Raw genomic sequence first — 459,610 nt, forward strand, 5'->3', positions numbered from 1 at the left:
AGTTGTGAAAGATTGTCGGCAAGGGCGAGGATTTGCTGGCCTTGCACTTCATCCTGTTCGCTATCGCGTTGCGAGGTCGGGCGCACGCAGCTGATGCTGCCCACCACTTTGCCGTCGCCATCGAATATGGGGGCCGCGAGGCCAAAGACGTCAGCATCGACTTCGCTGGTGCTCAGCACATATCCCTGGCGGCGCAAGCGTTGGAGCGAGCGCCGGAACACCTCCCACGTCTTGCCAAGGTTGCTGGACTCGATGTCACTCGGGTTTTCCAGAAACAGTTGGCTTTGATGCCGTGAGCCCATGTTGGCGAGGATCGCTTTAGAGGTCGCTCCCATGAACAAAGGTCTTGGCGATCCTCGCGAGTAGCTCACTTGGTTGGAAAGGTTGCCGGTTTGATGGATACAGACCACTTGATCCTTGAACAGCCGACACACCAACCAGGCTTGCTCGGCACCCCATTGCGGAAAGGTCGACTCCAGGGAGTGCGCCGCGCGTACCAACGGATCACTGACGCGCAGTTGGCGATCCCAGGTGATGATTCTCGCGCCCAGCGCATAGCGACCGGCCTCCACCTGAAACAGCAAATTGGCCTCGGCCAGTTCGCGTACATAACGGTAGGCAGTGGAGCGTGTGAACCCCAGCGCATTTCCCATCCCGTCGACCGTCCAGATGGGATGGTGCTCGGTGAACAGGTCGAGAATTCGCAGCATCCGCTCCAGGCTGGAGCCTTTGCTGTCTGCCAGGTGCTCGGTGGTGTCTTCGGAATCAAACGGTCTTTGCATGTCAACTCTCGTCTACAATACTGTTGCGCAGGATACCAATGCGCTCGATTTCGATTTCGACGATATCGCCCGGCTTCATCCAGACTGGTGGCTCGCGGAATGCACCAACGCCGCCGGTGGTGCCGCTGACGATTACGTCTCCAGGGGCCAGTTCAGTGAACGCGGTGCAGTACTCGATCAACTTGCGCACATCGAAAATCATGTCGCTGGTGCGCGTGTGTTGCATCACTTCGCCGTTCAAACGAGTCGTCAGTTCCAGGTCCTGCGGGTCGACGATTTCATCGCTGGTGACCATCCATGGGCCGAATCCTCCGGTGGCCGGGAAGTTCTTCCCTGGAACAAACTGGATCGTGTGCTTCTGCCAGTCACGTACGCTGCCGTCGTTGTAGCAGGCATAGCCGGCGACGTAGTCCAAGGCGTCCTCCGGTTTGACGTGGCGAGCGGTCTTGCCGATCACCACGGCCAGTTCACCTTCGAAGTCAAGCTTGTGGGACACGGTTGGGCGAACGATGGGCTGCAGGTGTGCGGTCTGGCTGTCGGCAAAGCGGGTGAAAATCATCGGGTAGGTCGGCATGTCCCGACCAGTCTCGCGCACATGCGTAGCGTAGTTGATCCCGATGCAGAGCACTTTGCCTGGGTTGGCAATGACCGGCAAAAAGGTGATTTCACTCAATGCCAGGCGAGGCAGGTCTTTCAGCGCATCAGCCCCCAGTTCGCTCAGTCGATTGCGCGCGATGGCTTCTTTGAGGTCCGCACCCAGGTGAGACTTGAGTGATTCCAGGTCAATGACGTGGTCACCTTTAACAATGCCGTACGTGGAACGGTTTTGGTAAACGAAGCTTGCGATTTTCATGGGTATGCCTCTGGTTGCATCAATGATGTGTAACAGACTGGGAGGGTGTGGGTTGTTGTTTGCTCGCGGGGTCAAGTCGTAGCAAGGTAATCGCCGTCAGCGCGATGATTCCCGGAACCAACGCTGCGCTGAGGATCTCTGTCAAAACCCAGCCGGCTGCCAACATCAAGCCGCCGCAAACGGGCCCTGTAATGGAACCCACTCGCCCGACGCCAAGTGCCCAGCCGATGCCTGTGGAGCGTATTTCCTGTGGGTACAACTCGGCGGCCAAAGCGTTAAGACCTGCCTGCGCGCCTTGCACCAAAATGCCCAGCAACAACATTGCGGGGAAAAGCGAATAAATCGAAACAGGCAATTGGCTGAGCGCCAGCACGATTGTCAGGTAGCCCATGAATTCGATGGTCAATACGTTGACCGACCCCCAGCGGTTCATCAGCCAGCCTTGTACGACCGAGCCGATCACACCTCCCAGGCTGAAGAGAATGATGGCGCGAATGCCCATGCTCAGCGGTGCATGGGCTGCCACTAACAGCGTCGGGATCCAGCTCATGATGAAGTACAAAATCAGCAAGTTCATGGCATACGGCAGCCAAAGCAGCAGGGTGCGACGCCACATGCCGGCTGTGAAAAGACGACTCAGGGAGGTAGAGGAGGTTGCCTGTTGGCGTAGTTGGCCAAGACTGGCGGGCAGTTCTGCGAGGTTGGGTGCGAGCCGTTTAATGATAGCGCTGAGGGCAGCACGACTGCCGGGTTGGCGACTGAGGAACTCAACCGACTCTGGAAGCCGCCACACCACAACGCCGGCGACCAGCAACGGCAGCGCGCCACCGATCAGGAAAAGGTTTTCCCACCCCCAGGTAGCGAGCAGTTGGTCGACCGTCAAGCCAGCCAGCATGGCGCCCAGTGGCATGCCACAGAACAGCAGCGTCACGGCACTGCGCGAGTAACGTCGCGGGCTGTATTCAGAGATCAGCGCCACCAGGTTGGGAATTGCCCCGCCGAGGCCTATGCCGGTCAGAAAGCGCACGACGAGCAACTGCGAGACGTTGTTAACAAAAGCGGTCAGTAACGCGAATGTGCCGAACAGCAGGATCGACAACACCAGAATTCTCTTGCGCCCCAAGCGATCCGCCATAGGGGCCAGTAGCAGTGCGCCGAGCATCAAACCAAATAAACCCGCCGCGAACACCGGTGCCAAGGCTTGGGGCGTTACGTTCAAGGTTGATGCCATGGCAGTCACCAGAAAACCGACGATTTGGGTGTCGAATCCGTCTAGCACTGCGACCAGTACGCAGAGGGCGAGCCCCTCCCATTGCAACCGGCTGACAGGGAGGGCGTCAACGACGTCGCAGAGGATATTGCTGGGTGTAGGCGTATGCATGAACTGGCCTCTTATTGTTTTTATTGTCTGGGCAGGCAGGTGCCCTTGACTGAGGCTAAATCTATTACGAAGAAAAAATCCTGTAAAGATAAAATAAACCAAAATCCCAAATAGTAGGAAATATGATATTTTGGTTTCTCGTCGGCATGCACCATGGCAATGAGAGCCGCGTGCGGCTGCGTTTCCCTTATCAGGCTGCGGATGTCAGTTCATCAAATGAATAAGTGGATCACTCAATCATTCGGTCGCTTGATAGGCCGTTTTGGCATGCAGCCCGAGCTTCAGTGGCCTTCTCGGTCAGCACTGATTTTCAGTCTGCACACAACCACGGCAGCTCTCTTGGCGCTGGTCATCGCTCAAATGCTGGACCTGCACCATCCTTGGTGGGCTGCGATGACAGTCTGGCTGGTGGCGCAACCTACGCGAGGCCTCTTGATCGAACGCATCGGCGCGCGGCTGATCGGTACGGTGGTGGGAGCCATGGCAGGCGGACTTTTGCTGACGGTGTTCTTTGATCAGCAGCACTGGCTAATGCTCGTACTGGCAGCCTGGATCGCAGCGTGCGCCGGGTATGGAAACCTGTTTCGACATTTTCGAAATTACGGTTTTGTGCTGGCAGGCTACACCGCAGCGATCGTCGCGCTGTTTGGTATTCAAGACCCCGTGCTCGATGTGGACCTAGCCCTTGGCAGAATCTATTGCACCGTCATCGGCGTGTTGGCTTCAGCTTGTTTTTCATGGACGTTTACAGGCAAGTCCGCGTCCCTGGAATCCGTGTACAACCGACTCGATGCGCTGATTGTCGCCAGCGTTCACTACAGCCTCAAAAGGTTGCAGGCAGGCACTGCACACGATGCCAAAAGTTTTAGTGCGCTGTTGCAGGAACTAGCGGCGCTTGATCTGTGCCTGGATGAAATTGCTGCAGGTTCTCGAACAATGCGTTTACGGGTCTTTCGCACTCGCGACACGTTGGGCGCGCTTGTCGATTTGCTCGTAAGTAGCCATTTCGATGTTGGCGAAAAACTCCGATTTCCCTCTGACCTGTTGGTAGCAACTCATCCTGAATCGGCAGCTGCAATGGTGCTCGCGGTGATCAATGAGGTCCACAAAAACACTGAAAACCTTGCCGCAGGCACGCTGTTCGTTGAAAAATTACAACGCGTCTTTGCAGCGTTGAATGCTTGTGAAACGCCAGGCAGGGAAGCGTTGCAATCAACTCAACAGCGCGACTGGCACGCAACATGCCTCGCGGGCTCCAGACCCTTGATTGCGATGTCCATCGCCACCGCAATGTGGTGGGGCCTGGGTTGGTCAGACGGTCCAATGATGGTCATGACGGCCGTGTTGTTCGCCTCGCTGTTCTCCAGCCATAGCCACGCCAGTGCGGCGTTAAAAGACGTACTTGTTGGCTCGACCGCTGGAGCCGTTCTTGGCGTGACCTGCCGTTTTTGGCTGTTACCTGAAGTGGGAACGGTGTGGGAGCTGGCCTTGGTTATCGCACCGTTTTTGATGATCGGAGCGTTGCTATGGCTCGGCCCGGTACAGCAAAACTGGCCATCGACCTGAACATGACCTTTTTGTTAATCGCTCAACCTGGATTGCAGGTAGACACCTCCCTTGAACATACCCTGTTGCAGATGTTGGCAATTCTGGGCGGGGTGTTCACTGCCGTTCTGACCTACCGATGGTTGGTTCCTTCGTCGCCAGGCTCCCAGCGCAAGCGCCTGTGCAAGCGCATTGCGCGGCTCGCACTGAAGATCTCGGATACACCTGCCCCACCTGCCCCACCTGCTCAGGCACGAATTTATGATCAAGTCAGGGGTCTTCTGACAAGTCTGATCAGCCTCGAAAAAAGGCCTCTCCACGGCTCATTGCTGCGTTCGAATGCGCAGCGATTGCTCAGCTTTTCGCTCACCACCGAACTGATGAACATCACACCCTTGCACTGCACCAGCAATTGGAAAACCTCGCGACTTCCAGGCTGGCAAGCAAGAAGAATACTGGCGCTGACCTACTTTGAATCAACCGGAGAACACCCATGTCTGACCGCCCAACACCGTGGCAAAACTTTACTGGCCAATACATCGCCGGGGCCTGGCGTTCCGGAAGTACGCGCAAGGTCCTGGAGAACCGCAACCCTTATGACAACGCCCTGCTGACCGAGCTTTCGCTGGGTGATGTTAGCGACCTCGACGACGCCTACCAGGCGGCAGCAACCGCGCAGAAAGCATGGGCGCAGACGTTACCTAATGAGCGCTCAGCCTTGTTGATGCGCGCCGTTAGCGTACTGGAAGCCAGGCACGAAGAAATTGTCGACTGATTGATTCGTGAGTCAGGCAGCACGCGTACCAAAGCCGAAATCGAGTGGTCAGCGGTACGTTCGACCATGATCACGGCCGCGGCCATGCCTTCGAGAGTCGTCGGCCGCATTCTGCCAATCGACACCCCCGACAAAGAAAGCCGCGTTTACCGTAAACCATTGGGTGTGGTCGGGGTTATCAGTCCCTGGAACTGGCCGATGCACCTTTCCAATCGGTCTATCGCACCGGCGCTGGCACTCGGTAACGCCGTCGTCGTGAAGCCTGCCGACGATACGCCGGTGACCGGTGGTTTGTTGTTGGCGAAAATTTACGAAGAGGCCGGTTTTCCGCCGGGAGTTTTGAACGTGGTCGTGGGAGACGTGGCTGATTTGGGTGATGCCTTTACCCTGCACCGGATTCCAAAATTCATCTTCTTCACGGGATCGACTCGGGTCGGGCGGCACATTGGGCGCGTTGGCAGTCACAGGCCCGACGCTCAAGCGAGTCGGGTTGGAGTTGGGTGGGAATGCTCCGTGTGTGGTGCTTGATGACGCGGACCTCGATCTGGCGGTGCACGCCGCCGTTGTGGGGCGCTTCCTGCACCAAGGTCAAATCTGCATGAGCAGTAACCGGATTATCGTCGACGCCTCGTTGCAAGAGGATTTCGTCGAAGCGTTTGTCGAGCGCGTTCGCCAGTTGAAAGTCGGCGATCCTGACCTTGCAGATACAGTCATTGGCCCGCTGATCAACCGTCGCCAGTTGGAGGGCGCAGTGGCCCGGATCGAGGCGGCGAAAGCCGAAAGCATCGAGTTGTTGCTCGGTGGCGCTGCACACGGGTAGGTACTGCCGCCTCATGTGTTCGTCAATGTCGATAACATGAGTGACTTGGCCCAGGCTGAGCAATTTTGTCCTGTAGCGCCGATCATCACTGCGCGTGACGAGGCACATGCGCTGGAGCCGGCATGACTCACATCAACGACATCTCGGTCAATGATGATCCGAACAACATGTTTGGCGGCGAGAAAAACAGTGGTATCGGGCGATTCAACAGCGATTGGATCATCGCGGAGCTGACCAGCGATCACTGGATCTCGGTGCAACACAAACGTCGCGCTTATCCGTTTTAAGGTCAGGGTTTTAGTGGACTGATCGTATGGCATGAATGCCCCTTGAAAGGGGCGTTCCTTCATACAAAGACTGCCCTGCAGCGATACGTTATTTGCAGGGCAGTCAGTTGTGCGTTGCTGTTGCCAGAACGCTCGGCTAGACCTCTACCGGTGGGTTATGGGATCCAGTTCCCATGAAAACCCAGCGGTATATGATGATCCAGCTTTACCCGTGCCAATGGTGCGCCCGTGAAGTCGCTCGCGTCGTGGATCACCAGTTCGCTTTTGTTTGTCTGGGGATCCCACCAGACGACCAGCAACCAACCATCGTCTTCACTCACCGCATCGGGTTTGGCCACGAATATCGGCTCGGCAGGGGACACGTCCCTGTCACCTTCCAGTGTTTGGTACTCGGTTTTGCCTGAAATAAAATCGTGCTTTATCAGGCAATTGAAATCGTGGCTGTCACTTTTGGGCTGGTGTACACCGGCAAAGTAGCCGTATTGGTGTTTTGCACCCAGGAGTTTTTCATTGATCCTAGGAAATTCGACGGAGAAATTTCCGACCCGTGCTCGTGTCATCTGACCGGCATCGAGATCCAGGGTCCAGCGGTACAGCGCGGGAGGTGTGAACGGCGAGCGTCCAGCGTCAGGAAAAGGAAACGGAAAGAAATTCTCGACTTTTATATCATCGACAAACTGGAGGTCACTGACGCAGCCGTCGACGATTATTTTGCCATCTTCCTCGTAGGCGTTGACGAAGTGTGTGGTTTGGTAAGCTTCATCGGTGAACCATTGAGTTGCACCGGTCTGCCGATGGACCACCAGGGTTCGATTGCTCTGCTTTGGGTCAAACGTCCACGCAGATTTGCCTGCAGGAACTCGGTCGGGTGATTCTGGACGCCAGTTGATGGGCCCAAAGAAGAAGACAAAATGATTTTCAGTGAACATGAAGTCGTGAATATAGGCGGGGGCGTCAAGTGTAACGACGTGCTGTTTCAGGATGTTCCCTTGTTTGTCAGCCAGTGCACAGACGAATCGGCGGGTTTCGGGTTCGACCGTATACAATAGTAGTTCATTTTTTGCGGCGTCGGTATGGATATGCGCGGTAACCAGTGCATCAATTGCGCCGTGGAAATCAAAGGTACCAATGGTTTCCAGGGTGTTTCGGTCAAGTTCATAATAGTGTCTACCCGCCTCTTGCAGAGCCAATACGCGTCCGTCGATTTCCACGACATTGACGTTGGCTACTTGCTTGACGGCAGCCGGCCCCTTTTCAAGCTGTGGTTGAGCTACTTCGTAAGACCCGTAAATACCGTTGTAGAGCGATCTACCGGCTGCTTCTTCTTCCTTGAAACCCTCGGTGCGCACCCATTTATTGCGGTAGTTGACAGCGCCGTTGCTGATATAAAACCCATGAACCATGCCATCTCCGTCGAACCAGTGGTATCGGTCAGGGCGAGCAGGCTCCCAACGCTGGTTGGATCCGGTTCGAAAAAGCACGCCCTCAAGTTCAGGCGGCACAGTACCTTCTATGCGAAGTTCATTGGCGATGATTTCGTTGGAGAGGGGTTGGCGAATACCTTGTAAAAAGGGGCTGCTATTGTTCCACATGATGTATCTCCCGAAGGCTAATAGGGGTGTCTTATTAAGGGTTAATAGAATGCTAGCCTTTGGTGTTATTGCTGTCTCCGGGTTGTGAGTACGAATTCTTATGGAGTGTTGGTACTGAGGTGCATGCAGTTGTTTATGTTGAGCTCGTCACGGTTTATGTGGTCGCGCGATCAAGGCAGGATTGCAAAGAATACCTGCCGTTGACCTGCCTCAGGTTCGCGGAGTTGGTGTTTTATTTATACCGGCTTGCCAGACTCAACTATCCGTACAGACTTTTTGTGGGTAAATGCCAGGTAGCTGTATCGGCCGTGGTATTCGCCCATCCCTGAACCGCCCACCCCACCGAACGGCAGGTATGGCGAAAACGCGTGCACCAGCACGCCGTTGACCTGAGCATCGCCGGCTTGAATGTGGTCGATGACGGGGTTGGCATTGGCTGTGTGGCCTGTGAACACATACACGGCCAGTGGTTTGGAGTGATGTTGATTGATGAGATCGACTGCATTATCCACCGAATCAAAAGTCAGCACCGGCAAAATGGGCCCAAACAGCTCTTCGGCCATCAGCGCATCGTTCCATTGCACTTGGTCGACCACGGTGGCGCTGAATACGCGCCGTTCTGGGTCTGCATCGCCGCCGACCAGCACCTTGCCCGCGCTCTTGCTCAACAAGTTTTGAAGACGCGATACTTGTTGGCTCGTGACGACTTTTCCCGTGGAACCTATGTCGGGCAGGTCCTGCTGAATGCGCTGCGTCAGGCGAGTTAGCAGTTCATCCTTGATGCTGCTGTGGACGTACAAGTAATCCGGTGCGATGCAGGTCTGGCCGCTGTTGATGAACTTGCCAAACATCAGCTGCGACACCACCAGATCAACATCGGCATCGGCCAGGGCAATCAAAGGGCACTTGCCGCCTAGTTCCAGGATCACTGGTGTGAGGTGCGCGGCGGCTGCCTGCATCACTATCTTGCCGACGTTAGGGCTGCCCGTGAAAAAGATGAAATCGAACGGCAAGCTCAGCAGGTGAGTATTCTCATCGCGTCCACCCTGAACCACAGCTATGTAGTTGGGAGAGAACGCTTCCTGAATGATTTTCTCGAGGACCAGTGAAGTGTTGGGGGTGGTTTCGGAGGGCTTAAGGATGCAAGTGTTGCCGCCAATGATTGCGCCTATCAGCGGCGTCAGCGTCAGGTTTACGGGGTAGTTAAACGGCCCGATGATGTAAGTAACGCCAAAGGGCTCTTGCGTGACATAGCACTGGGACGGCGCAATCAGGTCTGCGGTGGGTACCGTTTCTGGTGTCGCCCACTCGTCAAGGTGGGCGAGGGCGAAATCGATTTCGTGGAGGACTGCGCCGATCTCCGCGAGGTCCACATCGGCCTTGGGTTTTCCTAAATCTTCGTCCAGTGCGACGTACAGCGCCTCTTTGTGATTGAGCACTGCCTGTTTCAGGCGCTCCAGGCTGTGTTTGCGAAACTCGATGGGGTGGGTTTGGCGGGAGGCGAAATAGGCACGCTGCGACTCGAATACTGCATCGATGGACTCGGAGCTTGGATAGTTCATGGGTTGTCACCTTATCGAATTCAGTGGATGTTTATGAGCGTCACGCAGATCAGCGAAAGTAATCTTCACAGAGCATTTTGGCAGCGTGCAGGGCCAGCGCCTGAGTGGGCGCGTTGGTGTTGCCGCTAGTAATGTTGGGCATGATCGAGGCATCGATGACACGCAGATGCTCCACGCCTTTCACACGCAGGCGACCATCAACGACGGCACCTTCGTCCTTGCCCATGCGACAGGTGCCGACCGGGTGCCACATGGTGGTGGCGACGCGTTTGACCCATTCGCCAATCTGCTCATCGGATTGCACGCTGGGACCCGGTGAGACCTCTTCGTCGATCACCGGCGCTAGCGATTCCTGAGTCAGGACATGGCGCATGGCTTTCACCGACTCAACGGCCACTTTCAAATCGTATTCGTGGCCGATGAAATTTGGGTTGATCAGCGGCATAGAGGTAGGGTCAGCGTCAGCCAAACGTACCCAGCCGCGGCTTTTAGGCTGAAGCACCACTAACTCGAAGGTCACGCCGGGGCGCGTACCGGTAGGGCTCAAGCCGTCTTTGGAAATGATTGGTACGTGATAGCACTGAACGGTAGGGTCGCCCTGTAAGTTCAGGGGATCCCAATAGCTGACCGTCTCGATACCGCTGCCTGCGGCCGGGCCGTCTTTGGTCAGGATGTAGCGGATCCCTGCCTTCAGCGTCCCAAGGCCCTGGGCAACGCTTTGATAGCCCAAGTTCCCTTTCACATAGGCGCTGAGCGGTACGATAGGGTGGTCATGTAGGTTTTCGCCCACGCCGGGGGAATCGACCATCACCTCAATGCCGAATTCCTGCAACTGGGTCTTGGGGCCTATGCCGGAATGCATGAGAATCTTCGGGCTGTGTACCGCCCCGGCGCTGAGTATGACCTGCTTGCCCTGGATTTGCTGCGTAGTCCCGCCCTGGAGTATTTCGACCCCTACCGCGCGGTGGCTATCGATCAGCACTCGGGTGACCGTTGTGTTCGCCAGCAAGGTGACGCGGCCACTCTCCAGATGACGGCGCAGGTGCGCGACTACGGCACTGCAACGGCGACTGTTCTCGATGTTCGATTGCACCGGTGACACACCGATCTGGCTGGCGCCGTTGTAATCCGGATTGTAGGGCAGGCCGTATTCCTGAAATGCCTTCAGGCAATACTGGTTCAGTTCGTTGATCCCTTTGGGCAACTGCACGGCCAGATTGCCTTGGGTGCCATGATGTTCGTTATGGAACGTGTCGTTTTTTTCTTGCTCGATGAAGGCACGCCACATGCTGGCGTGGTTCCAGTCCCCGTCGCCTGCGGTAGCTTCGTCCCACGCATCGAAGTCGCGTTTTTGGCCACGCACATATGCCATGGCATTTACCGACGTGCCTCCCCCCAACACCTTGCCGGAGCGAAAGCGTCGCTCAGTACCATGCTGGGCGACGGTGGAATGGGTCCACACGTGTTTATCCTTGGCCAGGATGGTGCCGAAGCCGGCAGGAATATGGATCAGCGGGTCGGAATCCTTGCCGCCGGCTTCGATCACGGCAATGCTGGCCCGACTGTTCTCGGCCAGATAACTGGCCACCACGCATCCAGCTGCACCACTTCCTACAATCAGCACGTCAAAGCTTTTAGTTGTCATGTTTACCCACTGCGGATCGCTCTTGAACGGATGAGTATTGAGGGGGGATAGCGCACTGCCTATCAGACATCGCTATCAAAAGCCGAGATCAGGAATCGTTTACGCTGGCGCTTTCGCTGTTCCGATGTGACAAATCTGAACAGTAAAGTTGGACAACACATAGTACTTTGCCACTCTGTAAAAAGCAAAAATGGCGCATTACGATAAAAATGCTCTATATTGTCCGGGCAAGCCTGCCTGCAATCCGGCCAGGCAGGTCCGTAATGATCGATCTGACAAGAGGAGCCTCCAGTGCCCAAAACGCTGCTGCAAAAACTCTGGGAAACGCACGTCGTACGTCATGATCCGGACGGTTCGGCGATGCTTTACATTGATCTGCAGTTGATCAATGAAGTCACCAGCCCCCAGGCTTTTGAAGGTTTATCGGCAGCGGGGCTGAACCCTTGGCGAAGCGGCACGATCATAGCCACCTCGGACCACAATGTGCCGACTAGGGACTTGGCTCTGGGCATTCAGGACCCGGTAGCGAAAATTCAGGTTCAGACGCTTGAGCGTAACTGCGATGACCTGAACCTGCGCCACTTTAAAATGGGTGATCAAAGGCAGGGCATTTTGCATGTCATCGCGCCTGAATCTGGCGCCAGTCTTCCGGGTATGACCATCGTCTGTGGCGACTCTCATACCAGTACCCATGGTGCTTTCGCGGCCTTGGCATTTGGCATCGGTACTTCCGAGATCGAGCACGTTCTCGCCACCCAGTGCCTGCGTGTTTCACCCATGGCGGCGATGAAGGTTCAGATCGACGGCGAATTGCAACCGTTCGTGACCGCAAAAGACTTGGCCCTGAGCTTGATTCGCAAAATCGGTACTGCGGGGGCCACCGGTCATGCAATCGAGTTCACGGGCAGCACGGTCAGTAGCATGTCCATGGAAGCGCGGATGACGCTTTGCAATATGGCAATCGAAGCCGGAGCTCGCGTCGGGCTGATCGGTGTAGACGAGACCACGCTGGCCTACCTGCACGGCCGACCTCATGCGCCGCGAGACGCAGGCTGGGAGGCCGCCGCTACGTTTTGGCGCACGCTTCACAGCGACCCTGGGGCAATTTTCCAACAGGTGGTGAACCTGGATGCAGCAAAAGTTGCCCCTCAAGTTTCATGGGGAACCTCTCCGCAAATGGTGTGCGATGTTCAAGAAAAGGTGCCCGACCCCGCGGACGAAGTAGACCTCGCTAAACGTCAGGCCTTGGTCAGCGCGCTCGACTATATGGGGATTACAGCGGGCACAGCCATCGTTTCAATCGAGCTCGATAAGATTTTCATAGGCTCCTGCACCAATGCACGCCTCGAGGACCTGCGGGCAGCTGCCCAGGTTGTAATTGGTCAAAAAGTATCCACGCGTATCAAACAAGCATTGGTGGTGCCGGGATCAGGACAGGTCAAAGCCATGGCTGAAGCCGAGGGCTTGGACAGGATATTCATCGACGCTGGGTTTGAATGGCGCGAGCCCGGTTGTTCGATGTGCTTGGGAATGAACGAGGACCGGCTGCTCCCTGGGGAGCGTTGTGCATCTACGTCCAATCGCAATTTCGAGGGGCGTCAGGGGCAGGGTGGCAGAACTCACCTCGTGAGCCCGGTCACTGCAGCAGCGGCGGCCCTGGCAGGACATTTCGTTGATATAACCGCTGCCCAGATAAGGAGTTGAAAGGCCGTGAAACCATTCAAGCAGTTTTGTGCAGTAGCGGCGCCGCTTGATCGAATCAATGTGGACACGGACGCCATCTTGCCGAAGCAATTCATGAAATTGATCAGCAAATATGGCTATGGCGATTACCTGTTCGATAACTGGCGTTATCTAGACCAAGGCCAACCAGGGGACGACTGCTCGGTACGACCGCTCAACGAGCAGTTCGTGCTCAATCAGCCCCGGTTCAAATCAGCGAAAATCCTGCTGTGCCGAGATAATTTCGGTTGTGGTTCGAGCCGTGAGCACGCACCGTGGGCCTTGCGTGATTTCGGGTTCAAAGCGCTGCTCAGCACCAGTTTCGCAGATATTTTTTATGGCAACTGCCTTAAGAACGGCGTGCTGCCCATCGTGTTGACCAAGGATGAAATGGATCACCTGTTCTCGCTCGCGGCCCGGGATGCTGCGTTGCAACTTGAGATCAATCTAGCGGACCAAACCGTTTCCCAGCCTGAGGGCGTGATCTACCGTTTCGAGATCGATGCATTCCGCAAAAATTGCGTGATGTTGGGGCTCGATGAAATCAGCCTGACGCTCGCTCAAGCCGATGACGTGCGCTTATACGAAAGCAAGCGACGCGCCACCGAGCCTTGGCTGTTTCCAGAGAGCTGACGGCGTTGTGTATTTCATGATCCAGAAGACGCCAATACCGTCATTTTCTGCGTCATCTCGGCCCCGGCCTTCGCCACAATAGGCGCGAGCAGTGCTCTGACTTCCGGGGAGGCATCGACAACGGGTATCACGATACTGATGCTGCCGATCACCCGTTTATCGTCAAAAACGGCGGCCGAAATACCCGCAGCGCTATTGCCCAATTCGCCTGAAGTGATCACCACGGACTCGTTTCTCAGCGATCTCAGTGTCTGCTTGACTTGCGCCCAATTGGCCCCAAGGCCAAAGCGTTCGAATTCGCCCGTTACGCCTTCGTAGTAGGGTTTGACCTGGCGCAATGGCAGATGCGCCAGGATGACCTTTGAGGCTGCGCCTTGGTAAAGGGGCCTTGGGAGGCCGCGCTCATAGCTGATGTCTTGCTTGAAGCGCGTGGTGAACTCCTCATGCACGCACATGACGTGCTCTTGGAAGTACCGGCATAAAATCGCGATGCTGCCAGTGGGGGCCGCATTCAGCATGTCACCCATGACCAACCTGGCAGCCTGGATCATCGGATCACCCAACCGCATTTTTCTATCCAGCGCGATGATTGCTGGGCCCAGCACGTAGCGCCCAGGGGTAAAGGCGCTGATGTATCCGGCACCCGACAGGGTTCGAAAGTAACGGTACGTATGGCTCGCCGATAGCCCTAACTCGATCGCCGCTTCGTCCACAGACCAATCAGATTTGCTGTCTCCACTGAACAATTCGAGCAGGCGCATCAAGCGATCCTGGGAGCTGCCTTTGGGATCTTCTGCGCCTGAGACTTGCATGGCTGACGCGCCGGTTACCTGCTGCTTTATCAACCCTGCCCCCTTAGGAAAGTGTGCTTGACGGAGCCCGTCATGTTACCGCCAAGCTCGACCACGAGGGGAGTAAAAACAAAAATAGCGTAATAAGATAAAAATGTTGACACTTTTAGAAAAAAACATAATTATCGCATTACAACAAATAATACAAAACACCTTAAGGTGTGAGGGTTCCATCATGAGCCAGCTAGCGCAGCCATCGTCCCCCGTCCTCGACATCGCCCCTATTCTCGATCACGGAGAGTGGTCGTCCTATCAAAAGCGAATTCTCTTCTTGGTCGCCCTCGTCATGGTGTTCGATGGCGTGGACGCGCAGGTGCTTAGCCTGTCGCTGTCCTCCATTTCAGCCGAATGGGGTATCAGCCGCGCAGCCTTTGCACCGGTGCTCGGATTCAGTTTCGTTGCCATGGCACTGGGGACGGCCCTCGGGGGGCTGTTGGGCGACCGCATCGGCAGAAAATGGACCCTCATCGCGTCCAGCGTAACGTTTGGCCTGATGACGTTATTGGGCGCGCTCGCCGATGACATCGTATTTCTGGGCGTTTGCCGAGTGATTGCATCGTTGGGCATGGGAGCAGCCATGCCTAACGTCACGGCAATGCTGGCTGAGTACACACCTTTGCGCCGGCGCAGCCTTGCCCTCGCCATCGGGATGAGCGCGTTACCTTTTGGCGGCATCGTCGTTGGCCTGTTAGGGGCGCAAATTCTTCCTGCCCTTGGCTGGCGCAGTTTTTTTGTGATTGCGGGGTGTGCGCCGTTGATCGTCGCGCTGACGCTGATCATTGGCGTCCCAGAGTCGCTGAGATTTCTGGTGGCGCGCGGCATCAAGCCGGCAGCGTGCCTGAACATCATTCGCCGCCTGGGGCATGCGGTGTCATTGACCACCACGTTGGAGGACAGCGGCGAAGCGGCTGCAGTCAAGAAGGCTTCGGTGCGAACGTTACTGGCCAGCGAATATGCCGGCGACACACGGGTGCTGGCGGTCGCTTTCTTTACCGTGATTCTGTCTAGCTACCTCATGTTTACCTGGTCCCCCTCCCTGTTCGTCGAGGCCGGTTACAGCGTCAGTATGTCCAGCGCAAGTATGGCGTTGTTCAGCCTCGGTGGCCTGATTGGAGGGGTGGGCGGCGGCTGGCTGTTCAGTCGCTTCGGTTCGCGCAAAACCATGCTCTGCATGGCGGCGGGGGCGTTGGCCTGCTGCGCTGCGCTGATGGTAACGCCGTTGCAACCTGCAGCGAATTCGCTCCCTATCATCACCGTTAGCCTGCTGCTGCTCGGCCTCTGCGTACCGGGCACACAAGCAATCCTGTTCGTGCTGGCGGCGCAGATATTCCCTACCTCAATGCGTGCAAGTGGCGTCGGTTTGCCCGCAGCTTTCGGACGGCTGGGCGCGGTGCTGAGCGCTTTCATCGGCCCCTGGATTCTTGCCAGCACAGGCACTCGGTTCTTCGGTTTTATAGCAGCCATGATGTTGATTCTGTTTGTCGCGCTGACCCTCGTCCGTCGCCACATCGCACGAACCGCAACTCAAGCCCGTAGCGATGCACGGTTGAACCAAGCTCGGTAGATAGTAAGGAGATAATTGTGAGTAACAGTACGTTTAGAGATCACATTGCCCAAGACAATATGACGCCCCTTTGGGAAGTATTGCGCGGACTAACCCCTCGCGAGCCCAAGCAGACCGCAGACCCCATCATCTGGCGAGCCGAAACGATTCGCCAAAATATGAAAATGGCCTGTGAAGTCATCTCCGCCGAAGATGCGGAGCGCCGTGTGCTTGTCCTCGAAAATCCCAAGTTTCGTGGCAAGTCGCAGATAACCTCGTCCCTGTACGCAGGTATTCAAATGATTCTGCCCGGGGAGATCGCTCCCAGTCATCGTCACACCGCGTCTGCGCTTAGGCTGATACTAAGCGGCCAGGGTGGATTCACAACGGTGCATGGCGAAAAGGTGCTCATGAGCCCAGGCGATTTCGTGATCACGCCTACCGGAGTATTTCATGACCATGGCGCGCAAGGCGACGATCCCGTGATGTGGCTGGATGGCCTGGATGTGCCTGTCGTGCAAATGCTCAACGCCGGATTCTCCGCAGATGATCCGAATCTGCGTCAGGCGATTACCCGTCCTACCGGCCACTCGAATGCCCGTTTTGCTGCCGGCCTCAGACCGGTAGGCGACACCCACGGCGGGCCTGTCAGTCCGCTGTTCCACTACCCCTATCCGCGTACCCGTGACGCGCTGCAACAGTTGGCGCTCGTTGACGATGGGGATGCGTGCAATGGGTTCAAGCTGATGTTTACCAACCCAACGAATGGGCTGTCCCCAATTCGCTCGATGGGTGCCTTTATGCAGATGTTCCCTGCAGGGTTCAAGGGCACGAGCTTTCGTGAAACCGACGGAGCTGTTTGCTGCGTGGTTGAAGGCAGCCTGCGCGTTCAGGTCGGTGACCAAACGTGGACAGCCTGCAAGGACGACGTATTTGTCGTTCCGGGTTGGGCATGGCGCTGTTTTGAGGCAGACGAGCAATGCGTACTGTTCAGCTTTTCCGATCGACCGCTGCAAGAACACCTCGGATTTTGGCGCAGCGAAATCAATCCGAGCGCAACTACTACACCAGGAGAAAAAAAATGAAAATTTGTCTGTTTAACGATAACCGTTTGGGCCTGATTGAGGGCGATATTGTCTATGACGTTTCCCAAGCACTGCGTATTTTGTCGCCTGCCCGTTATCCGTTTCCGCGCCATGACCTGCTGATCGCTAACCTGGCCGAGTTACGCCCCGAAATCTCGCTGGCCAAGGGAAGCGCAGCGGTCTTCAAGTTAAGCGATGTCGAGCTGCTTAGCCCCGTCGGTAACCCAGGCAAAATTGTGGCTGCGCCGGTCAACTATCAGGCTCACCTTGATGAAGCCATTGCAGACACGGAGACGTTTACACGTGCCAATGTCCGCAAAATCCAGGAGACGGGCCTCTTCCTGAAAGCTACCAGCTCGCTGATCGGTGTCAGTAAACCGATTGTGATTAATCTTCCCGAGCGCCGCACCGATCACGAAATCGAGCTAGTCGCTGTTATTGGCAAGCGTGCTAAGGATGTTAAGGCGAAAGATGCACTGGCCTATGTTGCCGGATACAGCATTGGCCTGGACATCACGATCCGCGGGCCTGAAGAGCGAAGCTTGCGCAAATCATTGGACACTTACTCGGTGTTGGGGCCATGGCTTGTCACGGCTGATGAGCTCAGCGACCCACAGGGCTTGGAGTTGCTGCTGGAGGTTAATGGTGAGAAACGCCAGCACGCCAATACTCGGGATTTGATCATGAACGTGGCAGAGCTGATCGAATTCGCCTCGACCTATTACACACTTGAGCCGGGTGATTTGTTGTACACCGGAACGCCCGAAGGTGTGGGTCCCATTGTTCACGGTGATCAGATCAAAGCACGAATTGAAGGGATTGGTGAAATTGTTGTCGAGGTCGTGTCGTCATGAGCCTACAAGATCCGATTGTAATCATTGGGGGGGGCATTGGCGGTCTGGCCGCAGCGCTGGCACTCTCACATAAGGGCTTCAAAACGCTCTTGATCGAACAGGCCGAAGAGTTTCGCGAAGTCGGTGCGGGGATCCAGGTGGGCCCTAACGGTTTTCGCGTGTTGGAGACGCTCGGCGTTGCTGCTCAGGTACGCGAACTGACCGTGTTACCCGATGATTTGATTTTCATGGACAGTGTCAGCGCTGAGATGGTTACCACCATCCCGACAGGCGCAGCGTTTCGGGAACGCTTCAAGTATCCCTACGCCTTGGTGCATCGTGCGGACCTGCATTCGGTTCTTCTGGCCGCGTGTCGCGAGTCCGCTGATGTCGAATTCAGGATCGCCACAAAAGTGGTGGGCTACGAAGATGATGGCTTGTCCGTGTGCGTGACCACCGACCAAGGTGAAACCATTCGGGGTTGCGCACTGATTGGAGCAGATGGACTGTGGTCGAAAGTCAGAGAGAAAATTGTCGGTGACGGTGCGCCTGTGGTCTCCGGGCACATTGCGTACCGCGCGGTGTTGCCCATTGAGGACGTGCCGCTTGAGTTTCGACGCAACTCGATGATTCTTTGGGGGGGGCCAAAGTCCCACCTGGTCCAGTACCCGCTTCGAGGTGGAAAACTATTCAACCTGGTTGCAGTCTTCCACAGTGACCGCTATGTAGAGGGCTGGAACACCGAGGGCGACCCTGAAGAATTACGCCGTCGGTTTGCCGGCACGTGTGACACCGTACAAACGCTCCTGTCCAAAATTGAAAGCTGGCGGATGTGGGTATTGTGCGATCGTGAACCCGTGAAAAACTGGAGTCAGGGACGTACCACACTTCTGGGCGATGCAGCGCACCCCATGTTGCAATACCTTGCACAAGGGGCGTGTATGGCGATGGAAGATGGCGTCGTACTCGCACAGGAAATCGAAAAGTCTCAGGGTGATTTTGAGTCAGCTTTTAAGGCATATCAGGCTCGCCGATACCTTCGCACTGGCCGTTGCCAGGTGATGGCACGTGTTCATGGGGAGTTCTACCATGCCGAAGGAGTGGCAGCCGAACTGCGTAACGGTATGCTCGCCGCACGCACCCCTGAACAAGCATATGCCGGTCTCACCTGGTTATATGACGCGATAATTTAGAACTCCCAGTGACGGTCAATTATTCAACGTGCTCACGTTGCCGGGTTGATCGTCGCTTTCTGCTGTACGCAATAATCATTCTATAAAAATAAAAAGGGTGAAATCATGTACAACAAAAATTGCGGCCCACTCGTGTGGCCGGCGTTACTGTGTTTTTGTACGCCAGGCTTGGCATGGGCGGAGGAATCCGATTTTTTCAAAGATTCCACCGCTACACTTCAGGCCAGAAACTACTACTTTCAACGTAACTATTTAGATATTCGCGGGGCCGAGAAACCCAAGGCAGAAGAGTGGGCTCAAGGCTTCATTCTTAATTTCAAATCAGGTTATACCCCAGGCACGGTCGGATTTGGTATAGATGCGATTGCCACTCTGGGCCTCAAGCTCGATAGTGGCCCAGGACGAGTAGGGACGGGCTTGCTGCCTATTAAGGATAGCGGGGCACCTGCCGACGATTACAGTCGCGTAGGGCCAACCTTAAAAGCCAGGTTTTCTAAAACCGAACTGAGGCTGGGTGAACTTCAACCAGACATTCCCGTCTTGCCCTTCAGCGATATTCGTTTGCTTCCACCTTCCTATCAGGGGGCCTCCTTTTCGAGCAGCGAACTTACTGGGCTGACCCTTCAAGGCGGGCGAATCAAATCGACTAGTCTACGAAATGAAGCCGGTGACGAAAAGTTGATCGCGATGTTGGGCTATATTCCGCAACGCACAGCGTCCAGTGATGCCTTCAATTATATGGGCGGTGACTATAGTTTTAATGAGTCACGTACCACTGTCAGTGGTTGGTACGCCCAACTGGAGGACATTTACCGACAGAGTTATGTTGGCATTAAGCATAAGCAGTTAGTCGGGCGTTGGTCGGTGACCGGTACGTTGGCACAGTATGATGCTGTGGAAGATGGTGATCATTTAATAGGGACGGTCGATAATCGGGCTTTGTATGGCACCCTTGGGGTGGCAAGTTCCGGGCATGCTGTGACCGTAGGGTACCAAAGAATGTACGGTAACACCGCGTTCCCCCGGGTGTTCGCCAATATAGCGCCCTTGGCCAATGAACTGCCTACTTATGACTTCTCATCACAAAACGAAGTGTCTTATCAGGTGCGTTACGACTATGACTTCGCTGCGGCGGGTGTACCGGGCCTTCTATTTTCGACTAGATACGTTGTGGGGAACAATGTTGAGACAGGGCGCGGCTATGAGGGTAAGGATAGCGAGCGCGATATCGATATGTCTTATGTTTTCCAGAGCGGGCCTGTCAAGGGATTGGGTATGAGGCTTCGCGATGCCGTAGCGCGGTCTAATTACAGAACTGATATTGACGAGTATCGCGTCGTTCTCAGTTATACCTGGAAGCTGCTATAGCCTTGCGCTCTTACCAACCCTGCGCGCCAATGGCCAAGTATGTCGTCCGTCAATTGATCTTAATCTGTTCATCTGCGTGCTGATCGTGGGCTATTGCTACCTCAGTCGCTCATAGCGTTGGCGCTGATTGAAAACTGATCAAGGGCGTATTGCCGATTTTTATATCAGCAATTGTGGCTAAGCTTAGCGGCAGTCGCCAGGTTGAGGAGGCATCTAGCTCCAACGTATGCAGGCATGAACTTATGATAGTCAGGGATCCTCTGACACGGCTGATTAGTCTTGAAAACGCGGCATTTCCACTGCTCATTGCTGCGTTCAAATGCGCAGCGATTGCCCAGCGTCTTGCTAACCAACATACCGACCAACAAAACACCCGTGCACTGTGCCAGCATGTGACAAGCCTCGCGACTTCCAAGCTGGCAAGCAAGACGAAAATTGGCGCTGACCAATTTTTTATCAACCGGAGAATACCCATGTCTGACCGCCCATTACCGTGGCAAAACTTTACTGGCCAATACATCGCGGGCGCCTGGCGCTCCGGAAGTACGCGCAAGGTTCTTGGAGAACCGCAACCCTTATGACAACGCGTTGCTGACCGAGCTTTCGCTGGGTGATGCTGGCGACCTCGACGACGCCTACCAAGCGGCAGCGACCGCGCAGAAGGCATGGGCGCAGACGTTACCTAATGAGCGCTCAGCCTTGTTCATGCGCGCCGTTAACGTACTGGACGCCAGGCACGGCACGAAGAAATTGTCGACTGGCTGATTCGTGAGTCAGGCAGCACGCGTACCAAAGCCGAGATCGAGTGGGCGGCGTTACGTTCGACCATGATCACTGCTGCCGCTATGCCTTCAAGAGTCGTCGGCCGCATTCTGCCGATCGGCACGCCCGATAAAGAAAGCCGCGTCTATCGCAAACCTTTGGGTGTGGTCGGGGTGATCAGTCCCTGGAACTGGCCGATATACCTTTCCAATCGCTCTATCGCACCGTCGCTGGCACTCGGCAACGCCGTCGTCGTAAAGCCTGCCGACGATACTCCGGTGACCGGCGGTTTGTTGTTGGCGAAAATCTACGAAGAGGCCGGTTTTCCACCGGGAGTTTTGAACGTGGTGGTGGGCGACGTGGCTGATTTGGGTGATGCCTTTACCCTGCACCCGATTCCAAAATTCATCTCTTTCACGGGATCGACTCGGGTAGGGCGGCACATTGGCGCGTTGGCAGTCACTGGCCCGACGCTCAAGCGAGTCGGGTTGGAGTTGGGTGGGAATGCTCCCTGCGTGGTGCTTGACGATGCGGACCTGGATCTGGCGGTGCACGCCGCCGTTGTGGGGCGCTTCCTGCACCAAGGCCAAATCTGCATGAGCAGTAACCGAATTATCGTCGACGCCTCGTTGCAAAAGGATTTCGTCGAAGCTTTTGTAGAGCGCGTTCGCCAGTTGAAAGTCGGCGATCCTGACCTTGCAGATACAGTCATTGGCCCGCTGATCAACCGTCGCCAGTTGGAGGGCGCAGTGGCCCGGATCGAGGCGGCGAAAGCCGAAAGCATCGAGTTGTTGCTCGGTGGCGCTGCACACGGGTAGGTACTGCCGCCTCATGTGTTCGTCAATGTCGATAACATGAGTGACTTGGCCCAGGCTGAGCAATTTTGTCCTGTAGCGCCGATCATCACTGCGCGTGACGAGGCACATGCGCTGGAGTTGGCCAACCAGACCGAGTTCGGCTTGTCGTCTGCGGTGTTCACCAAGGATGAAGGTCGGGGCCTGCGTTTCGCTCAACAGATCGAAGCCGGCATGACTCACATCAACGACATCTCGGTCAATGATGATCCGAACAACATGTTTGGCGGCGAGAAAAACAGTGGTATCGGGCGATTCAACAGCGATTGGATCATCGCGGAGCTGACCGGCGATCACTGGATTTCGGTGCAGCACAAGCGTCGCGCTTATCCATTCTAAATGCGACTGTGGCACGCTCGTGTGATAAATGAAAAATGCCCCGAATTTTCGGGGCATTATTTTTCAATCAACGGTTCGACCTTTCCCCTGCTCGACCTACAGCTTGTTGAGCAGTGTCAAAAGCAAATCTCGCTCATCGCTAGTGAGGTGGGGTTGATATCGCTATGCATGGCGACTTCAGGGTGTTTTTAAGCGACTGCTCGCCAGCCTGGCTGAGAAACAAACCATACGAGCGCTTGTCGGGATTGCTACGTACGGGCCTGACAAAGCCGCAAGCTTCCAGCTTATTGAGCATCAGCCCGCCCGCCGTGCGGGCTCACCGACATCGGTACTGGACAGCGTCGACCCCCACGCATCATCGAATCAATTCACGCACTGACTACATTTTAACCGGTTACTGCCGTTATTTTCAGATGGGAGGAGGGCTCTTTTGGGCTATCAGCCAGTAAGACGAGCTTTGGGTTAACACCTATCGTGAATATGAGGTGGATGAACAAGCCCCTTACAACTTAGGCGTCACTCATCAATCTCGTCGAGTACTTTAATAGGCTTATCAATTGCTTAGGAAGTCGTCGGATGATTTGGAGAGTCCGACGATGGATAGATACTGATCCTAATGAACAGATGAACAGCTTTGTTGAGAGCGGTGAGATTTGCCGAGAATCTGAGCCACTTCCACATTAGTCGTACTTCACAGCAGCAAATAATGAGTACACAATTAAGGCCATCAGCGAAACGCTATACTTTGGAAATCTTGAGCTTTCAAACACTTGGAGGATGAGTTATGATCCCGTCCGCTGCGCCATATTCGGTAACCTGGAACGCTGAACGCCAGGTCACCACAGAAAGCCCGCTCATCGAGCGGGCTTTTTTGTGCCCGGGATTCGGCGCCCTGGCGACGCCGCCCAACCTGCGTTCGCTGTGTGGAGAGATCGATCGGCGGTACACTTTCGCGGGTAATCTTCCGAACCAGCTTACTTCTCGCGCTTTTTCACGCGCGGCAGGGGACACCTCGAAGGCGGCAACATACGGTGAATATCGATACCCGCATCAAATTCCGCCATCTGGTGTGCTTTCTCGAAGTGGCGCGCCAGGGCAGTCTGGCGCGCGCCTCGGAAAAATTGGCGATCAGCCAGCCGGCGCTGTCCAAGACCCTCAAAGAACTCGAAACCCTGCTGACCGCCACTTTATTCGTGCGCAGCAAAAGTGGCGCGGCGTTGACTGAAGCCGGAGTGGCTTTTTTGCGTTATGCCGGGCCGAGCGTACAAGCGCTGCGAGAAGGGGTGAACAGCCTGCGTGCCGGCGAGCACGAACCCTTCACCGCCAGGCTCGGCGTGCTGTCCACCGTGGAAAGTTTGCTGGTGCCCGAGGTCGTCTGTCGTTTGCATGCCCGACATCCCGCGTTGGTCGTGAGCGTGGTGACCGGGCCGAGCGCGTACCTGTTGTCGCAATTGCGTGTAGGGGAGTTGGACCTGGTGGTCGGACGCATGACCGATAGCCCGCAGATCCTGGGGCTGATGTTCGAGCATCTGTACAGCGAATCCATGACCCTGGTGGTGCGTAACGGCCATCCGCTATTGGCTGACCCGCAGGCGCATGAACATATCGAAAATTATCCGCTGGTGTTGCCGCTGGCGGGGACGACGATCCGCAAATACGCCGACAGCCTGTTTGTGCAGCACGGCATCAGCCCACCGCGCCAGCGTCTGGAAACCCTGTCGTTGATCTTGAGTCGGCGTTATGTGCAGGGCAGTCAGGCGATCTGGGTCGCGCCTTTTGATGCGGTCAGGCAGGACCTGAATCGAGGTGATCTGTTTGAGTTGGAGCTGGGTATTCGTGAACCCGGTGGTTCTGTGGGGCTGTGCAGCAATCCCGCGCTGACGATGTCCATGGCGGCTCAATGGTGCGTGGAGGTGTTGCGCGAGGTGGGCGAGGAATATCGCGAAGGCTGCTATCCATAACCATCTGGATATGGATAGGGTCGGTTTTTTCAGTGTTGGAGGGCGCCTGATCAGGCGAGACTGGGGCGGTGATTGCCGGTTACCCAGCGTTCACCCCTGATTTTCATCCATAACAAAAAGGAAACCGACATGTCTGATGCGGACAACAGCCGTTTCGTCATTCGTGATCGTAATTGGCACCCCAAAGCCCTGACGCCTGACTACAAAACCTCGATCCTGCGTTCCCCGCGTCAAGCCTTGGTGAGCATTCCCCTATCCTGCTCGGAAACCAGCGGCCCGGACTTTTCCCACCTGAAGATGGGGCAGCACGATAACGATCTGCTGCTGAACTTCAACCACGGGGGCTTGCCCATCGGGGAGCGCATCATCGTCGCCGGTCGGGTCTGTGACCAGTACGGCAAGCCGATTCCCCATACCCTGGTGGAGATGTGGCAAGCCAATGCCGGTGGTCGCTATCGACACAAGAAAGACAGCTATCTGGCCCCCATCGACCCTAACTTCGGCGGCGTCGGCCGTGCCTTGACCGACCGCGACGGCAACTACAGTTTCCGCACGGTCAAGCCCGGCCCGTATCCGTGGCGCAATGGTCCCAACGACTGGCGTCCGGCGCATATTCACTTCTCCATCAGTGGCCCGTCGATTGCCACGCGATTGATCACCCAGCTGTATTTCGAAGGTGACCCGCTCATCCCGATGTGCCCGATCGTCAAGTCGATCGCCAATCCGGATGCGGTGCAGAGCCTGATCGCAAGGCTTGATATGAGCATGGCCAATCCCATGGATTGCCTGGCTTATCGCTTTGATATCGTTCTGCGCGGTCAGCGCAAGACCCACTTCGAAAACCGTTGAGGAGGTACGTCCATGCCCGTTGAACTTCTGCCTGAAACCCCGTCGCAAACCGCCGGTCCTTACGTGCATATCGGCCTGGCGCTGGAGGCGGCAGGCAACCCGCCCCGCGAGCAGGAAATCTGGAACGAAATGGCCAAGCCCGGTGCGCCGGGGGAGCATATCCTGTTGCTGGGCCATGTCTATGACGGCAACGGTCACCTGATCCGCGATGCGTTCCTGGAATGTTGGCAGGCAGACCACGAAGGCGTTTACGACAGCGACTACAACCTGGAAAAGCCCTTCAACGGTTTTGGCCGCACGGCGACCACGGATACTGGCGAGTGGCAGATCCATACCGTCAAGCCGGGCACCGTGAAGAACGCTGCAGGTGTGCCGATGGCGCCGCACGTCAATGTTTCGCTGTTCGCGCGGGGCATCAATATTCACTTGCAGACCCGGGTGTACTTCGACGATGAAGCCCAGGCCAATGCGGTCGATCCGGTGTTGAATCTGATCGAGCAGCCTCAACGTCGGGAGACGCTGGTCGCCAAGCGTTGCACGGTTGATGGCAAGTTGGCTTACCGTTTCGATATCCGCATACAGGGCGAAGAAGAAACAGTGTTCTTCGACTTCTGACGGAGGGGGGGGGCACGGCAAGCCCGCTCATTGAGCGGGCTTTTTGCGGTCTGGGCTTTGGAAAACCCAGTGCGGGGTGACCTGATAACGGGCCATCGGGTAAACGCAATAGCGCCGCGTTTGGCCCAGAAGAAGCCCGTTTTTACCGGGGCGCGCCGCTCATTGAAAAATATTTAAAATAAATTGCATTTAAATCAACACATTGCGGATTTTTCGTATATGATGCGGCCCACACCGAAAGTGAAGGGTGATTAGCTCAGCTGGGAGAGCATCTGCCTTACAAGCAGAGGGTCGGCGGTTCGATCCCGTCATCACCCACCATTCGCTTCAAGTGTTACGCGCAGCGGTAGTTCAGTCGGTTAGAATACCGGCCTGTCACGCCGGGGGTCGCGGGTTCGAGTCCCGTCCGCTGCGCCATATTTGCTTCCACTAAGGCCCACTGAACGCCTGGAAGCCACGGAAATAGCGGCCTTGTGCCGCTTTTTTCGTTTTCTGAATTCCACTGGAATCCATCTCCAGCCACGGTTTTTAAGTACACATTTAAGTACGCCGCTGGCACAGCCTTTTACGATTCCTTGCGCATCAATTTTCGTATTGGTCCGTCTACCGCTGGGTTGTATTCCCCTCCTTGATGCAGAAGGAGGTGTCTGATGGCTCTGACAGATACAGCGCTCAAGAAAGCCAAGCCCGCCAGCAAGCCTTATACGTTAACTGATGGGAATGGCTTATCTCTGCAAGTGCCCACGACGGGTTCGAAGCGCTGGCATTTCCGTTTCTATTGGCATGACAAGCAATTGCGTATTTGCCTCGGCATCTATCCCGACGTCAGTCTCAAGGAGGCTCGCCAGCGGAGAGAGGCTGCACGTGCGCTGGTGGCCAACAATATCGATCCCCGCTCACATCGTCGCGCCGAGCGCCAAAAAGCCTCTCACGCCGCCAACAACACGTTTGAAGCGGTTGCTGGTCGCTGGCATGAGTTCCGAAGTAAAAAACTGACGAAAAGTAAGAAGGGTACTGGTGGTGATCGTGAGGCTTCAGTCGAGTTTTGCGCGCCGGACTCGCCCGCAGGGTGCTGAACCAGACCTTGAGCTCGCATCAGCACTTCGCAGGTCTGGTTATTGAACGAGCGGGGGCGCTGGAGGACTAATAAGAATCTAGTATTTTGTTTGAGTTGACGGTAGCGAGCAGGGTGCGGCGAGTTCTCGAAGCCGGTCAGTGTTCCGGCAGGTTGGCGAAGATGTTCGCCAAGACTTGGTTAAGTTTGCGCAGTTGAGCTTCGGTTAGACCCTGGAAGCTTTTTTGGAATAACTCGTCGGTGAGTTCGTGCATGTCAAAAAACGCCTGGCGACCTGCCGCGGTCAGGCTGACTTGAGTTACGCGGCCGTCCTGGGTGCTCTGGCTGGTTTCCACCAGACCATCATCCTTCATTCGGTAGACGATTTTGGTGATGGTCGAAAGCTTGGCCACGGCGTGTTCGGATATCTCCGAAATGCTGGAGTCGTCGTTCTCGAAGAGAATGTTCAGCACTCGCCAACGCGGGATATCCAGGTCGATCCGCTTGAGCAGCTTTTCCATGGCCATGGCGTAGCGCCCGTACACGCGTGCCAGCCAGTAAAAAGGAAACTCTTCCTTGTGAAAGTCTTCGCTGGCAGGGTTGTAGCGGTTACGGCGTTTCTTGGGAATGGACATCAAAGGAACTGCTTTGTGAAAGTCGACGGACAATCATAGACATTTCTACTAAATTTGGCATCCGCCGCTATGCCGGCGGAGGGCGCTCAATGGTGCTGCAGGTGTGTGGATCTGTCCGAACAGATGGTCAGCTGTTGTTTTCCAATGCCGGATCGAAGCGTGTCGTAAGCCATGTGGCATCGGGCAGACGAAAGAATTCCTGCGTGCGCTGCGCTTTCTAGGCATCGATATTCTGGCCGGCACGCAGCACTGCTTCGGAGCCAGGGAGGCCGGTTTCCACCAGCTAGATGCCCTTGGCTGGATTCTGCCCGTGATACTTCAGCACCATGGCGATCTGGCCATACGAGTCATAGGCGTTGACGCCGACGGTCTTGCTCTTGAGGTCTGTAATGCTCTTGATAGGCGAATCCTCCTGCACGGCTCAGTACAGCGAGAATGGCCCCGGTGCCTCGGCCACGAGCTGGGCACTGGCTAAGCCGGCAGTTCGCTGGACAATGTGCCCTGATCAAGCGACGACGGGGCCTGAGGTGAACAGTCGCGTGCGCCAGCGAGCATCGACTGCACCGTTGACGCGGTGCCTTGGAATTGCATCTATTCGATACGGTAGGGCTTACCCGGTTCGGGGAAGGCATCTGCGCGTCCCATCAAGCAGTACTTCATTTCTTCCACGCTAAAAAGGAAGCCTGAGCGGATGTTGGTGTTCACCGGGATGCAGGCTGCCCCGCACGCCGCTAATTACCGGAGGTAAAGCGAACAAACAGCCCATGGCCCCGGTGGCGATGATGGCAATATTCAAGGGTGTCCTTGGTTATTGTGCGCGCTGGTTGCGCCTTGGACGTTTGCGCGGTAATCCTTGGGCGGCATGCTGTAGTGGCGCTTGAATACCCGGGAAAAGTGCGCGGAGTCGGTAAAGCCCCACTTGTAGGCGATGGTGGTGATGGGTAGGGCATTGTCACCGGTCTGTGCCAAATCTCGGGCGGCGCAGTGCAGGCGTTGGCGCTGGATGTAGCGTCCGATGCTGTCACCATCGAGTTCAAACTGGCGGTAGAGCTGGCGTACCGAGATGTTCAGCATCGCGGCCAGTTCGGCTGGTGTCGGGGGCGCCAGCAGCGTTTTGTTGATCATTCGCTCAGCGAGTCGTCGTAGGGGGCGGCCGGTGTTCGGTACATCATCGGGATGTAAAGAGGGCTGCAGCAAGTTGATCAGGGCGTCCTGCAATGCCGCGCCATGAGATTGGCCGGCGCCCAGATTCATTTCCCCGTCACTGATCTGCTGCAACATGCCGTGGAGCAGACGTCCGCTCAGGCCGCTCTGTTCGATTTTGCCGAAGCGCCAGGCGTGTGTCGGCAGGAGCCGATCCACGGCGTCACGGCAGAGGTGGATCGACAGTTGCGCGATCAACCCATTCGGTTGCATTTCAAAGGACTCGGCTGAGTCCAGCAGGGCCATGTCGCCAGGGTGCAAGGTGAATGTTTGCGCACTACGGTTGATCGCCATGCTGCCTTCACGCTGCAGGACTAAAAAATAGAAGCGATCATCACCACGGCTTGCGCTGCCGCGTTCGCGGCGGATCGACAAGGCGTTAACCTGGATATCCGCCAGATTCAGATCACCCAATTGATGGTGCTGGATACTGCCAATGAAATTGTCCGCATGAGTGCAGCGTTGCGTGACAAAACGGCCACACACGGCATGTACTGCCTGATTCCAGTGGTCGAAATCGTGGAGGTTTTGCACACTCACAAGGCACCTCGAAGGGATTTCTAATAGTTTTGGTGCGCAATTGGATCGATTTTGCACATATGACTAATTACGGGAAAATTCAAGCATTCCTCGTGCCAGAAACGAGTTGAGTATTGTGAGTTTTCGAACAGGGAGGGCAGGGCCGGTAAACCGGCCCGAGAGGCGATTCAGTAGCGGATCATCACTGACTTGAGTTCGGTGTAATCGTCAATGAACGCGCTGCCGAATTCGCGGCCCGTGCCCGAGGCTTTAATGCCGCCGAAGGGTCGAGGAAGGTGTGCATGTTGATGTATACCGTGCCGGCCTCAATCTGGGGGATCAGGCGCAGTGCCCTGGACAGGTCGTTGGTCCAGATGCTTGCGGTGAGGCCGAACGGCGAGTCGTTCATCAGGCCGGGAAGTTCTTCGACGTCGTCATAAGGCAGCACGCACATTAACGGGCCGAACGTTTCTTCGTGCAGGATGCGATCCTTGGCGTTACCCGCGAGTACCAGGGTCGGCTCAACGAAGTAGCCGGGACGGGCAATCGCATTACCACCGCAGACGATGCGGCTTTCCTGGCGTGCCAGCTCGAAGAATTGCACCATCTTGTCGAACTGCGGCTTATTGGCCAGGGGCCCGAACTGGACACTCTCATCAAGAGGCGAGCCAATGCTCATGCCTTTTAGTGCCGCACTGAATTTCTCCAGGGTCTCATCCAGGCGTGAACGCGGTACGTAGAGCCGTTCTGGTGCCGCACACACCTGACCCTGATGCACATAACCGGTTTGGATCAGCCCACCGATGGCAGCATCGAGGTCGACGTCAGGCAGCAGCGCCGCAGCATTTTTGCCGCCCAGTTCCAGAGTCACTCGGGTGAGGTTGGCGGCCATTGCGGCCTGGCCGACCTTGAGTCCGGTCGGCACCGAACCGGTGAACGAAACCTTGGCTACCTGCGGGTGGTTGACCAGTTGTGCACCGACTTCGCCGGTGCCGTTGACGATGTTCAACACTCCCGCTGGCACACCCGCGTCCATTGCCAGTTCGGCCAGGCGCAGCAAAGTCAGTGGGGTGAATTCACTGGGTTTGAGCACCAGCGTACAGCCGGTGACCAGAGCGGCAGCGATTTTCCATACGCCGATCATTACCGAGAAATTCCACGGCACGATACCGGCCACCACGCCCACTGGCTCACGACGGGTGAAGGCGGTGTACTGTTCGCCGGCCATCGACGGGAAGGAGGGGGACATCGTTTCGCCGTTGATCTTGGTCGCCCAGCCGGCGTAGTAGCGTAGGAACACCGCGCTTTGGCCGACTTCAAACATCCGGGATAGGTGGATAGATTTGCCTGAGCAGAGGGTTTCCAACTGGGCCAGTTCTTCGCTGTTGGCTTCGAGCAGATCGGCCAGTCGATTGAGTATTACGCCACGCTGATAGGGCAAGGTCTTGGCCCAACTGCCTTTAAAGGCGCAGTGTGCTGCACTGACGGCCGCTTCGATGTCAGCTGCATCAGCGGCGGTTACCTGGGCGATGGCTTCGCCATTGGCCGGATTGATGATCGAGATACGCTTGTCGGAGGCGCTAGCGCGGTAAGCACCATCGACGAAATGGGCGTGCTGGCGTTGTAGGAACGCCTGCACTTGGGGAAGCAATTGAATGTCGCTCATGGGGGACTCCTGGCAGATAAAATCAAAGAGGGATGGCAATGTTCAGCCAGAACTTATCGCCTTCCGGACGGTTCAATACGTCGAACTCATGTTGGTAGCGGCCCTGGATGTTCAAGCCCGAGGCAGTTGTGTAGGAGAGTTGCGGGCCCAGTGCAGTGGCGCGGCCTTTGAAGTCTCCGAATACCGCACCGTCACCGCTGTCGCCGGTGAGCTGTTTGTAGGTGTAGCCACCGATACCCACACCCCAGTTGCCGAAGTGCTTGGCAGCGACGAAGTCGGCGTGGAGTTCATTGCCTGAGCGGTATTGGGTGTCGTTGTTCTCGTAGTTGTGGTCAAACATGGTCTTCATCGAGAACTCATAACCCTGCGGGTTGCGGTAGGTGAAGGCGAACAGCGGCTCGACGGTGGCGTAGTTACGCCCGATGTTGGCCAGTTCTTTCTTGTCGTAGCGGCCGGTGGGTAGGTACAGGTCGACGGCTGCAATCCAGTGCCAGTTTCCGGCGTGCCAGCCGACCGCCAGCGGACTGACGATGAGGTCGCCCATGCCGGCGCGATCCTGGCGGCCGCCCGCCCCCATATTGACGTCCACATCGGCTGCAACCAGGAAGGCGTGCATCGCCCAGTTACCACCGAGGATCTTCTTATCAGTGACATGGATGGCGCGCAGAATGGTAGCGGCGGTACTGACCTTGAAGTGGTCGAACGCCGGGTTCGTATTGGCAAACTTGTTGGCGGTGTAATAGGTGTTGTAGCTGATCAGGTAGTTGCCAGGCGGAGGCAGGGCGCCGGTCATGAAACCTTCGCTGCCATTGGCGTAGGCGCCGCCACCACCCTCGGTGGCGTGGGCATTCTGGGCAAGGACAAGTGCGGAAAGTGCAATAGCGCTGATCAGATGACGCTGCGGGAAGAAGTGCATGGTGTGATCCTCGATCCGGTTTCAGGGCGTAGGAAAGCTCTGGCGCGATATGCGCGCCAGGTCGGGAAAGGTCGATTAGGAGCGGTTGGAGCCGGCGAGTGACTGAGGTGTGCCAATCACCGCATCGAGATTCAGCGTTTGCTCATGTGGTGCGCTCAGCGTCAGCGGTGCCTTGCCGAGAATGAAATCGGCACCGCGTTCGCCAAGCATGATCGCCGGCGCGTTGGTGTTGCCGCTGGCTATCTGCGGGCATACGGAGAGGTCGATCACTCGCAGGTTCGGCACGCCATGTACGCGCATCTGCAGGTCGACCACCGAGCTGCCCGGATCAATGCCCAGGCAACAGGTACCGCCAGGGTGGTAGACGGTCTTGATTGCCTGGCGTATGAAGGTCTCGATGCCGGCAGTGTCCTGCCAGTCGATATTCTCGGGCGCGACGATCTTCTTGATCAGGCTTTTCAATGCGGGTTGTTGCATCAGCTTGAGGCCGGCTTGCACGGCACGTATCTGCCCTTGCAGGTCGTCTTTGTCACCCAGATAGTTGGGGTCGATGAGCAGCATGTCGGCCGGGTCAGTGCTGCGCAGGCGCACTTCGCCACGAGCCTTGGGGCGCAGGTGACCAACCTTGACCGTGAGGCCATGCTCGGCGGCGGGAGGGGCTTCGCCGGGAGTGTTGTCGAAGTTGTCCATTACCGGCAGGAACATGAACTGGATGTCTGGCCGACCGACGCCCTGGCTGTCGACGAAACCGCCGCCTTCGAGGATATTGCTGGTCAGCAGGCCGCTACGGAACGCCAGCCACTGGATCATGTGCTTGATGCCGCGCAGGCCCTTGTCTTCGCCGAGGATGCTGTTCTGTTTGTGGGTGGTGGCGTTGAGCGACAGGTGAAGGTGGTCATGAAAGTTCTTGCCAACCGGTAGGTTGACCAAGGTTTCGATGCCGAGACCCGCGAGGTGTTCCTTCGGCCCGATGCCGGAGAGCATGAGAATCTTCGGACTGCCGAAGGCGCCGGCGCTGAGAATTACTTCCTTGCGGGCGTGGGCGATTATCGGCGCTCCATCCTTCTCGCTGAACTTCACTCCGGTAGCGCGGGCGTTCTCGACGATCACCTTGTGCGCCAGGGCGTCAGTGATCACGGTCAGCTTGCTGTTGTCGCGTACCGATTTCAGATAGGTACGCGCGGTGCTGGCACGGGCACCATTGTGCGTGGTGGTCTGGTAGAAGCCGACACCTTCCTGGGATGCACCATTGAAATCGTTGACGTAGGGCAGGCCCATCTCTTGGCCTGCGCGCACGAAGGCCATGGTCATTGGGTGGCGATAGCGGTTCTCGCTGACCGGCAATGGGCCTTGCTGTCCGTGGAATTCACCGCTGAGGCTCTCGTTGGCTTCGGCTTTCTTGAAGTAGGGCAGCACATCGCGATAACCCCAGCCCGGGCAGTTCCAGTCTTTTACCCAGTCGTCGTAATCCTCGTGTTGGCCACGGATGTAGATCATCCCGTTGACCGAGCTACCGCCGCCGAGCACCTTGCCCTGGGCAATGATCATTTCGCGGTCGTTGCAGTGTTTCTGCGGCACGGTCATGTACGGCCAGGACTTCTGCTGGAAAACCTGTACCACGGTGGCGGGCATCGTATGGAAGGGGCTGCTGTCCTTGCCTCCGGCCTCAAGCAGTAGCACGCTGCCGGCATTCTGCTGGATCAGCCGGGCTGCAACCACGCAGCCTGCCGAGCCGGCGCCTATCACGATGTAATCGTATTCCTGAGTGGACATGGGGGGGCCTCGCTAATGTCCCGAAGGGATTTTTATGAGGCTCTATTCAAGCCTTTACCAGCGACAGGAAATTGATCCTGGTGGCCAGGTTGTTGTACGTGCTTGCCAGGTTTTACCGATCATCCGGTTGTACGAATCTCAGCCCTTGATGAAACGCTGCGCAAGACTCAGTTGCGATTCGGCCAATTGGTGCAGGGTCTGGCTGATCTCGGTGGTACGTCCTGCCTGCTGACTGGTGCGCTCTGTGAGGCCGGCAATCTCGGTGATCTGCTGGTTGATCTGCTCGGCGACCTGGCCCTGCTGCTCAATGGCAGCTGCCATCTGCTGGTTCATGCTGCTGATCTGGCCGACTTCCTCGCAGATACGCACCAGTGCCTGGCGGGTTTGCTGCACATCGGCACTGGCGCGCAGCGCGGCCTGCTCGCCACGTTTCGCGGTGGTCAGCGCGTTGCCGCTTCCGCTACGCAGGCTTTCGATAGAGCGCTGGATTTCATGAGTCGAGTCACGTGTGCGTGAGGCGAGGCTGCGTACTTCGTCGGCAACCACGGCGAAGCCCCGGCCGGATTCGCCAGCGCGGGCGGCTTCGATAGCGGCATTGAGGGCCAGCAGATTGGTTTGTTCGGCGATGCTCTGGATCACGCTGGCGATGCCGCCGATCGACTCGATAGCATCGGCCAGGTTGCCGACGGCGCTGCCGATCTCTTCCACCGAAGAGCGCATGGTCTGAGTGGAGTTCTGGCTGTCGTCCGACAGGCGTTCACCGTCGTAGGCCAACTGGTTGGCGTTCTGCGCGGCCTGGGCGGTGCTCTGCAGGTTGCGTGAAAGCTCCTGGATGGTGGCGCTCATCTGGTTGATGGCCGCGGCGGTCTGTTCGGTCTCGCGTACCTGCCTGTTCAGTTGTTCGGCGGTGTTCTCCACCACTTCGGCTGAAGTATGTGCCTGCTGGCGCAGAACCTCGCTGTTGATGCTGATGCGTGACATCACCGTAGTCATCCGCGCGCGCTGGCTGTTCAGGGCCATCGCTAGCAGGGCGCTGCTGTCGGCGTGGCCGCTATGCAGCGGCGCCAGTAGCGGCTCGCTGTATATTTCCCGGTACTGGCCAAGGATTTTGCGGGTCAGTCGGCGCTGGCGCAGGGCTGGTTGCAGCCCGGCCAGCAGTAGCGCGAAGAGGGCCAGCAAACCTGTGGCCAAGGGCAGTTGCGCGGTGATGATTGCGCCCAGAGCGAGCAGGCCAAGACTCAGTTGAAGGCCATGACTGGCGAGCAACGCAGTGGAACGCTGGCCTGGCGCCCACGGCGATTGACCACGGTCGAGGCGGGCATAGAGCGTACTGGCTGCGAGTATTTCTTCACGGCTGATCGGCTGGTAGACGGTGCCGAGCGCCGAGAGTTCTCCGCCATCGAACAGCGGCACGACATAGAGCGTGTGCCAGTAATGCCCGCCCTGCCTGTGACGCCCCATCACGGGGCCAGTCCAAGGTACGCCGGCACGCAGCGCACGCCACATGCTGTCGATGACCACTGCGGGCATGCGCGGGTCATTGATCTGCTCGTGGGGTTTGCCGATCAGTTCGTCTTCGCGCAGGCCGCACATTCGCAGGTAGGCCGCATTGCAACTGAGCAGCACGCCTTTTGGATCGAGGCGCGATATCGGCGGTTCGTCGAAGTGCGGGAGGTTGGGGTGGATGGCAGCATTCATTGCACGACTCCTCGCGGTTACCAGGGCAGCACGCGCTCGGCGCGCATCTTGCGCACCATGGCGTCGTAGAACTTGGTGGCGAAGCCACTCTCGCGGATCAGCATGGCGGTGAGGTCCGCGCACCTCTCGGCAATACCGGCTTCGAGCGGGTTGTCTTCGCCGCCCAGGGCGCCGGCGGCACACTGGTTCTCGGCCGCGCGTTGCACCGTCCAGAGCAGGAAGAAGGCTTTCTCGATGCTGCTTTCGCCCACTGCGATACCGTGGTTGCGCAGCACCAGGATGTGCTTGTCGCCCAGGCTTTCGATCATCCGGGTCTTCTCGTCTTCAAACAGCGTGATGCCTTCAAAGGTGTGGTAACCGATGCGGCCGTAAAGTTGCGCGCCGTAGAAGTCGTCATGGGTGAAGCCGCGCTTTTTCTGCACCACGGCGGAGATCGGCGTGGTGTGGGTGTGTAGGAGGCACTGGATATCGTCGCGCGCGCCATGCACGGCACTGTGCAGAGCGAAGCCTGCGGGGTTGCCGTCGTAGGGTGACTCGTCGAGCTTATTACCGTGCAGGTCGACCTTGAGCAGGTTGGCTGGAGTGACTTCGCTGTAGTTCAGGCCGAACGGGTTGACCAGGTAATGGTGGGCCGGGCCAGACAGGCGTGCGGAAATGTGATTGAAGATGGTCTCGGTCCAGCCGAAGTAATCGACCAGGTGGTAGCAGTGGGCGAGCTTGATGCGCAGCGCCCATTCTTCGTCGCTACAGGTTTCGGGCTTGAGGGTTTGGATCATTGCGGTCATGGTGGTTTCTCTAGGGCGGTAGGACGCACCTGTCAGGCACGATGGCGTTATGTCAGGCGCAAGGAGCCAGGCGCAGGTTGTCATGGAACCCGTTTCGGCCGGGAAACTCCGGTGCGAGTACGCGTGCATTGGGCATCTTCAGCCACAGGCGCAGTAGGCGGCGTTTGAGGTCTGGATCGTCGTGATCCTCAAAGTTGCTACGCGAATGCATCACGGCGTAATTGTTGGCGAACTGCATGTCGCCGGGTTCCAGCATCATGTCCAGACGGATCGCTGGGTCATGAATGATGGCGTCGATCAAATCCAACGCCTGGACTTCTACCTGGCAGAGCTTGACGTTGCTCTGTTCGTGGCCGAGTTCGATATAGGCACGAAGGTAACGACAGCTGAGCTTATCCTCGTGGTAGCTGAAAATCGGAGAGGGGACCGGTAGGTCATTACCCAAGTGTGCGAAATATAGTGGGCGATAGAGCAACGCCAGATAGTGGGGGTTCCTCTCCAGGATCTCGTTGTAGACGGTCGCAGCGCTGACCAGGCTGCTGAGTCCGCCTTGCTTGGCCTTGCGTATGGACAGGAGTCCAACTACATCGGACAGATCTGTGTGGTAGGGCAAGTAGGCGTTAGTTTCGTAGACACGAGTAGTTTTCTCTTTGGAGTTGCCTATGGCGGTCACCACGCCCAGCAGGTCGGCGCGTGGATTCTGAGTCACAGGAGTCCCCATGTGCAGGCCCAGGCCGTAATAGATGATTGCCATTTCCTCTTCGCTATAGAGCTCGGCTGGCAGGCCACGAAGGAGAAGAAAACCGCGGCCATTCTCCAATTCGTTCGCAAGGTTTTGGATCTCCTTATCCAGCTCTGGTATCAAGAAATCCTCACGTATGAAGTTCGGAGCCTTTAGGCCACGATCTCTAACCTGCACCATGGCGCGATCAAGCACAGCGAGCGTGTCAGGGGATAGGTGATATATCCAGGCTTGCTCAGGGTCTTTCACCAAATCTTCGCCACGCCAGGCGCAGGGTGAATCGATTTTTTGGGTAAGCAGGGAGGTCATGGTTTTTTCCTTTCCTGTGATGGGGTAGATGTGGGCGCGATGACCGAAACGATGTCAGTGCTGCTGCGTGAAGGGTGCCGAGTTAAAAAGCGCGCTAGCGAAAGAATGTCGCGAGTGGTGGGTACGCCGAGGCCGTGGTGCTCTGCAAGTTCGACTACCGCGTCACCGATAGCGGCGAGTTCCAGAGCGCGCCCATGCTGATAGTCCTGCAGCATCGAAGTTTTGACTGCGCCCATGCCTGCACCAAGTTTCATGAATGTTGGTGGGTCGAAATCAATGCGTGCGCCATAAGCTGCGGCAGTGAGTAGCCCTTCATGAAGTATTTTCCCCACCAGAGGGGTTAACTCGGGCTGGCTATAGAGCTCTTCGAGTGTTGCCCCGGTGATTACCGACAGGGGGTTGGAGGTCAGATTGGCGAGGATTTTGGTCCACAGCGAGTCTCGGATACGATCACTTGCTCTGGCTTCTATACCCGCGTCTTCGATCAGTTGACGGATCGTTTCGAGTCGTTGGCTCTTGCGGTTATTTGGCTCGCCAAGAATCATCAGGTGCGGATTGTGTGAGCGTGCCTGTCCTGGGCTTATCGTTTCTGCAGTTATGAATACTACGCACCCGAGGATATGTGCCGGATCGAGAGATGCCAGCAGGGTTCCGTCTGGATCAACCGCCTGTATAGGTTGACCAGCCATATTTCCGGACTCGCCGTGGAAGTACCACCATGGCACGCCGTTCACGACCGGAACCACGGTTGTATGTGGGCCGATCAACGGTGCCAGATGGGGGACCAGCGTGGGTAAGGATTGTGCCTTGACGCACAGGAAAACCACGTCCTGCTCGCCGAGCAGGACACAGTCGTCGCTGGCGTTTACCGGGGCGTTATGTTCGCCATCCAGGTCGGTCAGGCGTACGCCGTTTTCGTTTAGCGCGGTGAGTGTGTTGCCACGGGCGAACATATTCACTGGTTGACCTGTGGCCGCCAGGCGCGCCGCCAGGGTGCAGCCAATGGCACCGGCGCCAACAATGCACAGGCGTGAAGGGATCGAGCGAGCCATGGGGCTTTCTCCTTGCAAATAGGTTGCGCCCGCGAGACGGGCGCATGGTGGATCAAGTCGCGAGCATTTCCTGGTGCTTGCTGGCCAGGCCTAGGTAGGCCTCAATCACCCGCGGGTCATCGGCCAGTTCGGCGGCCGGGCCCTGCATGACGATCTGCCCGGTTTCCAGCACGTAGGCGTAGTCGGCAACACGCAACGCCGCGCGGGCGTTCTGCTCCACCAGCAAGATCGACACACCCTGGCGCCGCAGGTCGGCGATGATGCGGAAGATCTCTCGAGTGATCAGCGGCGCCAGGCCCAGGCTCGGCTCGTCGAGCATCAGCAGCTTGGGCTTGGCCATCAGCGCACGGCCTACGGCGAGCATCTGTCGCTCGCCGCCGGAAAGGGTCGACGACTCTTGCTTGCGGCGTTCAAACAGGCGCGGGAACAGGCTGTAGACTTCCTGAAGGGTGCCGTCGAGGTACTTATCGCCTTTGCGGTAGCGCATAAAGCCGCCGAGGCGCAGGTTGTCCTCGACGCTCATGCTGCCGAACAGTTCGCGCTTTTCCGGCACCAGGCCCAAACCGCGCCCGACCAGCACCTCGACTTCCGGTACGGCTTCCAGGGTTCCGTCGAAGTTGACTTGGCCCTTGGAGCCAAGCACGCCCATGATCGCCGAGAGCAGGGTGGTCTTGCCGGCGCCGTTGGGACCGATCACGGTGACGATCTGGCCTTCGCCGACGGTCAGGCTGGCATTGCTTAGCGCCTCGACCTTGCCATAGGCCACGCTCAGGTTTTTTATTTCGAGCAGGATGTTACGAGGTTGATTGCTCATGGTCTTCACTCCGCTCCGCCGAGATAGGCTTCGAGCACCGCCGGGTTTTTTTGCACGTCATCTGGCAGGCCTTCGGCAATTTTCTGGCCGAATTCCATGACCGTGATGCGGTCCACCAGGCCCATGACAAAGTCCATGTCATGTTCCACCAGCAGTATTGCCATGCCTTCGTCACGCAGCTTGCGCAGCAGGTTGCCGAGGGCTTCCTTCTCTTTGTGACGCAGGCCGGCGGCGGGCTCGTCGAGGAGCAGCAGGCATGGGTCAGCACACAGCGCGCGAGCGATTTCCAGGATGCGTTGCTGGCCAAGGGCGAGGCTGCCAGCTTCTTCATAGAGGTAGTCGCCGAGGCCAACCCGCTCCAGTTGGCGCCGGGCCTCACGCAGCAAGTCGGCTTCTTCGGCGCGCTCCATGTGCAGCAGCGACGATACGATGCCCTTGTCGCCACGCAGGTGGGCGCCGATGGCTACGTTCTCCAGCACACTCATGGTTGATAGCAGCTTCACGTGCTGGAAGGTGCGGCTCATGCCCATGTGGGCGATACGTCGCGAGGGAATGCCGTTGATCTTCTCGCCAAGGAACAACACCTCACCCTCGGTGGGGGTGTCTACCCCGGAGAGCTGGTTGAACATGGTGCTCTTGCCCGCGCCGTTGGGGCCGATCAGCGCGAGGATTTCTCCGGCGCGGATCGATAGGTTCATCTGGTTGTTGGCAACCAGGCCACCGAAGCGTTTGGTCACGTTACGTGCTTCGAGGATAAGTTGGCCGCTATCTGGCAGGTCCCGGCGCGGCAGGCCGCTCGGCAGGTCATCTGCTCTGGGCGCGTTGTGGTCGTGGCGCCAACGGGCTGGAACCAGGCGCACCAGCAGTGGCCACAGGCCGCCCGGAGCACGCTGCATGAGCAACACGATAAGCAGGCCGAAAACGATCGTTTCGTAGTTGCCCTGGCTGCCCATCAGCGTCGGTAGCCAGTCCTGCAGCCACTGCTTGAGCATGGTCAGGATACCGGCACCGAGCAGGGCGCCCCAAACGCTGGCCACACCGCCGATCAGTGCCATGAACAGGTAGTCGATGCCCATGTTCAGTCCAAACGGCGTCGGGTTCACGAAACGCTGGGTATGTGCGTAGAGCCAGCCCGAGACGGTGGCGAACAGCGCGGAGATGAGGAACACCACCAGCTTGGAGCGAAAGGTATTCACGCCCATCGACTCGGCCATCACCTGGCCGCCCTTGAGCGCGCGGATGGCTCGGCCTTCGCGGGAGTTGAGCAGGTTACGGGTGATCAGGATGGCGACCAGCAGCACCGCCCAGATCAGGTAATAGATCTTCTCGCCCTTATCCAGCGTCAGACCGAACAATGAGATCGACGGCAGATCGGCGATGCCGCTCTGGCCGCCCAGCCCATCCAGGGTGCCGAACAGGTAATAGAGCGAAATGCCCCAGGCGATGGTGCCCAGCGGCAGATAGTGTCCGGACAGCTTCAGGGTCAGGGCACCGAGCAGCACGGCTACACAGACAGTGAGGGCGATGCCCACCAGTAATGACAGCCAGGGTGAACCGGCGGTCCAGGCGAGCCAGACGGGCAGTTGCTCGGCGGTGGTCAGATAGGCGCTGGTATACGCTCCGAGGCCAACGAACGCGGCCTGGCCGAAGCTGGTCATGCCACCGACCCCCGTGAGCAGGACGAGGCCCAGCACCACCAGGGTATACAGGCCTATGTAGTTGAGCAGGGTAATCTGGAAGGACGGCAGTAGCAGCGGCGCGACGCCGACGATGACGACCAGCAGGGTGACGAGGAGGCGCGGTTTCATTCTTCTTCCTCCACATGACGGCTAGTCAGTGAGCGCCAGAGCAGGAACGGGATGATCAGGGTGAACACGATGATCTCTTTGTAGTTACTGGCCCAGAACATCGAGAAGGCCTCCACCAGACCAACTGCCAGCGCGCCTAGGGCGGCGATGGGGTAGCTGACCAGGCCGCCGATGATGGCGCCAACGAAACCTTTCAGGCTGATGATGAAGCCGGAGTCGAAATACAGGGTGGTGATTGGGGCGATGAGAATTCCCGAGAGGGTGCAGAGAAAGGCGGCCAGAGCAAAGGTCGTCTTGCCCGCCAGGCTCGGCGATATGCCCATCAGCCGTGCCCCCATGCGGTTCACCGCAGTGGCGCGTAGCGCCTTGCCATACAGGCTGCGTTCAAAGAACAGGAACAGGCCGACGATCAAGCCCAGCGAGACAACGATCACCCACAGTGTCTGGCTATTCAGTGTCACTGGGCCGAGCTCCAACCCTGTTTCGGAGAACGGTCGAGTGCGTGCGCCATCGGGGCCGAACAGCAGCAGGCCGACCCCGACCATGGCCACATGCACGGCAATCGAGACGATCAGCAGCACCAGCGAGTGGGCGCCGGCGATTGGCTGGAAGAACAAGCGATACATCTGTGGGCCCATTGGCACCAGCAGGGCCAGGGTCAGCAGGGCCTGGATCGCCATGGGCAGGTTTGCCAGTAGTAGATTCTGTACCAGCAACACCATGGCTACGGCGTAGGCGAGCTTTATCGGCAGGTATTTGGGTAAGCGAAAGCCGTGGCCTTTGTGCAATGTGCCGAGCAGATCCAAGGTGCAGTCGATGACTGTCAGGGCGAGCAGCAGCCAGACCAGTCGGGTTGGCTGGCCAGCTTGCAGAGCCGCCATGGTCAGAGCGCCGAAGGTGACAAACTCACCCAGAGGGATCAAAAGAATTCGTGTCACGGTAAAGACCAGGAGAATGGAAAGCGCCAACAGTGCGTAGATCGCACCATTGGTCACGCCATCCTGACCCAGCAGCATGGCTATCTGAAAATTCATGGAGGCAATATCCTTCGATGACAGGATTCGTATTGCGCGCAGCGACTACCGGCCAAGAAGGCAGGTAGTGGTCTGGCGTCTAACGTACGGTCGGTGCCAGGCACCGGCTAAGGCGTGGCTGCTGTGTTACTTGAGCAGCACCCATTTACCGTCCTTGACGGTGATCAGCTCGCGGCCGCGTTTGTCGAAACCGCTGTGATCTTCAGGACTCATGTTGTACACGCCCTGGGTCGCAGCCAGCTCATGGGTCTGTTCCAGTGCATCGCGCAGTGCCGAACGGAACTCGGCGGTACCTGGTTTGCCTTTTTGCAACGCGGTGGGAATGGCGTGCTCCAGCAGCAAACCGGCATCGTAGACATTGGCGCCGAATGTCGCTGGCGCGCTGCCATTTAGCTGGGTGTAATCATCGATGTATTTGCGCGCCACACTCTTGGATGGGTGATCGTCCGGTACTTCGTCAATCACCAGCATCAGGCTGGCTGCAAGGATGGTGCCTTCGACCTTGCGCCCGCCCAGTTGCAGGAACGGCGGGAGAGCCGCGCCATGGGTCTGGTAGACCTGGCCCTTGTAACCCTGGTCGAACAGGGTGGTCTGCGGCAGCACTGCCGAGCTACCCGGTGCGGCGACCAGTACGGCGTCCGGTTTGGCCATGAGGATCTTCAGGCTCTGGCCGGTGGTGGATGTGTCCTGACGCTGGAAGCGCTCGTTGGCGACGATTTTTATCCCGTTCTTTTCGGCCAGGGCCGTCATGACTTTGCCCCAGTTCTCACCATAGGGGTCGGCGGTGCCGATCAGGCCGAGTGTCTTTACGCCGGTCTTGACCATGTGCTCGACCAGCGCTTGGGCGATCAGGTCATCGTTCTGGGTGGTCTTGAATACCCATTTTTTTTGCTCCGTCATCGGTAGTACCACGGCGGCGCTTCCGGTTGGGGCGAGCATTGGCGTGCCCGACTCGGCAGCAAATTGAATCACCCCCATGGCATTGGGCGAGCCACTTGGGCCGATGATTGCGTCGACATGTTCTTCGTCGATCAGTTTCTTGAACGCCTTCACCGAGGCCGTCGGGTCGCTACCGTCGTCCAGCGAAATGTAGGTGATGTTCTGGTCGCCGACTTTCTTCGGCATGAGCGCCACGCTGTTCTTCTGAGGGATACCGACCAGTGCGATAGGCCCGGTCGAAGAGGTGACGACACCGACTTTCACATCTGCCTGAGCCGCCATCGACGCGCAGAGCGCACTTAACATCAGGGTGGACACAGCTTTCTTGAACAGCATGTCGTGCTCCAGGGTGCAAGGCTAATAAGCGGGCTGAGTTGCGGTACCTATGGGGTATCCGCATAGCCTCTCGTAATGCGCTTGGTGATATTCACCGGCGAAAGCAACACCGCCTGACAGCGGTCGGCGTGCTAGCGACGAATTTGCAGATTGCATGCCAGAACTTGGGCTGCACCAGCAGTGCGCACACCTCGCTCATCTCCCCTCTCGACTAAAAAAGCCGGCGATCGGCAATCGTCGTTGGTCAGTCGCATCGTCAGTAAAAACAGCGATTTAAGTGATTTTTTTCTGCTTTTTATGGCTAAAAATGTATGCAAAGAGCGTGGTTTTTTAAGATTTAAAATGACGAATATTTTTTTTCGACAGGTGTTTTCTTGAGCCTTTTTTCTGTTCAAAAATCAACCTGGTAACACTTGTCTGATTGCTGTTGACTCGGATTTGTATGTGTAACTTATTGTTTTATATTGATTTATTTTTATTTATCGATGATGGGATGAAGCTTTGGTAAAGCGTTACCAAACTGCACGTTACTGGTGCGATTCATGGAAATCCGCACCAAATCCGATCGATATTATTAAGTACAATTCAATTGACAATTCACGTAATTATGGCGATTTTAGATTTAGCGAATCGGCGGCCTCGTGCTCGCCACGCCAACAACGTTCGAGAAGGTAGACGGTATGACAATGGTGATCGAGCAAATGAAGGTAGGGGGTACTGGCCTGAAGGTGATGGTGAAGGACACCATCGATATTTCTGGCTATCCGACCCGCGCGTCCAGTAGGGCGCTACAGGATGTCGGTCCAGCCACGCAGAACGCCGCCGTGGTCGATGCCCTGTTTGATGGTGATTGCCAGGTTGTCGGCAAGACCGTTCTGCATGAGCTTGCCTATGGCACTACCGGCATCAACCATTACGCCGGTACTGCCGAGAATCCGCGATATCCCGGACGTATTCCTGGCGGCTCCTCCAGTGGCTCGGCGGCGGCCGTCGCTGCTGGGCTCTGTGATTTTTCCCTGGGCACCGATACCGGTGGGTCTGTGCGCATTCCTGCGTGCTGTTGCGGTGTGTTCGGCTTTAAGCCTACGTTCGGCCGCATTGATCGTCGGGGGGTGATGCCCGCGCAGAGCAGCCTGGATTGCGTCGGCCCCTTCGCGAGCCGCTTGTCCCTGCTGATTGAGTCGATGCGCATCATTGATCCTTCGTTCAAGCCATTACCGGAAGTCGCAGACATTTGTCTCGGTGTGGTCTCGGTGCAGGCATCGAGTGAGGTGCAGCGCGCTATCGACGCCGTGCTTCATGCCACCAACCTGACGCTCGGCAATGTACAGCTCAATAGCATGCAGGCTGCCTATGATGCCGGCATGGTGGTGATCAACCGCGAGACCTGGAATGCCTGCGGGCATCTACTCGATACCGGCTTGGTCGCCCCGGATGTCGCCGGTCGCTTGCAGGCAGCCGGGCAGACCAGCGATGACGCGCTGGCCGCCGCCGAACGAGTGCGCACCACGTTTACCGCCGAGGTAGATGCCGCCCTTGAGCGTTTTCCGGTTTTGGTCCTGCCGACTATGCCTGACTACCCATTGCGTCTCGAGGACGCGGCAGACACCCGTGCGGTGCTGGGGATGACCGCGTTCGTGAGGCCTTTCAATCTTTCTGGTCATCCGGCTCTGAGCATTCCCTTTGAAGGGGAATCCGGTTTGCCGGTCGGCCTGCAACTTATCGCCGCCAAAGGCGCTGACGAACTGCTTTTGGCGGTCGCTGGCGAGTTGTTGCGGCGTCTCGATTCCAACCTTCTCTGATCGTGGATCCTGTCATGACTTCGCTCACCCTGGTCGGCAATACGCCGTCTGCCGCCATTACCGACAATCAGGCCTTTTCGGCATTGTTGGTCGATATCAAAAAACGCGCCCGTAGTGGCGAATTCGACCGCCTTGGCTATATCGCCCAAGACGTGATTGACGCCTTCAAGACGCTGGGGGTTTACCGTGCTCTGGTGCCCCGCCGCTTCGGTGGTGACCAGTGCTCGCCAGGCGAGTTCTGTGCCATGGTCGAAGAGATTTCCAGGGCAGACGGTTCTGCTGGCTGGGTCGCCAGCTTCGGTATGAGCCCGGTCTACCTGGCGTCGCTGCCTTTGGATACCATTCGGCAGGTCTATGCAAATGGCCCCGACGTAGTCTTCGCCGGTGGCATTTTCCCGCCGCAACCAGCCGAGGCCGTGCCAGGTGGCTTCAAGGTCAACGGCCGCTGGAAGTACTCCAGCGGCTGCATGGGGGCTTCACTGGTGGGCGTCGGTATCGCACCAAAAAACGGTGACAAGCTGGACTTGCCGCGCCTTGCGGTAATGCCACAAAGCAAGGTGCGTATCGAGCAGACTTGGGACACCGTCGGCTTGCTCGGTACCGGTAGTCATGACCTGGTGGTCGAGGATGTGGTCGTATCAGAGGAGTGGACGTTCGTACGCGGTGGCGCGGCCAATCTTGACGAGCCGTTCTTCCGTTACCCCTCGCTGTCGTTCGCCACCCAGGTCCTTTCCGTCGTCGGTCTTGGCGTTGCCCGGGCTGCCTTGGACGAGCTCCGCGATATGGCTGCTGGGCGCATCTCGGTAACCGGTGCGCCGGCTGTGGCCGACAGGCCACTGGCCCAGGTTGAGATCGCTAAGGCTGAGGCTGCGCTGCGTGCGGCTAGAGCTTTCTTCTTCGAATCCATCGAGGACGCCTGGCAAACGGTGTTGCGGGGTGACTCGCTGTCGGTCGAGAAAACCAACCTGCTACGTCTGTCTTCGACCCACGCTACCCGCGTCGCCGCCGAGGTGGCGCGCACCGCGCAGATGCTGTCGGGCATGACCGGCGTCTACAACAGCAGCCCGTTGGCACGCTGCGTGAACGATGCGCAGGTGGTCACCCAGCATGCCTTCATGGGCGACATTACCTACCAGAATGCCGGCGCCGTCTTCTTCGGCAAGCAGCCCTTGCCGGGCTATCTCTGACCCTTATCTGGAGCCAATCATGAGTGAGAAAAAACCACTGCGCGTGCTGTTCTGCATGGGCATCAACCAGAACTTCTTCGATGCGCCGCGCGAGGAGCAACTGGAAGTATGGGGAGCGTTCAGTGCCATGTGGAACGGCATTCACGATCTGCCTGGAGTGACGGTGTTCGGCAACATGGACGATGACCAAAGCATGGTCGGGCCATCCAGCGGATACCCCTGGACCACTTACCTGCTGGCCGATGTGCCGGACATTGAGACTGTACACGCGGCCTGCAACCTGTTCCGAACCACACCGGTGGGCGAAGGCACCTACAAACTGTGGCGTTATGCCAAGGTCGAGGCCCGCACTGGCCGCGAACTGATCATCCAGCGCGCGTGATTGACATGTTGAACGAAGCCCTAATCGCCAATCTCGAAGCGCGTCTCAAGCGCTTCGAGGCCGAGCACGCCATACGCGCCTGTATGAATCGCTACATGGTGCTATGCGATGCCCTCGACGCAAGCACGCAACTGACTGAGCTGGCTGGCCTGTTCACGATCGATGCGGTCTGGGAAGGCAAGGGCGCCAAGTACGCCAACAGCTTCGGCGGCTATCGTGGGCGTGAGGAGATCGGCGCGATGTTCTCCACCTACATGCAGACCCCGGCGCACTTCGCCCTCAACGTGCACTTCCTCACCGGCGAACTGATCGAGGTCGGCACCGACGGCGCATCGGGCAGTTGGGTGATGTTGCAGACCTCAACCTTCGCCAGTGGCGCTTCGCACCTCAATGCCGCGCGGCTGACCGTGCGTTTCGCCGAGGAAAACGGGCAATGGCGCATGGCACATTTCCAGACCGAGAACCTGTTCAGTCGTCCGGTGGATGCCTGGAACAGCGAGGCGGCCTTGCCCGTTCCAAGCCGACCCTCGGCTGAATGAACCAAGACTTTTTAAAGTCGGCCAAACAAACCGACCAGGAGCCAACTGTGAATAACATGATCGATGTCGTGAACCTCGAATGTGATCCCGCCGAACGGGTGCAGGCGGACCGCGTACACACCTCGCTGTACACCGACGCGAAGCTGTTCGATGCCGAGATGGAAAAAATCTTCTACAGCACCTGGGTATGGGTCGCTCACGAGAGCGAAATCCCTGACTCTGGTAGCTACAAGAGTACTTATATCGGCAAGCAGCCGGTGATCGCCGTGCGTGATCGCAAGAAGCAGATCCATGTCCTGCTCAACCGCTGCCGCCACCGTGGTGCCACTGTTTGCGAGCACAAGAAGGGCAAGACCAACAGCTTCGTCTGCCCCTATCACGGTTGGGGCTACGCCCTGGACGGCTCTCTGCGCGGCATTCCGCACCCTGACAGCTACGGCGATTGCCTGGACAAGAGCGAACTGCCACTGGTCAGCCTGCGTACAGAGAGCTACGCCGGGATGGTCTTTGCCACCTTCAAGGACGACATCGAGCCGCTGGTGGACTTCCTCGGTCCAGCTAAAAAATGGATGGATCTGTTCATGAAACAGGGTGCTGGCTATGGCATCAAGGTGCCGGGCGAACACCGCTTCCGCTTCCCGGGCAACTGGAAGATCCAACTGGAAAACACCACGGACGCCTACCACTTTCCGCTGGTTCACAAGTCGTTCCTGCACTCGGTGGATCAGCAGACCATGGACATGCTCGATTTCGTTGATGGCTCAGGCTATGTCGAAGACCTCGGCAACGGCCACAGCGTGATGGTTATGATCCCTGACCTGATCGACCTGGAAGCCAACCTTGATGCACCGATTCCGACCCGCTTTGAAAGCCTGGCCCAGGAGTTGCGTGACGAAGGTATTGAGGACCTTCAGGTCCGCCGCATCGTCCGTGCGGTCGGTGGTTCGGGCTTCAACCTCAATCTGTTTCCCAACGTTGCCTGCTCTATGGCGTTCTTCCGGGTGCTGCAGCCGATCTCGGTCAACGAAACGGAGATCCATCACTCGGTGATCACCATGGATGGTGGCCCGGCAGCCGCCAACCGCTACCGCTTGCGTCTGCATGAGCACTTCCAAGGTCCGATGGGCTTCGGTACGCCGGACGATTCCGAAGCCTGGGAGCGTGTGCAGAAGGGGGCCAATGCTGGCGAAGATCTATGGATCATGCTCAACCGTGGCCTGCCAGGCGAGAAGCCGAGCGAAGACGGACGGATCAGCGACGTGTCAGCCGAAACAGGTATGCGCGCAGCGTACCAGCAGTGGAAAAAAATGATGTCGGCCTGACCGACCAGACCGACGGAGAACGCGAAAATGAATCTGCAATTGCTTCAGGAAGTCACCGCCTTTATCTGGCAGGAAGGCGACATGCTCGATCACAGCGAATACGACGCCTGGTTGGCGCTGTGGGCGCAGAAGGGCACTTACATCATCCCCATCGACCCGTGCGAGGAGGATTTCGAGAACAGCCTGAACTACGCCTATGACGACGCGCACATGCGTGAGCTGCGGGTGCAGCGGCTGATCGGTGGTGAGTCGATCTCGACGACTCCGCGACCGCGTACCGTACGCACCATTTCGCGTTTTCGCGTCCTGTTCAATGACGGCGAGTTTGTCACTGTGCGCTGTGCGCAAAACCTGCGCGAGTTCCGCAAGGACGTGCTCAAGCACTACAGCTCGGACACGGTGTACGAACTGCAACGCAGCGGCGAGAGCTTCAAGATCCAGCGCAAGCTGATCCGGCTGATCAATTCCGACGATACCCTCGCGGGTATCGGCTACATCCTTTGAGGGTCCGGCTATGAAGCAGATCGCACTGGTCACTGGTGCAGCCCAAGGATTGGGCTACGCCATTGCCGCCCGGCTGTTCGCCGCTGGCTACACAGTGGTTATCAGCGACCTTTCCCTGGAACGCGCCCAGGCGGCTGCCGAGGCACTGGATGCCAGTGGTGAGCGGGTGTTGGCGCTCAAACTGGACGTTACCAACAAGGCCGATTTCGAGGCCGCACTGGCCGTTACTCTGGAACGCTTCGGTGCTCTACAGGTACTGGTAAACAATGCGGCAATGACCATGACCACGCCGGTCATGCAGATCAGCCCGGAAGAGTTCGACAGCGTTATGAGCCTCAACACCAGAAGCATCTTTGTCGGCTGCCAGGTATTTGGCACGCACATGGCGGCGGTCGGCTACGGGCGCATCGTCAACATGGCTTCGCTGGCTGGGCAGAACGGTGGCACCGCTACCGGCGCGCACTACGCCGCATCGAAAGGCGCCATCGTCACCCTGACCAAGATTTTCGCCAAAGAGTTGGCCGCAAGCGGTGTGACGGTCAATGCCGTTGCGCCAGGGCCGATCGACTCGCCCATGGTGCATGCAGTGGTATCGCCGGAGCGCATGGGAGGAATGCTCGCCAATATTCCGGTGGGGCGCCTGGGGAATGCGGATTTTCTCGGCGACCTGATCGTGCAACTGGCACGGCCGGAAGCCTATTTCACTACCGGGGCAACCTGGGACGTGAATGGTGGTTTGTTCATGCGCTGAGTTTCAACGAAAACATAATGCGACGGCCGAACCAGCGGCCGCGTTCTTACCTTGACGTCCAATGCGGGTGAGCCCGAGATGATTGAAGAGCTCTTGACGGTGCAGGTGCGCAAGCGCCAGCTCCAGGGCGACGGTGTCGTCGTTCTTGACCTGATTCCGGTGGGTGGCGCCAAGCTGCCGGCCTTTGAAGCCGGTGCCCATGTGGATATCCACATCGCCCCCGGCCTGGTGCGCCAGTACTCGCTGTGCAGCGACCCGGCGGACAGCGCTGTATACCGCCTCGGCGTGCTCAGGGACCCCGCCTCGCGCGGCGGTTCCACGAGTGTGTACGACACGTTGCTAGAAGGGGCAGAGGTGCAGATCAGTGCGCCGCGCAACCTGTTTCCTCTGGCAAGCGAGGCGCGCCGCTCAATCCTTATCGGTGGCGGCATCGGCATCACCCCGATGATCGCCATGGCCTATGCGCTGCATGCCAAAGGCGAGGATTTTGAACTGCACTACTGTGGCCGCTCGCGCAGCCGCAGTGCTTTTCTCGACGAGTTGCAGAGCGCCGCTTTCGCCGAGCGCGTTCACACCCATTTCGACGATGAGGCACCCGCGCAGAAGCTCGACATGGACCGCGTGCTCGGCCAGGCCGAGAGTGGCGTACATGTCTATACCTGCGGCCCGTCCGGATTCATGGACTGGGTGATCGGTGAGTCGGTGAAGCATGGCTATGCCGATGACCATATCCACCGTGAATACTTCCAGATTGAAGTGGACAACAGCGGTGCCAGCTTCGAGGTGGTCGCCGCGCGCAGTGGCAAGACGGTGCAGGTCGCCGAGGGGCAGACGATCCTCGCGGCGCTGGCGGACGTCGGCATCCAGATCGAGATCTCCTGCGAGCAGGGCATCTGCGGTACTTGTCTATGTGATGTGCTTGAAGGCGAGCCGGATCATCGCGACGTGTACCTCACAGACGATGAGAAGCAGGCCAACGACCAGATCTTGATCTGCTGTTCTCGCGCCAAATCGAAAAAGCTGGTTCTGGATATCTGAGGAGGTAAAGCGATGGTCGATGTAAGCGGATTCCGCAATGCCATGTCCCGACTCGGAGGCGCCGTTTCGGTGATCACCACCGATGGCCCCGCAGGACGTTTTGGCTTCACTGCTTCGGCGGTGTGCAGTGTTACCGATTCACCACCCACTCTGCTGGTGTGTATGAACCGCGCGTCCTCTTCTAACGCGCACTTCAAGCACAACGGTGTGCTTTGCGTGAATGTACTGAGTGCAGACCTGAAGGACATTTCGGGCGTATTCGCCAATCGCGAGCTTGGCTCCGATCAGCGATTTTCCTCGACCGCCTGGACGTCCCTGGAAAGTGGTTCGCCGGTGATGGAGGAGGCTCTGGTCAACTTCGATTGCCGCATCGCTCAAGTTCATGAAGTGGGTTCGCACAGCATTTTTTACTGCGAAGTTCTGCGTATCAAAGAGGGCAGTGCTGAAGAGGGATTGGTGTACTTCAACCGGGCATATCACAAGCTCTGTGACGTATCCAAGGCGCTGTCCTGACGCTGTATTGGTCGTAACTTAAAAATCTTCCAAACCTATAAAACCCCCGACGCTTGCGTGCCGGGGAAGGGCTCTTGTTGCCTGCTTCGCGGATAACTGTGCCGTTCAGAGCACCCCGTGAATTGACTGCCAAGTTATCGATTTTTGTTGATCTGCTCACACCACAACACCCGGCTCGCCGGATAAAAAAAAGGAGCGTCACATGTTCCAAAAATCATCACTTGCATGCGTGTTTAAAAGTCTGTGCTTTATCGGTGGGGGCATTGCACCGATAGCCGCACAGGCAGACCTGGTCGACGACAGCCACCTGAAGGTGGACATGAAGAATCTCTATCTGAACCGTGACTTCACCACCAGCGACGCTGTCCAGTCCAAGGTCGGCAACTGGTCCCAGGGCTTCGACCTGCAATTTACGTCTGGCTATACCAATACGCCGATCCAGTTCGGTATGGACGTGGATGCCCAGTACGCTATTCGCCTGGATTCCCATGGCGACGACGGCTCTTTGCCTATGGACTCCAGCAGCGGCCGCGCCTCGGATAACTATGGCCGCGCGGGTGCCACATTAAAGATGAAGTACTCCAGGACCGAACTGAAGGTCGGTGATATGCGACCAGAATTGCCAGTCGCCTGGCACGACCCGAGCCGTCAGCTTGACACGATCTTCCAGGGGGCTGTGGTCGAGTCCAAGGAAATCGACGGTCTTACCCTCACCGGTGGACGTTTCTGGTCAGCGGTTACTCGCGAATCGTCCAACCACGAAAAGTTCTACAAGTACGGCTCCACCGACAACCTCGATAGCGACAAAGGCCTGGACTTCGGCGGTGCGACTTGGAACGTTACCAAGAACTTCCAGGCCAGCTACTTCTATGGCGTGATGCATGACATCTACAAACAGCACTACGTCGGCTTCGCCCACACTGTCGACTTAGGTGGTGACTTCCGTCTGCGTACCGATGCGCGTTACTTCAACAACAAGGAAGACGGTGACGCGTTGAACGGTAAGATCGATAACCGCGCATTCTCCGGCGGCTTCACTCTGACTAAGGGGGGACACAAGGCGAGCATCGTCTATCAGCGCATGTTCGGCGAAAGCATTTTCCCGACGCCCAACGGCTACATCCCGCAGTTCTACCTGCTGAACTGGGCCAACCAGCCATTCATGCGTCCACAAGAACGCTCTTGGGGGCTCGGCTACGGCTACAACTTCGCCGGGCTGGGCTTGCCGGGCCTGGCCTTCAGTAGCCGTTTCATCAAGGGCAGCGACATCGCCCAGGCCGGTCGCCCGGATGGCGCAGAGAATGAGCGCGACCTCGCCGTGAAATACGTGGTGCAGGAGGGGCTGCTAAAAGGCGTAGGCGTGGAGTGGAAGAACTATCTGGTGCAGCAGCGCGACTTCGGTCATGACTTCAGCGAGAACCGCGTCTACGTCACCTACACCTGGAACGTTTTCTAAGAGGCTGCCCGCGATCTGTTTCGAGTCGGTCAGATAGGGTGAAGCTACTTTTGTCTGGCCCTGGCTTGTGAGGTCGTGAGCAGACTCGACGTCGCCCCCTTGCCCGCTTATGGCGAAAACCGTATGCGGGCAGCATGGATGTGGAGTTTTCTATGCATGCTCACTGTGAACAACCCAGGTCGCTGCGCCGCATCGTCGTCGCTTCGGTGTTCGGCAACGCCCTGGAGTGGTACGACTTCTTTCTCTACGGTACCGCCGCTGCCCTGGTGTTCGGTCCGTTGTTTTTCCCGCCCGGCACCGACCCGGTGATCGGCACTCTCGGTGCTTTTGCCGGCTTTGCCGTTGGCTTCGTCGCCAGACCGTTGGGGGGGCTGATATTCGGCCATCTTGGGGATCGCCATGGCCGCAAAAACGCCCTGGTGATCACTCTATCAATGATGGGGGGAGCGACCTTCCTGATGGGCCTGTTGCCGACCTTCGAGCAGGTCGGTTATCTGGCACCGATCTGTTTGGTGATTCTACGCATCGTTCAGGGCATCGCCTCGGGTGGTGAGTGGGGGGGAGGGGTGCTGATGCTCAGCGAGAACGCCCCAGCCAAACGAGTAGGTTTCTACGCGGCATGGAGTCAACTGGGTGTTTCGGGCGGCTTCGTACTCTCTGCCGTAGCTTTCTACCTGGTACAGATGCTGCCTGAACCGGACTTCATGAGTTGGGGTTGGCGCCTGCCGTTCCTGCTCAGCATCTTGATCTTTGGTGTCGGCATCTACATTCGCCGGCGCCTGCCGGAAAGTCGCGAGTTCGAGGCGGCGGTCGCAAAAAATGAGGTTCAGGCGCACCCGCCCGCGCTCCAGGTTCTGCGCGAGCATCCCAAGGCGGTACTGCAGGCTATGGGGCTGCGGGTGGCGGAGAATGGTGGTGCCTACATTTTCCTGTCCTTCTCCATGGCCTATGCCAAGTTCACCGGCCTGTCGACTCAGGTGGTGCTGATCGGGGTGATGCTGGCGATGACCGTGGAGGCCTTCAGCATTCTGTTTTGGGGCTGGCTGTCCGATCGTATCGGCCGGCGTGCGGTGTATGCCATCGGCTCGGTGAGCCTCGCGCTGTTCGCGTTTCCGTTCTTCTGGCTGATGGACACTCACCAGCCGCTGCTGGTGTACCTGGCCTTGTTGCTTGGCCTGCCGTTTAGCCATGCGGCGATGATAGGCACCCAGCCGGCGCTTATGGGCGAGTTGTTCCCCACCCATGTGCGCTACACCGGCCTGGCCATGGGGCATGAGATCGCCTCGATCTTTGCCGGCGGTCTGGCGCCTCTGGCTGCTACGGCGCTGTTCGCCGTTTACCGCGATGCCTGGCCGGTATCGCTGATGCTGGTGTTCTTCAGCGTGATCACGACCCTGACTCTACTCAGCATCAGCCGTAATCGCCCATATGCCATGCAAGAGGCAAGCGCCTAGTGTCCTTTTTATGGAGTTCCTGCTCCTCTGCCCGGGTCGCTCTCCCGAGCTTTTTTACCGTTGGACGATACCGTAGGTATCGCTGAGGATCGAAACATGCGTCGTTATTACCGCGGTACCGACTTGAGTCGCGTCCATAGCATTGCTGAGTTGGCAACGCTGGCCTGCCAGCGTCTGCCCCATTTCGTCTGGGAGTACCTGGCCGGCGGCGCCGAGGATGAGCTGACCTTGCAGCGCAATCGCCAGGCCTATGTCGAAGTCGGCCTGCAGCAGCGCGCGTTAGTGCCTTGCCATGTACCAGGTACCGCCCGCACGCTCTTCGGCAAGTCGGCTGCATTGCCGCTGCTGATCGGTCCCACTGGCTACAACGGCATGTTGCACCGTGATGCGGATATTCACTTGGCGCGAGCCGCGACTGCGCGAGGCGTGCCTTTCTGTCTGAGTACTGTGGCCAATGCTGCACTGGAGACGATCGTTCGCCAGGTGCCTGGCGTCGATTTGTGGTTCCAGCTCTACGCCATGCGCGATGCGAGCATTCAGGCTAGCCTCCTGGCCCGCGCTAGGGAGGCCGGTGTCAGTACCCTATTGTTGACCTGCGATGCGATGGTGCTGGGCAATCGCGAGTGGGACCGGCGCAACTTCGTGCGGCCCCGCCAGCTCAGCCTGCGCAACAAGCTGCAGGTGCTGCGCCATCCACGTTGGTTGCGTCAGGTGATGTGGCCTCATGGCTTGCCATCGATGGGGAACCTCGACCCTTACCTGCCTGAAGACGAACGCACGGCTCTGGGCTCGATGCAATTTATCGGTGAGCAGATGGATACGCTCCTCGATTGGGACGCCCTGGCTTGCGTGCGTGACCAGTGGGCCGGGCAATTGCTGCTCAAGGGCGTGTTGCACCCGGCAGATGCCGAGCGCGCCATTGCCCTCGGGTTGGATGGTGTGGTGATCAGCAATCACGGTGGGCGGCAGTTGGACGGCGCGGCGAGCGGACTCGATGCCCTACGCCTGATCGCACCGTTGGCCCGTGGCCGCCTGACACTGCTGCTCGATGGCGGCATCCGCCGAGGTAGCGACATCGTCAAGGCCCTGGCTCTGGGGGCCGATGCCGTGCTGCTAGGGCGAGCCAGCCTATATGGCGTCGCGGTCGCGGGAGAGGCCGGCACGGCTCGTGCGCTCGACCTGCTCGCAGAGGAGCTGCGACGTACACTCAACCTGATGGGCTGCCCTGACATAGATGACCTCTCGGCCGAATGGCTGACCTTCAACATGCGGCCCGCCGTTGTGCGGGCCTACTGACCGATTGGAGTACCCATGCGCTTGTATGAACTGATCACCTTCACCGTGCGCGTGCGCACCCCGACCGTCGCCCTGGCACGTATCGAAGCGGCCCTGGCGCAGAGCCTGGATGGCGTAGAGTTGATGGGCTGCTGGCTCTCGGAGATTGGTCCGCAGAATCGCATCGTTCTGCTACGCGGCTTTCCCAGTGAAGCACTGCGCCAGGCCGAACGTGAGCGTTATCTGCTGGCTGACGATGCCTTCGGTATCGGCGAGTTCCTGCTCGACATGCAGGCCGACGACTACTGCCTGTTTCCCTTCCTCAAGCCCCTGGCTCCCGGCGCCCACGGGCCTTTCTACGAATTGCGTGAATACGATCTGATTCCTTCCGGCCTGCAACCGACTCTCGATGGCTGGGCCAAAGCCGTGTCGGCGCGCACTGGTGCAAACTACTCATCGGTGTATGCGGCTTTTTACGCCACCTCGGGCGCCCTACCTCGCTACCTGCACATTTGGCCCTACACCAACTTGGAGCAACGCCTTGACGTGCGTACGCGCGCAGTGGCCGACGGAGTTTGGCCTCCGGAAAACTCAGGGCCGCAACTGCGAACCATGCATTCTATCGTCTACCTGCCCGCGAGCTTTTCGCCGTTGTGCTAAACCTTAATGCCGTCTGTTTAAGTTGCCTGTTGGCGCCGACGCCGAATTGACCTAGTTGCCGAGATGTCTCTGACCCAGTCTGATTCCTCAAAAACCATTGCCTGTTCTACATTGGTGTCTATTTGAGGTGGGGTCAGTCTTGCATCGGCACTTGGTTCAATTTGGCGTCGGCGCCTACAGGCATCGCCGTCAGGTTTGATCGTGACGACAGAAAAGCCCTCCCAAAAGGGAAGAAAAGTATTAATATCGCGCACAAGAACGCCGGTTTTTTAGATGTGTTTGCTCGCACGAACATCATCCATCAAATCGGCGTTCTTGTTTCTGTGTTTCCCGGGATTCCGTGAAGAACCTTTTTTTGTGCCTGCCATTCAGCTCGGCGCTCCCTGTGCGGCCTCGGCGTGGAGGGGCGCGATGGGGCGTCGACCGAGGAAAATCAACACCGCCGCGGCCGTCAGCAAGGTGACGCCCGCCAGCAGTTGCAACAAGTTGTTGAAGCTGGCGATATAGGCCGTGCGCAACACCGCCACGGGCAGGCTCGCACTGGCGTGCTGCACATTGCCCATGACCAGGCTCTGCGCAATGACGGAAACGTCCAGCGTCGTGTGCTGCGGCAGATGATGCGCAACCAAGGCGCTCAACACCGCCAGGGTGACCGCCAGCGCCACGCCCTCACTGGCCACGCGTGTGGTATTGAAAATCCCCGCCGCCATACCCGCACGTTCTTTGGGAACCACGCTGATCGCCAGCCCGTCCATCAAGCCCCATGGCAACCCGGTGCCGATGCCGATGATCAGCATCGCGACCACTGTCTGCCACGACTGGCCGACCTGAACCAGGCTCAGCGCATACAAGCCCGCCGCCGCGATCAGCAGGCCAATGGCGCACAGCACGCCCGCCGACAGCCAGCGCGTGAGCGTCGCCGCGAGCATCGGCACCCCCAGCATGGGCGCCGACAGTGCGAGCATCATCAAGCCTGCCTCGGACGCGCCGTGGCCTTCGACGCCGATAAAGCGCAGCGGCAGCAACACGATCAGGACGATGTAGCAGTAACAGGTGCCGATCGGCAGCAGTTGCACGCCAAGGAAGCGCGCAAAGCGAAACAGCTGCAGGTCGAGCATCGGGTGGCGGACGCGATGTTCAACGAGGATAAACACCAGCAGCAACACGGCGGCCACCACCAGCAGGTACCGCGTGCTCGCCGCGCCCCAACCCTGTTCCGGCGCGAGGATGACCGCCGTGGTCAAGCTCACCAGCATGGCCGAAAACGTCAGCACGCCGACCGTGTCCAGGCGCAGTGCCCGGGGATCGCGGCTTTCCCGCAGGGTCGGCGCGGCGAGCATGAGCGAGAGGCCTGCCAGCACGGCCGTGCCGAGGAAAATCGCGCGCCAGCCCCACTGTTCGATCAGCAGCCCCGACAACAGCGGGCCAAACGCCAGCCCCGCGCCGAAGGTGGTGCCCAGCAGGCTGAAGGCGCGCGTGCGCGCATGCCCGTCAAATTCCTGGGCCAGCGCCGCACAACCGCTGGCCAGCGCGATGGCCGCCGCGACGCCTTGCAGTGCGCGCAAGGCATCCAGCCAGAGCATGCCCGGCGCCACCGTCAGCCACAGGGAGGCGCCAGTAAACAGTGCCATGCCCCATAAAAACAGGCGCTTGCGCCCATAGCGGTCGGCGAGGGTGCCGGCGGCCATCAACAAGCTGCCGAAGCTGAGCATGAACGCGTTGGTGATCCACGCCAGTTGCGTGGGGTGGGTGGCGAATGTCTGGCCGATAAATGGCGTGGCGACAGCGCCGCCGGTAAAGCTCATGGGTAACACCAACGCCGCCAGGCAAATCGCGGCCAGGATGGCATGGCGGCCCGGGGCGGGCAGGGTCTCGGTGGTGGTGTGCATGGGGGTATTCCGGCTGTTTTATGAAGACAAAGACTCTAGGCAGGATGCAATCGTCGATAAACAGCCTTACATTCCACTCATAACGGACTAAATGGATGTAATAGCGTGACGGATAATCTCAGCGGCGTGATCGCCTTCGTCAAAACGGCAGAAGCCCTCAGCTTCGTGGGGGCAGCGCGGGCACTGGGGGTTTCCGCCTCGGCGGTGGGCAAGAATGTCGCCAAACTCGAAGCCTCGCTGAATGTGCGCCTGCTGCATCGCAGCACGCGCAAAGTCGGCCTGACCGCCGAAGGTCAATTGTTCTACGAGCGCTGTCGGAAAATTCTCGACGACCTGCACGACGCCCGCGCCATGCTTTCCCATGCCATACAAGCGCCCCGTGGCAAGTTGCGCGTCAGCCTGCCGACCATCGGCTACCGCTTTCTCTTTCCGCATATGCTCGCGTTCAGGCAGACCTACCCGGAGATCGAGCTGGAACTGGATTTCAACGACCACCTGGTGGATGTGATCGAGGAGGGCTTCGACGTGGTGATCCGCAGCGGCGGCCTGGCCGATTCGAGCTTGATGGCCCGCAAGCTGGGGCCGTTCAGGTTTGTGCTGTGTGCATCGCCCGCGTATCTGCGCGAGCACGGACGGCCGGCAACCCTCGCCGATCTTGAGCGCCACCCATGCTTGCGTTATCGGTTTGCCACCACCGGCAAAATCATGGACTGGACGTTGTCCGCCAACCCCGCGATCACGGCGTTGCGCCTGCCCACGGCGCTGACGTTGAACAATATGGAAGCCATGCTCAGCGCCGCCGTCGATGGCCACGGCATTGCCTACGTGCCGGACTTTCTCGCCCGCGAGGCGCTCGCCCAAGGGCAGTTGGACACCGTGTTGGAGGGCCATTGCGAGGACGAGGGCCAGTTCTGGGCGTTGTGGCCGTCCAGCCGCCATCTCTCGCCGAAAATCCGCGTGTTCGTGGACTTCGCCGCCGCGCGCCTGTTCACAACCCGACCAACCGGTAGCCCACCTGCAACTCGGTAATGAAGTACTGCGGCTGCGCCGGGTCGGCCTCGAGTTTTTGCCGCAAATGCGCCATGTGTACACGTAGGTAGTGGGCGCGGTCGACGTAGTCCAGGCCCCACACTTCCAGCAGCAGTTGCCGGTGAGTCAGCACCCGGCTCTGGCCGCGAATCATCGCGCAGAGCAAGCGATACTCGATGGGCGTCAGGTGGACCGGCTGTCCCGAGCGCCCATGGCGGTCGCAACAAAAAACACCAGGGAGAGGCCAATAAACATCAGGTTGTACATGGCGAACTCCCTAGAATTTTTCTGCGCGAATAAGTGCGTAGCCCAAGTAAGCGAACAGCCCCACGGCGCATAAGCCGCTGGCGATATAAATGAACGTGAGTGTGAGCACGGTGTAACTCCCCTGAATGAATAAGCCGCAATGGCGGACGCGGGGAGGTTAATCGCTGGGGTATCAAGCCCAGGCACTGATTAGCGGCGGCGGTATTAAGACGGTATAGAGACGAAATTATGCGGGGCGAACGAAAAAAAGGGATAGCCCGCCGCCCGGGTATCCCTTGAAAAAGTGGGGTCCTGCTAATGTTGACGCGCTGTTTATTTGGCTTTCTTTTTCTTCTCGCTGCGCGTGGCGAGGTGCTCGAAGCAAAACGCGGCGGTGCCGAAGAGTGCAATCATTGAGAGGACGACCATGCCTAAAGTTGAACTTTCCACGATGACTTCCTACGGATGTTTGGGGGTAGGAAGTGACGGTAGAACGTTCGCGCTTAGTGACTCAATAGAGGCGACGTAATCGTTATGGCGAATTGGCAATCTATACGCATTCTTTACGAAAAGTAGAACAACACAACATCTGCTTATTGTAATGAGATCTAAATGTGGGAGGCAGCAAGCCCCCTCCCACACAGCCCCCAACCTTACAAGTTGCGGCTATGCCGATAGTCGCTGACGGCTTCGTACACCGCTTTACGCAACCGGTTGATCCCGCCGATGGGGCGGTGCGCCTCCAGCCCGAACCACGGGTTGAACGACTGGTTGTCGCACGCCAGGTTCAGCGCCGGCGTGTCGAAATCCTGGGCGGGGATCGTCACCTTGGCCACGGTTTCATAGGGCGCATCGCTTTCCTTCCATTCGATGCTGGTGTCTTCGATCGGCATGAACTTCTGCGGGTTCTGCCGCTGGATCTGCAACACGAAACACGCCGGCACGCGGTCGGTGGACAGTTGCTGGTTCAGCGCACTGCGCAGGAAGTTCGGCAGGTCCTGGTTCTGTTTGGGCGGCACGTAATCCGGGCAGCTTTGCGGGTCGGGTGCGACGCGGAACTTGGCGTTGGCCGCGCCGAACTTGTAGGGCGAGACGGAAAAGTACGTGGTCTGGGTCGGGCTGGCTGGCGCGGGGGCCAGGGTCGCCAGGGCGATGAACAGGTGGCGCACCTGCCAACTGCGCGGGTCGAGCTTGGGAAAAAATGCCAGGACCTTCTTGCCGTCCGCCTGGGCCCCGATGTTCTGCGCGTATTCGGCCACGTCGCTGACAAAGAAGTTCGGGTGGCTGAACATCACGAAGTCTTGCTCGGCCCGCGCTTGCTGGTCGGCGAGCAGCTGTTTGCCCGGCACGTCGAGCAGCTTGATGGCCATGCCGCGCGCATCGCGGATGCTGTCGAATTGCGGGTAGGCGTTGCCGTTGGACAACCGCATCATGGCGTGCCAGGTCTTGCCCGGTTCGGCGAACACACCTTGGCGTAACGCCGGGTCGAGGTCGGCCAGCACACTGACTTCGGCCTTCACGCAACCGTGGGCCTTGGCATGGGCGTCGCGCAGGTAGCGCGTGCCTTCGCGGTGTTGGTCAACGATACGCACTGCCGTCTGGATAATGCCTTGGGTCATTGCCGCTTCACCGGACGGGATCTGCTCATCCGGCGACACCGGACCGCTGTACTGCCAGGCGTACCAGGCGGTGGCGGCCAGCCAGCCGAGCAGGCCAAGGGCCAGCAGCCATGCCAGGGTTTTGCCGAGCACGGCGCCGAGGCGCAGCCACAGGCGCGCGAGCATGGAAGGTTGCTGGTTGTGCGAGTGGATAATCATGGCAGTTGTTGCTCCAGCGGGCCGCCGAGGACTTTGAGGTATTCGAGCAGCGCCCAGCGTTCCTGGGGCAGCAAGCCGCGGCCGATGACCCCGTTGCCACGCTGGCCGGCGCGGAATTCATGGCCGCTGTTGTGGTTGCCGGTGATGCGCGTATCGAACAGGAAGGCATTTTTGAACGCGTCGGTCTGAAATCCCAGGTGGCGCGGGTCGTAGTCGAAGGTGCCTTTATAGAAGGTGGTGGCGCGCTCGTCCTGGGGCGAGAGCAACTGGTAGATCGTCGGCACCGAGCCGTTGTGCAAGAACGGCGGGGTGGCCCACACGCCGGCCAGCGGCCGCGCTTTATAGGCGCGCAACTCGCGCACGCCGATGGGCAGGCCGTAACCGTCCAGGCGTGGGCGCTCGGCCGGGGTAACGCCGGCGGCGCGGTAGGCGTGGTCCTCAACGAAGGCGGTGACGTAGGCCAGGCCCTTGGCCACGGAGATTTTTTTCAGGTCCAGCGGTTCGGTGGGCGTGGGGTGCAACTCGACATTCAGTTTGGCCAGCTCCGCCGGGTCCCATTTCAAGGCGCTGAGGTCATAGCGCTGGTCGGCAATGTTGTTGGCGGCGCCAGGGTCGGTGCCGATGGCGTCCACCGGGAGCATCTTCAGTTGCTGTACCGGGCGGCCATTTTGCTGGGTGACGGCCGGCACATGGCAGCCGGCGCAGTTTTCGGCGAACAGTGCGCGGCCCTGGGCGGCGAGGGGCTTGTCGATGGCGCCGAACAGGTCTTCCGGCCAGGTCGGCGGCTTGAGGCGCTGCAGGGTTTCTTCGATCAGGTTCAGGTCGCGCACCCGCACGCTCGACGGGTAGCGCGCGTCGCCCTGAAGCGGTTGGCCGGCGTTGTCGAAGAAGCCCAGGGTGGCTCCCACGCCGAGGGCTTCGCCGATATTGCGCGCCATCGGTTGTTGCGCTGAACCGTTCCACTGCACCCAGTCGAACGTCCAGATATCCCACAACTGCGGGTAGTCCACAGGCGCGTTGGCAACGCGGTAATTGTCCGGCGAAATCGCGTCGCCGAAGCTGGCGTTGGCGATGCGGCCGAAGGCATCGGTGCGCCCCGGGCCTTCTTCGGTGGGGTAGAGGCCGCGATGGGTGTCGTTCCAGGCGACTTTGAGGAACTGGTTCAGCGACTGTTTGAAGTCCTGGCGCAGCAGTTGTTCATTGTGAGTGTCGTAATCGTGGCCAAGCACCTTGCGGGCGAAGCGCTCGAATTTCCAGGGGTTGTAATACGTCGCGGCGAGGCTGGCCACCAGGGCCTGGCCGAAACTGCCGCCGCGCAAGGTCGGCACGCTGGACGGCAGCACGTGCTGGGCCGAACCGCCGTCGATGCGCAGGGCCTGGCCGTTGAAATGCAGTTCGCCGGTGTGGCAGGCGGCGCAGGTGATGTCCAGGTATTCGGTATTGTTGCCGGCATTCTTGTGCCGAGCGAAGCCGACCGGCAGGTTGCCGGGGTTTTGTGTGCTGGGCACTTGCTTGGGGTCGACCAGGAAGCCGAAGCGTGCCAGGTACTCCGGGGCGGCGAAGCGCTGTTCGGAAAACGGCAGTTCCAGCGCGGTGAACCAGTCGTAATGCAGGCCTTTTACCTGGGTGCCCTGGGGCGTGAAGTAATAGGTCTGGCGGTCGGCGGCACTCCATTGGTCCTGGTAGCGTACCTGTTCCACGGGCACGTAGTCCGGCAGCCTGGGGTTGACGGTGTAATAGAGCACCACCGCCAGGATCAGGCCCAGCAGGGCGAGAATCAGCAATAAAACACGGGAAAAAATGCGCAAGATAACTATCCTTGTCGAGTGATTGCGTTGTTATGCCACTACGCCACAGGTGCGGCAAGTGGCCATGGTCCTGCTGACAGGCAGTCCCGCGATCCGTCGCGGGCGCCCATCATGAATGAAAATGCGTTTAAACACGTGAACTTATCAGAAGTTTCCTGCTCAGATGCCGGTAGCCATTGGTCGTGGCCGCCTGATAAGCTCGCGACTTTATTCGATTGCCCTTTTGGCGCATGAACAAGGAAATAGCATGAAACAGCATCGGTTGGCGGCGGCGGTGGCCCTGGTTAGCCTGGTACTTGCGGGTTGTGATTCGCAGACCAGCGTAGAGCTGAAAACCCCGGCGCAGAAAGCTTCCTACGGTATCGGCCTGAACATGGGCAAAAGCCTTGCCCAAGAAGGCATGGATGACCTGGATTCCAAAGCGGTAGCCCAGGGCATTGAAGATGCCGTCGGCAAGAAAGAGCAGAAGCTGAAAGACGACGAACTGGTTGAAGCGTTTGCCGCACTGCAAAAGCGTGCTGAAGAACGCATGGCCAAAATGAGCGAAGAGTCGGCAGCCGCCGGCAAGAAATTCCTCGAAGACAACGCCAAGAAAGACGGTGTAGTCACCACGGCTTCCGGCCTGCAGTACAAGATCACCAAGAAAGCCGACGGCCCTCAGCCTAAGCCGACCGACGTAGTGACTGTTCACTACACCGGCAAGCTCACCAATGGCACCACCTTTGACAGCTCCGTGGATCGCGGCAGCCCGATTGACCTGCCGGTCAGCGGCGTGATTCCGGGTTGGGTCGAAGGCCTGCAACTGATGCACGTCGGCGAGAAGGTCGAGTTGTACATCCCGTCCGACCTGGCTTACGGTGCCCAGAGCCCGAGCCCGGCGATTCCGGCCAACTCCGTGCTGGTATTCGACCTGGAACTGCTGGGCATCAAGGACCCGGCCAAGGCTGAAGCTCCTGACGCACCAGCCGCCAAGAAGTAATCGGCGCCTGAACACCCAACGCCCCGTCTCGACGGGGCGTTGTTGTTTCTGCCGCACGCTTGCACACTCAAGCCTGTGCAAACCCAAACGAACGTCCGCAAGGTGCGGCAGTCTGATCAAGACTCGAGTGCAGGTAGCCGGACGCAAGCGCCAAGTCAATGAATTCTTGGGTTTTTTTGATGTGCGCAAAAAACGCCCGATCTGACTGAAGGCCTTGTAAACCGTGGCTCTCAGCGGTGAAAACCGGCTCTGTTCACAAGGTTATCCACAATTTGTGTGGATAACCTTCTCTGTCCCATGGAACTGGAGTGCCGAATGAAACCACCCTTCAATTTCGCCCGTTTTCTGCCCATGGCCGCGCGCTTGCTGGGGCGTGGGCGCTTGCCGACGCTGTTGTTCGCCGTGGCGGCCAAGGGCGCAAGCCAGGGCAACCGCCTCGGTAAGCTCAAGGATGACCTCAAGTTGCTCCAGGCCCTGTGCCTGGCCTACTGGCGGGGCGAGTACCGCGCGATCAGTCCGAAGGCGCTGGTGTCGGTCGTCGCAGGACTGATGTATTTCCTCAGTCCGATCGATGCGATACCGGACTTTATTCCCATGTTCGGCATGCTCGACGACATCGCCGTGCTGGCCTGGGTCATGAAGAGCCTGAGCGCCGAACTGAGCGCCTTTCGCGCCTGGCGTGAGGCGCAGCGTCCGGAAAAGCTCGCCGTGGTTGAGCGCCTGCCTGCGACGCCCGCGCTGCTGGCCCAGGAAAACCGGCAAAAAACCCCATGATACGGCGATCCCCCTGCGACCTTTGTGGCTGTTAGGATTACACTCCTTAGGAAAGCGCTTAAGGAAAGTGCTTACTTAGTAAGTGTTGTTATCCTACGGGGCTGTCATGGATATTCAGATAATTTCACGGGATGGCGAACCCGAATATGCGGTGTTGCCATGGGATCAGTACCAGGCGCTGCTAAAAGCCGCCGGTCAGCAGCAACCCGCACCAGCACCTTCTTCTACTGCCCACGCCGCGCCAGCCCAGGACCTGCACCCGCTTGCAGACCTGCGCGGCTTGCGCGAAGCCAAGGGCCTGGCTATTGAAGCCCTGGCCCGTACCGTGGGGATCAGCCCCTCGTACCTCGGATTGATCGAAAGTGGTGAACGCCAGCCGGATGCCGCGATCCGCCGCAGTCTGGCCTGGGAATTGGGCGTGGCAGGTTGGAGGGATGAATCTTGAGCCTACGTATCAGCCGTCAACACTGGGATGGGTTACTCCACGAACTGGACCAGGCGCGCCGCCAGCGCCACTTGCTGACTTACCGTGCGCTGCTGGAGCGCCTGCAATTTCCCACGCCGGCGATGCAGACCCTCACCGCCGCCCTGGAACATCTGGCGGCGCTGGACGCCAAGGCCGAGCAGCCGTTGCGCAGTTCCCTGGTGATCAGCCAGGGTGCCAGCCGCCTGCCGCGTACCGGTTTTTTTGAATGCGTGGAGCGCCTGGGGCGTTTTTGCGGGCCTTCCGATGGCGTGGCCGCCGCGTCCTGGCACGCTTCGGAGGTGGTGCGCGTGTTCGAATACGAGTACCCGGAATCCGCCGAGGCTTAAACCGGCAGGGGCAGCATGTCCAGGCTGTCGATCACGTGGATGCTGTAACCGGCGATGTCCTTGGCATGGTGTTTGGCCTGGGACGCCAGCTCCGCCAACTGGCTGGCATCGAGTTGTCCACAGGCCTGTGGATACAAATGCACCACGCCGATGGACAGCGACAACAGAGCATATTCCTGGCGCACACCCTGGCGGTTCAAGGCCACAAAGCAGCCGGCGTCCAGATGTTCGGCGCGATAGAAGCGTCGGCATTGGGTGTGGAAATCATCCAGCAGTTGATTGAGCCGTTTGCGCCAATCCTGCGGCCCGAGCACCAGCAAGAAGTCATCGCCGCCGATATGCCCGACAAAGTCGCGGCTGGGATCGACCCGGTCATTCAGGCATTGCGCCAGGCACAGCAGCACTTCATCGCCACGCCCATAGCCATAGATGTCATTGAACGGCTTGAAGCTGTCGATATCCACGTAGCAAATCACCGACTCGCGTTGCTGCTGCAACAGTCGCGTCAGGCACTGCTGGATCGGCACGTTGCCCGGTAGCAGGGTCAACGGGTTGGCGTAGCGCGCCTGCTGGATCTTCAGCTCGGTGATCAGCTTGAGCACATCGATCACCCGGCCCAGGCCGAGGTAGTCGCCGTTCAGCGTGATGATGAAGTCTTCCTCAATGCGTTGGCGGGCGCGGCTGGTCAGCAGCCGGCTGACCTGTTGCAGGGACTGGCTCAACTCCACCGCGAGAAAATCATCGCTCATCAGGCGGCTGATCGGCTTGCGCGCGAACAGGTCGGTGGCGAAGGGTTTGAGCAGGGCGTCGGACAACGAATGGCGATGCACAATCCCGACCGGTCGGTCGCGCCCATCCAGCACCGCCAGAGAGTTGAGGTTGGCCTGGCGGCGGAAGGACTCCAGCACCTGGGCGGTGGCGGTGTCCTGATTCACTGCCGGCTGCTCGTTGAGCAGGGCGCTGAGGTCACTGCCTTCTTCGCTGAGGGCAATGTTGGAGTTGTCGGGTTTGGGTAGCATCAGGCGCGCTTCCTGCGGCGGGTGTTCTTGGGGACGACAGAGCAAATAACCCTGGATCAGGTCGACCCCCATCTCGGTCAGCACCGCCAGTTCTTCCGGCAGCTCGATGCCTTCGGCAATCACCTGGGCGCGCGACGCCCGGGCGATCTGCAGGATAGAGCCGACAAATTCGCGCTTGAGCGCGTCCTGGTGGATGCCGTCGATAAAGTGCCGATCGATCTTCACGTAATCCGGACGCAGTTCCGACCACAGGCGCAGGCTGGAATAGCCTGCGCCCAAGTCATCGAGCGCGATGGCGAAACCCATGTCGCGGTAGTGATGCAGGGCGGTTTGCAGCAGGTCGAAATCGTCGGTGGGCGACTGCTCGGTGAGTTCGATCACCACTTGGCTGGGGGGGATGCCGAAGTCCCGCAGCAGTTGCAGGGTGCGGCCCGGTTGGTGCGCGGTTTCCATCAGGGATTCCGGCGAGATATTGAGAAACAGCTTGCCCGGCAACTTCTGCTCGCTGAAGCGTCGGCATGCGCTTTCGCGGCAGGCTATTTCCAGTTCGCTGAGGCGCCCGGCATGGCCGGCCACGGCAAACAGGGCGACCGGGGAGTGCAGCGGGCTGTTGGACGGGCCACGGCTGAGGGCTTCGTAGCCGAGGATACGCCGCTCGGACAGGCAGATGATCGGTTGGAACAGGCTGTGTAAACTGCCTTGAGCCAGGATAGAGCCCAATGCATTCAGCTGTTCGGTCATGGTCATGGCGATCTCGATCTCGATCGAAAAAAAGGACCGCAGGCGGTGAGCCGACGGTCCTTTATTTCACGACAGAATGATGTCTATATGATGACACTCTGCAGCGTGATCACATTAAATAGCCATCATTTATTGCTTGGCCACCTGTTTGGTCACTTTCAGGTAGTCCAGCAGAATCCGGCCTGTCTCGGCCAGGTAGGCGTCGTCTTCCGGCTTGGTTTTATCCGCCTCGGTCGGCAGCGCGTCTTCATCTTCTTTCTTCAGTTCCTTGAGTGGGGCTTCGCCCTTGGCCTTGCGGCGGACGTTCTCCAGCACCAGTTGCTGATTCTCGATGTCGGCGTGCTGCTTGCGACGATCCACTTCATTGAGGCTGACGGATTTTTCTTCCATCAGCTTCTTGGCCAGGGCCAGCTTGTCGCGGATGAACATGAACTCGGCATCCTTGGCGGAGCGGGTGTCGTGGTCAGCCTTCAACTGCGCCAGGAATGGCTTGAACGGGTCCGACGCGGGCTTGATCGCAGGACGGATGGTGTCCCACGGCATGGCCTCGGGCAGGGCGCTCTCGCCGATTTCCTTGGTGTCGATGATCGACGGGAAGTCGATGTCCGGCAGCACGCCCTGATGCTGGGTGCTCTGCCCGGAAACCCGGTAGAACTTGGCCAGGGTCAGTTTCAGCTCGCCATGGTTCAGCGGCTGGATGGTCTGTACGGTGCCTTTGCCGAAGGTCTGGCCGCCGATGATCAAGGCGCGGTGATAGTCCTGCATGGCGCCGGCGAAAATCTCCGAGGCCGAGGCCGACAGGCGGTTGACCAGCAACGCCATCGGGCCTTTGTAGAAGGCGCCCGGGTTCTCGTCTTCGAGCACGTCGACACGGCCGTCAGCGTTGCGCACCAACACGGTCGGACCCTTGTCGATAAACAGGCTGGTCAGCTCGGTGGCTTCCTGCAGGGAGCCGCCGCCGTTGTTGCGCAGGTCGATGACCACGCCGTCGACTTTTTCTTTCTGCAGCTCGGTCAGGATCTTCTTAACGTCGCGGGTGGTGCTCTTGTAGTCCGGATCGCCAGCACGGAAGGCCTTGAAGTCGAGGTAGAAGGCCGGGATTTCAATCACGCCCAGCTTGTAGTCCTTGCCATCCTGCTTGAGGTTGAGGACTTTCTTCTGCACGGCCTGGTCTTCGAGTTTCACCGCTTCACGGGTGATGGACACGATCTTGCTGGTCTGGTCGTTCGGCGCATTGGTGTGCGGAATCACTTCCAGGCGCACCACGCTGCCTTTCGGCCCACGGATCAGCTTGACCACTTCGTCCAGGCGCCAGCCGACCACATCGACCATCTCTTTGTCGGCCTGGGCCACGCCGATGATCTTGTCGGCAGGGGCGACCTGCTTGGTCTTGTCTGCCGGACCGGCCGGTACCAGACGCACGATTTTCACCTGGTCATTGTCGCTTTGCAGGACGGCACCGATGCCTTCCAGCGACAGACTCATGTTGATATCGAAATTTTCCGCGTTATCCGGCGACAGATAATTGGTGTGCGGATCGTAGGACATCGCGAAGGTGTTGATGTAGGCCTGGAAGATATCTTCGGCACGGGTCTGGTCCAGACGTGCCAGCTGATTCTTGTAGCGCTTGGTCAACAGCTCTTGAATGGCCTTCGGCTCTTTGCCGGCGATCTTCAGGCGCAGCACTTCGTCCTTGACGCGTTTGCGCCACAGGTCATCCAGGGCGGCGGTGCTGGTCAGCCAAGGGGCGTCCTTGCGATCCACCAGAAGGCTTTCCTTCTCGGTGAAGTCGAACTTGTCGATGCCTTTGTCCAATTCACCCAGGGCGAAGTCCAGACGCGCTTTGACGCGGTCCAGGTAACGCTTGTAGATGGTGAACCCGGGCTGCAGGTCGCCACTCTTGAGGAAGTCGTCGAACTGGGTCTTCCACTTGTCGAACTCAGCGATGTCGCTGGCCAGGAAGTAGCTGCGCGACGGGTCCAGCAGCTTGAGGTAGCTGTCATAGATGATCACCGAGCGAGCGTCGTCCAGCGGCGGCTTGCTGTAGTGATGACGCTTGAGCAACTCGACGACGTTAAGGCTGGCAATCACCTCATCGCGATCAGGCTGAAGATTGTCCCAGCTGTTGGCTGCGAACGTATTGGTCGACATCGACGACAAGCCGAGACCAATGAAAAGAGCTAGGGCGGTGCTGGGGAACAAATGCTTCATGCTGATTCGACGCGGGGGCAATTGATAACGCATATTAGGCCGTCTTTGAAGTCGCCGGTTCCATTTGGGCCGGTCGCATAATGCAAAAAGCCCGGCGATACAGCTACGGGCTCAGTCCAGACTCACTATGGAGGCACTGTGAAAGCATTGCAAGGCGTTGAAGGTCATGTGGAGTGGTTGGAAGAGCCGAGTCCTACATGCGATGTAGGTCAGGTTCGCATTCGGGTGGCGGCTGCGGGCCTCAATCGTGCCGATTTATTGCAGCGTGCGGGGCTGTATCCGCCGCCGCCGGGCGTCAGCAAGGTGTTGGGCCTGGAGTGTTCCGGGGTGATCAGCGAGGTCGGCGCGGGGTCGTCCTGGCAGGTCGGCGACCGCGTCTGCGCGCTGCTGGCCGGCGGCGGCATGGCCGAGGAAGTGGTGGTGGACGCCCGTCACGTGCTGCCGGTGCCGGAAGGCCTGTCGTTGATCGAAGCGGCGGCATTGCCCGAGGTGTATAGCACCGCGTGGTTGAACCTGTTCCAGTTGGCGGGCGTCAAGCCCGGCGAGAAGGTGTTGCTGCATGCCGGTGCCAGTGGCGTGGGTTCGGCGGCGATCCAGCTGTGCAAGGCGTTCGGCAGTCCGTGCTGGGTCAGTGTCGGCTCGGCGGATCGGTTGGCCTACTGTGAAGCCCTTGGCGCCCAGGGCGGCGTGGTCCGCACGGACGGTATTGAAGGGCTGCGGGATTTCGGGCCGTTCGACGTCATCCTCGACCCGGTCGGCGCCAGCTACGCGGCGCTGGACCTCAAGTTGCTGGCCCTGGACGGTCGTTGGGTGCTGATCGGCCTGATGGGCGGGCGCGAGGCGCAACTGGACCTGGCGCAGGTGCTGGGCAAGCGAGTGCAACTGCTGGGCTCGACCCTGCGCAGCCGTGACGATCAGTTCAAGGCCGACCTGTTCAGTGACCTGAGCCAGCATGTCTGGCCGTTGTTTGCCGAAGGCCGCTTGAGCCCGCAACTGGCCAAGACCTTCCCGATCAACGATGCCGAGGCGGCGTTTGCGGAGCTGGCGACCAACCAGATTTCCGGCAAGTTGGTGTTGGTGATCGACGACAGCCTGACCTGATCCCGAATTGGAATGTGGTCAATGTGGGAGGGGCAAGCCCCCTCCCACAGTTGGATCTTGGTCGAATCAGGCCCAGCGGTGGACCGGCCAGCCGGCTTTTTCGGCGTGCTCGCGCAATACCGGGTCGGGGTTCACCACCTGCGGGTTATCCACCTTCAGCAGCAGCGGTAGATCATTGCGCGAATCCGAATAGAAGTACGCGCCTTCCAGGGTTTCCCCTTCCTGCTCCAGCCATTCGAGCAAACGGGTGATCTTGCCTTCGCGGTAGGTCAGGACGCCGACAGTACGGCCGCTGTACACGCCGTGGCTGACATCCAGCTCGATCCCCAACACTTCGTCGATGCCGATACGCGCCGCAATCGGCGTGACCAGGTGGGTGCCCGACGCGGAAATCACCAGCACCCGGTCGCCGTTCGCGCGGTGGCGGGCGATGGTGCGGGTGGCGTCGCTGTAGATCAGCGGTTCGATCACGTCCTCGACCCAGGGCTCCACCAGGTGCTCGATCTCCTCCGGCGTGCGGCCGATCATCGGCTCCAGGCTGAAGTCCATGAACTCTTCCATGGCCAGCTTGCCCTGGCTGTAGGCGTCCATCAGTTCGTTGTTCTTGCGCATGAACGACTCGGGGTCGACCCAGGCCAGGCGGCCCATCTGCTCGCTCCACAGGGTGGCGCAGTCGCCGTGGATCAGGGTGTCGTCCAAATCAAAAATTACCAATGCCATCCGTCACACTCTCTTAAAAAATCACTGCTGCTCAGGCTACTTCACACAGTGCGCTCGGGTCGATGGAAAGTGCCAGGCGCTGGCCGTCGGGATGCAGATCGTCCGCCGAGCGGTTGAGCACGTCCACCACCAATTCCACGCCGCGCGCTTCGATACGGTAGCGAATCACGTTGCCCAGCAGGCTGTGGCTGCGCACCAGGGCGTCGAGTTCGCCGCTGCGGCTCAGTTCGATGGCTTCCGGGCGAATCGCGATGCGCCCGCTGATCGGCCGTTGCAGCAGTTGGCTGGCCTTGTCCGCGTCGAGCAGGTTGTAGTTGCCGATAAACCCGGCGGCAAACACATCCACCGGCGCGGTGTAGAGGGTTTCGGCATCGCCGCTTTGCACGATCTTGCCCTGGTTCATCAGGAAGATCCGGTCGGACATGGTCAGGGCTTCTTCCTGGTCATGGGTCACGAAAATCGTGGTCAGGCCCAACTCGCGCTGGATCTGGCGGATCTGCTCGCGCAGGTGCTTGCGGATGCGCGCATCCAGCGCCGACAGCGGTTCATCCAGCAGCAACAGGCGCGGGCGGGTCACCAGGGAGCGGGCGAGGGCCACGCGCTGGCACTGGCCGCCGGACATCTGGTGCGGGTAGCGCCCGGCCAGCTCCTTGAGCTCCACCAGTTGCAGCACGTCCTGCACGCGTTTGTGGCTGTCGTCGGCGTTGACCTTTTGCATGCGCAGGCCGAAGGCGACGTTTTGTTCCACGGTCATGTTGGGGAACAGCGCATAGCTCTGGAACACCATGCCGATCTGCCGTTTCTGCGGGCTCAAGGGCACGATGTCGTGGCCGTCGAGGAGGATCTGGCCACTGTCGACCGAGGTCAGGCCGGCGATGCAGCGCAGCAAGGTGGACTTGCCGCAGCCGGACGGGCCGAGCAGGGTGACGAATTCGCCCTTGGCGATCTCGCAGTTGATGTCACTGAACACCGGGGTGCCGGCGTAGCCTTTTTGCAGGTGTTGGACGCTGACGAAGCTCATTGGCTTTTGTCCTTGTTCAAGATGTTGGCGGCCCAGGTCAGCACCAGCACAAAGAAGAAATAGGAAATGACCACGGCACTGGTGAAGTGGCCGCTGCTGTTGCGCATGTTGTTCAGGTACACCTGCAGGGTTTCGTAGCGCGTGCCGACGAGGATATTGGCGAACACGAACTCACCGAACAGGAACGAAAACGACAGCAGCAACGCCACCATCAGGCCCTTGCGCAGGTTGGGCAGCACCACCAGGATCGCTGCCTGCCAGGTGCTGGCGCCGAGCAGTTGCGCGGCGTCCATCAGGTCGCGCAGGTTGATGGCTTGCAGGTTGTTGGTGATCGCGCGGTACATGAATGGCAGCGCCACGGTGAAGTAGCAGCCGATCAGAATCCACGGCGTCCCCACCATCGCCAGTGGCCCGGAGCCATAGAGTTGCAGCAGGCCCACCGACGACACCACCGGCGGCACCGCGAACGGCAGCAGGATCAGGATGTTCATCAACGCGTCGAGCCTGGGGAAGTGGTAATGCACCACGAACAGCAGCGGCAGGATCAGCACCACCGACAAAATCAACGCGCCCACGCACACCAGCAGGGACTGGCCGAAAGCCATCAGAAAGCGCGGGTCGCTCCACAGTTGCACGTACCACTTCACGGTAAAGCCGGCCGGCAAGATCGTCGCCGACCAACTGCTGGCAATGGAGTAGACAAAGGTGCCGATCAGCGGCAGCACCAGGATCGCGAATAACAGATACACCACCACCCGGTGGTAGAGGGAGGCCGGGCCGGCTTCAGCGCGAGACATGGTAGCTCCTCTTGAGCAGCAGTTGATGGACCACGGTGACCACGGTCATCAGCGCCACCAGCACCACAGCCAGGGCGCTGGCCATGTTCGGGTCCAGGGAGATGTCGCCGGACACCATCGCTGCGATCCGGATCGGCAATACGTTGAAATTGCCGGTGGTCAGCGCGTAGACCGTGGCGTAGGCGCCGAGGGCGTTGGCCAGCAGGATCACGAAGGTGCCGAGCAGCGCGGGGGTCAGCACCGGCAGGCCGATGTGGCGCCAGAACTGCCAGCCGTTGGCACCCAGCAGGGCGGCGGACTCGCGCCAGTCTTCGCGCAACGCATCGAAGGCCGGGTAGAGCAGCAGCACGCCCAGCGGGATCTGGAAGTAGGTGTAGAGAATGATCAGGCCGGTCTTGGAGTACAGGTTGAAGTCCTGAATGATCCCGGCCTGCTTGAGCATGATGGTGATGCTGCCGTTGAAACCGAGCAGGATGATGAAGGCAAAGGCCAGGGGCACGCCGGCGAAGTTGCTGGTCATGTTGGCGAAGGCGGTGACGAAGTTGCGCAGCGGCGAGTCCACGCGGCGCAACGAGTAGCTGCCGAGCACCGAAATGATGATGCCGAACACGCTGGAGTAGAAGCTGATCTCCAGGCTGTACTGGATCGCCTGCAGGTAGAACTTCGAACTGAAGATTTTGCTGAAGTTGGCCAGGCCCCAGCCGAACTCTTCCGATTGCAGGCTGTTGATCATCACCCACGCCAGCGGGGCAATTTCAAACACGATGAAGAACAGCGCGAAGGGCATCAGGCACAGGATTGCCAGCCATTTGCTGCGGGTCATGGCACTCACTTCAACAGCTCCCGGCAGACAGGTTTGTCGTGGGGCACGCCCAGCAACGCGCAGACGGTGCCGCACAGCTCGGTTTGCCTGGGTGTGGCGTCGGGATCGAAGGTGAAGGCCGAGCCGAGCACGAACAGTGGCACTTCGCGTTCTTCCGGCAGCAGGCCGTTGTGGGAGCGGTCGTTGTTCATGCCGTGGTCGGCGGTCACCAGCACCTGATAGCCGGCGTCGAGCCAGCCTTGCAGGTAGTCGGCCAGGAGGATGTCGGCCGAGCGTGCGCTGTTGCGGTATTGCGCGCTGTCGAGGCCGTGCTTGTGGCCGGCGTCGTCGATGTTCATCGGGTGGACGACCAGCAGGTTCGGCGCGTGTCTGCAGCGCAGGCTTTCGGCGTCGGCGAACAGGTGCGAATCCGGGTAGTGGTCCTGCCAGTAGAAGTGCCCGTGCTGGATCGCCAGGGTCTTGTCGTCGGTATGCCGGTCACGGGCGGCGATAAAGGGCGTGCGGTTATACAACTCGCTGACCCAATGATAGGCCGCCGCGGCGGTGGTGAGACCGGCGTCGCGGGCGTAATGGAACAGGCTGCGCTGGTTGGACAGGCGCGACACATGGTTGTGGGTGATGCCGCTGTCGATCGGCGGCACGCCAGTGAAGATGCATTCGTAGAGCGGCCGGGAGAGTGACGGCAGTTCACATTCGAGTTTGTAGAGGGCTGCGCGTCCTGCGCCGACGTAGGCTTGCAGATGCCCCATGGCATGACGGGCAACCTCGAAGTTCAGGCCGTCGAGCACCACAAGGATGACGTTGTGCTTCATAGGGGGAGACGCTCCGCAACAGATGGGTTTGGATCGGGTTTGCGGTTGGGACCGGAACAAATGTGGGAGCAGGTAAACCTGCTCCCACACTGACCGCATCTACAGCTCAGGCATTACTGCATATTGATGATGACTTCTTCCTGCCACTTCTGCGGCAGTGCCTTGGAGCTCTTCTCCCAGGCGTCGGCATCCTTGATCGGGGTGACGTGCTTGTATTGCTCGTTCGGCAGCAGCTTGTCCTGCACTTCCTTCGGCAACGTCAGGTGTTCGGCGCGAATCGGCCGCGCATTGCCCTTGGCCAGGTTGATCTGGCCGGCGTCGCTGAAGATGTATTCGCGGGCCAGTTTGGCGGCGTTCGGGTGCTTGGCGTACTTATTGATGATGGTGGTGTAGCCGGAAATCACCGAACCGTCCGATGGGATCAGCACCACGTAGTCATCCGGGTTGGCCATCTTGGCTCTGTAGCTCAAACCGTTGAAATCCCAGACCACGCCGACTTCCACTTCGCCTTTTTCCATGGTGGCGATGGTCGGGTTGGCGAGGGACAGGCGACCTTGCTTGGCGATGTCGGCGAACATCAGCAGGGCCGGCTGCAGGTTTTTCTCGTCGCCCTTGTTGGCGATGGCGGCGGCCAGCACACCGTTGGCGGCTTGGGCGGCGGTGCTCACGTCACCGATGGAGACCTTGTATTTGCCGCTCTTCAAGTCAGCCCAGCTGGTTGGTACGTCCGAGCCGTGCAGCAGCTTTTTGTTGACGATAAAGGCGATGGTGCCGGTGTAGGCCAGCGCCCAGTTGCCGTCTTTATCTTTCGCCCAATCCGGGACCTGGGCCCAGGTGCTTGGTTTGTAAGGCTGGACCACGCCCTGTTTCACCGCGATCGGGCCGAAGGCCGCGCCGACGTCGCCGATATCGGCACTGGCGTTGTCTTTCTCGGCGGCGAACTTGGCGATTTCCTGGGCCGAGCTCATGTCGGTGTCGATGTGCTTGAGGCCGTAGGTCTTGGCCAGGTCATCCCAGGTGCCTTTCCAGTTGGCCCAGTCATCGGGCATGCCGACGCTGTTGACGGCGCCTTCCGCTTTCGCGGCGGCTTCGAGCGTTTTTAGATCGGTATCAGCGGCCATGGCGGCGGTGCTCATGGCAATGGTCGAGCCTAACAGTGATGCCAGGAAAAGCTGTTTCATCCGAAGCTCCTTTGGGCGTTTTCAACGCGGCGTTTTATATGAACGTTAGCGGTGGTGTTGGTCTAGGTCAGCAATACCTGAGCCAATCTAGGCGGGATGGATGACAGTTTCATGTCGATGTCGTTTTTGAAGCACCGATGTCGCTCGGCGCAGGTTTAGCGTAGACCATGCCCAAGCGCCCGCAGGCCTTGGACTTGGCCGACGGATTGCAAGGTTTATCACGAGGCTCGACCGGGGTTGTCATCTGTCGGTCATCTGCAATGCCTAGGCTGGCATGCAGTAATACAGGCCCATTTAATGAGCGGTTTATGCACCTGAACGGTGCTGGTCTAGTCCAGATAGGTAACGTTGATGCGTGATGAGGCAATCAAGGCGGTGACATCCATCGGCCTGGCGCTGCAAGAGCAGATCGACCATGGCCTTTTGCCGCCAGCCAGCAAACTGCCCGCCGAGCGCAAGCTCAGCGAGTTGTTTGGTACCACCCGGATTACGGTGCGGGAAGCCTTGTTACAACTGGAGGCCCAAGGCCAGATCTATCGCGAGGAGCGCCGTGGCTGGTTTGTCTCGCCGCCGCGCCTGGCCTACAACCTGATGCAGCGCAGCCACTTTCACGCAATGGTCAACGATCAGGGCCGCGTGGCGTCGACCGAGGTGATCAGCGCGCGGCTGCAACCGGCATCGGCGGCGGTGTGTGCGTGGCTGCAATTGCCGGCGCTGTCCAGCGTGATCCAGATCTGCCGCCGGCGCAGGATCGATGAGCGCCTGGTGTTGTATGTGGAGCACTACCTGAACCCGCAGTATTTCCCCGGGATTCTGGCCTGCGACCTGAACCAGTCGATGACCGAGCTGTATGCGCGCAAGTACGATTTGCACTACGGGCGGGTACGCTTCGAGATTGTGCCGACCTCACTGCCGGTGGAAGCCGCCGCCGCGTTGCGCGTGTCGGTGGGCAGCCCGGGCTTGCGTATCGCCCGGGTCAACTATGACCAGCATCAGCGTTTGATCGACTGCGACCTGGAGTTCTGGCGGCATGATGCCATCCACGTGGGCGTGGATGTCATGGGCTCAGCGTCTTGATCAGTTGATCCACATTGCTTTCCAACGCCGTCACCGGGTCGGCGCCGTCGACGTTCAAGACCAGCAGTTGCGCGCCCCCGGCCGTCACCGCGGTTTGCACCGCCGCGCTTGGCGGGCGATGGTGCAGCACCACGGCCACCTCGTTGTCCTTCAGGCGGCTGCTCAGTTGCTGTAAGGCCTCGGGCGTCCAGTCGGCATCTGGGCGTGCGTCGGTGTCGAGCACTTCCAGGTTCAAGCTGCCGAGCAGATACGCAAAGTGATCGCTCAGGCTGACCACGCTCAGGTTATCCGCCTGGGCCAGCCGTGCTTCGCTGTCGGCGGTGAGCTTGAGCAGGCGCAGCTTGAGGGCGGCCAGGTTGGCGTCGATTTGCGCCTTCGCGCCCGGTGCCAGGCGGCTCAGGTCGGCGGCCATCACATCGGCCATGCGCCCCATATTGTTGCTCGATTGCCACGGCTGGCTGTTCAAGCCATCGCTGACGCCCGGTTGTACGGCGATCCCCGGCAGGCCACCGTCCACCGGGCGCGCGGCGTCCACTTCGACGATGCGGATATTGCTGCGTCGCGCCACCGGGTACAGCGGGTCATCGGCCCACAGCGAACGCAAGCCGATGACGGCATCGGCATCCATCGCCAACGTGCTCAAGGCCGGCGCGCCACGGCCGGTGAAGTAGGACACCTGCCGCGAACCGGGCAGGTTGGCCGGCGCGGCGCGTTCGAGCTGTACGTCGCTGCCTTTAAGCAGCAGCTCCGCCAGGCCATAGGTAATGGGCAACGAGGCGAGGACCTTCACAGGCTTTTTCGCTTTGGTCAGCGCGGCGTGGCCCAGGCCTTGGTTGACTTTGAAACTCTTCGGATCAAAACCGTCGACGGCCAGCGCCGACGCGCTGATCAGGCAAGCGATGGCCAAGGCCATTGGGCGAAAGGCAGGGTGCATTATCCAAGATTCCCTTTGAGGCTGGGCACGGTGCCGCGCGCGATGGCGGCGAGGGCGAAGGCGATACCGGCGACCAGGATGATCGCGGCGCCGGAGGGGATGGGCAGGTCGAAGATGATCGGCAGCAGGATGCCGCACAACGTGCTGACGGTGGCAATCGCCACGGAGACCCAGAAGAAGCCTTTGAGCGACTGGCTCAGCAGGCGTGCCGCCGCCGCCGGAATCACCAGCAGCGCGCCCACCAGGATCGCCCCGATGACCTTGACCGCTGCGACGGTGATCAACGTCACCAGGATCACGAACAGGTAATCCAGGGTCTTCACCGCTACCCCGCGTACCGCCGCCAATTGCGGGTTGAAGCTGGCGAGCATGATGCGGTTGTACAACGGCAGGGCGAGGGCCATCACCAGCGAACCGACAATCGCCAGCACCAGCAGGTCGTTGCCATTGACCGTCAACACCGAGCCGAACAGCACGTTTTCCAGGATGTGAACGTTGATCTTGCCCTCCAGTATCAACAGCAGGCTTGCGCCCAACGCCAGAGACACCGAGAGGAACACGCCGATCAAGGTATCCGGCGCCAGGCCGGTGCGGTTGCGCAGGTAATTGAGCAGGATGCCGAACAGCAGGCAGTAGCCGAACAGCGCGCCATAGGGCCCGGTGTAGGGTTCGCCGAGCAGAATGCCCACGGCCACGCCGGTCAGCGCGGCATGGCCGACCGCTTCGGAGAAAAACGCAAAGCGCTTGACCACCACCAGCGTCCCCAGGCCGCCCAGCACCGGGCCGATCAGCAGGCCGGCGAGCAGGGCGTTGACCACAAAACCATAGGCCAGCGCCTCCGGCAGGTAACCGGAAGAGGCCCAGCCCTGGACCATCAGGCGAAACGCTTCATAACTCATGGCGCCAGGCTCCGAGGATGGGTGGAGAACAGGGTCAGCAGGCGATCCGGGGTCAGTGCCGCTTTGGGCGTGGCGTCGAACAGCACGCGGCGGTTCAGGCCGGTGACGCGGTCGGCGAGGCGGCCCACGGCGTCCAGGTCGTGCTCGATCCACAGCACGGTGATCCCGGCGCGGCGCCAGTCATTGAGCAGACGTTCGAACACCTGGATACCGGCTTCATCGAGGGCCGACATCGGCTCATCCAACACCAGCAATTGCGGGGTCGGGATCAGCCCCTGGGCGAGCAGCACGCGCTGACGTTCACCGCCCGACAACGCGCCCATGCGCCGTTTGCGTTTGTCCTGCAGGCCGACCCGTTCCAGGGCCTCGCCGATGGCGCCGGCGTAATGCCTGGACAGCCCGAGAAACGCCGGGCGCCGCTGACACATCGCCGCCATGAAGTCATCCACGGTCATCGGCAGGCCGCGGTCGAACTCCAGCGCCTGGGGCACATAACCAATGGTGCCGGGCGTGTCCGGCCACGTCAGGCGCAGTTGCCCCTGGTGCGGCGTTTGCCCCAGCAGCGTCTTGATCAGCGAGCTTTTCCCACCGCCGTTCGGGCCCACCAGTGCATGGATGCTGCCCGGCTGCACCTGGAAGCTCACGCCATCGAGGATCACGGTGCGGCCCAGGGTCAGCGACACCTTGTCGAAGTCGATCGTCGGGCCGACGCTGACCATGCTCAAGCGTTGCGCCGCCGTCATGCCCCCGACTCCTGAATCGCCCGCACCACGGTGTTGAGGTTGCCGGTCATTTCCACTTCGTACTTTTCAGCGCTGTATTCGCCGTAGGAGATATGCGACAGCGGGTACAGCCGGACCCCGGATTCACGCTGGATGGTCTCGACGTAGGTGGACGGGAAATCCATCTCCGAGAAGATCACTTTCACATCCAGGGCGCGCAATTCATCGATGGTTTTCTTCAACTGGCTCGGGCTGGGTTCGATGCCGTGGGCCGGCTCGACCACGGCGGTGACTTCCAGGCCGAACTCGCGCAGCAGGTAGTCGTAGGCTGCGTGGACCGTGGCCACGCGCAGGTCCGGGTTGGGCGCGCGGGTCAGCTTGGCCAGGGCCTCGGCGCGCATCTGCCGCAGGCGCTTGCCGTAGGCGCGGGCGTTCTGGGTGTAGGTCTTGGCGTTGTCCGGGTCGAGCTTGCCCAGTTCGCGGGCGATGTTGTTGACCTGGGCAATCGAGGCACTGATCGACAGGAAGGTGTGCGGGTTGACCACCTTGCCGGCGCCGCGCGCGGCGTTGCCGGTGGCGGCCAGCAGCGGCACGTTGGCGTTGGCTTCGATCACCGGGATGTCCGGCCGCTCGCTGGTGGCGATCATGCGGTCGGCGAAATCGTCGTGGCCGACCCCGTTGAGCACGATCACATCCAGGGTGCCGATGCGCTTGATGTCGTCGGCGCGCGGCTCGTAGGCATGTGGGTTGAAACCGGCAGGAATCAGCGGCACCACCTCGGCCTTGTCGCCGACGATGTTGGCGACGTAGCTGTAATAAGGATGCAGGGTGATGCCGATCCGCAGGCGCTTGGCTGCCTCGGCGTTGGCCAGCGGGGCGAGCAGCAGGCTGATCAGGCTGACCAGCAGCAGGCGTACAAGGGGCGATGAAATAGACATGGGCAATCGGTCTTCTCGGTCAGTGACGGTGCTGGCGGGTCACGCCGGCGTCGAATTGCGCGACCACTTGCTGCCAGCCGGCCGCGATCAGCGCCTGGTCGGTGAGGTCGGCGGGGGCGGCCAGGTCTGGGCGGCGGTTGAGCCAGATGTCCGGCTCGGCGCCCGTTACCCGCATCAGCAGCGAGCCGCTGGTGGCCGGCGCCTGGCTCACGCCGAGGTAGGCCGACGGCGCCAGCAACTGCCAGCGATGATCGCCACGGCTGACCGAGCTGGCGTCCTGGGCAAAGGGCGCAAAGCCTTCTTCGGCCAGTTGCGCGGGCGTCGGCAGGGCGCTGTGTGCCTGCTGCAGCCAGTGGACTTCATCCAGGGTCACGCGCAGGTCGGCGTAGATGCCTTGCTCGGCGGCGCTGAGGTCGCGGCGCGCGTCCAACTGGTGGCTGGGCACGGCAACCACGGCCTGGGTTTCACCGTGCAGGGCCACCACCGTACCGGCCACCGCCAGAATGATCAGGCACAGCAGCAGGACATAGAGGGTTTCGTGCCCGGCCCCGGCTGGGCGTACCACCTGTGTCGTACTCATTGGGACGGGATATCCGCTTGGTCGATTTCAACGACGTGACCGGGGCCTGCATCGAACAGCACGTAGAACTCGGCTGAGGGCTTCTTGAAGGTCAGGGTCGAGTCCGCGCCGAGCTTGCCGGGCACGAGGATGGTTTCGTCGTAGCCGATCACATCCAGGGTCACGCCGGGGGCGCCGCTGCCGTCGGAAAAACCGCCGGTGCATTGGATCTGTTCGCCGGGGATTTCCTTGCATTCGCACATCGGGTTGTGGGCCACGGCTGTGGGACAGAAACCGACGCACAGCAACAACGTGGCGCAGGCGCGGCTCAGGCGTATCAATGTCATGGTTTGACTCCTTGCTTGTTCAGCCAGGCAATGGTGGCAGGCGAGGCCTGGCTCAGCGCAATGGAACCCTGGTGCATCGTGCCGTCCCAGCCTTCCATGGTGACCCACAGTTCGGCGTCGGCCGGCGTGCGCTCGGGCACCGGGAGCAGCGCGCCCATGCGGTACGGCGTGCCGAAGAAGATCACCCCGGCGGCGCGCAGGCTGCGCGGTTTGCCGATACGCAGGTAGGTTGCCTTGACCTGCTCGGCGCAGTTGGCGCACAGGGCCGCATTGAAGAATTTCATCGGGCCGGCCGGGTCGGGGCGCGGGCCTTCGTTGCGGAACTCGGCGAGGGTCAGGCTCCAGGGCCCGACCTGCACCTCGCCGGCCACCCGCTCGCCGATGCCGCTGTCACCGCGAAACAGCGCGGCGTCGGCAAAGTACTTGGGCATGAAGCCCAGGGGCACCAGCAACAGCAGGACGTTAAGGTGGAATCGCCATTTCAGCCACACGGCGCGTAGTGGCGAAGGCGTTGCGGCAGCGACCTTGCTCATTGGTTGCCCTCCGCCATTTCAGCCTGCAGGGCCGCGACCGCTGCCGCCTGGCGCGGCGCCTTGTGGCTGCGCTTGAGGGCATGGAGGGTGGCCAGGGCCGTGCGTTTGGTCCAGATCAGCAGGCCGCTCAACACCATCATGCTCAACACCAGGCCGAAGAATGCCCAGATCAGCTTGATCCACAGCCCGCCAAAGTCGCCGGTGTGCAGCGGGCGCATGGACTCGGTGACGAACTCCAGCGTCGAGCGGTTGGACAGCAGGTGCGAAACCGCCACTTCGCCGGTGTAGGGGTTGATCTGTGCGGTCTGGAACATCAACGGGTACCAGCCCCGCCCGCCGATCTGCAGATGGCTGTAGGCATTGAGTGGCAGGAACACGAAGCTGGTCTCCAGCCCCGGAATCCGTTGGCTGGCGATTTCGATCGCGTCGTCCAGGGCAATCATCGGCGCCGGCACGCCGGGGGCGGACGTCGGCACGTTCTCCCGGGCGATCACCGGCACGATGGGTTCGCTGGAGATGGAAATCTGGTTATCCCCCAGGATCGCCTGAATCAGGAACCAGGTGCCGGTGATGGAAATGACCGCGATGAACCAGATCGACCAGATACCGCTCAGGCGATGGAAGTCGCCCCAGAAGATCCGCGCGCCATGGCGGATGCGCAGGGTCGGGCGCAAAAAGCCCTTCCAGAAGCGCTTGTACACCACCAGCCCGGTGATCAACGACGCCAGCAACGGCAGGCCGAGTGCGGAGACCAGGTACCAGCCCCAACTGAACCCATTGGTGAATGGCACCAGCCACCAGCCGTGCAGGGCGCGGGTGAATTGTTTGAAGTCGAACGCCGGGCTGATGCCCTGGATCGCCCCGGTGTAAGGGTTGACATAGACCTCCACCGAGCGCCCGTCGGGGTAGCTGAGGGTGACACTCAGGGCGAAGTGCGACTCGTCCGGGCGGATGATGGATTGCACGATCACCAGGGGCTCGGCGCGTTTGATGGCGTTGATCACCTGGTCATAGCTCAGCGGTTCGGCGGCGTCCGACGGCTTGCTGGCGCGGATTTCCGGGTTGGCCAGCCAGACGATTTCCTGGCTGACCACGGCCAGGGTGCCGGTGACGCAGACGATCAGTACAAAAAACCAGATGGGTAATGCCAGCCAGCTGTGTACGAGAAACCAGAGTTTTGAGCGCGACTTCTTCGACATGTGAATGGGAGTCTTGATCGGAGGGGGGCAATGAGGGCCCGGAAAAGACCGGTCGTAGCTTTTGCTGACGCGACAGGCTGTATCTAAGTTAAGACGGATGAGAATGAGAAATCCCTAACCCAGATATGAAAGCAAATGTTTCAGGTTCACATTCGGGGCGCTGAGGCCGCGGTGCTGGGCAGCCCCCGTCTCAAGCCGACCCTCGATCAAACAGTGGCAGCGGGCCTGCCCGAGCGCCATCGCGAGCAAGCCCGCTCCCAGGCTCAGCCTTGCTTGAACAGCGCTTCGGCGCGCTGGCGGATTTGTGCTTCGTTCAGATCCTCCTTGCGGGAGGCCAGGAACCACACATGGCCGAACGGATCTCTCAGCGTGGCGGAGCGGTCGCCGTAGAACTGGTCCTTGGGTTCGGAAATGGACAGGCCGCCGGCTGCGACCGCTTGTCGATACTGCGCGTCGACATCGTCCACATATAAATGCAGGCCGACACTGGTGTGGCCATCGCGCGGGCTGCCGAAGGCCATTTCACCGCAGGGCGAGGCGAGCATGATCGCCGAGTCTCCGATACGCAGTTCAGCGTGGCCGACCTTGCCGTCGGGCATGTCCAGGCGCATGACTTGCGTGGCGTTGAAGGCTTTTTTGTAGAACTCGATGGCTTCGGCGGCTTTTTCGACGCCCAGGTAGGGCGTGATGCTGTGATAGCCCTCGGGAATAGGTTTTACGCTCATATCATTCTCCCTGAATTGTGTTTATGAAGGGACGGCCCTTTCACTATAGGCCACGCCGGCCGTGGCTTGCGGGCAACCGACGAGGTGTTGCCCAGGCAACAGTGAACAGGCAGATCGTTGCGCCATAAGTGCTGCGGCGGGCGCCAGCCGCAGCGACATCACGGGGTTCAGGGCGCGGCGCTGTCCCAGGGGTTTAAGGTGAACATTTCCCACAGGGAGCGGTTTTTCAGCTGGGCTCCAACAACTGAGCCCCCGGCCCACGCTCACCGAGCAGGTCGCCCTGATTGCGCAGCGGGCAGGCTTCCAGCGACAGGCATCCACAGCCAATACAGCCATTGAGCTTGTCGCGCAGGAGCATCAACTTGTTGATGCGCTCGTCCAGATCTGCCCGCCACGATGCCGACAAACGCTGCCAATCTTTAGCCGTCGGCGTGCGTCCATCCGGCAGGGCCTGCAACGCTTCACCAATCGTCGCCAGCGGAATCCCCAGGCGCTGGGCGATCTTGATCACCACCACCCGGCGCAGTACATCGCGCGGGTAGCGCCGCTGGTTGCCGGCATTGCGATTGCTTTTGATCAGCCCCTTGGTTTCGTAGAAATGCAGGGCCGTGACCGCCACGCCGCTGCGGGCCGACAGTTGGCCAACAGTAAGCTCCTTGGTAACCATGAAAAACTCCGGATTAACCCTTGACCTTGACTTAACTAGAGGTTTTACCCTGCGTGGTATCGAATCACAAGATTCTGCCTACAGAGAAAGGGGAGTGTTCATGCAGGTATCAGAGAAGAATCGCAGTTTCACTCAATTGATCGAGTTTCAGGTCGAGCCCCAGCAACAGCTCGCCCTGGTCGCGGCATTGTCCATCCAGAGCGAGCGCCTGGCCCAAGGGCACGGCGGCTTTCTCAATGCGAGTGTGCAGGTCAGCGATGACGGGCGGCGGGTACTCAATTACCTGCAATGGCGCTCACGCGAGGACGGCGAGGCGGCCTTCCAGTGCGTTGAGCACGGCGAGGAAGATTTCTGGACACTGATACGCGCCCACCAGGCCACGGCCGTGACCTTCGGTTCGTTCCAGGTGCTGCACAGTTTCGAGCGCAGCCATGACAATGCGTTGCACTGCCGTTTAAATGGATAGGTGCAGCATGCGCTCACCCTGAACGTTTTCCCCCGGGCGGCGATTGTTCACCGCCAGTTCGCCGATCTTGATCAGGCGCGTGCGTGTGACGTTGCGGCTCAGGCCCAGCAGGTTGGCGGTGTGGACCTGGTTGTAGTGGCTGAAGCGGTAGGCGGCACGCAGCAACGCGTCCTCGACTTTTTCATGCAGGGCACCGGCCTGTTCCTCGAACAGCTTTTGAAAGGCCCGTTCCAGCAAGGCTTCGGCACTGTTGTCGGTGCCGTGCTGGCTGTCGTCCTGACGCTCGATGCGCAGGTTCGACAGGCGTAAATCGTCGCGTTCGATCACGCCATTGCGGCAGATCAGCAAGGTGTGGTGAATCACGTTTTCCAGTTCGCGGATATTGCCTGGCCAGCTGTAGTTTTTCAGCTTGTGTTCGGCCTCGCGGCTGATGGTGACCGGGCCGTAGCCCAGGCGCTGGCTGTAGGCTTCGATGAAGTGTCGGGTCAGCGGCAGGATATCGCCGGGACGCTCGCGCAACGGGCTGAGTTCCAGGCTGACCACGTCGAGACGGTAGTAGAGGTCTTCACGGAAGTGCCCGGCGTTGATGGCTTTTTCCAGCTGCACGTTGGTCGCCGCAAGCACGCGTACATCGATGGGAATGCTCTTGCGCGAGCCCAGGCGCACCACCTCCCGCTCTTGCAGTACGCGCAATAACTTGACCTGGATCGCCATCGGCAAATCACCGATCTCATCGAGGAACAAGGTGCCGCCGTCGGCCTCTTCGAACCAGCCGGCCTTGGCGCTGAGGGCGCCGGTGAAGGCGCCTTTTTCATGGCCGAACAGTTCGGCTTCCACCAGCGATTCGGAAAACGCCCCGCAGTTCACCGCCACGAAGGGCCGGTTGCGTCGTGCGCTGAGGTTATGAATGTGGCGCGCCACCAGCTCTTTACCGGTCCCGGTTTCGCCGATGATCAACACGCTGGCTTCGCTGGGTGCCACTTGCTGGATATGGTCGAGCAGTGCCTGGGATTTCGGGTCTTCGAAGACCTGGGCCGTGGCGCGGATCGAGGTGGCGAGGGCGGGCGAGGGCGGTAAGGTTAAAAGCTGCATGGGCACCTCTTTATGAATAGAACGTAGGAGTCGGCAGGGACTGGTTCAACGCCCAGTCCCCCAGTTCGTGGAGTTTGTAGTCCACCGGGTCGTGCAGGCTTTGCGTGCGCAGGTTGCGCCAGTGCCGGTCCAGGCGCAGTGACGCATGGGTGGAGCGCGCGCCGGTGACTTCAAACAGGCGGCTGCACAACTCCAGGCCCTGGCGGCTGGCGGCGACCTTGGCGGTGGCGATGGCGATGGCCAGTTGGCCGCGTGCGTTTTCGCTGAGGTTCGGCCCCTGGGCCCAGGCTTGATCGAGCAGCGCGGCGGCGCGTTCCACCAGCAGGCGCACACCTTGCAGGGCCACCCAGAACTCGCCGTAGTGGTGCAGCACGTAAGGGTCTTGGCGCACATCCTCGGCGGTGGATTTATGCCACGCACGGGTTTCGGTGAGGGTGTAGTTGCGCGCTTCATCAAAGGCACCTTCGGCTATGCCGAGGAACATGTGCGTGAAGGTCAACTGCGCGATCAGTGGGCGCAGGCAGGCGAACGGTGTGCTCAGAGGGCCCGGGTCGAGCAGCAATTCCGACTCCTCGACGCGCACCCGTTCGAAACTGGCGCTGCCGCTGTCGGTCTGGCGCTGGCCGATATTGTTCCAGTCGTTGTGCAAGGTGATGCCGCTGCGCCCGCTGGGGATGGCGGCGATCAGCAACTTGCCGCCGGCGCTCTCATCCACCGCCGAGGCGATCAGCATTTCCGAGTCGCTGGCGCCGGAGCAGAAGCTCTTCTTGCCGGAGAACTCACGCCAACCGCCGAAATCCTTGACCTGCGTGCGCGTGTCCAGCGGGTTGAGGGCGTTGCCCCAGAACCAGTTTTTGCGTGCGGTCTGTTCGAACCACGGCTGCCATTGGTCCGGCCGCGAAAACAGGCGCACCGTAGCGAGCATCAGGTGGTGAAAACCGAAGACATGAGCGATGGAGCTGTCGACCTTGGCGAATTCACGCACGATGGCCAGGGTGTCGCTCCAGCGCGCACCGCCCGTGGCGCGCGGCCCGTTCACGTACATCCGCGAGTTTTTCGGCGACGGCGGCGGGTGGTTCGCCCCAGGTCAGGTACACGTCCACCTGTTCGGCGGCGAGGTCGTGGGCGGCGTCGGAGGAACCGCCGAAGTACAGCGGCGGATAAGGCTTCTGCACCGGTGGGTAAAGTGCCTTGGCATTCTGCACACGCAGGTGTTTGCCTTCGAAGTCCACCGATTCGCCCTGCAATACGCGGCGCCAGATCTTGAGGAATTCGTCGGAGACTTCATAGCGTTCGCGGTGGTCGAGGAAGCTGCCGTCGCCGCGGTTTTCGTCGGGGTCGCCGCCGGTCACGACGTTGATCAGCAGGCGGCCGTTGGACAGGCGATCCAGGGTCGCCGCCATGCGCGCCGACACTGTGGGCGAGATGATGCCAGGGCGAATTGCCGCCAGGTAGCGCAAGCGTTCTGTCAGCGGCACCAGCGCCGAGGCGATTACCCAGGAGTCTTCGCACGAACGCCCGGTAGGAATCAACACGCCGTAGTAGCCAAGGCTGTCAGCGGCCTGGGCGACTTGCTTCAGATAATTGAGGGTGACCGGACGGGCACCTTGGGTGGTGCCCAGGTAATGACCGTCGCCATGAGTGGGCAGAAACCAGAAAACATCCATGACGAATCCTTAAGCGATTTTCAACAGTGAGGGGGCGTGCGCGGCGAACAACGGGGCTGCGCGTTCTGCCGCAAGGCGAATACGGCCTTTCAAGGCTTCGTTGGTGATTTGGTAATCGGTGAAATCGGCTTCGGTGGCATATACGCCGATCGGCAAGGTCAGGGCCTGGAAGAAGCTGAACAGCGGGCGCAACTAGTGATCGAGTACCAGCGCGTGACGTTCGCTGCCGCCGGTGGCGGCCAGCAGCACAGGGGTGTCGATCAACGAGTTGAGGCCAACCAGGTCGAATAGATGCTTGAGCAGGCCTGGATAAGAACCGCGATAGACCGGTGCGGCGACGATCAGCAAGTCGGCCTGTTCGATGGCCAACAGTTGGGATTCGACCTCGGCCGGCAACTCATCGCGCGACAGTGCGCCGCCCAGTGGCCGGGCGATATCACCGAGTTCGATCAGGGTCGTCTGGATCGGCAACAACGTTGCCAGTTCGGCCAGCACGGCCTGGGTCAACACCAGGGTACGGGACGGGCGCCAGCTTCCGCCGGAGAGGGCAACGACATTCAGGGGACGGGTCATCAACAGTTCCTTTTTCAACAGTGGCATAGCAGGGGAAGTGAGCCGGTCTGAGCAAGCGCTGTACCAACGGCTGCAGGCCTTGATCCGCCTGGGCTGCGGGCTCACTGCTGAAAAACGTTGCTGTTGTCTGCCTGGTGTTTTGTTGAATGGCTGTTGCCTGCGCAACAGTTGCCTGGCGAACAGTGTCGAATTGGCGTGGAGCCATTTATAGAAGGTTATGCTTATTCCGTAAATGAACGTATTTACATATTTATAGATCAAAAAAGAATATAAGGGTGGCGCTGATGAGGGTGTGGCGACGGGTGATAGCGACTATCACGGATGGTGATTTTTCACTGTCCAGGGGCGGGAGTAGCCTGTGTTCATTGACTTGAGACCTTCTTCGCAGAGCCGTCGCCATGAACCGATTTTTTGCTGTTTCCTTATTACTCGTCACTTCTGTCGTTGCCGGTTGTGCGACCCATCCTTCGCCTGAATTACGCCCTTACACGGCGCAAGAAACCCGGGAACTGGCGCTGGAGGCGTTGAGCCGTCGCGGCTTGTCGTTTGACGAATATCAACGCCAGCGGGCTGCCCTGACCGGTCAGGCACAACAACCTTTCAGTTTTGCTCACCAGGGCGAAATGAACGCCGAACGTAATGTGACCCTGCATGGCCGCTCCAGTTGAGCCGGTGCTCAGTGGCAAAAAGCCCGAGGTTTCTCAAGAAGCCTCGGGCTTTTTGTTTGCCATGGCGCTATGTCAGCCTGTTAAGCTGAATTTCAGGAGCGTTCCTACGCACATTTACGTCAAGTGGTCCTTTTTTAATGGCATTCGATCGGGTAAACCTGACGACCTCTGTTCCGGTCGATGCCCCTGAGACGTTGCTCTCGGGAACCTGCTCTGCGAGTCCCTAAGGTTATGAATAAACGTCCGTTGTATTTCGACTACGCCGCCACCACCCCGGTGGACGAGCGGGTCATCCAGGTGATGGTCGAGTGTCTGGGCTTGCACGCCAATTTCGGTAACCCTGCGTCCAGCTCCCACGCCTTCGGCCAAGCGGCCCGGCAAACGGTTGAACAGGCGCGTCGCCAGGTGGCCGAGCTGGTCGGTGCCGAGCCGGAACAGATCGTCTGGACGTCCGGCGCGACGGAGTCCAACAACCTTGCGATCAAGGGGGTGACTCAAGCGCGGGGCTTGGCGGGTGGGCATATCATCACCAGCCAGATCGAGCACAAGGCTACGCTGGACACCGCGCGGCAGATGCAGGAGGCCGGAGTGGCCGTGACCTACCTGGCGCCGGACGCCGATGGGTTGATCAGTGCCGAGGCGGTGAGTGAAGCACTGCGTGAGGACACCTTCCTGGTATCGCTGATGTTGGTGAACAACGAGTTGGGCACCCTCAACGACATCCCCGCCATTGGCGCGCGGGTGCGTGAACACGGCGCGTTGTTGCATGTGGACGCGGCACAGGGCGCGGGCAAGGTGGCGATCGACCTGGCGCAATGGCCGGTGGATTTGATGTCGTTTTCCGCGCACAAGGTGTATGGCCCCAAGGGGATCGGCGCGCTGTATGTCGGGCCGCGGGCGCAGCGGAAGGTGTTGGCGCAGATTCACGGCGGTGGCCACGAGGGCGGCTTGCGCTCCGGTACACTGGCAACCCACCAGATTGCGGGCATGGGCGCGGCGTTCGCCTTGGCGGCGCAGGCGTTCAGTGAAGAGCAGGCGGAGATCGTGGCCTTGCGCCAGCGCCTGCTCGATCAACTGGCGTCGGTCGTCGGTGTGCGTCTCAATGGCAGCGCCACCCAGCGCATTCCCCACACCCTCAGCCTCACCTTCGGTGAAGGCGAGTTCAACGCCGCGGCCTTGAGTGCGGGCATTGCTTTTTCCGCCACCTCGGCCTGCAATTCGGCGAGCAATGCGCCCTCCCATGTGCTGCTGGCGCTGGGGCATGATGCCCGCAGCGCCGGTCGAACCATTCGCTTGAGCCTGGGGCGGTTCACCACCGAGCAGGATATCGACCAGGCCGTGCAGTTGATCAAGGCCACCCTTGCCAGTGCGCCGGCGTTCTGGGCGGTCTGATTCTTCATTCGTAATCCATAACAATTATTCGTGGTTAGCAGGAGACACAATGAGTACGCAGCCTTTGACCCATGGAACGGTTCCCCAGCGCCTGGCGCATACCCGTGAATTGATGCGCCGCGAAGGCATTCATGCCTTGCTGGTGCCGTCCGCTGACCCGCACCTGTCCGAATACTTGCCGGGCTACTGGCAGGGGCGTCAATGGTTGTCGGGCTTCCACGGCTCGGTGGGGACGCTGATCGTCACCGCGGATTTCGCCGGTGTCTGGGCCGACAGCCGCTACTGGGAACAAGCGACCAAGGAACTCAAGGGCAGCGGTATCGAGTTGGTGAAGCTGCAGCCGGGTCAACCTGGCCCGCTGGAGTGGCTGGCCGAACAGACGCCGCAGGGCGCCGTGGTGGCGGTCGACGGTGCGGTAATGGCCGTGGCGTCGGCGCGTACCTTGGGCGGCAAACTGGCGGAGCGCGGTGCTCGCCTGCGTACCGACATCGACCTGCTGAATGAAGTCTGGAGCGACCGCCCGGCGTTGCCGAATCAGCCGATCTACCAGCACCTGCCACCGCAGGCCACCGTCAGCCGTGGCGAAAAACTCGCTGCACTGCGCGCCAGCTTGAAAGAAAAGGGCGCCGACTGGCACTTCATCGCCACCCTGGATGACATCGCCTGGTTGTTTAACCTGCGCGGTGCCGACGTATCGTTCAACCCGGTGTTTGTGTCCTTCGCCCTCATCAGTGCGCAACAGGCCACGTTGTTTGTGGCGCTGAGCAAAGTCGATGCCGCGCTGCGGGCGGTGCTTGAGCAGGATGGCGTGACCTTGCGCGATTACAGCGAAGTCGCCGATGCCCTGCGCGCGGTGCCATCGGGCGCGAGTGTGCAGGTTGATCCGGCACGCGTGACCGCCGGTTTGCTGGAACACCTGGATGCCAGCGTCAAGCTGGTGGAAGGGCTGAACCCGACGACGCTTGCCAAATCCCGCAAGAGCCTGGCCGACGCGGAACATATCCGCCTGGCCATGGAGCAGGATGGCGCGGCCTTGTGCGAATTCTTCGCCTGGCTGGAGAGTGCGCTGGGCCGTGAACGCATCACTGAACTGACCATCGACGAACACCTGACGGCCGCACGTACCCGCCGTCCCGGTTATGTGTCGCTGAGTTTCAACACCATCGCTGCGTTCAATGCCAATGGCGCGATGCCGCATTACCACGCCACCGAAGAAGAGCATGCGCTGATCGAAGGCGATGGCCTGCTGCTGATCGACTCGGGTGGCCAGTACTTGGGCGGTACTACCGATATCACGCGGATGGTGCCTATCGGAGCGCCGAGTGATGAACAGAAGCGTGATTGCACCCGCGTGCTCAAGGGGGTGATCGCCCTGTCCCGTGCTCATTTTCCCAAGGGCATTATGTCGCCACTGCTCGATGCCATCGCACGCGCGCCGATCTGGGCCGAAGGTGTGGACTACGGCCATGGCACGGGGCACGGTGTAGGTTATTTCCTCAATGTGCATGAAGGTCCGCAGGTCATCGCCTACCAGGCCGCTACTGCGCCGCAAACCGCGATGCAGCCGGGCATGATCACCTCCATTGAACCGGGTACTTACCGTCCGGGGCGTTGGGGCGTGCGTATCGAGAACCTGGTGTTGAATCGCGAAGCGGGCAAGACCGAGTTCGGTGAGTTCCTCGAGTTCGAAACCCTGACCTTGTGCCCGATCGACACCCGTTGTCTGGAGCCGTCGTTGCTGACGGCGGAGGAGCGCCAGTGGCTCAATGCGTACCATGCCGAGGTGTGTCAGCGTTTGAGCCCATTGCTCAGTGGCGCTGCGCTGGAGTGGTTGCAGGTACGCACCGCGGCTATTTGATCGGTCGCTGCTCGGCAAGTGCCGCTTGTGATTTGCGCGCAGGCGGCCGGTCGCAGCGTCGCGAAGGGCTGCGCGGGGTCGAGGCGTTCGGTGGGCGCTGCGGAGCAGTCGGAAGTGGACTGCTCGGGCCGCTATTTACAGATGACGATCATGCTCCGGCTGGTGTAACCAGCAGGGTTGAGGCCGAAGGGGTAGTCCCCAGGCTCCTCGGAGTTGTCACCGGACTTGGCGATAACCCGGTAGCCCTTGGCGCCGCATGAGTTGACTGCACTGGTGTAGCACTGGTCCCAAGAGGAGGACAGCCCTGAACAGTTGATATGCAGCCCTTTTTTGCCCCGTTTCACTTCTGTCTTGGTGGTCGCGGCACAGCCAGCAATGGCCACGACCATTAACAGTATCAAAATTCGCTTCATTCCCATCCTTAATAGCCGCTTCGAAAAAATTGCCTGAAGCTGGCTTTACTCGCTCTCGATTGTAGCGTTCGCGCTGTCCTTGTCGAAACTCTCCATGAATGACATTTGTTTGCGGCCTAAACATGGCCCAAATGAGCGACAAATACCAGAGTTACCGTCAAAGATGATTAATCGGCTGGTACTAGAGGTTTGGCCTCGTTTCGCATGGTCAGCGTGGCGCCAACGGAGGCCAGAATAATGCAGGAGATGGCCAGCCACTGTGCGAGCGACAAATGCTCCTGCAGGAAGAACAGGCCCGAGAGCGCGCCGAATGCGGGCTCGATGCTCATCAAGGTGCCGAAAGTACGGGCGGGCAGGCGAGTCAGCGCGACCATCTCCAGGGTGTAGGGGAGCGCCGTGGACAGGATGGCGACGCCGATGGCAACTGGAATCAGCGCAGGCGTCAGCAATGCCGTACCCGCATGAACGATGCCGATCGGTGCGACGAACAAGGCGGCGATCATGACGCCGAGGGCAGCGGTTTGCACGCCGTTATCATTCCCTGCCTTTTGGCCGAACAGAATGTAGAGCGCCCAGCAAACACCTGCGCCTAGTGCATAAGCCGCACCGACCAGGTCAATCCCGGTGCTGGTTTCTCCCGTGGGGATCAACAGCAGAAGACCGACAACCGCGAGGGCGATCCACAGAAAGTCCACCGCGCGGCGCGATGCATAGAGGGCGACGGCGAGCGGCCCGGTGAACTCCAGGGCTACCGCGATACCAAGGGGGACTGTGCGTAGCGACATATAGAAGAGGAAGTTCATGCCGCCTAACGCCATTCCGTAAACAATCACGGTGCGCAGGGATTTGGCCGTCAGCGTGGCCCGCCATGGGCGCAATATCAGCAACATGATGATGCTGGCGAAAATCAGGCGCAGCGTGGTGGTGCCTTGAGCGCCGACGATAGGGAACATGGTCTTGGCCAGCGAAGCGCCGGACTGGATGGAAGCCATGGCGATCAACAGCAGGCCGACAGGAAACAGTGCCGAGGCCAGGCTGCGAGGGGAGGTGGTCATTGGGGTGTTCGTCCGAGGTCATATTTGAGTAGCAAAGAGCCCTATGATGCTTAAGTGTGTGTCGCTGAGCAATATATTGCTCAATTATCAGTTTTCTACCTTCTATATAGAGTGGCTTTGGAGGTTTTCCGCTGTTTGATAGAAAAACCAAATTAAAGGTTGACGGCAAATCCTGGACGTCTATAATTCGCCCCACTTCCGGCGCAGTCGAAACGGAAAACTCCTTGGTAAACAAAGAGTTACGCAAGATTCGACAGCGACCTGCTTCAGTTCATCGAAACCTGGAAGGAGTTGGTAGAGCAGGGTTGTTTGGCTCTATTGACGTTTCGATCTTCTCGGTCGAAAGCGGAGAAAAAGAGGTGTTGACAGCAGCGTGTAACGCTGTAGAATTCGCCTCCCGCTAACGAGAGATCGGAAGCGCAAGTGGTTGAAGTTACAAAGGAAACTTTGAAAACTTCTGAAAATAATCACTTGACAGCAAATGAGGCTGCTGTAGAATGCGCGCCTCGGTTGAGACGAAAGATCTTAACCAACCGCTCTTTAACAACTGAATCAAGCAATTCGTGTGGGTGCTTGTGGAGTCAGACTGATAGTCAACAAGATTATCAGCATCACAAGTTACTCCGCGAGAAATCAAAGATGTAACCAACGATTGCTGAGCCAAGTTTAGGGTTTCTTAAAAACCCAAAGATGTTTGAACTGAAGAGTTTGATCATGGCTCAGATTGAACGCTGGCGGCAGGCCTAACACATGCAAGTCGAGCGGTAGAGAGAAGCTTGCTTCTCTTGAGAGCGGCGGACGGGTGAGTAATGCCTAGGAATCTGCCTGGTAGTGGGGGATAACGTTCGGAAACGGACGCTAATACCGCATACGTCCTACGGGGGAAAGCAGGGGACCTTCGGGCCTTGCGCTATCAGATGAGCCTAGGTCGGATTAGCTAGTTGGTGAGGTAATGGCTCACCAAGGCGACGATCCGTAACTGGTCTGAGAGGATGATCAGTCACACTGGAACTGAGACACGGTCCAGACTCCTACGGGAGGCAGCAGTGGGGAATATTGGACAATGGGCGAAAGCCTGATCCAGCCATGCCGCGTGTGTGAAGAAGGTCTTCGGATTGTAAAGCACTTTAAGTTGGGAGGAAGGGCAGTTACCTAATACGTGATTGTTTTGACGTTACCGACAGAATAAGCACCGGCTAACTCTGTGCCAGCAGCCGCGGTAATACAGAGGGTGCAAGCGTTAATCGGAATTACTGGGCGTAAAGCGCGCGTAGGTGGTTAGTTAAGTTGGATGTGAAATCCCCGGGCTCAACCTGGGAACTGCATTCAAAACTGACTGACTAGAGTATGGTAGAGGGTGGTGGAATTTCCTGTGTAGCGGTGAAATGCGTAGATATAGGAAGGAACACCAGTGGCGAAGGCGACCACCTGGACTGATACTGACACTGAGGTGCGAAAGCGTGGGGAGCAAACAGGATTAGATACCCTGGTAGTCCACGCCGTAAACGATGTCAACTAGCCGTTGGGAGCCTTGAGCTCTTAGTGGCGCAGCTAACGCATTAAGTTGACCGCCTGGGGAGTACGGCCGCAAGGTTAAAACTCAAATGAATTGACGGGGGCCCGCACAAGCGGTGGAGCATGTGGTTTAATTCGAAGCAACGCGAAGAACCTTACCAGGCCTTGACATCCAATGAACTTTCTAGAGATAGATTGGTGCCTTCGGGAACATTGAGACAGGTGCTGCATGGCTGTCGTCAGCTCGTGTCGTGAGATGTTGGGTTAAGTCCCGTAACGAGCGCAACCCTTGTCCTTAGTTACCAGCACGTAATGGTGGGCACTCTAAGGAGACTGCCGGTGACAAACCGGAGGAAGGTGGGGATGACGTCAAGTCATCATGGCCCTTACGGCCTGGGCTACACACGTGCTACAATGGTCGGTACAGAGGGTTGCCAAGCCGCGAGGTGGAGCTAATCCCAGAAAACCGATCGTAGTCCGGATCGCAGTCTGCAACTCGACTGCGTGAAGTCGGAATCGCTAGTAATCGCGAATCAGAATGTCGCGGTGAATACGTTCCCGGGCCTTGTACACACCGCCCGTCACACCATGGGAGTGGGTTGCACCAGAAGTAGCTAGTCTAACCTTCGGGGGGACGGTTACCACGGTGTGATTCATGACTGGGGTGAAGTCGTAACAAGGTAGCCGTAGGGGAACCTGCGGCTGGATCACCTCCTTAATCGACGACATCAGCTGCTCCATAAGTTCCCACACGAATTGCTTGATTCATTGAAGAAGACGATAAGAAGCAGCCCGAAATTGGGTCTGTAGCTCAGTTGGTTAGAGCGCACCCCTGATAAGGGTGAGGTCGGCAGTTCGAATCTGCCCAGACCCACCAATTTTGTGTGGGAACCTGTAGAAATACGGGGCCATAGCTCAGCTGGGAGAGCGCCTGCCTTGCACGCAGGAGGTCAACGGTTCGATCCCGTTTGGCTCCACCACTACTGCTTCTGGAAGTTGAAAGCTTAGAAATGAGCATTCCATCGTGATGATGGTGAATGTTGATTTCTAGTCTTTGATTAGATCGTTCTTTAAAAATTTGGGTATGTGATAGAAAGATAGACTGAACGTTACTTTCACTGGTAACGGATCAGGCTAAGGTAAAATTTGTGAGTTCTCTTAATTGAGAAATTCGAATTTTCGGCGAATGTCGTCTTCACAGTATAACCAGATTGCTTGGGGTTATATGGTCAAGTGAAGAAGCGCATACGGTGGATGCCTTGGCAGTCAGAGGCGATGAAAGACGTGGTAGCCTGCGAAAAGCTTCGGGGAGTCGGCAAACAGACTTTGATCCGGAGATGTCTGAATGGGGGAACCCAGCCATCATAAGATGGTTACCTTACACTGAATACATAGGTGTAAGGGGCGAACCAGGGGAACTGAAACATCTAAGTACCCTGAGGAAAAGAAATCAACCGAGATTCCCTTAGTAGTGGCGAGCGAACGGGGACTAGCCCTTAAGTGGCTTTGAGATTAGCGGAACGCTCTGGAAAGTGCGGCCATAGTGGGTGATAGCCCTGTACGCGAAAATCTCTTAGTCATGAAATCGAGTAGGACGGAGCACGAGAAACTTTGTCTGAATATGGGGGGACCATCCTCCAAGGCTAAATACTACTGACTGACCGATAGTGAACTAGTACCGTGAGGGAAAGGCGAAAAGAACCCCGGAGAGGGGAGTGAAATAGATCCTGAAACCGTATGCGTACAAGCAGTGGGAGCCTACTTTGTTAGGTGACTGCGTACCTTTTGTATAATGGGTCAGCGACTTATTTTCAGTGGCGAGCTTAACCGAATAGGGGAGGCGTAGCGAAAGCGAGTCTTAATAGGGCGTCTAGTCGCTGGGAATAGACCCGAAACCGGGCGATCTATCCATGGGCAGGTTGAAGGTTGGGTAACACTAACTGGAGGACCGAACCGACTACCGTTGAAAAGTTAGCGGATGACCTGTGGATCGGAGTGAAAGGCTAATCAAGCTCGGAGATAGCTGGTTCTCCTCGAAAGCTATTTAGGTAGCGCCTCATGTATCACTGTAGGGGGTAGAGCACTGTTTCGGCTAGGGGGTCATCCCGACTTACCAAACCGATGCAAACTCCGAATACCTACAAGTGCCGAGCATGGGAGACACACGGCGGGTGCTAACGTCCGTCGTGAAAAGGGAAACAACCCAGACCGTCAGCTAAGGTCCCAAAGTTATGGTTAAGTGGGAAACGATGTGGGAAGGCTTAGACAGCTAGGAGGTTGGCTTAGAAGCAGCCACCCTTTAAAGAAAGCGTAATAGCTCACTAGTCGAGTCGGCCTGCGCGGAAGATGTAACGGGGCTCAAACCATACACCGAAGCTACGGGTATCACGTAAGTGATGCGGTAGAGGAGCGTTCTGTAAGCCTGTGAAGGTGAGTTGAGAAGCTTGCTGGAGGTATCAGAAGTGCGAATGCTGACATGAGTAACGATAATGGGTGTGAAAAACACCCACGCCGAAAGACCAAGGTTTCCTGCGCAACGTTAATCGACGCAGGGTTAGTCGGTCCCTAAGGCGAGGCTGAAAAGCGTAGTCGATGGAAAACAGGTTAATATTCCTGTACTTCTGGTTATTGCGATGGAGGGACGGAGAAGGCTAGGCCAGCTTGGCGTTGGTTGTCCAAGTTTAAGGTGGTAGGCTGGAATCTTAGGTAAATCCGGGATTCTAAGGCCGAGAGCTGATGACGAGTCATCTTTTAGATGACGAAGTGGTTGATGCCATGCTTCCAAGAAAAGCTTCTAAGCTTCAGGTAATCAGGAACCGTACCCCAAACCGACACAGGTGGTTGGGTAGAGAATACCAAGGCGCTTGAGAGAACTCGGGTGAAGGAACTAGGCAAAATGGCACCGTAACTTCGGGAGAAGGTGCGCCGGTGAGGGTGAAGGACTTGCTCCGTAAGCTCATGCCGGTCGAAGATACCAGGCCGCTGCGACTGTTTATTAAAAACACAGCACTCTGCAAACACGAAAGTGGACGTATAGGGTGTGACGCCTGCCCGGTGCCGGAAGGTTAATTGATGGGGTTAGCTAACGCGAAGCTCTTGATCGAAGCCCCGGTAAACGGCGGCCGTAACTATAACGGTCCTAAGGTAGCGAAATTCCTTGTCGGGTAAGTTCCGACCTGCACGAATGGCGTAACGATGGCGGCGCTGTCTCCACCCGAGACTCAGTGAAATTGAAATCGCTGTGAAGATGCAGTGTATCCGCGGCTAGACGGAAAGACCCCGTGAACCTTTACTATAGCTTTGCACTGGACTTTGAATTTGCTTGTGTAGGATAGGTGGGAGGCTTTGAAGCGTGGACGCCAGTTCGCGTGGAGCCAACCTTGAAATACCACCCTGGCAACTTTGAGGTTCTAACTCAGGTCCGTTATCCGGATCGAGGACAGTGTATGGTGGGTAGTTTGACTGGGGCGGTCTCCTCCTAAAGAGTAACGGAGGAGTACGAAGGTGCGCTCAGACCGGTCGGAAATCGGTCGTAGAGTATAAAGGCAAAAGCGCGCTTGACTGCGAGACAGACACGTCGAGCAGGTACGAAAGTAGGTCTTAGTGATCCGGTGGTTCTGTATGGAAGGGCCATCGCTCAACGGATAAAAGGTACTCCGGGGATAACAGGCTGATACCGCCCAAGAGTTCATATCGACGGCGGTGTTTGGCACCTCGATGTCGGCTCATCACATCCTGGGGCTGAAGCCGGTCCCAAGGGTATGGCTGTTCGCCATTTAAAGTGGTACGCGAGCTGGGTTTAGAACGTCGTGAGACAGTTCGGTCCCTATCTGCCGTGGACGTTTGAGATTTGAGAGGGGCTGCTCCTAGTACGAGAGGACCGGAGTGGACGAACCTCTGGTGTTCCGGTTGTCACGCCAGTGGCATTGCCGGGTAGCTATGTTCGGAATAGATAACCGCTGAAAGCATCTAAGCGGGAAACTAGCCTCAAGATGAGATCTCACTGGGACCTTGAGTCCCCTGAAGGGCCGTCGAAGACTACGACGTTGATAGGTTGGGTGTGTAAGCGCTGTGAGGCGTTGAGCTAACCAATACTAATTGCCCGTGAGGCTTGACCATATAACACCCAAGCAATTTGACTACTCGAAAGAGCATCAGATTGCGGTGTGTGAAGACGAAATGAACCGAAAGTTCGACTCTTACAAAACACCGAAAGCTATCACATACCCAATTTGCTGAAGCGAGGCCAGCTGGCCACGACTCAGTACCCGAATTTCTTGACGACCATAGAGCATTGGAACCACCTGATCCCATCCCGAACTCAGCAGTGAAACGATGCATCGCCGATGGTAGTGTGGGGTTTCCCCATGTGAGAGTAGGTCATCGTCAAGATTAAATTCCAGAACCCCTGTTTGCTTACGCAGACAGGGGTTTTGTTTTGGGCGGTCGGAAAGGGCGCCTCATTGCGGTGGTCTTCAGTGCTTCCTTGGCAGTGTCTACTAAAGGCTTTTGTATCGCTCTCCTCAAACTGCAAGATCGTACAAGAGCGCTCGACCCTTCCTTCGATAGTCTGACAACTCTCACCTACCAGAGGATCTGTCATGACTCAGCAGCACCTAGCACAACCTGTCAATCTCGCGCAAAAGGCTTCGCTCATCAGTGAACAGTGGAGCCCGAGAGTCGTCGCCGAGATGAACGACTACCAGTTCAAGGTTGTACGCATCGAAGGCGAGTTCATCTGGCACTCACATCCAGAAACCGACGAGGCGTTTTTCGTGCTTGAAGGGACACTGCGCATCGACCTTCCGGACGGTCCCGTGTATGTGGCACCGGGTGAGCTGTATGTCGTTCCTCGCGGAATAGAGCATCGGACGGCCGCCGAAGGCGAAGCCAAATTGATGATGATCGAACCACGCGGCATCTTGAACACCGGCCATGAAGGAGGAGACCGCACTGCCATGAACGACCTGTGGATCTGAAATCCCCCTGCTGTTCGAGGCCACCGTTGCCATCTGGTAACAGTAGCCTCATCCCCTGATGCTCGGTGCCGTCTGACTCAACGGCACCACACGGCTCTTCCCAGGTACCGTTGGGGAAATCGATGCAAAGTGTTTCTGCATTTTTGGTATGGTGCAGCACATTTTCACAAGGATTGAGCTTTTATCCGCAGGACGCGGCGTCGACCTTTTTCAACGAGATGCTGTAGAAATGCCTCAACCAATCCCGATCAAAGACCACGAAAACGAAAACCGCCTGGTCAACAAGCGCCTGCTCGCCTGCGCCTTGTTGGTGATCGGCATCACCTGCGCCCTGGTGGGCCGCCTGTATTTCCTGCAGGTCGTGCAATTCGACTATCACTCGACGATTTCTGAAAACAACCGTGTCCACGTACTGCCCATCACACCGACTCGCGGCTTGATCTATGACCGCAATGGCGTCGTGCTGGCCGACAACCGTCCAAGCTACAACCTGACGATCACCCGCGAGCGCACCACCGACCTCAAGGGCGAGCTGGACGCGATCGTCAGCCTGCTGCACCTGCCGGCAGAAGACCGTGCCGTATTCGACAGGGCGCTGAAGCAGGCGCGGCATCCTTTTGTTCCGGTTACGTTGTTTTATGAGCTGACCGAAGAACAGATCGCCGAACTCGCCGTCAACGAATTCCGCCTGCCCGGTGTAGACGTCGAACCGCAATTCGTCCGCCACTACCCCCTGGGCGCGCATTTCGCTCACTCCATCGGTTACGTTGGCCGCATCAACGAAAAAGAATCCAAAGCCCTCGACTCGGTGGAATACCGCGGCACGCAGTCCATCGGCAAGACCGGCATCGAGCGCTTCTACGAGTCAGAACTGCATGGTCATGTCGGCTATGAAGAAGTTGAGACCAATGCACAGGGGCGCGTACTGCGTGTGCTCAAGCATACCGATCCGATCCCCGGCAAAAACATCGTGCTGAGCCTCGACGTCAAACTCCAGGAGGCGGCGGAAGAAGCGCTGGGCGATCGTCGTGGCTCCGTGGTAGCCCTCGACCCGCAAACTGGCGAAGTACTGGCGATGGTCAGCAAACCCAGCTTCGACCCCAACCTGTTCGTCACGGGCATCAGCTTCAAGGAATACGCCGCCCTGCATGATTCCATCGACCGGCCGCTGTTCAACCGCGTCCTGCGCGGTCTCTATGCGCCGGGTTCGACGATCAAGCCGGAAGTGGCCATCGCGGGTCTCGACAGCGGGGTAGTGACGGCCCAGACCCGCGTGTTCGATCCCGGTTACTATCAATTGCCCGACTTTGACCACAAATACCGCAACTGGAACCACAGCGGCGACGGTTGGGTGGATATGGACGCCGCCATCATGCGCTCCAACGACACCTATTTTTACGACCTGGCCCACAAGCTCGGCATCGACCGTCTGCACGACTACCTGGCCGAGTTCGGCCTCGGCCAGAAAGTCTCCCTGGACATGTTCGAAGAGTCGGCCGGCCTGATGCCGTCCCAGGCCTGGAAGCGCGCGACCCGGCGTCAGCCCTGGTTCCCGGGCGAAACGGTGATCCTCGGCATCGGCCAGGGTTATATGCAAGTCACGCCGCTGCAACTGGCCCAGGCCACTGCGTTGATTGCCAACAAAGGCGTGTGGAATCGGCCGCACCTGGCCAAGACCATCAACGGCGTGGCACCGGTGGACGAGCACCCGATGCCCAACGTGGTCCTCAAGAACCCGCGTGACTGGGAGCAGGTCAACCACGGGATGCAACTGGTGATGCACGACCCGCGCGGGATCGCCCGGGCGGCTGCGCAAGGCGCGCAATACCGCATCGCCGGCAAGAGTGGTACCGCGCAGGTGGTGGCGATCAAACAGGGCGAGCGCTACAACCGCGACAAAACCCAGGAGCGCCACCGTGACAACGCGCTGTTTGTCGGGTTTGCGCCAGCGGAGCACCCCCAGATCGTGATTTCGGTGATGATCGAAAACGGCGAGGCCGGTGGCCGCGTCGCAGGCCCGGTGGTGCGCCAGATCATGGACGCCTGGCTGCTCGACCACGAAGGCCACTTGAAGCCGCAATATGCGACGCCGAGCAAAGCCCCCGGCGACCCCCACGTCTGACTCACAGCTGCCATTCGTCCCACGGCTGCACGCCCTCATGCGCCAGCCACGGCACATCGTGGGCCGTCCAGATATGCGCGGTGGGCCTGATGCCCGGATCATCGTCCAGCGTCGCCACCCGCACAATCACATGGGGCTGATGCCCGCGCTCGGCCATCAGGTGTGAGCCACAGCGCGAGCAGAAGCGCCTGAATTTGCCTGGCGAGGATTCGAAGGCCGCCAACAGTTCTTCGCCCTGGGTCCAGCGAAAGTGCTCACGCATTACGCCGGCGGTGCTCACAAACGCTGCCGCATGCACCTTGCGACAGCTGTCGCAGTGGCAGTGGCTGATGGGCATGTCCAGGCTGTCCACCTGGTAGCGCACGGCTTTACAGAAGCAACTTCCATTCAACGGGTCAGTCATAACCTAAGGGCCTGGACAACAATGGGGGCATCATCATCGCGCAGAACCCAAGGTTGCGCATTGGTCGATGTCGCCTACTGTCAATGGAGGAGGTGACGTATGCACGTATCAGATCGTATAGAACGGAAAGTCCTACTGAACGCTCCACGCAAAAAAGTGTGGGAGGCACTCACCGATGCCGAGCAATTCGGCCGCTGGTTTGGCATCGCCCTCAAGGGCAAGACCTTTGTCGCCGGGGAAACGATCGAAGCGCCGATCACTTACCCAGGTTACGAACACCTGATCTGGAAAGCCAAGATCGAACGCATCCTGCCGCAGACGCGGTTTTCTTTCTCGTGGCACCCCTTCGCTGTCGAAAAGGGCTTCGACTACGACAAGGAAACACCGACACTGGTGGAGTTCACCGTTGAAGACCGCGCCCCGGGCATTCTGCTGCGGGTCGTTGAATCCGGCTTCGACACAGTGCCCGAAGCCCGCCGCCTGAAAGCCTTCAAAATGAATTCCCGCGGCTGGGACGAGCAAATGCGCAATATCGAAGGCTACCTGAGCCACTTCCACCAAGGCATCGCCTGAGGCGATTGCCCACTGTGTGCGCGTTAACGTGCTGCGTTTGGCCGGATGCCGGGTAGAATCACGCCCTGAACGTGATTCCTGAGGTGCGGCACGGTGGATTTACAGCAGGGTTTTGTCCTGACCCGGCATTGGCGCGACACCCCGGCGGGGACGCAGGTCAGCTTCTGGCTGGCCACCGACCAGGGGCCGCGGCTTATTCGCCTCCCCGTGCAAAGCTCGGTGATATTCATCCCCGAAGCCCATCGCAAGCCGCTGGATTGGCTACTCAAAGACGAGCGCGATATCGAATTGCGCCCGTTGGAGCTGTGCGATTTCCATCACCGCAAGGTATTAGGCCTCTACACCCGCCAGCATCGGCAACTGATGGACCTGGAAAAGCGCCTGCGCGCCGCCGGTGTCGATGTCTACGAAGGTGACGTGCGCCCGCCCGAGCGCTACATGATGGAGCGTTTCATCACCGCCCCCGTGTGGTTCGACGGCACGCCCGACGCCAGCGGCGCGTTGCTCGAAGCGCAGATGAAACCCGCCCCCGACTATCGTCCGCCGCTCAAACTGGTGTCCTTGGACATCGAGACCACCGCTCAGGGCGATCTGTATTCCATTGCCCTCGAAGGCTGCGGCGAGCGCCAGGTATTCATGCTCGGCCCGCCGAACAAGAGCGACGCGGTGGACTTCAAGCTCGACTACTGTGACACCCGCGGCCAATTGCTCGAACGCCTCAACCAATGGCTGGCCACCCATGACCCCGATGCGATCATCGGCTGGAACGTGGTGCAGTTCGACCTGCGCGTGCTCCACGAACATGCCCAGCGCCTCAACGTGCCGCTCCTGCTCGGCCGCGGCGAAGAGCCCATGACCTGGCGCGAACACGGCAGCCGCAATCATTACTTCGCGGCCGCGGCGGGGCGGTTGATCATTGACGGTATCGAAGCGCTGCGCTCGGCCACCTGGAGTTTTGAATCCTTCAGCCTGGAAAACGTCGCGCAAACCCTGCTCGGCGAAGGCAAGGACATCTCCACGCCGTACCAGCGCATGGACGAGATCAACCGCATGTTCGCCGAGGACAAGCCGGCCCTGGCGCGTTACAACCTCAAGGACTGCGAACTGGTCACGCGGATTTTCGCCAAGACCGAGCTGCTCAAGTTCCTGCTCGAACGCGCCAGCGTCACCGGCTTGCCAGCCGACCGCAACGGTGGCTCCGTGGCCGCATTCACCCACTTATACATGCCGCTGATGCACCGCCAGGGCTTCGTCGCGCCGAACCTGGGCGACAAGCCGCCCCAGGCCAGCCCCGGCGGGTTTGTCATGGATTCACGCCCCGGCCTCTACGAATCGGTGTTGGTGCTGGACTACAAAAGCCTCTACCCGTCGATCATCCGCAGCTTCCTGATCGATCCTGTAGGCCTGGTCGAAGGCCTCAAGCACCCCGATGACAGTGCGTCGGTGGAAGGCTTTCGCGGCGCACGGTTCTCCCGCACCCGGCACTGCCTGCCCGCCATCGTCGCGCGTATCTCCGAAGGCCGCGAAGAGGCCAAGCGTGAACACAATGCACCGTTGTCCCAAGCGCTGAAAATCATCATGAACGCCTTCTACGGCGTGCTCGGCTCCAGCGGTTGCCGCTTCTTCGATACGCGCCTGGCGTCCTCGATCACCCTGCGCGGCCATCAGATCATGCGCCAGACCCGCGAACTGGTCGAAGCCCAGGGGTATGAAGTGATCTACGGCGACACCGACTCGACCTTCGTCTGGCTCGGCAGCGCGCATTCCCAGGAGGACGCCAGCCGCATCGGCCAGGCGCTGGTGCAGCACGTCAACGATTGGTGGCGCGCGCATTTGCACAACGCATTCGGCCTGCACAGCGCGCTGGAGTTGCAATACGAAACCCACTTCACGCGCTTCCTCATGCCGACCATTCGCGGCGCCGAGGAGGGCAGCAAGAAGCGGTACGCCGGGTTGGTCGTGCGCGGCGATGGCAGCGAAGAGATGGTCTACAAGGGCCTGGAAACCGTGCGCAGCGACTGGTCGCCCCTGGCCCGGCAATTCCAGCAGGAGCTCTACCAGCGCATCTTCCATCGCCAGCCCCATCAGGATTACGTGCGCGACTACGTGCGGCGCACCTTGAGCGGCGAATTCGACGAGTTGCTGATCTACCGCAAGCGCCTGCGCCGCCGGTTGGACGACTACGAGCGCAACGTCCCGCCCCACGTGCGCGCCGCGCGCCTGGCCGACGACTACAACGACCGCATGAACCGCCCGCGTCAGTACCAGCGCGGCGGTTGGATCAGCTACGTGATCACCGTCAACGGCCCGGAGCCGCTGGAGGTGCGCCAGGCCCCGATTGACTATGACCACTACGTCACGCGGCAATTGCAGCCGGTGGCCGATGCGATTCTGCCGTTTGTGAATGACGACTTCGGCACCCTGGTCGGCGGGCAAATGGGCCTGTTCTGAAGTACTTGCCTCGCGTGGCTAAGCGGCTACGCTGTTGGCGTGCTCGGCAACTGCTACCTCACATTCAGGAGGAACCCCCATGTACACGCTCTACGGCACCGACGACTCCGGCTCATGCATGATTGAAATTGCCCTGCCGCGTTGCGCGGTGCCGTGGCATCGGGTGGACGCCAGCTCCTGGCAGGACGGCGAAGGCAGTGCAGCGCTCGCACGGATCAACCCGCTCAAACAGATCCCCACGTTGGTGACGCCCGACGGCCAGGTACTGACGGAAAGCGCGGCGATCCTGATCCACCTGGGCCTGGAATTCCCGGCCGCCAACCTGCTCACCGGCAACCGCGGCCAGATCCTTCGCGGCCTGGTGTACATCGCCGCCAATTGCTACTCGGCGATCGGCATCATCGACTACCCGCAACGCTGGCTGGGCAACGCCGATGAGGCGGCGCAAGCGCAATTGATCAGCGGCACGCGCGACTACCTGCACCAGGCCTGGAGGGTGTTCGCCGATCAGTTTGCCGACCAATTGTTCGCCCCCGACCAGCAGCCGAATGCCCTGGGCATCATGGCGGCGGCGGTGTCGCGCTGGGATGCGGCGCGAGAGGCGTTGCAAGCCTCGCGGCCGGCGTTCGCCCAGACCCTGGCCCGGGTGGACGCCGACCCGCTCGTCGCGCCGGTGTTCGCTCGGCATTGGCCGCAGCAATGACAGTGCCGCGTCCTGTCGCCTGGCACGTCACGCGCTGGTGCGACGACCCCTATAGCCAAGGTGCCTACAGCGCAATGTTGCCGGGAGGCGATGTCAGCCTGCGGCGCCTGCTCTCGACGCCGATTGATAATCGCCTGTTCCTCGCTGGCGAAGCCTTCAACCACGATCATTGCGCCATGACCCACAGCGCTTGGGACAGTGGCATCCGCGCGGCGAAGGCGGTGGCCGGCACCCGCGCCCGCAAGGTCATCGTTATCGGTGCCGGGTTTGCCGGCCTGAGTGCCGCACGTGCGTTGCAGGCGCAGGGTTTGGAGGTGCGCGTACTCGAGGCGCGCAGCCGCATCGGCGGGCGCGTGAACAGTGTGGCCCTGGGTGACCATACGGTGGATGCGGGGGCCGCCTGGTTGCAGCACTATGCCCTCAACCCGCTGGCCCGACGTGCCGAGCAGTTGGGCCTGGAGCGACGGCCTACCGATTTCTCGCAACCATTGGCTGCCGCGTGGGACGGCCCCGTACCTGACATCAATGGCGCGTATGAACGCTTGAAACAGGCCATTGATCGTCATCAACCCTTGGCGCAGGGCATCGATCAATACCTTGCGACCCTCAATGCCCCCGAACGCCGCGCTGCCCGCTATGCCATCGACGCTAACCTGATCCTCGAAGCCGGGTTGCCCCTGGACCAGTTGTCGACGCATACGCTCGACGAGGAGGGCGTTGGCCACGGCGACCAGTTTCTGCCTCAAGGCTATCGGCAATTACTGGAAGACGCCGCCAGCGGCCTGAATATCCACCTCAATCACCCCGTGCAGCACGTTGCCTGGGACGAGCACGGCGTGTGGGTCGATGCCCTCAATGCAGATGCCTGCATCTGTACGGTGCCGATACCGGTACTCAAACACCTGCACTTTACGCCAGGCTTGCCGACGGCTTACCGAGAGGCCCTGGCGTTTTTCACCATGGGCCGCCTGGAAAAGGTCGTGCTGCAATTCGACCAGCGCTGGTGGCCGGTTTCCCGCGATGGTTATCTGCGTTGGTACGATCACCCCGCCAATTGGGGGGAGTGGCTGGATTTGACCGATGCCGTGGGTGCGCCGCTGATTGCCGGGTTGATCGCCGGTGATGCGGTGGACCGGCACTATCGAGGCAAGCCTGACGAGCAGATCGCACTGCAAGCCTGCGAAAAACTTGCGGCCTGGGCCTGCGCAATCAAAGGAAACAATGACTGCTAGCACTCGTCACCCCTTGCGTAGCCGGCGTCCTGACCTACGCTTTCTCAAGGCGGTGTAGGAATCATCCTTGAATTTGGCTGTCGCAGACATGAAACTCAAGAACCCTGCATGGAATTCAAAGGAGGTACGCATGCTCATCCGGTCGCTGACCCTGGCTACCTTGATGGCTTTTACGGGGCCGTTGTTGGCTGCTGATGATATCAACCCGCTCAAGCAGGATTTGGGCAAGGCCCGGCCGCTGGTGGTGGTGGAGCTTGATTCCGGCAATGACACATTGGCCAAGCTCAAGAAACAGCTGGACGAGCCTGCCACCAAGCAGTCCTTTGAAGAGCGCGGCATGGTGTTGTACACCGTGAAGTTCGGCAGCATCGGTGCCGAAGGGGAGAAGTTCGCCAAGGACCCCAAGGACAACAAGAAGCTTGCCCCGCCTGAAACCAACGCGCTGATCCGCGCCCTCAAATTAGGCGCCGGCAGCGGCACCAAAGTGATCCTGGTCGGCAAGGACGGCGAGAAGAAAGTCGAGAAGACCGTGCCGCCGGATACCCTCAACGTGAGCGAGTTTTTCAGCGCCATCGACCAGATGCCGATGGCCGAGAAAGAAGCGGCTGCCGTTGCGGAACCCGAACCTGTCGCCCCCGCGCCAGGCAAGAACGCCAAGCCCGCCAAACCGGCGAAGCCCGGCAGCAAACCGGCCCCTCAGCCATTGGATGACTGAGGCTTATCCTTCGGCGGGCGCGCGCCCATAGATATCGTCGAAGCGCACAATGTCGTCTTCGCCCAGGTACTCGCCGCTCTGCACCTCGATCATCACCAGCTCGATGCTGCCGGGGTTGGTCAGGCGGTGTTTGTGCCCGGCCGGAATGTAGGTGGACTCGTTGGCGTTGATCAGCAATTCCCGCTCGCCATTGGTGATCTGCGCGGTACCGCTGACCACCACCCAGTGTTCGCTGCGGTGGTGATGCATCTGCAACGACAGTGACGCCAGCGGCTTGACCACAATGCGCTTGATCTTGAAGCGCGCACTTTCCTCCAGCACCGTGTAGGTGCCCCATGGCCGCGTCACCGTGCGGTGCAGGTTGTACGCCGGATGGTTCTGGCGCTTGAGCTCGGCCACGATGTGGCGCACATCCTGGCTGCGGTGGGCATCGGCGATCAGCAGGGCGTCGGCGGTGTCGACGATGATCAGGTCGCGCACGCCCACCACGCCCAATACCCGCCTGGGCGAGTCGATGTAGCAGTTGTGGACGTCATGCAGAATCGCTTCGCCATTGACCTGATTGCCCTGGGCATCGCTGGGGGTGAGCTGGCGCAGGGTTTCCCAGGAGCCGATATCGCTCCAGCCGATATCGCAGGGCACCACGGCCACCTGCGTGGACTTCTCCATCAGCGCCACGTCGATGGACAGGTCCGGCGCGCCGCCGAAGCCATCGGCATCCAGTTCGCGCTGGCGCGAGGTCGTATTCTGCAGGCTCTGGCTGTGCGCCAGCGCGGCCTTGGCGGCCGTCAGCACCTGCGGGGCGTGGGTGGTCAGCTCGTTCACCAGGGTGCTGGCCTTGAAGCAGAATATGCCGGCGTTCCACAGGTGCTGGCCGCCGTCGAGATAGCCTTGCGCGGTGGCCAGGTCGGGTTTTTCGACAAAGCGTTTGACCCGGTTTCCCGCACTCAATGCGGCGCCTTGTTCGATGTAGCCGAAGCCGGTTTCCGGGCGATCAGGCTCAATACCGAAGGTCACCAGGTAGCCGGCTGCGGCCAGCTCGCGGGCCTGGCGCACGGCCGCGGCGAACGCGCTTTCATTGAGGATCAAGTGGTCGGCGGGCATCACCAGCAACGGTGCGTCGTCGCCGAAGTGCTCCAGCACATGCAGCGCCGCCACCGCCATCGCCGCTGCCGTGTTGCGGCCGAAGGGCTCCAGCAACAAGTCCAGGGGCAGGCGGGCTGTGTTCACCAGGCGGTAGTCATCCAGCGTGCGAAACAGCAGGTCACGGTTGGTGACCGTCAGCACGTTTTCCACCCCGGGCAGGCGGCTGGCGCGCAGGAAGGTTTTCTGCAGCAGGCTCTGGCCATCGCGCATACGCATGAACGGCTTGGGCATGTTTTGCCGGGAGACTGGCCACAGTCGGGTACCCGAACCGCCGGAAATGATGCAGGGAATTAATCCGTCGTGGGTATTCATCAATAAACTTCTTGGGGGGGAAGGGCAGCCCGCGCTTCGGAATCGAGCTTCGTCGCAATCGCGCTGCCCCGTATCATCGGCGACCCGCCGCGCAGCGGCAACTGCGACGCGTATCAACCCAGGCGCGCTGCCGCCCGCGCAGTGATTTCTACGCGGACCTTGCGCGACTCGGCCGTGCGTTTGTTGGCCTCTTCCAGCACGGCCTTCGGCGCGGTATCCGGCCGGCCGGCATTGAACGGTGGCGCCGGGGCGTATTCGATCTGCAACTGCACCAATTGCGCTGTTGCTTCGTCGTACAGCTCAGCGGCCAGGGTCAGGGCGAAGTCGATCCCCGCAGTGATCCCGCCGCCGGTGAGCAGGTTGCCGTCCCGCACCACGCGCGCCTGAACCGGAATGGCGCCGAGCGGGGCGAGCAGGTCGTGATAGGCCCAATGGGTGGTGGCCTTGCGCCCGCGCAGCAAACCGGCCGCACCGAGCACCAGCGAACCGGTGCATACCGAGGTGACATAACGCGCGGTGAGCGCCTGGGCCCTGAGGAAGTCGAGGGTCTGCGGGTCTTCCATCAACGGGCCGACGCCGCTGCCGCCAGGGACGCAGAGCACATCCAGGTGTGGGCAATCGGCGTAGGTCATGGTCGGCGTGAACACCAGCCCGGTGCTGGAGGTAACCGGCGAAAGGTCTTTCCACACCAGGTGCAACTTCACATCCGGTAGCGAGCCCAAGACGTCATAGGGGCCGGTGAGGTCCAGTTGCTGGATGCCGGGGAACAACAGAAAACCGATCTGCAAGGTCATGAATGAAGCTCCGATAAGGGGTGGACGGTTTCACTCTAGAGGCCTAGGCTTTGGCGAATACGCCATTGAACCCACGAATCACGCCAAACATGCCGCGCATCATTCATGTACTCGCTTTTGATAATGCCCAAGTGCTCGACGTGACCGGGCCCTTGCAGGTGTTCGCCTCGGCCAACGACCTTGCGCGCCAGCGCGGTGCGCCGTTGCCCTACGCGGTTTCGGTGATCGCCGCCCAGGCGGCGCCGGTGATGACCTCCGCCGGCCTGGCGCTGGTGGCCGAGCCGTTGCCCGCCGTCGACACGCCTTGCGACACCCTGCTCATCGCCGGCGGCTGGGGTGTCTATGGCGCCGCCGAAGACCTGGCGCTGGTGGACTGGGTGCGCGAAAAAGCCCGGCACACCCGGCGCATGGCCTCGGTGTGTACCGGGGCTTTTCTGCTGGCGGCCAGTGGTTTGCTCGACGGCTGTCGCGTGGCGACGCACTGGACACGCTGTGAAGAGCTGGCGCGCAAGTTCCCGGCGCTGACGGTGGAGGCCAACCCGATTTTCATCCAGCAGGGCACCGTGTGGACGTCGGCCGGTGTAACCGCCGGGATCGACCTGTGCCTGGCCTTGGTGGAACAAGACCTGGGCCGCGCCGTGGCCCTGGAAGTCGCGCGGCACCTGGTGGTCTTCCTCAAACGCCCCGGTGGCCAATCGCAGTTCAGCGTGACCTTGTCATTGCAAAAAGGCGACAGCCGCTTTGCCGAGTTGCACGCGTGGATCGCGGAGCACCTGACCCTCGACCTGACCCTCGCCACCCTGGCCGCCCAGGCCGGCATGAGCGAGCGCAGCTTCGTGCGTCACTACCGCGCCGAAACCGGCCAGACCCCCGCGCGCGCGGTTGAGCTGATCCGCGTCGAAACCGCCCGCCGGCAACTGGCGGACAGCAGCACATCGATCAAACGCATCGCCGTGCAGTGCGGGTTCGGTTGTGAAGAGACCTTGCGGCGCAGCTTCCTGCGGGTCTTGTCAGTCACGCCGCAGGCTTATCGCGAGCGCTTTTCGCCAGCGGCCTAGGCGAGCAATTCCAGGAGTGCCTCAAGGGTCGCTTGCGGCGCTTCCTGAGGGATATTGTGGCCGACGCCGGGCAACACCTGCCGCCGATAGAAGCCGCTGAAGTGCTGCGCGTCGTCATCCTCCAGCGGCGGCGGGCCCACGCCATCATCGGCGCCGCACAGCGAAATCGTCGGCACCGCGATCGGCGGTTGCAGCGCCAGTGCCTGTTCGATGGGCGCCAGTGCGGGATCGCCCGGTGCATACATGAAGCGGTGACGGTAGGAATGAATCACCACGTCGACAAAGTCCGGGTTATCGAACGATGGCGCGCTCTGGCCATAGAGGCTGGGGCCTGCCGTCCAGGAGGGCGACCACAGTGACCACAGCAATTGGCAAAACGCCCGGCGATTGGCGGTCAACCCATCCACGCCACGCTGGGTGTGGAAATAGTACTGGTACCACAACCGATGCTCCGTCTCTGGCGGCCTGGGCTCGAGCGACTTGGCAATGTCCTGGATGTTGTAGCCGTCCCCGCTCACCAACCCGCGCACGCGCTCCGGCCACAGTGCCGCGACAATACAGGCGGCACGCCCACCCCAGTCGTAGCCCGCCAGGGTGGCCCGCGGGATACACAGCGCATCCATGAACTCCAGCAGGTCCTTGGCCAACGCGGCCTGTTGCCCGGAGCGCATCACCTGCGCGTTGATAAACCGCGTCGGGCCATAACCACGCAGGTACGGCACCCACACCCGACAGCCGCGCTCGGCCAGGGCCGGGGCGATATCGTCATAGCCGCGAGGGTCGTAGGGGAAACCGTGCAGCAGGATCACCGGTTCACCGTCGACGGGGCCGTGGGCTTCATACGCCACATCGAGCATCGAGGTGCGTACATAAAACAGCGCAGGGGCGATGGGCATGATGGGCTCCTATCGGTTGGGCGATGACTGCCGATGACACTACCGCCGATCCATTAACGCCACAAGGCTGAGAGGGTCGAGGGCCAAGAGTGTCCGGCATTCCGGTCGCCCGACCCTCCGTCATCGCGGCCTCGCTGACCCTCGACGGGTGGCGTTCAAGGCTGCCACACCGTCTTCGCGCCGCTCAACTTGCGATCCAGAAACGTTGCCGCGCTGATCAGTGCCAAATGGCTCAACGCCTGCGGCGTATTGCCCAGGTGGCGCGCCTGGTTGTCGAACTCTTCGGCGTACAACCCCAGCGGGTTGGCGTAGCGCAGCAACTGCTCAAACTCCAGATGCGCCTTTTCGACCTGCCCGGCGCGGGCCAGGCATTCGACGTACCAGAACGAGCAGGCGGCAAACGCGCCTTCGGTGCCTGGCAGGCCGTCGATCCGGCTGTCGTCGTTGCGATAGCGATAGACCATGCCGTCGCGCACCAGGCTTTTCTGGATCGCTGCCAGCGTCGAGAGCCAGCGCGGGTCGGTGGCGGCGACGAAGCGCATCAGCGGCATGAGCAGCATCGAACCGTCCAGCGCGGTGCTGCCGGTATGCTGCACAAAGTGCCCGCGTTCTTCGTTCCAGAAATTGCCCCAGATATCCGCGTAGATCGCCTGGCGCGTCTGGTCCCAGCGCGCGAACGGCGCCGGCAGCGAGCGTTTGGACGCCAGGCGGATCGCACGGTCCAGCGCCACCCAGCACATCAGCCGCGAGTGCAGGAAGTGATGCTGCTCGCCACGCATTTCCCAGATACCCACGTCTTTGCGGTTCCAGATATCACAGACCTGATCCGCGAGTTCGACCGTGTGTTTCCAGCCGTCGTGGGAAATGGCTTCGCCGTATTTGTTGACCAGATAAATCGCGTCCATCAACTCGCCGTAGATGTCCAGTTGGACCTGGTCGAACGCCTCATTGCCGATACGCACCGGCGTCGCGCCGCCATGCCCGCGCAAGTGCGTCAGCTGAGTTTCGGGCAGTTGCTGGCGGCCGTCGATGCCATACAGGATGTTGATCTTGACGGGCTGGTCGCTGCAGTCGCTGACGCGCTCTCTGAGCCAACGCATGTAGTGGTTGGCTTCGTCGACAAAACCCAGGCGCATGAACGCGTAGACCGTGAACGAGGCGTCACGGATCCAGGTGTAACGGTAGTCCCAGTTGCGCTCGCCGCCGGGCGATTCGGGCAGGCCGAAGGTGGCGGCGGCGATGATTGCGCCATGTTTGCGCGAGGTCAAAAGCTTCAAGGCCAGGGCCGAGCGGTTGACCATTTCGCGCCAGCGCCCGCGGTAGTTCGATTGCGCGATCCAGCCGCGCCAGAACGCCAGGGTGTGCGTCAACGCCAGGTCGGTGCAGCTGCTGTCGACGCGCGGGTCGTCCTGCCCGCCGAGGACGAATTCGGCGCCTTCCTCCTGGGTCAGGACGAAGCTGGCCACTGCGGCGTTGTCTTCGACCTGCAGTGCGTGGCTGCTCGACAAGCGCAGAGCGGGCTGGCCGTGGGCGGCGAAACACACCGTGCCGTTGTCGAGGCTGGCATGGGTGGGCGCGCGCGCATAGTCATGACGCACGGCGCAGCGCAGGTGGATCGTCACCTGGCCGCTGACCGCACGCACGCGGCGAATCAACAGGGGCAGGTCGTCTTCCTCACCGATGGTCAACAGGTCAGTGATCTCCACCACGGCGTCATCGCTGAGCCAGCGGGTCTGCAGCACGTTGGTGTCGGGCAGGTAGATCTGTTCGCGGCGGGCGTTGGGCAGGTCTGGCGTGAGCTGGAAAATGCCGGCGTCGGGCGTGTCGAGCAGCGCGCAGAAGATCGACGGGCTGTCGAATTCCGGCCAGCAGAAAAAGTCGACGCTGCCCTTGTCGTTCACCAGGGCGGCGCTGCGCATGTCGCCGATGATGCCGTGGGCGTCGATGGCGCTCTGTGGCTCGTGCTTGAAATCAACCATTGCCGCCCCCGGTCACCAGGGCTACTTGTTGCTGCCGCGAGAGATGCATCCGTTACCCACCGTTGAGTTGCGTTCAGTTAGCTGACTGGCGGGGCAGGGCACAAGTTCACCGAAAAACACCACAACTTGGCTGGCGCTCGCGGCTTGAGCGCGCTCTTTATGAGCGCGCTCGCGGTAAATGACACACCGCTCGCCAGCAGAACCCATTCACTTCTCCCATTGCTCAAGCAGAATCGAAACAAATTTCTCCGCCGCTGGAGATAACGAGGCTCCGCGGCGGTAAACCAGTCCCAATGAACGGTTCACAATGGGCTCTATCAACGGGATGCTGACCAGCGTCGGATGATCCACGGCAGGCATCGCCAGGCTCGGCACGGCCGAGACACCGAGGCCGGCTTCCACCAGGCCCAGCGACGTCGAAAGGTGTTGCACCTCATAGAACCACTGCGGGCGCCAGCTCAAGCCCGATAACGCATGATCGAGCAACATCCGGTTGCCGCTCAGGCGTCCGACGCCGATCAAGCGGTAATTGCTGAGTTCAGACCAGGTCACCGCGCTACGTTCCGCCAGTTCATGATCGCGTCGACACGCCAATACAAAAGGCTCGTCGACCAATGGCACAAATTCTATGTCGGGGTGCTGGCCGCTCATCATGTTGATGCCGAAGTCGGCTTCTCCGCGCAGCACGGCCTCCAGGCCTTCGTTGGCGCTGAGATCGAGCAGGCGGATACGGATTTGCGGATAGCGCTCGTTGTAGAGGCGGATGACCGAAGGCAGGAAGTAGAAGGCTGCGGTCGGGATGCAGGCAAGGGTGACCCGTCCGCTCTGTCGCTCTGCCAGCTCTCGGATGTTGAGTATCGAGTCGTCGAAGTCGTCCAGCAGGCGGCGTGCCTTGGGTAGAAAGTCCCGACCAACGCTCGTGAGACTCACCCTTCTGGTGGTGCGATCGAGAAGAGCGGTCCCCAAGCCTTCCTCCAGTTTTTTCATCCTCCGGCTCAGCGCCGGCTGGGACAGGTGCAATGCATCGGCAGCCTCGTGGAAGCTCCCGAGTTCGGCGATTTTCACGAACGATCGTATGTCATTTAGCTCATATTGCATTTTTTATAACTCGATGGAAGAGGGCGGCGGCGTTCAATCATCCTAAGTTTGTCATTCGCTAAACGCAATAATCGGGCTGATATTTGCATTGGAAACATTTTTCAAAGCCTGCGACTCTTGCCTCAAGAGCATTAATCAACCCGATTGATCAATAAGAGTCAGTGGTCATGCAACGAATTCCTTGTGTGCTTATGCGCGGCGGTACGTCCAAGGGGCCAGTATTTCTCGCCTGGGACCTGCCTGATGCGATCGAACAGCGTGATGAGCTGCTGCTCAACCTGATGGGCTCCGGCCATGAGCTGGAAATTGACGGCATTGGCGGTGGGAGCCCGCAAACCAGCAAGGTCGCCATCGTCAGCCCATCGCTGCACCCGGACGCGGATGTCGACTATTTGTTCGTGCAGGTGATGGTCTCCCAGCGTCGAGTCGATACCGCGCCCAATTGCGGCAATATGCTTTGCGCCGTTGGCCCGTTTGCGGTCGAGCAGGGGCTGGTCAAGGCGTCTAAAGGCCTGACGCGTGTGCGTATTCGCAACCTCAACACGGGGACGTTTGTGAACGCAGACGTACACACTCCCGAGGGGACCGTCAGCTACGAAGGCGACACCGCCATTGATGGCGTGCCGGGGACTGCCGCTCCCGTGCAGCTGACCTTCCTGGATGCCGCGGGCAGCAAAACCGGTAAGCTGTTCCCGACGGGGCAGACTCAGGACCTGATCGACGGTGTCCCGATGACCTGCATCGACATGGCGATGCCGATGATGATCATCGAGGCTGGCCAATTGGGTAAACGTGGGGATGAAAGCCCTGCTGAACTGGATGCCGACAAAGCCTTCCTGGGGCGCCTGGAGTCTCTGCGGCTGCAAGCCGGCCTGGCCATGGGTTTGGGCGACGTCAGTGATAAAGTGATCCCCAAGCCCGTACTGGTGTCGCCGGCCAAGGCGGGCGGCACCCTTCAGGTGCGCTATTTCATGCCGCACAACTGCCACCGGGCACTGGCGATTACCGGCTCTATCGGCTTGGCCACCGCGTGCGTCAGTGAAGGCAGCGTGATTGCTCAATTGCTTGGCGGGGTGAGTGAGCCGCGCTTGAAACACGTTCGAATTGAACATCCCAGTGGCGCAATAGACGTTGTACTGTCCTACACCGGGGCTCAGGGTGAGACAATTCGCGCTTCGGTAGTGCGAACATCGCGCAGGCTGTTCTCCGGTTTTGTCTACGCCGCGGCTTCCCAACGACTTGCCGGATAACGTCCTTTAGTCATTGTCGTTTCTGCATCAGCACAATTCTAAAAATGGGTGATGCCATGAAGTTTGTAAAATCGCTCTACGTCCAGATTCTCTTCGCCGTGCTGTTGGGCGTGCTGGTCGGGCATTTCTGGTCACAACAGGCCATAGCCTTGAAGCCGCTGGGTGATGCCTTCATCAAGCTGATCAAGATGATGATCGCTCCCGTGGTGTTCTGCACCATCGTCACCGGAATCGCCGGCATGAGCGACAAGCGCTCCCTCGGGCGTTTGTTGAGCAAGACCATGTTGCTGTTCCTGGGCCTGACCGTGATCAGCCTGATCATCGGCCTGGTGGCGGTCTATCTGTTCAAGCCCGGTGTGGGCATGAACATCGACCCTACCCAGTTGAGCACCAAGGGGCTGTCGCACTACACCGATTCTGCGGCGAAGCTGGGCGTGGTCGAGTTTTTCATGCACATCATCCCCGACACGTTCATCGGTGCTTTCAATAAAGGTGAGGTGCTGCCGGTTCTATTCATTGCGGTGCTGTGCGGGTTTGCGCTTTCGGCCATTGGCGAGCGCGGCAAGCCGGTACTGGATGTACTGGAATCCGCTTCGCACATGGTCTTCAAGATCTTCTCCTACCTGATGCGCTTTGCGCCGATCGGTGCCTTTGGTGCCTTGGCGTTCACGGTCGGGCAGTACGGCATTACCTCGTTGGGCTCGTTGGCCAAGCTGATCATGACGCTGTACATCGCCTGCGCATTCTTCGTGTTTGTGGTGCTGGGGAGCATTTGCCGCGCGCATGGCTTCAGTCTGTGGAAGTTGCTGCGCTACTTGCGCGAAGAGTTCCTGGTGGTCCTCGGCACGTCGTCCACCGAGCCGGTAATGCCGCGGATGTTGGAAAAACTCCAGGCCCTGGGTTGCAACAAAGGCGTGGTCGGGCTGGTGCTGCCCACGGGTTACTCGTTCAACCTCGACGGTACGGCGATCTACCTCTCGCTGGCGGCGGTGTTCATTGCCCAGGCCTGCAACATCGACCTGAGCCTGACCCAGACCGTGACCATGCTGGCAATCATGCTGCTGTCCTCGAAAGGCGCCGCCGGTGTCACCGGCTCCGGTTTTGTCGCACTGGCGTCAACGTTGACGGTCATTCACGACATTCCCTTGGCCGGCCTTGCCTTGCTGATCGGTATCGACCGCTTCATGTCGGAAGCCCGGGCCTTGACCAGCCTGGCCAGCAATGCGGTGGCGACTGTGGTGATGTCCCTCTCGGAAAATGCCTGCGATCGCGAAGTACTGATGCGCACGCTGGACGGCAAACCTTCCCCCATTGCCATCTCGGCCCAGGCCCAGAACCCGGACTGGGATGGTGTGACGGTCACGGACCGCGTCTGACCGGTCGCGGCTGCGCCCAGACACCTTAAACACCTCAATAAACACTCCCCGCCAGGCACAACTGGCGGGCGCGGAGTCGTGCGCCTGTGCGTCGGCCCCGTTACTTATAAGAACAAGAGAACTGACTTATGCTCGCATTACTTGGCTTGGCCATGGTGGTGGTTTTCACCTTCCTGATAATGACTAAACGGCTGTCGCCGATTGTCGCCCTGACGCTGGTTCCGATAGTGTTTGCCGTGATTGGCGGTTTCGGCGGCACTACCGGCAAGATGATGCTCGACGGCTTGAAAATGGTCGCACCGTCGGCCGCGCTCCTGCTGTTCGCGATCCTGTTTTTCGGCTTGATGATCGACGCCGGCCTGTTTGACCCGCTGATTCGCAAGATCCTCAAGCGCGTCAACGGCGACCCGATGAAAATCGCTGTCGGCACCGCGTTGCTTTCGCTGGTGGTGGCATTGGACGGTGACGGCACCACCACCTACATGATCACCTGCGCAGCCATGCTTCCGCTGTATAAGCGCATCGGCATGAACCCGATGATTCTGGCGACCATTTCCATGCTTTCGCTGAGCATCATGAGCGGCATGACCCCCTGGGGAGGGCCCGCGACCCGCGCGATTGCGGCACTGGGCCTGGATGCCGGGGCCTACTTCGTACCCTTGCTGCCGACCATGATCGGCGGCGCGATGTGGGTGGTGTTCACCGCGTTCCTGCTGGGCCGCGCCGAGCGCAAGCGCATCGGTAACATTCAATTGGAGAGCGGCGGCGGTAACTGCTACATCAACGCAATACTCGAGGACACGCCGCACAAGCGCCCGAAACTGGCCTACGTCAACCTGCTGCTGGTCATCGCGGTGATGGTCGCGCTGGTGATGGGGATCATGCATTCCGCGATCCTGTTCCTGATCGGGTTCGTCCTGGCGCTGATGATCAACTATCCGCAACTGGACATTCAGAAGGAACGCATCCTTGCCCATTCGGGCAACGCCATGACGGTCGTATTGTTGGTGTTTGCCGCCGGCATCTTTGCCGGGATTTTCTCTGGCACGAAGATGGTCGATTCTCTCGCGCAGACACTGGTTGACTGGATTCCACCGTCCTGGGGGCACCTGTTCCCGCTGGTCGTGGCCGTTACCAGCATGCCGCTGACGTTCGTCCTGTCCAACGATGCCTACTACTTCGGCGTGGTGCCTATCCTGGCCAACGCCGCCGCGGCCTACGGCATTGATCCGCTGGAGATCGCCCGCGCATCGATTCTGGGGCAACCGGTGCATCTGATGAGCCCGTTGGTCGCCTCGACCCTGTTGTTGGTCGGGATGGTCGATCGCGACATCGGCGATTTCCAGAAAGCCACCGTCAAGTGGGCCGTGCTCACCTCATTGGTCATCACGGCGCTGGCTTTGTTGACCGGGGCGATCAGTCTCTTCACCTGATTCAACCCAACCTCCTGTTTTTCACCGACGCGCCTCACCCGCGAGGCGCGCGATCTCCTGCACGCCAAATAACAACAATGAGTAGTTTGCTATGAACACTGTACATACCCAACGGGTGCTGTTTTCACTGCTTGGTTTGTTGCCGCTGGCCAGTGCCAGCGCCGAAGGATTTATCGATGACAGCAAGCTCAAGCTGCAATTGCGCAACGTCTATTTCAATGAAAACTTTCGCGACGAGCATGGCTTGAGTGCCCGATCGGCCAGGACCGCCAAGAGCGAACGCACCGAATGGGCCCAGGGATTCCTGCTGGATTACCAGTCGGGATTCACCCCAGGTACCGTTGGGTTTGGGGTGGATGCCCTGGGCCTGCTCGGGGTCAAGCTCGACTCTGGACGTGGCCGCAGCGGTACAGGCTTGTTGCCGGTTCACGCTGACGGGCGTGCGGCCGACGAGTTCGCCAGCCTGGGCATGACCGCCAAGGCCCGACTGGCCAAGACCACGCTCAAATACGGGACCTTGCTGCCCAAGACACCGGTACTGATCTACAACGATGCGCGTCTGATGCCGCAAACCTACCAAGGCGCACAGATCAATAGCCTCGACATCGAGAACCTCAGCCTCACCGGAGGCCACCTCGATCGATTCAAGCTGCGTGACTCCACCGACAGCATGCCGATTGTGCCCGACGGCTATAGCGGCGCTGAATCCGGGGACTTCAGTTATGCCGGCGGAGAATACAAGCTGGGGAAAAACATTCGCCTGAGTTATTTCTACGGCGAACTGGAGAACTTCTACCGGCAGCATTTTGCCGGCATCCAGCACGATCTACCCTTGGGCGGCGGCGTGCTGACCAGTGATTTGCGCTACTTCAACAGTGTCGATAGCGGCTCTGCCTACGGCGGCAAGATCGATAACAACATGCTCAGTGGGCAACTGTCCTACGCCATTTCCGGGCATACCTTCGGTGGCGGGTATCAGACCCTCAGCGGGGATGCCGGGTTGCCATACATCAGTGGCGCGACCGTCTATTCGTTCAGCAACGCCGGTATCGGTAAGTTCATCGAAGAGGACGAGAAGACCTGGATGCTCAACTACGGCTTCAACTTCGCCGCCCTGGGTGTCCCCGGCCTGACCTTTTTCACGCGCTACCTGAGCGGTAACGACGGTAAGTCCAACACCACGGTCAAGGAATGGGAACGCGATGCCGAACTGGCCTACGTGGTGCAGCAAGGCACCTTCAAAGGCCTGGGAGTGAAGCTGCGCAACTACGTCTACCGCTCGGATTTCTCCCGTGGTCGTGACAGTAATCGGATCTACTTCACCTACGACATCGCGCTCTGGTGATCCACTGCTCGCGGCCACGCGACATTCGCGGGCCGCTTTTGCATCGGCGGCTTCATAGGATCGGGGTGAAGGAATTAAATGATGTCGTTCAAAACCAAAATACTGTTGCTGACCTTATTGCCGGTGCTGTTGTTTGCGCTGGTTTTAGGGTTGAGCGCGCGCAGCACGTTGCAGGCCCAGGCCGAGCAGGAAGTCGCACAGACCCGTGAGCGGCTGCTCGAGGAAAGCCGCACCCGACTCAAGGATTACGCGAGCATCGCTCAGACGTCCATCACCGAACTGTATGAGCGGGCGTCTGCCGGGGACCTTTCCGGCCGAGCCTTGGCAATCAGCCGACTGTCCAACGTGAAGTATGGCGATGACGGGTATTTCATCGGCTATGACAGTCAGGTCGTGCGCCTGTTTCGCGGTGACAGCAGCGAAGGCGTCGGCACCAACATGAGTGATCGCAAAGACATCAACGGGAAGTACCTGAACCGCGAGATGGTCGAAGCGGCCAAAAACCAAACGCACTTCGTCACCTATTCGGGTGGGGTCGTCAACACCGATAAGGTGGTGCCCAAGCTCGCTTACAGTTTCTATTTGCCCAAGTGGGACATGGTTGTCGTCACCGCGGTCAATCTGGACAGCATTGAAACCCAGGTCGCCAACGTGCGGGCCGATGTCGAGCTGCGCATACACCACTTGATGCTCAGCATTGCGCTTATCGCTGCCGCGCTGATCGGCATCATCGGGGCACTCGCGCTTCTGCTGGTCAAGCGCAGCTTACGGCCCTTGACCTTGATCCGCGCTCACCTCGATGAAATCGCCGCGGGCGAGGGGGATCTGACGCGGCGGCTGCCGCTTGTGAGTCGCGACGAACTGGGGCAACTGGCCGGTTCGTTCAATGCCTTTATCGAAAAGATTCACAGCCTGGTCAGCCAGATCGTCGCGATGAGCGAACAGTTGACCGGGTCTGTCAGCCATGTGGCCGAGCAGAGCCGGCAGATTGACCGGGCCATGGATCGGCAGCGCCTGGAAACCGACCAAGTGGCTGCGGCGATAAACCAGATGTCGTCGGCGGCGCAGGAAGTCTCGGCCAGCGCGCACAATGCGGCAAACGCAGCGGTCGAGACCGACAGGCAGTCCCGTCACGCCAGGCAGATCGTCAACGGCAGTATTGCGCGCATTCAGGCACTGACGGTGGAGCTGGATGAGAGTGGCCTGTCGATGCAGAATCTGCAAAACGACGTGACGTCTATCGTCACCGTGCTGGACGTCATTCGTTCGATTGCCGAACAGACCAACCTTTTAGCCCTCAATGCAGCCATCGAAGCCGCGCGTGCCGGTGCGGCCGGGCGCGGGTTTGCCGTGGTTGCCGATGAAGTGAGGGCGTTAGCCAGTCGCACTCAGCGCAGTACCCAGGAAATCCAAGCGATGGTCGAGCGTCTGGAGAGCGCTACCGGCGGGGTGGTCACGGCCATGCACCAATCCACCGAAGCCGCCCAGGGCGCTAACGCCGAGGCCGACCAGGCGGGTGAGTTTCTGGGCAACACGGTCGAGCTGATCGCCACGATCAATGCAATGAACGCGCAAATCGCAAGTGCCGCGGAGGAGCAAACCGCGGTGGCTGAAGAGATCAACCGCGGAGTGCATCAGATCGCACGCGCCATCGACGCAGTTGCCAACCAGACGCAGCAGGGCGTCCAGACCGTCGATGAGTTGTATACGATCGGCAGCCGCCTGCAAGGCTTGCTGGGGCAATTCAAAATCTGAGGCTGCCCTGCAGGGGACGATAGGGTGGCCTGCATCCACATCATGCGTGATCACTTTCTCACGCAATAATGTAAATCATGAGAAAAGGCCCTTCTCTTAAGAAAAATCACGCTTGTGTGAATTCCTATAAATTCATTGTTATCAAATACTTATATTTCTTTGTAATGGTATTCAGTTGGTTAGCCAAAAAAATGGCTTGTAGCATGTTGTAAAAGTTTCATGTTTGACAAATTGACGCCAATACATTGTCAGAATAGCATTCCCGGAAATGATGGCTCTTAGCCATCCTTCATTGGGGTGTTTATGTACGGCTCAAAACTCAGGATGAGTGCCTTTGGGGTACTGGCGTTGGCGGGGGTTGCTGCCTCATTCATGGCTGAAGCTGCATCCAATCCCGGCGACACCGACCTGATTCGCGACCGTCAGGACCGCCTCCTCGAAGAACAACGCCAGCGCCTCGACCAACTCAAGGAATTACCCGGCAAAACCCCATCAGCGGTGGCGCCTGCAGCCCCGGTTGACAGTCGTTGTTTCCTAATCAAGACCATCGAACTCACGGGGGCAGACGCGCTTTCCGCCGGCGAACGCGAACGCCTGCTGGCACCCTATATTGGCCAATGCCTGGGCGTAGCGCAGCTCAATGCTCTGCTTAAAGTCATCACCGAGCGCTACATCGAAAAAGGCCTGGTCACCAGCCGTGCCTATTTGCCGCAACAGGATCTGTCCAGCGGCATCTTGAAGGTCCAAGTGGTGGAAGGCCGGCTCGAAGGCTTGAAGGGCGCCGATGGCAGTGGCTTTTCCGAGCGCCAGTTGGCCCAGGTGTTTCCGGGCAGGTCGGGGGAGTTGCTCAACCTGCGGGAAATCGAGCAGATGGTTGATCAGCTCAACCGCCTGCCATCGAACCAGGCGCAGATGGAACTGGCGCCGGGCAAGGAAGTTGGCGGCAGCGAAGTATTGGTCAGGAACACCCCGCAAAAGCCCTGGCGTGCCGGTTTGTCCTACGGCAACGACGGCCAGCGCAGCACCGGTCGCCAACAGGCGGGTACGAGCTTGGACTGGGACAACCCGCTGGGGCTGTCCGATCAACTCTCCCTGCGCGCCGGGCACGATGTGGTCAGTGATACCAGCAAGAATTCGCGTAACGCGATGCTCAATTACAACCTGCCGTTCGGTTGGTGGAACCTCACCTACAGCTACAACGAAAGTGAATACCGCTCCCTGGCCCAAGCCAACGGTTTCAGCTTCAAGCAAAGCGGCGACAGCCAGAACCACCAACTACGTCTTGAGCGTGTGATCTATCGCGATGCCGTGAGCAAAACCTCGCTGAGCAGTGGCGTGTCGTACCTCAGCACCCACAACTACATCGAAGACAGCAAGCTGGCGCTGAGCAGCAACCGCATCAGCGAAGCCCAGTTCGGCATCAACCATGGCCGGCGCATCGGCGGGGGTTTTCTCAACGTCGACCTGGGCATGCAAGACGGTATCGGCGCCTTCGATGCCCAAAGCAATCGTGACGTCAAAGCCGGCCAGCCCGACGCGCGCTACCGCAAATACACCGCCACCCTCAGCTATTTGCAGCCGTTCAAGCTGGGCGATGAGTCATTCAGTTTCAGCAGCCTGATGACCGGGCAACACAGTGAAGACGTGCTGTTCAGCCCACAACGCACCAGCCTTGGCGGTCTGTCGTCGATTCGCGGCTACCAGGACCAGTCCCTCACCGGTGACAGCGGTGGTTACTGGCGCAACGACCTGCGCTGGACACGCCCGGTGACCTGGAACTGGATGCACACCGTGTTTGCCGAGTACGGCAGCAGCATTGGCTATGACCAGGGCGTGATCAGCCACGGGCGGTACAACCCTGACCAGCACGGGCGCATGACCAGTGACGCGCTGGAGTTGTTTGCCCGCGGCCCCAACGTGGCCGCCACCGTGACCTTTGCGCACTCCCTGGAACGACCCGACGCGATCACCGAGCGTGAGGCGCCGATCTATTTCCGTCTGGATTTCTTCCTCTAACTTTTTCGCCTTTGTGCATCCGGAACGGCATGAATGCCAATTCACGCGCTGCGCGCCGCTGCGGCTAAACGCATCATTCCTGTTACCCAGCGCAGGTTAGCGCCGTCGTCCGCCATATTCGCGCTGTTGCCGCTGGCGTTATCGTCGTCAATGCCCCAGCACCACTGCTTCCAGCATGCTGCGTTATGTCATCGCCATCACCTTTCGATAACGGCCGCTCCCTGCCAGATTCACAGCTACAACGTCAGCGCGCAGACTGATCCTCAACAACACGGTCACAAAAGTACAACAGGCAGGATCAACCGCTGGCAACTGTTCACAGGCAGTACTAGCACCATCCCTAACTTTGAAGTCTTGTGACCCCAATGATTCTTCCCCCAAGTGTGGGGCCAGTGGCCTTGGTCCTTGTGCCCACGTTGACTGCAATGGCCCAGCTTCCTCCGCCACCCGCAGACAGCACTCGTCCCCGTCAGGCTGTGTTCAACTCCTTAAAGATCAGCTGCTCCTAGGTGGATGGGCCAGTGTCATCAGTTCCAGCAACGTGGGTCTGGGCCTGGCCAACGTGACCAGTTCAAATCCTTCTTGCCTTTGGCCTAATTGCAGTTGGGTATAAGCTGATGATGTTCTCGTTCACAATGACGTGGACACTCCTTCTCAGACCACACTACTGACTGCTGGACCTGGCAGGTGCCCACTGTGCTGCTCATCAGTTCATTCATTTTTCTTGGGCGGGATCTTGCTGTTGATCCGTGCGTTGAGGCTGGGCGGCCGTCAGTGCTTGCAACAACCTCAGTGTGGTGTTAGTCATCAGGATCAACTGTGTTTTATTCAGACCGACCTCACTGGCCATTACATTGAATCATGACCTTCAGCCTGAGCCAAGGCTGGTGTAACTGGTGGATCAGTCATTGGGACGGCCTGAGCCTTTGTTTCTTCTTGGCTAGCTGTGTGCCTCCGCCGGACGCGCTCCGCCTCGGCCAGCCACCAGCGGCTATTGAGCTGGGCATCAATGCTGATATGGCCACATTCTGTGATGTGCACCAGTACCTGGGCTTCCTCGACCTTTGTTGCTTCATCATCATGGCCAGCCCAGCTGGTTGGGCAGGCTGCTGTTCATCCGCTGGCACCCTCTTCAGACATCAGGCACGGTCAGGTCCAGTCAAGTCGATGCTGGAATCAGTTCAGTTAATCAGCTTGTGGCCAGTTGTGGCCATCAGTTCTCTTCCTTTCAGTGGGCCTGTGGGCCTTCCTTTCAGTCTCACTAGCCCCAGTGGTCTTCCTCTGCTGAATGAGCTCAGATGTGTGGTCAACCTGGTTGCATCCTCTGAATCTTGTTCCCATTCAGTATCTGACTGGTGTGTTCAATTTATCTTTTAATATGCATGAATAAATCAGTGAGCTGGTGCTGGCCAGTAGGCCTGGTGCAACTCTGCAGGCACCCTGGACCTTGCAGCTAAGGAGGCACTTTTAATAAGGCTGTGTGCCTGGCCAGGTCAACTGCTCATTCTTGGCCAGTCTCCAAGTGGGGCTTTGTCCTGAACAGCCAATGTAATGGCAGCTGGTTTCTACATTTATGACACGGAGCCTGATCTCTGCTGACCTGCTGGACTGACATAACTGAACATGCTGTGTGGGTATGACCCTCAAGTTCTCAACACAGTGCTGTACTCAATTTGAAATTTTAAATTTTGCTTTTATCCGCCTTAATAACTGGAGATGGCACAGGCCTGGCTCCTCATGATCAGGCCCCCAATAGTGAGATCACTCATTCTCGAACAACAGTACCAGGTGATTCTGCCGCGTTCCAGTCACTGTCAGCATGTGGATAATGCTGGCCAGTGCTTCTTCAGTCCGATGCGGGCGCCAGCCTCGTCTGTGGCTGCTCACCTTCTGGGCTGGCACCTGATCCTTTGCCAGGGCCGGTCTGCTCAGTCATTGGGCAGCGTCAGCTAATCCTTTGGCCGGGGATCAATTACCTGGTTCTTCTGGCCAGCCTCCGACAGCATAGCCAATCACCTTTGGGCGTTGTTGGTGCCGCCACCCAGGCCCAAGCTCGGGGCTGCACGGTCTCACCCCAGGCACTGGGTGCTGGGCACCAGCCTCAGCCGCGTCAGCCTCCCTCAGTGCAGGCGCTGTGTGCAGGTCAGCAGTGAGGCTGGGATCGCCCTGCTGGTGATCTCTTGCCATTCTGATCCTGTGGGCTGGATGATCAGGCCAGGCGGTGCAGTGGCCTAGGCCCAGGCCGCCTCTGTGCTGGGGCTGTGGTGTCACCAGGAGCACCTGGTGACCGTGTTGGCCAGGCTGGCGAACTCCTGATCGCCTCAAGCAACCAGCCTTGGCCCAGCTGTGGCTGGAATATGAGCCATCTCAGCTAGGCACAGCCTGCAACCTCGCACTCCTGGCATTCTTGTGAGCCGCCCGCCAGCCTAGGAGTAGCTTCTGAGACTGGTGCATGTCTTGAGCCAGCATTGCTGCCCATTCAATGGATCAGGACAACCACTGTGGCTGAAGTCTCAATTCTTGACTGGCCGCCTCCAGGCTGGTCAATAGCCAGGCGTTCACCCTCGCCCAGCCTTTTTTTTCTGTGGCCGCCAGTGCCTCCGTCCTTGGCTCCAAGGCATCCTCAAGCAGGCCGCCCACCGTCTTTATCTTTGAGTAGCTGGACCTTGTTCCAGCTGCGTGGCATTGTCTCGGCCATTATCGTGCGTCAGACTATGCTGACAGGCGTGAGCCACAGCAGCCAGCCTTTCACCACGCTGCCTAGAATGTTGCTTCTAGTCAACATTCAGGCACCTTCCGCCGTGCCCGGCCTTGGCCTCCCTAGCCAAGTGGAATCCTTGTAGGCACAGCTGGCTTCCTCCTTTCCATGAGGTTGGGTACAATGGCACCAACATCCAGATAACAATTCTTGCCAATTCTGCCTTCTCGACATGTGTGGCACAAGTGCCTGTCCGTCCTAGTGTGACAGACAACCAGACTGGTGGCTGTGCTTTTAAGTCTCAGCCTCCTTCCTTAATGACTATGCTGCTTCCATGCTCTAGCCTCAGTAACTCAGAACTTTTTCGCCTTCTCCTTCGTTCTTGCCAGCATTGAAGACCCCTTCTCAGCTGACTCTATGGACTAGACCACAGGCCTTCGTTGCGCCATTTGACTGATCCACCCAGGCACATGCTGTTCATCTCGTATTCCTGGACGGTCTGCTGTGGCAAAATCTCCGCCTGGCCCCATGTGCGCAGGGCCTCAGCAGCAGCAGCCCAGCTCGCGGATCAGCGACCAGGCACCCAGCCCTCCGTCTTTGGCTGTATTCAACCTCAGCAGTGGTGCCAGCATTTGTTCAGGCTGGCCATTTTCGGATACTCCGCTTGCTGGGCGAATAAACGGACCTGGGATTGACTGTGTGTGCCTGTGCGTAGCCGCGCGCGAAATTATCAGGCTCAGTGCAACGTGGATCTCAATGCACGACACTGAGCCAGCCAGCAGGCAAATGCCGACATTCTTCCTTCCAAGCTGACATCTGTTTCGTTTTGTTCCTGTGCGCTCTCATGCTGTGTCTGTGCCCCGGTCCGTCCGCAATCGACTGGCAACAGTCCGGCCGCTGTCGTTCAGCAGCGGCGGGGTCCCGGCCATTCAGCCTTCCTCCGACATGCGAGGCAGCGGTAGTGAGGCCGCAGTGGGACCATCCGATCTGCCATTCAGACTAATACCTGGGGCTGATTCTTTTCGCTGAGATCTCCCAGACTGCAGGCAGGTGGACCTTCACTGGGCATGATCAACATGGCTGACACTGAAGCTAAGCAAATTCAATCTTCAATCGCAGTAACCGGCCCGTAACCTGACCGTGCTGGGTTGTGATCCATTATCATAGCAACAGGGACATATCTGTGAGGCTGATCAGCCTTTCAGTTTCAGCTCTGGGGGTGGTGAACTGGTGGCCCAGGCCTTGGCCTCGTCTCTTCCTCAACCTTCATGGTGGGCTGGTTGCCTGCAAAGCACAAATATCAGTGGCGTCTGGCAAACAAACTGTGAGGAAATTTGAATCAGCCAAAGTGTCTCACTGGGCAATGTCCCCTGGATAACAGACAACAGCCAGTGCTCACCCATACTCAGACTGTGGTGTAGGTGATCTTGTGGTGGGGCCCAGTGTTGCTCAAAGACACTGCTGCCCTGAACAGAGGCTGCCTGGGACCCTTTCAGACAGCGTCTGGCAGCCCAGCATATGGCCAACTAATGGCTCCACAGCCCACCCATGCCAGGCCTCCCAGCTAGTCCTTTCAGCAGCACCCCTCCATGTAGGCATTTGACATACTCCAGCCTAACCTCAACCTTCAGCATAGGTGTATGTGCCTTATTCTTTGTGGCTTTTATGTTGTTCTTTTGACTGTACAAACCTGGGCCTTTTCTTCAGCTGGCTGGTGCGCCTCATTCTGGCCTCAACATGCTCCTTCAGCAGGCTGATCAAAGTGGCCTGGTGCCTCCACTCACCTGGCCTGGATCTGCACCCTTTCCCGGTGGGCCAGCTCCCTCGCTGCCGCCCAGCTCGGCCTCCGTGACCCCGTTCTGCTCGCTCCTTGTGGGCCGCCCTCTTCCAGCACCCCCGTGTCTGAGCCTGGCTCTCACCGACATTGTGGAACTGGCTCGTTCTTCAGCCTTTTAACAGACTGGACTCAGCAGCTGACGCTTGGGCTGGCAGCGGCCGTCATGCTGATCTGCTGCCAGGCAGCCTGAGCCTCATGCTCAGGCGGCAAGTCTCCAGCCAGTCCATTTTCCTTTTGTGCACAGCCTGGACCTTCTTGTGGCTCCGTCAGCAGTCTCAGTTTGTTATCACCCAGGACCAGCCTTCCGGTGGCGTCAGCACATTGCCCTCAGCTGCCCGTGGGGTTCACTGCCTGGCACTGGCTGCGGATGCCTGCGACATCATCCGCAGCCACGTGGCATGGACCTCATTCTGTGACCTGCCTCCTGCTTCCGCGTGTGTTCAGTGTGTGCTCTCTGTCCCCTGTGTCTCAGTGCTGCAGGCCGGGTCTGAGCGGGCTGGCCCCAGCACTCAGCCACTATGGCTGTGGATCTGCCGCCTTCATTAGGTGATCCGCTGGTCCCACCATGACCTGGCTGGATCCTTCCTGGCCCCAGTCAGCTGACTCTTTGTCCAGCTGGATGGGCAGTGTCCTCCTTGGCAGCCACCGGGCTGGGGTCATCAGCAGTAACTCGTCTCATCAACTGATCCTTGTGGACCCATGGCAGTGGCAAAGCTCGCTTGCTGCTGCGCCTGACCTTGTGTGGCTGGTTTGCCAGATGTGCCTCTGGCCAGCTCATGGCTGCTGTCAGCTCACATCAGCATGGACAGCATGGCATGATTTTCTTCTGTGTGCACGTTTCAGACCTCCACCAGTGATGGACCTTTCCAGACCTGGCCAGGCAGCGAAAGCCAACTGACCCTCAATGCCGCCAACCTCATCAATGCCCAGGGCAGCGTTTCCAGCGCGCAAGACCTCACGCTGGGCCTCAGCGGCCAGGTCAACAACCTTGGCGGCGAACTGGTGACCGACGGCGCCCTGAACCTGCACAGTGCCGGGCTGGGTAACGGGCAAGGCAACATCAGCGGCAAAGGCGCGGTGGCGCTGGTCACGGGTGACCTGACAAACCAGAGCGGCAGCATCAGCAGCGGCGACACCCTGAACCTCACCGCAGGCCAACTGAGCAACGGCGGCAGCATTGGCAGTCACAACGCGCTGACCGCCAGCGTGACCGGCCTGGACCAGCAAGGCGGCAAGCTGTTCAGCAACGGCGCCTTGACGCTCGATGTCAACAACGGCCTGTTGAGCAATACCGACGGCTTGATCAATTCGGCAGGCCTGCTGCAACTGAACCACCTCACAGACGTCACTAACCACAACGGTGAAATCTCCAGCGGCCAGGCGTTCACACTTGTCGCGCAGAACCTCGACAACAGCAACGGTAAGCTGCTGAGTAACCAATGGCTGACCCTGCGCGTCAACCAGGCCCTGAGCAACATCAAGGGCCTGATCGGCGCTGCCAGCCTCGACGCCCACGCCGCCTCGGTGGACAACAGCAACGGCACCCTGAACAGTCGGGGTGACCTGCAACTGACCAGTGATGGCCTGCTGAACAACACAGGCCTTGGCTTGATCCACAGCCAGGGCAACCTGAACCTCACGGCGGGCAGCCTGAATACTGGCAGCGGCGGTGAAGTGTCAGCGCTGGGCACTCTGGACCTGAGCACCAGCGCGTTGACCTCGGCGAACGGCAGGGTGACAGGTGAGCAACGCGTCACGCTGGACCTGAACAATGGTGACCTGGATAACCACGGCGGCCTGATCCTCGGCAAAGGCCCGCTGGCTATCAACCACCTGCGTGACCTCAACAACCAAGGGGGTGAAGTCTCCAGCCAGCAGAACCTGGTACTGGCCGCGCGTGCGCTGGACAACAGCGCCGGCAAGCTGATCAGCAACCAGGCATTGACCCTGGGCGCCGCCAACCTGATCAATGCCAACGGCCTGGTGTCGGGCTGGCAGAGCCTCGGTTTTGCTGGCGGCAGCCTCGATAACCGCAACAACGGCACGTTTTCCAGCCGCAGCGGTGCGATGGCGGTGAACCTCACGGGGGCGCTGCTCAACAGTGGCGCCGGGGCGCTGGTCAGCCAGGGCCGCCTGGATATCAGTGCGGCCAGCCTCGACAACAGCGGCGGCGGGATTCTGTCCAGCGCCGCGGGGCAGGGCCTGACAGTCAGCGGCCTGCTCAACAACAGCGGCGGCGGTTTGATCGACAGTGGCGCGACCCTGGACGTGCAGGCGGCGACCCTGAGCAACGACGCCGGTGCGCTCAACGCGCAGCAAGCGCTGGCGGTCAATGCCAATGACCTGGGCAATGCGGCTGGCACCTTGGCCAGCAACGGCGCGATGACCCTGAACCTGCTGGGCAACCTCACCAACACCAACGGCAAACTGGCCAGCGCAGGCCCGTTGCTGTTGCAGCGCGCCGCCCAGGTCAACAATCAGGGTGGGCAGATTGTCAGCCAGAACCTGCTGAGCCTGTTTGCCGGTGCGATCGACAACAGCCAGCACGGCACCCTCGCAGGCACCGGCCGCGTGGCGATCAACGCCAGTGGCGCAGTGCAAAACAATGCCGACGGTTTGATCTACAGCCAGGGCGCCGACGTGCAATTGCGGGCCGCCGGGCTCGCCAACAGCCGCGGCGTGGTGCAGGGCCAGAACGGCCTGACCCTGAACATCAGCGGCGACGTGGATAACCAGAGCGGCAAACTGATTGCCCAAACCGGTGACCTGACGCTCAACGCCAACAACCTCGACAACCGTGGCGGCACATTCGCCAGCCTCAACGGTGCGTTGCAGGCCCAAATAGTGGGTGTGCTGCGCAACGGCTATGACCTGAACAACAACCGCCAGGGCGGCACGGTGCAGGGGCAACGCCTCAACCTGCAGGCGGCGATGTTTGATAACTACGGCGGGCGCGTTTCCGCCCAGGGCGGCGATGCGCTCGTCACCACCGGCAATTTCGACAACCGCAACGGCGGGCTCTACGCGACGGGCCTGGTGAGCGTCAGCGGCAACGACTTTGATAACAGTGGCGATAACGACGGCCAGATCGCCGGCCAACAGATCGACCTGAGCCTGCGCGGCGCGCTGAATAACCGCCTGGGCGTCGTCGAAAGCCAATCCACCCTCAAGGTCAGCGCCGCCAGCCTCGACAACGGCAACGGCCGCTTGCGCGCCCTGGGTAATGCGGGCACCACCGAGTTCGCCATCGGCGGCCTGCTGGATAACACCAACGGTGTGCTCGAAACCGCCAACAGCAACCTGATACTGGGGGCCGGCAGCCTGCAGAACGTCGGCGGTAGCGTGCTGCACGTCGGCAATGGCAACTTCACGATCGCGCCGAGCAACCTCAACAGCGTGGGTGGCAGCCTGGTGACGCGTGGTGGCCTGACCATCGCCCAGGACACCTGGACCAACAGCAGCGTGATCCAGGCCGGGCGCCTGACGGTCAACGTCAATACCCTCAACCAGACCGCCGACGGCCAATTACTGGCAAGCAGCGCGTTGACCGGTACCGGTGAAAACTGGTCCACCAACGGCTTGATCGCCAGTGATGGCAGTCTCGACTTGCACCTGGGCGGCACGCTCAACGGCGCAGGGCGCATCACCAGTCAGGGCGACCTCAGTCTGAGCGCCGCGCAATTGAACCTGAGCAACACCGCCAGCGTGGCCGGCGGCGGCCTGACCAGCGCCAACATCACGGGCACCCTGAACAACGCCGGGCGGCTGACGTCCGCCAACGACCTGATCATCAATGCCGGCGCGATAAACAACACGGCAACCCTTGGCAGCGCTCAGAAGCTCACCGCCACCTCCGGCGCACTGCTCAATGACCATGGTCTGATTTTCAGCGGTGGCGACATGAGCCTGCGCGTCGACACGCTGACCAACAGCTACGCCGACGTCTACAGCCTGGGCAACCTGAGCATCGACCGCGACGGGCAGGGCGGCCTTGCCACGCAGATACTCAACAGTTCATCGAGCCTGCAAAGCGACGGCAATATGAGCCTTGCCGCCAGCACGATCCAGAACGTGCGTGCGGTGCTGACCACCAGCGCAGGCGGCATCTACACTGCCTCCATCACTGAGTTCCCGTGCATCGAAGGCCCGAACTACGCGGGTGATTGCAGCGGCAAACAGAACCACTTGTGGCAAATCGATCAACGCGAAAAACTCGAAGTGACGGCCTCCAGCGCCGCCTCGAGCATCACCGCCGGGCAAAACCTCAGTATTGCCGGCGGCGATGTGGTCAATGCCAGTAGCACCATTGACGCGGGTGGCAACCTCGGCGTTGTCGCCAACAACCTGACTAATAGTGGCGTTGAAACCGGCGAAACCGACACCTGGCGCCTGTTCGTGTCCGAGCGTACCCGGCATCCCGAGATGTGGTACGACGCGGCCGCCGCGTTCAATAACCGTTACTCCGTCGGCGGCGCTGCCTACAACGCCAGTGACCTGAGCGGCCTGGCCGGTGCCATGGCCGGGTTTATCGGTATCACCGAGGCTGAGCGCACGGTATTGCGCCGAGTCACCCAGATCAGCGCCGGCGACCAGACCTACGCGGGAGTGATTCAGGCGGGTGGCGCGGTTAACGTCAAGGCCCAGGCCAATATCGATAACAGCGTGGTACGCCCAGGCTTTACCTATGTAGGCGCAGGCGCCAAGACCGGCACCGGTGCGGCGGGTGCCAGCGGTGCGGGCACCTTCTCCACGCGCATCACCGTCAACGGGCAACTGCCGCCCGACCTGGCCCAACGGCAGATCAACCCCCTGACCTTGCCGGGCTTCAGCCTGCCCACCGGGCAAAACGGCCTGTTCCGCCTGAGCGGGCAGGGCAGCAGTGCCCCGGCGCAGGGTAACAATGCGCCGGGCTGGTCGGTGAGTGGCGCCAGTCTGCAACTTGACCAACATCAGATCACCACGCCCACTCATCAGGGCCGGGTGATACAGATAAATGCCCCGACTCAGGACGCCGCCGGCAGCCTTCAACTGAACTTGGCTGCCCGCCAGGCCAGCGGCATCGGCGCCAGCAGCAGCGGTGTGGGGACCATTGGCGATGGCGGCGGCGCCAGCATCCAAACCCCTGGCCGCAGCAGCGCCGCCGATGCCAGCCAAGTAGTCGCAATCGGCACACAGAACGCCGGCGGTGGCGCGGCATCGTCTGCGGTCGTTGCATCCCACCCGAACCTGGACCTGCCGGCGCAAGCCACTGACCACGGCAGCACCGTGGTCGTGAACGCTCCGTCGATTCCCGGTGTGACCCCAGTGGCCCCGGCCGCAACCACCGGCGACAAACCGTCCCCGGTGGCCAGCCAGAGCATTGCCCGTGTGCAGGGCCTGCCGGGCACGCAGCCCGTGTCGCAGCCGCAGAAATACCTGATCGAAACCAACCCGGTGCTCACCGACCTCAAGCAGTTCATGAGCTCGGACTATCTACTCTCCGGCCTCGGCTACAACCCTGACGACAGCGCCAAGCGCCTCGGCGACGGCCTCTATGAGCAACGTCTGGTCGAACAAGCCGTGGTGGCCCGCACCGGCCAACGCTTCATCGACGGCCAGAACACCGACTCGGGCATGCTCAAGTACCTGATGGACAACGCCATCAGGAGCAAACAGCAACTCGGCCTGAGCGTGGGTGTGAGCCTCACCTCAGCCCAAGTCGCGGCGCTGACCCACGACATCGTCTGGCTTGAAGAAGAGCAAGTAAACGGCGAAAACGTCCTGGTACCCGTGGTGTACCTGGCCCAGGCGAATAACCGCCTGGCCCCGGACGGCGCGTTGATCGCCGGTAACGACGTCAACCTGATCGCCGGCCAGAACCTGGACAACGTCGGCACCTTGCGGGCTAGCAATAACCTGTCGGCCCAGGCCGGCAACGACCTGACCAACAGCGGCCTGATCCAGGCCGGTAACCGCCTCAATCTGCTGGCCGGTAACACCATCGTCAACACCGCCGGCGGCATCATCGCCGGTCGCGACGTGAACCTGACCGTCACCCAAGGCGACATCCTCAACGAGCGCAGCGTCACCAGCCACGACAGCAGCAGCGGCTACCGCACCGAGCACACCGACTCCGTGGACAGTGCAGCGCGCATCGAAGCTGCGAACAACCTGAGCCTGCAAGCCGGCCGCGACGTAAACAGCGTGGGCGGCGTGATGAGCAGCGGCGCCGACACCACGCTCAAGGCCGGACGCGACGTCAACCTGATCTCTGCCGAAGGGACCAACAGCAATACGGTGAGCGGGCTGTTCAAGAACAGCAGCGCGACCCAGTACGGCAGCCGCGTGGATGCCGGCGGTGATTTAAAGGTACAGGCGGGCCGGGACATCAGCGCGGTGGCGAGTGAGATCGATGCCAAGCGTGATGTGACGATGTCGGCGGTGGGCGATTTGTCACTGTCGTCGGCAGCAGACGAGTCCCATGCCTCGTTTACGTCGAAGAAGGTCAAGAGCAAAGAGGACCATGTGAGCCAGGTCTCCACCACGGTTAAAGCCGGTGGTGACGTGGCGCTGAGCGCCGGACAGGACCTGGCGTTGACGGCGAGCCGGGTGACGGCGGGGGATGAGGCGTATTTGTATGCCGGTAAAGACCTGAACCTGGCGGCGGCTGAAGACAGCGATTACTCGTATTACTCGAAAACGAAGAAGGGGTCGTGGGGTAAGAAAAGCTCGAAGATGAGCGAGAGCGAAAATGATGTGGCTGTTGGCTCTTCAATTCAGGCGCAGGGTAAAACAACGGTTGTCGCCGCCAACGACATCAACCTCACTGGATCAACCATCAACAGCGACAAAGGCGCATTGGCGGTTTTGGCGGGTCACGACGTCAATCTGACTGGCGCAGAGAACCGTGAATCCAGTGCTTCCGCCAAATCAAAATCCGGCGGGTTTGGACTTTCCAGTACCAGCAAGATGAGCAGTGATTCACAAAGCAGCACGTCGTTGACCGGTTCGACACTGAGTGGGGATACGACGTTGGTACAGGCCGGTCATGATATTGCGGTTTCCGCCAGCAACGTAGTCTCGACTGAAGAAACGAACATTCAGGCTCGCAACAGCGTTCGCATAGAGAGTGATGCGGAGTCGTTCAGTGCACAACACAGCCAGTCGACTAAAAAGTCTGGCTTGTTAAGCACAGGGGGGATCGGCGTCACCTTGGGCTCCTCCCAGAATACCTACAAGCAGGGCACGGAGAGCGCCAGCCAGAAAGGCAGCACCGTCGGCAGCGTCATGGGCGATGTGAATATCACCGCCGGTAAAGACCTGACCGTCAAGGCGTCGGACGTGGTTGCAGGGAAGGACATCAAGCTGGTTGGACAAAACGTCAATATTCTCGACGCGGCCAACGACAGTACGACGCGTACCTCTCAGGAGAGCAAGAAGAGCGGTCTGACGTTGGCGTTGTCCGGTGTGGTGGGGGAAGCGGTCAACACGGCAGTGCAAACCGCTCAAGATGCCATTCATGAAAACGACACGCGTTTGTCGGCATTACAGGGTGTCAAGGCCGGGCTTTCCGGCTATCAGGCTTATCAGGGCGCCCAGGCACTTGAGTCCGGTGCGCAGGCAGGCGAGTTCGTCGGTATCTCGATTTCGCTGGGAGGACAGAAGTCCAGCTCCAAGCAAATACAGGAACAAAGCGTCAGCCAAGGCAGCAATCTGACGGCAGGCGGTAACCTTAGCCTGGTTGCTACCGGGAATGGACAGCCGGGTGCTACGGGTGGCGACATCACGGTACAGGGCAGCAAACTTCAGGCCGGCACCGACTTGCTGTTGTCTGCCGCACAGGACATCAATCTGCGCTCCGGCACCAATACGCAAAGCCTCGACGGCTCTAACAAGAGTGCAGGCGGTGCAATCGGCGTAAGCCTGGGAGTCAGTGACAGCGGTGCGGGTCTTAGTATCTTCGCCAACGGCAACGCCGGGGCGGGCAAGGAAAAGGGTAATGGCACCACATGGACTGAAACCACCGTCAATGCCGGTAACAAGCTCACGCTCGACAGTGGTCGGGATGCAACCTTGGTGGGAGCGCAGGCGAATGCCCAGCAGATCGTCGCGGACATAGGGCGCAACCTGACGCTGAGCAGTCAGCAAGACACTGATCGTTACGACTCCAAGCAAACCAACGTCAGTGGAGGCGCCAGCTTCACATTTGGCTCTATGAGCGGGAGTGCGTCGCTTAGCGTCAGCCAAGACAAGCTCAAGTCTAACTTTGACAGCGTGAAAGAGCAGACCGGGTTGTTCGCTGGGAAGAACGGCTACCAAATAAGCGTTGGCGAACATACCCAACTGGATGCCAGCGTAATCGGCAGCACCGCGAGCGCCGACAAAAACAAACTCACGACCGGGAGCCTGGGCTGGACCGGACTGGACAACAAAGCCGATTTCAGCAGCCAGCACCAGAGCGTGAGTGGAGGGACGGGCGGGGATGCCAGTACTCAGTTCCTCGGCAATATGGGCAGTATGTTGCTGGTGGGTGCGAACCACGACGGGCATGAAAGCAGTACGACTTACGCAGCCATATCTGATGGCCAGCTGACTATTCGCGACAAGGATAAGCAGCAACAAGACGTCAACACGCTGAGTCATGACGTTGAGCATGCCAATAACGCACTGAGCCCTATCTTCGACAAGGAGAAGGAGCAGCAACGGCTTCGCCAGGCGCAGTTGATTGGTGATATCGCTAACCAGTCCATGGACATTATTCGTACCCAGGGAACGATTGAAGCTGCGAAGGCCGCGCAAGCACACCTGACAGATGAACAGAAGAACATGCCGGGGGCTAATCCAGACGCCTCTTACAAAGATCGCAAGGCCTACGTGGACATGTTGCAGGGCACCGATGCCTATAAAAGCACCATGGCTGCCTACGGTACGGGAAGTGACCTTCAGCGTGCTGCGCAAGCCGTAACGGCAGCGGTTCAAGGGCTGGCTGGAGGCAACCTTGCCCAGGCGGTCGTGGGGGCTTCGGCGCCGTATCTGGCGGGTATCATCAAGGACAACACAGGCGATAACCTTGAAGCCAGAATAATGGCTCATGCTGTATTGGGCGCGGTGCTTGCAAAATCCCAGCAAAACTCTGCGCTTGCTGGAGCCACGGGGGCGAGTATCGGTGAACTGGTCGCTTACGAGCTGTACCCGAACAAGCCCATCGATCAACTGAGCGAAGCTGAAAAACAAAAGGTCTCCGCACTATCGACACTTGCTGGAGGCCTCGCTGCAGGCATTGTGGCAGGGAACTCGTCAGATGCAGTGGCGGGAGGCATCGCAGCGAAAAATGCGGTCGAAAATAACCAGCTCAGGGGCAGTGAGGGCATAACACTTGCGCAAGAGCAGGCCGAGTATAAGAAAAGGAACTGCGGGGGAACGTCCTCATCCCGTTGTGACGAACTATCGAAAAATATAAAGGAACTGTTGGCAAGAGACAGCTCCGTACTCAAAGATATGCCAGCCGTAGAAGGGGACATAGGAACCGATCCGGGCTCCAGACCTCAGCCAGGGCAACTGGTCAGCTGTGCGCTCTCGGGTAACGGTGTATGTGTCGTATCTGACAGAACGGTCAAAACCGATTTGGGAGATGAGTGGGCCCTGGAACCCGCCAGCGACGCACAGTCGATTACTCATAAAGCAGAGGTTGCAACAACGGTAGCTGCACAGAAAGCGTATCTGGACGAGTTTTCGAAGGAAACGTTTGCTGCCGGATGCGGTGGTATGGGGCTCGCGGGGATTGCGTGCCAGACCTACATGGCTTCAGGTGGGAAAAATCCCATCACCGGTGAAGTAGCGACGACAACCGAAAGGTTCGGGTTCGGGCTCCAAGCTGTCCTGAACAGTGCGGGATTGTTTGGGGCAGTTTATGATGGTGCAGCTGCTAGTATTGATTTAGCGCCAGTTAAGGGTGCAAAAGAGGCAGGTGCGGCTGGGAAGGTAGTAGACGATATTCCGGCAACATCTCCACTTGCTCGGGATGGTTTGCGCGAAGACTTAGCGGCACAAGCCGGTATTCCTCGAGATATTGCTGGAAATCCTTCCAGTGTTTGGGGGAAATCAATAGATGATATTAAACAGTCGCTCACCATGGATGGCGCAACACTTACACCTAAAGTGAGAGCCAGTTCATCTGGTAATGCCCAGGTCTATACGGTCGAAGGTAGCACTACAGGGATTAAAGAAATTCAGTATAGTCCATCTACTATTGGGGATGATGTTTTGTCAACTCACAAAGGTGAGTACTACAAGCTTACTTATGCTGATGGGAGCAAAGTTAAGGTTGTTGATCCTGTGGCTTACAGACCGACTTTTAGTAGCGGGAGCCCTATTTATGATGCTAATACAAAGTATTTAAACCCTCAGGGGCAGAAAGTGGTATTTAACTCCTCCACCAACACGTGGGTGCCAGAATGACGTCATCTAACGATTTTTCAATATCTTGGGTGGCACCAATCGTGCCATCCGTCTCTCTTGCAGGTATACCGCTGGATGTGAGCGCGGAAGTGCTGGAACGTGTGCTGCTTAAGTATTTGGTTGATGCGTCCAGTCTATTGTACAAGTTTGAAAATTCGCCGGACCTTCTATTGAGAACGCATGGTCTGGATGAGCTTGGAAATGGAGGCTACTCTTTTTCGCTATTTAATGATGCAATTATTAATGGTCTGCTAAAAGGAACTCCAGCTCTATCAATAATGGTTAGAGCGGGAAAGGTTTATGCTGTTAAGGTTTACGATTTTAGCTTTTCTGGGGAGTTTGCACGGGAGTTTGTTTATAAGGGGTTTTTGCCGGCTGGTATTGGCTTGGGTAGTTTGGTTTCGGATCTATTGCCATTTACATCTTTAGAGTTTGATAGTGCTGAAGAGTGGTTCTATACCGATCAAAGCTATGGTGGACTTGAAGTTACCGGCTGGGGGGTTCCTCTAGAAGATCATCCTGATCAAGTTGTTACTGCTTTATGTGTGATATCAGGAGCGATTGCTTAAGTCTAAGGGATCCCTCAGGGTCTGACCCCTATTTCCCCTGGGTAAAATGGCGCTGAAGGACGGTGTCGAGCTCGGTGAGCAGATCGCAGAGCTGGATGCGAAGACGGCGAAGAACTGGAGTACGGACGGCGGTCAGGGTGATTGGGAAACGACGCAGCTTCCAGATCGGCCGGTAATTCCGAAGCGTGATCCGATCGTTTCGGGTATCCCTGCCATTGGTGAGCTATCTGGTGTCGAGCCAACCGCAGGAGGTTTTGTCAGTTCAGCCAAACTGAATGCGGGAGGGTATGCTATTACCGATCTCACTCCAGCAGAAAAAGCGCTGGCGCAGCAGGTTACAGATGGGCTCGACAAGTCAGGTGCTCTGACCGAAGAACTGGTGGAATCCGTATCACAACGGCAAGGTCTTAAATCTTTAGAGGGTGGCAAGTACGGAAGTAATAACGGATTTGATCATGTGTATATGAGTGCTGATGGTAAATCGGTAATTGTCTTGGATTCGAAACAAATAACTGGGGGGGGTCGTTTTCTCGTGATGCTAACGAAGTTGTTCAAATGTCTGACTCGTGGGTAGAGAAGGTGCTCGGACGTCTGGATAAAAGCTCCGAGGCTTATAAAGCGGTAGACAAGGCGCGTGAAAATGGTAGTTTGGTAAAGGGTGTGGCGGGTGTTGATCGCAGTTCAGGTCAACTAATAATTGCTAAGTTGAAGTGAGAGTGATCAAGTGATTTCTTGGAGTCGATACGGCAAGCTCGAAATTAACGCGACATCTAGAATTGAACACGTAAAAAGCCACCTAGATGGCGGATTTAACTTGGCTGGCTACATTGCCAATATAAAAACTGGGCAAGGTGATCCTGTCGCTTGTTTGGATCGCTTGTCTTCTCATGCGTATGCTCAAGCTATAGAGGAGTGGTTTGGCAATTCATCATTGGAAAAAATGAAAGCTTGGTTTTTTATAGCAGACAGTCTTCGCCAGTATCGGTATTCACTGAAAACCGACAAAATGAACTTCATGTTGAAGACATTTGATTTTTTGGCTAGCTTGGTTTCTGATAATGAATCCCTGATTAGTTGGTTCTGTAATAACGACGACATCGTTGATACTAAAAGAATTCAGGCCACTACTACCGCAGATTTTGTAGCCTATCAAATTAGATTGGCTGTTAAAGGAGACTTTACTCAGTTGCGCGACCGTTGTGCTAGGATGATTGCGCACCCACCTTCAGGACCGAAGGAAACTCTGAAAAAGACTTTCTGATTTGGCAAAATACCGCGACCCCACCCACCGAGTTTCCCGATGAAGCAGATGACCTTCGCCGACGCCGAGTACGCTGGCAAGCGCAAGCAAACCCGCAAGGAGTTGTTCCTGATCGAGATGGATCGGGTGGTGCCGTGGAAGGGCTTGATTGCTTTGATCGAGCCACATTATCCGAAAGGTGAAGGTGGCCGTCCGGCCTACCCGTTGATGGCGATGCTGCGTGTGCATCTGCTGCAGAACTGGTTCGGCTACAGCGATCCAGCGATGGAGGAAGCGCTGTACGAAACCACGATCCTGCGCCAGTTTGCCGGGCTGAACCTGGAGCGCATCCCCGACGAAACCACCATTCTCAACTTCCGCCGCTTGCTGGAGAAACACGAGCTGGCGGCCGGCATCCTCGCTGTCATCAATGGCTATCTGGGCGACCGCGGCCTGTCGCTGCGCCAGGGCACCATCGTCGATGCAACGCTGATCAATGCGCCCAGTTCGACCAAGAACAAGGACGGCAAGCGCGACCCGGAAATGCACCAGACCAAGAAGGGAAACCAGTATTATTTTGGCATGAAGGCCCACATCGGCGCCGATGACGAATCGGGTCTGGTGCACAGCGTAGTGGGCACGGCGGCCAATGTGGCGGATGTCACCCAGGTGGACAAATTGCTGCATGGCGACGAAAACGTGGTCTGCGCCGATGCAGGCTACACCGGTGTCGAAAAGCGGCCCGAGCATGAAGGACGTGAAGTTATCTGGCAGGTGGCGGCACGCCGCAGCACCTACAAAAAACTCGATAAGCGCAGCGTGCTGTACAAAGCCAAGCGCAAGATTGAAAAGGCCAAGGCTCAGGTGCGCGCCAAGGTCGAGCATCCGTTCCGGGTAATCAAGCGCCAGTTCGGTTACACCAAGGTGCGCTTTCGCGGCTTGGCCAAAAACACGGCGCAACTGGTGACACTGTTCGCTCTGTCGAACCTGTGGATGGCGCGCCGACATTTACTGACGAATGCAGGAGAGGTGCGCCTGTAATGCGGGAAATGGCCACCGGAGTGGGGTCCGGGTGGCGAAAACGTAAGAAATACTCGTCGAATTGATTGTTTTTTGATCATTTGGCGAGTTTAAAAGTTGCGCTAGGTGGTATGCCGGGGAAATACATGGCTACTTCAGACCATCCCGAAGAAAAGATTTATGCTGGACAATGAGTTCTTCATTGCGCTGGCAGAGGGCGATAAATCAAAAATGGAATCTGTTTTGCGCGAGCTGACAACACCAGTCTCAATAAAGAGAAGGTTTGATAGTGAGAACGGTTATTCTGAAGGTCTGATTTCAACTTTTGGTGTCATCTACGCAAAAATTGCCTGGAGACATGGTTATGAAGTCGTCGTCGATACACCATACATCCCATCAGAGTGGTTACCTGTGAAACCCCTAGCTCATTATGATGCTCATTATGAGTTTTTAAAGAGAGAAGTTTGATGGGATATGAATGGATAAAAGGGGACAGAGTCTGAGGAATCCCCACAAACCTACTCCAGTCTCTGAGATTGCCGGCGCACTTCATCGCGCAGCAATAGCTCCATATCCGCCAATTTCGAGCAGGACAATCCGGTGGTGGAGCATCTCAAGTATTCGAGGCCGAGACGCCAGAGTGAGAGCACCAGTTTATGCCTGATGCTGTTGCTCTGGAAGTGACGTGACCGACCTGTCGTTCGAGCAAAGGTTATCCATACATGGAGACCTCAATAAAAATAGGTGCTCACGTGACGAATGTCCTACGACACGGCGCCAGGTCCTATGTGCGCAAGCCGATGGCCATGAAACGCTGATGGTAGACACGAAAAAATGCGCCCTTCGCGTATATGGGTAAAGCAGATCCGGTCACCACTTCGCCTTTTCAGGCTTCGGCCCGCCTTGCGCGAGCACCCTTTCGGGCCAGGGGACGTTCAAATCTCAACCGGTTAGTCGTCCCCTTTTTTCATTAAAGGCTAAACAATGATTATGCGTTTAGAAATGGTTGGAAAAAGCCTTGTAAAAAAGCTGAAAGTGGCTAGTAAAGAGCAACGGCGAAGTGCGGTTAAAGTTGCTTGTGAACTTGCTTTTCAGACAAGCTCAGTAGGCGTGCCTGTTGTTGCTGAGTCCCTTGCGCAACTACGATTTGGTAATAAGCTTACGACTGAGCAACTATCTGAGCTAGATGCTTTGGCTGAAAAGTTAGATGAGCAATATTTTGATTTGCAAGACAGTCTGAATGAGGGGCAGGAATTAGGTATGGAGGCCCTTCAGCTGTTTAGTCAAGCGCGGGCTGTATCGGCGCTGTCCTTAGCTGGTGGAGAAGATTCGCTTATGGCAACGACCGAAGCAATATACGAGGCATTATCAGCCGTTGATGATGGAAGTTGTATTTTTAAAGCCGTACTTTCAATCTTGTCAGAGTCTTAAACGGTAGATTTTTTGCTTCAGCTGATACCCGGCGCATGCTTGCGCCGGCACTTTCAGTGATTGTTGAGCCCTATATGCCCCCTTGTTGTACCCATGGAGAAGGGGACAGATTTATTTATAGTGAACTGATCGCACGCGCCATCGACGCGGTTACCAACCAGACGCAGCAGGGCGTCCAGACCGTCGATGAGTTGTATGCGATCGGCAACCGCCTGCAAGGCTTGCTGGGGCAATTCAAAATCTGAGGCTGCCCTGCAGGGATACCGCGCTTATCAGGCGTTGACCGTCACCGCGTTTTGCTTGCGATACAAGATCGTCGTCGCCGTGAACCCGCATAACGCCGCAAACATCAGCCAGTAGGCCGGTGATGCCTTATCGCCGGTTACTTGCACCAAAAGGGTGGATACGGCGGGCGTAAAGCCGCCAAACACTGCAGTCGCCAAGCTGAACGCCAGGGAGAACCCGACGACCCTGACGTTCTGTGGCATCACCTCAGTCAGCGCGGCAACCATTGCGCCGTTGTAAATGCCAAAGAAGAACGAGAAGTACAGCAGCACGCTGAGGAGTCGTTCGAAGCTGGCCGCGGCGGCCAGCCAATGCATGGCGGGGTAAGCGGTGCATAGGCACAACAAAGAGATCGCCAGCAATAACGGGCGCCGGCCGATACGGTCGGAGAGTGTGCCGCCGATGGGCAACCAAATGAAGTTGCTCAGGCCGACGAAGAGCGTGACCACCAGGCTGTCGGTGGTGCTCAGGTTCAGTACCGAACGGCCGAAAGTCGGGGTGTAGACGGTGATCAGGTAGAACGTGGTGGTGGTCATCGACGCCAACAGACCGCCAGCCAGTACCGTGCGCCAGTTGTCGCGCATTGAGCGGAACACTTCATTGGCCGTTGGGTGATGCTTGCGTGCTTTGAACGCCTCGGTTTCCTGCAACGAACGGCGAATGATGAAGATGAACGGGATGATCACGCAGCCGATAAAGAACGGGATGCGCCAGCCCCAGGCAGCTACCTCGGCGGCTGCCATGGACGCGTTGATCGTGTAACCCAGCGCTGCCGCAAGAATGATCGCCACTTGTTGGCTGGCCGATTGCCAACTGGTGTAGAACCCGCAGCGGCCTGGCGTGGCGATTTCAGCCAGGTACACCGAAACGCCCCCCATCTCCGCCCCGGCGGAGAAGCCCTGCAACAGTCGTCCCATCAACACCAATACCGGTGCTGCCACTCCGATGCTGGCGTAGCCGGGCACGAGTGCAATCAATACCGTCCCGGCCGCCATGATCGACAGCGTTACGATCAGGCCCTTGCGCCGTCCCACCTTGTCGATGTACGCCCCCAGCACGATAGCGCCCAGCGGACGCATCAGGAACCCGGAGCCGAATACGGCGAAGGTCATCATCAGCGAAGCGAACTCGCTGGTGGCAGGAAAGAACGTCTGGGAGATGTAGGTCGCGTAGAACCCGAACAGAAAGAAGTCGAACTGTTCGAGAAAGTTGCCGCTGGTGACCCGAAGGATGGCGCCCAGTTTTGAACCCTTGGACGGGGTGTTTTGTGTTGTTGTTTTCATTATGGCTACCGTGGTGATCAATCTTGTTTTTGGAATGACGGTCTTGACGATCAGTCGCTTGCGGCGTTGATGGGGTTGGGTTGACGTTTTTCGATGGAGTATTTGAGCAGCGCGGCGCTGCGGAAGATGCCGTGGGCGAATTTGCTGTAGGGCATGGTCAGGAAAAAAGCCATGACCAGGCCGAGATGGATCGCCAGCAACAGGCCCAGGGCCATGCTTTCGCGAAACGCCAGGAGTGCCAGGCCGCTGGCGCTGACGAGAAACAACAGCGCGATGAAGCCGCGATCCATGGGCTTCTGCTGTTCATCGCCGTGTTCGGCGTTGCGCCGCAGGTTCAACCACAAGAGCCCCGCCGGGCCGACCAGCAACCCGAACCCGCCGACGATGCCGAGCATCACCGGCACGCTCAAGACGGGGTAGGGCGCCGACCAGCCCAGCAGGAAATGGTAGAGCGTGGCCACGCCGGTGGCGGCGAAGCACAGCATGAAGCCGTAGAAGGTGAAGTGATGGAAGCGCCGCCGCCACAAGGTGAATCGATCATCGGCGTTATTGCAGCCCTCGCCGTGGCCACCATCCAGGTACTTGAGCGTGGCCACATTGGCGCTCGCTTCCAGGGCCGCCGATGTTGTTTGCTCGCGGGAGGCCTCGACCGGCGAGACATTGCGCCAAAAGCGCCGCACGCCGATCGCCAATGCAAGCACCGCGTAACCAAACACTGCGCCGAACATCAGGGCCAGGGTGTTATGCGGGAAGATCCCGTAGAAATTCCCCCCGGGCATTGCCGTGAACAGATTGCCCATCATCATCAACGTCAGGCAGAGGAACAGCGCCAGCCCCGCGCCGGATGCCAGCGCCAGGGTCAGCCCGTTGCGCCGGTATAACGTGCCCATCGCCTGCGGCCAGGCGTACTCGGCATACGTGTCGAGGCGGACTTTGGCCATGGCCTTGGGCACATTGATCGCAAATTCATGCGGTGCGGCGTACTGGCAGGCATGCAGGCACGCACCGCAGTTATGGCAAAGGTTCGCCAGGTAATGGATGTCCGCCTGAGAAAATTCCAGGCGTCGGGTCATGGCCGGGAATACCGCGCAGAAGCCCTCGCAATAACGGCAGGCATTGCAGACCGTCATTTGTCGCTGGACTTCGCTTTCATCAAGGTTGAGGACGGGAATCAGTGTGCCCGGCGCCTTGGGATCAAACAGCTGCATGTTGCGGCTCCTGGGATGAAGGGGTGATGAAGCCGGCCGCGGCGGCGGCTTGCACGCCGGCAATGCGACCGAATGCGGTGCCGATGGCCATGCCGATGCCGGCGGTGTAGCCCTTGCCCAATACGTTGCCAGCCATCATTTCTCCGGCGACGAACAAGTTCGGGCTCGCCTGGCCATTGAAGCGAACGGCGGCGGTAGCGTCGGTGGCGAGGCCTAAATAGGTGAAGGTCACGCCCGGCTTGAGCGGGTAGGCGCAGAAGGGGGGCTTGACCAATGGGCGGGCCCAATGGGTTTTGGCGGGCGTCAAACCTTCGGTGCGACAATCGTCCAGGGCGGTGTGGTCGAACGTACCGACGCGGCAGGCCGCGTTGTAGGCCTGGATGGTGCTGACAAATGGCGCCACCGGGAGCTTCAGCTGGCGCGCCAGGTCTTCCAGCGAGTTGGCTTTGGTGCCCGGAAACACCGGCGGCATGAACCGACCGATGGCTTGTTGGTCGATGATCGAATAAGCCTGTTGACCGGGCTGCCCCGCGACCAGGCGCCCCCAGATCGCATAGCGCTTGGGCCAGAAATCCTCGCCCTCGTCATAAAAGCGCTCGCCGTCGCGATTGACCACCACGCCCAGCGATACACAATCGATACGCGTGCAGATGCCGCCGTCATACAACGGCGCGCGGGCGTCGATGGCCACCATGTGCGCCTGGGTCGGGTCGCCGATAAAATCGGCGCCCAGTTGCTGCATGCGCCGCAGCAGTACGCCGGTATTGAAGCGCGTGCCGCGAATCAGAAAGTTGTCCGAAGGCCACTCGCCGCGCTCGTTTTGCCCCCACGCTTCACGCAGCCATTCGCGGTTGGATTCGAACCCGCCCGCCGCCAGCACGCACGTCCTGGCCTGGATACGTTCGGCGGGCAGACGTTGCCCTTCGGCATCGCGCGCGCTCAGGTGGGCCGCGACAAATGTTCCCCCGTTCAATTCGATGTCGGTCACTTGCGCGTTGTAGCGGATGTTCACGCCCAACCGCTCGGCGCTGCGGTAATACGCATTCACCAACGCCTTGCCGCCGCCCATGAAAAACGCGTTGGTGCGCGCGACATGCAGCGCGCCGGATAACGACGGCTGAAAATGCACGCCATGGGCGCGCATCCAGTCACGGCAGTTCGATGAGGCGCGGATGACCAGACGAGCGAGCTTCTCGTTGGTCATCCCGCCGGTGACTTTCAGCAGATCCTGCCAATACTCCTCTTCGGGGTAGGCCTCGACCAATACATCCTGGGGCGCGTCGTGCATGCAGCGCAGGTTGCGGGTGTGTTGCGAGTTGCCGCCGCGCCAGGCTTTGGGCGCGCCTTCAAGCAACATCACGCTGGCGCCGGCCTCTCGGGCCATTAACGCCGCGCACAAGGCGGCATTGCCGCCGCCAATGACTAATACGTCGATCATCATCACTCCTCGATCGCGAGGAGGCGTGAACGAAGGGCTCCTCGCGAGTGGCGAGACCTTAGGGCAGCGAGCGTTGGGTCGAAAGGCGCGTTAGCGGTTGGGGTGTTTAGTTTTCGTAAAGGCTTTGCGGGTTGCCGCTGGCCCTGAAGCGCGGGCGAGGGCGGCTGGAGATCAGGGCGTGATGTCTTCGATCCACGAGGCGCCCGGCCATTGATGATCGATCACCAACTGCCGCGCCACATCGGTGATGACCAGCCGCGCCGCGAGTGCCGCGGGCGCCAGCTCATCATCCGGCAGTGTCGCCAACAGGTTTCGCCGGCCGACATGAGCATCGGCGATTTCCACCACCGAAAGCCCCGACTCGCCTTTGAGCGCCACCGCCGCGCCGGGCTGGATGGTGGCCGCGTGGCCGGCGCGTACAGCGTTCATCAACACGGCCAGGCCATCCACCTCCATGATGATGTTGGGCGTCAACCCCGACCGCTCGAACGCCGCCATCAGCGTTGAGCGCAAACCGTGTTGCGCACTCGGCATCACCAGTGGCAGTTGCCCCAGGTCCGCCATTTGCACAGAGCTTCCTTGCGGGGCATCCGGCAAGTGTGGCGAGCAGATGACAAACAGTTTCTCGTCAAGCAGCGGCGTCACGCTCCAGCGCTTGCCCCCTTCAAGTTGAAATAAAATGGCCAGATCGATCTGGCGGGCATTGAGTTGCGTGGCCAGATGCCCGGACAGCATCTCGATCAGGTGCAACTGAATATCCGGATACCGCGCGCGCATCGCATTGATCAAGGGCAGGGCAAGCACCGTGGCTGTGGTGGGCGGCAAGCCCACGGTGACATACCCGCTCATCCGCCCACGGTGTGCCGCCAGGATCGCATTCTCGGCTTGCCTCAAGCACAACTGCGCATGGTGCAGGAACGCCATGCCGGCCGGGGTCGGTGTGACGCCGGTGGTCGTGCGGTTCAGCAGGCGGGTCGAGAGTTCGCTTTCGAGTTTGGCGATCTGCTGGCTCAGCGCCGACACGCCCACGTCCAGCTCAAGGGCTGCGCGGCCCAGGCTGCCGTGTTCGACAATGTTGACGAAATAGCGCAGTTGTCTTAATTCCACGCGTTACTGCTCCACTTCAAATGAGTACCTACCTGTGTAACGGTGGGTCGGGGAACGTCAGCCACCACGCACCGAGCGGGCGAGGCGGCGCGTGGTCAGCCTGAGAGGTAACGCGTCGGCCGTCAACTTCCAGCGTTGGGTTCGCTGCTGGCCGGCGTTGTTGGCGTGCGCCAATTCATAACATGCGGCGCAGCACGTCGCTACGAGGATCTTTGTCGTAGAAGCGGTGCTTGAGCGCACCGGCGATGTGCAACAGGATCAGCCCGAGCAAGGTATACGCAAGTACCTTGTGCAGCCACTGGAAGACGACGAACCAGTCGTCATTTTTCGCCAGCAGCTCCGGCAGGTTGATCCCGAAAAAGAACACCCCGTCGCTCATCGTGTAGGTGCTCGACATCGAGTAACCCATCAAGGGCACGATCACGAGCAGTGCATACATGGTGCGTTGCGCAAGTCTTGACAGAAACCGCTCATGCCTGGCCAGCGTTAACGGCGGCTGCGGGAGTAGGGGGGTGCGTACACGCACGGCGAGCTGAACCAGGACCACCAGGAATGTCAGCACCCCGAACGATTTGTGCCATGGGTAATAGAGTTCGAACTTGCTCGCCACTTCGTCATTCATGCCGGTCATATGCCAGCCTGCCCAGAGCAGGCCGATGACGAGCAAGGCGCGCACCCAGTGCAAAATGCGCAGGGACGTCGAGTACTGATCGGTTGTCAGTTTATCTGTCGGGTTCATCATAGGCTCTCCGTTTATATCAAAGGCATCAGTGAAGTGATGCACGTTTGAACGTCCGCCCTTACCGAGCAACGCTTGGCCGGCTCGGTCAGGGCGAAGATTGTTTTTACTTGGGCAGCAGCACGGTGATGACCTTCTCTTCGGTGTACGCCAGCGCGCCGCCAAACCCGCCTTCACGGCCTATGCCGCTGGTCTTGACGCCGCCCCAGGGCAGGTTGGCATCCAACGGGCTCCAGCAGTTGACGCCCACGGCACCGACTTTCACGGCGCCGGCTACGCGGTGCGCGCGCACCAGGTCGGTGGTCCACACGGTGGCTGCGAGGCCGTAGGTGGAATCGTTGGCCAGTGCGACAGCCTCCTCTTCGCTGTCGAACGTGATCACCGTGCCGACGGGACCAAAGATCTCGTCGCGGGCGATCGCCATGTCGTTGTTGGCGTTGGCGAAGATCGTCGGCCGCACAAACCAGCCGCGCTCAGGCGTCGATACACCGCCGGCGAGCAGAGTAGCGCCTTGGTCGATGCCCAGTTGGATGTAACGGTTAACGCGATCGAATTGTGCTTTCTTGGCCACCGGGCCCATCTGCACGCCGGGCTCCCGAGGGTCGCCCACCTTGACGGCTTGCGCGGCGTCGGCAAGCGCCGCGGCGAAGCGATCGGCGATGCCGCGCTGGACCAGAATGCGCGAGCCGGCGGCACAGATCTGGCCCTGGTTGGCGAACAGTCCGAGGGTGCAGCCGCGCAGCGCGTCTTCAAACGAGGCGTCGTCGAAAACGATCTGGGGGCTCTTGCCGCCCAGCTCCAATGCCACGTGCTTGAACAACACGCCCGCGGTGCGCTGGATCTCGCGCCCCGCCTCGGGGCTGCCGGTAAAGCTGATCTTGGCGATGTGCGGGTGTTCGCACAGGGCACGCCCCACCTCGGCGCCATAGCCGGTGACCACGTTGATCACACCGTCCGGGAAGCCCGCTTCCCGAGCCAGCGCGGCCAGGTGCAGGGCGGACTGTGGTGTTTCTTCCGAAGGCTTGATGACCACCGTGCAGCCGGCCGCCAGTAACGCGGCCAGTTTCCAGACGGTGATCATCAGCGGCGAGTTCCAGGGCACGATCGCCCCGACCACGCCCACCGGTTCCCGAACCGTGTACGAGAGGGTCTTGGTGCCGAAGTAACCGCCGGAGGGAATGGTGCGGCCCTCCAGTTGGTTGGCCCAGCCGGCGGCGGCGCGCAGGTTGGCGAGCGCGTTGGGCACGTCCATCCGACGGGGCTCGATCGGCGAACGACCGATGGCGTTGGCGTCCATGTCGGCGAGCAATTCGGTGTCGCGCTCTACCAGATCCGCCAGCTTCAACAGCAGTCGAGCGCGCTGGGCACCATCGAGCTGGCTCCAGGCGCCCTGCTCCAGTTGGTGGTGCGCGGCGTTTACGGCGCGGTCCACATCGTCGGCGGTGCCGCGCGCGCAGCTGCCGTATACCTGTTCGGTCACAGGGTCGACCAAGGGGATGCGTCGGCCGTCGGAGGCTTCGCAGCCAGTGCCTTCGATGAAGTGATTCAAGTGCTCAGTCATGTTGGGAACCTAAGTGACGTAGGGTGGACGGGGTGAGCGCCTCAAGCGTTGAGGCTGGCCAGGGCGTCGCCGAAGATATCCAGCGCCTTGAAGAACAGCGCGCGTGAGATCGTCAATGAGGGCATGACCCGCATCACGTTGCTGTAGCGACCGCAGGGAATCATCAGCACACCGTGGTTCAGCAGGTAACCCATGAGCTGGCCGATTTTTTCGGGCGCCAGGGGAGCCTTGGTGATGGGGTCTTCGACCAGCTCGATACCGATCATCAGGCCACGGCCGCGGACTTCGCCGACCCACGGGCTGCCAAAGCCACGGATACGTGCCTGCGCCTCCAGGCCCAGGGCGTGGGCGCGGTTGAGCAGATCGAGTTCCGGGTCTTGCAGGATGGCGATGTTGGTCAGCGCCACGGCTGCGGATAACGAGTTGGCGGCGAAGGTATTGGGCATCGAGCCGTCAGGAATCGCGGCCGCCAGGTCCGAACGCATGATCAGGCCTGCCATCGGCAGGTCGCTGCCGATACCCTTGCCGAAGGTGAGCATGTCTGGTTTTACGCCCGAATGCTCGACCGCCCACATTTTGCCGGTACGCCCTGCGCCGGACTGCACTTCATCGACAATCAGCAGCGTGCCGCTGCGGTCACACGCCTTGCGCAATAACTGCAGGAACTCCGGCGACGGGGGGACATAGCCGCCTTCGCCCTGCACCGGCTCGACGATCACGGCGGCCACGTCATCGGCGGCGGTGTAAGGGGTGTTCAACAGGTAGTCCACGTACTCGCCGGCGATCTGCTCGGCGCTTTTGTGCGTGGTGTCGAAGGGGAAGCGGTAGGCATACGGGTAGGGCGCGTGAATCACGCCGCCCATCTGGGCACCGTAGCCCTTGCGGTAGGCGGTGCCGGTCGTCAGGGCGCCCGAGGCGTTCCATACGCCGTGGTAGCCACCATGGAAGGCGATGATCTGGTGGCGCCCGGTGATGCGTTTGGCGAACTTGATCGCGGCTTCCAGTGCGTCGCTGCCGCTTTGCGTGAAGTAGGTGACGCAATCGCCCCGCAGGCCGTCGGGCGCGATCTCGGAAAGTTTGGCCGCCAATTCGGTTCGCCGGGTGCTGTTGATTTCCAAGGCATGCATCAGCACTTCGGACTGCTCGCGGATCGTCTGCACCACCTTGGGGTGGCAGCGGCCGACGCTGCTGACGCCCACGCCGGCGGACAGGTCGATGTAGGTGTTGCCGTCCGGGTCCTTGAAGGTCGCGCCGAAGGCACGGTCCATCGCCACCGGCATGCGTCCACCACCCCGGGCCATCGACTCGGTACGTGCCGACAGTGCCAGGGCCTCGAGGGTCTTGGGGCCGGGCAGGGCGCTAGAGGTTATCCGCGGGGCATCCGCGAAGTGCAGGGATTCAAGTTGGGCTTCACTCATGACGGTCTCTTTGGGATGTAGGTTCACGTATGCCGATCATCCCCATAGCGCACGGGTTGCCGTTAGCCCGAATTGGCACTTGGGGATTCCATCCTGAGCGCGCTTTCCTGCACACATCTTGCATAAAGAAATGTGCAGGTTTTCTGCTATGTGCGAACATCACGCAAAAGATTCCTCAAAAAAAAAGAATATTGGCGGAGGCTTTCGACCTAATGAAAAATCAGCTTATCGGCCATTTTCGCGACATCCATGTCCATGCGGCCACCATCCATGAATGGAATCAGGACTACAGCCAGTTAACCGCAGGCTCGTCCGAGAGTTCGCTGATGCAACTGTCGACCGCCGGATGCCATGTCTTTCGCGAGCAGATCAACCAGCGTGTGGTGCAACAGGGTGCGGCGCCCCGGGGCAAGATGTGCTTTGCGGTGCCGATCACCGTGCCCGGTTCGATTCGAATGCAGGGGCGGGAGGTGGACGACAGCAGCCTGTTTTTTCTTCACGGTGGTGAGGAGTTCATGTTCCATATGCCGACGGGCATGGAGTTGTTGTCCATCACCTTCGAGCGTGAATTGTTCGAGCAAGCCTTGGCGCAAACGGCGTCGCCGAAGGAAGTCAGCCAACTGTTGCGTCAGCCGGTGATCAAGGTGTCCACCCAGCGCGTCGCGGGCGCTCGGCACCGATTGCTGGCGATGTTCACCCAGGCCCTGATGCACGAAGAGCTCGACAGCACGCGAGATCGGGAGCGGGAGCAGGCGTTGGAACAGGCCATGCTCGACGAGTTGCTGCAACTGCTGACCGACCCGGCCTGCGATAAACAGCAGCGTACCGCGAGCTCCACGCGCAGCTTCATTGTCGAGAAATGCCACCGTTTGGCGACGGCCGAGATGAACAGCGTGCCCAGCGTGAGCGAGTTGTGCCAGCGCCTCCAAGTGAGTCGGCGCACCGTGCAGAACAGCTTTCGCGCGGTGGCCGAGACCACGCCCCTGAACTACTTGCGCTCCCTAAGGCTTAACGGCGTACGCCGGACCTTGATGTCGACCCGTGCGTCGGACCTCTCGATTGGCGATATCGCTGCCCAATGGGGCTTCTATCACCTCAGCCACTTCGCGGCGGAGTACCACGCGCTGTTCGCCGAATTGCCGTCCCACACCGCGCGTGCCGCCATCGCCGTGTGTGCGCGTGCCTGAGTAAGCGCCCACGGCACATGGGGGGCGACCCTGCGCGCGGTGTTACTGTGCTGCGGATCTGCCCACTAAGTGTGCATGGACTGTCCTCTTTAGTAGCGCACCGTGCGCAGAGGGCTGTATTCGCGGTGCAGGCGATCTTCCGGCCAGCCCCGTGCTCGCCGGCGCGGGCGCAATAATGCAGCTCGAAATCTGCCCGCGCGTGCGCCGGGCGCTCAGCCGTTCCAGGATCTTGCGCGACCGCACGCCGCCGTAGGCCCCTGTTCGCTTTCGGCCCATTCCAGGTGCGGGATCAACCGTCTTGTTGCACGCCCCCTCCGTACTCGCTGGCCGGCATCCGCACGGTGGTGCCGTCGCGGCCCATCGCCAAGCCGTGGTAGCCGCAGACCCGTTCTCCATTTTCCACAGCGCCTAGAGAAGGCGCCGCGCCGCGATGGGGCAGAAGTCCTCAAGCGTGGCGACCTGGCCCGTCAGGCCCCGGCAAAACACCATATTTTCTCCGCAAGTTTGCCGGCCCACGTGTTTTTTTGAGTGCATGACAGCTCTCCAGGAAACGCATTGTTTTTGCCTAGCGGATCCATTGAATGCTCGCGGCATTTTTGGTCAGCCTCATGCTTTCTGACTCAAGTGATTTTTTGTCGATTGTCGGACGATAAGGATCGTATCTCGCTCTTTAATGGATCCATTTACTGTGACTAATATAATTTCTTAAGTTAAATATTTTATTTGCTAAAATAATTAATGATAGTAATTATTTTCCTGCATCTGCTCCACGCAGAGTCTTTTTCAGGATCACACAGATGAGCCAGAACACCGTGCCTTTACTCGTCAGGCTTTACGCCGAGGCCAATGAATCCTTACTTCCCGGGCATACCGCGCCGGGGTTGATGCAGGGGTTTCCAGCCGCGCCCGAGCAGCGCGTAACCTGGGAAAACTGGATGCGCCCGCCGTTCAACCGCTGGGGGTTTCGTCACCTCGCGCGCCTACGGCCGTCCATCGACGTGCGGGCCGGGAATGCGCCACGCAGCCCCTTGAACGACGCGCCGCAAGCGCTGAGCGAGCTGCGCTTCGACAGTTGCTGTGGCCTGAGCGTCAGCCTGCTCGACCACCTGGTGGCCAGTCACACCGATAGTTTTCTGGTGATGCAGGGCGATCAAGTGCTGTTCGAGCGCTATTTCAACGGTCAGCGTCCCGAGCACCGGCACATTATGTTTTCGGTGACCAAGTCGCTGATCGGTCTGCTGGGCGAACAACTGATCAGCGAGGCGCTGCTCGACCCCATGCGCAGCGTCAGTGCTTACGTGCCCGAGCTGGCGGGCAGCGCCTTCGGCGATGCGAGCGTGGGCCGGCTGTTGGCCAACGATGGCTGGCACGCGGGTTCGCCACTGATCTCCAGCGAGGCCATCGCGCGCATCGCCAAAGGCGGTGACCCGGCGATCTACGCGGCCAACGCCGAGTTTTCCGAATGGACGCCCGGCGCGTCCTACCGCAGCCAGTGGTACGTCTTCAACGACCATAGCCAAGCCCTTATGGCGGGCGGGATCCATGGCCAATACCTGTTCATCGACAAGCCGTCGAAGGTGGTGATCGTCAAGCAATCCTCGTTGCCGGAAGCGGTCGGCCCGTTCGATGCCGACAGCGTGCGCATGCTGCGTGCGATCGCCGCTCACCTGACTCACTGATTCCACTTACAACAAGAACCATCCAGCGTCTGGATTTCACCTGGCTTGCCCAGGTGTTGGCGGCGTACTGCGCCGCTTGCAACTGCCCTGTAACAACAATAATTACACAGGCGCTTCACTATGTTTTTCACGACGCGTTTTACCCGCGCGCTGGTGGCGGTCAGCCTGCAGCTTAGCGCCCAGGTTGCCTTGGCGGGCTACACCTTCGAGGACGGCAACCTCAAGGGCGAGGTCAACCTGACCGCGAGCGCTGCGACCATCACCACGCGCAACGTCAACTTCGGCAGTGGCCGGGTCGACCAGCGCAGCGGCAAAAATGGCGGCAGCCGCATCGGCTGGCAGGAGGTGTATGTCAAACCCGCGATCAAATTCGACTATGCCCTGACACCTGACATCAGTGTGCTGGGCGGTGCGTCGGTGGTCGCCGCCAGCACCTTCGGCGACGGTGACGCCGGTCCTCGGGTACCGTTACGCGAGCTTTTCCGGTGACGACAACCTTGCCGACAACCGGCAAAAAGCCTGGGACCCGTTGAGTAAAGGCTTTGTCGACTGGAGCACCTGGCGGGTGGGGGATGTGGTCGGTAACTACCTGCTGTTTAACAGCAACGAAAATGTCCAGCAGTTCTCGCTCAAGACGCACCTGAGCCAGACGTTTACGCTGGGAGCGATCCACTATCAGTTCTGGTTGGACGAAAAGAACTATATGGGCGCGGCCGTCAGCGATCGGCGCTTTACTGATGGCTTGGCGTCGTTCGAGCTTTTGCCGCTCACGGTAAATCCTTGTGGTGTAAAGAGAAGGGCCTGATTGGTCCAGGCATTCGCGCAAAAATATTTTATGGGGTAAAAATTTTAAAGCACTCATTTTGGTAGTGGTGGCGTACCTGATTCATGGGCGCACTAGCCGATTTCGGCACACCTTACCCAATGGCGCCATGCGGGGAATGGAAATTGCGTGCTGAGCGACAGTGCTTCAGGCTCAAAGGGAAAAATCCATGAACACTTACAATAATAATTCCAGCGTGCAGATGGTTCGCCCGGCATGGGGCATTCCTTCAACGATCCGGCATTTTCACACCCATGACATCGATCAGCACGCGCGCAACATGGGCGGTTGGCAGGTCCGTTATGACCAATTGTCCCCAGGCCGCTTTGAGGGCGAGTTGATCGAGCTACACGCCGGCTGGATGCAACTGATGCGTGACCGCACCAACCAGTCGATGCTCAAAAGCGGCAGTGCCTGGAAAGGCGCGATCACCTTCAGCATGCCGCTCAACGCGAGCGGCCCGCTGTTTTGTGCCGGGCATCCGATCCATGAACACGGCCTGTTGGTCGCCCATGGCGATCATTTGCCTGACCTGCGCGTGCCTGAGAACCTCGACCTGTTGAGCGTTGCCGTCGACATCGAGGCTTTGGAGCGTCTGTTAGAGCATCAGGAAGTGGCTTTTCGCTTTACCGATCTTCCCAAGTGTTACCGTTTGGGCGGGACGTGTGTGCAAATCGAGCTGGCCAATCTGTTGGATGAGTTGGTCTGCGCTGATCAGGGGCACGAAGCGCTGTTGAGCTATGAAGCGATTCGGCACGGGGTCCGCGATGCGGTGATGGTGCAGTTGCTGGACCTGGTCGCCCCGGATCAGTTCGCCGGCCTGAGTCCGACGGCGCGCAAACGCATGGTTGATCGGGCGCGCGAATATGCCTTGGGGCATCTGGATGAACCGCTGTCGATCCTCGATCTGTGCAGTCACATCGGCGCCAGCCGGCGCAAACTCCAATACTGTTTCCAGGAAACCCTGGGCATCAACCCCGTGGCCTATTTGCGTGCGCTGCGCTTGAATGCGGTGCGTCGCGAGCTGCGCGAGCGCCAGGAAGCCTACGGTGTCCAAGAGGTCGCGGCACGCTGGGGGTTCTGGCATCTGAGCCGTTTTGCCAGCGACTACCGGACCCTGTTCGGCGAGTCACCGTCGCAGACGTTGCAACGGCGCTAACTGTGCTGAAAACGGCTAACCCGCTGCGGCGTGCCGTTACTAGGATGGCCCACACCATGAGGTTGGGAGGGGCATTCGATGAACAACAACAATTCAAACATCCGCCACGTCAGTTGGGTCACCTTGGGTCTGCTCGGTCTTTGCCTTGGGGCACAGGCCACTGAAAACGGCGCGCCCACCACCGCGGTGGGCGTCTACGATTTCGGCGCCGGGATGACGCCACCTGTGACACCGAACGGCACCGTGGGGCTGCGCACGGCGTTCTATTCCGCCAACGTGCAGAAGGACAGCCAAGGGCGTGCGGTGGATAACCGTCTCTCCCTGGATGTGCTGTCCATCGGCGTGGTCTACCTGCGCATGACGGACTATCGCGTGCTGGGTGGCCAGTACGGCTTCGGTGCCGTCGTACCGTTCTTCAAGATGGATGCGTCGCTGCAAGTGCCGACACCGGGCGGGCCGTTGAAACTGTCGGCCGACCCCTTTCGGATGGCGGATGCGCAGATCGTTCCGCTGATCCTGCAGTGGAACCTGTCGCCTAACCTGTTCGTCAATACCCAGTTCCAGATCCAGGCGCCGACCGGCGACTACGACCAAAAAAGGCTGGTGTCTCCTGGGCTGAACCACTGGACATTCTCCCCGGCGGTCAACGCCACCTACATCAGCGACACCGGCTTTGAGGTGTCGTCGAGTTTCCAGGTCGATGTGAACACGCGCAATCCCGACACCCACTACAAAAATGGCGTGGAGTACCGCCATGAGTTTGCCGTGGGGCAACATTTCGGGCCTTGGACGGCGGGCCTCGGCGGCTATTACTACCGCCAGTTGAGCGACGACGATGCGCCGAACCTGACGCGCGGCAACCGCGCGGGGGTCATGGCCCTGGGCCCGGCGATCAGCTACATCGCGCCGGGGCTGCCACCGCTGTGGCTGCATCTTTACAAAGAGTTCGACGCGCACAATCGCGCCGAAGGCTACACCGCCGCCTTGCGCGTTTCGTATAGCTTCTGAGGGCCGGATCATGACCACTGTTAATGCCGCCACAAACCTATCGACCGCTGACACCCGCCAAGCCTCGGGCCGTCGCGAAGGGGTGGTGCTGATACTCGGCAGCAGCCTGACCATCATGGGCGCGGTGATGATCGCGCCTATCTTGCCCAAACTCGGTGCCGAGTTCGGCCCCCTCAATCCCCATGCCGACCTGCTGGTTCCGCTGGCCGTGACCGGCCCCGCGCTGGCCATCGCGCTGTGCGCGCCGCTGGCGGGCTGGCTCGCCGACCGGATCGGGCGCAAAGCCTTGCTGGTCATTGCGACATTGCTCTACGCGCTGCTGGGCGTTACCCCGGTGATCCTCGGTGACTTGCAGTCCATCGTGGTCGTGCGCTTGTTGTTCGGTTGCGCCGAAGCGGCGGTGATGACGTGTTGCTCGACCTTGATCGCCGACTATTGGCACGGCGGCGAGCGGCTGCGCTACATCAATCGCCAGATGGTGACCATTGGCCTGGTCGGCGCGTTGTTCTTCGTGGTCGGCGGCGCCTTGGGCGAGTATTCCTGGCGCTTGCCTTTCCTGTTGTACCTGCTGCCGTTGCTGTTGGTGCCGGCGATGCTGAAAGTGCTGTGGGAACCGGCGCGTTCCCAGCCGAGTACGGTTGCCCAGGACGCCGAGCGGGTGGCGGTGTGGCCGCTGGTGCTGGGCTACCTGTTGATCTTCGGCGGCATGGTGCTGACCTTTATCGCGCCGGTGCAGGTGCCGATTCTGCTGGTGCAGTTGGGCATTACCTCCAGCACCCTGATGGGGTTGGCCGCCGGTCTGAGCCTGATCTCCACCCTGGGCGGTTCTCTCGCCTGGCCGCTGTTGCGACGCACCTTAAAGGGCGCGGGGACCAATACGGTGTTGCTGCTGCTGTTCGCCTTGGGGCTGTGGTTGCTGACCCGTGCGCAGAGCTACAACGAAGTGGCGCTGGCGATGGTGCTGCATGGCCTGGGAGCGGGCCTGCTGGTGCCGAACGTGATGGCGCCGGTGATGGAAGCCCTGACGGCGCGCACCCGTGGCCGGGGCCTGGGCGGTTTGACCGCCTGCCTGTATCTGGGGCAGTTCGTCAGCCCGCTGGTGGTCGCGGCGCTGGTGGTCTATGCCGGCGACCTGCGCCACGCCATCCAATGGCTAGCCTGCGCCAGCCTGGCGGCGGCTGTGCTGTGGGGCGTTGCCGGCGTGTCACGCCTGCGCTCGGTCATCTGAATACCGTCAGTTTGCACGTCATTGAAATACATCCGGAGTAATGGGTATGCGCGACATTCAGCAGTTAATCGACAATGAAGACGCTATCGGTCTGGCCGCATGGGTCAGGCGCGGCGAAGTCCAACCGGTGGAACTGGTGGAGGCCGTCATCGAGCGGATCGAGCAGGTAGAGCCACGCCTCAATGCCGTCGCCGAACGCCTGTACGACCAGGCGCGCGAGGACGCCCTCGCCCCCACGTCCGGGGAAGGGGTGTTCGCCGGGGTGCCGACCTTGATCAAAGATTTGTTCGCGCCCGTGGCGGGTGCGGCAATGACCAACGGCTCGCTTGCGCTGGGGGCTGCCCGCGTCGACTTCGACGCCGAGGTGGTCACGCGCCTGCGCCGCGCCGGTTGCCTGTTCGTCGGCACCACCACGGCACCGGAATTCGGCACCTCCTATTCCACCGAGTCGATGCGTTTTGGCGCCACCCGAAACCCCTGGAATACCCAGCACAGTGCCGGCGGTTCCAGCGGCGGGGCGGCGGCGTTGGTCGCGGCGCGCGTTGTGCCGTTCGCACACGGCAACGATGGCGGCGGTTCCTTGCGCGTGCCGGCGTCCTGTTGCGGCGTGTTCGGCCTCAAGCCCAGCCGTGGTCTGCTGCCGTCGGGGCCGATGGTCGGGGAGGGCTGGGCGGGGATGGCGACCAATCATTGCCTCACCCTGTCGGTGCGTGACAGTGCGGCATTGCTGGACGCCACCGCCGGCCACGAACTGGGCGCACCCTACGCCGCGCCGATTTCAGCGCACCCGTATGCGTGGGCCTTGCAACAGGCGCCGCGGCCTTTACGGATTGCGCTGGTCGAGCGGGTCGGCACGTGGCCGATCTCCAATCAAAGCCTGGATGCCGTGCGTCAGGCGGCCAAGCTTTGCGAATCCTTGGGGCATCGGGTGGAACTTGCGCAGTTACCGGTGGTGTTGCCGGAGTTTCTCGACCAGGTGTTCACCATCATCGGCGCGAGCACGCGTCACTATGTGGACGTCCTCGGCCAATTGCGCGGGGCTCCGGTACGGCCCGAGGAACTGGAGGCGCGCACGCGCATCATTCTGCGCGACAAGGGGGAGGTCAGTGGCGCGCAATACGCTGCGGCGGTGGAATGGATTCACGCCCTCGGCCGTCAACTGGCGCTGTTCATGTGCGACTACGACGTGATCCTCAGCCCGACCCTGGCGCGGGAACCAGCCCTGATCGGTGAACTGGATCTGCAGGATGACAGCCTGGGTCTGGATGAGCTGATCGAGCGCTTCCACAGTTATTCACCGTTTACCGCCTTGTTCAATGCCAGCGGGCAACCGGCGATGTCGGTGCCGCTGTACTGGAGCGAGCGCGGGCTGCCCATGGGCGCGCATTTCGCCGGGCGTTTTGGCGAGGATGCGACGTTGTTGGCGTTGGCGGCGCAACTGGAGATCGCCCAGCCATGGCGTCAGCGCATGGCATCGGTGAATGCGTGCCTGGGCGCTCAGTCACGGTAGCTTTTTTTCAGCAGCCGGAGCAGTTCGTCGCGCTCCTGGTTGTCGAGGGCGGCGGTGGCATCCTTGTCGCTCTCGGCAGCGATTTGCGTGAGTTCCTTGAGCAGCGCTTCGCCGGCCTTGCTGAGGAAAATCCCGTAGGAACGCTTGTCGGGTTTGCAGCGCACCCGTACCGCCAGCGCGCGGCTTTCCAGCTTATTGAGCAGCGGCACCACTTGCGGTGGCTCGATGGCCAGCGCCCTGGCCAGGTCGGTCTGCATCAGCCCGGGGTTTTGATTGATGATCGCCAGGGCCGAGAACTGTGCCGGCCGCAAGTCGTGAGCCGACAACCGGCCGATCAGGTTCTGGAACAGCTTCAATTGCGCGCGGCGCATCGCATAGCCGATCAAGTCATCCAGCGCGGCGTCCAGTGGGGCCGGGTTGTCGCCGCTGGCGGCGGGGCGTTCTGGGGTGGCGGTGAGCCGGGAAGACTTGGCCATGGCAGGGCGGGTCCTTGAGCAGTGGTTAATAAAGCTATGCAGTTTTCCGAGATTGGCTGGCGATAGCCATCGCTCTGTTTCAATACATCGTGCAAATACGCCTTTCCAATACCTGAAAAATATTAGGTTAATTTCATTAATGGTTAGTTGATATAACTAATTTGTCGGTTTAGCTTTTAACCATCGTCAAGCCAAGAACAAGAGAGCATCGCCATGAGCAATTACGAAGGTCGCTGGTCAACGGTCAAAGTCGAAATCGAAGAGGGCATTGCCTGGGTCATTCTCAATCGGCCGGAAAAACGCAATGCCATGAGCCCGACCCTGAACCGGGAAATGATCGATGTACTGGAAACCCTGGAGCAGGACCCTGCCGCCGGTGTTCTGGTGCTGACGGGCGCGGGCGAGGCTTGGACGGCGGGTATGGACCTCAAGGAATACTTTCGCGAAATCGACGCCGGCCCGGAAATCCTCCAGGAAAAAATCCGCCGCGAAGCCTCGCAATGGCAGTGGAAGTTGCTGCGCATGTACACCAAACCGACCATCGCCATGGTCAACGGCTGGTGCTTCGGTGGCGGTTTCAGCCCCTTGGTGGCGTGCGACCTGGCGATCTGTGCCGATGAAGCGACCTTCGGGTTGTCGGAAATCAACTGGGGCATTCCACCGGGCAACCTGGTGAGCAAAGCCATGGCCGACACCGTGGGCCATCGCCAGTCGCTGTACTACATCATGACCGGCAAGACGTTTGGCGGGCAGAAGGCCGCCGAAATGGGCCTGGTCAACCAGAGCGTGCCGTTGGCGCAACTGCGTGACGTCACTGTCGAGCTGGCGCGTAATCTTTTGGAGAAAAACCCGGTGGTGCTGCGTGCCGCCAAGCATGGTTTCAAACGATGCCGCGAGCTGACCTGGGAGCAAAACGAAGACTACCTGTACGCCAAGCTCGACCAGTCGCGCCTGCTCGATACCGAAGGCGGTCGCGAGCAGGGCATGAAGCAGTTCCTCGACGACAAAAGCATCAAGCCTGGCCTGCAGACGTATAAACGCTGAAGCCAGCCCTTGGCCGCGCCGCACGGCGGTGTCGGCGGTGTAGGGTTTGAACGTATTCCCGATAAAGACAATAAAGAGGAATCACCATGCTGGACGTGCCCCTGTTGATTGGCGGCCTGTCGGCGGCGATCTTCAGCCGTGACACGGCGCGTGCGCTGGCGCAGCGGGTGGAGTCGGGGATCTGCCACATCAACGGCCCGACCGTACACGATGAAGCGCAAATGCCCTTCGGCGGCGTCAAGTCCAGCGGTTATGGGAGTTTTGGCAGCAAGGCCGCGATCGAACACTTTACGCAACTGCGCTGGATCACGTTGCAGAACGGTCCACGGCATTACCCGATCTGAGGCGCCGCCCAAGGGCGGACCCACATAACAATAATCAGGGCGCAGCCGCTGGCTGGCGCCACATGACACCCACGGGTGTCCGTCGGCGTGCCTTGTTGGAGGACCATCCCGTGAGTTCCGAATTCAGATCGCAACCCGAACGGCCCACGCCGCGTTACCGCCCCGTGTCCATCAGCCATGCGCCGGTGGAAGTGATCGAAAACCACGGCGTGCTGCACATGCGTTCGCTGGAACCGTTGGCCGAATTACCGCAACGGTTGCTCGACCGGCTGCTGCATTGGGCCCAGATACGCCCGGAGCAGACCTTCGTCGCCGCCCGCGACGGCGACGGTTGGCGTCGCGTCAGTTATGCGCAGATGCTCGACAGTGTGCGGGCCATTGCGCAGAGTTTGCTTCGCTATGGTCTGTCGGCCGAGAAGCCGCTGGTGCTGCTGTCGGGCAACGACATCGAACACCTGCAGATGGCGTTCGGCGCCATGTACGCCGGTATTCCCTATTGCCCGGTGTCGCCGGCGTATGCGCTGCTGTCCCAGGACTTCGCCAAACTGCGGCATGTCTGCGACCTGTTGCAACCCGGCCTGGTCTTTGTCAGCGACGCACTGGCTTACCAGCGCGCGATCGATGCGGTGCTGCCCGCCGAGACCCCGTTGATCAGCGTGCGTGGCCAAGTGGCGGGGCGCGCCCAGGTGAGTTTCGCCAGTTTGTTGCAGGTCGCGGGCGGCGCCGAGGCCGAGCGGGCCTTCGCGGCCACCGGCCCCGACAGCATTGCCAAGTTTCTCTTCACGTCCGGTTCCACCCAATTGCCCAAGGCGGTGATCACCACCCAGCGCATGCTCTGCGCCAACCAGCAGATGCTCTTGCAAACCTTCCCGGTGCTTGGCGAAGAGCCGCCGGTGCTGGTGGACTGGCTGCCGTGGAACCACACCTTCGGCGGCAGTCATAACGTCGGTATCGTGCTCTATAACGGCGGCACGTTTTACCTGGACGACGGCAAGCCCACGGTGCAGGGCTTTGCCGAAACGCTGCGCAATCTCAAGGACATCTCGCCCACGGCCTACTTGACCGTGCCCAAGGGGTGGGAAGAACTGGTCAATGCCCTGGAGCAGGACGCCGCCTTGCGTGAGTGCTTTTTTGCCCGGATGAAATTGTTTTTCTTCGCCGCCGCGGGCCTGTCGCAGCGGGTCTGGGACCGGCTCGACCGGGTGGCCGAGCAGCATTGCGGCGAACGCATTCGGATGATGGCCGGGCTGGGCATGACCGAAGCCGCGCCATCCTGCACCTTTACCACCGGGCCGTTGTCCGTGGCCGGGTATATCGGCTTGCCCGCGCCCGGCTGCGAGGTGCGTCTGGTGCCGGTGGACGGCAAGCTCGAGGGGCGCTTTCGCGGCCCCCACATCATGCCGGGGTACTGGCGAGCGGCGCAGCAGACCGCCGCGGTATTCGACGACCAGGGGTTCTACTGCTCGGGCGACGCGCTCAAACTTGCCGACCCAAACAACCCGCACCTGGGCCTGATGTTCGACGGACGCATCGCCGAGGATTTCAAACTGTCGTCCGGGGTGTTTGTCAGCGTGGGGCCGTTGCGCAACCGTGCGGTCCTGGAGGGGGCGCCCTATGTGCAGGACGTGGTGATCGCCGCGCCCGACCGCGAATGCCTGGGCATTCTGGTGTTTCCAAGGCTGTACGAATGCCGCCGACTGGCGGGGCTGGGCACCGCCGCCAGCGACGCCGAGGTGCTGACCAGCGCTGCCGTGCGCCAGTGGTTTGGCGACTGGTTGCAACGCCTCAATCGCGACGCGACGGGCAATGCCAGTCGCCTGGAGTGGTTGGTACTGCTCGATGAACCGGCGTCCATCGACCGTGGCGAGATCACCGACAAGGGCTCGATCAACCAGCGCGCGGTCTTGCAGTGGCGCGCGTCCCAGGTCGAGGCGTTGTATCGCGGGGAGGAACCGTCGATCCTGCGGGCGGGCGCGCGGGCATAACGCCAAGGCGCCTGCTAAGCCAGATCATCCGTAACGATCGCCGCTGCTGGCAGGCTCCGCTTCACCAGCAGCGCCGCAATCAACAACAGGACTGTCATCGTCACCAGCACGGCAACGAAACCTGTATCAAACGCCGAACGGGCGAACGCCGTCAGCATGGCGGCGCCCTCGGGTGATAACGTCCCGGCGACGTTCAGCGCGTCGTCGAGGCTCTCGAATGTCACGGGGTTTTGCGTCAGCCATGACGGAATCACCCGCCCTGCCGAGTACGCATAGATCGCTGATAACAGGCTGCCCGCAATCGTCACGCCCGCCGCACCGCCCAGTTCAAAGGAGACTTCCTCGAGGGACGCGGCCATGCCGGCCTTATCGGCGGGCACGCTGAGCATGATAGTGCTGGACGCCGCGGTCAGTGCCGCGCCCATTGTCAGGCCCAGCAGCGCCAGGCTGACGATTTGCAGGGGCACCGCGGCTTGGTACAGAAACACATAGGCCAGCATCGCGGCGGATGAAAGCAGCAATGTCCAGAACAGCATGCGCTGGTTGCCCAGGCGCGGCAGGTAGTAGCCGGCAAGCGGGCCGGCGACAAAGGAACCCAGCGGCAGCGGCAGAATGAACAGTGCCGCTTCCAGCGGCGACATGCCCAGCACCAGTTGCAAGCGTTGGCTGAACACCAGCTCCATGCCGATAAATGCGGCGGCTGACACCACGGCCGCAATCACCGCATTTCGGAACCCGGATGTGGTGAACAACGACAGATCGAGCATCGGCTGCGCGGCACGTCGTTGGCGCCGAATGAACAGCGTGAGAAACAGCGTGCCCAGGACCACCGCCACCAGCATGGCGTCGAAGGAGGGCACCCGTTTGCCGAGCTCCTTGACGGCATACGCCATGCTGATCAAGCCGATCATCACCTGCAGCGAACCCAGCCAATCCCAACGTCGTTCGGGGTTTCCCGGGTGGTCGGGGATCAACAGCACGCCGACGAGCAACGCCAGCAGCACAATCGGCACGTTGATCAGAAACACCGAGCCCCACCAGAAATGCTCCAGCAACAGGCCACCCACCACCGGCCCGAACGCCGCGCCCCCCGAGGCCACCGAGGCCCAGATCCCGAACGCCATGGCCTGTTCGCGCTCGTCGGTGAACGTCAACCGGACCAGGGCCAATGTGGCGGGCATCATCATCGCCGCGCCGACCGCCAGGAACCCCCGCGCGCCGATCAATACGCCGGCCGAAGGCGAGAAGGCCGCGATCAGCGAGCACAGCCCAAATACACTCAAGCCCCCGATAAATAGCCGTTTATGCCCCAGGCGGTCGCCGAGCGTGCCCATGCCCAGCAACAGCCCGGCGGCGATCAGCGCATAGATATTGATGATCCACAGTTTCTGCGACGCTGTCGCACCAAGCTCGCGCGTCAGTGTCGGCAACGCGGTGTACAGCACGGTCATGTCAATCACGATGAGCAGCAATGCACTGGAAATAATGGCCAGGATCAACCAGCGTCGCGAAGCGGTCATGGGCAAGGCTCTATGTGTAAAGTGTCGAAGGCCGGCCACTGTAGCTCAGTTGCGCTGCATTGCCCCTCACACACGGAAATGGCCCACCAGGTTCTGTTGATGGTTGGCCATTTCATGCAGTGAGTCACTGGCCCTGGAGGCCTCGTTCATGCGCGTGGTGAGTGTTTCGCTGATGCCTCGGATGTCACTGACACGCTGGCTGATATCGTCCACGACGGTGCTTTGTTCCAGGGCAGCGCTGGCGATCTGCTGGTTCATCTGCTCGATCACGTCCACGGCCTGGGAGATGTTCTGCAGCGCCGCACGCGTCTGTTGCACCTGGATCACGCTGCTGCCGGCTTGTTCGCGACTCAGTTGAGTGCTGTGTACCACCTCCTGGCTCAGCTGTTGCAACCTCTCGATCACGTTGCGCACCTGTTCGACCGAGCTCTGGGTGTTGCTGGCCAGGTGCCTGACTTCATCGGCTACCACCGCAAAACCGCGCCCTTGTTCGCCCGCTCTGGCCGCTTCGATGGCTGCATTCAAGGCCAGCAGGTTGGTCTGTTGAGCGAGGGTGCAGATCACGTCCAGCACCTGGCTGATCTGGCTGCTGCTGTCGGCGAGGGCGTGTACCTGCTTGAGTGTGGCGTCCAGGCGCTGGTCGAGGTGTTCGATGTTGTGTACGGCGCTGGCGAAGACGGCCTGACCGGAACGGCTCGCGCTTTCCGCGGCGCTCGCGGCGTCGGCGGCAGAGTGCGAGTGGCGCGCCACTTCCTGGGCACTGGCGCTCATTTCATGCAGCGCGGTCGCCGCCAGTTCCACTTCACGGTACTGGCGCTGCATGCCTGCGCTGACCTCCCGGGCAATGCCCGAGGACGTGTCGGCACTGGTGCGCGTGTCCCGCGAGGCGGATTGGATGTCGCGGATGATCGGCTGCAATTTGTCCAGGAAACGGTTGAAACCGTTGCTCAGTGCGCCCAGCTCATCGTGGCGAGCCACCGGCAGGCGTTGGGTGAGATCACCGTCGCCGTCGACAATCGCATCAAGCAGGCTGGCCACCTTCAGCAGCGGGCGCGTCACGCCGTAGGCCGCCAGCCAAATCAGCAGCATGCCCAGGCAACTGGCGAGCAAACCGAGGCCCAGGTTGAGCCAATTGGCCTGGCGGCGTTGGGCATCCAGTTCGCTCTGCATCTGCCGAACGGGGGCCTGCGCCACGGCTTGCGGCACCTTCAGCTGCAACGTCCACGGTGGGCTGCCCGCCACGGTCTGGACGGCCTGGCTGATGTCGATGCTGGCGCCCGAGACCTCGCCACTGCGCCCGGCCACCTGGCCCGAGTTCGCGACTATGCTGACTGCGCTGGCGCCCTGATACAGATCCTGGCGCAGGTTGGCCGCGAGTTTCTGCAGGGTATCGAGGCCGATGTCCATGCCGACCACGCCGATCGTCGTGCCGTTGGCGATCAGTGGAATCGAAATGCTGCTCATCAGGACTTTGCGGCCCTCCACCTCGCTTTCATAGGGCGCCACCACACAGGTGCGGCCCTGGGCCTGCGGGCAGACGTACCAGGCGTTTTCCGGCTCACTGCCCGCCGGCGCATGGTTGGCGGTGATTTGCGGCTCAGTGAGTACTTCCTGGACCAATTGCCCCGGTTGGCTCTGCGACCAATACAGCGCGAACCGGCCTGTTTCGTTGCCTGCCAACGCACGTTGCGCGGTGAACTGCGCGTCGGCACCTGCCAGCGCATCGGGCAGCAACACCACGTACAGGCCGAGCACTTTGTCGCGCTTGAGCAGTGTCTGGCGAGTAATGTTCACCAGTGTCTCGCGCAGTTGTGTCGCCGAGAGGCGGCCATTGAGGGTTTGTTCGCGCAGTTGCAGGACCTGTTGCGCGAAGCCTTCGCCATACAGCGCCGTCTCATTGAAAAACCGCGCGACCTGCTGACCGTGGGCAACCGCCTGGGCCTGCAAGTGCTCCGTGGCCGCTTGCGCCAGCAACTGAGTGCTGCGTGCCTTGAGCAGTTTTGCACTTTGTTGATTCTGGTACAGCGAGGCGCCGGTCAATGCGGCGACAACGGCCAGCAGGCACAGCCCGCTCAGGAGTGTGATGCGCCATTGAATAGTCAGGTGAGCAAAAGGCATGGCTGGGGGTTCCTGCGCGTGAGCGCTCTATGGGCTGTAATAGCCTGGTGGGCGCCGTCGTTTCTTATTGTTGCTAGCCGACATCCGGGCATAGCACGGCGACCCTAGAGTGCAGGGATGAACATCCGGGGGGTTATCCCAAATCGGCGGGGAACGGTGCTGGACGCTGAACTGTTTTGGGGCGATGCAGGCGATGCTACCGATTTGGGATAGCGAGGGGTTTGTAGGGGGGCATAGGATCGAATACAGCGTGCAAGCCAAAAAATAAAAGCGCTACCCGGTGCCGATAGAGCCTTGATCGGAGCCACCCCACAGCGACTGCCTCATACAATAAGGTCAATAACATGAGTGTATCTATTCAGGTCAACAGCTCCACGGAGTTGAAGCGAGGCGCCTTGGGCGTCGGCTTCATCATCTTCTTCGTGATTTCGGCGGCGAGCCCTCTCAGTGTCATCGCCGGCGGTTTTCCGATTGGTATCATGCTGGGTAACGGCGCCGGCACCCCGGCATTGCTGATCCTGGCGTTGCTGGTGCTATTGGCGTTCTCGGTGGGTTACACCACCATGTCCCGCCACCTGACCAACGCCGGTGGTTTCTATGCCTTCACCTCGCGCGGCTTGGGCGGTTTGGCCGGCGGCGCGGCGGCGGTGTTGGCGATGTTTGCCTATAACATTCTCCAGATCGCCCTGTATGGCATGTTCGGTGGCGTGGTCAGCGGCACCATGGAGAGCGTGTTTGGCCTGGTGATGCCCTGGTGGTCTTATTCGCTGATGGCGATGGCCAGTATTGCGGTCCTCGGTTATCGCAAGATTGATCTGTCCGCGCGGGTCTTGTCAGTCGTGGTGATCGCCGAGTACCTGGCAATCCTTACCCTCGACTTCGCGATTCTCAGGACCGGTGGCGACAGCGGTATCAATCTCGACTCGTTCAGCAGCCAGCACGTGTTCAGCGGCACCCCGTCGATCGGCCTGCTGTTCTGCTTCGCCGCGTTCATCGGCTTCGAGGCCACCACGATCTACGGCGAAGAAGCGAAGAACCCGCAACGCACCATTCCGATTGCCACCTACAGCTCGGTGCTGCTGATCGGTGGTTTCTATGCGCTGTCGGTCTGGGCGATGGTGGTCGGTGTGGGCACCGACAAGATCGTGCCGATGCTGCAAGCATTGCAGGACCCCACGACCTTTATCTACGGCATGTCCGATCACTTTGTCGGTCCTCACCTGACCCAGATTATCCGCGTGCTGTTCATGGTCAGTATCTACGCCGGGCTGCTGGCGTTCCATAACGCCGCCGCGCGCTACTTCTACGCGATCGGGCGTGACGGTTTGCTGCACAGTCTGCTGGGCACCACCCACCGCGTGCATCAGAGCCCGCATATGGGTTCGGCATTGCAGAGCCTGATCGCTGCGGTGGTGGTGCTGATCTTCGCCGCCATGGATGCGGACCCGATCCTGCAACTGTTCGCCTGGTTCTCCAACCTGGCCACCCTGTGCGTCATTTTGCTGATGGCGATGACCTCGGTCGCGGTGTGTGTGTATTTTCACCGGCATCCCGAGCTCAAGGTCGGCGCTTTGCGCGGGCGTATTCTGCCGGGGTTGTCCTGCCTGGCATTGCTGATGGTGCTGATCCTGGCAGTGGCGCACTTCGATGTGCTCACGGGCGCCAGCAAGCTGTTGTCGTACAGCCTGTGCGCCGTCATTCCCTTGGCCCTGCTGGGCGGCATCTTTCTCGCCGCGCGACTGCGCAAGGTATCGCCACAGCGGTTCCTGGCATTGGGTAGCCACAAGCTCTAAGGCATCAACCCGGTACAACTCTACTGCGAACTGTGCGCTTGTCGGTGTCCGACAAGGCGTGCCTGCGTTAAAGGAAAATTGCACATGCACCATTACACGATGCTGATCAACGGGGTTCAGGTTGCCGGTGAAAACGGGCAGTTTGACGTGATCAATCCAGCCACCGGCACCGCATTCGCACAGTGCCCGGCCGGTTCCCTGGCGCAACTGGACCAGGCGGTGGCGGCTGCCCAGGCGGCCTTCAAGACGTGGCGGCACAGCACTCACGCGCTGCGTTGCGAGCGCCTGCTGGCGATCGCCGAAGACATTGAGCGGGACGCCGAGGCACTGGCCCGGCTGATCGTTCTCGAGCAAGGTAAACCGCTGGAGCTGGCATTCTCCGAAGTCATGGGCGGTGCCGCCTGGACCCGCTATGCCGCCGGGCAAGAGATCGCGGTGGAACTGGTGGAAGAAACCCCCACCCAGCGTGTCGAGTTGCACCGCAAGCCGCTGGGCGTGGTGGCTTCGATCACGCCGTGGAACTGGCCGTTCATGATCGCTATATGGCACATCATGCCGGCATTGCGCGCCGGCAATTGCGTGATCAGCAAACCCTCGAGCCTGACGCCATTGAGCACCTTGCGCCTGGTGGAAATCATCGCTCGGCATGTGCCCCGCGGTGTGATCAATTGCGTGACCGGTGAGCAAGGTTTCGGCAGTGCGATCACCGCCCACACGGGGATTCAGAAGATTGTCTTCACCGGCTCGACCGCCACCGGGCAAAGCGTGATGCGCGGCGCCGCCAACAACCTCAAGCGACTGACCCTCGAGCTGGGCGGTAACGATGCCGCGATCGTGCTGCCTGGAACGCCGGTCGATGAAGTCGCCGAAGAGATTTTCCAGGCGGCCTTCCTCAACATGGGGCAGACGTGCGCCGCCCTCAAGCGTTTGTACATTCATGAATCCCAATACCAAGCGTTTGCCGAGGCGCTGACCCGCATCGCCGAACGGCAGGTGGTCGGTGATGGCCTGGAGCCTGGGGTCACGTTTGGCCCGGTGCAGAACCTCGAGCAACTGCAACTGGTCGAGGCCCTGGTCGACGATGCGCGGCAGCACGGCGCCCGTATTTTGTGCGGCGGTGCGCGCCTGGACCATCCGGGGTTCTTTTACCCGCCGACGCTGGTCGCCGATGTCACCGACGGCCAGCGGCTGGTCGACGAGGAGCAGTTTGGCCCGGTGTTGCCGTTGATCGCCTATCAGGATGTGGAAGACGTGCTGCGTCGCGCGAATGCGGGCGACATGGGCTTGGGCGGCTCGGTCTGGGGGCCGGACGTCGAACAGGCGACGGCGTTGGCCAGCCGTCTGGAAAGCGGCGTGGCATGGGTCAACTGCCATGCCCGCATCCAGCCGAACACGCCGTTCGGCGGCAGCAAGATGTCCGGGTTCGGTGTCGAGTTCGGCCTTGAGGGCCTGCTCGAATTCACCGGGCAACAGTTGCTGTTTGTCCACAAGCGTGACGCTGAATAAGGGCCTGAACCATGTACGAAAAATATAAAACCGCACAGAAGAAATTCTGGCACCCAATGAGTTCCAGCGCCCCGGCGCATCGCGCGAAGACCTTGATCATTGCCCGTGGCGACGGCAATTACATCACCGATATCGACGGCCAGCGCATGCTCGACGGCGTGGGCGGCCTGTGGAACGTCAACATCGGGCACAACCGTGCGTCGGTCAAGGCCGCGATTGCCGCGCAGCTGGATGAACTGGCGTATTACCAGACCTTCGACGGCATTGCCCATCCGCGGGTGTTCGACCTGGCCGAGCGGCTGACGTCGATGTTCGCCCAGGAGCAGATGACGCGCGTGCTGTTCAGTTCCGGTGGCTCCGATGCGGTGGAGACTGCGCTGAAAATGGCCCGCCAGTACTGGATCGCCAGCGGCGAGCCGGGGCGCACGCGCTTTTTGTCCCTGCGCAACGGTTATCACGGCGTACACATGGGTGGCACGTCAGTGGGCGGCAATGGGGTTTATCACTACAACCACGGGCCGTTGTTGGCCGGATGCCATTTGCTCGACACCCCATGGTTGTATCGCAACCCTTGGGACTGCCGGGACCCGCAAGCGCTGACCGCACACTGCATTCGCCAGCTTGAAGATCAGATCGCCTTGCTGGGCGCGCAGACCATCGCCGCGTTGATCGCGGAACCGGTGCAAGGCGCCGGTGGCGTGATCGTGCCGCCGGACGACTACTGGAAGCGCCTGCGTGAGGTGTGCGACCGCCACGGCATTCTGTTGATCGCCGACGAAGTGGTCACCGGTTTCGGTCGCTCGGGCTGCATGCTCGGCAGCCGCGGCTGGGGTGTCGCGCCGGACATGCTGTGCCTGGCCAAAGGCATCACCGCCGGTTATATCCCGCTGGGCGCAACGCTGTTCAATCAGCGCATCGTCGACGCGATTGAGCACGGCGAAGGCTTCAGCAACGTGATCATGCACGGCTACACCTACAGCGGGCATCCGACCGCCTGCGCGGCCGCCCTGGCGGTGCTGGATATCGTCGAAGCCGAGGACCTGCCGGGCAACGCCGCCAAGGTCGGCGGGCAATTGCTCGAACAGCTGCAAGCACTGACCGAGCGTTACGCCGTGGTCGGTGAAGTGCGCGGCAAGGGCCTGATGATTGCCTTGGACCTGGTGACGGACAAAGCCACCCGCGAACCGCTGAACCCGGCGGCCGGGCAGCCTTTGCGGATCGCTGACGAAGCGCGTCGCGCCGGGGTGCTGGTGCGGCCGATCGGCAACAAAATCGTTCTGTCGCCACCGCTGACCCTCACGGGCGCGGAGGCCGAATTGATCGTCGCGGCGCTGGACACCGCGCTCGCCGCTTGCGGCTAGCCCTTGCGAGCCTGGCGCAGCGCGGCTGCGCCAGTGTTATGCGAATACCTAAGACAGCCTTTGAAGGCGCACCTCAAGGAGTTTCAACCATGCGGTATCCATCCCCTCCCTTTCGCCGCGGCACCCTGGCTGCCACATTGGCGCTTTGCGCCGTCGGCCAGGCCCAGGCCTATGAGATTTACAGCGACGAGAGCCGACATCTCAACGCCGATATGACCGCCGTATTCGGTCAGTTCAACAGTCGCAAAAACTATAACGGCACCCCGGGCGGTTCGACCTGGCGCGAAGGTTTCATCAAATACGGCTTGAGCGGCGACCAGGCCCTGGCGGGCAAAGGCACGGCTTATGGCGCGTTCTCGCTGGTCAGTTCCGCGACCTGGGGCGACGGTGATCCGGCCGGCAATACCCTCGGCACCGAACGCACCACGAAAATTGAAGACGCTTACCTCGGCTGGCGTTCCGGCGACCTGTTTCCGGCACTGGGCAAGGACGGTGTGGATATTTCCGGTGGGCGCCAGGTGGTCAAGCTCGGTCGTGGTTTCCTGATCAACGACGATGGGCCGAACCTGGGCAAGGGCCCGGCGGATGGTGCGCTGAACCGTGGCGGGGCCTTTTACCTGGCGGCGCGGCATGCCTTCGATCAAACCGCGGTCCTGCGCCTGGGCGGGCAGGATGGCGTGCATGGCAGCGTGTTGTGGCTCAAGTCCGACAACCGCGCCCAGGCTGAAACCGAACTGGCCGCCGGCACCCTGGATTACACCGCCAAGCCTGGCACCCTGGGGTTGACCTGGGTGCATGGCATCGATGTGAACGAGCGCTGGGCCAGTGATTTTCAGCGCCAGCGCAAAGGCATGAATGTCTACAGCGTGCGCGGCGAAGGCGATGCCGGGCTGCCGAACGTCAGCCTGGCATTCGAGTATGCCTGGCAGGACAAAGACACCGGGCCTGAAAAAGCCTGGTACGGCGAAGCCGGCTACACCTTTGCCGACATCGCCTGGGCGCCGAAAGTCACCTATCGCTATACCCGTTATTCGCAGAAGTGGGATTCGCTGTTTACCGGGCTCAGCACGGGTTACGGCACCTGGTTCCAGGGCGAGGTGGCCTCCAACTATGCCGGCCCGTTCAACAGCAACACCGGTATCCATCACGTCGGTCTCAAGGCAACGCCATTGGAGAACCTGACGGTCGGCGCGCTGTACTTCGACTTCGATACGCTGCGCAAAAGCAATGCGCTGAACCTCGATGCGCGGGAGCTGGACGTCTACGTCGAGTGGGCCGTCAACCCGCACCTGATCGTCACGCCGCTGATCGGCCTCTACAAGCCGAAGCAGGACTCCACCAGCGGCGGCAACCAGACGGTCGGCAATGGCACCAACCTGTACAGCCAACTCACGGTCGCCGTGCCGTTCTGAGGTTGACGGCCGTCGCGTTCCTGACCCTCAGGGCGCGGGGGCGCTCGGTGGGTTGCGCATGTTTTCGGCAATTCGCCGTGTGGTGTCCATCACCATTTCGATCACGGTTTCCTGACGCAGCAGCTTGAAGCTCTGGCTGCTGCCGACGGCGGACAGACTGCCGACCACCTCGTCCATATCCGGCCGGATGATGGGCGCGGCGATGCCGGTCAGGCCCAGGTTGAGTTCGTCGTGGGTCAGGCAGTAGCCGTCCTTGCGGATCTTTTTCGCCGCCTTGGAGAAGCTGGCCCAGTCGTATGGGCTGTCCGGGTCGTTGGCCATGTGTTCTTCGAACAGGCGTTGCAAGCGTCGACCTTTCTGAAAGGCGATCAGCACCTTGGATTGCGCGCCGCGAAAAAACGGCAGCGGGTGTCCGCGGCCAAAGGAGAAGTGGTAGGTGTCGCTGGGTTCGGCGATGTAGGTGTTGATGATGCGCCCGTCATAAAAAACGCTGGCGAACACGGCCAGGCCGGTCTGGGCGGACAGTTCGTGCATCAGCTCGCGCCCGGTGAGGAGGATGGGGTCGTACTGGCGCATCATCCAGTCCAGTTCGATCACGCGCGGCCCCAGGCCGTAGCTGCCGGCATCCACGCGGGTCAGCAGGCCGGCGTCACACAGGTCCTTGACGTAGCGATACACGGTGGCGCGCGACAGGCCCATGCGCTCGGCGATGGTGTCCGGATCGATCTTCAACGTCTGCGGACCGAACAGGTCCAGGACACTCAACAACTTGCTCAGACTGCTCATTTCGTTCCTAGAAAAGGGGATGGCACGCGGGTGAGCACTATAGGCACGCCCGCCCGCGCTGAAAAGACGGCCGACCCGATGGGGGGCCGTCACGCCACACTATCGCAGTTAAGCGAAAAAGCAATCGTCGCCGCACTTTTCATAACCGATTAATTGGCATTTATCTCATAAGTAGAGACAAATGGTAAAAAACAGCTTGTTTGATGTGATTTTGTATGTGATAAATCTCATCAAAGAAAATGCTCAAGCGAGAGGGCTGATAATGAATGGTGCGCAACTGATAGTGAATGCGGCAGCGGCAAGCGGTATCGAGTACTGCTTCGCCAACCCGGGAACCACGGAGATCCCGCTGGTGGCGGCCATGGCCAGCGCGCCCGCCCTCAAGCCGGTGTTGTCGTTGTTCGAAGGCGTCTGTACCGGAGCAGCGGACGGTTACGGCCGCGTCGCCGGCAAGCCCGCGATGACGCTGACTCACCTGGGCCCGGGGTTTGCCAATGGCATCGCCAACCTGCACAACGCGCGGCGCGCCAACACGCCTATCGTCAATGTGATCGGTGACCACGCCTCATGGCACGTCAACTACGACCCGCCCCTGGCCAGCGATATCCAGGCCCTGGCCGGCACCGTGTCCGGCTGGGTTCGCACGTCGCGCACCGCCTCGGCGATCGGTGAGGACCTGCAGGAAGCCGTGCGTGCCGCCTGGCAAGCCAAGGGCCAGATCGCCAGCCTGATCCTGCCGATGGACCTGCAAGCCGCCGCGGTGACGCACAACGGTGTGTTCACGCGGATGCAGGCGCCGATCCGCCGCTTTGCCGGCGACCGTATCGAAGCGGTGGCGCAGGCCTTGCGTGATGGTCAGCGGCTGGTCTTCATCGTCGGTGATCAAGGCTTGTCGGTTGCCGGCCTGGAAGCGGCAGGGCGGCTGGCGCAATTGCCCGGCGTGCGGCTGTTCGCCGAAACCTTTCCCCGGCTCAGCTACCGGGGCGGCGGTCTGCCGGACCTGGACCGCCTGCCGTACTTCCCGGAAGTGGCCATCGAGATCCTCGAGCAGTACGACAAGGTGGTGTGCGCCGGTGTCCCGGAACCCATCAGTTACTTCGGCTACGAAGGCATTCCGTCGCGGCTGGCCGAGCGTGAGCGCTTGCTGTCGCTGGCCGAAGTCGGCGACGACGTGGCCGGGGCGTTGACCGCGCTGGCCGACGCGCTGAATGCACCGGCTTATGTGCCGACCCCGCGGGGGATCGAGCTGCCGCCAGGCGAGGCCGCGTTGACGCCGCAGTCGGTCGGCCAAGTGTTGGCCGCAGCGCTGCCGGACGACTGCATTGTCTCGGTCGAAGGGGGCACCTGCGGCTATCCGTTTTTCACCGCCTCCGCCAGCGCGGCGCGGCACCGTGTGCTGACCAACACCGGCGGCGCGATTGGCCAGGGCATTCCGGTCGGGTTCGGCGCCGCGCTGGCGGAGCCCGGTACCCGGGTGTTTTGCCTGCAATCGGACGGCAGCGCGCAGTACACCATTCAAACCCTGTGGAGCATCGCCCGCGAGCAATTGCCGGTGGTGATCCTGATCGCCGCCAACCACCGCTACGCGATCCTGCAGAACGAACTGCGCCGTTTCGGCATGACCGAACTCGACCCGCAAGCCCTCAGCCTGACCGTGCTGGACCGTCCGCGGATCGACTGGAAAGCCCTGGCCACCGGCTACGGCGTGCCGGCCCGTACCGTACACACCAATGCCGAACTGCAACGGGCGCTGGCCAATGCCGCCGCCGATGCGGGCCCTTGCCTGATCGAAATGGCACTGTGAAGGAGTCGATGATGAATCAGCTTGACGTGTTACCCGCCGTCCAGGCGTTCCTGTCTCAACCCGGCCGTCTGTTCATCGGCGGTACCTGGCAAGACGCGGCCAGCGGTCGCCGGTTCGCGGTGGAAAACCCGGCCACCGAAGAAACACTCACGGAAGTCGCGCGCAGCGACGAGCGCGATGTGGATGCGGCCGTAGCCGCCGCCCGCGCCGCATTCACGGGGGCTTGGGCGCAGCAGTCACCGGCCCAGCGCGGCGTGTTGCTGTTTCGCCTGGCGGACTTGCTCGACCAGCACCGCGAAGAGCTGGCGCAGCTGATCACCCTGGAAAACGGCAAGCCGATTGCCAACGCACGCGGCGAGGCGGCCAGCGCGGCCAGCATCCTTCGTTACTTCGCCGGTTGGCCGACCAAGATCGAAGGCAGCACGCTGCCGGTGTCGCCGGCCAGTGGCGCACCGATGCTCAACTACACGTTGCGCGAGCCGGTGGGCGTCTGCGCCTTGATCGTGCCGTGGAACTTCCCGCTGAACATGTGCGTGTGGAAGCTCGGCCCGGCGCTGGCCACCGGCTGTGTGGCGGTGCTCAAGCCCGCCGAGCAGACGCCGCTGGTGGCGATCCGGCTGGTGCAGTTGATCGAGGCGGCGGGCTTCCCGCCGGGTGTGGTCAACCTGATCACCGGCCTGGGCGCCGAGACCGGCGCACCGCTGGCGCAGCATCCTGACGTGGACAAGATCGCCTTCACCGGCTCGACCCAGGTCGGGCGGCTGATCGCCCAGGCGGCCACCGGCAACATGAAGAAGGTCTCGCTGGAGCTGGGCGGCAAATCACCGAACATCATCTTGCCCGACGCCGACATCGTGCGCGCCGCCAAGGGCGCCGCCGATGGGATTTTCTACAACCAGGGCCAGGTGTGTACGGCGGCATCGCGTCTGTACGTACACGCCAGCGTGCTGGATCAGGTGCTCGAAGAATTGCAGCGCCACGCTGCTGCCCATGTCCTCGGCAACGGCCTGGACCCGGCCAACAGCATGGGCCCGCTGGTGTCCGCGCGGCAGCTGGATACGGTCAAGGGCTACCTGCAGCGCGGCCAGGAGGAGGGCGCCGAACTGATTTGCGGCGGCGGCCGCCCCGAGCACCTGGAACGCGGGCACTTCATCCAGCCGAGCGTGTTCCTCGACCGTGCCGAGCGTGCCTGCGTGGCCCGCGAAGAGATCTTCGGCCCGGTGCTCACCGTCATGAGCTGGACCGACGTCGATGACCTGGTGTTGCGCGCCAACGACTCGCCCTATGGCCTGGCCGCCGGCCTGTGGACCCGCGACTTGCGCTCGGCGCACCGCCTGGCGGCGCAGCTCCAGGCCGGTTCGGTGTGGATCAACTGTTGGAACGTGGTCGATGCGGCTTCGCCGTTCGGCGGCTACAAGCAATCCGGCTGGGGCCGGGAAATGGGCAAGAACGTTATCGACGCCTACACCGAGACCAAAAGTGTGTTTGTCGATCTCGGCTGAACAGAATAATCACAAGAGGAACTGCTATGGATCTGGAATTGAAAGGCCGCGTGGCAATCGTCACCGGAGGTGGCATGGGCATCGGCAAGGAAGTTGCGCGCTTTCTGTCCGAAGAAGGCTGCAAGGTGGTGATCTGTGCGCGGCGCATGGCGTTTCTCCAGCTGGCCGCCGAAGAGATCAGCGCGCAGACCGGCAACGAAGTACTGCCGCTGTTCTGCGACACCAACGATATGTCGGCCGTGTCGGAAATGGTCGCCGCCGCGCACAAGCACTTCGGCCGCATCGACATCCTGGTCAACGGTGCCGCGGCGCCGTCGGGCGTGGTGCGCAATGACATCGAGCATGCCGGCGACGACGAGTTGCTGTCGGACCTCAACACCAAAGTGATCGGCTACTTCCGCTGTGCCAAGGCCGTGACCCCGCACATGAAGGCGGGCGGTTTCGGTCGCATCATCAACATCGGCGGCCTCACCGGGCGCAGCAGCAAAGTCCTCTCGGGGATGCGCAACCTGGCGATCGCGCACATGACCAAAACCCTCTCCGACCAGTTGGGTGCGTTCGGCATCACGGTCAACCTGATCCACCCGGGCGTGGTCGACACCCCGCACATCCGCGAGCTGTACGAGCGCGAAGGGATCAAGCAGGGCAAGACCCCGGAGCAGGTCGAGCAGGGCTACATCGACGCAACGCCGATTCGCCGCACGCTGGCGCCCATTGAAATGGGTTGGCTGATCGGCTTCCTGGCGTCCCCCAAGGCTGGCGCGGTGACCGGTGAATCCATCGGCATCGACGGCGGCCTGACCCGTGGCATCTTCATCTGAGGAGTAACTGCGATGAGTAACGGAACCCTATTAGTCGCCACCGTCGGCCAGGCCGTGATCCGTAGCGCCGACGACGGCCGCAGTTGGCATCGTCTCGGCCTCGGGCAGGATCTGGAGTTCGATGCGATCACCCGTTCGCTGAGCTTTCACCCCGGCACGCCGGACGTGATTTATGCCGGCACCGACATTGGTTTGTGCGTCAGCCACGACACCGGCGGCCATTGGCTGCAGGTCGACACGCCGTTCAACGGGCAGACCGTATGGAAGGTGGCGGTCGACCCGCAGGATGCTCTGCGGATATTCGTCGGCACCGGTGCGCCTTCGCGCGCCGAGCTGTGGCGCACCCTGGACGGCGGCCTGAGCTGGGATCGCGCGCCGGTGGAAATCCCGGAGTTCTGTGACGGCGTCAGTCGTCCACGGTTGCTGGCCTTCGCCTACGACCCCACCGACCGCAACCAGGTGTGGTTCGGCCTCGAGGAGGGCGGGCTGTTCCATTCGCGTAACGGCGGCGAAAGCTGGATGCGCGTCGATGATCGGCTGCTGTGGGACTTCAACTCGGACATTCACAACATCCTGGTCCTGCCCAATCACGGTGAGAAAGTCATCGTGGTGGTTTGCGTCAATGCGGTTTACCGCAGCCTCGATGAAGGGCTGACCTGGACCGGCATCGTCGCCCGCGAAGCGTTTGGCCTGTATTACGCGCGCGCCATGAGTGCGCCATTGGGCACGCAGGATACGCTGTACCTGAGCATCTCCGACGGCACGCCGGGCACCACCAGCAAGATCCTGGTCTCCCATGATGCCGCGCTCAGTTGGCAGGTGTTGCCGCTGCCGCAACAGCCCAATTCCTGTGTGTGGGCTATCGCTTTCAACCCGGCGAACCCTCGGCAAATCGTCGCGGGTACCAAGTACGGCCATTTGTTCACCTCCGAGAACGGCGGTGACGGCTGGCAGAAGCAGTGGCGCGAATTCAGTGAGATCGCTGACGTGCTGTGGACCCCCGCCGTGGCGCAGATCAAGGCGGGGCATCAATCCATCGTCAAGAAAAACTGAGGTAGTGCGCGATGAAAGTCGAAGTCCTTCGTACTCACTTATCGCTATGGGTGAGTGATCCAGATGTGTCAGCACGTTGGTACGCCGACATCCTGGGTATGCACGAAAGTGCCCGTGGCGAGAGCTGGGTGATGATGGCGTTTGGCACCAAGCACCACGACATTGCGTTGATTCGTGCCGAACCCGGCGCCCATCAGGGCGGGTTGGGGTTGCAGCACTACGGATTGGAAATCGCCGGCGACATGACCACCCTGCGCCAGCTCTACGGCATGTTGCTGAGCAAAGGCGTCGAGGTGGTGAAAATCACCGATCACGAAATCGGCCATGGCGTGTATTTCCACGATCCGGATTGTAATCGCATGGAATTCTTTCTCGAGACCGAGCACGACGATGCACTTGGCAAGGCCCGCTTCAAGGCCGCCGGCGCGCCGAGCCGGAACTTTAAACTCGACCCACTTTGAATAGAGGCAACTCTGATGAAAACCGCGAATTTCGCCAGCTATCACATCCGCAAATGGTACAGCTTCATTGAAGAAACCCTGGCCAACGAAACCGGCCAGTTGGCCGATGGCGAACCTGTGTACAAGTACGCCATCGCCGCAGTGATTGCCAACCCCTATGCCGGCCGCTTCAGCCAGACGCTGGATGCATTGGTGGACGACTCGCCGTTGCTGGGTGAAGAGTTCGGCCGGCGCATCAACGCACTGGCCGGCGAGCACGAGATTGTCAGCTACGGCAAGGCGATCCTGGTGGGCAGCGCGGGCGAGTACGAGCACGGCAACGCGTTCCTGACCAACCCTGCCGCCGATCCGATCCGCGTCGCGCTGGGCGGTGGCAAGTCGTGGGTGCCGTCCACCGGCAAACGTGGCGGTCCGGGTTCGACCATCGATGTGCCATTGGCCCACAAGGATGCGCTGTATGTGCGCTCCCATTACGACAGCATGTCGCTGATGTTCGGTGACGGTCCTTCGCCGGACGAGATCGTTGTGATCTGGGCCTTCGCCACGCGCGGACGCCTGCATGCACGGCTCGGCGGTTTGCAGGCGGCGGATGTGCAAGGTCTCGACGGGCTGCACTGAGCCCGGGCGCAAGGCCTTGCGTGGCATTCGATCAACACCACAACAAGAAAGCGGTGACTAGCGATGAAGCAGGACAAAACCCAGGTGGTCATTGTCGGCGGCGGCCCGAACGGGATCACCGCCGCACACTATATGGGGATGTACGGTATCGACTGCGTCGTCCTTGAACTGGCCGACGGCATCCTGCCTTATCCCCGCGCAGTCGGCATGGACGACGAAGCGCTGCGCGTGCTGCAGGGGATCGGCATTGCCGAGCTGGCCGCACGTGACATGATCTGCGATGTACCGCTGCGCTATTACAACGCGCGTGGCGTGTGTTTCGCCGAGGTCAAGCCGAGCGTCGCGCAGTACGGTTGGCCGATGCGGAACATCTTCATGCAGCAATTGCTCGAAGGCACCCTGCGCGAACATCTCGTGCAGCACGCCAGCGTCCAATTGCGCCAGGGCCATGAACTGCTCGAACTGGAGCAGGACGAGCAGGGCGTGACCTTGCAGGTGCGCGATGCCCACGGCGAGCTCTACCAATTGCAGGCGGACTATGTGATTGGCGCCGACGGCGGGCGCTCCACCGTGCGCAAACAGTTGGGCGTCGAACTGCTCGGGCTCACGCATCCGCGCAAATGGGTGGTGGTCGATACGGCCAACGACACCCTGGATGCGCCGTACACCGCCCTGCATGCCGATCCGCAACGGCCCTTCGTGTGCATCTACTTGCCTTATCAGCAGCGGCGCTGGGAGTTCATGCTGCTGGAGGGCGAAGACGAAGCGAAAATGTGCGACGAGGCGACGATTCGTGAACTGATCCGCGGCCATATCGGCGCGGCCGTGGATCAGTTGAACATCATCCGGATCCGCGCTTACACCCACCACTCCCGCGTTGCAGCGCGGTTTGTCCAGGGGCGGGTCGCGCTGGTCGGCGATGCGGCGCATATTTCGCCGCCCTGGGCCGGGCAGGGCCTCAATTCCGGCCTGCGCGACGTGGCCAACGTGGCCTGGAAACTGGCGGCGATCATTCAGGGCCGCGCGGCGCCGTCGATCCTCGCCAGCTACGACCAGGAACGCCGCGGCCACGCCACCGAGCTGGTGGCGCTGGCCGACAACATGGGCGCCGTGCTGGGGTTGACCAACCCGCTGATGGCCGGCGTGCGCGACTGGCTGTTCCAGGCGGTCAACAGTGTCGACAACCTGCGCTCGCACCTCTTGGAATTCAAGTTCAAACCCAAGGCCACCATCACCCAAGGCCTGGTCTATCACGAGCGTGCCGAGCTGCGCGAAGACGATCTGGTCGGGCAACTGTTCGTGCAGCCTTACATCGAAGATGCCCAGGGCCAACGTCGGCGCCTCGACGACATGCTGGGCAACTCGTATGCCGTGCTGGGGTACCGCACCAATCCCCGGGCGCCACTGAGCGAGGACATGGCCGCGTATTGGGCGCGTTGGAACACGCGCTTTATCCAGGTCAACCGTTCGCGCAGCGGCGTGGGGCGCAACCAGCCGCTGACGGCGATGGACGCGATCAGTGTGGAGGACGTGGATAACCGACTGGCCGAGTGGTTCTCCAAGGTGCGCGACTGCATCGTCGTGGTGCGTCCGGACCGCTTTGTCGCGGCCATTACCACCCCAGAGCGGCTTGACGGTGTATTGCGCAAGCTGGCGGAGCAACTGTCATGAGCACGCCCGACGATGTACTCGGCCAACTGCGCCAAGCGAGGCTCAGCGCTCATGCCATAGCGCCTTTGGCACCGCAGGCGCTGGACCGGCAGCAAGGCTACGCGTTGTTGCGCCAGACCCTGGAGCGACGCGTGGCCGCCGGGGAGAAACCGAGCGGCTGGAAGGTCGCCTTCGCCGGCCGCGCCGCGCAAGCACGCTTTGCTCTCGACGAACCGGTGTACGGCGGCCTCACGGAGGCGATGCAGGTTGAGCCGGGGAGTGCGGTGCCATTGGCGCGGCTGATCCAGCCCAAGCTGGAGGTCGAACTGGCGTTCGTCTTCGGGCACGCGCTGGCGCCGGGGGACTACCGCGACCAGGACATTCTGACGGCCATCGCCGAGGTGGCGCCCGCGTTCGAAATCGCCGACTGCCGATGGCAAGGCTGGCGTTTCGGGCTTGGCGCCTTCCTCGCCGATAACGCGGCGGCGGGGCTTTACTGTGTGGGGCCGAGGTCGCCGTTCGAGCCGCAACAGCATGCCTGCGTGCCCTATCGTCTGGAGCACGAAGGGGTTCACCTGGGCAGCGGCGATACGCAGGCTCGGGAAGACAACCCCCTGTTCAATCTGTGCTGGTTGGTGCGCCGGCTCCTGGCGGACGGTCACCGTATCGAGGCTGGGCAGGTGGTGCTGTCGGGCGCGTTGCTGGCACCGATCGATATACAGCCGGGAACCTATCGTCTGCAGATGCTTGGCACGGAACTGGCTTTGATTTTCCGGGCGGACACTGTGCCCGTGTGAATGCCAGCTGCCGTCAGGGATGACTGAGCCCCCTTCAGGCCAATGACCAGACACAGGCCGCCGAGGAACGACGAATATGCTCGCTGAAGTCCGAACCTTCAATGATCCTCAACAGCACGCCGGCTCGATCCAGGGCTGGCAGCAGATCTACGACCAACTGGGCCGTGGCTGCCTCACCAGTGAACTGCGCCAGTTGTCCTGCGATCGCTTCCAGATCTTCCAGGAGGTGCTGGACAAGCGTGTGGTGCAGCATGGTTCCTCGCCCAAAGGCCGGTTGTGCGCCGCCATGTCATTGGGCAGCGCACCGGTGGTGCAAGGGCAGCAAGTGGACGCGCAGAGCGTGGTGCTGTTGCGCGATTCAGAGGAGTTCGTATTGCATGCCCCGGAAGGCACGCATTTTTTCGCGATCAACGTCGACGCGGTACGCTTTGCCAAACTGGCGGCTTTCGAATTATCCGGCGAGCAGCTTAAACGCCTGACCACTGTGTCTCAGCTGCGTGTGGATGAGGCGTTACTGCTGCGTATACACCAGCGTATTCACCCGTTGTTTCGTCACCTTTTGGAACATACCGACGCGATCAGCGCCGTCTCGGAAAAGATCCTGGAAGATGAGCTGCTCGGCACCTTCCTGGACCTGTTCACCCATGCCAGCGACGAGGTGCGTTGCCGGCGCGGCAATTTCGCCGTCAGTGCCTACCTGGTCCGGCGTTGCCAGGAGTTGATCGTTGCCAGTGGCGATACCCCGTTGAGCATCCTCGATCTGTGCGAGCAATTGCGTGTCAGCCGCAGGACCCTGCAGAACAGTTTTCAGGCGGTGACTGGCCTGCGCCCGGTCGAGTACCTGCGCAATCTGCGCCTCAACGCGGTCCGGCGGCGGTTGATCGCGACCGCGGCCAGCGAGAAAAACGTCGGTGAGGTCGCCGTGGCCATGGGCTTTTTTCACCTGAGTCACTTCGCGGCGCATTACCGCGAATTGTTTGGCGAGTCGCCCTCGGAAACGCGCAGGGCCGAGCGCTGATGCGCGATCAGTCCGCCGCCTCGCCAAGCCCTGGGTTCACGCGCTTGCCGATGTCCTTGAGCCGCGCCAGTTGGTCGATCATCGCGGGGGCTTCATCCAGGCAACTGACGAAGGTCCACAGGTAAGTCATCACCGCATAGATATGCCCGGCTTTTACGGCCGGCGACAATGCCAGTTGCGTGATAGCAACCACAAACAGCAGCGCCGCCAGAATGCCAATGGACAGGAAGGCGATGGCCTCACGGTCCGACAAGCGGATCCGCAGTCGCGACAGCAGGCGATAATGACGGTGCAGGGTATGCGCGCCGACGGCTTCCACCATGCCGATTTCCTTTTCCAGGCGATTGTTCAAGCGCTCATGCAAGCGCTGGTTACGCCGGGCGAAGCCGGGCATCACGGTGACGCACAGCAGCAGCGCGAGCAGGCATGCCACGCCAACCCAAGGCTCGATCACCAGCAACATGCCGGCCGCGCCAATGATCGAGACCAGCGCGGTGGCGATGATCGGCACGTGCTTCTCGAAAAAGTCGACGAAGTCCCGCGCCAGCACCACCCGCGCCGCCGCCTTGGACGTGCTCTGGCGTTCCAGGCGCTGATTGAGGATCACCGGCACCGCAAGATCGGCGTAGATGCGCGTAAAGGTGCGCGTATCCAGCGCGCGCCGCGCCGCCCCCACCACCCAGAACCCCAGCACCACGCCGGCATAGAGCAATGCGCTGGCGGCATCGCCACGGATGATCGAGTCCACGGCAAACCCGGCAAACAGCGGGTAGGCGAGCAGCAGTGCATTTTCCAGCGCCACCAGCGACAAGGTCGCAAACAGCTTGCCGGGGTAGGCCCTGGCAATGGCCTTGAGGGTTTGGCTGGCGGATTGCTGACCGAGCTTTTTGCTTTCTTCGAGCACAATCCTAGGGGTTACGGACGGCATGGGCCACCTGTCGAGCGCATCATGGGAGGATAGATACCGCGGGCGACGCCGAGCAGATAGCGCGCCTCCTCGGTCATCAATAACAAATTGATCTGCACTTCTTCGATAACGATTTCCATGGCGATCAATATGCAAATGGCCGGCGCTGTAATCAGCCAGTGACAATAAGACTGTGTGATCAACGACGCGCACACACCAATCAACCACAACGCCAATACGCAATGCGGCGCGTACTTCTGCAGGGGAATCCAGAAGCGCTGCAACTTTCGCAGTTTGAGTGTGTAGAGCGTCAGTGACGCTTCCAGCTGTTTCGAGTCAACAAGGGGGCGAGCGGAATGCAGAGTCGGCATAACAGTTGTCCGCGTAAAACATTGAACGTCATTTGCCAGGTGTTGCTTCATTGTCCCGGCGCCCGTGGCCTGGAAGGGTTTGATTGAACCAGGCAAGATTGATTGCTGTGATTTCGACCCATTCGCCCTGAGTTGGCATCCTTTCGCAGCTCTTGAACGCGATACAACATCCTTGTGAGTTCAGTAAGGCAAAGTGGCGATATTTCGTGGCTCTATTAACTATAAAAATAGAGAGGCGCATGCCATCACCTTTGTCGGTTTGAATATTCAAGCGAGTTTGGCGTTATATGCAGTTACACCTCAGTAGACTCCGTGTCGGTATCCAGGCTCTGCGTTGTTGTTGGCCAACTGAGTTCAAACACGGTGCCGCCATTAATCGATGTCCGACAGCTCACCGTGCCGCCATGGGCGATGGCAATCGCGCGCACCACGGCCAGGCCCAGCCCACTGCCTCCCTGGGCACGGGAGCGAGAACTTTCGCCGCGCTGGAACGCATCGAAAATATACGTCGCGAAAGCGTCGTCCACCCCCGGCCCCTCATCCGTGACTCTCAGGAAGTTGCGCGAGTGTTGGCTGCCGAGTTGCACCCAGACGTTGCCCGGCGTCGCATGCCGGCGGATGTTGTCCAGCAGCGCCAGCAACGCCTGGCGAATCCGCGCGCGGTCACAGCGTATCGGCCCCTTGAGCAGGTCCAGGTGCAGCACGAAGCCGGCGCTGCGCAGGCTCGATTCGAACAACCGTGCTTCGGCTTCCAGGTCGGTGGCCAGGTCGGCGTAGTCGGGTTCGAGCTTGAGGTAGCCGCTGTCTCCCAGGCCAACCACGCGCAGGTCTTCAACCAGGCGCGTCAACCCTTCCACTTGCGTCAGCAGGCTGTAGAACTGCGCGGTGTCCGGCTCGAACACACCTTCGGCCAGCCCCTGCAGGCGGCCGCGCAAGATGGTCAGCGGCGTGCGCAACTCATGGGCGATCGCTGCGTTCCAGAACGCCTGTTCTTCGGCCATGCGTTTCAATCGGTTGGCCATGCTGTTGAAGTCATCCACTAATAAGGCGGCTTCGCCCAAGGATTGATCCGGCGCCACTGCGCGGGCATCCAGGTCGCCATCGGCCAGCCTGCGCAGGCTGGCCGCCACCGAGTTCAAGGGCATCAGAATGCGCCGGGACAACTTGATCGCCGCTGCGACGCCGACACCCAGGCTGACGCAGGTGATCAGGCTCATCCAGGCCCACTCCATGCCGCTGGGCAGCCACTCATCCATTTCCGCGTCGCTCAGCGGAGCAAACGACCACAGCAGCCCATAAAAGACATAGGTCCCGACAATCGCCAGGGTTATCACACACAGGACCACGGCCGACATCGACAGGATAATCTGCCGACTCAAGCTGTTGGCGCCTTTCATGGCAGGCTCCCGAACCGGTAGCCGACCCCGCGGATACTGGCCGGTACGCCTTGCAGTCCGAGGTCCTCGATTTTCCTGCGTAATTTGCTGATATGGCTGTCGACCGTGCGCTCCAGGCTGTCGCTCTCGGGCGAGCAGAGGGCCAGCAACTCGGCGCGGCTGAACACGCGTCGGGGCGCCTTTGCCAATTGCGCGAGCAACTTGAATTCGGTCACGGTCAGGTTCAATGGGTGTTTCTGCCCGTCGATGCTGACGCTCACGTCATGGTTGTCGATGTCGATTTCGAAGGCGTCCACGCGCAGCACGCTGCGCCCCGTCAAATAGCCATTGTCGACGCAGCGGCGCAGCACCGCCTGGGTTCTGGCCACGACCTCGGCCGGGTTGAACGGCTTGACGATGTAATCGTCGGCGCCAATACGCAGCCCCATGAGTTTGTCCACGTCCTGGTCCTGTGCGGTCAGCATGATGACCGGCGTGTTGCCGCGGTGACGAACCTCCGCCAGTACCATCCAGCCATCCAGTTTCGGCATCAGTACATCGAGCAGCACCAGGTCGGGCTTGAGCGTTTGGTGCAGTTCGAGTGCGCGACGGCCATCCTGCGCATGCGCGGTTTGAAAGCCGGCGCGTTTGAGATAGGCCGTGAGGATGTCGGCGATTTCCGGTTCGTCTTCGGCGATCAGGATCAGTGCCTGATTAGCGGTTGATGTAACGAGTGATTCGGTCATGTTCTGCTCGGTCGATGTGCCCTGTGCTGCCGGACAATGCTGCAACGGCGCGCGGTTTTCTGGCAACGGGTTGGATGATGCACGGCAAGCATGCACTTTCAGCGTAGGCTTTATGGAGAAATGATGGAGACGCAGGTTTATTTTTCGTCGCGCGGGGGAGGGGGGTGAACGCTGCCTGATGCGGCGCGTTCAGGCGAAGCTGATGCGGTCGCTGTAGGCGTTCTGCACAATTTTGCGCTGGTAGTCACAGGGTGTCGTACTGACCAGCTTCTTGAAGTCGCGCAGGAAGTGTGACTGATCGGAGAAGCCCAGGTCCAGCGCCAGTTCCGAGAAGGATACATCGTGCTGGGTGTTCAATGTTTCCAGGGCCGCCTGGCAGCGAATGATGCGACAAAAGATCTTCGGCGACATGCCGGTGTCCTGGCTGAACTGGCGATGGATGGTGCGGCTGGTGTAGCCGCTGAGGTCTTCAAGCTGCTGAATGCGCAGGTCACCGCGATGCACCAGGGCCTGTTGAATCACCATCGCCGTCAGTTTCGAGGTCCTGCCCATCAGGCGCGGGGCCAGGTAGTCATTGAACAGCCTCATCTGCTCTTCCAGCCGTGGGGTTTGCACGATGTTCTCGAACATGCGCTGGGCAAACCCCGAGACCTTGAGCAGATCCAGCTCCTGTTCGGTCAGGTCCGCGGCCAGCACATTGATGAAGCCTGGAATGACCCCCGGTGAAAAGCGCACGCCAAAGTAGTGATGATGCTGGTGCAGCTCGACGCGCTGCGCCTCCAGCGGTGTGCCGCAGATCCGCACGGTGGGACGTGTGGCATCGCAGTCGAAAACGATGTCCACGCAGCCATCCGGCACCGCCAGCACGTCGGTCGATTGGGCGACATCGAAGGCATAGAAATGCGAGATCGCCGGGTGTTCGGAAGGCATCACCGAATACCGCGATGAGTTGAGTACGAACCAGGGCTGTTCGTAGGCGGTTGGGTGCCGCGGCCTCGGCGCACACAGGTTGACCATGACGGAACCTTCGATTGGCAATATGCGCGAATATTCAGGCATTTATCGCGCCAACTCAGGTGCCCGCGGCAAGCGCCGATGTCCGAAATTTACAATACCGCCGATAAGCCCAGCCCGATACTCGGACTCGACAGCGTGGGAGCCGCGCCTACCGCAGCGATATCACCTTCAGCCCGAGAATAATTATGTCCACGACTACAAAAATAGACTTCATCTACCTGTCCGAGCAGGACATGATCCGCGCTGGCGTCACCGACATGCTTGCCTGTGTCGACACCATGGAAGAGATGTTCGGCCTGCTGTATATCGGCGACTACCGCATGGCGGGCCCGAACAACGATTCCCACGGCGCGATGGTGATCTTCCCCAAGGAATCACCGTTCCCGAACATGCCCAAACCCACCGCTGACCGACGCATGATGGCGATGCCGGCCTACCTGGGCGGCAACTTCTGCACCGCCGGCGTGAAGTGGTACGGCTCCAATATCGCCAACCGCGACAAAGGCCTGCCGCGCTCGATCCTGATGTTCACGCTCAACGACCCCGACACGGGCGCACCGCTGGCGCACATGTCGGCCAACCTGCTGTCGGCGTATCGCACCGGCGCGATTCCCGGCGTGGGCGCGCGCCACCTGGCCCGCAAGGATGCCAAAGTCGTCGGCCTGCTGGGCCCGGGGGTGATGGGCAAGACCACGCTGGCCGCTTTCATCGCGGTGTGCCCGCAGATCGATACTTTGAAGATCAAGGGACGCGGCGAGAAAAGCCTCAACGATTTTATTGCCTGGGTAAAGCAAACCTACCCACAGGTGACCACGATAAAAGTCGTCGACACCCTCGAAGATGTGGTCCGCGACGCCGACCTTGTTACTTATTGTAGCTCCGGTGAGGTCGGCGACCCCTCGAACTACCCAATCGTTAAGCGTGAGTGGGTCAAACCGGGCGCCTTCATGGCGATGCCGGCGTCCTGCTCCCTGGATGAAGGCATGGAGAGCTCCGAGGTGCGCAAGGTGCTGGATAACACCGGCCTCTATGAAGCCTGGTTCGAAGAGTTGCCCAAGCCCGCGCACCACTGCGTGCCGGTGATCGGTGTGCGGTTCATGGACATGATCGCCGAAGGCAAGATGCAGCGCGACGAGCTCGAAGACATCGGCAAGATCGTTGCCGGCGATGCCCAGGGCCGCCGGAACGATGAAGAGATCATCATCATGTCGGTGGGCGGCATGCCCGTGGAAGACGTGGCCTGGGGCACGGTGGTGTACCGCAATGCCATCGCAAAAGGCATCGGCGTGAAACTGAATCTGTGGGAAACCCCCGCGTTGCGCTAAGCCACCCTTATCCATCTGAAGAGGCAACGACATGACCAAAATCATCAAGCTCAAGACCGGTTCCCCGTTTGAAGACCAAGCCAGCTATTCACGCCTGGTGGTGGTGGACAACTGGATCTATGTCTCCAATACCGCAGGCCGCAACCCGCAAACCAAGTTGATCCCCGAGGACATCCTCGAACAGACGCATCAGGTATTCGCCAACATCGAAACGGCCCTCGCCGCCGTCGACGCCAGCCTGGCCGATGTGGTGTGCTCGCGGGTATTCATCCAGGACCCCAAGGACGTTCCGGCGGTCATGGGCCTGATCGGCGAGAAGTTTCGCGGTGTCGATCCGGCCAGTACCGTGACCTGCCCGCCGTTGGGCTCGACGGTCTACAAGGTGGAACTGGAAGTGACGGCCTATCGCAACGCCTCCAAGGCGCAGGTCGAAGTCATCCGCCTGTCGCAATGACCGCTACGCGGCCGTGCGCTTGCGCGGCCGACCTCAATCGCTCACAGAGTCTTGATCATGGCCCCGACTATAGCGCCCGTGAACACGTCAACTACGTTCCCCTTCGCGACGTCCGTCGTCATCATTGGCGGCGGGATCATCGGCTTGACGGCTGCGCTGACATTGGCCGAACGCAATATCGCGGTGGTGGTGCTGGAAAAAGGCCGTATCGCCGGCGAGCAGTCCTCACGCAACCTCGGCTGGGTGCGCAAGACCAGCCGGCACGCCGCCGATATCCCCTTGGCCCTCGCCGCAGATCGCTTGTGGGCACAGATGCCTGAGCGGGTCGGCGCCGACGTCGGGTATCGGCAAGAGGGCATCATGTTCCTGGGCCGCAACGAGGCGCAGATGGCGATGCATGAAAGCTGGCTGAAATCGGTCGAACATCTGTCCCTCGACTCGCGGTTGCTGAGCCAGCGCGAGATCGCGCAACGGGTGCCGGGCGGCGTGGCTGACTGGGCCGGCGGTATCTTTACGCCGTCTGATGCGCGGGCCGAGCCGACCCTGGCCAGCAGTGCGATCGCCAAGGCGGCCATGGCCAAGGGCGTGGTGATCATCGAGCAGTGTGCGGTGCGTACACTGCAGATGTCCGCCGGTAAGGTCAGTGGGGTGGTCACTGAAAAGGGTGAGATTCGCTGCGATCAGGTATTGCTGGCCGGGGGGATGTGGTCGCGGCGCTTTTTGGGCAACCTCGGCGTGGCGTTGCCGACCTTGGCCTTGACCTGTTCGGTGCTGCGCACACATCCGATGGACGGGCCTACGGAAATCGCCGTGGGCGCGCCGGACTTTTCCTTTCGCAAGCATAAGGACGGCGGTTTCATCATTACCCAACGCGGCAAATTGGACGCCTACCTGACCCTCGATCACCTGTTGCTCGCCAAGCAATACATGCCGCAGTTTCGCGCGCAGCGCAGCGTGTTGAACGTGTCGCTGGGCAAGTATTTCTTTAACGACCTGGCGCTGGCCCGGCGTTGGTCGGCCGACAGTATCAGCCCGTTCGAACGGGTACGGGTGCAGGACCCGGCCGCCAACCCGCGGCTCAACAACGATGCGATGAACAACCTCAAGGCCGCCTGGCCGGTATTCGAGCAGGCGCGGATCGCCCAGGCCTGGGCGGGCACCATCGACGTGACGCCGGACTCGAACCCGGTGATTGGGCCGGTCGCGCAAATTCCCGGGTTGACCGTCGCCACCGGTTTCTCGGGGCACGGTTTCGGTACCTCGCCGGCGGCCGGCCATCTGGCGGCGGATATCGTCAGCGGGCATACCCCGATCATCGATCCGAGCCCGTATCGTTTCGATCGTTTCTAAGCCGGCCCAAGCCCAGCCTTCATGGAGCACAACGATGTCGCCTGCCAGCTGTTTTTTTACTAATCGCACAGGCTTGCGCCTGCATTTTCTGCAATGGGGCGAGCCGAGCGGCGTGCCTCTGGTTCTGCTGCACGGCTTGCGGGCCTATGCGCAGACCTGGGAGTCGCTGGTGCAGGCGTTGGGCCCCGGTTACTGCGTTTACGCCCTGGACCAGCGCGGTCGTGGGCTGAGCGATTGGGCCACGCCGAGCAGCTACCACACGCAATCTTATGTGGAGGATGTGGAGGACTTCGTCGCCCACCTCGGTTTGCAACGCTTCGTGTTGCTGGGGCATTCGCTGGGTGGCGCCAATGCCCTTGAATATGCACGGCAAAACCCAGGGCGTTTGCACGGGCTGATCATCGAAGACATCGGTCCCGGCTCCTCGAGCCAGGGCGACGGCGCGGCGCGTATTCGCCGTGAAATGAGCCAGACGCCGTTGCACTTCGACAGCTGGGCGAGCGCCCGCGCTTTCTGGCAGGCGTCGCGCCCGGGCTTGTCGGAGCAGGGCCTTGCTTCCAGGCTGGCGCATTCGATGAAAGAGCACGAAGGGCTGATCAGTTGGCGGCACGATCAGCAAGGCATCGCCGAGGCGCGCCTGAGCATCGAGCCGACCGACCTGTGGCCGGCGGTGCGGGCCTTGGACTGCCCGACCCTGTTCATTCGTGGCGGGCGTTCGGACTTCCTGCCCACCGCGACGCTGCAGGCGATGCGTGACAGCAATCGGCAGGTGCAGACGGTGGAAGTCGCGCACGCCAGTCACTATGTCCACGACGATCAGGGCGAGACGTTCAACCGGCTGGTCGCTGACTTTCTCGCCAGCCTCACGACTCCGAGCCCATGAAGGCAAGCGCCAGCACTGCCGTGGCAGGCGGCCATGGCAAAAGCGAACCACTCTAACGAGTGGTTTTTTTTGCCTGGATTTTTACGCGGTTGATACAAAGCTGATACGCGAAAAACAGTTAATGAGAATTCATGTCATGCGCGAATGGTTTGGTATATCATGCGCCGCGAATTCTTGGCAGGTTTGCCTGCGCGTCGGCTCATCCATGAGGTCCAACATCCATGCGTCACACCCTGATTTCCCTCTGCGTGCTTCAGGCGTTTACTCCTTTTGCCTGGGCGCAGGTTGCCGCCTCTGAACAAAGCAGCCTCGAGTTGCAGGCGACCACGGTCACCGGCGAAATGGACTACGAGACGGCTCAAGGGCCGGTCAAGGGCTACCGCGCAACACGTTCAGCCAGTGCGACCCGTACCGACACTTCGATTCATGAAACGCCGCAGTCCATCAGCGTAGTGCCCAAGGACGTGGTCGAGGACATTGGTGCGACTCGCCTGCAGGAAGCCCTGGACTACGCGGGCGGCGTCGGCCGGGCGAACAACTTCGGCGGGCAAGGGCTTACCAGCTTCACCGTGCGGGGCTTTACCACTGCCGAGTTCTACCGCAACGGTTTCCCGATCAACCGCGGCTACCCGAGCATGCCCGACGCCAACAGCATCGAGCGCCTTGAAGTGCTGCGCGGGCCGGCGACCATGCTGTATGGCCGTGGCGATCCCGGTGGTACCTTCAACGTGGTGTCCAAGCAGCCGCTGGCCGAGCCCACGGTCACGCTGGGTAGCCAATTGAATGATCAGGGCATGAAGCGCGGCACCCTCGATGCGTCCGGCCCGCTGGATGAGCAAGGCGCGCTGGCCTATCGTCTGAACGTGGTGGGCGAGGGCGGCGACACCTTCCGCGACCATGTCTCGAGCGAACGCTACGGCGTGACCCCGGTGTTGACCTGGCAGGCCAATGACGCCACCAAGGTGATCTTCGAAGGCGACTTCATGCGTAACAATCGCCCGCTGGATCGCGGCCTGACACGCTTCGCCAACCAGCGTGGGACGCCGTCCCGTGACACCTTCTGGGGTGAGAAGTACGCCGGCGACCTGCACAACGATAACAACATGGCCCAGTTGCGCTTCGAACATCTGCTCAACGACAACTGGACCCTGGGCGGTGGTTTCCAGTGGCTGGACGGGACGATGAAGGGCAATGGTGTCGAGGCCAACGGCGCGACCAGCCTGGATGCCGATGGCCGCACACTTCAGCGCAACTTCAACTACCGCAAGCTGGAATGGACTGACAAGGACTACCAACTCAACCTGACCGGGCACTTTTCCACCGGCGGCTTTGCGCACACCTTGCTCACTGGCATCGAATACGAAGACTACGACTACAAGTCGATCATCCAGCGTTCCAGCGGCGTGGCGGGGACCTTTCCGATCGATATCTACAACCCGGTCTACGGCCAGCCTCGTCCGGCGCTGACCCGCACGCCGACGCACGATAAAGAAAACCTCAAGACCTATGCGGCCTTCGTTCAGGACCAGGTGGCACTGACCGAGCGCTTGAGAGTCCTCGCCGGTGCGCGCTTCGAGCGCTTCGAGCACGATTACGAGTCCTACGTACCCGGTGTCAGAAGCTGGAACGCCGCCGACAACGCCGTCACCCCGCGCGTCGGCGTGATGTATGACCTCACCGACACCGTCGCGCTCTACGCGGATGCCGCGCGCTCGTTCAAGCCCAACACCGGCGCCAGTCGTCAGGGCGGCGGGTTCGATCCGGAGAAGGGCAAGTCCTACGAGATGGGCGTGAAGTGGGAAGCGCTTGACCGACAGCTGAGCGTCGATGCGGCGATCTACCAGATCGAGAAGAAAAATGTCCAGGGTCTCGACCCCTTTAACTCCGACTTCAATGTCGCGACGGGCCAGGTCCGCAGCCGCGGCTTTGATCTGAACGTGGCCGGCAACCTGACGCCCGAGTGGCGAATGATCGGCGGCTATGCCTATGTGGATGCCGCCGTCACCAAGGACACCACTGTCCGTACCGGAACGCGTTTGGCCAACATTCCGCGCAATAGCTTCAGCCTGCTCAACGTGTATGAGTTCCAGGATGGCGCGCTCAAAGGCTTGGGCCTCGGCGCCGGTGGCAAATACGTGGCCGAGCGTGCCGGGCAGACGGCCAACAACACGTTCGCGATGGACGCTTACACGGTCGTCGACCTGCTCGGTTACTACAAGGTCAACGAAAAGGTCAGGCTCAACCTGGACGTGAAAAACCTGTTCAATCGCGAGTACGAAGAGGGCTCGTTCTTGAACTTCTACGCCTACCCTGGCGAGCCGCGCACGGTGCAAGTGGGTATTTCCTACACTCTGTAGCGCGGTCAGCGCCCGGCGCGATGTGCCTCGTCGGTTGATCCGGTGGTATGCCGGGCGAAGGTCACGCAGCCACACTTTTTGGCGGCCTGTAGGGAAACCCCTACAGGCTCCGAAAATCCCTCGCGCAATATCAGGATTGGATGATGGCTCTTTGCTAGATGTCGGGTTAGAGTGATTAAAAGGTTCTTGCGAATCTTCGTTTCTGCGACCCCTCCCGAGGCTGCAGGACACTTCATAATGTGGAGTGCATCATGAAAGTCCTAATCGCTGATGACTCATCCATGTCCCGCAAGCTGGTCTTGCGTTCCCTGCCAGAATCACTGACCGAAGATGTTCGCCAGGCCTGTAACGGTGCCGAGGTGATGGAGGCGTATCACGCCGGTTTGGTGGACCTGCTTTTTCTCGACCTGACCATGCCGGTCATGGATGGCTTCCAGACCCTTGAGGCGCTCAAGCGCGAGGATGCGAATGTGGTTGTCGTGGTGATCAGCGCCGACATCCAGCCGCTGGCCAGGCAGCGCGTATCCGATCTGGGCGCTGCTGCATTCGTCGCCAAGCCGGTTACGGCGCAAGCTGTACTCAATGCCTTGCACGTCATAGGGGTACTTTGATGGAAACCTTGGCCGCGCTAACCGAAGACCAACGTGATGCCTTGCAGGAATTGATGAACATTGCCATGGGGCAGGCCGCTGAACGACTGGCCCGGCTGACCAACACCATGGTTACGCTTTCGGTTCCTTTCATTCACCCTCTGATCCGGGAGCAGGACAACCTGTTGATTCCGGACCATCTTCGTCGAAGCTCCATGATCGTCACCCGCCAGTCGTTCCTGGGGGAGTTACGCGGAGAGGTGTTCGTTTGCTTTGGTTCCATGGGGGCCGACAAGCTCGCCGAATTGCTCGGCTATAGCGATGGCGGCCCTGCGCAGCAGGAAGAACTGATGCTGGATGTCACCAACATCCTGTCCGGCGCCTGCATCAGTGGCCTGGCCAAGCAGGTGGCGATACAAGTGAGTTATGACGCGCCGTCGATTCTGGTCCACAGAGAAGAGTCCACGAACGCACTGGATGAATTGAACCTGAACGAACACCTGGCGATGGTGTTGGAAATCCGTTTCGAGGTGCAGGCTCATCAATTCTCCTGCGACCTGCTGATCTGTATCACCGAACGTACAGCAGGCGTTGTGGTCCGGGCCATCGATCGCTTGCTCTATGAGCTTTGAAGGGGCGTCTTCATGACAGACAACAAGGCAATTTCCCGGGAAACCCTTGAGTCGATGCTCAAGGCCATCAACATGGGCGTGCTGCTGGTCGACCATGACTGCAAAGTGCTGTTCTCCAACCACTTCATGTCCATCAACAGCGGCCGCAGCGCCGAAGAGCTCGTCGGTCGCACGCTGTTCGAAGTGTTTCCGGAGCTGCCCGAGGTCTGGACCCGGCAGAAGATCAACAGCGTCGTCACGCTGCAGAACTTTGCGTTCACCTCCTGGCAGCAACGGCCGCACCTGTTCAACTTCGAAAGCACCCGGCCGATCAGTGGCTTGGTCGGGCACATGTATCAGAACTGCACCTTCTTCCCGGTGCAGGACGCCGATGGCGGCAGTCTGGGGGTGGGCCTGGCGATAAGCGATACGACCGACACCGCTGCCCGCCAACTCGAACTGACGCACCTCAACGAGTTGCTGGAGGAGGAAAAGAGCGCCCAGGCGCTGCTGATCGCACGGCTCGAGGAGGCTCAGGCGCAGTTGCTGCAGTCCGAGAAAATGGCTGCGATTGGCCAGCTTGCGGCGGGCGTGGCCCACGAGATCAATAACCCGATCGGCTTTGTGTGCTCCAACGTCAACAGCCTGCGGCGTTACCTGGTGGATCTTTTCGCATTGCTCGACGCCTACGAACAGGCCAGTGACGAAAAACATGCGCAGGCTCATCCTGAGCTTGCGGCCATGCGGGACAAGGCGGATTACGACTTCATGCGGCAGGACATCGACGAGCTGATCGTCGAGTCGGTCGAGGGGCTGGACCGGGTCACTCGTATCGTCAAGGACCTGCGCGAGTTCTCCCATGTCGACAGTTACGAATGGCAGTTGGCCGATCTGCACAAGGGGCTGGATAGCACCCTCAACGTTATCTGGAACGAGATCAAGTTCAAGGCTCAGGTGATCAAGCGCTACGGCGATATCGAGCCTATCGAGTGCATGGGCTCGCAGATCAATCAGGTGTTCTTGAATCTGCTCATCAATGCGAGCCATGCCGTGGGCGTTGATGGCGAAATCATCATCAACAGTGGCAGGGAAGACGGCGGTGTGTTCGTCGAGGTCGTCGACAACGGTCACGGCATCCCGCTGGACATCCAGAACCGGATATTCGAACCGTTCTTCACCACCAAGCCGGTAGGCATGGGCTCGGGCCTGGGCCTGTCGCTGTCGTACAGCATCATCGTCAAGCACCATGGAAGGCTCACCGTCGAAAGTGAACCGGGCCGGGGCAGTTGCTTCCGCGCGTGGCTCCCGTTACGTCAGCCCCAGGTACAGGCCCACGCTACCTCTGCCGTTGAAGGATGCTGAGCATGAACACCACCGAGTTGAGCGAAAAACGCTACACCGTCATGCTGGTGGACGACGAAGAAAGTATCCTCAACAGCCTGCGCCGCTTGCTGCGTGGCAAGCCTTACGATTTGCTGCTGGCCACCAGTGGCGCGCAGGCGCTGAGCCTTTTCGAACTGCACCCCATAGACCTGATCGTCTGCGACGCGCGCATGCCGTTCATGGACGGCCCAACCCTGCTCCGTGAGGTGCATAAGCGCGATCCGCACTGCATGAATATCCTGCTGACCGGTTATGCCGACATGAGCATGATCACGCAGGCACTCAGCGATGGGTACATTTTTCGCTACATCAGCAAACCCTGGAAGGATGAAGAGCTTCAGCTCACCCTCGATGAGGCTTTGGAAATGCAATGTGTGCTGCGTGAACGTGACAACCCGAAGAAGCTCATCAGCGAATAGTGGCTCGACAGCTTCGGCGCCTCACGGTTTTTGATAAATCGAAGGCGCCACCAGCTTGAACGCATCGCTGACGCCGTTCAGGCTTTCCGAATGACTGATCATGAAATAGCCGCCACGTCGCAGGAATGGGAGCAGGCGACTGACTACTTTTCGCTTGGTCTCCTGATCAAAGTAAATCATCACGTTGCGCAGGAAAATCACATCGAATTCGCCCAATTGGGGCAGGGTTTCGATCAGGTTGACTTGCACGAAACTGACCCGCTGGCGCAGGGATTTATCGATCAGGAAGGTGCCTTCCTGCTGGCCGATGCCCTTGAGGCAGTATCGACTGAGCAAGGACTGCGGCAGTCTGTTGGCGCGTTCCATCGGGTAATGCCCGTTCCGGGCCTTGGCCAGTACCTGGGTGCTGATGTCCGATCCGATGACCTCCCAGGGCGTGCTGCGCAGGGTTTCGGCAAGGGTCATGGCCAGGCTGTAAGGTTCTTCGCCCGAGGAGCTGGCCGCGCTCCACACCCTGAAGGTCTTGCCTGGCGACGCGAAGGGCAATACCCGTTCGCGCAGGAACTCGAAGTGCTTGGGTTCACGAAAGAAATACGTTTCGTTGGTGGTCAACAGGTCCAGGGCGAACTGCAGTTCGTCGGGGTTCTCCTTGCCCATTATCATTTTGAAATACGCGCCGTAGCTCTCCAGTTCATGGAACTGCAGGCGCTTGAACAGACGCCCGGCAACCAGGGCCTTTTTCATGGGTGACAAGTGGATGCCCGCTGCACCATAGAGCCAGGACTGGAACTGGGTGAATTCACGATCTTCAAGATTGATCTGTTTCAATCCGAACTCCTTGTTCGTGACTTACAGGTCCTGGAGGCTGGGGCTGTCACCGGCGTCCGCCAGTTGAGACATTTCATCCATCGATAACACCTTGTCCACCTGCAAAACGATGACGAACGTGCCGGCGACCTTGGCCATGCCGCTGATGAAGTCAGGGCGAATGCGCGCGCCAAAGCTGGGGGCCGGCTTGATCTCGTCCGCCGGAATTTCCAGTACCTCTGACACACTGTCCACCAGAAGCCCGATATCCTGGGCCTGGTGGTCCTCGCTGCTGGCTTCGAGGATCACCACACAGCTGCGTCGATTCACCTTCGTGCATGGCTGCCCGAACCGTGCCTTGAGGTCCAGCACCGGCACCACGGCACCTCGCAGGTTAAGCACGCCGCGCACGAAGTCGGGCATCATCGGCACCGGAGTCACGTGTCCGTACTCGATGATTTCCTTGATGCCCTGGATATCGATGGCGAACATTTCGCCGCCCAGCAGGAGCGTCAGGTACTGCGCCTCCTGCTTTTGAATCGCCGTCGGCTGTCGGGTATCGGTTAACGCGCCCATGTCGCTCTCCTGCATGAAAAAAGCACCGCGTCCGGTTTGCGCTTAGAACCGCGTGAACTCGCTTTCGTCGGGGCCTGCGCTCTTGAGGAAGGTTTTGTGCGGGACCGCTCGCGGTGCCCGCGCCATCGCACGCGATACGCTGCTTGCCTGGCTGGATTTGCCCAGTGTGACGTTCGATGCCTGATCGCTTGCGTCCAGCCTGAAAAAACTCATGGCCTGCTGCAACTGTTCGGCCTGGGTACTCATTTCTTCGGCGGTGGAAGCGAGCTCTTCGCTGCTGGAGGCATTTTGCTGAGTGACCTGGTTGAGTTGGTTCATCGCCGAATTGATCTGCGCCACGCCGGCTGCCTGTTCTTCGGAGGCGGCCGTGATTTCCTGGACCAGATCGGAGGTCTTGTTGATCGACGGCAGCATCTCGCCAAGCAGATGGCCGGCCCGTTCGGCCATTTCGACACTGCTGGTGGACAGCTCGCCTATTTCCAGAGCGGCCACCTGGCTGCGCTCGGCCAGTTTGCGCACTTCGGCCGCCACCACCGCGAAGCCCTTGCCATGTTCGCCGGCTCGCGCCGCTTCGATGGCGGCGTTCAAGGCCAGCAAGTTGGTCTGGTAGGCAATGTCATCGATGATGCTGATGCGTTGCGCGATTTTTTTCATCGCCTGCACCGTCTGCTGAACAGAGTCGCCGCCGTCTCCTGCTTCCTTGGCCGCCTTGCTGGCCATGCCGTCGGTTATCTTGGCGTTCTCGGTGTTCTGGTTAATGCTGGCACTCATTTGTTCGATGGACGCACTGGTTTCTTCGACGCTTGCGGCTTGTTGGCTGGTGGTCTGGCTGATGGCCTGGGCAGTAGCGCTGACTTCCTCCGACGCGCTGGCCAGACCGTCGGCGGCATTGCGCACCTCACCGATAATCTGCGAAAGCTTGCCGACCATGGCCTGCATCGCCGTGAGCACACGCCCGGTTTCGTCCTTGGAGCCACCTTCGATCTTCACGGCCAGGTTACCTTCGGCCAGTTGGCTGGCCACATCCACGGCCCTTTTCAGCGGGGTGGAAATGATGCGTGAAATAAACAACGCCAGCGCGATACCCACCAGCAAAGCCACGAGTACCGCGGCGATGATGGACAGTCGCGCATTGGCGTAGATTTCGTTACCGCGTTGATTGGCTGCCGTGGCTCCGGCGTCGTTGAGGTCGACGAGTTTTACCAGGTCGCTGGAGATCTGTTCGAAGTCCCGTTTCGAATCCCCTTTGAGAATGACACTGGTCTGTTCCTTCAAACCCTGCCGCGACTCGGCCAACAGGTTCTTGCTGGTATTGAGGTAGCTGTTCCAGTTGGTCTTGAGCGTATCGAACAACGCCTGTTCCACTGGGCTTGAGATCAGCTCTTTTTCATAGCGCGCCATGCGGGTCTCGACTTCCTTGCGAGCATCGACGATCTCCTGTTCATATTGCGCCTGTTCCGTCGGGCTGTCGGCCATCAGATAGCGCAGTTCCTTGACCCGATAGTTGGCGACAAAAAAACGAATGCCGGAGACAACCCGCACCGAAGGCAACCAGTTGTCGCGCATTTCAGTGGCAGTTTCGTTAACCAGGCCCAACTGGATGATGGCGAACACGCCCGTCATGGCCGTCAGCACCAGCACCAGCAAGAACGAAGTGATGAGCTTGGTAGCTATCCTTAAATCGTAGAACCATTTCATTGAAAGGCCTCTCCATGTGCGGTGCGGTTGGCTGAATTGCCGGGTTTGCTATCGTTCGAGGAATAAACAGCGGTTTGCCCAGGCGTTTGCTGGGCGCGTTGCCTGGTTGTCGGCGCGCCAGTCGCTCAATAGCAGGGCGCATGCGCCACAGGCAGCGGGTACGAGCGGTAAGCGGAAAAAAGTGCGAGCCTGAGGAAGCGGCTGCAAGTTGCCGTATGACGACATAGGTTCCTCCCTGAATCAGTAAATAGCGATCCTTCTCACATCAGCCTATCGGCTCGGGCCAAGATCAACTTGAGCGCAGAACAGGTCAGTCGTCGGTCAGCGGTAAAATAATTCGGTTTTACCGGGGCGGTAAGTAAGGGCTGTAATAAAAAACGGCCAGGCAGCGGTGGTTTATATAATCGGTAGACGACTGGCGCAGGCGTGGCGTTATATAAATAGCGCGCAATCGCCGCGTGCGAGTCCTTCAACGTCATGATTGCCTCCTGGTTTCTTTATACGTTCGCAAATTTGCTCAGGGCCCGGCTCATTCATTGAGAATGAAGCCGAATTGCGTCGGACTGATTTTATAAAGCAAGCAATTATTGGGTAGCACTTTTGTAGGCGCGACGTTATCGCCAGGATCAAGTCTTGTGCAAAGATATAACCCGGTGCCTTGACTATATCGTTGAGGACTTTCGGCGTAATGACGTCGACTGCGTCAATCTCGCATGCGCTGTTTACCCGGATCGTTTGATGTATATGTTCCTCAAACCTCAGTCGATTAAATAGCCCGGTGGCTTGGTCTACGAAGTTACGAGCGCGCCTGTTGCAGATACGCATCATGACCCATTCAGTGAAGTAATTGAGCATGCCTCTGTCCAACTCGCTCATGGGCGCGCGCGTGACAGTGTCAATAATGCAGAGTTCATCGACGATTGAGACCCGCGTGACCGGCGCGTTGAAGTACGCCGAGGTGATTGCGGCGATTTTGTCGAAGACTTCGTCGGAGTCGCTGCCCACGGGGCAAAATTTGGCGACCTCTTTTAGCCTTTCAGCTTCATTCGACGGAATAGGAGCGCCTTCGCCCATGATGACCCTCGCAATTGCTTGGTTCTACCTACAAGGTATCAGGTGATGATGTCATTATGATATCATTTTTTCGTTCGCTGCAAGGCTCAAAGGTCTGCGCCTCGGCGGTGCGGGTGAGCATAGACAAGAAGTGATGCAAAACCCGCGGCCGCCCATGTGTATTGACTTGGATCATCTCCTGTAGCGCCTTCTCTTCTATCGTGCTGCAGCTCTTCGAAGCCTGATATTGGGCTACAGTTCGAGCAAAGGATTGAGTCGTGGGTCTGAAGGCGCTTTAACGCGAGATAGACAAGTTGGCGGTGAGGGTCCGTGCTCTCGTAAAAAGGTCAATGTTCAGGCGTTTCCGATTTCCAGCGCTGCGTAGAAGGTTGCTAGGCGTTTTACCCGCCTTGCAAATATCGTTAAGTCCGTTCAACGACCGAGGGCACAGGGATGATGGCTCGCGACGCACAGGCAGTGGCTGACGACGATACGTTGCGAACCCTCGAGAGTGTGCTCGGCTGTCTGTCCATTGCGGTTGTGGCGCTGGACCGCGCCGCTCGGGTTGTCGCCGGCAATTCCGCGTTCGCCCATCTGCAAGTTCAAAATGGCGTTTCTCCGACAGCGGGCGGCGAGTTCATCGCCCTCCTGCGGCCCGAAGACCATGGGCTGTTTTATGCCGCGCTAGAAACGGCCGCAGGGAACACGCGGGCTGGTTTCGCGGCATTGAGCAGAGGGGCGTGCGGGCTGGACTTCTCCCTGACGCTGTGGCGCGATGCGTATTTTATTGTCGAGGTCGTTGCCCGCCAGGGCGCGTCGGCCCCGCCATCCGAAACCGAAAGCTACGCGCAGATCCCGCTCAGGTCGATTTTCGATTCCTCCGGTACCGGCCTGGCGCTGGTGTCGCTGGACGGTCGTTGGCTACGGGCCAATGGCGTCATTTGCACATTGCTTGGGTATAGCGAAGCGCAGTTGCAAACCACCACGTTCATGGCACTGACCCACCCCGAGGACCGTGAGGTCGGCAAGCAGTTGATCGACGAACTCAAGCGCGGTGCAAGGTCGGGCGCGACGTTGCATAAACGCTATATCCATCGCGACGGGCGGGTGGTGTGGGCGCGGTTGACCGTGGGAATGGTGCGGGACGATCAGGGGCAGCCGCTCTGCTTTGTGTCCCAACTGGAGGACATCACCGAGAACTGGCAGCTGCGCGAAACGCTGGTGGGCAGCGAACTCAAATTTCTCACCCTCGCGGAAAGTTCACCCAACATCATCGTTCGCTACAACCGCAACCTGTTGCGCACTTACGTCAACCCGGCCTTTTTGCGCTTGACCGGCATGTCTTATGACGAGTCGATAGGCGGGAGCCCCGACGAGGACGCGGGTGACTATATCAACCAGCTGCGCCATGTCGTTGCGACGGGCGAAACCGCGCAATTCCTCGACAGTTGGACCTTCGCGGACAGTACCGAGTTGGTCAGTTGTGCGGTCAGCCTGACGGCCGAGCGCAGCCCGACAGGCGAGGTGATCGGCGTGTTGGCGCTGGCCCACGACATTACCGAGTTGTGCAAACAACAGGTCCTGGAAGACGCGCGCTTGGGGATTTTCGAAAAAATGGCGACGGGCGCGCCCCTGGAGGAAACGCTCGGGCTCCTGGTGGACTATCTGCAATTGGCCTTGCCCCATCGGTCCTGCCGGGTGCAACTGGTAGCGCCGCTCGGCACCGGCGCGGTGATGAATACGGCGTCTGCCGTAGGCTGGTCCGAGCCGATCGTGGACAAACAAGGCCACGTGCTCGGCACTTTCGAGTTGTCCCAGGCGTCCGGCACCGGGCCGGATGAGAGCGACATCCTGCGCGTGCGCCAGACCTGTCATATTGCGGCGATCGCGATCGAACGCTGGCAATCAGAGTCGTTGCTCCGCGAGCGCGAGCGTCGTTACCGTGACATTTTCGACCACACCCTGGACATGCTTTGCCTGCTGGAAATGACGGCGGTCGGTTGCCTGCGTTGTGTCGAGGTCAACCCGGCGTTGTTGCGCGCGCTGGGCAAACCGCATGCCGACGTTATCGGTGAGCCGCTGGAGTTGATCTTTGGTCGGTTGGGCGCGCAAAAAATCCAGGCGCTTTGTGAGCAATGCACAACCGCCGGGCGGGTGGTTGAGTCGGATGAGGGCATGGTGCTTCGCAACGAAGTCCGTCAACTGCACTTTACGCTGGTGCCGGTGGCGGATTCAGGGCGTGTGGCGGCGCGGATATTGGTGATCAGCCGCGACATTACCCTGTTGATCAGGGCCCGGCAGAAAGAACTCGGACGCCAGCACGACATCAGCGCACTGGTCGAAAACAGCCCGGACGCTATCGCTCGGTTGAGTGCTCATGGCGAAGTGCTCTACGTCAATGCACAGTTGCGAAGATGGGTGGGCGGGGCCTGGCCGGAACTGATGGGCATGCCCATGGACGCGGTGGCGCCGCTGAATCACCAGTCTCAGCTGTTTCGCGAATTGGTGGCCCAAGTGATTCAGGAAAATAAAGCGACGGAGCAGGAGTTTCTGCTCTCGGGGTTGAAGAGCGCACCCAAAGTGGTGCTGATCCACTTTGTTCCAGAGGTCGACGGCCAGCGGGTCGTGAGTGTGCTGGCGGTGGGGCGCGATATTTCCAGGCTGCGGGCTGCCGAGCGGCGCCTGGCCAACTCCAATGCACAATTGCGCGATCTGTCGACCCGTCGCGAAACGGCGCGGGAAGAGGAGCGCAAACTGATCGCCAGGGAGATCCATGATGAGCTGGGCCAGCACTTGACGGCACTGCGCATGGGGATATCACTGTTGAGGTTTCAATTCGGCGCCTCGACACCCGAGCTGACCCCGCAGGTCGAGCGGCTGATGGTGCTGACCGACAAGACGATCCAGGTCGTGCGTGATGTCTCCACCAGCCTGCGACCGTCCGCGTTAAACCTGGGGCTGGTTTCCGGTCTTGAGTGGCTGACCACCGAGTTCGTCACCTTGACCCGGGTTCCCTGTGTGTTACACCTGCCGTCGATTCCCCTGATGCTCCCCGATACCCACGTCACCGCCGCGTTTCGCATCGTGCAGGAGTCGTTGACCAATATCGCGCGTTACGCCGAAGCGACACAGGTCAGCGTCACCCTGAGCCCGCAGGAAACCAACTGGCTGCTGGAGGTCCAGGATAACGGCAAGGGGTTTGACCCCGACGCCGTCACCCGGCAGACCCTGGGGTTGGCCGGGATGCGTGAGCGTGGCCTGATGTTGGGCGGCAAAGTGATTGTTTTCAGCCATCCCGGACAGGGTACAACAGTCCAGGCGTTCATTCCGATGCACAAGGATACGTATTAATGATTCGCATGCTGATCGCCGATGACCACACCATCATGCGCGAAGGGCTCAAGCAGTTGTTCATGCTGGTCGCCGATGTCCAGGTGGTGGCCGAAGCCGAGAGTGGCACGCAAGTGATCGAGCTGTTGCGCCAGGTCGAGATCGACCTGCTGCTGCTCGACATGAACATGCCGGGTATCAGCGGCGAAATCCTGATCGCCCGCCTGCATACCCAGTACCCGGAGCTGCCGATCCTGGTGTTGAGCATGCATAACGAAATCCACATTGCGCAACGCGCACTGCGCGCCGGTGCGCTCGGCTACCTCACCAAGGACCGCGACCCCGAGACCCTGTTGGTTGCCATGCGACGAGTGGCCAGCGGCCAACGTTACCTGGACCCGGCGCTGGCAGAGCAGATTGCCCTGCAAAGCAGTGGCCTGAAGCAACAGACCTACGTTGAAAGCCTGTCCGATCGCGAGTTTCAGATTCTGCGCTTGCTGGCTCATGGCATGAGCGTCAACCAGATCGCCGAACAGTTGGTCATCAGCAACAAGACGGTCAGCACCCACAAGACCCGGCTCATGGAAAAGATGGGGTTCGGCTCTACGGCGGACATTGTGCGCTTCGCCATGACCTTGGGTATTTCGTGAGCAACCCCCTTGTGTAGGGATTTTCCTACCTTGGTTGCCGGTATCCCTACCCTGGAATAGGGATGGTCCGATGGCCGTGGTGCCATTATTGGGCCAGTATCCCTCTCAAGCAATCGAACTGCCGATCAACCGGCGACGAGATGCTTCGATTGGGAGACAGACCGTGAGCGAACAGACCACACCCCCCTCGGCTGCTTTGATAGTGTTTCCGGTCGCCTTGGCCGGTCTGCTCGGAGGCCTTGCGGTTGCCTACAGCAATGACTTCAGCGCATGGGCTGTGGCGGCAGGGGGCTCGTTGTTGGTGCTGTGCGTTGGCTTGGGCCTTTGGGCAAACAGATGCTTCCAGGCGCATTGCAACAGCCTGCAACGCCAGCTCGATCAGCCGCCCGAGGTCTCGGCGACATTGGCCGTCGATAACGGCCTGGCAGACGTGTGCCTCAGCGTGCTTCCCGTTTGGTCCAGGCAGATCGAAGCCGCGCGCGTGATCAGCGAAACGTCCATCCTCAAGCTCAGCGAACGTTTTGGCACGCTGTCATCGAACATCAGCCATAGCGTGGCCAGCAACGGCGGGCAAGATGCTTCCCAGCAATTGGTCGACTTGCTGGAAGTCGGCCAGCGCGACCTCAATTCCATCGTGCTGGCCCTGCGCTCCGCGCTCTCCAATAAAGAGAGCGAACTCAAAGAAGTCCTGCAACTCTCCGGCTTCACCGAACAACTTCAGCAGATGGCCAAGTTTGTCGGTGACATCGCCAGTCAAACCAACCTGCTTGCCCTCAACGCCGCCATCGAGGCCGCGCGCGCCGGTGAGGCGGGGCGAGGTTTTGCGGTGGTCGCCGATGAAGTGCGCAAGCTGTCGAGTATGTCCGGCGAGACCGGGCGCAAGATCAGTGAAACCGTGAATACCGTCAACGCGGCCATTGCCCGCACGGTGCAAATGTCCCGCCACCACGCTGAACAAGACACTTTGACCCTCGCGGATTCGGAGCGTGTGGTCTCGCAGGTCATCGAACATTTTCGCGGTACCGCCCAGACCCTCGTGCGCAACAGCCATGACCTGCAACAGCAGAGCGCCAACGTCGCCGACGAGATTGCCCAGGTGCTGGTCGCCTTGCAGTTCCAGGACCGCGTCAGCCAGATGTTGACGCTGATTACCCGCGACCTGGACAAGCTCCAGCAGCAATTGGACGAGCGCCAGGCATCGAGCCTGAGCGGGCATACCCTCAGCCCGATGGTCAGTGATCGTTGGCTGCAAGAGCTTTCAACGGCCTACACCATGCCGGAGCAACACGCTATCCATGGCGGTAACACGCACGCCAAGTCCGATGACAGCGAAATCACCTTTTTCTAGAGGAGCTTTTCCGATGAGCAAAACCATTCTGATCGTCGACGACTCCGCCTCCATCCGGCAGGTGGTCAGCATCACTCTCAAAGGCGCGGGTTATGACGTGATCGAAGGCTGTGATGGCAAAGATGCGCTGAGCAAACTGGACGGACGCAAAATCCACCTGATTGTCAGCGACGTGAACATGCCGAACATGGACGGCTTCAGCTTCGTCAAGGCGGCCAAGCTATTGCCGGCCTACAAGTTCACGCCGGTCATCATGCTGACCACCGAGGCCAGTGATGCGATGAAGCAGCAAGGCCAGGCCTCCGGTGCCAAGGCGTGGATGGTCAAGCCCTTTCAGCCAGCGCAAATGCTCACTGCCGTCTCCAAGTTGATCCTGCCATAGCAATGACCAGCGACCGCTGGCCAGGAGGTTTCCATGAAAAGCACCGTACCGATGCTACGTCGAATCCAGGTCATGGAAGGCCCCCTGACGATCTACACCGCCACTGAACAAAAAGACCTGTTGTTGTCGTTGTTTCCGCTGGCGCATGAGGTTGAGTTGGACTTGTCCAATGTCGACGAACTGGACAGCGCCGGTCTGCAATTGTTGATCCTCATCAAACGCGAGTCGCTCAAGGACGGAACGCAGCTGTTGCTGAGCAACCCGAGCGCGACCGTAATCGAAGCAATACGGCTCAGCGGTCTTGACGACTACTTCGCCAATCCGCTTTTCGCCCAGTCGCTTGGAGCATGATCGTATGGCCCAGCCCATGAACATGGATGACGTGCTGCAGACTTTCATTGCCGAGAGTCGCGAGCTCCTGCTGCAAATGGAAGACGCACTGCTGCAGATCGAGAGGTCGCCGCAGGACCTCGACACCATCAACGGCTTGTTCCGCGTGGCCCACACCATCAAAGGCTCGGCCGGCTTGTTTGGCTTGATGCCCATCGTTGAGTTCACCCATGTCGCCGAAAGCGTCCTGGACCGGGTCCGCAGCCTGGAAGTGCGCGTCGACGAGGCATTGAGTGCATTGTTTCTCGATGCCCGTGACCATATCGGCCAGTTGATCGACCTGCTGGCCGAGGATGGCAACCTTGACCGATTGGACGAACCGCTGCGGCTCCAGGGCCAATGCCTGGGCGAGCGGCTCGCGCAGTACCTGGAAGGCTCGGTGCCGAGCGCTTCGCCCGCTCCAGCCACGCTGCCGGCGGACGAGCCGGGCGCAAGTCCCGGCCACTGGCACTTGTCCCTGCGCTTTGGTCCGGATGTATTGCGCAACGGCATGGACCCGCTGGCGTTCCTGCGTTACCTGAGCACGTTGGGGCAGTTGCTGCATACCGTCACACTGTGCGAGGGGTTGCCGCCGTTTGCGTCGATGGACCCGGAAACCAACTACCTGGGCTTTGAACTCGCGCTGCTCAGCGATGCCTCGCGGGAGGTCATCGACGGAGCCTTTGATTTTGTGCGCGATGACGCGCTCGTCCAGATCCTTGCACCGCAAGCCTCTGTCCAAGCCTGTCGCGCGCATCTCGACGGATTGCCGGAAGACAATGCCGTGCTGCTTGAGCTGCTGGTGCGTTGCGGCACATTGACGGAGTCCCAGGCCCTGCTCGTCACCCAGGAGGGTGAGCAAGCTCCGGTCGAGATGCGCGGCGAGCTGGACGCACCACCCGATTCAGTCGCGCCGTTGATCAAGGCCGGCAAGGGCGCGGCGAGCAACGAAGGCAACCTGATCCGCGTCGATGCCGCCAAGCTGGACCAACTGATCAACCTGGTTGGCGAGCTGATCATCGCCGGAGCCGGAGCCAACCTGGTGGCAGTGCGTAGCGGGATTGGCGAGATGATCGAAGCCACCAGCCTGTTATCGCGCTTGGTGGAAGAGGTGCGTGACTCGGCACTGACCCTGCGCATGGTGCAGATCGGCGCGACATTCACGCGCTTCCAGCGGGTGGTGCGCGACGTCTCCAAGGAACTGGGCAAGGACATCGTGCTGCAGATCGGCGGTGGCGAGACCGAGTTGGACAAGACCGTCGTCGAACGTATCGGCGACCCGTTGACGCACTTGGTGCGCAACGCCATGGACCATGGCATCGAGGCCGTGTCGACGCGCCTTCAACGGGGCAAGCCGGCCCAGGGCACGGTACGCCTGAATGCCTACCACGAGTCCGGCAGTATCGTGATCGAAGTGTCGGACGACGGCGGTGGCCTGGCCAAGGACAAAATCCTGGCCAAGGCCCGCGAGCGTGGCCTGGTGGGGGACGGCCAGCTACCGGCGGATAAAGACATCCTGAACTTGATTTTCGAGCCGGGCTTCTCCACCGCCGACCAGGTCAGCAACCTGTCCGGCCGCGGGGTGGGCATGGATGTGGTCAAGCGCAATATCACCGCGTTGCGCGGCAGCGTGAGCCTCGAGAGCGAAGAAGGGCAGGGCACAACGGTACGGATTCGTCTGCCGCTGACCCTGGCCATCATCGACGGCTTTCTGATCGGGGTGGGCAAGGCTTCTTATGTCATCCCGCTGAACATGGTGGAGGAGTGCATCGAGCTGGCGCCTGGACAGGGCGCAGACACCGGTTACCTGGACCTGCGTGGAGATGTGCTGCCGATCCTGCGCCTGCGGGACATGTTCGATGTGCAAGAACCTCGAGGCAGTCGAGAAAACGTGGTCGTCGTGCAATACGCCGGCCTGCGTGCTGGCTTGGTGGTCGATCGCTTGCAGGGGGAGTTTCAAACCGTGATCAAGCCATTGGGCAAAGTGTTTGGTGAGGCCCATGGGCTCGGCGGGTTCACCATCCTTGGCAGTGGAGCCGTCGCCCTGATTCTGGATATACCCAATTTGTTAGGACACGTTGCCAAGGACGCCACCCACCGTTCGATCCCAAGTCCGTTATCGACTTAATGAGCGTCATCAGGAGTTCCTCGCCATGACCGTTATCAGAAATATCATGCTGTTGGTTTTCACCGCAGCGCTCGGCGTTGTCGTGTTGGGTGGTACCAGCCTTTACCTGGCCGGTGAAATCAATACGAGCGCCAGTTATGCCAACACCAATACCGTACCCAGCTTGCTGGAAATCGACCGTGCGGCGGCTGCGCTCACCGACCTTCACGCCTTGGAATGGCAACGTCTGAACGATTCCGAAAAAAACTTCGTGTCCAGCTATACGCAGAACGTGGCACAGAACTTCAGTGTGATTGGCAAAGCCCTGGATCACTATGAGGCCGCGTTGGTCTCCGACGACCATGACGCAGCACTGTTGAAGCAGTTACGTGGCCGCTTGGCTGAATTCGCGACCCTGCAGGCGCATTTCGACAAGTTCATCGACGACGGTGATCAAGCCTCGGCCCGTGCATTGATCGAGGCGAGCCAGCCATTGCAGAGCGCGGTGCTGACGACGATCGGTGAGCTGCGCGAATACAACCTGGAACTGGGGCGCAAGGGCCAATTGGTTGCCACCGCCACTGAGAAGAATGCCCGCTCCCTCATCCTGCTGGTCAGCGCGCTGACATTTTTAGCCACCGCGTTGGTGGGCGCACTTCTGGGACGCAACCTGATGCGCCAACTCGGCGGCGAACCGGTGGCCGTGCGCGCTTTCGCCGCTCGCTTGTCAGCGGGGGAGCTGGATGCCAAAGCCACGCTCAAGCCCGGTGACACCACGAGCTTGATGGCGTCCATGCAACAACTGGGCGCGAGCCTGCATGGGCTGGTCGCGGAGATAAACCGCATGTCCAGTGAACACGACAAGGGCGACATCGATGCACAGATCGATGCTGGCCGCTTTCATGGCAGTTACCGCTCCATGGCCCAGGGCATCAACGAGATGGTCAACGGCCATATCAGCGTGAAGAAAAAAGCCATGGCCTGTATCCGCGCGTTCGGCGAAGGCAATCTGTCGGCACCGCTTGAGCAATTCCCCGGCAAAAAAGCCTTTATCAACGAGAACATCGAGCAACTGCGGGCCAATATCCTGGCGCTCGTCGAAGACACCAGCCAGATCAGCGACAGCGCGCTGATCGGCAAACTCGATACCCGGCCTGACGCCGCTCGGCATCAGGGTGATTTCCGCCGCATCATCCTGGGGATCAACGGTTCGCTGGATGCGATCATCGTGCCGATTACTGAAGCCATGGATGTCTTGTCGGCGATGTCCAATGGCGACCTGACCCGGACCATCAACGGCGACTATCAAGGCAAGTTCCTGGAACTGAAAAACTCGGTCAACGGCACCGTGGAAAAACTCTCGGAAATCATCGGCGAAGTGCGCGGCTCAGCCGATTCGCTGTCCAGTGCTTCCGAGGAGATCTCCGCCACTGCGCAAAGCATGGCGCAGTCGGCGTCCGAACAGGCCGCGTCGGTGGAGCAGACCTCGGCATCGATGGAGCAGATGTCGGCGTCCATTGCTCAAAATACCGAAAATGCCAAGGTGACCGACGGCATGGCGGGTAAAGCCAACAAGGAAGCCTCGGAAGGCGGTCGCGCCGTGAAGGACACGGTGGCGGCGATGAAGACCATCGCTGAGAAAATCGGCATCGTCGACTCCATCGCTTACCAGACCAACCTGTTGGCGCTCAACGCGGCGATCGAAGCGGCGCGTGCCGGCGAGCACGGCAAAGGCTTCGCGGTGGTGGCGGCCGAAGTACGCAAACTGGCCGAGCGCAGCCAGATCGCGGCGCAGGAAATCAGTGAAGTGGCCAAGAACAGCGTGGCCTTGGCGGAACGGGCGGGCAACCTGCTTGACGAGATTGTGCCCTCGATCGCCAAGACCTCTGACCTGGTGCAGGAAATCGCGGCCGCCTCGGAAGAACAATCCATCGGCTCCGAGCAAATCAACAGCGCGATGTCGCAGATGAGCCAATTGACCCAGCAAAACGCTTCGGCCTCCGAAGAGCTGGCGGCGACGGCCGAGGAAATGAGCGGCCAGGCCGAGCAGTTGCAGGAACTCATGGGCTTTTTCAGCGTACAGAGCAAGCGCGCCGGGCGGACCGCCTCGATGCCCGTGATCAATCGCGCGGCATCCACGTTCGACCAGGATACCCGTGCGGTGGAGAGCGGTTTCGTCCGCTTCGGGAGCTGACCCATGAGCGCCACAGCCGTTATGCCAAACACTTTGGAGTCAGCGCCGCAGGTCGATGAGCCCTTGCAGTACCTGACCTTCTTGGCTGACCAGCAGATGTATGCGGTCAATACACTGAACGTTCGCGAAATCATCGAATACAACCAGGTGACCACGGTGCCGATGATGCCGACATTCCTGCGCGGGGTGATCAACCTGCGCGGTTCAGTGGTGCCGTTAGTGGACCTCAAGGCGCGGTTTGGCAAGGGTGTGACGGTGCTGGGCAGCCGAACGTGCATCGTCATTCTTGAAGCGGCGAAGGAGGGCGAGTCCCAGGTGCTGGGGGTGGTGGTGGACTCGGTCAGCGAAGTGATCGAGATCCTCGATATCGATATCAAGCCCGCGCCGGCCTTTGGTAACCCTATCCGTACCGACTTCATCCGGGGGATGACCAAGGTGCGAGGTGCTTTTGTCACGCTGCTGCAAATCGAGCAGGTGTTGTGTGTCGATGAGATGGCCGGCTTGATGCGAGCTTGACGTGTACGACCGCGCCTCCCGGCGCGGCCGCAAAGTAATCGATGCGAGGTGAGTCATGGCGTTATCCATCGCAAGTCCAGGTAAAGCCACGGTCTCGAGCCCTAGCCAATACCTCACCTTCGAGTTGGGGGATGAGATGTTCGCCGTTGGCACGCTCAACGTGCGAGAGATCATCGAATACGGACCGATCACCAGCGTGCCGTTGTTGCCGCCCAGCATCCGCGGCGTGATCAATCTGCGCGGCGCGGCGGTTCCGGTGCTGGACCTGGGCGTGCGCTTTCGCGGCGAGCGCACGGTGCAGACCTCGAGGACCTGCTTTGTGATCCTTGAGGTACAGGCCAATGCCGGGGGCAAGCCGGTGGGCATCATTGTGGATGCGGTCAGCGAGGTCCTTGAAATCGCCGATCAGGATATCGAACCGTCCTTGAATTTCGGGACCGATGTCAGAGCGGACTTCCTGTTGGGCATCGGCAAATTGGAGAGCGGTTTTGTGTTGTTGCTGGATATCGGTCGCGTGTTGTCCCTGGAACAGGTCGATGTGCTGGCAACCCTTGATCCCTTGCTGCCTTCAACTGCCTGATTGTTTTTTGGGAGTGTCCTCATGAACGTGATTCTCTCCGATGCGGAGTTCCTGCAGTTTCGCACTCTCATTCATCAAATCGCCGGCATCAGCCTGTCGGATGCCAAAAAACAGTTGGTGAGCGCTCGGCTCGCCAAGCGCCTGCAAGTGTTCAAGCTCAATACCTACGGCGCGTACTACAAAGTGCTGATGAAGGACGCGACGGAACTACAAGTGGCGGTCGATATGCTGACCACCAACGAAACCTACTTCTTCCGCGAGCCCAAGCATTTTGATTTCCTGCGCGATGTCGCACTGCCCGAACTGCGTGGCAGCGGGCCTTTGCGTGTATGGAGCGGCGCCTGCTCGAGCGGTGAAGAGCCCTACACCCTGGCCATGGTCCTGGCGGACAGCCTCGGCGGCCGGCCCTGGGAAATCGTCGCATCGGATATCAGCAGCCGGGTACTGGAAACGGCCCGCCAGGGGCGCTACCCCCTCGAAGGCACGCGCGGCATTCCCCAAGCGTTGCTCAACAAATATTGCCTCAAGGGCGTCGGCGCCAACCACGGTTGCTTCATGGTCGAACCGGCGCTGGCGTCGAGGATCGATTTCCAGGCCATCAACTTGAACAATCCGCTGCCGAAACTGGGAATGTTTGACGTGATCTTCCTGCGCAACGTGATGATCTATTTTGACAGCGAGACCAAAGTGCAAGTGGTCAAGCGCCTGGTCAGCCACCTCAAGCCCGGCGGCTATTTCCTGGTCAGCCATTCGGAAAGTCTCAATGGCGTGACCGATGAACTGCGACTGGTCAAGCCTTCGATCTATCGGAGGCCGCATGCCTGACACCCCACCGTCCCGCGAGGTGTACCTGAATCCCGGCGAGTGGTTTTTCGGTTCAGGCGCCATTCGGTTGCGCACCGTGCTGGGCTCGTGCGTTGCATTGGTGGTCTGGCATCCGCGGCGCTTGTTGGGCGGCATGTGCCACTACCTGTTGCCCCGGCGCGCAGTGAAGAGATCGGCTGCACTGGATGGTCGCTACGGCGATGAGGCGCTCCAATTGCTGCTCGGCCGAATGCACGCGATCAAGGTGCCGCCGACGGAGTTCAGAATCAGCGTGTATGGCGGCGGGGATATGTTTCCGGGGCTGGCGCGTTCGGACAATCACTACGTTGGCCAGCGCAATGTCGAGCAAGCCAGGCACCTGCTCGATTCGCATCATTTGCGGTGTCACAACTTTCATGTGGAAGGCGTGGGTTATCGAACCGTGGTGTTCGATCTGGCCAATGGCAACATCGAACTCAACTACCTGGCCCTGCATTGGCCACTCAGCAGCCCTCATGGAGAGCGTGCGATATGAGCCTTATCAAAGTACTGATCATTGACGACTCCGCGGTGGTTCGCCAGGTGCTGACGGCGACCCTTGGGCAAGACCCGGCCATTGAAGTGATCGGCGCGGCGGCGGACCCGGTGTTCGCCATGGACAAGATGAATAAGCAATGGCCGGACGTCATCGTGCTGGACGTCGAGATGCCGCGGATGGATGGCATTACGTTCCTCAAGAAACTGATGGCCGAACATCCGACGCCAGTGGTCATCTGCTCCACGCTGACCGAGAAGGGCGCGGCCACCACCATGCAAGCGCTGGCGGCCGGTGCGGTGAGTATCGTGACCAAGCCGCAACTCAATTTGCGTCAGTTCCTGACCGACAGTTCCGATGAATTGGCCGGTGCCGTCAAGGCCGCAGCCCGTGCCAACATGAAACGCATGGTGCCGTCCAGCGAGCGAGCCCCGGTCAAGCTGACTGCCGACGTCATACTGCCGGCGAGCACGCAGGCCATGGCGCGCACCACCGAAAACATCGTCGCCATTGGTACGTCCACCGGCGGCACGCAAGCCCTGGAGCTGGTGCTGACTGCCTTGCCCAGGGTGTGCCCGGGAATCGTGATCGTGCAGCACATGCCGGAACACTTCACCGCGGCATTTGCCGAGCGGCTCAACCGCCTGTGCGAGATCGAAGTCAGGGAGGCGAAAAATGGCGACCGCGTCATTCCCGGTTGTGCGTTGATTGCTCCCGGCGGCAGGCACATGTTGCTCAAGCGCAGCGGCGCCCAATACCTGGTTGAAATCGTTGATGGGCCCCCTGTCAGCCGGCACCGCCCTTCGGTGGACGTGCTGTTTCGTTCGGTCGCCCGCAGCGCCGGCGGCAACGCGCTGGGCATCATCATGACGGGCATGGGGGACGATGGCGCTCGCGGGTTGAAGGAGATGCACGACAACGGCGCGCTGACGCTGGGCCAGAATGAAGAGTCGTGCGTGGTGTACGGCATGCCTAAGGAGGCCTTCAAGCTCGGTGCGGTGGAGCGCGAGTTGCCGCTCGAACAAATTCCAGCCGCGATTCTGCAGTCCATGCACATGCGCCGCTGACGGTTGATGCTGGTGAACCGAGGTTTTTTGCGCGCCTGGGTCGGGTTGGGCGGCGAGGGGGCTGGCTGCGCCGAAACGGCTTGGGAAGGTGATGAGTTCCGTATCTCAGCAGATGCTCTTCCTACTTGGGCGCTGGAAACTTTCAGCGCGATCAGGAACCGACTCCCACAGTTCTGCCACACAGGATAAGCCTGCTTCCGCTGGTTTGCTTGACGATTTGTCGATCGTCGGGGCGCCTGGAGCGCTGAGGCAAGGCGTCTGATCAAACCGAACTGGAGAACTAAATGTCGGCATCAGTATTCATGCAGTCTGTCGCTCACTCCTCTGATGACAAGTCTTTCAGAGACCCCATGTCCATTGCCGAGCGGTCTATGAGCTCATCGGCCAGCCAGAGCCTGTTCTGGGATTCGTATCACTTTGGCTCAGCATTCGGCAGCACGTCGTCGCGCCCGTACTTCGGCCACGGTCATTATCACTCGGGGCCGCCGCAACGTCCGCTGCCCGATAATGTGCGCCCGAACCCCGGCCCACCGCCGCGCCCAACCCCCGAGCGGCCGGACCCGCATTACTCCAAGCAAAGCAATCAGCAACTGGCCCAGGCGCTGCTGAGCAATTACGGCGCGTTCAGGGAAGGGCATTTTTCGCGGCAAGTCACCCTCGAAAGCCTGAAAAAAATGGCCGAGCGACCGTTGACCGGCAACCCGCAGATGGACGCCAATATCCGCCTGGCGAAGGAACTGCTGCGGCGTCCCGAGCTGGTACGCGCGCTCGATCGAAACATGAGCACCGGTGCTTCGGATGGCCGCTTGTCCAGGGACGACATTATGAGCGTCATCGGTTCCGATAACCCCTTTAAACTCAAAGACGACAAACAGCTGATCAAGGAAATGCTCGGTCATTTCCAACAGTTGAAGGGCAACGGTCGGGGCGACAGCATCAAGCTCGACAAGCTCAAAGAGTTTGCGGCGCAAGCGTTGACGGGCAACCCCTTCACTGACCATCTCATCCAATTGGCCAAGGAAGTCATGGCCCGTTCGATTCTGCAGGGGCGGATGGACAATGTTGACGAGTGGCAGCGCGACGGCAAGATTTCGCGACGCGAACTGCTGAAACTGCTGCGTTAACTCTGGCATAGCCGAATGCCGCGTCACTCGCGGCATAGGTTGGTAAGCGTAGTGAGCAGGAAGCACCACTTCAGTCAGGGAGGAAGGGTTTTACCACGAAGAGATTGCCATCGGCCGTTGAATGGCTGCCGGTGTCTTCACCTACCGAATCAGGTCTGGACTATGAATTCGACATCCTTTGAATCTCAGCCCTCCCAGTACACGGTTGCGAGCCTGGCGATGCCTGCACGGGAAGCAGGCCTCCCAAGCACATCCCGTTCGCAGGCACTCAACCTCATGTCTTCGCCGAAGTTCAGCTTCAGGGCGCCCACCGCCGAAGACTTCGATAAAGGTTCTCGAACATTCACGGAGGAACCGTTGTCCAGCCCTGTGTTTTCCACGCTCGCCGGGTTATGGCACAAGTTGTCTTGCCGTCTGGCCAATGACACCGAGCGGCATCTGGGCTAACCACTGAACCGTTCTGCCAGGCACAGCGCTGCGGACGGGAAACGATAAGGCAGGGAAGAAACGATCAGGCGTACATGAGCTACTTGAAGGATTCAGGCCGCTCATGTCCTTTGCTCATACCCGCAGTATTTTGCCGCTGACCGCCACCGCTGCGAGCAATCCCCCGATCAACAGGAAGGCAGTCGCCAGGCTGCTACCATGGGCAATGAAACCGATCACCGCGGGCCCCGCGAGAATACCGGCATAGCCGAGGGTGGTGATGGCCGGCACGGCGATGTGTTCCGGCATGACGGTCTGCTTGCCGACAGCGGTGTAGAGCACCGGGACGATATTTGAACATCCGGCGCCGACCAGCGCATAGCCCAGCAGGGACATGGCCCAGGCCGGTGACAGGGTCGCGAGGAAGATCCCGGCCGCCGCCAGCGCCCCGCCGGTGACGATCACCCGGGCAGCCCCCAGTCGACGGACAATCCGGTCGCCGGTCAGGCGCCCGGCGGTCATGGTCAGGGCAAAGGCCGCATAACCCAGGCCGGCGTAGGCTTCGTCCAGGCCGCGTTCGGCACTGAGGAACACCGCGCTCCAGTCGAGCACGGCGCCTTCGGCCAAAAACACGATGAAACACAAGCCGCCGATAAACAGCACCACGCCGTGGGGAATGGCAAACGGCGGCCCGGCGCTTTCACTGCCGTAGGGCAACCAGTGGGGGGCGGCCTTGAACAGCGCCAGCGCCATGATGACGATCACCACCAGGGTCGCCTGCAGCGGCGAAAACCCCAGCCCCAGCAACCCGGAAACCCCCGCTGCGCCGACGATGCCGCCCAGGCTGAACAACCCATGGAAGCCCGACATCATGGTTTTGCCGCTGGCGCGCTCGACGATCACCGCTTGCAGGTTGACCGTGGAGTCGACCGTACCCAGGCCCGCGCCGAACAGGAACAGACCGGCCATCAGCAACGGGATCGAACTGACCGTGGCGAGCATGGGCAACGCCAGGCAGATCAGGACCGTCCCGGCGCTCAGTACGCGCCGGCAACCATAGCGCGAGGCCAGTGCGCCGGCCACCGGCATGGCGATGATCGAACCGCCCCCCAGACACAGCAGCAACAGGCCCAGGGTGCCCTCGTTGAGTTCGGCGCGGGCCTTGGCATACGGCACCAACGGCGCCCAGGCGGCGATGCCGAAGCCGGCGATGAAGAAGGCGATGCGCGTCGACATTTGCTCCAGCCGCCCGGGAACCACGGGCGCTGGAGTGGGGATGGCAGTCATGGAGAATCCTTGGTTTTGCATTCAACGAACGATGTCCGGCGCGACATCCTTACACATCAAGCCTGATCGAGCGAGCCAGGTTCACGCGGCGTTCGTGCTGGCGACGGGTTTTATTTTCGCCAGCACGGAACGCTCTGGACACTGGCTGCCACCTAGAGGACATCGACGTGTAGGAGGTGGTCTGGAAGGTGCGTAATCCTCGTGAGAATTGCTGAACCCCAGGCTTCCTGCGGCGGATGACGCACCTTCCAGACCACTTCCCACGCGCCGACCGTTCTGTAATACGCTGCTGCTTCTGTGTGCAGACGATTGGACGGACGAAGCGATGAAGGACTTTCAGCCAGGCGACCCCATGACCCGGTTCTACGATGCCCGCGGCAATATCTATGGGGTGGTCAGCCCGGCCTGTTTGCGTCGCCACGGGGTCGAGGTGCCCGACACTGCGGCCCTCGCGGCGAGCCGGCGCGACGCTTGGGCACTGCCGGCCATTGCCGCCGAATGTGGCTGGGGGCCTTCGCCGCGTCCGGCCGGCGCCAAGGCGCACCGTTGTGATGGGTTGTTGGTCGGGCCGTTCCAGGCGGCGCCGCCGTTCGACCTGTTGATCGTCAATACTGACGGCTCCCTTGCGGAGCGCAGTGGCAATGGCCTGACCATCTTTGCCCAGGCGCTGAGCGATCAGGGCTTGATGACGCAGGGCTGCGAGCTGCGGGTGCATCACGATAAACAGGATGCGAAGTCGCCGCTGGCCACCTATGTCGAACCGGCACTGCATGAGCGGGTGCGTGGGTTCTGGCTGGCGTTGGGGCAGCCGGCGTTCGGCCCGCTGGCGGTCGGCGCGGACCTGCCCGGCGCCGAAGAGGGGGCGTTCAGCCATGTGCCCGCGCTGGCGGCGATCAACCCGGCATGGACGCGCAGCCAGTTTGTGCGGGTGGGCAACCCCCATTGCGTGACGTTGGTGTACCAGGCCGCTGCGCTGCCGGACAATCTGTCGATGCACCAGAGCGCACTGTTCGAGCCCTTGCAGGCGATTGCATTTGCGCCACCTGCCGGGCGTGGCCAGCCCTGTGTGGCCGGGGTCAACTTGCAATGGGCCGCCCAGGCGTCCGGCAATCGAGTGCTTGCGCGGGTGTTCGAGCGGGGAGAGGGGCCGACGGCGTCCTCCGGGACCAGCGCCTGTGCCGTGGCGTGCGCCGCGTGGCGCGCCGGTTGGGTCGCGGGCGGGGAGGTCGCGGTGGTGATGCCGGGCGGTACGGTGCCGGTTCGGTTGCAGATTCAGGATGCGACAGTGCTGAGCGTCAGCCTGTTCGGGGCTGCGCGGCCGCAGCTCGATGCAGGGCCGCGCGGCTGATCGCGTCGAGTCGTATCAGCGGCTGTCCATCGAACCTCGCGTGCTACAAAAACGTCACCTGCGCCGGCTGGCGCTTCATCAACACCTTGCCGTTGCGGATCGAGTACAGCGCCAGGCCCTGGCTGCGAATCACCTCGTAGTCGCTGTCGGCCGAGAGGATCAACAGGTTGGCCGGCCGGCCGGGTTCCAGCCCATAGCGATCGCCGAGGGCCATGGCCTTGGCGCTGTTGTCCGTGACCAGGTCCAGGGCGTTTTGCAGGTTGCGGTAGCCGAGCATGTGGCAGATGTGCAACCCGGCTTCGAGCACCCGCAGGATGTTGCCGTTGCCCAGGGGGTACCAGGGATCGACGATGGAGTCCTGACCGAAGCACACGTTCATGCCGGCTTCCAGCAGTTCGTTGACGCGGGTGACGCCGCGCCGTTTCGGGAAACTGTCGAAGCGCCCTTGCAGGTGAATGCTTTCGGTGGGGCAGGAGACGAAGCTGATACCGGAATGCCCGAGCAGGCGGAACAGTTTGGCGCAGTAGGCGTTGTCGTAGGAACCCATGGCCGTTGTGTGGCTGGCGGTGACGCGGGCGCCCATGTCGCGGCTGCGCGCTTCTTCGGCGAGCACTTCGAGGAAACGCGAGTGCGGGTCGTCGGTTTCGTCGCAATGCACGTCGACCAGGCAGCCGCTGCGTTCGGCCAGGTCCATCAGGAACTTCACCGAACTCACGCCCTGGTCGCGGGTGTATTCAAAGTGGGGGATGCCGCCGATCACGTCGGCGCCCAGGCGGACGGCTTCTTCCATCAGCTCGCGGCCATTGCGGTACGACTCGATGCCCTCCTGGGGAAAGGCGACGATTTGCAGGTCGATCAGGTGCGCAGTGTCCTCGCGCACTTCGAGCATGGCTTTGAGCGCGGTGAGGTCCGGGTCGGTGACGTCGACGTGGGTACGCACATGCTGGATACCGTGGGCGGCGAGGGCCTGGATGGTTTTCCTGGCGCGGGCCTTGGTGTCTTCGTGGGTGATGGTGGCTTTGCGTTCGCCCCAGCACTCGATCCCTTCGAACAGGGTGCCGCTCATGTTCCAGCGCGGCTCGCCGGCGGTGAGGGTGGCGTCGAGGTGGATGTGCGGTTCGACGAAGGGCGGTATCACCAGGTTGCCGGCCGCGTCGAGGTCGTCGGGCCCCGCCGTGGGGGCTGTGGTTTGCGGCGTGATGCTGGCGATCCGGCCGTGTTCCAGGTGCAGATCATGCAGGCCTTCACGGTTGCGCAGGCGGGCGTTGATGATGTGCATGGGCAAGTTCCTCTTGGCTAAAAACAATCAGGCAGACAGCCGCCAGATCATCAGCGCGATGCCGATGTCCAGGCGGTCATACGAATTATCCAGCCTCAGCCCGCACAGGGCTTCGATGCGCTGGACGCGGTGCGTCAGGGTATTGCGGTGGACGGCCAGGCGCTGCGCGGCGGCCACCAGGTTACCATTCTCGTGGAACCAGGCTTCGAGGGTCGGCAGCAGGCTTGGGCCATGGTGCAGGTCGTGGCGCAGCAACGGGCCCAGGCGGTCATTGAGAAACTGGTCGAGCAGCGCACGATCGCGCACGCCGCTGAGCAGCTTCAATACGCCCAGTTCGTCATACACGCAGAGCCCGGCGCGTTCGCTGAAGCGCCGCGCGGCGGCCAATGCCTGGCGCGCTTCATCCTGCGCCTGGGCCAGGCGCGCCGGCGGGTGGGCGGCGGCGCTCAGGCCGATGAACAGTTTCAGCGGCGCCAGGCGCAGGTTCAGCGGCTTCAACCAATTGGCCAGTTGCTCCCGGTTAGCCAGCGCCGCGACGGCATCGGCGGCCGGCAGCAGCAACGTCCATTGGCCGGCGCGCCCGAGTACCGGCACCGCGGCCGACAACTGCCGCAAGCGCCGGGTAATGCTGTCGTGTTGCCGCGCCAACTGCGCTTCCATCTGCGCGGCCTCGCCCTGGGCAAATAACGCGTCGCTGCCCTCCAACTGCAACTGCACGATTTGCCAATGTCCGGCCAGGGGCATGCCCAACTGGGCGGCGCGGTGCAACAGCAGATCCAACGATTGATAGTCACCGGCCAGCAACCGCTCCAGCACATCGTGCCGCGAGCGGCCCAATTGCTCGGACTGGATCAACGCTGAACCGATCGCCTGGGTCACCAGCACCATTTTCAGTGAGTAAGGCTGTTCGATCAGCGGCATGTCGGCGGCTTCGGCGGCGTCCAGCAAGCGCTGGGGAATCGCCTGGATATAGGCCGGCCCGGTGAGAATCACCAACCCGGCCACCTGACGCAGGCAGGCTTCCTCCAGCAGTTGCAGCAAATTCGCTTCGTCCCGTGGGTGATTGATACCGGTGACGAACACCAGTTCGCCACCCAGCACCCACTCGGCGATGCCGCTGTTCTCTGCGACATACGGCCAGCGAACGGCATTCTCCAGGCCCGCCGCCCCGGCGCGCAGGCACAGGGAATCCAGCCCCGGCAGGGCGAGCACATCGGCGATGGTCAGGCTCATGCCTGTGCGTCAGCCAACGGTGCCCGCACGCGCAGTACGGCGCTGAGTAGCATGTAGGTCAGCGAGGCGGCGACGATCCCCACCAACGGCGCCACCCAGGGCGAATTGAACGCCAGTACGGTGCCCACGGCGTAGGCGGTCAGCCCCGGCCAGTTGAACGCCGGCAGGCGCGCATCGGCCAGGCGCGGGTAGCGGCCGCGGTAGCGATAGAAAAAGTCCGCCATGATCACCCCGCCAATCGGTGGAATCACCGTGCCCAGCAGGATCAGGTACGGCACCAGCATGTCGTACATGCCGAGCAGCGCCAGCAGCGTGCCGATCACCGCACCTGCCAGGGTCACCGTCTTGCGGCGGCGGGTGCGCAGCAGGTTGCAACCGGCCACGGCGAAGTTGTAGATGGTGTTGTCCTGGGTGCTCCAGATATTGAGCAGCAACATCGCCATCGCGGCCGTGGCAAAGCCTTGCAGCAGCAACACCTCCACCACGTCGGGCTGTTGATAGACGATGGCGCCATAAGCCCCGATCAGCACCATCAAGCCATTGCCGACAAAAAAACCGATCAGGCTGGCGAGCACCGCGACCTTGGCCGAGCGCGAAAAGCGCGTCCAGTTGGTGGCCTGGGTCGCGCCGCTGACAAAGGTGCCGAACACCAGGGTGATCGCCGTCGACACGTCCAGTTCCGACGTCGGCACCACCGCCAGCAACCCTTGCAGCCCGCCGACTTTCACCGTGGCGACCCACATCGACAGGCACAACAGAATGCCCATGGCCGGCACCGCGATGTAGGACAGAATCTCCAACCCGCGATAGCCCACGTAGGCCGTGGCGCAGAACAGCAGGCCAAACAGCACCATCAGCACCAGCACGTTGCCCTGGCTCAGCTCGAAATATTTGCCCAGCACCACGGCGGCGGTGGCGGTGCCCCAGGCGTACCAGCCGATCTGGGTGAAACCGAGGATCAAATCACTGAGCTTGCTGCCGACTTCGCCAAAACAGAAGCGCCCCATCAGCACCGAGTTCAGGCCGCTCTTGAACGCGATGTAACCCAAGCCTGCGGCATAAATGCCCAACAGCAGGTTACCCAAGGCCACGACGCCGAGCATGTCGACGAAACTGAACGCCACGCCCAGCTTGCCGCCGGCAAACATGGTCGCGGTGAAAAAGGTGAAGCCCAGCAGCACCATGGCGGTGGACGCCAGGCCCTTGCGTGCGTGCATCGGGACTTCGCTGAGGGGGTAATCGTTGCCCGGTTCTTGCTGCGTCATGTGCCTTGCTCCCTGAATGAGTGACGCAGGCCTATTGCACCGCGCGTGCCAATTGAGCAGCAGTGACGGGCGCACGGTGGGTGTTGTGCAGTATGCACAGGATTTATCGCCAGACAGGCGCGGAACGCGGGCGGGAGTGGTCGCGGTGCCCAATCGGGCACGAAAGCGGTGCAGCGGTGATACAAATTGGATCAGTCGAACAGCGTCAGCGTGGTTTCGCCGCGATGAAACGCAAAGGCCGCCTCGAGATCGCTTTCGATGGTGCGCCCACGGGACAGCGGCGGCAGGTCGTCGAGGGCGAAAAAGCCCACCTCGGTGGTTTCGAACCCGGCCGTTGGCGCCAGTTGGTCGACCCGTTCACACAGGAAATACAGCTTGTAGAAGTCCCGCACATCCGGGCGATACAAGCCCTTGGCCTTGTGCGTGACGCTGTAGAGCGCCCGCGCCGTCACCGTCAGCCCGGCTTCCTCGCGGATCTCCTTGACGATGTTTTCTGCGGCCGACAGACCGATATCGGCATAGCCCCCCGGCAGCGCCCAGCAACCATCGGTCGCCTCGCGCACCAGCAGAATGCGCTCGCCGTCGATCACCGCGCCGCGGACATCGATCATCGGCGTCGAATAGCGCTGGGCGAAATCCGGGACCAGCCCGCTGATGCGCTCCAGCGGCACATTGCCCAATTGCGCGAGCATGCTGTGGGCGATCTCGGCAATTTCTTCCAAGCGCTCGCGTTCGAAGTCGTCGGTGCAAAAGTGCAGCCCCGTGGAAGCCAATGCCTGCAAGCGTTTGGCCTGGGCCAGCCAGGTGTTTTCCATGGGGCGCTCCCGCAGGGCGTTGACGTGAGGGTTACTCGCCGCGATAGATGCAGCCGCTGGTGCAGGTTTCGTGGATGCGAATCGCGCTGAGTTCGGGCAGCAGGGGTTTCAATTCGGTCCAGATCCACTTGGCCAGTACTTCGCTGGTGGGGTTTTCCAGGCCGGGGATGTCGTTCAGGTAGTTGTGGTCGAGGCGTTCATAGAGCGGCTTGAAAATCGCCTTGATCTCCGAGAAGTCGCGAATCCAGCCGGTATGGGGGTCCAGGTCGCCGCTCAGGTGGATCGCCACCTTGAACGAATGCCCATGCAGGCGCCCGCATTTGTGGCCGTCTGGCACGTGGGGCAGGCGGTGGGCGGATTCGAATGTAAATTCCTTGAAGATTTCCACAGTATTTTTCAGCTCGGTCAGGTTTCTGGCAGGCGGCGAGTTTAACAGCTACATCGCGCCTCGCGCATACCGCTGGGTCAAAGCGCCTGCAAGCGCTCGCCCAGGCCACCCTGGTCGGCCAGTTGCAGAAACTCATCGCCCAGGCGCCGGCTCTCGCTCATTGCGGTTTGCCAGTATTTGTTGCGAGTCGCGTCATCGCCCAGAAAGCGCTTGAAGTCGCTGCGGTCCGGCAGTTTGCCGTGGGGCAGGCGGGCCAGGTAGTCCTTCGACGGCGCCAGCAGCAACACGTCCTGCAAGCCTTGTTGATTGCTGCGTCGCCACGGCAGGCCCTTGTCGAACCAGCCGGGGATGACGCGGTCGGTGAAGTGCGGGTACAGCACGATGTCGTCGCCGTGGTAGGGCAGGTCGAGGTGGTAATCCAGCAGGCCGCCGTCGCGGTAGGTGCCGGCACCGGCGCCAGGCAGGTCGCGCACGCCTTGCATCACCAGGGGAATCGAGCCGGACGCCAGCAGCGCCTGGCGCAGGTTGCCCAGGTTCAGGTCGAGAAAGCGCGACGGAAAATCCCGCAGCGCATGCACCGGCGGCGCCTGGCGCGGGTCATGGATGATCAGCCGCTCGAAATGCCGCGACAGCCGCGCGCGGCCGCGCAGGTTGTCGGCAATCACCGACGACAGGCCCAGGCTCAGCCGCCCGCGGTGGTCATCGGCGAGCAGGCCGTGGCTCTTGACCACCATGATGTTCAGCCGATAGCCGGGGTTGTCCAGTACCCGCGCATCGCGCCCGGCCAGCAGGTCATCGAGCATGCGCCGGCAGCTCTGGCTGACCTCGGCCATGGTCACGCCTTTGGCAAAGCGTTGTTCGTTGTACAGGCGGCCGAGGTCGAGCAGGCCTTGCACCGGGTCGGGCAGGCAGGCGCTGGCAAACCGCCAGGAACCGATGGAGGCACCGATCAGCGCACGTTCGCGTGGCGCGCGGGGCAGCCACTCGCCGAACAGCGCCAGGTCCAGGCCCTGGATGCCCAAGGCCTTGGGCCCGCCTGCCGCACCGGGAAGGATACCGACATCGGCAGGCTTGAGGCCTTGCTCGCGAATGCGCGCAAAGGCGCGTTTGCCGGCCTTGAGGGTCAGGGCGGGAAACTTGATGTGGATGGCTGTCATACCGGTCTCTGTTGAAGCGAGCAGGGCAGTATAGAAAATCTCGCCGGGTGAAGGAAAACGCGGGTGACGCGAATTGCCATGGTGGCAATTCAGTTTCAGTTAAGTTGCCGCGGATACCCTGGCGGGCGTAGGACAAATATCGTGAAACGGAGACTCAGCATGAAGCGTCTTACAATGCTGGTCGCCGCCGGGTTCATTGCCTCTTTGGCGGCACAGGCCCAGGCAGTCGACCCCGACAAGTCACTCCGCGGGCCCGGCACTGTTACTATTGTCGCCTTCGATCAGCTGGACGCTACGGCCCTGGCCTTGCATCCCGGTTCGACCCTGCTGGACACCGACCTGGACGAGGTCTACGGCAAGTACCTCTACGAGGTCGAACTGGAGGATGTCGACGGCATCGAATGGGAGGTTGAATTGGACGCGCTCACCGGGCATGTGCTCAAGAATCATCAGGATACGTAATGAAGGTATATCGACGCGCCGCTGGCTGGGCGGGGCTGGTGCTCCTGGCGTTTTGCTCAAGCCTGTCAGCCCGCGACCTTAACCAGGACGAAGCTTTGGCACTGCGCCAGCAGGGGGTGATCCTGCCGCTCGAGCAACTGTTGCAGCAGGCCATGGCGCGCCACCCCGGCTCGCGGCTGCTGGAGGCCGAGCTTGAGAAAAAGGACGAGCAATATGCCTATGAAGTGGAACTGGTGACGACCGACGGTGTGGTGCGCGAGATCAAACTCGACGCCACCAGCGGTGCGCTGATCAAAGACGAGGAAGACTGATGCGCCTGCTGTTGGTGGAAGACAACGTACCGCTGGCCGATGAACTGCTGGCCGGCCTGCAGCGCCAGGGCTATGCCGTCGATTGGCTGGCCGATGGGCGCGATGCCGCGTACCAGGGCCGCAGCGAACCCTATGACTTGATCATCCTCGACCTCGGCCTGCCCGGCTTGCCCGGGCTCGAGGTGTTGGCGCAATGGCGCGCGGCCGCGCTGGCCACCCCGGTGCTGATCCTCACCGCGCGCGATTCCTGGGCCGAGCGCATCGAAGGGCTCAAGGCCGGCGCCGACGATTACCTGAGCAAACCGTTTCACCCCGAAGAACTGCACCTGCGTGTCCAGGCGCTGTTGCGCCGCTCCCATGGCCAGGTCAACCAGCCGACCTTGCAAGCGGCCGGCCTGCAGTTGGATGAAGGGCGCCAATGCGTGCTGCGCGACGGCGACGAAATCCAACTGACCGCCGCCGAGTTTCGCTTGCTGCGCTATTTCATGTTGCACCCGCAACAGATCCTGTCGAAAAGCCATCTGGCCGAGCATTTATATGACGGTGAGACCGAGCGCGATTCGAATGTGCTTGAAGTCCACGTCAACCACCTGCGCCGCAAATTGGGCCGCAGCGTGATCGAAACCCGGCGCGGCCAGGGTTACCGGTTCGGCGCCAGTCCTGCATGAAGTCGATCCAGCGGCACCTGAGCCTGGGGCTGATCAGCGTGATGGTGGTGGTCGGCGTGGTGCTGGCGCAAACCAGCCTTTGGTTGTTCGAAGCCGGTTTGCAGCGCTATTTGGAGGCCGGCCTGCGCAACGACAGCGAGAACCTGCTGGTGGCGCTGGTGCGCGGGCCGAATGGCGTGCAACTCGACGAGCAACGCCTGGCGCCGGCCTATCAGCGGCCGTTCTCGGGGCATTATTTCCGTATCGATTTCGCTGACACCCACTGGCGCTCCCGCTCGTTGTGGGACCAGGAGTTGCCACGCCTGCCCGCTGCCGGGCTCAAGGGCAATCTGCAACTGGGGCCGGAAGGCCAGCAACTGTTGGTACTGCGTTCGGACTACAAGCGCTTCGGCCAATTGATTTCCATCAGCGTGGCCCAGGACTACACGCCCGTGCGCGAAAGCTTTCGGCTGATGCGTCAGATCGGCCTGGTGCTGGGGGTGGCGGCCCTGTTGCTGGTGTTGATCCTGCAACGGGTCACGGTCCGTCGCGCCTTGCGCCCGCTGGAAGTTGCGCGCAACCAGATCGCCCAGCTGCAACAGGGCCAGCGCTCGCAACTCGACACCCAGGTGCCGCAGGAGCTGGAACCGCTGGTGGCGCAGATCAACCACCTGCTGGCCCACACTGAAGACAGCCTCAAGCGTTCACGCAATGCCCTGGGCAACCTCGGCCACGCGCTGAAAACCCCGCTGTCGGTGCTGTTGAGCGCGGCGTCGAGCGAAGCGCTCAAGGATCAGCCGCGCTTGCGCACGCTGCTGCGCGAACAGCTTGAACAGGTGCAACAGCGCCTCGACCGCGAACTCAACCGCGCACGCCTGGCCGGCGACACCCTGCCGGGCGCCTTGTTTGATTGCGCGAACGAACTGCCGGGCCTGCTGGCGACCCTGAACATGGTCCACGGCGACCACCTGGACTTGAGCCACCACGCCGTCCCTGGCCTGCAATTGCCCTGGGCCCGCGAAGACCTGCTGGAGCTGCTCGGCAACCTGCTGGACAACGCCTGCAAATGGGCGGATGCGCAGGTGCGCCTGAGCATCGGCGAGACGCCGCACAGTTACCTGCTGGCAGTGGAAGACGACGGCCCCGGCATTCCCGAAGCCCAGCGCGACCGGGTGTTCAGCCGTGGTACGCGCCTGGACGAGCAGACCGACGGCCATGGCCTGGGCCTGGGGATCGTGCGCGATATCGTTGAGGTGTGGGGCGGGGTGTTGCAGTTGCAGGAAAGCCAACTGGGCGGGCTCAAGGTGCTGATCGAGCTGCCCAAACGCTGAGGTCGATCAAAAAGGGGGGGAGGGGCTTACCCCGGTGCAGACCGGAGACATCCTTTACGTTTGAAACCGGAGACATCGTTTACATGTATTAATCATGGCCAGGCGATGACCAGCCGATCAAAAGTGTGGGAGGGGCTTGCCCCCGATAGCGGTGAATCAGTCGATGTAGCCTTTGACTGACCCACTGCAATCGGGGGCAAGCCCCTCCCACATTGGATTTCCTTCAGCGTTGGTGTCGGTTACTCACACCTGGAAATGATCCATCAACCCCTGTTGCTGATTGGCCAGGTGGTTCAACGCCTGGCTGACGCGCGCCGATTCGTTGGCCTGTTCTGACAGCGACTCGGTGACATCGCGGATTGTCGCCACGTTGCTGTTGATCTCCTCGGCCACCGCGCTTTGCTCTTCGGCGGCGCTGGCGATTTGCAGGTTCATGTCGCTGATCACTGTGACCGCGGCGCCGATCTGGCGCAGGGCGGTGACCGCCTCGCCGACTTGTTCGACGCTGCTCTGGGCCTGGCGATAGCTGTTGCCCATGGCGCCGACCACATCGGTGGTGCCGCTTTGCAGTTGCTCGATCACCAGGCGGGTTTCTTCCACCGACTCCTGGGTACGACGCGCCAGGTTGCGCACTTCGTCGGCGACCACGGCAAACCCACGGCCGGCCTCACCGGCCCGGGCAGCTTCGATGGCGGCGTTGAGGGCCAGCAGGTTGGTCTGCTCGGCGATGCCGCGAATCACTTCGAGCACCGAGCCGATCTGCGCACTGTTGGTCGCGAGGCCTTCAACCTGGGCCATGGCGGTGCTCATGTCCGCCGCCAGATGGCCGATGTTGGTGGTGGTGCGGTCGATCACCTGCAGGCCGTCACGGGTGGCCTGGTCGGCATCGCGTGCGGCGTGGGCGGCCTGGGCCGCACTGCGGGCGACGTCCTGGGCGGTGGCGCTCATTTCATGGGAGGCGGTGGCCACCTGGTCGACCTGGCGGTATTGCTGCTCCATGCCGGCGCTGGTCTCGCTGGCGATCGCGGCGGATTGGTCGGCGGTGCCGCGGGCGTTCTGCACCGAGCGTTTGACCTCGGCGATGATCGGCTGCAGTTTGTCGAGGAAGCGGTTGAACCAGCCGGCCAGTTGCCCCAGCTCGTCCTGTTTGGCGTAGTCCAGGCGACGGGTCAGGTCGCCTTCGCCGCTGGCGATGTCTTCGAGCATGTGCGCCACGCTCAGGATCGGCCGGGTCACGCTGCGCGCCATCAGCCACACCAGCCCCAGGCCGATCACGGCGGCGAGCAGGCCCAGGCTCAACTCGAGCAGGGTGCCACGGGCGTTGTCGGCGTCCAGTTGCGCCTTGAGCGCTTCGGCCGGGCCCACCAGGATTTTTTCCGGCACATCCAGCAACACGCCCCACGGCTTGCCGCCGGGGATCGGCGTGAACGGTGCCAGGACCTTGAGTCGACGGTCGGCACGCAGGCTGCTGATCCGCGTACTGCCGGCCAGGGCGCTGAGCAATTGCGCGCCGCTGGCGGTGTCGACCTGGTCCAGACGCTGGCTGAGCTTGCTCGCATCCGGGCTGTAGCCGGCCAGCAAGCCGGTGGCGCTGAGAATGCTGACCTGGGTCTGGCCGTCATACAGCGTGTGGCTCGCCTGCTGGCTCACCGCCTGCAGGCTGTTGAGGTTGATGTCCACCGACAGCGAGGCAATGACTTTGCCATTCACCATCAGCGGGAACACGAGGCTGGTCATCAGTACGTTTTGCCCGTCGATGACATAGAAGTACGGTTCGATCACACACGGTTTGAGGGTGGTGCGCGGGCAGGTGAACCAGGCATTGGCCTTTTCCCCGCTCGGGCCGACGCTGGTGTCGGACATGTCGCTTTCGGGCAGCGACATGGCGGTGAGTTTGCCGGGCGTCGGCTGTGACCAATAGAGGGCGAATCGGCCTTTGTCGTTGCTGCCCAGCTCTGGCTGGTTGACGAACAGCTCATCCTTGCCGTCCAGGGCATTGGCTTCGAACACCAGGGACAAGCCGAGCAGGTCGGGGTTGGCCTGCAAGGCGGCCTTGACCTGGCGGGTCAAGTCTTCACGGGTGTCGAAGGCGTCAAGGAAGCGCTTTTCCGCCTGTTCGCGCAGGAACAGCACCTGGCGGGAAAACCCGTGACCGTATTGATAGGCATCCATGAACTGCTGGCGGATGCCCAGCGCCTGCGCTTCGCCCTGGGCTTCGATACGCGCCCGGGCCGCTTCGTCGAGCATGTGCATGCTGGAGGCTTTGACCTGCTGCGAACTCTGTTCCATGCGATACAGCGACAGACCCACCAGCAGGGTCACGATCCCCAGCAGGCAGAGGCCGGCGAGCAGGGTGATTTTCCATTGAATGGACAGCTGTCTGAGGGACATCGCGGAGCATCCTTTACCTGAAAACATAGAGAGCCTTTATATCGGCGGCTATGTTTTTTTCTTTATTCAAACGTTCAATTTAAATTTGCAGGCGACGCCGTTTTTTGACATGCGACCGCGCCTGCTGCAAAGTGCGCGCCCTCTAATAAGACCTCCTTCCAGCCTGCTCACCGGCAGTCATCCTCCATGGCCGCGCGGGTGCGGGCATGCCTGTATTTTGTTTTTTGCTTGAGGTAACCATGATTAACGCAGTCATCGCCGCGGTCGGCACCATGCTGGTGCTCAGCCTGTCCCGCGTGCATGTGGTCATCGCCATCATCGTCGGCGCCCTGGTGGGCGGGCTGACCGGTGGCCTGGGCATCGACGCCACGCTCCAGGCCTTCAACGGTGGGCTGGGTGGTGGCGCGACAGTGGCTTTGTCCTACGCATTGCTCGGCGCTTTCGCGGTGGCGATTGCCAAGTCCGGCCTGGCCCATGCCCTGGCGGACAAGGCGTTGCTGCTGGTCGATCGCCAGGAAGCCAGCGGCGGCAGCCACGTCAAATGGCTACTGATCGGCCTGCTGTGGGTGGTGGCGATCGCCTCGCAAAACATCCTGCCGATTCATATCGCGTTTATCCCGCTGCTGGTGCCGCCGTTGCTGTATGTGCTGACCAAACTGCAACTGGACCGTCGCCTGATCGCCTGCGTGATGACCTTCGGTTTGATCACGCCCTACATGTTCCTGCCGGTGGGCTTCGGCAACATCTTTCTCAACCAGATCCTGCTGGCCAACGTGGCCAAGAGCGGCGTGGACATCAGCCAGGTCAACGTGACCCACGCCATGGGCCTGCCAGCGCTGGGCATGGTGGTCGGCCTGCTGGTGGCGGTGTTTGTCAGCTACCGTAAAAAGCGCGTGTACGACCTGGAGAAAATCGAGCGGATCGAACAGGTCGCGGTGCAATACAACCCACTGACCCTGCTGGTGGCCGGCCTGGCGATCGCCTCGGCGTTCATCATTCAGTTGTGGTTGGACTCGATGATCATCGGCGCCCTGGCCGGGTTCCTGATTTTCTCGGTATCGGGCATTGTGCGCTGGCGCGAGACCGACGACCTGTTCACTGAAGGCATGAAGATGATGGCGATGATTGGCTTCATCATGATCGCCGCTTCAGGCTTCGCCGAAGTGCTCAAGGCCACCGGAGACGTGCGCTCGCTGGTGGAAACGTCGGCGGCGCTCATCGGCCATAGCCGTGGGATCGGGGCGTTGCTGATGTTGCTGGTGGGGCTGCTGGTGACCATGGGCATCGGTTCGTCGTTTTCCACGGTGCCGATCCTGGCCGCGATTTTCGTGCCGCTGTGTGTGCAACTGGGCTTCAGCCCGCTGGCCATTGTGTGCATCGTCGGCACGGCCGGCGCCTTGGGCGATGCCGGTTCGCCGGCGTCGGATTCGACCCTGGGCCCGACGTCCGGCCTGAATATCGACGGCCAGCACCACCACATCTGGGACACCGTGGTGCCGACATTCCTGCATTACAACATCCCGCTGCTGGTGTTTGGCTGGGTGGCGGCGATGACGCTCTGACGAGGTCGTCCTACAGAATCCGCGCAACTGGCCGTTAACCTCTCAAGCCGCCACTAATAAGAGAGAAAAGCCATGCGTCTGAGCCTGAAGGTCAAAGTCCTGTGCCTGGCCATCGTGCCGGTGCTGTTGTTTGCGTTGGTGATCAGCCTGACCACGGTGTGGATCCTCAAGGGGCAAGCGCGCAACGAGGTGGATGAGACCCGCCAGCACCTGCTCGACGCCGCCAAGGCCACTCTGCAGAGTTATGTGGAAGTGGCCATGACCACTATCAAGCCGCTCTACGACGCCGCCGCCCCGGGCGATACGGCGGCGCGTGCCGAGGTGGTCAAGCTGCTGTCCAATACCAGCTACGGCAAGGATGGCTACTTCTTCGGCTACGACTCCGAAACCATCCGTCTGTTCAAGGGCAACAGCCCGGACGGCGTGGGCAAGAGCTTCAAGGACAACCGCGACCCCAATGGCGTCTACGTCAACCGCGACCTGGTCAAGGTCGGCAAGGACGGCACCCACTACCTGCAATACAGCTCGACCCAGCCCGGCCAGACCGAACTGGTGCCCAAGCTCGGCTACACCGAGTACCTGCCCAAGTGGGACATGGTCATCGGCACCTCGGTCAACCTGGATGGCATCGATGCCCAGGTGGCGGTGGTCGAGGCCAAGGTCAAGAAACGCATGGAGGGCGTATTGCTGAGTATCTTCGGTGTGGCCGTGCTGGTGCTGCTGGTGATTGCGGCGGCGGGCATGGTCCTGGCCAATACCATCCTGCGTCCGCTGCACCTGATGAAAGCCAACCTCGACGATATCGCTGCCGGTGAGGGCGACCTGACGCGGCGCCTGGCTATCACCAGCCAGGATGAGCTGGGCGATCTGGCCGGGGCCTTCAACCGGTTTGTCGAAAAGATCCACGGTTTGGTGCGCCAGATCACCGAAATGACCGCGCAACTCACCGGGCTGGTGGGCCAGGTGTCCGACCAGGCGCAGCGTTCGGAGCAGGCCATGGAGCGTCAGCGTCACGAGACCGACCAGGTGGCCACCGCGATCAATCAGATGTCTTCCGCCGCCCAGGAAGTGGCGCGCAGTGCCCAAGGCGCTTCCGTGGCTGCGCAACAGACCGACGCCGAGGGCCAGGCCGCCAAGCGCGTGGTGGACGGCAGCATCGCGCAGATCCATGCGTTGGTGAACGATATCCGCAGCAGCGGCGTGTCCCTTGACAGTTTGCAGCAGGACGTGTCGTCGATTGTCAGCGTGCTCGGCGTCATCCGCTCGATAGCCGAGCAGACCAACCTGTTGGCCCTTAACGCCGCGATCGAAGCGGCGCGGGCGGGGGAGGCCGGTCGCGGCTTTGCCGTGGTCGCCGACGAAGTGCGTGCCCTGGCCAGTCGCACCCAGACCAGCACCCAGGAAATCCAGGGCATGATCGACCGCCTGCAAAAAGGCACCGTCGCCGCCGTGGAGGCCATGCGCCGCTCCAGCGATGCCGGGGACGGCACCTCGGCCCAAGCCAACGAAGCCGGGGCGTCGCTGGACACCATGGCGCAGTTGATCGGCACCATCAACTCGATGAACGCGCAAATTGCCAGCGCCGCCGAAGAACAGACCGCGGTCGCCGAAGAGATCAACCGCAGCGTGCATCAGATTGCCGTGGCGGTCGACAGCGTGGCCGATGAAACCCAGTTGGGCGCCCAGACGTCGCGCAGCCTGGCCGACCTCGGCCAGCGCTTGGGCCAACTGGTGGCCCAGTTCAGGATCTGAGCGGGGTTACTCGACGTCGCGCATCAACAGGCCGAAACGCAGATCCATCTGCGCCGGCAAGGGCACATACACCGTGTGCCCATCCCCCGGCGCCACTTCGATGGCTTCGCCCTTGGCGTTGTGCAGGGTGGCCAGGTCGAAGTGAAAGTTGCCGGCGGGGGTCATCAGTTCCAGGTGATTGCCCACCGCAAAGCGGTTCTTCACCTTGACCTCCGCCAGCTCGCCCCGGCGCTCGCCGGTCAATTCGCCGACGAACTGCTGACGTTCCGACACCGAACTGCCGTTCTGGTAGTTCTGGTACTCGTCGTGTACATGGCGGCGCAGGAAACCTTCGGTGTAGCCGCGTTGGGCCAGTGACTCCAGGTTGGTCATCAGGTTGCGGTCAAATTCGCGACCGGCCACGGCGTCATCGATGGCCTGGCGATACACCTGGGTGGTGCGCGCGCAGTAGAAGTGGGACTTGGTGCGGCCTTCGATCTTCAACGAATGCACGCCCATGTGGGTCAGACGCTCCACATGCTGCACCGCACGCAGGTCCTTGGCGTTCATGATGTAGGTGCCGTGCTCGTCTTCGAAGGCGGGCATCTGTTCATCCGGGCGGTTGGCCTCCTGCAACAGGAACACCTGATCGGTCGGCGCGCCAATGCCCAGTGTGGGTTCCGGCTGATATTCCTGGACGATATCGCCGGTGACGTTTTCCACCGCCGGCGTGGCCTGGTATTTCCAGCGGCAGGCATTGGTGCAGGTGCCTTGGTTGGCGTCGCGCTTGTTCATATAGCCGGAGAGCAGGCAGCGCCCGGAATAGGCCATGCACAACGCGCCATGGACAAACACTTCCAGCTCCATGGCCGGCACTTGCTCGCGGATTTCGCCGATCTCTTCCAAGGACAATTCCCGCGACAGGATCACCCGGCAGATGCCCTGCTGTTGCCAGAATTCCACACTGGCCCAGTTCACGGTATTGGCCTGCACCGACAAGTGGATGGGCATCATCGGGAAGTGGCGACGCACCAGCATGATCAGCCCGGGGTCGGACATGATCAACGCATCCGGGCCCATGGCGATCACCGGGGCCAGGTCCTTGAGGAAGGTCTTCAGCTTGGCGTTGTGCGGCGCGATGTTGACCACCACGTAGAAGCGCTTGCCCAGTGCATGGGCTTCCTCGATGCCCAGGGCCAGGTTTGCGTGGTCGAATTCGTTGTTGCGCACGCGCAGGCTGTAGCGCGGCTGGCCGGCGTATACCGCATCGGCGCCGTAGGCGAAGGCGTAGCGCATGTTTTTCAGGGTGCCGGCGGGGGCGAGCAGTTCGGGTGCAAGGACGAGAGACATGGGGAGTGGGGCCCAAAAGGCCGCGAGCGTAGCCGAACGCGTGCAGGGATTTATTGATCCAGGTCTACGCTTGCTGCAACAAAAAAGGCACTCCCGGGATTTGCGACGGACTAAGCACGTGGACGCAAGCGCGCGCCCGGCTTTTTGACCTGGATCGGACATGAATCAAACCAACCTGCAATTCAAGACTCTGCTGTTACTGCTGGCCCTGGTGACCGTTGCCTTTATCTGGATATTGCTGCCGTTTTACGGCGCGGTGTTCTGGGCGGTCATCCTGGGCATCATCTTTGCCCCGATGCAGCGGCGCCTGCAGGTGAAATCAGGCTGGAACCGCAACCTGACCTCGCTGGCCACCCTGACGGTGTGCCTGGTGATTGCGATTCTGCCGGTGATCATCACCAGCGCCTTGCTGGTGCAGGAGGGGGCCACGCTGTACAAAAATGTCGAAAGCGGCAAGCTGGACGTGGCCGGGTATATCGAACAGTTCAAGAACTTCCTGCCACCTTATTTCCAGCACCTTCTGGACCGCTTCGGCATGGGCAACCTGGAAAGCCTGCGCGAGAAAATCGTCAAGAGTGCGATGCAGGGCAGCCAGTTCTTCGCCAGCCAGGCGTTCAGCTTTGGCCAGGGCACGTTCGATTTCCTGGTGAGTTTTTTCATCATGCTGTATCTGCTGTTTTTCCTGCTGCGTGACGGCCCGGAGCTGGTGCGAAAAGTCCGCACGGCGGTGCCGTTGGCCGAGCCGCAAAAGCGCCGCCTGCAGCTCAAGTTCAACCGCGTGGTGCGCGCCACGGTCAAGGGCAACGTGTTGGTTGCCGTGACCCAAGGCGCGTTGGGCGGTTTGATCTTCTGGTTTCTGGACATTCCCAGCGCGTTGCTCTGGGCGGTGCTGATGGCGTTTTTGTCGCTGCTGCCGGCGGTGGGCGCGGGGATCGTGTGGGGGCCGGTGGCGGCGTACTTCCTGTTGAGCGGTGCGATCTGGCAAGGCGTGGTGCTGAGCCTGTTCGGTGTGTTCGTCATCGGCCTGGTGGATAACGTGCTGCGCCCGATTCTGGTGGGCAAGGACACCAAGATGCCGGACTACCTGATTCTGATCTCGACCCTGGGCGGCTTGTCGGTGTTCGGCCTCAACGGCTTTGTGATCGGGCCGCTGGTGGCGGCGTTGTTCATGTCCAGCTGGGCGTTGTTTGTCGAAAGCAAGCCGCGGCTCAAGTTGCCGTTGCCCTAGGCCTCAGGCGCGCAGCCTGAAGGTTGCCGCTTGTTGCTCGGCAGCCGATAACGAGGTGAGCGGGCCGCTGACGGGTTCGCCATCGTGCATCAGGTACCAGCAGGCGAGTACACCCAGCTTGCGCAGGGGGGCAGGAACGGCGCTGCCGATGACGGACATGATCTGAATAGTGGGCATATGGACCTCCAATCGCTATGAGGGTCACCTTACGGGGTGCCAGCGTCGAGGAAAAATCACCCGGCTTGATAGTCGACATCAACGCCAGGCGTCACTCCACCACTTGATCGAGCATGTGTACCACTTCTTGCTCATTGAGCAGGCCTTTGCGCACCAGGCTTTCGGTCAGCAGCGCGAGGAATTTTGCGCTGCGGTGGCCTTCCAGGTGCTTGAGTTCGGTCAGTGCGCTGTAGACCTTGCTGGACGTACAGAGTCCGGCTACGTGGTGTGGGTTTTGCGTGGGCATGGTCAGCCGTCCTTGTTGTTATCGGGTTCAGAGGTGGGATAGTGAAAGTGAGTCGTGACACAAACATGACAGCGCGAGACCCGGTCGGGCAAGTAGACTTTCGGCTTCGATGATGTGGGATTACGACTCGGCCATTGTCCTTATAACGACCTTGGTACGATCAATCCGCACGATGTGCAATAAAACGCCATGCAAAAAAAGGCCTCGCGGGTGGGCGAGGCCGGTTCAGGCAGATCGGTTCAAGCTTACCAACCGCGGCCATAATAGCCGTGGGGGTGGCCGTAATAGCCACGTGGTGGGCCGTAATACACCGGCGCCGGGCGGTAATAGACCTGTTGTTGCACATACACCGGCGGCGGTGGTGCGTAGTACACCGGCGGCGGTGCGGCGTAAACCGGTTGCGGTTGCACATACACCGGCTGCTGCACATAGACTTCACGGGGTTGGCTGGCAACCACGGAGCCTACGACGGCGGCGCCGACTAACGCACCCAAGACGGCCGGACCACCCCATCCACCACCGTGGGCGGAGGCTTGGCCTGCCATAGCGAGTGTACCGATAAGCAAGGCGATCTTGGGGATTTTACGAATCATGGTCATTCCTCGGTTAGCCCCTGCGCTTGTGGCCTGCAATCAATTGGCTCAAGTAATGTCGCGGGATACTTTTAAGACAACGTATTTCTGAAAAACAGCACGGCCGATTGGTAAAGGTTGTGTAAGGTCTGTACCGATTTGCTTACTTCAAGGAGTTACCCATGCAGATGCACCCCAACAAGGATACCCAACTGTGCATGTCACTGTCGGCGCGCCCCGGGAATTTCGGCCTGCGATTTCATAACCATTTGTATGAACAACTGGGTCTGAATTTCTACTATAAAGCCTTCAGCAGCCAGGATTTAGCCGGCGCGATCGGCGGTATCCGGGCGTTGGGGATTCGCGGTTGCGGGGTGTCGATGCCGTTCAAGGAGGCCAGTATTGCCCTGGTGGACGAACTGGACAGTTCGGTCAAAGCCATCGCGTCCCTGAACACCATCGTCAACACGGCCGGCCATCTCAAGGCCTACAACACCGACTACATCGCCATCGCGCAACTGTTGAAAAAGCATGCAGTGCCGACAGATTCGACCTTTGCCCTGCGCGGCAGCGGCGGCATGGCCAAAGCCGTGGCCAGTGCCCTGCGCGACGGCGGGTATGCCAATGGCGTGATCGTGGCGCGTAACGAAGCGGCGGGCAGGGCGCTGGCGCAGAGCCTGGGTTATCAATGGCAGGCGCAATTGGGCGATCTGCGCCCGCAGATGTTGATCAACGTCACGCCGATCGGCATGACCGGCGGGGCCGAGGCCGATCAGTTGGCTTTCGAGGCTGACGCGGTGGACCAGGCGCAGACTGTGTTCGATGTGGTGGCGATCCCGGCGGAAACACCGTTGATCGTGCGCGCACGTGCCCAAGGCAAGCGCGTGATCACCGGGCTGGAAGTGATCGCGATCCAGGCGCTGGAGCAGTTTGTGTTGTACACCGGGGTGCGGCCGACCCAGGAGCAGTTCGAAAGCGCCGTCGCGTTTGCGCGAGGCTGAACAGCGCGGCCAATCACCTGTAGGAGCAGGCAAGCCGGCTCCTACAGGGGGTTGAGCGTGTCAGGCCTGTTCCAGCTGTGCCAGCCGTTCTTCGAGCGCGGCAATCCGCGCTTCCAGCTCTTCGATGCGCTCGACTGAGACCCCGCCGGCCCCGCGTTCCACCGGGTTGCCGCGCGCGGCGATAATCGCCTCGATATCCGCCGGGTCGCCCAGCGCGTGGGTATAGCGATCCTCGCGTTGCCCCGCCTGGCGCGGCACCAGCACGGCCAGCCCCCGCGCAATCAGACGTTCCAACTGGTGTACGACCTGGTCGGCGTCTTCGAAGTCATGCATGCGCCCGCTGCGGGTCAGCAGTTCGTTGACCGTCTGCGGCCCACGCAGAAACAGCAGCCCGGTCAGGATCACCTGGGCCGGCACCAATTCCAGCGCCTTGTCGACCCGGTGTTCCCAGCGGTCGGCGCGGCTGCCCATGACCAGGCGGGTGAAACCCTGGCCTTCCAGCACGCGCAGGCTTTGGCCGACCTGGCCTTGACTGAGGTTCATCACCGGCTCGCGGCTGGTCTTCTGGTTGCAGGCCAGCACCAGCGCGTTGAGGGTCAGGGGGTAGGTTTCCGGGTTGGTCGCCTGTTTTTCGATCAGGCAGCCCAGGATGCGGATTTCCGTGCTGTTCAGGCGCGGCTCAGGGGTGTCGGTATCGTGCTCAGCGGTCATCGCGCTTTCCCTATGCAGTGAACGCACTAGCCTAATCCTGAAAAAATAAAAGACAAGCGGCCGGCATGGCTATAATCGCTGCTGGTTCCAACCCAGCCCTTACCGATGAGACTGTCATGACTATTTCCCTGTACGCCGCTTCCGTCCCAGTCTTCAAGCAAATGCTCACCGCCCTGAGCGGTGTGCTGGACAAAGCCGAAGCCCACGCCACCGCGAAGAACATCGAACCCAACGCCTTGCTGCAAGCGCGCCTGTTCCCGGACATGTTCCAACTGGTGCGCCAGGTGCAGATCGCCGTCGACTTCGCCAAGGGCGTTTCCGCGCGCCTGGCCGAGATCGAAGTGCCGAAATATGAAGACAACGAAGTGACCTTCGCCGACCTGCAAGCGCTGATCGCCAAGGTCCTGGCGTTTATGGACAGCATCAAGCCCGAGCAAATCGACGGCAAAGAAGGCATCGAGATCATCACTCGCCCAGGCACGCCGAAAGAGAAGCGCTTCAGCGGCCAGTCCTACCTGCTGACCTACGGCCTGCCGCAGTTCTTCTTCCACGTCACCACCGCCTACGCGCTGTTGCGTCACAACGGTGTGGAAGTGGGCAAGCGTGATTACATGGGCGCTTTCTGAATAACCGTGTACTGAGCGCATAAAATAAAAAAGCCCGGGGTCGTTCCGCTGTGAACGGCCCCGGGCTTTTTTGCGAGCGTTGTTTAAACCGGCTGCTCTTCCTTGCCCAGGCACGCCGCCGCAGTAAACAGCACATCGGTGGACGAGTTGAGCGCGGTTTCCGCCGAGTCCTGCAACACACCGATGATGAAACCTACGGCCACCACCTGCATGGCGATATCGCTGGAGATGCCGAACAGGCTGCACGCCAGCGGGATCAGCAGCAGCGAACCGCCGGCCACGCCCGACGCACCGCACGCGCAAATGGCGGCGACCACGCTGAGCAGCACGGCGGTGGGCAGGTCTACGACGATGCCCAGGGTGTGTACGGCGGCCAGGGTCAACACGGTGATGGTGATCGCCGCCCCCGCCATGTTGATGGTGGCGCCCAGCGGGATCGACACCGAGTAGGTGTCTTCATGCAGGCCCAGGCGTTTGCTCAACGCCAGGTTCACCGGAATGTTCGCTGCCGAACTGCGGGTGAAGAATGCCGTGATGCCGCTTTCGCGCAGGCACAGCAATACCAGCGGGTAGGGGTTGCGGCGCAGTTTCCAGAATACGATGGCCGGGTTGACCACCAGCGCCACGAACAGCATGCAGCCGATCAGCACCACCAACAGGTGGGCGTAACCGAGCAGGGCGCCGAAGCCGGAGGTGGCCAGGGTCGAGGCCACCAGGCCGAAAATCCCCAGGGGCGCGAAGCGGATCACCACGCGCACGATCAAGGTCACGCCGTTGGACAGGTCATCGAGCACCGTGCGAGTGGTTTCGCCGGCATGGCGAATCGCGATGCCCATGCCGATGGCCCAGGCCAGAATGCCGATAAAGTTGGCGTTCATCAGCGCGCTCACCGGGTTGTCCACCACGCTCAGCAACAGGCTCTGCAACACCTCGCCGATGCCGCCGGGGGCGCTCACGGTGGCGTCGTGGGTGGCGAGCACCAGCGGCGAGGGAAACAGCGTGCTGGCGATCACTGCAACCACGGCGGCCGCGAAGGTGCCCAGCAGGTAGAGGAACAGGATCGGCTTGATGTGGGTTTCCTGGCCGTGTTTGTGGTTGGCGATCGACGCCATCACCAGCACGAACACCAGGATCGGCGCCACGGCCTTCAGCGCGGTGACAAACACTTTGCCAATGAAACCGGTGGCCCTGGCGGCGTCGGGCGACACGAAGGCGAGCAGAATGCCGGCGATCAGGCCGATGACGATTTGCGTGACCAGGCTGGCGCGCGTGAGTCGTTGGAAAAGGGAAGGGGCAGCAGTCATAAACGGTTGTCTCTGGTTTTTTTAGTAGGACGCAGCATTGCAGGTGGAGCGCGCTGTAGGAAGCGGGCGCGGAGTCTATCATGCTGTAGGAAATGTCCCTGTTGATGCGGCATTCCGTCACCCATTTGCGGCCAATTCGCACAGATCCTGTTAATATCGCCGTCTCTCATCTTTCTTCTTCGTCAGCGGGCCTCCGGGCTTTCGTTGATGTCGTCGTTTCTGGAGTTTTCATGCTGTTTCCCATCCTGCTGCTGTCGGCCGCCGGTTTTACCGTGCTGACCACAGAATTCATTATCGTCGGCCTGTTGCCGTCGATTGCCCGGGACCTGAATGTCAGCGTGTCCCAGGCCGGCCTGCTGGTGACGCTGTTTGCGTTCACCGTGGCGGCGTTCGGCCCGTTTCTCACGGCCTACTGCGCGCGGTTCCAGCGCAAGCGCCTGTTCATCACGATTTTGATCATGTTCGCCGTGGCCAATGGCGTGGCGGCGCTGGCGCCGAATATCTGGGTGATGTCCCTGGCGCGCTTGATTCCGGCGTTGGGCTTGCCGGTGTTCTGGGCGCTGGCCAGTGAAACGGCGGTGGACATCGTCGGCCCGGCATACGCCGGTCGCGCCATCGAGAAGATCGGCTTCGGGATCGTCTGTGCCACCGTCTTCGGCATTCCGGTGGGCACGTTGATTTCCGACATGTTCGGCTGGCGCAGCGCGTTTGCGGTCCTCGCGGTGATTGCCTTGGCCAAGGCGCTGCTGCTGTTTGTCTACCTGCCGGTGACACAGGCGAAGAACGCGCAGGTGACGTTGCGCTCGCAATTCAAGCTGTTGCGCAGTCCGTTGATGCAGGGGCATATCCTGCTGTCGATCCTGGTCTTCAGCGGCATGTTCACCGCCTACACCTACCTGGCCGACATCCTTGAGCGCCTGGCCGGCTTCGACGGCACGCTGGTCGGCTGGTGCCTGATGGGCTTTGGCGCGGTCGGGTTGATCGGCAACTCCCTGGGCGGCCGTGCGGTGGATCGCCACCCCTTGATTGCGTCGATGGTGTTCTGCGGGTTCATGATCGGCGGCATGGTCGCGTTGGTGCCGGCGATTCACTCCACCATCGGCCTGGCGGCGGCGATGGCCGTGTGGGGCGTGACCCAGGCGGCGATGTTCCTGGTCAGCCATGTGCGGCTGATGAAGGCCGCGCCGCATGCGCCGGCGTTTGCCGCGTCGCTGAATATTGCCGGTGGAAACCTCGGTATCGGTCTCGGCGCCTTGGTCGGTGGGCATGTGATCGACACCCTCGGCCTGGCCAGCCTGGGCCTGGCTGCGTCCGGGTTCATCCTGGTGTCGATGCTGCTGGCGCTGTGGCTGATGAGCGCCAAACCGCTGCCGACTGGCGCTTGAACCCTCAGGGCAGGGCGGTGAACAGTTCTCGCCTGGCGCCTTCGGTAATCGCCACGATGCCGGGGTGCTTGACCTTGCGTTCCACCGAAATCGCATAGAACGATTCGGTCACCGCCTCGGTCTGGCCAATCAGCGCGACGCCGTACTGGCGCACCACCTCATCGGCGATCACGCTGGGGGCGATAAAGATCCCGCTGCCGGATTGGCCGAATGCCTGCATCAAGGCACTGTCGTCGAACTCGCCGATGATCTTCGGTTGGATCTGTTGCTCGGCAAACCAGCGCAGCAAGCGGCTGCGCACCACGGTCTCTGCCCCCGGAATCAATAGCGGCGCGCCCTGTAAACACTGTGGGAAAACGCCGCAGTGTCGGTCAGCCAATGCTTGGGTAGCGAAAAAACTGATGCCGCATTCGCCCAACTTCTGGCTGTAGCCTTTGATGTCCAGATGCGTGGGCATGGGGCTGTCGGAAATCACCAGGTCGAGGCGCTGGATCGCCAGGTCGGCGAGCAGGCGTTCGAGTTTGTCTTCGCGGCAGGTGATGCGGATCGGCTCGCTGAGCTCCATGGTCGGCGCGATCAGCCGGTAGACGATGGATTTGGGCACCACATCCGCCACCCCGACGCGAAACAGAATCTGCTGCTCGTTCGGCTGGGCGCGCAACATCGCCTCCAACTCGTTGCCGGTCTGGAACATCTGCTCGGCATAGGGCAACGCCTGGCGCCCGGCTTCGGTCAGCTCCAACTGACGGCCGACCCGCTGAAACAGGGCGATACCGAAGGTTTGCTCGAGCAGACTGATCTGCCCGCTGATGGTCTGGGGTGTGAGGTTCAGTTGCTCACAGGCGCGCACGATGCTGCCGGTCTTGGCCACCACCCAGAAGTAATGCAATTGTCGGTAATTGAGCATGCCGGCCTACACTTCGTTAAAACCGAAGTATACGCGAGAAAAATACGAATTTTCCTGAAGTGTTCCCCTGCATAGAATGCATCGCTATCGAGGGGTCGCTGTTTGGACCCAATGGTTCTAATGAGGAAAACATCATGAAACTCAATTCTCTGGGCGCGGCATCGTTGCTTGCGCTTTCATTAGTAGTGGTCAGCGGTTGTGATCAGGTCGAAAAAAGCGCACAGCAGGTGATGGGCAAGGCCAGCGAATCGGCCAAGCAAGTGATCGATGACACTCACAAGGCCGCCGAGCAGGCATTGAGTGAAGCGACCCAAGGCCTGATCAGTCCGCAGAAAAAAGACGATCAGCCGCAAAACGAGTCTGAATCGACGCGTAAAGAAGCCTAATTTCCCAGCACAACGTCAGGATTGATCTATGGACTACCTTGTACAACTGGCCGCCAGCCCCACCGCCTGGGTCGCACTGGCGACCTTGATCGTAATGGAAATCGTGTTGGGCATCGATAACCTGATCTTTATCTCGATCCTCACCAACAAATTGCCCGAGCAGCACCGGGCCAAGGCGCGGCGCATCGGCATCAGCATGGCGTTGGTGTTGCGCCTGGGCCTGTTGAGCACCATTGCGTTCATCGTGCAGTTGACCACGCCGGTGTTTGAGATCCTCGGCCAGGCGTTTTCGTGGAAGGACATGATCCTCATCGCCGGCGGCCTGTTCCTGGTCTGGAAGGCAACCACCGAGATCCATCAAAGCATGGACCCGGAGCCTGAAGAGAAGGCCAGCAGCGGCAATGCCGTGTCCATAGGCTTTGCTGCGGCCATCGGCCAGATCCTGATGCTCGACCTGGTGTTCTCCATCGACAGCATCATCACCGCCGTGGGCATGACCGAGCATTTGCCGATCATGATCGTTGCCGTGGTGACCTCGGTCATCGTGATGCTGGTGGCGGCTGAACCGCTGGCCAAGTTCATCCACGACAACCCGACCGTGGTGATGCTGGCCCTGGGCTTCCTGATCATGATCGGCATGACCCTGATCGCCGAAGGCTTCGGCGCCCATGTGCCAAAAGGCTACGTGTATGCGGCCATGGCGTTCTCGGCGGCAATCGAGTGCTTGAACATCGCCCGGCGCAACCGCCACAAGCGGTTGCTGGCCGCCCGCCAGTAATCGCAGCACCCCAAAAAGGCCGGCTGTGCTCGTAAGAGCCCCGCCGGCTTTTTGCCGTCTGTTAGAATCCGCGCACTTGATAGCTTGAGGTCCACCATGAACGAGCCGATTCGCCTTACCCAGTACAGCCATGGCGCGGGGTGTGGCTGCAAGATTTCGCCCCAGGTATTGGAAGTGATCCTCGCCGGCAGCGGCGCACAGAACCTTGACCCCAACCTGTGGGTGGGCAACGCCTCGCGGGACGATGCGGCGGTGTACGCCATCGACGACGAGCGCGGCGTGGTCTCCACCACTGATTTTTTCATGCCGATTGTCGATGACCCGTTCGACTTCGGCCGGATCGCCGCCACCAACGCGATCAGCGATATCTACGCCATGGGCGGCGACCCGTTGATGGCCATCGCCATTCTGGGCTGGCCGGTGAATGTCCTGGCGCCTGAGGTTGCCCGCGAAGTGATCCGTGGCGGCCGCTCCGTGTGCGACGAGGCCGGCATTCCCCTGGCCGGTGGCCACTCCATCGATGCGCCGGAGCCCATCTTCGGCCTGGCCGTGACCGGCATCGTGCAAAAGCGCCATATGAAGCGCAACGACACCGCCACCGTCGGCTGCCGTTTGTACCTGACCAAGCCCCTGGGCATCGGCATCCTGACCACTGCCGAAAAGAAAGGCAAATTGCGCGAGGCGGATATCGGCCTGGCTCGTGACTGGATGTGTACCCTCAACAAGCCTGGCAGCCGCTTCGGCAAACTGGCCGGCGTCACGGCAATGACCGACGTCACCGGCTTCGGGCTTTTGGGCCACTTGGTGGAAATGGCTGACGGCAGCGGCGTGACGGCACGCATCGAATACGACAAAGTCCCACGCCTGCCCGGGATCGAGGACTACCTGGACCAGGGCTGCATGCCGGGCGGCACCTTGCGCAACTTCGACAGCTACGCGAGCAAGCTCGGGCGCCTGCAGGAGCTGCACAAGCGCGTGCTGTGTGACCCGCAGACCAGCGGCGGCCTGCTGATCGCCGTTACGCCCGCGGGCGACGCCGAGTTTCATTCGGTCGCCGGCGAACTGGGCCTGACCCTTGAGCCCATCGGTGAATTGGTTGAGCGACAGACCCACGCGGTAGAGGTGTTTTGATGGCGACTGACATCACCGACTACCGCGACATCTTCCTCAACGACCGGCCGATGATGGATACCCGCGCGCCGGTCGAGTTCGTCAAGGGCGCGTTCCCGGGCGTGGTCAACCTGCCACTGATGACCGATGACGAGCGTCAGCGGGTTGGCACTTGCTACAAACAGCAGGGCCAGCAAGCGGCTATCGTGCTCGGACACGAACTGGTGTCCGGGGCGATCAAGGCCGGGCGTATCGAGCAATGGGCGCGGTTCGCCCAGGCCAATCCCGACGGCTACCTGTACTGCTTTCGTGGCGGGCTGCGCTCGCAGATCGTGCAGCAATGGCTGAAAACCGAAGCCGGTATCGAGTACCCCCGCGTCGGCGGCGGCTACAAAGCCATGCGTGGTTTTTTGCTGGAGACCGTCGAACAGGCAGTCGCCGAGTGTGATTTCGTGTTGCTGGGCGGCATGACCGGCACTGGCAAGACCGAAGTACTCGGCCAACTGCGCAACGCCCTGGACCTGGAGGGCCACGCCAACCATCGCGGTTCCAGCTTCGGCAAGCGGGCCACGGTGCAACCGTCCAACATCGACTTCGAGAACCGCCTGGCGGTGGACCTGCTGAAAAAACGCGCGGGCGGCGTCGAGCAGTTTGTGGTCGAGGATGAGAGCCGCATGATCGGCAGTTGTGCGCTGCCGTTGCCGTTGCACAAGGGCATGCAGACCTTTGCGATGGTGTGGCTGGAAGACACTGTCGAAGGCCGGGTTGAACGTATCCTGCGCGATTACGTGGTCGACCTTTGCGCCGAATTCATCGCGGTATTTGGCGAAACCGGCTACGTCCTGTTTGGCGAGCGCCTGACCCAGAGCCTGGCCAATATCCACAAGCGCCTGGGCGGCGAGCGTTTCCAGCGGTTGCAGGCGATTCTGCAGGACGCCCTGGCGGAACAGACCCGCAGCGGCGCTGTGGACCTGCACCGGGTGTGGATCGAAGGGTTGCTGCGCGAGTACTACGACCCGATGTACGCCTTCCAGCGTGAAAGCAAAGGCGCGCGCATCGAGTTTGTCGGGGAGCAGGCAGCGGTGGTGGAGTATTTGCGCGAGCGTGGTGCGTTGCGAGGTTGATGCTTGCCTGCAATAAGGCCCTCAACCCCGCCTGCCACTTACAGAATCGCCGCTCCAATCAAGCCGCAGACCACGCCTACCAGCATGGTCAAGCCGGCCACGGTGACCAGCACCCGCGCGTCGAAATCCTTGCGCAACATCAGCAGCGACGGCAGGCTCACGCTCGGCAGGGTCATCAACAGGGCCACGGCCGGGCCGCTGCCCATGCCCAGCGTCATCATGGTTTGTACGATAGGAATCTCCGCGGCGGTCGGAATCACGAACAGCGTGCCGACAATCGCCAGCGGCACCAGCCACAGCAGGCTGTCGGCCATCGCCCCATCCACATGAGGAAACAGCCAGACCCGCGCCGCGCCCAACACCAGCACTGCCAGGATATACACCGGGATCGTGCTCCAGAACAGTTGCCACAGGGTGCGCAACCAGCGGCTGAAAAACGGTTGCGACTCGATCACGCTGGCCTCGGCCACCGCGCCCAGCGCTGCTTCCGGCACTTGTTCCGGGCGCGCGATGCGCTGGGCCACCAGGGACACGCCCACCACCAGCACAATCCCCGCCACCAGCCTTAACGCCGTGAAGCCCCAACCCAGCACAAACCCCATGAATACCAGGGTGGCCGGGTTCAGCACCGGGTTGGCGATCCAGAACGCCAGCGCCGCGCCCACCGACACTTGCTGCCGGCGCATGCCTGCCGCCACCGGTGCCGCGCAGCAACTGCACATCATTCCGGGCAGCGCGAACAGCCCGCCGCGCAGGGTCGAACCCAGCCCGGCACGCCCGAACAGGCGCAGCAACCAGTCGCGGGGGATCAACACTTGCAGCAACGAGCCCAAGATCACCGCCAAAACGGCGGCTTTCCAGATCGCCAGGAAATACACCTGGGCGTAGGCCAGCGCCGCGGCCAGTGGCGAGGTTTGCTGGTCATTGAGAATCGACGCGCCGATGCTGTGGTTGTCGGCGGCGACAAATGCCTTGAAGTAGTAGGGCGACCACTTCACGTAGTAGAGGCCGATGCAGGCGACCAGCAGGAACAGCGCTGGTTTCCACCAGAACGACCAGCCCCGGTTGGGCTGGGTGGAGACGAGGTTGGACATGGTGTTGATCCGCAGATGAGTCAATAGCCGCGCATCATACGCCGCTATCGCCCATCCTTCAGATATCTGCGCTGATCTGCGTCGCCGGTGGGCAGGTTTGTTCGCCGTTGTTCAGGCCCTGCTTGTAGTTGCGGCTCAGCAGCGAGGCCTTGCCGTTATGCCAGGTGAGCGTCAGCACATACAACGTGTCGTAGTCATTGCCGGACCAGTCTTGGGTGATGGTGTGCTTTTCGCCCACCGCTTCGCTGGCCACCTTGTTGATCAATTCCGGCAGATAGCCGTGGGACCAGGCGGTGTAGATGATGGCGTTGTGGTACTTGTTTTCCACCAGTTCGTCGGCGAGCGCGCTGGTGTCATTCGCCGAAAACGTGATGTTCACCGGCAAGCCGAGCTTGATCGCGCTGGGGCTGATGGTCATCAGTGGGCGAATGTAGCTGTAGGAATTATCTTTTTCGCCTTCCTCGACATTGCGCGTCGGGTTGGCGGCGAAGACGAAGTTGGCCTTGCCGAACTTTTCCGGCAGTACGGTAGCCAGGTTCATCGCACGGTTCAGGCCCTGGCAATTGAGTTGGCCCAGGCCGCCGACGGGTTTTTCGCCGTGGCGCAGGAACACCAGGGTTTGCACGCCGTCCACCGATTCGGCGCGGCTGATGCGCGATTGCAGGGTCAGGTCGAGGGCGCCGCCGACCAGCAACAGCGGTAATATGATGTATGAATATCGTTTGAGGCGTTGCGCAAGGCACAGAGGCTTTATTGTCATTGGGTTCGAGTCTTCAGTGCATCGGATTAAGGCGGACAAGCCCGGCCCCAGTGACACACGCGGCGTCCTGCGGGTTCCGTGTCTTATTAGCAGGGTGCCTCCATTCACCGTTCAGCGCACTTAAGAGTCCACTCGGCCACTTTGGTTCGCTCGTGGGGGAGAGTAGCGAGGGCATGTTGCGCAATGATGACCCATGCAGGATGCCGGGCAGATGATTATCATGGGGGTTTTCGCCGAGGGATATCCCGATGAATTCACTCGCCGCTTTCCCGATCAACCGTAAATGGCCCGCCCAGCATCCGGAGCGTCTGCAACTGTATTCGCTGCCCACGCCCAACGGGGTAAAAGTCTCGATCATGCTCGAAGAGCTGGGCCTGCCCTACGAGGCGCACAAAGTCAGCTTCGAGACCCAGGACCAGCTGTCGCCCGAGTTCCTGTCGCTGAACCCCAACAACAAGATTCCCGCGATCATCGACCCCAACGGCCCCGGCGGTCAGCCGTTGGCGCTGTTCGAGTCCGGTGCGATCCTGCTGTACCTGGCGGAAAAAACCAGCCAGTTGCTTTCCGAAGACCCGGCGACACGTTATGAAACCATTCAGTGGCTGATGTTCCAGATGTCCGGCATCGGCCCGATGTTTGGCCAGGTGGGGTTCTTCAACAAGTTCGCCGGCAAGGCCTACGAAGACAAGCGCCCGCGTGACCGCTACGTCGCCGAGTCGCGGCGCTTGCTGGAAGTCTTGGAAAAACGCCTGCTGGGCCGCACCTGGATCATGGGCGACGACTACAGCATCGCGGACATCGCGACGTTTCCGTGGATCCGTAACCTGATCGGTTTCTACGAATCCGGTGACCTGGTCGGCATCGCCGATTTCCCCAATGTGCTGCGCGCGCTGGACGGCTTTGTCGCACGTCCGGCAGTGATCCGTGGCCTGAACATTCCGAGCTGAGCCCATGCCGACTTTCGATTTCAAACAACTGGATGTCTTCAGCAATGTGTCGCTCAAAGGCAACCCGCTGGCGGTAGTGCTGGGGGCCGACAGCCTCAACGAGCAACAGATGGCCGACTTCGCCAAGTGGACCAACCTCAGCGAAACCACGTTTTTACTCACGCCCCGCGATCCACGGGCTGACTACCGGGTAAGAATCTTCACCACCTTGCAGGAACTGCCGTTCGCCGGGCACCCGACGCTGGGCAGTTGCCATGCATGGTTGCAGGCGGGGGGCATTGCGCGAGGGGAGGAAATTATCCAGGAGTGCGAAATCGGCCTGGTGCGTATCCGTCGCCAAGGCGATGAGCTGGCGTTCATCGCGCCGCCGTTGTTGCGCTCGGGCCCGCTGGAGGCGGCGTTGCTGGAGCGCGTGCGGCTGGGGTTGGGCCTGGCGCCGGAGGCTATTGTGCGCAGTCAGTGGGTGGACAACGGCGCAGGTTGGCTGGCGGTGATGCTGGCCGACCGCCAGGCGGTGCTCGATCTGCAGCCCGATTACTCGCAGTTGCTCGGTCTGGCGGTGGGCGTGATTGCCCCCTGCGATCCCGAACGCGACGCTGTAGATACGCACTTTGAAGTGCGCGCGTTCATCGCCGGCGACGGGTCCCCGGAAGACCCGGCCACCGGCAGCTTGAATGCCGGGGTGGCCCAATGGCTGTTGGACGAAGGCCTGGCACCGAACTGTTACCTGGTCAGCCAGGGCACGGCCATGGGGCGCGCGGGGCGTATCCGCATCGAGCGCCAGGGCGATGAGATCTGGGTCGGCGGTGCCGTGGCGGTGTGCATCGAAGGGCGTCTACAGCTCTAGATCAATGCAATTGTTGTGGGCCTTGCCATAAACTATTGCCTGCCTGGCATTTGCGCTGCCGGGGTCGGGGGGCATACGCTTTCGCCCCAACGTTTTTAGCCTTATTCAGGACAGCCATGACCAGCCAGTTCCCTCAAGCCCGCCCACGCCGTCTGCGCCGCTCCCCGGAGTTGCGTAGCTTGTTCCAGGAAACCGAGTTCACCCTCAACGATCTGGTGCTGCCGATTTTCGTCGAAGAAGAAATCGACGACTTCGTACCGATCACCAGCATGCCGGGTGTGTTGCGCATCCCTGAGAAAAAGCTGGCCGGGGAAATCGAGCGCTATGCCCGCGCCGGGATCAAATCGGTGATGACCTTTGGCGTGTCCCACCACCTGGACGCCAGTGGCAGCGACACCTGGAAGGAGCGCGGCCTGGTCTCGCGCATGTCCTCGATCATCAAGGACGCCGTGCCGGAAATGATCGTGATGTCCGACACCTGTTTCTGCGAATACACCGATCATGGCCATTGCGGTGTGATGCATGGCGCCCATGTCGACAACGACGCGACCTTGGTCAACCTCGGCAAGCAAGCCGTGGCGGCGGCTCGTGCCGGTGCCGATGTGATCGCGCCGTCGGCGGCGATGGACGGCCAGGTTCAGGCGATTCGCCGGGCGTTGGATGACGCCGGTTTTACCCATATTCCGATCATGGCCTACTCCACCAAATTCGCTTCGGCCCTCTACGGCCCGTTCCGTGAAGCGGGTGGCAGCGCGCTCAAGGGCGACCGCAAAAGCTACCAGATGAACCCGATGAACCGCCGCGAAGCCGTGCGTGAATCGCTGCTGGACGAGCAGGAAGGCGCGGATGCGCTGATGGTCAAACCGGCCGGTGCCTACCTCGACATCATCCGCGACATCCGCGAAGCCTCGCGCCTGCCGGTGGCGGCGTATCAGGTCAGCGGCGAGTACGCGATGATCAAGTTCGGTGCCCAGGCAGGCGCGATCGATGAGGACCGCGTGGTGCGGGAAACCCTGGGTTCGATCAAGCGCGCCGGCGCGGACCTGATCTTCACTTACTTCGCCATGGACCTGGCGCTGGCAGGGATCTAAAGCGCCCAACCTGTGGGGCGGGTAAGCCCGTCCCCACAGTGGGTTGCAGTGTTTTTCAGCGCTGGGCGAGCGCCAGATTCAAGCCCAACCCCGCAAAGGCCGCCGCAAAACTGCGCCGCAGCCAGTTCTGTACCCGTGGTGACTCGATCACTGCGCGGCGAAACACATTGGCCAGCAGGCCATACACCACAAACACCGCAAACGTCATGGCCATGAACACGCCGCTCAGCACCAGCATTTGCAAGGCCGGCGCCGTGCTGGCTGGTGTGACGAACTGAGGCAGGAAGGCCAGGAAGAAAATCGTCAGCTTGGGGTTGAGAATATTCAGCAAAAAGCCGCGCAGCATCAGGCCACGGGCCGTGGTTGCCGTTGGTGTGTCATTCACCGCGAAGGCCGAACGATCGCGCCACGTGGCGTAGGCCAGGTACAGCAAGTAGGCGGCTCCGGCGAATTTCAGCGCTTCGAATGCCAATGCGCTGGTGTGCAGCAGGGCGGAAAGGCCGAGTATGGACGCCAATAAGTGCGGGATGATCCCAGCGGTACAGCCCAGCGCGGCGAACACGCTGGCGCGCTTGCCGGCCATGAGGCCCGTGGACACGGTAAAGATCACGCCGGTGCCGGGAATCAGCACAACGATCAGGCAGGTGATGAGAAAGTTCATGCTGAGCATGGCATTCAAACGCCTTGTACGAATGGTCGATGAAAGATCCTGTCATATTCGCATCGCGTAGGCGAGGGGGCACAGGGCGAACCCGCGTTAGACTTATCGGTCGATATCTGCATCGCCCGGCCCATCGCCCCTCAAGGAAGCCCCATGCACCTACGCCGCCTGATCCTGTGTCTCACGCCCTTGCTGGTGCTGGCCGGTTGCTCGACCGCACGCGGCCCGCAACAGCCGGAGCGCAGTGAAGCCGAGGTCAAGGCGCAGATCGTGCGTTTGCTGCCCGCCAAGGTCGCCGATCGCAACGGTTGGGCCCAGGATATCTACACCGCTTTCGACACCCAGCACATCTACCCGAGTACCGAAAACATCTGCGCCGTGCTGGCGGTGACCGAGCAAGAGTCCACTTTCCAGGTCGACCCACCTGTGCCGAACATGGGCAAGATCGCCCAGGATGAAATCCTGCGCCGTGCCGGCAAGGTGCATGTGCCGGCGGTGTTGGTCCGCACGGCACTGCAACTGCGTTCGCCCACTGGTAAGTCTTACGCCGATCGCTTGAACGCCGCACGCACGGAGAAAGACCTGAGCGGGATCTTCGATGACTTCATCAGCATGGTGCCCTTGGGCAACACGCTGTTCGGCGGTTTCAACCCAGTACACACCGCCGGCCCGATGCAAGTCAGCATCGACTTTGCGCAGAAGCAGGCGCGGGGTTATCCCTACACGGTAGATGGCACGATCCGTCGGGAAGTGTTCACGCGACGTGGCGGCATGTACTTCGGCATCGCCCATTTGCTTGGTTACCCGGTGAGTTATGACCGGCCGCTGTACCGGTTTGCCGACTTCAACGCCGGTTGGTACGCCAGCCGCAACGCTGCGTTCCAGGCCGCCGTCAGCCGCGTCTCAGGCACCGAGTTGGCGCTGGACGGGGATTTGATCCGCTACGGCTCGCTGCTGCCCGGCAGCACCGAATTGGCGGTGCGTTCCCTTGGCGCCCGGCTGGACATGCGCAACCCCAGCATCCGCAGTCAGCTGGAGCAGGGCGAGCAATTGGATTTTGAGCAGACCACGCTCTACACACGCGTGTTTGCCCTGGCCGACACGGCGGCCGGCAAACCGCTGCCGCGGGCGATCCTGCCGGGCATCGTGCTCAAGAGCCCGAAGATCACTCGCAATCTGACCACTGCCTGGTTCGCCCAGCGGGTGGATGAGCGTTATCAGCGCTGTATGAAGCGCTGAGGCCGGTCCTGAGCGGGGTTGGCGAATCAGCCCCAGGCATTGCAGAGGATATGTGCGGCTGATGGTAATGGTCGCCGTGTGAGGCCTGGGGTACACCTCATGCCTGACTCCAAGGAAGACTCCGCGATGATCGCTCACGCCGTGCCCGAAGGTTTTGTCTCACTGCCGCGCAGCAGCCCGCTGCTCGACTTGTTGGGCCCGGCGTATTGCCGGGGTGAAGGTCTGCAACTGGAAATCGGCCTGCGCGCCGACAACCGCCATGCCAATGGCCGCGGCACGGTGCATGGCGGGGTGTTGGCGACCCTGGCGGATATCGGCATGGGCTACGCGATGGCGTTTTCCAGTGAGCCGCCATTGCCGTTGATTACCGCGAGCATGACTGTCGATTACCTGGGCGCGGTGCAAGTGGGGGAGTGGATCGTGGTACGACTGGAGCATCACAAGCGTGGCCGGCAAATGGCGTTTGCCACGGTGAGTCTGCAGGTGGGGGAGAAAGTCGTGGCGCGGGCGAACGCGGTGTTTGCGGTGCCGCGTGCGGACTGACAGGCGAAAAAAAAGCCCGGTTTTTCGTGGAACCGGGCCTTTTCGTGTGTTGCTCTTGAATCAGCTGCGCTCAAGGGCCAGGGCTACGCCTTGGCCGCCACCGATGCACAGTGTCGCCAGGCCTTTTTTGGCGTCGCGCTTGATCATTTCGTGCAGCAGGGTCACCAGTATGCGGCAGCCTGATGCGCCGATCGGGTGGCCAATGGCAATCGCGCCGCCGTTGACGTTGACTTTGTCGGCGTCCCATTCCAGCTCTTTGGCCACCGCCAGGGATTGCGCGGCAAAGGCTTCGTTGGCTTCGACCAGGTCCAGGTCGCCGACGCTCCAGCCGGCTTTGTCCAGGCAGCGGCGGGTGGCCGCGACCGGGCCGATGCCCATGATGGCCGGGTCGACGCCGGCATTGGCGTAGCTGGCGATACGCGCCAGAACGGGCAGGCCAAGGGCCTTGGCCTTGTCGGCGCTCATCAGCAGCACCGCGGCGGCGCCGTCGTTGAGGCTGGATGCGTTGCCCGCGGTGACGCTGCCGTCTTTCTTGAACGCGGGTTTGAGTTTGGCCAACGACTCGGCGGTGGTGCCGGCGCGCGGTTGTTCATCCACGGCGAAGGCCACCGGGTCGCCCTTGCGCTGCGGGATCAGAATCGGCGTGATCTCATCGGCAAAGCGGCCGGCTTCGATGGCGGCGGCGGCTTTTTGCTGGGACGCGGCGGCGAAGGCGTCCTGGGCTTCACGGCTGATGCCGTACTTGTCCACCAGGTTCTCGGCGGTGATGCCCATGTGGTAGTCGTTGAATGCATCCCACAGGCCGTCGGTGATCATGCTGTCGATCATCTTGGCGTGGCCCATGCGCAAACCGGTGCGCGCACCAGGTAATACGTAGGGGGACAGGCTCATGTTCTCCATGCCGCCGGCGATGATCACGTCGGCATCGCCACAACGGATGGCCTGGGCGCCCAGGTGCAGGGCCTTGAGGCCCGAACCGCAGACCTTGTTCAAGGTCATCGCGGGTACGGCATGGGGCAAGCCGGCGAGGATCGACGCCTGGCGCGCCGGGTTCTGGCCTGAGCCTGCGGTGAGTACGTGGCCGAGGATCACTTCATCCACCTGGGCCGGGTCGAGGCCGGTCTGCTCCAACAGGCGACGGATTACGGCAGCGCCCAACTCCGGTGCCGGGATGCTCGCGAGCGATCCTTGAAAACTGCCTACGGCGGTACGTGTGGCAGCAACAATCACAACGTCTTGCATGGAATGTGTCCTCACTGGAATTGCATTTCTGGAACGTGGTCGGGGACGATTAGTTTACCGGCTGTCTTGCTGACAATCTCTTCAATACTGACCCCTGGGGCACGCTCCTTTAGGATAAAGGCGCCGTTGTCGATTTCCAGGTATGCAAGGTCCGTCAGCACACGCTTGATGCAGTGGGCACCGGTCAGCGGCAGGGTGCATTGGCTGAGCAATTTGGACTCATCGTCCTTGGAGGCGTGGGTCATGATCACGATGATGTTTTCCGCGCCGGCCACCAGGTCCATGGCGCCGCCCATGCCCTTGACCAGCTTGCCCGGGATCATCCACGAGGCGATGTTGCCCTGTACGTCCACTTCAAACGCGCCGAGCACGGTGAGGTCGACATGGCCGCCGCGAATCATTGCGAAGGACTCGGCGGAGGAGAAGATCGAGGCGCCGATGCGCGCGGTCACGGTTTGTTTGCCGGCGTTGATCATGTCGGCATCGATGGTGTCTTCGGTGGGAAACGGGCCCATGCCGAGCAGGCCGTTTTCCGATTGCAACATCACTTCCATGCCTTCCGGGATGTAGTTGGCCACCAGGGTCGGAATGCCGATGCCCAGGTTGACGTAGAAACCGTCCTGCATTTCGCGGGCGACGCGTTGAGCCATTTGTTCGCGGGTGAGAGCCATTGTGCTGTTCCTCTTGTTCTCTTCGGGCTGGAGGGATTATTTGCGGACGGTGCGCTGTTCGATGCGCTTCTCGAATGTGCCGCAGATGATCCGGTCGACGTAGATGCCAGGGGTGTGGATCTGCGACGGTTCCAGCTCGCCCGGTTCGACGATTTCCTCGACTTCGACCACGGTGATCTTGCCGGCGGTGGCGGCCAGCGGGTTGAAGTTCTGGGCGGTGTGGCGGTAGACGACGTTGCCGAAGTGGTCGGCTTTCCAGCCTTTGACGATGGCGAAGTCACCGGTGATGGATTCTTCCATCAGGTACGGGCGACCGTTGAATTCGCGGGTTTCCTTGCCTTCGGCCACCGGGGTGCCGACGCCGGTGGCGGTGAAGAAGGCCGGAATGCCAGCACCGCCGGCGCGCATTTTTTCCGCCAGGGTGCCTTGGGGGGTGAGCACCACTTCGATTTCGCCGCTGAGCAGTTGCTTCTCGAACAGGGCGTTTTCGCCCACATAAGACGCGATCACTTTGCGGATCTGCTTTTGTTCCAGCAGCACGCCCAGGCCAAAGCCGTCGACGCCGCAGTTATTGGAAACCACGGTCAGGTCGCGGGTGCCTTTGCGCTTGATCTCAGCGATGAGGTTTTCCGGAATGCCGCACAGGCCAAAGCCGCCAGCGAGTACGGTCATGCCATCTTCCAGGCCTGCGAGGGCTTCTTCATAGGACGCCACGCGTTTATCGAAACCTGCCATATGCACCTCTTTTATTGTTAGTGGGCCAGCCAATGCCTCGAGTGTTGCGCCGACGGATTGATTTGTTAAGTTGTTTTTTAAGGTTGATTGATTTAAAAAACTGCATAGTCGAACCGTCGTCCGGAGTAATGTCATGACCGTCAAACAGATTCGTGCCTTTTTGGCCGTGGCGCAGAGCCTGAGTTTTGCCGCCGCCTGCGAGCGCCTGCACCTCTCTCAGTCGGCGCTGAGCTTGACCATCAAAGGCCTGGAAGAAGGGCTGGGCGGGCGCTTGTTCAGCCGCAATACACGGAATGTCGCGCTGACCCCTGAAGGGGAATCCTTATTGCCGCTGGCGCGTCGGCTGATTGCCGATTGGGACAACGCCGAGGATGAACTGCGCCAGCGCTTCACCCTGCAGCGCGGGCGCGTAACGGTGGCGGCGATGCCGTCGTTTGCGGGTAACCTGCTGCCGCCGATCCTGAAGATATTCCGCGCGCGTTACCCCCATGTGAACGTGACGGTGCATGACCTGATCAACGAACAGGTGCTGGAAATGGTCCGCGATCGCCAGGTCGAGTTGGGCGTGGCGTTCGAACCGTCCGAGGGGTCGTCGCTGGCGTTTACGCCGTTATACCTGGACCGCTTCATTGCCGTGGTGCCCATGGATTCACCCTTGGCACTGCGCGCTGAAATCGACTGGAAAAGCCTGTTGGAGCAACCGTTCATTGCCCTGCAACGACCCTCGACGGTACGGGTGATGCTGGAGGAGCATCTGGGTGCCTTGCAGATGAAATTGCCGGTGGCGCTGGAGAGTCATCAATTGGCGACGGTGGGCAAGATGGTTGCCAGTGGGCTGGGGGTCAGCGCCGTACCGGCATTATGTGCGCAGCAGATGCAGGAGGCGGGCGCCCATTGCATCACCTTGACCGATCCGGTGATCGAGCGGCCGATTGGTGTGTTGACCAAACCGGGGCATGAACTGTCGGCGGCGGCACAGGTGTTGTTTGATATTTTCCGCGATGAAGCGGGGAAAGGGCGTTACCCCAACTTTTGAAGTTGCATAAAAAATGTGGGAACTGGCAAGCCAGTTCCCACATTAGTTGAGAAGTACTTAGTAGTAGCGGTCGATTACTTTAACTTGCGAGTTGTCTTTGAAAGACTCCCACGCGTGGTTAAGTGTGTCGAACACTTGCTCGATGAAATTGCGATCGGCCGCCGCTTTCTTGCCGACATAACCCTGGCCACGGCGGTACATCTTCAGGCGCGCCGCCAGTTCACGGTTGTTTTTGTCGAACTCGGCTTCTTCGGTGTGGGGCGCCAGGCAGTCAATTTGGACTTTGCCCGATTTGCCAATCCACAGGATATGGTCGTCGAGTGTGTCTTTCTGCGCTGCGAACATCTCAGCCAATTCTTCGATAGTTGGTTGGTTGTTCAGATTCATGTGTAAGCCCCTTGACCAGTTGGCGATCTATCAATTGATTCGTTAAAACTGCTTAGTTGTCTCCGGTTCCGAAAACCGGGCGTCAGTGACGGTCTGCCGAATACGGGCAGGGTCTTGAACCTGATGCATGTAGTCTTGCTGATGAACTGCTACGCAATGGTTTCATAACGAAGACAAGCAGCGTTTGAGCTCCTTGTACCGAACCCTTCGGGTCGGTCAGCTTCATCAATCTGCCTTGTGGGCAGTGCACATCCGGAAGAAACAGCTCGGCGGTCAGACGAGCTTGTTCAAAACGCTTGTTACCAACGCTCCCGATCCGGGAGACGTCTAGATCATGCAAGGACAAAAAGGTTACGTCAACGGTTATGTAGTGATTATTTTTGATCACTACATAAATCGCCGTGGGGACGGGGGCATGCGAGGAGGTGTGACTCAGGCGTCATTTTTTGTGCGGTGGGTCGCTGCAGTTCATTGGCCTGCCCGGGTCTCCCGCTGATCTTTGAGGGGCGGTGCCCTGGCTATCCCAGGCGCTCTGCCAATAGCGGCAACAACCGCTCGCAGGATGCCGCGATCTTCAGCTGCAACAACTCATCCCCACGGGTCTTGCCCAGATTGATGGCAATCACCGGTTTGCCTTGCTCGACCATCGCCTTGCACAGGCGAAACGCCGAGTAGGCCATCAGCGACGACCCCACCACCAACAGCCCCTCGGCGTGTTCCACCGCCGCCATCGCCCTGGCGGCGGTGGCCTGGGCAACGTTTTCGCCGAAGAACACGACGTCCGGTTTGAGCCGTTCACCGTCGCAATGGGGGCAGCGGGGCACGCGAAAGCGTTGTTCAAACGCTGCGTCGAGCAGGGTATCGCCGTCGGGTGCCTGCACGGCGTCGACGCCCGCCAGGTACGGGTTCTCGGCCTCCATCAACCGTTGGATCACATCGCGTGCGCTGGGCCGATGGCAATCCAGGCATAGCACGCGATGCAAGCTGCCATGCAGCTCGATCACATCCTCACTACCGGCCTGGTCATGCAGCGTGTCGACGTTTTGTGTGATCAGCCCGCTGATACGCTGGCGATGTTGCAAGGCGGCCAGCGCCAGGTGGGCCTGGTTCGGCTGCGCAATCCGTACCCGTGGCCAGCCCAGCATCGCCCGTGCCCAATAACGGCGCCGCGCTTGCGGGGTGGCCAGGAACTCCTGGTACATCATCGGCGCCTTGCCTCGGCGCACGCCTTCGCTGTCCCGATAATCCGGGATACCTGATGACGTGCTGATCCCCGCCCCGGTCAGCACCAGAAAACGCCGTGCGGCCATGGCCCGGTGCAGGGTGTCAAGGTGGTCTTCTTGATGTTCGAGCATGTCGAGCATGGGCTCTCCTATTCGCCGCGAATGTATTGCTCCAGTTGCTTGATCAGGTTGGCTTGTTCGGCAATGGCTTCCTTGACCAGGTCACCGATGGAGAGCAGGCCCAGCAGTTTTCCGTCGACGACCACCGGCAGGTGGCGCAGGTGACTGTCGGTCATGATGTTCATGCAGGCTTCGACTGTCTTGTGGGCATCGACCGTGATGACTGGAGAGCTCATGACCTCGTGGACTTTGGTGGTGACGGAAGAAAGGCCTTTGAGTATCAGCTTCCGTGCGTAATCGCGCTCGCTGATGATGCCAACCACCTCACCCTGCTTGACGACCGGCAGGGCCCCGACATTTTTCGATGACATCACCACCAACGCTTCGAATACGGTGTGGTCCCATTCAATGGTGTGGACTTCCTGGTTTTGCTTGTCTTTGGCTTTGAGTACTTCTGAGACGGTTTTCATGGTGGCCACTCCGGTGTTGTTGTTAGGAAGTCAGCAATCCCCTACAGAATCCTAGACGGCCGGCGCCGGAGCAAGGACCAAAGCGGCGTTAAAGCTGTCGAAAAACGTCATCCGCCGGATTTATTCATGGTTTACCCGGTACTTGTCGGCTTTTTCGCCCGTTTTGGGCTGGCCGCCGTCTTGCGGGGCGCGGCCGTGCGTTTCTTCTTCCACGGGGTGGCGCCGCGGCCTGCCGGGCTGGCGGGGCCGGTGATGGTCATACGCATACCGTTGCAGCGGGCCACTTGCTTGCTCATCCAGGCCGCTTGCTTGGCGACGAATTCTTCCAGGCTCATTTCGCCGCTTTGCACCATGTCCAGCGCCTGTTCCCAGATCGCCGTGGTGCCCGGGTCGGCGATGGCGCGCGGCACCGCATCGATCAGGCTGAACGCCGCCGGGGTGGCCGAGAGGGCCTTGCCGTTCTTCACCAGGTAGCCTCGGTCCAGCAGGCCCTGGATGATCCCGGCGCGGGTGGCTTCGGTGCCGATGCCGGTGGTGTCCTTGAGCTTTTGCTTGAGCAACGGGTCTTCCACCAGCTTGGCGACGTTTTTCATCGCCTTGATCAGGTCGCCCTCGGTGAAGGGTTTGGGCGGTTGGGTCCACAGGTCCTTGAGGTTGACCTTGGCAACGGCGTAATCCTGGCCCTGCACCAGCGCCGGCAAGGCTTGCGGTGCCGGCGCCTCACGGCCTTTGGCGGGTGCAAGGGCTTCGGGCAGCGCGCGTTTCCAGCCTGGCTCGATGACGACTTTGCCCACCGCGCGCAGCGCTTGACCGGCACAGTCGAAATCCGCCTGGGTGCGGTCGTATTCATGGTTGGGCAGAAACTGCGCCAGGTAGCGCGCGCGAATCAGTGTGTAGACCGCCCGATGCTTGCCGGTGAGTTGCCCTGCATCCTTGCCGGCGCCAGTGGGAATGATGCCGTGGTGGGCGCTGACCTTGGCGTCGTTCCACGCCCGCGAGCGGCGCTGGGGATCGAGATGCGGCATCAGTTCGTTGACGGCCGCGTCGGCACGGCCCAGGGCGGCAAGGATCTTCGCCGCGTCGCCATGCTGACTCAATGGCAGGTAGCCGCAATCGCTGCGCGGGTAGGTGATGGCCTTGTGGGTTTCGTACAGCGATTGGGCGATGTCCAGGGTTTCCTGGGCGCCGAGACCGAGCTTCTTCGAGCAGATTTCCTGCAACGTCCCCAGGTCGAAGGGCAGGGGCGCGACCTCGCGCATGCGTTCGGTGCGCAACTTCACCAGCCGCGCACTGGCGGCGTGGGTCATGGCGTCGGCGGCGTCCCGGGCGAGTTGCGGGTTGAGGCAGCGGCCTTGGTCGTCACAGGCATCGTCGACGGCGCGCCATTGGGCGGTGAAGGTCATGTGCGCGTGGCGCAGGTCGACGTCGATGGCCCAGTAGGCCACCGGTACGAAATCGGCGATGCTGCGGTCACGGTCGACCACCAGGCGCAGGGTCGGGGTTTGCACCCGGCCCACCGGCAGTACGCCTTGGTAACCGGATTGGCGGCCGAGCAAGGTAAACAGGCGGCTCATATTCATGCCGATCAGCCAGTCGGCGCGGGAACGGCCCAGGGCCGAGTGGTACAGGCTGAAGGTCTCGGCGCCGGGTTTGAGCGCGGCCAGGGCCTTGCGGATGGAGGCGTCGTCCAGCGCCGACAGCCACAGGCGTTGGATCGGCCCGCGATAGCGGCAATGTTCCACCAGCTCGCGGGCGATCATTTCGCCCTCGCGGTCGGCGTCGGTGGCGATCACCAGTTCCAAGGCTTCCCCCAGCAGGCGCTTGACCGCCTTGAACTGGGCGGCGGTCTTGGGCTTGACGCGCATCTTCCATTTGTCCGGGACAATCGGCAGGTCGGCGAGCACCCAGCGCTTGTACTTGGCGTCGTAGGCGTCGGGCGGGGCGGTTTCCAGCAGGTGGCCGATGCACCAGGTGACAGTCACCCCGTTGCCCAGCCAGCAACCGTCGCCACGGCGCGTGGCGCCGAGCACGGCCGCAATATCCTTGGCCTGGGAGGGTTTTTCACAGAGGAACAGCCGCATGGTCATCACATCAGATCGGGTTGATGCCTTGCAGGATGCGTAGTCCGAGGGATTTGAGCAACCATTATCTGTATGGATGTACAGCGATTTGTGTGGCGCCGCAGAGCAGATGTGGGAGGGGGCTTGCTCCCTCCCACAGGGGACCTGCGGTGTTCAGGTGGTCGGGTCAGTTGTTGTCGATATCCACATGCCGCGTTTCCTTGAGGCAGAACATCCCGACAACCAGGCTCACCCCGGTCACGACCACCGGATACCACAAGCCATAGAAGATATCGCCGGTGTACACCACCAGGGCAAACGACACGGTCGGCAGGAAGCCGCCAAACCAGCCGTTGCCGATGTGATAGGGCAGGGACATCGAGGTGTAGCGGATGCGTGTCGGGAACAGTTCCACCATCAACGCCGCCAGCGGGCCGTAGCACATGGCCGCGATCAGGATCAGCACCACGATCAGCACCACCACCATCACCTTGTTGACCTGCGCCACATCCGCCGATGTCGGGTAGCCGGCGAGGGTCACGGCGGCGCGCAGGGCCGACTCGTCAAAGCCATCGATGCGCACGTCGCCCACGCTCACCTGCACCGGGCTGCCGGCAGGGGCGGCGGCGCTGCTGTAGGGCAGGCCTTGCTTGACCAGGAAGGTCTTGACCTTGTCGCAGGGGCTGTCAAAACGCGCCTTGCCCACCGGGTCGAACTGGAAGGTGCAGGTGGCCGGGTCGGCCAGCACGGTGATCGGCGCCTGGCGACTGGCCTGGTCCATCGCCGGGTTGGTGTAGTGCGCCAGGCCCTTGAAGATCGGGAAGTACAGCGCGGTCGCCAGCAGCAGGCCGAGCATCAGCACCGGTTTGCGCCCGATCTTGTCCGACAGCCAGCCGAAGAAGATAAAGAACGGTGCGCCAATCACCACGCTGATGATCAGCAGCATATTGGCCAGGGCCGGGTCCATCTTCAGGAACTGCGTGAGGAAGAACAGCACATAGAACTGCGCCGCGTAAAAGGTCACCGCTTGCCCGCCGTTGATGCTGAACAGCGCAATCAGCACCACCTTGAGGTTTTCCCACTTGCCGAAGGACTCGCGGATCGGCGCCTTGCTGGCCTTGCCTTCCTCCTTCATTTTCAGGAACGCCGGCGATTCATGCAGGCTCATGCGGATCCAGGTGGAAATGCCCAGCAGCACGATGGAAAACAGGAACGGAATGCGCCAGCCCCACACTTCGAACTGATCGCCAGTGAAGTAGCGGCAGGCCAGCACCACCAGCAGTGACAACAGTAACCCCAGGGTGGCGGTGGATTGAATCCAACTGGTGTGCAGGCCGCGCTTGCCGGCGGGGGCGTGTTCGGCGACATAGGTCGCCGCGCCGCCGTACTCGCCGCCCAACGCCAGGCCTTGCAGCATGCGCAGGGCGATCAGGATGATCGGCGCGGCAATGCCGATGCTGGCATACGTGGGCAACAGGCCGACGCAGAACGTCGCCACACCCATCAGGATAATGGTCACGAGGAAAGTGTACTTGCGCCCGATCATGTCGCCCAGGCGGCCAAACACCAGCGCGCCGAACGGGCGCACCACAAAGCCGGCCGCGAAGGCCATCAAGGCGAAGATAAACGCCGTGGTGTCGTTGACCCCGGCAAAGAACTGTTTACTGATCACCGCCGCGAGGGCGCCATAGAGGAAGAAGTCATACCACTCGAATACCGTCCCCAGGGACGAGGCGAAGATGACTTTTCTCGATTCGCTGACGGTGCTCGTGCTGACCGCCGAGCCCAGGGTTTGAGCATGTTCTGACATCGGGTATCCCTCACAGTGATTATTTATTGTTGTTCCACTGTCGGCGCCAACCTCAGCGCCGGTCTGTTTTCCGTTCCTCTGTAGGCGCGCGCTTGCTCGCGAAAATCGCCAACGATTACGCGGGAAATCTGGATGAACGCGGCGCCTTTGCGTTTTTCGCGGGCAAGCTCGCTCCTACAGTGTTCGGCGAAAGGATCAGTTGCGCGGCTTTCTCCGCGATCATCAGCGTCGGTGAGCAGGTATTGCCGGATGTGATGCGGGGCATGATCGAGGCATCGGCGATGCGCAGCCCCGGCACGCCATGCACCCGCAACTGCGCGTCGACCACCGCGTCCTGGTCACTGCCCATGCGGCAGGTGCCCACCGGATGGAAGATCGTCGTGCCGATGCGCGCCGCGGCTTCGTGCAGTTGCTCTTCGGTTTGCAGCGCATCGCCGGGCAAGTATTCCACCGGTTTGAACGGGCTCAGGGCCGGCGCGGCGACGATCCGTCGAGTCAGGCGAATCGCGTCGGCGGCCACCCGCAGGTCTTGCGGATGACTGAGGTAATTGGGCTGGATCAACGGCGCATCCGTCGGGTTGACCGAGCGAATATCGATACGCCCGCGGCTTTGCGGGCGCAGGTCGCAGACCGACGCGGTAAACGCCGGGAACGCGTGCAACGGCTCGCCGAAGCGCTCCAGGGACAGCGGCTGCACATGGTATTCAAGGTTGGCCGAGGTTTGTTCCGGGCCCGAGCGGGCAAACGCGCCGAGCTGGCTGGGCGCCATCGACAGCGGGCCGCTGCGGTCATACAGGTAACGCAGGCCCATGCCCATTTTGCCCCACACGCTGCCCGCGATCTGGTTCAGGGTGCGCGCGTTTTCCAGCTTGTAGATCAGCCGCAGTTGCAGGTGGTCCTGCAGGTTGCCGCCAACCCCTGGCAGTTCATGCAACACATTGATGCCGAGCGGCTTGAGCACGTTGGCGGGGCCAATCCCCGAACGCTGCAAAATGCCGGGCGAACCCACGGCGCCAGCACACAACACGATTTCCTTACGGGCCTTCCAACGGAGCGACTGGCCGTGCTGACGCCCGACCACTGCCGATGCGCGGCCGTTTTCCAGCAACACGCGGTCGACTTCGACTTCGGTCAATACCGTCAGGTTCGGCCGCTGGCGGATCGGCTTGAGGAACGCCTTGGCCGCATTCCAGCGGACGCCGGCCTTCTGGTTGACCTGGAAGTAACCGCAGCCTTCGTTATCGCCCTGGTTGAAGTCGCTGACGTTGGCGATGCCGCTTTGCGCTGCGGCCTCACGGAAGGCATCCAGAATCGGCCACGACAGCCGTTGTTGCTCGACGCGCCACTCGCCGCCGTCGCCGTGAAATGCCGAACCGCCAGCAAAATGGTTTTCGCTGTGCTTGAACAGCGGCAGCACGTCTTCCCACGCCCAGCCCGGGTTGCCTGCCGCCGCCCAGCCGTCGTAGTCCTGAGCCTGGCCGCGCATGTAGATCATGCCGTTGATCGACGAACAACCGCCGAGCACCTTGCCCCGCGGGTAACTCAGGGCGCGGCCTTGCAGGCCGGCCTGGGCTTCGGTCTTGAAGCACCAGTCGGTGCGTGGGTTGCCGATGCAGAACAGGTAGCCGACGGGGATGTGAATCCAGGGGTAATTGTCGCGACCACCGGCTTCAAGCAACAGCACACGGTGGGCGGGGTTGGCGGACAGTCGATTGGCCAGCAGGCAGCCTGCGGGGCCGGCGCCTACGACGATGTAATCGTATTCAGCAGTTGCAGTGGGCATCTGAGGTCTCGCTTGTTTTTCTTATTGGCTCCATCCTAGTTGTTAGTTTTCGTCTTAAAAATGTTAGTTTTTACCCAGTGGCTGTGCGTTTTTAAACAGCACGGCCCAGACTCACGGATTGGAGGCGCTATGTTCGACTGGAATGACCTGCGGTTTTTTCTTGAGTTGCAGCGCAGCGGCCGCCTGCTTACCGCCGCGCAACGCCTGAAAACCACCCACGCCACCGTGGCGCGGCATATCGAGGCGATCGAGAAAAGCCTCGGCACCGCGTTGTTCGTGCAGCACGCCCACGGCTATGAGTTGACGCCGTCCGGCGAGGCCCTGCTCAAACACGCCGAAGCCATGGAAAACGTCGCGCTGCTGGCCGAAGACGAACTGACCCACACCGCCGCGCCCCTGGGCAAGATCCGCCTGGGCGTGGCCGAAGGGCTGGGGGTGATGTTCCTCGCCAGCCGCATGGGCGGGCTGTTCGAGCGCTATCCGGGGTTGGAAGTGGAGCTGGTGGCCGTGCCGCGTTTCGTCAGCATCCTCAACCGCGAAGCCGAAATCAGCATCCACCTCGAACGTCCCAGCGTCGATCAACTGGTCACGCGCAAACTCACCGACTATCGCCTGGCGCTCTATGCCAGCCGCGCGTATCTGGCGCGCACCCCGCCGATTGAAAAACGCGAAGACCTCGCCGCCCATGCCTGGATCGATTACGTCGACGATCTGCTGTTCAGCCAGGAACTGAAACTGCTCAGCAGCTTCTGCCGCAACCCCAAAGTGGTGTTCCACAGCACCAGCGTGATCGCCCAGCACCAGGCGGCGCGTTCCGGGCTGGGGATTGCGGTGTTGCCGTGCTTCATGGCGGCCGGTGATCCGGACCTGGTGGCGTTGTTGCCGGGGGAGGGGATTCAGCGCAGCTATTGGATCAGCTCGCGCCGGGAACTGCACAAGTCGGTGCGGCTGCGGGTGTTGTGGGATTACGTGGTGGAGTTGTGCGCGCGGGAGCAGGCACTGTTGCTCGGCGGGTCCACCTGAAGAACCTGGATCAAAAATGTAGGAGGGCGCTTGTCCCCGATAGCAGTGTGTCAGCCAAAACATGCATGACTGAAGCACCGCTATCGGGAGCAAGCTCCCTCCCACACTTTTGACCGGATTCAGCTTCCAAGATCAGGTCGGCTATAAGGCCAAGCAAGAGCAAGAGCAGATCAGGGTCTATCTGATCTATGGAGATCCAAATGTGGGAGGGGCTTGCCCCCGATAGCAGTGTGTCAGCCAAAATATGCATGACTGAAGCACCGCTATCGGGGGCAAGCCCCCTCCCACACTTTTGACCGGATTCAGCTTCCAAGATCAGGTCGGCTATAAGGCCAAGCAAGAGCAGAGCAAAAGCAGATCAGGGTCTATCTGATCTATGGAGATCCAAATGTGGGAGGGGCTTGCCCCCGATAGCAGTGTGTCAGCCAAAACATGCATGACTGAAGCACCGCTATCGGGAGCAAGCTCCCTCCCACATTGAAGCTGTGGTGTTGCTTGAACTGAGTCAATCGCGCAAGACGAATTCCGCGCTGCCCAGCCGTTCTCCATTCACCAGCACATGCACCGCGTGCTTGCCCGGGTAGTGCTTGCGTGTGGTCAGTTCACGGATATGTTGTTCGCGGCTGATGTGCTGCTGCTCGCCTGCGCCAAGGGTAAAGGCCTTGAGCTTGAACACTTTGGCCGCACGGTGGCCGGCGCTTTTTACGTAGTCGATGGCGTAGTCCACCACCAGTTTTTGTGGTGCGGCGGCGGTGGATTCGAGGCTGAAGGTCAGGTTGATCCGCTCCCCCAGTGTGATCACCGCCGGCGTGACGCGCAGGTGATGAATCTTGACCTCGGCCTTGGCTCCCGCGCCGATGATCGTCAGCGCGCGGGTGTTGCCCTGCTTGATCAGGCTGCGCAGTGCATGGCGGGCGATCCAGGCGGTGTGCGGGTTATCCAGCGACCAGCCTTCGATCAGGCTGAGGACCCAATCGGGGTGGTCCTTGGTGATGTCGTTGAGGTGGTTGGCCACGGACTTGCGCACGTAGAGGCTGCTGTCGGCCTTGAGGTTGTCGAGGATCGACGCGCACAGCCCGGGGTTGGCCTGCACGTCGGCCAGGCGGAATGACCACGGCAGGCGCGGTCGCGAGCCTTCGCTGGCGAGGCGGCGCACGTGTTCGTTGTCATCCAGCGACCACTGTTGCATCACCGCCAGGGTGCGTTGGAAGTCGTGCAGCAAGAAGTGCCGGATCGCGAATTCGGCGGAGCCAAAGGTGGTGAAATATTTGAGCGCGGCCATGGAGCGCTCGAAGTCATCCCGGCCATGACTCGCCACGTAGTGCGGCAGGAACAGGCTGACAAACCCGCTGTTCAAGCGCGGCGCGAGGGCATAGAGCCGCGTGAGAGTCTGTGGGTAATCCAGCGGGATCACCGCGTGCAGGCTGTCGCTGACCCGTGCCACGCGCTGCATCACCGACAACTCGGCCAGCCCGGCCTTGGCGTGCTGGAGAAAGCCCTTGGCGTCGAACGCCGGGTACACCGCCGTCATCTCGGTGGCGATGTGTTGCAGGCGTTCGGCGTTGAAGATTTCCTTGAGGGCCGGGGCGCTTTGGTCGGTCATCGGTGATTCCATGGGGGGTTAGAGAAACCAGCGGTATTCCCGCGTGTTGATCTCCTGCTGAAACGCCAAGTGGTCCTGGCGTTTGTTCTCGCAGTACACGTCGACAAATTCCGCGCCCAGCTTATCGCGCAATACCGCTTGATGTTGCATGGCGCGCACGGCCTCGAGCATTTCCAGGGGGAAGTCGGTGCCGCTGTTGCGGTCGTCGTTCAGTGGGGCGATGGGTTCGCGCTTGGCGTCAAGCCCATGCTCCAACCCCACCAGAATCGCCGCCAACACCAGGTACGGGTTGGCATCGGCGCTGGCCAGGCGGTGTTCGATACGCAGGTTGCGCGGGTCGGACTCGGGGATGCGTACGCACGCATCGCGGTCTTCGAAGCCCCAGCTGGCACGGGTGGCGGCGTTGACCGTACCGCCCAGGCGGCGGAAGGCGTTGTGGTTCGGCGAGAAGATCGGCATGCAGTGCGGCAGCAACTCCAGGCAGCCGGCCACGGCGTGGCGCAGGGGTTGCTGTTGATGGGCCGCGAGTATGTTGTTGCCGGCGCCGTCGTACAGGCTGACATGCACATGCATGCCGCTGCCGGGGAATTGCAGGTAGGGCTTGGCCATGAAGCTGGCGCGGTAGCCGTGCTTGAGCGCCACACCACGGGTGCTGCGGCAGAACAGGGCGGCCCAGTCGGCAGCGCGCAGGCCATCGTCCAAGTGGCCGAAGTTGATCTCGAACTGGCCAGGGCCGAGTTCCGCGGTGATCACCGTGATGTCGATGCCTTGGTCCTTGGCGGTTTGCGCCATATCGTCGAGCACCTCGCTGAAGCGCGACAGTCGCTCGATATGCAGGTTGGGCTGGTCGTCGGCGTCGTCACTCAGCGGGTCGCGGGCGAATTGCGGCAGGCCGTTGTCGAGCTGCTTGTCGAACAGGTAAAACTCCAGTTCAAAGGCCACCACCGGGTGAATGCCTTTGTGGTGCAGGCGTTCCAGGACCTTGGCCAATACTTCCCGCGGTTCGAATTCGATCGGCGCTTGCGTACCGTCCGAGGTGATCAGCATCTGGCCCAGCGGCTGCGACTCCCAGCTCACCGGCTTGAGCGTGCCCGGCACCAGGCGGCGGTTGGCGTCGGGGTCGCCGTCGTTGAAGCAGTAATCACCGATCTTGAACAACCCGCCCTGAACCCCCAGCAGCACGGCGTTCTGCGGCAGCTTCAAGGGGCCGCCGGCGGCGACTTTTTCCAGCATCTCCACCGGGTAGCGCTTGCCGTAGAAATGCCCGGGGATGTCCAGGGCGATCAGGTCGACATAACGCACGTCGGGGTGGTTCTGGCGAAAGCTCCGTACTTCGGCCAGCAGCGTGGAGGAATGGCTTTTCACGGGTGTAGCTCCTAGTTGTAAACCCACAGCACGCGGGCGGGCAGTTCGGTCAGGTTGGCGTAGCGGCAGCGGGCGAAACTGGCCAGGTGGAAGCTGTCGCCTTGGTGCAGGGTGACCGAGTCGGCTTCCCCTTCCACCCACAGCGTCAACTCCCCCTCCAGCACAAACCCGGCCTGCTCGGCGCGGTCGCTCATGGTCTGCTCACCGCTATTGGCTCCGGGGGCCAGCAGGCTGTCGAGCATCGAAAACGCACCGTTCATGTTGGGGGAGACCAGGATGTCGGTGATGCCATTGGCGTAATACACCGTGCGCCGCTCGTTGGGGCGCGTCACCCAGTTGATGGCCTTGGGCTTGCTCAGGCTGTAGAAATAGGTGGTGGGCACGTCAAGGGCGTGGCTGATCGCGGTCAGGTCCGCCACGGTCGGGCGTGACAGGCCTCGTTCGACCTGAGACAGGAAACCCACCGAACGCTCGATCTTTTGCGCCAATTGCGCGAGGGTGAGTTTCTTGTACTTGCGCAGGTCGTGGATCAGGATCGCCAGGGCTTCGAGTTCTTCTTGTTGGTTCATGAAATTTATTTCGTTAAATTTCATGAAAAATTACATGATAAATTTCACGCGGGCAATGGGTGAGGGGGCTGGAGCAGCATTTATTTACGCAAGCGCAGGCGTTGCGGCGAACACCCTGTGGCGAGGGAAACCGGGCGCTCGGGTTTTTGGCTGAATGATTCCACACGCCCGCGGTCGGAACCTGGGTACGCCTCACTACTTGAAGGAGCACCCATGAAGTCCAGATCCCTCGTCGCCAGCCTGTTGGTCGTTGCCAGCCTGTCCACCGCCAGCTTTGTGGTGCAGGCCGGTGATTCCCCGCAGGAAACCGTGAAGCCTTCCAGCATCAATACCCGTGACTTGAAAGAGGGCGACCGCGCGCCGGATATCCTGATGCGCAAGGAATCGGCGGTCACTGACTGGAAGAAACGCGGCTTGAAGCAGCCCGAAGAGGACAGCCAATGGGCCCGTGTCGGCAATAGGTTTGTGCTGCTCAAAACCACTAACGGCACCATCCTCGAGATCACTCCGGTCAAGCAATAATCCGCTGGCAACGCCTGCTTTTTTTCGGGTTCCTGAGGTAAGGTGACCGGCTGCAATGGCCGCGTTACCTTCATGGAATGAGAGCAGGATGCTTGCCACCCTAAGACACTACCCCCGCACAGTGAAGCTGTTGCTGTCCGCCACGTTGATGCTGACGCTGGCCAAGGCGATCACCTTTCCGTACCTGGTTATCTACCTCACCCGGCACTTTGCCCTGGACATCACTCAGGTCGGCCTGGTGATCGGCAGTTCGCTGATCGTCGGTTCGTTGCTCAGCGTGTATGGCGGGTTTCTCGTCGATCGCATCAGCAGCTATCGGTTACTGCTGGGCTTGAGTGCGCTGTTTGTCGTGGGCTTTATCGGTACGGTGCTCGCGCAGACTATCTGGGCGTTCTATGGCTGCCTGATCCTGATCAACCTGGCTTACGCGGTCATCGATATTGCGATCAAAGCCGGCTTTGCCAGCCTGTTGCCGGAAGACGCGCGCAGTGAGGTGTTTTCCATCAAGTACACCCTGACCAATATCGGCTATGCGGTGGGGCCGTTCTTTGGTGCGATGGTGGCCAGGCTGGATATCAGCTTGCCGTTTATGCTGTCGGCGCTGTTGGGGGCGGGTTTTTTCCTGCTGTACTGGCGCTGGGGTGATCGTGCGCTGGCCACTGTCGATGCCACGCAAAAGCCGGTGTCGTTCCTGGCTGTCGGCCGCGTGCTGTTGAAGGATCGGCGTCTGGTGTGCTTCACCGTTGGCGGCGTGCTCAGTGCGGTGGTGTTCGGCCAGTTCACGGCTTACCTGTCGCAATACCTGGTGACCACCACCACTGCTGAATACACCTACAAGGTCATCAGCGCGGTGCTTACGACGAACGCCGTGTTGGTGATTGCCTTGCAATACGTGATCGGTCGGCGCATCTCGCACCGTTACCTGAGCCAGTGGCTGATCTTCGGCTTGAGCATGTTCATGCTGGGGTTGATCGGCTTTGCGCTGTCCACCAGCGTACTGTGGTGGGTGCTGGCGATGGCGGTGTTTACCGTGGGGGAAATCGTCGTGTTCCCGGCCGAGTACATGTTTATCGACCGTATTGCCCCGGACCACCTGCGCGGCATGTATTACGGCGCGCAAAACCTGTCCAACCTCGGCGCCGCGCTGGGGCCGGTGCTGTGCGGGTTGGTGTTGGCCAGCCTGCCGGCGCATTACATGTTCTACATGCTGGGGGCGTTTATCGTCGGTGGCGGGGTGTTCTATTTCATGGGTGCGAGGCTGAAGGCAAGTCATCCAGAGTGAGTTTGCCCAGGTGGTTGCTGTGCAGCTCGTAGCGTAATTCTTCGACCATCTTGTCCACTTCTTGCGGGGTCTGCAGCCGATTGGTGCTGATCCCGGTGACCACCAGGTCGACCCGGCCGGTTTCGGCGTCGAAGACTTTGAGGGTCAGCGACGCGTCCCGGCACAGGGTGAATTCGCACGTCAGCGGCGACAGGCCTTCTTCGATGCAATTTCGCAATTGAGACAGGGTAAACATGCTAATTCCTTCCGGGTGTGGAATACGACGACACAGGATCGAAAGCCTGTGCCCACCTCAGGAAGGTTAAGCATTACACCTAGGCGCAATAAGGCGAATTCGCACTAACCGCACTAGTGCATTTGCACTTTCAGCGCTTGTTTTTCAGACGCAGTTCACCGGCGAACAGCCCGCGCTCACGGGCCCAGACGATCGCTGCACTACGGCTATGCACCCCCAGTTTGGAATACACCGTGGCCACATGGTTACGCACCGTGTTGGGCGCCAGCTTCAGGCGCGAGGCGATCTCTTTGTCGGCCAGGCCTTCGCAAATCAAACCCAGCACATCGCGCTCGCGGGTGGTGAGATCGGTGAAGGCAATGCCCGGCACATTGGGTCGGTTGGCGCCTTTGGCGTTGGCCAGCTTTTCGATCAGGGTCTGGCTGAACCAGGAGGCGTCCTGCATCACTTCTTCGATGGCCGCCACCAGCTCCAGCTCCGAGCGCTTGCGTTCGGTGATGTTCATCAGCACCAGCAGGTAGCAGGGCACGTCCTGGATGCTCACGGTATCGGCGGACACCACGCAGTCGATCACCTCATCGCCTTTCTTGCGCACCTTCAGATCCAGCCCGTCGAGGTTGCCGGCTTTTTCCAGAGTGGCGAACAACTGCGCGCAGGCTTGGGCGCTGTCGATGAAGTCGATGTCTTCGATGGCTTTGCCGATCAGTTCCTCACTGGTGTAGCCGGTAATGCTCATGAAAGCTTCGTTGATATCCACCACTTGACGGTTGTCGGCGTTGCACACCAGGGTTGGCACCGGCGTCAGGCGGAACGACTTGGCGAAGCGCTCCTCACTCTGGCGCAGGGCGATTTCTGCCTTGCGCCGCGGTTCCAGGTCGGTGAAGGAAAACAACATGCAGTCTTCCTCGTTCATGTCCAACGGCTGGCCGGCCACGATCACCAACTTGCTGCCGCCCTCGGGCAATCTCAATTCGGCCTGCATCTGCGGGATGGTCGCGCCTTCGGCCAGGCGCTGGATGGCCAGGTCCTTGCGCTCGGCGTGTTCCAGCACGTCCAGTTCATACACCGAGCGGCCGATCACTTGGTCGCGGTTATAGCCGGTCATCTCCAGAAAGCCCTGGTTGACCTTGATATAGCGCAGGTCGCTGAGGCGGCAGATCACGGCGGGCGCGGGGTTGGCGTTGAAGGTTTTTTCGAAGCGCTGCTCGGCGCTCGCCCATTCGGTGGCGTCGCTGAGGATCAACACCAAAAGCTCCGGTTCGCCGCGTGAATCGGTCAGCACCAGGCTGCGCAGGCGATGGACCCAACTGCGCTCGTCGTCGCCGGTGGGGCTGACTTCCACGATCACGTCGCTGAACGCTTCGCCGGCCGCCACCCGGCTGAGCGGGTAGTTGTCCGGCAACAGCGGGTGGTTATTGCGATAGCGCAAGGCGAACCGCTCGGCATAGGCCTGATTGTTGGCGCCCAGGTGTTCGACCGCGCTGACCCCGTGCATGGTCAGCGCGGCCTCGTTGGCCCAGAGGATGGTCTGGTCGAGCTCGGCCAAAATCACCCCGTCGGACAACCCGGAGATGATCTGCTGCAATTGGCGGCGGTTGGTTTCTTTGGCGAGGACGTCCTGGCTCATGGTTTCTCCTGGGAATGGGCGCATGCGAGTTACGACACCCAGGCTGCGCGATAGTGCAGCGCAACTGCCCCGTGCGATCTGGCGCACGCTGCTGTTGCGCACGGCGCTGAGCGTTTCCTTTCTTCACCTGCCGCGTTGAATGGGTAAAATGCCGGCTTTTTACGCGTATCCCGCAAAGGTGCATCTTGAACGCAGGCAAATTCGTCGGCTTGTTATTACTCACTTCGCTGCTGGCGGCCTGCGGCACCTCGCCACCCCGCACGCCCAACGACCTCTGCGGCATCTTTCGCGAAAAGGCCGACTGGTACGACGCCGCCCAAGTCACCCAAAAGCGCTGGGGCGTGCCGATCCAGTTGCCGTTCGCCATCATGTACCAGGAGTCGGCCTTCCGGCAGGACGCCAAGGCTCCGCGTAACTACCTGTTGTGGATCATCCCCTGGGGCCGCGTCTCCACCGCCGCCGGCTATGCCCAGGCCAAGGATGAAGTGTGGAACGACTACCGCAAAAGCACCGGCCGCAGCGGCGCCAGCCGTCAGGACTTCGACGACGCCATCGACTTCGTCGGTTGGTACATGGACAAGACCTACACCATCAACGGCGTTTACAAGTACGACGCCTACGGCCAATACCTGAACTACCACGAAGGCTGGGGCGGCTATCGCCAGCGCACCTACGCCAGCAAAGCCTGGCTACCCCCCGTGGCCAGCAAAGTGCAGGCTCGCTCGCAGCTGTATGCGCAGCAATATGCGGGTTGCAAGAATGATTTGGGGCGTGGGTTCTGGAGCCGGTTTTGGCATTGGTTGTGAGAGCGACACCCGGTAACTGATACAGATCTGTGAACTTTGACAGTAGGCAAGGTGCAGTGACCTCCTTAATCTGCAGTGCGTGTCCTACTCATTGTTGAAGAAGGAAACTGGCAATGAATAAATCAGAGTTTCGCGTTTACCTTAAGCAACAGACTTCTATTGCCGAGAGCCGTATATCCCTCAAGGGCAGCAGGTCGGACAAGGTGGATTCGGGTCGGGTTAAGTTTTTGACGGTGTTGAGTCGTGTGGTCGATGGGAATGCCAGCCCTGAAGACCTCGGTGTCGTCGGTGTCGTCAATGACGTATTGCAAAAATTAGCATTACTCCCCAGCGGCAAAACCTTTCTGTCGGTCCTCGAGCCTTGAGGCGATGATTGCTTTTGTTGTGGTGAGGCAATCGGCCCCCGCCACAATGCATTTTTCGAAAAAATGCGCCTTGCGCAAGAGCGCGTTTAGCGTCTAATCACTTATGGTTCCCACGCTACATGAGGAATGTAGCATGGGAAAAATCTTTACTCTGAGGCTAACCAGCCCACCAGCGGCACCACCAATAGCGTGCTCATCGCCATTGCGATCACATTGCCTATGTAGGGATGAAAGTGCGCGGGCAACCGCCCTGCAATTGCACAGGCTAACGGCGGCGCGATCAATGCCCCAAAGAGCGCACTAGAGCCCATAACCATCCAGCTACCTCCATAAGTCAACACGGCTGCAGGAACCACTGACACCAATGGAACATAGGTCGGATACCAGCCCTTTTTGATCCACTGATATCGCCAGATCACCACACCGATTGCTGAAGTCAATGCCTGCGCACCTATAAGGTTTATAAGCAAGCCTGAACCATAAGCCGGGCTGATGGGATTCAGAGCATACGCCAGTAACACACCTGCCAGCAGCCCAAGACTAGCGAGTTCATTCCCGAAAAAAGGGGCTTCTGAAAAGTCCGCCAGCACCCGACGCAGGCTCCAGCCCACACCGTAGGTGGGCGGTTTGGCTGGCATTGGTTTTACGGGGGCGGTGTAGTTCGAACGAACCAGCGAGGGCAGCCGACGACAAATTTCAAACGCGATGATGCTACCAGCGGCCATGCCGAGCACATTACCGATCACCGCAGGTAACCCGAGCGGTACGCAAACGAAGTTCACGATCAACAAGCACGTTGGCGTCACCAGCAACGCCCCCAGTATTGCACCGTTGAGCGTTACCTTCCAACCGCCGCCGAACATCAGCACCATCGCCGCCGGCAGTGAAACGAATGCTGCGAATGTTGGTTGCCATGTCCCGGTAGTTACGGTCCACCCCCAGAGCAAGTTGCTTAGTACTAGCCCCAACAATGAACTGGTCACGAGCCAAGGCCACAATCCTGTACCGTAGGAAATGGAAAAGCCTTGCCACGCTTTTCCGCGCGTGCTCGCCCACCAGGCAATGTATGCACCGCTCAGCAATCCGAGAGAAGCAAGCTCGTGTTTATAAAAGGCTACTTCGCTGATATCCCCCAGCACCCAGCGTAACCAGGCGGTAGAACTAGGCAGGTTCGCAACCATCTCGCTATACCCCGGCCAGGATCCGCGATGACTAATTACAACCCAAACCACCAGCAATATGCTTATAAACCCAAGGGTCAGAACTGTGATGTCCGCGCGGGAACGCAGAGGTGATGTCTTGGCAAATAGAGTTTCCATGATGTGCCCTCCGATTAGCGCGGTAGAGCAGGATGTTGCGAATATCCGAGCATCTGATCGTAGAGATCGTTGCGTCGGTCGCGATGCAGATCGTTAAGGCTGTTCCAGATCGGTGCGCTACGGGCGCTGGTGATATCGATGTCGGCAAACAGGATTTCCTGGCGGTTGGCCGAAGCCACAGCGCCGATTGGCCAGCCATTGGTCCCGGCAATTAACGAACATCCGAGGTAACGGGCATCCCGTTCTTCGCCAATGCGGCTGGCGGCAGCGATGAACACGTTGTTTACATGGGCGGCGGTCATCGTCAGGTACGACGCCATGCATTTACCCGCCTCATCGAACAGCGGAGGAGGTGTCCAAACCCAGTTGTTCAGGCTACAAATGATATCGGCGCCTTGCTGGCTTAGAATGCGCGGCACTTCTGGGAACCAAATGTCCCAGCAGATCAGTAAGCCGATGCGTCCGATCGGCGTTTCAAACACTGGGAAACCTGTATCACCAGGTGTGAACCAAAGCTTTTCTAGATTCCACAAATGAGCTTTGCGGTATTTTCCAATAAACCCACCGGGGCCGAGCAGTACGGCAGTATTGAACAACTGATGACCGTCTATCTCGTTCAGACCGGCAACCAGATACACCTGATGGCTGCATGCAAAGTCTATCCACGCTCGCACACTGATACCGTCTGGAACCGCCTCGGCGTGATCAAAGGCATCCTGACGGCTGCTGAAAAAATATCCGCAATTGGAAAGCTCAGGCAGCACGATCAGAGTGGCACCGCCGTTTGCGGCCTCGGTGGCGAGGGCAAGACTTTGACGCAGGTTATCGGCTCTATTGGCCATGCCGACCTGGGGATCAAGTTGAATGACAGCGATGCGGGCGGGGCTCGTTGGTTCGCTCATGGATGTGACCTCTTATTGTTATGCAACCGGGGTGGTTGAATGTTTATAAGAGGTGATAAAGTGTTTAATTGGAAGTCGGATGATTCTTGTTGTGTTGTAGTCCGTCTCTCAAGCTTTGTTAGTTTTCGGTTTGAAATTCAGGGTAGTCTTGCATGCTAAAGCCACCATTAAAATTTGCGTGGGTTTTGCTGCATATATTGATCACCGCATCAATGGCGCCCCTGAAGCAGGGTTCGGTCCAGCCTGCATCGACGGAGAAAGACTCGCCGGAAAGATAAAGCCCAGACTTGTGAGAAAAATCTCTATTGTATTTCATTAGGCTGACAGCGTCATAATAGGTGCCTGGCCGGTAAAGCTTCGCACAGCCAAGCGAGTTTTTGTCATTCATCCATCGTTGAACGATTGCCTGTTTTCGTCCTATATAGGGGGATATCTTTTGCCTTATGTTCGTTGATTTTAAGAGGATTCTGTCGAGTTCATCTATGCATTTGTCGACAAGTTCGTTGTCGCTGAATAGCGATAGCTTTATTGCGTCGTCTTCCCATGTGTAGCTGAGTAGGATGCAGTCATAGGTGCTATTGTCATTGTAGCGATAGGTGTAAATGTCATGTATGAAGCTGTCAGTTACTATGGCTTGAGGAATGCTGTTGTTGTTTGAGAGAAAGGTCTTTTTAAGTGGGGCGTACACCTTGCAACTGGTTTCCCAGTGAGCAGTTTTATAGGCTGCTATTATTTCGAAAGGAAGCATTTCATGATTGAATCCCTCTAGTAAGATTTGTGTTTCTATCAGCCAGGATGGGAGCGTCACTATCACGGAGTCAAAGTCGATGAAATGCTTCTCCGTTATTTCTGGCTGTGAGGTGTTCCAGTCATAATGTACTCGTATTTTTCCATTTGTAAGTTTTTTTAGTTTTGTTACTGAGCTGTTGGTGATTAATCCGAATTCACGATTTACCAAATGCTCGTATAATGATTCGTGGGTCTCATTTGGCTTTATGAAAAGCAGGGATTCAGCCAGGGCAGCAAGTCCAATGTAATTTGGCTTGTTGAACTTAAGTCCTTTCGAATCCACGGTTTCTATTGCGTTCAAATACGGTGAGGCTATGGGAACACCATCCGCATTTACCCGCCCATGGATCAACTGTAGATGACTGCTGAATCCAAATATAGCTGTGCGTAGTGGGTAAAGCGAGCAAACGTCATAGAATGCTCCCCAACTGCCATCACCAATTCCGATGGAGTAAAAAACGGCAGACTCATCTGCAGTCATGCCCATACCGCCGAAATGACCAGGGTCCCTTTGATACCACCTATCTATGGTTGGCATTTTAACTAAGTCACGAAATGAAACACCTTCGTATTTTTTTACTATGGCTGACCACATACTTTCCCAGTGCTCAGTGCCATAGAACTCGCTGACTTTCGTGGTCATACGTTCGGCGAATGTTTTCCATTTTGCAAAAACTGCTCCTAGGGTATCGCCAGGCGGTGGCGTTTTTCCGTCGGTATTTTTCCAGATCAGCATTGTTGGTTGGCTGTTTCCATCTATACTGCCTTCCCGCAGATATATTCCAGTTGATCGAACCGTAGGGCTGCCGGGGTTTGGAAAATTTGAGTGAGTTAAATTAAATTCGCTAGCGTAATAGGCCATGAGTGAGCGCCCATCTTTGGGCGACTCATTTGATTTGTTGAAAAAAGGCATTCTCATTGCACCCATTTCAAAAGGCGGCCTGCCAATAGTGTTGATGTTATTGTTTCCAAGCGCTGTGAAGTGTCTGCCACCAATGCGCGTTGATTTTTCGAGTAAGGTTATGTTTGTGAAGCCACATCTATGTAGTTCCCGTGCACTCGTCAAACCTGTAATGCCAGCACCTATGATGCAGATTTTATGATTGGTTTCAGTCGCTATGGCGACTCCATTTTTTTGTTCTACTAGGGTGCGATAGTCAAAACATAAGTCTGGCGGGTTAGGGAATCTAGCTTTCCAATGATGAGTAGCGGATCGCTTGCCTCGTTGATGCTGTTGCGCTATGTCCGCGGGGTAGTTGAAGTCAGATCCTATGGTCATTCTGTTTTCCTTGTTCAGTACTGATTGGTGTTTTATAGATTGAGCTTGAATACTGGAGGCAGGAAATAAGCAGAGTGTTATTTTCGATTAGGGTGCTTCGCAGTCTTTCGTAGGTGAGCGAGCCTCATGAAAGACAGTAGGTGCGAGTTAATTAGTTGGGGCGGTGTATGACGGACGGCCGATAATGGGACCCGCCCCTCCACAGCTGGAGGTTCTTTCTGTACGAGCGCGGCTTCATGTACTCCAGCGATCAATTCACCGCCCCCCCTCCGATTATGTTCATCGAGTGCGATCTCGAAGTAACTCCCCTGCGCGAGGTGCCGCCCAGCCGGCGGAAACGCCCCGCAGGTTAAAGAGAAATGTCATTGAGCCGACGCTTCCTACACTTGCCAAACCCACCCAATTCTGGGAAAACCCCAGCCTTTGCGCAGTCAACGAGAGCCCCCCATGAGCGACGAACAACTCCAGATCACCGACATCCGCCCCGGCACCGGCAAGGCCGTGGTCAAGGGCGCGTTGATCACCACTCAATACACCGGCACCCTGGAAGATGGCACGGTGTTCGATTCGTCGTGGGAACGGGGCAAGCCGTTTCAGTGTGTGATTGGAACGGGCCGGGTGATCAAGGGCTGGGACCAGGGGTTGATGGGCATGCAAGTCGGCGGTGTACGCACATTGTTCGTACCGGCGCACCTGGCGTATGGCGAACGTTCGATGGGCGCGCATATCAAGCCGAACAGCCCTTTGCGCTTTGAAATTGAATTGCTGGAAGTACTGACGCGCGATGATTGAGGGCGGCGGTTACACGCCGACCTCGAAGCATGGGCCGTCACGCAGGGGGCCGAGTGGCTGCGCCTGACGGTGGTGGTCGGTAATCGCAAGGCCGAGCGTTTCTGGCCGAAACTGGGGTATATGCCGGTGCGTATTCGCGAGGGAGTCAGGATGGGGCGACAGCTGAATACGGTGTCGATTCAGGTCAAGGCGCTGGTGGGTGGGCAGGTGGATGATTACCTGATACGGGTGCCGCGAGATCGACCTGTTGCACCTTAGCTGCGGATAGACACATTCAACCTGTGGGAGGGGTGGTGTGACGACTCGACTTGCTCCCGATGACGGTGGGGCAGTTAGCTTATCTCTAGCTGCACCATCGCCATCGGGAGCAAGCTCCCTCCCACATTTAAGCCTTGGAGGGCTTCAAGATAGGGGTTCCTGAACCCATCCTGAAGAATCCTCTTATTCATCATGCAGGTACTTTCTTACGGTTTACTCTCCTGTAATCGGGGCGTAAGCTTCGCGCGTTTTCATCAATAGCGGAGACCCTCAGTGGGTACTTGTTCAAGTGACAGTCGTCGGCCGGTTTCGGTAACCGGCACAGACTTGGCAAGGTAACGCGCATTCTTCCGATGCCGTTGTCTCGCCAAACAGCGAGAAGCGGCATCCCGGCAGCGACCAGTCCTGGCGCCTGCCTCGATCCACTCTCATCGACGCTGACCAGCACCTGATTCACCTCAGGTTGCTACGGACGCGCCTGCCTTTTTTGCGGCGGGCGGGCCAGGCTGGCTGTGCCTTTTTGATCGGGCGCGGCGCAGTTGGCCGTACCTGCACGACGGTTTCCTCGCGCAGGAGTAACACCATGAACTTCACTCTGTTGAAAGAGTTCTTTGCCGGCTTCCTGCGGACCCGGCATATCGCTCGGCATTTCCGTCGCCTGGCACTGCTCGACAGCGTCACCGACGCCAGCGTCAGCCGCGAAGTCCCGCCGAGCCTGGCGCAAACCCTGGTGGCTGCGGCCAACAGCGGCGCGGAACAATTGCTGGGCACCCTGGGCAGTCACGCCGAAGGCTTGGACGCCCAGGAAGCCGACGCGTTGCGGGAGCAATACGGCCTCAATGAAGTCGAACACGAACAGCCGCTGCCCTGGTGGGTCCACCTGTGGCATTGCTACAAGAACCCCTTCAACCTGCTGCTGACCTTGCTGGCGGTGATCTCCTGGCTGACCGAAGACATGAAGGCCGCCACGGTGATTTTTTCCATGGTGGTGCTGTCGACCCTGCTGCGTTTCTGGCAGGAGGCCAAGTCGAACAAGGCTGCCGACGCACTCAAGGACATGGTGAGCAATACCGCGACGGTGTTGCGCCGCGAGGCGGCCAAACCCATCGAGCTGCCGATCAAGCAACTGGTGCCGGGCGACCTGATCGTGCTGTCGGCCGGCGATATGATCCCCGCCGACTGCCGCGTGCTCAATGCCAAGGACCTGTTCGTCAGCCAGGCGGCGATGACCGGCGAATCGATGCCGGTGGAGAAGTTCGCCCAGCAGAAGGATGCCAAGACGCGCAACCCGCTGGACCTGGAAAACATCCTGTTCATGGGCACCAACGTGGTGTCCGGCGCGGCGACGGCAGTGATTCTGACCACCGGCAACAGCACCTATTTCGGCGCGTTGGCCCAGCGCGTCACCGCCACGGATCGCGCGACCACCTCGTTCCAGCAGGGCGTCAACAAAGTCAGCTGGCTGCTGATTCGCTTCATGTTCGTGATGGCGCCGCTGGTGTTGTTCATCAACGGTTTCACCAAGGGCGATTGGACCGAAGCGCTGCTGTTCGCGCTGTCGATTGCCGTGGGCCTGACCCCGGAAATGCTGCCGATGATCGTCACCTCGACGTTGGCCAAGGGCGCGGTGTTTCTGTCGCGCAAGAAGGTCATCGTCAAGCGCCTGGACGCGATCCAGAACTTCGGCGCCATGGACGTACTGTGTACGGACAAAACCGGCACGCTGACCCAGGACAAGATTTTCCTGGCGCGCCATGTGGACGTGTGGGGCGAAGAGTCCGACGACGTGCTGGAAATGGCCTACCTCAACAGTTACTACCAGACCGGTCTGAAAAACCTGTTGGACGTGGCGGTGCTGGAACACGTGGAGGTGCATCGCGAGCTGAAAGTCGCCACCGCGTTCCAGAAGGTCGATGAGATCCCTTTCGACTTCAACCGGCGCCGGATGTCGGTGGTGGTGGCCGAGCAAGGCCAGCCGCACCTGTTGATCTGCAAAGGCGCGGTGGAAGAGATTCTGTCGGTGTGCAACCGGGTGCGCCACGGTGACTCCAACGAAGCGCTGACCGATGAGTTGCTGGCGCGCATCCGCCAAGTAACCGCGGCATTCAACGAAGAAGGCTTGCGGGTGGTCGCGGTCGCCGCGCAGCCGATGTCAGCGGGGCGCGATACCTACAACCTGGCGGATGAAAAAACCTGACGTTGATCGGTTATGTGGCCTTCCTCGATCCGCCCAAGGAAAGCACCGCGCCTGCTCTCAAGGCCCTCAAGGCCCACGGCGTGGCCGTCAAAGTGCTGACGGGCGATAACGAACTGGTCACCGCCAAGATCTGCCGCGAAGTGGGCCTGGAGCAGCAAGGCCTGCTGATGGGCAACGACATCGAGGACATGACCGACGCCGAACTGGCCAAGGCCGTGGAAACCACCAACGTATTCGCCAGGCTGACGCCGTCGCACAAGGAACGCATCGTGCGCCTGCTCAAGGCCAACGGCCATGTGGTGGGCTTCATGGGCGACGGGATCAACGACGCACCGGCGCTGCGCACGGCCGATATCGGTATTTCGGTGGACAGCGCGGTGGACATCGCCAAGGAAGCGGCTGACATCATCCTGCTGGAAAAGAGCCTGATGATCCTGGAGGAGGGCGTGCTCGAAGGCCGGCGCACCTTCGCCAACATGCTCAAGTACATCAAGATGACCGCCAGCTCCAACTTCGGCAACGTGTTTTCGGTGCTGGTCGCCAGTGCGTTCATTCCGTTCCTGCCGATGCTGCCCATGCATTTGCTGGTGCAGAACCTGCTGTACGACATTTCGCAGATCGCGATTCCATTCGATAACGTCGATGAAGACATGCTCGCCAAGCCGCAACGCTGGCAACCGGGGGATGTGGGCCGTTTCATGCTGTTTTTCGGGCCGATCAGTTCGATCTTTGACATCACCACGTTCGCACTCATGTGGTATGTGTTCGATGCCAACACCCCGGACCACCAGACCCTGTTCCAGTCGGGTTGGTTCGTGGTGGGGTTGCTGACCCAGACGCTGATCGTACACATGATCCGCACCCCGAAAATCCCGTTCCTGCAAAGCCGTGCGGCAATGCCGCTGATGGTGATGACGGGGGTGATCATGGCCGTGGGGATTTTCCTGCCGATGGGGCCGTTGGCGCACTACTTCAAACTGCAGGCGTTGCCGTCGCTGTACTTTGTGTTCCTGCCCGTGATTCTGTTGGGGTACATGGCGTTGACCCAGACGGTAAAGGGCTACTACATCCGTAAGTTTGGCTGGCAATAACAGTTGTATCGAACGCCCCTGGGCCCGGTGGGAGCCAGGCTTGCCCGCGATGGCAGTGGGGCTGCCGCCGCATTCATGGAGTTTTTATGCAGGCAATCAACAACATCAACCTCGATTCCCTGATCGATACCGTGGTCAGCCTGACCGCCGCGTTTATCCTCGGCGGCTTGATCGGCTTCGAGCGCCAGTACCGCCAGCGCACGGCGGGCTTGCGCACCAACGTGCTGGTCGCAGTGGGCGCGGCGATTTTCGTCGACATGGCCAACCGCCTGGGCGGTGCAGACGGTGCTGTGCGGGTGGTCGCCTATGTGGTGTCGGGCATCGGCTTTCTGGGGGCCGGCGTGATCATGCGCGAAGAAGGCAACGTGCGCGGGCTCAACACCGCCGCCACCCTCTGGGCCTCGGCCGCGGTGGGCGCCTGTGCCGGTGCCGACCTGATCCTCGAAGCGCTGCTGGGCACGTTGTTCGTACTGGCGGCCAATACGCTGCTGCGGCCGATCGTCAATAACATCAACCGCCAGCCGCTGGATGTGGTGTCGGCGGAGGTGACCAACATCCTCTATGTGATTGCACGGCGTAGCCAGCAACAGGCGGTCATGGTGTTGCTGGAAGCGGAGCTGGCACGTTGCAACTACCCCGCCAGCGATGTCGATGTGCGCCCGTTTGGCAGCGAAGAAGTGGAGATCGAGGCGACCCTGGCGGCCACTTCCGTGGACGGTGATGAACTGGACGCCCTGGTGACGCGCATTTCCATGTCGAGCCTGGTGGTGCAGGCTTTCTGGAGCCCAAGTACCACCGACTGATCCATCCTGGTCAAGCCTAGGTAGACCCAGGATTGGCTATGCTTTTGTAAGGAAAAGTCCTACACGCAGTCAGGATTATCCCTTCGTAAGAAACATCACCCCATTGCTAAGGTTGATCGCTGCGGCTGGCCGGCAGCAATGATATGGCTTCATATGTTCGTGGTGATTTTCAAGGGAAGGGACCAGGCACCCGTCTGTTGGCGCTCTGAGGGACCGTACCGTTCGTCGGGACTGTCAATTCTCACAGGTGGCTGCGTCCCGTGTGATGTGTCAGCGTACTTTGTCCTCTCAGGGGTGTTTTATGAGCAAAGCGTTAGTAGTGGATGACCACCCGTTTATTCGTGCCACTGTCAAATTTCTGTTGAAACAGGAAGGTTTTACTGAAATTGATGAAGCGGGTAATGGCGCGGATGCCGTGCAGAAGGCCAGAGAAGGGCGTCCGGACCTGGTGATTCTCGACCTGGCGATGCCCAAGTTGGGTGGCCTGGAGGTCATCAGTCGGATCAAGGCCTTGGGCCTGCCGTGCAAGATCCTGGTGCTCACGTCCTACTTGGCGGTGTTTTTTTCGACCCGGTGCATGCGGGCCGGTGCCATGGGGTTTGTCGCCAAGACCGGCGAGTTGGACGAGCTGCAAAAAGCAATCAAGGCTGTGATGTGCAACTACAGCTGCTTTCCCAGCCTGCCCACCAGTTCGGTGCGCCGCGATGATTTGCAGACCTCCGAGCACGAGTTGGTGGAAGCTCTTTCGGACCGCGAGTTGACGGTGCTGCAGAAGCTGGCCCTGGGCCTGGGCAACAAGGAAATCGCCGAGGACATGCTGCTGAGCCACAAGACCATCAGCACGTACAAAACCCGCCTGAAGGAGAAGTTGCGCATGTCCTCCGTCGTGCATTTATCCAAGTTCGCCCAGCGCAATCATCTGATCTGAAATGACTGCCACTGTGTTTAAGCGGCTCGCCGCGATCTTGTTGATGGGCCTGTTGCCCATGATCGCAGTGGCCGTCGATCAGCCACATGCACTGTTCCTGTTGGGGCACTCTCAGCTCGAAAACCCCAGCCTGACGCTGGATGAAACCGACTGGCGCTGGCTACGTGAGCGGCGCACGTTGGTGATGGGGGTGTCGGCGCCGGATTACGCGCCATTCGACCTGAGCAACAACAACGACGAGCTTGAGGGCATTACCGCCGATTATGCGGCGCTGGTGGCGCAGGCGTTGAATATCATCATCGAGGTGCGACGCTACGATACCCGCGATGAAGTGATTGAAGCGCTCAAGCAGGGCGCGGTGGATTTCGTTGGCTCGGCCAACGGCTATGAAGCCGCAGACCCTGAGTTGGAGCTGTCACGCTCTTACGCCAACGATCAACCCACCCTGGTCACCCGCATCGGAGACACCCAGGCCCTGAGCGCGGACTTGGCCGGCAAACGCGTGGCCATGCTGTATCACTACATGCAGCCCGATGCCGTGCAGCAGTTCTACCCCCACGCGCAGTTGCAACTGTTTGCCTCGACCTTCGAAGCCATCGGTGCGGTGGCGTTCGGCCGGGCCGATGCGTACCTGGGCGATGCCATCAGCACCCGGTACCTGATCAACAAGAACCACCTCAATAACGTGCGCGTGGCGGATTTTTCCGGCCTGGAGGTCAACCCTTTCGGGTTTGCGTTCACCAAGGACAATATTCGCCTGCGCAATATCATCAACGCCGCGTTGGCCATCGTGCCGGTCAACCAGCAGATGGATATTCTGCGCCGCTGGAGTGCTGGCGGCAGCGGTTTCATGGAAGCCGAACGGCTGCGCCTGAGTGACAGCGAGCAGCGCTGGCTGGAGAAACACCCGCGGGTGAAAGTGGCGGTGCTCGACAAGTTCGTGCCATTGTCGTTTTTCAATGAGCAAGGGCAATTCGAAGGGCTTAGCGCGGAGGTGCTGGCGCGGATCAGCTTGCGCACGGGCCTGAAGTTCGATGTGGTGAAGGGCAGTTCGTTGCCTCGACAAATCGATGAGGTCAATGCTGGCCAGGCAGACATGCTGGCGGTGATTACCCCCAGCGTCGAGCGGGCCGAGAAGTTGCGCTTCACCCGGCCTTACCTGTCCAACCCGTATGTGCTGGTGGTGCGCGCCGAAGACGAGCGGCTGGTTACCCTGGAAGACTTGCCCGGAAAGCGCCTGGCGTTCATTCGCAGCAACAGCCTGGGTGAGCAAATCACGCGGGATTACCCCGGTATTGAGTTTATCGACAGCGCAAACCCCGAAGCCGCCATGGAGTTGGTGGCCAATGGCGGGGCCGATGCGACTGTTATTTCGCTCATCAGTGCGCGCTACATGATTGCGCGTCATTACCGCGACCGCTTGCGTATGACCAGCACCGTCGGCACGGAGCCGGCGCGGATCACGTTTGGCGTCAACCGCAGCCAACTGGAGCTGTATTCGATCCTCGACAAGGCATTGTTGAGCATCACACCTGAGGAGCTGGATGAGCTGACCAATCACTGGCGCAGCGAGATCATCATTGAAGACAGCTACTGGCTGCGCCATCGCAACGCAATCATCCAGGGTTTCAGTCTCGCCGCGGTGCTGTTGTTGATCACCCTGTGCTGGGCCTTTTACCTGCGCAGCCTGATTCGCAAGCGCGCCCAGGCCGAGCGGGCGTTGAGCGATCAGATGCGCTTTATGAGCGTGTTGATCGACGGCACGCCTCACCCGATTTACGTGCGCGATCGCCAGGGGCGGTTGATGGCCTGCAACAATGCCTACCTCGACGTGTTCGGTTTCAAGCTCGAAGACGTGATCGGCAAGACCGTGGTGGAAACCGACACCGGTAACCCGCCGCAAGCCCAGTCGTACCATGACGACTACCTGAAGTTGATGGCGCGGGGCGAGCCGCAGATTCATGACCGGATCCTCAGGGTGCCGGGCGGCGAAGTCCTCACGATTTACCACTGGATGCTGCCGTACCGCGACGGCGACGAGAAGGTCGTGGGTATGATTGCCGGCTGGGTGGATGTGAGTGAGCGCCACCGCTTGCTGGGCCAGTTGCAGGAAGCCAAGGACGATGCCGACGCCGCCAACCGCGCCAAGACGACGTTCCTGGCCACCATGAGCCACGAGATCCGGACGCCGATGAACGCGGTGATCGGCATGATCGAGCTGGCACTCAAAAGCGCCGAGCAAGGTCGGGCGGATCGCGATGCGCTGGAAGTGGCGTCGGTAGCCTCGCGCGGCATGCTGGAATTGATCGGCGACATCCTGGACATCGCCCGGATCGAATCCGGCCACCTGTCCCTGGCCCAGGAGCCCGCCAACCTGCGTGAGCTGCTGGCTTCGGTGGTGCGGGTTTTCGAAGGCCTCGCGCGGGCCAAAGGGCTGGCGCTGCGGGTGACGCTCGATCCGGCGCTCGATCGCCCGGTGCTGATCGACCCGCTGCGCTTCAAGCAGGTGGTTTCGAACCTGCTCAGCAATGCCATCAAGTTCACCAGCAAAGGCCAGGTGCAACTGGGTGCCCAGGGCGATGTCGCCGAGGATCAACTGCGGCTCAGGTTGTGGGTGCAAGACACCGGTATGGGCATCAGTGCTCAGGACCAGCAGCGGCTGTTCAACCCGTTCAGCCAGGGCAGCAACGCTGAACAATCGGCGCGCAGCGGTTCCGGCCTGGGGTTGGTGATCAGTCGCAGTCTATGCGAAATGATGGGCGGTCAGTTGCACCTGAGCAGCGTGCTGGGGCAGGGCACCCGGGTGGACGTGAGTGTGGCGCTGAGCCTGGCGGCCGCGCTGCCGGCGCCGGCTTCGGCGCCTGCTGCGCACAGCCCACCGACACGCGCGTTGAGTATCCTGGTGGTGGATGACTACCCGGCCAACCGTTTGCTGCTGGCCCGGCAGTTGAGCTTCCTGGGGCATCGCATTACCACGGCCGAGGACGGTGTACAGGGGCTCGCGCTGTGGCAGGCCGGGCACTTCGATGGCGTGATCACCGATTGCAATATGCCTCTGAAGGACGGTTACACATTGGCGCGGGATATTCGTACTCAAGAGCACGAGCGAGGCCTGGTGCCGTGCCTGCTGCTGGGGTTTACCGCCAATGCCCAACCCGAAGAAGCCGAGCGCTGTCGCCAGGCGGGCATGGACGGGTGCCTGTTCAAGCCCACCGGGCTCGAAGACTTGCGATCGGCCCTGGCGCCGCGCATGGCGAGCCTATGCGAGCCGCAAGCCGAACCGGCGTTCGATCTGGGAGCGCTGATCATGCTGACGGGGGACGATCATGCAGCGCTCAACGAATTGTTGATGCCGCTGCTCGACAGTCTGGAAGCCGATCAACGGCTATTGCCGTCATTGCGACGTCAGGCCGACTTTGCCCAGTTGCATGACCTGGCACACCGCGCCAAAGGCGGCGCGCGGATGGTCAAGGCGCACGCGCTGATCGCTTGTTGCGAAACCTTGGAGGCCGTGTGCGAACGGCAGGACCTCCAGGCGTTGGGGGCAGCGGTTGAGGACGTCGAGCAGGCGATCGATGATTTGCATCACAGCTTGAGCGTTTATTGCAATCAACCTTGACGCGGTTGGGTGGTTATTCGGTGGATTTGGGACAACTCCTACATGAAGGGGGAACATGCCTGATTTTGTCTGCGGGATATGTCTGGAAAATGGGCTGCTCTCATTCAACGAGCACAGCCTGCCAGGGGTTTGCCATGCCGAACAAAGCACTGACCATCCTGATTGCCGATGAACAGCACCTGCAACGGTTGTATATCGAAAAAATGCTCAACCGATTGGGGTATCACCGGATTGTGCCGGTGCAAACCTTTGAAGAGGTCCAGATCCTCACGGCGATCCCGGCCGAACCCTTTGATGTGCTGATCGTCAATGCAGGCTTGGCGGCCCACGCCGGTGGGCCGCAGGCCCAGGTGCGCCACGTGCTGGTCTACGATCACCTGGACCTGGGCGTACCCGCAGGCTTGACACCGCAGGTACTGGTCCGCTTGCCCGGCGTACCGGATAACATCAACCTTGAGCACTTCATGGACATCATCGACCCACCTGAGGCCGCCGCGGGCTTGCGGGTATTGCCCTGGCTGCGGGAATTATCGCGCACGCCGGTGGCCGGGGTTTAGTTCCGCGTCGGCGCGATGCCATTGGGGCTGTCAGGTGCAGCTTGTCGGCAGCGCTCAAGGTCAGTTGCAGGGTCTTGAGGTTGCTCTCCAGGTTGGCGGCCGTCCGACTTGCCCGCGCTTTGCAGGCAAGCCGGTGTCCATTGCTCAGCCGATGGCGTGTTCGCGCAAGCGTTGAGCTGCGCTGCGCAACAGCTGCTCGGTGCTGTCCCAACCCAGGCAACCGTCGGTCACCGACACGCCGTATTTCATCGCCGGGCCCAATGGTTGGCAGCCTTCGAACACGTGGCTTTCGAGCATCATGCCGATCAGCGAAGTGTCGCCCTGCAGGCGTTGCTCCAGCACTTCATTGAACACTGCCGGCTGACGCAGCGGGTCTTTGCCACTGTTGGCATGGCTGCAATCGACCATGATCCGCGCGGTCACCTTGGACTTGGCCAGGTCCTGTTTCACCTGGGCCACGCTCTGCGCATCGTAGTTCGGCCCACGGTGACCGCCGCGCAACACCAGGTGGGTGTCGGGGTTGCCCGGGGTCTGGATGATCGCCGGGTGGCCCTGGCTGTCGACGCCGAAGTGCCGGTGCGGGTGGGACGCCGAGTGCATCGCATCGCAGGCAATGGCGACGCCGCCGTCGGTGCCGTTCTTGAAGCCGACGGGCATGCCCAGGCCGCTGGCCATTTCGCGGTGGATCTGCGACTCGGTGGTGCGTGCGCCGATGGCGACCCAACTGAGCAGGTCGTCGAAGTAGCCGGCGGCCATCGGTTGCAGCAACTCGGTGGCGACCGGCAGGCCCAGGCGCAGCATCTCACGCATCAGTTCGCGTGACAGGCTGAGGCCGGCGGCCATGTCATCGCTGCCATCCAGGTGCGGGTCGTAGGCCAGGCCTTTCCAGCCAATGGTGGTGCGCGGTTTTTCGACGTAGGCGCGGATTACCAGCAGCATCTGGTCGCTGACGTCCAACGCCAGTTTCTTCAGGTTGCGTGCGTATTCCATGGCCGATTCCGGGTCGTGGATCGAACACGGACCGACGATCACCAGCAAACGTGAATCTTCGCCATTGAGAATGGCGCGCACGGCTTGGCGATGGGCGTGGATTTGCTCATTGAGGAATGGGCTGAGAGGTAACTGGTGCTTGAGTTCAAGGGAACTGGGCAAGCGCAGGGTCAGCGCTTCATTGGCGCTGGTCAGGGTAGAGACGGGCAGAGCGGCGACGGAGGAGTTCATCTTCAAGGCTTCCTGGGCAAGCGGCGGGCGATTCCCGCACGCTCTGCCCTACTGGGGTGTTCGACAATTGGCCGTAGTGGCTACGTGTGTTGGCTTGCCACCGATAGGTGACCGATCGGAGGCGGCAGGCTGTCCCGAGCGGAGCTTGCTAAATCGCCATGCAGTGCTGGTGTCGTAGCGGTAATAGGTGGCGTAGTTCATGTCGTGATTCCTTTAAATGGTCTTGATCAAACAAAGTGTTCAGGGCTGAAAAAACAAAACCCCCGATCGGGGAGCCGACCGGGGGTTAGATTTCTCTGGTAGGCGACCCCTTGAGCAGTGGGCGCCGATTTCAGGTATCAGGCGCGCCAGTGGCTAAACCAATACCCAAAATAAAAGCTGACCAGTGCGCTCAAACCGTTCACACGGGTAGCCGATACCGAGCGCGAGGCGCTGGCAGCAGGGCAAACCTGGGTGTGGGTGAGTTGCAACATGGTGGCTCTCCAAATGATGGTGGCAGCTTACTAGAGGCGCACGGGTGGATTCAATCGGTAATTTCTATTGTGTGGAGGTACTTACGACTATGGGGTGAGTGCCGATATGCTGGTGGCCACTCAATAATGCTTGCCGGGACGCGACCATGACTGCCTTGACCCTTGCCGCTGCTCAATCCGTTTCCATCGCCGGCGACGTACCGGTCAATATCCTGCGGCACCTGGCGTTCATGCGCGCAGCGGCTGAGCAGGGCGTGCAAGTGCTGGTGTTTCCGGAGCTGTCGTTGAGCGGGTATGAGCCGTCCTTGGCGGTTGAGCTGGCAATCGCCCCCGAGGACGCGCTGTTGACGCCGCTGCGCGAGATGGCGCGGGAGCTGCGCTTGACGGCGGTGGTGGGCATGCCGATCCGCTTGGCGCCAGGGGCGGGCGTGTCGATCGCCGCGTTGGTGCTGGGAGCAGACGGTTCGCTTGCGGTTTACACCAAGCAGCATCTGCATCCCGGCGAAGAGGTGGCGTTTGTCGCGGGGCGGGGCGGTGACATGCTTGAGTGGCGGGATGATCGGATCGCGCTGGCGGTCTGCGCCGACTTTTCCCACGCCAGCCATGCACGTCAGGCTGCGCAAGCGGGCGCCACTGTATACGCCGCCGGTGTGCTGATCAGTGAAGGCGGCTACGCAACGGACAGCGCGTTGCTCCAGGGCTACGCCGCCGAGCATGGCCTGGTGGTATTGATGGCCAATCACGGTGGCCCCTCGGGCGGCTGGGCGTGCGCGGGACGCAGTGCTATCTGGGGCGCCGATGGGCAGGTGCTTGCCGCCGCGCCGGGGGTGGGCGACGCGCTGGTCATTGCCCGTCGCGATGGCGGGCGCTGGACCGGTCAAGCGGTAGCACTGTGGGCTGAAGGGGCGCGATGACATGACGTTTCACTTGCGCGCGGCGACTGACCAGGACCGCTCATTTGCCCGGACGCTGACCTACGAAGCCATGCGCGGCTACTACGCGCAATACCGTTTGCTGTGGTCCAACGATGGTTTCGACGTGGCCTGGGCGGGGCGCGAGAATTGGCTGATCTGCAGCGACGATACCGTGGTGGGCTTTATCAGCCTGAGTCGCGACAGCCAGGCGCTGTACATTCGCGAGTTGCATATTCTCGAACCGTTCCGTGGCCGTGGAGCAGGCAGCTGGGTACTGGAGCAAATGGCGTTCAAGGCGTGCGCTCAAGGTCGCGGTCTTTTACGGTTGACCGTGTTTAAAACCAATCCGGCAAAAAAGCTTTATCAGCGCAAGGGTTTGCAAGTTGCGGGTGAGGATGCGTGCTTCTGGTGCATGGAACGCGATTGTCGGCCCATGTCCGCAGACTAATAAGTGACTCATTTGCGCAAAACAGGCGCAACGGCTTAATAAGCGCATACTGAGCCTAGGGTAATATTTCTTGTTCCTGCCTCAGAGGCTCATTCTCGGCAAGGATGATGCCTTCTTTCATGCCCAGAAGGACCGCTACCTTATGGGCCTCTCCCCGCCGTCCTTTCTTGCGCCCAGCGAGCACCTGATACGTGGTTGCCGGGTCGACACCGTGTTCCCGGGCGAACGCTTGAACCGACTTACCTTGGTGTTCAAGCCAAGCCTTGGCTTGTGCAGCAGTACGAATTCCGGGCATAGTTCAAAACCGTTCAAGTTTGTGTAACCAAGGGATCAGCGTATCACCTCTTGGGGTGTGCCAATTTAGGATCATACATCCAAATGAGTGGAATCGGTTTGCGTCTAAGGCAGGAAAGAGAGCGGCTTGGGTTGTCGCAAAAAGTGTTTGGTGAAATTGGAGGCGTTGAAGCGAACGCACAAGGCAAATACGAAAACGGCGGGCGGGCGCCGAAGGCCGATTATTTATCGCGTGTGGCCGAACGCGGCGTGGATTTGCTCTACGTATTAACGGGGGCTCCTACGCCAGCTCAAATGGATAACCTGAGTCAGATCGAAGAAAAAGTGCTGGGCAACTACCGGGCCATGTTCAAAGAGGACCAGGATGCAATCAGGCGGTTGACCTCTACCCTGGCCGAGCATTCGCTGACGATGAAAGTGAACGGCAAATTAAAGCTGTAGCCCAGGATTCCTGACCTTTCCCCCAGGAAACAGCGCTGCTCGTCGTTCGACGGGCACGCTCTTCGCGCTCAAGCGCTATATATATGACACTTGCAACTAGGTCTGCGCCTTGGTTTTTTGCTAAGGTGTTCAGCAACCTATAAGACCATATCGCGAGGTGTCTGCTTGATTAGGGTGCTAGTAGTCGATGACCATGATCTCGTTCGTACAGGCATTACACGAATGCTGGCTGACATCGATGGCCTGCAAGTAGTCGGCCAGGCTGAATCGGGTGAAGAGTCCCTGATCAAGGCCCGGGAGTTGAAACCCGATGTGGTGTTGATGGACGTCAAGATGCCTGGGATCGGCGGTCTTGGCGCCACTACCAAATTGTTGCGCAGCCACCCGGACATCAAAGTCGTGGTGGTCACCGTGTGCGAAGAAGACCCGTTTCCTACACGTCTGCTGCAGGCGGGGGCGGCGGGATACCTGACCAAGGGCGCAGGCCTGGCGGAGATGGTACAAGCCATTCGCCTGGTATTTGCCGGCCAGCGCTACATCAGCCCGCAGATCGCGCAGCAGTTGGCGATCAAGTCCTTCCAGCCCACCAGCGATTCGCCGTTTGACGTGCTGTCGGAGCGTGAAATCCAGATCGCCTTGATGATTGTCGGCTGCCAGAAGGTGCAGGCCATCTCCGACAAGCTGTGCCTGTCCCCCAAGACCGTCAACACCTACCGCTATCGCATTTTCGAGAAGCTCGCCATCAGCAGTGATGTTGAATTGACCCTGCTCGCGGTGCGCCACGGCATGGTGGACGCCAGCGCCTGACATGACCACACCGTTTGATCCGAGTGCCTTTCTCTCGACCTGCAGCGGCCGCCCCGGCGTGTACCGCATGTTCGACAGCGAGGCGCGCCTGCTGTATGTGGGCAAAGCCAAGAACCTGAAAAACCGCCTGGCAAGCTACTTCCGCAAGACCGGCCTCGCGCCGAAAACCGCGGCCCTGGTGGCGCGTATCGCCCAGGTCGAAACCACCATCACCGCCAACGAAACCGAGGCGCTGCTGCTTGAGCAGACGCTGATCAAGGAATGGCGGCCGCCTTACAACATCCTGCTGCGTGACGATAAATCCTACCCCTACGTGTTTTTATCTGACGGCGACTTCCCACGCCTGAGTATTCATCGGGGCGCGAAGAAGCAGAAGGGCAAATACTTCGGACCTTACCCCAGCGCCGGTGCGATCCGCGAAAGCCTGAGCCTGCTGCAAAAGACCTTTTTCGTGCGACAGTGCGAAGACAGCTTCTACAAGAACCGCACCCGGCCGTGCCTGCAATATCAGATCAAGCGTTGCAAGGCGCCCTGTGTCGGCCTGGTTGAACCGGCGGAGTACGCCGAGGATGTGCGCCATTCGGTGATGTTCCTCGAAGGGCGCAGCAACGCCCTCACCGACGAACTCTCCGGCGCCATGGAACAAGCCGCGAGCACCCTGGATTTCGAGCGAGCCGCCGAGTTGCGCGACCAGATCTCCCTGCTGCGGCGTGTGCAGGACCAGCAAAGCATGGAAGGCGGAACCGGCGACGTCGATGTGATCGCTGCGTTCGTCAACCCGGGTGGCGCCTGTGTCCACCTGATCAGTGTGCGTGGCGGTCGGGTGTTGGGCAGCAAGAACTTCTTCCCGCAGACCGGGATCGACGAGGAGGTCGCTGAAGTCATGGCCGCGTTCCTGGGCCAGTATTACGTCAGCAGCCCCGAGCGCGACTTGCCGTCGGAACTGATCGTCAACGTGGTGCATGAAGACTTCCCGACGTTGATCGAGGCCATCCACGCGTTGCGTGGCCGTGAACTGGACATCAGCCACCGCGTGCGCGGCACGCGGGCGCGCTGGCAGCAACTGGCCGTGACCAACGCCGAGCAGGCCCTGAGCGCACGCCTGGCGAATCGACAGCACGTGGCCGCGCGCTTCGAGGCCCTGGCCGAAGTCCTCAACCTGGACGAACCGCCCCAGCGCCTGGAGTGTTACGACATCAGTCACTCCAGCGGCGAAGCCACGGTGGCGTCCTGCGTGGTGTTCGGGCCGGAGGGGCCGATCAAGTCCGATTACCGGCGCTACAACATCGAAGGCGTCACCGCCGGCGACGACTACGCCGCCATGCACCAGGCCTTGACGCGCCGCTTCAGCAAATTGAAGGAGGGGGAGGGCAAGCTCCCCGATATCCTGCTGGTGGACGGCGGCAAGGGCCAGTTGTCCATGGCTCGCGACGTGCTCAACGAACTGGCGGTACCCGACCTGATCCTGCTCGGCGTGGCCAAGGGCGCCACGCGCAAGGCCGGCTTCGAGACGTTGTACTTGAATGATGCCGCCCATGAGTTCACGTTGAAGGGCGACTCGCCTGCGCTGCACCTGATCCAACAGATCCGCGACGAAGCCCACCGTTTCGCCATTACCGGCCATCGCGCCCGTCGCGGCAAAACCCGGCGAACCTCAACCCTGGAAGGCGTGGCCGGAGTAGGCCCGACACGCCGACGCGACCTGCTTAAACATTTTGGTGGCTTGCAAGAGCTCTCCCGTGCCAGCATTGACGAAATAGCTAAAGCACCCGGTATCAGTAAAAAGCTCGCTGAGTTGATTTATGCAAATCTGCACAGCGAGTAGAATGCCTTCTCACCTCGCAGCCAGTTGTGCCGATGAATATCCCTAATCTGATCACCGTTCTACGCGTCCTGCTTATTCCGATTTTCATTTTGTTGTTCTATTTGCCTTACGAATGGAGCTACATGGCCTCCAGTTCGGTGTTCGCCGTTGCGGCCGCCACCGATTGGCTCGACGGCTACCTGGCCCGACGCCTGGAACAGAGCACGCCGTTCGGCGCGTTCCTCGACCCGGTGGCCGACAAACTGATGGTGGCCGTGGCCCTGGTGCTGCTGGTGCAGGAACACGGCAACCTGTGGCTGACCTTGCCGGCTGCGGTGATCATCGGCCGCGAGATCGTCGTTTCGGCCCTGCGCGAATGGATGGCCGAAATCGGCGCCCGCGCCCACGTCGCCGTGTCGAACATGGGCAAATGGAAAACCGCCGCGCAAATGCTCGCGTTGGTGATCCTGCTGGCCAACCCGTCGGACTTTTCCTTCTGGGTCTTGCTGGGCTACGCCTTGCTGCTCATCGCTGCCGGCCTGACGCTGTGGTCCATGCTCCAGTATTTACGCGCTGCCTGGCCTCATCTGCGCACCACTGTTGAAAAAAAATAAAACTTTTTTGAATCAAGGGGTTGACGGGTGCTGAGGATTCTATAGAATGCGCCTCACCAAGACGCGGGAATAGCTCAGTTGGTAGAGCACGACCTTGCCAAGGTCGGGGTCGCGAGTTCGAGTCTCGTTTCCCGCTCCAAATATTGCGCTACAGAGTTCCACTGAATTCTGTAAGTGATTGAAATCAGGGCCTTTAGGCCCTTTTTTCGTTCCAGCGGGAACCACTGAAATCCAGCACTATCCGGTGCGTTTAAGTCCAGAATTGAGTCCAGGATTCTGACGAGCACTGAATCGGTTTAATGCTGGAGCAGATTGTGTAGCGAGATGAGCATCTGGCCCTGACTCTGTTCAGGAGCTCGCGATGGCACTCTCAGAAATGGCAGTTCGGCATGCCCGAATCACCGGTAATGACTACACCCTCGGTGACAGTGATGGTCTCACTCTCAATGTGACGGCCAGAGGCGGAAAAGTCTGGCTCTTCCGTTATTACTGGGCGGGCGTGCAGAAACGCATGTCTCTCGGTAGTTATCCGCAAATCAGCCTTAAAGAAGCCCGTGTCCGACGTGATGAGGCGCGCGCCTTGGTTGCCCAGGGCATCAACCCCTACGAGCATCGTAAACAACAGCGACTAGCTGTTCATGCTGCGAAGGAGCACACCTTCGAAGCGGTGTTTAATCAGTGGGTGGAGTTCCGCAGGCTAAGCCTGAAGGAAGGACGCCAGAGCACGCTCTCGCAGATCTTGAGAATCTTCAGTAAAGACGTCTTGCCCATGCTGGGCGGGCGGTCCATTTACGATATCAATCGTCACGATCTGCTGGATTTGCTGAGCAGGATTGAGCAGCGCAAGGCGTTAACGACCGCCGAAAAATGCCGGACCTGGTTCAACCAGTTGTTCCGCTATGCGTTGGTGAAGATCGAGGGGCTGGAACACAACCCAGCTTCAGATCTTGATGTGGTCGCATTTCCCAAGCCTCCAGTGACGCACAATCCGTTTCTCCGAATGGACGAGCTTCCGGCATTGATGGCTGCTCTTCGAAACTACGGTGGCGCCAACCAAACTCGGCTTGGCCTTCGGTTGTTGTTGCTGACCGGTGTCCGCACGGGCGAATTGCGGTTGGCGACACCCGACCAGTTCGATCTGGAGAAGCGCTTGTGGGTCATACCGGCGGAAGTGGTGAAACAACTCCAGCTAGCGATGCGGAAGCCAGGTAAGCAGACTCAAAATGTACCGCCTTATATAGTGCCGCTGTCGGTTCAGGCGCTGGAGATCGTGCGTCACTTGCTGGACCAGGTTGTCCCCGCACAGCGCTACTTGTTTGCGCATCGAAGCGACCTGAGCAAGCGCATCAGCGAGAACACGCTGAATGGCGCGTTGCGTCGGATGGGGTATGCCGATCAACTCACCGGTCATGGGATGAGGGCGACGATCTCGACGGCGCTGAACGAGATCGGGTATCCAAAGGTTTGGGTGGATGCTCAGCTTTCTCATGCTGATCCGGACAAGGTGAGCGCGGCCTACAATCACGCGGGATACGTGGAGCAGCGCCGGACCATGATGCAGGACTGGGCGAACCGTCTTGATCTTTGGGGGCAGGGCCAGCTGAAAGCGGCTAGCTCTCCGCTTACCATCCGGTTGGAGGGTGCTGCTTCGCTGCCGTCGCTGGAAAGCGCGAGCGCAAACTCCATTCAGTTCAACGGCATCTTTCCAATGACAACCGTCTCGGTGCCCAAGGCTTCGGTTAGCGGCGAACCAGCTCTTATCGTGCCGCACCAGTCGCCTGTCGTACCTCTTTCGGTCCCGACTGAAATGCCGCATAAATCTCACGTGTCTGACATCCAGCGCGAACGCGCCGAGATGCTTGCCATCTATGAGGCCGCTAGTAATTTACCGTTAATTGTTTTCGCTAAATTGGCTGGTAAATCCCGAGATCAGATCAATCGTGATATTAAGGCTCGGCGTCTGCTGTCCCTCAGCCTGGGGAATCGTGGTCAGCGCATTCCGGATTGGCAGCTTGATCCACTGCGGCACAAGTTGGTACTTGCTGCGTTAGCGAGGTTTCCGGATACCGGTGCGTGGAGGCTTTATCGGGCGGTCTGTGAGCCTCATGAGCGACTTAAGAGGCGTGCGCCAATCGATGTGCTCACTCCGGAGAATTTCGACGCGACTGTGCGGATCGTTTGCAGCGCCCTGAGCCCAAGCTGAGTTGCTGTCCTAGCGCGGTGACAAATGGGCGTCACCGCTTGCTTGAGTACTGCTTGGCACGGAACTGTAGTCGAGGCCTGCCGACGGTGTTATGCGTCTAGTCGACCTGATTCCGCTGCAATACCGCGTGTTGGTCGCCGGCCTTCTACCATGCGTTTTAGTCGCCGCTTCGGCGGCCATCGCCTGGATGGTCCAAGGCTGGCAATACGGTCAGCAGCTGGAAAAAAAAGCCCGGCAAGGCCTAGCTCAGCGGTGAACTGGTGATAATGAACTGGGAAACCGGAAGCACTAGGAAGGTTGTTTTGATGGGAGATGCTCCTCAGCAACGGCTCATTTCCTGATCGCCCGGGCTGACCCGCTCAAGTCTAGGGGAGCAGACTGTCAGCTCCCCGGTTTGAAATCAAAAAAAGAAGCCTGGGCAACCAATGCCCCATCGTTCCAGCAGCTCAGAGATCCTGATAAGCAATACAACAGTCGCCGTCAATAAAATAACTATGTTCATTTCTTCTTCTCGCAAAGAAACTCGCCACGCTGATAAGCGCGGTGTTTGTGGACGTTGGGTAGGGCTGTTAATAAACTAAATGTTTATCGGCTCGGTCGTCAACGGATGTTTTAAGAAATAATTAAATGAGACGACGACATACACCTTAAGCCCTCCTAAAGCAGGGCGGCTGCGGTGGTGTGAGGGTATATACGCCTTTAGCCCTAGTGGCAAAGATGTCCGGTGGTAGAGGAGATTCAATAGTGTAGTTTCATAAGCTGTTAACAACACTTTACGTGTAGATCTCCTGCTCTATTTTTCGCTTAAGATTTCGTACTATGTTGTTCCACGAAATTATAATTTTGTTGAAGTGCCCGATTTTATTGGGTGCGGTAGCCTATGTGTAGGAATAAGTTTCGCAGGGCAGGTGTTACACGAAAAGTGTAAATAACACTATTTCTGTGGATCGAATAAGGAAACCGATTGGATCAGGGCTGCCCCCTGATTGCGAACATTCCCCACGGCCTGGTCAACCCCGAACCACTCGAAGACCTCGCTAGGTTCGCCCTGCAGCAGCACAATTTGTTTGGGGCGCTCTGTGGGTGTGGCGGGGTCGATCCATTCCTGCGCCAGTTCCGCATTCAGCGCCACAGGGCAGCGATCATGGATTTTCACGATGCCTCCCTGGCTGTCAGCGGTGATGATCACGAAGCCGTCATGCTCCAGCGGCTCCCAGGCTCCCGTCGGGTACTGACCGATGGCAGCGCACAAAATCGGCGCTAGGTCCTTTCGGCGGATCAAATACGGCTGCTTTTTTGGCCCGCCTTCATCCACCCATTCCAACCAACTGTTGATTGGAGCCAGTGCTCGGTGCGGCCAGATCGACTTGTAGTAAGGACCGTGCGCAACTTTCTCGACCCTAGCATTCACCGGGGTTCTATCCTTCGCCCAATGCAGCTTCGAGCCCCAACGCACCATATCGGCGTTTAGAACGTCACCCCCCTGATGGAAGAGTGCGAACTGATTCGAGGGTGCGCCGTTATAGCGTCCCAAGGGCTGATCGCCCACGGTACTGACCATGGCATTCGGCATGCTCAGCACGCGGGTGAGCTCATGGCTTCCGGTGTACTGGGAGAGTCGTCCGCGATGTTCAGCCCTCTGGTTAACGTCAGCGTAGTCCAGCGGGCGATCCGTCTACGAAGCACAGGTGAGCGGCGCACGACCGTGACCTGTATCAGCGTGGGCCTGCTCAGCCATCTGTCCGAATATTCTTACAAGAAATTGACCGCAAAACTTGTACAACGTTAACTGTATATCTGTACAGGTTTCTGGAAGTGATCCGTCATGAGCTTTTCGATTTTGGGCCCTATTGCCGAGGGTGGCTTGAAGCTGCCCTTGTGTTCGTTTCGAGTGCCCGCCGGGTTTCCATCTCCGGCGGCGGACCACATCGAAGCGCACATCTCATTGGATGAGGTTCTGAACATTCGCGCCCCGCATGTCTACCTGGTCTCAATCGCCGGGGAGAGCATGCAAGGCGCCGGGATTTTTGAAGGTGATCTCGCGGTGGTGGACCGCGCTCTGGAGCCTGCGCACGGCCACATCGTCGTGGCATTGCTCAACAACGAGCCCGTATGCAAACGCCTTTGCATTCGCGGCAGGGAGGTGATTCTCCTTTCGGAGAACCCAAAGTACCCACCGAGGTACGTGCTTGAGGGCGACGAGCTGGTGATTTGGGGCGTCATCACATGCAGCGTGCGCAGCCATGTCTAAACCCCAGCCAGTTTTCGCCCTGATCGACTGCAACTCATCCGGACCCTTACTAACCGTTAGTATTGATTTTATTCTTACAATTCAATGCTTTACTGTTTGTAACTATTTATAGATTTTTCGAGGTCCGTATTCTACTGAATCCAGCCAATGGCAAGGATCTGCATTGCGCTACTCGAAATGCTGCTTCCTTCATCGGCAGCAGTCGACGCAAAGCTGCCGGCCATGACGGACAGCAATCGACCCGGAGCTGCCGGCTGCGGCAGGCAGAAACCGGCCAGAAGCAGCCAATTCATTAACTGAATAATCTAATCTGCCCCCCTTTTCACGGCGTCCTGAATGTTGCTTGGGTGCTTCACGTGTCGCCAGGAACGCGCTGCGGTTCTATTCCGGCATACCACATGCTGCGGGCCGATTTCAGCCGAGCGCGACGCCAGACTGAGCAGACCAGGCCTGACCGTGCATAGCGACAGCCATTGCCAGCCGCCCGATAGTTATTCTGCGGCTCATCGTGATCTCCTTTTCGAGCGTTTCCTCTTGCGGCGTGCCTGTGTTGTGATAAGTTAGTAATTGATTACTTACTTCTGGAAGCGCAAGTGATGAGCGGACACCCTAAGCATCTACCAGCCGATGAGCGGCGTGTGGCCACCATCGAGGCAGTCGTCGACCTGGCTGCCGAACAGAATCCCAGCGACATCACAACCACTGCCATCGCGCAGCGCATGGGGCTAACCCAGGGCGCACTGTTTCGTCACTTCCCGAATAAGGACGCCATCCTGCAGGCGGTGATGTCCTGGGTCACGGAACGCCTGCTGGCTCGGGTGGACAAGGCCGCAGAAGGCGCTACGTCACCGCTCGCAGCCCTTGAGGCGATCTTCAAGACGCACATTGACTTCGTGGCCGAACACCCGGGTGTGCCGAGGATGCTCTTCGGGGAATTGCAGCGACCGGGAGAGTCCCTACCCAAGAAAATGGTACAGACATTGACCCGCCAATATGGCGAGCGGTTGCGTCGACTGCTCGAAGCCGGCAAGGCGCGAGGCGAGCTGCATTCAGAACTGGATGTGGACGCGGCCGTCGTCTTATTCATCGGCACAATTCAAGGGCTGGTGATGCAGTCGTTGCTGGCGGGCGATGTGGCGCGCATCCGCCGTGACGCGCCTGGGGTGTTCGCCATCTACCGCCGTGGTGTCCGCCACTCGGAGGCCGGGCAATGAAGATCAACGGCCTTTCCAACAAAGCCAAACGTACCCTCGTCGTTGCCGCCATCGTCGCGATTGCAAGTGGTTCCGGCTTCTTCTGGATGCAGCGCGCAGGTACTGATGACAGTCAGCTGCGCTTGTACGGCAACGTTGACATCCGCGAGGTGCAACTGGCCTTCCGCCAGCCTGGGCGCGTGACTGAAATGGCTTTCGATGAGGGCGATGCCATACGCGCCGGCGAACGCATGGCGGCGCTTGATGCGCAACCCTATCGGGAAGCCCTTGCGGCGGCGCAAGCCCAGGTGCAGGTTGCACAGGCGGAACTGGCCAAGCTGCGCCGTGGTCTGCGGCCGCAGGAAATCACCCAGGCGCGCGGGGCTCTCAGGCAGGCACAGGCGCTCGCCACCGAGACCGAGCGTAATTTCCAGCGCCAGAATGGCCTACTGGCATCGGGCGCCAGCAGCCAGCGTACGGTCGACGCCGCCCGCACGGCACGAGACCAGGCAGCCGCTGGCGTCGAAGCAGCCAAGGCGGCCCTGTCGCAAGCAGCCGAAGGCTTCCGCAAGGAAGACATCGCCGCGGCGGAGGCTCGCCTCGCGGCCGCGCAGGCTGCCGCAGCGCAAGCCACGACAGCCCTGGCGGACACCGAGTTGATGGCGCCCAGTAGCGGAACCGTCATCGCACGAGTGCGTGAGCCCGGCAGCATGGTTGGAAGCCAGAGCGCGGTCTACAGCCTGAGCCTGGACAAGCCGGTTTACGTGCGCGCCTACGTGGGCGAGTCGGACTTGGGGCGCATCGCCCCCGGAACTGTGGTGCGCGTCAAAAGCGATTCATCTGAGAAGCTCTATCGCGGCCAGATTGGCTTCATCTCGCCACGCGCCGAATTCACACCCAAGACGGTCGAGACGACGGATTTGCGCACGGATCTGGTGTACCGCCTGCGCATCGTCATCGACGAAGCCGATAGCGACGGGGCCTTGCGCCAGGGTATGCCGGTGACGATCGAGGTCGATGCGAAAGCCGGCACCAATATCCCGGGGGAGCGTTGAAATGCAGACAAGCCCTGCCATCACCGCCATGCCTGCTGGTGCGGGCGAAGACGCTGCCGTCGTCATCGAAAACGTGGACAAGCATTTCGGCGACGTAAAGGCCCTGCGGGGCTTGAGCGCGCGCATCTACTATGGGCGGCTGACGGGTCTGGTCGGCCCCGACGGGGCCGGCAAGACGACGCTGATGCGGATTCTGACCGGCCTCCTGGTGCCTAACGCCGGCCGCGTCACCCTGGCCGGCTTTGACGTGGTCAAGGACAACGATGCCATTCACGTCGCCAGCGGCTACATGCCGCAGCGCTTTGGTCTGTATGAAGACTTGTCGGTGATGGAGAACATGCGCCTGTATGCGCAGTTGCGCGGCATGGATGCAGACCGCAATGCCGACCTGTTTGCCGAACTGCTCGATTTCACGCGGCTCGGGCCCTTCACCAAGCGCCTCGCCGGCAAGCTCTCCGGCGGTATGAAGCAGAAGCTGGGCCTTGCCTGTGCGCTCATGGCGCGGCCCAAGGTGCTGCTGCTGGACGAGCCCGGCGTGGGTGTCGACCCGGTCAGCCGCCAGGACTTGTGGCGCATGGTGCAGGCGCTGACCGATGAAGGTATGGCCGTGGTCTGGTCCACCGCCTATCTCGACGAGGCCGAGCGTTGCGAGAGCGTGCTGTTGCTGAACCAGGGACAGCTCCTGTTCGATGGTCCGCCGCAAGCACTGACCGCGCAGCTCGAAGGCCGCAGCTTCCGGCTAGAAGACGTTGGTGCCGAGCGCCGAGCGGTCCTGACCCAGGCACTCGATCTGCCCAGTGTCAGCGATGGCGTCATTCAAGGCGCCGGCGTGCGCTTGGTGCTGCGCGACGGTGCACAATCCCGGGAGATCCAGTCGCTGGCGAATCAGGCACAAGTGCGGCTGGCACAGGTGCCTGCGCGCTTCGAAGACGCCTTCATCGATCTGCTCGGTGGCGGCCCCGGCGGCACTTCGACGCTGGCCGAGCGTCTGCCGCCGGTTGAGCTGGGTTCCGACATTGCCGTGTCGTGCCGCAATCTCACCAAGCGCTTCGGCGAATTCACCGCTACCGACAACGTCAGCTTCGAGGTGCAAAAGGGCGAAATCTTCGGTCTGCTCGGTCCCAACGGCGCCGGCAAGTCCACCACCTTCAAGATGCTGTGCGGCCTGCTGAAACCCACTGCTGGCGAAGCGCATGTGGTGGGTCACGATCTGCGCCGCGCCACCGGCGCAGCCAAGAGCCAGCTCGGCTACATGGCACAGAAATTTTCGCTTTATGGACTGCTGTCGGTGCAGCAGAACCTGGAGTTCTCGGCCGGGGTGTACCAGCTGGACGGGAGCACGCGGCGCGAGCGCATCGCCGAGATGATCGAAACCTTCGATCTGGGTGACTGGCTGTCCGCCACGCCCGATTCCCTGCCGCTGGGGCACAAGCAGCGCCTGGCATTGGCCTGCTCGCTCATGCACAGGCCCCCGGTGCTGTTTCTGGACGAACCCACTTCAGGGGTAGATCCCATCACCCGGCGCGAATTCTGGACCCACATCAACGGCCTGGCCCGCAAGGGCGTGACCATCATGGTCACCACCCACTTCATGGACGAGGCCGAATACTGCGACCGCGTGGCGCTGCTCTCACAGGCACAGTTGATAGCGCTGGATACGCCCGACGCGCTCAAACGTTTGGCGATCAGCCCCGAACGGCCCGACCCGACCATGGAGGACGCCTTCATTCACTTGGTGGAGTCGGCAGACCGCGAGATGGAGGCCGCCACATGAACGGCGCCACAAAGCACAAAGGCGGGAGTGGACCACAGCAGACCGACTTGCGCCGTTTTGATCTGCGGCGCCTGATGGCCCTGGTCACCAAGGAAAGCTACCAGGCGCTGCGCGACCCCTCGACGCTGCTGATCGCGTTCGTGCTGCCGGTGGTATTGCTGCTGCTGTTCGCCTATGCGGTGTCGTTGGATGCGAAGGATGTCCGTGTTGGCGTGGTCCTGGAGTCGCCCGGCGCATCGGCACAGTCGCTGGCCGCAGCGTTTTCGGGCACCCGCTTCCTGAACACGCACTTCGTTCATGACCGGCGCGAAGTGGCCGATAAGCTGGTCTCCGGCGACCTGCGCGGCTACGTGGTGATTCCGCAGGATTTCGAGCAGCGTCTGGCCCAGCGTGGCTGCGAGCCGCTGGTACAGATCATCACCGATGGCTCTTACCCCAATACGGCCAATTATGTCGAAAATTACGCCCGCGGCGTGGTGCAGTCCTGGCGTGCCGGGCTGGACGTTGCAGCACCGGCGCAGTCCATCGTGCTGGAGCCGCGCTACTGGTTCAACCCCGAGCTTGAGAGCCGCCGCGCGTTGATCCCCGGCGCCATCGCTATCGTCATGACCATCATCGGCACCATGCTCACCGCGCTGGTGGTGGCGCGCGAGTGGGAGCGCGGCACCATGGAGGCAGTGCTGTCCACGCCCGCCTCGGTGGCCGAAATCCTGATCGGCAAGCTGCTGCCGTACTTCGTGCTCGGCATGCTATCTACGCTGGGCGCGGCGGCTCTGGCCGTGTTCGTATTCGGCGTCCCGATGCGCGGCTCCTTGCCGGCCCTGCTGCTCCTGTCGGCGGTGTTCATGGTGCCGGCTCTGGGTCAGGGTCTGCTGATCTCGACGCTGGCGCGCAACCAGTTCCTCGCGGCGCAGATCGCGCTGTTCACGGGCTTCCTGCCGGCCTTCATGTTGTCGGGCTTCCTGTACGAAATCGACGCCATGCCCGCACCGATCCGGGCCATCACCCTGCTGGTTCCGGCCCGCTACTTCGTCGACTCGCTGAAGACCGTGTTCCTGGTCGGTGACATCTGGGCGGTATTCCTGCCAAACCTGGCGGCAATGGCGGCAATCGGGGCGCTGTTCTTCATGATCGCCAAGCGCGCCACGCGCAAGAACCTGGAGTGAAACGATGTTGACTTCCGCATTCTCGTTCACCCGCCTGCGCGCCCAGTTCATCAAGGAAGTGTTCAGCGTCCTGCGCGACCCGCGCAGCCGCATGGTCGTGTTCGTGCCGCCCATCCTGCAGTTGCTGATCTTCGCCTTTGCCGCGACGCTGGAAGTGCGCAACGTCGATATCGCCGTCTACAACCAGGATGCGGGGCGCTGGTCGCACGAACTGGTGCAGCGTCTGGACAGCGCAAAATTCATCGCCCGCGTGCGGCACGTGGATAGTCAACGGCACCTGCACGAGCTGATCGACCGGGGCGAGGTGATCGCCGCGCTCGCCATCCCGGTGGATTTCTCGCGCTCGATTGCTGCCGGCGATAGCGGCCGCGCGCAGGTGCTGGTCGACGGTCGGCGCAGCAACTCGGGCCAGATCACCGTGGCCTATCTTTCCACCATCGCCGCCGAGGTCGGCGCCGAGGTCGTGCCCGACGCCCAAGCACCAACGCCCGTGGTCGTGCGTCACTGGTTCAACCCGAACCTGGTCTACCGCTGGTTCATCGTGCCCGGGCTCGCCGGCATCCTGGCCCTGTTCAGCGCGCTCTTGATCACCTCGCTGTCGATTGCACGCGAACGTGAACTCGGCACCTTCGACCAATTGCTGGTGTCGCCCACTTCGACGCCGGAAATCATCATTTCCAAATCACTGCCGGCACTCGCAATTGGCACCGTGCTGGGCCTGTTCATGATCAGCGCAGGCGTATTCCTGTTCGGCATCCCGTTTACTGGCTCGTTTGCACTTCTGCTCGCCAGCCTGGTGCTGTTCATCCTGTCGGTGGTCGGCATCGGCCTGATGATTTCCGCGGTCAGCATGACCCAGCAGCAGGCCATCCTGGGTGCGTTCGCCATCGGCGTGCCGGCGGTGCTGATGTCCGGCTTTGCGACGCCTGTGGAAAACATGCCTGTCGTCCTGCAATGGCTGGCCCAGGCCATTCCGCTAACCCACTTCCTCATCATCGTCGAAGGCAGCTTTCTCAAGGCCATGCCGCCCGGTGACATTCTCGCCAGCCTGTGGCCGCTGGCGGTCATCGCCCTTGCCACGCTGACGATGGCCACCGTATTCGTCCGAGGACGCCTGCAATGAAATCCAAGACCCGCACTCCCTTTCTTCGCGCAACCGTCACCGGCCTGACCCCTGGGCGCGTGCGCCCGCTCGCGCTGGCCCTGTCCTGCGTGCTGCTGACTGCCTGTGCGACCGTGGGCCCCGACTATCGCGAGCCGCCGCCGGTCGACGTCGGCAGCGGCTGGACCTTGCCGTTGGCAAGCGAATCCCAGTCCGCAGACTTGAGCCACTGGTGGTCTGCACTGGACGATCCGATCCTCGACCGCCTGATGGCCACGGCGCTGGCACAGAACCTGGATCTGCGCCAGGCTGCGGCACGCATCGATGAGGCACGCGCCCTGCGCGATCGCGTGGCCGGCGAGGCATTGCCCACCGTCGGCGCTGGCGCGAGCGTCAACCGGCGCCGTCAAAGCGAGAACGGCCCCTTGCCCATCGGCTCCATTCCCGGTCTTGACGCCACGCAGACCATCTACGATGCGGGCTTCGACGCGGCCTGGGAAGCCGATTTGTTCGGGGCCAAGCGGCGCGCTATGGAAGGCGCCAGCGCCCGCCTGGAGGCGACCGAAGCCGAGGCACAGGGCGTACGCATGCGCATCGTGGCCGAGGTCGCGCGCACCTGGTTCACCGCCGCCGGCGCCCGCTACGAGTTGCACACACAACAGGCCACGCTGGATACGCTGCAGCAGACCTTGGAATTGGTGCGCCTGCGGCATGCCCTGGGCGACGCGTCGGCCGCCGACGTGGAGGCGGCGTACGCCCAATGGACAGCAGTCAACGCGCTTATCCCGGATATCCAGGCGCGCCAGCGCGCCGCGGTGCTCAGCCTGGGCGTGCTGTTGGGCACACCGCCGGAGCGGGAGCTGGCACTGCTTGATGGCCCCTTGACGCCGAGCACGCTGCGGGCGCTGCCGGTGGGCGAGCGCGCAGATATGCTGCGCCGACGCCCTGACGTGCTGGCTGCGGAACGTCGCCTGGCAGCGAGTTCTGCCGACATCGGCGTGGCCACAGCCGAGTTGTTCCCCAAACTCTCCATCGGTGTCGGCGGCGGGTTCCAGGCGCTCAGTACGGGCAATTGGTTCGATGCATCCAGCTCGCGTTTTTCCATCCTGCCGCTGATTTCCTGGCGCCTGTTCGACGGTGGCCGCGTGCGAGCCGAAATTCGGGCACGCGAGGCGGCCGAGCGGCAGGCTGCGCTGGCCTACGAGCAGGCGGTGCTGGCGGCGCTGGGCGATGCCGAGCGCGCGCTGGGCGACTATCACGGCGGGCTGGACACACTGGAGCGCCGCGGCATGGCACTGGATGCCGCGCGCGTGAGCTACGGCCACGCCAAGGCCCGCTACGCCGCGGGCGACATCGCCCTGGTCGAACTGCTGGCAGCCCAGCGCAGCCTGCACGAGGCCGAAACCGCAGCCGCGCGGGCGCATACCAACGCCGCCGTGCAATTGGTGGCGCTGTACAAGGCCCTTGGGGGTGGCTGGGGCGAGTCCATGGCTGTGCAGCAGCAAGTCAGCTGGCTCGCCACGGTGCTCGAGGATGGCTAAGCGCTGCGTTGGCTGGATTGTTTAGCGAATGGGCGATGAACATCTCAAGGATTTCGCGCCTCTCCACCATGCGCGAGTTGTCAACGTAGCGCCTTGCGTACGAAGACATCGAGCTTCCCAAGCCTGAATGCTTCTTGCACGAACATAGCAACCGTTCGTCAGACCCAAAGTCTTCATCAACAACATCAACGGAGAAACTCGTGAGTCAGCCCTTAAAACTAGGATCGTTCTTCGCCGTCTCGCTTTCCGTGATTTTGGCAACCTCCGCCACGTCACTTGGTGCGCAGTCCGTAGAGACGGCAAAGCCAATGGAGCTTCGGACCATAATGAAAAGACTTGACCATGATATGCAAGCCGTCACGGGCGCGATCTCCAAAGAAGATTGGTCATTGGTTGCCGAGTTGGCACCAAGAATTGCCAAGCATGCCGAGCCACCTATTTCGGAAAAGATGCGCATCCTCGCCTGGCTTGGAACAGAAGCCGGAAAGTTTCGAGGCTTTGATGGAAGGGTGCATGATGCCGCGACTGCCATGGGTGAAGCTGCTAAGCGGAGTGACGGCCAAGCAGTCATCGTGGCCTTCGCCAAAACACAGCAAAGCTGCCTAGCCTGCCACCAAAGTTTCCGTCCCTCGTTCGTTAAACATTTCTATGGGGAGCAGTAGCATGGGCGCACCTGTGCGGTCTGTAATAGCTTCGAGCCGGCGACGTGAGCCGCTATCCTCTGGCCGATCCCGGCCGGCGGACAGCGCATAATTGACGGTGCCATTTGAGCATTATCAGTAGCGGGTTTAGAGAATGACTGCTATCGGGATTACGTCAGAATATGCACGCGGCCAGATCAACCACCTTGGAGTCGCTCTGCTTTGCCTTTAGAACTCGGTTCTCGGCTATCAAAACCTCGTTGATGGAGGCTAGGCTGGCGACCTTGGCGCGCAGCTCCTCGATCTCCTGGCGAAGCGCGCGATTCTTCTCACGCTCCGCGCGGAGATCCTGGTGCTTCACATCGCGTTGGGCGCGACTGGAGCGCCCCTGAGCATCGCGGATCGCCTCGGCGATTATGGGGTAGTGGTTGTGGATCAGCGCCGTCGAAACGCCCGCCTCGCGCGCCACAGCGGCGATAGTGACCTTGGTTTCCCCAGTATGTGCCCGACCACGCTGGATGCGGGCGAGCGCGAGTTGCAAATCCCGCTCGCGGGCGTCCGAGGGCTTGCGTTTGGTCGTCATACTACATTCGTCTCCGGGGTGTATCCAAGCTGCCCGAGCACGTCACGGCAGCGCTCCAGGTCGCGCAAGACTCGCTGGCGGCCACCGTCACCAATGTCGTTGCAATCCAGCAACCCCTTCAGGTTGTCGTAAAGACGCTGGTATATGCCAATGTGGCTGCGCCCAATCACGGCATTTTGACAGTCGCCGCAGCGAGTCCGCTCTAATGTGTTGCCGACGCAACCGTCGTTGCTGGCGGTACACCAGGCGTGGCCATTGCTGCGGATCGCGGTGCTCTCGGCAATTGAGGTCACCATCGATGCATGGCTCTTGAAGATGGCGAGGTTTGCCGGATCGCGCCGCCAGCGTTTGATCGAGCGACCGTAGCCGCCGGCCAACGGTTCGTCCCCCATCCAGGTGTCAACGACTCCGAACTTGATGTCTTCGAGTTCTGCCTGGATGTCGTTGTACAACTCGATGTCGAGGTGCTGGCCCCAGTCCTGGTCCATGGCGTAGCCCAGCGTCATGTCCATGGACCAGTGCGCGTAGTGCTCGCGCAGGTAGCGCAGGTCGCCGAACTGGCTGTGCGCCGCGTAGTTGGCGAATTTGCGGCGGAACTGATGGCTGGCGAGGTTCCAGTCCAGCCCACCGCCCTGCGCGAACGCCTTGAGGGCATTGTTCCATGCGATGCCCGACAGGGTGCGAACCTGATTGCCCTTTGCAGGGCTCACCCCGAGAAAGAGCGCATGGTGATGCTTATGCGCCTTGGCGATTTCTGGGTCGCGCGGGTTGACCCTTCGCCGCTCGGCGATCTCGGCGGCGATCATAGCCTGATACGGCTCGGCCCAGCGCTCCATCAGGCGCAACACGCGCACGGCGACCTCGGGGATCATCCAGTCGTGGACCCCGGTGTCGGTCTTATCCGACCTGGAACGCATCCAGTGATAGATCGTTCCCTCGTCGTCCTCGGTGCGGTGGTGCGCGCCCGACTGGACGTTGGCCAGTTCGTGGTTGCGGCAACCGGAGGTGCTGGCCAGCACGATGTAGCAGGCGGTTCGTAGATCAAGGATCGCCTGATTAAATGCCCCCAGGCCGCCTTCCCAGCCAAAAGCGGCGAGGTGGCGGTTTTTAGCCTCTATGACTGTTCTGGTAACCTGCCTTCTCCGTTCTGCTGCGACGGCATCGAGGGCATCGCGTAGATCGAGCAGGGCCTTGCCGTGCTGAACCTGCTCATAGGCTCTCTCGAACAGGGTGCAGAACACCTCATCCGGCATCAGCGGCGTTTTGCCGCCCTGCTTGCGAGCTGTGCCGCTGCCGGCCATCGCATTCGCCGAGGTATCAGGCCAGGGATGCTGAGGGACTGGGTCGTGGGTGTACTGGCTCAACTCATGAAGCGCCTCGACCGCCATGAAGCGACGCTCAAGGGCGCTCTGAGACAGCGGTTTACCCTGGCTTCGGCGCGTCTGCCGGTACGCCCGACACTCGGCAACGTAGTTCGCGCAGACCATGGGGGTCACCGCGCCGAAATGACCGAGCTTGAGCGCGTTTAGATGCCGTAGGAAGGGCAGCGCATTCTCAAAAAAATTGCGCAAAGTGCTCGCTCTGGGCCGCTTATGCCCCGCGCGGCCGCGCCGCAGGTAGCGGTACAGCAGGGCCTTCATCACCTCCTTAAACGCACAGGGCACGCGGCTGAAGTCCTGGTGCCGCAAGTTGTCTGGCACGTTGCTGGTAAAGCCGTCCAGTTGCCAAATGTCGTCGCCATAGCGGCTGAGGATGACCCAGTGCCCATCGACCTGGATGGCGCTCACGATGAGTGCGTCGCGGTCGCTCTCGGGTAGCTCGCGTACTTCCCCCGGCTGTGACTCGATGTTCGCCCAAGGCAGCGTGACCACGTTGTTGTCGCTCATGCAAAGATCTCCAGCTTCTCCACCACATCGGACGACCAGAACGGGTGCGGCTCGCGGCGCGCACGCTCGCGGGCGGCTTCGACGGCCGCCGGCTTGAAAGTCCCGCGCCGCAGCCCCTCGGCCACGATGTAGTCGTCAATCAATCGAGGAATGTGCGCGTATTCCTGCGCCCAACGCCGCTTGTCCATGCGCGTGCGCTCCGCGAATACACGGAAGTAGAAGCTGAATAGGCGGTGCAGATCTTCCCCCGTCACCGCGTAATGCTTGCAGCGCAGACAGTTGAGGAACGAGAAACACGCTGCCCCTTCACGTTTCGGTGCGTACTGGCCGTTTACCGGGTCGCCACAGCGCCCCATTGGGGTCGTCTGGTAGGTCGCGCCGATGCTGCGGGTCAGTAACTCTTGAACCAGTATCTCGCCCATGAACTGCCAGTTGCGCCTCGCGTCACCGCTAGGTGCCAGATAATTTCTCCCGGCCACCTGCGGCGTGTTGCCAAGCGCGAATGCCGTGGTCGCCAGGTCGCCCGCTAGCAACTCGAAAATTCGGTTGGCGAACGTTTTGCGTAGGCGAGAGACGTTGATGCGCAGCGGCTGGCCGTCGATATCGGTGAGCCCGTGGTCGGCCACGAGTTTCTTGATCGCCAGCTTCAACGTCCCGTCAGTCAGTGCATTGACCCTGCCGAGGCCTGGGCCGCGGTGCACGCGATACAGCCACACACGCTCCTTGAGGTCGTCCGGGGCCTCCGCGCGCAGCGGTTCGCTGTGGGCAAGGACGCGCCGGATCAGGCGCTCGACATTGGTCTTGACGGTTGGCGTGGACTCCAACAGGTGTGCAGCAGCGCTCTCGGCGCGCAGCGCCACCTTGTGGCTGGTGTGCCCGCGGCGCTTCCAAAGGACCAGGAATACGCTGTTATCCTTGGGGTGGGCGCGCAGGCAATCGCGCTCCATCTCCAGCAGCGGCGTGGAATTGCGCCCGGTGTGCAGCGCTACGGTCAGCAGGGCATAAGCCAACAACTCGCCGGTTACCGGGGCGTCGTCGTGCCAGATCGGCATGACCGCCTGCCTGAGCGCGGTGGTGAACGCCTGCCGCTGACGCTTCGGCAGCGGCGTTTCGCCCTTATGCTTGCCTCTGTTTGGGAACGGGTTTCGTGGGAAAGTCGCATCGTCCCCCGTGGTGACCAACGAAATCAGCCCACGCCGGCCCAACGCGTGAAGGACGGACTTCGTGCTGGTGTAGTGGCTCCTCTGACTAGGGGTGGTGATGCCCAGTCCGGCGAGGTGGCCAAGAAACCCGTCAATTACGGCGCGATCAATGTCGTCCAGGGTCAGCCCGCGCCTGAGCGCGGTTGCGCGCAGCACTATGTAGTTGAGGAAGTGACGTAAACCACCTTTACAGATGCTCGCTACGGAACTGGCCTCGAGCCCGCCGTCCTGCCGGGCCAGGAAGCGCTCAATCTGCCGCTGGCAAGCGTAGGTGATCGAATCGATGCCCGTGCCGTACCAGGGTGCGAAGTCGAAGCCCCGGGAGCGCGTGGCATTGCGCCCGAAGGCGACCGTAGTCGTGGCCGGCGGAATCGCCTCGGGGAGAACGACGACACGACCCGCCGAGTCGCGGTTGTGCTCGACCTGCGGGACGCTGAGGTCGGTCCTGTTGAATACCTTACGTTTGCCCATCAGACCGATCCCAACCCTTCGTTCAACTCATCGTCGTAGGCCAGAACCGCGTCGTCGGCCAGTTCGTTGACCAGGTGCAGGTACACCATCGTTGTCTGAATGGAGCTATGACCGAGCTGCCGCTGCACGAACACCAGCGGATCCACGCTGCCGCGGTTGCGCTGGAGCGTGACCAGGGTATGGGTGGCGTAGGTGTGGCGCAGCATGTGGGTATGGACCCTGATACCGGCCCGCTTGCCGATTTCCCGGACGATGCGCGCGATGCGCTTGCCATCATCGGCGAAGGGCTCACCAAACTGGTTCAGGAACAGCGGCTCGTGATTGGTACGGGTGCGGCTCAATGAGGCCCGCTCACCGCGAACCTGCACTACGTAGCGATGCAAATCGGCAAGGAAGCGGCGACTGATGTAGATGTCGCGCGGCTTGCTGCCCTTGGTGCGCATACCATGGCCATCGTGTGGATCGAGGTGAATCCGGATGTTGCGCTCGTGCCTACCGGCTTTATCCGGATCGAAGATGTAGGCAAGCGGGAAAGAGGCGATTTCCTCCCGGCGCAGTCCAGTCTGAAGCCCGAGCCGAATCATCATTCGGTGATGCGGATTTTCCTGCGTCGCCAGCAGCGCCTTGATCTCATCCATGCTCAGAAACTTCGGCAGCGCCCGATGCTTGCGCGGCATGATGTCGCTCACCATAGCCTTGCCGCCGCTGGCATCGACGTGGGCAAGGAAGCCGGGAGCGCGTTTGACCGTCCGTTCCTCATAGCCAAACGGCAGTCTGCTCACCCATCCCTGCTGCTGTGCATACTCGTAGAACTTGCACACATAGTGCAGCCGTTGACGGGTTGTTGATGGGGCCAACTTGCACTCCACCAGGCAGTAGTCCCGGTAGGCCGCTACGACACTCTTGGCCTCGCCACGGTCCACGTCGCGCCAGTCAAGGTCATGCGCCTGGAGGAAACTGAAAAAGTCGTACAGCGCACGCCCCGTGCTTGGCCATGACTTCCGTGACCCAATAGCTCCACGCAACAGGTAGTGGCGAAAGAATTCATTGGCGGGGACGCAACTGTCGAGCGTGTCCCAAAGCAGGATCGGAAAGCCTGGATAAGGACGACCGGCAATCACCAAATCCTCAGTAGCCCACACAAGCTCCATCAACCTACCCCCAACCGCTGACCTATCCCTATTGCTGCTAAAGCTATTTTTTAAATCATTGTTTATAAAGCTACTTAACTCCTAACCTTTAGCAAGCCCCGGAACAACAGCTTCTACGCCAGTTGCGAGCGCGTGTTTCGACCCGACCTGGCCCGCGTGCCCATCGTGGTGTTGAGCAATAACGATCTGAGGGGTAGAAATCGTTAGTAAATCCTGTAGAGTCCGCGCCACCTTCTGAACCCCTCTGGAACAATAGTTTCCAGGCTTCATAAGGCAATCCATTGGTGGTGGTTTAGGGCAGCGGCATGAGGCTGGTATTCGCAACAAAAGACCTAGCATTGGCAGGTCGATCCTTTGAAGGCTTTCCTTTGCTGATCGGGTCAGAGGGATGGCCAGTCGAGCCAGCGCAGTCCTTCCTTTGGCACACGCTCATCGAGTCAGGTGAGGCCCTAAGCGATTTGACTTGGGAAGCCTATGGGCGGCGTCTGTACGATTATTTCGCCTTCCTGGAGGCCAATGGTTTGGCCTGGAACGAGGAAAGCCCGGCCCATGGTCTGAGCATCCTGTCGAGGTACAGGGATTGGTCTAGCGGAGAATTAGCGCTTGATCCCAAAACGGTGAACAGTCGCTTGGCCCTGATTGTGAAGTTCTACCGATGGGCCAAGCAGCGCAACCTGATAACCGTGCTGCCCTTCGGGGAGAAAAGGGTCAGGGTGGCTCCACATTCCGGTCTTCTCAGTCATGTTGCTCAACCCGGAGCCGAGAGCACGAAGGCTTCGGTGATGGTGCGTGACCGAAAGCGCCTGACCAAATTCTTGACCAAGGATCAAGTCAAGGTATGCGTCGCCTTGGATACTGATCCAAGCCACCAGATATTATTTCACCTCATGGTGCGTACAGGGCTTCGCTCCTGTGAGGCCAGGTCTTTTCCTCTCAAATATGTGTTCAACCCTAGGTTAAAAAATGGACTGCGCCCAAGGCAAATGGTCAGCGTTGCTCTTGATCCTTCAGACATGCATATCAAGTACGACAAGCCCAGGACTATCGATGTGCCATGGTCGCTGATGGAGAGCATGTGGTCTTATTCCCTTCACCAGCGAGAGGTTCGTAAGTCCAATGGTGATGGAGGTGTAACTGCGCTACTCCTAACTAATGAAGGCAGGCATTATTCAAAGGATTCCGTAGTGGACGTTATGAAGTCCTATGAGCGGAAGTGCGGCTTCTATGTTCGGGCTCATATGCTACGCCACACTTACGGGACTTATACCTTGCTTGCCCTTAGAAAAAGCAAAGAATTTGAAGGTGAGCCGCTGTTGTATGTCAGAGACAGGTTGGGGCATTCAGATGTTCAAACAACGATGATCTACTTTCACCTCATCAACCAGCTGGAGGCTCAATCCGTTCTTGCGCATGAGGACGAAATTGACATGATGTTCATGGCTGACTCCACTAAGCGCACCTGAGGTAGTTACGTTGGCCCGGCAAAAGAACTATAAGGCGGCCCTGCAATCCGTCACGAAAGGATTCGAGGCTGTCGAAGATAGCATCAAAATTGATTTGCCGAGAAACCCGAGAAATCATAGGCAGCTCGACCACTCTCAATACCTAGGTTCGGGCTTCGACGCCTGGGCAATTCAAAGCATTTACGTTATCAGGGCGTTGCTGCAAGGAGGAAACTTCTCCGTAGCCACTTTGATTGGTTACTCTGTGAACGGGTTGAGGTTCTTTCTGAGTTTCTTAGGTGGAGGCTCGGTCGAGTCGCCACCCACAACGCCGAACGGCCTGACCAAACGTCATTTGGAACGTTATATCTCTTGGCTAAAGCTAAAGTACCCCAATGGCTCGACGGCTAAGAACTACTACACCAGCTTTAAGTCATTGGTCATTGTTCTGGCTGATTATGGATTTGTAGAAACCGATACTGACGATCTCTTGCCGCCAAATCCATTCCCCAACAATGCGCGGAATACGAAAGACGCAGATCCGCTCACCATGGGGGAAATGCAAAGGCTACTCGGGGCATTAAAGTCCGACCTTGTTGCTATCCATAAGGGCACGTTCCTTGGCAATGGAGCAGAGGCCATGGCAGTGATGCTACTAATCACGGCGGCAAGATCAGGTATTAATACCACGCCACTTTTGGAAATGACGAGAGATGCCCTAAAGCCTCACCCGTTTGTGCCAAATCTCAGATTGATAACTACTATCAAGCGGCGGGGCAAAGGTGCGCAGAGTAAAACAATACGTCAAACTAATCTGCTAGACGATTACAGCGCCATTCCGCTCGATGGGGTTGCAGTCTTGAATAAGGCCCTTGAAATCAGCAAGCCACTTGTGGCGCTGGCACCCGAGGAGATTTGTTCATATGTATGGTTGTATCGCTCAGGGCAACGGGGTGGGGCGAACAATATTGTTACCCTTACGCCAGGCGCTTTATACGTGACTACCAAAAATATTTGTGAGCGTCATGCACTTCAAGACGATCTAGGTAATCGACTGCATGTCACACTTAGTCGGCTGCGGAAGACTATGGAAAGCCGTTTGTGGAAGCTGAGCGGTGGAGACATTTTAGAAGTGTCCTCTGTTATGGGCCATACGCCAGGCGTTGCGGATAATCACTACTTAAAAATTAATGATGAAATTAAGACCGAAGGCGCAACTTTTGTCGGGGAGGCTTTTCCAGACAAGCTACGGGGCATCCACGTCACACCTACCCCGCCAGGCGGCTGCAAAGATAGCCTTTATGGTAGTCGCGCGCCCAAGGATGGCGTAAATCACTGTTCGGAGTTTATTCACTGCCTCGGTTGTCCCAGCTATGCGATTGTAGGCACACAGGAGGACTTATACCGGCTGTTCAGTTACCAACAGTTCCTTTACGCCGAAGTCGAATATTTTCTCACTGATGAGTGGGAGGCATGGCGTAGGCGGCAGTTTGACTATATTAAACTTATCAATGAGTTCACTTCACGAAAATTTGATGCCGCTTTGGTTAAGCGAGCAAAGGCAAAGGCTGAATCATCTCCGCACTTGTTCTGGGCTAAAAAGATCGAGTTCATGAAGAAAAGAAGGGGCGGCGGGATTTGAACATAAGAAGCACGAATGCGTTGTTGAAGGCATATGATGTCCTCATTTCGCAACCGGTGACAGCCAATGGTCTGAGTCCCGCAGAACGAAATGCTATTGTGATCAGTGCCATCGTTAATGACCGTGGGGAAACTCTGGTGCTTAGCAGGTTTGGCGATGCGCAGTGGGATCTTCGTCCGTTTTTTGATCAGGCCAATGTTGCCCATTCCTATAAATTTATCAATTGGGATATGAGCATGCCTCGGGCGCTCATTGATGACTGCAAAGCTGTTGCTTACGCATGGTTTAAGCGAGGTCTACCTAGCTCCAAGCCTCCTATCGCACGGGGTATCACTACTTTCGCTGTTGCAAGTGTGATGCCCTTTATTCGTTGGTTGAACAATCTGGGAGTTTCAAGGTTTGCGGATGTTCGTCCGATCCATATCAGTAATTATGTTTATCATTGCAAGAATGAATTAAAGTTAAGGCCGCTCCCGCTCTATGGACGGTTGCGGGTTATTGATTTCCTTTGGGTATTTGCTGCTGATACGATTTTTCCCCTTCAGAGTGATCCTTGGGGTAACTCTAAATTATGGCGAATTTGCGGAGTTAGCAAAGTAAAAGGATCGGCTTCTGCTAATAAAAACGTTGGGCGGACGGATATTATTCCTTCTGGTGAACAATCTAAAATTTTCAACTATTGCGAAAGTATCGTTCGGGAGATGAAAGCTGAGTTAGCGGTCAGTGGTATAGGATATCATCCTAGTGATGAGCGAATGTCGATTCGATGCAGAGATGCTGTGCTGTATATAGTTTCAATCACTAGCGGCATGCGTAATGACGAGGCCATTGGGATTGAGGTTGGCGCTTGGCGTAGAGAGATCAAAAATGGAGTTAAATTTTGCTGGGTATCCACAATAGAACATAAGACGGGCAAGGGGCGCGTAGAGTATCTCGTCCCAGAATTGACTCTAGATGCACTGGAGCTTTTGGCCAAATACTCGGTTCCTATCAGGAAAGAACTGGAACTAGAGATTAGAAATCTTGCAAGAACTATGGATCCCAGTAATCCCACCGAGCACCTTCTGAGGCTGGAAAAGGCTCGCAGGGACTCGAAGAAACTATTTTTGGGGCGACACGCCCAGGGCGGTAAACTTCAGGATAAACATGTTGAGGCGCTTAGCGGGCAAGCATCCAATGCTGCGTTTGACCGTATAGCTAAAGCCGCTGGAAGTGATTGGCCATTGAGGACGCACCAATGCAGGCGAACCTATGCAAGGTGTTTTGTTGAGTCCCGTATGGGTCGCACTTCGTTAATCTACCTAAAGTGGCAGTTCAAACACAGTAGCATGAGCATGACTCAACTCTATGCATCCAATCCCCAGCAAGACCTGACGCTTTTTGATGAGATCTTTCAGCAGATGACAGAGTTTAAAATCGATCTGATCGAATCATGGCTCGGTGATCAGCCCTTGGCTGGGGGCGCAGGCGAAAAGATTGTGGAATTGCGGGCGATCCCAATCAAGGATAGAGCAGCTCTACTTGCCCAGACCGCTCCACATGCCAACATTCGTGCGACTGGACACGGATGGTGCATTGCCACGGAGCGGGGCTGCGGAGGTGCTGGTCTATATGAGGCCACACGGTGCCCAGGGTGCAAAAATTCAGTCATCGATGAATTCTTCGCTGGCACCTGGCAGGACATTTATATACAGCAGCAAGAGTTGATTAAGATCGAAGACGCGGGCCCTGCCGTTACGCAGCGAGCAGCGCGCGATTTGCAAGTCGCACTCGACGTCATCACCAGTTTGGGGCTCTCTCCCATAAACGATGAGACGGACGAGGCTGCAAATGGTGAATAAGTCTACTCAGGATCAGACACCAGCCCGTTCAAGGTCGAAGACCCTCGCCGCGCTAGATAAGGTCATTGATGGCCTCGTCGCAGGCAACGAAAAGCTCTCCATTGCTTCGGTTGCCCGAGCAGCAGGTGTTACGCCGGGTCTCATTCATAATACCTACCCAGCGGTGGCGGAGAAAATTCGCACTCTCATGGGCAAGTCGGTGCGCGCCCAGCGAGACTCGAAGCACCAAGCACTGATGAGTGAGAAGGAGAAAAACAGGGCGCTTCGTGCGGAAAACGACCAGCTTTTGGCGGAGCTTGCCCGAATCGCTTCTGTAAACCAGCGCCTCCTTTTCGAAATGGCTGAGTTAAAAGCGGTCTCCAGCGGAAAGGTTGTGGCTCTGACTCAGAAGCCCAGCAGATAAACGGCTTTTCTGCCTGTTCAATACCGTGGTCAATCCAATCGAGGCTATTTGGCTATTGCGGCACCTGCGAGAACACTGCTACGGCTAAGAACTATGATGCCGCCAAACGCAGCCAGGATCGAACCGATCAAGACCCCAACTTTGACTTCATCAATCAAGTGAGCTGATCCGGCAAACGCCAGGTTGCCAATGAATAGGCTCATGGTGAAGCCAATGCCACACAACAGCGCCACGCCGTAAAGCTGAGTCCAGGTGCTTCCTTCTGGTAACTTGGCCAAGCCCAGACGAATGGCTAAGGCCGCCGATAGGAAAATGCCTATCTGTTTGCCCACCAACAAGCCGAGCGCAACACCCAGCGGAACTGGATCGACCAGGTTTTCCATGGAAATACCTGCCAGTGTGTTGCCGCTGACCGAAAACTGACCCAGTAGAGGCTCTTCTGCCGACTGAAAACTGACCCAGGTGTTCAACTGCTTCTGCTCACTTTTCGAGCAGGAGAACACAGGGTGATCAGCATGGAAATGTTGGGAAAAATCCGGCGGATGTACTTCCGCGACAAGCTCTCGCTGCATCAGATAGCCAAGCGTACCGGGCTGTCGAGAAACACCATCCGAAAATGGGTCAGAGCGCCCGAAGCCATTCAGCCAGCGTACCAACGGTGCGCAACCTTCAATAAGCTCAGCCCTTTTCACGAGACCCTGGAGCAGGCGCTCAAGGCCGATTCGTTCCGGCCAAAACACAACCGCAGGAGCGCCAAAGCACTTTTTGAGCAGATCAAAGCCGAGGGTTATGACGGCGGTTACAGCCAGCTCACGGCGTTTGTGCGCTCTTGGCGAGGCGAGCAAGGCAAGTCTTTACGCGCTTTTGTACCGCTGACGTTTGCGCTCGGTGAGGCCTTTCAATTTGACTGGAGCGAAGAAGGTCTGCTGATCGGTGGTCTTTTTCGACGTATCCAGGTCTCCCACATGAAGCTGTGTGCCAGCCGCGCATTCTGGTTAGTTGCGTACCCCAGCCAAGGCCACGAGATGCTGTTTGATGCCCACACCCGTTCGTTTGGAGCGTTGGGTGGTGTGCCGCGTCGCGGCATCTACGACAACATGAAAACGGCTGTCGACAAGGTCAACAAAGGCAAAGGGCGCACGGTCAACGCCCGGTTTTCCGTGATGTGCGCGCACTATCTGTTCGATCCGGACTTCTGCAACGTGGCCTCTGGCTGGGAAAAAGGCATCGTCGAAAAGAACGTTCAGGACAGCCGGAGGCGAATCTGGCTCGATGCTCAAAACTGTATGTTTCACACCTTCGAGGAACTGAATGTCTGGCTCGGCCAACGTTGTCGGTCGCTCTGGAGCGAACTGGTGCATCCGCAGTACAACGGGCTGACGGTGGCCGAGGTCTTAGAGCTGGAGCAGGTCGAAATGATGCCAATGCCGACGGCATTTGATGGCTACGTCGAGCGTACCGTGCGGGTCTCCAGCACCTGCCTGATCAGCGTGGCGCGAAATCGCTATTCAGTGCCATGTGAGCGCGTCGGCCAGTGGGTCAGTAGCCGTTTGTACCCTTCGCGGATCGTGGTCATTGCTGACGAAACGGTGATCGCCAGTCACGAGCGCCTCTTTGATCGAGATCAGGTCAGTTTTGACTGGCAGCACTACATCCCACTCATCGAACGCAAGCCTGGTGCATTGCGCAACGGTGCGCCATTTGCTGATCTGCCAAAACCGTTACGGCTTCTCAAACGAGGACTGAGGCGTCACACCAACGGTGATCGAATCATGATGCAGGTACTGGCTGCTGTGCCAATTGCGGGGCTCGAACCTGTGCTGGTGGCGGTGGAGCTGGTACTTGAATCGGGAAGTCTGAGCGCCGATCACATCCTCAATGTCCTTGCCCGCCTGACCTCCACCGCACTACCTCCCAGTGTAGAAACCAGCCTGCAACTCAAGGTCGCGCCTGTTGCCAATACAGCACGCTACGACCGGCTCCGTGCGACCGATGAGGAGAATCGCAATGCGTGACCTAATGACTGAACTCAAAGAACTTCGCCTGCACGGCATGGCCAGTGCTTGGGAAGAACTGGTCTCTCAAGGAACAGCGTCGACGGCTTCATCGAAATGGCTGCTGGAACATCTGCTTCAGCAGGAACATGCGGATCGCGCGGTGCGCTCGGTGAATCATCAGATGAACATGGCAAAACTCCCCATGCACCGTGACTTAGCTGGCTTTGACTTCAGCGCTTCCAGCGCTGATGCCCGGCTGGTCAGCGATCTATCCAGCTTAGCGTTCACTGAAACGGCGCAGAATGTCGTGTTCATTGGCGGCCCTGGAACCGGGAAAACACACCTGGCCAGTGCCTTGGCTGTATCCGGAATCACGGCCCACAACAAACGCGTGCGCTTCTTTTCCACGGTGGATCTGGTGAATCTGCTGGAGCGTGAGAAGTACGATGGCAAGGCAGGGCGAATCGCCCAGGGACTGCTTCGCACAGACCTGGTGATACTGGATGAGCTGGGATATTTGCCCTTTAGCCAAAGCGGCGGTGCCCTGTTATTTCACCTGCTGTCCAAACTGTACGAACACACCAGCGTGGTCATCACCACCAACCTCAGCTTCTCGGAATGGTCGAGTGTGTTTGGCGACGCCAAGATGACCACCGCGTTGTTGGATCGGCTGACACATCACTGCCACATCGTCGAAACGGGCAACGAGTCCTACCGCCTACAACACAGCACCTTGGCCGCCCAGACAAAGATCAAGTCACGGGAACGAAAGCGCAAGGACGGAGATGATGTCGAGGACGATGAGCCATTTTGATCCGCACCATAAATACCCTGCTGCATGCCTACATGCGGTGGGGGTTGATGCGTCTTGAATCGGCCCACTGCTGCTAAGCTTATCCACAATTGCTGGGACAGAAATCAGCAATCCGTCCTGGGTCAATTTTCAATCGGCAGGGTGGGTCAGTTTTCAATCAGCGCCAACAGCCTTCTTCAAGGGTGAACGAGACCACTTCGAAGGGATCGCCCCGCAGCGGTTGGAAGGTGTAACGCAGGTCGCTTTGACGGGGCATGAAACCTCCTTGTGGTGAGTGTGGGTCAGTTGATCAACCAGCTGTCGTCGCCGTTTTCCAGCACGCCTTCGTGGTCGGTGGTGTCACCGACGCGGGCCACGGCTTTGTCGTTGATGATCATTGACGGCGAGCCGCTGATGATCACGGCACCGCAACTGAGTGTGTCGCCAGCGCGGGCAACAGCCCGGCCATTGACAGTGAAGCTCCCTGATCCACTGGCGACAGTGACTGGGCCACACGTTGGACAAGCATGGTCGTGACCGACCAAAACGACGGCAGGCATAGAGCCTCCTTATGGCTTTCACATGGGAGTTAGAGCTTGAGAATTTTGTCCAGTGAGGCAAGGACTTCTTGGGTGATGGCGTTCAGTCGTAGGGTATAGATCGTGTAAGCCGTGCCTAGTACGGCGGCGGCCAGTGCCCATGGCGTCCACAATGGCCACGTACGTTTGATCCGGTAGTTACGTGGCACAACGTTGCTCAACGGGTCGGTCAGGCGCTTGGGTGTTTCGCCGCGCAGGGGGCGCAACAGACCGTGCAGCTGGTCGATGATTTTTTGTATTTCGTCATCGCCCTTGGCATGGGCGCCATATTTGCCTTTGAGACCGGAGATCAGGCACTGGTACATGAACTCCAGCACATGCTGGTACCTGGCCGCTTCGGGGATCATGTTGTTCATGACGGTAAAGAATTTTTCGCCGCCCCATGTTTCCTCATGAAACTGACTGAGCAGTGAGCGTGCACTCCAAGTGGAGGACTTGCCCCAGGTAGTGCTCATGACTACCTCATCCAACAGCAGGCACAGGCTGTAGGAGTAGGCCTTGAGCATGCCGGCGTCGTAGTCGAGCTGGTTGACTTCTTCCATGATCGTGGTGATCTGGTTGCTGACGCTTTGGTACAGTGCGGACACATCGTCGTGCCGGTCTAAACGACGCAGGCGAATTACTAGGCCGATCAGCGGCGTGGCGGCATCGCACAGCGGGTTCCAGGCCACGCCGCGCAGGTCGAATTCGGGATCTGCAAGCAGCGGTTCAGGTTTGGTGCCAGTAGGCGTCGATTCAAGGGTGTTTTCGGGCGAGGCGATAGGTGTTGGTTCTGTGTGGGTGGCTCTGTTCGAAATGGCGCCACTCATCGCGTGCACTCTTCTATCTATATTGGTTGAGAGCTGCAACGCCAGTCCTACAGCTGTCGCCACTCTAGGCAGACAAGATTTGGCGCTTCAATAGGGCGTGGACGATCAAGAGACGTCCTACAACTGCTGGTGTAATAATCTGTCAGTTTTGACTGTCTTTGGCGGGCGTCTTTCGGCGGTGGATGTGGTTAGAGGTCTTGCGAGTGGGTTGGGCATACTCCGTGCAGCGTTCCACGGACATCTCTGCACTGCTGGCTATCGGCCTTTCAGGTAGGGGTTGCCAGCTTTGCCGAAGTAGTACACAACGTAGCCCGTCAACCAACGAGGCGTACCTAAAACCTATTTGGAATCAACGAATTGCGCGGGAAACGAGTGTCTCGTCTCCCGCTCCAAACATAGCGCTACAGAATTCAGTGGAATTCTGTCAGCGGCCGAAACAAGGACCTCCGGGTCCTTTTTCCGTTCCGGCGGGAATCACTGACATCCAGCACCGTCCAGTGCTTTTAAGTCCTGAATTGTTGGCGCCGAGCGTTCTCCACCGCTCAAGCCCGGTGACTCGGCGAAGCCCTGAACGCTTCCACCGTCAGCGGGCGGCGCCGTGTCGTACCACTTCTATGCAAAAGGCCTGTTCGTAGGGCGGTACGTTGCATTCGACAATATCAGTGGCGGCGACTTGCAGGTGTATACCGACAATGTCGGCCCGGATCGGCTGCTGACGGACATGCCGGTCGACCAGTACCGCCGTATGGACCCGACGAGCCCCCAGTTGTGCCAGATATGCACAAGTGCGCAGGAGGGAATGGCCTTCGAAGAGCACATCATCGACCACCAGAAACGTGGTATTGGCCAGATCCAACCTGCCCAGGGCCGGGTTTTCGGTCAATTGCGTGTAGGTATGCAGCACTTGCAGGTCGTCGGCGTAGCGCTTGACCTGCAGCGGGTAAACAGGGAGTTCCGGCCGGCCGGTCTGACGCGCAATGTACTCGCGCAACCTTTGAGCCAGGGGCTGGCCCCTGCGTTCGATGCCTATCAGTGCCGTATGCGTCGGTGGCAGAAGGGTGGCGGCCTTGCGCGCCATCGTCTGCAACACAACATCCAGCTCATCACTGTCATACAGGCGCAACCGTTGACTTGCCACTAGGATCGTCATTGCTTTCTCCTGCTCGGGAAACATGGGGTCATGCGGTGCCGGCTACGGCAGCAGGCGTATGCCATGAGATACGTGTGCAATCGGCGAGTCTGAACTCCTGAGGCGCCGCACCCTTGCGAGTGCATGTTGGGTCAATGTAGACCGGCTGGCCCTGGCAGGATTGATATTGATCAATCGCGATCAATCCAACGCCCGATCCTTTCAACCGACGCGAATCGGCGGTGGCGCCAGAGGTGTGGGCACAAGCTGCCGCGAGTGAATGTATTGCGTGCCCGGGCACTTGATATAAATCAACTCCAAGGCCGCATCGACGGAGGATTCTGAGTCTATAAAGAAGGTGCTCGGTTCGGCGGTGAACACGACAGTTGTCCGCCATTGCGGGCAATGACAAACGTGCAAGCCCATGGAGTCCGATCATGAGCCAGTATCAACGGTTATTGCTGATCATCAACCCGGCGCTGCGCCGGTCTCAAGCCATGAACCATGCTGCCGCTCTGGCCAAGGTCAGCGGTGCGAGCCTGCACATTGCTGCCTTGATCCCTACTTGGAACCTGTTGTCGCTGCTCGAAGAGGGTGACCGGGCAAAAGCTCGCGAAAATTATCTGCAAGATCATCGCGATTGGCTCAAATACCAGGCGGCTCATCTGCGTGATAGTCATAAAGGTATCGAAGTGACGGCTGAAGCGAAGTGGGCCGACGACCTTCAGCAGGAGATTCTCGATTACGTCGCAGAAATGCAGCCAGACCTGCTGATCAAACAGGTGCAGCGCGAACCGGCACTCAAGCGTGCATTCATCACCCCGCTGGATTGGCGTTTACTGCGTCACTGCCCGATACCGGTCTATCTGCTCAGCGAAGACGACCTGCCCTTGCCGCGCAAGATCGTGGCGGCGGTCGACGCCTCCAATACCCTTGCCCAGGACAACGAGCTCAATGAACGGATCATCCAGCAGGCTTCCAGTCTCGCCATCCAGTGTCAGGCCGAGTTGCACTTGCTGTATGCCTGCGACATTTCCATGGTGTACCTGGGCGATATGGGCGGCGGGGGCCTGACAATTTCAGACCTTGGCAGGCAATTGCGCAAAGGTCATGAAAAGTCATTCCTCGAACTGGCCGACCGTTATGGCGTGCCTGCCGACCGGCGGCATTTCATCGAAGGGCAGCCTGTCGCGGTGCTCCATGCGTTCACCGATGAGCAGCATATGGATGTGATTGTGATGGGCAAGGTCCAGTCCCACGGACTGGACAAGCTGCTGGGCAGCACCACCGAACATCTCCTGTATCAGGTGTCTTGCAGCATTCTGGCTATCTAGCGCGGCGAGGGCCGCCTATTCCGAAATCACAGGCGTTATCGTCGGAGGAGGTCCTCGTGATCCTTAGTCCCTCATTGCAAACCCTCTTGCCAAACCGCGTCGAGGCCGGTCGACGACTGGTGGAACCCTTGCTCAAATACGCCAACAGGTCTGACGTCATCATTCTCGCGTTGCCCCGGGGCGGTGTTCCGGTGGCTTATGAAGTCGCCACAGCCCTGAAGGTTCGCCTGGACCTGATGCTGGTACGCAAGCTCGGCGTGCCTTCACACCCGGAATATGCCATGGGCGCCATTGCCAGCGGAGGTATACAAATCCTTAATGACGACGCGATGCGGGTGCAGTCGATCGATCGAGCCGGTCGAGGATTGCCGCTGCCAGGCTCGCGGACGGAGCATCTTGATGTTTAAACCAATATCACGATCCATGGACCTGCCGGGCGTTGAACTGGACGCCGATTTGCGTTTGCCGACCAACACCCGCGCCTTGGTCGTTTTCGTACACGGCAGCGGTAGTGGCCGTTTGAGCCCGCGTAATCAATATGTGGCCGATGTACTGGCCCATCGGGGCTTGGGTTCGCTGTTGTTTGACCTGCTCACGGAAAAGGAGCAGCGCCTGGATAACTTGACCGGGGAGCTGCGTTTCGATATTCCGCTGTTGGCCAGGCGCTTGATCGATGTCATCGACTGGGCCGCTCGGGACCCCCAATTACGCTTGCTGCGGATTGGACTGTTCGGCGCGAGCACCGGCGCTGGCGCGGCACTGGTGGCGGCGGCCGAGCGTGCGCAGGTGGTCGGGGCGGTGGTCAGCCGGGGTGGGCGGACCGACCTGGCGGGACCGGCGCTGGCCCGGGTGAAGGCACCGACCTTGCAGATTGTCGGCGCACAGGACCCGGTGGTGTTCGACTTGAATTGCCAAAGCAGCCGGGCCCTGCGGTGCGAGCAACGACTGGAAGTCGTGGAGGGCGCCACGCATCTATTCGAAGAGCCTGGCGCCCTGGAGACAGTCGCCCGACTCGCTGGCGAATGGTTTGAAAAATACCTGCAGTCCCCGCACCCCTGAGAGGGCTGCATTCAGCATCACACACCAAACGGATAGGTTTCTGGTTCCAGGTGTTGGGTTTTCGGCCACGGCAGCGCGGCAACCGGCTTGGTGTGCTCAATCCAGATCATGGCATCGAATTGATCTGCTGGCACGGACTCGAAGTAGTGACTGAAACGCTCGGTTTCGGGGTCGCTCAGGCCCGTCGAGCCTGGCTGGAGCCCCATGACGCGCTCAATACTCGTTTGCTACCTGAGCTGAAGCCATTCTTGCGCGGTGCCGGGGCAAGGCGAACAGAACGCGATCAAGGACTATGTCAGCCATAGACAATATCGTTGCGCGGGTACTGGCCTGGCACGCTCGTTTTATCAATCTCTTCAAGCGTGTATGCCGATGAAGAAATTTTATTCCCGGCGATCACTTCCTCGCGATTTTCCAAGCAAGCGCCGCTTTTGTTTTTCCAGGAAGAACATCACCTCGAGCTTCAGATTATCGGGGTCGAGGAAATAAACCGCATAGTAGCCCTCGCCATAATCCGGATAGTCAGCGGGCGCGTCGACAATCGTAACCGCCTGATCCAGCAGGAACGCGTAGAGCGCATCGACGTCCTCGCGCGCGGCAACCTCGAATGCATAGTGGTGATAGCCCACATCGCCGGTCCGGTGCTTGTGTTTGCGCCCCTGGGCATCGGCTTCGGTGATCCAGAACAGGGTTTCGCCATTGGTCCAACCAATAACCCGGTCGAACTCCCACTCTATGGTGAATCCCAAGAAACCGAGTACCTGATCGTAGAACGCCCTGGAGCGGTCCAGATCGCTGACACGAATAGCCAAGTGGTCTATCCCGATGACGTTCATCCTGTCAGGTCTCCTCGATTTCGGTTTCTTGGGACAAAGAGCGCTGTTGAACTCAGAACGGGGCGTCGATATCGACCACGACAATGAGCTTGTGGTTGACGAACTCCTTGAGCCCGAGCCCGATCAGCTCGCGGCCGTACCCCGAGCGGCGCACGCCACCGAAAGGCAGGTCGGCTTCGACCTTGGTCGGATGGTTGACGAACACCATGCCGGTGGAGATTTTCTTCGCGACTTCTGCGCCATGCGCCGTGTCCGAGGTGAATACCGAACCGCCGAGGCCGAACGGCGAGTCGTTGGCGATACGCACTGCATCGTCTTCATCCTTGGCGCGGAACAGCATGGACACCGGGCCAAAGAACTCCCAGTAGCGAGCGGGGTTGTCTTCGGCGACATCGGTCAGGATCGTCGGCTGCACGAATGCCCCATCGACAGGCACGGGCGGCCCGACTTCTTCGGCCTTGGCGCCAAGCTTCACGGCTTCGAGGATCTTTTGCTTGACCTCATTGGCCGCGCTTTGCGAGGAGAGCGGTGCCAGGGTCGTCTTCGCATCGAAGGGATCGCCGGCCACCAACTCCGCGACGCCCTTGCGATAGAGCGCGAGGAAGTCGTCATAGACCGCATCGACCACGATCATGCGCTTGGAGGACACGCAGACCTGCCCGGCATTCCAATGCCGGCCGAACACCGCCCATTTGCTCGTTTTCGCCAGGTCCGCGTCGGCCAGCACGACGAAGGCGTCGGCGCCGCCGAGTTCCAGGGTGGACTTTTTCAGCGCTTTACCCGCTTGCGACGCAACCACCGCACCGGCGCCTTCCGAGCCGGTCAAGGCAACGCCCTGCACGCGGGCATCGTTGATGATCAACTCGATCTGCGAACGCGTGGCGTACAGATTACGGAAGGCGCCGTCAGGCAGGCCGGCATCCTTCATCAACTTTTGAAAGCCAGCGGCGCTTTGCGGCACATTCGCTGCGTGTTTGAGAAGCACGGTATTACCGGCAGAAAGCTGCGGCGCCAGAATGCGGGCGATCTGGTAATAAGGGAAGTTCCACGGCTCGATCGCCAGCAGCACGCCGAGCGGTTCGCAGACGAGAACCGCCTCGCCCTCGGCAGGGTCGAGGACCGGGAGTTTCTCCGGCTTGAGCAAGGTTTCGGCATTGCGCACATAGTATTCGAAGATTTTTGCCGACAGCTCGACCTCGGCTTTCGCCTCGGCAAACAGCTTGCCCATCTCCAGCGTCAGTACCCTGGCAAAGGCGTCGCTGTCCTTGCGCAGGATATCGGCCGCATTCTGCAGGATGCGCGCACGTTCGGCGAAAGAGGTGTCCTTCCACGCCAGGAAAGCCTCATGGGCCTTGCCGATGGCCGCGGTGACTTCTGCATCGGTCGCATCGGGAAAGGTTTGCAGTGTCTCGCCCGTATAGGGATTGATTGTTGCGTATGCCATGTAAAAGCTACTCCAGAACCGTTTCGACTAAATGGCCAACCCGCCGCTGAGTGCATATGCCGGGCCTGCCGAAGGTACACGAGGAACAGGTTTCAAACATGGAGCCAAAGGTCGCAGGCCCACCCAGGCCCGAGAGATCGGGGAGCTCACTTGACGTTCAGGGCGGCGGCGACGGTCACTGAAAGCGGTCACGATGATCTGCCGATCAGCGTCTCCTGTTGATCTTTGTCATAGAAAGGCAAAGAAGAGGCGTCCTTGCGCGGGTTGCCTGACTAATAGGCATCCCCCTTTTGCGCGACTTGTGCCATAAGACCGGTAGCGTTGGCGACCCGATGGCGCAGCAATAGCATCCATTGACTCCCCGACCCTGGGGCCGGGTGGCGGGCATTGCGCCAGACTTCGGAGCGCTGGAAGGGTGGTGCTGTACTGCTTTGGCATTTGTTGGGCCCGCTGTAACGCAAGCTCACTCACGGATACAAGGAGATAAGCATGAAAGCTGCTGTTGTTGCCCAAGGGCAACGCGTGAATGTGATCGAAAAAACATTACGGCCTCTGAAACATGGTGAGGCTCTCCTTAAAATGCAGTGCTGCGGGGTCTGCCATACCGACCTGCACGTCAAGAACGGCGATTTCGGTGATAAAACCGGGGTGATCCTAGGCCATGAAGGCATCGGTATCGTGCAGCAGGTAGGACCAGGCGTCACCTCTCTGAAGCCCGGTGACCGGGCCAGCGTAGCCTGGTTCTTCCAGGGCTGTGGGCACTGTGAATACTGCAACAGCGGCAACGAGACACTCTGCCGCAACGTAAAAAACTCCGGTTACACCGTGGATGGCGCAATGGCCGAAGAGTGCATTGTCGTTGCCGACTACTCGGTGAAAGTGCCTGATGGGCTTGATTCTGCGGCGGCGAGCAGCGTGACCTGTGCTGGCGTAACGACCTATAAAGCCGTGAAGGTTTCCAATATCCGCCCTGGGCAATGGATTGCGATCTACGGGCTGGGCGGCCTGGGGAATCTGGCGTTGCAGTACGCAAAAAATGTATTCAACGCCCGAGTGATCGCCGTGGACATCAACGATGATCAACTGCAGTTCGCCAGGGAAATGGGCGCTGACCTGGTCATCAACTCCCGCAACGAGGATGCCGCAAAAGTTATCCAGGAGAAGGTCGGCGGAGCTCACGCGGCTGTCGTGACGGCCGTCGCCAAGGTCGCGTTCAACTCTGCGGTGGATGCCCTGCGTGCCGGTGGACGCCTGGTCGCAGTTGGGCTTCCGCCTGAAGCCATGAGCCTCGATATTCCTCGGTTGGTGCTTGACGGGATCGAGGTGGTCGGCTCGCTGGTCGGTACTCGACAAGACCTCGTAGAAGCCTTCGAGTTTGCCGCGCAAGGCAAGGTGGTGCCGAAGGTGACACTGCGTCCGATCGAAGATATCAATGAGATCTTCGATGAAATGCAGCAAGGGAAAATCAAAGGCCGCATGGTGATTGATTTGAGTCATTGACGGGCCATTGGCAGTCGCTCGGGCGGCTGCCAATACCGTTGGCTCCTCGCGACGAGAAGCGCAGCCGATCGCTTTTGCCGACAGTTTCTGGATAGTTTTCTCACCTGCATCGCTAGATATTGAGGCGAGGTTGATGATAGGTTTTGCGTCCAAAACCATCCTGCGCGGGAGATAACCGATGTTTGGCGTGACCGACTATGGCGCTTTCATCATCGCCTTCATTATCGTCCTGGCCATTCCTGGCCCCGGCAATTTTGCCCTCATCACGGCGACCGGCAAAGGCGGGATAAAAGCGGGTTTGGCTGCGACGTGCGGAGTGATACTCGGTGACCAGGTGCTCTTATGGCTGGCGGTCGCTGGCGTCGCAACCCTGCTGGCCGCGTATCCGGCAGCGTTCCATCTCATTCAATGGTTGGGTGCGTCGTACTTGGCGTGGCTGGGCCTGCGAATGTTGTTTAGTCAGGCTGGGGCCGCGCCGCGCAAGAGCCGGATGGATAACGGCCACTTCCTGCGTCAGACCATGATGATCACGTTGCTCAACCCCAAGGCGATCATCTTCTACATGGCCTTTTTCCCGTTGTTTGTCGATCCGGTGAAGCATCAGGGCATAGTGACATTCGCGTTCATGGCCGCGACCGTAGCGGTGGTGACGTTCCTCTATGGTTTGATAGCCGTCCTATTGACCCACAAGCTCGCTCAGCGCATGCGGGCCAACCCGCGCATCGCCAATCTGCTGGAGCGCTTGGCCGGCGTTTGCCTGCTGGGGTTCGGCGTCAAGCTGGTCGCCATGCGCTGAACACGAGCCGTTGGTTTACCCTGTCAGCAACCTGAAAACCATGGCCTTATCGAAGCCAGCCGCTCACTCGGCATTGGTGAGTCAGCGCTGCGCCGCTGGGGTGACCAGGTTCAGAAAGGGCGCCAAGGCGTCACGCCGCAGAGCAAGACGCTGACCCCAGAGCAGCAGAACATTCAGGAGTTGGAAGCTCGGATCGCCTGGTTTGAGCGAGAAAAATCCATACTAAAAAACCGCCTCCCCGGCGCTCCGCGGCTCATTGGATTAGAAATACTGCGTTCTACACTGATCTTACTGGACAGTGGTCGCTGGCTTTTTGGAGGCTTAGTCCCCGTCAAAAAACTTGACCGAGGGGAAGCTGCGGACCCGTTAGTGGTGGCACGAACTTAACGAGGTTAATGTCGTGCCGCCGTTCCACCTAGTCGCATTGGCCGAGTCGGCATTTCGCGATGCCGCCTGTTACCGTCGAGCAGGTTGCGTCGTAAACATCAGTTCGCATGCCGGTATCCGTCCTAAGGGCGCATCTATTCCCTATGCGGTAGTTGTAATGCTGGTCGAGTCGGACGACTTGACCGGCGAGATACTCCTCTCAGACGGCGGGTTGAATCTGACCTAGGTTTAGCGTGCTCCGGTATCTGGCGATGGTTGCAGTCGTTCCGCTTGCGCCTCGTTGACGGTGCCGATGTGTATTATTCCGAGGTATCAGGCCTCGGAAAGCTGAAACCGATAACCGACCCCATACAACGATTCGATGGGCGTTTCCCCTGGGCACGCCTGCTCCAGCTTGCGCCGCAGGTTGCGGATATGGCTGTCCACCGTGCGGTCGGTGACCACGCGGTGGTCGGAGTAGATCTTGTCGAGCAGTTGGTCACGGGAAAACACGCGGCCGGCAGAGCGGGCGAAGGTGCTGAGCAGCCGTAGCTCCAGGGGGGTGAGGTCCAGGGCGATGCCGTCTATCGAGGCGCGATATTGCGCTTCGTCGATCAGCAGGCGCGGCGCTGAGCTGGCCAGCAGTTGGGGCCCGCGGCGCAGGATGGCCTTCTCGTCCAGCTCGGCATTGGCCGGCCTGTTCAAATCCGGCAGCGGTGCCTGGACCTTTGCCCCGAGCATCAGCGTGCCGATTTTCGACGCCGGGAGTAACCGCGCGACCCTGGATTCGGCCAAGGTCGAGCGCGACATCCAGATACAGACTTATCAGCAGACCCTGCAGACCGCGTTCCGCGAAGTGGCCGACGCGCTGGCCGTGCGCAGCACCCTGGATCGCCGGATCGCCGCGCAACAGGCGCTGACCGACGCCAGCCGCAAGAGCTTCGAACTCTCGGATGCCTTGTACCGGGGCGGGTCGCAAAGCTACCTGGAAGCCCTGGATGCACAACGTTCGCTCTACAGCGCCCAGCAGGACCTGATCACCCTGCGTCTGACCGAGCAGAGTAACCGCATCACGTTGTACAAAGTGTTGGGAGGCGGTTGGAATTAATGGCCCTGTCTCTTGCACACACAATCGCCGCGATGGAACGGCTGGCGCGCGTCAAATCGGCTGACTTCATTCAATGGGAAATCAACATGCGTGCATCTCGTTCCACTTTAAGCCGTTGCGCTCAGGTACTGACCTGCGCCAGTTTCATAACGCTTTCAGCCCTTTGCCAGGCGGATTCCGACAAGGACCCGTGGGAGCGTATCAACCGACCCATTTTCTCATTCAATGACACGCTGGATACCTACGCACTGAAACCCCTTGCCCAGGGATATCAATTTGTCACCCCGCGCATTGCGCAAGACGGCGTGCATAATTTTTTCAACAATCTGGGGGAGGTCAAGAACCTGGCGAACAACTTACTTCAAGCCAAGTTCTATAGCGCCGGGGTTGATACGAGCCGCTTCTTACTCAACAGCACCATTGGCCTGGGAGGATTGGTCGATGTCGCGACGCCCATGGGGCTGCAGCGCAATGACGAAGATTTCGGTCAAACCCTCGGTTACTGGGGGGTAGGTAGTGGTCCTTATCTTGTGCTGCCGCTCTTGGGGCCCAGCACACTTCGCGATGCGCCGGCCATCTTTCCCGATATCTACGCCAACCCGGTTCGTTACATCGGCGACGTTCCGACGCGTAATAGCCTGTACGGCCTGGGCATGATCGACGGACGCGCTCAATACATGAAATCTGAAAAGCTCATCACCGGGGATAAATACAACTTCATTCGAAGCGTTTATCTGCAACACCGGGAGTTCAAGATCAATGATGGAAACGTAAAGGACGACTTTTGATCCGCGCGGTTCGACCTCGGGATCAAGTTACCCGTTGACACTATCCGGATGCGCCGCCTATCGAAGCCCAGGCACTGATGGCCGGCGCGGCCGTGGAATACAGGCTGGAGTGCTCGCGGCCCTCAAACAATATCGTCGATCAGGATATGAGGCTGCCCGCGACTGCACTGTTCAATGCGCGCCTGGACCTTGTACACAGTGCGCAGCATCTGTTCTGTAATGACCTCACGGCTCGCGCCACTGCCTTGTGCGGTACCGTCGGCAATCACCAGCACCTGATCGGCAAAACGTAACGCCTGGTTCAGGTCATGGATGGCGATGAACACAATGACCCGACGCCGGCGGGCCAATGCCTGCATGAAGTCCAACACCTGGACCTGGCGGTGCATGTCGAGGGCGCTGGTGGGTTCGTCCATCAACAGGATCTCCGGCTCGCGCACCAAGGTCTGCGCGATGGACACGAGCTGTTGCTGCCCGCCGCTGAGTTCGCCGAGGTTGCGAAAGGACAGGCCGGTGATCCCCAGCGCCTGCAATATCTCGTCGACCAGCGTCAGCTCATCATCGTGGACGACCCAGCCGGGCGACAGTTGTTTACGTGCCAGAAGCACCGATTCGTACACCGTCAATCGAGCGCTGCCGTTCAAGCCCTGCGGCATGTAGCTGATGCCCCGCACGCCCTTTTTCGAGCCCTGCAGAATCACCCGGCCGGGGCCGTCGATCAAGCCTGCCATGCGCTTGAACAGGGTGGACTTGCCGGCGGCATTGGGGCCGACCACCGCGACCACTTGGCCACCCATAAATGCGCCGGTCGTGACACCGCTGATGATCGTGCGCTGACCGTAGCGGGCACCAAGGTTCTCCAGCTGGATCGTCACCATGAGTTTTTCTTCCCGCTGAGAATCAGAGATATGAAGAACGGCACGCCGATCAATGATGTGACCACGCCGATCGGAAAGATCGCGCCCGGAATCAGGGTCTTACTGACCACCGAACTGACGGACAGAATCAGTGCGCCGGTCAGCAGCGACGCCGGCAGGAAGAACCGCTGGTCTTCACCAATCAACATCCGCGCAATGTGCGGGCCGACCAACCCGATAAAGCCGATGGTGCCGACGAAGGCCACGGGAAACGCGGCGAGCAGGCTGACCATGATCAACGTCTGAAAGCGCAGGCTGCGCACGTTGATACCGAAACTGGCGGCCTTGTCATCGCCCAGCCTCAGGGCTGTGAGGGCCCAGGCGCGCCTGGCGAAAATCGGCAGGGTGACCACGATCACCAGGCAGATCACACCGAGTTTGGGCCAGGTGGCTTTGGTCAGGCTGCCCATGGTCCAGAACACCACGGCCGCCACGGCTTGTTCGGTGGCAAAAAACTGCACCAGGGCCAACAACGCGTTGAACGTGAACACCAGGGCAATGCCGAGCAGCACGATGGTTTCAGCGGTGACGCCGCGGCGCATGCTCAGGAAGTGGATCAGCAAGGCAGAGAGCATGGCCATGACGAACGCGTTCACCGGCACCATGTACTGTGCCGCCAATGGGAACAGGGCCACGCCAAACGCCAGGCCCATGGCCGCGCCGAAACTGGCGGCGGCAGAAATGCCCAGGGTGAAGGGGCTGGCCAGCGGGTTGTTGAGGATGGTCTGCATCTGCGCACCCGCCAGTGATAATGCCGCGCCCACGGCAACCGCCATCAGGGCGACAGGCAGGCGGATATCCCACATCACCACGCGCACCTGCGCCGAAGCGTCGTCCGGCGAAAACAGTGCGCCGAGTACTTCGCGCAGGCTGTAACTCGCCGGGCCCAGGGCCAGGTCAAGCAGGACACTGCAGAGCAGCAGCGTCATCAGCCCGGCGAGGATCAGCCGCTTGCGCAGCACCAGGCGACGGTAGGTCTCGCGCTGCACCACCAGGGTGTCGCTCGGTGCGCTCATGGCTTGACCTCGGGGGTGCGCAAGCTGACGAAATAGCCCGGCTCGTAAGGTACCGGCAGAAACCGCTCGTGCAGCTCGCGAAAGGAGGCCTCGGGGTCCAGGTCGGCAAACAGCGTGGGATGAAACCATTTGGCCAATTGCTGGATGGCCACGAACTGGTAAGGGCTGTTGTAGAACTGATGCCAGATCGCATGAAAGGCCTGGTTGTCCTGCGCCTTGATCCCTGCGTAGGCTGGCCGTTGGGTGTACCAGGCCAGTTTGTGCCGGGCTTGCGTCATGTCGGCGCCCGGGCCGACGCCGACCCAATGGCCGCCAGGGGCGAACGCCTCCCAGTTGGCGCTGGTGACTACCACCTGCGCCGGGTTGGCGACGATGACCTGTTCGGGATTCAACTGGCCGAAGGTGCTGGGGATAATGCCTCTGGCGATATTGTTGCCACCGGCCATGTCGACAAAAAGCCCGAAGTTTTCGTTGCCGAAGCTCAGGCAGCAATCGTCCGTGTAACCGCCGATGCGTTCGATAAACACCGCGGGGCGCACAGGCTGCTGCGCCGCGATCACGTCGGTCACCCGGCGGATCTGCCGGTTGCGAAAATCAATGAAAGCCTCGGCACGCGCTTCTTTGCCCAACAGCCGGCCGAACAGGCGCATGGTCGGCTCGGTGTTCTGCATCGGTTGATTGCGAAAGTCGACGTACACCACCGGTATGCCCAGGGCATCGAGCTTCTCGATATAGCGCGCATCCTCGGTGGCATGCTGTGCCTCGATGTTGAGGATGATCACGTCGGGGTGTTGGGCGATCGCTTGTTCGATGTCGAAGGTCCCGTCTTCAAAGCCGCCAAAGGTGGGAATCCTGGCAATGGCGGGAAATTTGCGCAGGTAGGCTCCGTAGGTGTCCGGGTCCGACTGGATCAGATCCTTGCGCCAGCCGACGATGCGTTCGATGGGGTTTTGCGTATCCAGGGCGGCGACCAGGTACAACTGGCGACCCTCCCCGAGAATCATCCGCCTGACCGGCAGATGGACCTTGACCTCGCGGCCGAGCAGGTCGGTGACGGTACTGCGCGCGGTATCCGCCTCGGCGGCGGGGGCGGGCAGTGAAGCCCCGAGCAAGCCAGCCACTAACAGCGCCGCGAAGGCGTGGCTGCGTCGAACGATGGTAACCATGGTTAAAGCCTTTGCAGGTGTCAGAAGTCGACCGTGGCCGAGAGTAAAAGCGTGCGTGGCGAGCCCTGGGAAAACGCTCCATAAGAGGCGACACCCGACCAGTACTCGCGATCGAACAGGTTTTGCACCGTGGCGCGGAACGTTGTCGGCCGCTGTGCGATACGCGTGGTGTAACGTGCGCCGAGGTCGATGCGGGTCCAGGGATCCAGTTGTTGGCTGTTGGCCTGGTTGACGTACTGGCGGGCGGTATAGATCGCGCCACTGGTGAACGTCAGCCCCTCGACCCAGGGGATGTCCCATTCGGCCCAGAGGTTGGCTTGTACATCCGGCACGCCGACCGGGGTGTTGCCCCGGTTGGCGGCAATGCCGGTTTTGGTCAACTGCGCATCCAGCAGCGTCACCCCCCCGAGCAGGCGCGCGCCTGGGGCGACCTCGCCAAACAGGTTCAGCTCGATGCCCCGATTGCGCTGTTCGCCTTGCACCGAAAACGTCCCGCCCGACAACTCGCCGCTGGGCTTCTTGATCTGGAACAGCGCCAGGGTCGCCATGAACGTGCCGTAGTCGAGCTTGACCCCGATCTCCTGCTGCCGGGAAACGTAAGGGGCGAAGATCTGGCCTGCATTGGCGGCGTTGGCCGGGGCGACGTCGCCCTTGCTCAGGCCCTCAAGGTAGTTGTAGTAGAGCGACACATGGTCCCAGGGTTTGACCACCACCCCGAACAGCGGCGTGGTCTTGCCTCCGTCATACGCCGTGCTCAGCGTACCGGAGGCGTTGTAGTTGCTCGACTCAATATGCTGTCTGCGCAGGCCGAAGGTGACCTGCAGGCGTTGTTCGAGCACCGACAGGGTGTCGGCGATGGCGATGCCGGATAATTGCGTCGCGGAGACCTTTGGCGTATCCGGCTCGGCAATCGAAGGCTTGGGCTGATCGATCGGGTGGTAGATGTTCGACAGGATGACCGCGCCGGATGTGATGCCACGGGACAACTCATCGCGATAACGCGAGACTTGCAGGGCCGTGACGTGGCCGACCGGCCCGGTGTCGAAGCGTAGGCGCGTGCCCGCATCGACGGTGTAGCGCTGCACGTTGAACTTGTAATAGCCGGGTGTCGAGGCGGTGTCGCCGGCGGCGTTGAGGAGGGTTGGGGTCTGGTCGGACATGCGCGCGACAGCCGACCTGCCGCCACCGGCATGGGCGAAGACGGTCAAGGCGTCGGTGAGGTCGTATTCACCGCTGAGCAACGCGGATTTATCACGGGTTTCGGACCAGCCCCAGTCTTGGCTCACATTGGTCCGGCCATTGGCGGCGGAAGGCATCTCCACGCCCGTGTCGATCAGGAACGGTCGAGATGCCGCGTCGAACTTTTCTTGCTGGGAGATCAGGTCCAGGCTGCCTCGCAGGCGATCGGACCGGTAGTCCAGGGACACGGCACCGAGCCCGACGGCGCGCGATTGGTCGTCGATCACGGTGTTGCCTTGCTGGACACTGGCGTTGACCCGCACCCCCCATCGGCGTTCCTCGCCAAAGCGCCGGCTGATGTCGATATGGTTCCCCAGTTGCGCATCCTGGGCGTAACTGGCGGTGAACCGCGTCAAGTCTTCATCCAGAGAGCGCTTGGGCACCACATTGATCACCCCGCCGACGGCACTGTTGGGCGACATGCCGTAGAGCAGTGCGCTCGGGCCTTTGACGACCTCGATGCGTTCGGCGTATTCGGTGAACACCCGATAGTTGGAGGCCACGCCATAGACACCGTCGAAGGCCAGCTCACCGAGGTTGCCTTCGCCGACCGGAAACCCACGGATAAAAAAAGAATCGACAATCCCGCCGGTCTGCCCGGTGGCACGGACCGACGAATCGCGCTCCAGCACGTCGCCCACGGTCGTTGCCTGTTGGTCCTTGATCAGCGCCGAGGTGTAAGTGCTGACGCTGAAGGGGGCGTCCATTACATCGGTATTATCCAGCATGCCCAGGCGTCCTCCCGCGGCCACCTGGCCCCCCGGATACACCGGGGGCAAGGTCTCGGCCGGCTGGTCGTGGCCACTGATCGTGGTCTGCGCCAGGGTGACCCTGCGGAGCGCCAAGGTGTAGCTGCCGTCGTTGCGCAGCAGCATGTCCAGGCCACTGCCGGCCAGCAAATGCGCGACTGCCGCCTGGGTCGAGTAATTTCCAGAAAGCCTTGGGCTGATCAACCCTTCAGTGATCGACGGCTCGAAGGACAAGGCAATGCCGGCCTCCACGGCAAAGCTCGACAAGGTTGCGCCGAGCGGTCCGGGGGCAAGGTTGTACGCGCGCACGGTCACTGAATCCAGCTGCACCGGCGCGTCCGCCCGGGCCAAAGGGCAGGCCGCACCGATCAGGGTCAGGCTGAGCAACGCGCTGCGAATGACCGGCATCAATGGGGGGCCCTGTGGCGAGAGGAAGTGGCTGTTCCTTCATTGCCAGTTGAGATCAAAAAAAGTATCAGCCCGGCAACGTTTTTTTTTTGCGAGGTTTGCCTTCGCGGCGTCAGGCGGGCGACAGCGTGACCCAATACCCGTTCAAATGGCCGGTGGCGAGCACCGGGTAGGTTTGCACCAGCATGTTCAAGGTGCGTTGGGTATCGCTGATCGGGAAGGCACCGGAGACGCGCAGGTCGGCAATGGCCGGATCACAGCGCACAAAACCACGACGATAACGCGCCAGCTCGGCAACGAAATCCGCCAGGCGCATCTTGTCCGCCATCAGCATGCCCTGGGCCCAGGCACCGACGTAGCGACCGGCGGCAGTCAGCGCTCCAAAGGTCTGGGAGGAAAAGTCGGTGCGCTGCCCTGCGTTGACGATCAGCGGCTCCGTTTGGCGGTTTTCGGCCAGTTCCACTTTCACTGCGCCTTCCAGTACGGCGAGCTGGGTACGCGGGCCCAGTTCACGCACGGTAAAGCGCGTGCCCAGGGCCTGCATGCGGCCCTGTCGGGTGATGACGAGGAAGGGGCGGGGGACGGAAGCGGTATCCGGTGCGGTCTGCACCAGTATTTCGCCTTCGCGCAGATGGATGAGCCGCTGTTGGCCATCAAACAGCACATCCATGGCGGTGTCGGTATTCAACGTGATGCGTGAGCCATCGGCCAGGGTCAATTCGCGTCGTTGGCCCACGGCCGTGCGGTAGTCGGACGACCATCGGCCTGACTCCACCAGCTTCCAGCTGCCCCAACCCGCCGGTATCACCGCCAGCAGCAGGGCCAATTTACCCAGGGCTGCACGCCGCTCCGGATTGCTTGGCCGATCCAGCGCCGACATCGCCAGGGAAGACGGCAAGCCGCCCAGCTTGCTTTGCAGCAATTGCGCCCGCGACCACGCGCGATCGCGCTCGGGGCTGCTGACCTTCCAGCGCTCCCACTCGGCACGTTCGTTGTCGCTCAGCCCGTTGTCGCTCAAACGCATCAGCCATTCGGCGGCTTCTTCAAGCACGTCGGGATTCAGCGGTGGCTCTCTGCGCAGCGCGCGCATCTATTCGACCATCATCATGCAGTGCAGGAACGCTTGCTTCATGTAGCGTTTGACGGTGATCAGCGAGACGTCCAGTTGCTTGGCGATGTCGTCGTATTTCAGCCCGTTGATCTGCGACAGCAGGAACGCCCGCTTCACCAGCGGCGGCAGGGCATCGAGCATGGCGTCGATTTCGTGCAGGGTTTCCAGCACCATGAAGTGCGATTCAGGCGACGGCACATCCTGCGCGGGCGCATTGGCGAGTGCCTCCAGGTAGGCGCGCTCCAGCGCCTTGCGCTGGTACCAGTTGATCAGGATGCCCTTGGCCACGCAGCTCAAGTAGGCGCGAGGCTGCTCGATTACCGTGACCTGTGAAGCCAGGATGCGGGTGAAGGTGTCCTGCGCCAGATCCGCCGCATCCATGGCGTTGCCCAGTTTTCTTTTCAGCGTCGCGTACAGCCAGCTGTGATGCCCGCTGTACAGGGCCTCAATCGCGCGCAGGTGACTCGGGTTGTTCGCGGAGTGGGTTTGGCTCATGGCGCGGGCGTGCATCTAATTGAGAAGTATTCCCAATGCTAGTTGACAAGATGCTTGAAAAGCAAGGGGGGATCAGTGCCCCGCGATCGGTGCGATCCCCTGTGCTGGCGTGTCCTTCATCGCCAGGCACCTGGTTCAATCCCGACCCGCGACTTGGTGGGGTTGCTTGCCCGCGGGCCAATAACGCAGAGCGACGATCAGCACCAGCGCCAGCACATACGCCAGGCAAACGAACAGATACGTGTAGGGCAGGCCATACGCTTGGCTGAGCAAGCCCCCGATGCAGATACCGGCAATCGAGGCAAACTGCGTGGTGCTTTGCGCGATACCCAGTACATAGCCCTGTCGGGCGCTGTCGGCGGTGGTCGAGATCAGGGCCATCAGCACTGGCGTCGTGGCACCCAGCAGTACTCCCCAGACGAAGTAGGCCAGGATAAACACCACGGGGTTGCGGGTAATGCCCGCCACGGCGGTCAGCGCGATGCAACCGATCACCACGTAAGTGATGCGCTGCAGCGTCTGGCGTAGAGAGCGCTGCTCGAAGTAACGCGACCATGCCGTCGCCGAAAGAATGAAGCCCAGGGCCAATAGCCCGTAGCACAGGCCGACCACTGAGTGGCTGACATCGAATGTGGAACTGACGTAAAGCGAGAACGAAGTCTGGGGCAGCATTCGCGCCAACAGCAGAATCCCCATGATGCCCAACAGCGACAGCAGGGGCGAGCCGCGCCAGCCGGCAGCGCTGGCCTGGGCGGGGGCGCAGGTGTTTACCGGCGCGGTTTTTTCCACGGGGGGGACGTCCGGCAGTGTCATGGCGGCGATCACCGTGCAGGCGGCGCATAACACCGAGGCCACGATATTGATCCAGAAAAACGTCGCGTAATCGAGAATCAGGCCGCCGAGCACGGCGCCCAGCAACGAGCCGACGTTGGTCGAGATCTGCAGAATCGCGAACAGCCGGGCCCGGCGCGACGGGCTTTCGATACTCACGCCGTAGGCCTGCGCCGGGGCAATGTAGCCCGCGAAGGCACCCTGCAGGAAACGCAGGGCCAGGATCGCCCAGATGTCGCTGAAAAACGCCAGGCCGAGCTGGGTCAAGGACAACCCGGCGAGCGCGCGGATCATCATCAACTTGTGCCCGTATCGATCGCCGATACGGCCCCAGAACGCACTGGTCAGCATGATGCCCAGCATCGGTCCCACGTAGACGGCGATGCTGGCGAAACTGAAAAGCGCCTCCGAAGAGGCCAGCCCGCGCAGGTGTACGGGCCAGAACGGCCCGCTCATTTCCATCGCGCCCATGGAGACCAGTTGGATCGCGAACAAAAGATAAACAAGGGTCCTGACACTTGAACCCTGAATGACACCTGCATGGGACATGGGACGGCCTCGGCGGATGAACCCGGTAAAAAAACAGGGAGGGATGATACTTTTTCGCAAGTCGGCTGGCATTAGGAGTGATTCCCATTTTCCTACGTTGAAAGGATCCTCTCGTCATGCCCGTTATCTGTCGTCCCTATGGTGAACGTGTGTTAACCCTCGCGATTCGGAGCGCCATGCTGAATGTCGTCTTGGTCGCATGCAGCGCCAACGCCTCGGCGGCTACGCCACAGCCCGCAGCGGGCGGCGCGTCAACGCCTGACAGCGCGCAGAGCCTGATCCTCGACACCACCACCATCGACGCCCGCGAGGCTGGCGCCACGGCATTGCCGCCGGTACTGGCCGGCGGGCAGGTCGCCCGTGGCGCGCGCCTGGGGATGATGGGCAACAAGGATGTGATGGACGCCCCGTTCAGTGTGACCAGCTACACCGCCAAAACCCTGGCCGACCTGCAAACAGTGACGGCGGCCGACGCCCTGGAACGCGATCCTTCGGTGCGGTCCACGGGGCAGACGGGCGGTATCGTCGATTCGTTTTTCATCCGTGGGTTTGCCATCGGCGAAGGCAACCTTGGCGAGTTGGCCTATGACGGCGTGTACGGTGTGGCGCCGAACTACCGGACGTTCACCGACTACGCCGAACGCATCGAGGTGCTCAAAGGGCCCGGTGCGCTGATGTACGGTGTCTCGCCGAACAGCGGCGTTGGCGGCGTCATCAACATCGTGCCGAAGCGGGCGCTGGATGAAGACCTGACGCGCTTTACCGGCAGTTACGCATCGGACTCTCAAGTGGGCGGCCACTTGGACATCAGCCGGCGCTTTGGTGAAGAAAACCAGTTTGGCCTGCGCTTCAACGGCAGCCTCCAGGGCGGCGACACCGCCGTCGATAATCAGAAGCGCGAGGTGGATATCGGGGCCATTGCCTTGGATTATCGCGGCGAGCGGTTGCGCCTGAACCTTGACTACATCAGCCAGAAAGAAAACTTTGACGGCGCCTCGCGCCCCTTCACCGTCGCAACGGGCATCGACGTGCCATCTGCCGCCAATGGCCGCACCAGCCTGCCGCAAAAATGGGGGTGGTCGGACACCAAGGAACAGTCGACACTGCTCGGCGGCGAGTATGACTTGAGCGATGCGCTGACCGTGTTCGCCCATGCCGGCGGGGGCAAGTCGGATGTGAAGCGCCTGTCCGACCAGGTGCCCAGGATCCTCAACGACGCCGGCGATACCAGCAATATCCCGGGTTACTACAAGTTCAACGTCGACCGTTCGACCGCCGATGTGGGCCTTCGCGGGCTGTTCGCCACCGGGCCGGTGACGCACATGACCACGCTGATGGCGACCCGTTACCGGGACGAACTGTCCCGAGGCATCACCAATGGTAAGGAGATCCGCTCCAACATCTATCACCCGGTGGATACGCCCAAGCAATACCTCGACGCCCCCAAGGTGCTGCGCATTTCGGAGACGGAACTGTCCGGCGTCGCACTGACGGACACCCTGGGCATGCTGGACGACCGCCTCCAACTGACCCTCGGCCTGCGTCGGCAAGCGATCGAGTCGCGTAACTACAATGCCGCCGGGGCTGTCAGCTCCCGCAACAAAGACACTGCCACGACGCCGTTGCTGGGCGTCGTGGTCAAGCCCTGGGATGACGTGTCTTTGTATTACAACTATGTCGAAGGCTTGAGCAAGGGCGATACCGCCCCAGGCACCGCGAACAACGGTGGCCAGACATTCGCCCCTTATGTGTCCAAACAGCACGAGCTCGGCGTGAAGTATGAACACCACACGTTCATCACGAGCGTGGCGTTGTTCCAGATCGAAAAGCCCAGCGGCGAGCTGGGTGCCAACAATGTGTATTCCGTGCAATCGGAGCAACGCAACCGTGGCGTGGAAGTGAGCCTGTACGGGGAAGTCGCGCCGGGCACGCGCTTGATGGGGGGCGTGACGTTCCTCGACGGCGAGTTGACGAAGTCCGCCACCGCAGCCAACCGGGGCAACAAACCGGTCGGCGTACCCGACATCCAGGCCAACCTCTGGGCCGAATGGGATACCCCATGGCTGGAAGGCTTTACCTTGACCGGCGGCGCGATCTACACCGACAGCCAATACGTCAACCAGGCCAACACCCAGGAACTGGACGCCTGGACTCGCATCGATGCGGGCGCGCGTTATGCCACGAAGATAGAAGGGCGACCTACGACGTTCCGCGCCACCGTGCAGAACGTATTCGACCGTGAGTACTGGTCGGGCGTCGCGTCCTACGGCGCCTTTTCCCCGGGATCTCCGCGCACCTTGCAGTTGTCGGCCACGGTTGATTTCTGAGGTCGGTGTGGAGTGTGCTTTTCATGACGGCGAATGTGCGGCTCACCGCCGGCGACCGGCTCGATGCAGCGATAGCGGAGTTGGTGTTATCGAGTAAAAAGTTTTATTGACTAAAGATAAATGTCGGGTAATGATTTCTGTGCATCTGCTCTCATGCAGAGTCATCTCCAGGGTCATCTCCCGATGAGTCATAAAAACCCGTCTTTTCTTGCGACGCTTTACGTCGAGGCCACTGAATCGTCGTCGGCCACTTGCGCGGCCCCTTTGCTGATGCATGGCTTTCCCGCCGAGCCGGAACACCGAGTCACATGGCACAACTGGATGCGTCCGCCCTTCAGCCAGTGGGGGTTCCGCAACCTGGCGCGCTTGCGCCCCACCATCGACGTACCGGCGGGTCCAGGGCCGGTCGGTACGCTCAAGCAGGCTCCCAATGCGCTGGACCAGCTGTGTTTCGACAGTGAGTGTGGGCTGAGCATCAGCGTTATCGACCACCTCGAGGCCAGCCAGACCGACGCCTTTTTGGTGATGCAGGGCGACACGGTATTGTTCGAGCGCTACTTCAACGGTCAGCAGGCCTGCGACCGGCACATCATGTTTTCGGTGACCAAATCGCTGATTGGCACCCTTGGCGAACAGCTGGTTTCCAGTGGCGTGCTCGAGCCCGGGTTACCCGTCGCGTACTACGTGCCCGAACTGGTGGGCAGCGCGTTTGGCGATGCGACGGTGCGCCAGTTGTTCGATATGGCGGTGGGCATCGACTACAGCGAGGTGTACGACGATCCCAACTCGGAGAGTTCGCAGTACGGTTACGCCTGCGGGTTTCAACCGGCACCGGCGCAATACGCCCAATTCGAGTCGTTGTACCAGTACCTGCCATCCCTCAAAAAGCGCGCCAGCCACGGTGGCTTTTTCCATTATGTGACCGCGACCACCGAAGCCTTGGCTTGGGTCATGGAGCGCGCCTCGGGCAAGGCCTGCAGTCAGTTGTTGGCAGAAATCTGGAGCCGGCTGGGCTGTGATCGCGACGGCTATTTCATGGCTGATCCCTGGGGACGTAACGTCGCCGGGGCGGGTTTCAGTGCGACGTTAAGAGACATGGCGCGCTTCGGTCGTCTGCTGGCCAACGATGGCTGTCACGAGGGGGTTGAGCTGCTGTCGCCCGAGACCGTGGCACGTATCGCCGCCGGCGGGGATCCGGCGATCTACGCGCAAAATGCCGAGTTCTCCGGCTGGACACCGGGTGCCTCCTATCGAAGCCAGTGGTACGTGTTCAACGATCACAGCCAGGCCCTGATGGCTGGCGGTATCCACGGCCAGTACCTGTTCATCGACAAGCCCTCCGGCGTCGTGATCGTCAAGCAATCGTCGCTGACCGATGCGGTCGGCCCGTTCGATGCCGATAGCGTGCGAATGCTGCGCGCTATCAGCGCTCACCTGAGTCACTGACACACCCCGAAAAATAAGAGTCTTGCGTTCTATTCACCTGGCTTTGCCATGTGTTGGCGGCGCTTTGCGTCGCCATTGACTGCCCTGTAACAACAATAATCACACAGGAGCTTCTTATGGTTTTCATCAAGCGTTTCTCTCGAGCGCTCATAGCGGTCGGCTTACCCTTGACCACCCACCTCGCGTTGGCGGGCTACACCTTTGAGGACGGCGATCTCAAGGGCGAAGTCAACCTCACCGCGGGGGGCGCGACGCTATCAACCCGCGGCGTCAACTTCGGCAGCGGCCGGGTCGATGCGCGCAACGGTAAAAATGGCGGCACCAAGATCGACTGGCAAGAGTTCTACGTAAAACCCGGGGTCAAACTCGAGTATGCGTTGCAACCCGATTTCAGCTTGCTGGCCGGCGGTTCCCTGGTCGCGGCAAGCACGTTCGGTGACGGCGACGCGGGCGGCTTTACCCGCAGTTCCGACGGCAAGGTTGCCGCTGAAGAACTGTACGGCGGGTTCCGCGCCGGTGAGTGGAAGTTCACGGCTGGCCGCCAGAACTACATGGTCGGTACGGGGTTCATCGTCATGGACGGCAACCTGGACCAGCTCAAGGACGGCGCCTACTGGCTGGGCCCTCGAACCGCCTTCAAGGATTCGGCGATCCTGGCCTGGGAACATGGCGCCTTGAAGTCTCAGGCATTCACCCTGCGCACCGACGATGACCTGGGTGATTTCCGCATGACCGGCGTCAACCTCGATTACAACCTCGACGACCAAGTGACCCTGGGTGCCATGGCCATGCGGGTCAACGCCCTGGGGCCCAAAGGCAGCACGCTGCCTCGTCGTCGCGACGGCATGCAGGTGTACAACCTGCGGGCGCTCAATGCCAAGGTGCCCGGCGTACCGGCGCTGACTCTGAATGCGGAGTACGCGTTGGAGCGCGGTAGCGGCGAGGGGGGCGATTACGATGCCAACGCCTGGTACGGCCAGGCCGACTATGCCTTCAGCACGTTGCCGTTGACGCCCGTCATCGGTTATCGCTACGCGAGCTTTTCCGGTGATGACAGCCTCAGCGATAACCGCCAGAAAGCCTGGGACCCGTTGAGCAAGGGCTTCGTCGACTGGAGTACGTGGCTCGTCGGCGACGTGGTCGGCAACTACCTGCTGTTCAACAGCAACGAAAATGTCCAACAGTTCTCGCTCAAGACCCACCTCAACGAGACCCTGACCCTCGGCGCCATTCACTACCAGTTCTGGCTCGATGAGAAAAACTACATGGGCGCGGCGGTCCGCGATCGGCGCTTTGCCGATGAGAGCGTGATATTCCTCGACTGGACGCCCACGCCGTCGTTCTATACGTCGCTGTCCTATAACTGGGTCAAACCACTGGCCGCCGCCAAGCAGGTGTTCGGTGACGACCAGACCTTCAGTGCGTTGGAACTGTATTTCACCTATCGCTATTAAGTGCCGCGAGCCTTTGCGGCCGCGCTGGAGTGTTTTTATCATGAACAGTTTTTTGCGTAATACCCTGCTGGGCACTGTCGCTTCGTTGTTGATCAGCGGTTTTTGCCTGGCCGAAGAACGAACCGTAAGGATCTACAACTGGATCGAATACCTGCCGCCGGAAGTGCTCAAGAGCTTCCAGGAAGAGACCGGAATCCGCCCGATCTACGATGTATTCGACAGCGCCGAAACCATGGAGTCCAAGCTGCTGACGGGAAACTCCGGGTATGACGTGGTATTTCCGGGCACCGCCAACCTGGGGCACCTGATCACCGCTGGTGCCGTCCAACCGTTGGACCGCGCGCAGTTGCCGAACTGGCAGCACCTGGACCCCGAGTTCATGAAATCCCTGGAAGCGGTGGGGGACACCGGCAACCGCTACGCCGTGCCTTACCTATGGGGCACCACATTGATCGGCTACAACGTCGACAAGGTGCGCAAAGCCCTGGGCGCCGACGTGCAGATGAACAGCTGGGACATCATCTTCAAGGAAGAAAACCTCGCCAAGCTCGCCAGTTGTGGCGTGGGTTTCCTCGACGCCGGCAACGAGATCCTGCCGATTGCCTTGCACTACAAGGGCCTCGACCCCAATAGCCAGAAGCGTGAGGACTATGTGCAAGCCCAGGCCGTGATGATGAAGATCCGCCCTTACGTCACTTACTTCAACTCGTCGCGCTACGGCATGGACCTGGCCAACGGTGATATCTGTGTGGGTGTGGGCTGGTCCGGCGGTGTCGCATTGGCCGCGCGACTGGCAGATGCCGCCGGCAAAGGCGTCAAGGTCGAGATGGCACTGCCCAAGGAAGGCGCGCCGATGTGGGCGGACGTGATGATGATCCCGGCCAATGCGCCCGATACTGCAGAGGCCCATGCGTTCATCAATTACATCCTGCGCCCGGACGTGATTGCGCGCATCAGCAACAAGATCGGCTACCCCAACCCGAACAAGGACGCCACTGCGCTGGTGGACGCCAGCATCCGCAACGACCCCAACATGTATGTGCCGGAGGAAGCGCGCAAGACCCTGTTCGCCCTGGAGCCGATCCCGGCCGCCGTGGAGCGCATCCGTACCCGCACCTGGACCGCCATCAAGAGCAACCGCTGATCAGTATGGCCTGACCCCGCAATGGGTCAGGCCTGCATGCCGTAAAACAGCAACTCGGTGATACGCCTGACCTGGGTAGAGTGCGCGTCGATATCCGGGTGTTCCTGGTTCACCAGCCTGAACAGTTGCAGGTGCGAATAGTCGTTCAACAGGAACGCGGCCAATTCCACATCAAGTTGCGGACGCAGCTTGCCGGCCCGTTGCAATTCCCGCAGCAATTCGCTGATTTCGGCCCTGAGCGCATCGTTCATGGCCCGATAGCCTGCCGGCAGTTCATTGTTGCCACCGAAGAGAATCAGCGGCAGCAGTTCACGCCACAGGCTGGGGTGCATGACTTCCAACGCATAGCCGGTAAGAAGGCGTTCCAGGTGGCAGAGCGCCTCGACCGGGTCGTCTATTTCGTGGATCCGGCTGCGGGTGTCGGTGATCGCGCGTTGATCGGCGTGGTGCAGGATTTCCAGGATGATTTCCTGCTTGTTGCCGAAGTACTTGAACACCGTCGGCGGCGACACCCCGGCCTGGCTGGCGATCTGTTCGATGGTGGTGTTCTGGAAACCCTGGCGTTCAAACAGTTCGATCGCGGCCTTGCTGATAGCTTGCCGGCGTTCGGCTTTCTGACGTTCACGCAGTCCGCTCACAGGAGATCCTTGTCACGAGTAAAAAGGGGGGCGCTTGTCGCCCCGGTATCCCTGCAAAATACTTAATTGGGTAAAGCTTTTAAAGCACTAATTGCTATTCAAGGAGTTTGCCGCTGATGCTTCTTCAATCGGTAGGCAAATTGAGCGCGGCTGAGCCCCACGAGCCTGGCGGCGGCGGCCAGGTTGCCGGCGTTTTGTTGCAGCGCTTCATTGATCAGGCGCGATTCAAGGCCGTCGATGGAAAACCCCTGGTCCAGCTGGCCAAGGGTGTCCAGCAGTGCAGGGCGGGGCGCTGTGGTGGTTAGCTGCGGCCCGCTGTTTGACAGGCTGCCGTGGTCGTCCAGGCCATAGGGATCGGCGGGCATCGGCTCGTTGCGAAACAGGTGCACCAGGTCAATCGCTTGGCCTTCGTCACTGGCGATCAGGCCGCGTTCGATCAGGTTTTGCAGCTCGCGCACATTGCCCGCGAAGTCATAGCGCAGCAAAACCTTCAGGGCGCGCATGGTCAGGCCCGCCGGCGTTCGCGCGTATTCCTGGCAGAAGCGCGTGAGGAATGCGTTGATCAGCAGCGGGATGTCGTCCCTGCGTTCGCGTAGCGGTGGCAGGGCGATGGGGTAGACATTCAGCCGGTAGAACAGGTCTTCACGAAACGTACCGTCAGCCACGGCTTTACGCAGGTCGATATTGGTGGCGGCGACCACGCGCACGTCCACCTTGATACCGCGCACGCCGCCGACCCGTTCGATTTCCCGCTCCTGCAAGGCCCGCAGCAACTTGCTCTGCCCGCCCAGGCTGAGGCTGGTGATTTCATCCAGGAACAGCGTGCCGCCCTGGGCCCGTTCGAAACGTCCGGGGCGCGAGTGCGTCGCGCCGGTATAGGCACCGCGTTCGACACCGAAGAGTTCGGCCTCGATCAGGTTATCCGGAATGGCGGCGCAATTGAGCGCCACGAACGGGCCGTCATGGCGGTGACTGAGCTGGTGCAACTGGCGCGCAAACATCTCCTTGCCCACTCCGGACTCACCGCTGATCAACACCGTTGCCGGGGTCAGCGCGACGCGTTGCAGGGCTTGTGTCGCGGCGTTGAACGCCGCGCTGGCGCCCACCAACGTTTGCGGCGGGTTGGCCCTGGCGCTGCGGCTCACCGGGTGCTCGGGCGTGGGCGCGAGCGTGGTGCTGGTGACGGCCTGGGACACATTCAGGTAGCGCAGGTCCTGCTCGACGTCACCCCATTGCTCGGCCGTCTTGCCGATCACCCGACAGCTGCGGTGGCCCATGCCACGGCATTCCACTTCGCGGAAAATCACCATTTGCCCGAACAGGCCACTGACGAAACCGATGGCATAGCCGGTTTCAGTCCAGCACACCGGGTCCTGGCCGATGCCGTAGGCGCGCACATGCTCATCGGCCTCGCAGGAGTGGTGCCAGAGGAACTCACCTTCATAGAACCCCGAATCGGCATCGAACTTGAAGTGCAGCGGCTCGACCTTGGTCATGCCCTCCAGGGTGTGCAGGTGTGTCCCGGCGCGAAACACCGCGGCGGCATCGGCCTGTGGCCAGCGCTCGCGTATCAACCGCGCATCCCGCGCGCCGGAGGCATAACCGGTGCGGGTGAACAGGCCGCGCGCCTGCTCCAGGCCCAGGCGCTCGATGACCTCCCCGCGCAGGGCGCCGAACGACGAACTGTGCAGCAACAACATGCGTTGATCGTTGAGCCAGATACGCCCGTCTTCGGGAGAAAAAAACAGGCAGTCGGTCAGTTCCGCCCGCGTGGGCGAGCTGCCGGCGCTGAGTTGGCGGCTGTCGCCGCGCGGATGGAAGGCCGCGTTGGCCACCCGGTCGTCGGGCAGCGCACTGGGGGGATTAGTCATTGTTATGCCCCTGCAAAGCGAGTGAACGATATGAGTAACTGCTCAGATAGTTATTAAACATAACCTTATCAATTGAACAAGTGGTAGGGCGCCGGTTCTTGCAGGCAACCGCTCGGTGGGGTGTGAGCGCAGCGCGGCGGGCCGCGATCCAGAGCCCTCGACGCGTTACGTCAGCAGCTTTGCGCGCAAGCGGCACAGCCTTTGCTCAAGGCTTGATGCGGCGTTTGCACCCTGTGCAGGCGATGACAATTACAAGAACTCGGAGTTGCCATGTCAGTGTCTGAAACCACTCACTTTCTACAGCGGGCCATTGCGTCCGAATGCCTGTTCAACGGCGATTGGATACCCGCCTCGGGGTCCGTGATCGCGGTGATCGAACCCGCCACCGGCGAACCCCTGATGCGCTGCGCCATGGCCACCCCGGCCGACATCGCCATCGCCTGCCGCAACGCGGCCCTGGCGCAGCCGGCATGGGCTGCATTCGGCCCTCGGGAGCGCGCCGAGGTGTTTCGCAAGGCGGCGGACCTGGCTCAGCAGTCCTTCGCGGAACTGGCGCTGTATGTCGCCCGGGAAACCGGCGGCGCGTTGTTCAAGGGTGAACACGAAGTGCGCGAAGCGATAGTGCTGCTGCATCAGGCGGCGGGGCTGTTGTCCCAACCGCACGGGGTGGTGCTGCCCAGTGAAGCCGGGCGCCTGTCCTATGCGCGGCGTCAGCCCCATGGCGTGGTCGGGGTGATTTCGCCGTTCAATTTTCCGCTGATACTGTCGCTGCGCTCGGTGGCGCCGGCGCTGGCGGCGGGCAATGCGGTGGTGCTCAAGCCCGACCCGCAGACGCCGGTCAGTGGTGGTTTTCTCATCGCCCGGCTGTTCGAGGAGGCGGGCTTGCCCAAGGGCCTGCTGCAGGTGTTGCCCGGCGCTGCGCCGGAGGGGGAGGCGCTGTGCCGCGATCCGAATGTGCGGATGATTGCGTTCACCGGATCCACCGCGGCGGGGCGCAAAGTCGCCGAAGTGGCGGGGCGACACCTGAAAAAAGTCGCGCTGGAACTGGGCGGCAAAAACCCGCTGATCATTCTCGAAGACGCCGACCTCGACCTGGCCGCGAGCAATGCCGCCTGGGGCGCCTGGATGCACCAGGGGCAGATCTGCATGGCGACCGGCTTGATTCTCGCCCACGAATCCATCGCCGAACGCCTTACGCGCAAGTTGGTGGACAAGGCCCGGGCGTTGACGGTGGGCAATGCCGCCCGCGGTGAGGCCGCGCTCGGCCCATTGATCAACCAACGGCAATTGCAGCGCGTACACGCAATCGTCAGCGACAGCCTGCAAGCGGGCGCGCGGTTGGAGGCGGGCGGCGAATATGACCGGTTGTTCTACCAGCCCACCGTGCTCAGTGGCGTGCGTCCGGGGATGCGCGCGTTTGAGGATGAAATCTTCGGCCCGGTGGCCACGGTGGTCAGCTTCGCCACGGACGAGGAGGCCATCGAACTGGCCAACCGCACCGAGTACGGCCTGTCGGCCGCCATCATCTCGCCGTCGGTCGGGCGCGCCATGGCCATCGGCGAGCGGCTTGACTGCGGCCTGTTGCATATCAACGACCAGACCGTGGCCGACGAATGCATCAACCCGTTCGGCGGGCGCGGCGCCTCCGGTAATGGCGGCAGCGTGGGCGGGCCGGCCGACTGGGACGAGTACAGTCAGTGGCAGTGGGTCACGCTGAAAAATACACCGCCTGCCTATCCGTTCTGAGCCCTGGCTCATCGGTTTGATCCACCCATGCCTATACAAAAACAAGAGGGCTTGAACATGAACCTGCAGAACAAAACCTTGATCGTCACTGGCGTCGCTTCCGGCATTGGCGCCGAGCTGGCGCGGCTTGCGCGCTTCCAGGGGGCCACGGTGATCGGCGTTGATCGTCATGCACCGCAACTGACCCTGGATAGCTTCGTCCAGGCTGACCTGGGCGACCCTGCCAGCATCGATGCGCTGGTGGCACGCCTGCCGGCGCGCATCGATGGGCTGTGCAACATTGCCGGCGTGCCCGGTACGGCGCCCTTGCAAGCGGTGGCCACGGTCAATTACCTGGGGCTGCGGCACCTGACCCAATCGCTGCTGCCACGCATGTCGGCGGGCGGCAGCATCGTCAATGTCGCCTCGGTCCTCGGCGCGCAATGGCCGCAACGGCTGGAGCGGCACAAGGCCCTGGCCGCGACGCCAAGCTTCGAGGCAGGGCAGCAGTGGCTGGCGGCCAACCCGGTGGAGCAGGACAACTGTTATCAGTACTTCAAGGAAGCGCTGATCGTGTGGAGCTTCCAGCAATCCCAGGGCTGGTTTCGCGATCACTCGGTACGCATCAACTGCGTCGCGCCGGGGCCGGTGTTTACCCCGATCCTCGGCGATTTCGTCAGCATGCTCGGGCCGGAACGGGTGGCCGCAGACAGCCAGCGCATGACCCGGCCAGCCCTGGCCGATGAGGTGGCAGCGGTGATTGCCTTCCTCTGCTCGGACGCTGCGCGCTGGGTCAACGGGGTCAATCTGCCGGTGGACGGTGGCTTGGCCGCGACCTACGTGTAGCGCTTGCAACGGCGCTAAACCCCGGCGCGGCGCCTCCGCGCCGGGGGTCTTGAACAACAACAAAAATACAGGACATCCAAGATGCTCAAGCCTATCTTGCGGACGGTTGCGGCCATGCCTTTTGTCGCACTGTCATCGATTGCACACGCTTACGACCTGCCCGGGCTCAACCTCGGTAGCACCAGTTTCTACGACGGCTCACCGGCTCCGGCCGGCCCTGGCTGGTACCTGGAGGAATACCTGACGTACTCCCGGGCCAGCCGCTTCAATGACGCCAACGGTCACAAGCTGGCGTTGCCCAGGCAGGACCTGGACGTGGTGGCGCCCACCACGCAGATCATCTACCTCGGGCAACCCCTGGCCAATGGTGCGATGCCGGGACTCACCCTGATCAACACCTCCCTGGTCCACGCAGATGTCGACGATGGCTTGAACAATGCGGCGCTGAGTTCTCGCGCCGGGTTTGGTGATGTGACTGTGGGGCCCTTCCTGCAACTGCCGACCCTGAGCCGCGCCGATGGCAGCCCGTTGTTGACCCAACGTGTCGAAGCCGATATCTCGGTGCCGGTGGGGGCCTATGACCGCAAGCGCTCGATCAACCCAGGCAGCAACTTCTGGTCATTCAACCCGTATTACGCGGCAACGTACTGGTTCAGCCCGAAGTGGTCGGCGAGCGGGCGTTTCATGTACCTGTGGAATGGCAAGAATGATGAGCCGCAGGCCGGTTTTGGGGATGTTTCCGATACCCAGGCCGGCCAGGCGTTGCATGCCAACCTGACCGTGCAATATGCCTTGAGCCAGCAACTGAGCGTGGGGGTGAACGGCTACTGGTTGAAGCAGATCACCGACACCCAGGTGGACGGGCACGCCGTGAGCGGGCGCCGGGAGAAGGTCTGGGCCATGGGCCCAGGCCTGTTATACGCCTTCAACAAGGAGAACGTGCTATCGGTGAACGCCTACTTTGAACAGCAGGCTGAGAACCGCACCGAGGGCAATAAACTGGTGCTCAATTGGCTGCACAAGTTCTAGGCTTTGGTGTGCCCGGCCGCTTCCGGGGTGGACAGGTTCAGTGGCGCCTTACGCACCATGACGGTGATGATGGCCAGCGCCGCGATCGCCAACCCGGGGGAGGTCGCCAGCAGGACGCCTGTGGTGCCCGCACCTGCGGCGAGCAGTTGTCCCGCCGCCAGCGGTCCGGCCACCGAGCCCAGCCGGCCGATGGCCACGGCCGCACCGACGCCGGTGGCGCGCACCGCCGTTGGATAGGAGGGCGGTGCCGACGCATAGAGCACCAACTGCGCGGCCATGACGAACAAGCCCGCGGCGAAACCGGCGATGGCCATGGGCACGATGCCCACCGACAGCCCGACCCCGGCCAGGGCCGCGAGCAACCCGGCATACACGAACAGCACCACTCTGAGGGCATTGCAGCGGTCCAGCAGGACACCGCCGAGCAGCGAGCCAAGGGCGCCGCCGATGTTGAACAGCATCTGCACCATGCCCGCCTGGGGTTTGCTGAAGCCTTGTTCGAGCAACAACGACGGCAGCCAGTTGAGCAGCATGTACATCACAGTCAGGGTGAAGAAGTAGCTGAGCCACAAGGCCAGCGTGGTGCCTGCGCGCCCTTCGCCGAACAGCGCCTGGCGAGTGGAGGGGCGGGCACTGAGGGTATTGTCGAGCTGTTGGCGAAAGGCGTTGGACTCGGGCAGCAGCAGGATCATCAACGGCACGGCCAGCAAGGGCGCCAGGCCGCCGATGATAAAGGTGGTCTGCCAGTGTTCACTGGAAAACATCGCCACCACCGCCGCCAATGCGCCGCCCAACGGCACGCCGCAGTACATCACACTGATGGCGGTGCCCCGGCTACGTTCGCTGACCGCTTCGGCGCACAGCGCGATCAGGTTGGGCAGCGCGGCACCCAGCCCGAGGCCGGTCAGAAAGCGCACCAACAGCAGGCTCGAGTAGCTTTCGACAAACGCGGTGCAAAGCGAGAACAGCCCGAACAGCAGCACGGCGATCACCAGGATTTTCTTGCGCCCGATTCGGTCGGCGACCCAGCCGCCGAAGAACGCCCCCGGCAGCAGGCCAATGATCCCGACGCTGAACACCCAACCGAGCATCTTCGGGTCCAGGGCAAAACTCTGGCGCAACCCCGCGGCGGCGGTTCCGGCGGCTTGCAGATCGAACCCTTCGATCAGCGCAACGATAAAGCACAACGCGATAGTCAGCGTCGAACGACGCGATGGACTGTCCATGGGCAAACCTCATTGTTGTTGTTTTTGTTGTGGTGGCGAGCGCAAGTGGCTGCTGCTGATTAAGATAACAAAGATAACTAAAAAATGAATGGCGTATTAAAAATGCTAAAAACAGTAAATAAGTGCTTTAAATTCATGGTGTTGTGATGCGTGTAAGTGTTCATCATAAAAATAGATAGCTTTATTAATGTTCGATTATCGGTCAGTCGCTGTTGACGAGTGCCGTCGGCTGTTTCCATTCTCTGTTGGCGAAGCCGAACGGGCCGAGCGTGTGCCACCCCCAAAAACAACAACAAAAAATGGACAACGAACATGCCAAAACTCCCGATGGAGGACGCCGTTGCAGTGGCGTCCGTCTCCTGTGTGTCGAACCGCAAGCCAGGCCTGGTCATGGCGTTGCTGGCCTTGAGCGTGTTGCCCTCCCAGCTGTGGGCGGCCGGCTTTATCGACGACAGCCACGGCACCTTGACCCTGCGCAATTACTATCTGGATCGCGACTACAAGGACGACGGTGCAAAGACCGCTGCGCGAGAATGGGCCCAGGCGTTCATCCTCAACCTGGAATCGGGGTACACCCCGGGCCCGCTGGGCTTTGGCCTGGATGTGCGCGGGTTGATGGGGGTCAAGCTCGATTCTTCGCCGGACCGCAGCGGCACCGAGTTGTTGCCGGTGTCGGCCAGCGACAAGCGTGCCGCCGATGAGTACTCGCGCCTGGCGCCGACCGCCAAGCTGCGGTTTGCCCAAACCACCGTGAAGACCGGTGACGTGTCGATCTTCCTGCCGTTCGCCTTTGCCAGCCCGTCGCGCCTGCTGCCGCAAACCTTTCGCGGCACCACCTTGAGCTCCAAGGACATCGACGGCCTGACCTTCAATACCGGCTATATCGACCGCATCAACAAACGCGACTCCACCAGCTACCAGGCCATGACCATCGCCTCGCCCAACCGGCGTTTCAACGCCACCGCCACCACCTCGCACCTGGCTTACGTCGGCGGTGACTACCAGGTCAACAAAGACCTCAGCCTGCGCGCCTATCACTCGCAGATAGCCGACCTCTACCAGCAGGACACCCTGGCGTTGCTGCACAATCTGCCCGTGGGCGATGGCGTGCTCACCAGCGACCTGCGCAGTTTCTTCAGTCGCGAGGACGGCAGCGCCAAGGCGGGGAACGTGGATAACCGCAACCTCTCGGCGTTGTTTGGCTACCGCCTGGGCGGTCACAAATTCAGCCTGGGCTACATGCATTCCAGTGGGGAGACGGCCACGCCCTATATCTCCGGGACGGAGCTGATGGGCATGAGCGAACTGACCATGAGTTCGGACTTTCTCAACGCCAAGGAGCGCACCTGGCAGGCGATCTACGACTACGACTTCGCGGCTTCCGGTTTACCGGGCCTGAAGGGCCGGCTGCGTTACGTGCGCGGCGATAACATCGAGCTGGCGGCATTCAACGCCGAGGATCGCAAGGAGCGCGAGTTCCAGATGGAGCTGGGCTACGTGATCCAGAGCGGCCCGCTGAAGAACGTCGGGCTGCTGGCGCGCAAGTCGATCTATCGCAATGACTTCCCGGCTGGCGCGGCATTTCGCGATGAAAACCAGACCCGTTTCCTGGTGCTCTACACCGTGGCGCTCTGGTAAGCCGTCAGTCCTGATACACCTTCTTCAGCAAGCGCAGCAGCTCTGCACGTTCCTCAGCGTCCAGGGCTGCGGTGGAGTCCAGGTCACTCTGGACGGCGATCTCTTTGAGCGCCTTGAGCAGAGTTTCGCCGGTCTTGCTGAGGAAGATCCCATAGGAGCGCTTGTCTGGTTTGCAGCGCACACGCACGGCGAGGGCGCGGCTTTCCAGCTTGTTCAGCAACGGCACCACCTGGGGCGGCTCAATCGCCAGCGCGCGAGCCAGGTCGGTCTGCATCAGGCCGGGATTCTGCTCGATGATCGCCAGGGCCGAGAACTGAGCGGGGCGCAGGTCGTGCTCGGCAAGCCGACCGATCAGGTTCTGGAACAGCTTGAGCTGCGCACGCCGTATGGCGTAACCGATCAGGTCGTCCAGGGCCGAATCCAGCGGCGCACGCCCCTCGGTGGTGTCGGGCAGGGCCAGGTTGGCGTCGGCGATGTTGGAAGGCTTGGCCATTGACAGTGCAATCCTCAGAAGGTGGAGGTTAAGAAAGCTATCTAGTTTGCCGAGGTTCGTGAGCCATGGCTATGCCGGCTTTTCATAACGCCCGAGCGGCTTAGGTTTTACAAGGGGAAAATATTGGTTATCAAGGTTAATAGTTAATTGACATAATTATATTTGCGGTTTAATTTCGAATCATCTTCCAACCAAGAACAAGAGCGTACCGTCATGAGCAATTACGAAGGCCGTTGGACCACCGTCAAGGTTGAAATCGAGGAAGGCATTGCCTGGGTCATTCTCAATCGCCCGGAAAAACGCAACGCCATGAGCCCGACCCTGAACCGCGAAATGATCGACGTCCTGGAAACCCTGGAGCAGGACCCCGACGCCGGCGTACTGGTACTGACCGGTGCCGGTGAAGCCTGGACCGCCGGCATGGACCTCAAGGAATACTTTCGCGAAGTGGATGCCGGCCCGGAAATCCTCCAGGAGAAAATCCGCCGCGAAGCCTCGCAATGGCAATGGAAACTGCTGCGCATGTACGCCAAGCCCACCATCGCCATGGTCAATGGCTGGTGCTTCGGCGGCGGCTTCAGCCCATTGGTGGCGTGCGACCTGGCGATCTGCGCCGACGAAGCCACCTTCGGCCTCTCGGAAATCAACTGGGGCATCCCACCGGGCAACCTGGTGAGCAAGGCCATGGCCGACACCGTGGGCCATCGTCAATCGCTGTACTACATCATGACCGGCAAGACCTTCGGCGGGCAGAAGGCCGCCGAGATGGGCCTGGTCAACGAAAGCGTACCGCTGGCGCAACTGCGCGAAGTGACCATCGAACTGGCGCGCAACCTGCTGGAGAAAAACCCGGTGGTGCTGCGGGCGGCCAAGCATGGCTTCAAGCGTTGCCGCGAACTGACCTGGGAGCAGAACGAGGATTACCTCTACGCCAAGCTCGATCAGTCGCGCTTGCTCGACACCGAAGGCGGCCGCGAGCAGGGCATGAAGCAGTTCCTCGACGACAAGAGCATCAAGCCCGGCCTGCAGACGTACAAACGCTGAGGCTGGCCGGCGAATGGCGGGCGCATCCCGCTGTTCGCCGCCTCACCCTGGCGCTACTGTGACATCGCTTGAATGCATTCCCCATAAAGACAATAAAGAGGAATCACCATGCTGGACGTGCCCCTGTTGATCGGCGGCCGGTCGTGCCCCGCCCGTGACGGTCGAACCTTCGAGCGTCGCAACCCGGTGACCGGTGAAGTGGTTTCGCGGGTTGCCGCCGCGACCCTGGACGATGCCGACGCCGCCGTGGCCGCAGCCCAGGCGGCGTTCCCCGGCTGGGCCGCGCTGGCGCCGAATGAACGCCGCACCCGGTTGCTCAAGGCGGCCGAACACTTGCAGGCGCGCAGCGCCGAATTCATTGCCGCCGCCGGCGAAACCGGCGCCATGGCCAACTGGTATGGCTTCAACGTGCGCCTGGCGGCCAACATGCTGCGTGAAGCGGCGTCGATGACCACCCAGATCACGGGCGAAGTGATTCCCTCCGATGTGCCCGGCAGTTTCGCCATGGCCCTGCGTCAGCCGTGCGGCGTGGTGCTGGGGATTGCGCCGTGGAATGCCCCGGTCATCCTCGCCACGCGCGCTATCGCCATGCCGCTGGCCTGCGGCAATACCGTGGTGCTCAAGGCTTCGGAGTTAAGCCCGGCAGTGCATCGCCTGATTGGCCAGGTCTTGCAGGATGCCGGGCTGGGCGATGGCGTGGTCAACGTCATCAGCAACGCACCGGCCGATGCCGCCGCGATTGTCGAACGGCTGATCGCCAACCCGGCGGTGCGCCGGGTCAACTTCACCGGCTCGACCCATGTCGGGCGGATTGTCGGCGAACTCTCGGCGCGTCACCTCAAGCCGGCCTTGCTGGAACTGGGCGGCAAGGCGCCGCTCCTGGTGCTCGACGACGCCGACCTGGATGCGGCGGTTGCCGCGGCAGCGTTTGGTGCCTACTTCAACCAGGGGCAGATTTGCATGTCCACCGAGCGCCTGATTGTCGATGCCAAGGTCGCCGATGCGTTTATCGCCAAGCTGACCGCCAAGGTCGCCAGCCTGCGCGCCGGTGACCCCGCGGCGGCGGATTCGGTCTTGGGTTCCCTGGTGGATGCCAGCGCCGGCACACGCATCAGGGCCCTGATCGACGATGCGCTGGACAAGGGCGCACGGCTGGTCGCGGGCGGCCAGTTGGAGGGCAGCATCCTGCAGCCGACCCTGATCGATGGCGTCACCGAGAACATGCGCTTGTACCGCGAAGAATCCTTCGGCCCGGTGGCGGTGTTGCTGCGCGGTGACGGTGATGAAGCACTGCTGCGCCTGGCCAACGACTCCGAGTTCGGCCTGTCGGCGGCGATCTTCAGCCGCGACAGCGGGCGTGCGTTGGCGCTGGCGCAGCGGGTGGAGTCGGGCATTTGCCACATCAACGGGCCGACCGTGCATGACGAGGCGCAGATGCCCTTTGGCGGGGTCAAGTCCAGCGGTTACGGCAGCTTTGGCGGCAAGGCGTCGATTGAACACTTCACGCAATTGCGCTGGGTGACCTTGCAGAACGGGCCGCGGCATTACCCGATCTGAGCAGGCGTCGCGACATAACAATAACAAGGCGGCTGTGATCCGCCTTGCTGGAGGACACCCTTGTGAGTTCCGAATTCAGACCGCAACCCCAGCCCGCACCGCGCTACCGCGAGGTCTCCATCGGCCACGCCCCGGTGGCGGTCACTGAAGAGCAGGGCGTGCTGCATATGCGTTCCCTGGAGCCATTGGCCGAGTTGCCGGCGCGCTTGCTCGATCGTCTGGTGCATTGGGCCCGGGTGCGTCCCGAGCAGACCTTCATTGCCGCACGCCAGGCCGATGGTGACTGGCGTCGCGTCAGCTACGCGCAGATGCTTGAGAGCGTGCGGGCGATTGCCCAGGCCTTGCTGAGTTACGGCCTGTCGGCAGACAAGCCGCTGGCGTTGCTGTCGGGCAATGACATCGAGCATCTGCAACTGGCCCTCGGCGCGATGTATGCCGGTATCCCTTACTGCCCGGTGTCGCCGGCGTATTCGTTGTTGTCCCAGGACTTCGCCAAGCTGCGGCATGTATGCGACCTGCTGCAGCCGGGGCTGGTGTTCGTCAGCGATGCGGCGGCCTACCAGCGCGCGATCGACGCGGTATTGCCGGCCGAGACGCCGCTGATCAGCGTGCGCGGCCATGTGCCGGGACGCACCCAGGTCAGCTTCGCGAGCCTGCTGCAAACCCCGGGCGGCAGTGCGGCCGATCAGGCGTTCAATGCCACCGGCCCGGACAGCATCGCCAAGTTTCTTTTCACCTCGGGCTCGACCAAATTGCCCAAGGCGGTGATCACCACGCAACGCATGCTCTGCGCCAACCAACAGATGCTGTTGCAGACGTTTCCGGTGTTCGGCGAAGAGCCGCCGGTGCTGGTGGACTGGTTGCCGTGGAATCACACCTTCGGCGGCAGCCACAACGTCGGCATCGTGCTCTACAACGGCGGCACCTTTTACCTCGACGCTGGCAAGCCCACGGCCCAGGGGTTTGCCGAGACCCTGCGCAACCTCAAGGAGGTGTCGCCCACGGCCTATCTGACGGTGCCCAAGGGCTGGGAAGAGTTGGTCAGCGCCCTGGAGCAGGATGCCGAGTTGCGCGAGTGTTTTTTTGCGCGAATGAAATTGTTTTTCTTCGCCGCCGCGGGCCTGTCGCAAAGTGTCTGGGACCGCCTCGACCGGGTGGCCGAACAGCACTGCGGAGAACGCATCCGCATGATGGCCGGGCTGGGCATGACCGAAGCCGCGCCATCCTGCACCTTCACCACTGGGCCGTTGTCCATGGCCGGCTATATCGGTTTGCCCGCGCCGGGCTGCGAGGTGCGCCTGGTGCCGGTGGACGGCAAGTTCGAAGGGCGCTTTCGCGGGCCGCACATCATGCCGGGGTACTGGCGGGCGCCGGAACAAACCGCCGAGGTGTTCGACCCGCACGGCTTCTATTGTTCGGGGGACGCGATCAAGCTCGCCGACCCGAATCGGCCGCAACTGGGGCTGATGTTCGACGGGCGCATCGCCGAGGATTTCAAACTGTCCTCCGGGGTGTTTGTCAGCGTCGGGCCGTTGCGCAATCGCGCGGTGCTGGAGGGGTCGCCGTATGTGCAGGACCTGGTGATTGCCGCGCCGGACCGCGAATGCCTGGGCGCCCTGGTCTTCCCCAGGCTCTACGAATGCCGCCGGCTGGCGGGCTTGAACGCCGACGCGAGCGACGCCGACGTACTCGCCAGCGTGCCGGTGCGCCAATGGTTCGGCGACTGGTTGCAGCGCCTCAATCGCGACGCCACCGGCAATGCCAGCCGTTTGGAATGGATTGCCTTGCTCGACGAGCCGGCGTCTATCGACCGTGGGGAAATTACCGACAAGGGGTCGATCAACCAGCGTGCAGTACTGCAATGGCGCGCGGCCAAGGTCGAGGCGCTGTATCGCGGTGAAGATGCTGCGATCCTGCGTGCCGAGCCCAAGCCTTGAGCGGCGTGGGGCAGTATTCGGCGTTTGCCGACGTGGCGATTTACGAGGCGCTACGCACGCCGTGGGTCGACCTCGGTGGCGCCTTGTCCCTGGTCTCGCCCATCGACCTGGGGATCAAGGTCGGCCGTGAAGTCCTGGCCCGTGCCGGTATCGACCCGCTGGCGGTGGACAGCGTGCTGGCCGGCTCCATGGCCCAGGCCAGCTTCGATGCCTATTTGCTGCCGCGGCATGTCGGGTTGTACAGCGGCGTGGCGCAATCGGTGCCGGCGCTGGGGGTGCAGCGCATCTGCGCGACGGGTTTCGAGCTGTTGCGCCAGGCCGCTGAGCAACTGCGCGACGAGGTGCAACTGGCCTTGTGCGTGGCCAGTGAGTCGATGTCCCGCAACCCGATTGCGGCCTACACCCACCGGGATGGGTTTCGTCTCGGTGGCGAGGTGCAATTCAAGGATTTTCTCTGGGAAGCCCTATACGACCCGGCCCCAGGGCTGGATATGATTGCCACCGCCGACCACCTGGCGCGCCGCCATGGCCTGAGCCGCGAGGCCGTGGACCGTTACGCCTGCGCAAGCCATCAGCGTGCGTTGCAGGCGCAGCGTGACGGCGCGTGGGCTGAAGAGATCGTGACGGTCGATAACCAAGTGTTCGAGCTGGAGGGGTATCAGCCGCGTGGCATCAGCCTGGCGCGCCGCGCCGCCGCCGTCACCCAGGACAGCCACCCACGGCCCACCGACCTTGCGGCCCTGGCACGCTTGCGCGCCGTGCATGCCAATGGTGTGCAAACCGCTGGCAACAGCTGCGCGGTGGTCGATGGTGCGGCGGCAGCCCTGGTCGGGCGCGCCTCGGCCTGCCCGCGTGTGCCCCTGGCCCGGCTGCTGGCCAGCGCGGTGGTCGGTGTGGCGCCGGAGTTCATGGGCATCGGTCCGGCGCCGGCGATCCGCTTGCTGCATCGCAGCGGGTTGAGCCTGGATCACATCGGCCGTTTCGAGATCAACGAAGCGCAGGCGGCCCAGGTATTGGCGGTGGCCCAGGAACTGGAGCTGGACAGCACCCGGCTCAACGTCCAGGGCGGTTCGCTGGCGGTGGGGCATCCATTGGCTGCCACTGGCCTGCGCTTGGTCATGACGCTGGCCGGGCAATTACGCCGGCACAACCTGCGCTACGGGATTGCCGCTGCGTGTGTCGGCGGTGGGCAGGGCATGGCGTTGTTGATCGAGAACCCGGCCTATCGCGGTTGAGCGTTCAACGGTGTAACTCCTTTTTATTCGATGAGGTTTGCCATGTGGAGCTATCAGGCGCCGCTGCGCGATATGCAATTTGTGCTTGAACATTGGCTGCAAGCCCCCCAGGCGTGGAGCCATGTTCCGGCGTTCGAAGCGTTGGACATGTCTCTCGCCGTTCAAGTGTTGGAGGAAGCGGCGCGCTTCAGCCAGGGGGTGCTGGCGCCCCTGAACAGTAGCGGCGATCGTCAAGGCTGTCGCTGGAACGCCGGCCAGGTCAGCACGCCGGACGGTTTCGCCGAGGCCTATCGCGCCTATGTCGACGGTGGCTGGCCGGCCTTGGCGTGCGCCGAAGGGCAGGGTGGCCAGGGGTTGCCGCAACTGCTCGACGCGGCGCTGCAAGAGATGCTCTACGCCAGCAACCACGCGTGGGCCATGTACACCGGGATCGCCCACGGCGCCTACCTCTGCCTCAAGACCCACGCCGCGCCCTGGTTGCAGGCGCGTTACTTGCCCGAGATCGTCAGTGGGCATGCCTTGCCCACCATGTGCCTGACCGAGCCCCAGGCCGGCAGCGATGTCGGGTTGCTGCGCTGTCGCGCGACCCCCGAGGGCGATGGCCGTTATCGCCTGCAGGGCAACAAGTTGTTTATCTCCGGCGGCGAGCACGACCTCACGCCCAATATCCTGCACCTGGTACTGGCGCGCCTGCCCGATGCGCCGCCGGGCAGTCGCGGCCTTTCACTGTTCCTGGTGCCCAAGCGACTGGACGACGGCCAGGCCAACGCAGTGCATTGCGACGGCATTGAACACAAGATGGGCATCAAGGGCAGCGCCACGTGCTCGCTGGTGTTCGACGGCGCCCTAGGCTGGCTGATCGGCGACGCCAACCGTGGCCTGGCGGCGATGTTCGTGATGATGAACTCGGCGCGCCTGCATGTCGGCCTGCAAGGCCTGGGGCATGTCGAGGCGGCTTGGCAGAACGCTGCGCAATACGCCGCCGAGCGCGTGCAAATGCGTGCGCCGTCGAGGCCGCAAGGGGCATCGGCCCAAGCGGCTGACCCTATCCGTTATCACCCAGCGATGCGCCGCGTGTTGCTGGAGTTGCGCACGGCCAGCGAGGGGATGCGGGCCATCGGTTATTGGGCCGCGCATTTACTCGATCAGGCCGAGCATGACCCGGACCCGCAAGCGCGAGCGTGCGCCGGTCAACTGGCGCAGTTGCTGACGCCGATCATCAAGGCGTTTTTCACCGAGCAGGGTTTCCGTCAGGCGAGCAATGCCTTGCAGGTCTTCGGCGGTTACGGCTACGTCGCCGAGTTCGCCATCGAGCAAACGCTGCGCGACAGCCGCATCGCGATGATCTATGAGGGCAGCAACGAGATCCAGGCCAATGACCTGCTGCTGCGCAAGGTGCTGGGCGATGAGGGGCGGGCCTTCGACTTGCTGCTGGCAGTGCTGCGCACCGAGGCCGGGCAGGGCGGCCAATGCGCCGCGTGTGCAGGTTTCGCCGATGCGCTGGGCAGCCTGTGTGACGCGCTGGCCCGTGTGGTCGAGGCCATACGTGAACGGGCGCTGGAAGACAGCGAGTACCCCTATCGGGCCGCGCCGGACTTTCTCCAGTTATGCGGCGTGGCCCTGCTGGCCCTGGCATGGGCGCGGGCCGCTCGGGTTTCCCGGGCATTGCCCGAGGACGATCCGTTGCGCGCCGCCAAGCTGCAAAGCGCCGGGTTCTTTTTCGATTACCTGCCGTCCCGGTTGGCGCAGCACCTGGGCGCGATAGACGCGGCACGCGCGGCGTTGGCGTTCGTCTGACGCGGTCGGATGCTTGCGGTACTATGGCGACCCACGTTTTCTGGAAGTTGCCTGGATGAGTAAACCCGGTCAATTGGTGCTGGTTGCACTGCGCAAGATGATCGCCAGCGGCGAGTTGGCGGCGGGCGAGCGGCTGATGGAGATTCCCACGGCGCAACTGTTCGGTGTGTCACGCATGCCCGTGCGTATGGCGTTCCGTACCCTTGAGCAGGAAGGGCTGCTGGTGCCGTTTGGCGGGCGTGGGTATCAGGTGCGTTCGGTCAGCCCGGACGACATTGCCGGCGCCGTCGAAGTGCGTGGCGTGCTCGAGGGCCTGGCTGCGCGTCAAACCGCCGAGCGCGGGTTGTCCGACGCGGCGCGTGCCACGCTCGAGCGCTGCCTGGTGGAAGGCGATCAACTGTTCGACAAAGGGTACGTGACCGAGGACGACCTTGAGGTCTATCACGACCTGAACATGCGCTTTCACCGCGTCATTGTGGAAGGCAGCCACAACCCGGCGATCGCCGACGCACTGGCACGCAATGATCACCTGCCGTTCGCATCGGTCACCGCGCTGGCGGTGGATCGCGACGACATGGTCCGCGAATACCGGCGTTTCAACTATGCCCACATGCAACATCACTCGGTCTTCGATGCCCTGGTCAATCGCCAGGGCGCGCGGGCCGAAGCGATCATGCGCGAGCACGCCAACGCGACCTTGCGTTATGCCGAGATCTTCGGTTCCGCGACCGCCAACGCGCGGATGAAGGTCATTTTGCCCACGGCGTGACGCCTTTCAGAGATCGAGCACCAGCAGCGGGGTTTTCGCGCGCGAGCAGCAGGGGGTGAACTGGTCGTTCAGCGCTTGTTCCTGCTCGGTGAGGAACAGGTCGCGGTGCTCCGGTATGCCTTCGAGCACGCGGGTCAGGCAGGTTCCGCAAATCCCTTGTTCGCACGACACGGCAATCTCGATACCGTGGCTTTCCAGGACCTGGACCACGCTCCGGTCGGCGGGTACATCGAAGACCTGGCCGCTGCTGGCGAGCTTCACCGAAAACCCTGCGTCGAGGCTGCTGTCCAGCGGCGCCGCAGCGAAGTATTCGCGATGCAGGCATTCCTCCTGCCAGCCCTGGGCCCGAGCGCTGTCGAGCACATGCTGCATGAAACCGCCGGGGCCGCACACATACAGGTGGACGTTGGCGTCGGGCGCCGCCAGCACCTGGGCGGTGTTCATTGCCGTATGGGGCTGCTCGTCAAAATGCAGGAACACGCGCTCGGCGAACGATGAGTCCTTGAGGCGTTGCACAAAGGCGGCGCGTTCACTGGCGCGGGCGCAATAATGCAGTTCGAAGTCAGCCCCGACATGGGCCAGGCGCTCGGCCATGCACAGGATCGGGGTGATGCCGATGCCGCCGGCGAACAGCAGGCTGCGTCGGGCTTCGTGCGCCAGCGGGAACAGGTTGCGCGGTTCGCTGATCTGCAGGTGGGCGCCCGTCTGTATGTGTTCGTGCAGGCAACGGGAGCCGCCACGGGAGGCCGGGTCGTTGAGCACGCCGATCAGGTAGCGATGCCGTTCTTCCGGGTGATTACACAGGGAATACTGACGGACCACGCCGTCGGGCAGGTACACGTCGATATGCGCGCCAGCGCTGAAGGCCGGCAGCGCCTGGCCATCGACGCGGGCCAATTCAAAGCTGCAAATGTCCTGGGCTTCGTTGTTGCGGGATACCACCACCACATCGATCATGTTCAGTCCTCGTAGCGTTAGCGCGCGGTTCAGGCGCGGGTCGTGGTGATCAGTTGCGGCGCGAGGGCGCGCTCCTTGGCGATCAGCCGTTCGAGGACCTTGCGTGACTGCACGCCACCGGCATCGATATTGAGCTTGAGCAGATTGCGCGTCGGGTGGGCCAGCAGGTTCTGTTGCTGGCGTTCAAGCATCTCCAGGTCTTCGCTGAAAATCTTGCCCTGGCCTTCGCGAATGCTGGCGGTCAGTGCCTGGTCCTGAGGGTTGAAGTTGCGCGCCATGCCCCAGAAGTACCAGATCGATGTCTCGGTTTGCGGGGTGATGAAGTCCACCACGATGCTCGCGGCCTTGTGCTCGGGCGCGGCGTGGTAGCCGCCCTTGCCGGCGTGGGCCACGCCGACTTCGATCAGCACATGGCTGGGCGGGGTGAAGCGGCAGATCTGCCAGCGGTCCACCGGCACGTCATCGGCGAGGTTATTGCCACGCAGGGCCATGCGCCAGAACGGCGGGGCCATGATGTTTTCCATGTGGCGGGCGGTGACGACTTCATCGCCTTCGACCGTGGTCACGGGCGGCGCTTCGTCGATTTCCTTCTGGCCGATGCTGGAGGCGTGGACGTAGGTTTCGTGGGTCAGGTCCATCAGGTTGTCGATCATCAGGCGGTAGTCGCACTGGATGTCAAACAGACCGCCGCCATAGGCCCACTGGTCGCTCACGGCCCATTCCAAGTGGTGGATCAACGCCGGGTCGGCCAGGGCCTGATCGCCGGGCCACACCCAGATGAAACCGTAGCGTTCCACCGCAGCGAAGGTCTTGTTGCAGGGAAACCCGCGCACCCGCTGCCCGGGCATTTCGACGGTCTTGCCGTCGTCCCCCATGACCAGGCCATGGTAGCCGCAGACCAGCTTGCCGTTCTCCACATAGCCCAACGAGAGCGGCGCGCCGCGGTGCGGACAGAAGTCCTCGACAGCCACGACGGCGCCTTCCAGCCCGCGATAAAACACCATTTTTTCCCCGCAGATCTGCCGACCCAGCGGCTTTTGCGCGATTTCATCGGGGGTGCAGGCGACATACCACGTGTTCTTGGGGTACATGGTGACTCTCCAGGCGAGTGATTGTTCTTATTTAATGGATCCATTAAATGAAGTGCGTCACTTTTAGTCAATGTGCTCTTTGGGTTTATTGCGTTTTATTGGGGCGATTATCGATCATCTGTTTATTTTGGATCCGCTGATTGCATTTTTGTCGGCTGATAACCCGGCCCGAAGCCGGGTTTGTGTTGCTCCAGAAGGCCTATGCGACGGCCTCATTTGAACGATCCGCCCAGCCCAGGTGAATCACTGGGCGGTCATTCACCATAGCTTCCAGGTGTAATCGACATTCACCCGTAGTTCATTGTCATCCCGATGGCTGGCCTGGGCGGTGAAATCATTGCGGTACCATGCGTTGCGCACGCGCAGATTCAGGCCTTTAAGGGGCGTGCTCTGAAGCACATAGTTCAGTTCGATATCTTTTTCGCTTTCCTTCAGGTTGCTGCCGCCCAGTTTGGGTAACTCAATGTTGTCGCCGCTGACGTAACGCAGCATGCCATTGAGCCCGGGCAAGCCCAGCGCGGCAAAGTTGTAGTCATAACGCACCTGCCAACTGCGCTCCTTGGGGTTGAGGAACTCCGAGCTCAGCGTGCCTTCGGTGATGACCAACGGCTCGGTGCCGAACAGGTAAGGCATGGCGGTCTTGCCGGTCAGTTGCATGTAGCCGGCGCCGAATTTGTGCGCGCCCAGGCTGTACGTCAGCATCAGGGCGGCGTTGCGATTGTCCACGGGGCCGGCCTTGGCGGCACCGTTTTCACCGGTGACGAACAGGCGCACGTCGCTTTTCAGGCGGCCGGGGCCCATCGGGCGATTGTCGACGAAACCGTAGAAATCCTTGCGATAAAGGTCAGCCAGTTCGGCGTGGTAGTACTTGAGCGTCAGTTGCGGCGACCAGGCATAGTCGCCGCCGAGGAAGGTAAAACGGTCGGATTCGGCGGCGCCATTGAAGCGGCCGTTGGGCGAGGCTACCGACATTTTCTGGTAGTGGGTGGCGTCGCGCAGGTTGATGCGGTCGAGCCAGCCGACGTGCAGGGTCAGGTTGTCGATTTCCTGGGACTTGAGGTACGTGCCGCGAAAGGTCTGCGGCAGCAGGCGGGTAGGGCTGGCGAAGGCGATTGGCAGAAACGTGCTGATGGTCCCCAGTTGCAACTCGCTCTTCGAGGCCCGGGCCTTGGCGGTCAGGCCCAGCTCCGAATATTCGCTGGCCGGTTCACGGGTCTGGTGGTTGTACGGTAGCAGGCCGGTGCCCGTGCGTGCGGGCGAGGAGTCCAGACGTGCGCCCAGCAAACCCTGGGCGTCCAGGCCGAAGCCGACAGGCCCTTCGGTATAGCCCGAGCGCATGTTGAGAATGAAGCCCTGCGCCCACTCGCGGGCAGCCGCCTGCGGTGTGGCGTTCACGTAATTGCGATCGAAGTAATAGTTGCGTATCACCAGATCGGCCTGGCTGTCGTCGACAAAACCGGCGGCGCAGGCCTGGTTTACGAAAAAAACACAGGTGCAGGCGCTGACGCCCCGAAAGAAGTTCCTGAGCATGGCAGTGTTCACTTTTATTGTTGTAGGGGTAAGCCCCGCGCCATCGTGGCGCGGAAGGCGAGTACGGATTGGCGCTCAGTCAGCCGGGCAGCGGTTGCGGCGTACCGACAGGTAAAACATCGCCAGCGCGGCGATGACAATGCCGGGTGCCGAGGCCATCATCACGCCGGTGGTGCCGGTGCCCAGTGCGAGCATCTTGCCGGCCACCAACGGGCCGCTCATCGCACCCAACCGGCCAATGGCGACGGCGCTGCCGACGCCCGTGGCGCGAATTGACGGACGATAGAAATGCGGGGCCAAGGCATACAGCACACATTGCCCGCCCGTGGCGAAGAAACCGGCGACGAAGCCGGCCGCCAGCATGCTGTGCAATTGGGTGGCCATGCCCAGCGCAGTCAGTGACGCGAGGATGCCGAGGTAAATCAACGCCGACAACGCCCAGGCCGGCAGGCGATCCATGACCCAGCCCAGCAACAACGTGCCGGCCGCCGCGCCAAATTGCAGCGCGAGCATCACCCAACTGGCCTGAGAACCGCTGAAGCCCTGGCCGACCAACAGGCTCGGCAGCCAGTTGATCAGGATGTAAACCACCATGAGCGTAAAGAAGTAGCTGACCCAGATCATCACGGTCGGCCATGCCGCGCCCCCGCGGAACAGCCCGCTGGCCACACTGATCGGCGCGGCGTCGCGCACGCTGCGAAACGCCGCGGATTCCGGCAGATAAACCCCCAGCAGCGGCACGATCAGCAACGGCACGATACCGCCGACGTAGAACACCACTTGCCAGCCGCCGGCCAGTTGCGCGATGCCAATGCTGGCCGCCAGCGCCGCGCCCAGGGGCACGCCGCAATACATCAGGCTCACGGCGCTGCCACGCAGGCGTGGGCCAGCCACTTCACTGGTCAGCGCGATCAGGTTAGGCAATGCCGCGCCCAGGCCGACGCCCGTGAGGCAGCGCGCAACCAGCAGGCTGTTGAAGTCCCAGGCCATGGTCGTGACCAGCGAGAACAATCCGAATAGGGCCACCGAGGCCATCAACACCCGTTTGCGGCCGATGCGATCAGCCAGCAAACCGCCGAGAAACGCTCCGGGCAGCAGGCCGAAAATGCCGGCGCTGAAGACCCAGCCCATGTGTAGTTTGTCCAGTTGGAACGCTGCCGCCATGCCTTGGGCGGCGATGCCCGAGGCTTGCAGGTCGAGGCCTTCCATCAGGGCGACGAGGAAGCACAGACCGATGGTCCGCGCCATGTACAACGGTGTCAGCACGTTTAGCGATGTCATGGGAAATACCCGTTTTATTGTTGTAATGGGCACAGCAAAACCGTCCGGCCGCTGCGTGGGCGACCGGACGGGGGGATGCACGGTTCAGCGTTTGAGCAGGTCCAGCGCGACGTCGACGATCATGTCTTCCTGACCACCGACCATCCGGCGTTTGCCCAGCTCGACGAGGATGTCCACGGTCTTCAAACCGTACTTGGCCGCAGCGATTTCGGCATGGCGCAGGAAGCTCGAATAGACCCCGGCATACCCCAGCGCCAGCGACTCGCGGTCGACCCGCACCGGCCGATCCTGCAACGGCCGCACGATGTCGTCCGCTGCGTCCATCAAGGTGTAGAGGTCGGTGCCGTGGTTCCAGCCCAGGCGTTCGGCGGCGGCGATGAACACTTCCAGCGGCGCGTTGCCGGCCCCGGCGCCCATGCCGGCGAGGCTGGCGTCGATGCGGTCGCAGCCTTCCTCGACCGCGGTGATCGAGTTGGCCACGCCGAGCGAGAGGTTGTGGTGGGCATGCATGCCGGTTTCGGTTTCCGGCTTGAGCACGGCCTTGAACGCACGGAAGCGATCGCGGATGTCCTGCATGTTCATCGCGCCGCCGGAGTCGGCCATGTACACGCAGGTCGCGCCGTAGCTTTCCATCAGCTTGGCCTGGGCGGCGAGCTGCTCGGCCGGGATCATGTGGCTCATCATCAGGAAGCCGACGGTGTCCATGCCCAGTTCGCGGGCGTATTCGATGTGCTGTCTGGAGACGTCGGCCTCGGTGCAATGGGTGGCGATCCGCACCACGCGGGCACCGGCGTTGTAGGCCGCCTTGAGGTCATGCACGGTGCCGATGCCGGGCAGCAACAGCGTGGTGATCTTGGCGTGGCTGATCACATCGGCGGCGGCTTCGATCCATTCCAGGTCGGTGTGCGCCGCGAAGCCGTAGTTGAAGCTTGAGCCTTGCAGGCCGTCGCCGTGGGCGACTTCGATCGAGTCGACCTTGGCCTTGTCCAGGGCACGGGCGATGTCCTGCACGTTTTGCAACGAATACTGATGACGCACCGCGTGGCTGCCGTCGCGCAGGGTCACGTCGGAGATGTAGATTTTCTTACCGTTCATGTCGCTCTCCTCAGGCCTGTTGCATCGACTGCGCCATGCGCTCGGCGGTAGCCAAGGCTGCGGAGGTCATGATGTCGAGATTGCCAGCGTAGGCTGGCAGGTAATGGGCGGCGCCTTCGACTTCGAGGAACACCGAGGTTTTCAGGCCGGAGAATTTGCCCAGGCCAGGAATGTTCAGCGGCGCATCTGCCGGAATCACGTCGAACTGCACGTTTTGCTTGAGGCGATAGCCCGGCACATAAGCCTGCACGGCCGCCGCCATTTCGACGATAGAGGCTTCGACCAGCGCCTGATCCGCCGCTTCGGACAGCACAAACACCGTGTCGCGCATGATCAACGGCGGCTCGGCCGGGTTCATCACGATGATCGCCTTGCCCTTGGCCGCGCCGCCGATGACTTCGATGGCCTTGGACGTGGTTTCGGTGAATTCGTCGATGTTGGCGCGGGTGCCGGGGCCGGCGGATTTACTCGCGATCGAGGCGACGATCTCGGCGTAATGCACCTTGGCCACGCGCGACACCGCGGCGACCATCGGAATGGTCGCCTGGCCGCCGCAGGTGACCATGTTGACGTTGAGCTGATCGAGGTTCTGCTCCAGGTTCACCACCGGCACGCAGTACGGACCGATGGCTGCCGGTGTCAGGTCGATCAGGCGGATGCCGGGCTTGATCGCGCGCAGGAACGCATCGTTCTGCACATGCGCGCCGGCCGAGGTGGCATCGAAGACGAAGTCGATGTGCTGGAACACGTCCATGCGGGTCAGGCCTTCGACGCCTTCGTGGGTGGTAGCCACGCCCATGCGCTGGGCGCGGGCGAGGCCGTCGGAGGCCGGGTCGATGCCGACCATGACCGCCATTTCCAGGTGTTTGGCGTTGCGCAGGATCTTGATCATCAGGTCGGTGCCGATGTTGCCGGAACCGATGATGGCGACTTTGAGTTTATTCATTGTTATTGCCTCATATGCACGCAAGTCGCCGATTACTCGGCGCGACTGTCTACCGAGAAGTTCACGCCGACCCGGCCGATGCCGTCGATCTCGGCCTCGAACCGATCACCGGCAGCGACCGCCACCATCGGCCCCAGCGCGCCGGTGAGAATGATGTCGCCGGCGCGCAGCGGATCGCCCAGGCGCGCCATGGCGCAGGCCAGCCAGACCGCCGCATTGAGCGGGTGACCAAGGCATTCGGCGCCACTGCCGCTGGACACTTCTTCAGCGTTGCGGGTCATCCGCATGCTGGCCTGGCGCAGGTCGAGCCCATCGAGACGTCGAGCCGGGCCGCCCAGTACGAAGCAGCCGCTGGACGCGTTGTCAGCCACGGTATCGACGAAGCGGATGTTCCAGCCCTGGATGCGACTGCCGACGATTTCCAGGGCCGGCACGACCCAGCCGGTGGCCGCCATCACGTCGGCGAATGTGGTGTCGGCGCGGGGCAGGTCGCGTTCGAGGATCAGCGCGATTTCAGCCTCGATCTTCGGTTGCAGTACGCGGCCGCTCGGCACGGTGGCGTTGTCGCCGTAGCACATGTCGGCAAACAGGGTGCCGAAGTCCGGCTGGTCCACGCCCAACTGGGCCTGGACCTTGGGGTTGGTCAGGCCGATCTTGCGCCCGACCACGCGGCGCCCGTTGGCCACGCCGTGGTCGACGTTGAGGCGCTGGATGGCATACGCGGCGGCGTTGTCTGCACCGATCCGCTCGCGCAGCGGCCCGATGGCTTCGCCGTGGTCTTCGGCCTGGCGCAGGTCGGCGGCGAGTTGTTGCAGGGTGTCTTGAGTCAGTGTCATGTCAGCCTCGATGATCAGTGGGTCAGGAAGTCCAGGACCATGCGGTTGAACTTCTCGGCGTGTTCCCACTGCGCCCAGTGGCCGCAACGGTTGAACACGTGCAACTGTGCCCGGGGCAGGCCGGCCAGCAGGCGCAAGCCGGTGTCCATCGGCACGAAGCGGTCCTCGCGGCCCCAGACGAGCAGGGTGTCGGCGCTGATTTCGTGCAGGCGGTGGCTGAAATCCGGAAATTGCTTGGGGTTGAGCGTGCTGCTCTTGACGAAGTTGTCCAGGTGATCACGGCGCGACAGGATGTTGTCCAGGCGGGTCTGGAACAGTTCGTCGGTGAGGCCGCTGGCGTCGAAAACGAAGACATTCATCATCTTCTTCAGGTTCTCGATGGTCGGGTCGCGGTACAGCGCGCCGATCAGTTTGATGCCTTCGGTGGGCTGCGGCACGAAGGCACTCGGGCCGCCGGTGCCGCCGCCCATCAGGATCAGCTTGCCGATCCGCTCAGGGTATTCCAGGGCGAAGGCGACGGTGCTGTGGGCCCCCATCGAATTGCCGATGATGTGCACGCGCTCCAGCCCCAGCACATCGAGCAGGCCCTTGAGCGCCTGGGCATTGAGGTTCGAGCGCGAGCCTTCGCTGACGATCGTGTCGCTTTTGCTCCAGCCGGGGCAATCCATCAGGATCACGCGAAAACCGGCATTCACCAGCGGCTCGATATTGCGATTGAAGTTGGCCCAGCCGCTCGCGCCCGGCCCGGAGCCGTGCAGCATGACCACGGTGTTGGCGCCTTCGCCAAGGTCGTTGTAGTGCAGTTGCAGGTCCAGGTCGCCTTCCTTGATACGGGCAAAGCGGCTGGTGGAGGCTTCACTGAAAGCAGTGGCAGTCATGGCAGTGTTCCTTGAATTCATGGGTGAGGGGGGCAGCGGCTGTGCGCCAAGCGCACCGAAACCTGCGATCCACTCGGGAATCGGGCGGTAGTAGCGGCCTTCGGTCTGATACGGGCCGAAGGCACTCAGGGCAGCGAAGGCGGCGACCCAGGTTTTGACTTCATGGGTCGACTTGCCGGCCAGCGCCGACAACGCGTCATTGCCCAAGCTGTCGAGGTCGCGCATGCGGCCCTGTTCGAGGCTGTCGAGAAACTGCTGATCCCAGGCCGGGTTCAGCGGGTGCAGGCTGTTCGGGTCTTCGACGAAAGCGCGGGCGGCTTGAATCACCCGGTTCTGGCGGGCCTGTCGTTCATCGGCGGGGAGCTGACGCCCGCTGCCCATCAGACGGTCAGCCATGCGCGCGTCGACCTTGGCCAGTTCCGGTACCGGTGGCTGATGGGACAAACCACCGGAAGCGAGGAACAGCACACGTTTATCCAGCGCTTTGGCCCATTGGCCGATCGCTTCACCCAACAGTCGGGCGCGCTTGAAACTCGGCAGCGGCACCGCCACCGAGTTGATAAACACCGGAATCACCGGGCAACGCTGCAAGCCGCCGAGCAACAGTTCCAACGGTTGCGCGAACCCATGGTCGACCTGCATGCGATACGACACCGCGGCATCGACACCGGCATCCAGCACCGCCTGGGCGCAGGATTCGGCCAGCGCTTTGGGCACGTCGAGCGGGCCGGCGGCGGTGTCGAAATCGCCAATCGCGTGGGCCGCCATGCCGATGCAAAAGGCCGGCATCACGTCGTAGAAAAAGCCGTTGTAATGGTCGGGAGCGAACAGCACCACCAGCTGCGGGTCGAAGCGGGCGATGCGCTCGCGCGCGGCGTCGATCACGCCGTCGACTTCAGCCAATACATGCGGCGCCGGATCGACGTAGCCCACCAACGGCGTATGAGACAAACAATGCACAAAGGCGCTCATGTCATGCGACCTTGCTGACAACAGCGTTCGCCGAGGTCGGTGGCACGGCTTTGAGCGCCCGGGCCAGGTCATCGCAGGCCTGGCCGACGGTTTGCGGGATGGCCAGGCCGGCGAGGAAGCGGTCCGGACGCACCAGGGCGATGGACGAGGTGCCGAGCGCGAACCATTCTTTCAAGCGCCCGCTGCTGTCACCCACGCGGATCACGTCTTGGCCGGCATCGCTCGGTACTCGCAGCTGGACGTCCGGCAACACTTGGATGAAGCGCGTGCCCAGGGCTTTCCAATGGGCGATTTGCGTGGCCGACAGGCCCCAGGTCGGATCGCAGCCCCAGGCGATGATCGCAAAGTTGTCGCCAATCACTTCGTCCAGCAGCACGGTGGTGCCGGCGTCGGTCAAGACCTTTGGCTGAATGAACATCTTGCCCACCGGCGAGCCCGCTGCAGTCGGCACGATCAACGCGCCCCGGGTGTATTGCGGCATCGGTTTGAAGCGCATTTCCACGAAGTAGCGCTTGACCGGCGGCAGGTAGTTGAGCAGCCACGACACCCCATCGCGCAGGGTGCCTTGCCAGCGTTTCGGCGGCGCCAATACGTGGCCGGCGAGTACGGAGAGGTTGATCATCGCCTTGGCGTGGTCGCGGCGCTCCTGTTCGTAGCTGTCGAGCAGGCTGTCGGCGGCAAGGCCCTTGATCACCAGCGCGAGTTTCCACGCCAGGTTCAAGGCATCGCGCATGCCGCTGTTGTAACCCTGGCCTTGCCATACCGGCATGATGTGCGCGGCATCGCCGGCCAGCAGCACCCGGCCCTGGCGGAACCGCCCGGCCAGACGCGCGTTATGGGTATAGACGCGGCTGCGGATCAGCTCGATGCGGTCGGGGTTGGGCAAGACTTTGCTCAGCAGCTTGCGCAGGTTCTCGGGCTTGCTCAGCTCGGTCTCGGTTTCGCCGGGCATCACCATGAACTCGAAACGACGCACGCCGTGGGGCAGGGCGGCGGACACGTAAGGACGCACCGGGTCGCAGCACAGATAGACATGGGGCGTGGCCAGCGGGTCGTTGGCGATGTCGACCACGATCCACTGATTGGGCGCGGTCTTGCCTTCGAAACTGATGTCCAGGCTGCGCCGCACCAGGCTGTTGCCACCGTCGCAACCGATCAGGTAACGGGCATTCAGGCGTTCGCTGCGGCCATGCTGATCCTTGAGGTTGAGCACCACCGCGCTGTCGCTTTGTTCAAAGCTGTCTAGCTCGCGGCTGAACAGTACCTTGACGTTGCTGAAACGCTGCAGGCCGTCGAACAGCACGCGGTCGGCCAAAGGTTGAATGAACGCGTTGCGACGGGACCAGCCGAACTCGTCGGTTTTCGGTTGGATATCGGCAAAGCAGCGACCCTTGGGGGTCAGGAAACGCATGGCGTGCCAAGGCGTGGTATGCGGCAGCACCTTGTCCGCCAGACCGACGGCCTGGAACGTGCGCAGGCTTTCATCGTCCAGGCCGATGGCGCGGGGGTAGTCGATCAGGGTGTCGAGCTTTTCCACCAAGGTGACGTTCACGCCACGTTGTCCCAGGTAATTGGCGATCATCAAGCCGACAGGGCCGGCGCCGACGATGGCAACGTCGGCGGTCAGCTCCAATGTGGAAGGAGTGGGTGCAAGACTCATAGGTATCTCCGTACAGCGTTTTTGGATTTCTTGTGGGGCGCAGTATGGAAATCACGAGGCTGGTGGACAACGAAAACCCCTGCTAGTGTGCACCAGGTGCACAGCGTTGATTTGAAACGATAATGGAGCGTCCATGAGCGAAACAGAATACAAAACCGTTCGTGGGCTGATGCGGGGTTTGGCCTTGATCAACGGCTTGAATCGTTTCGATGGCGGGGCCAGTACGGCGCAGTTGGCCGAGCAAAGCGGGCTGCACCGGACCACGGTTCGCCGGCTGCTGGAGACCTTGCAGGCCGAGGGTTACGTGCGCCGCAGCGAGTCGGATGACAGCTATCGCCTGACGCTGAAAGTCCGTGAACTGAGCGAGGGATTTCGCGACGAGCAATGGATTTCGTCGATTGCCGCACCGCTGCTCGGCGAGCTGCTGCAACAAGTGGTCTGGCCCACCGACCTGTGTACGCTGGACGGCGACGCCATGGTGATACGCGAGACCACGCATCGCTTCAGTCGCCTGTCGTTTCACCGCTCCATGGTCGGCCGGCGTTTACCCTTGCTCATGACCGCCATCGGGCGCGCGTACTTCGCGTTCTGCCCGCCGGCCGAGCGCGAAGAGCTGATCGAGTTGTTGATCAGCCGCGACGATGAACAGTCGGCGCTGGCGGCGGATCGCGGCTTTGTCGATCGGTTGGTCGAGCACACCCTCGGCAAGGGCTACGGCGAAAACAATTCCCACTGGGGCCTTGAGCGTAAAATCGCCGCGATTGCGATTCCGATCAGGCACGAGGAGCGGGTGATGGGCTGCCTGAATCTGGTCTACATCGCCAAGGCGATGTCAGTTGAGGAAGCCGCCCGCCGCTATCTGCCGGCCATGCAGGGCGTGGTGGAAAAAATCAGGGCGCAATTGGCGGAGTGCTGATGCTTGGTTGTGTGGGGCTCTAATCGGCCGGCGAGGCTTTTTCCGTCGCCTCATTGATCAGCACCATACTCTGCGGCGATGACAGCGCCACGCCGAGTTCGCGCAGGCGCCCAAGGACGGTGAACAGCAGGTCGCTGCGGGCTGTCCCCACCGAGCGCGGGCTGTTGACGTAACCGCTGACGCCGATGACCAATCCGTTGGCGGTCAGGTCCTTGAACGTCACCGACGGCGCCGGCGTGTCCAGCACGTCTTCGTGTTCGGTGAATGCCGTCAACAGCAGTTCGCGGATCTGCAGCACATCGGTTTCCAGCGGCAGGGTCAGGGTGATGCCGACCACGCCCAGCGCATTGCCCATGGTCACGTTGCGCACGTTCTGGGTGATGAACTGCGAGTTGGGCACGATCACCGTTGAGCGATCGGACATCTGGATTTCCGTGGCGCGCACGTTGATGCGGCGGATATCGCCTTCGACGCCCGCGAGGCTGACCCAATCGCCGACTTTGACCGGGCGTTCGGTGAGCAGGATCAGGCCGGAGATGAAGTTCTGCACGATCGCCTGCAGGCCGAAACCGATGCCCACCGACAGCGCACTGACCACCCAGGTCAAGTTGGTCAGGCTGATATTCAGCGTGGACATCACCACCACCGCGACCAGCACGAAGCCGATGTAACCCACCAGGGTCACCAGCGAGGCGCGCATGCCGGCGTCCATGTTGGTTTCCGGCAGCAGCCGTTCGCCGAGCCAGTTCTTGAGCACGCGCACGCCGAACAGGCCGATCGCGAGCAGGACAAGGGCCAGCAGAATATCGCCAGGGGCGATGTTCAGGTTGCCCAGCGGCTTGCTGCCCAGGTCGAGTTGCGTCAGGCCCGCCAGCAGTTCGCCCGGGCTGGAGCCGGAGGGCAGGAACGCCAACAGCACCGCGGTGAACATCAGCAGGGTGCGGCCCACGCCCGCGAGTATCGTGCTGGCCTGTGCCTGGTGGCGTTCGGACAGGCCCAAGGCCGAGCCGAGCGCCAGGCCGCCAGGCTGTTTCGGCGAGAGCAGGGTCTCGCAGAGGTCGCCGAAGCAGGCGATCAGCAGATAAGCCGTCGCCGCGACCACGCTCATCCACAGCAGTTTGACGGTGAGGAAGTAAGCCAGGGTCAGGTAGCCGCTCAACAGCGCCAGCAGGCTGATCCCGATCCAGGTCCCGGCGACAAACGGAATCAGCCCGGCGATGCCGCTCATGCGTTCAAGCGCGTATCGGCGGCGGGTGCGGCGGTAACGCAGCAGGCCGAAGAAGAACACCAGCGCGATAGCCAGCGCGGTCAGGCCGTTCACCGCCGCGGTCAGTGCCAGGCTGCTGGCGATGACGCTGTTGATGCGTTCCTGGGTGCCGATCAGCATCAAGGCCAGGCCCATCAGTACGGGGAAGGGGCCCAGGGCGACGGCGATCTGGTCGGGGATCTGGGGCAGGCGCCAGGACGGATGCGCACGCATCAACAGGGCGCGACCGAGGCCGACAATGAAGGCGCAGAACACCACCAGGGTCTGCAATTGATCGAGCAGCGTGAGCATGTCGGCGCTGGGCACGGTGTCGCGTAGCACGCCCCAGCGCAGCAGCGTGGCGGCCAGGCTGATGGTCAGCACGGTGGCCAGCCCCACCGCCAGCGCCAGGGCACTGCGACGCAGGCGGCCCTCGGGAATCCAGCGCACCGTCAGCCGGACCAGCGTGTGCTCCAACACCCGTCGTCCCGTCACCCAGACCAGCAGCGCACTGAACAGCATGCTCACGAAAAACCAGCGGTTTCCCGGCGCCACGGCGGTGTCCGTCACGCTGCGTACATCGGCGTACAGGCCGCGTAAACGGCTGAGATCGTCGTCGGTCGGGCGGATGATGTTGGACCAGAACACCACACTGATCGGGCTCGCCGAGCGGGTGCTGATCTGTGAGTCGAAGAGGCTGCGGCGCAGGCTGAAGATCTGCGCGGCCATGTCGCTGGCGGATTGGCTCAGGCTGCTGGCCTGGCGCTGCTCGTTGAGCAGGGTGTTCTTCTGCCGGGTCAATGCGCTGCGTTGTTGGGTCAGGCTGGGAGGCTCATTGACCTGTACCGGGCCAAGCACGTTGAGCTGGTCATCCAGGTGTTCAAGATCGAGGATTTGTTTGGCGGCCAGGGTGTCGGCCTGTTTTTGCACCTGCAAGGCGGCCTGGCGCAAGGTCGAGAGCAGGTCGTCGTTGGCGCTGCCCGTGACTTTCTGGCGGATCAGGTCGAGTTGGTCGTTGAGGTCTTGCACACTGGCGTCTTCAGCCAGCAGCGGCACACTGCGCGGGTCGCTGATCGGCGAAGACGCAGCCTGCGCGAGGCTGGGCAACGTAGCGCACAGCATCAGCAGGGCGAACAGCCCGGTGAAAAAACGGCTCGTGGTGACTCGATGCATGCGCCTTGCCCTTTGACGGTTACCCAAATACCTAAGCGTCACCACTCTATGAGGCGAAGGCAAGCCATTCGTGCGAATTTTTTGGGGAGGCACGGCGGCAACGATGCGCGTCGTCAGGCGGCGGCACAAGATTGTTTAAACCTTCTGCCTCAGCGCTATGTCGATAGCTGGACATACTTCGCCAACTGAGGCAGCGCCAATGATAGGAGTCGTGATACCCGCCCATAATGAAGAGCGGCAGATCAGCGAGTGCCTCGCTTCTGTGCGGCTCGCCAGTGAACATCCCGCGCTTGACGGCCGCCCGGTTGAGATACTCGTGGTTCTGGATGACTGTTCCGACCGCACCGACGCGTTGGCGGCGGCCCACGGTGCGGCGACACTCGACGTGCGTTTTCAGAATGTGGGCAAGGCCAGAGCCGTCGGCGCCGAGGCGTTGCTCAAACGCGGCGTGCAGTGGCTTGCCTTCACGGATGCAGACACGCGGGTTCCCCAGGATTGGCTGGTGCGCCAGCTCGGGTTTGGCGCTGACGCGGTGTGCGGCACCGTCGAGGTCGACAGCTGGAACGAGCACGGCGAACGGGTGCGCGCGCAATACCTGGAGCGCTACCGATTCATCGAAAACCACCGCCACATCCATGGTGCAAACCTTGGGTTGAGTGCCGAGGCCTATCGCACCGCCGGTGGGTTTCAGCACCTGGCCACCGATGAAGACGTCCGCCTGGTGGCCGACCTTGAACGGACCGGCGCGCGGATCGCCTGGACGGCCACCATTCCGGTGATTACCAGCGCGCGTCGGGACTACAAGTGCCAGGGCGGGTTTGGCGAATACCTGGCTTCGCTGATCCCGCCATCCGCTCACGCCGAAGCCGATTCCCCCTGCACCTGAGCCCCGTGCGTGGGTTGCCTGGAAGCGATTGACGGAAAATACGCTAAAGTCCATTATGGATTTATAAGTACAAAAAACCTGCCTGACTTTTTCTTCAATCTTGCCAAATCGACAATAACTTGCGAGACCACGACCATGAAGAAACGCTCCCTCATCACCGCCCTGGCCCTGAGCCTGTTCGCTTGCGGCCACGCCCTGGCCGCCGAGAAAACCCTGCGCATCGGCATCGAGGCAGCTTACCCGCCGTTCGCATCGAAGACCCAGGAAGGCACAATCGTCGGGTTCGACTATGACATCGGCAACGCCTTGTGCGCGCAGATGAAAGTCAAGTGTGTGTGGGTCGAAGGCGAGTTCGATGGGCTGATTCCTTCGCTGAAAGTGAAGAAAATCGACATGGCCTTGTCGTCCATGACCATCAACGAAGACCGCAAGAAGTCGGTGGATTTCACCCACAAGTATTACTTCACCTCATCGCGCCTGGTGATGAAGGACGGCGCGGTGGTGGACGACCAGTACGCCAGCCTCAAAGGCAAGACCGTCGGCGTGCAGCGGGCCACCACCACCGACCGGTATGCTACCGAGGTGTTCGAACCCAAGGGCATCAACGTCAAGCGCTACAGCAATAACGAAGAAATCTACATGGACCTGGCGGCGGGGCGCCTGGATGCGATCTTTGCCGACACCATCCCCCTGAGTGACTTCCTGTCGCTGCCGCGAGGCCAGGGTTATGCGTTTGTCGGGCCGGAGCTCAAAGACCCGAAATACGTGGGCGAGGGCGCCGGCATTGCGGTGCGCAAGGGCAATAGCGCGTTGGTCAGTGAGTTGAATGCGGCCATCGACGGCATCCGCGCCAATGGCGAGTACCAGAAGATTTCCGCGCAGTACTTCAAGTCCGATATCTACGGCGACTGATGCTGAATACGCACTTGAAAACGCTGTAGGTCAGTGTGAGAGCTGTCGAGCCCTGGCAAGCCCGCTCTCACATTTGATCGCGGCTGCCGGCTTCAGCCCTTCAGTTCCTTCAAGTGCTTGTAGACCGTTGCCCGCCCCATGCCCAACACATTGGCCACGTAGTTCGAGGCGCTCTTGCCCTTGAACGCGCCTTCGGCGTGCAGCGCCAGCACCAGCTCGCGCTTGTGGTCGCGGGTCAGCAGGTTCAGGCTCAACTGGCGTTCGCGCAGCCAGGCGTGCAAGAAGGTGTTGATCCGTTCCTGCCAGTCATCGCGAAACAGTGAGTCCGGTTGCGGGATCAGCTTGCTGGGTGACAGAAACAGGTCCAGCGCCGCCTTGGCGTTTTCGAACAGCGAGATATTCAGGTTGATGCACAGCACGGCCAGCGGGCGACCTTTGTGGTCGCGCAGCACGGTGCTCAGGCTGCGGATTTTCTGACCGTCCCAGTTGAGCTTTTCGTAGGGGCCGATATTCACTTCGCGGATGTCGTCGCTCAGCATGTCTTCCAGCGCCGAATCGTCACCGATGGCCCGTTTCGACAAGTTGTTGGCGATGTAGTCGACCTTTTGCGTGCGCAGGTCGTGCAGCACCACTTCGGCGTGGGGGAAGAACAACGTGGCGATCGCATCGGCGATCGCACGGAAGTTCTGCAGGACCTTGTCTTGTTCAGCGGTGTTCATCAATGCGGCTCCAGGCGTTCGGGGGAGAGCATACCAGCGTCCAGGCCGAACCGCGCCAGTGGCTCCGGCAGCGCCGCGCCGCGCACCAAGGCCGCGCTGGCCTGGCCCATCGCGGGCGAGGTCTGTATGCCGTACCCGCCCTGTGCCGCCACCCAGAACAGCCCGGCCACCCGCGGATCGAAGCCGGACAGCAAATCACCGTCGTGGACAAAACTGCGCAGGCCGGCCCAGGTGCGGGTCGGGCGGCGGATGGTCAGGGTGGTGGCTTCTTCGATCTGGTGGATCCCCATGGCGATGTCCAGTTCTTCGGGCTGGATGTCCTGGGGTTCCACCGGGTCGGCGTTGGCCGGCGAACCGAGGAACATGCCGGCATCGGGTTTCATGTAGAACGCTTCGTCGAGGGCCACCAGCATCGGCCAGGCGTGGCTGTCCATGCCTTCGGGGCCGGCGAAGATGAACGCCGAACGACGCTTGGGTTGCAGGCCGACGGACGCGGCGCCGGCCAGCCCGCCGATATGGTCGGCCCACGCGCCGGCGGCGTTGATGATGATCGGCGCGGTGCAGGTTTCATGCTGGGTTTGTACGTGCCACAGGCCATCGGTAGTGCGGCTCAGGCCCAGCACATGGCTGTCGGTCCGCACTTCGCCGTGGTTGCGGCGGATGCCGCGCAGGTAGCCTTGGTGCAGGGCGTCGGTGTCGATGTCGCTGGCGGTCGGGTCGTAGATCGCCCCATGGACTTTGTCGCGCCGCAGGATCGGCAAGCGCGCACAGGCTTCGTCGGCACTCAGTCGTTCGACCTGCGACACGGTGGCCTTGGCGCTGAGGTATTGCTTGTCCAGTTCGGCCGGGTCGCCGCTGAAGTCCACAGTCATCTCGCCCCGGGGCGTGAGCAGCGGGTGTTCGCAGAAACCGGCGGGCGGGTTGTCGAAAAACGCCCGGCTGGCCAGGGTCAGTGCGCGCACTTGCGGGGTGCCGTAGGCGGCGCTGTAGAGCGCGGCCGAACGCCCGGTCGAGTGATAGCCGGGGTGGGCCTCACGCTCCAGCACCAGTACCTTGCCGTGGGGCGACAGCCAGAAACCCGTGGACGCGCCGGCAATCCCGCCGCCAATGATGATGAAGTCTGCGTGGCTCATGAACATCTCCTGAAGGTGGGGTTAGCGCTGCAGCTGGTACAGCGCGTTAGCCAGTGCAATGTCTTCCAGCCCCAGCCCGATGGACCGGAAAAACACCGGGCGCTGGTAGTCCGGGCGCTGTGCCATGTCACTGAGTAGCTCGGGCAGGTCGCCCATCACCGCGCGTTTGTCCCAGCCGTGCTGTTCGCTGGCGATCAGCATTTCGCCGGCCGCGTCCGGAGTGGTCTGGCGATAGTCGCAGAATACCTGCATCGCGTTAAGGCTGTGGGGCGGCACTTCATGGGCGCGGGGCGCATTGGTGCTGATCGAAGTGATCAGCGCCGGTTTGCTCAGGTGCGCCGGGTCGAGCACCGGGCCGGCCGACGAGGTACACAGCATGATCACGTCGGCATCCGCCACGGCCGCCGCGCAGCTGTCGGCGATGCTCAGGCGAGGGTCGAGGCTGGTGAGCTGCGCGAGGGTGGCGGGGCTGGCGCTGACCAGGCTCGGTGAAAACAGGCTGATGTGCTGCCAGTCCCGCAGGTTTTGCACGTAGCGCAAGTGCGCCTGGGCGACCTTGCCGCTGCCGATGATCGCCAGGCGCCGGGCCGCCAATGACGCCAGGGCGTCCACCGCGAGGGCCGTGGTGGCGGCGGTGCGTGCGGTGGTCAGTTCATGGGCATCGCACAACAGCAACGGTTGGCCGCTGTGCATCGACATCAACAGCGTCCAGGCCGTCACCAATGGCCCTTGCTCCCCTACGATGTACGGCGAAGTCTTGACCCCGTACACGCCGTCCTCGGCCAGCACGCCCAGGTAGTTGATGAAGTCGCCGGCGCCCTTCGGAAACGCCACTAACTGTTGCGGCGGTTGCACCGCCAGCCCGGCGGCGAGGTCGCGGAACAGCTTGTGCAGGATCTGGGGCACGTCGATCTGAGCGAGTAACTCGCGCGCTTGGGCCTGCTGGATGACATGGGGCGTGCTGGACATGGGGAACTCCGCTGTAAACTAATTTGTCCATTATGGACTTTTAGTAGTTGCGGGCAATATCCCGGCGAAAAAAATACGCGCAAGCCGGCAGCCCCCACATCTATGTAGGTCACCTGTTCGCCACGGCTCAAGTACGTTTCGGCACCACCCCTGTTGCCACCCGGACGTTCGACCATGCTGACCCGCTGCATCTTCCCCCTCGTGTTACTGCTGTTGCCTTGCCTTACCGGTCACACCCACGCCAGAGACCTGGCCGAGGGACTGAACGATGGCAGCGCCTCCCTGGCGCTGCAGAACCACGACCAGCGTTACGCGCTGTGGTCCGGTATCGGTTTGTTGAAAAATGCGATCGGCCAAACCTACAACGCGGTGCTGCTGGACACCCGCAACCGCCAGAGCAAGGCCGTCGGCCCGGCGTATGTCTTGACCAGTGGGCATTGTGTGTACTTCAGCTTCGGCACGGCCCATGTCAACCAAGCCATCGAGGCGAGCATCACGTTCAATTATTTCCACGACACATCGGCGCAACAGCGCACGTTTCGCATTAAAACGGCGCATTGGACCAGCATGGTCGGCACTGATCTGGCGGTGCTCGAACTGGATACCTCACTCGCCGGGCTGATCACCGACGGCATCATGCCGCTCAAGCTCGCCACCCATCAAAGTACCGGGGAACGTGAGGTCGTGAATGTCGGTTCGCCGAGCGGGTTTCGCCAGAAGGGCTTGCGTATGAGTGCCTGCAAGGAAACCGCGACCAACAGCTTTGTCGAGCATCCCGGGGTGTTTCCCGGCGCCCTGAAAAACCGCTGCAATGACCTGCAGTACGGCAGTTCCGGCAGCCCGATGCTGGACCGGCATACCAATGAAGTCACCGGCATTGTCAGCAAAGTCGCGGCGGTCATTAAAAAAGACATCCTCAACAACTGCCAGAACGTCTCGGCGTGTGAAGCGGCCAAGTTCAACTACAGCTATCCCGCCAACGACCTGCACCGTTGTTTTGTCGAGGGCCAATTCTCGAACGAGACGCCTGCTTGCCAGCTCAAAGCCGTCGATATCCACCTTGAGGAACCCTGGAAGCTCAACCCCTATGTGCATATGCAACTGGGCGAATTCGGGCAGAGTGTGCAGCCCACCTGGAACATCAGGTTCTCGATCCAGGACCCGTTCTATCGCTTCAAGGCTGTGCGCAACGTCAATGAATGCAGGCTGCCCAATGGTTATCAACGTGCCATTGCGTCAACCCAGGGCTACATCAATCAGGCCATCGGCCCGGCGCTGGGGGCGTATGTGCTGTGCATCATCGGCGTCCAAACCCCCGGCGAGCCGTTGACGCCGGCCTTGCTGCACAATGCGTTCACCCACTCGGTGTTCTTGACCGACCCGGCGCCGGTCCCGCGCATCGGCCTGAACTACAGCGTCAACTGGGACGACCCGCAAACCGCCTTCAGCCACCATTACTTCTATGTGGACACCTCGGCGGAAGCTGCCTGCCGTGACAATGACGACGTCCGCTACATCCTCGCCACGGGCGGAACGAGTTACCCGCTCTCGCAACTGCCCGTCACCCTGTGCAGCTTTGCGCGTAACCCGGCGGGGCAACCTTCGGCGGTACGCACGGATGTGATCGAGCGATCCGCCTACCTGCCGCCCACCCAAACGCGCCAGCCGGCAGCGGCTCAGCGATGAGGCGGTCAACCCGTGACACGAAAGCCTCCGGAGAGTTTTTCCTTCAGATAACCCACCAATGCACTTACGGACTTGGGCACATGGGGCGAGTAGGGCCGTATCAAGTAAATCTCATCGGCAAACGCGCCCTTGAGCGTCCAGCCCTTGAGCACCTGCACCAGCGTGCCGCCGGCCAGCGCCGCATGGGCGCTGAAATCCGGGAGCAGGGCGATGCCCAGGTGATTGAGCGCCGAGTCGCGCAAGGCTTCGCTGTTGTTGGTCGAGAAGCTCCCGGCGATCGGCACGGTGACCCGTTCGAGGGTTTTGCCGCCGCGCTCGAAGGTCCAGGCGGGCTGCTCGGTGCCGCGCGGGTAGTAGAGGCAGTTATGCGCGCTGAGCTCGCCGGGGGTGCGCGGTTCGCCGTGGCGTTGCAGGTAGTCGCGGGTGGCGACCAGCACCGAGGTGGTGTCGCACAGCTTCCATGCGACGTGGGTTTCCGGCACCTGAAAACCGTGGCGCACCGCCAGGTCGTAGCCTTCGGCGGCCAGTGAACTCAAGGCATCCGACACCTCCAGCTGCACTCGCACCTGCGGGTACAGTTGCAGGAAGGCCGACAGGTGCGGCACCAGTTGCTGCCGGGCGAACGCGACCGGCGCGGTCAAGCGCACCAGGCCGCGGATTTCCCCGGCGGCGTCGCGCACCGAAGAAAAACTGCGGGCGATCTGTTCGTAGGCGCTGCGCACGTCCCGCGTCAGTGACTGCCCGGCGTCGGTCAGGCGCACGCTGCGGGTGGTGCGGGTGACCAGGCGCGTGCCGGTGGCTTTTTCCAGGTCGCTGATGCGCTGGCTGACCGCCGACTTGCTCACCCCCAGGCGCGCAGCGGCGGCGGTGTAGGTGCCGTGTTCTTCCAGCACCGAGAGCCAGTGAATGTGGCTCCACAGCCCTTCGATCTCAGACTTTTCCATGGGGTTATTGTTCGCCTATAAGGACAATCAGTTCTGGATTCTGCTCTGGTTCGGAACAAATCGAAAGCCTATCGTGTGTCCCAACGCTACCCACCTGGGACCTACTGCCATGACCAGCACCATCGAGCACTACATCAACGACCAGCGCGTGAGCCGCGATGATCGCTTTCAGGACGTCTACAACCCGGCCACCGGCGCCGTGACCGGGCGCGTCGCCCTGGCCAGCCGCCAGACCGTCGGCGAAGCCGTCGCCGCTGCCCAGGCCGCCTTCGCCAGTTGGGCCGATACCCCGCCGATCCGCCGCGCCCGCGTATTGTTCGAATACCTGCACCTGCTACGCGCACGCAAGGACGACCTCGCGCGCATCATCGTCGCCGAACACGGCAAGGTGTTTACCGATGCCCAGGGCGAAGTCGACCGTGGCATCGACATCCTCGAATTCGCCTGCGGCATTCCCAACCTGCTCAAGGGCGAACACTCCGATCAGGTCTCGCGTGGCATGGATAACTGGACAATGCGCCAGCCCCTGGGCGTGGTCGCTGGCGTCACGCCGTTCAACTTCCCGGTGATGGTGCCGATGTGGATGTACCCGATCGCCATCGCGGCGGGCAACACCTTCATCCTCAAGCCCAGCCCGACCGACCCGAGCGCCGCGCTGTTCATGGCTGAGCTTTTGCGTGAAGCCGGTTTGCCCAAAGGCGTGTTCAACGTGGTGCAGGGCGACAAGGAAGCGGTGGACGCGCTGATCGAACACCCGGACGTCAAGGCCGTGAGCTTTGTCGGCTCCACGCCGATCGCCCAATACATCTACGAAACCGGCGCGCGCCACGGCAAGCGCGTGCAAGGCCTGGGCGGCGCGAAAAACCACATGGTGGTGATGCCCGACGCCGACATCGAACGCACCGTCGACGCGCTGATGGGCGCCGCTTATGGCAGTGCCGGCGAACGCTGCATGGCCATCTCGGTGGCGGTGCTGGTGGGCGATGTGGGTGACAAAGTCATCGCCGCCCTGACCGAGCGGGCCAAGCAACTGCGCATCACCGACGGCCGCGACCTCAAGGCCGAAATGGGCCCGATCGTCTCGCGCGCGGCACTGGAGCGCATCAGCGGCTACATCGAACAAGGCGTCCAGGCCGGCGCGCAGCTGCTGCTCGACGGCCGCGATTACGTGCCGACCGAACCCGGCCTGGAAAACGGCTTCTGGCTCGGCGCGACCTTGTTCGACCATGTGACTCAAGAGATGAGCATCTACCGCGAAGAAATCTTCGGCCCAGTGCTGGCCTGCGTGCGCGTGAATGATTTTGCCGAAGCGGTGAAACTGGTCAACGACCACGAATTCGGCAACGGCGTCAGCTGCTTCACCCGCGACGGCAACATCGCCCGCGAATTCGCACGGCGTATCGAAGTGGGCATGGTCGGCATCAACGTACCGATCCCGGTGCCGATGGCCTGGCACGGTTTTGGCGGCTGGAAGAAGAGCCTGTTCGGCGATATGCATGCCTATGGCACCGAAGGCGTGCGCTTCTACACCAAGCAGAAGTCGATCATGCAGCGTTGGTCGGAGAGCATTGAGCAAGGTGCGGAGTTTGCGATGCCCGTCTCAAAATGACAGCCTAAGGAACACAGAGAAACCCATGTGGCAGGGGGCTTGCCCCCGATGGCGGAGTGGCAGTCACTGCATGAGTGCCTGAACCACCGCTATCGGGAGCAAGCTCCCTCCCACATTTTTTGTGCGTGGTCAGGCAGTGGTCTTCGTGGGCCTGAGGCATTCGATGGAGCGGTCAACCGTGGTTTTGGCGATTTCCAGCAAATGCCACACCGCGAGGATCTTCGCCCGCTCCGGTTTCTCCAGCAGCTCCCCGCAATCCAGCGCCGTCGCCGAAGCGCTGTCCAGCAAACTGGCGGTGTAGAGCAGGGCGTCTTCGAAGCTCAGGTCTTCGTTGACGGCGTGGAAACCTTGGGTGGGCAGGTAATGGTCGATGGCGCGGTTGAAGGCAGCGCGGTCTTTGGTGGGATCGATGGGTGGGTCGGGTAGGGCTTTGGTCATGGTGAAACTCCTGTCTGATCAAGGAGACGGCACTCTTCGCGACTAAACGAAGGTGGCGGCTGTACGCAGGTTAGTCGACCGGTCAGAACAGGAACCCGGCGCGCCCGAAGGCGCCCTGCGCACAGCCACCATTGAGCTTCATGGGACCATGCGCCTGTTCTGAATCCGGGCGACTAAACCCGATCACTGATTTGGCAGTGACGGACCGCAGGCTAGCCATCGATTCCAACAGGCACAAGGCGGCGCAGATTGTCTAGGAAACGTCCTGCAATTTAAAGCGACCCGGCTTGCTGGCCCTTTAAAAACCATGACCAAATGCCACTAACTCCAATGAAATGCGGTCCATGTGGGAGGGGGCTTGCCCCCGATGGCGCAGTGGCAGTCACTGCATGAGTGCCTGAACCACCGCTATCGGGAGCAAGCTCCCTCCCACATTTTTTGTGCGTGGTCAGGCAGCGGTCTTCGTGGGCCTGAGGCATTCGATGGCGCGGTCAACCGTGGTTTTGGCGATTTCCAGCAAATGCCACACCGCGAGGATCTTCGCCCGCTCCGGTTTCTCCAGCAGCTCCCCGCAATCCAGCGCCGTCGCCGAAGCGCTGTCCAGCAGACTGGCGGTGTAGAGCAGGGCGTCTTCGAAGCTCAGGTCTTCGTTGACGGCGTGGAAACCTTGGGTGGGCAGGTAATGGTCGATGGCGCGGTTGAAGGCAGCGCGGTCTTTGGTGGGATCGATGGGTGGGTCGGGTAGGGCTTTATTCATGGTGTAACTCCGAATTTTGAGTAAGGAGCCGAACCGGTCGCGACTAAACGAAGGTGGCGGCTGTACGCAGGTTAGTCGACCGGCCAAAATCGGAAACTCCGGCGCACCCAAAGGCGCCCTGCGCACAGCCACCATAAACTGCATGGACCATTGCGCCGAATTTGGAGTCCGGGCGACTAAACCCGATCACTGATGAGCAGTGACGGACCGCAGACTAGCCATCGATTCCAACAGGCACAAGGCGGCGCAAATTGTCTAGGAAACGTCCTGCAATTTAAAGCGACCCGGCTTGCTGGCCCTTTAAAAACCATGACCAAATGCCACTAACTCCAATGAAATGCGGTCCATGTGGGAGGGAGCTTGCCCCCGATGGCGGTGGCTCAGTCGACAATGACTTGGCTGACCCACAGCCATCGGGAGCAAGTCGAACCGTCGCACCGTCCCTCCCACATGGGAGAGTGGGGCTCACCGCCGACCCGCCCGCGTACTCACATCCACCCACACCGCCAGCACCAAAATGCTGCCCTTCACAATCATCTGCCAGTAACTGTCCACATCCAGCATCGACATGCCGTTATCCAGGCTGGTAATCACCAGCGCCCCGAGCAGCGCGCCATACACCGTGCCCGAGCCGCCGCGCATGGAGGTGCCGCCGATAAAGCAGGCGGCGATGGCGTCGAGTTCGCCCATGTTGCCCGCCGACGGTGAACCGGCGGCGAGGCGTGCGGTGTTGACCAGGCCGGCGAGGGCGCACATCACGCCCATGATGCCGAAGATCCACAGTTTGACGGCCTGCACGTTGATGCCCGACAGGCGCGTGGCTTCCATGTTGCTGCCCACCGCATACACGCGGCGGCCGAATACGGTCTGGCTGGTGACGTAGCTGAACACGCCGAGCAACACCAGCAACAGCAGCACCGGCACCGGGATGCCGTCGTAGCTGTTGAGGATGGTGACGAACCCGGCCAGCACCGCGCCGATCACCGCCACGCGCAGCACGTCGCGCATCAATGAGTGTGCGGCCAAGCCATGCAGTGCGCGGTTGCGCCGTTGTTTCCAGGTTAAAAACAGGGTCAGGGCAAACAGCAAAATCCCGAGGCCGATGCCCACCGCATGCGGCAGATAGCCCTGGCCCACGTACACCAGCGACGGCGACACCGGTGCGATGGTGGTGCCGCCGGTGATGCCCAGCAGAATCCCGCGAAACGCCAGCATGCCGCCCAAACCGACGATAAACGACGGGATGCGCAGGTACGCGGTCATGTAGCCGTTGGTTAAACCGATCATCAACCCGCACAGCGCCACCAGGCTCAGGTTGGCCAGCAGCGGCAGGTGATAGACCACGTCCAGAATCGCCGCGAGCCCGCCCAACAAGCCGAGCAACGAGCCCACCGACAAATCGATCTCGCCGCTGATGATCACCAGCACCATGCCGCACGCCAGAATCCCGGTGATCGACATCTGCCGCAGCAGGTTGGACAGGTTGCGCGGGGTGAGGAAACCGCCCTCGGTCTGCCAACTGAAAAACAGCCAGATGAACGCCACGGCGATCACCAACGCGAGCATTTTGTAGCGGGTAAACAGCTGTTTGAGCTGATTCATCTAAGCGGTCTTCCGATCATTATTATTTTGGCTGAGCGCAGCGGCGAGGACCTGTTCCTGGGTGAGGCCTTCGTTGATGAAATCCCCACGCAACTGGCCGTCGCCGATCACCAGCACGCGGTTGGACACGCCGAGCACTTCGGCCAGTTCCGAGGAGACCATGATGATCGCCACGCCTTCGGCCGCCAGCGCGCCCATCAGTTTGTAGATCTCATACTTGGCGCCCACATCCACACCGCGCGTGGGTTCGTCGAGGATCAGCACCTTGGGCTTGGCCATGAGCATTTTCGCCAGCACGGCCTTTTGCTGATTGCCGCCGGACAGGCTGGTGATCGGCAAGAGCGGGCTGGCGGTCTTGAGGTGCATGCGCGCGATCTGCCGGTCGATGCTGCCCAGTTCGGCCTCGGCGTCGATGCGCGTCAGGTGCGCGTAGGTGTCGAGTACCGCCAGGGTGATGTTCTGGCCCACGCCCAGGTCGGGAATGATGCCCTGGCGCTTGCGGTCCTCGGGCACCATGCACAGCCCGGCGCGGATCGATTTGAGCGGCGTGCGCGTGTCGATCAGTTGGCCATCGAGCCAGACTTCGGCGCTGTAGCGGCCGGGGTAGGCGCCGAACAAGGCCGAGACCAGCTCCGTGCGCCCGGCGCCGACCAGCCCGGCAATGCCGAGGATTTCCCCGCGCCTGAGTACGAAGGAGATGTCGTCCACGCGTTTGCGCTTGGGGTTGTCGACGTCGTAGCAGGTGACATGGCGCGCTTCGAACATCACCTCACCGATCTCATGCGGCTCGGTGGGGTAGAGGTTGCTCATTTCGCGCCCGACCATCTGCGTGATGATCCGGGGGATATCCATGTCGGCCATGGCGCTGGTCGCGATGTGCTGGCCGTCGCGGATCACCGTGATGGTGTCGCACACCGCCGCCACTTCATCGAGCTTGTGGGAGATGTACACGCAGGCCACGCCCTTGGCCTTGAGGCCCTTGATGATCTCCAGCAGCACCTCGATTTCCGAGCGGGTCAGGGCCGAGGAGGGCTCGTCGAGAATCAGCAGGCGCGCCTGTTTATTCAGGGCCTTGGCGATCTCCACCAGTTGCTGGTAGCCACCGCCATACTGCGACACCGGCAGCGCGACGTTCATGTCCGGCACCTTCAGCTCGCGCATCAACGCTTCGGCGCGGTGCAGCATCGCCGGGTAGTTCATGCGCCCGCCGGGCAGGGTCAGCTCGTGGCCCATGAAGATGTTCTCGGCCACCGACAGGTCCGGCACCAGGGTCAGTTCCTGGTGAATGATGACGATGCCGGCCGCCTCGGTTTCGCTGATCGACTGGGCCTTGAGCGGCTGCCCGTCCCAGAGGATTTCGCCGTCCCAGGTGCCATGGGGATAAACCGCCGACAGCACCTTCATCAAGGTGGATTTACCGGCACCGTTCTCGCCGCACAGGCCGACACATTCCCCCGGCCGCACCTTGATATCGATGCCGTTGAGCGCGTTGACACCGCCAAAGCGTTTGACGATGCCGTTCATTTGCAGCAGGTAGTGCGACATGGCGATGGCTCACACAAAAGGCCGAAGAAACGCGGTTTCCCGTAGGAGCGAGCTTGCTCGCGAAGAACCCTCAGGCAACGCGCACATCCAGGATGCCCGCGTTATCGTTGACGTTTTTCGCGGGCAAGCCCGCTCCTACAGGCCGATCTGCTCTTTGGTGTAGAAGCCGTCCTTCTCCAACAGGTCGATATTGGCCTTGGTCAGCGGGGTCGGGGTGAGCAGGATGGTGTCGACTTTCTTGCTGCCGTTGTCGTATTGCGAGCTGTAGGTGGGCTTCTCGTTGCGCGCCAGTTGCACCGAGAGCTTGGCGGCTTCGGTGGCGATCAGTTTGAGCGGCTTGTACACGGTCATGGTCTGGGTGCCGTCGATCACGCGCTTGACGGCGGCGAGGTCGGCGTCTTGCCCGGAGATCGGCACCTTGCCCGCCAGTTTCTGCGCGGCCAGGGCCTGGATCGCACCGCCGGCGGTGGCGTCGTTGGAGGCGACGATGGCGTCGATCTTATTGTTGTTCCGGGTCAGGGCATTTTCGACGATGCTCAGGGCTTCGGTCGGGTTCCATTCCTTGACCCACTGCTGGCCGACAATCTTGATGTCGCCCTTGTCGATGGCCGGTTGCAGCACTTTCATCTGGCCTTCGCGCAGGACCTTGGCATTGTTGTCGGTGGGCGCACCGCCGAGCAGGAAATAGTTGCCCTTGGGCGCCGCCTGCAGCACGCCATTGGCCTGCATCTCGCCGACCTTTTCGTTATCGAAGGAGATATAGGCGTCGATATCCGCGTTGAGGATCAGGCGGTCATACGACACCACCTTGATCCCGGCCTTCTTGGCTTCGGCGATGGCGTTGGTCAGCACGGTGGCGTTGAACGGCACGATCACGATCACGTCGACGCCGCGGGAGATCAGGTTTTCGATCTGGGAAATCTGCTTTTGCTCGTTGGCATCGGCCGACTGCACAAACACCTTGGCGTCGAGTTTTTCCGCCGCCGCGACGAAGTAGTCACGGTCACGGGACCAGCGTTCCAGGCGCAGGTCGTCGATGGAAAAACCGATTTTCGGATGGGCCGGATCGGCCATGACCGGCAGGGCGAGCAGGGCCAGGGCAGAGGCGAGCAGGGTGCGTTTAAATGACTTCATGGTGGTGCGTCCTTTTATTGTTGTTGGAAAGACACAGCGTGGTGCGGGTAGAACTGTAGAGCGTCCCTCGACGCTCTGTGCGTAGATTTGTCGCGCAAATGTCACCGCCGCCCCCGGTGTAGGAGCGAGCTTGCTCGCGAAAATCGCGAACTCGACACGTTTATCCAGGCATCACGCGTCATCGTTGACGTTTTTCGCGAGCAAGCTCGCTCCTATACAGGGGGCTGCGTGATCAGGTGTAGATAAACCGATTGACCACGCCTTCGAGCATCTCCTGCCGACCACTCACGGCCTGCGGGTTGAGTTCGTGGGCAAACGCATGTTCGGCCAGGGATTCCAGGCTGAATTCGCCCGCCAGTACCGCCTGGCCCAACGGTTGCTGCCAGCCGGCATAGCGCTGGTCCTTGAACTGCTGCAACCGATCGTTCTGCACCATCGCCGCCGCGCGTTCCAGCGCCAGGGCGAGCACATCCATGGCGGCGACGTGGCCGTGGAACAGGTCGATCTCGTCCAGGCTCTGGCGGCGCACCTTGGAATCGAAGTTGTAGCCGCCATTCTTGAAGCCGCCGGCCTTGAGGATTTCATACGTCGCGAGGGTCATCTCCTCGACGCTGTTGGGGAACTGGTCGGTGTCCCAGCCGTTCTGCGGGTCGCCGCGGTTGGCGTCGATGCTGCCGAAGATCCCGAGGGACACGGCGGTGGCGATCTCATGATGAAAGCTGTGCCCGGCCAGGGTCGCGTGGTTGGCCTCGATATTCACCTTGATCTCGTGTTCCAGGCCGTACTCATGCAGGAAGCCGAACACCGTGGCGCTGTCGTAATCGTATTGGTGCTTGGTCGGCTCCTGGGGCTTGGGTTCGATCAGCAGGTCGCCCTTGAAGCCGATCTTGTGCTTGTGCTCCACCACCATGTGCATAAAGCGCCCGAGCTGTTCGCGCTCGCGCTTGAGGTCGGTATTGAGTAGGGTTTCGTAACCTTCGCGGCCGCCCCACAGCACATAATTGGCGCCCTTGAGCCGCAGCGTGGCGTTCATCGCGCTGCACACCTGGGCGGCGGCGTAGGCGAACACCTCCGGGTCCGGGTTACTCGCGGCGCCGGCGGCAAAGCGCGGGTTGCTGAAGCAATTGGCGGTGCCCCACAGCAGTTTGACGCCGGTCTGTTCCTGGTGGCGTTCGAGGTGATCGACCATCTGCGCGAAGTGGTTGCGGTACTCCTTGAGCGAACTGCCTTCCGGCGCCACGTCGGTGTCGTGAAAGCTGTAGTAGTCGATGCCCAGCTTGGAGAAAAACTCAAAGGCCGCCTCGGCCTTGCCGATCGCCACTTCCATCGGCTCGCCGCTGCGCTGCCACGGGCGCTTGAAGGTGCCCATGCCAAACATATCCGCGCCGGGCCAGACGAAGGTGTGCCAATAACAGGCGGCCATGCGCAGGTGTTCGCGCATCGGTTTGCCGAGGATCAGTTTGTTGGCGTCGTAGTGGCGAAAGGCGAGGGGGGCGTCGCTGGCGGGGCCTTCGAAGCGAACCTTCTCGACACCGGGGAAGTACGTCATGGCGTGTTCCTTATTGTTCTTGGCGGTGTCTGGATACTAGCAACGGCACTGGGCCCGGCGATTATGAAAATCGTCAAGGCGTAGTGCGATTTTGAGTGGCGGGGTCTAACCTGTGGCGACCGGCCTCAGGACAAAAACAATGAAAACCCTACCGCCCGTCCACCGCATCGCCTTGCTGTTCAATGGCAGCAAAATCTATGACCGCGGCATCATCACCGGCATCGGCAATTACCTGAGCAGCACCCGCGCGTCCTGGGATTTGTTCCTGGAGGAAGATTTTTTGTGCCGCCTCAAAGGCATCGAGCGCTGGCAGGGCGACGGCATCATTGCCGACTTCGACGACCCGCTGATCGGCGAGGCACTGGCCGATATCAAGCTGCCGGTGGTGGCGGTGGGCGGTTCCTATGAGGATGCGCGTGCCTACCCCAGGGGCATCCCCTACGTGGCCACCGACAACCATGCGCTGATGAAGCTGGCGTATGAGCATTTGATCGAGGCCGGACTGACCCGGTTTGCCTGTTTCAGCCTGCCGCCAGCCCAGGCCAATCGCTGGGCCCAGGAGCGCGAAAAGGCCTTCAAGCACCTGCTGCAACGCGATGGTTTGCCGGTGGAGGTGTACCGCGGCCTGGGCACCAGCGCGCCGTTGTGGGACAGCGCGGTGGAGCAGCAGATCGCCTGGCTGCAAAGCCTGCCCAAGCCCATCGGCATCATCGCCGTCACCGACGCCCGCGCCCGGCAATTGCTGCAGGCCTGCCTCACTGCCGGTATCGCCGTGCCGGAGGAGGTGGCGTTGATCGGCATCGACAATGACCCGCTGACCCGCACCCTCACGCGGGTGCCGCTGAGTTCGGTGATCCAGGGCACGGAAACCATGGGCCGCACGGCCGCCGCGCTGCTGCATCAGATGCTGCACGGCAAACCCTGCACCGGCACGCAGATCCTGGTGCCACCGGATGCAATCAATGTGCAGGCTTCCAGCTTGCATCAGCCGTTGGGCAATCCGTATGTGATGCAGGCGCTGCTGTTCATCCGCCAGTACGCCTGCCAGGGCATCAAGACCGCCCAGGTCGCGGCGTATGTCGGTGTATCGCGCTCATCCCTGGAATCGCACTTTCGCAAGACACGCGGGTGCAGCGTGCATGACGAGATCCTGCGCTTCAAACTCGCCGCCGCCGCCAAAGGCCTGGAAAACCACGCCCTGGCGATTGCCGATGTGGCGCAGCAGTGTGGCTTCAAGTCGGCGCAGTACCTGCATACGGTGTTTCGCCGTGAGTTTGGCTGTACGCCGCGGGAATACCAGCAAGGCGCGGCCTAGAACCCTGCCTTGCCTCGCCGGTTAGAACTTGAAGCGGCCTACCAGGCCCTTGAGCTGCCCGGAGATATCCGTCAAACGGCCAGAGCCGGTCTGCGCCGAGTGGGCAAAGTCTTCCACCAGTTGGGCATCGGCGTGGATTTGCGCGATGTGCTGGTTGATCTGTTCGGCGACCTGGTGCTGTTCCTCGGCGGCGGTGGCGATCTGGGTGTTCTGGTCGCGGATCGAGTCCACCGAGCCTTGGATCTTGTCGAAGCTGTCGCGGGCCTGCTGGATGCGTTCCACACTGGTTTGCGACACCTGCAGGCTGCCCTGCATCTGCAGGGTGACTTCCTGGGTGCGGCGCGCGAGGTTGCCGAGCAGGCTGTCGATCTCGCCGGTGGAGTCGGCGGTGCGGCGGGCCAGGGCGCGCACTTCGTCGGCGACCACCGCGAAGCCGCGGCCCTGGTCACCGGCGCGCGCGGCTTCAATCGCCGCGTTGAGCGCCAGCAGGTTGGTCTGCTCGGCAATCGAGCGGATCGTGTCGAGGATGGTGTTGATGTTTTTGCTGTCCTGCTCCAACTGCTGCATGGTCTGGGTCGACTTTTGCAGGTCTTCGCTCAGTTTGAGCACGCTGCCGGTGGCTTCGCCGATATGCTGCTGGCCGTCGTGTACATCGCGGTAGCCTGCGTCGGCGCTGGATGCGGCGGCGCTGCAGGAGCGGGCGACTTCGTTGGCGGTGGCCACCATTTCGTTGAATGCGGTACTCACCAGCTCCACGGCTTCACGTTGGCGACCGGCGGCCTGGTTCAGGTTGTTGGCCACTTCGCGGGTGTCGGCGGCGGCGCTTTGCAGGTCGGAGGATGCGCTGCCGATGCGCTGTACCAACTGGGCGATCATGCCCAGGAACTGGTTGAACCAGCCGGCCAGGCTGGCGGTTTCGTCCTTGCCTTGCACCTTGAGTTGGCGGGTGAGGTCGCCTTCACCTTCGGCGATTTCTTGCAGGCCGTCGGCGACCCCGCGAATCGGGCGCACGATCATGCTGGCGAAGCTCGCGCCGACAATCGCGAAGACCACGGCGAGTACCGCTGCGATGGCTGCGATCAGCCAGGTCAGGCGGGTGGCGTCGGCCATGACTTCGTCGCGCTTGATCAAGCCGATAAAGCGCCAGCCCAGGTCTTTGGAGCTGACCACGTTGGCCATGTAGGCCACACCATCAATATCCACTCGGGTCACGCCGTCGCCGCGCTTGGCCAGTTCGGCGTAGTTGGCGCCGAGTTCGGCCATCGGCTTGAAGTTGTGCTTGGCGTCGCTGGGGTCCACCAGCACGTTGCCGTTGGCTTCCACCAGCATCAGGTAGCCGCTGTCGCCCAGCTTGATGTTGCGCACCAGTTCGGTGAGCTGCTTGAGCGAGACGTCCAGGCCGACCACGCCGAGCAGGGTGCCGCTGGCGTCGACCACAGTGTGGACCGTGCCGATCAGCACCACATCGTCCGGCGCCCAGTAATAGGCCCCGGTCCGCACGGTGGTGCCCGGAGCGGCCACGGCGGCTTTGTACCAGGGGCGTACACGCGGGTCGTAGTTGTTCAGTTTGGTGTCGTCAGGCCAGCTCGCATAACCGCCGTCGCTCAGGCCCAGGGACAGGTAGGCGGTGCTTGGATGGCTTTTGGCGAACTGCTCGAATATCGCCAGCAGCTCTTTATTCGTCGGCGTCAGCGGGATTTGTGCGGCGTCGGCACCGGCGTAGTTCTTCAGCTCCTTGGCCGCGACAACGCGAGGGTCTTTGGCCACGTACTCGACGTTCTGGCTGATGCCGTCGAAGAACTGCTTCATGCCGTTATCGATCTGACGGATCTCGCGGCCGCTGCTGTCGAGGAAATTGGCCACAGCCGCCTCGCGCAGGTTCAGCACCACCAGCACCGCCACCAGGATAACCGGCACGCACGCGATGGCCGCAAACGCCCAGGTCAGCTTTTGCTTGATATTCATGACTTCTCCCGCGGGTATTTATAGTTTTGGCAAGGGGAAAACAGTAGCGTCGCATGTATTGTTATGAGGGGTGCGCCCATGCGTACCCCTTATATCGACCGTCGGGGCACGCACTTGAGGCCGTGGAGGCGTTCAGCCGATACGGTTGCCGCCCAGCGCATCGCGCTGCATCGACTGCAGGTTGTTCTCGATGGTTTCGCAGATGGTTTCCATCTGGATCTGATGTTCGCTGGAGTGAAACGGGCTTTGCAGGTCGGTGCCGATGCGCTCGATGGCCAGCAGCATGAAGCCCACCACCGTGGAGGCCAGCGGGGTGAACCAGCCCAGGGATTCGACCAGGCCCACCGGCACGATCAGGCAGAACAACGAAATGAACAGGCGCGGGAAGTACACGTAAGGGTAGGGCAGCGGGGTATTGGCGATGCGTTCCATGCCGCCCTGGGCGTTGGACAAATCCACCAGCGTCGACTCCAGCCGCGCCAGGCGGATGCTGTCCAGGTGCCCGGCCTTGTATTCCCTGGCCAACAGCGCCGCCGAGCCGGTGAGGATGTCATTGGCGAAATTGTTGGTGGCGCCGTTGCGCGCAAATTCCTCGGCCGGAATAAATGCCCGCACCTCGTCCGGGCACGGCCGGCCCTTGAGATGGGCGGCCAGGCAGTTCACATAGGCCACATGGCGGCGCAACAGGGTGGCCTTTACCGGGTTCACGTCGTTGCCGAGGTCATCCAATAGCGTCAGCACCTGCCGCGCGAAACTGCGCGAATTGTTGACCATCGCGCCCCATAAGGTGCGCGCTTCCCACCAGCGGTTGTAGGCGCTGCTGTTACGAAAACTGATCAGCACCACCAGCGCTGAACCGAGTAAGGTCAGCGGCATCAGCGGCAGGTTGATCTTGGTGGTGAGAAACAGCATGAAGTCCACGGTGACGGCGACGTCCCACAGCAACAGCCAGAACAGGGCCCAACCGACATAGCCCATGGTTTTGATGATCAGGCGGTATTTTTTGACGATGGCGGCTTCCAAACGGAGACCTCGCGGCGAGCGGTAAGCAACAGTGCCTAAGCTCGGACGTTGGTTTGCCGTGAAAGGTTCGGTGAAGGAGGGCGGTACACCGGATCAAATCAATGATTGCGCCCGTCGAGCTGGGTAGAGAGCAAGGACCACCACCATGCTATGCTCGAAAAGCTAACAGAGGGATTCCAAATGACGAGTACAACCGATGTCAGTATTGCCAGCAAAGTGCGCAGGCTGGCTAAAGCGCATCATGTCACCGCTGAACGTGACAGCATCAGCCGAATGGCGGTTGCCATCACCGGACTGGCTGGTGATGCGGTCGAATTGGATGGCGTGGAACAGTTATTGGTCAACCTTAAGCGCAAGGGTATTTTGAGCAAGTCGGAAACCCTTGCACTTCAAGGCAGTTATCTTCAGGAGAAGCGCCGCGCCAAGAAGAAACTCAGCGCATGAGTTTTGATCCTTTCGGAGATTTTGATACCGCTGGATATCTTCAAAACGCGTTACAGCTTAAAGATCCTATGGAGGTCAAGGAGTCCGAGCATCTGTCCTTTGAGTTGAGCATGGAAGATGCACTGGGTTATTTTGCCAAGAAAAAACCGATTGATTACAAGTCGGTCCTCAAAGTACACGAAATCTTGTTTTCTGATTTCTATCACTGGGCGGGTAAAGATCGAAATGATCTGGTGCCGCATCTTGCCGTATTCAAGGGTTCCCACGACGATCCTTGGCATACTGTCTTTGAACATCCTGGCTCGATCAAGCGCTCCATTGACTATGCGCTTGAACTGGCGTCGAACAAGAAGCGCTTCAGAGAGCGTCCTGGCAATGTGATGGGGCAACTAGCATTTGCGCACCCTTTTCTTGATGGTAATGGGCGCACGATTCTGCTTGTTTTCATGGAGCTTTGTTATCGCGCCAAGTTCGCTATTGAGTGGTCGAAAACGAACAAGGACGATTATCTTCGGGCACTTAGCGAAGAGCTCAGGGCACCGTTCAAGGGGCATCTGAATAATTACTTGAAACCCTTTGTCGTCGATATCGCCCACCGTGATGAATGGCCGGGCATGATAGGTGGCATCAAGGGATTGGATGGCCTGGATAAAGAAGGGATAACTTACGAAAATCTGGACGATCCTGAGGTTCAACAGATCTACAAAACCTATCGAGCACAACTGATCGATACACCCCCGTCCGCAAAATAGAGCAGTGACGTAATACGCTCGGATCGCTGTCCTGATCCTATCGTTTACCGCTGAGCCAAAACACTCGCCAGCAACCCGGGAAAACGCGCCTCAAGCACATCCGCGCGCAACGAATTCAGATGCGTGGTGCCGACGCTGCGGGTGTGGACCAGCCCGGCATCGCGCAGCACGCGGAAGTGGTGAGACATGCTGGATTTCGGCCGTCCGCCGTCCAGTTCGCCGCAGGTGGCCTCGGGCACGTCGGCCAGGTAGCGGATGATTTCCAGGCGCACCGGGTCGCTCAAGGCGTAGAGCACGCGTTCGAGTGTCAGGTCTTGCAGGGCGGGGTGTTTGAAGGCTCGCATAAAACAAATGATAACAGGGCTGGTGTTGAATACCATAGTTCGAATACCATCGAACTATCGAATCAATCACTCGCTCCTGGAGGTGCCTGATGGCTGCCTTGTTTGAACCCTACAAACTCAAAGACGTGACCTTGCGCAACCGCATCGCGATCCCGCCGATGTGCCAGTACATGGCCAACGACGGCATCGTCAACGACTGGCACCACGTTCACCTGGCCAGCATGGCCCGTGGCGGCGCCGGTTTGCTGGTGGTCGAAGCCACCGCGGTGTCCCCTGAAGGCCGTATCACTCCTGGTTGTGCGGGTATCTGGAGCGATGCCCACGCTCAGGCGTTCGTGCCGATGGTCAAGGCCATCAAGGCTGCTGGCGCGGTGCCAGGCATTCAGATCGCCCACGCCGGTCGCAAGGCCAGTGCCAACCGCCCATGGGAAGGCGACGACCATATCCCCGCTTCCGATGCGCGCAGCTGGGAAACCATTGCGCCTTCGGCCATTGCGTTCGGCGCCAACCTGCCTAACGTGCCGCGCGCCATGACCCTGGACGACATCGCCCGCGTGCGCCAGGACTTCGTCGACGCTGCCCGCCGTGCCCGCGACGCCGGTTTTGAATGGATCGAACTGCACTTCGCCCACGGCTACCTGGGCCAGAGTTTTTTCTCCGAACATTCCAACCAGCGCACCGACGCCTACGGCGGCAGCTTCGACAATCGCAGCCGTTTCCTCCTGGAAACCCTGGCCGCCGTGCGCGAAGTCTGGCCGGAAAACCTGCCGTTGACCGCGCGTTTCGGCGTGATCGAATACGACGGCCGTGACGAGCAGACGCTGACCGAATCCATCGAACTGGCCCGTCGCTTCAAGGCCGGTGGCCTCGACCTGCTGAGCGTCAGCGTCGGCTTCACCATTGCTGACACCCAGATCCCGTGGGGCCCGGCGTTCCTGGGGCCGATCGCTGAGCGCGTGCGTCGCGAAGCCGGTATCCCGGTCACTTCGGCCTGGGGGTTTGGCACGCCGCAATTGGCGGAAGGTGCGTTGCAGGCTGGGCAGGTGGATTTGGTCTCGGTGGGGCGCGCGCATCTGGCTGATCCGCATTGGGCGTACTTTGCCGCCAAGGAACTGGGGGTAGAGAAAGCCTCTTGGACCTTGCCAGCGCCGTATGCCTATTGGTTGGAACGTTATCGCTGAGGCGGCCGCTCAGCCCGACCTGTGGGAGATGTCACACCGATGCCGGCAGGCCCGCCGCCATCGAAGCCTCGCTGGGGCTCGACATCTCCCACATTTGATCTCCAGGGCTGACAGAAAGTGTTCTTGCGCCCCGCCTTGCGGGTGCCGTCGAGCTTCACGGTTGTCGAGCGAGGGTGGGGCTTATAACGGCGTCAGCACATTCATCACCGTATCCAGCGCCACCCGCGTGTCGTCCAGTTGCACCAGCGAGGCATGCCGGGCGCCGAGGGCATCGCGGTTCTGGATCGCGGTGAGGATCGCCTTGTGCCGGGGCAGGCTCAGGCCCTGGATATCCGGGCGGCGGTTGGTGATGTTGATCGACTCGCGCAGCGGCAGCGACAGCATGTTGCACATATACGCCAGCAGGTCGTTGCGCGTGGCGTCGGCAATCGCACGGTGGAAGTCCAGGTCGGCCTGTAGCAGCGCGTCGTGGGTCTGCGCGGTTTCCATGCCGAGGTAGGCTTTTTCGATGGTGGCGATGTCTTCAGCGGTCGCGGTGGTCGCGGCCATGGCGGCGATTTCCGGTTCGAGGATGCGCCGCACGCCGGCCAGGGTGTTGAAGAACTCGCTATGGGGGGTGGACTGCATCAACCAGGACAGTACGTCCGGGTCGAGCAGGTGCCACTTCACCCGCGGCCGCACCACCGCGCCTACCCGTGGCTTGGAATACACCAGGCCCTTGGCGCTGAGCACTCGGGTCGCCTCGCGCAATACCGAGCGGCTGACCTTGTATTCCTCACACAGCGTGGCCTCCATGGGCAGTCGTTCTTCTGGTTTGAAGCGACCGGAAACGATGTGCATGCCCAAGTCCTGGACGATCTGGGCATGCATGCTCTTGCGCGGCTTGGACGGCTGGTGATCCATAACGACAGGGATGCTCTGGCTAAATAGGCGGCATCATAGCATCCCAATTAGTGGGAATGACGTGGGACTTCGGCCCCGCGGCAACCCACCAGGAAATCGAAGTCGCAGCCCTGGTCCGCCTGCAGCACATGGTCGATGTACAGCTGGCGGTAGCCGCCGACGATCAGCTTCTGCGGTGGTTTCAGGTCCGCCATGCGCGCCGCCAGTTCGGCGTCGGGGATGTCCAGGTGCAAGCGCCCATTGGCGCAGTCGAGTTCGATCCAGTCGCCTTCGCGCACCGCAGCCAACGGCCCGCCGGCAGCGGCTTCCGGTGCGACGTGCAAGACCACCGTGCCATACGCCGTGCCGCTCATGCGCGCATCGGAAATCCGCACCATGTCGGTCACGCCCTGGGCCAGCAGCTTGGCGGGCAGGCCCATGTTGCCGACTTCGGCCATGCCCGGATAACCCTTGGGTCCACAGTTTTTCATGACCAGGATCGAGTGGGCGTCCACCTCCAGTTCCGGATCGTTGATGCGCGCCTTGTACATGTCGAAATCCTCGAATACCACGGCCCTGCCACGGTGCTGCATCAGCTCCGCGCTGGCGGCCGACGGCTTGAGCACCGCGCCCAGCGGGGCCAGGTTGCCGCGCAGCACACAGATGCCGCCGTCGGCGCGAATCGGGTTGTCGAGGGTGCGGATCACTTCGTCCTGGCCGTAGATCGGCGAGTCCTTGGTGTTCTCGCCCAGCGACTTGCCGTTGACGGTCAAGGCGTTCGGGTGCGGGATCAGGTTGGCTTCACCGAGCCGGCGCAGCACTGCCGGCAGGCCACCGGCGTAGTAGAACTCTTCCATCAAGAAACGCCCGGACGGTTGCAGGTCGACGATGGTCGGCATGCCGCGCCCGATGCGCGTCCAGTCGTCCAGGTCCAGCTCCACGCCGATGCGCCCGGCGATGGCTTTGAGGTGGATCACCGCATTGGTCGAGCCGCCGATGGCCGCGTTCACGCGGATCGCGTTTTCGAAGGCTTCCTTGGTGAGGATCTTCGACAGCTTCAAGTCTTCGCGCACCATCTCCACCGCACGCATGCCGGACATATGCGCCAGCACATAACGCCGTGCATCCACTGCCGGGATCGCCGCGTTGTGGGGCAGGGAGGTGCCGAGTGCCTCGGCCATGCAGGCCATGGTCGACGCGGTGCCCATGGTGTTGCAGGTGCCCGCCGAACGCGACATGCCGCCCTCGGCCGCGAGGAAGTCATCCAGGCTGATGGTGCCGGCCTTGACCTGTTCGCTGAGCTGCCACACCACCGTGCCCGAGCCGATGTCCTGGCCCTTGTGTTTGCCGTTGAGCATCGGCCCGCCGGTGACCACGATGGCCGGCACGTCGCAACTGGCGGCGCCCATCAGCAGCGCCGGGGTGGTTTTGTCGCAGCCGGTCAGCAATACCACGCCGTCGATGGGGTTGCCGCGAATCGCTTCTTCCACGTCCATGCTCGCCAGGTTGCGCGTGAGCATGGCGGTAGGGCGCAGGTTCGATTCGCCATTGGAGAACACCGGGAATTCCACGGGGAAGCCGCCGGCCTCGATCACGCCGCGTTTGACGTGCTCGGCGATCTGGCGGAAATGCGCGTTGCACGGCGTCAATTCCGACCAGGTGTTGCAGATACCGATGATCGGTTTGCCATGGAACTGATGGTCGGCGATGCCCTGGTTCTTCATCCAGCTGCGGTACATGAAGCCGTTCTTGTCGGCGGTACCGAACCACTGGGCGGAGCGTAGGCCGGGCTTTTTATCAGGCATGATGGTTTCTCTTATTGTATGACTATATGTTCTATGCGTGCTTAAACATAAGCGCAAAATCGAAGCTTTGGAAGAGTTGTTTTGCAAATAGTCATACTATATAGTCTGGCTTAACTGAGGTATGGCCCTGGCGGATTTTCGCGAGAGGCGTCCCCCGAGCTTCTATAAAAACAACAATCGGAGATCGACCCCCATGAGCCAGGAACTGCGGCTTATACGGCGCATCACGCTGAAACTGATTCCCTTCCTCATCCTGCTGTACCTGATCGCCTACGTGGACCGCTCCGCCGTGGGTTTCGCCAAGCTGCACATGGGCGCCGACGTCGGCATCGGTGATGCGGCCTACGGTTTGGGCGCGGGTCTGTTCTTCATTGGCTATTTCCTGTTCGAGATCCCCAGCAACCTGATGCTCGATCGCTTCGGCGCGCGGCGCTGGTTCGCGCGCATCATGCTCACCTGGGGCGCCATCACCATCGGCATGGCGTTCGTGCAGGGGCCACACAGCTTCTATGTGATGCGCTTTCTGCTCGGCGCGGCGGAGGCGGGGTTCTTTCCCGGCGTTCTGTACTACATCACCCAGTGGTTCCCGGTGCGCCATCGCGGCAAGATCCTCGGGCTGTTCATCCTCTCCCAGCCGATCGCGATGATGATCACCGGCCCCGTGTCCGGCGGCCTGCTGGGCATGGACGGCGTCCTCGGCCTGCACGGCTGGCAATGGCTGTTCATCGTCATCGGCACCCCGGCGCTCCTGCTCACCTGGCCGGTGCTGCGCTACCTGCCGGACGGCCCCAAGCAGGTCAACTGGATGAGCGAGGACGAAAAAACCTGGCTCACCGGCGAACTGGCCAAGGACCTGCAAGCCTACGGCCAGACCCGCCACGGCAATCCACTGCACGCCCTCAAGGACAAGCGCGTGTTGCTGCTGGCGCTGTTCTACCTGCCGGTGACCCTGAGCATCTACGGCCTGGGCCTGTGGTTGCCGACCCTGATCAAGCAGTTCGGCGGCACGGACCTGGTTACCGGCTTTGTGTCGGCGGTGCCGTATATCTTCGGCATCGTCGGGCTGTTGATCATCCCGCGCAGTTCCGACCGTTTGAACGACCGCTATGGCCACCTGGCGGTGCTCTATGTACTGGGTGCCATCGGCCTGTTCTGCAGTGCCTGGCTGAGTGTGCCGGTGCTGCAAATGGCCGCGCTGTGCCTGGCGGCGTTCGCACTGTTTTCCTGCACGGCGGTGTTCTGGACCCTGCCGGGGCGGTTTTTCGCCGGTGCCAGTGCGGCAGCGGGCATTGCGTTGATCAACTCGGTGGGCAACCTCGGCGGCTACATCGGCCCGTTCGTGATCGGCGCGCTCAAGGAATACACCGGCAACCTGGCTTCGGGCTTGTACTTTTTGTCCCTGGTGATGGTGTTCGGGCTGGTCTTGACCGGCGTGGTCTACCGCGTGCTGGAGCGCAAGCATGTGCTGCCTGCCGAGCAATTTGCCGCCAGTGCCCGTGGCGCCACACGTACTTAATCGAGGAGAAGTTTCATGCGTTTAGTTCAGTTCGAGGTGTCCAACGGCGAGCGCCGGGTCGGTGTGGTGGAGGGCAGCCAGGTGCGCGAAGTGCTCAGCGCCCACAGTGTGCGCGAGTTGGCGCTGGCCGCGATCGAAGCCGGCGTGGGCCTGGTGCAGCAGGTGCATAGCCTCGGCCTGGGTGACAGTCATCATTACGCCGAGCTGCTGGCCGCCCTGAAGATCCTGCCACCGCTGGACCACCCGGACCCGGCCCATATGCTGATCAGCGGCACCGGCCTGACCCACCTGGGCAGCGCGTCGGCGCGGGACAAGATGCACCAGCAGGCCGGTGACGACAGCGCGTTGACCGACACCATGCGTATCTTCAAGTGGGGCGTGGAAGGCGGCAAACCAGCGGCCGGCCAGGCGGGCGTGCAGCCGGAGTGGTTCTACAAGGGCGACGGCGGTATCGTGGTGCGCCCCGGCGCGGCGTTCCCGGTGCCGCCCTTTGCCGAAGACGCCGGCGAAGAGCCGGAGATCGGCGGGCTGTATGTGATCGGCCACGACCGCAAGCCCTATCGCCTGGGTTTCGCGGTGGGCAACGAGTTCTCCGACCACGTGATGGAACGCAAGAACTACCTGTACCTGGCCCATTCCAAACTGCGCAGTTGCAGCTACGGCCCGGAGTTGCGCGTGGGCGAGTTGCCCCGGCATCTTGCGGGCACCAGCCGCATCCTGCGTAACGGCGAGGCGATCTGGCAGAACGAGTTCCTCAGTGGCGAGGCCAATATGTGCCACAGTCTGGAAAACCTTGAGTACCACCACTTCAAGTACAGCCAGTTCCTCAAACCCGGCGATGTACACATTCATTTCTTCGGCACCGCCACCCTGTCATTCGCCGACGGTATACGTACTCAACCGGGCGATGTGTTCGAGATCAGCCAGGCCGAGTTCGGTGCTCCGCTGGTCAATCGTGTCGGCAGTGCCGACGCCGTCTTCGAACCCGGCGACGTCATCACCCTTTAAAGGAGAGCCACATGCCCCAGTTCCTTGGTCACAACTACATCGGCGGCCAGCGCAGCGCCAACGGCAGCGTCAAGCTCCAGAGCATGGATGCTGCGACCGGCGAAGCCTTGCCCCAGGATTTTTACCAGGCGACCCCGCAAGAAGTCGACGCCGCCGCCCAGGCTGCCGCGGCGGCTTACCCGGCCTACCGCGTCTTGAGTGCCGCGCGGCGTGCGCAGTTCCTCGACGCGATCGCCGACGAGCTGGATGCCCTGAGCGATAACTTCATCGACCTGGTGTGCCGCGAAACCGCGCTGCCCGCCGCGCGAATCAAGGGCGAACGCGGGCGCACCAGTGGGCAGATGCGTCTGTTCGCCAACGTCTTGCGTCGCGGCGATTTCTACGGTGCGCGCATCGACAAGGCCCTGCCGGACCGCCAGCCCCTGCCACGCCCGGACCTGCGTCAGTACCGCATCGGCCTGGGCCCGGTCGCCGTGTTTGGCGCGAGCAACTTCCCCCTGGCGTTTTCCACGGCGGGCGGGGATACCGCCGCTGCGCTGGCGGCCGGCTGCCCGGTGGTGTTCAAGGCCCACAGTGGGCATATGGTCACGGCCGAGCGTGTCGCCGATGCGATCATTCGCGCGGCCGAGACCACCGAGATGCCGGCGGGCGTGTTCAACATGATCTTTGGTGGCGGTGTCGGTGAAGCGCTGGTCAAGCACCCGGCGATCCAGGCGGTCGGCTTTACCGGTTCGCTCAAGGGCGGGCGCGCCCTGTGCGACATGGCGGCGGCGCGTCCGCAGCCGATCCCGGTATTCGCCGAGATGTCGAGCATCAACCCGGTCATCGTGTTGCCCCAGGCCCTGCAGGCGCGGGCCGAAACCGTGGCACGCGAGCTGACTGCCTCGGTGGTGCAAGGCTGCGGCCAGTTCTGTACCAACCCCGGTCTGGTGATCGGCCTCGCGTCGCCGGCCTTCAGTGCGTTCACCCAACAGGTCGCGCAACTGATCGGCGATCAGCCGGCGCAGACCATGCTCAATGCCGGCACCTTGAGCAGCTATGACAAGGGCCTGCAAAAACTGCTGGCGCACCCCGGCATCCAACACCTGGCCGGTCAGGCTCAAGCCGGGCATCAGGCGCGGCCGCAGTTGTTCAAGGCCGATGTCAGCCTGCTGATCGACGGCGATGAAGTGCTGCAAGAGGAAGTGTTCGGCCCCACCACGGTGTTCGTCGAAGTCGCCGACCAGGCCCAGCTCAGCGCCGCCTTGCATGGCCTGCACGGCCAGCTCACGGCGACGATCATCGGCGAGCCGGCCGACCTGCAACAATTCGCCGAACTCACGCCGCTGCTGGAGCAGAAAGTCGGGCGTATCCTGCTCAACGGTTACCCGACCGGCGTGGAAGTCTGCGATGCGATGGTGCATGGCGGGCCGTACCCGGCGACGTCGGATGCGCGTGGCACCTCGGTCGGCAGCCTGGCCATCGACCGCTTCCTGCGCCCGGTGTGTTTCCAGAACTACCCGGACAGCCTGCTGCCCGACGCGTTGAAAAACGCCAACCCGTTGCGTATCCAGCGCCTGGTGGATGGCACTCCGTCACGCGACTCGCTGTAACGCGCACCTGAGAACAATAACAATCCAGGAGGCAACATGTCGTTTCACGCCGTCAGCGCACACCGTGCGCAACTGGGGGAGGGCCCGTTCTGGGACGTGCCCACCCAGGCCCTGTATTGGGTCGACATCGCTGGCAAACAGGCGCTGCGCCTGCTGGACGGGCAGTTGCAGGCCTGGCGGTTGCCGGAGCATGTGTCCGCGTTTATCCCGTGTGAACGCGGCGATGCGCTGGTGACCTTGAGCAGCGGCGTCTACCGACTGGACCTGGCGAGCGCCGCCTTGAGCCTGTTCTGCGTGGCCGACCCGCACGCGGGCAACCGTGGCAATGAAGCGCGCTGCGACGCCCAGGGCCGCCTGTGGCTGGGCACCATGCAGAACAACATCGGCGAGCACGGCGAAGACCTGCCCGTTACACGACGTTCCGGCGGGCTGTTTCGTGTGGATGCCGATGCGCGGGTCACGCCGTTGCTGCACGGCCTGGGCATTCCCAACACCTTGCTGTGGAGCGACGACGGCCGCCAGGTGCATTTCGGCGACAGCCTCGACGGCACGCTGTATCGGCATGCGATCCAAGCGAACGGCCAACTCGACCCCGCCCAGCCCTGGTTCGGCCCGCATGGGCGCGGCGGGCCGGACGGGTCGGCGATGGACAGTCAGGGCTACATCTGGAACGCGCGCTGGAACGGCAGTTGCCTGCTGCGCCTGACGCCGGACGGTGAAGTCGATCGCATCGTCGAACTGCCCGTCAGCCGCCCCACCAGTTGCGTGTTCGGCGGGCCCGACCTCACCACCCTGTACATCACCAGCGCCGCCAGCCCCTTGGATCACCCCTTGGACGGTGCGGTGTTGGCCATGGAGGTCGATGTGCCCGGCAAACCGTGTCACCGCTTTGCCGGCTAAACGCTATACCGCTTCACCGCTTTACCCCTGTAGGAGCGAGCTTGCTCGCGAAAAACGTTAACGATGACGCGCGCATCCTGAATGCACGCGGCGCTCTCAGGCTTTTCGCGAGCAAGCTCGCTCCTACAAAAAAAGAAAACAACAATAAGGAGTCAACCGTATGAATCGTCGTCGTGCTATCCGTTCCTTGTGCTGCGCCGCTGTGGCGGTCTCGGCCATCAGCTTGAGTGGGCTGTCGCTGGCCGCTGAAGCAGTAAAAATCGGCTTCCTGGTCAAACAAGCCGAAGAACCCTGGTTCCAGACCGAATGGGCCTTCGCCGAAAAAGCCGGCAAGGAACATGGTTTCACTGTGATCAAGATCGCCGTGCCCGACGGTGAGAAGACCCTCTCGGCCATCGACAGCCTGGCCGCCAACGGCGCCAAGGGCTTTGTGATCTGCCCGCCGGACGTGTCCCTCGGCCCGGCCATTGTCGCCAAGGCCAAGGTCAACGGCTTGAAAGTCATGGCCGTGGATGATCGTTTCGTCGACGCCAAGGGCAATTTCATGGAAGACGTGCCGTACCTGGGCATGGCCGCGTTCGAAGTCGGTCAGAAGCAAGGCGCGGCGATGGCCGCCGAGGCGAAGAAGCGCGGTTGGGACTGGAAGGACACCTACGCGGTGATCAACACCTTCAACGAGCTCGACACCGGTAAAAAACGCACCGACGGTTCGATCAAATCCCTCGAAGAAGCCGGCATCCCCAAAGACCATATCCTCACCGCCGCGCTCAAGACCCTCGACGTGCCCGGCAGCATGGACGCCACCAACTCGGCGCTGGTCAAGCTGCCCAGCGGCGCGAAGAACCTGATCATCGGCGGCATGAACGACAACACCGTGCTCGGCGGCGTGCGCGCCACCGAAAGCGCCGGCTTCAAAGCCGCCAACGTGATCGGCATCGGCATCAACGGCACCGACGCCATCGGCGAGTTGAAGAAAGCCAACAGCGGCTTCTTCGGTTCGATGCTGCCCAGCCCGCACATCGAGGGCTACAACACCGCGCTGATGATGTACGAGTGGGTCACCACCGGTAAGGAACCGCCGAAGTACACCGCGATGGACGAAGTGACGCTGATTACCCGCGCCAACTTCCAGGAAGAACTGACCAAGATCGGGCTGTGGAAATGACCGCAGCGGCACTGCGCTTTGACGGCATCGGCAAAACCTTCCCCGGGGTCAAGGCGCTGGACAGCATCAGTTTCACCGCCCACCCGGGGCAGGTACACGCGTTGATGGGCGAGAACGGCGCGGGCAAGTCGACGCTGCTGAAGATCCTCGGCGGCGCCTACGTCCCGAGCAGCGGCAGCGTGCAGATCGGCGCGCAGACGATGGCCTTCAAATGCGCGGCCGACAGCATTGCCAGCGGCGTCGCGGTGATCCACCAGGAGCTGCATCTGGTGCCGGAAATGAGCGTCGCCGAGAACCTGTTCCTCGGGCATTTGCCGGCGCGTTTCGGCGTGGTCAACCGCAGCCAGTTGCGCCAGCGGGCGCTGGCGTGCCTCAAGGGCCTGGCCGATGAAATCGACCCGCAGGAAAAGCTCGGGCGCCTGTCCCTGGGCCAGCGCCAACTGGTGGAAATCGCCAAGGCGCTGTCGCGTGGCGCGCATGTGATTGCCTTCGATGAACCCACCAGCAGCCTGTCGGCCCGTGAGATCGACCGGTTGATGGCGATCATCACGCGCCTGCGCGACGAGGGCAAAGTGGTGCTGTACGTGTCCCATCGCATGGAAGAAGTGTTCCGCATCTGCGACGCGGTCACGGTGTTCAAGGACGGCCGCTACGTGCGTACCTTCGACGACATGCGTGCGCTGAGTCACGACCAGTTGGTCACCTGCATGGTCGGTCGCGATATCCAGGACATTTACGACTATCGGCCGCGCGCACACGGCGAGGTGGCGCTCAAGGTCGACGGTTTGCTCGGCCCGGGCTTGCGTGAACCGGTCAGCTTTGAGGTGCGCAAGGGCGAGATCCTCGGCCTGTTCGGCTTGGTCGGCGCCGGGCGCACCGAGCTGTTTCGCCTGCTCAGCGGCTTGCAGCGCGCCACGGCGGGGCAGTTGGAACTGTGCGGGCAAGCGCTGCAATTGCGCTCGCCGCGCGACGCTATCGCCGCCGGCGTACTGCTGTGCCCGGAGGACCGCAAGAAGGAGGGCATCATCCCGCTGGCCAGCGTCGCCGAGAACATCAACATCAGCGCACGCGGCGCCCATTCCCGGTTCGGCTGGCTGCTGCGCGAGGGCTGGGAGCAGGGCAACGCCGAGCAGCAAATCCGCGGGATGAAGGTCAAGACGCCGAGCGCTGCGCAGAAAATCATGTACCTGTCCGGCGGCAATCAGCAGAAGGCCATTCTCGGCCGCTGGCTGTCGATGCCGATGAAGGTGCTGCTGCTGGACGAGCCGACGCGGGGCATCGACATCGGCGCCAAGTCGGAGATCTACCAGATCATCCATGACCTGGCGGCGAGCGGCATCGCGGTGATTGTGGTGTCCAGCGACTTGATGGAGGTGATGGGGGTTTCCGATCGCATTCTGGTGCTGTGTGAAGGCGCTTTGCGCGGCGAACAACGGCGCGAACACGCCACTGAATCCAACTTGCTGCAACTGGCCTTGCCGCGTGGCCTGGCGAACTGAGAGACGACTATGACGACCCAACACAACGCGTTGCCGACGGCACGCAAACCCGTGGACCTGCGCGCGCTGCTCGACAACTGGGCGATGCTGCTCGCGGCGCTGGCGATTTTCCTGCTGTGTGCCTTGCTGATCGACAACTTCCTCTCGCCGCTGAACATGCGCGGGCTGGGCCTGGCGATTTCCACCGTAGGCATCGCCGCCTGCACCATGCTGTTCTGCCTGGCGTCGGGGCACTTCGACTTGTCGGTCGGTTCGGTGATCGCCTGCGCCGGGGTGGTGGCCGCGATTGTGATGCGCGACACCGACAGCGTCATGCTGGGCATCGGCGCGGCGCTGCTGATGGGCTTGATCGTCGGGCTGATCAACGGCATCGTCATCGCCAAGCTGCGGGTCAATGCGCTGATCACCACCTTGGCGACCATGCAGATCGTGCGCGGCCTGGCCTATATCTTTGCCGACGGCAAGGCGGTAGGAGTGTCCCAGGATCAGTTCTTCGTGTTCGGCAACGGCCAGTTATTGGGCGTGCCGGTGCCGATCCTGATCACCATCGTCTGCTTTGTGTTCTTCGGCTGGCTGCTCAACTACACCACCTACGGGCGCAACACCATGGCCATCGGCGGCAACCCGGAAGCGGCGCTGTTGGCCGGGGTCAACGTGGACCGCACGAAGATCCTGATCTTTGCCGTGCATGGCCTGATCGGCGCATTGGCCGGGGTGATCCTCGCGTCACGCATGACCTCGGGCCAGCCGATGATCGGCCAGGGCTTCGAGCTGACGGTGATTTCCGCTTGCGTGCTGGGCGGGGTGTCGCTCAGCGGCGGCATCGGCATGATCCGCCATGTGATCGCCGGGGTGCTGATCCTGGCGATCATCGAGAACGCGATGAACCTGAAGAACATCGACACGTTCTACCAGTACGTGATTCGCGGCTCGATCCTGCTGCTGGCGGTGGTGATCGATCGCATGAAACAACGCTGAGCTCCTTCCTTTGCATTAGCGGAAGAACTCGCCGGGAGTGGCGTCGAATTGCTGGCGAAACGCGTTGATAAACGCCGACGTGGATTCATACCCGCACGCCAACGCCACATCCGTCACCCGCTCGCCTTGCTCCAGGGCGGGCAGGGCGCCGAGCAGGCGCAAGCGCTGGCGCCAGGCGCGGAAGGTCAGTCCGGTGTCACGCAAAAACAGGCGGCTGAGGGTCTTCTCGCTGACCGCCAGCTTGCGGCTCCAATCCCCCAGCGTGGTGGGTTGCTCCGGGTGCAGCTCCAAACTGCGATAGATCTGCCGCAAGCGCGGGTCGAGGGGCAACGGCAGCATCAAATCCACCTGGGGCGCCGCCGCCAGTTGGTCCAGCACCACCTGGGCCAGCCTGCCGTCCGGGCCCTCTTCGGCATATTCCACCGGCAGTTCGCTGAAGCGGCGGATCAACTCGCGCAACAAACTGCTCACCTCCAACACCTGGCAACGTTCGTCCGCCCAGGCGGTGACGCTGCAATCCAGGTACAGGCTGCGCATCTCCGTGTGCGGCGAGCTGTAGACCCGGTGCGGCATGCCCGCCGGAATCCACACCGCGCGCTGCGGCGGCGCGACGAAGCGGCCGACGCTGGTCTGGATCTCCAGCACCCCGGAAATCGCGTAGGACAACTGCACCCACGGATGGCTGTGCCGACGGGTCAAGGCGCGGTTGGGCAAGGATTCGGTGCGTCCGTACACCGGGCGTGGCAGGCTGGAAAGCCCGGGCACGCTGCGGCGGACGGTCTTGTCATGTCCTTTAGGCGGCATTTACTGGCTCATTGGCGTTAGTCGGTAATAAAGCGTTACGTTAGAGTCGCGATGACGTTCTTGGCAACCCCGGAAGATCCTGCTTATGACTCGCCCGCGTTTTCTGCCCGACAATTTCACCCTGACCCTGATTGCCACCGTGCTCCTCGCGTCCTTGCTGCCCGCCAGCGGCCAGACCGCCGTGGTTTTCGGCTGGGTGACCAACCTGGCCATCGCGCTGTTGTTTTTCCTGCACGGCGCCAAGCTGTCACGCCAGGCCATCGTCGCCGGGGCCGGGCACTGGCGCCTGCACCTGCTGGTGTTCAGCCTGACCTTTGTGCTGTTCCCCTTGCTGGGCCTGGCGCTCAAACCGCTGTTGTCGCCGCTGATCGGCAAAGACCTGTACATGGGCATGCTCTATCTGTGCGCGTTGCCGGCCACGGTGCAGTCGGCGATTGCCTTTACGTCCCTGGCGCGCGGCAATATCCCGGCGGCGATTTGCAGCGCGGCGGCGTCGAGTCTGTTCGGGATCTTCCTCACGCCGCTGCTGGTGACGCTGTTGCTGAATGTCCACGGCGAGAGCGGTTCGACCGTCGACGCCATCCTGAAAATCAGCGTGCAATTGCTGTTGCCGTTCATCGCCGGGCAGATCGCCCGCCGCTGGATCGGCGAGTGGGTCGGCCGCAACAAGGCCTGGCTGAAGTTCGTCGACCAGGGCTCGATCCTGTTGGTGGTCTACGGCGCGTTCAGCGAAGCGGTCATCCAAGGCATCTGGCAGCAGATTCCGCTGTGGGAGCTGGGCGGCCTGGTGGTGGCCTGCTGCGTGTTGCTCGCCCTGGTATTGCTGGCGTCCACGCTGCTGGGCAAGGCTTTCGGCTTTAATCAGGAGGACCGCATCACCATCCTGTTCTGCGGTTCGAAGAAAAGCCTGGCGACCGGGGTGCCGATGGCCCAGGTGCTGTTCGCCGGGGCGACCATGGGTGTGTTGATCCTGCCGTTGATGCTGTTTCACCAGATCCAGTTGATGGTGTGTGCGGCCTTGGCGCAACGTTATGCGCAGCGCCCGGAAAGCATTCCGGAACTGATGGGGCAGGTGGACCCGTGATCGGTATATCAGACATTTCTTAAAGCGACGAAAGGCCTAAAGCCTGCGTCAAAACGGACGACTCACTTCTTGTCAACCCAAGAAGGAGCGTCGACATGAACGTTATACGTTTGTCACTGGTTACAGGCTTCCTCGCTGTATGGACGGGGACATGCATGGCGGCGCCGCAGGGTGGCGTCGTCCGATTCTACGGCAGTATCGTCGAGCCGGGCTGCACCACGGCGGCGGCGAGCGGCTCGATAATGGACTTGAAAGGCTGCCCGCAGGCCAGTCGCGGCAACCAGCTCGCGGTGCAGCCGGTCCGCAGCGTCAAGGCGGTGGGCGCGCCCAACGCCCATGTGCGGTTGATGGCCGACACCCCCAACGGACGTTATTACGACCAGCGGTATGTCCTGGTGGACGGCTTCGATAAGCCCATTCAGACGGGTAGCTACTTGATCACCCTGACCTCGCCCTGATCGATCCGCAGGCGATTTGCTCCGGATGAGCGTCAACAGCCGCCCGAGAAACCTATAGAATGCTCGGCGGCGGCGCTTGTCCTGGGTGGCCGTTTGATCATCGTCAGAGTGCCGCGCCCTTCAATGAGCCTTTCAACCGCAACGCCCCGTGCCAACTGGCAACCGGTCATCGCCCTCGCGCTGGCCGCCTTTGTGTTCAATACCACCGAATTTGTGCCCGTCGGCCTGCTCAGCGCCATCGGCGCCAGCTTCGACATGCCCATTGCCAGCGTCGGCCTGATGCTCACCATCTATGCCTGGATCGTGTCGCTGACCTCGCTGCCGGTGATGCTGCTGACGCGCAACATCGAACGGCGCAAGCTGCTGATCGTGTTGTTCGGCCTGTTCATCGCCAGTCATATCCTCTCCAGCGTCGCCACCAGCTTCGGCCTGCTGATGGTCAGCCGGATCGGCATCGCCTTGTCCCATGCGCTGTTCTGGTCGATTACCGCGTCCCTCGCGGTACGCCTGGCGCCGGCCGGCAAACAGGTGCAAGCCCTCGGGCTGTTGGCCACCGGCACGTCGCTGGCGATGGTGTTGGGCATCCCCCTGGGCCGCCTGCTGGGCGAAGCGATGGGCTGGCGCACCACGTTCCTGGTGATTGCGGCCTTCGCCGCCGGCCTGGTGTTCTGGCTGGCGCGCACCTTGCCGCTGTTGCCGAGCCAGAACTCGGGCTCCCTGCGCAGCCTGCCGCTGCTGTTCAAGCGCCCGGCGCTGGTGGCGCTGTACGTGCTCACCGCCATGGTGGTCACCGCGCAATTCACCGCCTACAGCTATATCGAACCGTTTGTCGAACGTGTCGCTGGCCTGAGCGGTAACGTCGTGACCCTGTTCCTGCTGGTGTTCGGCGGCGCGGGCATCATCGGCTCGCTGTTGTTCAGCCTGGTACACCGCTTCAACCCGCATCTGTTCGTGGTCGGTGCGGTGTTCCTGCTGGGCGCGTGCCTGGCACTGATGCTGCCGTTGAGTGGGGCCGAATCCTACCTCGTCGGCCTGAGCGTGTTCTGGGGCATGGCGATCATGGGCTTCGGCCTGGCCATGCAGTCCAAGGTCCTGGTGCTCGCCCCGGACGCCACCGACGTGGCCATGGCCATGTTCTCCGGCATCTACAACATCGGCATCGGCGGCGGCGCGTTGCTGGGCAGTTGGGTCGGCAGCCACTTCGGCTTCGCCTGGATCGGCGCGGCGGGTGGGTTGTTGGCGGCTCTGGCGTTGATCGGTTATTGCCTGGCGATCCGACGGTTCGGCCAGGGTGTCGCGCGCGACTGAAATCAGACAAGTCTTACAGGGCAATTTGATGCCTGTTGCTACCGTCTCCCAGGACCTCCCACATCCTGTGGTGACGGCGATCACCACGCCCTTCGATCAGGGCCGTGGTGTTTGAAAAGCAATGGAGTCGATTGTGCAAAAGCGTTTGACCGCAGAGTTTGCAGGTACCTTCTGGTTGACGTTCGGCGGGTGTGGCAGTGCCATCCTGGCGGCGGCATTCCCGACGCTGGGGATCGGGTTTCTGGGGGTGTCCCTGGCGTTCGGGCTCACCGTGCTGACCATGGCCTACGCGGTGGGCGGTGTCTCAGGCGGGCATTTCAACCCGGCGGTGACCATCGGCCTATGGGCCGGGCGCCGCGTTCCCGGCGCCGATGTGCTGCCTTACATCGCCGCCCAGGTCGCAGGAGCGATTGTCGCCTCTGCCGCCCTGTACGTGATTGCCAACGGGCAGTCGGGTTTTGAGCCGGGTGGTTTTGCCGCCAACGGCTATGGCCCGCTGAGCCCCGGCCAGTTCGACATGAAGGCGGCGTTGCTGGCCGAACTGATCGCTACGTTCTTCTTTGTCCTGATCATCATGCGCGTGACCGCACCGGGCGCGGTTGCCGGCTTTGCGCCGATTGCCATCGGCCTGGCGCTGACCTTGATTCACCTGATCCTGATCCCCGTGACCAACACCTCGGTCAACCCGGCGCGCAGCACCGGGCCGGCGTTGTTCGCCGGGGTCGAGTACCTTGCGCAACTCTGGGCGTTCTGGCTGGCGCCGATTGCCGGCGGGGTGTTGGGGGCGTTGGCGGCGCGCGGGTGGGAGGCGCGCAGCCCGGCTTGAATCGAAAAAGGGGGGAATCAAGCGCATTCCCCCTGCATCACTTCCAGGTCTGCACGTCCTGTGCATCCACCGCCTTGAAGAACGCATCCGCGATCTTCTGCTGCTCAGCCAATTGATCGGTCGTCCCCGGTTACAGGTGCGGTTTCACCCATTTCCCGGTCTGTACCCACTGCGCGTACACCCCCGATAAATACTGTTCCGATCTGAGCTTAGGGCGCTTTTTGTGTGTTTCGAGGCATCGGGCATAACCATAGAATTATATGGTTCTTTCATAATTGTCGCTGATTAATATAATCAAATTGTAGTTTTGTCGCAGGTGCCCTGCATGACGCAAGGCGCGCAATCTACCTAGCGAACACAATCATGGGAGTTTTTGCATGGCTGCTTTCGATCCTTTAACCCGCCGCCGCCTCCTGGGCATGGCCGGTATTACCCTGGCCAGCCCCTTGCTGCTGTCGCTGCCCCGCCTGGGCTTCGCCGCCGACGAGCACGCCGCGCACCACACGCCCCAGGAGCCCGCCGGCACCGGTGAGTTCATCCGCCTGGATGCGCCTCGCGCGCTGAAACTGGCGGTCAACCTGAATGCCGTGTGCCTGGCCCCGGTGGTGATCGCCCACGGTCAAGGTTTCTTCAAACAGCACAACCTGGATGTGGAACTGGTCAACTTCGGCAATTCCACCGAGGTGCTACTGGAAGCCATCGCCACCGGCAAGGCCGATGCCGGTGTGGGCATGGCGCTGCGTTGGCTCAAGGCCCTGGAGCAGGGCTTCGACGTCAAGCTGACCGCCGGCACCCATGGCGGCTGCCTGCGTTTGCTCAGCGCGGCGAACGGCGGCGTAAGCACACTCGAAGCCCTCAAGGGCAAGACGATCGGCGTGACGGACATGGCCAGCCCGGACCGCAATTTCTTCTCGATCCTGCTCAAGAAGCACGGCATCGACCCGGTGCGCGACGTCGAATGGCGCCTGTACCCGGCCGACCTGCTCGGCACCGCCCTGGAGCGCGGCGAGGTGCAGGCGGTCAGCGGCAGCGACCCGTTCATGTATCGCCTGATCAAATCCGGCGTGGCGCGGGAACTGTCCACCAACCTGGTGGAGGCCTACGCCAACCTCAGCTGCTGCGTGGTCGGTGTCACCGGCAAGCTGGTGCGCGAAGACAAGCGCGTGGTCGCGGCGCTGACCCAGGCGATCCTCGAAGCCCATGACTATTCCGTGCAACACCCCGAGGTCGTCGCCAAGGGTTTCCAGGCCTATGCGTTGAACACCTCCACCGAAGAAGTCCAGGCGATCCTCCACGACCACACCCACGGCCACCATGCGGTCGGCGCCGCGCTGACCGCGGAAATCACCACCTACGTCACCGACCTGAAAACCGTGGAAGTGATCAGCCAGGGCACCGACCCGCTGGCGTTCGCCAAGGAGATCACCGCCGATGTCTTCAGTTGACGCGACCACCCTCAACCCACCCGTGGCGTTCAAGGTCGGGTGGCCGGGCCTGGCGGTGATCGGCGCCTGGTTGGCCGTGGCGCTGCTGATCAGCTACTGGCCCAATGCGACGCGCGACTGGCCGATGACCCAAGGCTTGGCCCATCTCTGCGTGGGCGTGGCGGCGGTGTTCGGGGTGTCGAGTGTGGCCGGGCGCCGGTTCGCCAGGCTCGGCCTGCGCCTGCGCGGAGCCGCGTCATGGCTGATCGCTTTACCGCTGCTGTTGGGCATTTGGGAGCTGCTCACGGCGAAACTCGCGCTGCTGCCGGTGCCGTTCTTCGCGCCGCCCCAGGCCCTGCTCGCGGTGTATGTCGAAGACTACGCGCGCCTGGCCGACAGCCTGCTGCATTCGGCGTTGCTGCTCGGTGCGGGCGTGGCGTTGGGCGCGGCGACCGGGTTTATCGCCGGCGTGGCCATCGGTTGGTCGACGCGTATCGGCTATTGGCTGCATCCGGTGCTGCGCATCCTCGGCCCGGTGCCGTCGACGGCGCTGTTGCCGTTGTGCTTTTTCCTGTTCCCCAGCAGTTGGAGCGCCAGCGTCTTCCTGATCGCCCTGGCCACTTGGTTTCCGGTCACGGTGCTGACCTGGTCCGGCGTGGCCAGTGTCGATAAAGCCTATTACGACGTGGCGCGCACCCTTGGTGCAAAACAGCCTTTCCTGATCTTCAAGGTGGCGATTCCCGCCGCCTTGCCCCATGTGTTCGTTGGCCTGTTCATGGGCCTCGGCGCCTCGTTTTCGACCCTGGTGGTGGCGGAAATGATGGGCGTGAAATCCGGCATCGGCTGGTACCTGCAATGGGCCCAGGGGTGGGCGGCCTACGCGAATATGTATGCAGCGTTGTTAATCATGGCGCTGGCCTGCTCGGGGTTGATCAGCGGCTTGTTCCGGCTGCGCGACCACTTGCTGGCCTGGCAGAAAGGAGCGATGAAATGGTAGCCCTGGCAACCGCAGTAGAAGCCGCGGCGGGATTGACGCTGCGCATCGAAAACCTGAGCCACGGGTTTGCCTTGGACGGTGAGCATCTGCCGGTGTTGCAGCGGGTTTCGCTGGACGTGGCAGCGGGGGAGTTCGTTGCCTTGCTCGGGCCTTCGGGGTGCGGCAAGTCCACCTTGCTGCGTCTGGTCGCTGGGTTGGAACCGGCGGATTCCGGGCGCTTGCTCGCCGATGGTGAGCCGATCAGCGGCCCGGACCCGAGCCGCGTGGTGGTGTTCCAGGACCCGACCTTGTATCCGTGGCGCCGCGTGTGGGACAACGTCGCCCTCGGCCTCGAAGCCCAGGGCCTGCTCAAGACCCATGCCGCCAAAGTTGATGAAGCCTTGGAAAAAGTCGGCCTCAGCCAATTCGCCCGCGCCTTCCCTCGGCAACTGTCCGGCGGCATGGCGCAGCGGGTTGCGCTGGCCCGTGCGCTGGTGAACCAGCCGCGTCTGCTGATCCTCGACGAGCCCTTGGGTAAACTCGATTCCTTGACCCGCATCACCATGCAAAAGGAACTGATCGACCTGTGGCAACGCCAGGGCTACACGGCGTTGCTGGTGACCCACGATGTGGAAGAAGCCTTGCTCCTGGCCAACCGCGTGATCGTGTTCAGCGACCGCCCGGCGACCCTGCAGGCGCAATTGACCATCGAGCGGCCATACCCCCGGCACCGCGACGATCCTTATCTGGTGGACCTGCGCCGGCAGATACTCGGCTTGCTGGGGTTGGGGGAGAGCTGGTAGGTATGACTTGATCAGTCTGAGCAGCGCCTGGCGACTCAATCTATAAAGCTGTCGATGACTAGGGCCGGTATCTGCATTGGGACGAGTTTCGTCGATATCCAGCGCCGGGTCTCAAGAAAGAGGCCGCATGGGCAGCTATCAAGATGTCCCGGGCTTGCGCGAGTAAGACCCTGGAGCTTCGCAGCGAGTGCGGCAGTGCGTTTTTTTTGTGCATCACTGACTTTTGTGAGGCGGTTGTTCACGGCGTCGAGTCGTTGACGTCCAGCTTGGGCGGGGCAGTGGCGTCTTCTCCCCAATACCGCGATAACACTCGGTATCTGGTGGACTCCTTGATGATGGAAGAGGCTATATCCAGCGCGCAGTTGGAAGGCGCCGCGACGACTCGTAAAATCGCCAAGGACATGTTGGCCAAGGCGCGCATGCCTCAAGACGATGATGAGCGGATGATCCTCAATCCTGTTCCTCACCTCGCAACTGCACGCTCATCGCCTCGCAACTCTGCGCCCAGTCGCTCAGCCACTGCGGCAGGGGCGGCGATGTTTCGGCCAGCCCCAGCTCCCGCAGGAAATCCGCCGGGGGCAGGGTGCCCTTGGCTGAGCGGAACAGCCCGCGCATCACCACCACGCCGACCACCCGACCCTTGCTGACGAAACGGTGCTCCATCAGGCTCCACTTGTGGTCCCAGCCGAGTATGCGGGTGTGTACCTCGAACACTTCGAACACCTTGAGTTCGCGGCGGAACTTGCCCCAGGTATCGCCCACGATCGGCAGCGCCTTGTTGCGCAGGGCCACGCGAAAAGCGCCAGTGCGCAAGACAAAATCCATCCGTGCAACGTCCGCCAGGGTGAAGTAGCGGCCATTGGTGACATGCCGGTTGAGATCCAGGTCCAGCGGCCACACCCGCATGCGTACCACGGTGGTGGCCAGGCCATGGGCAGGCTTGCGCCAGGGGCGACGGCAGAGCATGTAGAGCAATCGAAACCAGAGATTCATAAAGACGCCACAGAGTTGAACAGTGGCAGCACTGTAAGGGCGCCAAATCGGCTAAGGTAGGTGCGCAAATGACTTATTTAATGCGAAAAGCGCAAAAAGGTCCGTGAATGCACATTACCTTGCTCCTGGCCGATCACTGCTCCGCCGCCAGCGCCACCCTGGCCCTGGAAATGCTCAGCGCCGCCAACCTGTTTGCCGACCATCCGCCCTTCGAGATCGTGGTCGCGTCCCTCGACGGCCAGGCCGTGAATGCCTGGGGCGGGCAGCGTCTGCAAGTGGCCTGTTCGACCGCGCAGATCGCACAGACCGACCTGGTGTTGATCCCCGGCTTTCTCTTCACCTTGAAAGAGGCTTTGCCGACGTTTGCCGCCTTCGGCCCCTGGCTGCGCGAACAGCATGGGCGCGGCGCCGTGCTGGCGTCGATGTGTACCGCCGCCTTTCTGTTGGCGGAAACCGGTGTACTGCAAGGCTTGCGCGCCACCACCCACTGGGCGTTTGCCGAGCTTTTCCGGCGACGCTACGCAGACGTAAGCCTCGATGACGCGCAGATGCTCTGCGAAGAAAACCGCGTGATCACCTGTGGTGGCGCCAGTGCGGCAATGGACTTGATGCTCCACCTGATCCGCCGCTTCGGCTCGCCGGAACTGGCTCACACCTGTGGCAAATACCTGCTGATCGACACGGTGCGGACGGTGCAGTCGGTGTACGCGATGTGGTCGTTGCCCAAGAGCCACGGCGACGCGCAGATACTGCGCGTGCAGCATTGGCTGGAGCAGCACTGCGCCGAGGCGCTGGTGATTGACGAGGTGGCCCGGCACTTTGGTTTTGGGGTGCGCAATTTCAAGCGACGTTTCAAGGATGCCACCGGCTATACGCCGATCGCTTATGTGCAGACCCTGCGCCTGGAGCGCGCCAAGCAGATGCTGGAGTCGACGCGCATGACCCTCGAAAGCATCACCTATGCGGTGGGCTACGAAGACAGCAACTCGTTCCGGCGCCTGTTCCAGCAGCGGGTGGGGATGCTGCCGGCAGCGTATCGCAAGCGATTTCAGGCCAGTACCCGATAAGCAGGCGAAAAAAAACCGGCTGATCAGGCCGGTTTGGGGTGCCGCGCACACAGCGCGGGGTCAAGCGTTGTTGCCCTGCAGGCGATCTGCACCGCCTTCGGCCAGGCCACGTTCCTGCAGACGATCCGCACCGCCTTCAGCCAGGCCGCGTTCCTGCAGGCGATCTGCACCGCCTTCAGCCAGGCCACGTTCCTGCAGACGATCCGCACCGCCTTCAGCCAGGCCACGTTCCTGCAGACGATCTGCACCGCCTTCGGCCAGACCACGTTCTTGCAAGCGATCCGCACCGCCTTCAGCGACGCGACGTTCCAGCAGGCGTTCAGCACCGCCTTCGGCGACACGGTTGCCTTGCAGACGCTCGGCACCGCCTTCGGCGACGCGGTTTTCGTTGAGGCGATCAGCGCCGCCTTCAGCGACGACAGGGTGGGCAAAAGCGTTTGCAGCAAGTACCGAGAAAGCGAGGCTAAGCAAGAGTTGGCGTTTCATGAGAGTGTGCTCCGAGTGTTTGATTAGGGTGTTGCCTGGTGTGGGTTTGATGTTACGCGTTGGTATTTTTAAGAGAACTTCATTGGGCTGATGGTGACTATCGACGCCAGCGATAGCCCGCGTCGGCGGGCTATCGTGCAGCCGTCATGGCATCTGCGGCAGTTCCAGAGGGCGCAGGTCAAATACCAGCACCTCGGCATCGTCACCGTGGCTCAGGCGGATCTGGCGCTCATCGCGCACGCGGGCCCCGTCGCCTTCCTGTAGGCGTTGGCCGTTGATCTCGACGCTGCCGCGGGCCACGTGGATGTATACGTGGCGGTCCGGCGCCAAGTCCAGGCTTGCGCTTTCGTCAGCGTTGAACAGCCCGGCATAGACCCGTGCATCCTGGCGCACGTGAAGGGAGCCTTCGGCGCCATCCGGCGAGATGATCAACTGCAAGCGTCCACGTTTCTGCGCTGCGCTGAAGTGCTCCTGCTGATAGCGTGGCTCGGCGCCGGAGACATTCGGTACGATCCAGATCTGCAGGAAATGCACGCCACGGCTCTGGCTATGGTTGAACTCGCTGTGGGCCACGCCGCTGCCGGCGCTCATCAGTTGCACATCGCCGGGGCGGATCACCGAGCCGGTGCCCAGGGTGTCCTTGTGTTCCAGGGCGCCTTCGAGCACATAGGAGAAAATCTCCATGTCGCGGTGCGGGTGCTGACCGAAGCCACGGCCTGCGGCGACGCGGTCATCGTTGATCACCAGCAGGTCGGAAAAACCCTGTTCGGCGGGGTTCCAGTAGTTGGCGAACGAGAAGGTGTGGAACGACTTCAACCAACCGTGATTGGCGGCGCCGCGGTCGGAGGCTTTGCGAAGGGTCAGCATGGTGGTGTCCTCAAGTCAGAGCGGGCTGCGAAATGCAGGGCGCTTGCGTTGAGAAGAAGGTTACTGGTTACTGGAATATTCATTAAGAAGCTGATATCTGAATAACTGTCGCATTGAGGTTGACAGTTGCGGACGTGGCATAATACCCGCTGCCTTCCTTCCTGATGGACGTCTCTCTATGAACACCGTGGCCATGGCGCTGTTTCCGGACTTCCTCCTGCTCGACATGGCCGGGCCGCTTGAAGTGTTTTCGATTGCCAACCGCTACCTGCCAGCGGCGCAGCACTATCGGATCCTGATCGTCGGCACCGAGCCCGGCCCGCTGCGTGCGTCCAATGGTGTGGTCGTGCAGCCCGACCTGCTGCTGGCCCAGGCGCACGATGCCTATGACCTGCTGCTGGTGCCCGGTGGTCCCGGTGCCTATAACGAATGCCACCCCGACCTGTTGCCCTGGCTCCAGGCCGCTGCTCCACGCGCGCGGCGCTTCGGCTCGATCTGCACCGGTGCCTTTGTGCTGGGGTATGCCGGGTTGCTCGACGGCCACCGCGTGACCACCCACTGGCATTACACCGAGCGGCTGATCAAGGCCTTCCCCCAGGCCGTTGTCGAAACCGACCGTATCTACCTGCAGGACGGCCGCCTGATCACGTCCGGCGGGGTGACGGCGGGTATCGACCTGGCGCTGTCGGTTGTCGCCCAGGACCACGGCAAGCAGGTCGCGGTGGACGTGGCCAAAGTGCTGCTGGTGGTGATGAAGCGCCAGGGCGGGCAGGCCCAGTTCAGCCCGATGACCGCCGCCGTGGCGCCCCAGGAAACCGCGATCACGCGGGTGCAGAGCCATGTGCTGGCGCATCTGGACCAGCCGTTCACCATCGAATCCATGGCGGCACTCGCCGGCATGAGTGCGCGGCACTTTGCGCGGTTGTTCGCCAAAGAGGTGCAGATGACGCCGATGGCCTTCCTGCAGGGCGCGCGCATCGACCGCGCCCGGCACCTGCTGGAAACCACCGACCTGCCGCTCAAAACCGTGGCCTTTCACGCAGGCTTTGGCAGCGTGCGGCATATGCGCTTTCTGTTCAGTGAAAAACTCGGCCTCAACCCCACCCAATACCGGCAGCAGTTCAGTTAACGACAGGATGTCCGTCTCGCGCACCCGATTGTCCGTATCGCTCCCCGTGCCAGCATTGTCCTGTTACAACGAGCTGGCAAGATAACGGCAGGCCCATGGAAGAAGGATGCGCGGAAGCCCAAGCTCGGGTGTTTCAGCGCTTTTACGCAGATGAACAACGACCATGCGATGCGCTTTGGCCCTTACACCTTTCATCGTCAGCAGCGCCTGGTCAGCAAGGCAGGCATGCCCGTGCCGTTGGGCGGGCGTGCGCTGGACATCCTGGCGGTGCTGCTCGAAACGCCCGGGCAATTTGTCAGCAAGGACACCCTGATCGCCCGCGTCTGGCCGTGTAGCGTGGTGGAAGAGAACAACCTGCGGGTGCATATCGCCGCCCTGCGCCGTGCGTTGGACGGTCGTCGCTACATTCTCAATGAACCCCAACGCGGCTATTGCCTGGTTGCGCCGCTGCAGGAGGCCGCTGGGAACGCGGCACCGCGGCACAACCTGGCGACCCGGCTCAGCCCGCTGATCGGTCGCGACGAACTGGTGGGGACGCTGGTCCGACGCCTGTCGGGGCAACGCCTGATGACCCTCACCGGAGGCGCTGGCGTCGGCAAGAGCAGCCTGGCCCTGGCGTTGGCCGAGCGTGTGTTGCCGCGTTATCGCGACGGCGTGTGGTGGCTGGATCTGGCCGGTGTCGATACGCCCACGGCAATGCTGCGCCAGTTGGCCGAGACCCTCGGGCTCGACGCGGCTGACAGTGGCGCGGCGCTCTTCCGTCAATTGGCCTCGCGCCAGTTATTGCTGGTGCTCGATGGCGCCGACGTGTTGCTCGGCGCCTGCCGTCATCTGGTGCGCGCGCTGCAGGCCAGCGCGCCTGGGGTGACGCTGTTGTTGAGCAGCCGCGAAGCCTTGCGGGTGCCCGGCGAGTGGGTGCAGCGCGTGCCTCGCCTGGCGCTGCCGATGCCATCCGCCTGGGGCAGCGTCGAGCAGGCGATGGCCTACTCGGCGGTGCAGGTGTTCGTCGCGCGCGTGCGCGCCAGTCAGCAAGGGTTTGCCCTGCGGCCCCAGGACTTGCCGGCGCTGCGCGATATCTGCCGCCGGCTCGACGGTATTCCGTTGGCCCTCGAACTGGCGGCGGCCCAGGTCGATGCTCTCGGCGTGCAGGGCTTGCAGGTGCAATTGCGCAGCGGCCTGCAAGTGCTGGCGCGCGGTCGGCGCACGGCGCTGGAACGCCACCGATCCCTGGCGGCGGCCCTGGACTGGTCATACGAGCGCCTGAGCCTGCCGGAGCGTTGGCTGTTCCTGCAACTGGGCCTGTTCAAGATGGCGGTGAGCTTGCCCGTCCTGGGGCAGTTGATCGCCGGCACCGAGCTGGCTCACGCCGACCTGCCATACCTGCTGCGGCGACTGGTCGACATCTCGCTGCTGAGCGTGGAGCCCGGCCTCGGTCCCGAGCGTTACCGCTTGCTCAACAGCGTGCGCAGCTACGCCCTGGCGCAACTGCGCGACCCGCTGCAAGTGGCGCGTCTGCAGCAAGGGTATGGGCATTATCTGGGGGCGTTTTCAGGCCGGCCGTTTGTCCTGCAACTCGTCGAGCAGGCGGCGCACGCCGATTAGGTCCTGGGTGGCGAACCCTTCGCTGAATCGCCCGTAGACCGAGTCCAGCAGCTCGCGTGCCGCTTGCCGGCGGTCTTGGCGCTGCCACAGCCGCGCCAGCGCGGTGGCACTGCGTAACTCCCAGGCCAGGGCGCCTTGCTGGTGCGCCAGGCCGAGTGCCTCGAGCAACAGTGCTTCTGCCGGGATGTAGTCACTGTGCTCGGCGCGCACCCGCAGGATCTCTGCCGTACACCAGCCGGCCGCGCCGCTTTTGGCGCGTTCGAACATCGCCGCGTCCACCGCGCCCGCATTGAAGGTCACCAGGGTATCCGCGATCAGGCCGAGCCCGGGCATGGCTTGCGTCGGCGCTGCGCCCGCGTAGTGTCGGGCCCAGGTATGAAACAGCTGCACCGAGTGCTTTTGCGCTTGTTGCAACAACAGTTCCTGCAGCGAATGGGTCGCGGCCGCGTCGCCGTTGTAGCGGGCGATGACCACCCCGGCCAGGGCCAGGGTGTAGCAGATCGAGGTGCCGTGGTTGATCTGCAGCGCCAGTTCCAGGGCCTGGTTCGCGGTGCGCCAGGCCCGCTCCGGGAACCCCCGCAGCCACAGGATGCGAGCGAGGATCGTCAGCGAGGCCACGCCCTGGTCGTACTGCACGCCGAAGCCATGGGTGAACCGGTTCAGATGGCCGCTGTGGGCCATGCGCTGGATCACCTGTTCGGCATTGCGCAGGGCCAATGCCTGGTGACCGGCAAAGTGCTGGGCCAGTACCCGCAGGCGCTGGGCGCTGAGGTCGAGCAAGGGGTCGGCCTGGGGGCCGAGTTGATCGAAGTGCAGGCTTTGCGCAAGTGCCTGGCGATAATTGCCGCAGCACAGGTTGACCGCCATATGGCCCGACACCGCACGCAACTGGCCGCTCAGATCGTTGTTCGCTTCGGCCAGGCGCCGCGCGTAGGCAAAGGCGTCAATGGTCTGCGGCGTACCGCCCTGGGTGTGATACGAAAAACTGCCCAGCGCCAGTTGCAACGCCATGTGCAAGTGCGGGTTCGGCGCGGGCGATTGCGCCAGCCGTGCGAGCGCCTTGCCCACGTACAGCCCGTGTTCCCCCAGCAATGACAGTTCCTGCCACAACGGCATCGCGCTGACCGTCAGGCGAATACCCAACAGGTGCGTGCCCTGGTCGCCCAGGCCCCAATCCAGTGCGGCGCGGATGTCTTCGCGCAGGGGCGCGTAGCGGTCGATCCAGGGCTGCGTCGCGGTCAGTTCCCAATCGTCCCGGGCCTGTTCCATCAAGGCCAGGCAGCGTGCGGCGTGGCGCTCGCGGGTGGTGTCGAGTTCAGCGGCCACGCTGAGCTTTTCCAGGGCGTAGGTGCGGGTGATGTCCAGCAGGCGGTAGACCATCTCGTCATCGCCGGGCTCGACATTGAGCAAGGACTTGGCCACCAGTTGGGTGATCGAACCCAGCACCTCGGCCGGCGCGATCTGGTCCCCGGCGATCACCGCCGCCGCGCTGGCCAGGCTGAAGCCGCCGCGAAACACCGCCAGGCGGCGCAGGCAGATCTGTTCGCACGGCGCGAGCAGGTCGAAACTCCAGTCCAGCGTGGCGCGCAGCGTCTGTTGACGGGGCAGGGCACTGCGGCGGCCACGGGTCAGCAGGCGAAAGTTGTCTTCCATCTGCACCAGCAGGCCTTGCAGGCCGAAACGTTCGATCTGCGCCGCCACCAGTTCAATCGCCAGCGGGATACCGTCGAGGCGCTGGCAGATATCAATCGCCAATGGCAGTTCGGCTTCGCTGAGGGCGAAGCTGTCCTGATGGGACATGGCGCGCTCGATCAACAGTTGCAGGGCCGGATAGCCCAGCGCCTGGGCACGGTTGCCGGTGGCGGGCGGGCAGGCCAGCGGCTCCAGGCGCTGCACGTATTCACCCTCGGCGCGCAGTGCTTCGCGGCTGGTGGCGAGGATGTGAACGTTGGGGGCGTGGCGCAGCAGGGTCTCGCTGATCAGGGCGATGTCATCGAGCAGGTGTTCGCAGTTGTCGATCACCAACAGCAACTGGCGCGTGTGGAGACTGCGCGCGAGGGTCAACAGCGGCGCGTGTTCGTCGGGGGTGAGGTCGAGCAGGGCGGCGAGGTTGGGCAGGATCATCGACGGTGCGCTGAGGGGGGCGAGGTCGAGCAGGCGAATGCCGTCGCGGTAATGCCCGATCAACAACTCGGCGACACGCAGCGCGACCGTGGTCTTACCGATGCCTCCCGCGCCGGTCAGGGTGATAAAGCGTTGTTGCGGCAATTGCTGCACCAGCGCATCGATCAGCGCCTGGCGGCCGATCATCCGCGTGCTGCGCAGCGGCAGGTTGTGGGCCTGGCTTTGCGCACTGCCGTCGGTTGGAAGGGTCATCGGTTCGATGCTCAGTGGCGCAACAAAACTGTAGCCGCGCTGGGCCACGGTGACGATATAGCGCTGCCCGGCCTGGCCATCGCCCAGGGCCTTGCGCAACGCCGCCATATGCACGCGCAGGTTGCCGTCTTCGACCACGCTTTTGGGCCAGACCCGCGCGATCAGTTCCTGCTTGCTCACCACATTGCCGGCCTGTTCCAGCAGGATCAGCAGGATGTCCACTGCCCGCCGTCCCAGGCGCAACGGCCGGCCAGCCTCCAGCACCAGGCGTTGGCGCGGGTGTATCCGATACGGGCCGAAGTGTACGGCCTGTTCGCTGAGGTCGTTCATGCCAGCCCGAGCTCTGAAAAAAGGGTTCGCCCAGCATATTCCACGCTTGCGCTGACCACTAGGCGGCAATCGCCTGCTTGCGACGCAATTGGTGATTACGCCAGGTCATCGGGTTGACGCCTTCGCTGCGCGTGAACATATGGCAGAAGTGTGCCTGGTCGCAGAAACCACATTCCAGGCTGATTTGCGTCAGGCTCAAGGACGTACCGGTGATCAACTCCTTGGCGCGCTGGATGCGCTGTTGGCGAATCCATTCCTGCGGCGACAGCCCGGTGGTGCATTTGAAGGCGCGGGAGAAGTGGCTGCGCGACAGTGCGCAGGCCTGGGCCAGGTCGGCAATCGCCAGGCTTTCGCCGAGGTTGGCGAGGATCAGTTGCTTGGCGATACGCTCGCGCCGGGGGCAGAGGCCGCCGGTCGCGCAGAAGCTTGGAGCACCGTGCTCAAGTCGGGCCATGACGAAATATCCGCAGTCGATGGGAGCGTTCCCGGTGAATGGATGCAGTGTAGACGGCCTCATTCTTGGTGCCGTGCCGTCCGACTGACGAGTTAATCGTTGTTAATTTCGCCAGTTGTTGGCGTGGAAAAGACAGCACAGGTGTGCAATCGCGCTCGCCGCGCCGCGTGCTTAGCTGGTGCTCTGTCAACTGTTTGGGGACCGCTATGAACCGCAACGACCTGCGCCGCGTCGACATGAACCTGCTGGTGATTTTCGAAGCGCTGATGTTCGAGAAGAACCTGACCCGGGTCGCCGAAAAACTGTTTATGGGCCAACCGGCGGTGAGCGCGGCCTTGGGCCGTTTACGCGATTTGTTCGACGACCCGTTGCTGCTGCGCAATGGGCGCGGCATGGAGCCCACACCACGCGCAATGGCAATACTCAAGGAGCTGCAACCGGCCATGGACACCATCTCGAGCGCGGTCAGCCGCGCCAAGGATTTCGACCCTTCCACCAGCTGTGCGGTGTTCCGCATCGGCCTGTCCGATGACGCCGAATTCGGCCTGTTCCCGCCGTTGCTCAGCCAACTGCGCGACGAGGCACCGGGGATCGTGGTGGTGGTGCGCCGCGCCAATTACCTGTTGATGTCGTCGCTGCTGGCCAGTGGCGAGATCACCGTGGGAGTCAGCTACACCACGGATCTGCCGGCCAATGCCAAGCGCAAGAAACTGCGCGACATTCCGTGCAAGGTGCTGCGCGGCGATGGCGGCACCGCACCGCTGAGCCTGGACGAATACTGTGAACGGCCGCATGCCATGGTGTCGTTTTCGGGGGACTTGAGCGGCAATATCGACCTCGACCTGGCGCGCATCGGTCGGGCGCGCCGGGTGGTGCTGGCGGTGCCGCAATTCAGTGGCTTGCGGGCGTTACTGGCGGGCACGCAGATCATCGCGACCGTGCCGGACTACGCCGCGTGCGCCTTGACCGAAGGCACCACGTTGCGCGCGCAGGACCCACCGTTTGCGATCGACGCCGCAGAGCTGTCGATGGTGTGGAGCGGGGTGCATGACAACGACCCGGCGGAGCGCTGGTTGAGGAGCCGGATCAGCGCGCACATGTCCAGCTTCCCCGCGTAGGCGGCCCGGCAAGTCACCGCGCCAAACAGCACAAACATCCAATTCCGAATCGCCCGTCGCCGCCAAACTCGCCTCATCGCTCAGCTCTCCAGGGGGGAAGAACACACCATGGACCCAACACCTGAAACCGGTTCCGACGAAGTCGTCACCCTGATCGTCAAACACCGGATCAAATCCGGCAGCGAGGCCAACTACGAAGCGTGGCTACGCCGCATAGTACGCATCGCCGGCGAACGCCCGGGCCACCTCGGCGTCGACGTCGTGCGCGGTAAACACGACGGCCTGGCGCTGTTCACCTGCGTGTTGCGCTACCGCTCCACCGACGACCTGCAACGCTGGCTCGACTCCCTCGAGCGCAAAACCCTGATCGAAGAAGCCGCGCCGCTGCTGGCCGACGGCGACCACACCGAAATCGGTGCGGTCAACGAGTTCTGGTTCACCCCCCAAACCGACAGCGTCGCCAAACCGCCGCGCTGGAAACAGGCCGTGGTCACCCTGTGCGTGATCCTGCCGCTGACCCTGCTGGTACCGATCGTGTGGGGCCCGATATTGGGCCTGCACCCGTTCCTGTCCAACTACGTGGTCGCCACCTTCCTGATCACCCTGACCATCGTGTTGCTGGTGGTGTACCTGCTGATGCCGGCGGCTACCCGCCTGTTCGCTCCCTGGCTTGAAGCCTCTGTAAAGGAAACCCTATGAACGCCGATCTGATTTTGTTCAATGGCCAGTTCCACACCGTGGACCGTGAAAACCCACGCGCTACCGCCGTCGCCATTCGCCAGGGGCGCTTCGTGGCCGTGGGCACCGATGGCGAGGCCATGGCCCTGCGCGGCAGCGGCACCGAGGTCATCGACCTCAAGGGCCGCACGGTGATCCCCGGCCTCAACGACTCGCACCTGCACCTGATCCGTGGCGGCTTGAACTACAACCTCGAACTACGCTGGGAAGGCGTGCCGTCCCTGGCCGACGCCCTGCGCATGCTCAAGGACCAGGCCGATCGCACCCCGACGCCGCAATGGGTGCGCGTGGTCGGCGGCTGGAACGAATTCCAGTTCGCCGAAAAGCGCATGCCGACCCTGGACGAACTCAACCAGGCGGCGCCGGACACGCCGGTGTTCGTGCTGCACCTGTACGACCGCGCCTTGCTCAACCGCGCCGCCCTGCGCGTGGCCGGCTACACCAAGGACACCCCGAACCCGCCGGGCGGCGAGATCGTGCGTGACAGCAACGGCAACCCCACCGGCATGCTGGTGGCGCGGCCCAACGCGATGATCCTGTATGCGACCCTGGCCAAGGGCCCGAAACTGCCGTTGGAATACCAGGTCAACTCGACCCGCCAGTTCATGCGCGAACTCAATCGCCTCGGCCTGACCAGTGCGATCGACGCCGGCGGCGGTTTCCAGAACTACCCCGACGATTACGCGGTGATCGAGCAACTGGCCAAGGATGAACAACTGACGGTACGTATCGCCTACAACCTGTTCACGCAGAAGCCCAAGGAAGAACTCAGCGACTTCAAGCACTGGACCGGCAGCGTCACCCTGCATCAGGGCGACGACTACCTGCGCCACAATGGCGCCGGCGAGATGCTGGTGTTCTCCGCCGCCGACTTCGAAGACTTCCTCGAACCGCGCCCGGACCTGCCGCTGAGCATGGAGCAGGAACTGGAGCCGGTGGTGCGCCACCTGGTCGAGCAGCGCTGGCCGTTCCGCCTGCACGCCACCTATAACGAATCGATCTCGCGCATGCTCGATGTGTTCGAGAAGGTCAACCGCGACATCCCGTTCAATGGCCTGCCGTGGTTCTTCGACCACGCCGAAACCATCACCCCGCACAACATCGAGCGTGTGCGCGCCCTCGGCGGCGGGATTGCGATCCAGGACCGCATGGCGTTCCAGGGTGAGTACTTTGTCGAGCGCTACGGCGCCAAGGCCGCCGAAGCCACGCCGCCGATCAAACGCATGCTCGCCGAAGGTGTACCGGTCGGCGCGGGCACCGACGCCACGCGGGTGTCGAGCTACAACCCGTGGACCTCGCTGTACTGGATGGTCAGCGGCCGCACCGTGGGTGGCCTGGAGCTGCACGCCGAAGGACTGCCGCGCCTGACCGCGCTGGAACTGTTCACCCACGGCAGCGCCTGGTTCTCGTCCGAGCAGGGCAAGAAGGGTCAGATCAAGGTCGGCCAGTTGGCGGACGTCGCCGCGCTGTCGGCGGATTTTTTCAGCGTCGATGAAGAGGCCATCAAGTGGATCGAGTCGGTGCTGACCGTGGTCGGCGGCAAGGTGGTGTATGGCGCCGGCGACTTCGAAGATTTCGCACCGCCGCGCGTGCCGGTGCTGCCGGACTGGTCGCCGGTGGTCAAGGTGCCGGGACACTGGCGTCCCGCTTCGCCGCTGCAGGCGCAGGCTCACCACTGCAGTGGCCCGTGTGGCGTGCATGCTCATGGCCATGAGAAAGCGCGTCTTTCCAACGTGCCGGTCAGCGACTTCCAGGGCTTCTGGGGTGCGTTTGGCTGCTCGTGCTTTGCGTTCTGATACCTAAACCCACAAAGGAGTTAACCCATGACTTACAAGCGCTTGAACAAAGATGACGCCGTGGTGCTGTTGGTGGATCACCAGACCGGCCTGATCTCCCTGGTGCAGGATTTCTCCCCCAACGAATTCAAGAACAACGTGCTGGCCCTGGCCGACGTGGCGAAGTTCTTCAACCTGCCGACCATCCTCACCACCAGCTTTGAAAGCGGCCCCAACGGCCCGCTGGTGCCCGAGCTCAAAGAACTGTTCCCGGACGCGCCGTACATCCCGCGCCCTGGCCAGATCAACGCCTGGGACAACGAAGACTTCGTCAAGGCGGTGAAGGCCACCGGCCGCAAGCAGATCATCATTGCCGGTGTGGTGACGGATGTGTGCGTAGCGTTCCCGACCCTGTGCGCTCTTTCCGAAGGCTTTGAGGTGTTCGTGGTCACCGACGCTTCCGGTACCTTCAACGAAACCGTGCAACAGGCTGCCTGGGCCCGTATGACCGCGGCCGGCGCGCAACTGGTGAACTGGTTCTCCGTGGCCTGCGAGCTGCAGGTTGACTGGCGCAACGACATGGAAGGCCTGGCCAACCTGCTGTCGCCGCGCATTCCCAACTACCGCAACCTGATGAACAGCTACTCGGCGTTCACCACCAAGTAACCCGACCTCGGGAATCTCGGTAATCCCCTGTGGGAGGGGGCAAGCCCCCTCCCACTTTTGATTGTGTTGGCACATTAGGTTTGTGGTGCAGCACCTGACAGGCTATAAATCAGCAAAATGTCCACCGAGACGCGACAATGAATCCCTTCGAAGACATGCGCCTGTTTTGCCAGGTCATGGAGTCCGGCAGTTTCACCGCCGCCGCCGAGCAATTGGGGCTGTCCAAGCAATTCGTCAGCCGCCGCCTGATCCAACTCGAAGACCGCCTCGGCGTGCGCCTGCTCAACCGCTCGACCCGCCGCCTGGATGTCACACCCCTGGGGCAGAGTTACTACGAATCGGCCTTGCGCCTGCTCAGCGAAGTCGAGCAAGTGGAGCAGGGCATTGCCGGGCAGAACAGCGAACCGCGCGGCACCATTCGCCTGAGTGCGCCGTTGTCGTTTGCCATGGCCCACCTGGGTTGCCTGCTGCCGCTGTTTTTGCAGCGCTATCGGCAGGTGTCGGTGGAAGTCGATCTGAGCGACCGCCCGGTGGACTTGATCGGCGAAGGCTACGATCTGGTGTTGCGCATCGGCATCCTCGAAGACTCCACCCTGATCGCCCGGCGTATCGCCAGCGTGCAGCGTGTGTACTGCGCCAGCCCCGAGTACCTTGCATTGCGTGGCACACCGCAGAAACCCGACGATCTGACCGACCACGATTGCCTGCCCTACGGCCACGGCCGCCAGGTGCAATGGCGGTTCCAGAGCAAAGGCAAGCCGCAGTCGCTGAACGTCAGCGGGCGCATGCGCGTCAATAATGGCGAGTTGCTGCGCGACGCCGCCATCGCCGGGTTGGGCGTCACCTACCTGCCGACCTTTATCGTCGCCGATGCCTTGGCGGACGGGCGCCTGGTGACGCTGTTGCAAGACTTCGCCCCCGAAGCCCTGACGCTGTCGGCGGTGTACCCGCAGCACCGGCAGAGTTCGAGGCCGGTGCAGGCGCTGGTGGAGTTCCTGCGCGAGCGCCTGGCTAACGGCTGTTGAACAGCTGACGGATCAGGTTCGGCGTGGTGCCTGTCCAGCGCTTGAACGAACGCCGGAAGTTCGCCGCATCGTTGAAGTTCAGGTACGCGGCCACTTCATCGTTGCTGAACCCCTTGACCTGATACAGGTGCAACGCGACGTGCTTGCGCACCCGATCCACCTGCTGCTGAAAGCCGGTGTCGTGCTTGTGCAGTTTGCGCTTGAGGGTCGCCGGGCTCATGGCGAACGCCTGGGCCGCCTGTTCCAGGCTGGGCGGCTGGCGCACCTGTTCGCGCAGGTAGTCGTAGAGGCAATCGAGAAAACTGTCGGCAAAACCGAGCTGTTCGATCTGCTCGCGGGCCTGCTGGCGCGCGACTTGGCCGGCGGTGGCGGACGCGCCGGGCCAGGCCATGACCAGGTATTCGCGCGGGATGCACATCATGTCCAGCGGGCGCGCGAAGCGCGTGTGTTCGCCCAGGTGAACCCAGTATTGTTCGACGTAATGCGGCTCGCCATGGCTGAAGCTGCATTGCCACGGCAGGCGCTGGCCGCTGAGCCAGCGGCTCATGGCGACCAGCGAGGTCATGCTGGCTTCCAGCAGGAACCGCCAGTGTTCGCCGGCGCCGCAGCTGTCCCGCCAGTACAGGTAGGCATGGTGTTCATCCCGCTCCAATTGCAGCGTCACCAGCGGGCTGAGCAGCACCTGTTGCTGGATCAGGATCTCCAGCGCCTGATCCAGATTCTGCGCGTGGCCCAGGGCATGGCTGGCGGCGCCGTAATAGCCGGGCAGCAGGCGTTGGCCAAACAGGAAGCTGCTCTCATCGGCAGCGAGCAGGCGCCGGCTGTTGCCGATCAATCCGAGAAACTGCTGCGGGCTCAGTTGTGCTGTACCGGCGAGGATGTCCTCGTGGAACAGCCCGGTGCCGCGCAACAGGCGATGGCTGTCGATGTCGCGGGACAAGGCCAGGTCGATCAACGTGGCGGGTTGGTAATGCCCTGGGATGAAGCGGCTGTCGGCCTCATACCAATGGGTTTTTACGGCCATTTCAGGCGCTTTTCGCAAGCGGTTGTTTGGCCCGGGCGAGCGTCAGGTTCAGGCGCTTGAGCAAGTCCTGGGGCGGCTCGTCCAGGGCCATCACCACGGCCGTGCTCGCCGCCAGTTGCAGGCGCTCGCCGTGTTGTCGCGTCTTGTGCGCCAGGCTGCGCACCGCTTGCTCCAACTCCAGCGCCAACGCCTGGGCCTGGCGCTCGCCGGTGTTGGGCAACACCACCACAAAGCGGTCGCCGGCCAGGCGGCAGAGTAAGTCCTGGCGGCGCAGATTGAGCAGTAGCACATGGCTGAGGGCCTGCAATACCGCATCGCCCTCGGCGTGGCCGTAGGCCTGGTTGATCGCAGTGAAATTGTCCAGGTCCAGAGCCAGCAGCGACAGCGGTTGTTGCTGGTCGCGGCTGTCTTGCAGGCTGTCGGCCAGTTGGCGCTTGAGGTAATCGGCGCCGCCCAGGGGCGTGAGTGTGTCGAACAACCGGTGCTCGCGAAACAGCCGCTCGCGTTTTTCCATTTGCGCGCTGATCGCCAGTTGTTCGCGGTGCCAGTGGTAGATGCCCAGGGTCAGCAGGATCATGCCCACCGGCATCGGCCCGGACTCCAGCCAGTGATCCCAAGTGATGCTGGCGGGCAGGCGAATGAATTCGTCGAGGCTGTCGATCCACCAGGAGAAAAAGATGCACGACAGGCCCAGTGCCAGGTAATTGGTGACGCGCCCGGCGGGGCGGCTTTTCAGCACCAGGCCCAGCCATACCAGGGCGAGCAGGGCGGAGCCGCCTTCGCCGATGATATCCAGCCATACCCACTCGCTGACGCTTTTGAGCTCGCCGCAGGCCAGGTGCAGGATCAGCCCAAGATTGGCCGCGAGCAGCAGCAGGGCGAGTTTCCAGCGGTGGGGTTTGAGCACGCAAAACATGGCCGCGAGTCCTCTGGCGAATGAGCGATGGGCGCCAGCACAGCAGATGGATGTGACGATTGGATGACGCTGGGGGAGGGTCGAATCAGCTCACCCCACACGCGATGAAAACCAACGGTGGGAGGGGGCTTGCCCCCGATTGCGGTGTGCCAGATGGCTTATCTATTGACTGACCCACCACTATCGGGGGCGAGCCCCCTCCCACCGTTGACCTCCAGAGGTCATTTCGGCTCATTCCACGTTGAGAACCAGGCAAAACTCCCGGTTTACGGGCCTTGCGGCCAACCCCTGTCACAGAACCGTCATCCCCCGGCCCTAGCGTGCCCTCCCAGTTGCCGGGCCTCTTGCCTGGCGCCAACGGACTCTTGGGGAGGACTTCATGTACAAGCGCACCGGGCTCGTCAGCTTTACGCTCACCGCCTTGGCCCTGGCGATGGCCAGCGAGCGGCTCCAGGCCGCCGACGCCACCCACACCGAGCACGTCGACGTGGTCGGCCAGGCGGCCGCCATCGACCAGGCGCTCAAGGAGCAGCGCTCCTCCGACAGCATCAAGAGCGTGGTGCATGCCGACGGCGTGGCGCAGTTGCCGGATGAAAACGTTGCCGAAGCCGCGCAGCGCCTGCCCGGCATCAGCGTCGAGCGCGACCAGGGCGAAGGGCGGTTCGTCAGCGTGCGCGGCCTCGGCCCGGACCTCAACAGCGTGACCATCAACGGCACCCTGGTGCCGTCGCCCGAAAGCGAACGTCGCGCCGTGGCCCTCGATGTGCTGCCCTCCGAGCTGGTGCAGTCGCTGTCGGTGATCAAGACCCTGACCCCGGACATGGACGCCAACTCCCTCGGCGGCACCGTCGATGTGAAGAGCCTGTCGGCGTTCGATCACAAAGGCCTGTTCTACACTGGCAGCACCGAGGCCAGCTACGACAAGAACACACGCCAGACCAGCCCGAAATTCTCCGGCGCGGCGAGCAACCGCTTCAGCCTCGGCGATGGTATCGACAACTTCGGCGTCGCCGCGGCCCTGAGCTGGCAGAAGCGCGACTTCGGCTCGGACAACGTCGAAACCGGCGGCGCCTGGGACTTCAGCCAGGGGGCCAAACTCAACAAGTTCGAACAGCGTGACTACGACATCAGCCGCGAACGCGCCGGCGGTGGCCTGAACTTCGACTACAAGCCCGATGACCTCAGCAGCTACTACCTGCGCACCCTCTACAGCCGCTACACCGACACCGAGACCCGCAACGCCGCCAGCCTCGAGTTTGCCGACCCCCAGGCCCCTGGCGAGCTGGGTGTGGCCGAGGGCAAGCGCAAGTTGAAGAACCGTGAGGAAACCCAGGAAATCCAGTCCTACGTGTTCGGCGGCGAACGCATGCTCGGCCTGTGGACCCTCAGCGGCCAGGCCGGCTACAGCCAATCCAGCGAAGACAGCCCGGCGCATATCGCCGGCGCCACCTTCGATGGCGGCGACTTTGCCGACAGCGGCTTCTACGACAAAGACAAACCGCGCCCGATCGTCGGCGCCGGCTTCTACGACGCGAGCAACTTCACCCTGGACAAGGTCGACTGGGAAAAACAGAACACCCAAGACACCGAGAAAAACCTGCGCCTGGACCTGGCCCGCGACTACGACCTGAGCGGCTACGCGTCCCAGATCAAGTTCGGCGGCAAGGTCAGCCGTCGGCACAAGGACAACGACCTGGAAGCCTGGGTCTACAAGAACTTCGACGACCTGGGCTTCACCGACGAACAACTCAACCTCACCCGGTTCCAGAAGGGCAGCGTCGACTACCGTTTCGGCAATTACGGCCCGGGTATCAGCGCGGGGAGTATCAAGCAGCTGATCGGCAGCCTCAACCGTGATGACTTCTATGACGAGACCGAATCCCGGGTCAACGACTTCACCATCCGCGAGGACATCAACGCCGGCTACCTGATGAACACCATCGACATCGACGACTGGCGTTTCATCGCGGGCATGCGCTACGAAGGCACCGAGTTCGAAGCCAAAGGCACCGGCGCCACCGACGGCCAGTTCAGCGCCACCGAGACCAAGCGGCGTTATCACCATTGGTTGCCGGGCCTGCATGCGCGTTACCAGATCGACAAGAACACCCAGGTGCGCGCGGCCTGGACCAAGTCCGTGGTGCGCCCGACCTTTGGCCAACTGGCGCCGGGGTTCGTGATCGACGATGACGAAGCCACCTTCGGCAACCCGGACCTCAAGCCCCTGGAGTCGAGCAACCTCGACCTGGGCATCGAGCACTTCATGGGCCGCGCAGGCACCGTGTCGGCGTTCGTGTTCTACAAAGACATCAAGCACTTTGTCTACAACACCGACGTGGCCGGCACCGGCGCCTGGACCAACTTCGCCGAGGCCCACACCTACGCCAACGGCGACAGCGCCAAGCTCTATGGCCTGGAACTGGCCTACTCACAAAAGTTCGACTGGCTGCCCGCGCCGTGGAACGGCCTGTTGGTCGGTGCCAACACCACGTTCAGCCGCTCCAGCGCCGATATCGAAGGCTTCGACGCGGCCAGCGGCGGCAACCGTACACGCAACATCAGCTTGCCCAACCAGTCGGACACTGTCGGCAACCTGATGCTCGGCTGGGAAAACGACAAGCTCAGCCTGCGCGTGTCGGCCAACTACAAATCGGCCTACCTGTATGAGTTGGCCTCGATCAACGACAAGGCCCACGACCTGCACGTCGACGCACAGACTTTTGTCGACTTCAGCGCACGCTACTCGCTGACCAAGAACCTGCAAGTCAGCTTCGAGGCGCAGAACCTCACCGACGAGTCGTACTTCGTCTACACCGGCCACCGCAGCTACAACGGCCAGTACGAAGAGTACGGCCCGACCTACAAGCTCGGCCTGACCTTCACCCATTTCTAACCACCACCTCGACCCGAGTGTGGGAGGGGGGTTGCTCCCGATAGCGGTGTGTCAGTCGCCGGATTTATCAGCCGAACCACTGCCATCGGGAGCAAACCCCCTCCCACATGGGTTGTTCATCGTTTTCGAAGGATTTGCCTGTTCATGAGATTTTCCAAGCTATACCTGCTGATGGCCCTGGCCACCTGCGGCCATGCGCTGGCCGCCGACCTGGCCCTGACGCGTTGGGCGCCGAACCTGAACGCCGAGGCGCTGGCCTTCCTGCCCAACGGCCCCGAACGCCTGGCCGCCAGCACCCGCGACGGCCTGATGCTGCTCGACGAAAAAGGCGCCGAACTGGCGCGTTTCAAGGGCAACTTCAGCAGCCTCGACAGCCGTGCCGCCGGTGCCCAGGTGCTGGTGGCGACCCTGGATAACCAACGCCAGCAGGCCATGCTGATCAGCCTGGATAGCGCCGGCAAACGCTGGGGCGCGCCGCTGTACCTGCCGACCCGCGACTATCCGGTCAACGGCGTGTGCCTGTATCGCGACTCGGCGGCCAACCTGTTTGTGTTCCTGGTGGGCGAAGAGGGCAAGGGCGAGCAATGGCTGGTGGGCAATGGCCCGACGTTGCTGGCCCGACCCCAGCGTGTGCGCGGCTTACCGCTGCCGCCGTCGGCGCAGTTCTGCCAGGTGGACGATGCGACCCATCAACTGGTGGTGAACGAAGAAAACGTCGGCTGGTGGGCCTACCCGGCGCACCCGGAAGCCGAGGTGAAACGCACCCCGGTGGCGCTGTTCGACAATCCCGGGCGCGCCGCCGGGGCCATGGCGCTGGTGCCGGGTGGGCTGGTCGCGCTTGATCCGAAGACCGCTCAACTGCAGCTGTTCCAGCAGGACGGCGAGCGCTGGGTGGCCCAGCCGAGCCTGCACCTGCCGGGTGTGAAGGAGGCGGAAAACCTGGCAATCAAAGGCCGGCAGCTGCTGCTGCGCGACGACGACAGCGGCAACCTCTATCAGGCCGAGTTGACGTGGCAGGCTACGCCCGTCGCGCCGCTGCCGGTGCTGCCGGAAGTCGCCGCCCAGCGCCAGACCGACCCGGTCGGGCGTCAAGGCGATGCGGCGGACGACCCGGCGATCTGGATTCACCCGCAACGACCGGCGCAGAGCCGCGTGCTCGGCACCAACAAAAAACAAGGCCTGCTGGCCTACGACCTCGACGGCAAGCTGTTGCAGGAACTGGCGGTGGGGCGCCTGAACAACGTCGATGTCCGCCCCAACTTCAAGCTCGGCCAACAGACCGTCGACCTCGCCGTGGCGAGCAATCGCGATCACAACAGCCTGAGCCTGTTCAGCATCGACCGTCAGAGCGGCGAGTTGCGCGAAGCCGGCGAAGTGCCGACGCCGCTCAAGGAGATCTACGGCATCTGTCTGTTCCAGCCGGCCAGCGGTGAACTGTACGCGATCGCCAACGGCAAGGACGGCACCTTCCTGCAATACCGTTTGAGCGCGCCGGCTGGCCGCGTGCAGGGCGAGTTGGTGCGCCAGTTCAAGGTCGACAGCCAACCCGAAGGCTGCGTCGCCGATGACCAGCGTCAGCGCCTGTTCATCGGTGAAGAAGATGTCGGCGTCTGGGCGGTGGACGCCCGAGCCGATCAGCCGGCGACGTTGACCAGCGTGATCAAGGTCGGCGCGCAACTGCACGCGGATGTCGAGGGCCTGGCGCTGTACCAGAGCGGCGCGCGCGATTACCTGGTGATCTCCAGCCAAGGCAATGACAGCTACCTGGTGGTGGATGCCGAACCGCCGTTCGCCGCCCACGGCGCCTTTCGCGTCGGTTTGAACGCTGAGGCCGGGATCGATGGGGCGTCGGAAACCGATGGCCTCGAAGTCACCGCCGTCAACCTCGGCGGGCCGTGGAGCCAAGGCATGCTGGTGGTGCAGGACGGGCGCAAGCGCATGCCCGAGCAAACCCAGAACTTCAAGTTCGTGCCCTGGCGCGATGTGACCCGCGCGCTGAAATTGCCGTAAGCCGTCATCACCCGGTCATCACTTTTTAATCGAATAGGAGTTCACCACCATGCACGCGACGATGGAACATATGACGATCTGGGGGTTGATCAGCGACGCCAGCCTGTTGGTCAAGGCGGTGATGGTCACGCTGCTGTTGGCGTCCTTGCTCAGTTGGTACTTGATTCTCCAGCGCGGCAGTGTGCTGCGGCGCCTGGAGCGCCAGTTGAACGGGTTTGTGCCGCGCTTTCGCGCGGCTCCGGACCTGCAAGCGCTGTACCGCGACACCGTGCAGGCGGGCGAGGGCGGCGTGGCGCCGATCTTTATCGCCGGGGTCGAGGAATACCAGCATCTGCACAGCCACGATCCGGCGGTGCTCGAAGGGGTGGAGCGCGCCTTGCAGGTGGCGATCACCGCGCAGGAAATCGAGTTGGAAAAGGGCCTGCAGTTTCTCGCCACCGTGGGTTCGGTAAGCCCGTACATCGGCCTGTTCGGCACGGTGTGGGGCATCATGAATTCCTTTCTCGGCTTGTCCCAGGTGCAACAAGCCACGCTGTCCACGGTGGCGCCGGGCATCGCCGAAGCCTTGATCGCCACGGCCATCGGCCTGTTTGCCGCCATCCCGGCGGTGATCGCCTACAACCGCTTTTCGGCGCGCAGCCAGACGCTGCTCACCCGCTACTACGCCTTCGGCAATGAACTGCAAGTGCGCCTGCATCGCAGCCTGAGCGGCATGCCGACCCACCTGGCCACGGCCGCCTGAACAGGAGCAAGCCCATGTTAACCAGGCCGCAACGCAAGCACGGGCCCAAGGCCGAGATGAACGTGGTGCCCTATATCGATGTGATGCTGGTGCTGCTGGTGATCTTTATGGTCACCGCACCGATGCTGACCCAGGGCGTGAAGATCGACCTGCCCAAGGTCGCCGCCGAGGCGCTGGCCACCGACACCCGCCAGCAGATCCTCACGCTGTCGGTAAAGGCCGACGGCAGTTACTACTGGAACCTCGGCGACGAGCTGGACACGCAGCACCAGACCGACAGCGCCGTGAGCCTGGAGGACATGGGCGCCAAGGTCATGCAAGTGGTGGCGGCGCGCAGTGATACCCAGGTCTATATCCGCGCTGACGAAGACGCCGGGTATGGGCGGGTGGTCGCGGCGATGGCGGTGTTGCAAAAGGGCGGCGTCAGCCACCTGGGGCTGGTGACCGAGGCCCCGCAATGACGGCGATGATCATGCACAGTCCGAGCCTGGTGATGGCGCCTCGGGATTGCAGCGGGTGGTGGCGCAAAGGCTTGGCGGCGAGCCTGGCCGTTGCGCTGCATGTGGGCGTAGTGGCCGGGCTGATGCTGAGCTGGTCACCGCAGAAGCCGATGGTGCAAGCGCCGCAGGTGATGCATACGCAACTGGTGATGCTGCCGCCGGCCCCGGCCCCCGTGGCTGAACCGCTGCCTGAAGCGCTGGCGCCGCCACCGCCGGAGCCCGTGGCGGTGCCGACGCCGGTGAAACCCACCCTCGACCCGCAGATCCAGGCGCAAAAACTGGAGAAAGCGGCCCTGGCGCGTAAGCGCGTCGAGCAAAAGCGCCTTGAACAGCAACAGGAACGCCAGGCCACCGAACAGCACAACCGCGAGCTGGAGCAACAACGGCTGAACCAGGCGCGGCTGGCCGCTGAAACCGCGCGGGTTGCCACACCTGCTCCAGCCCCGGCGTTCGACAGTCGCCAATACTTGCCGCTGAGCAAAGAAGCACCGCAGTACCCCGAACGCGCCCTGGACAAAAACATCGAAGGCGATTGCTCGGTGGAGTACACCGTCAACTCCCTGGGCCGCGTGGAAAACCCCAAGGTGCTGGACGGCTGTCATCCGCTGTTTATCCGGCCTTCATTGGCGGCGGCGAATACCTTCCGCTACCAGCCGAGGATCGTTGACGGCAAGGCGGTAGCGGTGCCGGCGGTGCGCAATACCTTTCACTACCGCATCAAATGAGATTGGCCAGCCGACACAAGGCCCCAGCCACATTTTTTAACCGAGGCAGGCGTTGGCCGAGCGCACCTCAGACGAGGATGCTCAGAGTGGTGCCCTTGTTCATGTGCGTTCCTTCTGTCGTTGGGCGAAGGCCGCCTTGCCGACGCCTTGCAGCACGGCATCGTTCTGCGGGGTGTGGACGCGGCTGCACAACACGTCGCGGTAGTGGCGCTGCAGCGGGCTGTGGCGGGACAGGCCGGGGTTGCCCGAGGCTTCGATCGCCAGCTCCACGGCGCGGATCGCGTTGCCGGTCACCAGGTACTTCAACTGCGCCGCATTGCCGGCCGGGGTATGCCCTTCGGCGGCGGCGTCGAGCAGGCTGCGGTTGGCAAACAGCAGGGTGTCGATATGCCCGACGGTTTCCTGGAAACGCGGCAATGTCGCCAGCGCGGCGCCGAGGTTGGACGGCTGGCGCGTTTGCAGCCAGTTCACCAGCCAATCGCGCGCGGCCTGGGCCACGGCGTCATACACCGACGACAGCAGCACTGACATCCACAGCAACCCCTCGGCATCCAGTTCCGGCTGCGGTGCGCTCCAGGGGCTGACGCTGACGGCGTGGTCGAGCGGCACCAGCACGTTGTCGAACACCATGTCATGGCTACAGGTAGCGCGCATGCCCAGGTGGTCCCAGCTGTCGATGATGCTTATGCCGGGGCTGTTTTTGGGGACCAGCCAGGCGCCTACCAGCGGGTCGGCATCGTCACTGCGCGCCCACACGCTGAACCAGCTCAGGCCGTGGCTGCCGGTGGAGTAGAGCTTGCGCCCGCTGATGCGCCAGCCTTCAGGGCTGCGCACTGCGGTGGTCGCCGGCAGGCCGCCGCGGGCGGGGGTGCCGAGGTCCGGCTCGACGCGCAGCGCGTTGATCAACGCACCGTGGCGTACCGCGTCTTCGGCGACTTTTACACGCAGGTGCGCGGGCCAGGTTTTGCTGTCTTGCAGGCGCGTGTGTTGCAGGTACTGCATCACCAGGATCAGCGCGGTAGAGGGTTCGCCCTTGGCAATCGCGCTGATGGCTTTGCGTGCCTGGGCCAGGCTGGCGCCGCCGCCACCGAGGGCCTTGGGCACGGTGAGGGCGAGCAGGCCGTGTTCATGCAGCCGTTTGAAATTGGCGTGGGGGAAGGCGCCGCTCTCGTCGAAAAGCTGAGCGCTGCCGGCCAGTTCGGCGCTGAGACGGTCGAGCAGGGCGTCGAAGTTGGCGACTTCCACGGCGCGCAAGGACGGTGGCGAGGATGACGTCATGATGCATGGACTCGGTCAGAAATCGGGGCGCGGGCTGGCTCCCCGATGTGGAGGGATCCGCTCATGCCAATGCCTCCTGCTGTGCTTCGACCTCGGCGGCGACGCTGTAGCGGTTGGCCGGTACGTCCAGGCCGAGGTTGTCGCGCAGGGTCTGGCCGCTGTATTCGCTGCGGAACAGGCCGCGCTGTTGCAGCAATGGCACCACCCGTTCGGTGAAGTATTGCAAGCCATCGGGCAGCACCGAATTGACGATGAAACCATCGCTGGCGCCGGTCTCGAACCAGGTCTGGATCGTATCGGCGACGTGCTCCGGGGTGCCGACAAAATCACGCTTGGGCCGCGAGAAATGCAAGGCCACTTCGCGCAGGGTCAGGCCTTTGTCCCGGGCCAGTTGCTTGATGTGGTCGGAGCCGCCTTTCTGGCTGTTGGAACCCAGCTCGCCCAGCTCGGGGAACGGTTCGTCCAACGGGTACTGGCTGAAGTCGTGGTCGTTGAACGGGCGACCGAGGGCGACAATCGCATCTTCCACGGTCACCAGGTCCACTGCCTGCTGATAGCGGCGTTCCACTTCGGCGGCGTCGCGGCCGACAATCGGGCGGATACCCGGCAGGATCGACAGGCTGTCGGCGTCGCGGCCGAAGCCTGTGGCGCGGCGTTTGAGGTCTTGGGTGTAGGCCAGGCCGTCTTCGATGCTGTCGACATGCACAAAGATCGCATCAGCATGCTCGGCGGCGAAGTTGCGCCCGTCCTCCGAGGTGCCCGCCTGGAAAATCGCTGGCTGGCCCTGGCGCGAACGGGCGATGTTGAGCGGGCCTTTCACCGAGAAAAACTCGCCCTGGTGATTCAGCGTGTGCAGCTTGTGCGGGGTGAAGAACTCACCGCTTTGCTTGTTGTAGGCAAAGGCGTCGTCTTCCCAGGAGTCCCACAACCCCTTGACCACATTCAGGTGTTCCCTGGCGATGCGATAGCGCACCGCATGCGGCGGGTGCTCGGCCTTGCCGAAGTTATCGGCGGTGCCGCTCAGCCACGAGGTGACCACGTTCCAGCCGGCGCGGCCGCCGCTGATGTGGTCCAGCGAGGCGAACTGGCGCACGACCTGGTAGGGCTCGGTGTAGCTGACGGTGACGGTGGCGACCAGGCCGATATGCGTGGTCAACGCGGCCAGGGCCGAGAGGATGGTCAGCGGTTCGAACCGGTTGAGGTAATGCGGGCTGGATTTGGCATGGATGTGCAGGCTGTCGGCGATGAACACGAAGTCGAACTTGGCGGTTTCGGCCAGTTCAGTCTGCTGCTTGTAGAACGCAAAATTCGTACTGGCATTCGGTTGCGCCTGTGGGTGGCGCCATTCGCCCCAGCCGTGGCCGACACCGTGGACCATGGCGCCGAGTTTCAATTGACGTGGCTTGCTCATGTTCTGCTCCTGTTAACGCGATGCTTGGTTTTGGGGGGCACGCTTGGCGTTAAAGCTCTTGTCGAAACCCTGCGACACGTCGATGTGCCGGGGTAGCAGGCCTTCTTGTTGGTAGGTGTCGGCGGTCGCTTGCAGGCCGCTGATCACGGCGTCGTCAATCAGCACCGGGGTCAGGTGGGTTTCTTTGGCCACGGCCACATGCACAGCCAGCGGCAGCCCGGTGATTTTGCTCTGGGCGGCGGCGTACTCGTTGGGGTGCGTATTGGCCCAGGCGTAGGCGCGGTCGACGCGTGCGACAAAGTCGTCGAGCTGCGCGCGTTTTTCGCTGATGGCCTGGCTGGTTGCCGCGAGGTACAGGTGGTTGCTCAACAGCGTGTTGCCGCTGGCCACGATCCGCGCCTGGCTTTGTGAGGTGACCACAGTGGTGTAGGGGTCCCAGGTCGACCAGGCATCGGCGCTGCCATTGTCCAGCACCAGGCGCGATTCGCTGGGCAGCAGGAAAATGAACTGCACGTCCTGGGTGGTCAGGCCGGCGCTGGCCAGGGCCTTGATCGCCAGGTAATGCCCGATGGAGCCTCGGCCTGTCACGATGCGCTTGCCTTTGAGGTCCGCCACGGTCTTGATGGGTGAGTCCTTCGGCACCAGCAGGGCGGTGGTGCTACGCCCGTCGGCGTGGATGATGCTGACCACCTTGAGCGCCGCACCGGCACCGAGGGCGAACACATACGGTGCATCGCCCAACGCACCGATATCCACGGCGCCGGCATTCAAGGCTTCACCCAGCGGCGAGGCGGACGGGAATTCCGCCCACTGGATTTCATAGGGCACATTCTTGGCTTCGCCGGAGACTTCCAGCAGCGCCTTGATCGTCGATTTCTGATTGGCCACCCGCAGCGGTTGCAGGTCGGCGGCATGGGCGCCGGTGCTCAGGCCGAAGGCCAGTGCGGTGCCCAGGAGCAGGCGTTTGAACGGGGAGGCAAAGACCATGGGATACAGGCTCCAGGCAGATCAAGAAAGGGTTCGGCTACCTCCGCCTGGAGAAGGGGTCGGTGAGGGGTTAACGTTATTCCCATAAAAACCTGCTGTGAAGTTCTTTTTGGTTATATGGTAATTATTAAAATAACTGATTATATGGTTTATGATTATTCCTTTGATGCATTTAGTTTGGCTGCTGATTCGGAGTATTCCTACGAGCGCATCGGAAAGTCTCACCTGAGCAAGGCAACCACCGCGTGATTTGATCCGGGTCTTTTTCAAACACGGATCGTTGCGCATGACTGACACGCCTTGGGCTGCCCGCGAGGGCGATGCGCTTCTGCACAGTTCCATGCTGGCCGACGTTTTAGGCGGCGTCCTGGAAATTGCCGCCAATGTGGCCGTGACCGCATTGGCGACAGCGGCGGTGGTTGCGGCGGCGGGTGTCACCGTGGCGACTGGCGGCCTCGGCTGCGTTGTACTCGGCGCCGTGGTGGGTGCGGTGGTCGGCGTCGGCATGAGCAAATCCGGCGCGGATAAAGGCCTTTCACGATTATGTGAGTATTTTGCCAATGCCCTGTTTCCTCCCGTCATCGACGCCTTCATCAGCAGCGGTTCGCCCAACGTATTCATCAACGGCAAACCCGCGGCGCGGGCGGCTGGCAAGATCTCGGATGTAATCGCGGCGCCAGAGGGTGAGCCTACTTATCTGGATATCGCTGAAGGCTTTTTCTCTCAGCTATGGCGCCCGACAGTCGCTACGCCAGCCTTGGGCGCCGTGCCTTGTCCTGGCGATAAAGTCGACTGCGATAAACACCCGCCGATGCCAGAGCAGTACATGGCCGAGGGTTCCAGTCGCGTATTTATCAACGGCCAGCCCGCCGTGCGCAGTGGGGATCGCAGCACCTGCGAGGCCAAGGTTGGGACGGCGCAGGTTTCGCCGAATGTAATCATCGGCGGCGCCCCGGTCGTCGTCCGCGAAATCCGCAGCGGCAAGACGCCCGGTATCGGGCTGGCGGTGACGGCGCTGCTGACCTTGCGCGGCGGTGGCGCGAAGTTTTTCAGCAAGCTGCCGTGCATGGCGGTGAGCGGGCTGGTGTCGTGGGGCAGCAGCCAGGTGAGCAATGTCATTACCTCGGCGGTCGCCGGTTCGCCCAACCCGGTACACAGTGCCACGGGCGCGAAAATTCTCGACGGTGAAGACGACTTGGACTTCACCCTGCCTGGCCTGTTGCCGATCGAGTGGCAGCGCTACTACAGCAGTCGGGACGAACGCCGCGATGGCCTGTTCGGCGCCGGTTGGAGTGTGATCTACGAGGTTTTCGTCGAAATGCAGGGGCTTGCTGAGTGCGGCGAGCGCCTGATCTACACCGACGAGCAGGCCCGGCAGATTGACATGGGCGTCATCCCCCTGGGCGGTGCGGTGTTCAGCGCGGGCGAAGGCCTGAGCGTGCGGCGCCATGCCAACGGGCAGGTGCTGATTGAAAGCGTCGACGGTATTTATCGGCTGTTCGAACCAACGCCAGGCAACCCGTCGCACCTGCGCCTGGGCCAGCTGGGGGACCGCAATGACAACCGCATCCTCCTCGACTACGACGCCCAAGGTCGCCTGAGTCAGTTACACGATTCCTTCAATGATGTACGAATTGAACTGGGCTACAGCCGTCAATGGACCGGGCGCGTGGAACAGATCGAACGGCTGTTCCCGGATCAAAGCCGCGAAGTGTTAGCCAGCTATCACTACGATGCCGCTGGCGACCTGGCCGAAGTTCGCGATGCAATTGGGCATGTGCAGCGCCGCTTTGCCTACGACAGCGGCCAGCGCATGGTCGAGCACCAACGGCCCACCGGACTGCGTTGCTATTACCAGTGGGCCTGTGTGGAAGACGCCGAATGGCGCGTGGTCCGACACTGGACCGACGAAGGCGATGACTACCAGTTCGACTATGACCTACACGCTGGGATCACGCAGATTACCGATGGTTTGCAACGGGTCAGCACACGCCAATGGAATCCGCAGTACCAGATCACCGAGTACACCGACAACCTCGGCCAAACCTGGCAATTCGACTGGAATGACGAGCGCCAGTTGCTCGGCGCCACCGATCCTCAGGGCGGTCAGTGGACGTTCGGTTATGACGAGTCCGGCAACCTGTGCGAGACGCAAGATCCGTTGGGGCGGATCGAATCCACCGTGTGGCTGCAGCATTGGTCGCTGCCGTTGGTGGAGACCGATGCAGCCGGACAGGTTTGGCAATACCGGTACGACCCGCGTGGCAACTGCGTCAGCGAAATCGATCCCCTTGGTCAGACCACGCGCTATCGATACGACCGCTTTGGCCAAGCAGTGGAAATCATCGATGCTACCGGCAAAAGTAAAAAGCTGCGCTGGAACCCGTTCGGGCAACTGGTCGAGCATGTCGATTGCTCAGGCTACCCCACGCGCTTTCGCTACGACGAGCGCGGCTATTTGCAGGTCATCACCGACGCCCTCGGCGAGCGCACTCAATTCAGCTACAACGCTCAAGGACGCTTGCTCAGCAGCCAACTGCCGGACGGGCGCACCGAGCAATACCAGCGTGATACCAGCGGTCAGTTGGTGGGCTATACCGACCCCGCCGGTCACACCACGCTCTACCAGCACAACCGTCGCGGCCAGGTACGCCAGCGCACCGACGCCCATGGACGACAGGTGCAATTCAGCTATGACAGCTATGGGCGGCTGCAAGCGCTGGTCAACGAGAACGGCGAAAGCTATCGGTTCGCGTGGGATGCCGGGGATCGGCTGACCCAACAACAAGACCTCGACGGCAGCGCCAAGCGCTACACCTATGACCTGCTGGATAACATCACGGCGGTGACCGCCGTTGCGGCGACTTATGGCAATGACTTGGCGATAGTTCCCGAGGAGCCACCGGCCCCCATCATTCATCGGCTGCAGCGCGATGCGGTTGGCCGGTTGATTGCCAAGACCACCGACGATGGCCGCACCGACTACAGCTACGATGCGGTGGACCAGCTAACCGCCGTCACCTTCACCGACTTGCAGGGCAATACCCAGGCTCTTGGTTTCGCTTACGACGTCCTTGGCCAGTTGCTTGCCGAACAGAGTTCAGCGGGCAATCTGCACCACCACTACGACGAACTCGGCAACCTGATCCAGACGCAACTACCGGACGGCCGCTGGCTCAATCGCCTGTACTACGGCAGCGGCCACCTGCACCAGATCAACCTCGACGGCCAGGTCATCAGCGACTTCGAGCGCGACCGCCTGCACCGCGAAGTGCTGCGCACCCAAGGCCAACTCAGCACCCGCAGCGAATACGACCGCAGCGGCCGCCTGCGCGCTCGCCAGCGCCGCCACGCCAGCCAGCCCTCGTTGATGCCAGCGGCCACACAAAAACACTTCGAGTACGACCCCGCTGACAACCTGATCGGCAAACTCGACCAGCAACCCGTAGCGCAACATCGCCAACTGCTGCACTACGACGCCACCGGCCGCATCATCGCCAGCCAGGACAACCTGCGCGGCCAGCGCGAAACCTTCGCCTACGACGCCGCCGCCAACCTGCTCGACGGCCCGCAAACCTCTGGCGGCTTGGTGCGCCATAACCGATTGCTGACCTATCAGGACAAGCGTTACCGCTACGACGGCTTTGGCCGAATGATCGAAAAGCGCAGCGCTGCGCGAGGTGTGCAGCATTTCGCCTACGACGCCGAAAGTCGGCTGATAGAAGTACGCAGCCAGAGAAACGGGCGAGAAACGGTCGTGAACATGACCTACGACCCGCTCGGTCGACGCATCACCAAAACCGAACACGACAGCCGGGGTTATGCGCTGGGAGAAACCCGATTCACCTGGGATGGCCTGCGTCTGTTGCAGGAGCATAAACACAGCCAGACCAGCCTTTACGTCTACGCAGACGAAGGCTACGAACCCTTAGCGCGAGTCGACGGCATCGGCCCGCTGCAGAAAATCCGCTATTACCACAACGACCTCAACGGCTTGCCGGAACAATTGACCGAAGCCGACGGGCACAACGTCTGGCGCGCGACTTATCGGGTGTGGGGCAATACGCTGGAGGAGGTGCGTGAGCCTTATTACATCGAAGAACAGAACCTGCGGTTTCAGGGGCAGTATCTGGATCGGGAGACGGGGCTGCATTTCAATACGTTCAGGTTTTATGATCCGGATGTGGGGCGATTTACGACGCCTGATCCGATTGGGTTGGCGGGTGGATTCAATTTGTACGCGTTCGTTTTGAACCCATTCACCTGGCTGGACCCTCTAGGCCTTGCCGGCTGTACGCTGAGCAAAACCCGGTCAAAACAGTACGACTACAAGCTGAGATTGAAGCGTTCGGAGTACCCGCAGACATTCGGTCATATTGATGGTGCAATTAAGAAAGGCCACCCCTACATTGTGACCATTCAACGCGACGCCGCTAAGCTCAACCGCAAACTCAGCTTGAAAGATATAAAAACCAAGACAGACAAGGATCGAGATGAATGGCCGATGGCAATGTTCAAAGAAGGTGGTAGTGGCGCCAGCGTCAAGTACATCGATCCTAGCGATAATCGGGGTGCTGGCTCGAGCATTGGCAATGCCCTATCCGACCTACCCAATGGGACCAGAGTTAAACTCGAGGTTTACTGATGACAAATAAAGATCAATCTGTGGATCTACTAATATCCCACAGCCAAGTTCAATTTCGCTCACGCCCCTTTGACGAGGCTTCAAGCCAATGGGGTAAGGTTAATCTGGAGCAAGGTGCCGTTGTTCATAACGATTATGTTGTGTTTGACCCTATTCCCGAAGACGCATTCGGTGCGAACATACATCTAAAACTGGCAAGCGATTTCGATCTTGATAAAACCGCCCAGCGGTGCATTGTCGTACCGTTTCATGTGACAGATCCCAATCATGTGGAAATTTCATCCGCCGCTGAGAAATTCAAAGTCGAGCTTGATCTAGAAAAACGCGACTATGCGTTGTATTTCGAGGTCTGCGAAGGCGACGAGATTTTTTACAAGATCACGCTGATTCCATCCGGGGGAAAAGTTCCAGCCAAGTATCTACTGGATGACCCTTGGGGTGGGGAGAAAGACCAGATACTAGTGGAAGGACTTCGTTAAAGGTTTGTGTTGAGATCCAGCCTCATCCCGAAAGCGGCGAGACTATTGTCTACACCGACGAACAGGGTCGCCCCATCGACATAGGCTCTATTGCATTAGGCAGCGCGGTGTTCAGTGCGAGGTAAGGCGTCACTCGCATCGAGCGTTTTTATACCGATCAACGCCGTGAAGTACTCGTGGGCTATGGCTACAACGCCGAAAGCCGACTGATTGAAGTCCGCAATGAAAACGGCAGCGTGGTCAGGATGACCTATAACCCGCTGGGCCGACGCGTTAAAAAAACCGAGCATGGCCGCGACGGCTATCCGCCGGGCGAGACGCGGTTCATGTGGGATGGCCTGCGGTTGTTGCAGGAACATAAACACAGTCAAACAAGCCTGTACGTCTACGAAGACGAAGGCTACGAACCCTTGGCGCGAGTCGACGGCGTCGGCCCGCTGCAGAAAATCCGCTATTACCACAACGACCTCAACGGCTTGCCGGAACAGTTGACTGAAACCGACGGGCACAACGTCTGGCGCGCGACTTATCGGGTGTGGGGCAACGCGCTGGAGGAGGTGCGCGAAGCGTATTTTATTGAAGAGCAGAACCTGCGATTTCAGGGGCAGTATCTGGATCGGGAGACGGGGCTGCACTACAACACGTTCAGGTTTTATGACCCGGATGTGGGGCGGTTTACGACGCCGGATCCGATTGGGTTGATGGGTGGGGTTAACTTATACGTATATGCACCAAACCCTTTTGGATATGTCGACCCTATAGGATTAAACTGTGGCTCATCGAAGGGTTTTTCCAGGAAATCTACGATAGCCAAACGCTGGATTGATAAGTTGACAGGCAAGAAATCTGCTGACCTTGACGGTTATCTAAGCACTCGTGGCTGGACTAAAAGTTATCCTCAAGCTGGCAGACCTGATGCCATTCAGCACGTTCAATTTTCTCGAGCTACAAAATCCGGGTCCATATATAAGCTGGATTATCACCCGGGTGGAAATAAAAGCCAAAAAAATATTCACGGTAACGACTACTGGAAGATTTATAAAGTAAATAAATCGGGGGAAGATGTGGTTTTTGGTCGAATCGGTCACGGGGGATTTAAAAATTACGATTTAATCAAAGATTCTCCAGTCTATGTCGATGGCGCACTAATGAACGGGAGTTTATAAATGATTGACTTCAATGCTGAAATAAAATCCGGGGAGTCTCTCGCAAACATTGTACTCGATAGCAATGTTTCTATTTACCTTAAAGAGCTGT

376 protein-coding genes, 5 tRNA genes, 3 rRNA genes and 28 pseudogenes (2 of these 412 only partly in view) are annotated in these 459,610 nt (G+C 60.9%); 233 read left to right on the top strand and 179 right to left on the bottom strand.

Annotated features, from left to right (window positions below; all coding sequences use genetic code 11):
* The 3 genes in view from RGV59_RS15945 to RGV59_RS15955 are tightly spaced (at most 19 nt apart) and all read right to left on the bottom strand, a layout consistent with a single transcriptional unit that may run on beyond the window.
* Window positions 1-782: the 5' portion of an IclR family transcriptional regulator gene (locus RGV59_RS15945; RefSeq protein ID WP_126587352.1), read on the bottom strand. Its footprint begins 40 nt before the window's first position; the window shows 782 of its 822 coding nt (coding positions 1-782); its start codon is at window positions 780-782; its stop codon lies off the left edge, out of view.
* 1 nt (window position 783) lies between these two features.
* A complete protein-coding gene (locus tag RGV59_RS15950) occupies window positions 784-1,635 on the bottom strand; it encodes a fumarylacetoacetate hydrolase family protein (RefSeq protein ID WP_020300871.1) in 852 nt (283 codons plus the stop codon).
* A gap of 19 nt (window positions 1,636-1,654) precedes the next feature.
* The gene (locus tag RGV59_RS15955; protein WP_020300870.1) at window positions 1,655-3,016 is read right to left on the bottom strand and encodes an MFS transporter; all 1,362 of its coding nucleotides are present in this window, start codon (window positions 3,014-3,016) and stop codon (window positions 1,655-1,657) included.
* 267 nt (window positions 3,017-3,283) lie between these two features.
* On the opposite strand from RGV59_RS15955, the pseudogene RGV59_RS15960 reads away from it, so the two are divergent.
* Together RGV59_RS15960 and RGV59_RS15965 are read left to right on the top strand one after the other, a co-directional pair.
* A pseudogene (locus RGV59_RS15960) lies at window positions 3,284-5,175 on the top strand (FUSC family protein).
* A pseudogene (locus RGV59_RS15965) lies at window positions 5,100-6,443 on the top strand (aldehyde dehydrogenase family protein). Before RGV59_RS15960 ends, RGV59_RS15965 begins: the two co-directional pseudogenes overlap by 76 nt.
* A gap of 155 nt (window positions 6,444-6,598) precedes the next feature.
* Here the strand turns inward: RGV59_RS15965 and RGV59_RS15970 are convergent.
* The 3 genes from RGV59_RS15970 to RGV59_RS15980 form a co-directional block, all read right to left on the bottom strand.
* A complete protein-coding gene (locus RGV59_RS15970; protein WP_106118106.1) occupies window positions 6,599-8,035 on the bottom strand; it encodes a carotenoid oxygenase family protein in 1,437 nt (478 codons plus the stop codon).
* Window positions 8,036-8,271: 236 nt separating this feature from the next.
* Window positions 8,272-9,597, bottom strand: a complete 1,326-nt coding sequence (mdlD, locus tag RGV59_RS15975; protein WP_126587347.1) for an NAD(P)-dependent benzaldehyde dehydrogenase MdlD — start codon at window positions 9,595-9,597, stop codon at window positions 8,272-8,274.
* Window positions 9,598-9,646: 49 nt separating this feature from the next.
* The gene (locus RGV59_RS15980) at window positions 9,647-11,242 is read right to left on the bottom strand and encodes a GMC family oxidoreductase (protein WP_126587346.1); all 1,596 of its coding nucleotides are present in this window, start codon (window positions 11,240-11,242) and stop codon (window positions 9,647-9,649) included.
* 291 nt (window positions 11,243-11,533) lie between these two features.
* On the opposite strand from RGV59_RS15980, the gene leuC reads away from it, so the two are divergent.
* Together leuC and leuD are read left to right on the top strand one after the other, a co-directional pair.
* Window positions 11,534-12,946: a 3-isopropylmalate dehydratase large subunit gene (gene leuC / locus RGV59_RS15985; protein WP_126587345.1), complete on the top strand. Its 1,413-nt coding sequence runs from the start codon at window positions 11,534-11,536 to the stop codon at window positions 12,944-12,946.
* 6 nt (window positions 12,947-12,952) lie between these two features.
* A complete protein-coding gene (leuD, locus tag RGV59_RS15990; protein WP_126587344.1) occupies window positions 12,953-13,597 on the top strand; it encodes a 3-isopropylmalate dehydratase small subunit in 645 nt (214 codons plus the stop codon).
* 14 nt (window positions 13,598-13,611) lie between these two features.
* On the opposite strand, the gene RGV59_RS15995 is transcribed toward leuD, so the two are convergent.
* Complete coding sequence (locus tag RGV59_RS15995) at window positions 13,612-14,358, bottom strand: IclR family transcriptional regulator (protein ID WP_213551638.1); 747 nt, start codon at window positions 14,356-14,358, stop codon at window positions 13,612-13,614.
* A gap of 265 nt (window positions 14,359-14,623) precedes the next feature.
* Here RGV59_RS15995 and RGV59_RS16000 point away from each other — a divergent pair, with 265 nt between their 5' ends.
* The 12 genes and pseudogenes from RGV59_RS16000 to RGV59_RS31730 all read left to right on the top strand — a co-directional run.
* Window positions 14,624-16,012, top strand: coding sequence for an MFS transporter (locus tag RGV59_RS16000; protein ID WP_185833618.1), 1,389 nt, complete (start codon window positions 14,624-14,626; stop codon window positions 16,010-16,012).
* A gap of 17 nt (window positions 16,013-16,029) precedes the next feature.
* The gene (locus RGV59_RS16005; protein ID WP_126587341.1) at window positions 16,030-17,076 is read left to right on the top strand and encodes a cupin domain-containing protein; all 1,047 of its coding nucleotides are present in this window, start codon (window positions 16,030-16,032) and stop codon (window positions 17,074-17,076) included.
* Window positions 17,073-17,930: a fumarylacetoacetate hydrolase family protein gene (locus RGV59_RS16010; protein ID WP_020300858.1), complete on the top strand. Its 858-nt coding sequence runs from the start codon at window positions 17,073-17,075 to the stop codon at window positions 17,928-17,930. The genes RGV59_RS16005 and RGV59_RS16010 overlap by 4 nt, the downstream gene beginning before the upstream one ends.
* Window positions 17,927-19,102 carry a 3-hydroxybenzoate 6-monooxygenase gene (locus RGV59_RS16015; protein ID WP_126587340.1) on the top strand — a complete coding sequence of 392 codons (1,176 nt, stop codon included), beginning with the start codon at window positions 17,927-17,929 and terminating at the stop codon, window positions 19,100-19,102. Before RGV59_RS16010 ends, RGV59_RS16015 begins: the two co-directional genes overlap by 4 nt.
* A gap of 105 nt (window positions 19,103-19,207) precedes the next feature.
* The gene (locus RGV59_RS16020) at window positions 19,208-20,470 is read left to right on the top strand and encodes an OprD family porin (protein ID WP_126587339.1); all 1,263 of its coding nucleotides are present in this window, start codon (window positions 19,208-19,210) and stop codon (window positions 20,468-20,470) included.
* A 473-nt stretch (window positions 20,471-20,943) separates the two neighbouring features.
* A pseudogene (locus tag RGV59_RS16025) lies at window positions 20,944-22,425 on the top strand (aldehyde dehydrogenase family protein).
* Between the two features lie 1,031 nt (window positions 22,426-23,456).
* Window positions 23,457-24,386 carry a pca operon transcription factor PcaQ gene (gene pcaQ / locus RGV59_RS16030; RefSeq protein WP_017846845.1) on the top strand — a complete coding sequence of 310 codons (930 nt, stop codon included), beginning with the start codon at window positions 23,457-23,459 and terminating at the stop codon, window positions 24,384-24,386.
* A 129-nt stretch (window positions 24,387-24,515) separates the two neighbouring features.
* The gene (gene pcaH, locus RGV59_RS16035) at window positions 24,516-25,235 is read left to right on the top strand and encodes a protocatechuate 3,4-dioxygenase subunit beta (protein ID WP_126587401.1); all 720 of its coding nucleotides are present in this window, start codon (window positions 24,516-24,518) and stop codon (window positions 25,233-25,235) included.
* 12 nt (window positions 25,236-25,247) lie between these two features.
* Window positions 25,248-25,850, top strand: coding sequence for a protocatechuate 3,4-dioxygenase subunit alpha (gene pcaG / locus RGV59_RS16040; protein ID WP_057005844.1), 603 nt, complete (start codon window positions 25,248-25,250; stop codon window positions 25,848-25,850).
* Between the two features lie 245 nt (window positions 25,851-26,095).
* A tRNA-Val gene (locus RGV59_RS16045) sits at window positions 26,096-26,171 on the top strand.
* Between the two features lie 19 nt (window positions 26,172-26,190).
* Window positions 26,191-26,267: transfer RNA gene (locus RGV59_RS16050), tRNA-Asp, on the top strand.
* A gap of 233 nt (window positions 26,268-26,500) precedes the next feature.
* A pseudogene (locus RGV59_RS31730) lies at window positions 26,501-26,752 on the top strand (Arm DNA-binding domain-containing protein); the annotation flags it as partial.
* Between the two features lie 310 nt (window positions 26,753-27,062).
* Here RGV59_RS31730 and RGV59_RS16060 read toward each other — a convergent pair.
* The 14 genes and pseudogenes from RGV59_RS16060 to RGV59_RS16125 all read right to left on the bottom strand — a co-directional run bounded on the left by RGV59_RS16060 (window position 27,063) and on the right by RGV59_RS16125 (window position 43,133).
* Window positions 27,063-27,539: a MarR family winged helix-turn-helix transcriptional regulator gene (locus RGV59_RS16060; protein ID WP_017846849.1), complete on the bottom strand. Its 477-nt coding sequence runs from the start codon at window positions 27,537-27,539 to the stop codon at window positions 27,063-27,065.
* A gap of 283 nt (window positions 27,540-27,822) precedes the next feature.
* The gene (locus RGV59_RS16065) at window positions 27,823-27,957 is read right to left on the bottom strand and encodes a hypothetical protein (protein ID WP_260473901.1); all 135 of its coding nucleotides are present in this window, start codon (window positions 27,955-27,957) and stop codon (window positions 27,823-27,825) included.
* 374 nt (window positions 27,958-28,331) lie between these two features.
* The gene (gene feaR / locus RGV59_RS16070) at window positions 28,332-29,282 is read right to left on the bottom strand and encodes a transcriptional regulator FeaR (protein ID WP_032804421.1); all 951 of its coding nucleotides are present in this window, start codon (window positions 29,280-29,282) and stop codon (window positions 28,332-28,334) included.
* Between the two features lie 167 nt (window positions 29,283-29,449).
* Window positions 29,450-30,927: pseudogene (locus tag RGV59_RS16075) on the bottom strand (aldehyde dehydrogenase family protein).
* Between the two features lie 22 nt (window positions 30,928-30,949).
* The gene (locus RGV59_RS16080) at window positions 30,950-31,843 is read right to left on the bottom strand and encodes a SphA family protein (RefSeq protein ID WP_126586953.1); all 894 of its coding nucleotides are present in this window, start codon (window positions 31,841-31,843) and stop codon (window positions 30,950-30,952) included.
* 75 nt (window positions 31,844-31,918) lie between these two features.
* On the bottom strand, window positions 31,919-33,616 hold the full coding sequence (locus RGV59_RS16085) for a GMC family oxidoreductase (protein WP_017846854.1): 1,698 nt from the start codon (window positions 33,614-33,616) through the stop codon (window positions 31,919-31,921).
* Window positions 33,617-33,754: 138 nt separating this feature from the next.
* Window positions 33,755-35,314 carry a methyl-accepting chemotaxis protein gene (locus RGV59_RS16090; RefSeq protein ID WP_079443216.1) on the bottom strand — a complete coding sequence of 520 codons (1,560 nt, stop codon included), beginning with the start codon at window positions 35,312-35,314 and terminating at the stop codon, window positions 33,755-33,757.
* Window positions 35,315-35,331: 17 nt separating this feature from the next.
* Entirely contained in the window at window positions 35,332-36,099 is a 768-nt protein-coding gene (locus RGV59_RS16095; protein ID WP_017846856.1) for a class II aldolase/adducin family protein, read from the bottom strand.
* Between the two features lie 52 nt (window positions 36,100-36,151).
* Entirely contained in the window at window positions 36,152-37,150 is a 999-nt protein-coding gene (locus tag RGV59_RS16100; RefSeq protein ID WP_017846857.1) for a TauD/TfdA family dioxygenase, read from the bottom strand.
* Window positions 37,147-38,202 (bottom strand): ketopantoate reductase family protein, encoded by a 1,056-nt coding sequence (locus RGV59_RS16105; protein WP_017846858.1) that lies wholly within the window; start codon window positions 38,200-38,202, stop codon window positions 37,147-37,149. The genes RGV59_RS16100 and RGV59_RS16105 overlap by 4 nt, the downstream gene beginning before the upstream one ends.
* 52 nt (window positions 38,203-38,254) lie before the next feature.
* Entirely contained in the window at window positions 38,255-39,016 is a 762-nt protein-coding gene (locus tag RGV59_RS16110) for an ABC transporter ATP-binding protein (protein ID WP_017846859.1), read from the bottom strand.
* Between the two features lie 5 nt (window positions 39,017-39,021).
* Window positions 39,022-40,824 carry an ABC transporter permease subunit gene (locus tag RGV59_RS16115; RefSeq protein ID WP_126586951.1) on the bottom strand — a complete coding sequence of 601 codons (1,803 nt, stop codon included), beginning with the start codon at window positions 40,822-40,824 and terminating at the stop codon, window positions 39,022-39,024.
* Window positions 40,821-41,858, bottom strand: a complete 1,038-nt coding sequence (locus RGV59_RS16120) for a branched-chain amino acid ABC transporter permease (protein WP_017846861.1) — start codon at window positions 41,856-41,858, stop codon at window positions 40,821-40,823. Before RGV59_RS16120 ends, RGV59_RS16115 begins: the two co-directional genes overlap by 4 nt.
* Window positions 41,859-41,984: 126 nt before the next feature.
* Window positions 41,985-43,133, bottom strand: coding sequence for an ABC transporter substrate-binding protein (locus RGV59_RS16125; RefSeq protein WP_017846862.1), 1,149 nt, complete (start codon window positions 43,131-43,133; stop codon window positions 41,985-41,987).
* Window positions 43,134-43,813: 680 nt separating this feature from the next.
* On the opposite strand from RGV59_RS16125, the gene RGV59_RS16130 reads away from it, so the two are divergent.
* From RGV59_RS16130 to RGV59_RS16190, 13 genes are all read left to right on the top strand, one after another.
* On the top strand, window positions 43,814-44,935 hold the full coding sequence (locus RGV59_RS16130) for an amidase (RefSeq protein WP_026140004.1): 1,122 nt from the start codon (window positions 43,814-43,816) through the stop codon (window positions 44,933-44,935).
* A gap of 14 nt (window positions 44,936-44,949) precedes the next feature.
* Window positions 44,950-46,122, top strand: coding sequence for an indole-3-acetate monooxygenase (gene iacA / locus RGV59_RS16135; RefSeq protein ID WP_017846865.1), 1,173 nt, complete (start codon window positions 44,950-44,952; stop codon window positions 46,120-46,122).
* Window positions 46,123-46,141: 19 nt separating this feature from the next.
* Window positions 46,142-46,504 carry a hypothetical protein gene (locus RGV59_RS16140; RefSeq protein WP_017846866.1) on the top strand — a complete coding sequence of 121 codons (363 nt, stop codon included), beginning with the start codon at window positions 46,142-46,144 and terminating at the stop codon, window positions 46,502-46,504.
* Window positions 46,505-46,509: 5 nt separating this feature from the next.
* On the top strand, window positions 46,510-47,043 hold the full coding sequence (locus tag RGV59_RS16145; protein WP_185833606.1) for a nuclear transport factor 2 family protein: 534 nt from the start codon (window positions 46,510-46,512) through the stop codon (window positions 47,041-47,043).
* A 56-nt stretch (window positions 47,044-47,099) separates the two neighbouring features.
* Window positions 47,100-48,365, top strand: a complete 1,266-nt coding sequence (locus RGV59_RS16150) for an aromatic ring-hydroxylating oxygenase subunit alpha (protein ID WP_226926277.1) — start codon at window positions 47,100-47,102, stop codon at window positions 48,363-48,365.
* 27 nt (window positions 48,366-48,392) lie between these two features.
* On the top strand, window positions 48,393-48,869 hold the full coding sequence (locus RGV59_RS16155) for an aromatic-ring-hydroxylating dioxygenase subunit beta (protein WP_017846869.1): 477 nt from the start codon (window positions 48,393-48,395) through the stop codon (window positions 48,867-48,869).
* 10 nt (window positions 48,870-48,879) lie between these two features.
* Window positions 48,880-49,620 carry an SDR family NAD(P)-dependent oxidoreductase gene (locus RGV59_RS16160; RefSeq protein WP_017846870.1) on the top strand — a complete coding sequence of 247 codons (741 nt, stop codon included), beginning with the start codon at window positions 48,880-48,882 and terminating at the stop codon, window positions 49,618-49,620.
* Between the two features lie 78 nt (window positions 49,621-49,698).
* Complete coding sequence (locus RGV59_RS16165) at window positions 49,699-50,658, top strand: PDR/VanB family oxidoreductase (protein ID WP_017846871.1); 960 nt, start codon at window positions 49,699-49,701, stop codon at window positions 50,656-50,658.
* A gap of 12 nt (window positions 50,659-50,670) precedes the next feature.
* Entirely contained in the window at window positions 50,671-51,171 is a 501-nt protein-coding gene (locus tag RGV59_RS16170) for a flavin reductase (RefSeq protein WP_026140007.1), read from the top strand.
* Window positions 51,172-51,373: 202 nt separating this feature from the next.
* Window positions 51,374-52,627, top strand: a complete 1,254-nt coding sequence (locus tag RGV59_RS16175) for an OprD family outer membrane porin (protein ID WP_079443223.1) — start codon at window positions 51,374-51,376, stop codon at window positions 52,625-52,627.
* A gap of 152 nt (window positions 52,628-52,779) precedes the next feature.
* The gene (locus RGV59_RS16180) at window positions 52,780-54,081 is read left to right on the top strand and encodes an MFS transporter (protein ID WP_052743417.1); all 1,302 of its coding nucleotides are present in this window, start codon (window positions 52,780-52,782) and stop codon (window positions 54,079-54,081) included.
* 96 nt (window positions 54,082-54,177) lie between these two features.
* Window positions 54,178-55,377 (top strand): alpha-hydroxy acid oxidase, encoded by a 1,200-nt coding sequence (locus RGV59_RS16185; RefSeq protein ID WP_017846875.1) that lies wholly within the window; start codon window positions 54,178-54,180, stop codon window positions 55,375-55,377.
* A 15-nt stretch (window positions 55,378-55,392) separates the two neighbouring features.
* The gene (locus RGV59_RS16190) at window positions 55,393-56,016 is read left to right on the top strand and encodes an NIPSNAP family protein (protein ID WP_046491074.1); all 624 of its coding nucleotides are present in this window, start codon (window positions 55,393-55,395) and stop codon (window positions 56,014-56,016) included.
* A gap of 368 nt (window positions 56,017-56,384) precedes the next feature.
* Here RGV59_RS16190 and RGV59_RS16195 read toward each other — a convergent pair whose 3' ends face one another.
* Window positions 56,385-57,905 (bottom strand): MFS transporter, encoded by a 1,521-nt coding sequence (locus tag RGV59_RS16195; RefSeq protein ID WP_126586949.1) that lies wholly within the window; start codon window positions 57,903-57,905, stop codon window positions 56,385-56,387.
* Window positions 57,906-58,010: 105 nt separating this feature from the next.
* Here RGV59_RS16195 and RGV59_RS16200 point away from each other — a divergent pair, with 105 nt between their 5' ends.
* On the top strand, window positions 58,011-58,934 hold the full coding sequence (locus tag RGV59_RS16200) for a LysR family transcriptional regulator (RefSeq protein WP_046384153.1): 924 nt from the start codon (window positions 58,011-58,013) through the stop codon (window positions 58,932-58,934).
* Here RGV59_RS16200 and RGV59_RS16205 read toward each other — a convergent pair.
* The 4 genes and pseudogenes from RGV59_RS16205 to RGV59_RS16220 all read right to left on the bottom strand — a co-directional run.
* Window positions 58,894-59,142 (bottom strand): annotated as a pseudogene (locus RGV59_RS16205) (winged helix-turn-helix domain-containing protein); the annotation flags it as partial. The gene RGV59_RS16200 and the pseudogene RGV59_RS16205 sit on opposite strands and share 41 nt — an antisense overlap.
* A 69-nt stretch (window positions 59,143-59,211) precedes the next feature.
* Window positions 59,212-59,310, bottom strand: coding sequence for a K(+)-transporting ATPase subunit F (gene kdpF, locus RGV59_RS16210; RefSeq protein WP_074851717.1), 99 nt, complete (start codon window positions 59,308-59,310; stop codon window positions 59,212-59,214).
* 523 nt (window positions 59,311-59,833) lie between these two features.
* Window positions 59,834-60,964 (bottom strand): catalase family protein, encoded by a 1,131-nt coding sequence (locus RGV59_RS16215; protein ID WP_371920074.1) that lies wholly within the window; start codon window positions 60,962-60,964, stop codon window positions 59,834-59,836.
* A 29-nt stretch (window positions 60,965-60,993) separates the two neighbouring features.
* The gene (locus RGV59_RS16220) at window positions 60,994-62,805 is read right to left on the bottom strand and encodes a di-heme-cytochrome C peroxidase (RefSeq protein WP_046491068.1); all 1,812 of its coding nucleotides are present in this window, start codon (window positions 62,803-62,805) and stop codon (window positions 60,994-60,996) included.
* 247 nt (window positions 62,806-63,052) lie between these two features.
* Between RGV59_RS16220 and RGV59_RS16225 the strand changes: the two genes are divergently transcribed.
* The 4 genes from RGV59_RS16225 (at window position 63,053) to RGV59_RS16240 (ending at window position 65,371) form a co-directional block, all read left to right on the top strand.
* Entirely contained in the window at window positions 63,053-63,784 is a 732-nt protein-coding gene (locus tag RGV59_RS16225) for an FKBP-type peptidyl-prolyl cis-trans isomerase (protein ID WP_017846882.1), read from the top strand.
* Between the two features lie 315 nt (window positions 63,785-64,099).
* A complete protein-coding gene (locus tag RGV59_RS16230) occupies window positions 64,100-64,558 on the top strand; it encodes a YkvA family protein (protein WP_017846883.1) in 459 nt (152 codons plus the stop codon).
* Window positions 64,559-64,664: 106 nt separating this feature from the next.
* Window positions 64,665-65,003 carry a helix-turn-helix domain-containing protein gene (locus tag RGV59_RS16235; protein ID WP_046385332.1) on the top strand — a complete coding sequence of 113 codons (339 nt, stop codon included), beginning with the start codon at window positions 64,665-64,667 and terminating at the stop codon, window positions 65,001-65,003.
* Window positions 65,000-65,371, top strand: coding sequence for a hypothetical protein (locus RGV59_RS16240; RefSeq protein ID WP_017846885.1), 372 nt, complete (start codon window positions 65,000-65,002; stop codon window positions 65,369-65,371). Before RGV59_RS16235 ends, RGV59_RS16240 begins: the two co-directional genes overlap by 4 nt.
* On the opposite strand, the gene RGV59_RS16245 is transcribed toward RGV59_RS16240, so the two are convergent.
* Entirely contained in the window at window positions 65,368-67,137 is a 1,770-nt protein-coding gene (locus tag RGV59_RS16245; RefSeq protein ID WP_046491064.1) for a bifunctional diguanylate cyclase/phosphodiesterase, read from the bottom strand. The two genes, RGV59_RS16240 and RGV59_RS16245, sit on opposite strands and share 4 nt — an antisense overlap.
* A 123-nt stretch (window positions 67,138-67,260) precedes the next feature.
* Window positions 67,261-69,342: a carboxy terminal-processing peptidase gene (locus RGV59_RS16250; RefSeq protein WP_169886158.1), complete on the bottom strand. Its 2,082-nt coding sequence runs from the start codon at window positions 69,340-69,342 to the stop codon at window positions 67,261-67,263.
* 138 nt (window positions 69,343-69,480) lie between these two features.
* Here RGV59_RS16250 and RGV59_RS16255 point away from each other — a divergent pair, with 138 nt between their 5' ends.
* Complete coding sequence (locus RGV59_RS16255) at window positions 69,481-70,443, top strand: zinc-binding dehydrogenase (RefSeq protein WP_026140008.1); 963 nt, start codon at window positions 69,481-69,483, stop codon at window positions 70,441-70,443.
* 66 nt (window positions 70,444-70,509) lie between these two features.
* On the opposite strand, the gene RGV59_RS16260 is transcribed toward RGV59_RS16255, so the two are convergent.
* The 6 genes from RGV59_RS16260 to RGV59_RS16285 form a co-directional block, all read right to left on the bottom strand.
* On the bottom strand, window positions 70,510-71,163 hold the full coding sequence (locus RGV59_RS16260) for an HAD family hydrolase (protein ID WP_017846889.1): 654 nt from the start codon (window positions 71,161-71,163) through the stop codon (window positions 70,510-70,512).
* A 31-nt stretch (window positions 71,164-71,194) separates the two neighbouring features.
* A complete protein-coding gene (locus RGV59_RS16265; RefSeq protein ID WP_057005837.1) occupies window positions 71,195-72,184 on the bottom strand; it encodes an ABC transporter ATP-binding protein in 990 nt (329 codons plus the stop codon).
* On the bottom strand, window positions 72,181-72,981 hold the full coding sequence (locus tag RGV59_RS16270; RefSeq protein ID WP_017846891.1) for an ABC transporter permease: 801 nt from the start codon (window positions 72,979-72,981) through the stop codon (window positions 72,181-72,183). Before RGV59_RS16270 ends, RGV59_RS16265 begins: the two co-directional genes overlap by 4 nt.
* Window positions 72,968-73,804, bottom strand: coding sequence for an ABC transporter permease (locus tag RGV59_RS16275; RefSeq protein WP_164887057.1), 837 nt, complete (start codon window positions 73,802-73,804; stop codon window positions 72,968-72,970). The genes RGV59_RS16270 and RGV59_RS16275 overlap by 14 nt, the downstream gene beginning before the upstream one ends.
* 5 nt (window positions 73,805-73,809) lie before the next feature.
* Window positions 73,810-74,616: an alkaline phosphatase family protein gene (locus tag RGV59_RS16280; RefSeq protein WP_017846893.1), complete on the bottom strand. Its 807-nt coding sequence runs from the start codon at window positions 74,614-74,616 to the stop codon at window positions 73,810-73,812.
* A 113-nt stretch (window positions 74,617-74,729) separates the two neighbouring features.
* The gene (locus RGV59_RS16285) at window positions 74,730-75,797 is read right to left on the bottom strand and encodes an ABC transporter substrate-binding protein (RefSeq protein ID WP_102618347.1); all 1,068 of its coding nucleotides are present in this window, start codon (window positions 75,795-75,797) and stop codon (window positions 74,730-74,732) included.
* A 351-nt stretch (window positions 75,798-76,148) separates the two neighbouring features.
* On the opposite strand from RGV59_RS16285, the gene RGV59_RS16290 reads away from it, so the two are divergent.
* A complete protein-coding gene (locus tag RGV59_RS16290) occupies window positions 76,149-76,874 on the top strand; it encodes a UTRA domain-containing protein (protein WP_017846895.1) in 726 nt (241 codons plus the stop codon).
* Here RGV59_RS16290 and RGV59_RS16295 read toward each other — a convergent pair.
* The 10 genes from RGV59_RS16295 to soxR all read right to left on the bottom strand — a co-directional run bounded on the left by RGV59_RS16295 (window position 76,855) and on the right by soxR (window position 84,397).
* The gene (locus tag RGV59_RS16295; protein WP_126586947.1) at window positions 76,855-77,808 is read right to left on the bottom strand and encodes a metal ABC transporter solute-binding protein, Zn/Mn family; all 954 of its coding nucleotides are present in this window, start codon (window positions 77,806-77,808) and stop codon (window positions 76,855-76,857) included. The genes RGV59_RS16290 and RGV59_RS16295 overlap by 20 nt on opposite strands.
* A complete protein-coding gene (locus RGV59_RS16300; RefSeq protein ID WP_126586945.1) occupies window positions 77,808-78,707 on the bottom strand; it encodes a metal ABC transporter permease in 900 nt (299 codons plus the stop codon). Before RGV59_RS16300 ends, RGV59_RS16295 begins: the two co-directional genes overlap by 1 nt.
* Window positions 78,704-79,450 carry a metal ABC transporter ATP-binding protein gene (locus RGV59_RS16305; protein ID WP_104903587.1) on the bottom strand — a complete coding sequence of 249 codons (747 nt, stop codon included), beginning with the start codon at window positions 79,448-79,450 and terminating at the stop codon, window positions 78,704-78,706. Before RGV59_RS16305 ends, RGV59_RS16300 begins: the two co-directional genes overlap by 4 nt.
* The gene (locus RGV59_RS16310; protein ID WP_017846899.1) at window positions 79,447-80,367 is read right to left on the bottom strand and encodes a metal ABC transporter substrate-binding protein; all 921 of its coding nucleotides are present in this window, start codon (window positions 80,365-80,367) and stop codon (window positions 79,447-79,449) included. The genes RGV59_RS16305 and RGV59_RS16310 overlap by 4 nt, the downstream gene beginning before the upstream one ends.
* 19 nt (window positions 80,368-80,386) lie before the next feature.
* Entirely contained in the window at window positions 80,387-80,947 is a 561-nt protein-coding gene (locus RGV59_RS16315; RefSeq protein WP_126586944.1) for a DUF6162 family protein, read from the bottom strand.
* Window positions 80,944-81,273 carry a hypothetical protein gene (locus tag RGV59_RS16320; protein WP_046491045.1) on the bottom strand — a complete coding sequence of 110 codons (330 nt, stop codon included), beginning with the start codon at window positions 81,271-81,273 and terminating at the stop codon, window positions 80,944-80,946. Before RGV59_RS16320 ends, RGV59_RS16315 begins: the two co-directional genes overlap by 4 nt.
* The gene (locus tag RGV59_RS16325; protein ID WP_017846902.1) at window positions 81,270-81,806 is read right to left on the bottom strand and encodes a hypothetical protein; all 537 of its coding nucleotides are present in this window, start codon (window positions 81,804-81,806) and stop codon (window positions 81,270-81,272) included. The genes RGV59_RS16320 and RGV59_RS16325 overlap by 4 nt, the downstream gene beginning before the upstream one ends.
* Window positions 81,803-83,005, bottom strand: a complete 1,203-nt coding sequence (locus tag RGV59_RS16330; RefSeq protein WP_046491043.1) for a PepSY-associated TM helix domain-containing protein — start codon at window positions 83,003-83,005, stop codon at window positions 81,803-81,805. The genes RGV59_RS16325 and RGV59_RS16330 overlap by 4 nt, the downstream gene beginning before the upstream one ends.
* 263 nt (window positions 83,006-83,268) lie before the next feature.
* Window positions 83,269-83,730 carry a VOC family protein gene (locus RGV59_RS16335; protein WP_046384136.1) on the bottom strand — a complete coding sequence of 154 codons (462 nt, stop codon included), beginning with the start codon at window positions 83,728-83,730 and terminating at the stop codon, window positions 83,269-83,271.
* 226 nt (window positions 83,731-83,956) lie between these two features.
* Window positions 83,957-84,397, bottom strand: coding sequence for a redox-sensitive transcriptional activator SoxR (gene soxR / locus RGV59_RS16340; RefSeq protein ID WP_017846905.1), 441 nt, complete (start codon window positions 84,395-84,397; stop codon window positions 83,957-83,959).
* Between the two features lie 100 nt (window positions 84,398-84,497).
* Here soxR and RGV59_RS16345 point away from each other — a divergent pair, with 100 nt between their 5' ends.
* Window positions 84,498-84,863 (top strand): antibiotic biosynthesis monooxygenase, encoded by a 366-nt coding sequence (locus RGV59_RS16345; RefSeq protein ID WP_017846906.1) that lies wholly within the window; start codon window positions 84,498-84,500, stop codon window positions 84,861-84,863.
* Here RGV59_RS16345 and RGV59_RS16350 read toward each other — a convergent pair.
* The 4 genes and pseudogenes from RGV59_RS16350 to msuE form a co-directional block, all read right to left on the bottom strand.
* On the bottom strand, window positions 84,852-85,955 hold the full coding sequence (locus RGV59_RS16350) for a sigma-54 interaction domain-containing protein (RefSeq protein WP_126586942.1): 1,104 nt from the start codon (window positions 85,953-85,955) through the stop codon (window positions 84,852-84,854). The genes RGV59_RS16345 and RGV59_RS16350 overlap by 12 nt on opposite strands.
* Before the next feature lie 10 nt (window positions 85,956-85,965).
* Window positions 85,966-86,994 carry an acyl-CoA dehydrogenase family protein gene (locus RGV59_RS16355; RefSeq protein WP_052743416.1) on the bottom strand — a complete coding sequence of 343 codons (1,029 nt, stop codon included), beginning with the start codon at window positions 86,992-86,994 and terminating at the stop codon, window positions 85,966-85,968.
* A pseudogene (locus tag RGV59_RS16360) lies at window positions 86,969-87,622 on the bottom strand (LLM class flavin-dependent oxidoreductase); the annotation flags it as partial. The pseudogene RGV59_RS16360 and the gene RGV59_RS16355, both read right to left, overlap by 26 nt.
* 9 nt (window positions 87,623-87,631) lie before the next feature.
* A pseudogene (gene msuE, locus RGV59_RS16365) lies at window positions 87,632-88,195 on the bottom strand (FMN reductase).
* A gap of 398 nt (window positions 88,196-88,593) precedes the next feature.
* On the opposite strand from msuE, the gene RGV59_RS16370 reads away from it, so the two are divergent.
* The 3 genes from RGV59_RS16370 to RGV59_RS16380 all read left to right on the top strand — a co-directional run bounded on the left by RGV59_RS16370 (window position 88,594) and on the right by RGV59_RS16380 (window position 92,113).
* Window positions 88,594-88,863 carry a hypothetical protein gene (locus RGV59_RS16370; protein ID WP_026140011.1) on the top strand — a complete coding sequence of 90 codons (270 nt, stop codon included), beginning with the start codon at window positions 88,594-88,596 and terminating at the stop codon, window positions 88,861-88,863.
* A gap of 231 nt (window positions 88,864-89,094) precedes the next feature.
* Window positions 89,095-90,255 carry a cysteine desulfurase family protein gene (locus tag RGV59_RS16375; protein ID WP_102618342.1) on the top strand — a complete coding sequence of 387 codons (1,161 nt, stop codon included), beginning with the start codon at window positions 89,095-89,097 and terminating at the stop codon, window positions 90,253-90,255.
* 49 nt (window positions 90,256-90,304) lie between these two features.
* Window positions 90,305-92,113 carry an aminopeptidase P family protein gene (locus RGV59_RS16380; protein WP_126586938.1) on the top strand — a complete coding sequence of 603 codons (1,809 nt, stop codon included), beginning with the start codon at window positions 90,305-90,307 and terminating at the stop codon, window positions 92,111-92,113.
* Between the two features lie 131 nt (window positions 92,114-92,244).
* Here the strand turns inward: RGV59_RS16380 and RGV59_RS16385 are convergent, their stop codons facing one another.
* Both RGV59_RS16385 and rhtA read right to left on the bottom strand, forming a co-directional pair.
* A complete protein-coding gene (locus tag RGV59_RS16385) occupies window positions 92,245-92,526 on the bottom strand; it encodes a hypothetical protein (RefSeq protein WP_017846914.1) in 282 nt (93 codons plus the stop codon).
* Between the two features lie 167 nt (window positions 92,527-92,693).
* Entirely contained in the window at window positions 92,694-93,581 is an 888-nt protein-coding gene (gene rhtA, locus RGV59_RS16390) for a threonine/homoserine exporter RhtA (RefSeq protein ID WP_017846915.1), read from the bottom strand.
* Window positions 93,582-94,277: 696 nt separating this feature from the next.
* Between rhtA and RGV59_RS16395 the strand changes: the two genes are divergently transcribed.
* The 7 genes from RGV59_RS16395 to mrdA all read left to right on the top strand — a co-directional run bounded on the left by RGV59_RS16395 (window position 94,278) and on the right by mrdA (window position 102,197).
* A 16S ribosomal RNA gene (locus RGV59_RS16395) occupies window positions 94,278-95,814 on the top strand.
* An 82-nt stretch (window positions 95,815-95,896) separates the two neighbouring features.
* A tRNA-Ile gene (locus RGV59_RS16400) sits at window positions 95,897-95,973 on the top strand.
* 27 nt (window positions 95,974-96,000) lie between these two features.
* Window positions 96,001-96,076 (top strand) — tRNA-Ala (locus tag RGV59_RS16405).
* A 247-nt stretch (window positions 96,077-96,323) separates the two neighbouring features.
* Window positions 96,324-99,215, top strand: a 23S ribosomal RNA gene (locus RGV59_RS16410).
* Window positions 99,216-99,372: 157 nt separating this feature from the next.
* A 5S ribosomal RNA gene (gene rrf / locus RGV59_RS16415) occupies window positions 99,373-99,488 on the top strand.
* Together the 16S, 23S and 5S rRNA genes with 2 tRNA genes alongside form the textbook arrangement of a ribosomal RNA operon.
* 209 nt (window positions 99,489-99,697) lie before the next feature.
* The gene (locus RGV59_RS16420) at window positions 99,698-100,075 is read left to right on the top strand and encodes a cupin domain-containing protein (protein WP_126585822.1); all 378 of its coding nucleotides are present in this window, start codon (window positions 99,698-99,700) and stop codon (window positions 100,073-100,075) included.
* Between the two features lie 229 nt (window positions 100,076-100,304).
* A complete protein-coding gene (mrdA, locus tag RGV59_RS16425; protein ID WP_126585823.1) occupies window positions 100,305-102,197 on the top strand; it encodes a penicillin-binding protein 2 in 1,893 nt (630 codons plus the stop codon).
* Window position 102,198: 1 nt separating this feature from the next.
* On the opposite strand, the gene RGV59_RS16430 is transcribed toward mrdA, so the two are convergent.
* Window positions 102,199-102,600 carry a GFA family protein gene (locus RGV59_RS16430; RefSeq protein WP_046483310.1) on the bottom strand — a complete coding sequence of 134 codons (402 nt, stop codon included), beginning with the start codon at window positions 102,598-102,600 and terminating at the stop codon, window positions 102,199-102,201.
* Window positions 102,601-102,699: 99 nt separating this feature from the next.
* On the opposite strand from RGV59_RS16430, the gene RGV59_RS16435 reads away from it, so the two are divergent.
* The 5 genes from RGV59_RS16435 to RGV59_RS16455 all read left to right on the top strand — a co-directional run bounded on the left by RGV59_RS16435 (window position 102,700) and on the right by RGV59_RS16455 (window position 108,274).
* A complete protein-coding gene (locus tag RGV59_RS16435) occupies window positions 102,700-103,173 on the top strand; it encodes an SRPBCC family protein (protein WP_126585824.1) in 474 nt (157 codons plus the stop codon).
* A gap of 93 nt (window positions 103,174-103,266) precedes the next feature.
* Window positions 103,267-105,624 (top strand): DNA polymerase II, encoded by a 2,358-nt coding sequence (locus tag RGV59_RS16440; RefSeq protein ID WP_126585825.1) that lies wholly within the window; start codon window positions 103,267-103,269, stop codon window positions 105,622-105,624.
* Between the two features lie 79 nt (window positions 105,625-105,703).
* Window positions 105,704-106,327, top strand: a complete 624-nt coding sequence (locus RGV59_RS16445; protein ID WP_126585826.1) for a glutathione S-transferase family protein — start codon at window positions 105,704-105,706, stop codon at window positions 106,325-106,327.
* Window positions 106,324-107,559 carry a flavin monoamine oxidase family protein gene (locus tag RGV59_RS16450; protein ID WP_126585827.1) on the top strand — a complete coding sequence of 412 codons (1,236 nt, stop codon included), beginning with the start codon at window positions 106,324-106,326 and terminating at the stop codon, window positions 107,557-107,559. Before RGV59_RS16445 ends, RGV59_RS16450 begins: the two co-directional genes overlap by 4 nt.
* Window positions 107,560-107,689: 130 nt before the next feature.
* Window positions 107,690-108,274: a DUF4174 domain-containing protein gene (locus tag RGV59_RS16455; protein ID WP_102618826.1), complete on the top strand. Its 585-nt coding sequence runs from the start codon at window positions 107,690-107,692 to the stop codon at window positions 108,272-108,274.
* A gap of 3 nt (window positions 108,275-108,277) precedes the next feature.
* Here the strand turns inward: RGV59_RS16455 and RGV59_RS16460 are convergent, their stop codons facing one another.
* Both RGV59_RS16460 and inhA read right to left on the bottom strand, forming a co-directional pair.
* On the bottom strand, window positions 108,278-109,732 hold the full coding sequence (locus RGV59_RS16460) for a mannose-1-phosphate guanylyltransferase/mannose-6-phosphate isomerase (protein WP_126585828.1): 1,455 nt from the start codon (window positions 109,730-109,732) through the stop codon (window positions 108,278-108,280).
* A gap of 113 nt (window positions 109,733-109,845) precedes the next feature.
* Window positions 109,846-110,526, bottom strand: a complete 681-nt coding sequence (gene inhA / locus RGV59_RS16465) for an isonitrile hydratase (RefSeq protein WP_126585829.1) — start codon at window positions 110,524-110,526, stop codon at window positions 109,846-109,848.
* A gap of 89 nt (window positions 110,527-110,615) precedes the next feature.
* Here inhA and RGV59_RS16470 point away from each other — a divergent pair, with 89 nt between their 5' ends.
* A complete protein-coding gene (locus RGV59_RS16470; RefSeq protein WP_017846926.1) occupies window positions 110,616-111,584 on the top strand; it encodes a GlxA family transcriptional regulator in 969 nt (322 codons plus the stop codon).
* Here the strand turns inward: RGV59_RS16470 and RGV59_RS16475 are convergent.
* The 3 genes from RGV59_RS16475 to RGV59_RS16485 form a co-directional block, all read right to left on the bottom strand.
* On the bottom strand, window positions 111,581-112,480 hold the full coding sequence (locus tag RGV59_RS16475; RefSeq protein ID WP_017846927.1) for an alpha/beta fold hydrolase: 900 nt from the start codon (window positions 112,478-112,480) through the stop codon (window positions 111,581-111,583). The two genes, RGV59_RS16470 and RGV59_RS16475, sit on opposite strands and share 4 nt — an antisense overlap.
* Window positions 112,481-112,635: 155 nt before the next feature.
* On the bottom strand, window positions 112,636-114,459 hold the full coding sequence (locus tag RGV59_RS16480) for a glycoside hydrolase family 15 protein (RefSeq protein ID WP_126585830.1): 1,824 nt from the start codon (window positions 114,457-114,459) through the stop codon (window positions 112,636-112,638).
* 207 nt (window positions 114,460-114,666) lie between these two features.
* A complete protein-coding gene (locus tag RGV59_RS16485; RefSeq protein WP_017846929.1) occupies window positions 114,667-115,557 on the bottom strand; it encodes a LysR family transcriptional regulator in 891 nt (296 codons plus the stop codon).
* Window positions 115,558-115,724: 167 nt separating this feature from the next.
* Here RGV59_RS16485 and RGV59_RS16490 point away from each other — a divergent pair, with 167 nt between their 5' ends.
* From RGV59_RS16490 to RGV59_RS16560, 14 genes and pseudogenes are all read left to right on the top strand, one after another.
* Window positions 115,725-116,807 (top strand): 4-oxalomesaconate tautomerase, encoded by a 1,083-nt coding sequence (locus tag RGV59_RS16490; RefSeq protein WP_026140015.1) that lies wholly within the window; start codon window positions 115,725-115,727, stop codon window positions 116,805-116,807.
* 44 nt (window positions 116,808-116,851) lie between these two features.
* Window positions 116,852-118,183 (top strand): dicarboxylate/amino acid:cation symporter, encoded by a 1,332-nt coding sequence (locus RGV59_RS16495; RefSeq protein WP_026140016.1) that lies wholly within the window; start codon window positions 116,852-116,854, stop codon window positions 118,181-118,183.
* Window positions 118,184-118,311: 128 nt separating this feature from the next.
* Window positions 118,312-119,616, top strand: coding sequence for a CitMHS family transporter (locus RGV59_RS16500; RefSeq protein ID WP_017846932.1), 1,305 nt, complete (start codon window positions 118,312-118,314; stop codon window positions 119,614-119,616).
* Between the two features lie 91 nt (window positions 119,617-119,707).
* A complete protein-coding gene (locus RGV59_RS16505; protein ID WP_017846933.1) occupies window positions 119,708-120,961 on the top strand; it encodes an OprD family porin in 1,254 nt (417 codons plus the stop codon).
* 81 nt (window positions 120,962-121,042) lie between these two features.
* On the top strand, window positions 121,043-122,716 hold the full coding sequence (locus RGV59_RS16510; protein ID WP_126585831.1) for a methyl-accepting chemotaxis protein: 1,674 nt from the start codon (window positions 121,043-121,045) through the stop codon (window positions 122,714-122,716).
* A 324-nt stretch (window positions 122,717-123,040) separates the two neighbouring features.
* On the top strand, window positions 123,041-124,732 hold the full coding sequence (locus tag RGV59_RS16515) for a ShlB/FhaC/HecB family hemolysin secretion/activation protein (protein WP_126585868.1): 1,692 nt from the start codon (window positions 123,041-123,043) through the stop codon (window positions 124,730-124,732).
* A 5,420-nt stretch (window positions 124,733-130,152) separates the two neighbouring features.
* Window positions 130,153-139,704 (top strand): annotated as a pseudogene (locus RGV59_RS16520) (hemagglutinin repeat-containing protein); the annotation flags it as partial.
* Window positions 139,701-140,273, top strand: coding sequence for a hypothetical protein (locus RGV59_RS16525; protein ID WP_232566452.1), 573 nt, complete (start codon window positions 139,701-139,703; stop codon window positions 140,271-140,273). The pseudogene RGV59_RS16520 and the gene RGV59_RS16525, both read left to right, overlap by 4 nt.
* Window positions 140,274-140,319: 46 nt before the next feature.
* Complete coding sequence (locus tag RGV59_RS16530; protein WP_126585832.1) at window positions 140,320-140,847, top strand: hypothetical protein; 528 nt, start codon at window positions 140,320-140,322, stop codon at window positions 140,845-140,847.
* A gap of 150 nt (window positions 140,848-140,997) precedes the next feature.
* Window positions 140,998-141,534: a hypothetical protein gene (locus tag RGV59_RS16535; RefSeq protein ID WP_322247013.1), complete on the top strand. Its 537-nt coding sequence runs from the start codon at window positions 140,998-141,000 to the stop codon at window positions 141,532-141,534.
* A gap of 39 nt (window positions 141,535-141,573) precedes the next feature.
* A complete protein-coding gene (locus RGV59_RS16540) occupies window positions 141,574-142,554 on the top strand; it encodes an IS5-like element IS1384 family transposase (protein WP_010466230.1) in 981 nt (326 codons plus the stop codon).
* 159 nt (window positions 142,555-142,713) lie between these two features.
* On the top strand, window positions 142,714-143,001 hold the full coding sequence (locus RGV59_RS16545; RefSeq protein ID WP_322247014.1) for an Imm49 family immunity protein: 288 nt from the start codon (window positions 142,714-142,716) through the stop codon (window positions 142,999-143,001).
* Window positions 143,002-143,517: 516 nt separating this feature from the next.
* A complete protein-coding gene (locus RGV59_RS16555) occupies window positions 143,518-143,964 on the top strand; it encodes a hypothetical protein (protein WP_057004869.1) in 447 nt (148 codons plus the stop codon).
* A 35-nt stretch (window positions 143,965-143,999) separates the two neighbouring features.
* Window positions 144,000-144,209, top strand: coding sequence for a hypothetical protein (locus tag RGV59_RS16560; RefSeq protein WP_126585834.1), 210 nt, complete (start codon window positions 144,000-144,002; stop codon window positions 144,207-144,209).
* Between the two features lie 27 nt (window positions 144,210-144,236).
* On the opposite strand, the gene RGV59_RS16565 is transcribed toward RGV59_RS16560, so the two are convergent.
* The 7 genes from RGV59_RS16565 to RGV59_RS16595 form a co-directional block, all read right to left on the bottom strand.
* Window positions 144,237-145,532 (bottom strand): MFS transporter, encoded by a 1,296-nt coding sequence (locus RGV59_RS16565; protein ID WP_104903574.1) that lies wholly within the window; start codon window positions 145,530-145,532, stop codon window positions 144,237-144,239.
* Window positions 145,533-145,582: 50 nt separating this feature from the next.
* Window positions 145,583-146,740 (bottom strand): tricarballylate utilization 4Fe-4S protein TcuB, encoded by a 1,158-nt coding sequence (gene tcuB / locus RGV59_RS16570; protein ID WP_126585835.1) that lies wholly within the window; start codon window positions 146,738-146,740, stop codon window positions 145,583-145,585.
* Window positions 146,727-148,178: an FAD-dependent tricarballylate dehydrogenase TcuA gene (tcuA, locus tag RGV59_RS16575; RefSeq protein ID WP_126585836.1), complete on the bottom strand. Its 1,452-nt coding sequence runs from the start codon at window positions 148,176-148,178 to the stop codon at window positions 146,727-146,729. The genes tcuB and tcuA overlap by 14 nt, the downstream gene beginning before the upstream one ends.
* 171 nt (window positions 148,179-148,349) lie before the next feature.
* A complete protein-coding gene (locus RGV59_RS16580) occupies window positions 148,350-149,285 on the bottom strand; it encodes a LysR family transcriptional regulator (protein WP_017846943.1) in 936 nt (311 codons plus the stop codon).
* A gap of 175 nt (window positions 149,286-149,460) precedes the next feature.
* Complete coding sequence (locus tag RGV59_RS16585) at window positions 149,461-150,024, bottom strand: cytochrome b (RefSeq protein WP_017846944.1); 564 nt, start codon at window positions 150,022-150,024, stop codon at window positions 149,461-149,463.
* A gap of 106 nt (window positions 150,025-150,130) precedes the next feature.
* Window positions 150,131-151,585: an aldehyde dehydrogenase family protein gene (locus RGV59_RS16590; RefSeq protein ID WP_017846945.1), complete on the bottom strand. Its 1,455-nt coding sequence runs from the start codon at window positions 151,583-151,585 to the stop codon at window positions 150,131-150,133.
* 41 nt (window positions 151,586-151,626) lie between these two features.
* Window positions 151,627-153,003: an aspartate aminotransferase family protein gene (locus RGV59_RS16595; protein ID WP_126585837.1), complete on the bottom strand. Its 1,377-nt coding sequence runs from the start codon at window positions 153,001-153,003 to the stop codon at window positions 151,627-151,629.
* Between the two features lie 212 nt (window positions 153,004-153,215).
* Here RGV59_RS16595 and RGV59_RS16600 point away from each other — a divergent pair, with 212 nt between their 5' ends.
* A complete protein-coding gene (locus RGV59_RS16600) occupies window positions 153,216-154,190 on the top strand; it encodes a helix-turn-helix domain-containing protein (protein WP_102618914.1) in 975 nt (324 codons plus the stop codon).
* Window positions 154,191-154,447: 257 nt separating this feature from the next.
* Here RGV59_RS16600 and RGV59_RS16605 read toward each other — a convergent pair.
* Window positions 154,448-154,724: pseudogene (locus RGV59_RS16605) on the bottom strand (Rieske 2Fe-2S domain-containing protein); the annotation flags it as partial.
* A 263-nt stretch (window positions 154,725-154,987) separates the two neighbouring features.
* Between RGV59_RS16605 and RGV59_RS16610 the strand changes: the two are divergent.
* The 6 genes and pseudogenes from RGV59_RS16610 to RGV59_RS16635 all read left to right on the top strand — a co-directional run bounded on the left by RGV59_RS16610 (window position 154,988) and on the right by RGV59_RS16635 (window position 161,597).
* A complete protein-coding gene (locus RGV59_RS16610; RefSeq protein WP_126585838.1) occupies window positions 154,988-155,869 on the top strand; it encodes a serine hydrolase domain-containing protein in 882 nt (293 codons plus the stop codon).
* 120 nt (window positions 155,870-155,989) lie between these two features.
* A pseudogene (locus RGV59_RS16615) lies at window positions 155,990-156,608 on the top strand (hypothetical protein); the annotation flags it as partial.
* Between the two features lie 253 nt (window positions 156,609-156,861).
* On the top strand, window positions 156,862-157,851 hold the full coding sequence (locus RGV59_RS16620; protein WP_371918442.1) for a helix-turn-helix domain-containing protein: 990 nt from the start codon (window positions 156,862-156,864) through the stop codon (window positions 157,849-157,851).
* Between the two features lie 78 nt (window positions 157,852-157,929).
* Window positions 157,930-158,859 (top strand): SphA family protein, encoded by a 930-nt coding sequence (locus tag RGV59_RS16625; protein ID WP_017846951.1) that lies wholly within the window; start codon window positions 157,930-157,932, stop codon window positions 158,857-158,859.
* Between the two features lie 10 nt (window positions 158,860-158,869).
* Window positions 158,870-160,087, top strand: coding sequence for an MFS transporter (locus RGV59_RS16630; RefSeq protein WP_017846952.1), 1,218 nt, complete (start codon window positions 158,870-158,872; stop codon window positions 160,085-160,087).
* Between the two features lie 46 nt (window positions 160,088-160,133).
* Entirely contained in the window at window positions 160,134-161,597 is a 1,464-nt protein-coding gene (locus RGV59_RS16635; RefSeq protein WP_126585839.1) for an amidase, read from the top strand.
* Here the strand turns inward: RGV59_RS16635 and RGV59_RS16640 are convergent.
* Window positions 161,585-162,073 carry a MarR family winged helix-turn-helix transcriptional regulator gene (locus tag RGV59_RS16640; RefSeq protein ID WP_126585840.1) on the bottom strand — a complete coding sequence of 163 codons (489 nt, stop codon included), beginning with the start codon at window positions 162,071-162,073 and terminating at the stop codon, window positions 161,585-161,587. The genes RGV59_RS16635 and RGV59_RS16640 overlap by 13 nt on opposite strands.
* Window positions 162,074-162,286: 213 nt before the next feature.
* Here RGV59_RS16640 and RGV59_RS16645 point away from each other — a divergent pair, with 213 nt between their 5' ends.
* The 3 genes and pseudogenes from RGV59_RS16645 (at window position 162,287) to RGV59_RS16655 (ending at window position 165,446) form a co-directional block, all read left to right on the top strand.
* The gene (locus tag RGV59_RS16645; RefSeq protein WP_017846955.1) at window positions 162,287-163,117 is read left to right on the top strand and encodes a p-hydroxycinnamoyl CoA hydratase/lyase; all 831 of its coding nucleotides are present in this window, start codon (window positions 162,287-162,289) and stop codon (window positions 163,115-163,117) included.
* A 113-nt stretch (window positions 163,118-163,230) separates the two neighbouring features.
* A pseudogene (locus RGV59_RS16650) lies at window positions 163,231-163,461 on the top strand (aldehyde dehydrogenase family protein); the annotation flags it as partial.
* 110 nt (window positions 163,462-163,571) lie between these two features.
* Window positions 163,572-165,446, top strand: a complete 1,875-nt coding sequence (locus RGV59_RS16655) for a feruloyl-CoA synthase (RefSeq protein WP_126585842.1) — start codon at window positions 163,572-163,574, stop codon at window positions 165,444-165,446.
* A gap of 14 nt (window positions 165,447-165,460) precedes the next feature.
* Here the strand turns inward: RGV59_RS16655 and RGV59_RS16660 are convergent, their stop codons facing one another.
* The 3 genes and pseudogenes from RGV59_RS16660 to RGV59_RS31740 all read right to left on the bottom strand — a co-directional run.
* Entirely contained in the window at window positions 165,461-166,966 is a 1,506-nt protein-coding gene (locus RGV59_RS16660; protein WP_126585843.1) for an MFS transporter, read from the bottom strand.
* 66 nt (window positions 166,967-167,032) lie between these two features.
* Window positions 167,033-167,788, bottom strand: a complete 756-nt coding sequence (locus tag RGV59_RS31735) for a methyl-accepting chemotaxis protein (protein ID WP_370737511.1) — start codon at window positions 167,786-167,788, stop codon at window positions 167,033-167,035.
* 102 nt (window positions 167,789-167,890) lie between these two features.
* Window positions 167,891-169,084 (bottom strand): annotated as a pseudogene (locus RGV59_RS31740) (HAMP domain-containing protein); the annotation flags it as partial.
* Between the two features lie 344 nt (window positions 169,085-169,428).
* Here RGV59_RS31740 and RGV59_RS16670 point away from each other — a divergent pair.
* From RGV59_RS16670 to RGV59_RS16685, 4 genes are all read left to right on the top strand, one after another.
* The gene (locus RGV59_RS16670) at window positions 169,429-170,877 is read left to right on the top strand and encodes an APC family permease (RefSeq protein WP_017846960.1); all 1,449 of its coding nucleotides are present in this window, start codon (window positions 169,429-169,431) and stop codon (window positions 170,875-170,877) included.
* A gap of 84 nt (window positions 170,878-170,961) precedes the next feature.
* Window positions 170,962-172,383 (top strand): aldehyde dehydrogenase family protein, encoded by a 1,422-nt coding sequence (locus RGV59_RS16675; protein ID WP_126585844.1) that lies wholly within the window; start codon window positions 170,962-170,964, stop codon window positions 172,381-172,383.
* Between the two features lie 11 nt (window positions 172,384-172,394).
* Window positions 172,395-173,744, top strand: a complete 1,350-nt coding sequence (locus RGV59_RS16680) for an aminotransferase class III-fold pyridoxal phosphate-dependent enzyme (protein WP_126585845.1) — start codon at window positions 172,395-172,397, stop codon at window positions 173,742-173,744.
* 89 nt (window positions 173,745-173,833) lie between these two features.
* The gene (locus RGV59_RS16685; RefSeq protein ID WP_185833588.1) at window positions 173,834-175,156 is read left to right on the top strand and encodes a hypothetical protein; all 1,323 of its coding nucleotides are present in this window, start codon (window positions 173,834-173,836) and stop codon (window positions 175,154-175,156) included.
* Between the two features lie 27 nt (window positions 175,157-175,183).
* Here the strand turns inward: RGV59_RS16685 and RGV59_RS16690 are convergent, their stop codons facing one another.
* Complete coding sequence (locus tag RGV59_RS16690; RefSeq protein ID WP_322247015.1) at window positions 175,184-175,942, bottom strand: IclR family transcriptional regulator; 759 nt, start codon at window positions 175,940-175,942, stop codon at window positions 175,184-175,186.
* A gap of 262 nt (window positions 175,943-176,204) precedes the next feature.
* Between RGV59_RS16690 and RGV59_RS16695 the strand changes: the two genes are divergently transcribed.
* The 9 genes from RGV59_RS16695 to RGV59_RS16735 all read left to right on the top strand — a co-directional run bounded on the left by RGV59_RS16695 (window position 176,205) and on the right by RGV59_RS16735 (window position 185,666).
* Window positions 176,205-177,746: an acetolactate synthase large subunit gene (locus RGV59_RS16695; protein WP_057004878.1), complete on the top strand. Its 1,542-nt coding sequence runs from the start codon at window positions 176,205-176,207 to the stop codon at window positions 177,744-177,746.
* Window positions 177,747-177,757: 11 nt separating this feature from the next.
* Window positions 177,758-179,248: an aldehyde dehydrogenase family protein gene (locus tag RGV59_RS16700; RefSeq protein ID WP_017846966.1), complete on the top strand. Its 1,491-nt coding sequence runs from the start codon at window positions 177,758-177,760 to the stop codon at window positions 179,246-179,248.
* Between the two features lie 26 nt (window positions 179,249-179,274).
* Window positions 179,275-180,069, top strand: coding sequence for an SDR family NAD(P)-dependent oxidoreductase (locus tag RGV59_RS16705; protein WP_017846967.1), 795 nt, complete (start codon window positions 179,275-179,277; stop codon window positions 180,067-180,069).
* Window positions 180,070-180,081: 12 nt separating this feature from the next.
* Entirely contained in the window at window positions 180,082-181,122 is a 1,041-nt protein-coding gene (locus RGV59_RS16710; protein WP_126585846.1) for a WD40/YVTN/BNR-like repeat-containing protein, read from the top strand.
* An 11-nt stretch (window positions 181,123-181,133) separates the two neighbouring features.
* Window positions 181,134-181,583 (top strand): VOC family protein, encoded by a 450-nt coding sequence (locus RGV59_RS16715; protein WP_026140020.1) that lies wholly within the window; start codon window positions 181,134-181,136, stop codon window positions 181,581-181,583.
* 15 nt (window positions 181,584-181,598) lie between these two features.
* Window positions 181,599-182,201 (top strand): amino acid synthesis family protein, encoded by a 603-nt coding sequence (locus RGV59_RS16720; protein WP_126585847.1) that lies wholly within the window; start codon window positions 181,599-181,601, stop codon window positions 182,199-182,201.
* Window positions 182,202-182,264: 63 nt separating this feature from the next.
* Window positions 182,265-183,872, top strand: a complete 1,608-nt coding sequence (locus RGV59_RS16725; protein WP_017846971.1) for a bifunctional 3-(3-hydroxy-phenyl)propionate/3-hydroxycinnamic acid hydroxylase — start codon at window positions 182,265-182,267, stop codon at window positions 183,870-183,872.
* On the top strand, window positions 183,869-184,648 hold the full coding sequence (locus RGV59_RS16730) for a 2-keto-4-pentenoate hydratase (protein ID WP_017846972.1): 780 nt from the start codon (window positions 183,869-183,871) through the stop codon (window positions 184,646-184,648). The genes RGV59_RS16725 and RGV59_RS16730 overlap by 4 nt, the downstream gene beginning before the upstream one ends.
* Before the next feature lie 76 nt (window positions 184,649-184,724).
* Window positions 184,725-185,666 carry a helix-turn-helix domain-containing protein gene (locus RGV59_RS16735; RefSeq protein ID WP_017846973.1) on the top strand — a complete coding sequence of 314 codons (942 nt, stop codon included), beginning with the start codon at window positions 184,725-184,727 and terminating at the stop codon, window positions 185,664-185,666.
* A gap of 7 nt (window positions 185,667-185,673) precedes the next feature.
* Here the strand turns inward: RGV59_RS16735 and RGV59_RS16740 are convergent, their stop codons facing one another.
* The 5 genes from RGV59_RS16740 to RGV59_RS16760 all read right to left on the bottom strand — a co-directional run bounded on the left by RGV59_RS16740 (window position 185,674) and on the right by RGV59_RS16760 (window position 190,083).
* Window positions 185,674-186,594 carry an ABC transporter six-transmembrane domain-containing protein gene (locus RGV59_RS16740; protein ID WP_026140021.1) on the bottom strand — a complete coding sequence of 307 codons (921 nt, stop codon included), beginning with the start codon at window positions 186,592-186,594 and terminating at the stop codon, window positions 185,674-185,676.
* Complete coding sequence (locus RGV59_RS16745; protein WP_017846975.1) at window positions 186,582-186,944, bottom strand: hypothetical protein; 363 nt, start codon at window positions 186,942-186,944, stop codon at window positions 186,582-186,584. The genes RGV59_RS16740 and RGV59_RS16745 overlap by 13 nt, the downstream gene beginning before the upstream one ends.
* A gap of 293 nt (window positions 186,945-187,237) precedes the next feature.
* The gene (locus tag RGV59_RS16750; RefSeq protein ID WP_017846976.1) at window positions 187,238-188,341 is read right to left on the bottom strand and encodes an ATP-binding protein; all 1,104 of its coding nucleotides are present in this window, start codon (window positions 188,339-188,341) and stop codon (window positions 187,238-187,240) included.
* Window positions 188,338-189,066, bottom strand: a complete 729-nt coding sequence (locus RGV59_RS16755) for a response regulator (protein WP_102618303.1) — start codon at window positions 189,064-189,066, stop codon at window positions 188,338-188,340. The genes RGV59_RS16750 and RGV59_RS16755 overlap by 4 nt, the downstream gene beginning before the upstream one ends.
* A gap of 189 nt (window positions 189,067-189,255) precedes the next feature.
* A complete protein-coding gene (locus tag RGV59_RS16760; RefSeq protein ID WP_026140022.1) occupies window positions 189,256-190,083 on the bottom strand; it encodes an AraC family transcriptional regulator in 828 nt (275 codons plus the stop codon).
* 185 nt (window positions 190,084-190,268) lie between these two features.
* Between RGV59_RS16760 and RGV59_RS16765 the strand changes: the two genes are divergently transcribed.
* The 9 genes from RGV59_RS16765 to RGV59_RS16805 all read left to right on the top strand — a co-directional run bounded on the left by RGV59_RS16765 (window position 190,269) and on the right by RGV59_RS16805 (window position 199,455).
* Entirely contained in the window at window positions 190,269-191,408 is a 1,140-nt protein-coding gene (locus RGV59_RS16765) for a tyramine oxidase subunit B (RefSeq protein ID WP_026140023.1), read from the top strand.
* A gap of 31 nt (window positions 191,409-191,439) precedes the next feature.
* On the top strand, window positions 191,440-191,862 hold the full coding sequence (locus tag RGV59_RS16770) for a RidA family protein (protein ID WP_017846980.1): 423 nt from the start codon (window positions 191,440-191,442) through the stop codon (window positions 191,860-191,862).
* Window positions 191,863-191,919: 57 nt separating this feature from the next.
* A complete protein-coding gene (locus RGV59_RS16775) occupies window positions 191,920-193,212 on the top strand; it encodes an NAD(P)/FAD-dependent oxidoreductase (protein ID WP_046483231.1) in 1,293 nt (430 codons plus the stop codon).
* 34 nt (window positions 193,213-193,246) lie between these two features.
* Window positions 193,247-194,095 (top strand): alpha/beta fold hydrolase, encoded by an 849-nt coding sequence (locus RGV59_RS16780; protein ID WP_017846982.1) that lies wholly within the window; start codon window positions 193,247-193,249, stop codon window positions 194,093-194,095.
* A gap of 221 nt (window positions 194,096-194,316) precedes the next feature.
* Complete coding sequence (locus tag RGV59_RS16785; protein ID WP_126585848.1) at window positions 194,317-196,452, top strand: TonB-dependent siderophore receptor; 2,136 nt, start codon at window positions 194,317-194,319, stop codon at window positions 196,450-196,452.
* Window positions 196,453-196,703: 251 nt separating this feature from the next.
* Window positions 196,704-197,063 (top strand): response regulator, encoded by a 360-nt coding sequence (locus RGV59_RS16790; protein ID WP_017846984.1) that lies wholly within the window; start codon window positions 196,704-196,706, stop codon window positions 197,061-197,063.
* The gene (locus tag RGV59_RS16795) at window positions 197,063-197,674 is read left to right on the top strand and encodes a chemotaxis protein CheC (protein WP_017846985.1); all 612 of its coding nucleotides are present in this window, start codon (window positions 197,063-197,065) and stop codon (window positions 197,672-197,674) included. The genes RGV59_RS16790 and RGV59_RS16795 overlap by 1 nt, the downstream gene beginning before the upstream one ends.
* Window positions 197,675-197,686: 12 nt before the next feature.
* Window positions 197,687-199,015, top strand: a complete 1,329-nt coding sequence (locus RGV59_RS16800; protein WP_017846986.1) for an ATP-binding protein — start codon at window positions 197,687-197,689, stop codon at window positions 199,013-199,015.
* A gap of 2 nt (window positions 199,016-199,017) precedes the next feature.
* Complete coding sequence (locus RGV59_RS16805; RefSeq protein ID WP_017846987.1) at window positions 199,018-199,455, top strand: response regulator; 438 nt, start codon at window positions 199,018-199,020, stop codon at window positions 199,453-199,455.
* A gap of 21 nt (window positions 199,456-199,476) precedes the next feature.
* Here the strand turns inward: RGV59_RS16805 and RGV59_RS16810 are convergent, their stop codons facing one another.
* The 4 genes from RGV59_RS16810 to RGV59_RS16825 form a co-directional block, all read right to left on the bottom strand.
* Window positions 199,477-200,283 carry a CheR family methyltransferase gene (locus tag RGV59_RS16810; protein ID WP_017846988.1) on the bottom strand — a complete coding sequence of 269 codons (807 nt, stop codon included), beginning with the start codon at window positions 200,281-200,283 and terminating at the stop codon, window positions 199,477-199,479.
* Window positions 200,284-200,304: 21 nt separating this feature from the next.
* Window positions 200,305-200,838 (bottom strand): chemotaxis protein CheW, encoded by a 534-nt coding sequence (locus RGV59_RS16815; RefSeq protein WP_102618299.1) that lies wholly within the window; start codon window positions 200,836-200,838, stop codon window positions 200,305-200,307.
* Between the two features lie 42 nt (window positions 200,839-200,880).
* Entirely contained in the window at window positions 200,881-202,536 is a 1,656-nt protein-coding gene (locus RGV59_RS16820) for a methyl-accepting chemotaxis protein (protein WP_126585849.1), read from the bottom strand.
* 432 nt (window positions 202,537-202,968) lie between these two features.
* A complete protein-coding gene (locus tag RGV59_RS16825) occupies window positions 202,969-203,610 on the bottom strand; it encodes a hypothetical protein (protein WP_126585850.1) in 642 nt (213 codons plus the stop codon).
* Between the two features lie 432 nt (window positions 203,611-204,042).
* Here RGV59_RS16825 and RGV59_RS16830 point away from each other — a divergent pair, with 432 nt between their 5' ends.
* The 14 genes from RGV59_RS16830 (at window position 204,043) to RGV59_RS16900 (ending at window position 219,042) form a co-directional block, all read left to right on the top strand.
* The gene (locus RGV59_RS16830) at window positions 204,043-206,940 is read left to right on the top strand and encodes a PAS domain-containing sensor histidine kinase (RefSeq protein ID WP_126585851.1); all 2,898 of its coding nucleotides are present in this window, start codon (window positions 204,043-204,045) and stop codon (window positions 206,938-206,940) included.
* Complete coding sequence (locus tag RGV59_RS16835) at window positions 206,940-207,569, top strand: response regulator (RefSeq protein ID WP_017846992.1); 630 nt, start codon at window positions 206,940-206,942, stop codon at window positions 207,567-207,569. The genes RGV59_RS16830 and RGV59_RS16835 overlap by 1 nt, the downstream gene beginning before the upstream one ends.
* Window positions 207,570-207,639: 70 nt before the next feature.
* Window positions 207,640-208,917: a methyl-accepting chemotaxis protein gene (locus tag RGV59_RS16840; RefSeq protein WP_376741853.1), complete on the top strand. Its 1,278-nt coding sequence runs from the start codon at window positions 207,640-207,642 to the stop codon at window positions 208,915-208,917.
* 13 nt (window positions 208,918-208,930) lie between these two features.
* The gene (locus RGV59_RS16845; protein WP_017846994.1) at window positions 208,931-209,299 is read left to right on the top strand and encodes a response regulator; all 369 of its coding nucleotides are present in this window, start codon (window positions 208,931-208,933) and stop codon (window positions 209,297-209,299) included.
* Window positions 209,300-209,332: 33 nt separating this feature from the next.
* Window positions 209,333-209,650, top strand: a complete 318-nt coding sequence (locus RGV59_RS16850) for an STAS domain-containing protein (RefSeq protein WP_017846995.1) — start codon at window positions 209,333-209,335, stop codon at window positions 209,648-209,650.
* Window positions 209,651-209,654: 4 nt separating this feature from the next.
* Window positions 209,655-211,796, top strand: coding sequence for a chemotaxis protein CheA (locus tag RGV59_RS16855; protein ID WP_126585852.1), 2,142 nt, complete (start codon window positions 209,655-209,657; stop codon window positions 211,794-211,796).
* Between the two features lie 25 nt (window positions 211,797-211,821).
* The gene (locus RGV59_RS31745) at window positions 211,822-213,969 is read left to right on the top strand and encodes a HAMP domain-containing methyl-accepting chemotaxis protein (RefSeq protein WP_126585853.1); all 2,148 of its coding nucleotides are present in this window, start codon (window positions 211,822-211,824) and stop codon (window positions 213,967-213,969) included.
* A 3-nt stretch (window positions 213,970-213,972) separates the two neighbouring features.
* Window positions 213,973-214,485, top strand: a complete 513-nt coding sequence (locus tag RGV59_RS16870; protein ID WP_226926074.1) for a chemotaxis protein CheW — start codon at window positions 213,973-213,975, stop codon at window positions 214,483-214,485.
* A 55-nt stretch (window positions 214,486-214,540) separates the two neighbouring features.
* On the top strand, window positions 214,541-215,065 hold the full coding sequence (locus RGV59_RS16875; protein WP_026140027.1) for a chemotaxis protein CheW: 525 nt from the start codon (window positions 214,541-214,543) through the stop codon (window positions 215,063-215,065).
* A gap of 21 nt (window positions 215,066-215,086) precedes the next feature.
* Window positions 215,087-215,890, top strand: a complete 804-nt coding sequence (locus RGV59_RS16880; RefSeq protein WP_017847000.1) for a CheR family methyltransferase — start codon at window positions 215,087-215,089, stop codon at window positions 215,888-215,890.
* Window positions 215,883-216,404: a chemotaxis protein CheD gene (locus RGV59_RS16885; protein WP_046483201.1), complete on the top strand. Its 522-nt coding sequence runs from the start codon at window positions 215,883-215,885 to the stop codon at window positions 216,402-216,404. Before RGV59_RS16880 ends, RGV59_RS16885 begins: the two co-directional genes overlap by 8 nt.
* Entirely contained in the window at window positions 216,401-217,471 is a 1,071-nt protein-coding gene (locus RGV59_RS16890; protein WP_126585854.1) for a protein-glutamate methylesterase/protein-glutamine glutaminase, read from the top strand. Before RGV59_RS16885 ends, RGV59_RS16890 begins: the two co-directional genes overlap by 4 nt.
* A 371-nt stretch (window positions 217,472-217,842) precedes the next feature.
* Entirely contained in the window at window positions 217,843-218,595 is a 753-nt protein-coding gene (locus RGV59_RS16895; RefSeq protein WP_017847003.1) for a hypothetical protein, read from the top strand.
* Between the two features lie 276 nt (window positions 218,596-218,871).
* A complete protein-coding gene (locus RGV59_RS16900) occupies window positions 218,872-219,042 on the top strand; it encodes a hypothetical protein (RefSeq protein ID WP_226926067.1) in 171 nt (56 codons plus the stop codon).
* Window positions 219,043-219,156: 114 nt separating this feature from the next.
* Here RGV59_RS16900 and RGV59_RS16905 read toward each other — a convergent pair whose 3' ends face one another.
* Window positions 219,157-220,308 (bottom strand): MFS transporter, encoded by a 1,152-nt coding sequence (locus RGV59_RS16905; RefSeq protein WP_102618293.1) that lies wholly within the window; start codon window positions 220,306-220,308, stop codon window positions 219,157-219,159.
* A gap of 352 nt (window positions 220,309-220,660) precedes the next feature.
* On the opposite strand from RGV59_RS16905, the gene RGV59_RS16910 reads away from it, so the two are divergent.
* Entirely contained in the window at window positions 220,661-221,656 is a 996-nt protein-coding gene (locus tag RGV59_RS16910) for a diaminopimelate epimerase (protein ID WP_126585855.1), read from the top strand.
* Window positions 221,657-221,699: 43 nt separating this feature from the next.
* Here RGV59_RS16910 and codA read toward each other — a convergent pair whose 3' ends face one another.
* The 6 genes from codA to RGV59_RS16940 form a co-directional block, all read right to left on the bottom strand.
* Entirely contained in the window at window positions 221,700-222,935 is a 1,236-nt protein-coding gene (codA, locus tag RGV59_RS16915) for a cytosine deaminase (RefSeq protein ID WP_046384046.1), read from the bottom strand.
* 27 nt (window positions 222,936-222,962) lie between these two features.
* Window positions 222,963-224,168, bottom strand: a complete 1,206-nt coding sequence (locus RGV59_RS16920) for a PucR family transcriptional regulator (RefSeq protein ID WP_046384045.1) — start codon at window positions 224,166-224,168, stop codon at window positions 222,963-222,965.
* A complete protein-coding gene (codB, locus tag RGV59_RS16925) occupies window positions 224,165-225,433 on the bottom strand; it encodes a cytosine permease (RefSeq protein ID WP_046483194.1) in 1,269 nt (422 codons plus the stop codon). The genes RGV59_RS16920 and codB overlap by 4 nt, the downstream gene beginning before the upstream one ends.
* A 191-nt stretch (window positions 225,434-225,624) precedes the next feature.
* A complete protein-coding gene (locus RGV59_RS16930) occupies window positions 225,625-226,248 on the bottom strand; it encodes an NUDIX hydrolase (RefSeq protein WP_017847009.1) in 624 nt (207 codons plus the stop codon).
* 31 nt (window positions 226,249-226,279) lie between these two features.
* On the bottom strand, window positions 226,280-226,636 hold the full coding sequence (gene queD, locus RGV59_RS16935) for a 6-carboxytetrahydropterin synthase QueD (protein ID WP_017736453.1): 357 nt from the start codon (window positions 226,634-226,636) through the stop codon (window positions 226,280-226,282).
* 77 nt (window positions 226,637-226,713) lie between these two features.
* The gene (locus RGV59_RS16940; protein ID WP_126585856.1) at window positions 226,714-227,793 is read right to left on the bottom strand and encodes a patatin-like phospholipase family protein; all 1,080 of its coding nucleotides are present in this window, start codon (window positions 227,791-227,793) and stop codon (window positions 226,714-226,716) included.
* 159 nt (window positions 227,794-227,952) lie between these two features.
* On the opposite strand from RGV59_RS16940, the gene RGV59_RS16945 reads away from it, so the two are divergent.
* Genes RGV59_RS16945 through RGV59_RS16960 form a run of 4 tightly spaced genes read left to right on the top strand, consistent with a single transcriptional unit; the run spans window position 227,953 to window position 230,544 of the window.
* Complete coding sequence (locus RGV59_RS16945; RefSeq protein WP_017847011.1) at window positions 227,953-228,255, top strand: PepSY domain-containing protein; 303 nt, start codon at window positions 227,953-227,955, stop codon at window positions 228,253-228,255.
* Entirely contained in the window at window positions 228,255-228,566 is a 312-nt protein-coding gene (locus tag RGV59_RS16950) for a PepSY domain-containing protein (protein ID WP_017847012.1), read from the top strand. Before RGV59_RS16945 ends, RGV59_RS16950 begins: the two co-directional genes overlap by 1 nt.
* Window positions 228,566-229,234, top strand: coding sequence for a response regulator transcription factor (locus RGV59_RS16955; RefSeq protein WP_017847013.1), 669 nt, complete (start codon window positions 228,566-228,568; stop codon window positions 229,232-229,234). The genes RGV59_RS16950 and RGV59_RS16955 overlap by 1 nt, the downstream gene beginning before the upstream one ends.
* Complete coding sequence (locus RGV59_RS16960; RefSeq protein ID WP_126585857.1) at window positions 229,231-230,544, top strand: sensor histidine kinase; 1,314 nt, start codon at window positions 229,231-229,233, stop codon at window positions 230,542-230,544. Before RGV59_RS16955 ends, RGV59_RS16960 begins: the two co-directional genes overlap by 4 nt.
* A 243-nt stretch (window positions 230,545-230,787) precedes the next feature.
* On the opposite strand, the gene RGV59_RS31750 is transcribed toward RGV59_RS16960, so the two are convergent.
* Together RGV59_RS31750 and RGV59_RS31755 are read right to left on the bottom strand one after the other, a co-directional pair.
* Window positions 230,788-231,543 carry a methyl-accepting chemotaxis protein gene (locus RGV59_RS31750; protein ID WP_376741854.1) on the bottom strand — a complete coding sequence of 252 codons (756 nt, stop codon included), beginning with the start codon at window positions 231,541-231,543 and terminating at the stop codon, window positions 230,788-230,790.
* A gap of 102 nt (window positions 231,544-231,645) precedes the next feature.
* Window positions 231,646-232,962, bottom strand: a pseudogene (locus RGV59_RS31755) (HAMP domain-containing protein); the annotation flags it as partial.
* Between RGV59_RS31755 and RGV59_RS16970 the strand changes: the two are divergent.
* The 4 genes and pseudogenes from RGV59_RS16970 (at window position 232,913) to RGV59_RS31765 (ending at window position 236,249) form a co-directional block, all read left to right on the top strand.
* Entirely contained in the window at window positions 232,913-233,167 is a 255-nt protein-coding gene (locus tag RGV59_RS16970) for a hypothetical protein (RefSeq protein ID WP_126585859.1), read from the top strand. The pseudogene RGV59_RS31755 and the gene RGV59_RS16970 overlap by 50 nt on opposite strands.
* Before the next feature lie 10 nt (window positions 233,168-233,177).
* A complete protein-coding gene (locus RGV59_RS16975) occupies window positions 233,178-234,497 on the top strand; it encodes a Na+/H+ antiporter family protein (protein WP_173677815.1) in 1,320 nt (439 codons plus the stop codon).
* Window positions 234,498-234,569: 72 nt separating this feature from the next.
* A pseudogene (locus RGV59_RS31760) lies at window positions 234,570-235,391 on the top strand (cache domain-containing protein); the annotation flags it as partial.
* A 102-nt stretch (window positions 235,392-235,493) separates the two neighbouring features.
* The gene (locus RGV59_RS31765) at window positions 235,494-236,249 is read left to right on the top strand and encodes a methyl-accepting chemotaxis protein (protein WP_371918425.1); all 756 of its coding nucleotides are present in this window, start codon (window positions 235,494-235,496) and stop codon (window positions 236,247-236,249) included.
* Between the two features lie 6 nt (window positions 236,250-236,255).
* Here RGV59_RS31765 and yegQ read toward each other — a convergent pair whose 3' ends face one another.
* Window positions 236,256-237,578: a tRNA 5-hydroxyuridine modification protein YegQ gene (gene yegQ / locus RGV59_RS16985; RefSeq protein ID WP_026140032.1), complete on the bottom strand. Its 1,323-nt coding sequence runs from the start codon at window positions 237,576-237,578 to the stop codon at window positions 236,256-236,258.
* Window positions 237,579-237,738: 160 nt separating this feature from the next.
* Here yegQ and RGV59_RS16990 point away from each other — a divergent pair, with 160 nt between their 5' ends.
* Window positions 237,739-238,806, top strand: coding sequence for an AI-2E family transporter (locus tag RGV59_RS16990; RefSeq protein WP_017847019.1), 1,068 nt, complete (start codon window positions 237,739-237,741; stop codon window positions 238,804-238,806).
* 3 nt (window positions 238,807-238,809) lie between these two features.
* Here RGV59_RS16990 and RGV59_RS16995 read toward each other — a convergent pair whose 3' ends face one another.
* From RGV59_RS16995 to RGV59_RS17005, 3 genes are all read right to left on the bottom strand, one after another.
* Entirely contained in the window at window positions 238,810-238,983 is a 174-nt protein-coding gene (locus RGV59_RS16995) for a hypothetical protein (RefSeq protein WP_017847020.1), read from the bottom strand.
* Window positions 238,984-239,074: 91 nt separating this feature from the next.
* Window positions 239,075-239,269: a hypothetical protein gene (locus RGV59_RS17000; protein WP_017847021.1), complete on the bottom strand. Its 195-nt coding sequence runs from the start codon at window positions 239,267-239,269 to the stop codon at window positions 239,075-239,077.
* A gap of 245 nt (window positions 239,270-239,514) precedes the next feature.
* Entirely contained in the window at window positions 239,515-239,868 is a 354-nt protein-coding gene (locus tag RGV59_RS17005) for a hypothetical protein (RefSeq protein WP_104903544.1), read from the bottom strand.
* A gap of 155 nt (window positions 239,869-240,023) precedes the next feature.
* Between RGV59_RS17005 and RGV59_RS17010 the strand changes: the two genes are divergently transcribed.
* Window positions 240,024-240,842, top strand: a complete 819-nt coding sequence (locus tag RGV59_RS17010; RefSeq protein ID WP_046384034.1) for a shikimate 5-dehydrogenase — start codon at window positions 240,024-240,026, stop codon at window positions 240,840-240,842.
* 60 nt (window positions 240,843-240,902) lie between these two features.
* Here RGV59_RS17010 and RGV59_RS17015 read toward each other — a convergent pair whose 3' ends face one another.
* On the bottom strand, window positions 240,903-241,553 hold the full coding sequence (locus tag RGV59_RS17015; protein ID WP_017847024.1) for a YceH family protein: 651 nt from the start codon (window positions 241,551-241,553) through the stop codon (window positions 240,903-240,905).
* A gap of 116 nt (window positions 241,554-241,669) precedes the next feature.
* Here RGV59_RS17015 and RGV59_RS17020 point away from each other — a divergent pair, with 116 nt between their 5' ends.
* Window positions 241,670-242,179, top strand: a complete 510-nt coding sequence (locus RGV59_RS17020) for a DUF1993 domain-containing protein (RefSeq protein WP_017847025.1) — start codon at window positions 241,670-241,672, stop codon at window positions 242,177-242,179.
* Between the two features lie 83 nt (window positions 242,180-242,262).
* Here RGV59_RS17020 and sstT read toward each other — a convergent pair whose 3' ends face one another.
* Window positions 242,263-243,483: a serine/threonine transporter SstT gene (sstT, locus tag RGV59_RS17025; RefSeq protein ID WP_046483163.1), complete on the bottom strand. Its 1,221-nt coding sequence runs from the start codon at window positions 243,481-243,483 to the stop codon at window positions 242,263-242,265.
* A gap of 230 nt (window positions 243,484-243,713) precedes the next feature.
* On the opposite strand from sstT, the gene RGV59_RS17030 reads away from it, so the two are divergent.
* On the top strand, window positions 243,714-244,868 hold the full coding sequence (locus RGV59_RS17030) for an MFS transporter (RefSeq protein WP_046483161.1): 1,155 nt from the start codon (window positions 243,714-243,716) through the stop codon (window positions 244,866-244,868).
* A gap of 4 nt (window positions 244,869-244,872) precedes the next feature.
* Here RGV59_RS17030 and nhaR read toward each other — a convergent pair whose 3' ends face one another.
* Window positions 244,873-245,775 carry a transcriptional activator NhaR gene (nhaR, locus tag RGV59_RS17035; protein ID WP_102617825.1) on the bottom strand — a complete coding sequence of 301 codons (903 nt, stop codon included), beginning with the start codon at window positions 245,773-245,775 and terminating at the stop codon, window positions 244,873-244,875.
* Window positions 245,776-245,909: 134 nt separating this feature from the next.
* On the opposite strand from nhaR, the gene RGV59_RS17040 reads away from it, so the two are divergent.
* The 4 genes from RGV59_RS17040 (at window position 245,910) to mnmH (ending at window position 249,173) form a co-directional block, all read left to right on the top strand.
* Window positions 245,910-246,161 (top strand): hypothetical protein, encoded by a 252-nt coding sequence (locus tag RGV59_RS17040; protein ID WP_017847031.1) that lies wholly within the window; start codon window positions 245,910-245,912, stop codon window positions 246,159-246,161.
* 28 nt (window positions 246,162-246,189) lie between these two features.
* Complete coding sequence (locus RGV59_RS17045) at window positions 246,190-246,939, top strand: TerC family protein (RefSeq protein ID WP_017847032.1); 750 nt, start codon at window positions 246,190-246,192, stop codon at window positions 246,937-246,939.
* Window positions 246,940-247,035: 96 nt separating this feature from the next.
* The gene (gene selD, locus RGV59_RS17050; protein WP_102617824.1) at window positions 247,036-248,070 is read left to right on the top strand and encodes a selenide, water dikinase SelD; all 1,035 of its coding nucleotides are present in this window, start codon (window positions 247,036-247,038) and stop codon (window positions 248,068-248,070) included.
* The gene (gene mnmH, locus RGV59_RS17055; protein ID WP_102617823.1) at window positions 248,070-249,173 is read left to right on the top strand and encodes a tRNA 2-selenouridine(34) synthase MnmH; all 1,104 of its coding nucleotides are present in this window, start codon (window positions 248,070-248,072) and stop codon (window positions 249,171-249,173) included. The genes selD and mnmH overlap by 1 nt, the downstream gene beginning before the upstream one ends.
* 38 nt (window positions 249,174-249,211) lie before the next feature.
* Here the strand turns inward: mnmH and RGV59_RS17060 are convergent, their stop codons facing one another.
* Window positions 249,212-250,267: a permease gene (locus RGV59_RS17060; protein ID WP_026140034.1), complete on the bottom strand. Its 1,056-nt coding sequence runs from the start codon at window positions 250,265-250,267 to the stop codon at window positions 249,212-249,214.
* A 58-nt stretch (window positions 250,268-250,325) separates the two neighbouring features.
* Window positions 250,326-251,027 carry a hypothetical protein gene (locus tag RGV59_RS17065; RefSeq protein WP_026140035.1) on the bottom strand — a complete coding sequence of 234 codons (702 nt, stop codon included), beginning with the start codon at window positions 251,025-251,027 and terminating at the stop codon, window positions 250,326-250,328.
* Window positions 251,028-251,275: 248 nt separating this feature from the next.
* Here RGV59_RS17065 and RGV59_RS17070 point away from each other — a divergent pair, with 248 nt between their 5' ends.
* From RGV59_RS17070 to hemB, 3 genes are all read left to right on the top strand, one after another.
* Window positions 251,276-251,974 carry a glutathione S-transferase N-terminal domain-containing protein gene (locus tag RGV59_RS17070; RefSeq protein WP_017847037.1) on the top strand — a complete coding sequence of 233 codons (699 nt, stop codon included), beginning with the start codon at window positions 251,276-251,278 and terminating at the stop codon, window positions 251,972-251,974.
* Between the two features lie 4 nt (window positions 251,975-251,978).
* Entirely contained in the window at window positions 251,979-252,821 is an 843-nt protein-coding gene (locus RGV59_RS17075; RefSeq protein WP_102617822.1) for a PhzF family phenazine biosynthesis protein, read from the top strand.
* 116 nt (window positions 252,822-252,937) lie between these two features.
* Window positions 252,938-253,912, top strand: a complete 975-nt coding sequence (gene hemB / locus RGV59_RS17080) for a porphobilinogen synthase (protein WP_017847039.1) — start codon at window positions 252,938-252,940, stop codon at window positions 253,910-253,912.
* Window positions 253,913-253,967: 55 nt separating this feature from the next.
* Here hemB and RGV59_RS17085 read toward each other — a convergent pair whose 3' ends face one another.
* A complete protein-coding gene (locus tag RGV59_RS17085) occupies window positions 253,968-254,582 on the bottom strand; it encodes a LysE family translocator (RefSeq protein ID WP_046384025.1) in 615 nt (204 codons plus the stop codon).
* 144 nt (window positions 254,583-254,726) lie between these two features.
* Between RGV59_RS17085 and RGV59_RS17090 the strand changes: the two genes are divergently transcribed.
* Complete coding sequence (locus tag RGV59_RS17090) at window positions 254,727-255,812, top strand: DUF1615 domain-containing protein (protein ID WP_102617821.1); 1,086 nt, start codon at window positions 254,727-254,729, stop codon at window positions 255,810-255,812.
* Between the two features lie 126 nt (window positions 255,813-255,938).
* Window positions 255,939-256,355 (top strand): PaaI family thioesterase, encoded by a 417-nt coding sequence (locus RGV59_RS17095; RefSeq protein WP_017847042.1) that lies wholly within the window; start codon window positions 255,939-255,941, stop codon window positions 256,353-256,355.
* Between the two features lie 60 nt (window positions 256,356-256,415).
* On the opposite strand, the gene RGV59_RS17100 is transcribed toward RGV59_RS17095, so the two are convergent.
* Genes RGV59_RS17100 through RGV59_RS17110 form a run of 3 tightly spaced genes read right to left on the bottom strand, consistent with a single transcriptional unit; the run spans window position 256,416 to window position 259,003 of the window.
* Window positions 256,416-257,597: an acetyl-CoA C-acetyltransferase gene (locus RGV59_RS17100; protein WP_017847043.1), complete on the bottom strand. Its 1,182-nt coding sequence runs from the start codon at window positions 257,595-257,597 to the stop codon at window positions 256,416-256,418.
* A gap of 11 nt (window positions 257,598-257,608) precedes the next feature.
* Window positions 257,609-258,268: a CoA transferase subunit B gene (locus tag RGV59_RS17105; protein WP_126585860.1), complete on the bottom strand. Its 660-nt coding sequence runs from the start codon at window positions 258,266-258,268 to the stop codon at window positions 257,609-257,611.
* A gap of 36 nt (window positions 258,269-258,304) precedes the next feature.
* Window positions 258,305-259,003, bottom strand: coding sequence for a CoA transferase subunit A (locus RGV59_RS17110; RefSeq protein WP_126585861.1), 699 nt, complete (start codon window positions 259,001-259,003; stop codon window positions 258,305-258,307).
* A gap of 133 nt (window positions 259,004-259,136) precedes the next feature.
* On the opposite strand from RGV59_RS17110, the gene RGV59_RS17115 reads away from it, so the two are divergent.
* The gene (locus RGV59_RS17115) at window positions 259,137-260,039 is read left to right on the top strand and encodes a LysR family transcriptional regulator (RefSeq protein ID WP_102617820.1); all 903 of its coding nucleotides are present in this window, start codon (window positions 259,137-259,139) and stop codon (window positions 260,037-260,039) included.
* A gap of 57 nt (window positions 260,040-260,096) precedes the next feature.
* Here RGV59_RS17115 and RGV59_RS17120 read toward each other — a convergent pair whose 3' ends face one another.
* The 6 genes from RGV59_RS17120 to RGV59_RS17145 all read right to left on the bottom strand — a co-directional run bounded on the left by RGV59_RS17120 (window position 260,097) and on the right by RGV59_RS17145 (window position 267,892).
* Window positions 260,097-260,426, bottom strand: coding sequence for a hypothetical protein (locus tag RGV59_RS17120; RefSeq protein ID WP_017847046.1), 330 nt, complete (start codon window positions 260,424-260,426; stop codon window positions 260,097-260,099).
* Window positions 260,427-260,944: 518 nt separating this feature from the next.
* Complete coding sequence (locus RGV59_RS17125; RefSeq protein WP_102617819.1) at window positions 260,945-261,790, bottom strand: NAD-dependent protein deacetylase; 846 nt, start codon at window positions 261,788-261,790, stop codon at window positions 260,945-260,947.
* An 8-nt stretch (window positions 261,791-261,798) separates the two neighbouring features.
* Window positions 261,799-262,239, bottom strand: a complete 441-nt coding sequence (locus RGV59_RS17130; protein WP_017847048.1) for a CBS domain-containing protein — start codon at window positions 262,237-262,239, stop codon at window positions 261,799-261,801.
* Between the two features lie 131 nt (window positions 262,240-262,370).
* Window positions 262,371-264,320, bottom strand: coding sequence for a DNA topoisomerase III (locus RGV59_RS17135; RefSeq protein ID WP_126585862.1), 1,950 nt, complete (start codon window positions 264,318-264,320; stop codon window positions 262,371-262,373).
* A gap of 166 nt (window positions 264,321-264,486) precedes the next feature.
* Window positions 264,487-266,109 (bottom strand): MFS transporter, encoded by a 1,623-nt coding sequence (locus RGV59_RS17140; RefSeq protein ID WP_017847050.1) that lies wholly within the window; start codon window positions 266,107-266,109, stop codon window positions 264,487-264,489.
* A 115-nt stretch (window positions 266,110-266,224) separates the two neighbouring features.
* The gene (locus RGV59_RS17145) at window positions 266,225-267,892 is read right to left on the bottom strand and encodes a GMC family oxidoreductase (protein ID WP_017847051.1); all 1,668 of its coding nucleotides are present in this window, start codon (window positions 267,890-267,892) and stop codon (window positions 266,225-266,227) included.
* Between the two features lie 129 nt (window positions 267,893-268,021).
* Between RGV59_RS17145 and RGV59_RS17150 the strand changes: the two genes are divergently transcribed.
* Window positions 268,022-268,915: a LysR family transcriptional regulator gene (locus RGV59_RS17150; protein ID WP_017847052.1), complete on the top strand. Its 894-nt coding sequence runs from the start codon at window positions 268,022-268,024 to the stop codon at window positions 268,913-268,915.
* Window positions 268,916-269,420: 505 nt separating this feature from the next.
* Here the strand turns inward: RGV59_RS17150 and RGV59_RS17155 are convergent.
* Genes RGV59_RS17155 through RGV59_RS17165 form a run of 3 tightly spaced genes read right to left on the bottom strand, consistent with a single transcriptional unit; the run spans window position 269,421 to window position 272,452 of the window.
* Window positions 269,421-270,518, bottom strand: coding sequence for a DNA alkylation repair protein (locus RGV59_RS17155; protein ID WP_126585863.1), 1,098 nt, complete (start codon window positions 270,516-270,518; stop codon window positions 269,421-269,423).
* A gap of 18 nt (window positions 270,519-270,536) precedes the next feature.
* On the bottom strand, window positions 270,537-271,883 hold the full coding sequence (locus RGV59_RS17160) for a glutamine synthetase family protein (RefSeq protein WP_017847054.1): 1,347 nt from the start codon (window positions 271,881-271,883) through the stop codon (window positions 270,537-270,539).
* Window positions 271,884-271,894: 11 nt separating this feature from the next.
* Entirely contained in the window at window positions 271,895-272,452 is a 558-nt protein-coding gene (locus tag RGV59_RS17165; RefSeq protein WP_017847055.1) for a helix-turn-helix domain-containing protein, read from the bottom strand.
* 213 nt (window positions 272,453-272,665) lie between these two features.
* Between RGV59_RS17165 and RGV59_RS17170 the strand changes: the two genes are divergently transcribed.
* Window positions 272,666-272,974, top strand: a complete 309-nt coding sequence (locus tag RGV59_RS17170; RefSeq protein WP_046485902.1) for an RcnB family protein — start codon at window positions 272,666-272,668, stop codon at window positions 272,972-272,974.
* 88 nt (window positions 272,975-273,062) lie between these two features.
* Complete coding sequence (locus RGV59_RS17175) at window positions 273,063-274,256, top strand: MFS transporter (RefSeq protein WP_026140037.1); 1,194 nt, start codon at window positions 273,063-273,065, stop codon at window positions 274,254-274,256.
* On the opposite strand, the gene RGV59_RS17180 is transcribed toward RGV59_RS17175, so the two are convergent.
* Together RGV59_RS17180 and RGV59_RS17185 are read right to left on the bottom strand one after the other, a co-directional pair.
* The gene (locus RGV59_RS17180; protein WP_017847058.1) at window positions 274,219-274,491 is read right to left on the bottom strand and encodes a DUF1652 domain-containing protein; all 273 of its coding nucleotides are present in this window, start codon (window positions 274,489-274,491) and stop codon (window positions 274,219-274,221) included. The genes RGV59_RS17175 and RGV59_RS17180 overlap by 38 nt on opposite strands.
* A 130-nt stretch (window positions 274,492-274,621) precedes the next feature.
* Window positions 274,622-276,118, bottom strand: a complete 1,497-nt coding sequence (locus RGV59_RS17185) for a helix-turn-helix transcriptional regulator (protein ID WP_046485900.1) — start codon at window positions 276,116-276,118, stop codon at window positions 274,622-274,624.
* 185 nt (window positions 276,119-276,303) lie between these two features.
* Between RGV59_RS17185 and RGV59_RS17190 the strand changes: the two genes are divergently transcribed.
* Both RGV59_RS17190 and RGV59_RS17195 read left to right on the top strand, forming a co-directional pair.
* On the top strand, window positions 276,304-276,924 hold the full coding sequence (locus RGV59_RS17190) for a transglycosylase SLT domain-containing protein (protein WP_057004912.1): 621 nt from the start codon (window positions 276,304-276,306) through the stop codon (window positions 276,922-276,924).
* A 113-nt stretch (window positions 276,925-277,037) separates the two neighbouring features.
* Window positions 277,038-277,289, top strand: a complete 252-nt coding sequence (locus RGV59_RS17195) for a hypothetical protein (protein WP_046485896.1) — start codon at window positions 277,038-277,040, stop codon at window positions 277,287-277,289.
* Between the two features lie 146 nt (window positions 277,290-277,435).
* Here the strand turns inward: RGV59_RS17195 and RGV59_RS17200 are convergent, their stop codons facing one another.
* From RGV59_RS17200 to RGV59_RS17210, 3 genes are all read right to left on the bottom strand, one after another.
* Window positions 277,436-278,608 (bottom strand): hypothetical protein, encoded by a 1,173-nt coding sequence (locus RGV59_RS17200; protein WP_017847062.1) that lies wholly within the window; start codon window positions 278,606-278,608, stop codon window positions 277,436-277,438.
* A gap of 14 nt (window positions 278,609-278,622) precedes the next feature.
* The gene (locus tag RGV59_RS17205; protein WP_026140038.1) at window positions 278,623-279,510 is read right to left on the bottom strand and encodes a nitrilase family protein; all 888 of its coding nucleotides are present in this window, start codon (window positions 279,508-279,510) and stop codon (window positions 278,623-278,625) included.
* A 118-nt stretch (window positions 279,511-279,628) separates the two neighbouring features.
* The gene (locus RGV59_RS17210) at window positions 279,629-281,578 is read right to left on the bottom strand and encodes a flavin monoamine oxidase family protein (RefSeq protein WP_126585864.1); all 1,950 of its coding nucleotides are present in this window, start codon (window positions 281,576-281,578) and stop codon (window positions 279,629-279,631) included.
* A gap of 447 nt (window positions 281,579-282,025) precedes the next feature.
* On the opposite strand from RGV59_RS17210, the gene RGV59_RS17215 reads away from it, so the two are divergent.
* From RGV59_RS17215 to RGV59_RS17245, 7 genes and pseudogenes are all read left to right on the top strand, one after another.
* Window positions 282,026-282,370, top strand: a complete 345-nt coding sequence (locus tag RGV59_RS17215) for an FKBP-type peptidyl-prolyl cis-trans isomerase (protein ID WP_017847066.1) — start codon at window positions 282,026-282,028, stop codon at window positions 282,368-282,370.
* Between the two features lie 3 nt (window positions 282,371-282,373).
* Window positions 282,374-282,628, top strand: a pseudogene (locus RGV59_RS17220) (GNAT family N-acetyltransferase); the annotation flags it as partial.
* Between the two features lie 583 nt (window positions 282,629-283,211).
* Window positions 283,212-285,916 (top strand): annotated as a pseudogene (gene mgtA, locus RGV59_RS17225) (magnesium-translocating P-type ATPase).
* Between the two features lie 86 nt (window positions 285,917-286,002).
* On the top strand, window positions 286,003-286,719 hold the full coding sequence (locus RGV59_RS17230; protein ID WP_017847070.1) for an MgtC/SapB family protein: 717 nt from the start codon (window positions 286,003-286,005) through the stop codon (window positions 286,717-286,719).
* Between the two features lie 301 nt (window positions 286,720-287,020).
* Entirely contained in the window at window positions 287,021-287,647 is a 627-nt protein-coding gene (locus tag RGV59_RS17235) for a response regulator transcription factor (protein ID WP_017847071.1), read from the top strand.
* Between the two features lies 1 nt (window position 287,648).
* A complete protein-coding gene (locus RGV59_RS17240) occupies window positions 287,649-291,266 on the top strand; it encodes a transporter substrate-binding domain-containing protein (RefSeq protein WP_102617813.1) in 3,618 nt (1,205 codons plus the stop codon).
* A gap of 134 nt (window positions 291,267-291,400) precedes the next feature.
* On the top strand, window positions 291,401-291,823 hold the full coding sequence (locus RGV59_RS17245) for a chemotaxis protein CheY (RefSeq protein WP_102617812.1): 423 nt from the start codon (window positions 291,401-291,403) through the stop codon (window positions 291,821-291,823).
* A 144-nt stretch (window positions 291,824-291,967) separates the two neighbouring features.
* Here the strand turns inward: RGV59_RS17245 and RGV59_RS17250 are convergent, their stop codons facing one another.
* Entirely contained in the window at window positions 291,968-293,044 is a 1,077-nt protein-coding gene (locus RGV59_RS17250; RefSeq protein WP_102617811.1) for a 3-deoxy-7-phosphoheptulonate synthase, read from the bottom strand.
* 338 nt (window positions 293,045-293,382) lie between these two features.
* Complete coding sequence (locus RGV59_RS17255; RefSeq protein ID WP_256350929.1) at window positions 293,383-293,517, bottom strand: hypothetical protein; 135 nt, start codon at window positions 293,515-293,517, stop codon at window positions 293,383-293,385.
* Between the two features lie 146 nt (window positions 293,518-293,663).
* Between RGV59_RS17255 and RGV59_RS17260 the strand changes: the two genes are divergently transcribed.
* Together RGV59_RS17260 and RGV59_RS17265 are read left to right on the top strand one after the other, a co-directional pair.
* Window positions 293,664-294,431 (top strand): carbon-nitrogen hydrolase family protein, encoded by a 768-nt coding sequence (locus RGV59_RS17260; RefSeq protein WP_102617810.1) that lies wholly within the window; start codon window positions 293,664-293,666, stop codon window positions 294,429-294,431.
* 1 nt (window position 294,432) lies between these two features.
* Entirely contained in the window at window positions 294,433-294,879 is a 447-nt protein-coding gene (locus RGV59_RS17265) for a GNAT family N-acetyltransferase (RefSeq protein WP_102617809.1), read from the top strand.
* Window positions 294,880-294,934: 55 nt separating this feature from the next.
* Here the strand turns inward: RGV59_RS17265 and RGV59_RS17270 are convergent, their stop codons facing one another.
* Window positions 294,935-295,174 (bottom strand): DNA-binding protein, encoded by a 240-nt coding sequence (locus tag RGV59_RS17270; protein ID WP_046384003.1) that lies wholly within the window; start codon window positions 295,172-295,174, stop codon window positions 294,935-294,937.
* Window positions 295,175-295,257: 83 nt separating this feature from the next.
* Between RGV59_RS17270 and RGV59_RS17275 the strand changes: the two genes are divergently transcribed.
* From RGV59_RS17275 to RGV59_RS17300, 6 genes are all read left to right on the top strand, one after another.
* Window positions 295,258-295,614: a helix-turn-helix domain-containing protein gene (locus tag RGV59_RS17275; protein ID WP_046485884.1), complete on the top strand. Its 357-nt coding sequence runs from the start codon at window positions 295,258-295,260 to the stop codon at window positions 295,612-295,614.
* Window positions 295,615-295,779: 165 nt separating this feature from the next.
* Window positions 295,780-296,421 carry a UvrY/SirA/GacA family response regulator transcription factor gene (gene uvrY, locus RGV59_RS17280; RefSeq protein ID WP_026140040.1) on the top strand — a complete coding sequence of 214 codons (642 nt, stop codon included), beginning with the start codon at window positions 295,780-295,782 and terminating at the stop codon, window positions 296,419-296,421.
* A 1-nt stretch (window position 296,422) separates the two neighbouring features.
* Window positions 296,423-298,246, top strand: a complete 1,824-nt coding sequence (gene uvrC, locus RGV59_RS17285) for an excinuclease ABC subunit UvrC (protein ID WP_017847080.1) — start codon at window positions 296,423-296,425, stop codon at window positions 298,244-298,246.
* A gap of 32 nt (window positions 298,247-298,278) precedes the next feature.
* Complete coding sequence (gene pgsA, locus RGV59_RS17290; protein WP_017847081.1) at window positions 298,279-298,839, top strand: CDP-diacylglycerol--glycerol-3-phosphate 3-phosphatidyltransferase; 561 nt, start codon at window positions 298,279-298,281, stop codon at window positions 298,837-298,839.
* A gap of 63 nt (window positions 298,840-298,902) precedes the next feature.
* Window positions 298,903-298,978: transfer RNA gene (locus RGV59_RS17295), tRNA-Gly, on the top strand.
* A gap of 222 nt (window positions 298,979-299,200) precedes the next feature.
* Window positions 299,201-301,042, top strand: coding sequence for a tyrosine-type recombinase/integrase (locus RGV59_RS17300; protein WP_102617808.1), 1,842 nt, complete (start codon window positions 299,201-299,203; stop codon window positions 301,040-301,042).
* A gap of 934 nt (window positions 301,043-301,976) precedes the next feature.
* On the opposite strand, the gene RGV59_RS17305 is transcribed toward RGV59_RS17300, so the two are convergent.
* The gene (locus tag RGV59_RS17305; RefSeq protein WP_102617807.1) at window positions 301,977-302,705 is read right to left on the bottom strand and encodes an SOS response-associated peptidase family protein; all 729 of its coding nucleotides are present in this window, start codon (window positions 302,703-302,705) and stop codon (window positions 301,977-301,979) included.
* Window positions 302,706-302,867: 162 nt separating this feature from the next.
* Between RGV59_RS17305 and RGV59_RS17310 the strand changes: the two genes are divergently transcribed.
* The 8 genes from RGV59_RS17310 to RGV59_RS17345 all read left to right on the top strand — a co-directional run bounded on the left by RGV59_RS17310 (window position 302,868) and on the right by RGV59_RS17345 (window position 311,786).
* On the top strand, window positions 302,868-303,293 hold the full coding sequence (locus RGV59_RS17310) for a LexA family protein (protein WP_014338712.1): 426 nt from the start codon (window positions 302,868-302,870) through the stop codon (window positions 303,291-303,293).
* A gap of 596 nt (window positions 303,294-303,889) precedes the next feature.
* Window positions 303,890-304,507, top strand: a complete 618-nt coding sequence (locus RGV59_RS17315; RefSeq protein ID WP_102617806.1) for a TetR/AcrR family transcriptional regulator — start codon at window positions 303,890-303,892, stop codon at window positions 304,505-304,507.
* Window positions 304,504-305,541: a secretion protein HlyD gene (hlyD, locus tag RGV59_RS17320; RefSeq protein ID WP_102617805.1), complete on the top strand. Its 1,038-nt coding sequence runs from the start codon at window positions 304,504-304,506 to the stop codon at window positions 305,539-305,541. The genes RGV59_RS17315 and hlyD overlap by 4 nt, the downstream gene beginning before the upstream one ends.
* Before the next feature lies 1 nt (window position 305,542).
* Window positions 305,543-307,315, top strand: a complete 1,773-nt coding sequence (locus RGV59_RS17325) for an ATP-binding cassette domain-containing protein (RefSeq protein WP_102617804.1) — start codon at window positions 305,543-305,545, stop codon at window positions 307,313-307,315.
* Window positions 307,312-308,481 (top strand): ABC transporter permease, encoded by a 1,170-nt coding sequence (locus tag RGV59_RS17330; protein WP_102617803.1) that lies wholly within the window; start codon window positions 307,312-307,314, stop codon window positions 308,479-308,481. The genes RGV59_RS17325 and RGV59_RS17330 overlap by 4 nt, the downstream gene beginning before the upstream one ends.
* Window positions 308,482-308,485: 4 nt before the next feature.
* The gene (locus RGV59_RS17335; RefSeq protein ID WP_102617802.1) at window positions 308,486-309,604 is read left to right on the top strand and encodes an ABC transporter permease; all 1,119 of its coding nucleotides are present in this window, start codon (window positions 308,486-308,488) and stop codon (window positions 309,602-309,604) included.
* On the top strand, window positions 309,601-311,124 hold the full coding sequence (locus RGV59_RS17340) for an efflux transporter outer membrane subunit (RefSeq protein ID WP_256072299.1): 1,524 nt from the start codon (window positions 309,601-309,603) through the stop codon (window positions 311,122-311,124). Before RGV59_RS17335 ends, RGV59_RS17340 begins: the two co-directional genes overlap by 4 nt.
* Window positions 311,125-311,324: 200 nt before the next feature.
* Complete coding sequence (locus tag RGV59_RS17345) at window positions 311,325-311,786, top strand: cytochrome c (protein ID WP_102617801.1); 462 nt, start codon at window positions 311,325-311,327, stop codon at window positions 311,784-311,786.
* Window positions 311,787-311,940: 154 nt separating this feature from the next.
* On the opposite strand, the gene RGV59_RS17350 is transcribed toward RGV59_RS17345, so the two are convergent.
* Genes RGV59_RS17350 through RGV59_RS17365 form a run of 4 tightly spaced genes read right to left on the bottom strand, consistent with a single transcriptional unit; the run spans window position 311,941 to window position 317,058 of the window.
* Window positions 311,941-312,348, bottom strand: a complete 408-nt coding sequence (locus RGV59_RS17350; protein ID WP_102617800.1) for a TetR family transcriptional regulator — start codon at window positions 312,346-312,348, stop codon at window positions 311,941-311,943.
* Window positions 312,345-314,234, bottom strand: a complete 1,890-nt coding sequence (locus RGV59_RS17355; RefSeq protein WP_102617799.1) for an integrase — start codon at window positions 314,232-314,234, stop codon at window positions 312,345-312,347. Before RGV59_RS17355 ends, RGV59_RS17350 begins: the two co-directional genes overlap by 4 nt.
* A complete protein-coding gene (locus RGV59_RS17360) occupies window positions 314,231-315,907 on the bottom strand; it encodes a hypothetical protein (RefSeq protein ID WP_102617798.1) in 1,677 nt (558 codons plus the stop codon). The genes RGV59_RS17355 and RGV59_RS17360 overlap by 4 nt, the downstream gene beginning before the upstream one ends.
* A complete protein-coding gene (locus RGV59_RS17365) occupies window positions 315,907-317,058 on the bottom strand; it encodes a tyrosine-type recombinase/integrase (protein ID WP_102617797.1) in 1,152 nt (383 codons plus the stop codon). The genes RGV59_RS17360 and RGV59_RS17365 overlap by 1 nt, the downstream gene beginning before the upstream one ends.
* 305 nt (window positions 317,059-317,363) lie before the next feature.
* Between RGV59_RS17365 and RGV59_RS17370 the strand changes: the two genes are divergently transcribed.
* From RGV59_RS17370 to RGV59_RS17385, 4 genes are read left to right on the top strand one after another with little or no spacing between them, the layout of a single operon-like run.
* On the top strand, window positions 317,364-318,521 hold the full coding sequence (locus RGV59_RS17370) for a tyrosine-type recombinase/integrase (RefSeq protein ID WP_126585866.1): 1,158 nt from the start codon (window positions 317,364-317,366) through the stop codon (window positions 318,519-318,521).
* 10 nt (window positions 318,522-318,531) lie between these two features.
* On the top strand, window positions 318,532-320,142 hold the full coding sequence (locus RGV59_RS17375) for a hypothetical protein (protein WP_126585867.1): 1,611 nt from the start codon (window positions 318,532-318,534) through the stop codon (window positions 320,140-320,142).
* Window positions 320,139-321,983 (top strand): tyrosine-type recombinase/integrase, encoded by a 1,845-nt coding sequence (locus tag RGV59_RS17380; RefSeq protein WP_185833589.1) that lies wholly within the window; start codon window positions 320,139-320,141, stop codon window positions 321,981-321,983. Before RGV59_RS17375 ends, RGV59_RS17380 begins: the two co-directional genes overlap by 4 nt.
* A complete protein-coding gene (locus tag RGV59_RS17385; protein ID WP_153330866.1) occupies window positions 321,973-322,386 on the top strand; it encodes a TetR family transcriptional regulator in 414 nt (137 codons plus the stop codon). Before RGV59_RS17380 ends, RGV59_RS17385 begins: the two co-directional genes overlap by 11 nt.
* Before the next feature lie 44 nt (window positions 322,387-322,430).
* Here the strand turns inward: RGV59_RS17385 and RGV59_RS17390 are convergent.
* A pseudogene (locus tag RGV59_RS17390) lies at window positions 322,431-322,865 on the bottom strand (Na+/H+ antiporter NhaA); the annotation flags it as partial.
* 36 nt (window positions 322,866-322,901) lie between these two features.
* On the opposite strand from RGV59_RS17390, the gene istA reads away from it, so the two are divergent.
* Both istA and istB read left to right on the top strand, forming a co-directional pair.
* A complete protein-coding gene (gene istA, locus RGV59_RS17395) occupies window positions 322,902-324,401 on the top strand; it encodes an IS21 family transposase (RefSeq protein WP_102619021.1) in 1,500 nt (499 codons plus the stop codon).
* Window positions 324,394-325,197, top strand: a complete 804-nt coding sequence (gene istB / locus RGV59_RS17400; RefSeq protein WP_029241171.1) for an IS21-like element ISPsy20 family helper ATPase IstB — start codon at window positions 324,394-324,396, stop codon at window positions 325,195-325,197. The genes istA and istB overlap by 8 nt, the downstream gene beginning before the upstream one ends.
* Window positions 325,198-325,478: 281 nt before the next feature.
* On the opposite strand, the gene RGV59_RS17405 is transcribed toward istB, so the two are convergent.
* The 3 genes from RGV59_RS17405 to RGV59_RS17415 form a co-directional block, all read right to left on the bottom strand.
* Window positions 325,479-325,736 (bottom strand): PAAR domain-containing protein, encoded by a 258-nt coding sequence (locus RGV59_RS17405; RefSeq protein WP_126586862.1) that lies wholly within the window; start codon window positions 325,734-325,736, stop codon window positions 325,479-325,481.
* A gap of 29 nt (window positions 325,737-325,765) precedes the next feature.
* On the bottom strand, window positions 325,766-326,584 hold the full coding sequence (icmH, locus tag RGV59_RS17410; RefSeq protein WP_126586864.1) for a type IVB secretion system protein IcmH/DotU: 819 nt from the start codon (window positions 326,582-326,584) through the stop codon (window positions 325,766-325,768).
* Window positions 326,585-327,167: 583 nt separating this feature from the next.
* Entirely contained in the window at window positions 327,168-327,734 is a 567-nt protein-coding gene (locus RGV59_RS17415; RefSeq protein WP_104903495.1) for a phosphoribosyltransferase family protein, read from the bottom strand.
* Window positions 327,735-328,150: 416 nt separating this feature from the next.
* Here RGV59_RS17415 and RGV59_RS17420 point away from each other — a divergent pair, with 416 nt between their 5' ends.
* The 3 genes and pseudogenes from RGV59_RS17420 to RGV59_RS17430 all read left to right on the top strand — a co-directional run bounded on the left by RGV59_RS17420 (window position 328,151) and on the right by RGV59_RS17430 (window position 330,106).
* Window positions 328,151-329,047: a universal stress protein gene (locus RGV59_RS17420; protein ID WP_126586866.1), complete on the top strand. Its 897-nt coding sequence runs from the start codon at window positions 328,151-328,153 to the stop codon at window positions 329,045-329,047.
* A 56-nt stretch (window positions 329,048-329,103) separates the two neighbouring features.
* Window positions 329,104-329,400: pseudogene (locus tag RGV59_RS17425) on the top strand (phosphoribosyltransferase family protein); the annotation flags it as partial.
* A 46-nt stretch (window positions 329,401-329,446) separates the two neighbouring features.
* Window positions 329,447-330,106 (top strand): dienelactone hydrolase family protein, encoded by a 660-nt coding sequence (locus tag RGV59_RS17430; protein ID WP_026140150.1) that lies wholly within the window; start codon window positions 329,447-329,449, stop codon window positions 330,104-330,106.
* 17 nt (window positions 330,107-330,123) lie between these two features.
* Here RGV59_RS17430 and RGV59_RS17435 read toward each other — a convergent pair.
* From RGV59_RS17435 to RGV59_RS17445, 3 genes and pseudogenes are all read right to left on the bottom strand, one after another.
* Window positions 330,124-330,276, bottom strand: a pseudogene (locus RGV59_RS17435) (erythromycin esterase family protein); the annotation flags it as partial.
* Between the two features lie 213 nt (window positions 330,277-330,489).
* Window positions 330,490-330,942 carry a VOC family protein gene (locus RGV59_RS17440; RefSeq protein ID WP_017847958.1) on the bottom strand — a complete coding sequence of 151 codons (453 nt, stop codon included), beginning with the start codon at window positions 330,940-330,942 and terminating at the stop codon, window positions 330,490-330,492.
* 52 nt (window positions 330,943-330,994) lie between these two features.
* On the bottom strand, window positions 330,995-332,386 hold the full coding sequence (locus RGV59_RS17445; RefSeq protein WP_017847957.1) for an NAD-dependent succinate-semialdehyde dehydrogenase: 1,392 nt from the start codon (window positions 332,384-332,386) through the stop codon (window positions 330,995-330,997).
* A gap of 489 nt (window positions 332,387-332,875) precedes the next feature.
* On the opposite strand from RGV59_RS17445, the gene adhP reads away from it, so the two are divergent.
* The 4 genes and pseudogenes from adhP to RGV59_RS17465 all read left to right on the top strand — a co-directional run.
* A complete protein-coding gene (gene adhP / locus RGV59_RS17450; RefSeq protein ID WP_017847956.1) occupies window positions 332,876-333,886 on the top strand; it encodes an alcohol dehydrogenase AdhP in 1,011 nt (336 codons plus the stop codon).
* A gap of 178 nt (window positions 333,887-334,064) precedes the next feature.
* The gene (locus RGV59_RS17455) at window positions 334,065-334,682 is read left to right on the top strand and encodes a LysE family transporter (RefSeq protein ID WP_046383985.1); all 618 of its coding nucleotides are present in this window, start codon (window positions 334,065-334,067) and stop codon (window positions 334,680-334,682) included.
* A 48-nt stretch (window positions 334,683-334,730) separates the two neighbouring features.
* Window positions 334,731-334,910, top strand: a pseudogene (locus RGV59_RS17460) (transposase); the annotation flags it as partial.
* A gap of 145 nt (window positions 334,911-335,055) precedes the next feature.
* Window positions 335,056-335,295: pseudogene (locus tag RGV59_RS17465) on the top strand (short-chain dehydrogenase); the annotation flags it as partial.
* An 86-nt stretch (window positions 335,296-335,381) separates the two neighbouring features.
* On the opposite strand, the pseudogene RGV59_RS17470 reads toward RGV59_RS17465, so the two are convergent.
* Window positions 335,382-335,720, bottom strand: a pseudogene (locus tag RGV59_RS17470) (winged helix-turn-helix domain-containing protein); the annotation flags it as partial.
* Here RGV59_RS17470 and RGV59_RS17475 point away from each other — a divergent pair.
* Both RGV59_RS17475 and RGV59_RS17480 read left to right on the top strand, forming a co-directional pair.
* A pseudogene (locus RGV59_RS17475) lies at window positions 335,716-336,156 on the top strand (TolC family protein); the annotation flags it as partial. The pseudogenes RGV59_RS17470 and RGV59_RS17475 overlap by 5 nt on opposite strands.
* Before the next feature lie 86 nt (window positions 336,157-336,242).
* Window positions 336,243-336,944 carry a VacJ family lipoprotein gene (locus RGV59_RS17480; RefSeq protein WP_126586897.1) on the top strand — a complete coding sequence of 234 codons (702 nt, stop codon included), beginning with the start codon at window positions 336,243-336,245 and terminating at the stop codon, window positions 336,942-336,944.
* 122 nt (window positions 336,945-337,066) lie between these two features.
* Here the strand turns inward: RGV59_RS17480 and RGV59_RS17485 are convergent, their stop codons facing one another.
* The 7 genes from RGV59_RS17485 to RGV59_RS17515 all read right to left on the bottom strand — a co-directional run bounded on the left by RGV59_RS17485 (window position 337,067) and on the right by RGV59_RS17515 (window position 345,425).
* On the bottom strand, window positions 337,067-337,822 hold the full coding sequence (locus RGV59_RS17485; RefSeq protein WP_017847952.1) for an ABC transporter ATP-binding protein: 756 nt from the start codon (window positions 337,820-337,822) through the stop codon (window positions 337,067-337,069).
* Entirely contained in the window at window positions 337,816-338,877 is a 1,062-nt protein-coding gene (locus tag RGV59_RS17490) for a FecCD family ABC transporter permease (RefSeq protein WP_046383977.1), read from the bottom strand. The genes RGV59_RS17485 and RGV59_RS17490 overlap by 7 nt, the downstream gene beginning before the upstream one ends.
* A complete protein-coding gene (locus tag RGV59_RS17495; RefSeq protein WP_126586868.1) occupies window positions 338,874-340,043 on the bottom strand; it encodes an ABC transporter substrate-binding protein in 1,170 nt (389 codons plus the stop codon). The genes RGV59_RS17490 and RGV59_RS17495 overlap by 4 nt, the downstream gene beginning before the upstream one ends.
* A gap of 20 nt (window positions 340,044-340,063) precedes the next feature.
* A complete protein-coding gene (locus tag RGV59_RS17500; protein WP_322247017.1) occupies window positions 340,064-342,439 on the bottom strand; it encodes a TonB-dependent receptor in 2,376 nt (791 codons plus the stop codon).
* 112 nt (window positions 342,440-342,551) lie between these two features.
* Window positions 342,552-343,529: a FecR domain-containing protein gene (locus RGV59_RS17505; RefSeq protein WP_126586872.1), complete on the bottom strand. Its 978-nt coding sequence runs from the start codon at window positions 343,527-343,529 to the stop codon at window positions 342,552-342,554.
* Window positions 343,530-344,045 (bottom strand): sigma-70 family RNA polymerase sigma factor, encoded by a 516-nt coding sequence (locus RGV59_RS17510; RefSeq protein ID WP_079445008.1) that lies wholly within the window; start codon window positions 344,043-344,045, stop codon window positions 343,530-343,532.
* Between the two features lie 135 nt (window positions 344,046-344,180).
* Window positions 344,181-345,425: an MFS transporter gene (locus tag RGV59_RS17515; RefSeq protein WP_026140147.1), complete on the bottom strand. Its 1,245-nt coding sequence runs from the start codon at window positions 345,423-345,425 to the stop codon at window positions 344,181-344,183.
* A 116-nt stretch (window positions 345,426-345,541) separates the two neighbouring features.
* Between RGV59_RS17515 and RGV59_RS17520 the strand changes: the two genes are divergently transcribed.
* The 4 genes from RGV59_RS17520 (at window position 345,542) to RGV59_RS17535 (ending at window position 351,796) form a co-directional block, all read left to right on the top strand.
* Window positions 345,542-347,752, top strand: a complete 2,211-nt coding sequence (locus RGV59_RS17520; protein WP_126586874.1) for a TonB-dependent receptor — start codon at window positions 345,542-345,544, stop codon at window positions 347,750-347,752.
* A gap of 183 nt (window positions 347,753-347,935) precedes the next feature.
* Entirely contained in the window at window positions 347,936-349,198 is a 1,263-nt protein-coding gene (locus RGV59_RS17525) for a serine hydrolase domain-containing protein (RefSeq protein ID WP_026140145.1), read from the top strand.
* 116 nt (window positions 349,199-349,314) lie between these two features.
* Window positions 349,315-350,652, top strand: a complete 1,338-nt coding sequence (locus RGV59_RS17530; protein ID WP_126586877.1) for a hypothetical protein — start codon at window positions 349,315-349,317, stop codon at window positions 350,650-350,652.
* Window positions 350,653-350,692: 40 nt separating this feature from the next.
* Window positions 350,693-351,796: a polyamine ABC transporter substrate-binding protein gene (locus tag RGV59_RS17535; protein ID WP_126586879.1), complete on the top strand. Its 1,104-nt coding sequence runs from the start codon at window positions 350,693-350,695 to the stop codon at window positions 351,794-351,796.
* Window positions 351,797-351,822: 26 nt separating this feature from the next.
* Here RGV59_RS17535 and RGV59_RS17540 read toward each other — a convergent pair whose 3' ends face one another.
* Both RGV59_RS17540 and RGV59_RS17545 read right to left on the bottom strand, forming a co-directional pair.
* A complete protein-coding gene (locus RGV59_RS17540) occupies window positions 351,823-352,434 on the bottom strand; it encodes a TetR/AcrR family transcriptional regulator (protein WP_046383969.1) in 612 nt (203 codons plus the stop codon).
* A 98-nt stretch (window positions 352,435-352,532) separates the two neighbouring features.
* Window positions 352,533-354,305 (bottom strand): sigma-54-dependent Fis family transcriptional regulator, encoded by a 1,773-nt coding sequence (locus RGV59_RS17545; RefSeq protein WP_126586881.1) that lies wholly within the window; start codon window positions 354,303-354,305, stop codon window positions 352,533-352,535.
* Between the two features lie 270 nt (window positions 354,306-354,575).
* Between RGV59_RS17545 and RGV59_RS17550 the strand changes: the two genes are divergently transcribed.
* The 3 genes from RGV59_RS17550 (at window position 354,576) to RGV59_RS17560 (ending at window position 357,905) form a co-directional block, all read left to right on the top strand.
* Entirely contained in the window at window positions 354,576-356,051 is a 1,476-nt protein-coding gene (locus RGV59_RS17550; protein ID WP_108525606.1) for a benzaldehyde dehydrogenase, read from the top strand.
* Between the two features lie 57 nt (window positions 356,052-356,108).
* Window positions 356,109-356,876, top strand: a complete 768-nt coding sequence (locus tag RGV59_RS17555) for a coniferyl-alcohol dehydrogenase (RefSeq protein ID WP_046383966.1) — start codon at window positions 356,109-356,111, stop codon at window positions 356,874-356,876.
* A gap of 81 nt (window positions 356,877-356,957) precedes the next feature.
* The gene (locus tag RGV59_RS17560) at window positions 356,958-357,905 is read left to right on the top strand and encodes a SphA family protein (RefSeq protein WP_017847937.1); all 948 of its coding nucleotides are present in this window, start codon (window positions 356,958-356,960) and stop codon (window positions 357,903-357,905) included.
* Here RGV59_RS17560 and mhpT (RGV59_RS17565) read toward each other — a convergent pair.
* Window positions 357,902-359,131: a 3-(3-hydroxy-phenyl)propionate transporter MhpT gene (gene mhpT, locus RGV59_RS17565; protein ID WP_017847936.1), complete on the bottom strand. Its 1,230-nt coding sequence runs from the start codon at window positions 359,129-359,131 to the stop codon at window positions 357,902-357,904. The two genes, RGV59_RS17560 and mhpT (RGV59_RS17565), sit on opposite strands and share 4 nt — an antisense overlap.
* A gap of 312 nt (window positions 359,132-359,443) precedes the next feature.
* Here mhpT (RGV59_RS17565) and RGV59_RS17570 point away from each other — a divergent pair, with 312 nt between their 5' ends.
* Window positions 359,444-360,769, top strand: a complete 1,326-nt coding sequence (locus RGV59_RS17570; RefSeq protein WP_026140144.1) for an OprD family porin — start codon at window positions 359,444-359,446, stop codon at window positions 360,767-360,769.
* A gap of 4 nt (window positions 360,770-360,773) precedes the next feature.
* On the opposite strand, the gene RGV59_RS17575 is transcribed toward RGV59_RS17570, so the two are convergent.
* On the bottom strand, window positions 360,774-361,262 hold the full coding sequence (locus RGV59_RS17575; RefSeq protein ID WP_046383963.1) for a MarR family winged helix-turn-helix transcriptional regulator: 489 nt from the start codon (window positions 361,260-361,262) through the stop codon (window positions 360,774-360,776).
* Window positions 361,263-361,475: 213 nt separating this feature from the next.
* Here RGV59_RS17575 and RGV59_RS17580 point away from each other — a divergent pair, with 213 nt between their 5' ends.
* The 6 genes from RGV59_RS17580 (at window position 361,476) to RGV59_RS17605 (ending at window position 369,601) form a co-directional block, all read left to right on the top strand.
* Window positions 361,476-362,306, top strand: coding sequence for a p-hydroxycinnamoyl CoA hydratase/lyase (locus tag RGV59_RS17580; protein WP_017847933.1), 831 nt, complete (start codon window positions 361,476-361,478; stop codon window positions 362,304-362,306).
* A gap of 108 nt (window positions 362,307-362,414) precedes the next feature.
* Complete coding sequence (locus RGV59_RS17585) at window positions 362,415-363,863, top strand: aldehyde dehydrogenase (RefSeq protein ID WP_126586883.1); 1,449 nt, start codon at window positions 362,415-362,417, stop codon at window positions 363,861-363,863.
* Between the two features lie 62 nt (window positions 363,864-363,925).
* Window positions 363,926-365,800, top strand: a complete 1,875-nt coding sequence (locus RGV59_RS17590; protein ID WP_126586885.1) for a feruloyl-CoA synthase — start codon at window positions 363,926-363,928, stop codon at window positions 365,798-365,800.
* Window positions 365,797-367,035 (top strand): thiolase family protein, encoded by a 1,239-nt coding sequence (locus RGV59_RS17595; RefSeq protein ID WP_126586887.1) that lies wholly within the window; start codon window positions 365,797-365,799, stop codon window positions 367,033-367,035. The genes RGV59_RS17590 and RGV59_RS17595 overlap by 4 nt, the downstream gene beginning before the upstream one ends.
* Window positions 367,036-367,077: 42 nt before the next feature.
* Window positions 367,078-368,832 carry an acyl-CoA dehydrogenase family protein gene (locus RGV59_RS17600; protein WP_126586889.1) on the top strand — a complete coding sequence of 585 codons (1,755 nt, stop codon included), beginning with the start codon at window positions 367,078-367,080 and terminating at the stop codon, window positions 368,830-368,832.
* Between the two features lie 55 nt (window positions 368,833-368,887).
* Entirely contained in the window at window positions 368,888-369,601 is a 714-nt protein-coding gene (locus RGV59_RS17605) for a GntR family transcriptional regulator (RefSeq protein ID WP_017847928.1), read from the top strand.
* A 6-nt stretch (window positions 369,602-369,607) separates the two neighbouring features.
* Here RGV59_RS17605 and RGV59_RS17610 read toward each other — a convergent pair whose 3' ends face one another.
* From RGV59_RS17610 to RGV59_RS17655, 10 genes and pseudogenes are all read right to left on the bottom strand, one after another.
* On the bottom strand, window positions 369,608-370,558 hold the full coding sequence (locus RGV59_RS17610; protein WP_126586891.1) for a PDR/VanB family oxidoreductase: 951 nt from the start codon (window positions 370,556-370,558) through the stop codon (window positions 369,608-369,610).
* Between the two features lie 29 nt (window positions 370,559-370,587).
* The gene (locus RGV59_RS17615; RefSeq protein ID WP_046483772.1) at window positions 370,588-371,649 is read right to left on the bottom strand and encodes an aromatic ring-hydroxylating oxygenase subunit alpha; all 1,062 of its coding nucleotides are present in this window, start codon (window positions 371,647-371,649) and stop codon (window positions 370,588-370,590) included.
* Window positions 371,650-371,907: 258 nt separating this feature from the next.
* Window positions 371,908-373,179 (bottom strand): OprD family porin, encoded by a 1,272-nt coding sequence (locus tag RGV59_RS17620; protein WP_126586893.1) that lies wholly within the window; start codon window positions 373,177-373,179, stop codon window positions 371,908-371,910.
* A 75-nt stretch (window positions 373,180-373,254) separates the two neighbouring features.
* Entirely contained in the window at window positions 373,255-374,460 is a 1,206-nt protein-coding gene (mhpT, locus tag RGV59_RS17625; RefSeq protein ID WP_126586895.1) for a 3-(3-hydroxy-phenyl)propionate transporter MhpT, read from the bottom strand.
* A gap of 84 nt (window positions 374,461-374,544) precedes the next feature.
* Window positions 374,545-375,555 (bottom strand): 4-hydroxy-2-oxovalerate aldolase, encoded by a 1,011-nt coding sequence (gene dmpG, locus RGV59_RS17630; protein ID WP_017847923.1) that lies wholly within the window; start codon window positions 375,553-375,555, stop codon window positions 374,545-374,547.
* Window positions 375,556-375,565: 10 nt separating this feature from the next.
* Complete coding sequence (locus RGV59_RS17635; protein ID WP_090234805.1) at window positions 375,566-376,501, bottom strand: acetaldehyde dehydrogenase (acetylating); 936 nt, start codon at window positions 376,499-376,501, stop codon at window positions 375,566-375,568.
* Between the two features lie 32 nt (window positions 376,502-376,533).
* On the bottom strand, window positions 376,534-377,337 hold the full coding sequence (gene mhpD, locus RGV59_RS17640; protein WP_017847921.1) for a 2-keto-4-pentenoate hydratase: 804 nt from the start codon (window positions 377,335-377,337) through the stop codon (window positions 376,534-376,536).
* Window positions 377,338-377,351: 14 nt separating this feature from the next.
* The gene (locus RGV59_RS17645; RefSeq protein ID WP_046484027.1) at window positions 377,352-378,215 is read right to left on the bottom strand and encodes an alpha/beta fold hydrolase; all 864 of its coding nucleotides are present in this window, start codon (window positions 378,213-378,215) and stop codon (window positions 377,352-377,354) included.
* A gap of 33 nt (window positions 378,216-378,248) precedes the next feature.
* Window positions 378,249-379,187 (bottom strand): annotated as a pseudogene (mhpB, locus tag RGV59_RS17650) (3-carboxyethylcatechol 2,3-dioxygenase); the annotation flags it as partial.
* 1 nt (window position 379,188) lies between these two features.
* Window positions 379,189-380,847 (bottom strand): bifunctional 3-(3-hydroxy-phenyl)propionate/3-hydroxycinnamic acid hydroxylase, encoded by a 1,659-nt coding sequence (locus RGV59_RS17655; protein WP_126587210.1) that lies wholly within the window; start codon window positions 380,845-380,847, stop codon window positions 379,189-379,191.
* Between the two features lie 133 nt (window positions 380,848-380,980).
* Here RGV59_RS17655 and RGV59_RS17660 point away from each other — a divergent pair, with 133 nt between their 5' ends.
* Window positions 380,981-381,763, top strand: a complete 783-nt coding sequence (locus tag RGV59_RS17660; protein ID WP_126587211.1) for a DNA-binding transcriptional regulator — start codon at window positions 380,981-380,983, stop codon at window positions 381,761-381,763.
* 19 nt (window positions 381,764-381,782) lie between these two features.
* Here the strand turns inward: RGV59_RS17660 and RGV59_RS17665 are convergent, their stop codons facing one another.
* Window positions 381,783-384,182 carry a DUF3772 domain-containing protein gene (locus RGV59_RS17665; RefSeq protein WP_126587212.1) on the bottom strand — a complete coding sequence of 800 codons (2,400 nt, stop codon included), beginning with the start codon at window positions 384,180-384,182 and terminating at the stop codon, window positions 381,783-381,785.
* A 199-nt stretch (window positions 384,183-384,381) separates the two neighbouring features.
* Between RGV59_RS17665 and RGV59_RS17670 the strand changes: the two genes are divergently transcribed.
* Window positions 384,382-385,068: a glycosyltransferase gene (locus tag RGV59_RS17670; RefSeq protein WP_126587213.1), complete on the top strand. Its 687-nt coding sequence runs from the start codon at window positions 384,382-384,384 to the stop codon at window positions 385,066-385,068.
* Window positions 385,069-385,203: 135 nt separating this feature from the next.
* Window positions 385,204-385,980, top strand: coding sequence for an ABC transporter substrate-binding protein (locus RGV59_RS17675; protein WP_017847914.1), 777 nt, complete (start codon window positions 385,204-385,206; stop codon window positions 385,978-385,980).
* A gap of 92 nt (window positions 385,981-386,072) precedes the next feature.
* Here RGV59_RS17675 and RGV59_RS17680 read toward each other — a convergent pair whose 3' ends face one another.
* Genes RGV59_RS17680 through RGV59_RS17690 form a run of 3 tightly spaced genes read right to left on the bottom strand, consistent with a single transcriptional unit; the run spans window position 386,073 to window position 388,801 of the window.
* Window positions 386,073-386,699 (bottom strand): helix-turn-helix transcriptional regulator, encoded by a 627-nt coding sequence (locus RGV59_RS17680; RefSeq protein WP_017847913.1) that lies wholly within the window; start codon window positions 386,697-386,699, stop codon window positions 386,073-386,075.
* On the bottom strand, window positions 386,699-387,832 hold the full coding sequence (locus RGV59_RS17685) for an NAD(P)/FAD-dependent oxidoreductase (RefSeq protein WP_104903473.1): 1,134 nt from the start codon (window positions 387,830-387,832) through the stop codon (window positions 386,699-386,701). Before RGV59_RS17685 ends, RGV59_RS17680 begins: the two co-directional genes overlap by 1 nt.
* A 21-nt stretch (window positions 387,833-387,853) precedes the next feature.
* Window positions 387,854-388,801, bottom strand: coding sequence for an ornithine cyclodeaminase family protein (locus RGV59_RS17690; RefSeq protein WP_126587214.1), 948 nt, complete (start codon window positions 388,799-388,801; stop codon window positions 387,854-387,856).
* A gap of 174 nt (window positions 388,802-388,975) precedes the next feature.
* On the opposite strand from RGV59_RS17690, the gene RGV59_RS17695 reads away from it, so the two are divergent.
* A complete protein-coding gene (locus RGV59_RS17695; protein ID WP_322247018.1) occupies window positions 388,976-390,487 on the top strand; it encodes a trypsin-like serine peptidase in 1,512 nt (503 codons plus the stop codon).
* A gap of 5 nt (window positions 390,488-390,492) precedes the next feature.
* Here the strand turns inward: RGV59_RS17695 and RGV59_RS17700 are convergent, their stop codons facing one another.
* A complete protein-coding gene (locus RGV59_RS17700; RefSeq protein ID WP_102618279.1) occupies window positions 390,493-391,431 on the bottom strand; it encodes a LysR family transcriptional regulator in 939 nt (312 codons plus the stop codon).
* A 109-nt stretch (window positions 391,432-391,540) separates the two neighbouring features.
* On the opposite strand from RGV59_RS17700, the gene RGV59_RS17705 reads away from it, so the two are divergent.
* Complete coding sequence (locus tag RGV59_RS17705; protein WP_126587216.1) at window positions 391,541-393,040, top strand: CoA-acylating methylmalonate-semialdehyde dehydrogenase; 1,500 nt, start codon at window positions 391,541-391,543, stop codon at window positions 393,038-393,040.
* Between the two features lie 129 nt (window positions 393,041-393,169).
* On the opposite strand, the gene RGV59_RS17710 is transcribed toward RGV59_RS17705, so the two are convergent.
* From RGV59_RS17710 to xylA, 6 genes are all read right to left on the bottom strand, one after another.
* A complete protein-coding gene (locus RGV59_RS17710; protein WP_017847906.1) occupies window positions 393,170-393,478 on the bottom strand; it encodes a DUF6124 family protein in 309 nt (102 codons plus the stop codon).
* A 448-nt stretch (window positions 393,479-393,926) separates the two neighbouring features.
* Window positions 393,927-394,235, bottom strand: coding sequence for a DUF6124 family protein (locus RGV59_RS17715; RefSeq protein ID WP_322247019.1), 309 nt, complete (start codon window positions 394,233-394,235; stop codon window positions 393,927-393,929).
* A 465-nt stretch (window positions 394,236-394,700) separates the two neighbouring features.
* Window positions 394,701-395,837: a sugar ABC transporter permease gene (locus RGV59_RS17720; RefSeq protein WP_046484048.1), complete on the bottom strand. Its 1,137-nt coding sequence runs from the start codon at window positions 395,835-395,837 to the stop codon at window positions 394,701-394,703.
* The gene (gene xylG / locus RGV59_RS17725) at window positions 395,838-397,382 is read right to left on the bottom strand and encodes a D-xylose ABC transporter ATP-binding protein (protein WP_046484049.1); all 1,545 of its coding nucleotides are present in this window, start codon (window positions 397,380-397,382) and stop codon (window positions 395,838-395,840) included.
* A 135-nt stretch (window positions 397,383-397,517) separates the two neighbouring features.
* Complete coding sequence (xylF, locus tag RGV59_RS17730; protein WP_017847900.1) at window positions 397,518-398,516, bottom strand: D-xylose ABC transporter substrate-binding protein; 999 nt, start codon at window positions 398,514-398,516, stop codon at window positions 397,518-397,520.
* A 232-nt stretch (window positions 398,517-398,748) separates the two neighbouring features.
* On the bottom strand, window positions 398,749-400,065 hold the full coding sequence (gene xylA / locus RGV59_RS17735; RefSeq protein WP_046383928.1) for a xylose isomerase: 1,317 nt from the start codon (window positions 400,063-400,065) through the stop codon (window positions 398,749-398,751).
* A gap of 139 nt (window positions 400,066-400,204) precedes the next feature.
* Here xylA and RGV59_RS17740 point away from each other — a divergent pair, with 139 nt between their 5' ends.
* Window positions 400,205-401,380, top strand: coding sequence for a XylR family transcriptional regulator (locus tag RGV59_RS17740; RefSeq protein ID WP_126587217.1), 1,176 nt, complete (start codon window positions 400,205-400,207; stop codon window positions 401,378-401,380).
* A 21-nt stretch (window positions 401,381-401,401) separates the two neighbouring features.
* Here the strand turns inward: RGV59_RS17740 and RGV59_RS31770 are convergent.
* The 3 genes and pseudogenes from RGV59_RS31770 to RGV59_RS17750 form a co-directional block, all read right to left on the bottom strand.
* Window positions 401,402-401,944 (bottom strand): annotated as a pseudogene (locus RGV59_RS31770) (methyl-accepting chemotaxis protein); the annotation flags it as partial.
* Between the two features lie 318 nt (window positions 401,945-402,262).
* A pseudogene (locus tag RGV59_RS31775) lies at window positions 402,263-403,345 on the bottom strand (cache domain-containing protein); the annotation flags it as partial.
* 132 nt (window positions 403,346-403,477) lie between these two features.
* Window positions 403,478-404,368: a bestrophin family protein gene (locus tag RGV59_RS17750; RefSeq protein ID WP_126587218.1), complete on the bottom strand. Its 891-nt coding sequence runs from the start codon at window positions 404,366-404,368 to the stop codon at window positions 403,478-403,480.
* Window positions 404,369-404,548: 180 nt separating this feature from the next.
* Between RGV59_RS17750 and RGV59_RS17755 the strand changes: the two genes are divergently transcribed.
* Entirely contained in the window at window positions 404,549-404,812 is a 264-nt protein-coding gene (locus RGV59_RS17755) for a hypothetical protein (RefSeq protein WP_017847895.1), read from the top strand.
* Window positions 404,809-405,564, top strand: a complete 756-nt coding sequence (locus RGV59_RS17760; RefSeq protein ID WP_126587219.1) for a Fic/DOC family protein — start codon at window positions 404,809-404,811, stop codon at window positions 405,562-405,564. The genes RGV59_RS17755 and RGV59_RS17760 overlap by 4 nt, the downstream gene beginning before the upstream one ends.
* Window positions 405,565-405,608: 44 nt before the next feature.
* Here the strand turns inward: RGV59_RS17760 and RGV59_RS17765 are convergent, their stop codons facing one another.
* Window positions 405,609-405,908, bottom strand: a complete 300-nt coding sequence (locus RGV59_RS17765; RefSeq protein WP_032804674.1) for an ArsR/SmtB family transcription factor — start codon at window positions 405,906-405,908, stop codon at window positions 405,609-405,611.
* 89 nt (window positions 405,909-405,997) lie between these two features.
* On the opposite strand from RGV59_RS17765, the gene RGV59_RS17770 reads away from it, so the two are divergent.
* On the top strand, window positions 405,998-407,089 hold the full coding sequence (locus RGV59_RS17770; protein WP_017847892.1) for an NADH:flavin oxidoreductase/NADH oxidase: 1,092 nt from the start codon (window positions 405,998-406,000) through the stop codon (window positions 407,087-407,089).
* A gap of 180 nt (window positions 407,090-407,269) precedes the next feature.
* On the opposite strand, the gene RGV59_RS17775 is transcribed toward RGV59_RS17770, so the two are convergent.
* Together RGV59_RS17775 and RGV59_RS17780 are read right to left on the bottom strand one after the other, a co-directional pair.
* Entirely contained in the window at window positions 407,270-407,992 is a 723-nt protein-coding gene (locus RGV59_RS17775; RefSeq protein WP_017847891.1) for a FadR/GntR family transcriptional regulator, read from the bottom strand.
* Window positions 407,993-408,039: 47 nt separating this feature from the next.
* Entirely contained in the window at window positions 408,040-409,776 is a 1,737-nt protein-coding gene (locus tag RGV59_RS17780) for an IlvD/Edd family dehydratase (RefSeq protein WP_017847890.1), read from the bottom strand.
* A 193-nt stretch (window positions 409,777-409,969) separates the two neighbouring features.
* Between RGV59_RS17780 and RGV59_RS17785 the strand changes: the two genes are divergently transcribed.
* The 7 genes from RGV59_RS17785 (at window position 409,970) to araH (ending at window position 418,434) form a co-directional block, all read left to right on the top strand.
* Entirely contained in the window at window positions 409,970-411,292 is a 1,323-nt protein-coding gene (locus tag RGV59_RS17785; RefSeq protein WP_017847889.1) for an MFS transporter, read from the top strand.
* Between the two features lie 15 nt (window positions 411,293-411,307).
* Window positions 411,308-412,300 carry an AraD1 family protein gene (araD1, locus tag RGV59_RS17790; RefSeq protein ID WP_126587220.1) on the top strand — a complete coding sequence of 331 codons (993 nt, stop codon included), beginning with the start codon at window positions 411,308-411,310 and terminating at the stop codon, window positions 412,298-412,300.
* An 11-nt stretch (window positions 412,301-412,311) separates the two neighbouring features.
* Window positions 412,312-413,892 (top strand): aldehyde dehydrogenase (NADP(+)), encoded by a 1,581-nt coding sequence (locus RGV59_RS17795; protein WP_126587221.1) that lies wholly within the window; start codon window positions 412,312-412,314, stop codon window positions 413,890-413,892.
* A 36-nt stretch (window positions 413,893-413,928) separates the two neighbouring features.
* On the top strand, window positions 413,929-414,792 hold the full coding sequence (locus RGV59_RS17800; protein WP_046383883.1) for an SMP-30/gluconolactonase/LRE family protein: 864 nt from the start codon (window positions 413,929-413,931) through the stop codon (window positions 414,790-414,792).
* A 160-nt stretch (window positions 414,793-414,952) separates the two neighbouring features.
* Window positions 414,953-415,957, top strand: coding sequence for a substrate-binding domain-containing protein (locus RGV59_RS17810; protein ID WP_090234820.1), 1,005 nt, complete (start codon window positions 414,953-414,955; stop codon window positions 415,955-415,957).
* The gene (gene araG / locus RGV59_RS17815) at window positions 415,954-417,456 is read left to right on the top strand and encodes an L-arabinose ABC transporter ATP-binding protein AraG (protein ID WP_126587407.1); all 1,503 of its coding nucleotides are present in this window, start codon (window positions 415,954-415,956) and stop codon (window positions 417,454-417,456) included. The genes RGV59_RS17810 and araG overlap by 4 nt, the downstream gene beginning before the upstream one ends.
* 9 nt (window positions 417,457-417,465) lie before the next feature.
* On the top strand, window positions 417,466-418,434 hold the full coding sequence (gene araH, locus RGV59_RS17820) for an L-arabinose ABC transporter permease AraH (protein WP_046489319.1): 969 nt from the start codon (window positions 417,466-417,468) through the stop codon (window positions 418,432-418,434).
* 15 nt (window positions 418,435-418,449) lie between these two features.
* Here araH and RGV59_RS17825 read toward each other — a convergent pair whose 3' ends face one another.
* The gene (locus tag RGV59_RS17825; RefSeq protein WP_046383880.1) at window positions 418,450-419,238 is read right to left on the bottom strand and encodes an AraC family transcriptional regulator; all 789 of its coding nucleotides are present in this window, start codon (window positions 419,236-419,238) and stop codon (window positions 418,450-418,452) included.
* Between the two features lie 85 nt (window positions 419,239-419,323).
* Here RGV59_RS17825 and RGV59_RS17830 point away from each other — a divergent pair, with 85 nt between their 5' ends.
* From RGV59_RS17830 to RGV59_RS17865, 7 genes are all read left to right on the top strand, one after another.
* Window positions 419,324-420,322 carry a bile acid:sodium symporter family protein gene (locus RGV59_RS17830; RefSeq protein WP_126585976.1) on the top strand — a complete coding sequence of 333 codons (999 nt, stop codon included), beginning with the start codon at window positions 419,324-419,326 and terminating at the stop codon, window positions 420,320-420,322.
* 95 nt (window positions 420,323-420,417) lie between these two features.
* Window positions 420,418-420,780 carry a type 1 fimbrial protein gene (locus RGV59_RS17835; protein WP_126585977.1) on the top strand — a complete coding sequence of 121 codons (363 nt, stop codon included), beginning with the start codon at window positions 420,418-420,420 and terminating at the stop codon, window positions 420,778-420,780.
* A 123-nt stretch (window positions 420,781-420,903) separates the two neighbouring features.
* Window positions 420,904-422,088 carry a sugar transporter gene (locus RGV59_RS17840; RefSeq protein WP_046488537.1) on the top strand — a complete coding sequence of 395 codons (1,185 nt, stop codon included), beginning with the start codon at window positions 420,904-420,906 and terminating at the stop codon, window positions 422,086-422,088.
* Between the two features lie 121 nt (window positions 422,089-422,209).
* The gene (gene aqpZ / locus RGV59_RS17845) at window positions 422,210-422,914 is read left to right on the top strand and encodes an aquaporin Z (RefSeq protein WP_046383876.1); all 705 of its coding nucleotides are present in this window, start codon (window positions 422,210-422,212) and stop codon (window positions 422,912-422,914) included.
* 377 nt (window positions 422,915-423,291) lie between these two features.
* Window positions 423,292-424,359 carry an ABC transporter substrate-binding protein gene (locus RGV59_RS17855; RefSeq protein ID WP_046383875.1) on the top strand — a complete coding sequence of 356 codons (1,068 nt, stop codon included), beginning with the start codon at window positions 423,292-423,294 and terminating at the stop codon, window positions 424,357-424,359.
* A complete protein-coding gene (locus tag RGV59_RS17860; protein ID WP_046383874.1) occupies window positions 424,346-425,335 on the top strand; it encodes an ABC transporter permease in 990 nt (329 codons plus the stop codon). The genes RGV59_RS17855 and RGV59_RS17860 overlap by 14 nt, the downstream gene beginning before the upstream one ends.
* Complete coding sequence (locus tag RGV59_RS17865) at window positions 425,329-426,117, top strand: ABC transporter ATP-binding protein (RefSeq protein WP_104903436.1); 789 nt, start codon at window positions 425,329-425,331, stop codon at window positions 426,115-426,117. Before RGV59_RS17860 ends, RGV59_RS17865 begins: the two co-directional genes overlap by 7 nt.
* Window positions 426,118-426,567: 450 nt before the next feature.
* On the opposite strand, the gene RGV59_RS17870 is transcribed toward RGV59_RS17865, so the two are convergent.
* A complete protein-coding gene (locus RGV59_RS17870) occupies window positions 426,568-427,110 on the bottom strand; it encodes an acyl-CoA thioesterase (RefSeq protein ID WP_079443558.1) in 543 nt (180 codons plus the stop codon).
* Window positions 427,111-427,217: 107 nt separating this feature from the next.
* Here RGV59_RS17870 and RGV59_RS17875 point away from each other — a divergent pair, with 107 nt between their 5' ends.
* Window positions 427,218-428,177 (top strand): GlxA family transcriptional regulator, encoded by a 960-nt coding sequence (locus tag RGV59_RS17875; RefSeq protein ID WP_057004844.1) that lies wholly within the window; start codon window positions 427,218-427,220, stop codon window positions 428,175-428,177.
* A 60-nt stretch (window positions 428,178-428,237) separates the two neighbouring features.
* On the opposite strand, the gene RGV59_RS17880 is transcribed toward RGV59_RS17875, so the two are convergent.
* Together RGV59_RS17880 and RGV59_RS17885 are read right to left on the bottom strand one after the other, a co-directional pair.
* The gene (locus tag RGV59_RS17880; RefSeq protein ID WP_079443559.1) at window positions 428,238-428,663 is read right to left on the bottom strand and encodes a hypothetical protein; all 426 of its coding nucleotides are present in this window, start codon (window positions 428,661-428,663) and stop codon (window positions 428,238-428,240) included.
* A 144-nt stretch (window positions 428,664-428,807) separates the two neighbouring features.
* Window positions 428,808-429,530 (bottom strand): pirin family protein, encoded by a 723-nt coding sequence (locus tag RGV59_RS17885; RefSeq protein WP_046383868.1) that lies wholly within the window; start codon window positions 429,528-429,530, stop codon window positions 428,808-428,810.
* A 178-nt stretch (window positions 429,531-429,708) separates the two neighbouring features.
* On the opposite strand from RGV59_RS17885, the gene RGV59_RS17890 reads away from it, so the two are divergent.
* A complete protein-coding gene (locus tag RGV59_RS17890) occupies window positions 429,709-430,659 on the top strand; it encodes a GlxA family transcriptional regulator (RefSeq protein ID WP_102618580.1) in 951 nt (316 codons plus the stop codon).
* Between the two features lie 150 nt (window positions 430,660-430,809).
* Window positions 430,810-432,261, top strand: coding sequence for a winged helix-turn-helix domain-containing protein (locus RGV59_RS17895; RefSeq protein WP_126585979.1), 1,452 nt, complete (start codon window positions 430,810-430,812; stop codon window positions 432,259-432,261).
* On the opposite strand, the gene RGV59_RS17900 is transcribed toward RGV59_RS17895, so the two are convergent.
* The gene (locus RGV59_RS17900) at window positions 432,208-434,967 is read right to left on the bottom strand and encodes an ATP-binding protein (protein WP_126585980.1); all 2,760 of its coding nucleotides are present in this window, start codon (window positions 434,965-434,967) and stop codon (window positions 432,208-432,210) included. The two genes, RGV59_RS17895 and RGV59_RS17900, sit on opposite strands and share 54 nt — an antisense overlap.
* Before the next feature lie 58 nt (window positions 434,968-435,025).
* Window positions 435,026-435,421, bottom strand: a complete 396-nt coding sequence (locus RGV59_RS17905; protein WP_046383864.1) for a helix-turn-helix domain-containing protein — start codon at window positions 435,419-435,421, stop codon at window positions 435,026-435,028.
* A 206-nt stretch (window positions 435,422-435,627) separates the two neighbouring features.
* Here RGV59_RS17905 and RGV59_RS17910 point away from each other — a divergent pair, with 206 nt between their 5' ends.
* The 5 genes from RGV59_RS17910 (at window position 435,628) to RGV59_RS17930 (ending at window position 440,743) form a co-directional block, all read left to right on the top strand.
* Window positions 435,628-436,539 (top strand): LysR substrate-binding domain-containing protein, encoded by a 912-nt coding sequence (locus RGV59_RS17910; protein WP_046383863.1) that lies wholly within the window; start codon window positions 435,628-435,630, stop codon window positions 436,537-436,539.
* Window positions 436,540-436,647: 108 nt separating this feature from the next.
* Window positions 436,648-437,238 carry an antibiotic biosynthesis monooxygenase gene (locus tag RGV59_RS17915; protein ID WP_126585981.1) on the top strand — a complete coding sequence of 197 codons (591 nt, stop codon included), beginning with the start codon at window positions 436,648-436,650 and terminating at the stop codon, window positions 437,236-437,238.
* On the top strand, window positions 437,235-439,073 hold the full coding sequence (locus tag RGV59_RS17920) for an amidohydrolase (protein ID WP_104903432.1): 1,839 nt from the start codon (window positions 437,235-437,237) through the stop codon (window positions 439,071-439,073). The genes RGV59_RS17915 and RGV59_RS17920 overlap by 4 nt, the downstream gene beginning before the upstream one ends.
* A gap of 27 nt (window positions 439,074-439,100) precedes the next feature.
* On the top strand, window positions 439,101-439,718 hold the full coding sequence (ycaC, locus tag RGV59_RS17925; RefSeq protein ID WP_046488519.1) for an isochorismate family cysteine hydrolase YcaC: 618 nt from the start codon (window positions 439,101-439,103) through the stop codon (window positions 439,716-439,718).
* A 137-nt stretch (window positions 439,719-439,855) separates the two neighbouring features.
* Window positions 439,856-440,743 carry a LysR family transcriptional regulator gene (locus tag RGV59_RS17930; protein ID WP_102618576.1) on the top strand — a complete coding sequence of 296 codons (888 nt, stop codon included), beginning with the start codon at window positions 439,856-439,858 and terminating at the stop codon, window positions 440,741-440,743.
* On the opposite strand, the gene RGV59_RS17935 is transcribed toward RGV59_RS17930, so the two are convergent.
* Together RGV59_RS17935 and RGV59_RS17940 are read right to left on the bottom strand one after the other, a co-directional pair.
* Complete coding sequence (locus RGV59_RS17935) at window positions 440,730-441,767, bottom strand: AraC family transcriptional regulator (RefSeq protein ID WP_126585982.1); 1,038 nt, start codon at window positions 441,765-441,767, stop codon at window positions 440,730-440,732. The two genes, RGV59_RS17930 and RGV59_RS17935, sit on opposite strands and share 14 nt — an antisense overlap.
* A gap of 1 nt (window position 441,768) precedes the next feature.
* Window positions 441,769-442,683, bottom strand: coding sequence for a GGDEF domain-containing protein (locus tag RGV59_RS17940; protein WP_046383857.1), 915 nt, complete (start codon window positions 442,681-442,683; stop codon window positions 441,769-441,771).
* A 379-nt stretch (window positions 442,684-443,062) separates the two neighbouring features.
* Between RGV59_RS17940 and RGV59_RS17945 the strand changes: the two genes are divergently transcribed.
* The 5 genes from RGV59_RS17945 to RGV59_RS17965 all read left to right on the top strand — a co-directional run bounded on the left by RGV59_RS17945 (window position 443,063) and on the right by RGV59_RS17965 (window position 449,553).
* On the top strand, window positions 443,063-445,576 hold the full coding sequence (locus RGV59_RS17945) for a TonB-dependent receptor (RefSeq protein ID WP_126585983.1): 2,514 nt from the start codon (window positions 443,063-443,065) through the stop codon (window positions 445,574-445,576).
* A gap of 144 nt (window positions 445,577-445,720) precedes the next feature.
* Window positions 445,721-447,586, top strand: a complete 1,866-nt coding sequence (locus tag RGV59_RS17950) for a phytase (protein ID WP_126585984.1) — start codon at window positions 445,721-445,723, stop codon at window positions 447,584-447,586.
* 49 nt (window positions 447,587-447,635) lie between these two features.
* Window positions 447,636-448,328, top strand: coding sequence for a protein TolQ (gene tolQ / locus RGV59_RS17955; RefSeq protein WP_079443566.1), 693 nt, complete (start codon window positions 447,636-447,638; stop codon window positions 448,326-448,328).
* Window positions 448,329-448,342: 14 nt separating this feature from the next.
* Window positions 448,343-448,789: a protein TolR gene (tolR, locus tag RGV59_RS17960; protein WP_046383853.1), complete on the top strand. Its 447-nt coding sequence runs from the start codon at window positions 448,343-448,345 to the stop codon at window positions 448,787-448,789.
* Window positions 448,786-449,553, top strand: coding sequence for an energy transducer TonB (locus tag RGV59_RS17965; protein WP_126585986.1), 768 nt, complete (start codon window positions 448,786-448,788; stop codon window positions 449,551-449,553). The genes tolR and RGV59_RS17965 overlap by 4 nt, the downstream gene beginning before the upstream one ends.
* 99 nt (window positions 449,554-449,652) lie before the next feature.
* Here the strand turns inward: RGV59_RS17965 and RGV59_RS17970 are convergent, their stop codons facing one another.
* From RGV59_RS17970 to RGV59_RS17980, 3 genes are all read right to left on the bottom strand, one after another.
* Window positions 449,653-450,831 (bottom strand): acyl-CoA dehydrogenase family protein, encoded by a 1,179-nt coding sequence (locus tag RGV59_RS17970; protein WP_126585987.1) that lies wholly within the window; start codon window positions 450,829-450,831, stop codon window positions 449,653-449,655.
* A 61-nt stretch (window positions 450,832-450,892) separates the two neighbouring features.
* A complete protein-coding gene (locus RGV59_RS17975) occupies window positions 450,893-452,242 on the bottom strand; it encodes an LLM class flavin-dependent oxidoreductase (protein ID WP_126585988.1) in 1,350 nt (449 codons plus the stop codon).
* A gap of 12 nt (window positions 452,243-452,254) precedes the next feature.
* Window positions 452,255-453,229: an ABC transporter substrate-binding protein gene (locus tag RGV59_RS17980; RefSeq protein ID WP_046488508.1), complete on the bottom strand. Its 975-nt coding sequence runs from the start codon at window positions 453,227-453,229 to the stop codon at window positions 452,255-452,257.
* Window positions 453,230-453,515: 286 nt separating this feature from the next.
* On the opposite strand from RGV59_RS17980, the gene RGV59_RS17985 reads away from it, so the two are divergent.
* The 4 genes and pseudogenes from RGV59_RS17985 to RGV59_RS18000 all read left to right on the top strand — a co-directional run.
* On the top strand, window positions 453,516-457,874 hold the full coding sequence (locus RGV59_RS17985; RefSeq protein ID WP_126585989.1) for an RHS repeat-associated core domain-containing protein: 4,359 nt from the start codon (window positions 453,516-453,518) through the stop codon (window positions 457,872-457,874).
* Window positions 457,874-458,353, top strand: coding sequence for a competence protein ComJ (comJ, locus tag RGV59_RS17990; protein WP_102618568.1), 480 nt, complete (start codon window positions 457,874-457,876; stop codon window positions 458,351-458,353). The genes RGV59_RS17985 and comJ overlap by 1 nt, the downstream gene beginning before the upstream one ends.
* Window positions 458,354-458,535: 182 nt before the next feature.
* Window positions 458,536-459,120, top strand: a pseudogene (locus RGV59_RS31780) (RHS repeat-associated core domain-containing protein); the annotation flags it as partial.
* Window positions 459,121-459,519: 399 nt separating this feature from the next.
* Window positions 459,520-459,610, top strand: partial view of a hypothetical protein gene (locus tag RGV59_RS18000; protein ID WP_126585991.1) — the 5' portion only. Its footprint extends 371 nt past the window's final position; 91 of the gene's 462 nt are visible here — the first part of the coding sequence; its start codon is at window positions 459,520-459,522; its stop codon lies off the right edge, out of view.

Origin of the sequence: Pseudomonas sp. FG1, assembly GCF_034313875.1 — a bacterium.
Lineage (GTDB): Bacteria > Pseudomonadota > Gammaproteobacteria > Pseudomonadales > Pseudomonadaceae > Aquipseudomonas > Aquipseudomonas veronii.

Excerpts from the sequence above, each read along its gene's own strand:
- RGV59_RS16315 (WP_126586944.1), bottom strand. The coding sequence starts at position 80,947 with ATGAGTACGACACAGGTGGTACGCCCAGCCGGGGCCGGGCACGAAACC.
- RGV59_RS17950 (WP_126585984.1), top strand. The coding sequence starts at position 445,721 with ATGAGATTTTCCAAGCTATACCTGCTGATGGCCCTGGCCACCTGCGGC.
- RGV59_RS16765 (WP_026140023.1), top strand. The coding sequence starts at position 190,269 with ATGTCCACGACTACAAAAATAGACTTCATCTACCTGTCCGAGCAGGAC.
- RGV59_RS17715 (WP_322247019.1), bottom strand. The coding sequence starts at position 394,235 with ATGAATAAAGCCCTACCCGACCCACCCATCGATCCCACCAAAGACCGC.
- RGV59_RS16715 (WP_026140020.1), top strand. The coding sequence starts at position 181,134 with ATGAAAGTCGAAGTCCTTCGTACTCACTTATCGCTATGGGTGAGTGAT.
- RGV59_RS16850 (WP_017846995.1), top strand. The coding sequence starts at position 209,333 with ATGAAAAGCACCGTACCGATGCTACGTCGAATCCAGGTCATGGAAGGC.
- RGV59_RS16920 (WP_046384045.1), bottom strand. The coding sequence starts at position 224,168 with ATGAGCCTGACCATCGCCGATGTGCTCGCCCTGCCGGGGCTGGATTCC.
- RGV59_RS17240 (WP_102617813.1), top strand. The coding sequence starts at position 287,649 with ATGACTGCCACTGTGTTTAAGCGGCTCGCCGCGATCTTGTTGATGGGC.
- RGV59_RS17250 (WP_102617811.1), bottom strand. The coding sequence starts at position 293,044 with ATGAACTCCTCCGTCGCCGCTCTGCCCGTCTCTACCCTGACCAGCGCC.
- RGV59_RS16750 (WP_017846976.1), bottom strand. The coding sequence starts at position 188,341 with ATGAAAGGCGCCAACAGCTTGAGTCGGCAGATTATCCTGTCGATGTCG.
- RGV59_RS17905 (WP_046383864.1), bottom strand. The coding sequence starts at position 435,421 with ATGGCCCGACTTGAGCACGGTGCTCCAAGCTTCTGCGCGACCGGCGGC.
- RGV59_RS17665 (WP_126587212.1), bottom strand. The coding sequence starts at position 384,182 with ATGCATCGAGTCACCACGAGCCGTTTTTTCACCGGGCTGTTCGCCCTG.
- RGV59_RS17785 (WP_017847889.1), top strand. The coding sequence starts at position 409,970 with ATGAGCCAGGAACTGCGGCTTATACGGCGCATCACGCTGAAACTGATT.
- RGV59_RS17335 (WP_102617802.1), top strand. The coding sequence starts at position 308,486 with ATGTTGACTTCCGCATTCTCGTTCACCCGCCTGCGCGCCCAGTTCATC.
- RGV59_RS17175 (WP_026140037.1), top strand. The coding sequence starts at position 273,063 with ATGCTTGCCACCCTAAGACACTACCCCCGCACAGTGAAGCTGTTGCTG.
- RGV59_RS16080 (WP_126586953.1), bottom strand. The coding sequence starts at position 31,843 with ATGCACTTCTTCCCGCAGCGTCATCTGATCAGCGCTATTGCACTTTCC.
- hemB (WP_017847039.1), top strand. The coding sequence starts at position 252,938 with ATGACCAGCCAGTTCCCTCAAGCCCGCCCACGCCGTCTGCGCCGCTCC.
- RGV59_RS16000 (WP_185833618.1), top strand. The coding sequence starts at position 14,624 with ATGAGCCAGCTAGCGCAGCCATCGTCCCCCGTCCTCGACATCGCCCCT.
- selD (WP_102617824.1), top strand. The coding sequence starts at position 247,036 with ATGAACGAGCCGATTCGCCTTACCCAGTACAGCCATGGCGCGGGGTGT.
- RGV59_RS16890 (WP_126585854.1), top strand. The coding sequence starts at position 216,401 with ATGAGCCTTATCAAAGTACTGATCATTGACGACTCCGCGGTGGTTCGC.
- RGV59_RS16695 (WP_057004878.1), top strand. The coding sequence starts at position 176,205 with ATGAATGGTGCGCAACTGATAGTGAATGCGGCAGCGGCAAGCGGTATC.
- RGV59_RS16120 (WP_017846861.1), bottom strand. The coding sequence starts at position 41,858 with ATGAATTTTCAGATAGCCATGCTGCTGGGTCAGGATGGCGTGACCAAT.
- RGV59_RS16285 (WP_102618347.1), bottom strand. The coding sequence starts at position 75,797 with ATGAAACAGCTTTTCCTGGCATCACTGTTAGGCTCGACCATTGCCATG.
- RGV59_RS17235 (WP_017847071.1), top strand. The coding sequence starts at position 287,021 with ATGAGCAAAGCGTTAGTAGTGGATGACCACCCGTTTATTCGTGCCACT.
- xylA (WP_046383928.1), bottom strand. The coding sequence starts at position 400,065 with ATGACGTACTTCCCCGGTGTCGAGAAGGTTCGCTTCGAAGGCCCCGCC.
- RGV59_RS16910 (WP_126585855.1), top strand. The coding sequence starts at position 220,661 with ATGACCCGGTTCTACGATGCCCGCGGCAATATCTATGGGGTGGTCAGC.
- RGV59_RS17915 (WP_126585981.1), top strand. The coding sequence starts at position 436,648 with ATGGACCCAACACCTGAAACCGGTTCCGACGAAGTCGTCACCCTGATC.
- RGV59_RS17765 (WP_032804674.1), bottom strand. The coding sequence starts at position 405,908 with ATGCGAGCCTTCAAACACCCCGCCCTGCAAGACCTGACACTCGAACGC.
- RGV59_RS17855 (WP_046383875.1), top strand. The coding sequence starts at position 423,292 with ATGGCTGCTTTCGATCCTTTAACCCGCCGCCGCCTCCTGGGCATGGCC.
- RGV59_RS17490 (WP_046383977.1), bottom strand. The coding sequence starts at position 338,877 with ATGAGCGCACCGAGCGACACCCTGGTGGTGCAGCGCGAGACCTACCGT.
- RGV59_RS17020 (WP_017847025.1), top strand. The coding sequence starts at position 241,670 with ATGACTATTTCCCTGTACGCCGCTTCCGTCCCAGTCTTCAAGCAAATG.
- RGV59_RS17100 (WP_017847043.1), bottom strand. The coding sequence starts at position 257,597 with ATGCAAGACGTTGTGATTGTTGCTGCCACACGTACCGCCGTAGGCAGT.
- RGV59_RS16815 (WP_102618299.1), bottom strand. The coding sequence starts at position 200,838 with ATGGGCGCGTTAACCGATACCCGACAGCCGACGGCGATTCAAAAGCAG.
- RGV59_RS16845 (WP_017846994.1), top strand. The coding sequence starts at position 208,931 with ATGAGCAAAACCATTCTGATCGTCGACGACTCCGCCTCCATCCGGCAG.
- RGV59_RS17510 (WP_079445008.1), bottom strand. The coding sequence starts at position 344,045 with ATGAGCCAAACCCACTCCGCGAACAACCCGAGTCACCTGCGCGCGATT.
- RGV59_RS16470 (WP_017846926.1), top strand. The coding sequence starts at position 110,616 with ATGCCGCGCATCATTCATGTACTCGCTTTTGATAATGCCCAAGTGCTC.
- RGV59_RS16250 (WP_169886158.1), bottom strand. The coding sequence starts at position 69,342 with ATGAAGCATTTGTTCCCCAGCACCGCCCTAGCTCTTTTCATTGGTCTC.
- RGV59_RS31745 (WP_126585853.1), top strand. The coding sequence starts at position 211,822 with ATGACCGTTATCAGAAATATCATGCTGTTGGTTTTCACCGCAGCGCTC.
- RGV59_RS17360 (WP_102617798.1), bottom strand. The coding sequence starts at position 315,907 with ATGGGCAAACGTAAGGTATTCAACAGGACCGACCTCAGCGTCCCGCAG.
- RGV59_RS16320 (WP_046491045.1), bottom strand. The coding sequence starts at position 81,273 with ATGACATTGATACGCCTGAGCCGCGCCTGCGCCACGTTGTTGCTGTGC.
- RGV59_RS17755 (WP_017847895.1), top strand. The coding sequence starts at position 404,549 with ATGACGAGTACAACCGATGTCAGTATTGCCAGCAAAGTGCGCAGGCTG.
- mhpT (WP_017847936.1), bottom strand. The coding sequence starts at position 359,131 with ATGGACAGTCCATCGCGTCGTTCGACGCTGACTATCGCGTTGTGCTTT.
- RGV59_RS15955 (WP_020300870.1), bottom strand. The coding sequence starts at position 3,016 with ATGCATACGCCTACACCCAGCAATATCCTCTGCGACGTCGTTGACGCC.
- RGV59_RS16150 (WP_226926277.1), top strand. The coding sequence starts at position 47,100 with ATGATCGATGTCGTGAACCTCGAATGTGATCCCGCCGAACGGGTGCAG.
- RGV59_RS16130 (WP_026140004.1), top strand. The coding sequence starts at position 43,814 with ATGACAATGGTGATCGAGCAAATGAAGGTAGGGGGTACTGGCCTGAAG.
- RGV59_RS17575 (WP_046383963.1), bottom strand. The coding sequence starts at position 361,262 with ATGGCCAAGCCTTCCAACATCGCCGACGCCAACCTGGCCCTGCCCGAC.
- RGV59_RS16620 (WP_371918442.1), top strand. The coding sequence starts at position 156,862 with ATGAACACTTACAATAATAATTCCAGCGTGCAGATGGTTCGCCCGGCA.
- RGV59_RS17970 (WP_126585987.1), bottom strand. The coding sequence starts at position 450,831 with ATGACGTCATCCTCGCCACCGTCCTTGCGCGCCGTGGAAGTCGCCAAC.
- RGV59_RS17770 (WP_017847892.1), top strand. The coding sequence starts at position 405,998 with ATGGCTGCCTTGTTTGAACCCTACAAACTCAAAGACGTGACCTTGCGC.
- mnmH (WP_102617823.1), top strand. The coding sequence starts at position 248,070 with ATGGCGACTGACATCACCGACTACCGCGACATCTTCCTCAACGACCGG.
- RGV59_RS16215 (WP_371920074.1), bottom strand. The coding sequence starts at position 60,964 with ATGCTCGCGCGCCTGTGGCTGCGCCTCGGCGCCGTGCTCGGCAAAACC.
- RGV59_RS16790 (WP_017846984.1), top strand. The coding sequence starts at position 196,704 with ATGAAAGTCCTAATCGCTGATGACTCATCCATGTCCCGCAAGCTGGTC.
- RGV59_RS17420 (WP_126586866.1), top strand. The coding sequence starts at position 328,151 with ATGAGCCAGTATCAACGGTTATTGCTGATCATCAACCCGGCGCTGCGC.
- RGV59_RS16530 (WP_126585832.1), top strand. The coding sequence starts at position 140,320 with ATGGCGCTGAAGGACGGTGTCGAGCTCGGTGAGCAGATCGCAGAGCTG.
- RGV59_RS16565 (WP_104903574.1), bottom strand. The coding sequence starts at position 145,532 with ATGAAAACAACAACACAAAACACCCCGTCCAAGGGTTCAAAACTGGGC.
- RGV59_RS16945 (WP_017847011.1), top strand. The coding sequence starts at position 227,953 with ATGAAGCGTCTTACAATGCTGGTCGCCGCCGGGTTCATTGCCTCTTTG.
- RGV59_RS16555 (WP_057004869.1), top strand. The coding sequence starts at position 143,518 with ATGATTATGCGTTTAGAAATGGTTGGAAAAAGCCTTGTAAAAAAGCTG.
- RGV59_RS16380 (WP_126586938.1), top strand. The coding sequence starts at position 90,305 with ATGAGTACGCAGCCTTTGACCCATGGAACGGTTCCCCAGCGCCTGGCG.
- RGV59_RS16195 (WP_126586949.1), bottom strand. The coding sequence starts at position 57,905 with ATGCACACCACCACCGAGACCCTGCCCGCCCCGGGCCGCCATGCCATC.
- RGV59_RS31765 (WP_371918425.1), top strand. The coding sequence starts at position 235,494 with ATGGAGCGTCAGCGTCACGAGACCGACCAGGTGGCCACCGCGATCAAT.
- RGV59_RS16085 (WP_017846854.1), bottom strand. The coding sequence starts at position 33,616 with ATGTCCACTCAGGAATACGATTACATCGTGATAGGCGCCGGCTCGGCA.
- RGV59_RS17775 (WP_017847891.1), bottom strand. The coding sequence starts at position 407,992 with ATGGATCACCAGCCGTCCAAGCCGCGCAAGAGCATGCATGCCCAGATC.
- RGV59_RS16100 (WP_017846857.1), bottom strand. The coding sequence starts at position 37,150 with ATGACCTCCCTGCTTACCCAAAAAATCGATTCACCCTGCGCCTGGCGT.
- RGV59_RS17145 (WP_017847051.1), bottom strand. The coding sequence starts at position 267,892 with ATGCCCACTGCAACTGCTGAATACGATTACATCGTCGTAGGCGCCGGC.
- RGV59_RS16265 (WP_057005837.1), bottom strand. The coding sequence starts at position 72,184 with ATGAGCTTCGTCAGCGTCCAACACCTGCAAAAAGGCTACGCCGGCACC.
- dmpG (WP_017847923.1), bottom strand. The coding sequence starts at position 375,555 with ATGAACGGTAAGAAAATCTACATCTCCGACGTGACCCTGCGCGACGGC.
- RGV59_RS17150 (WP_017847052.1), top strand. The coding sequence starts at position 268,022 with ATGTTCGACTGGAATGACCTGCGGTTTTTTCTTGAGTTGCAGCGCAGC.
- RGV59_RS17545 (WP_126586881.1), bottom strand. The coding sequence starts at position 354,305 with ATGACTAATCCCCCCAGTGCGCTGCCCGACGACCGGGTGGCCAACGCG.
- RGV59_RS17115 (WP_102617820.1), top strand. The coding sequence starts at position 259,137 with ATGACCGTCAAACAGATTCGTGCCTTTTTGGCCGTGGCGCAGAGCCTG.
- RGV59_RS16140 (WP_017846866.1), top strand. The coding sequence starts at position 46,142 with ATGAGTGAGAAAAAACCACTGCGCGTGCTGTTCTGCATGGGCATCAAC.
- RGV59_RS16455 (WP_102618826.1), top strand. The coding sequence starts at position 107,690 with ATGCTCATCCGGTCGCTGACCCTGGCTACCTTGATGGCTTTTACGGGG.
- RGV59_RS17105 (WP_126585860.1), bottom strand. The coding sequence starts at position 258,268 with ATGGCTCTCACCCGCGAACAAATGGCTCAACGCGTCGCCCGCGAAATG.
- RGV59_RS16990 (WP_017847019.1), top strand. The coding sequence starts at position 237,739 with ATGAATCAAACCAACCTGCAATTCAAGACTCTGCTGTTACTGCTGGCC.
- RGV59_RS17485 (WP_017847952.1), bottom strand. The coding sequence starts at position 337,822 with ATGGTGACGATCCAGCTGGAGAACCTTGGTGCCCGCTACGGTCAGCGC.
- RGV59_RS17165 (WP_017847055.1), bottom strand. The coding sequence starts at position 272,452 with ATGAACCAACAAGAAGAACTCGAAGCCCTGGCGATCCTGATCCACGAC.
- xylF (WP_017847900.1), bottom strand. The coding sequence starts at position 398,516 with ATGAAGTCATTTAAACGCACCCTGCTCGCCTCTGCCCTGGCCCTGCTC.
- hlyD (WP_102617805.1), top strand. The coding sequence starts at position 304,504 with ATGAAGATCAACGGCCTTTCCAACAAAGCCAAACGTACCCTCGTCGTT.
- RGV59_RS16095 (WP_017846856.1), bottom strand. The coding sequence starts at position 36,099 with ATGACCGCAATGATCCAAACCCTCAAGCCCGAAACCTGTAGCGACGAA.
- tcuA (WP_126585836.1), bottom strand. The coding sequence starts at position 148,178 with ATGATCGACGTATTAGTCATTGGCGGCGGCAATGCCGCCTTGTGCGCG.
- RGV59_RS16600 (WP_102618914.1), top strand. The coding sequence starts at position 153,216 with ATGAAAAATCAGCTTATCGGCCATTTTCGCGACATCCATGTCCATGCG.
- RGV59_RS17985 (WP_126585989.1), top strand. The coding sequence starts at position 453,516 with ATGACTGACACGCCTTGGGCTGCCCGCGAGGGCGATGCGCTTCTGCAC.
- RGV59_RS15970 (WP_106118106.1), bottom strand. The coding sequence starts at position 8,035 with ATGTGGAACAATAGCAGCCCCTTTTTACAAGGTATTCGCCAACCCCTC.
- RGV59_RS16775 (WP_046483231.1), top strand. The coding sequence starts at position 191,920 with ATGGCCCCGACTATAGCGCCCGTGAACACGTCAACTACGTTCCCCTTC.
- RGV59_RS16090 (WP_079443216.1), bottom strand. The coding sequence starts at position 35,314 with ATGAATGCTGCCATCCACCCCAACCTCCCGCACTTCGACGAACCGCCG.
- RGV59_RS17550 (WP_108525606.1), top strand. The coding sequence starts at position 354,576 with ATGTCAGTGTCTGAAACCACTCACTTTCTACAGCGGGCCATTGCGTCC.
- RGV59_RS17965 (WP_126585986.1), top strand. The coding sequence starts at position 448,786 with ATGACGGCGATGATCATGCACAGTCCGAGCCTGGTGATGGCGCCTCGG.
- RGV59_RS17885 (WP_046383868.1), bottom strand. The coding sequence starts at position 429,530 with ATGCTGACCCTTCGCAAAGCCTCCGACCGCGGCGCCGCCAATCACGGT.
- RGV59_RS16710 (WP_126585846.1), top strand. The coding sequence starts at position 180,082 with ATGAGTAACGGAACCCTATTAGTCGCCACCGTCGGCCAGGCCGTGATC.
- mhpD (WP_017847921.1), bottom strand. The coding sequence starts at position 377,337 with ATGACACTGACTCAAGACACCCTGCAACAACTCGCCGCCGACCTGCGC.
- RGV59_RS16610 (WP_126585838.1), top strand. The coding sequence starts at position 154,988 with ATGAGCCAGAACACCGTGCCTTTACTCGTCAGGCTTTACGCCGAGGCC.
- RGV59_RS16955 (WP_017847013.1), top strand. The coding sequence starts at position 228,566 with ATGCGCCTGCTGTTGGTGGAAGACAACGTACCGCTGGCCGATGAACTG.
- RGV59_RS16970 (WP_126585859.1), top strand. The coding sequence starts at position 232,913 with ATGGACAGCTGTCTGAGGGACATCGCGGAGCATCCTTTACCTGAAAAC.
- RGV59_RS17530 (WP_126586877.1), top strand. The coding sequence starts at position 349,315 with ATGGTTTTCATCAAGCGTTTCTCTCGAGCGCTCATAGCGGTCGGCTTA.
- RGV59_RS17690 (WP_126587214.1), bottom strand. The coding sequence starts at position 388,801 with ATGTCCAGCACGCCCCATGTCATCCAGCAGGCCCAAGCGCGCGAGTTA.
- RGV59_RS17895 (WP_126585979.1), top strand. The coding sequence starts at position 430,810 with ATGAACAACGACCATGCGATGCGCTTTGGCCCTTACACCTTTCATCGT.
- RGV59_RS16125 (WP_017846862.1), bottom strand. The coding sequence starts at position 43,133 with ATGCTGTTCAAGAAAGCTGTGTCCACCCTGATGTTAAGTGCGCTCTGC.
- inhA (WP_126585829.1), bottom strand. The coding sequence starts at position 110,526 with ATGACCTTGCAGATCGGTTTTCTGTTGTTCCCCGGCATCCAGCAACTG.
- RGV59_RS16640 (WP_126585840.1), bottom strand. The coding sequence starts at position 162,073 with ATGGCCAAGTCTTCCCGGCTCACCGCCACCCCAGAACGCCCCGCCGCC.
- codB (WP_046483194.1), bottom strand. The coding sequence starts at position 225,433 with ATGACGCAGCAAGAACCGGGCAACGATTACCCCCTCAGCGAAGTCCCG.
- tcuB (WP_126585835.1), bottom strand. The coding sequence starts at position 146,740 with ATGCAGCTGTTTGATCCCAAGGCGCCGGGCACACTGATTCCCGTCCTC.
- RGV59_RS15995 (WP_213551638.1), bottom strand. The coding sequence starts at position 14,358 with ATGCGCCTGCTCGAATTGTTCAGTGGAGACAGCAAATCTGATTGGTCT.
- RGV59_RS17045 (WP_017847032.1), top strand. The coding sequence starts at position 246,190 with ATGGACTACCTTGTACAACTGGCCGCCAGCCCCACCGCCTGGGTCGCA.
- RGV59_RS16720 (WP_126585847.1), top strand. The coding sequence starts at position 181,599 with ATGAAAACCGCGAATTTCGCCAGCTATCACATCCGCAAATGGTACAGC.
- icmH (WP_126586864.1), bottom strand. The coding sequence starts at position 326,584 with ATGAGTGGCGCCATTTCGAACAGAGCCACCCACACAGAACCAACACCT.
- RGV59_RS17000 (WP_017847021.1), bottom strand. The coding sequence starts at position 239,269 with ATGCCCACGCAAAACCCACACCACGTAGCCGGACTCTGTACGTCCAGC.
- RGV59_RS17430 (WP_026140150.1), top strand. The coding sequence starts at position 329,447 with ATGTTTAAACCAATATCACGATCCATGGACCTGCCGGGCGTTGAACTG.
- RGV59_RS17070 (WP_017847037.1), top strand. The coding sequence starts at position 251,276 with ATGAATTCACTCGCCGCTTTCCCGATCAACCGTAAATGGCCCGCCCAG.
- RGV59_RS17685 (WP_104903473.1), bottom strand. The coding sequence starts at position 387,832 with ATGAGCCACGCAGACTTCATCATCATTGGCGGCGGGATTGCCGGCGCG.
- RGV59_RS17215 (WP_017847066.1), top strand. The coding sequence starts at position 282,026 with ATGAGCGACGAACAACTCCAGATCACCGACATCCGCCCCGGCACCGGC.
- RGV59_RS16680 (WP_126585845.1), top strand. The coding sequence starts at position 172,395 with ATGTACGAAAAATATAAAACCGCACAGAAGAAATTCTGGCACCCAATG.
- RGV59_RS17810 (WP_090234820.1), top strand. The coding sequence starts at position 414,953 with ATGAATCGTCGTCGTGCTATCCGTTCCTTGTGCTGCGCCGCTGTGGCG.
- RGV59_RS16880 (WP_017847000.1), top strand. The coding sequence starts at position 215,087 with ATGAACGTGATTCTCTCCGATGCGGAGTTCCTGCAGTTTCGCACTCTC.
- RGV59_RS16280 (WP_017846893.1), bottom strand. The coding sequence starts at position 74,616 with ATGAAGCACAACGTCATCCTTGTGGTGCTCGACGGCCTGAACTTCGAG.
- araD1 (WP_126587220.1), top strand. The coding sequence starts at position 411,308 with ATGCGTTTAGTTCAGTTCGAGGTGTCCAACGGCGAGCGCCGGGTCGGT.
- RGV59_RS17860 (WP_046383874.1), top strand. The coding sequence starts at position 424,346 with ATGTCTTCAGTTGACGCGACCACCCTCAACCCACCCGTGGCGTTCAAG.
- RGV59_RS17555 (WP_046383966.1), top strand. The coding sequence starts at position 356,109 with ATGAACCTGCAGAACAAAACCTTGATCGTCACTGGCGTCGCTTCCGGC.
- RGV59_RS17980 (WP_046488508.1), bottom strand. The coding sequence starts at position 453,229 with ATGGTCTTTGCCTCCCCGTTCAAACGCCTGCTCCTGGGCACCGCACTG.
- RGV59_RS17085 (WP_046384025.1), bottom strand. The coding sequence starts at position 254,582 with ATGCTCAGCATGAACTTTCTCATCACCTGCCTGATCGTTGTGCTGATT.
- RGV59_RS16670 (WP_017846960.1), top strand. The coding sequence starts at position 169,429 with ATGAGTGTATCTATTCAGGTCAACAGCTCCACGGAGTTGAAGCGAGGC.
- RGV59_RS17720 (WP_046484048.1), bottom strand. The coding sequence starts at position 395,837 with ATGAATCAGCTCAAACAGCTGTTTACCCGCTACAAAATGCTCGCGTTG.
- araG (WP_126587407.1), top strand. The coding sequence starts at position 415,954 with ATGACCGCAGCGGCACTGCGCTTTGACGGCATCGGCAAAACCTTCCCC.
- RGV59_RS17675 (WP_017847914.1), top strand. The coding sequence starts at position 385,204 with ATGAAGAAACGCTCCCTCATCACCGCCCTGGCCCTGAGCCTGTTCGCT.
- mhpT (WP_126586895.1), bottom strand. The coding sequence starts at position 374,460 with ATGACATCGCTAAACGTGCTGACACCGTTGTACATGGCGCGGACCATC.
- RGV59_RS16230 (WP_017846883.1), top strand. The coding sequence starts at position 64,100 with ATGAAACCACCCTTCAATTTCGCCCGTTTTCTGCCCATGGCCGCGCGC.
- RGV59_RS17680 (WP_017847913.1), bottom strand. The coding sequence starts at position 386,699 with ATGAACACCGCTGAACAAGACAAGGTCCTGCAGAACTTCCGTGCGATC.
- istB (WP_029241171.1), top strand. The coding sequence starts at position 324,394 with ATGCGTGACCTAATGACTGAACTCAAAGAACTTCGCCTGCACGGCATG.
- RGV59_RS16725 (WP_017846971.1), top strand. The coding sequence starts at position 182,265 with ATGAAGCAGGACAAAACCCAGGTGGTCATTGTCGGCGGCGGCCCGAAC.
- RGV59_RS17780 (WP_017847890.1), bottom strand. The coding sequence starts at position 409,776 with ATGCCTGATAAAAAGCCCGGCCTACGCTCCGCCCAGTGGTTCGGTACC.
- RGV59_RS17500 (WP_322247017.1), bottom strand. The coding sequence starts at position 342,439 with ATGCCGGTCATTCGCAGCGCGTTGCTCAGCCTGACCCTGATCGGTGCG.
- RGV59_RS17935 (WP_126585982.1), bottom strand. The coding sequence starts at position 441,767 with ATGGCCGTAAAAACCCATTGGTATGAGGCCGACAGCCGCTTCATCCCA.
- RGV59_RS16450 (WP_126585827.1), top strand. The coding sequence starts at position 106,324 with ATGACAGTGCCGCGTCCTGTCGCCTGGCACGTCACGCGCTGGTGCGAC.
- RGV59_RS16015 (WP_126587340.1), top strand. The coding sequence starts at position 17,927 with ATGAGCCTACAAGATCCGATTGTAATCATTGGGGGGGGCATTGGCGGT.
- RGV59_RS16630 (WP_017846952.1), top strand. The coding sequence starts at position 158,870 with ATGACCACTGTTAATGCCGCCACAAACCTATCGACCGCTGACACCCGC.
- RGV59_RS16430 (WP_046483310.1), bottom strand. The coding sequence starts at position 102,600 with ATGACTGACCCGTTGAATGGAAGTTGCTTCTGTAAAGCCGTGCGCTAC.
- RGV59_RS16260 (WP_017846889.1), bottom strand. The coding sequence starts at position 71,163 with ATGGCATTGGTAATTTTTGATTTGGACGACACCCTGATCCACGGCGAC.
- RGV59_RS17910 (WP_046383863.1), top strand. The coding sequence starts at position 435,628 with ATGAACCGCAACGACCTGCGCCGCGTCGACATGAACCTGCTGGTGATT.
- RGV59_RS16160 (WP_017846870.1), top strand. The coding sequence starts at position 48,880 with ATGAAGCAGATCGCACTGGTCACTGGTGCAGCCCAAGGATTGGGCTAC.
- RGV59_RS17835 (WP_126585977.1), top strand. The coding sequence starts at position 420,418 with ATGAACGTTATACGTTTGTCACTGGTTACAGGCTTCCTCGCTGTATGG.
- RGV59_RS17170 (WP_046485902.1), top strand. The coding sequence starts at position 272,666 with ATGAAGTCCAGATCCCTCGTCGCCAGCCTGTTGGTCGTTGCCAGCCTG.
- RGV59_RS17705 (WP_126587216.1), top strand. The coding sequence starts at position 391,541 with ATGACCAGCACCATCGAGCACTACATCAACGACCAGCGCGTGAGCCGC.
- aqpZ (WP_046383876.1), top strand. The coding sequence starts at position 422,210 with ATGGAGTCGATTGTGCAAAAGCGTTTGACCGCAGAGTTTGCAGGTACC.
- RGV59_RS16495 (WP_026140016.1), top strand. The coding sequence starts at position 116,852 with ATGGGTGATGCCATGAAGTTTGTAAAATCGCTCTACGTCCAGATTCTC.
- RGV59_RS17330 (WP_102617803.1), top strand. The coding sequence starts at position 307,312 with ATGAACGGCGCCACAAAGCACAAAGGCGGGAGTGGACCACAGCAGACC.
- RGV59_RS16170 (WP_026140007.1), top strand. The coding sequence starts at position 50,671 with ATGGTCGATGTAAGCGGATTCCGCAATGCCATGTCCCGACTCGGAGGC.
- RGV59_RS16330 (WP_046491043.1), bottom strand. The coding sequence starts at position 83,005 with ATGTCGAAGAAGTCGCGCTCAAAACTCTGGTTTCTCGTACACAGCTGG.
- RGV59_RS17655 (WP_126587210.1), bottom strand. The coding sequence starts at position 380,847 with ATGAGTCTTGCACCCACTCCTTCCACATTGGAGCTGACCGCCGACGTT.
- RGV59_RS16115 (WP_126586951.1), bottom strand. The coding sequence starts at position 40,824 with ATGAAACCGCGCCTCCTCGTCACCCTGCTGGTCGTCATCGTCGGCGTC.
- RGV59_RS16560 (WP_126585834.1), top strand. The coding sequence starts at position 144,000 with ATGCTTGCGCCGGCACTTTCAGTGATTGTTGAGCCCTATATGCCCCCT.
- RGV59_RS17890 (WP_102618580.1), top strand. The coding sequence starts at position 429,709 with ATGAACACCGTGGCCATGGCGCTGTTTCCGGACTTCCTCCTGCTCGAC.
- RGV59_RS16705 (WP_017846967.1), top strand. The coding sequence starts at position 179,275 with ATGGATCTGGAATTGAAAGGCCGCGTGGCAATCGTCACCGGAGGTGGC.
- RGV59_RS16780 (WP_017846982.1), top strand. The coding sequence starts at position 193,247 with ATGTCGCCTGCCAGCTGTTTTTTTACTAATCGCACAGGCTTGCGCCTG.
- RGV59_RS16730 (WP_017846972.1), top strand. The coding sequence starts at position 183,869 with ATGAGCACGCCCGACGATGTACTCGGCCAACTGCGCCAAGCGAGGCTC.
- RGV59_RS17710 (WP_017847906.1), bottom strand. The coding sequence starts at position 393,478 with ATGACCAAAGCCCTACCCGACCCACCCATCGATCCCACCAAAGACCGC.
- RGV59_RS16940 (WP_126585856.1), bottom strand. The coding sequence starts at position 227,793 with ATGACAGCCATCCACATCAAGTTTCCCGCCCTGACCCTCAAGGCCGGC.
- RGV59_RS17865 (WP_104903436.1), top strand. The coding sequence starts at position 425,329 with ATGGTAGCCCTGGCAACCGCAGTAGAAGCCGCGGCGGGATTGACGCTG.
- RGV59_RS17075 (WP_102617822.1), top strand. The coding sequence starts at position 251,979 with ATGCCGACTTTCGATTTCAAACAACTGGATGTCTTCAGCAATGTGTCG.
- RGV59_RS16905 (WP_102618293.1), bottom strand. The coding sequence starts at position 220,308 with ATGACTGCCATCCCCACTCCAGCGCCCGTGGTTCCCGGGCGGCTGGAG.
- RGV59_RS17840 (WP_046488537.1), top strand. The coding sequence starts at position 420,904 with ATGAGCCTTTCAACCGCAACGCCCCGTGCCAACTGGCAACCGGTCATC.
- RGV59_RS16375 (WP_102618342.1), top strand. The coding sequence starts at position 89,095 with ATGAATAAACGTCCGTTGTATTTCGACTACGCCGCCACCACCCCGGTG.
- RGV59_RS16675 (WP_126585844.1), top strand. The coding sequence starts at position 170,962 with ATGCACCATTACACGATGCTGATCAACGGGGTTCAGGTTGCCGGTGAA.
- RGV59_RS16585 (WP_017846944.1), bottom strand. The coding sequence starts at position 150,024 with ATGAACCCGACAGATAAACTGACAACCGATCAGTACTCGACGTCCCTG.
- RGV59_RS16185 (WP_017846875.1), top strand. The coding sequence starts at position 54,178 with ATGCGTCGTTATTACCGCGGTACCGACTTGAGTCGCGTCCATAGCATT.
- RGV59_RS16830 (WP_126585851.1), top strand. The coding sequence starts at position 204,043 with ATGATGGCTCGCGACGCACAGGCAGTGGCTGACGACGATACGTTGCGA.
- RGV59_RS17945 (WP_126585983.1), top strand. The coding sequence starts at position 443,063 with ATGTACAAGCGCACCGGGCTCGTCAGCTTTACGCTCACCGCCTTGGCC.
- RGV59_RS17830 (WP_126585976.1), top strand. The coding sequence starts at position 419,324 with ATGACTCGCCCGCGTTTTCTGCCCGACAATTTCACCCTGACCCTGATT.
- RGV59_RS17385 (WP_153330866.1), top strand. The coding sequence starts at position 321,973 with ATGGTGAATAAGTCTACTCAGGATCAGACACCAGCCCGTTCAAGGTCG.
- RGV59_RS17205 (WP_026140038.1), bottom strand. The coding sequence starts at position 279,510 with ATGAGCGAACCAACGAGCCCCGCCCGCATCGCTGTCATTCAACTTGAT.
- RGV59_RS17210 (WP_126585864.1), bottom strand. The coding sequence starts at position 281,578 with ATGACCATAGGATCTGACTTCAACTACCCCGCGGACATAGCGCAACAG.
- RGV59_RS17495 (WP_126586868.1), bottom strand. The coding sequence starts at position 340,043 with ATGGTTACCATCGTTCGACGCAGCCACGCCTTCGCGGCGCTGTTAGTG.
- RGV59_RS17155 (WP_126585863.1), bottom strand. The coding sequence starts at position 270,518 with ATGACCGACCAAAGCGCCCCGGCCCTCAAGGAAATCTTCAACGCCGAA.
- RGV59_RS16480 (WP_126585830.1), bottom strand. The coding sequence starts at position 114,459 with ATGGTTGATTTCAAGCACGAGCCACAGAGCGCCATCGACGCCCACGGC.
- RGV59_RS17440 (WP_017847958.1), bottom strand. The coding sequence starts at position 330,942 with ATGAACGTCATCGGGATAGACCACTTGGCTATTCGTGTCAGCGATCTG.
- iacA (WP_017846865.1), top strand. The coding sequence starts at position 44,950 with ATGACTTCGCTCACCCTGGTCGGCAATACGCCGTCTGCCGCCATTACC.
- RGV59_RS15980 (WP_126587346.1), bottom strand. The coding sequence starts at position 11,242 with ATGACAACTAAAAGCTTTGACGTGCTGATTGTAGGAAGTGGTGCAGCT.
- RGV59_RS16475 (WP_017846927.1), bottom strand. The coding sequence starts at position 112,480 with ATGCCCATCGCCCCTGCGCTGTTTTATGTACGCACCTCGATGCTCGAT.
- RGV59_RS16500 (WP_017846932.1), top strand. The coding sequence starts at position 118,312 with ATGCTCGCATTACTTGGCTTGGCCATGGTGGTGGTTTTCACCTTCCTG.
- RGV59_RS16645 (WP_017846955.1), top strand. The coding sequence starts at position 162,287 with ATGAGCAATTACGAAGGTCGCTGGTCAACGGTCAAAGTCGAAATCGAA.
- RGV59_RS17090 (WP_102617821.1), top strand. The coding sequence starts at position 254,727 with ATGCACCTACGCCGCCTGATCCTGTGTCTCACGCCCTTGCTGGTGCTG.
- RGV59_RS17920 (WP_104903432.1), top strand. The coding sequence starts at position 437,235 with ATGAACGCCGATCTGATTTTGTTCAATGGCCAGTTCCACACCGTGGAC.
- RGV59_RS16275 (WP_164887057.1), bottom strand. The coding sequence starts at position 73,804 with ATGACCCGCAGCAAATGGCTGGCAATCCTGTGCCTGATGCCCTTCGCG.
- RGV59_RS16700 (WP_017846966.1), top strand. The coding sequence starts at position 177,758 with ATGAATCAGCTTGACGTGTTACCCGCCGTCCAGGCGTTCCTGTCTCAA.
- RGV59_RS16105 (WP_017846858.1), bottom strand. The coding sequence starts at position 38,202 with ATGGCTCGCTCGATCCCTTCACGCCTGTGCATTGTTGGCGCCGGTGCC.
- RGV59_RS17585 (WP_126586883.1), top strand. The coding sequence starts at position 362,415 with ATGCTGGACGTGCCCCTGTTGATCGGCGGCCGGTCGTGCCCCGCCCGT.
- RGV59_RS17900 (WP_126585980.1), bottom strand. The coding sequence starts at position 434,967 with ATGAACGACCTCAGCGAACAGGCCGTACACTTCGGCCCGTATCGGATA.
- RGV59_RS16740 (WP_026140021.1), bottom strand. The coding sequence starts at position 186,594 with ATGCCGTCCGTAACCCCTAGGATTGTGCTCGAAGAAAGCAAAAAGCTC.
- pgsA (WP_017847081.1), top strand. The coding sequence starts at position 298,279 with ATGAATATCCCTAATCTGATCACCGTTCTACGCGTCCTGCTTATTCCG.
- RGV59_RS16745 (WP_017846975.1), bottom strand. The coding sequence starts at position 186,944 with ATGCCGACTCTGCATTCCGCTCGCCCCCTTGTTGACTCGAAACAGCTG.
- RGV59_RS16805 (WP_017846987.1), top strand. The coding sequence starts at position 199,018 with ATGAACACCACCGAGTTGAGCGAAAAACGCTACACCGTCATGCTGGTG.
- RGV59_RS17660 (WP_126587211.1), top strand. The coding sequence starts at position 380,981 with ATGAGCGAAACAGAATACAAAACCGTTCGTGGGCTGATGCGGGGTTTG.
- RGV59_RS17455 (WP_046383985.1), top strand. The coding sequence starts at position 334,065 with ATGTTTGGCGTGACCGACTATGGCGCTTTCATCATCGCCTTCATTATC.
- RGV59_RS16770 (WP_017846980.1), top strand. The coding sequence starts at position 191,440 with ATGACCAAAATCATCAAGCTCAAGACCGGTTCCCCGTTTGAAGACCAA.
- RGV59_RS16825 (WP_126585850.1), bottom strand. The coding sequence starts at position 203,610 with ATGGGCGAAGGCGCTCCTATTCCGTCGAATGAAGCTGAAAGGCTAAAA.
- RGV59_RS17060 (WP_026140034.1), bottom strand. The coding sequence starts at position 250,267 with ATGTCCAACCTCGTCTCCACCCAGCCCAACCGGGGCTGGTCGTTCTGG.
- RGV59_RS17405 (WP_126586862.1), bottom strand. The coding sequence starts at position 325,736 with ATGCCTGCCGTCGTTTTGGTCGGTCACGACCATGCTTGTCCAACGTGT.
- tolR (WP_046383853.1), top strand. The coding sequence starts at position 448,343 with ATGTTAACCAGGCCGCAACGCAAGCACGGGCCCAAGGCCGAGATGAAC.
- RGV59_RS17520 (WP_126586874.1), top strand. The coding sequence starts at position 345,542 with ATGCCCGTTATCTGTCGTCCCTATGGTGAACGTGTGTTAACCCTCGCG.
- RGV59_RS16310 (WP_017846899.1), bottom strand. The coding sequence starts at position 80,367 with ATGTCTATTTCATCGCCCCTTGTACGCCTGCTGCTGGTCAGCCTGATC.
- RGV59_RS16900 (WP_226926067.1), top strand. The coding sequence starts at position 218,872 with ATGTCTTCGCCGAAGTTCAGCTTCAGGGCGCCCACCGCCGAAGACTTC.
- RGV59_RS17015 (WP_017847024.1), bottom strand. The coding sequence starts at position 241,553 with ATGACCGCTGAGCACGATACCGACACCCCTGAGCCGCGCCTGAACAGC.
- RGV59_RS17635 (WP_090234805.1), bottom strand. The coding sequence starts at position 376,501 with ATGAATAAACTCAAAGTCGCCATCATCGGTTCCGGCAACATCGGCACC.
- RGV59_RS16295 (WP_126586947.1), bottom strand. The coding sequence starts at position 77,808 with ATGCACCCTGCCTTTCGCCCAATGGCCTTGGCCATCGCTTGCCTGATC.
- RGV59_RS16345 (WP_017846906.1), top strand. The coding sequence starts at position 84,498 with ATGCAGGTATCAGAGAAGAATCGCAGTTTCACTCAATTGATCGAGTTT.
- RGV59_RS16820 (WP_126585849.1), bottom strand. The coding sequence starts at position 202,536 with ATGAAATGGTTCTACGATTTAAGGATAGCTACCAAGCTCATCACTTCG.
- RGV59_RS16800 (WP_017846986.1), top strand. The coding sequence starts at position 197,687 with ATGACAGACAACAAGGCAATTTCCCGGGAAACCCTTGAGTCGATGCTC.
- RGV59_RS16490 (WP_026140015.1), top strand. The coding sequence starts at position 115,725 with ATGCAACGAATTCCTTGTGTGCTTATGCGCGGCGGTACGTCCAAGGGG.
- RGV59_RS17795 (WP_126587221.1), top strand. The coding sequence starts at position 412,312 with ATGCCCCAGTTCCTTGGTCACAACTACATCGGCGGCCAGCGCAGCGCC.
- RGV59_RS16525 (WP_232566452.1), top strand. The coding sequence starts at position 139,701 with ATGACGTCATCTAACGATTTTTCAATATCTTGGGTGGCACCAATCGTG.
- RGV59_RS17275 (WP_046485884.1), top strand. The coding sequence starts at position 295,258 with ATGAGTGGAATCGGTTTGCGTCTAAGGCAGGAAAGAGAGCGGCTTGGG.
- istA (WP_102619021.1), top strand. The coding sequence starts at position 322,902 with ATGGAAATGTTGGGAAAAATCCGGCGGATGTACTTCCGCGACAAGCTC.
- soxR (WP_017846905.1), bottom strand. The coding sequence starts at position 84,397 with ATGGTTACCAAGGAGCTTACTGTTGGCCAACTGTCGGCCCGCAGCGGC.
- RGV59_RS16180 (WP_052743417.1), top strand. The coding sequence starts at position 52,780 with ATGCATGCTCACTGTGAACAACCCAGGTCGCTGCGCCGCATCGTCGTC.
- RGV59_RS16540 (WP_010466230.1), top strand. The coding sequence starts at position 141,574 with ATGAAGCAGATGACCTTCGCCGACGCCGAGTACGCTGGCAAGCGCAAG.
- RGV59_RS17180 (WP_017847058.1), bottom strand. The coding sequence starts at position 274,491 with ATGTTTACCCTGTCTCAATTGCGAAATTGCATCGAAGAAGGCCTGTCG.
- RGV59_RS17975 (WP_126585988.1), bottom strand. The coding sequence starts at position 452,242 with ATGAGCAAGCCACGTCAATTGAAACTCGGCGCCATGGTCCACGGTGTC.
- RGV59_RS16885 (WP_046483201.1), top strand. The coding sequence starts at position 215,883 with ATGCCTGACACCCCACCGTCCCGCGAGGTGTACCTGAATCCCGGCGAG.
- RGV59_RS16760 (WP_026140022.1), bottom strand. The coding sequence starts at position 190,083 with ATGGTCAACCTGTGTGCGCCGAGGCCGCGGCACCCAACCGCCTACGAA.
- RGV59_RS17800 (WP_046383883.1), top strand. The coding sequence starts at position 413,929 with ATGTCGTTTCACGCCGTCAGCGCACACCGTGCGCAACTGGGGGAGGGC.
- RGV59_RS16515 (WP_126585868.1), top strand. The coding sequence starts at position 123,041 with ATGAGTGCCTTTGGGGTACTGGCGTTGGCGGGGGTTGCTGCCTCATTC.
- mdlD (WP_126587347.1), bottom strand. The coding sequence starts at position 9,597 with ATGAACTATCCAAGCTCCGAGTCCATCGATGCAGTATTCGAGTCGCAG.
- RGV59_RS16145 (WP_185833606.1), top strand. The coding sequence starts at position 46,510 with ATGTTGAACGAAGCCCTAATCGCCAATCTCGAAGCGCGTCTCAAGCGC.
- RGV59_RS17030 (WP_046483161.1), top strand. The coding sequence starts at position 243,714 with ATGCTGTTTCCCATCCTGCTGCTGTCGGCCGCCGGTTTTACCGTGCTG.
- RGV59_RS17350 (WP_102617800.1), bottom strand. The coding sequence starts at position 312,348 with ATGACGACCAAACGCAAGCCCTCGGACGCCCGCGAGCGGGATTTGCAA.
- RGV59_RS16290 (WP_017846895.1), top strand. The coding sequence starts at position 76,149 with ATGCGTGATGAGGCAATCAAGGCGGTGACATCCATCGGCCTGGCGCTG.
- RGV59_RS17125 (WP_102617819.1), bottom strand. The coding sequence starts at position 261,790 with ATGCTCGACATGCTCGAACATCAAGAAGACCACCTTGACACCCTGCAC.
- RGV59_RS17580 (WP_017847933.1), top strand. The coding sequence starts at position 361,476 with ATGAGCAATTACGAAGGCCGTTGGACCACCGTCAAGGTTGAAATCGAG.
- RGV59_RS16795 (WP_017846985.1), top strand. The coding sequence starts at position 197,063 with ATGGAAACCTTGGCCGCGCTAACCGAAGACCAACGTGATGCCTTGCAG.
- RGV59_RS16110 (WP_017846859.1), bottom strand. The coding sequence starts at position 39,016 with ATGAGCAATCAACCTCGTAACATCCTGCTCGAAATAAAAAACCTGAGC.
- rhtA (WP_017846915.1), bottom strand. The coding sequence starts at position 93,581 with ATGACCACCTCCCCTCGCAGCCTGGCCTCGGCACTGTTTCCTGTCGGC.
- RGV59_RS17825 (WP_046383880.1), bottom strand. The coding sequence starts at position 419,238 with ATGCCGCCTAAAGGACATGACAAGACCGTCCGCCGCAGCGTGCCCGGG.
- RGV59_RS17135 (WP_126585862.1), bottom strand. The coding sequence starts at position 264,320 with ATGCGGCTGTTCCTCTGTGAAAAACCCTCCCAGGCCAAGGATATTGCG.
- RGV59_RS17130 (WP_017847048.1), bottom strand. The coding sequence starts at position 262,239 with ATGAAAACCGTCTCAGAAGTACTCAAAGCCAAAGACAAGCAAAACCAG.
- RGV59_RS17940 (WP_046383857.1), bottom strand. The coding sequence starts at position 442,683 with ATGTTTTGCGTGCTCAAACCCCACCGCTGGAAACTCGCCCTGCTGCTG.
- pcaG (WP_057005844.1), top strand. The coding sequence starts at position 25,248 with ATGCCCGTTGAACTTCTGCCTGAAACCCCGTCGCAAACCGCCGGTCCT.
- RGV59_RS17740 (WP_126587217.1), top strand. The coding sequence starts at position 400,205 with ATGAAAACCCTACCGCCCGTCCACCGCATCGCCTTGCTGTTCAATGGC.
- RGV59_RS16510 (WP_126585831.1), top strand. The coding sequence starts at position 121,043 with ATGTCGTTCAAAACCAAAATACTGTTGCTGACCTTATTGCCGGTGCTG.
- RGV59_RS16870 (WP_226926074.1), top strand. The coding sequence starts at position 213,973 with ATGAGCGCCACAGCCGTTATGCCAAACACTTTGGAGTCAGCGCCGCAG.
- RGV59_RS17700 (WP_102618279.1), bottom strand. The coding sequence starts at position 391,431 with ATGGAAAAGTCTGAGATCGAAGGGCTGTGGAGCCACATTCACTGGCTC.
- RGV59_RS17515 (WP_026140147.1), bottom strand. The coding sequence starts at position 345,425 with ATGTCCCATGCAGGTGTCATTCAGGGTTCAAGTGTCAGGACCCTTGTT.
- RGV59_RS17110 (WP_126585861.1), bottom strand. The coding sequence starts at position 259,003 with ATGGCAGGTTTCGATAAACGCGTGGCGTCCTATGAAGAAGCCCTCGCA.
- RGV59_RS17185 (WP_046485900.1), bottom strand. The coding sequence starts at position 276,118 with ATGAGCCAGGACGTCCTCGCCAAAGAAACCAACCGCCGCCAATTGCAG.
- RGV59_RS17560 (WP_017847937.1), top strand. The coding sequence starts at position 356,958 with ATGCTCAAGCCTATCTTGCGGACGGTTGCGGCCATGCCTTTTGTCGCA.
- RGV59_RS17695 (WP_322247018.1), top strand. The coding sequence starts at position 388,976 with ATGCTGACCCGCTGCATCTTCCCCCTCGTGTTACTGCTGTTGCCTTGC.
- RGV59_RS16270 (WP_017846891.1), bottom strand. The coding sequence starts at position 72,981 with ATGTCTCGCGCTGAAGCCGGCCCGGCCTCCCTCTACCACCGGGTGGTG.
- RGV59_RS17505 (WP_126586872.1), bottom strand. The coding sequence starts at position 343,529 with ATGCGCGCGCTGCGCAGAGAGCCACCGCTGAATCCCGACGTGCTTGAA.
- RGV59_RS17600 (WP_126586889.1), top strand. The coding sequence starts at position 367,078 with ATGTGGAGCTATCAGGCGCCGCTGCGCGATATGCAATTTGTGCTTGAA.
- xylG (WP_046484049.1), bottom strand. The coding sequence starts at position 397,382 with ATGTCGCACTACCTGCTGCAAATGAACGGCATCGTCAAACGCTTTGGC.
- RGV59_RS16505 (WP_017846933.1), top strand. The coding sequence starts at position 119,708 with ATGAACACTGTACATACCCAACGGGTGCTGTTTTCACTGCTTGGTTTG.
- RGV59_RS16165 (WP_017846871.1), top strand. The coding sequence starts at position 49,699 with ATGATTGAAGAGCTCTTGACGGTGCAGGTGCGCAAGCGCCAGCTCCAG.
- adhP (WP_017847956.1), top strand. The coding sequence starts at position 332,876 with ATGAAAGCTGCTGTTGTTGCCCAAGGGCAACGCGTGAATGTGATCGAA.
- RGV59_RS16245 (WP_046491064.1), bottom strand. The coding sequence starts at position 67,137 with ATGACCATGACCGAACAGCTGAATGCATTGGGCTCTATCCTGGCTCAA.
- araH (WP_046489319.1), top strand. The coding sequence starts at position 417,466 with ATGACGACCCAACACAACGCGTTGCCGACGGCACGCAAACCCGTGGAC.
- RGV59_RS16235 (WP_046385332.1), top strand. The coding sequence starts at position 64,665 with ATGGATATTCAGATAATTTCACGGGATGGCGAACCCGAATATGCGGTG.
- RGV59_RS17415 (WP_104903495.1), bottom strand. The coding sequence starts at position 327,734 with ATGACGATCCTAGTGGCAAGTCAACGGTTGCGCCTGTATGACAGTGAT.
- RGV59_RS17010 (WP_046384034.1), top strand. The coding sequence starts at position 240,024 with ATGCAGATGCACCCCAACAAGGATACCCAACTGTGCATGTCACTGTCG.
- RGV59_RS17365 (WP_102617797.1), bottom strand. The coding sequence starts at position 317,058 with ATGGAGCTTGTGTGGGCTACTGAGGATTTGGTGATTGCCGGTCGTCCT.
- RGV59_RS17525 (WP_026140145.1), top strand. The coding sequence starts at position 347,936 with ATGAGTCATAAAAACCCGTCTTTTCTTGCGACGCTTTACGTCGAGGCC.
- RGV59_RS17270 (WP_046384003.1), bottom strand. The coding sequence starts at position 295,174 with ATGCCCGGAATTCGTACTGCTGCACAAGCCAAGGCTTGGCTTGAACAC.
- RGV59_RS16325 (WP_017846902.1), bottom strand. The coding sequence starts at position 81,806 with ATGAGCAAGGTCGCTGCCGCAACGCCTTCGCCACTACGCGCCGTGTGG.
- RGV59_RS17315 (WP_102617806.1), top strand. The coding sequence starts at position 303,890 with ATGAGCGGACACCCTAAGCATCTACCAGCCGATGAGCGGCGTGTGGCC.
- RGV59_RS17340 (WP_256072299.1), top strand. The coding sequence starts at position 309,601 with ATGAAATCCAAGACCCGCACTCCCTTTCTTCGCGCAACCGTCACCGGC.
- RGV59_RS16010 (WP_020300858.1), top strand. The coding sequence starts at position 17,073 with ATGAAAATTTGTCTGTTTAACGATAACCGTTTGGGCCTGATTGAGGGC.
- RGV59_RS16190 (WP_046491074.1), top strand. The coding sequence starts at position 55,393 with ATGCGCTTGTATGAACTGATCACCTTCACCGTGCGCGTGCGCACCCCG.
- RGV59_RS17120 (WP_017847046.1), bottom strand. The coding sequence starts at position 260,426 with ATGAATCTGAACAACCAACCAACTATCGAAGAATTGGCTGAGATGTTC.
- RGV59_RS16060 (WP_017846849.1), bottom strand. The coding sequence starts at position 27,539 with ATGTCCATTCCCAAGAAACGCCGTAACCGCTACAACCCTGCCAGCGAA.
- uvrC (WP_017847080.1), top strand. The coding sequence starts at position 296,423 with ATGACCACACCGTTTGATCCGAGTGCCTTTCTCTCGACCTGCAGCGGC.
- RGV59_RS16435 (WP_126585824.1), top strand. The coding sequence starts at position 102,700 with ATGCACGTATCAGATCGTATAGAACGGAAAGTCCTACTGAACGCTCCA.
- RGV59_RS17005 (WP_104903544.1), bottom strand. The coding sequence starts at position 239,868 with ATGACCATGATTCGTAAAATCCCCAAGATCGCCTTGCTTATCGGTACA.
- RGV59_RS17930 (WP_102618576.1), top strand. The coding sequence starts at position 439,856 with ATGAATCCCTTCGAAGACATGCGCCTGTTTTGCCAGGTCATGGAGTCC.
- RGV59_RS17200 (WP_017847062.1), bottom strand. The coding sequence starts at position 278,608 with ATGGAAACTCTATTTGCCAAGACATCACCTCTGCGTTCCCGCGCGGAC.
- RGV59_RS16685 (WP_185833588.1), top strand. The coding sequence starts at position 173,834 with ATGCGGTATCCATCCCCTCCCTTTCGCCGCGGCACCCTGGCTGCCACA.
- nhaR (WP_102617825.1), bottom strand. The coding sequence starts at position 245,775 with ATGCTCAATTACCGACAATTGCATTACTTCTGGGTGGTGGCCAAGACC.
- RGV59_RS16875 (WP_026140027.1), top strand. The coding sequence starts at position 214,541 with ATGGCGTTATCCATCGCAAGTCCAGGTAAAGCCACGGTCTCGAGCCCT.
- RGV59_RS17265 (WP_102617809.1), top strand. The coding sequence starts at position 294,433 with ATGACGTTTCACTTGCGCGCGGCGACTGACCAGGACCGCTCATTTGCC.
- RGV59_RS17355 (WP_102617799.1), bottom strand. The coding sequence starts at position 314,234 with ATGAGCGACAACAACGTGGTCACGCTGCCTTGGGCGAACATCGAGTCA.
- RGV59_RS17195 (WP_046485896.1), top strand. The coding sequence starts at position 277,038 with ATGAATAAATCAGAGTTTCGCGTTTACCTTAAGCAACAGACTTCTATT.
- RGV59_RS16445 (WP_126585826.1), top strand. The coding sequence starts at position 105,704 with ATGTACACGCTCTACGGCACCGACGACTCCGGCTCATGCATGATTGAA.
- RGV59_RS16960 (WP_126585857.1), top strand. The coding sequence starts at position 229,231 with ATGAAGTCGATCCAGCGGCACCTGAGCCTGGGGCTGATCAGCGTGATG.
- RGV59_RS16995 (WP_017847020.1), bottom strand. The coding sequence starts at position 238,983 with ATGCCCACTATTCAGATCATGTCCGTCATCGGCAGCGCCGTTCCTGCC.
- RGV59_RS17065 (WP_026140035.1), bottom strand. The coding sequence starts at position 251,027 with ATGACAATAAAGCCTCTGTGCCTTGCGCAACGCCTCAAACGATATTCA.
- RGV59_RS17255 (WP_256350929.1), bottom strand. The coding sequence starts at position 293,517 with ATGTTGCAACTCACCCACACCCAGGTTTGCCCTGCTGCCAGCGCCTCG.
- RGV59_RS17040 (WP_017847031.1), top strand. The coding sequence starts at position 245,910 with ATGAAACTCAATTCTCTGGGCGCGGCATCGTTGCTTGCGCTTTCATTA.
- RGV59_RS17300 (WP_102617808.1), top strand. The coding sequence starts at position 299,201 with ATGGCACTCTCAGAAATGGCAGTTCGGCATGCCCGAATCACCGGTAAT.
- RGV59_RS16840 (WP_376741853.1), top strand. The coding sequence starts at position 207,640 with ATGGCCGTGGTGCCATTATTGGGCCAGTATCCCTCTCAAGCAATCGAA.
- RGV59_RS17230 (WP_017847070.1), top strand. The coding sequence starts at position 286,003 with ATGCAGGCAATCAACAACATCAACCTCGATTCCCTGATCGATACCGTG.
- yegQ (WP_026140032.1), bottom strand. The coding sequence starts at position 237,578 with ATGTCTCTCGTCCTTGCACCCGAACTGCTCGCCCCCGCCGGCACCCTG.
- RGV59_RS16175 (WP_079443223.1), top strand. The coding sequence starts at position 51,374 with ATGTTCCAAAAATCATCACTTGCATGCGTGTTTAAAAGTCTGTGCTTT.
- tolQ (WP_079443566.1), top strand. The coding sequence starts at position 447,636 with ATGCACGCGACGATGGAACATATGACGATCTGGGGGTTGATCAGCGAC.
- mrdA (WP_126585823.1), top strand. The coding sequence starts at position 100,305 with ATGCCTCAACCAATCCCGATCAAAGACCACGAAAACGAAAACCGCCTG.
- RGV59_RS16225 (WP_017846882.1), top strand. The coding sequence starts at position 63,053 with ATGAAACAGCATCGGTTGGCGGCGGCGGTGGCCCTGGTTAGCCTGGTA.
- RGV59_RS17480 (WP_126586897.1), top strand. The coding sequence starts at position 336,243 with ATGCGTGCATCTCGTTCCACTTTAAGCCGTTGCGCTCAGGTACTGACC.
- RGV59_RS31750 (WP_376741854.1), bottom strand. The coding sequence starts at position 231,543 with ATGGAGCAGCAATACCGCCAGGTCGACCAGGTGGCCACCGCCTCCCAT.
- RGV59_RS17760 (WP_126587219.1), top strand. The coding sequence starts at position 404,809 with ATGAGTTTTGATCCTTTCGGAGATTTTGATACCGCTGGATATCTTCAA.
- RGV59_RS16785 (WP_126585848.1), top strand. The coding sequence starts at position 194,317 with ATGCGTCACACCCTGATTTCCCTCTGCGTGCTTCAGGCGTTTACTCCT.
- RGV59_RS17570 (WP_026140144.1), top strand. The coding sequence starts at position 359,444 with ATGCCAAAACTCCCGATGGAGGACGCCGTTGCAGTGGCGTCCGTCTCC.
- RGV59_RS16735 (WP_017846973.1), top strand. The coding sequence starts at position 184,725 with ATGCTCGCTGAAGTCCGAACCTTCAATGATCCTCAACAGCACGCCGGC.
- RGV59_RS16420 (WP_126585822.1), top strand. The coding sequence starts at position 99,698 with ATGACTCAGCAGCACCTAGCACAACCTGTCAATCTCGCGCAAAAGGCT.
- RGV59_RS16625 (WP_017846951.1), top strand. The coding sequence starts at position 157,930 with ATGAACAACAACAATTCAAACATCCGCCACGTCAGTTGGGTCACCTTG.
- RGV59_RS17095 (WP_017847042.1), top strand. The coding sequence starts at position 255,939 with ATGATCGCTCACGCCGTGCCCGAAGGTTTTGTCTCACTGCCGCGCAGC.
- RGV59_RS17620 (WP_126586893.1), bottom strand. The coding sequence starts at position 373,179 with ATGCTCAGGAACTTCTTTCGGGGCGTCAGCGCCTGCACCTGTGTTTTT.
- RGV59_RS17535 (WP_126586879.1), top strand. The coding sequence starts at position 350,693 with ATGAACAGTTTTTTGCGTAATACCCTGCTGGGCACTGTCGCTTCGTTG.
- ycaC (WP_046488519.1), top strand. The coding sequence starts at position 439,101 with ATGACTTACAAGCGCTTGAACAAAGATGACGCCGTGGTGCTGTTGGTG.
- RGV59_RS17605 (WP_017847928.1), top strand. The coding sequence starts at position 368,888 with ATGAGTAAACCCGGTCAATTGGTGCTGGTTGCACTGCGCAAGATGATC.
- RGV59_RS17645 (WP_046484027.1), bottom strand. The coding sequence starts at position 378,215 with ATGACTGCCACTGCTTTCAGTGAAGCCTCCACCAGCCGCTTTGCCCGT.
- RGV59_RS31735 (WP_370737511.1), bottom strand. The coding sequence starts at position 167,788 with ATGCAGCGCCAGTACCGTGAAGTGGAACTGGCGGCGACCGCGCTGCAT.
- RGV59_RS16350 (WP_126586942.1), bottom strand. The coding sequence starts at position 85,955 with ATGCAGCTTTTAACCTTACCGCCCTCGCCCGCCCTCGCCACCTCGATC.
- RGV59_RS17445 (WP_017847957.1), bottom strand. The coding sequence starts at position 332,386 with ATGGCATACGCAACAATCAATCCCTATACGGGCGAGACACTGCAAACC.
- RGV59_RS16460 (WP_126585828.1), bottom strand. The coding sequence starts at position 109,732 with ATGAATACCCACGACGGATTAATTCCCTGCATCATTTCCGGCGGTTCG.
- codA (WP_046384046.1), bottom strand. The coding sequence starts at position 222,935 with ATGCACATCATCAACGCCCGCCTGCGCAACCGTGAAGGCCTGCATGAT.
- RGV59_RS16690 (WP_322247015.1), bottom strand. The coding sequence starts at position 175,942 with ATGAGCAGTCTGAGCAAGTTGTTGAGTGTCCTGGACCTGTTCGGTCCG.
- RGV59_RS17615 (WP_046483772.1), bottom strand. The coding sequence starts at position 371,649 with ATGTACCCCAAGAACACGTGGTATGTCGCCTGCACCCCCGATGAAATC.
- RGV59_RS16855 (WP_126585852.1), top strand. The coding sequence starts at position 209,655 with ATGGCCCAGCCCATGAACATGGATGACGTGCTGCAGACTTTCATTGCC.
- RGV59_RS17370 (WP_126585866.1), top strand. The coding sequence starts at position 317,364 with ATGAGGCTGGTATTCGCAACAAAAGACCTAGCATTGGCAGGTCGATCC.
- RGV59_RS17245 (WP_102617812.1), top strand. The coding sequence starts at position 291,401 with ATGCCGAACAAAGCACTGACCATCCTGATTGCCGATGAACAGCACCTG.
- RGV59_RS17875 (WP_057004844.1), top strand. The coding sequence starts at position 427,218 with ATGCACATTACCTTGCTCCTGGCCGATCACTGCTCCGCCGCCAGCGCC.
- RGV59_RS15950 (WP_020300871.1), bottom strand. The coding sequence starts at position 1,635 with ATGAAAATCGCAAGCTTCGTTTACCAAAACCGTTCCACGTACGGCATT.
- RGV59_RS16595 (WP_126585837.1), bottom strand. The coding sequence starts at position 153,003 with ATGAGTGAAGCCCAACTTGAATCCCTGCACTTCGCGGATGCCCCGCGG.
- RGV59_RS16545 (WP_322247014.1), top strand. The coding sequence starts at position 142,714 with ATGCTGGACAATGAGTTCTTCATTGCGCTGGCAGAGGGCGATAAATCA.
- pcaH (WP_126587401.1), top strand. The coding sequence starts at position 24,516 with ATGTCTGATGCGGACAACAGCCGTTTCGTCATTCGTGATCGTAATTGG.
- RGV59_RS16300 (WP_126586945.1), bottom strand. The coding sequence starts at position 78,707 with ATGAGTTATGAAGCGTTTCGCCTGATGGTCCAGGGCTGGGCCTCTTCC.
- RGV59_RS16335 (WP_046384136.1), bottom strand. The coding sequence starts at position 83,730 with ATGAGCGTAAAACCTATTCCCGAGGGCTATCACAGCATCACGCCCTAC.
- RGV59_RS16155 (WP_017846869.1), top strand. The coding sequence starts at position 48,393 with ATGAATCTGCAATTGCTTCAGGAAGTCACCGCCTTTATCTGGCAGGAA.
- RGV59_RS16950 (WP_017847012.1), top strand. The coding sequence starts at position 228,255 with ATGAAGGTATATCGACGCGCCGCTGGCTGGGCGGGGCTGGTGCTCCTG.
- sstT (WP_046483163.1), bottom strand. The coding sequence starts at position 243,483 with ATGACTGCTGCCCCTTCCCTTTTCCAACGACTCACGCGCGCCAGCCTG.
- RGV59_RS17140 (WP_017847050.1), bottom strand. The coding sequence starts at position 266,109 with ATGTCAGAACATGCTCAAACCCTGGGCTCGGCGGTCAGCACGAGCACC.
- RGV59_RS16385 (WP_017846914.1), bottom strand. The coding sequence starts at position 92,526 with ATGAAGCGAATTTTGATACTGTTAATGGTCGTGGCCATTGCTGGCTGT.
- comJ (WP_102618568.1), top strand. The coding sequence starts at position 457,874 with ATGACAAATAAAGATCAATCTGTGGATCTACTAATATCCCACAGCCAA.
- RGV59_RS16020 (WP_126587339.1), top strand. The coding sequence starts at position 19,208 with ATGTACAACAAAAATTGCGGCCCACTCGTGTGGCCGGCGTTACTGTGT.
- RGV59_RS17325 (WP_102617804.1), top strand. The coding sequence starts at position 305,543 with ATGCAGACAAGCCCTGCCATCACCGCCATGCCTGCTGGTGCGGGCGAA.
- RGV59_RS16755 (WP_102618303.1), bottom strand. The coding sequence starts at position 189,066 with ATGACCGAATCACTCGTTACATCAACCGCTAATCAGGCACTGATCCTG.
- RGV59_RS16835 (WP_017846992.1), top strand. The coding sequence starts at position 206,940 with ATGATTCGCATGCTGATCGCCGATGACCACACCATCATGCGCGAAGGG.
- RGV59_RS16370 (WP_026140011.1), top strand. The coding sequence starts at position 88,594 with ATGAACCGATTTTTTGCTGTTTCCTTATTACTCGTCACTTCTGTCGTT.
- RGV59_RS16930 (WP_017847009.1), bottom strand. The coding sequence starts at position 226,248 with ATGGAAAACACCTGGCTGGCCCAGGCCAAACGCTTGCAGGCATTGGCT.
- RGV59_RS17310 (WP_014338712.1), top strand. The coding sequence starts at position 302,868 with ATGAGCTTTTCGATTTTGGGCCCTATTGCCGAGGGTGGCTTGAAGCTG.
- RGV59_RS17670 (WP_126587213.1), top strand. The coding sequence starts at position 384,382 with ATGATAGGAGTCGTGATACCCGCCCATAATGAAGAGCGGCAGATCAGC.
- RGV59_RS16635 (WP_126585839.1), top strand. The coding sequence starts at position 160,134 with ATGCGCGACATTCAGCAGTTAATCGACAATGAAGACGCTATCGGTCTG.
- RGV59_RS16660 (WP_126585843.1), bottom strand. The coding sequence starts at position 166,966 with ATGACCGCTTCGCGACGCTGGTTGATCCTGGCCATTATTTCCAGTGCA.
- RGV59_RS17880 (WP_079443559.1), bottom strand. The coding sequence starts at position 428,663 with ATGAAACGCCAACTCTTGCTTAGCCTCGCTTTCTCGGTACTTGCTGCA.
- RGV59_RS16485 (WP_017846929.1), bottom strand. The coding sequence starts at position 115,557 with ATGCAATATGAGCTAAATGACATACGATCGTTCGTGAAAATCGCCGAA.
- RGV59_RS16305 (WP_104903587.1), bottom strand. The coding sequence starts at position 79,450 with ATGACGGCGGCGCAACGCTTGAGCATGGTCAGCGTCGGCCCGACGATC.
- RGV59_RS16590 (WP_017846945.1), bottom strand. The coding sequence starts at position 151,585 with ATGACTGAGCACTTGAATCACTTCATCGAAGGCACTGGCTGCGAAGCC.
- RGV59_RS16895 (WP_017847003.1), top strand. The coding sequence starts at position 217,843 with ATGAGCTCATCGGCCAGCCAGAGCCTGTTCTGGGATTCGTATCACTTT.
- RGV59_RS17610 (WP_126586891.1), bottom strand. The coding sequence starts at position 370,558 with ATGATCGATGTGGTGGTGGTATCCCGCAACAACGAAGCCCAGGACATT.
- RGV59_RS17260 (WP_102617810.1), top strand. The coding sequence starts at position 293,664 with ATGACTGCCTTGACCCTTGCCGCTGCTCAATCCGTTTCCATCGCCGGC.
- RGV59_RS17870 (WP_079443558.1), bottom strand. The coding sequence starts at position 427,110 with ATGAATCTCTGGTTTCGATTGCTCTACATGCTCTGCCGTCGCCCCTGG.